Here is a 459,623-nt window from a genome sequence, read left to right on the forward strand (position 1 = left end):
GTGCAGCGCGCGTGCGGCGAGGACTTTCTTACCCGCATCAATGATGCGCTGGCGAGTCTCATCGTCTAGCTCGGGAACCGGGAAGGTATTCCATGTCAAGGTATTCGCAAAGTTTAAATCTGACTTTAAGCGCCCCCCGACTGTGCGTTGCCAGGTAATGAACATGGAAGAAGAAATAAGGCCAAACATTAATCCGTCCGGTGCTGTTGCAAAGTTCGGGCGACAGGAAGACCTGCGTGAAATAATCAGAGCCATGGGCATCTTCTCCGGTCGGCATTTCCCCCGTGACATCATCCTGTGGGCGGTGCGGTGGTACTGCCGCTACGGGGTGAGCTACCGCGATCTCGAAGAAATGATGACCGAGCGGGGTGTGCCAGTCGATCACACCACGATCTACCGCTGGGTGCAGAAATACGCCCCTGAGCTGGATAAGCAGACGCGCTGGTACCGGCAGGTACCCGACTGGCAGGCCAGTTCCTGGCGGGTGGATGAGACCTACATCCGGGTCGGCGGGAAGTGGTGCTATCTCTACCGGGCTATTACCGCCGGTGGGCAGACCCTGGACTTTTATCTCTCCCCGAAGCGCAATGTCGCCGCAGCGAAGCGTTTCCTGGCCAAGACCCTGAGGTCGAACACGATAACCGGGTCCCCGCGGGTGATCAACACCGATAAAGCACCCTCCCTGGCCAGGGCAATCGCCGAGTTGAAGTCAGAGGGAATCTGCCCGCCAACAGTGGAACACCGGCAGGTGAAATACCTCAATAACGTCATTGAAGGAGATCATGGGCGGCTGAAACGGATCCTCGGACCGAAGGGGGCGTTCAAAAACCGGACCTCGGCGTACCGGACGTTGAAAGGGATGGAAGCGATGCATTCATTACGGAAAGGCCAGGGGACGATGTTTGCTTACGGGCAACCGAATCCGGATGCGGTGATCGTCAGCCGGGTGTTCGAGGCTGCCTGAGAACGCCGACCCGCAGCGAGCATCAGAGGATGAAGACTGGGTCGTCACGGCTCTCCGCCTGAAGTTTGCAACAGCACCTATCAGACCGTCCCATTGACATCAGGCCCTTCGCCCTGGGGGAAGACCCGTCGGAAAGTTATTTGCCGCCTCCTGGGCGGGAAACCGGGTAGCAACCGCCGCATCCTCTGCGCACTGGTGGGTTGCGTCCAGGTAAACGGTGGAATTGTTGGAACTGCGGATGTTTGTTCGACTGCCTGGTCGCGGGTGGGTGACTATGACGGGGATATTCCTGCCTCGCTGTCTGATCCAGCGCGGCATCGCTTTCCAAAGCATGTAGAATGCACTCTCCTATGGCACGCTCAGTTCAATAATTAGAGGCGTCTTCCGCCGCCCTTCCCACACTCCGAGGATGCCGTGATCTCGGTACACTCTGGGGCATGGGATTATTGGATGTGGGACGCATCATTGTCGGACTGCTGCTGTTGGTTGTAGGCGGGGAACTCCTGGTGCGAGGTGCGTCAGCGCTGGCCCGCCGGGTGGGAATCTCCTCACTGGTGGTCGGTTTGACCGTCGTGTCAGCAGCTACATCCGCGCCGGAACTGGCGATTACCATCGGGGCGGTTTGGCAGGATGAGCCCGGATTGGCTGTGGGAAATGTGGTCGGTAGCAATATCGTCAACATCCTGTTTATTCTCGGACTCTCCGCCCTGATCCTCCCCCTGGTCGTCACACGCGGACTGGTACGGTTCGATGTTCCCGTAATGGTCGCTCTATCGGCCGGGTTGCTCGTGATGGCCCTCGATGGGGTAATCAGCGCGGTCGATGGTGCGATCCTGTTCAGCGTGGTCGTTGCACACACGGTGTGGACGATTGTTGCCAGCCGTCGCCGCGCACGGCCCCCGGTCGATTCCACGGAGACCACCGCCGCCTCCGATACCGGGGACGGAGACGAAAAAACACCTGCCACATCCACTCTCAAATCCCTCCTGCTCATAGTGGTCGGAATCGCGCTGCTGGTGGGTGGGGCCACCCTCCTGGTCGATGGGGCGGTCAACATTGCCACCGGATTGGGCATCAGTAGTCTCGTGGTCGGGCTGACCGTCGTTGCCATCGGTACCTCCTTGCCTGAACTGGTGACCTCCATTACCGCGGTACGCCGTGGTGAACGGGACATCGCGGTGGGAAATATCGTGGGCAGCAACATCTTCAACATCGGACTGGTGCTCGGACTGCCCGCCCTGATTTCCCTCGACGGCATCCCGGTGTCCAGCGCCGCCATCGCCTTCGATATCCCGGTCATGCTGGCCGCGGCAGCAGCCCTGCTGCCCGTTGTCTTCACCGGATTTGTGGTGGCCCGGTGGGAGGGGGCAGTTTTTCTCGGGCTGTATGTCGCCTACACGGGCTATCTCGTCCTTGCAGCTACCGAACACGATGCCCTGGAGGGGTTCACCACCGTGATGGCGGGGTTCATCCTCCCACTGGTTGTGGTCACCCTGATCGCCTTCACCTCCTATGAGATCGGGCTACGTAAGGGGAGAACAGACCCTGCACGTACAGACCCGTCTTGATCCCAGCTTTCCGGATCTGAGGGGGACGGCCTCAACTTCCCTGTGTTTAAAACGACCGATTTAGGCACAGTCCACAGATGTCATCGGCAGGTGTGAACCCCACCTCTCAAGGAAGCTCGAGTGAAGACCATCCTTTCGGAGGGGGAATGTGTCACAAGTTCTCCCACAGCATTTTCGTGACTCAGGCCTTAGGATTGCCCCCTGATGTTCTCTACCACGTTGTGGGATTGATTGTGGTGAGGGTACCCATAGTCGTCATCTGTGATCTGAGCGCCCATTGAAAGGGTTGTGACTACATGCCCGAAAGGGGGATGGGGAGGGGGATCGCTCGGAAGGATTGACGTCTTGCCGGAGAGGAATCACCTTCGGCCGTTAGGATCGCTCGACTGTCTTCGTTTTTGTCGGCGGCGATAGCTTGGATCTACTGAGCCTGCCCGAACCTCTTTACGACTTGTCCGGTTTCTCAATCTCCATCGCTTGCAACCGCCAACTGAAGTTGTGGAAAAACCGCCAATCGGCGTTGCGAGTTACAGGCTGTGGAAGCCACCTGGCCGGATTCGATGGTCCAGACCTGTGTCGTCCACCTGATCAGGGCAGCAAACCGGTGGGTGGCCTATGGAGATCGTAAGGCGGTGTCCGCCGGGTTGAAGAAGATCTACACCGCCCCCACCGAGCAGACCGCTCTGGCGGCGTTGACGGAGTTCGAGGCCTCCGAGCTGGGGGAAAAGTATCCGCAGTCAGTCAAGGTGTGGCGCGATGCGTGGGACCGGTTCATCCCGTTTCTGGAGTTCCCACCGATGGCCAGGAAGGTGATCTACACCACGAACTCGATTGAGTCGATGAACAACGAGCTGCGTAAAGCCACCCGGAATCGGGTGCAGTTCACCAACGATGAGTCTGCGATCAAAACCTTGTGGTTGATGATCTGCAACATTGAGGACAAACGGGCCGCCAAGCGCGCTAAGCAGGGCAAATGGGTCGCGGCGACCAGCGGCCGGCTGATCGAGGGCAGGCGGGTGACGAACTGGAAGCAGGCCATCAACCAGATGTCTGTGGCTTACCCTGACCGCTTCGAGCCCTACCTCTAATAATCACGCCCCACACACAAACAACTTGACACGCTCCCCCACCGGCTTGCATGCACAGTGAGCCACCGGGAAGGCCGGGGCCAACACCCCAACCCTGGAAAGGACAGGGAGCATGCCATTCAAGTTCCCCGAGACCCTGCCAAGCTCCGCGCCGAAGCACTCGCCACCTTCAACGACGCGTACAACGAGAGCAAACCCCCGACCGCGGAGGAACTGCAGTACCTGACCTACCTCACCGACGGCACTGAGAACATCGACGCCACCGTCGCTGAGCTGGACGCCGCAGACCAGCGGACCGCCGCCACCGAGCTCGCGAAGAACCTCAACAAGAAACCCGAGGAACCCGCCGACGACCCGGAGGACCCCGAAGACGAGCCGACCGACAACAGGCGGATTCAACTGGTCATCGCAACACCTCGCATGCGTTCCAGGACGACTGCGCACAGCTGGGGATCCGGCAGTCGATGGGAGCGATCGACAGCAGTGCTGACAACGCGTTGGCGGAGTCGTTCGACGCAGCGTTGAAGCGCGAGGTCCTCCAGGGCCTCGATGATTGAGTCCCGGGGTTTAAGCAGTGTTGCGAAAGTCCGGTGCGTGACACCGGACTTTCGCAACACGACCTATTGGCGGCGCAGCAGGAGGAAACCAAAGAAGATACATTAACTACACCTTGACTGTAGGAAAAGTAGATCAATCAATCAGTGCAAGTTAGCTTTACTACGCCTAGAACGCAGTAAACGTAGATTTTAGTAAATTTCCCTGCTATGTTTGCTACATGCGTGCTTCTGAGGCCACACCCATTCTGGATGCTTTCGGGTACCTCCAGCATGGCCTGATCACCTCTGCGCAGGCCAGCGACTCAGGTATTGACTCCACCACCATGACCAGGTTGTGCCAGCGTGATGTCATCCGCAGGATCCGCCGGGGGGTCTACATCCTGGCTGGGGTGGCTGAAGACTCTCTGACGGAGATTCGGGCAGCCTGGCTGTCTACCTCGCCGCGCACCATCGCGGAGGAACGCCTGAAAGAAGACCCCCCTATCGTCGTCTCGCATGTTTCAGCCGCCAGCGTCCTGGAGCTGGGCGATATCACGCCGGCCACCCATATGTTTTCTTCACCGGTGCGAAAACAGTCCTCGGCTGCTGATATCCGCCACCGTGTGACACCCCTGCCTGCCGAGGACATCACCGTCGTGGAAGGGCTGCCGGTTACTACGCCCTTACGGACGATCGCGGATCTGGCGAAAGATCGTCTCGATGGCGACCAGCTTCACCATGTCATCGCCAATGCGATCCGTGACCACCGCCTCAAGGCCTCGCTTGTCTCCAAGAGGCTTGATCCCCATGCCGAGCACTACGGCTACACCACGGGTCAGGACCTGGTCGCGCAATCACTGCTGCGGTTTCCCGAAGACAGCAGCGCCACCGAAGCTCTGGGACTCTCCGTCCTTGCCCAGGCCCTGCAAGGGAACCTGGATGGTTCAGTATCGGGTTTTCTGGCGGAGTTCCAGAAAACCCGTGGGTATGCCAACATTCTTCAGTCGTTGGCCTCCATTAACGAGAAGCTCCCATCCCCGTGGATGGAAGCGACGAGGTTCTCCTCTGGCGAGCTGGCTCAAGCGCTGGGGAGCCTCTCGGCACTGGGGCAGTTCACTCCCAGCTCTGCGCTTGACCAGGCCCGAGCACTAGGACTTGGTCGCCCTCCCATCCCGAACCTCGATCACAAGATTAACGTCGACGAGGACGGCAGTGAAGACACTAAGACGCGCAACGAAGAGGAAGGCGAGTCCGATGACTAAACCCTCACCGGCAATACTTCTGGTCCGTAAGCGCACCCAGCTTCTGGCGAAACTCAGGAACGAAGCACAACGCCAGGCAGTGACGCCAGAGAATATCCAACACCAGTTCGCCTTCGACATCTTCCTCACGAGGATGTTTTCCCATGCCGACTCGCCCTGGGTCCTCAAGGGCGGAACCAGCCTGCTGCTTCGCATCGGTTCCGGGCGACGCAGTAGAGACATCGATCTGGCACGCACGCAACATCTGCGACCTGCTGACGCTTTGATCGAGCTCGATCGGCTGGTCAACACACCAGGCCCGACCGACCCTGATTTCAGCTTCATTCTGCAAGAACCCGCCCGAGACAACCAGGACCCGGCAGATCCCACCCGCGGATCATTCAAGGGGTGCTGTTGCAAAGTTCGGGCGACAGGAAGACCTGCGTGAAATAATCACAGCCATGGGCATCTTCTCCGGTCGTCATTTCCCCCGTGAAATCATCCTGTGGGCGGTCCGGTGGTACTGCCGCTACGGGCTCAGCTACCGCGATCTGGAAGAAATGATGACCGAACGCGGCGTACCGGTCGATCACAGCACCATCTACCGCTGGGTCCAGAAATATGCCCCTGAGCTGGATAAGCAGACGCGCTGGTACCGGCAGGTACCCGACTGGCAGGCCAGTTCCTGGCGGGTGGATGAGACCTACATCCGGGTCGGCGGGAAGTGGTGCTATCTCTACCGGGCTATTACCGCCGGTGGGCAGACCCTGGACTTTTATCTCTCCCCGAAGCGCAATGTCGCGGCGGCCAAGCGTTTCCTGGCCAAGACCCTGAGGTCGAATACGACAGCCGGGTCCCCGCGGGTCATCAACACCGACAAGGCACCAGCTCTGGCCAGGGCAATATCCGAGCTGAAGGCGGAGGGAATCTGCCCTCAGACGGTGGAGCACCGGCAGGTGAAATACCTGAACAACGTTATCGAGGGAGATCATGGCCGACTTAAAAGAATCCTGGGGCCGAAGGGAGCGTTCAAAAACCGAATTTCCGCCTACCGGACGTTGAAAGGGATGGAAGCGATGCATTCATTACGGAAAGGCCAGGGGACGATGTTTGCTTACGGGCAACCGAACCCGGACGCGGTGATCGTCAGCCGGATATTCGAGACAGCTTAAGCACCCCGGAGCAAGGACAACTAATGTCTTGAGGTTGGGCTTTTCGACCCTGGCCCAACTTTGCAACAGCACCCAGAATATGCGGATGAAAGCGTACGAGTAATTCAGGAACGCATAACCAAACTTGATGACCGAGTTATCGCATCCCTTGTGAGGGAGGGACGACTGGAGGTCTTTGCAGATCCTGGTTTTCAGCGTTCCTACACGAAGGCACAATCGGGCGCCGCTGTATCGGATAAAGACAGTGATTATGATCTGTTGGCGGGATTGCTAGTTGATCGCGTCAAGCGAGGGCTTCCCGCAATATTAAGGCAGGAATTGAGCGCTCGATCGAGATAGTTGATCAAATCGATGATGAAGCTCTTCGTGGTCTTACTGTAATTCAGGCTATTCAGCAGTATCGCCCTCTTGGCCCACGTTTGGATGATGGCCTAGATACGATGGAGGATCTCTTCGTAGACTTGCTCGATGGCCCGCTGCCAGAAGGCGCAGAATGGCTAGACCATTTAGACATATTGGATGCGTTACGTATCAACCAAGTCTCTGGACTTAAGTCTTTTCGGGACTATTACCCCACAATAATGCCTGGCTATCTCGCATCGGGAGCGCCCATAGGTAGTCCTCAACTACCATTCATAATCTGTGACAGGCCACAATTCGGACCAGCTCTGCTGGTGCAGCATGAATTACGACCCGGATACTGGCGCTTCGCTGTAGCCGATACCGATACGCTCAAGCACACATTACCTAATTCCGAAAACATTCATTCAGAACTAATTGAGCAAGCAGAAGATCGCTTAGGCTTCGGAGCGATCGATCCCGAGCTTGTCGATTTGTTCCTAGAGAGACTACGACTACGACCCACCCTTGCAAAAATTGAAACCTGGTGGGACCAGATCCCACATGCCATGCAAATCACAGGGGTTGGTAGGGTGCTGGCTCGTTCCAATGCACTTCGCCTAGATGTGAGGAAAGTCTTGCCGCCGATCGATTGACGAGAGAGCGATCAGAGCGGTGCTGTTGCAAAGTTGGGGCAGTAGGAAGAGCGACGTGAAATAATCACAGCCATGGGTATCTTCTCCGGTCGTCATTTCCCCCGTGACATCATTCTGTGGGCAGTGCGGTGGTACTGCCGCTACGGGGTGAGCTACCGCGATCTGGAGGAAATGATGACCGAGCGGGGCGTGGGGCCTGCCAGGGCACGGGTCTTGTGTCCTACAAAAGACAGGACACGGGCGGGTGGGGCTGGTCAGCAGCCACCCGCCCGGTTAGGTCAGCGCCGCTTATGCGGGGTTAGGCGCTGATTTCCTTCTGGTCTGGGCTGGAAGAAATCTCGATCTTGCGGGGCTTAGCCTTCTCCGCTACCGGGATCCGGACCGTGAGTACACCGTTGGTGTACTGCGCCTGCGCGGCATCCGGGTCGAGATTATCGCTGAGCATGACCTGGCGACGGAACTTACCGGTGGCACGTTCCTCCGCGATGACCTCCACATCCTCCCGGGTGCGGGACTGGCGCTCAGCAGTGACTGTTAAGACGTTGCGCTCGATATCGAGATCAATGCTGTCGGAGTCAACGCCGGGGATGTCGAATTCGAGGACGAAGGTCTCGTCGTCCTTCCAGGCGTCCATCGTCAAGGCCACCGGTCGGGCAAGGGTTCCGCGCAGCAGTTCCTGCGAGAGGCGATCAAGCTCGCGGAACGGGTCAATACGCATCATGGGCATAGTCTGCTACCTCCTAAAGTTGAGTCTAGGTGGATCAACCTTGCAATCGCGATTATAACCACTGAATCGGCCTGAGTTTTTCGGAGACTACGGGTAAAAGCCTTACTGGGCTTTTCGGGTGGTGTTGAATTCCTCGTAGTCCTGCTCGTATTCGATCGGGGGAACGTCACCGATCGACGAGTGCAGACGCTGGTGATTATACCAGTAGACCCAGGAGGCCGTTTCCGTTTCGACCTCCTGGGCATCCCGCCATGTCCGTGCGGGGTCGAAGTCGATGAGCTCGGTTTTGTAGAGCCCGTTCGTCGACTCCATCATCGCGTTATCCAAGGCGTCACCGGCCGAGCCGATCGAGCCCTGGAGCCCGGCGTCTGTCAGCGCGTCGGTGAACGCCAGCGAGGTGTACTGGGCTCCCGCGTCCGAGTGGTGGACGATGCCGGTGGAGGTGAAGTCCATGCGGGTGCGCCGGCGGGAAAACAGGGCGTGTTCCAGGGCCATGAGCACCATCCGGGTGTCCATGACCGTGGTGACCACCCAGCCGAGGATCATCCGCGAATAGGCGTCGACGATGAAGGCGACGTAACAAAAGCCCTGGCGGGTCCACACGTAGGTGAAGTCCGCGATCCACCACTGATCCGGGTGCGACGGATACGTCCATCTGCGGTTGATCCGGTCCGGGTGCCGGCGGTGAGCGGGGTTGGCCACCGTCGTTTTCTTACGGTGCATCCCGCGTGAGACACCGCGGATGCCGGTGATCTTCATCAGCCGTTCGACCTGGTCACGACCGATGCTCATGCCGTCGCGGACAGCGGCCTTCCAGAGTTTACGGCGGCCGTAGACCTTGCGGTTGGCCTCCCATAGCCGGTAGATGCGGTGAGCGGCATAGGCCTGATCCAACTCGGCGTCCGAAGGGCCGAACTCGCGGGCCTGGTGGGCGTAAAAGGTGCTTGGGGCAATCGCGATGCCATGGGCGGTGAGTGTTTCGCAGATTGGCTCGCCCCCGAAGCGGTGGCGGTAGGTGCGGATGAAGTCCACGATTACCGAAGTTTGCGGTCGAGCTCCGCCTGGGCGAAAAAAGCCGACGCCGTCTTCAAGATCTCATTGGCCCGACGCAGCTTGGCCACTTCCTTGGCCTGCTCGTCGTAAGCGGCCTGGAGTTGCTCGTAGGACAGGGAACCGGGCTCCGGGGCCTGCGACTGCTGCTCGTGCCTGCGGATCCAGTTGCGCAGCGTCGATTCCTTCACGCCGAGCAACTCGCCGATCTCCCGGCGGGCGCCGGCCTTGGAGATGTCGCCTTCCTCGAGGCGCTCGAAGTACATGCGCACCGCGCGGTCCTGCGTAGCTGCGTCGTACTGACTGGGTCGTGCCATGATGCTGATCGTCCTCCTAGGGTAAAACCTAGTCTCCGATCACTTCAGGCCGCCTCAAAGCTTTGCCGCTGCAAGCTCTCAACCAGGCGATCGTGTGTGCTGAGGAAACAACAGGTCTCATTCATCATTCGGATCACGGGTCGCAGTATGTCAGCGTTGTCTACAACGAGCGACTTACCCAGCACGGCATTACAGCTTCCACCGGAAGTGTTGGTGACTCCTATGATAATGCTCTGGCTGCAAACGTTAACGGCTCCTACAAGAACGAGCTAATCCATACCCGCAGGTGGAATGACGTTGTAGAGGTAGAAATCGCGACGTTCGAGTGGGTGTCATGGTGGAACGAGGTAAGGCTCCACCAAAGCCTGGGATACCGAACCCCAGCCGAGGTGGAAACCGAATTTTGGAAGCAGAACTTGCCACAGGCAATAATGGAAATCAAGGCAAATGCCTAGGAACAAAACCCGGGGCACTTCACAAATGGACTAGTTCAAAGGAGAGCTGAGGAATGCCCTCCGGTTCGGCGTAGGCATAGGGAATGTTGTTCAGGATTTCCTGCGTGGCCCAGAGCGGATCACTCATGGCCTTGCGGCCATATTTGGTGAGCTTGATCTGTGTCGTTGTGGTCTTGAGCCAATCCAGGTCCGTGAGAAATCCGCGTAAGTTCAGCAACGGCTGGTGATAGTCTTCTCGTTTAACATCATCAAAATCATTGGGGCTGTTGAGGATCTCTTTGAGGCGCGAGACAGCCGCCTGCTTGAGGTAGCCGGCACCGGTAAGGCGCGGAAATTCTTCGATGACCTGGAGGTATTCGCGCACGCGTTGGCCTACGTGGGCGGCGATGGCGTCGTCAAGCGCCGGCAGCTCATAGTCGGGCCGCAGCTCCGGGTAGGCCTCGTGGATGTCGGCGCGCCACTGGAATGTCCTCAAAAGGCGTGGAGCGGAAGGGATCAAGCGGGAGATCACCAGGCAACGCCGGCTTAGTTCCGCCCTCCAGGTTCGCAGCCCCCGTGCCCATGGTGGCTAGGCGCTGTGCCACTGCTGGCGGGAAGAACGTGGTGAGGCGCTGATGGATTTGGTCCAGGGTGTAGTTGGGAAAGAGAGCGAAGATGCGCTCCATGCTTTCGGTAGGAACAGCCATGTAGGCCATGGTGGCCTGGACGTCGAGGACCACCTTGAACATTGCCTCGGCACTGCCCAGCTCACTCATGAGATCGGGGCCCTCACCGGCAATGAGAGCAGGAAGCCCCATGACGACGCGCGAGCTATCGGCTACGCTGATGCTGATATTCCACGCGCCATCCGAGGGGTGGTAGTGTGCAACCTCCCGGAATGTTTCGAAAAAGTCCTGGTCAATGATGGTGAGGACGTCGATCGGCGTGCCTTCCTCGCCCACGAGGATGCCCGGATGGGAGGGCTCAAGGCCGAGCGCGGCGTGGACGATGATCATCATTTCGCCCACGGTGAGTTCCGCGGGGGCGGCGACGAAGCGGGCCGTGGTGAAGAAGGGATTCTCCACGTCGATACGGACGTTCCTAGCGAGGTTCATAGTGCCCGACAGTATTAGAAAACCGTGCTATTCGCGCGCCAAAGCTTCGCCCACGCGCTTGCCAGAGTGGATGCAGCCGCCAAGGAAGGTGCCTTCTAGCGCATTCTTTCCGTGCATGCCGCCGCCGCCGAAACCGGAGGCCTCGCCGCAGGCATAGAGGCCGGGAAGGACTGTGCCATTGGGGTTGAGGCACTGGCCATCCAGGTTGGTCTCCAGGCCGCCGAGTGTCTCGCGGGTGAGGAACTTCAGGCGCACCGCGATAAGCGGGCCTTTGGATTCATCGAGGATGCGGTGCGGGGGAGCCACGCGGATGAGCTTGTCGCCGAGAAAGCCGCGGGCCACGCGAATGTAGTTGACTTGGGCGTCCTTGCTAAAGGGGTTATCCAGCTGCGAATCCCGATCCTCTAGGACATTCCTAAGGTGGGCCACATCTATGGTGGGGGAACCCTCTGGTGACAATTCGTTCATGCCGGCAACCAGATCCTCCAGGTTGTCTTCCACGACCCAGTCGATTCCGCTCTCCATGAAAGCTTTGACTGCCACGTGAGTGCCGGGGCCTAGCTTGCAGGCGAGCTTCTTGAACTCCTTGTCCGTCAGGTCCGGGTTCTGCTCTGAGCCGGAGAAGATGAACTCCTTGTCCACGATCTCCTTGTTGAGTACAAACCAGGAATAGCCGTACCCGGTCTGGCCGATGTGCGTCAGCGCCGCCAGGTTATCGGTGCCGGGGAAGAGGTTGGTGGGCAGGCGGTTGCCTTCCGCGTCAAGCCATAGCGCGGATGGCCCCGGGATGATGCGTATGCCGTGGCCGGGCCAGATCGGGTTCCAGTTGGTCATGCCCTCGGTATATGCCCACATGCGGTCAGTGTTGACCACGGGGGCGCCAGCCTGCTGGGCGATGTCTATGCCGCGGCCGTCGACATGCGCGGGAACACTCGTGATCAGTTCTTTCGGGCATTCGCCCCAGCGCTCAGTCGGCCACATGCGGCGCACCTTCTCCAGGTTGCCGCCGATACCACCGGTGGCGATGACCACGGCGGAGCCGCGCAGCTCGAAGTGCTTGACGACGTCCCGCGACTCGCCTCGCCGCGCGGCTGGCTGGTGGGGGAGAGGACGCTGCCTCGAACCCCGACGACGCGTGGGCTGCCAGCACCGTCCTTCTCGACGATGAGCTCGTCCACACGGTGGCGGAAATGGAATTCTACCTGGCCGTTTTTCTCGGCCTCCAAGAGTGGTTCGCGGAAGACACGCACGTCCTCCGGTCCCGTGCCCCAGGTCAGGTGGAAGCGCGGGACGGAATTGCCGTGGCCGGATGCTTCCCCGGAACCGCGCTCGGCCCAGCCGATGGTAGGCAGGACGTTGAGGCCCAAGGACTTGAGGTAGTCCCGCTTTTCGGTGGAGGCAAAGCGCACGTATTCGCGGCCCCATTTCTCTCCCCAGAAATCATGCCGGTCATCCTCCGTCACTGGGGCATAGTCGGCGGAGTTGGCCCAGTCGCGCCAGGCCAATTCCTCGGAATCCTTGACCCGCATCATCTTTTGTTCGGGGGAATCGACGTAGAACAAACCGCCAAGAGACCAGAAGGCCTGGCCCCCGAGGTTATTGCGGTTTTCCTGTTCTAAGAAGATAACGTGTTTGCCGCCCTTGAGGGCCTCGTAGCCGGCGACCAGGCCGGCCAGACCGCTACCGACGATGATGATGGAGTTCTCAGCCGAAGTGGTTTCTTTCATGACAGTAATGATAAAAGAAACGTGCTCCGATTGTGTGACGTGGCTCGCATATCATCGTCATCATCTTTATGCCGAGGCTGTGTCCTCGGCGTAGGTGGTGTTCACCTTCTCCACGAGGGTGAGGACATCGTAGGTCGCCACAAATTCATCGTCTTGGTTGTAGAGCACGGCGTCCCAGCAAACCTCGCCGTAATCATCGGTGACGCGCGGCGTGATGCGCCTGGCTGTCAGCTCCACGCGGATGGAATCGTCGTAGGTCACCGGCGTGATGAAGCGCAGGTTCTCCAGGCCGTAGTTGGCCAGAACGGGGCCCGGTGCAGGCTCCACGAAGAGGCCCGCCGCCCAGGAGACCAGCAGGTAGCCGTGCGCTACGCGGCGCGGGAAGAAGGGATTGGCCGTGGCGGCTTCCTCGTTGGTGTGGGCGTAGAAGGTATCGCCGGTCTTCTCCGCGAACTCGAGGATCTCCTCGAGGGAGACGTGGCGCAGGTCGGAGGCAAAACTGGTCACCAATCTGCAGCGTGGCCAGATCCTTGCGGAAGGGGTGGATGCCGCTGCCGTTGTCCACGTCGGCGCGGGTGACGCGCTGGACGGCCGCACCACGGTGCCACTGGCCCGTGATGGCGGTGAGATGATCTGGAGTGCCCTGAATGGCGGTGCGCTGCATGTAGCGCAAGATGCCGCGCACACCACCCAGCTCTTCGCCGCCGCCGGCGCGACCCGGTCCGCCGTGGACTAAGTGCGGCAGGGGAGAGCCGTGACCAGTGGAGGTCTTGGCGTCATCGCGGTCGAGGAAGTGCAGGCGGCCGTGGTGGGCGGCGATGCCCAGAGCGTAGTCGCGGGCGAGCTGCGGATCGTGGGTGATGACGGAGGCGACAAGAGAACCCGAGCCCAGAGTGGCGAGTTCGACGGCCCCGGCAGGGGAGTCGTAGCCCAAGAAGGAGACGACGGGTCCGAAGGCCTCGGTGTCGTGTACGGCCGGAGCGCGGTTATCTGCAAAGCGCAGGATGGTGGGGTTGAAGAAGGCGCCCTCGAGCTTTTCGCCGCCGTAGACTACCTCGCCGCCGCCGGCCTTGAGCTTCTCGACGGCTTCTGCGACGTCTTCCTTCTGTTCCGCGGAGACCAGCGGGCCCATGGTTGCGTTGGCATCGCGCGGGTCTCCCACGACGACCTTCTCGCGCAGGCGGGTGCTGAGGGCGTCAATGGTGGCGTCGACAAGCGCATGCGGAACGATGGCACGACGGATAGCGGTACACTTCTGCCCCGCCTTCGAGGTCATCTCGCCGAATACGGCCTTGACGAAGTCCTCGAACTCCGGGGAGTCCGCCGTGACGTCGGTGCCCAGGATGGCGGCATTGAGGGAGTCTGCCTCCGCGCTGAACTGGATGCCGCCTTCGATGACATTGCGGTGCGCGCGCAGGGTAGTGGCGGTATCGGCAGAGCCGGTGAAGGCCACATGGTCGCGGTAGTCCAGGTGATCCAGCAAGTCACGGGCGGAACCGGAGATGAGCTATAGGCTGCCTTCCGGCAAGATTCCGGAATCAATCATGAGACGCACGCAGGCCGCGGTGATGTAGCCGGTCGGCGTGGCGGGCTTAACAATGGAGGGGACGCCCGCGATGAAGGCCGGGGCGAGCTTCTCCAACATGCCCCAGACGGGGAAGTTAAAGGCGTTGATCTGCACTGCGATGCCGGGGATGGAGGTGTAGATGTGGCGGCCGATGAAGGAACCGTCCTTGGAGAAGACCTCCGCCTCACCATCCGGCATCACGGTGGAATTGGGCATCTCGCGGCGGCTCTTCGAGGAGAAGGTGAACATGGTGGAAATGTCGCCATCGACGTCAACAAAGTTGTCGCGCTCGGTGGCGCCGGCTTTGTTGGCCAGTTCGTAGAGCTCCTCGCGGTGATCCTGTAGGTAGATCGCCAACTCCTTGAGCTTGAGAGCGCGCTCGTAGAAAGTGAGTTTCTGCAGCTCATCGCGCCCAGTGCTGCGGGCGTAGTCGATGGCGCCGGCAATGTCGAGGCCTTCGGCGCTCACGCGGGCGACGATATCTCCGGTGGAAGCGTCGCGCACGTCGGTCACGCGCGAGGGGTTGTCCGGGGTGAGCCACTGGCCGGAGAGGTAGCTGGGGACGAGGGCTTCAGTCATGGCTTGAAGATTGGCCTTTCCATTAGTTTCCGAACGGTTGGTCAGTAAATACAGGCTAGTATAGTCTGCGTCACATTTCTAGGACTAAGTAAGGAGTGCAGCATGGCCGCGGAGGTATGGAAGATTCAGTTGGGGGAGCTGGACAAGAAGATGGGGGTAGAGATCCTGGAAGAGTCTGCTGAGCGAGTGGTGGCCACCATGCCGGTCGAGGGCAATACCCAATCTTTCGGTCTGCTCCACGGCGGAGCCATGGCGTGCCTAGCTGAGGCAGTGGGCAGCTGGGCGGCGGTGATTCACGCCTCGACGCTGGGCAAGGTCGCCGTGGGCGTAGACATCAACGCAACGCACCACGCTTCCGGGCGCGAAGGTTTGGTGACAGCAACGGCCACCGTCCTCAAGTTGGGTAAGACGCTGTGCTCCCACGAGATCGTCATTACAGATGAGGAGGAGAGGAGGCTGTGTACGGCGCGGATCACGAATGCGCTGGTATCCCCGAGGACGGAAGGGAAGTAAAGGGGGCCGTAAAAGAAGTGTAAAAATCGGGGTCAATGGGTGTAAAGATGCTGCAAATAAGCGTTAGGACCGGGGGAGAGCAGGCCTAACGTCAATGCTCGGCAGGTGCTTACCGGCACCGGCGCCCGATGCCCATACGCACCGGGCACAACCTTGTATTGCTTTCACCCAAGGGGGTCTTTCCCACATGTTGGACATTCTGGTCATCGTGATCGTGGTTCTGACATTTAGCGCTCCCTCCGCCATCAACGAGTTTATGGACGGAGATGCCTAAATCATGAACACCATCACTGCGGTCATCGGGCTCATCATTGTTGTAGCGCTCGTGGCCTACCTCATCATTTCCCTTATTGACCCGGAGCGTTTCGCATGATCGCCAGCATCGCGGCAGTGGCGCCGCAATACCTTGCCCTCTGTGTACTTCTCGGTGCATCGTACGTGCCGCTCGGCAACTGGATGGCCCGCGCCTATAGCTCCGACAATGACTGGGCCGTGGAGCGCCTCGTGTACAGAATCCTGAGGGTTGACCCCAACCGAGGCCACAACGCCAAGAACTACACGCGGGCGCTGCTGGGATTCAGCCTGGCCTCCGTGCTGGTTCTCTATGCGGTGCAACGCCTCCAAGCCGTCTTGCCCAGCTTTGGCAATGCCCGGGAGGAAGCGGTGGAGCCGTGGATGGCATTCAACACTGCGGCTTCTTTTACCGCCAACACCAACTGGCAGTCCTACTCCGGCGAAGACACCCTGACCAACGCCTCCCAGATGCTGGGATTGACCGTGCAAAACTTTGCCTCGGCTGCCGTGGGTATGTGCGTTGCCGTCGCCCTCATTCGCGGTATCGGCCACCTGGGTTACAGCCGTGACACACTGGCCACTGAGAGCGGTCAGCACCTCATCGGCAACTTTTGGGTAGACCTCACCCGCGGTCTCGTCCGCATTCTGCTTCCCCTGTCACTCATCATCTCCACCGTGCTCATCCTCGGCGGCACCATGCAGACCTTTGGTTCCAATCTGGTGACCGCCTCGGGCGTGGACATTTCGCGTGCGCCCGTGGCCAGCCAGGAAGCCATCAAGCTGCTGGGAACCAACGGCGGTGGCATCTTTGGCGCTAACTCTGCCCATCCCTTTGAAAACCCCACCGGTTTCACCAACCTGGTGGAAATCTTCTCCCTCCTGGTCATCTCCTTCTGCTTCATCCGTGTCTACGGCGTGATGCTGAATTCTCAGAAGCATGCGTGGACGCTTCTGGGCGTGGCTGGCGGCCTCTGGACACTCATGGTGGTCCTGGTCACCTGGGCTCAGCACACCCTTGTCGGCGGTGCGGCACACGCGGCTGGGGCCAACATGGAGGGCATCGAACAGCGCCTCGGCATTGATGCTTCCGCGCTGTTTGCGGTCTCCACGACGGGCACCTCGACGGGTGCGGTGGACTCCATGCACGATAGCTATTCCCCGCTCGGTGGTGGCTTGCTCATCCTCAACATGTTGTTGGGCGAAATCGCGCCGGGCGGTGTGGGCACCGGCCTGTATGGCCTGCTCATTGTAGCCATCCTGGCCGTCTTTATCGGCGGGCTTCTGGTGGGGCGTACCCCGGAATTCATGGGCAACAAGATCGGCCGCAAGGAAATCTCCGCGGTCAGCCTGTACATCCTCACCATGCCTGTCCTGGTTCTCGTGGGCGTCGGCGCCTCGGTGGCTCAACGCAAGCTGGTCGAACTCTCGGCGACGAACTTTGGAGCGCCGGGTACCGCGGACAATGCACACGGGCTTTCCGAGGTTCTCTATGCGTTTACCTCCGCTGCTAACAACAACGGCTCCGCTTTCGCCGGCCTGACGGTTACTGAGCCCTGGTGGCAGATCACCTTGGGCCTGGCCATGCTGTTGGGCCGCTTCCTGCCCATCGTCTTTGCCCTGTACCTCGCCGGCAGCCTGGCAGGGCAAAAGCGCCAGGCCACCACGGCTGGCAGCTTGCCGACGTCCGGCGTGACCTTCGCACTCCTCACCATAGGCGTGATTCTGCTGGTCGCCGCACTAACCTTCTTCCCCGTTCTCACCCTAGGTCCCATTTCGGAGGCACTATCATGACAACCCCAACCATGACCACAGAGCCGAATTCTGAGCCGGATAAGGCTCCTCACCGTACGGCTTCTGAGAAGAGTAACGGCCTTGCCGCCGCGGCCCTCAAGTCCCTACCGGGCAAGATGTCTCCCCTTTCCCAAGCCCGCAACCCCGTGATGTTTGTGGTGTGGGTCGGCGCCGCGCTCACGACCGTGTGGTCCATCATCCACCCCAGTGTCTATGGGTGGGTTGTGACGGTGTGGCTGTGGTTCACTATTGCCTTCGCGGCTTTTGCTGAGGCCTACGCCGAAGGCCGCGGAAAGGCTCAGGCGGATAGCCTTCGCTCCGTGCGCGACGATGCAACTGCCAACCTCCTGACAGACTCTGGTATTCAGGTGGTTCCGGCTTCCGAGCTGACCAAGGGCGCTATCGTGCGCGTCGAGGCAGGCGAGACCATCCCGGGCGACGGTGACGTCATCGAAGGCGCCGCGACTGTGGATGAATCCGCCATCACCGGTGAGTCGGCCCCAGTTGTCCGCGAGGCCGGCGGTGACCGCTGTGCCGTGACCGGCGGCACCGTGGTGCTGTCTGACTGCATCACGGTGAAGATCACCTCAGAGCCAGGATCCACCTTCGTGGACACCATGATTGCCCTGGTGGAGGGCGCTGAGCGTCGCAAGACACCGAATGAGATTGCGCTGAGCATTCTGCTATCGACGCTGACCATTCTCTTCCTCGTGGCGGTGACCGCATTGGCGCCGATGGGCTTGTTTACCGGCGCCGAGCTTTCCCCACTCTCACTCGTGGCGCTGTTGGTGTGCCTGATCCCCACCACGATCGCGGCCTTGCTGTCCGCCGTGGGTATTGCCGGAATGAACCGACTGGTTCGCCACAACGTGTTGGCCACCTCTGGCCGCGCGGTGGAAGCTGCCGGCGACGTGGCCACCCTGCTCCTGGATAAGACCGGCACCATCACCTACGGCAACCGCCAGGCCACCGGCCTGATTGTGGCCCGGGGAAGTGATGAGCAGGAGGCGGCCGAGGTTGCCCGCGTGGCCTCCATAGCGGATGAAACACCGGAGGGACGCTCCATCGTGGCGTGGCTGACGGAGAACTACGGGCTCAGTGATGGGGGCGACGACGAAGCCCGAAGCGCTGAGGTGATCCCCTTTAGCGCCTCGACCCGCATGTCTGGTTTGGATTTCTCCAACAGAAAGCTACGTAAAGGCGCTGGTGACGCCGTGCGCGCGTGGGTTACCGAGGCCGGCGGCCACTGGCCGGAGGAGATTGTGAACGCGGTGACCCAGATTGCCCAAGCCGGCGGCACACCACTGCCGGTGGCGGTGGAAGAAGCCGACGGCAGCCGCAAGGTTATTGCGGTGGTGCAGCTGAGTGACGTCGTCAAGCCCGGCATGGCTGAGCGTTTCGCCGAGCTGCGACAGATGGGGATCAAGACCATCATGGTCACCGGTGACAACCCTCTGACTGCGGCCGCTATTGCCAAGGAAGCCGGCGTTGATGATTACATCGCCGAGGCCACCCCGGAGGACAAGCTTGCCCGCATCCGTGAGGAGCAGGCGCAGGGCCGCATGGTGGCCATGACCGGCGACGGAACCAACGATGCCCCCGCGCTGGCCCAGGCAGATGTCGGCGTGGCCATGAACACCGGCACCTCCGCGGCTAAGGAAGCCGCCAACATGGTGGACCTCGATTCCGACCCGACCAAGCTCATCGACATCGTGCGCATTGGCAAGCAGCTACTCATTACCCGCGGCGCGTTGACTACCTTCTCCCTGGCCAACGACCTGGCCAAATACTTCGCCATCCTGCCAGCGCTATTTTCGGCACAGTTGCCACATCTGGAGCGCCTCAACGTTATGCACCTGCATTCCCCGCAGTCAGCCATTGTCTCCGCCGTTGTCTTCAACGCTCTCATCATCGTTGCTCTGATTCCGCTTGCCCTCAAGGGCGTGGCGTACAAGCCGGCCTCCGCGTCCTCCCTCCTGCGCCGCAACCTCGGCATCTGGGGATTGGGCGGCGTCATTACCCCATTCATCGGCATCTGGCTCATTGACCAGGTTGTCTCCCTCCTTCCAGGTCTTTAAAAAGAAAAGGACAGTTCAATGCGTGTCTACATGCGTAACCTCATCGCCGGATTCGTCGCTGTGTTCTTGTGCGTCGTTGTACTCGGCATGGTCTACCCGGCGGCTGTTTGGGCGATTTCTCGCATCACACCGGATTCCGCCGACGGCAACCTCATCTACCAGGGCGAGTGCCTCGTGGGCTCGAGCCAGATTCAGGATGGGCTCACGGATGGGCCGTACTTCTTCCCTCGTGCGGAAGGCATGAGCAACTACGGCACGAGCAGTTCCGAGCTGGAGAAGTCCATCACGGAACGTCGTGAGAGCATTGCGCAGCGGGAGGGTGTGAGCCCGGAGGAGGTGCCGGCCGATGCCGTCACCGGCTCCGGCTCCGGCGTGGATTCTGGCATCAGCCCCGAATACGCGGAGCTGCAGGCCCCGCGCGTGGCGCGCGAACAGGGCCTGAGCGTGGAAGAAGTAGAACAACTCATCGCGGATAACACTGAGCACGCTAGCCTTGGATTCCTGGGCGAAGATGCGGTCAATGTGACGACACTCAACATGTCGCTGCCCACGCCGACACCGTGTGCATAAAGATGAGTTCATACGAGCATTTAAGATGAAGCAATGATGACCGAAGCAAGCGCGCCCGCTCCGCGGCGCAAACGCGGCACCTTGAAGATTCTTCTGGGCGCTGCGCCCGGCGCGGGCAAAACCTGCGCCATGCTCAATGAGGCGCACACGCTAAGAGACCACGGCCGCGATGTTGTAGTGGGCATCGTGGAGGACCACGGGCGCGCCTACACGAAGGCTCTGTGCGAGGGCCTCGAGGTTATCCCCCGGCGGACCGTCGAAGGGCTGTCCGCGGGTGAAATGGATACTACGGCTGTCATCGACAGGCACCCGGACATTGCGCTTGTCGACGAGTTCGCGCACTCCAACCCCCGCGACGAGGAGCACAAGAAGCGGTGGGAAGACGTCGAGGAGATCCTGGATGCCGGAATCGACGTGATATCAACACTGAATATCCAGCACGTAGAGAGCCTCAATGACGTCATCAAGCAGATCACGGGCATTGCGCCGCAGGAAACGGTGCCGGATGAGGTGGTGCGGGCTGCTGATGAGATTGAGCTTGTCGACGTCTCCCCGCAGCTGTTGCGAACCCGTCTGCGGGACGGGCAGGTCTACCGAGAGGCCCGCATCGAACCGGCCCTGAGCAACTACTTCCGCGTGGGAAACCTCACCGCGCTGCGTGAGCTGGCCTTGCTGTGGTTGGCAGACCAAGTCGACGAGGCGCTCATTACCTACCGCGCAGACCAGAAAATTACAGATACGTGGGAGGCGCGCGAGCGCGTCGTGGTGGCTATCCAGAACGTGGCGCATGCGGAAACCCTCATTCGCCGCGGGCGCCGCATCGCGACGAAATCCTCGGCGGAGCTGCACGTGGTGCACGTGGTCTTTGGCGATTCTTTTGCCTCGGGCACGTCCTCTGTAGCGGGATCTGTGCAACAGCTGGCGAGGCTGCAGACCTTGGCCAACGACGTGGGCGCGCGCTTGCATCAGGTCACGGGTGATTCAGTCCCGGAGGCACTGCTCAACTTTGCACGCAGTGTCAACGCCACCCAGTTGGTTCTAGGGGTTTCTCCCCGCCGGCGGTGGGGCGTGCACTGGCATGGCACCGTGGCTGAGGCTGTGTTGCGGGAGTCGGGCACGATCGACTGCCACATCATCAACCTGCCGCCGGACACACCTCTCCCTTTAACGCGCCTGCTGCACCCGTTCCGGCCATTCCCACAGCGTGCCATCGCCTGGCTCGGTTCAGTCCTAGGCTTTGTGGGGCTGACCGCGCTGCTCGTTGCGATTGATGGCGCAGAGCTGGGAACTGGCACGTGCTCGGCGTTCTACTTCGCTCTCATCCTGCTGGTCAGCCTCGTCGCGGGGCTATGGCCCGCGGTGGTGGTGGCGATAGCCTCAGGCTTGGCGGTGAATTGGTACTTTACTGAGCCGCTGTACACCTTCGATATTGCGGAGCCTGCCAATGCCGTCATCGTCGTGGTCATGGTGGCCATAGCCTTGGCCGTGGGCATGCTGGTGCGCCGGGCAAAAATTGATCGCTCCAACGCGGCCATCGCCGCGCGCGATGCAGAGCTGCTCACGGTGTTTTCCCGTGCTGCGCTGAACCGCCGCGCGGACGTCTCACCGAAGGATGTTGTCATGCGCAAGGTAGGGGAGGCCTTTGGCTGCCACACGGCCGTGTTGCTCGATGCCGAAGGGGATAGCCTCGCGACGTGGCGCGCGCCTGTCGCCGAGCGCACGTCCACGCGCGTACGCATTCCGGCGAAACCACGGACTGAGCAGTGGGTAGAAACGGTAGTAGCCAGCGAAGATAGGACGGTGCAGCTGCGGATGGAAGGGCCCGCCCTGTCTGCTCGCGATCGCGGGCTCGTCACCGTGGTCATGGGGTATCTCGCGGGTATCGTTCGCCGCGAGCGCCTCGCCGCTGAAGCTGCCCGGGCAGACGCCATAGCCGCCGCGGATGAGCTGCGCCGCGCGCTTCTGTCCAGCGTGAGCCATGATTTGCGCACCCCGTTGGCGACAGCGAAGTTGGCGGTATCATCGCTGCGCAATGCCGACATTGAGTTCAGCGCCGAGGATCAGGAGATGCTCTTGGCAGAGACTGCCGCGAGCATCGAAGAGCTGACCGGGCTGGTGACCAACCTGTTGGACTATTCGCGGCTCACGGCTGGAGCTATCACACCGCGCCGGGAGACGGTACAGGTAGAAGAGGTAGCCAACCGCGCCATCGCCTCGTGCGCCTTCGGACACACCCGTGAAGAAATCCTTCGTATTCAATTGGCGCCCAACCTGCGAGGGGTGACCTGCTGTGCGGATGCCACGCTCTTGGAGCGCGTGCTGGCTAACCTCTTCGACAACGCCCTGCGGTATGCGCCGACGGGGGAGGTGATGCTGAGCGCCCGAGTCGTGGAGGAGCGCGTGGAGCTCAGCGTCACGGACGAAGGACCAGGTATTCCGCCCGAAAAGCAAGAGGAGTTGTTCACGGCCTTCCAGCGTTTGGGGGATACGAGCAATGAGAACGGGGTCGGGCTCGGGTTGTCCGTCGTGCGGGGGTTTGTCGAGGCCATGAGCGGTAATATCGAGGTCGATACCACTCCCGGCGCAACGTTTACGCTGAGTTTCCCCGCTGCGGGAGGAGAATATACATGACGAGCAAGAAAACCAGCATTGTCATCATTGATGATGACCCGCGCCTGCTCAACGCCCTGAGCATTAACTTCAAGGCGCGCGGCTACGAGGTACATCCCGCCACGACCGGCGCCCAAGGCCTGCAGGCGGCGTCGCAGACACAGCCAGATGTCGTCATTCTTGACATGGGTTTGCCCGACATGGACGGCTCCAAGGTGCTCGAAGGTATCCGGGGATGGTCCGCGGTTCCGGTGATCATCTTGACGGCACGCTCCGATCCGCTCTTTAGCGCTGCGGCTTTGGATAGGGGCGCGGATGACTATGTGACGAAGCCCTTCTCCATGGAAGAACTGCTCGCGCGCGTGCGGGTGGCATTGCGCCACGGTAATCCACAGCAGTTTGCCCAGCGCTCAGAGGTCACCGTCGTGCAGGCAGGCGACGTGGTCATTGACGTGCCACGCCATTCCATCACGAAAAGCGGCGAACCGCTGCACTTGACGCCCACTGAATGGGGGCTGCTCACGACCTTGCTGCGGGCTCGTGGTGGCTTGGTGCGAAAGGAAGACTTGCTCGCCGAAATTTGGGGGCCAGGCTTTGAGGGCCAGAGCCATTACTTGCGCATCTACACCTCTCAGCTGCGCCGCAAGCTGGAGGATGACCCAGCCCACCCAGCCTTCTTGTTAACGGAGCCCGGTTTGGGCTACCGCTTCGTGGTCCCGGAGCTGGGCGGGCCGGGGTGCGGCTACTCGGAGTAGTCGTAGAAGCCTTTTCCGGACTTGCGGCCCAGCTCCCCGCGCGCGACCATATCGCGCATGAGCTGTGGCGGGCTAAAACGTTCGCCCAACTGGGATTCGAGGTATTCGGCAATGCCGAGGCGCACATCCAAGCCCACGATATCGGTCAGCTCCAGCGGGCCGATGGGGAACTTGTATCCCAGCACCATGGCGTTATCGATATCGCGCGGCGAGGCCACGCCTTCCTCCACCATGCGGATGGCCTCCAGGGCAATGGCCACACCGAGGCGGGAGGCGGCGAAGCCGGGAGCATCCTTGACCACCACTGCGGTCTTGCCCAGCCCCTCGACCCAGCCCTTGGCCGTGTCCACGAGTGCATCCGGGGTGGATTCAGCGACAACCACTTCTACCAGCTTTGACGCCGGGACGGGGTTGAATAAATGCAGGCCGATGACGTCGTTGGGGATGCTTTCTGCCAGTTGAGACACTCATAGCGACGAGGTATTGGTAGCGACCACGGCCTCCGGCGCGGCCTCGGCGATGTCCCGGAAAGCCGCCACCTTGAGATCCATTGATTCCGGGACAGCCTCAACCACGAGGTCGAAACCTGCGAAGGCGGAGGCGGCGGTGTCGAAGCTGAGCCGTTCATCCCAGGATTCGAAGGTGCCTTCCGCCCCGCGGTCGAGGGAGCCGCGAATGGCCTTGTGCACGCGTTCGCGGGCGGCAGCCACGGCGTCCTCTTTGATATCGACAACGGTCACGGACGCGCCGGACGCCAGGAAGGCGTGGGCGATGCCCGCGCCCATCCGGCCGCCGCCGAGCACGCCGACCGTGGCGGGAACCTGCAGTACTGGGGACATGGGGTGAATCTCCTTGTGTGGAAGGTCTATTTCTTGCGGTCGAGGAAGGCCTGCATCCGCTCAAACTTGGCCGGGGACTCAAAGAGCACGGCTTGGGCAATGTTGTCCACCGCCGGGTGGGCCGCATCCGGCATGGCGATGAGCTGCTTGGTCAAGCGCACAGCCAGCGGGTCCTGCTGGGCTATGCGGGAGGCGAGGGCGAGGGCGCCGTCGACAAGCGCGGCAGGCTCATGCAGCTCGCTGACCAGGTGGTTTGCCAAGGCCTCCTCGCCGGTGAGGATGCGCCCGGCCAGCAGGATCTCCTTCGCCAGCGGGGTGCCCACGCACTCCTTGAGGCGCCACGTGGCACCCGCGGCCGCCGCGATACCGAGGCCGGCTTCAGGCTGCCCGAACTTGGCAAAGGGGGTGGAGACCCGGAAATCGGCGGCCAAGGCCAGCTCCAGACCACCGCCGAGGGCGTGGCCATCCACCGCCGCGATGACGGGCGCGGGAAGGGAAGCGATGCGGTGGAAGATGCCGGAGTTGATGCCACGCAGGGCATCCTCGCGGCGGCGCTCACGAAGTTGCGCGATGTCCGCTCCGGAGGCGAAGATCCCGGGAGGTCCCTTGGGCGTCTCCACGGTGCAGCCGGTGATGATGAGGATGCGCGGCTCGGCCTCGAGTTGCGCGCAGAGCTCGTGGAACTCCGTCACCATCTGCTCATCGATGGCGTTGCGCACCTCGGGGCGGTTGAGCTTGGCGACGACTATCTCGTCCTTCTCGCCGCGCGTTGAAATCTCAATGGCAGTGGTCATCTATACCCTCTCAATCGCGATTGCGGTGCCCTGGCCCACGCCCACGCACATGGTGGCGATGCCACGGCTCAGTCCATCGGTTTCGAGGCGGTTGAGCAGGGTCAACGTGATGCGGGAGCCGGAGGAACCCAGCGGGTGGCCCAGCGCGATGGCGCCGCCCCAGGCGTTGACCTTCTCCTCATCCAGACCCAGTTCGCGGATGCAGGCGATGGACTGAGAGGCGAAAGCTTCGTTGAGCTCGATGGCATCCACGCTATCTAGTTCCCAGCCGGCGCGCTCCAGCACATCGTGGGTCGCCGGGATGGGGCCGGTGCCCATGATTTCCGGACGCACGCCGCGGGCGGAGTTGGCCACCACGCGGGCGCGTGCTGTTAGGTTGTGCTTCTTTAAGGCCTCGTCGGAGGCGACGATGACGCAGGAGGCGCCGTCGTTAAGCGAGGAGGCGTTGCCGGCAGTGGTGACGTCACCCAGGGAGGTCACCGGGCGCAGCTTGGCTAGGACCTCCATCGTGGTGCCGGGGCGGGGCCTTCGTCGGTATCAATGACGGTGACGTTGCCCTTGCGGTCGGTCACCTCGACGGGCACGATTTCCCGGGCGAACTTGCCGGCCTCGATAGCGGCGAGTGCGCGCTCTTGGGAACGCACCGCAAAGGCATCGGCGTCCGTACGGCTAATACCAAAGACGTTGGCTACCTCCTCGGCGGTTTCCGGCATGGAGTAGGTCATCTTCTCCTGCTCCGTGAACTTCGGGTTGGCAAAGCGCCATCCGATGGAGGTATCAAAAACATCTCCTGGCTTGGCAAAAGGCTTGCTTGGCTTTTCCATGACCCAGGGGGGTGTTCCTATGTGAGTTGTCAATTCGGTGGGTGAGGTTGTTGGGGGTGAGAAGTGTTTTCTAGCTTGCTTAGCCGGTGTTGTTTTTGGGCGTGCTGATGGGCCGGTTGTGCTTTGGCACAATCGGCTTTGGATTGGGTGTTTTTCTAGGCTGCGGTTATCTCTTGCGGTTGTGGGTCTTCCCGGTAGAGTTCACCGTTGCGCATCATGGCGAATAGGACGTTGAGCCTTCGGCGTGCCAGTGCGATGACGGCGGCGTTGTGCCTTTTGCCTTGTTTACGTTTCCGTTCGTAGAATTGGCGGGAACGCTCGTGGAATCTGATCGATGCGAATGATGATTGCCATAGGGCGTTCTTTAATTTTTTGTTGCCAGCCCGGTTTGGTGAGTTAGACATGATTGATGTCCCGGACTGGTTGGTTCGTGGCGACAGTCCTGCGTAGGAGGCTAGGTGTGCTGCGTCTGGGAAGTCAGACATGTCGCCGACGGTCATTAGGATTTGGGCTGCGCTTCGTGGCCCTATTCCCGGCATGGAGAGCAAGATTTCAGTCTGCGGAATGTCCTTGATCAGGGTGAGGACCTGGGCTTGAATCTGTTTGCGGTGTTCAAGCTTGGCTAGGGCATCTTTGGCGGCCATGGATACGCCTAGCTCTGCATATGCTGCGCCTGGAATCGATATGGTTTGTTCGTGGATTGCTGCCAGCATGGCGTCGATGACGGGTTCGGGGTTGCGCGCTTGGTGGTTGCGTGCGAAGGCTGCGAGGCGGTCTTTGCTGATGCGCCGTAGTTTTGTGGGACCGCCGTATTTTGCGAGGAGGTGGAGGATCCATTTGCGGTGGATCACTTGTCCGCGCAGAACCTGTTCGAATGCGGGGTAAGTACCTACGAGTGCAGACCGCATTTGATTGATAAGACGGGTGTATGCCCTGGTGAGGTCTTCATCTATGCCGTTGAGAACTTTCAGTTGCAGTGAATCGGCCTGAGTTTTTCGGAGACTACGGGTAAAAGCCTTACTGGGCTCTTCTGATGATGTTGAATTCCTCGTAGTCCTGCTCGTATTCGATCGGGGGAACGTCACCGATCGACGAGTGCAGACGCTGGTGATTGTACCAGTAGACCCAGGAGGCCGTTTCCGTTTCGACCTCCTGGGCATCCCTCCATGTCCGTGCAGGGTCGAAGTCGATGAGCTCAGTCTTGTAGAGCCCGATCGTCGACTCCATCATCGCGTTATCCAAGGCGTCACCGGCCGAGCCGATCGAGCCCTGCAACCCGGCCTCCGCCAGCGCGTCCGTGAACGCCAGCGAGGTGTACTGGGCTCCCGCGTCCGAGTGGTGGACGATGCCGGTGGAGGTGAAGTCCATGCGGGTGCGCCGGCGGGAAAACAGGGCGTGTTCCAGGGCCATGAGCACCATCCGGGTGTCCATCACCCGGGTCACGACCCAGCCGAGGATCATCCGTGAGTACGCGTCGACGATGAAGGCGACGTAACAAAAGCCCTGGCGTGTCCACACGTAGGTGAAGTCGGCGATCCACCACTGATTCGGGTGCGACGGATAGCTCCACCGCCGGTTGATCAGGTCCGGGTGCCGGCGGTGGGCCGGGTTGGCCACGGTGGTTTTCTTACGGTGCATTCCACGTGAGACGCCTTTGATTCCGGTGATCTTCATCAGTCGTTCGACCTGGTCACGGCCAACAGTCATGCCGTCGCGGACAGCGGCCTTCCAGAGTTTACGGCGGCCGTAGACCTTGCGGTTGGCCTCCCATAGCCGGTAGATGCGGTGAGCGGCATAGGCCTGATCCAACTCGGCGTCCGAAGGGCCGAACTCGCGGGCCTGGTGGGCGTAAAAGGTGCTTGGGGCAATCGCGATGCCATGGGCGGTGAGTGTTTCGCAGATTGGCTCGCCCCCGAAGCGGTGGCGGTAGGTGCGGATGAAGTCCACGATTACCGAAGTTTGCGGTCGAGCTCCGCCTGGGCGAAAAAAGCCGACGCCGTCTTCAAGATCTCATTGGCCCGACGCAGCTTGGCCACTTCCTTGGCCTGCTCGTCGTAAGCGGCCTGGAGTTGCTCGTAGGACAGGGAACCGGGCTCCGGGGCCTGCGACTGCTGCTCGTGCCTGCGGATCCAGTTGCGCAGCGTCGATTCCTTCACGCCGAGCAACTCGCCGATCTCCCGGCGGGCGCCGGCCTTGGAGATGTCGCCTTCCTCGAGGCGCTCGAAGTACATGCGCACCGCGCGGTCCTGCGTAGCTGCGTCGTACTGACTGGGTCGTGCCATGATGCTGATCGTCCTCCTAGGGTAAAACCTAGTCTCCGATCACTTCAGGCCGCCTCACCACAATGTTTATTGCTGTCTAGCCTGACCGGAGAGGATATTTAGGCCCCCGCAATCACCCTGTGTGTCGTGTTCTGAGCCGTCACGGCGTCTGCCGGCGGGCATCTCTTGTCACCGTGGACTTGACCCCTTGCAGACCGACCACCTCGAAAGGCTAGCGCACCACCTGGACAGGACTTCGACCGGCAGCACTGAGACGCTCCGACCAGGGGAATAAGAGCAGGGAAACCGCTCATTGGCAACCCCCTCCCACATCCGAGCCAGCGAACATACGTGCTAACCTCTAGATCGGGCCAACCAACTAGGAGCACCATGTTCGCACTCTTCACCGACGCCGGACCTGCCTGGGTCACAGCAGGGGCCGAAGTCGCCCTCCTCGTCACCACTGCTATCGGAGGAGTGTTCGGCTTCGTCCAGTATCGCCGGGCACGGGCCGCGGAAGCCGAGGCAGCGAAGCACGCGCAGATCGCCTCCGAGGCTCAGCAGGCCCTTGCGCGCCTTGAGGAGGAGAAGGCCCGACGCGAAGAAAAGGAACGTCGTGCGAAGCCATGGGAAGTCACTTTTCGCGCGGGGGATACGTACGAGCTCACCAACCTCACCGGAGAGGCGGCCTACGACGTGCGTGGCGTCTTCTTCGGCCGGTCCATGGAACACTTTCCCCAGGGCGTCGACATGGACTATCGCGCCAGCAAGACATTCTTGTGGGCGACGACCTTCGACGAGCATGGCTGCGAAGAGATCACGCTGATCTGGAAGGACTCACCTGACGGAGAAGATCAGCAGTTCACTCTCGTCATGCCGACGAAGTACTGAAAGACCGAGCCTGTACCGTCGTCGCAGCCTGGTCATCAGGCCTCGGCAGGCCCCAAGCCCACAACGACCACGATAATAACCGCAGGTCAAACGCCTACTGCAACCCTGCTAAAAGCAGTGCGTATTTTTACCCACAAAAACGGGTGGAACCTTTAGCTCGCTGGCGCAGTCTAACCAGGTATGTGGATGCTACAGACAAACAATGATGTTCTAACCGGTGATCTGGAGTTGATCGCGGCAACGCTCCTGGAGCAGTTAACTCCCCCGGTATCTCCCCAACAAGTGGAGCTACTAGCCCAAGCGATTACCGGTGAAGTATACCCATGTAAGACAGGTTGATCCAAGGCTTGAGCGCTTCCCCTTGGATACCTCCTAAGGGGAGGATAACCGCACCGCAAAATTCTTTTCTTGGTACAGGGAACCGTTCGGGGATTAAAGACGTCTATCTGTAGGTGCAGATTTTATGTGATGATTTTTGTATTCAAGCTTCCCCTGCAAACTTGCGAGATCTCCTAGTTGGGATGATCCCTGGCGAGCTCACATCCAGTCAGCTCGTGAAGCTGGCTGCTGCCATCTTTGACGTAGATCCAACGGATTTCCTGCTTCTCGACGATTCGCAGGAGATTCCTCAATGGTTTACCGAAGAGGGCTAGCTCTGGCATCGACCGCTTGCTACCGTTTTCTTACGCTAGGAAAGGAACCGGAAATGCCTCTCAGTGCACAGCAGCGTCAGCAATTAGCAAATGTCATTGCCTCCTCCGAGATGGAAGGCGGCCAGGTAAGCGAACGTGAGAAGAAGAATCTAGAAGCACTCATGCTCGGGGAACTAAGCATTGAAGACGCCATTGCAGACGCATTGCGACATGCTGGGGTGGAACGCTGAACGACGAAAAGCAGCGCTGGGATCGCTTGATCTACCCAGCCACAGGAACACTGCGCAATCTCTATGGGGTCGAAGAGGAAGAACGCTGGACTGAGCTGGAAAAGGAGTTGGTTAACTATCGTGAATCCCTAATCTCCCCAGGAGGAATCGTCGGTGATGATCTCAGTGAGGAATTGAAGGCCTACCACCATCACCTATTTCAGGATTGCTACACCTGGGCAGGATCCTTTCGTGATGTCGACATGAGCAAAGAGAACTTCCTAACGGGCACCCAAAGCCTCTTCGCGTCGTGGGAAACCATTGAATCGCGCTTGAATGAGTTGGATCCATATCTCTATGCCCTGGAAGATACCGATTTTGCGCGAAAGATGGAGATTTTTGGATACCTCCATTCGGAACTAAATGAAATCCACCCATTTCGAGAAGGTAATGGGCGAACAATTCGCACTTTCATGACACATCTTGCCGGGCGCTATGACATCGTGGTGGATTGGGCAAACGCTAAAGATGCACAAATGATTGCCGCGGCCGGTTCGATGCTGGGTGACGAACTAGATTCGACCCCCTGGAAGAATCTTTACCTACGTATTTGTTCGATCGCGGACTGGACCGACGAGGAGGAGTCGCTAGGAATCTATGACTTGCTCAATGAGGAAGAAGGAGACCTCACGTTTGGTAAGTCTCTAATAGACACGATCGGGTCTCCCAATCTTGACCTTAGCTTCGAGGAAACGAGTGCCCTTGATAGTCAAGTCGAGCCATTGAATGACACATATCCCTTTGGAGTAATGACTAAACGTAACAGCGAGCTTGAGTCATAACATATAACTAATTCATTTTTATGTACTGTGGTGCAGCGTACATCAGTGAGCAAGGCCGCTTCGCGGCCGCGCTAGCCCAACGAGCGAAGCGAGGCGGGGGCTTGAATGGCTAGTAGTGCCAAGAATCAGGCTTCAATGTTACGCACTTCAAAAGCCAAGATCGTCCTTGTCCCATTTGTCTTTAAACTCGTCGTAGTCGATTTGTGAGTACCACGAGGAATAGTGCGTACCGGAAGCATCGACACCATCGGTCCTCGGCGGCGAGGAAAAGGGAGGCTCAACATCAGTATGGGCAGGCGGAGTTGTCTTCTTAGAATCCGCAGCTTGAGTTGATTTCTCAGATGTCATGACACGATGGTATCGCTTTTTTGGAAACATGGTTCCTCCATAATGTTTAGGATATTGATTTATGGGGATTGAGGAGATTCGGCAGTTTGAGTACCTGTCAAAGCAGGTAATCGAGAGTATTCGTGCACTGCCATCCGACTTTGCCATCGAAGGGGAGTTGGCGATCTCGTCCCTGCTGGAGCTGCAACGAGCTTTGGAAATTGAGCGGCTGCGTTCAATGGAAAGGCCGTTGGATCAAGATATTCGTGGTCTACAGCCTCCTCGAGAGGATCTGGACTATGCACTTACATCCCGTGCTGGTTGGGAGATGTTTGGGTTTTCTTCGTCGCTAATGCCCTTCTATTCCTTCCAAACTCATAGATTGCTGGCGACCGAAGTCGCGGCGGGAAGGGCACAAAAGGAGTTCTTTCTTCCGGAAGATGCGTGGAAGTCTCTGAATTGGAAGGTTATCAAGGGCGAGACGCCCATAATCACCCCAGACGGCAAGCTGTTTGGTGAGGGTCAAGTCAAGCCTAGGCCTCGGGTGGAGTTCTTGGAGCCAAGGGTAGTGTTTCACCCTAGTCGAGTAGTCCACGCTTCCAACCATGGACTCCAAGCTCGCCTTCTTGAATTTCTGGATTCTCAAGACGTTGAGGTGCATTTCGTAGATCCCTATTGGTTGAATGGCAAGGTATCTGAGCTACAGGTTTCGAAGGACAAAAGAATACTCTATTTGGGCAATCGTGTTGATGAACAGAAACAGCTTCGCGCCTTGGTGCGAGGGTGTGTGGAAGCCGCTCTTTGTACCTTTGACACTCCAAACTTGGCACATACGAAGCCTGTCATGAATCCGCTGTTGGCGTCTGCTGTCTTTCATGCAGTCGCTTATGCCAACAATCTCACTACTAGGCCTTACTCCACATCATTCCTCAAAGAATGGCCATCGAGGCTGGACCCATCCGACGTTGGTAAGTGGGCCCAGGTCGTTGAGGTTTACTCGTCAGAGCTGCTTTCGGCCACGGCGATTGAGACATCTCCGGCGTCAACCCTAGAATCCCTCGTCCTCGATCTCACCTCCCAGACACAGGATGCAACGAACGAAGACGATCAAGCCTTACTTCCCGGTCGACACCTGGTTGACCTCGTTCAAAATGGACAATCTACCGGTCAAAGGCACTCGCACCATTGGGGCATGACAGAAACAAATCAAGCCGATTCGGTCACAGTGCTAACTGAGCGTGAGGGCTTGGAACTCTAGAGTCCCGCGGCTAGCTTGATATAAGTGCAGCAATATAGCAAGCTATCAAGATAACCATCAATCCAGTGTTGAGTGTGGGGTACCGGCCCGCGATTGTTTGAAGACGTGTTCCTCATCGGCTGAACGCAGACCGGTACTACACTGTTAAAGAGCAAGGCCGCTTTGCGGCCGCGCTAGCCCAACGAGCGAAGTGAGGCGGGAGTTTGGCTGTTAGGGCTCGCGGAGCTTGCTTATAGCGCTAGTGACTCCCATCTCGAATGTGGCTAGCTGTGGAAGAGGTGCTGCTTGCACTTCGGTGGCCACATCTTCCCATTCGATCCCGATTGTCTTAAGGTGCCAGGCAAGCTCACTCGCCATATCTTCAATCAAGTTGATGTACTCGTTGTGATCGTCGACGGCAATGTAGCGTGCATCTTGGAGTTGCTTGACTGCTTGGCGCAAGGGGGACATTCTCATTCCTTTCAGAGTTAAGTTGCTAACAAGCTATGTTCCTAGGTTGGTAACAAGTTAGTTCGATAGGTTGTTAGATTGGTTGTTTTCGAGGTGCCTGCGGATTAGATCCGTGACAATTTCGGTCACTGTAGTGTCCTGATCGGCTGCTAGTCTGCGTAAATCTCGCTTCATCTCTGGTGTGATTCGCACGTTGAGTTGCACCTCTTGCTTGGACACTTTCTGCATTGACTGTGCTGCGCTGGTTATCGGCTTGCTTCTGGTGGGCCGGCGCATAGAGGTCATCGTTCAATCTCCTTGATGAGCTCGGCAAGGATGGAATCGTAGCCATAAAGCTTCTGTGGGACTTGGCCAAATGTCTTTTTGATAGCTTCACGCTGGGGGATACCGATCCTGAAGGTCGCTATGTGTTCTTCCTCGAGAGCTTCTCGCAGTTCCTGAAGGGAGTTGGTATTCGGGATGACTGAGGTTAGTAGGACCGTCAGTGGGGTTTGGCCGACTAGATCAGTTGTAGACCACATACGGTTGACCTCGATCGTGGACGGGCGGGTAGGCACGATGACGTGGTCGGCTACATGGATGGCTGCGTCGATGATGCCGGATTCACCTGGAGGACAGTCAATGATGATCCACTCACTGCCTGTTGTCTTGGTTCGGCTGATCGAACGTGCATTTGCTGGCACGGCCACGAAGGGCAGGGGAGTGCCTGCATCTTCTGCCTGTTGAGCCCATTCCGTCGCGGATCCCTGGGGATCTCCATCGAGTACGTGGACCTGCTTGCCCTGGTTCGCGAGGGCGGTGGCGAGGTATATGGCCGAGGTGGTTTTTCCAGTCCCACCTTTGAGGTTGCAGAGGGTGACGATAGGCACGATATCTCCTTCTAGAGTCTTGCGGATTGAACGAGTCCGCGGATGTCAGTCGATGCTTTGGTGTACCGCTGTGTGGTTTCGATGGATTCATGGCCAAGGGCTTCTTGAATCGCGATGATGTCTTGGGACTCCGCGTATGCGGTTGTGGCGAAACGGTGACGTAGGGTGTGCAGTGTCCAATTGTCTGGAAGGTTTTTCGCCGCGAGTTTCCCTACCCACCTCGGGGAGAGATGCCCGTGGAAGTTTCCTGGGAACAACCATTTTTGGTTCTGGATGTGTCGACTCATGTCGAACATCAGATCTGGGGGAATAGGAAGAACGCGGTCTTTTTGCCCCTTCCCATGGACGGTGAGGATTCCCCATCCATCACTGGCTGGTTGGATGTCCGTTGCCGCAATTGAGGCAATTTCCGCACTACGTAGTCCAAGCTCCGCAGCGAGACGAAGAATTAGTTTGAGGCGCTCATTCGGCGTCGATAACGCCTCTCGGATTGCAACGTCTGGTGCTGGCCTCGGTGGAGGAACGGGCCGCTTTATGGATTTTAAGAGAATCGATGGGTCCTCGCATTCGTGACGTAGGGAGCGCCATTGGAAGAACAAACGAGTTGACGCATGATAGGAGTTCCGCGTCTCAGGTGCCCAATCCCTGCTACCGCTCCACCTCACGAGGTCCTCACTTGTAACGTCATGGGGCCGATCAACCCCACACTGCCTGGCAAGCGTGCGCAGATGTCGTATGCGGGTGTCGATGGTGGCGGGCGTGCGGCCTTGCGCTCTGAGGAAGAGTTCGAAGTCGAGTAGCTCGGGTTCCCATTCCGTCGGGATCGGCTTAAGCGCGGGTCTTTTCGAAACAAGCATGATCCTTTAGCGTCCCGCAAGAGCTCCCTCTCGGTGGCCATATCCGCCTCAAAAACCGCAGTTTTTACGATACGGGGGGAGCCAAAACACCCACACTCAGGATATTTTGATAGCTTGTTAGCTTGATAAAAAAGCAGCAAGCTAGCTAAAAGTTCAAAAAAAATACGTCGAAGCGAACGAGTTATGCGCCAGTAAATAGCCCATAACCCAGAGGTCGTAGGTTCAAATCCTGCCCCCGCTACCAACTTCTTTCGAAACGCCCTCTGACTAGGTCTTTTAAAGATCGGGTCGGAGGGTGTTTTTATGTTTTGTGTGCAAAAGTGCACATAGTTACCCTAAAAGGTGCCCTAAGGTGTCGAGTTTATCCGGTTTAGTTTTAGGTTGTCGCAAATTCAGGATGACCATCGTTTGGAATTAAATAGTTGCTCGTCCTCTTTCTGAGCATGGGGACTTCGGTGGCGATTGAGAGGGCGGGGCCATCGCCTCTTTAAATTTTCAATTATCATTCGCAGATTGTTACCCGCCAATCGAGCCGCTATCTCAGCCGCAATAGAAATGGAATAGGTCATCCCGTGTACGGAGTCTTAGTCGATTGCTCTAGATTTTGCTGTCTCGATGATCTGTCGTAACTTATCGAGGAGTTCTGGGCTTCATTGACGCTTTGGAGGTTTGCACCCCCGGGAATCCGAACATCCTAGTTTGGAATCGATGAGATTGTCGCTCTCGTCAATATGCGGAAAAGCTCCCATGTTGTCCTAAAACTGCGGATATCGCTTGGTATGGGCTCGAATTTCCGCGGGCGGAATTTATCCAGATTTCAGAACACCCAACGTATTGCGATGGATAGTTCGAGGAAATAGAGCAGGATACAGAGATTCCAAGAGCATACGATGAATCCGGAACGCTTAGGTTGGGATTGGCTTGTGAACTTCGGTGTTGCTGTTGCTCGTTACCCTAGCCTTTGGATTTTCTTATTCCGATTCAATCCCTTTGGATTTGTTTAACTCTAAGCTAGTGGTGACTGCTTTTATCAATATTTGTATTTGTCTTAACGTTTGCCGATGGAGGTGGAATCTATGCCAATTAAACACACGGAAACGTTGTGGGACATCGAGCCTCACACAAAAGCGAAACACGAGATTCTAAAAAGGTATCTCAATCCATGGTTCGTCATCATGGGAAAGTGGAACGATTTAATACTGTTCGTAGATGGGTTCGCAGGTCCAGGCCGATATCAAAACGATGAACCTGGCTCTCCAAAAATTGCATGTAATGCAGCTATTCAAAATAAGAGCTCGCAACCAAATTCCAGAATAAAGCTGCTTTTCAACGAAGAGGATTCGAATCGATTCGAAGAACTTGAGAATTGGGCTGCTGAAACTAAGCCATTGTTGCCGGACAAAGTTGATATCTACGCAAGAAATATGAACTTTGCCGATCTTGCCACTGAGATCGTGTCGGGAAGACAAAGCAAAAAACAAGTCCCGACTTTTGCATTTATTGACCCTTTCGGATTCAAAGACGTACCCCTTGATCTGATTTCCAAATTAGTTGAGCATGAGAAATCCGAGCTCTTTATACTTTTCTCATTTAACGCAGTTAATCGATGGATCAAAACAAAAAGCCAAAAGGATAATCTTGATGCCCTATTTGGGTGCGAAGATTACTCGCAATGTGATGGTATGTCTCCGCCTGATAGAAAGATTTTTCTCGCTGATTTATACGAAAGGCAACTCAAAAAGGTCTGTAGGTTCGAGTATGTGAGCAGATTTGAGATGAAGAAACGAGATGGAAATAGGACAAGCTATTTCTTGTATCACTGCACTCGAAATTTGAAAGGGCTCGAAGTTATGAAAGACGCGATGTGGGCCGTGGACCCAGAGACTGGTTCACAGTTTTCGTATCGTATTGAAGAGTTAGAACCACTATTCGAAGTTCCACTAGATCTGGACAAGATCCTCAAAAAGGAGTTTCGGGGAAAAACAGTTCCTGTCGAGGAATTGGAAAAATATGTGTTAACAGATACCCGCTACGCAAGAAAGCATTTAAGAAAGGGCGCTCTCCTCCCAATGGAGCAAAGGGGAGAAATTGAAATACAAAATCGGAAGCGGAAAAATACTTTCCCCCGAGGAAGCAGGATCAAATTTTCGGCCTAAGAAGAATTGGCGCTCGGAAACTCGTTCCAGACGATTCCATCCAATTCGCGACCTAGCTTCTTAGGACTCTGACCGCCCCACTGCTTGAAGAAAAAGGGCACTTCAGCAATCTCACATGCGTCGCGGATGCCGCGGGCCCATGAAATATCCATTGGACGATAATGGGCTCCAGATTCTCCACCAGCAATCACCCAATCAATGTTTCTCAAGTCAATTCCGTCTAGCGGGCCCAACAACGGTTCACATGAAAGGAAGCGCACGGCAGCTGGGATTTCGCGTAGGTGGTCGATGCGACGATAAACTTCAGATGATTCCACCGAAACCCCAATCCAACAATTGCTAGGAAAATCAAGCTTTGGTGCGAGGCGTTTCAGACGAAGGGATCGTTTGGTGAGCACTTGGTATGTGTGTTGGGGGGTATCTCGCATCACATCAAAAACCGACTGGATAAACGCCAGTGGAACTTTCGCATGGAACAGGTCCGACATGGAGTTTACAAAAACGACTCGGGGAGACCTCCAGGAATATGGTTCTTGAAGGGTTGATGGATGGATTGTAATTCCAAACCCTGGGCCTGATGTTCGAGGATCTCCGTCATTTTGGTATTTTTTTGAACCCATTGCCTTCAAACGCTTGGACATAGTCAGCGCGTAACAATTATCACAACCCGCTGATATGCGATCACAGCCTGTTACTGGATTCCAAGTGACTTCAGTCCATTCGATACTCGACCGATTAGCCATGGGGCCTCCCTCTAGTAGCAGACCAAGACGAAAAACAAGGTGACAACTGCTCAAACAAAGCATATCCAAGAAGAGACTGCTTTCGTTAGAACACTCAGGCGAAGCTTTACGTAAATTAGGATAAGTTCGTTATACGGCTGGAAATCTAGATAGTATCTGTATTTAGTTATCACTTATCTTTGATCTGCTGGTCCCCTTTGCTTAACCATTGGCTGTTCCGACTCTCAAATTTGGACATTTGAAAGTAGTCTAATTATGAAAAATCTCCTTCCCTTATTGGCTGTAGCTGCTTTGACACTTGCGGGTTGTACCTCGGGAGATGTCAAAGATAGTTTGACTGAAAGTCCGACGAGTGAAACCTCTAGCAAAGTCACCTCGACTTCTTCGCCCAGTGCTTCCAGTACCACCATGGTCGCAGAATCAACCGTGGCGGAACTTAATGATGAAGTGCCCCAAAGTTCAATGACTGCTTCAGCTGTGGTTGAAACGCCACCATCGGTAGCGCAGTCACCTGAGCCGTATATTGTGGAGTGCTCCGAGGGGACACCCGGACCGACCGTGATGTCAGATGGCACTGTGCAATTTACGGATTACTGCTTTAATCTCCTTGGCGGACCAGCGTATATGGAGCAGGAAAGTAGGTCGGGATTAAACCCAGATGCGATCCCATATGCCGATGGCGGTACTTGTCCTGCCTATATTTGTGGATATGGCACTGATGAAAATGGAAACCCTAATCCTTCATCCGGTGAGCTTCAGCTGATGGACGGGTGTGAAAAGGGCTATATCGACGATCCACAACGGTGTGGTGCCGTCGCTGAAAAAGCCGCTCAATACGGTTGGTAATTTTTCTCATCTAGTCCTTACAGGTTCGAGTCCTAGTGGGGAGAGCCAAGCGTGTCAGTGCTAGTTGAGAACTGCACGAGGCGAATGCCGTTGTTCTAGTTTAGGTCTTGAGGTGGGTTCTTACGGATTTGGAATGAAGTGGTATCCAGGAGATTTCCAATTGGCCTTCCTTTGTGGTCTTGGACTTCCAATGTAGAGATCTGGCTACGAAGGTATGCACCTTGGGCGTTGGTGAGTCCGAACTCGGTTGCGTAGAATTCTTCGATATTGCCTTGAAAGGGCGCTACAGCAGCGGGCCATTCATTGGAGCGTCGGAAATGGAGAGTTTCGACAGTGATCACCATATGGCCATTGTTGGATTCCACCTCGGTGACAGCTTGGGCCAAAACGACACCAGCATTTGCTCTGCCGTTGATCCATTCCTTAATGATTTTTTCGGGCGAAGGAAACTGAGACATTATTGATCCAATCTTTCGGCGAATAGAGCAAACCTTAAAATAGCAAGCGCCGAGGACAGCTGGCGACGTAACCAGAACAAGTGATCGAATAATAATGTCGAAATCCTCTAAGAGGCGAACGTCGGTGCCGCGACCTACTAGCGCTTCCTCGACACATAAAAGCCGTAGATATCCAGCGCTTTGGCACGAGGTATGAGCTGATCCGCCGGTTGCCCTGTTCGAAAATCCTACACTGGATAACGCTCTCGAAGACCAGCCATCTCGTCCAAATGTTCAATGTCAACAGTGTGAAGTATACGGAAAGTGTCGGCATTCGCACGGTCCCAAGCTCGACGCTCGCATTGATTATCCGCCGAGCTTTTGAATGATTTCACAAAATACGTGTCAATGGAGGGGAGACAGCCCCACACTCCATTCATCACCTTGGAGACAAGTATCAAAGATCGCCCACCCTCGGGCAATAGAGCTGCGGTGAGATTGGACCAAGCGCCTTTTCGATCATGATTGCCATGTGTACTTGAACCTTGGGCCCAGTGTCGGTTTTCCCTCTGAGCTGATCAATTATCTTGCGAAGTTCCGTCAACCCAGATTTCGCCTCCTGCTGAATCAGGCTATCCTGCCTAGATTGATCCGTACTCTGATGAGCCAACAACACGATACGAGTTAGTGAATCAGCAACACCGTTATGCAATGCTTTTGCGACATCAATACGAGTCTGAATCTCCGCTAACTCAACTACTGCTTCTTTTTCCCTAATCAGAGATCTATTGAGTCGTCGGTAAAGTGCAATCACAATTGAGATGAGGATTCCCAACACTGCAAACAAGAACTGGCCAACCCATGAGACTGACCAAGCTGTTAGGGGATTGCCAAGGCAAAACCACGCCAAAACAATCAAAATCGAACAACCACCCGCCAGCCATCGAGCATTCGTTAGTTGAATTTCAATTACGAAGAACACAAGCACCGCAACGAATACTCCATACTCAACTTCTGCGACAAGAAGTCCCGCAACAACACACAAAAGCACACCTGTTGACCGAATACCACTTTCTGGTGCCAAAATCATGGCCCAAATTAAGAAAGACCCCGCCACAATGAGTTGCCACCCGGGATATTCTTCTGAGAGTGAAATTCCCACCGTGGCTGCAAACAACAGTGCAAAGCCGATGAGCGCTTCCAGCTTCCCATCAGTGTTTTGAAAAATACGTAGTAGTTGAGGCGTCACGACTTCCAGTCCACCACAGAAACTTTCGAGTCCATCAACTTGGTAGCTATTTGGCTACCCCCGAAGTTGAGCTTTGTTCTGACGGGGGTCTACTTCGAGTTACTTAGTTGTCCAAGAGAGGTCCTAGAACTCGGTTGCTCATAATCTGAGAATTGCCCACGTACACAGATTCTGAGAGGAACCCCGGAAAATGAGGCCTAAGAATAGGGTCAAGTCCGCGGGAGTGGTGTTTCTGCCTTTCGATAAAACAAGCAGCGTGACGACCTCAGGGACCGGCACGAGCTCGATGCTGGCGCGGGCTCATGCAACCTCCTGAGTGGATTCCCTGGCGTCGATCACAGAGCTGGCCATCATCGCCTTCGTCTGCTCCAGGCTCGTCAACGACATGTAGCGCTTCTGCTGGATCCAATCATCGTGCTGCTCCGCCAACACGGCACCGACGAGGCGGACGACGGCGTCGCGGTTGGGGAAGATCCCGACGACATCGGTGCGCCGGCGGATCTCCCGGTTCAACCGCTCGGTCGGGTTGTTCGACCACACCTTCGTCCACACGGCCTTCGGCGCGTTCGTGAACGCCAGCAGCTCATCGAGGGACTCCTCGAGGTAGTCCGCGACATGGGGGAACTTCTGCTCACAGAAGCCCACCACCTCCCGTGCCTGATCCCACACAGCCTGGGCGTCGGGTTGCTGAAAGATCGTCTGGAACATCGCCGACAATGTCGGCCACTGCGTCTTGGGCACAAGGCCGGAGAGGTTCTTCGAAAAATGCGTCCGGCACCGCTGCCAGGACGCGTTGGGCAGGACGTCGCTGATGGCGTGCTGGATGCCCAGGTGCGCGTCGCTGGTGACCAGGTACACCTGATCCAGGCCCCGGGCCTTGAGGTCGCGGAAGAACCCGGTCCAGGAGGCCACAGACTCGGATGTGGCGACCTGCATACCGAGTAACTCGCGGTAGCCTTCGGCATTGACGCCGGTGGCCAGCAGGACGGAGGTTTTGACCACGCGGCCGCCTTCACGGACCTTCATCGTCAGCGCGTCGCATGAAACATACAGGTAGGGTCCGGTATCCAGGGGCCGGGTCCGGAAGTCCTCGACCATGACGTCGAGGTCTTTGGCCATCTCTGACACCTGTGATTTCGACAGGTTGTTGATCCCCAAGCTGGCGACCAGGTCGTTCATCCTGCGGGTGGAGACACCTTTGAGGTAGCAGGTGGCGATCACGGTGGTCAGGGCCCGTTCGGCCCGGGTGCGTCGTTCCAGCAGCCAGTCGGGGAAGAACGAACCGGTACGCAGCTTGGGCACGGCGACGTCGATGGTGCCAACCCGGGTGTCGAGGTCGCGGTGGCGGTAGCCGTTGCGGACGTTGGTGCGGGACTCGGATGTGGTGGCGTATTCGGCGCCGCAGATCTGGTCGGCCTGGGTGGACAGGATCTGGTTGATGAAGCCCTGGAGCATCTGTCTCATCAGGTCCGGGGAGGCTTGAGACAGCAGGTCGTCGAGATAGGTGGTGGGGTCGATAGAATGGGGGCCAGCGGCCATCGTGGTGTCCCTTTCGAGGAGATGTAGGAGTTGATTCGAAAGGTACTGCGGTGGTCGCCTCGTGCATTCATGAGGGTTGTCACCGGCAGTTACAGATACACCACGCTAACGGACGCAACCAAGAATAGAAAGAGAATGAACTCTAACAAATGGATCAAGCCGACCATTTACGGGTTAAGTATTTTCACCGGAATTACAGGTTCTATCGCTTCAGGGATTACAGGCGGGTTAATTCTGCCTTTAATCATCGGCGTCGGGGCCGGAGGGGCCGTCGGTTGGTGGATAAACCAGATTGTTAAGACCCGAAGCTAGGTCGTTACTAGTCAACGACGTTCGAAACTATCAATTGATTCAGATAATCGATCTTTGGGTTTCTAGGCCAGCGCCCACCAACCAGAATGTCCCGATCGATTTACGGGCAACCCCAATTATCACAGGTGAGTTTGAGGTTTCCCATCTGCGTCGCTAGTCACCTACACACCCTGCTCGTTGAGAATATCGGCAAGCAGGTCTACCTTCGGCAGCGTGTAGTGATCATAGCCCTCGACAATATCGGTGTGGACGTTGGTGAACCCGTGGCTCTCGTACCAGTGAGAGCCTCGTCGCAAAGCTCGAACGGCGTTGAAGCCGTCGCGTGACGTCGTGCCATCGTCGTTCGACCCGACCACCCAATATAGAGGTGTGGTTTGGCGGTATTGGCCATCGAAAGTTGGGTCCTGATCCGTGGGCGCGCCACCACCGGCGAACATGATCGCACCGCCGGTGACATTGTTTGGGCTCGCGTGCAGCAGCGAGTAACTGATCATCTCCGAACCCCCGGAGTACCCCGACCACCAGATTTTCTGTGGGTCAAGGTCGTAGTCAGAGATTAGCTTTACGACGAGTGCGTCCAACCAATTCTGGTTGACAGAGAGTTGATGCCACCATGTTTCCTGCGTTGTGTCGGGTGTGTGGGGCACCACCGTGATCAGATTGTGCTGGGCAGCAACAGCCGCAGCGCAGGTAGCGAAGCCGTTGGGCGAGTCGTATTCTGCGGCGCCATCTCCGTGGAGGTGAATGAGAACTCCTACGGGCTGGGATTCGTCGATACCATGCGCGAAAACGTGATAGTGGGAGCTCAAGTTGTTGGAATCGGTGAGTTCTTCTCCGAGGGCGACGTCGCTCTGAGTCTCGGCAATTGCGGGAGCCGAGGCGTTGGGGGAATCGCTGGTTGTCCACCTCGTGCAGTCCGCGAGTGGCTGCTCATTTTGTGATGTTCGGCTCCGACTGAGGGCGAATATGGCGGCACCGAGAAGAATCGCCACGATGACAATGATTGTAAGCAAGAAAATTGTGCGCCTTTTCTTCAGATGCATCAGCGGGTTTACTTTCGAACGTTGAATCGGGAGTCACCTACCTTGGACAATTGGGCAACTAGCCACTCGAGCGGGCCTTGTCGGATAAAGCGTGTCCAGACGTAGGCAAACGCAATTCCAAACGCAATCTGCGTGACGAATTGGAGCAGTGGCGACCCGGAAATCAGGCCTACGCCGAGGAATGATTGGTGGCCCAGGTAAAGCGTCAGCGTCATCGATCCGATCAGCGCTAATGGTGAGAGTTGGCGGGAGTAGAAGCGAGACAGCAGCAGGCAGAACCCGAGGACGCAAAGTGCGACGCCGGTGCTGTGCAGGATTGAGAGGGCTGTGTTGGCATGGGGCGAGGCAACGAGCTGCCAGGTCAAGGTACCGGTGGGCATGTAATCGAATTCCGATCCGTAAACGATAAATGTCTCAATATCGTCAAGGGTCAGGTTTGGTTCCGAGGAGATCATCTTCTCCCAGCCACCCATGTACCAAATCCCCAGGTATGACACCGCCCAGGCAGAGACGGCAGCGAAGAACCCGAAAAACACCAGGTAGCCCTGCGTCGCTATTTTTCGCAGTGGCAGCCGGCCAACAATAATGCCAACAAGAACATAGAAAAACCAAGTGGCTACTGGGTAAGTGCCGGTAAAGAGCAGCGTGATTGCTGACTCCGCCGGGTACTGGAAAAGATCCACCACGGTAATGTTGGCTATCGGCTCGTCTACTCGGTTCCGGTTCACCACAAAGAGAACAATCGGCATGATTATTACGGTGAGCACCGCGGAGATGGTGAGTCCTCGGATACTCATACCGATAAAGAACACTGCGAACAAAAACATCAAACCGTAGTAGGGCAAAATGTTGTATACCGGCGGCTGAATCCACAGGTTAAATAGCACGCCGATGAAGAAAATTGCAATGGCGCGGATCAACAAGCGTTTGCGCGCTCGCCCAAGTCGAGGGCCACTCACTGGGTTCTGGCCGCCCGAAATGAAAGCGAGCCCGACACCTGCCAATGTGGCAAAGAGCGCTGCAGCATTACCTGCTGCGAGGAAGAAACTTAAGGTCATGCCTCCGTTGTCATTGACACCAGGAAGCGTGTGCACGGCCACCATCCCAATCAGTGCGAGGCCGCGGGCGACATCGACGCCGATGATGCGCTTCCCATCGAGCTGGGAACCAGCCCCGATTTCCTCGCTGCCGTCATCGGTGGGGTCCAAATAGACGGGTTCCCCTTCGAAATAGCGGCCGGTCCAGACTTTGCGATGGCCTGTTCGCCCTGGTGAGGGGTTAGCCGGTTGGATGATTCTGTGGCTCATTGGATTCCTGTTCTGGGTGAGTCTGGGATCGGCGTGGGCTGCTCGTCGTAAAGCGTGCTCGTGGCAGCATCTCGTGGGAAGCCAGCCTGTGCCACTGGGATGTATTGGGCGGGGTTGCCTTGCCAGCAGGTATCGGCGGGGACGGCCTCGTGGCGTTGGACGAGGGAGCCGGGGCCGATTGTGGCGCGCTGACCGATGGTGCTGCCCGGAAGCGCGAAACTGTTGGGTCCAAGGGTGGCGGAATCTTGCAGGTCAACGGGTTCCATGGACATCACGCGGTCCTGGAACAGGTGCGTTTGGACAACGGTGCCGCGGTTGACGCTGGAGCCGTTTTCGAGGGTAACCAGGTCGAATTCTGGTAGCCACCAGGTTTCGCACCAGACGTTTTTGCCAATGTGCACGCCGAAGAGGCGGTGCCAGACGTTGAACATGGGAGTGCCCAGGCTCATGCGGACAATACCGGGGATAGCCAGGGATTCGACGAAAACATCCACGAGTTCGCCGCGCCAGACGAAACTGGAGAAAAGCGGTTTGTTTTGGGTGCGGAACCGGCCGATGAGCAGCCATTTCACCGCGATAGGGATGAGCGCTGCAATCGTTCCGGCGACGATGAGTGTGGGCCAGCCAATCAGCGTTGCCCATCCGAGCGCGACCAGGCGCGTCTCGCCGCCCAGCCAGAAGTACATGTAGCAGGTGGTCAGGAACCACACCGTTGCGACGTCGATCCAGTTACTCAGTATGTTTGGGATGATCCGACAGCATTCGACAAGCACACGCAGCACGCGAAGCCGCTGCGAAGGGGTATAGGTTGTCGATTGATCACTATCGACGACGCGCCGCGGGATCTGGTGCGGCGATTGACCTAGCCAGGACGAACCTGCCCGGACTTGGCCAGGATTAACCGAGAGCACGGCGATCAGAGAATCATCGGGTACATCCTGGTCAGGGCCAACAATGCCGGAATTTCCCACGAAGCTACCCTCACCGATCACGGTGGTGCCAATATGAATCCAGTGCGTGCTATATCTCGTTGAGCTGGCCGTGGAGTGATCGGCCAGGAAGCTATTGTCGCGAATCCAGGTCAGATGTGGGATCGTTTCCACCGTGGAAATTTCTACGTTCTTGCCCACACGCGCGCCAAGTAGACGCAGCCACGCCGGGGTGAAACTAGAGGCGTAAATCGGATAGGCAGAGATCAAGGTGCGCTGCATGATGATGTGCGTCAGCCAGACGGCAGCAGCAGTAAAGCTTCGCGACGAAAAGAAGCCTGGTTTGATGGCAAGCGACAACAAACGGATCACTACGACAACACCGGCGAGCCACGTTGCCGCCATGAGAATGGTAAATGCGGGCGTCCACAACATGAGCAGGGGGAATACGTCTTCGTAGAGCTCGTTTTCTGCAACCATTGGGTAGACCAGCATGAACCCCGGTACCAGACTGCCGATTTGCAAGAGTCGGATTACCAGCAGGCCTGCGCTGTAGACAATTCTGCGGGTGGTGGCGTTGAGCGGGATTTCCATGTGGTTTAGCTCTGAGCGAGCCGCATCTTCTGGGACTCGGTCGGGCCAGGTTTCGCCGGCGGTACCATGATGCTCAATGGGCGATCCGCCCCACGTCTGTCCCGCGGGAATAGACCTGGTGACGGTGGACCCGGGAAGAATTTCAGCCGATTCCCCGATGTGGGAATCCGGTGCGATAAAAGTGCGCATGGCAACCCTGGCATTGTCATCGATGGCGATGGTGCCGATATGGACGGTGTCGCCGTCAATCCAGTAGCCGTGAAGATCTACTTCGTGTTCGACCACTGCGTGCTCACCGATGGTGACCATGCCAGTCACGCAAGGTTCCGCGGCGACGTGGGCAGTTGAGGCAACTTCGTTGCCAAATAGTCGGTGCAGCGCGGGCGCCATGGGTGTGCCATATAAGTTATCTAGCTGCATGAATGTGACAAGTCGGTCTGCCGCCCACATTCTTAAGTGTGTCCAACTACCGCGTTTGTAGAGTCCGGGCTTCATTCGGGCTGTCAAGAGGCGTGCACCTGCGGCCGCGATGAGGGACTTCCCGGGAAGGGAGTACACCACGATCCAGGCAATCAAAAGGGGCCAGCCTGGAATGTGAGGAACCCAGCCGGCATCGAAAAGCTCACCGAGGCCCCAGACCGCAATGAGTGCGCCGACTGCGTAACGCAACGTGTTGAACAGATAGAGCAGACAGACGAAAGCGAATTGAAAGAGTCCAGCTCCGCGTGGAATGGGCTGCGATTCCGTGCGGTGTTCTGTTGCCGATTCCAATTGATCGAGATACTGCGACATCTCGCCGAGTGTGGGGTGTGCGTAGAGCTCAGCGATTTCGGCCGACGGGTATTGCTCGCGGATTCGCGCGGCGAGCTGGGCAATGGCAATGGAACTGCCGCCGATGTCGAAAAAGTCCGACTCAGCAGTCATGGGAACGTGCCCGAGTTGTTCCGCCCAGAGCTTGGCCAACTCTTGTTGCTGGTGAGTCAGCCCTTTCAATTCCGCATCTCCTGCTTTTTGCAATGGCCAGGGCAGTGCTTTGCGATCAACCTTGCCGGAAGTTTTCAGCGGCATGGTCTCAAGAATGGTGAGCTGGGGGACAATGCCGTCCGGCAGATTATCGTGCATAATCTGTCGAACTTCCTCGAGATCAATGGTGTCATCGCCCGAAACGTAGCCGACAAGGATGCTGTTGCCACCTTCGGTTTTCTGCACCGCTGCGGCTGCTGCATGGACACCGGGAGCCGAATTGAGATACTCGTCGACCTCGCCAAGCTCAAGGCGACGGCCACCAATCTTGACTTGGTCATCGGCTCGGCCACCGAAGATGAGGCCTTCGTGCTCTGCGACGACGAGGTCACCGGTGCGATAAGCGCGTTGCCATCCCAGCGAGTCCAATGGCGCATACTTTTCTGCGTCTTTGGCCGCATCGAGATAGTGGCCCAGGCCCACACCTCCGATGATGAGCTCGCCGGTCTCACCCCAGTTCACGGGTTGTTCGTCTTCGTTGACAACTGCGAGTTGCCAGCCAGGGATAGGCCGCCCGATGCGAATCGGGGGAGTGCCATCCATCAGTTCCGCTGCAGCGATCACGGTTGCTTCGGTAGGCCCGTAGGTGTTCCAGACTTCGCGGCCTGGTTTGGTAAGCCGCTCGACTAATGCAAGCGGGCATGCTTCGCCACCAAAGATGAGCAAGCGGACTGCTTCTAGGGATTTTTCGCTCCACATTGCAGCCAAGGTGGGCACCGTGGACACCGCGGTGATGCGTTGATCGACGATCCATTGGCCGAGGACATCCCCGGAGCGGACAACATCGCGCGAGGCTGTGACCAGTGTGGCGCCTCCGCGCCAGGCGAGCCACATTTCTTCACAGGAAGCATCAAAGGCAACGGAGAGTCCTGCCATGACGCGGTCGGCCGGGCCTAGTGGTGCATCGGCTAGGTAGGTGAGGCGTTCGGAATCCACCAGAGCTGCAGCGCTGCGGTGACTGACTGCAACACCCTTAGGCACACCGGTGGAACGGGAGGTGAAAATGATCCACGCATCGTCGTCAAGCGTGGGTGGTGTTGTATCGACCTGGTGAGGCGCTTCAATTAGTTTTTGCGGGGGGGGGGGGGGATAGTGTTAGTTCTTTGCCAAAAACTGCATCGACCTGCGCTTCGGTCCAGACAGTCTCGGCGCGTGAGTCCAATTCATCCCAATCTACTGGGACGTAAGCGGCACCTGCGTAGATGGTTGCCAAGATTGCGATGTAGAGATCCGTTGTGCCTGATGGGACACGGATTCCTACTCGTGAACCCCGGCCGACACCGTGGTTGTGCAAACGCAGGACTTGTTCATCGAGTACGACCTTGAGTTGGGAATACGTCAGGGAGTCGTAAGAGCTTTCGATCGCAACAACATCGGGATATGTCGCGATCGTGTCGTTGATGATGTCTACAAGAGTCCGCTCGGGAGGAGCGGGTTCGACACCGAAAATTGCTTTGTCTGCGTGATCCGCTGTGGGTGGCTCTTGTTTATGAGGTGGCTTTGAAATATCAGCCATGCTGGTCCTTATGGAAAGGGGAAAGTGATTACGCAATGGCTTCGCGTCCACCAATTGATCCGCCTAAATCGGCGAGGGGAGGGTATATGCGAAGTTTGCGATACTTAATCTAGAGTTTGGAAATATAAAATAATAATTAATTGATAAATTGTAAGCGGGGTAACAATTTAATAACAGTGTGGTGATATCTATTTAAATTGAAAGTAAAGCATGTTATCGCACGTACCTTACACTTTTCGTTGCGAATACATGTAAAAAATACAATATGTAGGAGTGGCTAATGAGAATTTCCAATCGCCCTCAGATTGGGGTGGCTGGAAGCGGTGTTGTCTGATCAGACTTTGAGAAGCGCCTGTTGGGGGAGGGGGTTTGTCTAAGTATTCATTGGCGCGACTTATGGGAAAAATTGGAGAAGTGATCAATCCTCTCGCAATTGCAGCAGTTGTCATACAAATCCTGTAAACAATGTTTACTTTCAAATGAGATGATTTAGAACACTATTTGCTGGTAGCGGGCCATTTACTCATTTATATAATATAAACTGCATGGGTAATGTAAACCGGGTTTACCGGAACAATTAAAGGAAGGGGCGTGTGATGGCGCAAGCTCCGCATCCGTCGGGTCGTGTCGTTTCCGTGCGAATGTCCGAGTCGGTTATCGAGCGCTTAGATGCGTTAGCGAAACGGACGGGACGCAGTCGTGGCGCGTATATCAAGATGGCGGTCACTGCGATGCTGCCGGTTTTGGAACGGGAACATTGGAATCAGGTAGCCGCAAAATTTGAGGATGATGTAATCGACCACCAGTTTTACGAGATAATGGAAAACTCGTTGCGGGATCAAGAAGGAAAAAGTTGGGAAGATCCGGCCGACTAGGTACCTATTTGCTAATTCGGCAAAGATTTCTCTCTGGCAATGTTGAGGGCCGCGCCCGGATTACTTAACTCGCGGCCACCGATCGGGCCGACGCGGAAAGCCGAGAACTCAATCAGGGCATGTGACCACTCAAGGTACAGTATGGCACCGGATTAATGCGTGTTTTGTTAGGCCCGTTCAACCGGTACGCATCAGAAGTGGCAGATGATCAACCGCCCATGAGCAAGCCGCCATCGCTGTACTGGCTAAAATGGAAATTTGGGATTTCTCCAACCACTGAGCAGCCTATCGCGTAATCACCAAGGGCCCAGTCGCTGCCCTAAACAAAACTCGCAAGCCGCAGTTTTCCGGTTTCATCGAATTTCAGGCGCCGCAAGATGGTGTTGATTTCGTCGATAGGCAATGGCTCGCGGATGATGCCCGGGACAAACTCGGAGTATTTACCGCTCGAAAGTGCATTGCTAAAAGCGAGGCGATAGTTTCCGTATCCTCCTGCGTTGTCCAAGTAGATGAATAGGCTGCCGGTGAATTCCTCACTCGTTGTCGAATAAATATCGGAGCGGATTCCTGGGAAGGACCGAAACCACGAAGGTTTGGCCTGGTTCATTTTTACCTGGGGCGCAGCCGGCAGGTCTACACGTGGAAGCAACCGGGAGGCGATTGCTTGGAGGATTACGTCTCTGGTTTCAGCACGGGCCTCGTCGTCAATGTGCTGAAGCCATTCGTAGACTTCGGCCTCGTACTGTGATGAGGATTCCTTGTTGGGCAGGGCAGGGGGTCGTCCCTTAGCAGTACTAATGCGTTGCGATTCCCAGTGATTGCTGTCGGGAGTAAACACGACAGCCAAATCGGAGCGAATGCCCAGGCTTGTGAGCTCGCGGGATGCCGCGATAAATATTGCTTCGGCTTCAGCAGTGTTGTTCTTCTTGATCGTGCGCACGTAGTCACCGGTCATATTGTCTAAGAGGGTTACCACGGATTCCACGTCGTTCTCCATTGCATGTAGTACTAAAAAATTTCGCCTTCGACTTGAAGGTCAACTTAGGGCAATGTGTAGTGAGCATAGTCCTTGTCGATTCGCTTTACGACGAGTGCGTCAAACCGATCCTGGTTTACAGAGAGTTGATGCCACCATGTTTCTTGCGACGCATACAGTGAATCCGTTGGATGAGTCTTTTTCAGCCTGGATTCGCCGTACAACTACGCCCCGAGCACCCCTTTCTGAGTATTGTCGATCGTGCGCATTGGGAATACCACGGGAGGGTCAAGATGAGAACAGTAGTTATCACCGGCGCCAGCGATGGCATCGGCGCTGAAGCTGCGAGGCAGTTGGTGACTGGAGAACAACGTCTAATTTTGGTGGGCCGAAATCCAGAAAAGACGAAGGCTGTGGCTTCGGAAGTCGGGGCTGAGTTCTATACGGCTGATTTCGCAGATCTTGACCAAGTGCGAAACCTAGCCTCCGAGCTCAACACAACCTGTGATCGCATTGATGTTTTGGCTAACAATGCTGGAGGCATGTTTTCAGGTCCAACCGTCACGCGGGATGGGTTTGAGCTGACTTTCCAGGTCAATCACTTGGCACCTTATTTGTTAACGCATTCGTTGATGGATCTTTTGATCGAAAGTCGGGCAAGTGTGGTCAACACCAGCAGCATTGGGGCGAGGCTATTTAGCAAGCTGGATCTCAACGACCTGAACACGTGGAATAGCTACACCCCGAACCGTGCTTATGGCAATGCAAAATTGGCGAACATCCTGTTTACCGAAGGATTGCACGAACGATTCAACCAACGTGGTCTGACTACAGTGGCGTTTCATCCGGGTAATGTAGCAACCAACTTCGCGGCCGATACGACCAGCTACTTCCAGCGTGTTTATCACAGTGCGTTGCGACGATTCTTGATCTCGCCGGCTGCCGGTGGTGCCAGGTTGAAGTACTTTATCAATGGCATTGCGGGTCGTGACTGGGAATCAGGACAGTATTATTACGCGCCAAAGCGAGTCGGGCACACTGACCGCAGTGCCTATGATCAGGCTGTCGTCGATAAGCATTGGGAGCGGAGCGCGGAGATGCTCAAAATTGAGTGGTAACGGCACATTAGTTCAGGTCAATGGCTCTTTTGCAAGGACACAATCGTGTTTCCAGCGACGATCAGCGCGATCCCGATAACCTCATGCCAATTAAGCGCCTGACCAAGAACCAGCCAGCCGGCTAGCGCGGCCCACACCGGATTGATGCTGGTGAAAGTGCCAAAAATCCGTGCTGGAACGCGACGCAGGGCGAGGAGATCCGCCACATAAGGCACAACCGAGGACAACACTCCGCAGCCTGCCGCAAGGAGTAAAGCCGTTGGCGTGGGTGGATGGTACCAGAACCACACAAGTCCGATCGGCAGCCACAGCAAAGCCGTAAAGATGCTGGCAGTAGCAGTTCCTTGTAGCCCAGGAAGTGATCGACCAACCGCGCGATTGAGAAAGATGTAGCACCCCCAGGCAACGGCGGCGATCAAAGCTAATCCGATACCAATAAGATCCGATGATGGTCCAGGATTAACAAGGACTAGCACCCCAATCGCAACGACAAAAGCACTCAGAAAATCGAGTGGCCTGCGAGACTCGCCGATAGCCACAGCGAGCGGGCCTAAGAATTCTAGCGTCACTGCTAACGCTAAACCAATGCGATCAATGGCTAAATACAAACTCAGATTCATCACTGAGTACACGCACACCAGCCCAAGAATTGGTAGCCATTGTTTGCGAGTAAGCCCGCGCAATTTTGGTCGAACGGTAGGCACCAGAACCAAGGCGGTTATGTACTGGCGAATGGCAACCACGCCAACTGGGCCAATTACGGGGAATGCCATTGCTCCGAGCGAGGCACCGAACTGATTGGAACCGGAGCTTGCGAGCATGAGGGAGATTCCCTCCGCGTGCCGGCGCCTACTGCCGCTACCAGAGCTTGACGGGGAACTGCTGTTATTTTCCATGCACTCAACATAAATTCCGGTGAGCAGGCCAGGAAATGCACAATATACTCCTGCTATACACTTTGCGTATGGATTGGAATGTGCGAGAAATCCGCTTCTTCATCGAGGTTGTGGAGTCGGGTTCCTTCACCGATGCGGCTCCTCGGTTGGCGGTCTCGCAGGCAGCGGTCTCGCGGACAGTCGCAAAACTTGAAGAAAAAGTTGGAGCCCCTTTGCTGCGTCGCTTGCCCAGGGGGTGTGAATTGACGCCAATGGGGGAAAGAATTTTGCCTGCTGCGCGGCGTTTAATGGCGGAAGTGAATCGTTTCACAGAAGAGGTTCATGAAGATGCTCCACCGTTGAGATTGGGCTTCGCATGGTCTGCGCTTGGCCAGCGCACACTCCGCTTGCATGATTTGTGGATGAAGAAGCACAGTGAACAACAACTGCATCTGATCAGGTATAACTCTCCAACTGCTGGCCTGCTCGAGGGTAAAAGTGATGTTGCGATCACGCGTCGACCGATTGAAGATCCGCGATTCGAATCTGCGGTTGTAGGACACGAGAATCGGGTTGTAGCTTTTTCGGCAGCCGATAGGCAATGGGCACGGCGGAGAAAACTCACAATGAAGGAGGTTGCGGAACGTATCGTAATCATCGACATTCGCACGGGCGTTACTTCGGCCAACTTGTGGAACGACTCTGAGGTCCAACCGCGCACCATCGAGTGTTTAGACCAGGATGATTGGCTCAACATGATTGCCACTGGTCAGGGAGTAGGAACGAGTTCGGAGGCGACTGCGTATTACAGCTCGCATCCCGAAGTAGCCTATCGCCCCATTTCCGACGGACCTTCCATTCCCGTGTCGCTGACCTGGTGGCGAGACAATCCTCCACGGGCGTTAACAGAGTTAATCAGCACGTTGACCTATTTGTACGAAGAGGCATAAACAAAGTCCCGAGCAGTGCTCGCTCGATTAAGGCGTAATCTTGTTCCATGACAACTTCTCTGACATATTCGGATTCCATTCTTATTTCAGCGACTCCACAGCAGGTCTATTCCACAGTTTCAGACGTAACTCGCACTGGCGAATGGTCGCCGGTGTGCAAAGAGTGCTGGTGGGACGAGGGCGATAGCGCGCAGCTCGGGGCGTTCTTCACCGGGCGCAACGTCAACTCCGAGCGCACGTGGGAAACCCGTTCCGAGGTAACGGCGGCAGAGCCTGGTGTTAAGTTCGGATGGAAGGTTTCTGGAGGAAACACGAACTGGTCATACGAGATGGAGGAAGCCGAGGGCGGTACAAAGCTCACCGAATCGTGGGAGTTTACGCCATTTGGTCAGGAGTTCTTCAAAGAAAGGTTCGGGGAGCAGGCTCCGGTCGAAGTAGAGAAGCGCCGCGTTGCCGCTGAGACTGGTATCCCGGAGACGCTTGCCAACATTAAAAAGGTTGTAGAAGAAGAGTCCTAATTGCTCCGAGGATCAACGATCCAGCACATCGGAAATCTTGGAGACGAAGTCTCCATCCTGGTGGAAGTTTCCGTCTCAACGGGGTTGAGTCAAAGAGTCTAGAATTGTGGCATGAATATTCCAGACAAATTACTCGAAACCATGAACACTCAAGTCACCGCCGAACGGTTGCGTCCGTTAGCGTGGTGTATCTGTAACTGCCGGTGACAACCCTCATGAATGCACGAGGCGACCACCGCAGTACCTTTCGAATCAACTCCTACATCTCCTCGAAAGGGACACCACGATGGCCGCTGGCCCCCATTCTATCGACCCCACCACCTATCTCGACGACCTGCTGTCTCAAGCCTCCCCGGACCTGATGAGACAGATGCTCCAGGGCTTCATCAACCAGATCCTGTCCACCCAGGCCGACCAGATCTGCGGCGCCGAATACGCCACCACATCCGAGTCCCGCACCAACGTCCGCAACGGCTACCGCCACCGCGACCTCGACACCCGGGTTGGCACCATCGACGTCGCCGTGCCCAAGCTGCGTACCGGTTCGTTCTTCCCCGACTGGCTGCTGGAACGACGCACCCGGGCCGAACGGGCCCTGACCACCGTGATCGCCACCTGCTACCTCAAAGGTGTCTCCACCCGCAGGATGAACGACCTGGTCGCCAGCTTGGGGATCAACAACCTGTCGAAATCACAGGTGTCAGAGATGGCCAAAGACCTCGACGTCATGGTCGAGGACTTCCGGACCCGGCCCCTGGATACCGGACCCTACCTGTATGTTTCATGCGACGCGCTGACGATGAAGGTCCGTGAAGGCGGCCGCGTGGTCAAAACCTCCGTCCTGCTGGCCACCGGCGTCAATGCCGAAGGCTACCGCGAGTTACTCGGTATGCAGGTCGCCACATCCGAGTCTGTGGCCTCCTGGACCGGGTTCTTCCGCGACCTCAAGGCCCGGGGCCTGGATCAGGTGTACCTGGTCACCAGCGACGCGCACCTGGGCATCCAGCACGCCATCAGCGACGTCCTGCCCAACGCGTCCTGGCAGCGGTGCCGGACGCATTTTTCGAAGAACCTCTCCGGCCTTGTGCCCAAGACGCAGTGGCCGACATTGTCGGCGATGTTCCAGACGATCTTTCAGCAACCCGACGCCCAGGCTGTGTGGGATCAGGCACGGGAGGTGGTGGGCTTCTGTGAGCAGAAGTTCCCCCATGTCGCGGACTACCTCGAGGAGTCCCTCGATGAGCTGCTGGCGTTCACGAACGCGCCGAAGGCCGTGTGGACGAAGGTGTGGTCGAACAACCCGACCGAGCGGTTGAACCGGGAGATCCGCCGGCGCACCGATGTCGTCGGGATCTTCCCCAACCGCGACGCCGTCGTCCGCCTCGTCGGTGCCGTGTTGGCGGAGCAGCACGATGATTGGATCCAGCAGAAGCGCTACATGTCGTTGACGAGCCTGGAGCAGACGAAGGCGATGATGGCCAGCTCTGTGATCGACGCCAGGGAATCCACTCAGGAGGTTGCATGAGCCCGCGCCAGCATCGAGCTCGTGCCGGTCCCTGAGGTCGTCACGCTGCTTGTTTTATCGAAAGGCAGAAACACCACTCCCGCGGACTTGACCCCGCCGAACACCAGGCTTCGCTGATTTACACCCAATTTGCATATGACCTGGATCGCCTGAGCTTTCCCGGAATGAGCGCGTGGATGTACGCCCAGGCTGAGGAAGAGCGCGTGCATGCCAAGAAGATCGCCGATCACATCCTCGCCCGCGGTGGGGATGTACGACTGGGCACCATTGAGCTGCCCGACATGGCTGTAAAGTCCCCGCTTGATGCTTTTAATTACGCATTGGAACATGAGCAACAGGTTTCGGAAATGATCCGCAACCTGGCGCGCGTGGCCGATGAGGTCGGCGATCTTGACAGCCGTTCCCTGGTGAACTGGTTCCTCAGCGAGCAGATCGAGGAAGAAGACACCGTCTCCGAAATTATCGAACAGATCAAGCTGGTCGGCGAGGACGGCTCGGGCCTGTTGCGCATTGACTCCAACTTGGGTGCCCGCAACCAAAAAGCAGAGTAAAACCAGGGCGTTGCCCCTTCCGTAGACAAAGCGGAAGGGGCATTTGTTTTGCAATCTTCCATGGGAACACGATCGCAACCAGTTCCTGCCGCAAGTTATGTAGTGAAACTTTTTTGTAGCGTTTTACTGGACGAAAGACTAGCGTGGTTAATGAAATCGAAATGGTAGTACAAGACGGTTTCTACAACACCAAAGAATTCTTAAAACCTATGGAGGCAAAGAACATGCGCGCATGGCAATACGTCGGTGCAGGCAAGCCACTGACACTTAACGAAATCGAAGAGCCAACCGCAGGCCCAGGCGAGGTAGCAATCACCGTTCAAGCTGCTGGCCTGTGCCACAGTGACGTGGGCATTCTTGAAGGCGTTATTCCTGAGCCACTGCTAGGCAGCGTTCCACAAACCCTCGGCCACGAGGTTGCCGGCATTGTTAGCGCCGTCGGCGAGGGTGTGACCAAGTTTAAGGAAGGCGACCGCGTGGCATTCCATATGGGCGCCGACGGCCCTGGCATGGGAATTCCTGGTGGTTACGCTCGCGTATGTGTGGCGCCAGAACCACTCGTTGTGCCTGTGCCTGACGAGGTTCCTTTTACCGCAGCAGCAGCCGCAACCGATGCTGGCATGACCCCTTACCACGCAATTAACACCGCAGGCGAGGTCAAGGCTGGCGACAACATCGTCATTATCGGCCTGGGTGGCCTGGGCTTTAACGGCCTGCAGGTAGCACTCGGCTTGGGTGCAAACGTGTGGGCAGTGGAGCCTCGCGAAGAGGTCCACGCCAAGGCGCTTGAACTGGGCGCCAAGGAGGTTGCCACCGACATTACGAAGTTTGCTGGTCGCGGCTTCGATGCGGCCTTCGACTTCGCAGGCTTCGGCACCACCACCTCCGACGCGGTTGCCGCCGTGCGCCCAGGTGGTCGCATTGTGCTGGTTGGCGTGGGTAGGAACGAAACCACTATTTCCACGCCAGCATTTATCCAAAACGAAGTCACTCTGCGTGGCTCGGCAGGCGGTTCCAACGAAGACCTCGAGGGTTACCTGAAGCTTGTTGCTGAGGGCAAGGTCAACGCAGTGATCTCCACGATTAAGTTCGATGAGATCGGCGAAGGCCTCAAGCAGGTCGAGGCGGGCACCGTCACAGGTCGCCTCGTGGCTGACTTGTCGGATCACACCAACTAATCACACCAGCCAAGGTTCAATCGTCGTAAAGCAAAGTGCCCTTCCACGCGGAAGGGCACTTTTTCTCAGCTAGCCAACGGGACCTCGCGCAGCTCACGGCGCAAAATCTTGCCGGTCGGGTTCTTCGGAATCGTTTCGATGAAGTCCACGACACGCACCTTCTTGTACGGGGTGACGCGCTCGGCGACCCATTCCATGACGTCCTCGGCGGTCAGGTCAGAGCCATCACGCTTAACGACGAACGCACGTGGAATCTCCAAGCCATCGCGGTCAACGCCGACTACTCCGGCATCATTGATGTCTGGGTGAGTAAGCAGCAGGGCCTCGAGCTCTGCTGGTGCGACCTGGTAGCCCTTGTACTTGATCACTTCCTTGGCACGGTCCACGATGTAGACGGTGCCATCCTCGGCCACGCGGGCGACGTCGCCGGTGCGCAACCACCCATCGCCGATCAACGTTTGGCGGGTAGCTTCCTCATTGTTCAGGTAGCCGTGAGTGACCTGCGGGCCACGAATGACAAGCTCGCCGTTTTCACCTTCGGGAACTTCGTTTTCGCTGTCGAGCTCCAGCAGCTTGAACTCGGTGTTGGGCACCGCAAAGCCGATCGATCCGGGCTCAGCAATCCCACCAAGGCCCACGTGGGTCACCGGCGAGGTCTCGGTCATGCCGTAGCCCTGCAACATGTTGATACCGAGTTTCTTCTCCACGGTCTTGGCCAGCTCATTGTCCAGCGGGGCAGCACCGGAGAGCATGACGCGGGATGCGGTGAAGTCTTCCGGTTTCACCGCCGGGTGCTTCGCCAGCGCCACGGCCATTGGAGGGGCGATGAAGGTGAACTCGATCTTGTGCTTCGGATGAGCCTCAATGAAAGTGTCCAGGTCAAACTTCGGCAGGGTGAACACGTGGTGGTTTTGAGCCAATTGAGTCAGAAGCAGCGAGGTCATGCCGTAAATATGGGTAAACGGCAGCGGGCAGAGGAAGTTGGTGGGCTCGGTGATGCCGTTTTCGCGGATCATGAACGCGGTCTGCTCAATGTTGGAAACGATATTGCTGTGGGTAAGCATCACGCCCTTCGGCAGGCCGGTGGTGCCGGACGAGAATGGAATGGCGAAGAGATCATCTGGGGAGACGGCCACGCTAGGCGCAGGCAAGCCCTTGGTGGCGATCGGTGGGATCTCACCACTCCAGATTTGGTCAAGTTCCTCAACGTCTTGAGTGCCAATGTAGAGCTTCGCTGCGGAGAGGTGGAGCAGCTTTTCCAAATCGGCACGGTTGAGCAGAGCACCAAGCGGCGAGACTGTCGCACCGGAACGTGCGATACCCAGCAGAGCGGTGACGTAGTTGATCGAGTTCGGGATCTGCAAAGCAACCACGTCGCCCTTGCCTATGCCGCGCTGCGCAAGGGCACCAGCGACGGAGAGCGCGCGATTGCGCAGCTCGCCGTAGGTGATCGTTGCGTCAGTGTTGAGCTCAGTTACCGCAGGTAGTGCTTCTTGTTCTGGTGTGAGGTTACCGAAAATGCGGGTGAATACGTCTACTTCAGGGATATCAATGTTAGGGAAGCGGCTGGTGTACGACATGAAAGTGCTCCTTTTAAGAGTTTGAGTATTAGACGGGCTGGCTGACGGACAGTGGAATGTCACGCAGTTCACGACGTAAGATCTTGCCGGTGGAATTCTTCGGAATCGCATCGATAAAGTCCACCGCGCGGATCTTCTTATACGGAGTGATGCGATCTGCCACCCAATCCAGCAGCTCCTCTTCATTGAGGTCAGAGCCATTTCGCTTGACGACGAACGCACGTGGAATCTCCAGGCCATCGCGCATTGCGCCGACTACGCCGGCATCCAGGATGTCTTGGTGGCGCAAGAGGAGTGCTTCAAGTTCGGCCGGGGCGACCTGGTAGCCCTTGTATTTGATAACTTCCTTCGCGCGATCGACGATGCGCAGTGCCCCGTCATCGTCGACACGCGCCATATCACCCGTGCGCAGCCAACCACCTTCGATGATGGTTTCAGCGGTGGCTTCGTCATTGTTGAGGTAGCCGAGCATGACCTGCGGGCCGCGGGCGAGCACCTCGCCGGTCTGGCCGCAGTCGACGTCTTCGAGGGTGTCAATGTTGACGAGGCGCAGCTCGGTATTTGGGGCAGGGCGTCCCACCGCCGCGTGGTCGGCTTTTCCGTGCACGTTGACGGCAACAAGTGGCGCGGCCTCGGTCATGCCCCAGCCCTGGATGACCTTGGTAGCTAGGCGATCTTCCACGGCGCGCATGATCGGCGCATCGATAGGGGCCGCGCTGCTGATCATCAACTCCGAAGCCGCGAACCATTCTGGCTTGATGTCTGGCTGCTTCGCCATGGCAATGGCCATCGGAGGCGCGATGAAGGTGAGCTGGATCTCGTGTTTTGCATGTGCGCTGAGGAAGAGCTTCATGTCGAACTTTGGCATCGTGTAAATGTGGTGGCGCTGCATCAGCGGCGATAGCAGCAGCACGGTGAGGCCGTAGATGTGCGAAAAGGGCAGCGCTGCCAGCGTGTGGGTGTAGGGGCCGACGTGGTTTAGCCCAAACATGTACTCGATCTGCACCATGTTGGCCACGAGGTTGCGGTGCGTCAGCTGCACGCCCTTGGGTAGGCCGGTGGTACCTGAGGAGAAAGGTAAGGCAGCCACTGCGTCTGGGGAAATGTCCAGCTTCGGAGCCGGGAGGTTCTGATGCGCCAGCGTTGCAATCTCCATGGAGAACAGCTGTGGGAAGCTTTCCACGTTGGTCAGCCCGATGAAGAAGTCCGTGCCCGCCGACTGGGTGATGTGCTTGACATCGGCCTGGTTGAGCAGGGCACCGACTGGATTCACGGTTGCTCCCGCGCGCAGGATACCCAGCAAGCCAACTACGAAATTGATGGAGTTAGGCACCTGAAGAGTCACCATGCTGCCGGGACCGATGCCGCGTTCGGCCAAGCCGCCGGCAACAGATTCGGCTAATAGCTTGAGCTCGCCGTAGGTCACGGACTCGCCGGTGGACAACTCGGTGATGGCAGGCTGTGCGGCATCTTCGGCAGTGAGATCCCCAAATACCAGACTGAAGATGTCGGTTTCTGGAATGGAGAGTTTCGGGTACGGGCTTGAATAGATCAAGACGCCTCCTCAGTGTGATATGAATCGCTATTCGTATGAGCTGTATCACAGGCTACACTTTTCTAGCGGAGGAGGCAATGGATTTTTTAATCAGGGCCTAGCAAGTCCCGCAAACTCTCGATTTGCTACCCCAAGCCCCGCAACAACCTCCGTCGCCTGACGAATCGCCCGATTTGCATCCAGCTCAGCTGCCACATCAGCGCCGCCAATCAAGTGGAAACGCTCGTCGTGAAGCTCGCGCACAGACTCCTGACCTGTACAAATCACAATCGTATCCACCTCAATCGTGTGCACCTCGCCGCCGACTGAGACGGTGAGCCCGGAGTCGTCGATACGCTCGTAGCTCACCCCGGTCCACTGCCGAACGCCCTTCGCGCGCAGCGCAGCGCGATGCACCCAACCGGACGTCTTGCCCAGGCCCTGGCCGATCTTGGATTCCTTGCGTTGCAGCAGATGAATCTCGCGTGGCGAGGGTTCCGGTGCAGGGCGCGTCAGGCCGCCGGGAGCGTGCGGATCCACGCCCCATTCCGCGCGCCACGCATCACGGTTGAGGCTTGGCGACGATTCCGTGGCCAGGTATTCCGACACGTCCACGCCGATTCCTCCCGCACCAAGCACGGCAACGCGCTGGCCGGCTGTGCGCTCACCAGAAAGGAGCTGCGCGTAGGTGATTACAGAGGGGTGATTGATGCCTGGGATGTCGGGGATGCGTGGGGTGACTCCGGTGGCGATAAGCACCTCGTCGAAGCGTGCGAGGTCGGCCTCGGTGGCTTCGTGGTTAAGGCGCAGGTAAATGCCACGGGTATCAATCTGGTGCTGGAAGTAGCGCAGGGTTTCGCGGAATTCTTCCTTGCCGGGGATCTCCTTGGCTAGGGAGAATTGGCCGCCGATGTGGGCGTTGCGCTCGAAAAGGGTGACGGCGAATCCGCGCTCGGCGGCCGAGGCGGCAGCGGCTAGGCCTGCGGGACCGGCACCCACCACTGCGACCTTTGTGCGCACCGGAGACGGCAGAAGTATAAGCTCGCGTTCGCGGCAGGCACGGGGATTGACCAGGCAGGATGCGCGTTTTCCCACGAAGATTTGATCCAGGCACGCCTGGTTGCATCCGATGCAGGTGTTGATAGCCTCGGGCGTTCCGGCTTCGATCTTGTCTACGAGGTTGGGGTCTGCGAGAAAGGGGCGCGCCATGGACACCAAATCGGCGGTGCCCCCAGCCAGTAGTTCTTCTGCGGTTGCCGTGTCGTTGATCCGGTTGGATACCGCGACAGGAATGGTGACTGCCTTGTGAACCTCAGCCGTGCAATCGGCGAAAGCGGCCCGCGGTACGGAGGTGACAATCGTCGGCACGCGTGATTCGTGCCAACCGATGCCCGTGTTGATGATGTTTACCCCGGCCTCTTCGAGTTCTTGGGCAAGCGTGACTATTTCTTCGGGGGTCTGCCCGCCTTCGACAAGGTCGATCATGGATTGGCGGAACGTGATGATGAATTCGTCGCCCACAGCAGCGCGAACTGAGCGGACTACTTCGAGGGCGAATCGGCGGCGGTCTTCTGGGGAGCTGCCCCACTCGTCGTCACGCTTATTGGTTGCGGGTGCCAGAAATTGGTTGATTAGGTAGCCTTCGGAGCCCATGATTTCCACGCCGTCGTAGCCAGCATCTGCGGCCTGGCGGGCTGAGTTGGCGTAGTTGTAAATGGTGTCGCGGATTTCCTCGGTGCTAAATGCTGTCGGGGCGAAACGGGTAATGGGGGATTGAATCGCTGAGGGTGCTTTGCTGCCGGGCGCATTGGCGTAGCGGCCGGTGTGAAGAATTTGTAGCGCGATTTTTCCGCCAGCTTGATGCACCGCCGAGGTGACCGTTTCGTGGATTTTTGCCTGCTCCGGAGTGGTGAGCATGCTGCCGGGGGCGGCGATGATGCCCTCGGGGGAGGGTGCGTATCCTCCGGTAATGATCAAACCTGCCGAGGCGCGGGCTGCGAAAAAGGCTGCTAGATCGTCGATGTGATCCAGGTTGTCTTCAAGGCCCGTGTGCATCGATCCCATGATGACCCGGTTTTTAAGGGTAGTAAATCCAAGATCAAGGGGTTCGATCAAGTGTGGGAACTGTGTGGTCTGTACCATGAGCGACACTCTATAGTGTCACAGGTCACTATGTACAGAATTATGATTCGTATTTCTGATCGGCTTGATTCTTGCCCGGGTTCTTGCCTTGATTCTCGGGGTGAGTCTTCGGCGGGTGAAAGAACTTCTCCGGCACTCCGAAATCCAGGATATCTTCCTTGGTCGATCCGTTTTCCAAGCAGACTTTCACCACATGGCGCATTTGGTCACGCGGATCGGCAATGCGGCGCTGCTCGCTCATCAGCCGGGTCAAAATCTCAGGGCGCTCGCGGAACTCGTGCCACACAAGTGCTGTAGCCAAGGATTCCAATACCGGGCCTCGGGGGAAAAGCGCCTGCTTGGGTTGCGCAGCGCGCTCGCCACCACCGCGAGGCCGAACGTGCAGGTCTTGCTGGCTAATTCCGACGACATTGCCGTCACGGTTATATACCGTGAGCGTGATCGGCACATTGCAGTATCCGTCTTCCTCGATGGTTTTCTTAATCCAATTGATTAAGTAATCGTCGAGATTGACCTCTAGATAACAGCCCTGGCGACCAGGGGAGAGATACTGAAACGAGCCGACGCGCGTCCACGCCTCGTAGCGGTTGCCAAGGCGTCGCTCAGTTAGCACGCCCACAATGGCATCGCCCATGGCATACAAGGTCCCGCCGTAAGCCACCCCGTGCAGGTTGCGGTTCCACGGGCGCAACTTAAGCTCGACACGACCGTAGGAATAGTCGTCGGAAACGTGCGTCCACCTGGTACCGCTGAGCAGGTTCGGGCCCCAAATATTCATGGTGCGACGAACCCCAGCCGGTGAGCTCATCGTATTTTTAACTACCTTTTTGTACAGGTTCTTGCGCGCGGTGTTGATCCGTTGCGGAAAGTTTTTGTCGCCCATGGGGCCATGCTACCGATTTACGAAGGATAGTTCGTTACAGCCCATTAGAATGCAACAATTCGGCCACAATCTGCGCGTTAAACCGCAACGCGGAGTTGGTGGTGCCACACTATGAGGGTGCTTTCGGAGCACATGAAAGTCCCTCAATTTTTCCTCGGTTTTAGTTGGTAGAAAGTGAACACGTGCCTCATGAAGCCTCGCCATTTTTGGAAATACGTAGTACCCACAGGCTTCGCAGCTGCAACCTTGCTGCTGGCACCGCAAGCTGGTGCGCAAGAAAGCGTGGAGATTGCCCCGCTTGATTCAGCCGCAGTCGTCGACCAAGTGCGCACTGAAGCCGCCAACTACGGCATCGCCATTCAGTCAGTCGACCCGGCTCTGACTGACGCAATCGATGCGGCGGTCAATCAGTTTATTCCGCAGAGTGTACAGTCGCTTATCGACGAGTCCGTGGTTCCTCAGGCTTACGCAGAATCGGTCGATGTACCGGCAACGAACCCGGAGCCACTGGGTTCCGTTGACCAGCCTGCTCCACTTGCTCAGCGTGACGTCTCGGGCCCGAACTACTGGGTCCGCGACGACATTGTGTCCAAGACTTTGGCGCAGAAGCCGTTCGAAGACTACGTGGTCAACCGTGTGCCGGGATCAACCTTTGATGCTCCACACATCCCGGCCGAATCCGACGAAGCCATGGCGCGCGGAAACTCCCTGTACGGCCCGGGCACGCCAATCTATGTTGGTGACGGCTCGTTGTGCACCATGACTGTGACCGGCACCGATGCTGATGGGCGTAAAATCGGAATCACCGCCGCTCACTGTGGCCAGGTCGGCGATGCCGTGACCTCGGCAGACTCGTGGGAGGTCGGTCCGTCGGGCACCATCGTGCACGCCAACCCGAACCTAGATTACGCAGTAGTAGAGCTCGGCTCGAACGCTGAGATCACCAGTAACTACAACAATGTCCACGCAACCAGCATTGGTGGAACAGCCCAACCAGGCGAGATTGTGTGCAAGACCGGCGTGGCCACCAATGAAACCTGTGGCATGACACTCACAGTTGATCAGATCAAGCAGGTCAACCAGGTCTGCTCTATGACTGGAGATTCCGGTGCGCCGCTCTACCTGGGTGGCCGCGTGGTCGGCATGGTCAACGGTGGAATCATGCCGGTACCTCTAAATGTTTCCTGCCAGAGCCCTTGGCAGGGTGTGTTGCACACCCCAACCGCATCGGTACGTATGGATGCAGTGCTCAACGACATCAACGCTTCCGGCGCGCCGGGCCGTGGCCTAGTGCTGCCCGAAAACTAGCTCAGCGCCCCCAGCACGTCGGCGTGCAGCAGTCCGTTGGTAGCAACGGCGCTGCCACCGTGCGGGCCGGCCTGACCAGCCACGGAAGTAAACGTGCCACCAGCTTCGCGGACAAGAATGTCCAGCGCAGCCAAGTCCCACAGCGAGACCTCAGGCTCGGTGGCGATATCTACAGCGCCTTCGGCCACTAGGCAGTAGGAGAAGAAGTCTCCGTAGCCACGCAGGCGCCAGCACTTGTCAGTTAGTGCGAGGAACTTATCGCGCGCGCCTTCGCCCTGGTGCTCGTCCCAGCCGGACAGGGAAGAGAAGGACAGTGACGCGTCTTCCAAACTTGAAACACCAGATACCGAGAGGCGCTTGAGCGCCTGGCCGTTGAAGGTGCGCCACGCGCCTGCCTCGGCAGAGGCATACCAACGGCGCGACAGCGCTGGTGCAGAGATGACGCCGACGACGGGCACGCCATCGTCGAGAAGCGAAATCAGCGTTGCCCACACTGGCACGCCGCGCACGAAATTCTTAGTGCCGTCGATCGGATCGATGACCCACTGGCGACCTTCGAAGACTGGGTCGCCGCCAAACTCCTCTCCCAGCACCGCATCGTTCGGGCGTGCATCTAGCAGCTTGGAGCGGAGGCTTTCCTCGACGGCCAAGTCGGCGTCGGAGACGGGAGTCATGTCGGGCTTGGAGCTGACTTCGAGATCGGCGGCTTCGAAGCGTTCCAAGGTGATCGAATCAGCCAATTCGGCCAGTTCGAGCGCGAGAGCTAGGTCATCTGCGTAATTACTCATGTTGGAAATCTTAGCTACTTTGCAGCGCCGCCGAGATCTCTCCGACAACTTGTTTGTTACCGGCCACACTCCAGGTGGTGCCGCCGGCGTCGATTTTTTCGCCCACGCCGCCGACTCCCTCGATGAGAATCTTGCCCGGCAGCCAATCCCAATCTGCTACCGAATGCTGGATCCACCCGCCGAGCCCGCCGGAGGCAACAGTGGCCAAATCGATCGAACCGGCACCAAACATTCGGATCGTCGCAGCACCATTGGCCGCACGCAGCCAAGCCTCGCGGATCCCATCGATCTTCATGGACTGCGGATGCAGGTAGGAGGCTAGGCTGACCTGGTCCAACCCTATTTCGTGCAGCGGAGGCAGGGCGATGCCGTTTTTCGTCGAGCCCTGAGGTGTACCCAGCCACGTGGTGTCCATGGCTGGGCGGTTAACGGCACCGAGAATCAATTCGTCAGGGTCCGCGGTATCTCCCTCGATCAGTGCGAGCGCCGAGCAAAAATAATCGGAGCCGGAGGCGAAGTTATAGGTGCCGTCGACGGGATCAACCACCCACACGCGCCCCGAGCGCGAGGTAACTGACGCGCCTTCCTCGCCGACGATGCCATCGGTGGGGCGGAGCTCAGTAAGAGCATTAACCACGAAGTCCTCGGCCGCGCGGTCTGCGTCAGTGACCACATCGGAGACCGACGTTTTGAAATCCGTGGACACCCCGGCAGTGCGCATCTCTAAGGCGAGGGTGCCCGCGTAGCGGACCAGATCGCGGGCGAGAGTCATGTCGTCTGCGGTGCGGTGGGAGTCAATGAATTCCAAAGTCGATTCGTGCATGACCACCATTATGGGTCATCTAAGTGTACGGAAGGTAGAATCTAGCGCTATGCAGCCTGAAACCTCCTCGATCATCGAGCATTTAGATACTACGCTGACCACGATTGAGAAGGTCGTGGATCTGGACGAGCTGGCTTTGCGTGTGCGCGAATTAGAGCAGCAGGCCGCCGACCCTTCCTTGTGGGACGATCCCGATCATGCACAAGATGTGACCACGGAGTTGTCCAGCGTGCAGGCAAAGTTACGCAAGGTGACCGACCTGCGCTCGCGTCTCGACGATTTGCCGGTCATGTACGAACTCGCCGAGGAAGAGGGGGACACCTCTGTCGCCGACGAAGAGCTGGCAAGCTTGCAGGCTGCGATTGATTCTCTTGAGGTCACCACCATGCTCTCCGGTGAATACGACGAGCGTGAGGCCTTGATCAATATTCGCTCCGGTGCCGGCGGCATCGACGCGGCGGACTGGGCCGAGATGCTTATGCGCATGTACACGCGCTGGGCTGAGAAGCACGGGCACAAGGTGGATGTCTATGACATCTCCTATGCAGAAGAGGCAGGTATCAAGTCGGCCACCTTCGTTGTGCACGGCGACTACATGTATGGCCAGCTCTCGGTAGAACAAGGCGCGCATCGCCTCGTGCGCATCTCTCCGTTTGATAATCAGGGCCGCCGCCAGACCTCCTTTGCCGAGGTAGAGGTCCTGCCGGTGGTGGAGAAAACAGACAGTATTGATATCCCGGATTCCGAGATCCGCGTCGATGTCTTCCGTTCCTCGGGACCGGGCGGGCAGAGCGTGAACACCACCGACTCGGCGGTGCGCATCACCCACTTGCCCACGAATATCGTGGTGAGCTGCCAGAACGAGAAGTCCCAGATCCAAAACAAGGCCTCGGCGATGGCAGTGTTGCAGTCGAAGCTGCTCGAGCGCAAGCGTCAGGAGGAGAAGGCCGAAATGGACGCGCTCGGCGCTGGCGGTAATGCTTCCTGGGGCAACCAAATGCGCTCCTACGTGCTGCATCCTTATCAAATGGTGAAGGATTTGCGCACGAACTACGAGGTCAATGACCCGCAGAAGGTCCTCGATGGTGACATCGATGGATTCCTCGAAGCTGGCATTCGCTGGAGAATGTCCGAACAGAATTCAGAAAGTGCATAAATAAGTTTCACTTGCCCCACCCCAACAGATTAGGGTAGGGCTCGTGATCACTTTTTCCAATGTCACCAAGTCGTATTCAACCTCGACAAGGCCAGCTCTAGACAATGTCTCGTTCAAGATAGATAAAGGCGAGTTCGTCTTTGTCATCGGACCGTCAGGCTCGGGCAAATCGACGTTCTTGCAGCTGATGATCCGCGAGGAGAACCTCACCTCGGGCGATATCTACTTCGACGATCTGCACGTAAACACCCTCAAGGGGCGCCAGATCAACGAACTTCGTCGGCGCATTGGGTATGTGTTTCAGGATTTCCGCCTGTTGCCTAAGCTCAATGTCTACGACAACGTAGCGTTCGCCCTTGAGGTGATTGGCAAGCCGAAGAACCGCATCAAGAAGCTGGTTCCAGAGGCCCTCGAACTCGTCGGCCTGGATGCCAAAGCGCAGCGCATGCCGAACGAGCTCTCCGGAGGTGAGCAGCAGCGCGTCGCAATCGCGCGGGCCTTCGTCGATAAGCCACGCTTGTTGCTTGCCGACGAGCCGACCGGCAACCTCGACCCCTCCACCGCGGACGACATCATGTCGTTGCTTTCGCGCATCAATCGCACGGGCACAACTGTGGTGATGTCCACGCACAACTCGCGTGCGGTCAACGATATGCGCAAACGCGTCATTGAGCTGAGCTACGGCAAGCTGGTCCGCGACGATGAACATGGCGTCTATGGCACCGTAAGCAACTAGGGAAGTAACTAGGGAAGCAAAATATGAATCTTAGATATATCTTCCGCGAAGCATTCCGCGGGCTCGGGCGCAACTTCACCATGACGATCGCCCTGATCATCACTACCGGCATCTCCCTGGCGCTCGTCGGCGCGGGCATTTTGATTTCGCAGGTCACCAGCGAAACCAAGACCATGTACCTCGACCGAGTTGAAGTCATGGTTGAGCTAAACGACGAAATCTCGGCAAACGATCCGGACTGTTCCTCGGCGGCGTGTGTGGAGGTGCGAGACACTTTGCAGCACGATCCCGGCGTGGAGTCAGTGATCTACCGCAGCAGCGAGCAGTCCTATGAGCGTTTCGTCGAACTGTTCAAGGACACCGACCCGATCTTGGTCCAAGAGACTTCTCCGGATGCGTTGCCAGCGGCGCTGCACGTGCGCCTAGTCGATCCGACGAACACCGAGCCGCTTGATCAGGTCAAGGACATGCCGCAGGTCTCGCTGATTGTTGACCAGGCCGAAGGCGTGCGCGCCACCGCTGACAACTTAGACTCGCTGCGCAACGCGGCCTTCGTTGTTGCTGGCATTCAGGCCATAGCTGCGATCTTCCTAATCGGAAACATGGTCCAGCTTGCTGCCTACCACCGGCGCGATGAAACCGAAATTATGCGCATGGTGGGTGCCTCACGTTGGTTCACCGAGGCTCCGTTCGTGATCGAGGCGATGATCTCCGTTCTTATCGGCGGCGTTTTGGCCACCCTGGGAGTGTGGGCAGGCAAGACGCAGATCGTCGATCCGATGTTTGCGGATGTCTACTCCTCGCAGCTGGTGGCCAAGCTACCGGATTCTGCAGTGTGGACAACGATGCCAATTGTCTCGTTGGTCGGCGTGCTAATTGCTGGGCTAGTTGCCTGGGCAACGCTGCGCCTGTACGTGCGTAAGTAAACGCAGGGAAGCGTGCAGGTAGACTTGAATGGATTATGGCAAAGAAGAAGAAAAATCAGGACCGGTCCGTCATCGCGACGAACCGGAAAGCTCGCCATGACTTTCATATTCTAGAGACCTACGAGTGCGGCATCGCCCTTGTCGGCACGGAGATTAAGTCGTTGCGCGAGGGCAAAGCCTCGCTGGTCGAGGCGTTTGCCACCATCGATAATGGTGAAGTGTGGCTGCGTAATCTCCACATTCCCGAATACTCTATGGGTTCATGGACCAATCACTCGCCACGCAGAACTCGTAAATTGCTGCTGCACCGCAGCGAAATCGATACGCTTGAGGGCAAGGTCCGCGACGGCAGCCGCACGCTCATCCCGCTTTCGCTCTATCTGAAAGACGGGCGAGTAAAGGTTGAGCTTGGCCTTGCTCAAGGTAAGCAATCGCACGATAAGCGCGAAGCTATCAAGCGCCGCACCGAGGACCGCGAGATCGCCCGTGACCTGGGCAGAAAGTTCAAGGGTATTAAGGCATGATTTACGCAGTTAAGGTCCACGACATGCTCGCCGGCCGTGCTGAGGCCCCGGGCGAACACGTTCTTGTAGATAGGCTTTGGCCCCGCGGCATTGCAAAGCAGGACCTTGACGCAACTTGGCTCAAAGATGTAGCACCCTCGCCGGAGCTGCGGAAATGGTTCAATCACGACGTTTCGCTTTTCGACGAGTTCTCCCGCCGCTATACCGCCGAACTCGACGAGAAAGCAGCCTCTGACAACGAAGATCTGTCCACGTTGCAGGAGCTCGCTGCAGCGGGCGACGTATCCTTGCTCTACGCAGCAAAAGACCACGAGAATAATCAAGCAGTCGTGCTCAAGGGGTGGCTAGAGAATTGGCTCAAGAAATGAAAACTGCACTTGTTACTGGCGCCTCCCGTGGAATCGGGCGCGCGATCGCCGAGGAACTGGGCAAAGATCACCACGTCCTTGTCGGTGCCACCCGCGACGCCTCTGCCGTGGTCAGTGCGCTGCCGTCTGCTGAGCCTTTCGAGGTCGACCTGACGGACCCGCAGGCACTTGCCGCAGCAGTCCAGGGCATTGATCAGCTCGATGTTCTTGTTCACGCTGCTGGTGTTGCGCCCCATAAGAGGGTCGAGGAATCGTCGATAAGCGACTGGCGCAGCGCCTTCGACCTCAACCTCTTCGCCGTGGCCGAGCTCACGCGTCTGCTTTTGCCCGCTTTACGACGATCCACTGGCCTGGTCGTGGCCATCAATTCCGGGTCTGGCTATCATTCCGGGGCGAAGAACGCGCTGTATTCGGGCACGAAGTTCGCGCTACGGGCGTTTACCGACGCGCTGCGTGCCGAAGAGCTGGGCAAGATTCGTGTCACCTCTGTGCACCCTGGGCGCGTGGATACCGACATGCAGTTCAAGCTGCAGCAGGACATGGGCGTAGCCGCATCGGAGTACGACGGCTCGCGTTATGTTGCGCCGGTGTCTATTGCTCGGGCGGTGCGCCTGGCGGTCGACGCTGGGTGGGATGCTTCCGTGGACGAGGTTTCCGTGCGCCCCTCGGGTCTTGCTAAATAGGGCAGAGGCGCGTAAGGTTAGCTTTCCTGTGAAGATGTGCATATATCCCGTCACAGGCAATGGGGTTGATTTGGTTTCGACTTTGTTGACTTAGCCAGGGGAAGCGTGCCGGTGCAGGCTGGAGACCACCGTGAGCGTCGCAGCAAACAATAAGCGCAGAGAAGAATTCTCAGCGTGACTACGCCCTCGCTGCCTAATTCAGCGACGCGTGTCTGTCAGACCGTGTGAGCCTCGCATACGGACCCTGGCATCGACTTCAGAGGCTTACTTGCTTAGCGTGTTAGTGCGTTAAGTTGGGACATTTTTCACTAACTGGGCCCATCATCTGACCATGTTTGCCTGAGTTAGAGGGCCGAGCAGAGATTCCGCGCGAACTGCGCACGGAGAAGCCCTGGCACGGTAACGAAGGACCCGGGTTCAATTCCCGGCAGCTCCACAAAAAGATAAACCCCCAGGTCGTGATGACCTGGGGGTTTTCTTCATTTATGCCACATCACCTGCGGAAAGACCATAGACTAGAGTGGACAGGGATAGACATTGATAGTCACTCATTGGGCACGAATTGGGCACGAAAGGGCACACAGTAACCTAGTTAAGAGAAAATTGGGCGACTAATTAACTTGGGCAGAACTACTGTTTTAGGACCTGATCAAGGCTAAGATAAGCCTAACTAATTCGACAATACTTCTGCCGAATATTGGCCTCGAGGAGAGACCACCATGACCCGCGTATCTGGGCCATTGGCCCCCCTAACCCCCGTGCCCGAGCGGGTATCCGAGCTGCTCATACACACCCCACGGGTTCGCACTGTCGATGGATGGGTAGTCTCTGAGGAAATTTCCAGAGTCCCTGTCAACGATGGCATGGTCTCATTTGATTGCATGCAAGGATACGCCGACATCCGTCTCGTTATCGACGGGGAAGAAAGCGAGCCGATCCGGATCCTCGTTCCCCCCGCTCCCACAGCCTCGTTGGAATCAGTAGTGGAGACAGCGTCTTTCAGCGCCCCGCCGATATCCGCGGTGGAAAAAGGAAGCGTCGATTTGGTGTTCGTGCCAGAGGCCTATGGTGCTAAGGCTGACGGTAGAACCGACGATGCCCGAGCCGTGCAAGCTGCCATCAACGCTGCGGAAGCCGCGGGCGGAGGAATCGTGCATTTCAAGGCGGGCGCTACCTACCTGATTTCCCACGTGAGTGTTGGCGCTGGAATTGTCCTCGACGGATACGGGGCGCGTCTGCGCCGGCCGAAGAATACCCCGAATTGGAACAGGATGATTTCCAACGAGGGGAAACAATACAGGGGCGATACCGATTCCTTGAGGCCTATTGTGATCAGGGGCTTGACCATTGATGGAAACCTGCGCAACCAAGGTCCGTACGACGACTACGAGCAGGAGCAATCGTCGTTAGTATTTTTCCATACCAATGGCGCGAGACCTGGCCGGGAGCGAGTGGTGATTGAAGACGCGATTGTCCTCGGAAGCGTTTCGGACGGTGTTCACATTGTGGCGAATGTAGATGCCGTAGTCCGTAATCTGACTGCCTTTGATTGTTTTCGTGGTGGCCTGACACTGACCGGCGGCAACTCGCGGGTTGTGGTGCACGGATATACCGGTGGTGGAGACGTCCGCGGTGCCCATCTCGATATTGAGGTGGACACCGTCGGTTACGGGGGAAGCTGGCGCACGGATGTGTCGATTACTCAATGGCATGAGATCTCGCCTGCCAAGATGTCCTTTCAATTCACAGGCGAAGACGGGGCGATCCTGCACGTTTCAAACTCGACCATGATGTCTGGGCTGCACATTTACGGGGGTTTGCTGAAAACCGGGGGCGCGAGTATCAACTTTCGCGACTGTATGATTCACACGCTGACCAAGGATTACTACAACTCAATTTGGAATCCCGTCGACGTATATTTTGAAAACTGCGAGTTCACCACGGAGTACGACTCGGAGGAAGGGATCAAGGGCGCCATGTCCGTTTCCTTTAATCGCGAAGACCTTGCCCGGATGGATTCCCGGCTGCGTTTCGTGAATTGTACCTGGGATGTGACCAAGTGGCCCAGATCGCCAGAAGCACGCGCGGTGGTTGTGGATTTCATCGACCCGAATGACTCGAACTCTTACGTAACTGAGCTCGAAGGCGGGAGAATTTCCAGCGACTTCGATTACGCCGTCACCCTTCGTGGTGGCAGCGAGCTCCTTCTTCGGGGCATCGAAATGCAAGCGCGTGTGCCATTTTTCTTGTCAGGAGAAGCTTCGCGACGAACGACTGTGCGAGCTTACGACATGCGCTACACAGATACGGTCGAGCACAGCTTCGATTCCTATGACAGTAATCCGATTCATGTGGTGGAGCACCGAAATGTGGAAGTCCCCGAGTCGGCAGCAAGCGTGGCAACAACTCGGGGATTCACGCGGAATGATTATCGCGGCTCACGGACAATTCTGTTGACTTCGCAAAATCCAAACGGGGTCACTGGGCTTGTCGGCGACCGTGCCAGATCTCGGGGTTCACGCGGGGAAAATCCCCGTGAATGGGTGTGTACCGAGAGTGGCTCGGGCTCGGGCAGGGAAGCGGCGAAGTGGATTCCTGTTAACTAAACCTGATTCTCTTCGCGTTGCACATGGCTTCTCGCGTGTTCGACCGCTGCATCTAGGTCGCTGAACAAATGGTTCTTGTGGCGGAGTGCTGTGATGACACCGACTTGATAGAAGAGTTTCTCGTGGTGCTCGCGCAGGCCCTTAATTAGAACTGTGATTCCGCGGGCTTCAAGTCGGCGGACGATCTCGGAGAGAGTCTGGGCGCCGGTTGCGTCCACGGTATCTAGCTGGGAAAGCCTGAGAATAACAACCGAAACATTCTCGGTGCCAACTACTTCTTCCATCACACGATCGGCACTGGCAAAGAACAATGGCCCATCGATGTTAATCAGCGCGATGCGTTCGTCGCCCTCTTGGGGCTCACCCGGTAGATCTTGCCGATAAACGCGCACCGCAGATGCGAAGTTGCGGATCGCGAAAATACCAGCGATGACTAGACCGATGATCACCGCGACGATGAGGTCGACGGAGATGGTGACAACAATGGTGACAATGTATGCGAGTGCATCGGCGCGGGTGGAGCGCAGAATTGATTTGCCCACAGAGACGTTGATCATGCGGACGGCGGTGACCATAAGCACGCCCGAGAGGGCTGCCAGTGGGATGAAGCTAACTGGCTGCGAAAAGAGCAGCACAATAATCAGCAGCACCACCGAGTGGAAGATAGCAGAGAGTCGGGTGCGACCACCACTGCGCACATTCACGGCAGTGCGTGCGATCGCGCCGGTGGCAGGCATACCACCGAAAAGACCCGATCCGATTGATGCCAGGCCTTGACCGACGAGTTCGCGGTCGGGGTCATAAGGGCCAGTATCAGCCATCGACGCCGCAACACGGGCTGAGAGCAGAGACTCGATGGCAGCTAGAGCTGCGACTGCAATAGCAGGACCAATCAGGGAAGAAACGAGCTCGAGATCCATTGGAGGGATGCTTGGCGCTGGAAGCGTGTTTGGCAGCGCACCGATGGTGGCGAGTGGATTATCAATAAGTAGTGCCAGCACGGTTACGACGATGACCGCGATGAGCGAGCCAGGAATAGCGTGGTGCAGTCGTGGCAAGCCCACCATGCACAGAGCCACGACAATCACTGCGGCGATTGCCCACAACAGGTAATTCACATCTGCGTTGGCCAGGCTGCCCACGGCTGCAAGAATGACATTTGTGTGGCCAGTTTCGTTTCCGTTCGGCCCGGTCAGCGACGGGATCTGCTGGAGGAAAATAATCACGCCGATGCCCACCGTAAAGCCTTCAATCACGGGCCAGGGGATCAGCGAAACCACGCGACCAAGTCGAAGTATGCCGGCGAGGAGGACAATCAATCCGCCCATGAGCGAGACGATGACAATCGCCGATGTTCCGTGGGAGGCAACGATCGGAGCCAAAACAACAACCATGGCACCCGTCGGACCGGACACCTGGACGTTGGAACCACCAAAGACCGCCGCGATCACACCAGCAATAATTGCGGTGATCAGTCCGGCTTCAGCGCCGGCACCCGAGGAGATTCCGAAGCCCAAGGCGAGCGGAAGCGCGACAATGCCGACAGTAGTACCGGCTACTAAGTCACTGCGCCAGGTTTGCCGAATGCCCGCGTAATCGGATCGTTGGGGAAGAAGTGAACTGCGTTTGCTCATAGGGTGGGGTCTTTCTGTGCGGAGGCAATGTCTCGTTGAGACGCGTTGTCATGCAAAATCTGCTCGAGCAACTCGCGTGCTACGTGGAGAAACTCGCTGACTTGGGGGTAAGCGATTTGATAGAAGACGTGACTGCCACGGCGCTCGGACACGACGAGCTGGTAGCGACGAATCACTGCAAGGTGCTGCGAGAGGTGCGAGGCCTCGAGTTCCATGGCCGCCTGCAGCTCGGCGACGGAATGCTCCTCGCCGTCGGAGAGGAGCTCGAGGATGCGGATTCGGATGGGGTGGGACAGAGCTTTGAAAAGGCCGGCTTTGAGCTCATAAATTGGCCTAGTTTGATCGTTGATTGGCATGATGGATTCATCATATCGTCAAACCGTGCGGGGGTGCAGGGTGGAATGGCCGGGTGTACACTCGGCGCTCGTAAATGGCTTGAAAATCTCATGGAGGAAAGTGGCATGCGAGCGGTTATCATTCACGGTCCTGGGGATATTCGTGTAGAAGAAGTTGCGGCGGATTCGATTGAGCATCCGACAGATGCGGTCATCGAGGTCAAGGCAGCATGTGTTTGTGGCTCCGACCTGTGGCGCTACCGAGGCGAGACCTTCATTGAACCTGGTTCTCGCATGGGGCATGAGTACGTAGGCGTAGTCACCGAAATCGGCTCTGATGTGTCCACCGTGCAGCCAGGGGATTGGGTCGTAGGGTCCTTCGTGGCTAGCTGTGGAGTCTGCGAAATCTGTCAGGCTGGAGATTTCTCCGGCTGTATTAATCGCGAAATGCTCGGAGGCGTAGGTACTCAAGCCGAGTTTTCCCGGATCCCGTGGGCGGACGGAACCCTAGTGAAGCTGCCCGCTGTACCTACCGACGATCAGCTGCGCCACCTGCTCGCTGCATCCGACGTGCTGGGTACAGGTTGGTTCGGAGCAGATTCGGCAGGAGTGGGGCCGGGTAAAACCGTGGCCATCATCGGCGACGGTGCCGTTGGCCTATCTGCAGTTCTTGCCTCCCGCGAGCTCGGCGCTGAGCGGATTATTATCTCCTCGCGTCACGCTGATCGCCAGGAACTTGCGCGCTCCTTCGGTGCGACAGACGTGCTTGAGCAGCGTGGCGACGATTTCGTGTCCCAGGTAATCGAGATGACGAACGGCTACGGCGCACATAGCGCTGTCGAGGCCGTGGGAACCAATGAGGCGATGCAGCAAGCCATTGCTTCGACCAGGCGTGGGGGAAAGGTGGGATTCTTAGGTATCTCGCACGGCGTGGAAATCACAGGCGAGCAACTGTTTGCTTCTCTTATTCACCTGCACGGCGGGCCGGCCCCTGTTCGCAGGTACCTGCCTGATCTAGTCGATCGCATCTATGCTGGCGGATTTGAGCCTGGAAATGTGTTTACCCAGACACTGCCACTCGAGGAAGCAGCTGCAGGTTACCGGGCAATGGATGAAAGAAGCGCCATCAAGGTAATGCTTGCACCATAATAAGTGTGTGAACATATAGGAAATGGTGACGTGTCATATTTCCGGAGTTTCTGTTACAGTGGTCCCCGATAATCAAAAGTTCAACGAAAGGTTTTCTATGTCCCTCGCAGCATCTTCTATCGCCCTGCGCGCAATCCCTGGCGCTTTCATTCTTAACAGCGGCATCGGCAAGCTGCAGACTCCACCTGAGGCTTCCGCAGGCATGCAGCAGTTCGCGGCCACCGGCATTAGCGCACTAAACAAGCTTCCAGCAGACAAGTTCGGCAAGATCCTCGGCGCTGCTGAAACTACTCTTGGTGCAGCGCTTCTCACCCCATTCGTATCAAACCGCCTTGCAGGCGCCGGCCTGACCGCTTTCGGTACTGGCCTGTTGACCCTGTACTTCGGCAACGAAGCAAATACTGAAGATGATGGCGTTCGTCCATCCTCGGATGGCACTGTCCTAGCGAAGGACTCTTGGCTCGTTGCAATTGGTGTTGCTTTGATGGCTCTGCCTAAGGGAAAGAAGGCAAAGAAGAACAAGAAGTAATTAAGAAACACTACTGTTCGCTAATTAGGGGTACCTGGGGGTACCCCTAATTTTTTTTGCTTTTTGTTCATTTTCCAGCGGTTATTCATTATTCTGATAAGAATGTTTTAGATAAGGCTTGGCTAACCTAGGTTCGCAAGCTATGTTCTTTTAGGTAAGCCTTACCTAACATAATCTTGAAAGGGTTGAATCTATGGCAATTCGCCGACTCTCTCGCACAGCACTGGTCGCATTGGTTGCTGGTGCGGGCATGGTCCTTGCTTCGTGCTCTACTTCCTCCGCGCCTGCTGATAATGCGGCCGGCGCATCGTCGACAAGCGAAGTAACGACGATCCAGGTGGAAGACAACAACGGTGTTGAAACCGTGCCGAGCCCACCGCAAAAGCCTGCTTCGCTGGACAACCGCACTTTCGAGGTGCTGGACCAGTGGGGGATCGACCTAGTTGCAGCTCCCGTTGACCTGATGCCTACCACCATCGGGTACAAGACGAATCCGGATATCCTCAACATTGGCAATCACCGCGAGCCAAACCTGGAGCTGCTCACGGCCGCTGAGCCGGATCTGATTGTCAACGGTCAGCGCTTCGATTCCTTCCAGAGCGAAATTCAAAAGCTCAACCCTGATACCCCAATCGTGGACTTCGAGCCCCGTGACGGCCAGCCTTTCGATCAGGAATTGATCCGCGAGGTCGAAGGTCTGGGCAAGATTTTCGACAAGGAAGCTGAAGCAGACAAGCTGGTCCAGGACTTCAACGCTTCTATTGAGCGTGCTCGCAATGCATACAACGGCACCGATACCGTCATGGCGGTTAACGTCTCCGGTGGCACCATCGGCTACATCGCGCCAAACATTGGTCGCGTCTACGGCCCAGTCTTTGAGGTGCTTGGTTTGAAGCCTGCACTTGAGGTGGCAGATGCATCGAGCAACCACGAGGGAGACGACATTTCTGTTGAGGCAATTGCCCAGTCCAACCCAGATTGGATCTTTGTCCTTGACCGCGATGCAGCAATCCAGGCAGACGCGGCACCAGCACAAACTGTCATCGATGAATCCCAGGCGCTGAAGAATGTCACTGCCATTCAGAAGGGCAATGTGCGTTATGCACCTAACGACACATACACTAATGAGTCAATCATCACATACACCGAGATCTTCAACGATATCGCCGACGCTTTCGAGGCACAAAAGTAACAATGCAACAAACAGCAACTAATAGGGAAAGGCCACGCACCAAATCCCGTCTCTTAGACTGGAAGTTGATAGTGGCAACCCTTGCTGTCGCTGCTCTGCTTGTCCTGTCTCTTTTCGTTGGACAATATGACATCTTTGGTGCCGCCGATGGCGCCGAAATGTTCGCAACAACCCGAGTACCTCGTACCATTGCCCTCGCTTTGGCAGGCGCTGCCATGGCGATGTCCGGCTTGGTGATGCAGCTGCTCACCCAAAACCGCTTTGTAGAACCGACAACCACTGGCACCACAGAATGGGCAGGCCTTGGCCTCTTGTTCGTGATGTATTTTGTTCCTGGCGCCTCCATGCTGACCAAAATGTCCAGTGCGGTTCTCTTTGCGTTTATTGGCACCATGGTATTTTTCCTCTTCCTGCGCCGAGTCACACTGAAATCCAGCATGATCGTCCCAATTATCGGCATCATGCTGGGCGCAGTGATTGGCTCAGTTTCGACATTCTTTGCCCTCCAGACCAATATGCTGCAACAGCTCGGCGTCTGGTTTGCTGGCTCCTTTACCGATGTCGTTCGCGGGCAATATGAAGTGCTGTGGATCGTCGCCATCGTCGCAGTGCTGATTTTCATCTACGCTGACCGCCTGACTGTTGCCGGTTTGGGCGAGGAAGTGGCCACAAACGTTGGCGTGAACTACAACCGAGTGATCTTAATTGGTACCGGGCTGGTGGCAATTGCTACCGGTGTGGTCACCGTCGCCGTCGGTTCTTTGCCCTTCTTGGGGCTAATCGTCCCGAATATTGTCTCGATGATTAGGGGAGACGATCTGCGGAGCAACCTCCCGTGGGTTTGCCTCCTGGGCATTGCCATCGTTGCAGTCTGTGACATTATTGGCCGCGTGATCATTGCTCCGTTTGAGATGCCAGTCTCGGTCATCTTGGGAATCGTTGGCGCGATCGTATTCATCGTCTTGATTGTGAGGCAGACGCGTCGTGGCTAAGTATATTTCTGAAATTGAAAACGTTGACACCACTAGCGTTGCAGAGGGTGCGAAAAGAGAAGTTGGGCCATTTCAGTCGGCAAAGTCCGCCAGAAAATACTGGTTCATTCTCATCGGCCTAGTTGTTGCCGCAGCACTGTTTACTTTTGGTTTGCTCGCGTGGGATAACCCCATGGAAATTGGCACCCGAGGCTTCTGGCTGATCGCACAGCGGCGCGCCGACAGTGTGATCGCCATGGCCATCGTGGCTATCTGCCAGGCGTTTGCCACGGTGGCTTTCCAAACCGTGACGAATAACCGCATCATTACGCCCTCGATCATGGGCTTTGAATCGCTTTACCTGGTCATTCACACAGCAACGGTCTTCTTCTTCGGAGCAAGCGGCCTGCTGAACGCGCGCAATATGGAAATGTTCATTTTCCAAGTTGTGCTCATGGTCGGGTTCTCGCTGATTCTGTACACCTGGCTGCTGACGGGGAAGAATAGCAACCTGCATGCCATGTTGCTGATCGGCATTGTCATCGGCAGTGGACTGGGCAGCGTGTCTACCTTTATGCAGCGCATGCTTACTCCGAGTGAATTCGATGTGTTGTCGGCCCGCATGTTTGGCTCTGTCAACAACGCGGATTCGGCTTACTACCCAGTTGCCGTTCCGCTGGTGATTATCGCTGTCGTCGGCCTGTACTTAAATTCACGCAAACTCAATGTCGTGTCGTTGGGCCAAGACGCGGCTGTCAACCTGGGCGTGAACTATCGTTTCAACACCGTGTACACGCTGATCTTGGTCAGTGTGCTCATGGCGGTCTCTACCGCACTGGTCGGCCCGATGACCTTCCTTGGCTTCTTGGTGGCAACTCTTGCATACCAATTCGCCGATACCTATGACCACCGTTTCATCTTCCCGATGGCTGCACTCATCGGGTTTGTGGTTCTCGCCGGTGCGTACTTCATCATGAACCACATTTTCTATGCACAAGGCGTTGTTACAATCATCATCGAATTGGTGGGTGGCCTCGTCTTCCTGTACGTCGTTCTGAGAAAGGGCCGACTGTGATTACTCTGACTAACGTCCGTAAGGAGTACAACTCCGACGTTGCCATCGGACCTGTCAACCTTGAAATCCCCTCCGGCGGTATTACCGCTCTAGTGGGGCCGAACGGTGCGGGTAAGTCGACTCTTCTTACCATGATGGGCCGTCTTTTGAGCATGGACGCCGGCGAGGTGAAGGTCGCCCAGCACGACATTTCGAAGACGAAGTCGAAGGACTTGGCGAAGATCATTTCCATTCTCCGCCAGGAAAACCACTTCGTGACCAAGCTGACTGTGCGTCAGTTGGTTGGCTTTGGTCGCTTCCCATATTCACAGGGACGTCTCAACGCAGAAGACGAAAAGATCATTTCCAAGTACATCGACTTCTTCCAATTGACTGACCTCGAAGATCGCTATCTTGATCAGCTTTCCGGTGGTCAGCGTCAGCGCGCCTACGTAGCAATGGTGTTGTGCCAAGAGACTGAGTATGTGCTTCTCGACGAGCCGCTGAACAACCTGGACATGGAACACTCCGTCCAGATGATGAAGCACCTCAAAGACGCAGCTCACCAATTCGGGCGAACGATTATCATCGTCTTGCACGACATCAATTTCGCGGCCCGCTATGGCGACTACATTTGTGCAGTGAAGAACGGCCAAATCTACGCCTTCGGTACTCCCGCGGAAATTATGAAAGATGACCTCTTGACGGACATCTTCAACACGAAGGTACAGGTTATCGAGGGACCAAACGGCCCAATCGCCGATTACCACTAGGCAATGAGCGCCTTCCTTGAACGTTGGCAGGTCGGCCTCTACCTCGCGGCAATTATTTGCGGGCTAGTCTTTACAGGACCTGCACTCGAAGTAGCAGTAGAGCCAATGCTCGCCTTGCTCATTTTGGTCACCTTCATGGCGGTACCGCTTTCTCGGATGTCCATTCCGCCCAAGTTCCTAGTCACGCTCCTCGCAGTCAACTTCATCGCTGTGCCCATGGTGGTCTGGTTGATTACCCGGCCGATCGCCAATGCACCCGAACTCCTAGTTCCAGCAGCACTCATACTGCTCGCACCGTGCGTCGATTACGTCATCGTGTTCTGCACGCTCGCCGGCGGCGACCGCGAAAAACTCCTGGCTGCCACGCCAATTCTTCTGCTCGTCCAAATGTTTGCGCTCCCCGTTTTGGTCCCGCTTATTAGCGGCGGGGGAGTCGAGCTCGATATTGCACCGTTCCTGCGAGCGTTTCTCCTGCTCATCGTGGTACCGCTTGTCCTAGCAGCAATTCTGCAACGAGTAGACAAGATCGCATCGCTTGCCGACGAGTCCATGGTGCCCATCATGGTCATCACACTGTTCGTCGTGGTCTCGGCCTATTCCCGAGGGGTCACTGAAAACATCGAGAGCCTATTGCGGGTAATCCTGGTTTATGTAGCTTTCGTCGTTGTCATGATCGCAGTTGGGCACGTGGCTACTCGAACAGCAAAGCTCCCTGCCGGAGAATCCATCGCTGTGGTGTTCTCGGGAGTAACGCGCTATTCTCTGGTTGTACTTCCAATCGCCTTAGTTCTTCCCTCTACGAGTATTGAGCCTGCGGTAGTTGTGGTGACGCAAACTCTGGTTGAACTTATAGCGATGGTGGTCATGGTCAGACTGGTGCCAAACATAGTGCATAAAACCACGGTTAACTAGGCGATTTGTTGCCTACGCAAGTTTATGGATATAGTTCTTCAAGTCGCCAACGAGAGGTTGCCGCAAGGTAAACATCAAGGCGATACGAACTAAATACCTGCAGATTTGACAAAGATCTGATAAAGCGGGTAAGTTCAATCTTTGCTGCTAGTGAGTTCGATTCTGTGTGGTTTCGGGTGAGTTAGTGTGCTGATGTTGTGTGAGAACTCGATAGTGTGCCAATGTACTTTTGTTTGTGTGTTGGTTTGTGTGCTTGGTTGTTTCCCTGCCATGTAATGGTGCTGCTCTTTGTGGGTGGTGGTGTTGTGGTGGGTGTGTGCCGGTCGTGCTGCTACTTCCGTGGTGGTGGTGTGGTTTTATTTTCGGTGCGAAATAATTGGGTGTGCGGATTGATATTCGGACATTTGTGAACAAACTTTTGTTTTTGTTTACGTTGATCGGCCCTTTTTTCCTCGTCGGAGTGGGGTTGGTTGTTTTTTGTTTTGTAATTCTTTTTTTGGACAATCGCGTCAAAATTTTTGTTTTTGCGCTGGATTGTTTGTTTTTGGTTGGGTTTGGGCTTTTCACGGCCTAGATTTTTCTAGCTTTTTTGGTTGATTTATTTGGCTGAAATTGTTTTTGTGGAGAGTTTGATCCTGGCTCAGGATGAACGCTGGCGGCGTGCTTAACACATGCAAGTCGAACGGAAAGGCCCCGCTTGCGGGGTACTCGAGTGGCGAACGGGTGAGTAACACGTGGGTGATCTGCCTTGTACTTCGGGATAAGCTTGGGAAACTGGGTCTAATACCGGATAGGACCACTGTTTGGTGATGGTGGTGGAAAGCTTTTGCGGTATGAGATGAGCTCGCGGCCTATCAGCTTGTTGGTGGGGTAATGGCCTACCAAGGCGTCGACGGGTAGCCGGCCTGAGAGGGTGTACGGCCACATTGGGACTGAGATACGGCCCAGACTCCTACGGGAGGCAGCAGTGGGGAATATTGCACAATGGGCGGAAGCCTGATGCAGCGACGCCGCGTGGGGGATGACGGCCTTCGGGTTGTAAACTCCTTTCGATAGGGACGAAGCGTAAGTGACGGTACCTGTAGAAGAAGCACCGGCTAACTACGTGCCAGCAGCCGCGGTAATACGTAGGGTGCGAGCGTTGTCCGGAATTACTGGGCGTAAAGAGCTCGTAGGTGGTTTGTCGCGTCGTCTGTGGAAGTCCGGGGCTTAACTCCGGGGGTGCAGGCGATACGGGCATAACTTGAGTGCTGTAGGGGAGACTGGAATTCCTGGTGTAGCGGTGGAATGCGCAGATATCAGGAGGAACACCGATGGCGAAGGCAGGTCTCTGGGCAGTTACTGACGCTGAGGAGCGAAAGCATGGGTAGCGAACAGGATTAGATACCCTGGTAGTCCATGCTGTAAACGGTGGGCGCTAGGTGTAGGGGACTTCCACGTTTCCTGTGCCGTAGCTAACGCATTAAGCGCCCCGCCTGGGGAGTACGGCCGCAAGGCTAAAACTCAAAGGAATTGACGGGGGCCCGCACAAGCGGCGGAGCATGTGGATTAATTCGATGCAACGCGAAGAACCTTACCTGGGCTTGACATACACCAGATCGCCGTAGAGATACGGTTTCCCTTGTGGTTGGTGTACAGGTGGTGCATGGTTGTCGTCAGCTCGTGTCGTGAGATGTTGGGTTAAGTCCCGCAACGAGCGCAACCCTTGTCTTATGTTGCCAGCACGTGATGGTGGGGACTCATGAGAGACTGCCGGGGTTAACTCGGAGGAAGGTGGGGATGACGTCAAATCATCATGCCCCTTATGTCCAGGGCTTCACACATGCTACAATGGTCGGTACAGCGCGTTGCTACATCGTGAGGTGGTGCTAATCGCTTAAAGCCGGCCTTAGTTCGGATTGGGGTCTGCAACTCGACCCCATGAAGTCGGAGTCGCTAGTAATCGCAGATCAGCAATGCTGCGGTGAATACGTTCCCGGGCCTTGTACACACCGCCCGTCACGTCATGAAAGTTGGTAACACCCGAAGCCAGTGGCCTATCCTTTAGTGGGGGGGAGCTGTCGAAGGTGGGATCGGCGATTGGGACGAAGTCGTAACAAGGTAGCCGTACCGGAAGGTGCGGCTGGATCACCTCCTTTCTAAGGAGTTATATTTTTTGGCCTCGCAGTTGTGGGGTAACAATAGTTGAGTAGGCGGATGTTCTACTGCTGTTTTTTTTCTAAATTTCCGGGTGGAGACATACCCGCATACCTCAGTGGTGTGTGATGGGGATGGCTGGGGACATGAATTCTCAATACACGGCGATGATTTCCTTGTGGGGGGTTGTTGTGGGACTTGAGTATGTTGGTGCACTGTTGGGTGTCTGGGGCAACATTGTTGTTTCCTTTTTAAGATCACTGCGTGATAGCGCTGTGGCCGGGTGTTCTGGTTGTGGTGTTGTTGGTGGTGGTGTGTTGTGTGAGAACTGTATAGTGGACGCGAGCATCTTTATTCTTTTTTGTGTGTGTTTTTTGTTGAGTTAATGTGTTTGCCCCACATGCTTGCCTACTCGTGGGTGGGTGTGTGGTTGTGTGTTTTTTAAGGGCGCATGGTGGATGCCTTGGCATGCTAAGCCGATGAAGGACGTGTGAGGCTGCGTTATGCCTCGGGGAGTTGCCAACTAAGCGTTGATCCGAGGATGTCCGAATGGGGAAACCCCGTACTAGTTATGTGGTGCGACCTGCAGATGAATTCATAGTCTGTGTGGGGGTGACGCGGGGAAGTGAAACATCTCAGTACCCGTAGGAAGAGAAAATAAATTTAATGATTCTGCTAGTAGCGGCGAGCGAACGTGGATGAGGCTAAACCGTGTGCGTGTGATACCTGACAGGGGTTGCGTGTGCGGTGTTGTGGGATGCGACTTACCAGGGCTGTTGACTTGGTGCGTGTGTGGTTGTGTTAGTGGAAGTGGTCTGGGATGGCCTGCCGGAGTGGGTGAGAGCCCCGTACATGAAGGCGTAATCATATGTGTTGTTGTTTTCCCGAGTAGCAGTGGGCTCGTGGAATCTGCTGTGAATCTGCCGGGACCACCCGGTAAGCCTAAATACTTAGTGTGACCGATAGCGGATAGTACCGTGAGGGAATGGTGAAAAGTACCCCGGGAGGGGAGTGAAATAGTTCCTGAAACCGTGTGTCTACAATCCGTCAGAGACCCTCGTGTGGTTGATGGCGTGCCTTTTGAAGAATGAGCCTGCGAGTCAGCGGCATGTCGCGAGGTTAACCCGTGTGGGGTAGTCGTAGCGAAAGCGAATACTAATAGTGTGTTTGAGTGGCATGTCCTGGACCCGAAGCGGGGTGATCTACCCATGGCCAGTGTGAAGCAGCTGTAAGAGGTTGTGGAGGCGCGAACCCACTTAGGTTGAAAACTGAGGGGATGAGTTGTGGGTAGGGGTGAAAGGCCAATCAAACTCCGTGATAGCTGGTTCTCCCCGAAATGCATTTAGGTGCAGCGTTGTGTTAGCTTGCCGGAGGTAGAGCTACTGGTTGGTTGAGCGGGACTATTATCTTAGCAATGTCAGCCAAACTCCGAATGCCGGTTAAGTGGTGCATGGCAGTGAGACTGTGGGGGATAAGCTTCATAGTCGAGAGGGAAACAGCCCAGATCGCCGGTTAAGGCCCCTAAGGGTGTACTAAGTGGAAAAGGATGTGGGGTCGCGAAGACAGCCAGGAGGTTGGCTTAGAAGCAGCCATCCTTGAAAGAGTGCGTAATAGCTCACTGGTCGAGTGATTCTGCGCCGACAATGTAGTGGGGCTCAAGTACACCGCCGAAGCCGCGGCAATGAACTTTTGTTTGTTGGGTAGGGGAGCGTCGTGCATGGGGTGAAGCAGTACTGTAAGGGGCTGTGGACTGTGTGCGAGTGAGAATGCAGGCATGAGTAACGAGTGATAAGTGAGAATCTTATCCGCCGAATGACTAAGGGTTCCTGGGTCAAGTTCGTCTTCCCAGGGTGAGTCGGGTCCTAAGGCGAGGCCGACAGGCGTAGTCGATGGTTAACGGGTTGATATTCCCGTACCCGTATATGTGCGACCAAGGGCGAGGCAGTGATACTAACCACCCGTGCACTGTGACTGATTGATCTTCGGATCATGTGTTGTTGTGTGTGCGTGGGGCCTGATCTGTAGTAGTTCAGTGATGGGGTGACGCAGTGAGGTAGCCGAGCCATTTATTGGATTGTGGTGTAAGCGTGTGGCACGAACCTTTGTGAAATGCGGGGTTCATTGTGTGTGAGGCGTGATGCGTAGCCCTTTTTGGGTGATGTTGGTGATCCTGTACTGTCGAGAAAAGCCTCTAGCGATGTGTGTATATGGCCCGTACCCGAAACCGACACAGGTGGTCAGGTAGAGAATACTAAGGCGGTCGGGTGAACTGTGGTTAAGGAACTCGGCAAAATGCCCCCGTAACTTCGGGAGAAGGGGGACCCTATATGGTGATCGTTTTTTCGACGTGAGCTGTGTGGGGTCGCAGAGAATAGAGGGAAGCGACTGTTTATCAAAAACACAGGTCCGTGCGAAGACGTTGAAGTTGATGTATACGGACTGACGCCTGCCCGGTGCTGGAAGGTTAAGAGGACCTGTTAGGCCACTTGTGGTCGAAGCGGAGAATTTAAGCCCCAGTAAACGGCGGTGGTAACTATAACCATCCTAAGGTAGCGAAATTCCTTGTCGGGTAAGTTCCGACCTGCACGAATGGCGTAACGACTTCCCTGCTGTCTCAACCACAGGCCCGGTGAAATTGCAGTACGAGTAAAGATGCTCGTTTCGCGCGGCAGGACGAAAAGACCCCGGGACCTTCACTATAGCTTGGTATTGGTGTTCGGTGCGGTTTGTGTAGGATAGGTGGGAGACTGTGATCATTCAACGCTAGTTGTGTGTGAGTCGTTGTTGAAATACCACTCTGACCGTAGTGGATACCTGAACCTTGGCCCATGATCTGGGTTGGGGACAGTGCCTGGTGGGTAGTTTAACTGGGGCGGTTGCCTCCTAAAGAGTAACGGAGGCGCCCAAAGGTTCCCTCAGCCTGGTTGGCAATCAGGTGGTGAGTGTAAGTGCACAAGGGAGCTTGACTGTGAGACTGACAGGTCGAGCAGGGACGAAAGTCGGGACTAGTGATCCGGCACCTACTTGTGGATGTGGTGTCGCTCAACGGATAAAAGGTACCCCGGGGATAACAGGCTGATCTTCCCCAAGAGTCCATATCGACGGGATGGTTTGGCACCTCGATGTCGGCTCGTCGCATCCTGGGGCTGGAGTAGGTCCCAAGGGTTGGGCTGTTCGCCCATTAAAGCGGCACGCGAGCTGGGTTCAGAACGTCGTGAGACAGTTCGGTCTCTATCCGCCGCGCGCGTTGAAACTTGAAGAAGGCTGTCCCTAGTACGAGAGGACCGGGACGGACGTACCTCTGGTGTGCCAGTTGTCCCGCCTGGGGCATGGCTGGTTGGCTACGTACGGGAGGGATAACCGCTGAAAGCATCTAAGCGGGAAGCCTGTTTTGAGATGAGGTTTCTTTTGAGGTTCCCTAGAGACTATGGGGTTGATAGGCCGGATCTGGAAGCACTGTGAGGTGTGGAGGTGACTGGTACTAATAGACCGACAAACACCCAACAAATTGCAACCTGTGTGGTTGTGGGTGAGCGTGTTTTGCGAAACGAAAAAATGATTTGTGCACCAAGGGTTTGGTGTTTGCGTCCACTGTGCAGTGTCTGACACAGCACACACGGCTACCACTATTGTGTGGTGGTGGGTGTGTCTTGTGTAAGTGAATATGTATCTTCATGTGTCTGCTAGTCGCCTAGTGACAGTGCTGGTACACCCCAAGGGTGTGTCGGTGGTTGATGGCGGCGGGGAAACGCCCGGTCCCATTCCGAACCCGGAAGCTAAGCCCGCCCGCGCTGATGGTACTGCATCCGGGAGGATGTGGGAGAGTAAGTTACCGCCGACCTTTAAACAGAATAGATAACTACATACGTGTAAAGCCCCGGGTAAGAAACCATAAAGGTTTTTTACCCGGGGCTTTACCCATGCCCACAAACAGGATTATCAGGGAAAACCCCTATAGCCAAGCCCACATAATTGAACGATAAATCAGTGGGATCCCCGTAGCGCTCACAGCCGGGTCCAAGGAAAAATTAAAGGTGAGTCCAAAGCTTTTTCACCTTCCTCTTACCTAGGCGCTGATTCCCACATGAGCACACACAGTATCCAAGCACTCGATATCGCAGTGCGAACCAAAGATCTCCGTAAAACCTACGGCGAAGGCAACACCTCGGTCCACGCCCTTGACGGGATTACCGTTGAATTCATCGAAGGCGAATTCACAGCTATCATGGGCCCATCTGGCTCCGGAAAATCCACGCTCATGCATTGTATGGCTGGCCTGGACACCCCTACCTCTGGTGAAACCTACCTCAAAGGCACTGATCTCTCGCAGCTCGATGACAAAGCGATGACGTCGCTGAGGCGAGATCGCGTCGGCTTCATCTTTCAGTCCTTCAACCTCGTGCCCACTCTGACTGCCGAAGAGAACATCACGCTTCCGGACAGGATCGCCGGCAGACAGCCCGACATGGATTGGTTGCGCGAAGTTACTAAAAGATTTTCCATTCAGGACCGGCTCAATCACCGACCCGCAGAGCTCTCCGGCGGCCAGCAGCAGCGCGTTGCCTGCGCGCGGGCAATCGTCGCTAAGCCTGATGTTATCTTCGCGGATGAGCCTACGGGCAACCTTGACTCCAACTCCTCGGCGGAGGTGCTGTCTTTATTGCGATCGTCGGTGGACAGCCTGGGGCAGACCGTTGTGATTGTGACGCATGATGCGAAGGCTGCTAGCTACGCAGATCGAGTGATTTTCTTGGCGGATGGCCAGCTTGTTGATGAATTGCGCGCTCCTACAGCTGAAAAGATCCTGGCTGTGATGGCGAGGTTCGACTAATTATGAACAACATTTTGTTATTGCTCAGTTGGCGCAACATTAGATCAAACACCATGCGCCTGATTCTGTCGATTGTGGCAGTGGTGCTTGGAACGAGTTTCGTGGCCGGTGGCTTCATGCTTTCGGCAAGTCTGCAGAAGGCCTTTGATGACATCATCGAGGGTGGGTATGAGGGAGTTGACGTCGTCGCAAGCTCGACGATGGAAGCCCAGATTGTGCGCAGCGAGGTCGTCCCGAATCTGCAAAAGCTTCCGGAAGTAGCCATTGCTGAGCCGGTCGACCAGCAACCGATTGCATTGCTTATCGACGATTCCCCTGTCCAATCTGGCGGCGCAGGGTCATGGGTGCTGCCGTTTATCCCGGCGGAGCAACGCGTCTCGGATTCCTCGGGCGAAATACTATCTGGCAACCCTCCGACGCAGCCGAACCACGGATTGATTGACTCGAATACGGCGGAGGAATACGGCGTGGAAATCGGCGACAAGGTAGTAGTTGTCGACCGGACGGGGCGACACACCATCACTATCGATGGCATTGCCCAAGTCGAATTTGATACCGGTGGTTGGGCTGGCGTGCAACTTCCCGCCGAACAGTACTGGCAAGACTTCTCTGTGGGAGATACCGCTTTCCAAGTGAATATGAAAGCAGCAGCGGGATCGACTCCTGACCAGGTGGTCGAAGCCGTGCGAGCGATTTATCCTCAGTACGAAGTGAAAACCGGGGAACAAGCCGCCAAGGATGATTCTCGGGAGACGCGACAGTCATTGTCATTTATCTCGTATATCCTTGCGGGATTTGGTCTCATCGCATTGCTTGTTGGCGCTTTTATTATCTCGAATACTTTCTCCATGATCGTGGCCCAGCGAACGAAAGATTTCGCGTTGCTGCGTGCGCTGGGGCTTTCTAGGCGCCAGCTGACCACCTCGGTCGTACTCGAGGCTTTGATTATCGGCCTGATTGGCTCGGCTTTGGGCATCGTTGTGGGCATTGGCTTGGTGGCCATCATCGTGTGGGTCCTGGACCAAACTTCCTTGGGATTCCCAACTTCCGGAGTGGGCGTCAATGTCCAGTCGGTAGTATTGCCGCTCCTCGTCGGCGTGTTGGTAACGGTCTGGGGTGCGTGGGCACCGGCGCGGCGCGCAGGTTCGGTACGTCCCGTCGAGGCGATGCGCTCAGGAGATCAGGATGCACCGCAACCCCTAGCAGCTCGCACGCTGGTCGGCACCGCGATCTTTGTGGCAGGTGCTGTTGCTACGATTCTGGCTATCACGATGGATTGGAGCACCTCGACCAGCGCAATCGTCATGGGTGCCGGCGCGGTTGGCCTCGTCCTCGGCTGGTGGTTGCTGTCCGCATGGTTGGTGCGCGGAATGTTTGAGCACACGCCTCGTTCCCTCAACGTTGTGACTACACTTGCCGGAACCAACTTGTCGCGAAATCCTCGCAGAACCGCGTCGACGGCCTTTGCACTGATGATCGGTGTCACCCTTGTGACTGCAGTAGGTATCTTGGGTGCGTCGATGAAAGAGTCTGTGTTCGGCGCGATTGATGAAAATTTGCGCGCCAATGCCGTCGTAAGCACGGGCACGATTTCCAACCAGGAATTTCCCGCTGGCGCCGTCGATGACATCAATGCTCTCGACGAGGTGGAAGGCACTCTGACTACGGTTTGGGCACCGGTCACTGTCAACGGAATGGGAGGCAGCTCCGACCTACAAAACTCCGTCTCCATTGTCATGGAAGAAGACCCACGCATTGCCCTCTATATGGACATTAGCGCCGGAGATATCAGTCGCATTCCTCATGAGAATGGAGTAGGTCTGCGCACAAGCGTTGCGAAGGATATGGGCGTGTCTGTCGGAGACACGGTCGAGGTGGTCTCACCAACCCACACAGAACCAGTTCAGGTTCCAGTGCTAGCCACCTGGGACGACGGAGATGCCTACACTTCGGTTGCGGTGTCCCCGCTGACGGCCAAAGAGGTGTTCCCGGAAGAAGAAATGTGGACGAGGCAGCAAGTCTATGTCACCTTCAAAGACGGGACGAATACCGAGCAGGGCATAGCTACCCTAAAAGACACTGTGGCCCCCTACGCCGTGTTGCAGGTGCTGGACAAATACGAATTCAGGGACCAGGGCGCAGCACAGATCAACGGACTGCTGGCCGTAGTTTATGGATTGTTGGCGCTGTCGGTGATCATCGCAGTCCTTGGCATTATCAACACCCTGGCCCTCTCCATCGCGGAGCGCCGCCGTGAGTTCGGCATGTTGCGCGCCGTGGGCATGCAGCGGGCTCAAGTCCGCGCCATGATCGGATTGGAATCCATGGCCATCGCAGTCTTCGGAGCTCTCTCCGGCTTGGCGGTTGGCCTCTGGTTGGGTTACGGCTTTATGCAAGTGCTTTCCGACGAAGGCCTGGACCGGATCCTCATCCCGTGGGGAGAACTCGGCCTCGTCCTTGTCGGAGCAGTGGTGGTGGGCATGATCGCCGCGATTATCCCTGCCCGCCAGGCAGCGAAGACGCACCCGCTCGTGGCAGCTAGTTAGAAAGTTGCGCGAGACGATCGGCCGCGAGCCGCATCGTCTCGGGCTTCTTGCAGAAAGCAAAGCGCACCTGGCGGCTCCACTGATCTGGGTGATCGACAAAGGCCTGCACGGGAATCGCCGCCACACCAATGGATTCCGGCAGGTCCATGCAAAATTCCACCCCGTCAGCCCCGGCAGGCAGATCCGCCACGGTAAAGTAGGTGCCCGCCGTGGAATGGACGGCTAATCCCGCCTTACGCAGCGCGGAGCTCAACACATCTCGGTTGTCGGCCAGTTCCTGGACCATGCCCTTAAGCCACTCGCCGGCATTATCCAAGGCCCAGGCCACCGCAGGCTGAAATGGGGTGGCGCCAACGTAGCTCATGAACTGCTTCGCCTTGATCACTCCATCGAGCAGGTGCGCAGGCGCAAGTGCCCAGCCTGTTTTCCACCCCGTGACGTTGAAGGTTTTCGCCGCCGAAGACACCGTCACCGTCCGCTCGAACATGCCGGGCAGGCTGGCCAGGGCAGTGTGCTGCGTGTTATCGAAGACGAGGTTTTCATACACCTCGTCGGAAAGCACCAAAAGGTCGCGCTCAACTGAGAGCGCCGCCAGCTCACTTAGGACCTCGCGGGAGAACACCGCGCCTGTGGGATTGTGCGGGGAATTTATAATAATCATCGACGTCTCGGGCGTGATCGCCGCGCGCACGGCGTCCACGTCGATGGTCCAGGTAGCGCCGTCTGCAGCCAAAGGCACCGCTTTACGACGAGCTCCCGCCAGCGCGATCGCCGCAGCGTAAGCATCATAGTAGGGCTCCAAAACGATGACTTCGGAGCCAGGCTCAACCAAGCCTAAAACCGTGGCAGAGATTGCCTCGGTAGCGCCGACGGTGATAAACACCTCGGTCGCGGGGTCGTAATTCACCCCGTAATCGCGGCTGCGTTGGCGCGCAATGGACTCGCGTAGCTCCAGCATCCCGCGCCCGGGACCGTACTGGTTATTCCCGCCTGCGATTTCGCGCTGGGCAATGTCGAGCATCTCTTGAGGCCCATCGGAATCAGGGAAACCCTGACCCAAATTGATCGCGTTAAAGTCCACGGCGCGGGCGGTCATCGTGGCGAAGATGGTCTCTCTGAAGGGTTGGAGACGCTTTACTACTTTGCTCATAGAAACTACAATACTAGCAGGTTATGCGGGGTGTTCTTGACCTCGTCGAGGCGCTTGCGTGCCTTTTCAAGGCGCTGCCACTGATCCTGCGGAATTGCCTTGCGTGCCTCGGTGACAACATCTTGGTCTGGAGTACCCCATGCGATCGGCATCGGGGAGATTTCCTGCCAGTGATCCTTGTCCTGGCCACTGCGCTGGCCAAGCACAGCCGCCACCGGGACCTTGGTGCCCACCTTCGGGTCCACACCGTTGATTCGGGTCACTGTCCGCAGGGCCACACCCCACCGCGGCGGACGCGAAGGATCCACGTTGGTATTGACCAGCGCCATCAACACGAAATCCCGGTCATTGACCTCGGCGATGATGGCAGGCGCGAGCGGGTAGCGGTCATAGAGCGCTTGGGCGTTGCCTACCGACCGTGGCACAGCAAGAGCGACGATGAGCATCATGACACCGAACAAGCCCAAGCCGATCGCGCCGAGCATCCGCCACGGAGAGTCTGGGGAGACAAACATCCAGATCAACACCGCCGCGATCTCACTGATCACGAACAACGAGACACCCGAGACAACCAAGCGCTTGGTGTCTTTCAGCATCTCATTATTCTTTTTGGCAAAGTCCTCGTCGACGTCAAACTTGAATATCTTCATCTCGCTCATGGTTGTCCAGTCTAAACGTCTGCCGCGTCAACGAGGCGGTAGGCATAGCCCTGTTCAGCCAAGAACCGCTGGCGGTGCAGGGCGTACTCCGAATCGAGTGTGTCGCGAGCAACTACTGTATAGAAGTGCGCCCCGGATCCATCGGCCTTGGGGCGCAGCAATCGGCCCAGGCGCTGCGCCTCCTCTTGCCGTGAGCCGAACGTTCCCGAGACCTGGATAGCAACGGCAGCCTCGGGCAGATCGATGGAGAAGTTCGCGACTTTTGACACCACCAGAGTTTGGAGCTCGCCTCGTCGAAAAGCATCAAATGCTTCCTCGCGCTTCTTATTCGACGTCTTGCCATCGACCAGAGGCGCGCCGGTGCGCGCCGCCAACTCCTCGAGTTGTTCAAGGTAGGCCCCGATGATCAAGGTTTGCTGCCCGGCATGCTGTTCCAGCAGCTTATCGACGACCCGCAGCTTCGAATGGCTCGTAGCCGCCACCCGGTAGCGCTCGCGGGTCTCGGCGGTGGCGTACACCATGCGCTCCTCCTCGGTCAGGGAGGTGCGGACCTCGACGCACTCGGCCGTGGCGATGAATCCGGCTGCCTCCAGTTCTTTCCAGGGGGCGTCGTAGCGCTTCGGGCCGATCAGTGAGAAAACGTCGTCTTCGCGGCCGTCTTCGCGCACCAGGGTGGCGGTCAGCCCGAGGCGGCGGCGCGATTGGAGGTCGGCCGACATGCGGAAAACGGGGGCGGGGAGGAGATGGACCTCGTCGTAAATAATCAGGCCCCAGTCACGGGAATCGAAGAGCTCAAGGGCGCGGTATTCGCCCTTCGTTTTGCGCGTGACTACCTGGTACGTGGCAATGGTGACGGGGCGGATCTCCTTGCGCTCGCCGGAATACTCACCGATCTCGTCGGCGGTAAGCGTTGTGCGACGCAAAAGCTCATTGCGCCACTGGCGCCCAGCCACGGTGTTGGTTACCAGGATCAGTGTGGTGGTTTGGGCCTCAGCCATGGAAGCTGCGCCCACGATGGTTTTTCCGGCACCACAAGGCAAAACAACCACGCCTGAGCCGCCTTCCCAGAAGGAATCGGTGGCATATTGCTGGTAGTCACGCATTTCCCAGCCGTCGTGGTTCAGCGCAATAGGGTGGGCCTCGCCGTCAACGTAGCCCGCGAGATCCTCAGCGGGCCACCCGATCTTGGTTAACTCCTGTTTGATGCGACCGCGTTCTGAGGGGTGGACGGGGACCGACGTGTCGTCGATACGCGTGCCCAGCATGGGCTTGATCTTTTTGTGGCGAGTGATTTCCTCGATGATCGGGGCCTCGTCGGACTCAAGCACGAGGCCGTGCGCGGGGTGCTTGAGCAGGCGGACACGGCCATAGCGAGCCATGGTTTCGGCGACATCGACGAGCAGCGCCTGGGGAACAGGGAAACGCGAATAGCGCTCGAGGACGTCGACGGCTTGTTCCGCGTCGAAGCCTGCAGCGCGCGCATTCCACAGCGCGAGTGGAGTGATGCGATAGGTGTGAATGTGCTCAGGGGCGCGCTCAAGCTCCGCGAAAGGAGCGAGTGCGGCGCGGGCGAGCCCTGCCTGGGGGTGATCGACTTCCAGCAGGACAGTTTTGTCCGACTGAACGATCAACGGGCCGTCGCCGAGTGCCATAAATAGAGTCCTTTCACGTTCGAACCTCTATTATGCAACGCCTCGGCTTCGGGGTTTATGCCCGCACTGCTTGAAGCCAGCTCATCCTGCGGCCGTTATACAAGATGGTTGCGCGGTAGACGCGAGCCACGAACCAAATCACGCCCACGACGGAGAACAATGCGATGGCCTGGGAGGCGATAAGCTGCACCAACGTCATATCGCCGGCTGCGTAGGTAACTGGGGCGGTGAAAATACTAAACGGGGGAATCCACGAGAAGATCTGCATCCAGAGTGCATCGGTCATGGACCAGCCGAAGAGCGGGATGTACATGGACACCATGACCAACATCATGACGGGTGTCTGGGTGGAATTGAGGTCCTCGGTGCGCTGCACCATGGCGCCGGCGGCGGCATAGAGGCTGCCGAAGAAAGACATGCCCAAGATCCAGGCAACAAGGAGGATCGGCAGGATCGTCCAATCGAATTCGATCCCGTCGAGCAGACCCGAGACAGCCAGGGTGGCAACTCCGGCAATGATCACGATTGCGGTGGCTATGAATCCGAAGATTACGTTGCCGATGATCTTGCCGGAGAGGAAGTCCATTGGGCGCACAGCTGCCAGAATGATTTCCACAACGCGCGAGGACTTTTCTTCGGTAATCCGCCCGCCTATATTGCCCGCGAAAAGCATGACGGTGAACGCAACAATCATGACTCCGACAAGCGCAGTGAGAAGTGCCGTGAGGCTCTCCGCTGCGGTGCCTTCGCCGTCATTGGAAATGTCAACGGGGGTGACCTGGGAGCGAGGCATCGCTGCGGCGTACTCCTCAGGGCTGAGTCCAAGAGACGTGATCGCTTCAGTGGTGGAATAAGCAGTGGCAATTGCACTGACGCTGCTTACCACCGTGCTGTTCGGGGAGCCATCCGACAACACCTCCCAGCCAGTGGCGCTTGGCACGATTGCAGCATCGACATCACCGCTGCGCACCCAGGATTCTGCCTCGCCGCGATCTGCTGCTTGCGTGGCTTCCAGCTCGGAGCCCTCGAATGCTGCGACAGGCATTTGCACGGTTGCAACTTTTGTTGGGTCGGAATCACGGTTGGTGAAGTATGCCACGACACCGACACCAATAATGATGCCGATCAGCAGCAGCGAAATGGTGACCATAATGCCTTTGGAACGCAGCGCCATCTGAATCTCGCGTTTGGCCACAGTGGTGATGGTATTGGTCGATGAATATGAAGTACGGCTCATGCGGTAACAACCTCCTTAAACAGGTCGTTGAGGTCGGGGACAACGCGTTGGAAAGAATGCACTGGGCCACGCGCTAGTGCAGCATGTAGCAGGTCTTGGTCGGAGAGATCGCCGTCGACTTCGAGGACAAGCCGGTCCGAGGTTTCCTCTACTACCGTAGTTCCGGCAGGTTCCCATCCCCGTGCCTCGGTGCCTATTTCATAGCGCAGCGGGCCGCGGTTGCGTAGTTCTGCGACCGTTCCTTCTGCGACCATCTTTCCGTGGGCGACAATTCCCACCCGGTGGCACAGGCGCTGGACAAGATCGAGTTGGTGCGAAGAAAACACGACTGGAACTCCTGTTTCTGCGCGCTCCATGAGCATCTCGCTCATCACTTGCACGGCGACTGGGTCCAACCCGGAAAAGGGCTCGTCCAAGATCAGGACATCTGGGTCGTGGATCAGGCTGGCGGCAAGCTGTACTCGCTGTTGGTTGCCTAGCGAAAGATCGTCGAGTTTATCGTCGAGACGCTCGCCCAAGCCCAACTTCTCTAACAAGTTGCGCCCCGACTCGCGCGCGTCCTGGGCCTGCATTCCGTGCAGGGTGCCAAGGAATATGAGCTGGTCAAGGATCTTTTCTTTGCCGTATAGCCCGCGTTCTTCGGGCATGTAGCCGATGCGTCGGCGGGAATCGTCGTCAAGCGGAGTGCCGTCGAGCAGTACCTCGCCGCTGTCCTTGGCAAGAACGCCTAGCGCGATGCGCATGGTGGTGGATTTTCCGGCGCCGTTTGAGCCAACGAAACCGTATATTTCACCAGAGCCCACAGTAAAACTCATGCCGTCGAGCGCGAGCGTCTCACCTAAGCGTTTTGTGAGATTGCGGATTTCAAGCATGAATGAAAAATCTCCTTTGAATGTGCCAAGCTCCATTTATAAGTGACTGAGAAGCTGTACCAACAGTAAACATATAATATAAATGGAATGTTTGCGCATATTCTGGAGTATTGGTGGTGCGCGACCTGAATAGGGCCTGAATAGGGGGCTGGAGAGGCTACGGAAGCCGCACGCTATCAAGTGCGCGGGCCGTGGCGAAAGCATCGCGGACAATCTGTTCGCCCTGGGAGGGATCGCGCGGCTCGGGCAGCTGGTAGAAGGCATCCACTGCGGCCCAGGCGATGGCGATGGCACCGTGCATGGCAATAGAGGTATCGCGTGGCAGGTTTTCTGGCAGCAAGCGATAGTGCTGGTCGGTGCCGCGCAGGGATTCTAGGATCGTGCACACGCGGAAGAGCACAACAATATTGTCTACGCTGTCATCTGGTTCACTGCAGAAGGAATCCAACACTATAGATTCCAGGGTGTCGAGCATGTTGGCACCGTGGCCCGCGTTTTCTAGTTCTTCCTTCAGCGTAGTTGCGTGGATGGTGGCGAATTCTTCCAAGGCATCTTCGCGAGAGGAGAAGTAGTTGTGAAAGGTGCGGGCAGAGACCCCGACTGCCGCAGCGATATCAGCAACTGTTGTGTTTTCGGTGCCGCGAGAGATGACGAGACGAGCAGTCTCACGCATGAGATTCGCACGCGTTTCTGCCTTCTTGGTTTCGCGGGGGACTGCCATGTCCAACCATCCTTTTTGCAGTGCCTGTGCAATAAGTTGAAGTATTAAGCAATAGGGTTGGACTTAGCGTAACAATCAGATATCGATCCTGCAGGATGAGCGAAATCCCCTGTGGCGGATGGGGTAGCAGTGAGGTCTAGAGCAAGATTACTTTAGTAATTCTGGGCAGAGCGATACGCACAACCGCCCCGGTTTTCTCGTTCAGAGCATCCACCTGACCACCAGTTACTGATAAAGGGACAACAGTGATCTGACTGCCGCGACCATTCTTATCCACGTAACCTATGGCAACCTGTCGGCTGGAGCGTGCGGCGGCCTGCAACGTGGAAAGGTGATCGCCTCCAGGAGCGGGAGACGCGTTGCCGAAGTCTGCATGGCCGCCAGCAGCGTCACCGGTACGAATTGCTGCTACTGCTTCGGCAAGATGAGCCTCACCGGGAGTGTGGTCGCGCAGTAGCGTCGAGGGTGTCGCACGCACCAAGGTTGGCTCGGGTGCCATCGTGATTGATGCGCCAGAGGAATCCTCAGCCGTGGGCTGCAACCCGTGGGCGCGGAGTCGTTTGAGCAACTCGGCAAGGGAAAGGCGCGACACGGCTGCCTGCGGGGCGATCACAGTGAGATCCTCGCCGAGCAGGCCAGCCGCGTGAGTAATCAGGGACTCGTCCTCACTGCGGACATAACTTAGGGCTTCACCGGTGCGCAGTCGGCCGTGATTGCGCCCGGCATCCTCAATAAGAAAGGCCATCGGCTGTGGCACGCCAGTTGGGGAACGGGCTTCTAGCCAGGAAATAATCTCGCTCGGCTGTTTCCCCGCGTCGAGTGCCTTGCGCGCAGAGGCATCGGAAACACGGAACACGCTTGCCAGCCCTGGCGATTCCAATTCCGCGAAAGACTCCAACTCATTGTGCATTTCCGGAGGCAGCGGACCAGGGGCCAGAATAGTCATGTCGGCCTGCGGGATCACATAGGACACCTCCGCAGGAACAATCTCACGCGTTGCCGACGCCACATCGTCGCCCCGGTGGAGCGCAATTAAAGCTGAGGACGCAGCCTGATTCGCCAGACCTCCCACGATCCGGGCCTGTTCAATCACCGCGTCGAGTTCGGAATCAGAGATCCCTGCAGCAGCAAGTGGTGCACTAAATTGCAGATCCTCGACCACCTCCGCGCGCTCCAGCGAGACACCTGGGACCCGAGTGAATTGAGCAACGATGAGCTTGCGCGCACGGCGAATCGTCGGATCGTGCATGGCCTCGGAAAACAACCTGATCGTTTGACCCTTCGCATCCTTGCCACCGAGCAGGTGGACCTGCCACGGCGAGGCCATCCAGCCAGCCAGAACTATGGCCCACTGATCCGACAACGTAGCATCGGCCCATTCCAGGCCGTCGCGAGTAGGAGCGAGACCATCAACATCTGCCTCTATCTCACCGCGGCCAATGATGCCCGCGGATTCACCGATAGACACCAAAAGCGCAACGCTAGATTCAGCAACTTGCACTTCCTTAGACAGTCCCGCCAGTGCGCGCACACCAACAGATCCGTCTCTATTAAGAACGACAGGTTTGCGACCAAGGCGTGTGACAATCTTGCGCATCGCGCGTGTGGCATCGAGCCCCTGGGCGGTCGCGGAATCGTCGATAAGCGAAAATGCTTTTTGGCCTGTGTCTGCGCCCCCGAGGATGCGACTGGAAGGCTGCAACGAATATTGTCTCGGTGTTTCGCCGCGAACGATGTCGCGTACGGGGCGTGGTAGGCGCACGGTGGAGGCATTGACGCGGACGAGGAGGCCGAGTTCGATGAGCCGTGGGATGGGGCGCGTCGGGTCAGCGTCGACGGCCGCGTCGCGCGTGGTGCCCACCGAACCCGAGGACGCGAGAGTGTCCAACACTGCCCGGGCAGGCCGATCCAACTCGTTGACAATCTTTCTGGTGTCCTCCACGGAAGCGGGGAGTGCATCTAAGATGCGCCAGCCGGAGGGCAAAGCGCCGAGCGCGCCGGGCGTGACCTGAATTTCATCCGAACCGAAGATGAGGGCATATCCGCGCAGGCCGTCGATGGCATCGCGGGCGAGTTGCGCGGGCACAGGAAGCTTCTCGACGATAGCCTCCACCTTGACTGGCGCGAGTTCCGCGCCGAGATCGCCCGCCGTTTCTAAGGCTGCAATCTCAAGCGTGCTCAAGCTCCGGACAGCGCGGGCAAGCGAACCCGGCAGCGTGATGCGCGACGCCAGCGAACTTACCCCTGGGGGTAGTGGAACGGACAAATCTGGGCGGCTACGCAGGAGCTGCTTCAACTCGGCATCGCTCATTTGAGCAAGTGAGGTGCGGAAATCAAGCGGGGAGGTGGACTCGGTCATGGTGATGGCAATCTTACGCGGTAGCTTTCTGGCCGGTTAAGTTACTTTTTGGCCTGGTATTTGGCACAATATGGACTATGGCTAATCATGTAGACAAGAAGAACGTTAATAACCCAGCTTGGCCTGTGGATACCCCAGGTGACGGCCACCCGGTTACAGAAATCTCCTCAAAGCTTCAAGGCGCATCCAGCCCATTCGGCGATGACTTGGTGCTGCCTCGCCCATCCGAGGAACTTGGCTACGTGCACCCTTACACCCGCGTTAACCACTAAAAGTTAGACGCGATTTTCTTACCCCTGCCACCCCTGTTGTGTTGGTGGCAGGGGTATTTTGCGTTGCTAAAAACCGGCTGGGACCGGGAGCGTGAAAAAGGCTGTGCCCCTCCCTGATGTGGGAGGGACACAGCCTTAATTTTTTTGTTGCGTCTTGGCTTAGAAGCCGACAGCGCCTGCGATGCGCTGGACATCGCCAGACTGAACAGCTGCGATCAGCTGAGCGTTAGCGGAGTAGAACGCGTTGTAGTTGTTGCCGAAGGTGTTGTACAGGTCAGTCACACCGGCTGGGACTGCGATGCCGTACTGATTCAGAGTGTTCTTGATCTGGTTGTACAGAGCATCTACTGGGGAGGAAACCTCAGCTGCTGCCTCAACTACTGGAGCTTCTGCAGGGGCGGCTGCTGGAGCTGCTGCAATGCTGGTTGCTGGAGCTGGAGCCGGTGCTGGCGCAGCGTTAGGATTTGGGCGGTCGGTGTTCGCTGGGGAGCTCAGACCAAGCTTTGCGGAGCAAGCTGGCCATGCGCCCCAACCCTGGCCAGCCAGGGTCTTTTCTGCAACATAGATCTGCTGTTCGCGAGTTGCCTGGTAAGCGTATGGTGCGAACTCGCCGCCACCGTATGCCTGCCAGGTGGAAGCGGAGAACTGCAGGCCACCGTGGTAGCCGTTGCCGGTGTTGATCGACCAGTTGCCGCCGGACTCACACTGGGCAAGACGATCCCAGTCAGAGTCTGGAGCTGCGCTTGCCTGAGGAGCCATGAGCGCGGTAGCTGCGATTGCTGCTGCTGCGCCTGCAGCGATCTTTGCAGCTGGACGTGCGGACTTACGTGCGGACTGTGCCATGAAAAGAATTCCTCTCTTGTGCGCCTGCGAGGTGAGCTGTCGGGTTCGGGCAGAGGTTGTATAAGCCCGGTTCAGTAGTTGAACTTCACCCCAAGCACTGGCAAGGTTGGTGCCAGTGCGATGCCTGCGTGAGCTGGTGCATCAGCACAAGCAGGCGGTGGGTTCCCCGTCCCTGTCCTATGAAGTTGGTTGGTTTAAGTTCCGTATTGTGAACTACCCGGACAGGGCTCGGCGTGGATAGTTCATCTGTCAGTGTTGCCTCTGGAAGGCCTGCGCAAGACTTTATCGTTTGATAACGATTTAGTCACGCTATCGACACGAATCGGCTCATATTTGTTGTTTTGACCGCATGATTTTATCCATTTTCCGAGGTCAGCGAGCGCGAATTTTCCGGAGTGATCTACATCACGTATAGGTAACAATTATCACAGCTTTATCAATAGTCACGTCTTAGGTGTAGTTTTGCGGTGCAAAAGCTCGCAGGCCATGACCAAGGGAATAGTGAGAGTAGAAAGTAGGTTTTCTTTTAGGACCCGAGTATGGTGGAGTATTTAACCCTGCGCACTTTCACGCGCAGGCCGATGTCGTTGAAAGAAAGTGGTGATGACCGTGCCAGTCGGAAAAGTTAAGTGGTACGACGCTGATAAAGGTTTCGGCTTCGCTTCCAACCCAGGCGATGAAGACGTATATATCGGTAAGGATGTCCTGCCAGAAGGCGTGGACGAACTTGTCCACGGCCAGCGCATCGAGTTCGATTTCGCTGCCGGTCGCCGTGGCCCGCAGGCCCTGCGAGTGAAGGTTTTGGACACCCCCCGACGTCGACCAGTTAATCGTCGGAAGCCAGAAGAGCTCAACTCGATGCTGATGGACGTTATGACCGTCATCGAATCCAGCGTGCAGCCCGTCCTTGCACAAGGCCGCTACCCAGACAGGAAAGAAGCCCGTCAGGTCGCGGAGATCCTGCGGGCTGTAGCGAAAGAGCTTGACGCTTAGGGGGTCCCTTCGGGAACCCTGAGTTCTGATAACCCTGCCCCTACTTCGGTTTACTTCAGTTCGATAGCAATCGACCAGGTAACCAGGTAGGGGCTTTCTGTATTTGTAGCGTCGAGGCCGATCATGAGTGAGGAGACTTCGATGACAACCAGCTGCGGGTTCTCCGTCGAATCACCAACAGGTGCAGCTGAAACAGGGATGTCCACTGAATCGGTGTCGTAGGCGCCGTGGACCTGTTGGTCGTTGGCCCCCGGATCGTCGTAAATTGTCAGCAGCGTCCAGTCGTGGTCGTAGATGTCACTCGGAACCTTGACATTTACCGTGTCCCCGCTGGCGACAGTCAGTGTAGGGATCTCGCCCTCTGGGCATTCCACGCCAGGTTCGCACACCATATAAGGCAATGCTTCGATGGTTTGGTCCCCAGCACTAACGGTAATGGCTACCTCTTGCGGAGGTGTGGGTGGGCGGTTCTTCTGCCACGTCATGATGCCGTAGGCGCCAACGACCATCACCAGCACCATAGCGACGATGAGCGCGAGCAACTTCAGCGACGACGATTTTTTCTTGGCCATGAACAACCAGTGTAGCGGGCCTACTGCATGGGCTCGAAGGTGACCTCGTAGAGATCAGGCCAGCGCTTCCCGGCAAGCAAGAAATGCTTATTCTGCCTGTTATAGGCAATGCCGTTGAGCACGTTATCGGGGTCGTCGGCAGCGTTATTCGGCAAGCCAGACGCGTCAATGACGGCGGTCACCACGCCAGTTTGAGCGTCGATCCGATAAATGTTGGACGTAGTCCAGACATTGGCGTAGATTTCGTCGCCAACGCATTCCAGCTCATTGAGCCCAGTGACGGGCTCTCCCTCGAGAGTGACCGTGAACCGGTCATATTCCTCGAAATCGTCCATCGTCATTCGGCGCAGCTCAGAGGTACCATCGGAGAAAATAACATGATCTTGGCGAGTGCACAGCCCCCACCCTTCGCCCTCGTACTCTGCGGTACCAACCTCCTTGAGCGTCACGGAGTCGCGCTCAATGGCTACGCCGTCCTTCCACGTGAGCTGCCAAATATGGTCGCCGGCTACGGTGATCCCTTCGCCGAAATACTGCGGATCGAGTGATTCACTTTGCAGCTCTTCGCCCTCGATCGTGCGGCGATAAATCCGCGATTCGCCCTCTTTACCAGTGCTCACCAGCAGCGTTCCATCCGGCCCAATTTCCAGGCCCTGGGTAAACGATGTCTCATCGAAAGGGTGGACAGCGTGGATTCGCGGGATCAAACGCTCGACAGGAGCATTTTCGCTTATCGACGACCCACCCATCCCCGGCACCTGCGTCGAAGAGGGCGCCGACTGCTCGGCTGTGCATGCGCTTAAGGCCAACGATGTAATTGCAGTTGCTGCCACAACAGCCAAGCAATGGGATGGTGAACCAGTAGTTTTCGTGAAGATGCGACCCATGTGAACTATTATCGCCCGCCTCGGCCATAATAGGGGAGTGTCCCACCCAAATAAGTCTAAGAAGTCCAACCCGCTGCTCAGCGCGACGGCTGTGCGCGTTGCGCGCGAAGCTCTCGTCGATGTTGCCGAAGGTGAAGAGATCGGTGAGCACATTGGAGTCACAGGGTTGGCACCAAATGTCGCAGTGCACCGCTTCCATGCCGAGGTGCCGGGCTACCCAGGCTGGGAGTGGAACGCAGTCATCGCCTGCGCGTCGGGTTCTTCACACGTCACGGTCAATGAAGTGGCGCTGGTTCCAGCACCTTCTGGTGATGCGCTCCGAGCCCCAGAATGGGTGCCTTACTCTGACCGCTTGCTCCCCGGAGACTTGGGCCCTGGCGATCTTATGGCTCCAGCAGCCGACGACGAGCGTCTCACCGATGACTCCTTCTCGCGCGAAGCCGTCACCTTTCCCGGCCGCGAGTCAAAGAAGTACCTCACGACCACTGGTTTAGAGGCAGCTAAGCAGCGCTGGCGCACAGGGGATTACGGCCCCACCAGCGAGTTCGCCGAAAAAGCGGCCATGCGTTGTCAGACCTGCGCCTTCTACGTTCCAGCTGGTCAACCCATAGGCGACCTGTTCGGGATCTGCACCAATGAGTACTCGGCCGATGGCCACGTCGTTGCCGCAAGCTATGGCTGCGGTGCCCATTCAGATACTCACATTGAAGAAGAGGGCGCCGAGCCAATTGATGGGCTTTTCGACGATGAAAAGCCCATCTACTAAATCAAGTACTAGGCAGCTTGTACGCGCTCGAGGCGCATTTCGTTGACCTCGCGGTGAGTAGGAACACCCATCCGATTGACTTGGGAACGCCCAGGGATAAGGCTGCCGTACTCCAACCAACCGGAAACCAAGGACGCGCCATAAAGGGAACTAACTACCCAGGCTTCGTTCTGCATGAGTTCCTGGCGGGAGAACCCTTTTTCCAGGGTGCGGATTTCTACGCCTTGTTTCTGCAAGATGTCCACCACTGTATCTGTCGCAATTGACCGAGTGGTGCGTGGATGGGTGGACACATAAGCGGCACCATCTCGAATCATGACAAAGGGCGCAATAAAAGAATAAACGATGGCCCCGGACTCGTCGATAAGCATCCCGTCATCGGCTGCGGTGTGCATCTGAAGATTGTGCTGCCACCCCAAATCTGCGCCGCGACGATCTGGTGCGGCGCGCTTGTCAAGGACTCCGGCTGAATCCACAGTAATTTCCGAGGGTTGGGAAACAAGGGGGCGCAGCGAGAGTGAAGCATTGCCGTTTGCAACTTCGATGACAGCGCGACGAGTGCCGCTGACCTGCGCTAACCGGAGGCGTAGTGCGTTGATAGTCGGATGATTTACTCCATGGGCGGCGATGGCTTTGAGATACTTTTCCAGATCTACAGCCGCACCGTCGCGTACAACAAATGTAAAAACTTCCACGCTCTCACTCCAAAGTGGTTCGTCCGGTGCGACATGCCAACACAGTAACTACCCCTTAAACTATCAGCGCACGGCGTTTTTTGTGAGTTGGACTGGCCATCTGTGGCAATAAAGTACTTCAATAATTTTGCGGATGTGAAGAAAGCGATTGTATGGTGTGATTTCTGTATCCCAGTTTGTCCGGGTCATAGTTCTCTGCCAATCTGGTTACGAAAACCTGTGCACAACATTAGTGTCAGTAATGAGTGTCAGTAATAGTCAGTCATAAGTGAATACCCAATCCTTCTAGTGGCATAAAGGGGAAGGCTCGGCATGAGTCAGAATGGATCAACCAGCACTACCAGCGGGCGCCAACAAAAAAGTGCCATGGATAAGTTCTTCCACATCTCAGAACGCGGTTCGACTGTAGGAACAGAAGTGCGAGCAGGTGTAGTCACCTTCTTCGCCATGGCCTACATCATCTTGCTTAACCCGCTCATCTTGGGCACGTCGCCCGACCGCGAGGGAACTATCCTCGGTGTGCCACAGGTGGCGGCGGCAACGGCGCTGGTCGCCGGTGTCATGACAATCATCTTTGGCGTTGTGGCCAAATACCCATTCGGCATCGCCGCAGGCCTGGGTCTGAACACTCTCGTGGCGGTCACACTGGTCGGTGGAGCAGGCCTGACCTGGGCGGAAGCCATGGGTCTTGTTGTGATCGACGGCATCATCATTGTCCTCCTAGGTATCTCCGGATTCCGCACCGCAGTGTTCAAAGCCATCCCGCAATCGATGAAGGCCGCGATGAGTGTGGGTATCGGTATGTTCATCGCCATGATCGGCTTTGTCAATGGTGGCTTTGTTACCCGTGTTCCTGACGCTGCTAATACCACTGTTCCAGTAGGTCTTGGCATTAACGGCTCGATCGCATCCTGGCCTACCCTGACGTTTGTCATCGGTTTGATCATCTGTGGTTTCGCTGTTGTCCGCAACGTTCCTGGTGGCCTGTTCCTTGGCATCGTTACCACCACCATCATTGCCATGATCATCGAGGCAATCACCGGTGTTGGATCTTCCGCCGAGGCCGGCCCGACCGGCTGGGGTCTTGCAGTTCCACAGATTCCTAGCTCCTTGGGCTCGATCCCTGATCTTTCCATCGTTGGAAACGTCGACCTGATTGGGGCATTCACCCAACTCGGCGTGGTCACCGCAACTCTGTTCGTTTTCACGCTGGTGCTGGCAAACTTCTTCGATGCCATGGGCACCATGAACGGCCTGGGGCGCCAGGCAAACCTGATGGACGAAGACGGCAACCTGCCAAACATGAAGGCCGCACTGGTTGTCGAGGGCTTCGGTGCGGTTGCTGGTGGCCTGGGCTCTTCGTCTTCTGCAACGGTCTACGCAGATTCATCCGCAGGTATCGGCGACGGCGCACGCACTGGCCTGGCTAACGTTGTCACGGGCGTGCTCTTCTTGCTGGCTATGTTCCTCACCCCGCTCTACGAAGTTGTGCCCATCGAGGCAGCCGCACCCGTTCTCGTGGTGGTCGGTGCAATGATGATGGCACAGGTCCGCGAAATCGAATGGACAAAGTTCTACATTGCCTTCCCAGCATTCCTGACCATGGTCACCATGCCATTTACCTACTCCATCGCCAACGGCATCGGTGTTGGTTTCATCGCGTTCACCCTGATGGCCGTGGCAGCCGGCAAGATCAAGGAGATTCACTGGATCATGTGGCTTGTCTCGGCACTGTTCGTGGTCTACTTCGCAATGGATCCGATCCTGAGCCTGCTCTCTTAAGGCATTTCTAAACAGCTACACTTACTGCTTGTGAATCAGACACCACAGCAGGTAACCGACCCACTAGATCCCCGCCTCGACGATATTCGAGACCTCAAGCGCAATGAGAAGAAGCTTGTCATTGCCGAAGGTCCACTCGTGGCCGGGCGTCTAGTGTCGTCGCGTTACCCGCTGCGGTGTCTGATTGGTTTCCGCACCAAATTGGAAAAGTTCCTCGCCGAGCACGAGGTCAATTGCCCAGTCTATGAAGTCGATCGCGAAACCTTAGCTGAGGTCGCAGGCTATGACATGCACCGCGGACTTCTGGCGGTGGCGGACCGGGCCGAGGAATCGTCGATAAGCGAAATGCTCCAAGCGCGCACCCTCGTGGTACTTGAGGGAGTGGGTGACCACGAAAATATCGGCGCACTGTTTAGAAATGCCGCGGGCATGAGCGTCGACGGCGTTCTGCTGGGTTCGGGCACCGCGGATCCGCTGTATCGCCGCAGCGTGCGCGTGTCCATGGGGCATGTGCTGCGCATGCCGTGGGCGCACCTTGACGGTGGATTCACCACCTGGCAGCGCTCGCTTGAGCAACTGCGCGAGGCGGGCTTTCGCCTTGTGTCGCTCACGCCCGACGATGCGGCGGTCCATCTCGCAGATGCGCTTATCGACGACACCGGCGCCCCATATGACAAGGTCGCCCTGTTGGTAGGGGCCGAGGGGCCTGGGTTGACCGAGCACGCGATGCGCGCGACGGATGTGCGTGCTCGGATACCGATGGCGCCCGGCACCGACTCGCTCAATGTGGCGACGTCGGCGGCGATTGCCTTTTATGAGCGTGCGCGAAGCCTGAGGTAGGGGCCTATATTGTTGGGGCTTGCTCAGTCGCGGGTGATATCGCGATCGGAATGGCGAATCCGCTCTCCGATGGCATCGCGAGCATCTTTTGCCCGGCGCAGGAAACTTTTGCCGAGACGTTTCGCGGCAGCGACAGAGGCATCGGCGAGGCGCACAAACTCATCCCCGTCGGAATCCTCTGGTGAGGTCTCATAATCGTCGTAGTCTGAGTGCGAGGCACTGAATTTCGCTGCCACCTCGTCGACGGACTTAACTCGCTTTGGAGGTGGATCGACCTTGGGCTCGGGGCGCCCATCCACGGCGAAAGCAACCACATTGATATCCGGGCCCGTCGGCGAAATGTCGACGCCTAACCACGCTTCGTGCGCGGCTATGGTCATGTCTAGGGGCTCAAAAGGGAGCGCGATACCCCCGAGCTGGTCATTCATCTCGCCGGCCCAGTAGGGGGCTTCGAATGGCTCGGGGAGACCGAGGTCTTCGATAACCGACGTCCGTGTGGCCGTAAACGAGCGAAGTACCTTGTCGCCCTGGAAGTGAGCAAATCCCGCGAACGAACTATCCGTGCCGCGGGCAAAAACATAGACATCTTTGGCGTGAACCGACTTGCGCAGGCGCTCTGGCGTGTCCGAGAGCGTGTCCACTTCGTCCAAAAAGGTCTGCACGATAGTCACCCCCGGATACCCGGCGATGTAATACTCCTCCCGCGATGGGCGAGCTGAGCGGTTCAGCGGGAACTGGCCTATCGGGGTAATCGGCCAAGCAGGGTTGAGCTGCGCCAGATACTTCCTACCAAATCCCCGATCAGCTTTAGGCTCTTGCGAGACAACACTGGCCACGTCGTCGGTATTGACGAACCACCATGTGACAACAGCAGGAAATTGCATCGAGGGCCATCCCTTCTTGAGTACCGGTCTACTTTTTGGGGCTACTTCTTAGGACGCTTGGTGTTGGTTCGGACACCCAAAAGGACATCCTCCCAGTGTGGGGTGACCGCTTTTCGCTTGCGCTTTTGCGGCGACTGGTTTTCCTCTGGGTTCTCTAGGAGATCCCCCTCGGAAAAGACTTCCTCTTTGGTGGCGGGGCCGTTGTCATCGTTTTCTTGCTTGGTATCTGCGGGCAGGTTTGCATCGAACTCTGGATCAAGCTCAGCTTCGTCGTACTCATCCGCAGGTTTGGTCGAACGCGTGGCACCAGTATTGACTGCCGTGAGCGAGCGCACCGGCTGCACAAAGTTGGGGTCCGTCAGATCGGCTGCGATCGGGTTTCGGGCCTCGGTGGTGGCGTTCATTCCGTTGCGCGTGAATGACCATTCTGCGACGTTGTCCGACAACCCGGCCTTCCACGACACTTTGACAACCCAGGAATCGCCTGGCTCGCGGACTGCATCCCAAGATGCCTCAGAGAGTGAATGGCCGCGCGCGACGAAGGCGGTTGCCAGGATTTCAAAAAGAGTCAGCTTCGCAGGACCATCTTCGCGCACAGGGCGAGACTGCTTTGCTGCTTGGGCAACCTGCTCACGCTCAAGGAGTACGGGATGTGCATACGGCTCGAGGCGGGAAACGGCCACGCCCATCTCGTCGGCAAGTTCTTGTACTGTTGCGCCTGCGCGAATACGCTGCTGGATCTCGGACGGACGCATCGTAAACGGGGTGGCGTAGAGGGGATCGGGCTTGGGGAGCGGGCGCGGCGAGTCAGCGTCGGGGGCCTCAGCCTCGGGGGCTGCTGTCTCGTGTGATTCTGCCTCGGGGGCTGAATTTTCGGTTGTTGCCTCGTGCTCGATGCCCGGTTCGGCCTCTAATGCATCGGACTGACCGGAAGGTGTGGTGTTCGTGTTGCCGAGAAGGTGGCGAGACAAGCTGAAAAGCTCGCCGTCCTCGGTGCGCAACACCAACGACTCATCCGTTGATTCTTCATCAACCGGGAAAAGCTCGCGCATCTCGTCTCCTTAGTACGTTGTATTTCGTCCAGACTAACGTAACTTGGGGGACAATCTGTGCAGCACAAGCCCTTCCGGTGAAGAAGAATTAGGAATTGCTTCTTGAACTACTTGGAGCCCTGTGAAGAGCTCTACTTAGCGCCCTACTTGGCGCCCACGCCTTGCTCGAGCAAGAAATCAATCGCCTTGGTGAGACGCTCCACATCACTTGGGTCGATTGCAGGGAACATGCCGATGCGCAGCTGGTTGCGGCCGAGCTTGCGGTAAGGCTCGGTATCAACAACTCCATTTGCGCGCAGTGCCTTAGCAATTTCACCTGCATCAACGCTATCTGCAAAGTCGATGGTGCCCACGACGAGGGATCGCTTCGCTGGATCCTGGACGTAAGGGGTGGTGACTTCGTTGTTCTCAGCCCAGTTGTACAAGATGGAAGAGGACTCGGTGGTGCGCTTGACCATGCCGTCAAGGCCACCGTTTTCGTTCATCCACTTGACCTGGTCTGCCAACATAATCAGCGAGGTAACAGCCGGGGTGTTGTAGGTCTGGTTCTTGCGGGAGTTATCCACGGCAGTCTGCAGGTCCAAGAATGCAGGGATGAAACGACCGGAATCCTTGATCTTTGCAATGCGCTCGATTGCTGCAGGGCTCATAGCTGCAAGCCAAAGGCCACCTTCGGAAGCGAAGTTCTTCTGAGGGGAGAAGTAGTAGACATCGGACTGGGTGATATCTACCGGCAGGCCGCCAGCGCCCGAGGTTGCGTCGATGGTGACAAGGGCGTCGGTGCCTTCTGGGCGAACGACCGGAACCATAGCACCAGTGGAGGTTTCGTTGTGTGCCCACGCAATGACATCGGTGCCCTCAACTGCGCGAGGGGCAGGAGCATCGCCCGTCTCGGATTCGATTACCTCAGGGTCATCCAACCAAGGAGCCTGCTTCGCAGCCTTGGCGAACTTGGACGAAAACTCACCGAAAGACAGGTGAGCGGACTTCTTTTCGATCAGGCCGAAGGTAGCCGCATCCCAGAAAGCGGTTGCGCCACCGAGGGACAAAACGATCTCGTAGCCCTCCGGCAAGGAGAACAGATCAGAAAGACCTTCGCGTACTTCGCCGACGACATTCTTCACTGCCGACTGGCGGTGAGACGTGCCGATGATTCCGTTTGCCCCAGCAACGATGGCATCGATCTGTGCTGGGCGGACCTTGGAAGGGCCGCAGCCAAACCGACCATCTACTGGGGTGAATTCTGCGGGAAGAACTGGGTAATCAGTCATCGATAAAGTCCATTTCCAAAAATCTAGGAGAGTGGGTTCCTTGCCTCAAAGTAGGGGCAAGACTATTGAACACTGTACCGGGCCACTAGACGGAAACTATGAATAGGGCCACGTTCTATTTTCCTCCCAAATGGGGGTAAGGGGTGAACTGGGGCAAGTTTTTCAAACATTGTTTCCTAGCTCACAAACTTTGCTAAACTCATGGCGTGTCTTCAAGGCGCTGACCGTACCCGGCACAGGACCAATAGTATTAGCTAACGGAACAATGAGTCGACCTAGAGTCGTCCCAATTGGGATGCGGTGACTACCCCTGACTGCAATTGAATACCGGTACTGGAAGAGTTAGCAAAAAAAGTGCTAGCGTCACGTTGTATCTGGGATTAAAAACCCATAGATAAACTCTGGCAGTGCCGAGCAAATTACGTTGAAAGGTTCATAGTGGCAACTGATAACAAGGACAAGGCAGTACTTCACCTACCTGACGGTGAATATGAGATGGATATCATCCACGCCACCGAAGGAAATGATGGTGTGGTGCTGGGCAACATGCTTAGCAACACGGGCTATGTAACCTTTGACCCAGGTTACGTATCTACCGGCTCCACTGAATCCAAGATCACCTACATCGACGGTGAGAACGGCATTCTTCGCCACCGCGGCTATGACATCGCTGACCTTGCAGAAAACGCGACCTTCAACGAGGTGTCGTACCTGCTGATCAATGGCGAGCTGCCTTCCCTGGATGAGCTGCACACGTTCAACGACGAGATTCGCCATCACACCCTCCTCGACGAGGACTTCAAGGCTCAGTTCAGCGTCTTCCCACGCAAGGCCCACCCAATGGCCGTACTGGCATCGTCGGTGAACATCTTGTCCACCTACTACCAGGATCAGCTTGATCCAATGGATCCAGAGCAGCTGGATAAGGCAACCGTTCGCCTGATGGCAAAGGTGCCAATGCTCGCGGCATACGCATACCGCGCATCCAAGGGCTCCCCATACATGTATCCAGACAACTCGCTGAACACCCGCGAGAACTTCCTGCGCATGATGTTCGGTTACCCAACCGAGCCATACGAGGTTGATCCAGTAGTGGTCAACGCCCTGGACAAGCTCCTTATCCTGCACGCTGACCACGAGCAGAACTGTTCCACCTCCACCGTTCGCATGATCGGTTCCGCACAGGCCAACATGTTCGTTGCCGTCGCTGGTGGCATCAACGCACTGTCTGGCCCACTGCACGGTGGCGCAAACCAGGCTGTGCTGGAAATGCTGGAAGACATCCAGAACAACCACGGCGGCGACGCAACCAACTTCATGAACCGCGTGAAGAACAAGGAAAAGGGTGTCCGCCTCATGGGCTTCGGACACCGTGTGTACAAGAACTACGACCCACGCGCAGCCATTGTCAAGGAACTCGCACACGACATCATCGACCACCTCGGTGGCGATCCAATGCTTGACCTGGCCATGCAGCTGGAAGAGATTGCACTGAAGGATGACTACTTCGTCTCCCGCAAGCTCTACCCGAACGTTGACTTCTACACCGGCCTGATCTACCGCGCGATGGGCTTCCCAACGGACTTCTTCACCGTACTGTTCGCAATTGGTCGCCTCCCAGGCTGGATCGCTCACTACCGGGAGCAGCTGGAGATGAACACCAAGATCAACCGTCCACGCCAGATTTACACCGGTGAGACCCTGCGCACGGTTAAGCCTCGTGAGCAGCGCTAATAGCGAGAATCTTCGCTAGCACGGTCGTTACAATTCAGCCAGGAAGGTAGTTCGCCCCTATACTTGGGGGAGCACGTTCCTGGCGTTTTGTTTTGTCAGGACATACCCAAGATTAGTCAAGGAGAGTATTTTCCATGGAGAAGCCCACCATCGACGTTCCTCAAACACCTGCCCCAGCTGACCTAGTCACCGAGGATTTGGTGATTGGTGAGGGCAATGAAGCTCAAGCGGGTGGACTGGTAGAAGTTCACTACGTCGGTGTTGATTATGAAACCGGCGAAGAGTTTGACTCTTCCTGGGACCGTGGTTCCTCCAGCGAGTTTCCACTGACTGGCCTGATTGCGGGCTGGCAGGAAGGCATCCCTGGGATGCGGGTAGGCGGTCGTCGTCAGCTCACCATCCCACCTGAGAAGGCCTACGGTGCCGCCGGCGGTGGCCACCCGCTGTCTGGGCGTACGCTGATCTTCGTCATCGACCTCATCGACGCCAAGTAGGTCGTCAGGGTCGCATAAGCGCCTTCGCTTTCTGAATCTTTCCGCAAGGGGAGAGGGGAGCGGAGGCGCTTTCGTGTGCTTTGGCTCAAGTTGTCGCGATTGAGGTGTCGGACAAGGCAGAATAGAGCCATGACTACTCCGCAGATACCGAACGTGACGTTGAACGACGGCTATGAAATGCCACTTCTTGGTTTTGGCACATACAAGCTTGGCGACGAGACCGAGTCCCTTGTCCGCCGTGCAATCGAACTGGGTTACCGCCACATTGACACGGCATCACTCTATGGCAATGAGGAGGCAGTGGGTCGCGCGATCAATGGGGCGATCACGGCGGGAGAGGTAACTCGCGAAGAGCTCTTCGTGACGACGAAGCTCTGGAACGATGACCAAGGCAATGTAGCCAAGGCCTATCAAGAATCGCTGCGAAAGCTCAACCTTGAATTCGTGGATCTCTACATGATCCACTGGCCTCATCCACGCCAAGGGCTGTTTGTGCAAGCATTCGAAGACATGGCGCGGCTGCAGGGGCTGGGGCAGCTGCAGTCCTTGGGTGTTGCCAATTTCTATGAAGAGGTCCTGGACGAGCTCATCGATCGCACTGGTATTACCCCGACGGTGAATCAGGTGGAACTCCATGTGGGGTTCACTCAGGATGAACTACGCGCGTATAACACAAAACGGGGGATCGTGACGGAGGCGTGGGCACCCCTGGCCCGGGCCACAATGGTCCACAATCCTGACCTGAAAGCAATCTCTGCTAAGTATGACAAGACTTATAGTCAAATCATGTTGAGGTTCCTCCTTCAATTAGGTATTTCGTCTGTGCCGAAAACTTCTAGTCCAGAACGGCTGGAAGAAAACCTCGGCATTTTTGATTTCCGGCTGGTCAAAACGGATATGGATATTCTGTCGAGGATTGCTGGAGAACGGCTTTCTAACGACCCGCGGACGTTTCCTGAGCAATAGGACTAGTTGCAATACGTTCGGTATGTAACTGATGTAAAGACTTTTTAGCTTCCCATTCGGACATTTGCAATATTTGCAAAACCGCCTTTTATACCAATTCGGGGGGAGAGGTGGTATCTTATTAAAACGCTGGTAACGGGATTTTGTGGGGGTAGTTGATCCGGTCATTTCCATTTTGAGAGTCAAACCAATCGAACTTGCAATGTGAGCCAGGTAACTTGCAATGTGTCGAACTTGTTTAGACCACATTATGAAGGGAGTCGACCGTGAGTGATTCAACGAAGACCGCCGGGACAACCCGTCGGGAACCCACGTCCGAAGACTTTATTGCAATGCAAAAAAGTCCTCAGTTCCAAAAACTACGTAAGACCTACCGCCAGTTCACCTTCCCGGTATCTGTCGCATTCTTCGTCTGGTACATGTTCTACGTTCTCGTAGCAACGTACTTGCCAGATCAGATGGCGCAGCCATTCTGGGGCCTTAACGTCGGCCTTTGGCTCGGCTTGGCTCAGTTCGCTACCACCTTCTTGATCACGTGGGCATACGTTGTCTACGCGAACAAGAACATCGAGCCTCAAGCGGCAGCAATCCGCGAAGAAATGGAAGGCTAAAAAATGAATACCATTTTCCTTGCGCAAGAAGCCACGTCGGAAGGCGTAGGCAACCCATGGTTGAACATCGGCGTGTTCGCAGCGTTCATTGTTATTACCCTCTTGATCGTCTCCCGTGTTGGTAAGACCACCAGCGAAGCATCTGACTTCTACACCGGTGGCGCACAGTTCAGCGGTACTCAGAACGGTCTCGCAATTGCTGGTGACTACCTCTCGGCAGCGTCCTTCCTCGGTATCGTCGGTGCAATTGCGCTGAACGGCTACGACGGCTTCCTCTACTCGGTTGGCTTCTTCGTGGCATGGCTCGTAGCTCTGCTGCTCGTGGCTGAGCCACTGCGTAACGTTGGCCGCTTCACCATGGCGGACGTGCTTTCCTTCCGACTGAAGCAGAAGCCAGTTCGCGTGGCTGCTGCATTCGGCACACTGTTCGTGTCCCTGTTCTACCTGATTGCTCAGATGGCTGGTGCCGGCTCGCTGGTGTCCGTTCTGCTGAACCTGCACACCTTCACCGCACAGGCAATCTGCGTGGGCATCGTCGGCATTATCATGATCGCTTACGTTCTCATCGGTGGTATGAAGGGCACCACTTACGTCCAGATGATCAAGGCTGTCCTGCTTGTTGGTGGCGTTGCTATCATGACCATTCTTGTATTCGTTGTTATCCGCGGTGGCATGGGCACCCTGCTTGAAGACGCAGTGAACACGCACGCAGCTTCCGAGCGCATCAAGGAGGTCGGCTACGATGCAATGGACATCCTTGCTCCAGGTCTGCAGTACGGTGCGACCGCAACCTCTAAGCTGGACTTCGTTTCCCTGGGTTTGTCCCTGGTCCTTGGTACCGCAGGTCTGCCACACGTTCTGATGCGCTTCTACACTGTTCCTACGGCAACTGAAGCACGTAAGTCCGTGACCGTGGCAATTGTCCTCATCGGTGCTTTCTACCTGATGACCCTGGTTCTCGGCTACGCTGCAGCTGCACTGGTCGGACCAGACCGGATCATTGCTGCACCTGGTGGTGCAAACGCGGCGGCTCCGCTGCTCGCCTTCGAGCTAGGTGGCTCCATCTTCATGGCGCTGATATCCGCGGTCGCGTTCGCTACAGTGCTTGCCGTTGTGGCAGGTCTGGCAATTACCGCCTCGGCATCTGTTGCTCACGATATCTACCACGCAGTTATCCGCGACGGAAAGTCTTCCGAAGCAGAGCAGGTGCGAGTCTCTCGTATCACTGTGGTTGTCATCGGTATCGTCGCTATCGTCCTCGGCATCCTGGCAATGCAGCAAAACGTTGCATTCCTGGTCTCCCTGGCGTTCGCAATCGCGGCATCTGCAAACCTGCCAACCATCCTGTTCTCGCTGTACTGGAAGCGCTTCAACACCACCGGTGCGGTTGCCTCCATGTACACCGGCCTGGTTGTTGCACTCGTGCTCATCATCCTGTCCCCAGCAGTCTCCGGCTCGCCAACGTCGATGATCCCAGGCGCAGACTGGGCTATCTTCCCACTGAAGAGCCCTGGTATCGTCTCGATTCCACTTGCGTTCCTTGCAGGTATCATCGGTACTTACTTGGGTAAGCCTGACAACCTGGATCACCTCCAGGCTGAGATGGAAGTTCGCTCCCTCACCGGTGTCGGTGTTGAGAAGCCAGTCGACCACTAAACAATTGCCGGTCTAAATCGGTTCAAGCTAGATAAACACTTCACCCCCAACCTCGTGCACGAGGTTGGGGGTGAAGTGTTTATCGTGAAGATTATTGGATGAATTTCCGCGCTGCCTCGAGAGCAGTCTGGAGATCCTGCTGGTTGATATTTGAGGAGAGGTTGGACGCCTGGGCTCCGATCTGGTCCAATTGCGCCTTGTCGGGCAGTGGGATCGAGTAGGTTGTCGACTGACCCGTTGAATCTTGAGTAGCGCCTGATTGACCAGGCTGGTTCGACGGGGTCTGCGTTGTCTGGCCCGGCTTCCACTGGCCCCAGTCCTCTGCGTAGACGTTATTGATATCTACCTCGACACCGTCCACGCGGGTCTGCCAACCGGCCTTTTGGTGAATCGTGACGCGTGGGTGAATCTTGCCATTCGAGCCCCAATCATGCTGCCAGAAGAAGGATCCGATTCCGTCCTGGATTGCCCATTCGATTGTGTTCCAGTTGCCATAGATGCCTGTTTGGTACCCGGCGGCTGTAAGCGCAGCCTGGAAAGCCTGCAAGTAGGGACGAATCTGGTTGGTGTATTGGGTCTGGGTTGGGTTGTCGTCGATAGCAACGTAAATCGGGCGACCAGTTGGACCACCGGCTGCGCGGTGCAGCGCGATTGCTTGAGGTGCATGCGTTGCGGCGCCAGCTGCACCTTGAAGCCAGTCGGCAGTGGTTTCCCTTCCGAATTGGTAGACCGAGGCTGTAGAAAGCCCGTTGGCCGCAAAGTCTTGGGTTTCTGCGAGGCGGACAGGTTTGCCGGCCATCCATGCTGCGTCTGGACGCGGCTGCGAAACGTAGCGCACCGCGCCCAAGTGTCCGGCTGCTGCTACGGCACTGCCGGATGGGACACCTGCGGAGTAATCGATAACTGTGCCAATGATTGAATTTTGAGCCCGTGCGGCTGGTGCAACCGATGTTCCGACTACGCCAGCTGCCACTGCGATGGAGGCGGCCTTAAGCACGCCACGGCGACTATAGGTAGAATTGTTCACATTCGTCACGGTAGCAACTTCAGGCACATCATGCTAGGTAAGTCGCCGACTTTTTATGAGAAACTTGTTTCCTTGGTCGTGCCCCACTAGGTGCACTTCGCATGACTTTGTTTGAATTGACCTGGGCTTTTGGATTTCGCAGTGCGTTAGGTCCGGTTTTTCGCTTCACGACGACCCCCTTCGCGTACCTAACGCCCGACGAAAACTAAAACCCCAGGTCAGATAATGGTGATATCTTGCAAAGTGCACGTCTTTAAACGTTCAAGCAATTCTGGGGGTGGGGCAACGCATGTTGAGAAACTTGTTTCCTTGGTCGTGCCCCACTAGGTGCACTTTGCATGGCTTTGTTTGAAATGACCTGGGCTTTTAGATTTCGCAGTGCGTTAGGTCCGGTTTTTCGCTTCACGACGACCCCCTTCGCGTACCTAACGCCCGACGAAAACTAAAACCCCAGGTCAGATAATGGTGACATCTTGCAAAGTGCACGTCTTTAAACGTTCAAGCAATTCTGGGGGTGGGGCAACGCGAAACCCCACCTTCCTGGCGAAGATGCAGGTAGATGGGGTTTATTTTGTGCCCTAGAGAGGGTTCGAACCTCCGACACCGGCTTTAGGAGAGCCGTGCTCTATCCACTGAGCTACTAGGGCAAAATCTAAACGGAACAAAGTATAGGGTACCGCACATCCAGAAGACACCGTGAATTAGGCTAAGGACCTACCGGGTGAGTGTTTGTGTGCCCAAAACTGATTAGACCAGATGCTTAGACCAGAAAGGCCGTGAGAAACCAATGTCTCAGACCCAACCATCTTTTACAGACGTACAACGCCGCAAGATCGACGTTGAACTAGTCAGCAAGGACGGCATTCCGGTGCTCTCTGTGGATAAGGAGCTGCCCGGGGGATCGTCGAAACGCGTTCTTCTGCTCAACCACCACGATGCGCGACGCTTGAAAACCGCTCTTGAAAACTACCTTAACGAAGTGGCTGCCCGAGAGCTTGCTGGCCATACTGCCTCGCTGTCGCCGAAGGACATGGTGGATCTCTTCGGCGAAGACGAGGACGATTAAAGCTTAAGCACTGAGCTCGCAGTACTTTTCGTCGACGGACTCTGCTGGTGGGTTTGTCGCATGCGAGCCGTCGGAGAAGCGCACCGTAGGAACGACCGCATTGCCATTATTGACGGACATGACCCACTCGGCGGCCTCTTCGTTACCTGGCTCCTCGATGTCGATCAAGGTATACGGGGTTCCGCTGCTGGCTAGGCCCTGCTTGAGCCGGCGGCAGTAACCGCACCAGCTGGTGGCGTAGACGGTGACATGATTGGGGACATGATTATTGTCAGACATGTTCCTTGGCAACCTTTCTATCGTAAGTAAGAAAGCGGTATCGCAGAGGCTCGTCCGAGCCGTTGAGGTGGCCGGACTCTGATTGGAGCCAGCCGGTGTCGTGCATGAGGGCAAACTCGTCCTCGGGGATCGCCGGGGCGAAGACGGCCTCGTCGCCGTAGGCATCGGCGATGATTGCGTCGATGACTGTTACTTCGATGATGTCCAACATGTCCATCATGGATTCGTAGAGGCGAGCGCCACCGATGATCCATGTGTCCGTGGCAAGGTCTGGAACATCGGGGAAGACGAATGCACCGTTGGACCAGTTACCGGGTTCTTTCGAGGACACAACGTAATTATCGCGTCCGGGCAGGGGACGTTTAGGCAATGAAAGCCACGTGCGACGCCCCATGATCACAGGACTGCCCATGGTGGTGATTTTGAAGTGGCGAAGATCCTCGGGCATGTGCCATGGCATGCCTTGTCCGTCGCCGATCACCCCGTCGACGGATTGAGCCCAAATTGCGCCGATCATACTGAAACTGGGGCAGCGATCTTTGGGTGAGGGTTGTAGCCCTCGACGACAAAATCTTCGAAGCTATAGTCAAACAGCGAAGCGGCCTTGTTCAGCTTCAACTGCGGATACGGGCGGGCCTCGCGGGAGAGCTGCTCTTTTACCTGTTCAACGTGGTCGTTGTAGATATGGCAGTCACCGCCAGTCCAGATCAGCTCGCCAACTTCTAAGCCAGCTTGCTGGGCAAACATGTGCGTCAGCAGCGCGTAGGAAGCAATGTTGAAAGGAACGCCGAGGAACATATCTGCAGAGCGCTGGTAGACCTGCATGGACAGCTTGCCGTCAACCACATAAAGCTGGAAGAGCAGGTGACAGGGCAGAAGCGCCATCTTGTCTAGCTCGGAAACGTTCCAGGCTGAGACGATATTGCGACGCGAGTCAGGGTTATTTACTAAGGTGTCTAGCGCACCTTGAATCTGGTCGATGTGCTGGCCATCGGGAGTGGGCCACGAGCGCCACTGCACACCGTAAACTGGGCCGAGCTCGCCGTCTTCGTCGGCCCATTCGTCCCAGATCTTGATGTTATTGTCTTGCAGCCACTTCACGTTGGAGTCACCGCGCAGGAACCACAACAACTCGCCGACAACACCTTTGAAGAAGACTTTCTTCGTGGTCAGCAGTGGGAAGGATTCAGCCAGGTTGTAGCGAATTTGGCGCCCGAACACGCTGCGCGTGCCGGTGCCGGTACGGTCGCCCTTGGCCTGGCCGTTATCCAGGATATCTTGGAGCAAATCCTCATAGGGGGTAGGCACAGTCATGGCCCCAAGATTAACGCCCAACGCCCGATTCGTCCAAGACAACGTGAGTAACCCACCCTAGGGTTCGAAGGTGCCGTGCTCGTCATAGAACCCGCGGGCCAGCTCGAGGATTTGATCGGCCAGCTCAGGGCGGCAGATCAGCAGGTCTGGGATATAAGTATCCGAGTTGTTGTAGCGCAGTGGCTCACCGTTGAGGCGGGAAGCATGCAAACCTGCGGCCAAGGCAACTCCAACGGGCGCTGCCTGATCCCACTCGTACTGGCCGCCAGCGTGAATATAAGCATCATGGTCACCGAGCAAAACGTGCATGGCCTTTGCGCCGGCAGAGCCGATACCTTCGACCTCGAAGCCAAGGTCCGCGGCGATGTGTTGGGCAACTGCTGGCGGGCGGTTGCGCGAAATAGCAATCTTGCCCGCGAATGGGCCATTGACGTAGCGCACATCGGAGGATTTAAATACCACGCCAAGGTCAGGCAATCCGACGGCCGCATGGGTAGGGACCCCATTTTCCACCAGCGCGATGTGCACTGCCCAGTCCTGGCGACCGGTGGCGAACTCTTTGGTGCCGTCGAGCGGGTCGACGATCCACACCCTGTCCTTGCTCAGGCGAGCCGGGTTATCGGCGGCTTCCTCTGACAAAAAGCCATCGTCTGGACGGTGCTGGCGCAATACGCGCGCGATCCAGTTTTGGGCGAGATCGTCACCGGCTTCGCCGAGCTCGCGGCCACGCAGAAGGCCTACGCCACGGATACCTTTGAGGATTTCCCCTGTGCCTTGGGCGATCAGGTTGGTCAGCCGAGAGTCAGAGTACTGAGCGGTCATAATCCAAAGACTACCGTGGAAGTGTCGATCGCGGGGGTTAAAGTATGTCCATGAGTGAATTCGTCCTGGACCGTTTCTACCCGCAGGTAGCCACGTGGTTTCGGGAGGTCTTCGAAGCCCCAACCACAGTCCAAGAGCAGGCCTGGGAGGCTATTTCTGCAGGTGAGAACTCACTGGTTGTTGCGCCGACCGGTTCCGGTAAAACCCTGGCCGCCTTCTTATGGTCGCTGAATTCACTGGTGGAACGCGCAGGCCAACAAGTGCTCCCCGTGGGCCAGCCCACAGGTTCGACCACCAGAGGAGTTAAGGTCCTCTATATCTCGCCACTTAAGGCCTTGGGGGTGGATGTCCAAAACAACCTCCGCGCGCCTCTGAATGGCATCGCGCGCGTGGCCGAGCGGATGGGCCGGCCAATGCCGGATATTTCGGTGGGAGTGCGCTCAGGCGATACCCCGCAGGCCGAGCGCAATCGCCAGGTCCGCAAGCCACCGGACATCTTGATCACCACGCCCGAGTCGGCATACCTCATGCTCACCAGCAAGGCGGCAACTATTCTCAAGGACGTGGACACCGTCATCATCGACGAGATCCACGCGCTCGCAGGAACGAAGCGTGGCGTGCACCTCTCCCTGACCCTTGAGCGGTTGCGGCGCATCGCAGGCGACTTCCAACGCATCGGTCTCTCGGCAACCGTGCGCCCGCTCGACGAGGTAGCAAATTTCCTCGGTCGCAACACCACCATCATCAACCCGCCAGCCGAAAAACGCTGGGAGCTCAACGTCCGCGTGCCCGTCGAGGACATGAGCGATTTGCCCGTGCCCGAGGATGCCTCCACGATCGGCGAAGCTATTATCGACGATCGCCTGAACGAGCCAGATCAAGTCGACGCCGGCGCAGGCCCGACTGCAGCCTCCAGCATTTGGCCACATATTGAGGAGCAGCTCTACAACGAGATCATGCAGCACCGTTCCACGCTGGTGTTCGTCAATTCCAGGCGCACCGCCGAGCGGTTAACCTCGCAGCTCAACGAGCGCTGGGCCAGGGAGCATGACCCGGATTCTTTGTCTACGCCTATGCGTCGCCCACCTGCGCAAGTGATGGTACCGGCGGATACTGCAGGTCATGCGGCTCCCGTTATCGCGCGCGCCCACCACGGCAGCGTGTCCAAGGACGAACGCATCCTCACTGAGATGATGCTGAAGGAGGGTTCCCTGCGTGCGGTGGTGGCCACCAGTTCCCTCGAACTGGGCATTGACATGGGTGCCGTGGACTTGGTGGTGCAAGTGGAATCTCCGCCGTCCGTAGCCTCCGGTTTACAGCGGGTGGGCCGCGCCGGGCACTCTGTTGGTGCCACTTCCCACGGTTCCTTCTACCCGAAGCACCGCTCTGACCTGGTGCAAACGGCGGTCACGGTGCCGAGAATGCGCGAAGGCGCAATCGAGGAGTTGCATACCCCGAAGAATCCTTTAGACGTGCTCGCCCAGCAAACAGTGGCGGCCGTGGCGGTCGAAGACTTGGACGTGGACGATTGGTACGAGACCGTGCGACGCGCCTGGCCCTACCGCGACCTTGCCCGCGAGGTTTATGATTCGGTGATTGACCTGGTCACGGGCGTGTATCCCTCGACGGACTTCGCTGAATTGCGCCCGCGCGCGATCTTGGACGGCACCGTGCTTAAGGCACGTCCCGGCGCGCAGCGCGTTGCCGTGACCAATGCCGGTACGATCCCGGACCGCGGGATGTTTGGTGTGTTCCTCGTCGGCGGGGAGGCGGGGTCGGCTCCCCGGCGCGTCGGTGAGCTCGACGAGGAGATGGTCTACGAGTCCCGCGTCGGCGACGTGTTCACCCTTGGTGCGTCGAGTTGGCGCATTGAGAACATCACGCGCGACCAGGTCCAGGTCTCGCCCGCGCCGGGGCACACTGGTCGCCTGCCGTTTTGGACAGGCGATAGCCTAGGCAGGCCGTATGAGCTGGGGAAGGCACTTGGTGCTTATCGACGAGAGGTGCACGCGGATGCGTCGATCGTCGATAAGAGCCTCGATGCGTATGCCCGGGGCAACTTGCTGAGCTACCTGGATGAACAGGAAGAGGCCACCGGCACGATTCCGGACGAGAAGACGCTGGTCCTGGAACGTTTCACCGACGAACTAGGGGATTGGCGCGTGGTGTTGCACACCCCGTTTGGCAAGGGGGTCAACGCGGCGTGGGCGCTGGCAACCGGGTATCGGATTTCGCAGGAGACGGGCATGGACGCCCAGGCCGTTGCTGGCGATGACGGGATTGTGCTGCGCCTGCCTCAAATGGATAAGGAACCGGATGCCTCCTTGTTTATTTTCGAGGCCGATGACATCGCCGATATCGTGACCGAACAGGTGGGGAATTCGGCGCTGTTCGCCTCGCGCTTTCGCGAGTGCGCGGCCAGGGCCCTATTGCTTCCACGCAGGAATCCGGGCAAGCGCGCGCCGTTATGGCAGCAGCGCCAACGCGCGGAGCAGCTCCTTGATGTGGCCCGAAAGTATCCAAGTTTCCCGATCATTCTGGAAACGGTGCGCGAGTGCTTGCAGGATGTCTACGATCTGCCTGCTTTGCAGGAGGTAATGGGGGACCTAAATACGCGTCGGATTCGGGTCGCCGAGGTCACCACCGATCAGCCCAGTCCCTTCGCGTCGAGCCTGCTGTTTAATTACACGGGCGCATTTATGTACGAGGGCGATACCCCGCTGGCGGAGAAGCGTGCCGCGGCCCTCGCCTTGGATCCATCGCTTTTGGCGAAGCTGCTGGGCACCGTGGAGCTGCGTGAGCTGCTCGACCCAGAGATCATCGCGGAGGTGGATGCGAACCTGCGGCGCGTAGGCAAGGCAGCGACCTCCGAGCAGTTCGCTGACACGTTGCGCATGACGGGTCCGGTGCTTATCGACGAGCTGCCGACCTACACTTCCGTGCCTCTCGCAGCGTTGGAAAGTTCCCTGGGACACCGCGTGATGCGCGTGCGCATTGGTGGCCGTGAGTACTTAGCTCAGAGCCTGGATGCGCCTTTGCTGCGCGATGGACTGGGTGTGCCGGTTCCCCCAGGTGTTGCTGCCCAACAGGACACGATCCAGGATGCGCTCGCGCAGTTAGTAAGCAGGTGGGTGCGCACCCGCGGCCCGTTTACGCTGCGTGAGCTTGCAGCTGCCTTTGGCCTGGCCATCGGAGCTGCGTACTCTGCGCTGCAGCCGTTAGTGGATGCAGAAAAGGTGGTCGAGGGCAGGTTCCGCCAGGGCGTGGAGGAACAGGAGTATTGCGCCGCCGAGGTTTTAAAGATCATTCGGACGCGCTCGCTGGCGGCTGCTCGGGCGCAGACTCGGCCGGTGTCGCAGTCCGCGTTTGCGCGCTTTAGCGTGGACTGGGCAAATATTGCACCAGTGGGAACGAGGGCTGCGCTGCGCGGGGCCGACGGGGTGTACACCACGCTCGAGCAGCTCGCCGGGGTGCGCCTGCCGGCCAGTGCCTGGGAATCGGTGGTGCTGCCCAGCCGGGTAGGCGATTACAACCCGGCGATGTTGGACCAATTGACTCTGTCAGGGGAGGTGCTCATTGTGGGCGCGGGAAAGGCGGGGGCGCGTGATCCGTGGATTATGCTGCTGCCCGCAGACTACGCGGAACAATTAATTCCGCAGGTCGAGGAGCCGGTGCTCAGCATGACTCAGCAGCGCATCATGGAGCGGATGCGCGCAGGTGGCGGATTTCTTTTCACCGACCTGTTAGAAAACACCGATACCGAGGAACTTCGAGAAGCCATGTGGGACCTCGTGGAGGCAGGGGTGATTGCACCGGATTCTTTTGCCCCTATTCGCACCCGTCTGGCCGGAGGAAAGACGGCTCACAAGGTGAAGCGTCGGCCGTCTCGTTCCAGGATCAGGACGGGACGGACTAACTTTTCCCCGGTCACACCACCCGACATGGTGGGCAGGTGGGCAGCAACCCCTGCCCCCGACACAGACCCGACGCAGCGCTCGCTGGCTCAAGGTGAGGCGTGGTTGGATCGCTACGGTGTAGTTACTCGGGGATCAGTGGTGGCCGAAAACGTGTTGGGCGGATTCGCGCTGGCCTACAAGGTGCTCTCGGGTTTCGAAGAATCCGGCAAGGCGATGCGCGGCTATTTGGTGGAGGGCCTTGGTGCCTCGCAGTTTTCTACACCTGCAGTCATTGACAGGTTGCGCGGACACCAAGATACCGATGACGTGGTGGGCTGGCCCTCGGGAACACAGGAACCAAAGGTGCATGTCCTGGCGGCAACCGATCCGGCTAACCCCTATGGCGCGGCACTGCCGTGGCCCGGGCAAGGCCCAACCCGGGCCGCGGGTGCGTTGGTGGTGCTCATCGATGGTCTGCTTGCCGCGCACATCACCCGCGGTGGCAAGACCTTGACCACATTCTTCGACAGCTTCCCCGCAGGCATCGAGGATCCAATGCCACAGGTCATTGCAGCGCTTTCTGATGTTGTGGCCAAGGGGCTCATCCAACCACTCAATGTGGAACGAGTCAACGGCGAATCCGCCTACATCTTGCGCGACTATGGTGCAGAAGTCACCCCACGGGGCGCGAAGATAACGGGGCGGAGGCGATCGTCGCAAAGCAAAAACCGTGGTCGCAGCTACGCCGAAGCTATCGACGAGCTGAACTTCGACGACTGAGCGCGCGCGATTATGATGAGGCGTTATGCCAGAAGGTGATTCAATCTATCAGTTAGCCAAGCGGCTGAAATTGATGGAAGGACGTAAGGTCACGGCGACCTCGTTGCGCTGGCCGAGCTATGCCACGGTGGACTTCACGGGGCTGACCTGCGAGCGGGTGTGGCCCTACGGGAAACACCTGTATATGCAATTTGGCAACGATATTTTGCAGACGCACCTAAAAATGGAGGGCACGTGGTCGATCCACCGGGCGGGCGCGCGGTGGAGGAAACCCGGACATGCAGCGCGCGTGGTGCTGCAGCTTGCCGACGAGGCCCGCGACATCGAGCTGGTGGGATTTTGGCTGGGGCTCGTCGAGGTGTTCCCCGCACGTGAATACCCCGAGCGCGTCAGCTACTTAGGCCCAGACATCTTAGAGCCCGAGTGGGACATCGACGAGGCCCAGAGTCGGATCGAAGCACAGCCCACGCAGACCATCGGCCAAGCTCTGCTTGATCAAAAGAACCTCGCAGGAATTGGCAACGAGTACCGGGCAGAGATCTGTTTTATCGCAGGCGTGCACCCGAAAGCCAAAGTGCGCGATGTGAATGTACGCCGGATTTTAGAGATTGCCAGGCGATTGATCTGGGCCAATAAAGATGCCCCGGTGCGAGTGACCACAGGGATCAAACGCGCCGGGGAAACAAGCTACGTATTTGGCAGGAACAACAAACCGTGCAGGCGGTGTACCACGCTGATTAAGAAAGATTTCCTTGGCGGCAACGGGGACCTAGAACGAGTGATTTGGTGGTGCCCAACATGTCAGCCACTGGCTGGCAGCTAAGCGCTTACTTGTGCTTCGGGTTGCTCTCGGGAACTACTTCCCAGTCGCCGGTATCGGCAGGAAAATCGGGTGCATTCTTGCGCTTCTTCTGGCGCAGGACCAGGTAGACGAACCCTGCCACTAGGAGAACCAGAATGATGACGTAGATGACGTTGGAGTACTGGTTCACATACACCTCGACCTTGGTGTACTGATCGCCGAGGATGTAACCCAGGTAAATCAAAATCGCGTTCCAAATACCGGAGCCAGCCGTGGTCCACAGACCGAACTTGAACAGATTCATCCGGTCAATGCCCGCAGGAATAGAGATCAGAGAGCGCACACCAGGGATGAGGCGACCGAAGAAGACAGAGGCAGAGCCGTACCTGTCGAACCAATTCAGCGCCTTGGTGACATCTTGTGGCTCAACCAGCCACATCCAGTCCGCGATCTTGCGCAGGCGCTCGGCCCCCAGCCATGCACCCAGAGCGTAGAGAATATAGGCACCAACTACGGAACCCGCCGTCGCCCACAGGAACGTGCTGAGCATGTTCAGGGAGCCCTGTGAGACCGTGAAGCCAGCAAGTGGGAGGACTACCTCAGATGGGATCGGAGGGAAGAGATTCTCCAACAAGATGGCGATGCCGACGCCGGGCGCGCCGAGGAGCTCCATCAAGCTCACGATCCAGTCGATTATTCCTTGCACGTATGGCTCCTTATGGAAATTCTGCTACTTAAAAAGAGGGTAAAACATCTTAATTATGCCCGCACGCATTGGTCCAGACACCATCGAACATGGCCATCGGGCCAGATTAGTCCTCGTTTCACTTATTTTTGCCAGGTTATCGGCAGCCAGCAGAATAAGATGAAACCATGAATCTGATTCTAAACATCATCTGGTTTGTCTTCGGTGGCATCTGGCTTGCTTTAGGGTATTTCGTATTCGGGGTCATCGCCTGCCTCTTCGTGGTGACCATCCCCGCCGGCATCGCATCTTTCCGGATGGCAAAGTTCGCGCTCTGGCCATTCGGTCGCTCGGTGATCCAACCGGTGGGCGGCACCGGCGGTTTCTCCACCATCGGAAACGTTATCTGGTTCCTCGTCGCTGGCCTCTGGCTGTCCATCGGCCACATCACCACCGCGGCCGCCCAGGCCGTTACCATTATCGGCATCCCGCTGGCCATCGCTAATTTGCGGATGATCCCAGTGACCTGCTTCCCATTCGGCCGCCGCATCGTCGACAGCGACCGTATCCCCGTGGGCTGGGAACCCATGATCAAGATGTAGTGGGAATCTTCCAGGTATGCACGGGGTCGCCGCCGCGCTGGTTGTCTAGGTAATCACTTAACATCTGCGTCAATGCTTCGCGACGATCGGGCGTATCCGGTAGCGTGCCCCGCCCATAATGCTTCAACGCCGCCAGTTGCCAGGATGCCCCGTTTTGGCGGGTTTGGGCACGTGCAGCAATGATGCCCAGGTATTCGTCGATAAGCGAAGGCGCAACGTGCAACTCCTCGAGGCCCTCCCGGGCCTGCGGCAGGAGATGCTCCGTGACCAGCGTCGACGCATTGATCCTGCCCAGCGTTGGCCACCTCAAGCGCGAATAAAGACCATGCTTGGCGGCCGCGTAGAAATTGCTCGTGGCCTCCTCGAACGTCAGGCGCGACCACACCGGGCGGTTCTGCTCGGCGAGGTATTTCACCATGCCGTAGTAGAAAGCCGCATCGGCGACGATATCGGCTACCGATGGACCCGCAGGCAGCAGGCGATTTTCCACACGGATATGGGAAAGATCCCCGCTCGGATCATAAATCGGGCGGTTCCAACGCCACACCGTGCCGTTATGCAGGTTCAGGTAGTGCAGGGCGGGGGAGTCACCGTCCATCATCGGGGTGCCTGACGACGAACGATTCTCTGGCAACAGCGGAGAGAAGTACCGGACGTTTTCCTCAAACAGGTCAAAAACGCTAGTGATCCACCGTTCCCCAAACCAGACGCGGGGGCGCACACCCTGGGTGAGCAGCTCGTCGGTACGCGTATCTATGGACTGCTGGAACACCGCAATGCGCGACTCGTGCCAGAGCCTGTGGCCGAGGAAAAGAGGTGAGTTCGCACTCAGTGCCACCTGAACTGCGGCGATGGCCTGGGAGGCGTTCCACACATCCGCGAAGCGGTTTGGGGCGACCTGCAAGTGAAGCTGGATCGAGGTACACGAGGACTCAGGCGCGATGTCCTCGAATTCATGCTGATAGTGCTCCTCACCCGTGATGTTGATGGGCAGGAGCTCGCCGCGGGAGGAAATGATGGAGTTGTTCAGCGCAAGATAGCGATTCTCCTGGGTCATCCAGGCGGGATCTTCCAGGAATTCTGTAGTGAGGGTGGGCAACGTGCCAATCATGGCCACGTGCGCCCCCGCATTGGTAGCTGCCACGTGAACGTTTTGGAGACGCTCAGCGAGGCCTTGGTGAAGCTGGCTCAGGCCATTACCCGCCAGCGAGAGTGGCGGGTGATTCAGCTCAACGTTGTAGGCGCCGATCTCCGACTGATATTCGTCGGAGAGCTGCGCCAGGACCTCTTGATTGCGCGGCGTTGGCTGCAAATCATCGCCGACCAAGTTGAGCTCAAGCTCAAGGCCGATGGTGCCGTGATCGATGAATTGGGCATCTTGGAGGTGCTTGTCGAAGATTTCCAAATCATCCATCAACCGCTTGCGATACGTGCTGCGCTCGCGCGGGGTGTAGGTCTTAGAAGAAACTGAGTCGCCCATGCCAGTTATTTTACTTCTTCGAGCGGTACCATTCGATCAAAGAATCGGTGGAGCTATCACCTGTGTTGGCTTCCTCAGCGCCGGAGACTGCAGCTGCAAGCTGGTTGGCCTGCTGCTTGCCCAGTTCCACGCCCCACTGATCGAAGGAGTTGATATCCCAGATCACGCCTTCGGTGAAGGTGATGTGCTCGTAGAGAGCAATCAACGCGCCGAGTGCATGCGGAGTGAGTTCCTCAGCCAAAATCGTGGTGGTCGGGCGGTTACCAGGCATCACCTTGTGCGGTGCCAGGTCCGCAGAGACACCCTCGGCCTTGATTTCGGCTTCGGTCTTTCCGAAGGCCAGAACCTTGGTCTGGGCGAAGAAGTTGCCCATCAACAGATCGTGCATGGAACCTTCGCCACTTGCGGTGGGCAGGTCAGCCTTCGGGGTAGCAAAACCGATGAAGTCTGCCGGGATCATCGACGTGCCCTGGTGAATGAGCTGGTAGAAAGCGTGCTGGCCGTTGGTGCCCGGCTCGCCCCAGAACACCTCGCCGGTGTCGTAGGTCACCGGGGTGCCGTCGTGGCGAACCGACTTACCGTTGGACTCCATGGTCAGCTGCTGCAGGTATGCAGGGAAACGACCAAGGTCCTCGGAGTAGGGGAGTACTGCGTGGGATTGGGCACCGTAGAAGTTGCGGTACCAGACGTTGATCAGACCCATCAGGGCTGGAACATTCTGGCGCAGATCTGTGGTGCGGAAGTGCTCGTCCATGTCGGAGAAGCCGGAAAGGAAACGCATGAAGTCCTGGGGGCCGATCACAGCCATCAAGGAAAGACCGATTGCGGAGTCTACGGAGTAGCGCCCGCCCACCCAGTCCCAGAATGGGAACATGTTCTTGGTATCAATACCGAACTCAGCAACCTTCTCCGCGTTTGTCGATACCGCGACGAAATGCTTCGCAATCGCAGACTCATCGCCATTAAACTGCTCGAGCAGCCAACGCTTAGCTGCGTGCGCATTCGAGAGAGTTTCCTGGGTAGTAAAGGTCTTGGAAGCAACGATGAACAGTGTCGACTCCGGATCGGCATTGTCCAGCACACTGGTCATATCGGCAGGGTCGACGTTAGAGACAAACTCGGCGGTAATTCCCGCGGTGGCATAAGCACGCAGCGCCTTAGTTGCCATTGCTGGGCCAAGATCCGAACCACCTATGCCAATGTTGACGACCTTCTTGATCGTGCGGCCGGTATGCCCCAGCCACTCACCAGAGCGCAGCGCCGAGGCGAAATCACGCATCCGGCCGAGTACCTCATGAACATCGGCGGCGACATCCTGGCCATCGACCTCCAGATCCTTGTCCACCGGCAGACGCAGTGCGGTGTGCAGTACCGCGCGGTCCTCGGTGTTATTAATATGTACGCCCTTAAACATTGCCTCGGTTTTTTCCTTGAGTTGCGCCTCCTCGGCGAGTTCGATCAAGGCATCCAGCGTGGCATCGTCGATCAGGTTCTTCGACAGGTCAACGTGCAGGCCAGCTGCGTCGAGTGTGTATTTCTGGGCACGATCGCCTTCCGCGAAGAGGTCGCGCAGGGTGGCATCCTTCTTCTCCGCATAAAGATTCGTGAGCTTTTCCCAGGCCGCAGTGCTTGTGATGTCCGACATACTTCCTCCAGATTGGTGATTTCTACCTACCAAATCTAGTGAAAAAAGATAGTTCTCGCGCAGTAATTGAAACGAGGGCATACTGGACGCCATGAGCATTGTGAAGATTAATGCGCTGACCGTTCCCGAAGCGGCAGCGAGCACCCTGGAAGAGCGTTTTGCAGCACGAAAGCAGGCCGTCGATTCGGCCCCGGGTTTTGAAGGTTTCCAGCTCCTGCGCCCCGTTGCAGGCGAGGACCGATACTTTGCGGTCACGCGCTGGAAGGACGAAGAGTCCTACGCAGCATGGCGCGACGGCGACGCACGGCAAGCACACGCTCGCCCTGCACAAGAAAACGGAGAAGCACCCCGCAAGCCGGCAGCCACGAATTCCGAGTTGCTCGAGTTCGAGGTAGTGCTCGATTCCACCGACGGAAAATAATTATCGACGATCGCGAGGCGCGGACTACAGGGTTAACCGAGTTTTCCGCGCCCTAAGCGCAGCAAAATACCCGCCAAGTTTGGGCCCTCTTCGCCGAGCTCCTCGCGGAACTGATTGATAATTGCAACTTCTCGCGTGTGCACGAGACGCGTACCACCTGAGTCCATCCGGGTTTTCCCGATGGCTTGGGAAACCTGCGTGCGCCGCTTTACCGCATCAAGGATGACCTTGTCGAGGCGGTCGATCTCTTTGCGATATTCCTGAATCTCAGCATCCGATAGTGGATCGTCGGTGCCCGACGGCGTGCGGATCTCAAGATTGTCTTCACTCATGTCACTTATTGTGCCACGGGGTCGACGCTTCGTCGCAATGTCTGGTGCAACTAGTAGGTTTATTTACATCATGACTACAGATCTGACTTTGGGCCTTAATCCGCAACAAACTGCCGCGGTCGAGCACGCAGGCAGCCCACTCCTCATCGTCGCTGGGGCAGGCTCGGGAAAAACAGCGGTGCTCACTCGTCGTATAGCGCACCTGCTCACTAACCGGGGTGTCGCACCCTGGCAGATCCTGGCCATCACCTTTACAAATAAGGCAGCCGCCGAGATGAAAGAGCGCGTAGCCAGCCTGATTGGACCTCAGGCGGAGCGCATGTGGGTGGCCACGTTCCACTCTGTGTGCGTGCGGATCTTGCGGCAGCAAGCACAGCTCGTGCCTGGTTTGAATACCAATTTCACTATTTATGATGCGGATGATTCCCGGCGCCTGCTGACTATGATTGCCAAGGACATGAACCTGGATCTAAAGAAGTTCAGTGCTAGGGCATTGTCGAATGCGATTTCAAACCTAAAGAACGAATTGATTGCTCCCGATCAGGCGAAGGCGAACGCGGATCGCACGAAAAACCTCTTCGACGTCACCGTGGCTGACGTCTATGCGGAATACCAGCGGCGCCTGCGTGCGTCGAACGCGGTGGATTTCGACGATCTGATTGGTGAAGTAGTCCGTATTTTCCAGCAGCATCCGCAGGTCACTGACTATTACCGCAGGCGTTTTAGGCACGTGCTCGTAGACGAGTACCAGGACACCAACCATGCGCAGTACGAACTGATTCACACCTTGGTCGGTGATGGCCCGGATGCACCTGAATTGGCCGTGGTGGGCGATAGTGATCAGTCCATTTATGCATTCCGTGGTGCCACAATCCGCAATATTGAGGAGTTCGAGCGCGACTATCCGAACGCCACCACGATTTTGCTGGAGCAGAACTATCGCTCGACGCAGAATATTTTGGAAGCGGCCAACGCTGTGATCTCACAAAACGAGGGTCGACGGCCGAAAAATTTGTGGACCGATCATGGCTCCGGAGACAAGATCGTCGGCTACGTTGCAGACAATGAGCATGACGAGGCGCGCTTCATTGCAAATGAGATTGATTCCCTGACGGATCAGGGCAGGCGCTACTCGGATATCGCAGTCATGTACCGCACAAACAACTCATCTCGTGCACTCGAGGACATTTTTATCCGTTCAGGCATTCCTTACAAGGTCGTCGGTGGTACCCGCTTTTACGAGCGCCGTGAGATCCGTGACATTGTTGCGTATCTGCGTGTGATTGACAATCCCGATGACACGGTCAGCCTGCGTCGTATTATCAACGTGCCCAAGCGCGCAATCGGGGATAAGGCCCAAGCGATGGTGGCGTTGCACGCGGACAATAACAACATCAGTTTCGGCAAGGCGTTGCGTGATGCCCAAGAGGGCAACGTGGACATGTTGGCCACGCGCGCGAAAAATGCCATTACCGGTTTCAATGAAATGATGGATACGGTTCGGGCGGAATTGCCCGGAATGACCAATGAGATCACTGGGATGCCCGACTTGGGGCTGTTGGTGTCGCGCATTTTGGATATCACTGGCTATAAGGCAGAGCTGGAAGCATCGAATGACCCGCAAGATGGCGCTCGCCTAGATAACGTCAACGAGCTTGTTTCTGTGGCACGCGAGTTCTCTAGTGAAGCGGCAAACTCGTTGGCCTACGATGATGCGCCCGAGCTGGAAGAAGGGGAACCACAGCCTGGCTCCTTGCAGTCGTTCCTTGAGCGGGTGTCTTTGGTGGCAGACGCCGACCAGATTCCTGAAAATGATCAGGGTGTGGTCACAATGATGACCTTGCATACCGCGAAGGGCCTGGAATTTCCCGTGGTGTTTGTTACCGGGTGGGAGGATGGCCAGTTCCCGCACCTTCGTGCTTTAGGAGACCCCGCCGAGCTAGCCGAAGAGCGTCGCTTAGCCTATGTCGGCATTACCCGTGCGCGAGAGCGCTTGTATTTGACCCGGGCAATGCTGCGTTCGTCTTGGGGCAATCCGGTAACTAACCCTGCCAGCCGCTTCCTCGTAGAAATCCCTTCGGATCTCATCGACTGGCGCAGGGAAGAACCAACCTATAGCTACTCCTCGAGCGCGTGGGGTTCGCCACATCAAGCCCGTCCATCTCGACCGCAGCGCGCTCAAACTCCGAAGTCAAGCATGAAGGTAAACAAGAACCTGAAGCTCGACGTGGGTGATAAGGTCAATCACGCGAAGTACGGGCTGGGTACTGTGATGGCTGTCGACGGTGCGGGTGCCCGCGAAACCGTGACCATTGATTTTGGTTCGGCCGGAACGGTGCGCCTCATGCTCATCGGCGGCGTTCCCATGGAAAAGCTGTAACTAGCTGATGTTGATACCGCGCTCAGCAAACCACGGGCGCGGATCGACAGCGGTGGTGCCATCAGGCTTGATCTCAAAGTGAAGGTGCGGGCCGGTAGATTGGCCTTCGTTGCCAACTGCTGCGATGACATCCCCTGCGGAGACCTTTTGGCCAACTGAGACGTTATAAGACGCCATATGGCCGTACACGGACTTTTCGCCATTGGAGTGTTGAAGTACTACCCAGTTGCCAAAGCCCTGGGCTGGACCGGCGTTGACAACTGTGCCGTCCATGACCGCGCGGATCGGGGTCCCGAGGGGAGCGGCAATATCGATGCCTTTGTGCTGTGCGCCCCAGCGGGCGCCGAATCCAGAAGTAAAGGTGCCTACTGTCGGCAGTACAACCCGCCGCCCCTGGGCATCCATTCCCTCTTGTTGCGTGATTGGGTAGGTGGGTTCAGCCTCCTCCGGTACGTATTCGTCAAGGGTGCGAGGGTCAAAGACAATGGAATACCCGGCAGCCGAAATTGTGGCTCCCGTGGAAGAAGCCTGCGTGGTTGCGTCTGTTAGTGCGGTGAGTATGGAGTTGAGGTCGGTGATGGGGGCACCATCGACGTTGATCGTGAGGGCCTGAGCCTGTGCCGTAGGGGCAAGGACCACAGCGGTGGCGGTGGCGAGTGCGAGTGTCCAACGTTTCATATTGGTCCTTTTCGTGTGCGACAAAAATAAAGCAGCCTCGAAGGGCGCAACGTTTCTTAAGATAACGGTGGTATCACTGCCTTGCAATGCGTTGACGTGCAGTTTCGGTGGCAAGTAACGGTATTGGTATTCGAAAACGCCAGTTCAACGAATCGAACTAGAGTGACTGAAGGGGTAAAAGAAAGTTTTGGGACTTGAGGTGACAAAGGGGTGGTAGTGGGGGTAGGGGTGCATGTGGAAAATGTGTCGCTGCCTGGAATCGGGCTGATTGACCGCTATAGGGATGCGAAAAACCGCACCACGCAAAGCGTGATGCGGTTTGAGGCAGAACTAGGAGCTTTAAGTATTACAGGGAGATACCGTGCTGTGCGAGCCAAGGCTGAGGATCAACTGGGCCTGAGCCGGCAGGGTGATACTCGAAATGAAGGTGGGAACCAGTCGATTGGCCCTCACTGCCCATGCCGGCAATCTGCTGGCCTGCGGTAACTGCTTGTCCAACGGCGACATTCAGGCTAGACATGTGGCCATATAGGGTGGTGGAGCCGTCCTCGTGAAGGATCTTGATCCAGTTGCCGTAACCGGACGCAGGGCCGGAGGCGGTCACAACGCCGTCCATTGCCGCGAGGATTGGGGTACCGATTGGTGCCGCGATGTCGATGCCCTGGTGGATGGTGCCCCAGCGTGGGCCGAAGCCCGAAGTGAAGGTGCCCTCGGCAGGCTTTACCACGGAAGGTGCGCGAGCCGCCAGATCGGCTTCAGCGCGGTCGTTAGAGGCAACGACAGCCTTTTCCAGCTGTTCGGAAACATTGGCGGTTGGCTTGTACTCAGAGATCGCAAGGATCTGAGGGGCCGACTCGGTTGCTTGCTCGACGATATCGGTGGAATCGTTACTGAGTGTGTAGTCAACGACCGACTCATCAGGGGTTGCCTGAAGGGTCGCGGCCGCCGCGCCACCGATGCCGGCAGTAGAAACTGCTCCGGTTGCTACAGCAACCAGCGCAACGCGGCCCTTGTTTGGGCTCTGCTTGCGGTGCTTGCCAACAACCGTGCCGGCGTTAAGTGTCGTAGTTCGCATGTAACCTCGTTTTGTCTGTCTACGATCACCGTTTCGTGTTGGGATCGTAACCATCTCGTTATCTGCCGAGACGTAACATTAGCGTTTCACTTCGGTGCGGGCAACTAAAATTGGCGAAATTGCTCTATTGCAAGTGTCTAAAGATTCGTTACAAGTCCTTCTTCGGTCGTGTCCCAGCACATCTTCGCCATTCTTCGTGGAACACTGAAAAGCGATGAGTAAGAAGTCCAGCCCTCGCTCCGGTTCCGTGCGGAAGTCGTCAACGCGTGCCCTTTCGGGGGTTCGGCGACCTCGTGTAAACGTGAATGCGCCGCAAAAGAAGAAGCCGGAAGCGCCGACGAATCAACGAGAGCGAATCCGCCATTATCTGCCAGTGGTATTAATTCCAAACACTGTAATTGTACTGGCTATTGTTGTATTTTCCTTCGCTGGTATTTTATTTTCCGGTGGAAAATTTTCGGCGTTGCCGGCTCTCATTGCTGAAACGTGGTTTGTTGTTCATCTTGTGCCCGTCACTTTTGATGGGGTCAACCTCGGAGTGCTGCCACTGTTGCCCGCGATGGGATTGGTCATCCTTTTGTCGCGGCGAATTCGTCGGGCAGTGAAAGATCGTGTGAGCGTGCTGGATCTGTATACCCTCACAGGTTTAGTGTGTGTGATTCCACTCACATTGACCGGAATTGCCTGGTTTATGGTCTGGGATGCCTCCCAGGTTTTTCCCGTTGAAGCTCCTTCTGCGATCACTGCAATAGTGCAAACCTTGATCATTCATCTTGCTGGTTTGGTCATAGGGATGGGTCCAACCCTATGGAAGTTGCTTGCTCGTAGGTCGGCTGTGCCGGAAGGGATTGTCACAGGTGCACAGATGGCCTCCAAGATTCTTGTACGGCTGACCCTCGTCGCTGGCGTTGTGTATTTGATCCTGCTCGGCATTGGGCATGTGCGCCTCGGGGAGGTCCTTGCTGCATATCCCATTCTGTCGACCGCTGGGGGAGTCGGGCTGTTTGTGGCGTGCCTGCTGTATCTGCCGAACGCCGCGATTGGGACGCTGTCGGTATTGCTCGGTGGCGACATTTCGATCGGGGCAGGTCAAGTCAGTCTTTTTTCAATTGACCTTGTCCCGCTGCCAGTCTTCCCACTTTTTGCAGCTATTCCAGGTGCAGTGGCATCATGGGCCCCAGCACTGATGCTGATTCCTCTGGCAGTGTTGATTCATTTCGTGGCAAAGCGGTCGTGGGATCCCATATCTGCCGCAAGCACGGCGGTGTTTGCTGGTATCTGGGCATTCCTGCTTGCATACCTGGCATCCGGGGAGCTGGGAGGCTATGGATACGCCGGCCCGACTGCTTGGCTCATGGCGTTGCTGATGATTGTGTGGGTGGGAATAGTTGTGTTCGCCGCCTGGGGAGTGGCCAAGGTACGGAATCGACCACCTAGCACTCCAGAAGTCTCTGAAGAGGGAGAAAAGGAAGAGCAGGAAGAGATTTCAGTAAGTACTACGGAGAATCGTGTGGACCGCGGTGCCCCTGTCGGTGTCCAACCGGACAGTAATACCCAGGAAAACGAAGTTTCCGATGTCGAAGAGCAACCCGCGCCAGTTGAAAACACTGAAGGGGAAGATGACGTGCAATCGGACACCCCAGAGGTCCCAGAGGCTCAAGAGGTGCCAGAGGCTCCAGAAGCTCCTGATGAATCGGATCCCGAACCTACGCAAAGCAATTAGTGGGAACTCGTGAGTAATGGCGTCGCGTAAAGAGGCGAAGGACCAGCGTCGGAAAGAACTTCTTGTTGCTGCAGCCGAGATTATGGCATTGAAGGGGTTCGGGCAGACGCGTTTCGACGACGTCGGGGCGGCCGTAGGAATTTCTGGGCCCGGGCTGTATCGCTATTTCTCCAGCAAGGGAGACTTACTCGCGGAAATGCTCATCGAGATTTCGGAGCGATTGCTGGAAACCTCCCGCGAGATTGTCTCATCGGCCCAGTCTGCAGGTGTCGAACCGAATGAGGTTCTGGCCAGGCTCGTTGAATTTCATGTTGATTTCGCAATCAACGAGCCAAATCTTATCCGCGTTCAACAGCGTGAAATGGTGCATCTGGAGAAAGATGCGTCAGACAAGGTGCGCTCACTGCAACGTGCATATTTGAGGCTGTGGTCGGATTCGCTGCTGGCTGTCCTTCCCTCACTCGGCCGAAAGAAGGCCCGACTGCGTGTTCAGCTGGCGTCCGGATTGGTCACGTCCTCCCAATTTGTCATTCACTGGGCGGGAGAAGACCTTGTTCGGGGACAGGCGACATGCATGGCTATGTGCGCATTGCTTGCCGACGAGGCCTAATTCTTTTATGTAGACCATTTAATCTGCCGGTCTTACTTTCAGTTGGAAATCCTGCGAAGCACCCCCTTTGCATAAGTTTCAGTTAGTAATAAATAACTCAATTTTCTTTAAAAACAGCATGTAAATGGCATTTCATGAACGGGGTAGTTCAAAAGGTGTATAGGAATTGGTCATGGATATCCCCTGTTTGGCTAATGAATCAGCTGATATAAATAGGGCTACATTGTGATGTAGGACATAGACCTTAATGGTCTGGCGCGCATCCCCACTCCCATCGAAAGTTGAGAACCGCATGTCAGTGAAGTCCATGGCTAAAACCGCTTCACCGGACCTAGTCCGTACTGAAGGCTGGAAGTCGCCCAAGCACCGTCGATCCGTCTTCGCGGTCGTCGCGATCATTTTCACCGCAATGGTGTTCGACGGTTACGACATTGTCGTTTACGGCGCTATTTTGCCATCCTTACTCGCAGACCCTTCCCACATTGGCCAACTTACTCCGACCGTTGCCGGAAGCCTCGGTTCCTACACCATGATCGGTATCTTCATCGGAGCACTTGGCGCAGGCGCAATCGGTGATCGGATTGGGCGCCGGAAGATGATGATCGTCGCCCTTGTCTGGTTCTCGATTGGCATGGCAATGGGTGCGATGGCCACGTCGATTGCATTCTTCGGCGCGACCCGCTTTTTCACCGGCCTGGCTCTCGGCGTGATTACCGCCGGAGGTGGCGCGGTTATCGCGGAGTTCGCGCCGGCGCATCGTCGTAACTTGTTCAATGCCATCGGCTATACCGGTGTCCCAATCGGTGGTGTGATTGCTTCGTTCTTTGCACTCTGGTTCGAGGACTCCATTGGCTGGCGCGGGCTCTTCCTTATCGGCGCGACACCATTGCTGTTCCTGGTTCCCCTTGCCATCCTTTTCCTGCCTGAATCTCCACGGTGGTTAGTCGCAGTGGGCAAGCTCGGCCGCGCCGAAGAGATTTGTCAGAAGTATGACCTGCCGACCGATAAGTTCATTCGAGTCGAATCTGCCGAGGATACAACCGTGGACAAAACGGCAGAAGTAGATACAAAGAAACAAAAGCTCGGTATGGCTGCGATCTTTTCCAAGGAATTTGTGGTTGCAACACTGCTCATCGGTTCAATGAGTTTCATCGCGATTATGGCGACGTACGGATTGAACACCTGGCTGCCGCAGATTATGCAGATTAACGGCATGTCCTCGGACGCATCGCTTTACTCGTTGGTTGCGCTCAATGGCGGTGCTGCCCTTGGTGTGCTCGTTGCCGCGAAAATTGCCGACATGATCGGTCCGAAGCCAGTGATCATCACCACCTTTACTATCGCAGCCCTGTGCCTATTCGCTATGCCATATCTCACGTCAGCACCGGTGATGTACGCCGCCATCGCGGTTACTGGATTGGGCGTGATGGGTACACAGATTCTGATTTATGGTTTGACGGCGAATCACTTCCCAACGCGAGCTCGCCAGGCAGGTGTGGCTTGGGCAGCTGGCTTTGGACGCCTTGGCGGTATCCTTGGCCCGTTGCTCGGCGGCATCATCATCTCGCTCGGTTTGGGCACCTCCGACGCCTTCCTCGTCTTCGCAGTTACCGCGGTGATCGGTGCCATCTGCACAGTTATATTAAGGACAAAGAAGCATACCGTTGTGAAGAGCTCAGGCTAAAAGCTAGAAATCAAGACAGGCTGCTGCACACAAGGTGCGGCAGCTTTCTTGTCGTAAAGCGAGCCTCTCCTTACCCGCTTTTACCAGTGAGCATGGCCGAAGGGCTATGCTTAGGACCGTGACTAGCCAGCAAGGAATATCCGTAACCGCATTGGTTTCCGGTTCAGGAACTCTCCTGCAGTCCATTTTGGATAACCAGGATTCCCACTATCACGTGGATCTCGTGGTCGCGGACGTGAACTGTCCCGCTCTCGAGAGGGCACAGCGCGCAGGGGTTCCAACCCGCGTTGTTGAATTGAACCAGGATCGAGATGCGTGGAACGTCACTCTCGCAAATGCCGTCGCTGAAGCCGACCCTGACATAGTTGTGTCAGCAGGTTTCATGAGGATCTTGGGGGAGGGGTTTCTCTCCCAGTTTGAAGGTCGGACGATTAATACCCATCCGGCTCTACTTCCGTCTTTCCCTGGTGCCCATGCTGTGCGCGATGCTCTCGCGTACGGGGTGAAGGTCACCGGCTCGACGGTACACTTCGTGGATAAGGGCGTCGACACCGGCGAAATTATCGCGCAACGTGCCGTTGATGTACTGGAAGACGATGATCAAGCCTCGCTGCACGAGCGCATCAAAGTTGTGGAGCGTGAGCTGATCGTTGAGGTCCTTCGCTCTGCCGAGATTTCACCCACCGATAGGAAGGTTAAGTTTTAATCCCATGAGCCAAAACCGCACTCCGATTAAACGCGCACTGATTAGTGTCTACGACAAGACCGGTCTTGAAGAACTTGCACAGGCACTCGGTGAGGCAGGTGTTGAGATCGTTTCTACCGGCTCGACCGCTGCTCGTATCGCCGCCGCCGGTGTGCAGGTTACTCAGGTTGAGGAACTGACCGGATTCCCAGAATGCCTCGAAGGCCGTGTGAAAACGCTGCACCCACGCGTGCACGCAGGTATCCTCGCCGACACCCGCAAGCCAGACCACTTGGAGCAGCTCAAGGAGCTCGAGGTTGAGCCTTTCCAGCTGGTAGTGGTGAACCTATACCCATTCGCTGAGACCGTCGCATCGGGCGCAAGCTTCGACGAGTGTGTCGAGCAGATTGATATCGGCGGCCCGTCGATGGTGCGCGCTGCCGCGAAGAACCACCCGTCGGTTGCCGTTGTGACCTCGCCTGCGCGTTATGACGATGTCATCACCGCTGTGAAGGAGGGCGGCTTCGACCTGGACCAGCGTCGTCGTCTAGCGCTCGAGGCATTCCGCCACACCGCAAGCTATGACGTTGCGGTTGCATCGTGGTTGGGCGACCAGCTTGACGACGATTCCTGGACTGGATTCACTTTCGATCATGCAACCCCGCTGCGCTACGGTGAGAACCCGCATCAGGCAGCGAAGCTATTCTCCGATGGCACCGGCCTGGCTGGTGCGACCCAGCACAACGGTAAGGAAATGTCTTACAACAACTACCAGGACGCGGATGCTGCATGGCGCGCTGCCTGGGACCATGACCGTGCCTGCGTTGCCATTATCAAGCACGCAAACCCTTGTGGCATCGGCGTCTCCGATGAATCGATCGCAGCTGCTCACAAGAAGGCTCACGCCTGTGACCCAATGAGTGCCTACGGCGGTGTGATTGCGTCGAACCGTGAGGTGACCAAGGAGCTCGCAGAGCAGATCAAGCCTATCTTCACCGAGGTCATCATTGCGCCTTCCTACGAAGAAGGCGCGATTGAGATCCTGCAGGAGAAGAAGAACCTGCGCGTTCTCGAAGCTGAGGCGCCTGAGCGCACCGGCAACGAGATCAAGCAGATCTCCGGTGGTCTGTTGGTCCAGGAGCGCGACTTCCTGCAGGCTGACGGCGACAAGGCTGAGAACTGGGAGCTCGTGACTGGCGAGGCAGTTTCAGAGGATGTCCTGGCGGACCTGCAGTTCGCATGGAACTCAATTCGCTGTGTGAAGTCCAACGCGATCCTGATTGCTAAGGACGGCGCTACCGTTGGCGTGGGCATGGGTCAGGTTAACCGCGTTGACTCCGCAAAGCTTGCAGTTGATCGTGCGAACACTCTCGACGAGGGCCGTAACCGCACTAACGGAGCAGTTGCAGCCTCGGATGCATTCTTCCCATTCGCCGATGGATTCCAGGTCCTGGCGGACGCAGGTGTTACTGCAGTTGTGCAGCCTGGTGGTTCCATCCGCGACGAGGAAGTGATTGCGGCTGCGAAGGAAGCTGGCGTGACCATGTACCTGAGCGGTACTCGTCACTTTGCTCACTAAATTATTGGCAGAATGAGTCGTGCCCGGCACCTTTTTGGTGTCGGGCACGACTTTTGCGCGGGGCAGAAAGCCCACGATATGTCCTCAGCCTGCGACCCGGAATGGGGTAAGAAACAGGATTCTGAGTCAATGTTCTCCAACTTGCTTGATGTTGCGCACTTTCCTGCGACAATGGTTTTCAAAATTGACAGTATTTATGAATACATTGTCAAAAGTTAAGTATGGAGGGGATGGGGAACGTGACAAGCGGTAATTCGCAGGGGGAGTGGAACCAAGGGGAGTGGAACCAGCAACCGTATGCGCAACAGCAATACGCGCAGCAGCCGTACTCCTACGAACCTCCGCGTCAGAGGCGCAACGGGGCCGTTATCGGTCTGATCATTGTTCTCATCGTGCTTGTGCTCGTCCTAGCAGGAATCCTGGTGTATTGGCTGACGAACAACCAATCAGGCGGAAGGGGCGCAGAGGGAACTTCGACGGGCACCTCGACTGTAGTCGTGATAGAAACCGCGGAGCCAATGGCACCAGAATCTGCTCCATCGCACGCTCCTGCACCGGCAGAGCCAGCGTTACCCGGCGGTTCGTTGAACAGTGCGTGGGCGGGCACTAGCGTTACTAGTGCACCATTCGTCGAAAATGTGCGTCGGGAATATGTCGCCTACCGCAACAGCACTGGAAACGTCAGCGGAAACATTAACGTCTATTCTTCGACGACCGGCCGAAACTACAACATGAGCTGTGTCGCCTCGGGGAATAACATTCGGTGCTCCGGCGGAAATAACGCAGTCGTCTACATCGGTAATTAAATGAAACGGAGTGGGGGATTTTTTCTCGTCGTCACGCTCGCCTTGAGCGGATGCTCGAGGCTCCAGCCTGACAGCGAATCGGCGGATGTTACCGAGTACGTCACGATTACGACTACTCCACGTGCTGCGCCCGAGCCGGTGCCGTCAGCGAGCACCGAAACTAGCACCGAATCGGGCGAGGTCGGAATCGACGATGCCGACCTAAGCGCGATCGTAGATCGAGCAGTAGCGGTCCATGGTGGCAGTGCTGCGATCGCTATATCGAATGGTCAATCAGTCGCTGTTGGAGGTAGTGACCTCGATGCGCCTGCATGGTCGACGATCAAGGTCCCGCTGGCGCTAGCTGCCCTGAGAGACAACCCTGCGCAATACGATAACGCTGTTGCTGCGATCACGGAGTCGAATAATAGCGCCGCGAGTGCCCTCTGGGAATCGCTGGGGACACCCAGTCAGGCGGCGCTAAGCGTTGAATCAGTCCTCTCCGAAGCGGGTTCGCCAATTGCGGTGAACACAGAAGTACTCCGACCAGAGTTCTCGGTTTTCGGGCAAACGCTGTGGTCGACCACGGAGCAAGCCACTTTTGCAGCGAACCTGGCATGTGTGCGGGGAGCGGACCGCATCATCGAATTGATGGGCAACATCGATGCCTCTCAGAACTATGGATTGACCCAGCTCGCTGGTGCCAGCTCTAAAAGTGGGTGGGGCCCGAATGAAGCGGGCGCCTACGATGTCCGGCAGTTAGCATTGATCTCTAATTCGTCGGGCACCCTCGGAGTGGCTCTCACCGCTTCACCAGGCACGGGCACTTACGAAGCCGCACAGTCAATGTCGACCCAACTAGCGCAGGAGCTGGTTGGAATAATTGATCAACATACCGCCGGAAAGTGCTAAACCAGCACTGGCTACTTCGCTGCGGAAGTCGCATCGACCTTTTGAATCAGTTGCTTGGTCTGTTCGATGTGGTCTTCGGGGACCTGCGCGTCCAAGGCTTCTAGAACTGCGTCGGCAAGCATAATCGAGTAAGGCGGAAGTTCAGTCTCGTCCTTGCTAAACGGAGCCGTGCCGGTGTTGTCGCGCATTTCCACAGCAATGAGCGCCATGTGGAAGGGGAGGACCGTCCGGGGATCATCAGGTCCCACGATTTCCGCTGCTAAGGACTGGAAGATTTCTTCGAGTGCTTGGCGCGATTCGTGGAACTCAGCGAACTCCTCGGAAGTAGCAATTGGCAACTGGTACAAGCGACCAATGTTCCAGTTGCTAATGAGCAAGCTGCGCGACTGTGCAGCTACAAGGGCCCACAATTTCATTGCAGGTGAGGCATCCGACTCTGCGAAGTCTTCTGCCATCCTCAGGGCCGGCTCCACGGTCTCCTTCAGCAGGGTCAAGAAGATTTCTGCCTTGGAGGGGAAGTGGTAATACAGTGAAGCCTGCCTAATACCCACGGCCTCAGCAATCTGGTGCGTGGAGGTAGTTGAGAAGCCTTGAGTTGTGAATAGCTCAGATGCAGCATCGAGAATCTCGTCTCGAGCTGTCTTGCCTTTACGGCGGGGCCCGCTCTTGCGCGGGCGACCTACTGCACCAGCCATTGCTACCTTTCGTTAAAGATATTTTTCTATAGACCGAAAGATACACCGTTTTTGACGCAATTGGAAAAGCTGCCCCCAAAAGTGCTTAAACCAAATAAAACACCCGTGTCACACCCGAAGGAATCGGGGGTGACACGGGTGATTCTCGAACTCTTGCTGCTATCGTCCGAACAACCGTGTTTAGCGGCTGGTGAACGGCAGGAGAGCCATTTCGCGTGCGTTCTTCACAGCGGTAGCTACCTGGCGCTGCTGCTGTGGCGTCAGGCCAGTGACGCGACGGGAACGGATCTTGTGGCGATCAGAGATGAACAGACGAAGGGTCTTGATGTCCTTGTAGTCCACCTTCTCAATGCCTTCGGCCTTGAGCGGGTTCTTCTTTGGGCGACGGGACTGCTCAACCCGTGGCTTGCGGTTATTAGTGCGCTTCATTTCAGCAGTTCTCCCTTACCACGAAGACTTACGAACGCCTGGCAGCTCACCGCGGTGAGCCATGCCACGCATGCGGACACGGGACAAACCGAACTTACGGAGGTAACCACGTGGGCGACCGTCCTGTGCGTCACGGTTACGGACACGAGCAGCGGAGGCGTCGCGTGGCTGCTTGTTCAGTTCGAACTGTGCATCCAAGCGGTCTTCGTCAGACGTGTTTGGGTTCTTGATGATTGCCTTGAGTTCAGCGCGACGCTCTGCGTAACGAGCGACAATCTCCTTGCGCTGCTCATTCTTGGCGATTTTAGACTTCTTAGCCATAAATTATCGCTCCTCGCGGAATTCGACGTGCTTCTTAGCAATCGGATCGTACTTCTTCAAAGAGATACGGTCCGGGTTATTGCGCTTGTTCTTACGGGTTACGTAGGTGTAACCGGTGCCCTCAGTGCTCTTGAGCTTGATGATAGGGCGGATGTCATTACGTGCCATCTGTTAGATCTTCTCCCCACGGGCGCGGATCTTGGCAACAACGGACTCGATGCCGTCGCGGTCAATGATCTTAAGACCCTTAGTAGATACGGTCAGGGTGATGGTACGGCCCTCGGAGGGCAGGTAAAACCGCTTACGCTGCACGTTGGGGTTCCAACGGCGCGAGGTGCGGCGGTGCGAGTGCGAGACGGTTTTGCCGAATTGCGGCTTCCGTCCCGTGACCTGGCAAATAGCCGACATGGGTGTGCTTCTTTCTCCTTGCCGCCCACGACATGGCTAAAACCATTGATGTGACTCCGCACTTGGAAGGTGAGGATTTGACCGGATGTGAGGTTGGCCAAAAGTCCAAGGGTGTCACTGGTAGCCGGTTGACGGGGCGTAAAACGTGTACTTCGACAACAGCGAGTGTCAATGCTACCTGGGTGTGCCTATAATTCCTAATCGCCTGTTCACGCGTTAGTCATGGAGCTAGGAGGCTTTCATTTCAAATGGCCTAGCAAAGTATTCTAACCGTATTTAATAGGGCATAAAGATCCAAGTCGGCTGCCGTAGGGAGGGGATTTCGGAAAATGGTGCCTGACCTGTAAAATAGGTCAGGTTGTCCGCCTCGATTGGGCTTTCGTCTGGGAAAATCTCTGTGATCGCATCCCGTCGGCGCTGGATAAGAGTACATTTTCGCACCCAACTCGGGCACGATCCCTGGACGTTATACAAGGCCTTGGAACCGACCCGATGTTCAATCCTGAGGGAAACGAATACATATGAAGAAAGATATCCACCCAGACTACCGCCCGGTAGTCTTCCAGGACGCTGGTACCGGTTTCCAGTTCCTGACCCGTTCGACCGTTGAGTCCGACCGCACCGTCGAGTTCGAGGGCAATGAGTACCCACTCATCGTCGTCGATGTCACCTCTGAATCTCACCCATTCTGGACCGGCGCACAGCGCGTTATGGACACCGCTGGTCGTGTCGAGAAGTTCAACCGCCGTTTTGGTGGCATGGCTCGTCGCAAGAAGAAGTCCGCAGAGTAAAACACTCGCACCTAAATATAGGTCGAAGGAGGAGAAACAGATATGGCAACCCCAAAGTTTAAGATGTCCCGGTCCAACACCCGCCACCGCCGTTCGCAGTGGAAGGCTGATAACACTCAGCTGCAGGAAGTGAAGATCGACGGCCAGACCGTACGTATCCCACGCCGTCTGGTGAAGGCTGCAAAGCTTGGCCTGGTCGACGTTGAGCAGTTCTAAGCTTGACTAGATTTCAGCTGCATTAACAGCATAAAAAATCCCCGGTTCTTCGGAACCGGGGATTTTTGTCGTTTGCGTGTTGTTACGATGTACTAGTAGACCAACTAGTAAATTGCCAGCGCATGCCACACAGGAAACTTGCAGGTATTCACTAGTAATCCAGATTGTGGACCCAAGATTTTTTCAGAGCACTGGAGCATAATTTTCAATCATGAACAGCCCCGATAATGGTGAGAATAATCCTCAACAACCTAATCAGCCGAATCAATCGAATCAGCCGCGGTCCGGATATCCATATGGCAACCCGAATAGTGGGCAGTCGCCGTATGGAACCAGCAACTCGCAGGGTGCTTCGGGTTTTGGAGGAACCCAAACCTTTCAGACCAATGAGCAGGTGAAGCCCGTGAAGGAAAAGCGCCAGTTAGGCACTGGGTCAGTCGTCGCAATTGCGCTGGTTGCTTCGCTGGTTGCCGGTGGTGTATCCGGCTACGTAGCTGGCAACGCGTCAAGTAAGACTGAGTCCTACAGCTCACTGGACAGCCCGAGTGTCTCTTCGGCTACACCTGCCGCTGAAGGTTCTGTTGAAGCCGTCGCGGAGCAGGTTTTGCCTGCGGTTGTCTCAATTCAGGTTGCAACCAGATCGGGTGGTTCAGAAGGTTCCGGTTCGATCATTTCCTCGGATGGAATGATTTTGACCAACCACCATGTCGTGGCTGAGGCAGCGAACGGCCAGGGTGAAATGCAGGTCACACTCAACAACGGTGAAAAGCACAGTGCGAAGTTCGTGGCTTCTGACGTCAATACAGACATTGCTCTTATCAAGATCGATGGAGTCTCCAACCTTCCAGTTCTTAACTTTGGCGATTCTTCGGAGCTGCATGTTGGGCAGGAAGTTGTCGCGGTTGGTTCGCCATTGGGCCTTTCTGCAACAGTAACTTCTGGCATTGTTTCGGCACTTGATCGTCCAGTTCGTGCTTCGCAGGGCGGAGGAGAGAGCTCTCTAATCGATGCGATTCAGACCGATGCCGCAATCAACCCTGGTAACTCCGGTGGTCCACTTGTAGATATGAACGGCAATCTTATCGGTATGAACTCGGTGATTGCTTCTTTGTCGACGACTTCGGAGTCTTCCGGATCGATTGGCTTGGGCTTTGCTATTCCGTCGAATTTCGCAAAACGAGTAGCTGACCAGTTGGTCAACACAGGAAAGGCAACCCAGCCGATGCTGGGAGTCCAGGTTGATGTGCAAAGTACGGAAGACGGCGCCTTGATTATGGGAGTTGAGTCTGGTGGCCCAGCCGACAAAGCGGGCCTTCGTGAAGGCGATGTGGTCACAAAACTCAACGAGCGCACGATCCAATCTGCAGACGATTTGATCGCCGCAGCTAGGTCGCACCAATTTGGGGAAACAGTCACCCTAGAAGTTCACCCCCGAAACTCGGGAGAGACTCGAACAGTAGATGTAACCCTAAGTTCCGAGTAAATTACTACAAGAAGACGATTTTAAAATCTTCCCATCAGTCGGTGGGAGGATTCGATTTGAGGAGACCCGAATGGCTGATTCTCTTGACTCATTAGAGCTTGAAGAGCCAGATGATGCTTATCTAATGGCAGCTGAGCGGGAAGCCGTTTTACCACCGGTTAGGCGTGCTCTCATTGTTTTGATCTCGGACCATCGCTATGAATCAGATAGCGATGACACTGGCCGATTGGTTGGTGAGCTCGCTGTCGAGGCTGGATTTACGGTGGACGGAATTGTTCGCGTTAAGTCGAAGAAGTCCGATATTCGCAAGGCAATAGAAACCGCTGTTGTGGGTGGGGTCGATCTTGTACTTACCGTCGGCGCTACAGGCGTTGGCGCTCGCGACCGTGCTCCAGAAGCAACACGCACTGTCATTGACCAGCTTGTTCCTGGCGTGGCCCAAGCGATCCGCTCTTCAGGTCAGGCTTGTGGCGCAATCGATGCCTCTACGTCACGGGGCATCTGCGGTGTCTCCGGTTCGACGGTAGTTGTTAACCTTGCTTCTTCGCGCCTCGCAGTTCGAGACGGTATGGCTACAGTTGCACCGTTGGTAAATCATCTAGTCGGAGACCTGCAAAAGTACAGTGTGCAATAAAGACAATGAGTAGGTAGGTGAATCGCAATGGGGCAAGGATCTCGTCCGCGTCGCCGAGTGGAGAAGCGCTCCGCTGCGCCTAATTACGATCGCACAATGGATGCTCCCGGGGTGATGGGAAACCAGTCGTCGAAAAGTGCAGACGAGGCCCGCTCGGTCGACTTTGATGGTGAATCAGAGCCTGACGTCAACGGGGATGCGGGCGACCAGAATGACCAAGAACATAAGTCGAAGGAATCCTACCTTAACGAGCAGCCACCGCACTATTAAGCCTTAATGCTTGGCCCAAAAGTCTCAGACATAAAAAATGCCTCGCACCTAAACCTCTAAAAGATACGTAGAGGTTATGGTGCGAGGTGTCTTTGTTTCTCGCGAGAAAGAGGAGACCGAGTACTACTCGGTAACGCGAGGTGCCTGACCCTTTTCTGCCTGGAGCAGATCGCGGATCTCTGCGAGCAGCTCGACGTCGGTCGGGGTCTCCTCGTGCGGATCGAGGCCCTTGCGGCGCATCTGTGCTTCATTTGCCTTGTTCATTGGCATCACGATGGCAAAGTAGACAACCGCTGCAACCAAGATGAAGTTGATGAAGGCGGTGATAACAGCGCCAAAGTCAACAAAGGTTGCTTCATTGCCCTGAATTACGTGGATACCAAGACCCGAGAAGTCAGCACCGCCGAGCGCAGAAATCAGCGGATTGATGATGTAGGTAGAGAATGCGGTGACAACCGCTGTGAACGCAGCGCCGATGACAACACCAACCGCGAGGTCGATGACATTGCCGCGCATAATGAATTCTTTAAAGCCTTTTAACATAGAAGTCTCCTTCAATGAGGTTTCAACAACGAAGTCAGTCGTGCGCAGTCAGTGCCGGACGCACGCGACGACTGCACATTACTATGGCTATTTCTTTACGTAAAGTGGACATGGCCTAATTTTTGGCACGAGAACCGGTGAGAATCACCGTCAGAGGACTTGTGAGCGACGCAGCTGCAACAGCATTTGCCATCGCTTCGGGGAGTAAAACTAAGACAGTTTCCGCATTCGTCGTTCCAGTTTCTCCGGCAAAAACAACGCGACCACCAGTAGCAATGGTGTCAGAGGTGCCATTGTGGCTATTGGTAGAGACAATATTGACCACGTCCCCTTGGTGGAGGAGCGGAATAATGTCAGGCTCCGCTAATTTGATGGGCACCATGGAGTGGCTGCCCGCATCAAATTCCTCTGTGATGTGTGTCACATATGCTGCGGAGTATTCTTCTCCGAGGAGCTGCACGCTCGTAAGAAACTGGCCTTCGGTGCCGTGCGTTGCTGCAACCTTGCCCACCGCATCGTCGATAAGCGTCACTGCATCCTTCGGTACTAAGTGCTCGGGAACCTGTGTGAGACGAACATCGTGTTCGCTTAACACCGTGCCGACCTCAACCGGGGCCGCAAACGTGACTACTGACGGGTCGCGGGAAAAGGTTGACGTGGCAAAGCTCAGCATTGCGATGATGGCTAACGCGCCGGCGAGCACTCGGCGCAGGATGAGGGTGCGTTGATAGCCGGGGGTGCGCAGGGACTCTAATGCGCTGGAGGCTGAGGGGAAGATAGAGCTGCGTTGCGAAGGTTTCTTAGGGCCCATACCCGTTTAGACTGCGCAGGCGCGTGCATGGTTCCAAACGAATCGAATTAGCTATGTGCGATGGTGGTGAGCCCACGATTAGTAATGACGATGTCCATGGGCACATCGTGGGCGTTAGCTGGGACTTCTGGGAGAAACTCGTTGTGGTACAACATGCCGACCAGTGGGACTTTGCCACGAATCTTTTCTAGGGCGCGGTCGTAGTAGCCGGCACCTTTCCCGAGGCGGTTGCCCTTTTTGTCGATGGCCGTGGCAGGAACGAATACGGCATCACAGGTTAACAATAGATTCGAGTTGTATCGCGGACCCGTGGGCTGCCAAATTCCCAGAGCGCCACTGGCAAGGTCAGTTCGCCCACGGTAGCGAGACCACTTGAGGGATCCGTCGTCTTTGGTGATGGGCAGAAAGATCTCTGTGGCTTGGGAAGCAAGAGCTTCGAGAAAGAGCGTGCTGCCGGGCTCATCCGGGAGAGGGGAATAGGCGGCGACCCTGGGCTGTGGGTTAGACAGGGCGCGGACGAAGGTTGCAGCGAAAGCAACGATTGTCGCGTCAGCGCGCTTTTTTACCTCGGGAGTGGAGACGAGCTGACGCCGTTGCGCGACAACGCTCTCTCGAATTGCGACTTTTTGGTCCTCAGAGGTGCTCATATCCCTAACCTTAGTGGGGTAGTGACCATAAATGGATTCTTCGACCGGTAGAGTGGGATTTTATGCGGAACTCGACCGAAAACCTTGCCAACGGCGTCCGAACAGTTGTTGTCCCTGCCGCGGGTCTGGGAACGCGTTTCCTTCCCGCGACCAAGACGGTGCCGAAGGAACTGCTGCCCGTTGTGGACACACCTGGTATTGAACTGATCGCAGAGGAGGCGGCCCATCTCGGGGCCCAGCGCCTTGCGATTATTACTGCACCCTCCAAGGGCGAGGTGATGCGCCATTTTGAAGAGTTTCCAGAACTTACAGCAACTCTTGCCGCACGCGGAAAATATGACTTGGTAGAGAAAGTCGAGCGCGCAGCAAAGCTGATTAACGCAGTCTCGGTAACCCAGGATGAGCCCCTTGGTCTTGGCCACGCTGTTGGGCTAGCCGAAGAAGTCCTTGAACCCGATGAAGACGTCGTTGCAGTGATGCTTCCCGACGATCTAGTGCTGCCCATTGGCGTGATGGAGAAAATGGCCACTGTCCGCAATGAATTGGGCGGCTCGGTGCTGTGCGCGTTTAATGTGTCACGAGAAGAAGTGTTCAACTACGGTGTTTTCGACGTTGAAGAGGTCGATGAGGAATGCTCATTGCCTGAGGGCAGCGTAAAGCGCGTGCTGGGAATGGTTGAAAAGCCAGAACCAGAAGATGCTCCTTCCACCCTTGTCGCAGCAGGGCGCTACCTGTTGGACCGTGAGATTTTCTCTGCGCTGAAGCGAATCGAGCCCGGTAAGGGTGGCGAGCTCCAGCTCACGGACGCGATCGAGCTGATGATCCAGGAAGGGCACCCAGTTCATATCGTGATCCACGAAGGCAAGCGCCACGACCTGGGTAACCCGGCCGGATATATTCCTGCCAATGTTGATTTTGGGTTGCGTGACCCTAAGTACGCTCCGGCCATCTACAAGTCTGTGAAGCAACTTCTCGAGGCATATGAGGCAGAAAATCCCGATCGCTAAAAGGTCTGTGGGTAAGCTCGTCTAGAGTCCCCGTTAGAAGCTGGGGTTTAAACCTAGGATTGATTTCATCCGGCCACAAAGCCGTTCAAAAGGGATGAAAGGGCCAGAAGGGAAAAGGAGCAATCTGTGCGCAGCGTTGAAGACCAGATAGCCATCGTGGTGGATGCCGCCCCGATTCCTGAACCTGTCCGCATCGGAATCACTGATGCTCTCGGGATGATGAGTGCGGAGGAAGTCGTCGCAACGCGTTCTGTGCCCGGCTTTGCACAAGCAGTGGTTGATGGATATGCGGTCCGCTCCGTTGACCTTGGGGGAACCCAGGGCATTTCTAATAAGAACGCTGCGAAGGAAGAAGTTCCGCCGGCGGAGCGCTCGTTTCCGGTCGTCGGCGAGGTTGCTGCCGGCTCGCAGAAGCCGTTAAGGTTGCAGCCTCGGCAGGCAGTGCGGGTGGCCACGGGAGCACCGATTCCAACGCTTGCCGACGCGGTGTTGCCTCTTGAGTGGTCCGATCGGGGGAAGAAACGGGTCACCGCGACCCGCCCCGTGCAAACGGGCGATTTCATTCGTAAAGAGGGCGCCGATATTCAACCCGGTGACGTTGCGGTAACTTCTGGGGCGGTCCTTGGGCCAGCGCAGATCGGGTTGTTGGCTGCAGCAGGCCGAGACAAAGTGCTGGTCTATCCGCGCCCGCGCGTCACCGTGCTGTCCTTTGGTCTTGAATTGGTCGATATTGATCGCGATCCCGGTCTTGGTCAAGTCTTTGACGTGAACTCCTACGCGCTTGCCGCGGCCGCGAAAGAAGCCGGTGCCGATGTGCACCGCGTCGGAATTGCCAATGCTGAGCCGCGTCGCCTCCGCGAGATCATCAATAATGAGGTCGCACGCAGCGAAATGTTGGTCATTACCGGAGCTGTAGGTGGATCCGGTGCCGAGGCTATTCAAAAGGTGCTCTCTGAGTTGGGCGATATTGATACCACTCGAGTAGCTATGCACCCCGGTTCAACCCAAGGATTCGGCCTGCTCGGGGAAGACCGAGTTCCTGTGTTCCTCTTGCCATCGAATCCGGTGAGCGCACTTGTTGTGTTCGATGTGATCGTACGTCCAGCAATCCGCACCTCGCTGGGGAAGCGCGTTGCGCAGCGGCGCAGCGTGCAGGCTCGCGCACTGGGTCACATTGCGTCCATTCCCGGGCGCCGCGGATATATCCGGGCTCGCCTTATGCGTGACGCAGACACCCAAGATTACCTGGTCGAGGGGCTTTCGGGCACCGATGGTGCACCGGCACACTTGCTTGCAGGTCTGGCGGAAGCGAACGCTTTGATCAGGATCCCTGAAGACGTAGTTGAAGTCCGTCCAGGTGATGTTGTCGACGTGCTGTTTATTCAGCAGCGGTCGTGACCCGATGCTTAATGCTTTTGGAATGGGTTCACGGCGCACAGCCGCACCCGCAACAGGCCAACGCGACATCATCCATCCCGGATGGCCAGAATCCACCAGAACAGTGGAATTACCCACCGGCGATAAACTGCGTCTCCGCCCACTACTCTCCAGCGACGGGAAAGCATGGAGCGAGCTACGCATCTTAGATAAGCAATGGCTGAAACCTGTCGAACCGACAACTCACGGGACGTGGGAGCAGGCACATTCACCGACGAGCTGGCGAACCAACTTTCGCAATCTCCGTGTCATGGCGCGCCAAAGTACCGTGGTTCCGTTTGTCATTGAATTAAATGGCAAGTTTGCAGGCCAGCTCACCATGGGCAACATTCAACATGGTTCCATCAGTGAAGCCTGGATTGGTTATTGGGTGGCCTCGGGCGCAATGGGCAAGGGGGTGGCTACGGCGGCGTGCGCGTTGGGCACGGATCATGCGTTTAGCCGCATTGGCTTGCATCGGCTCACGGCGACGTTCTTGCCCAATAACCCGGCTTCTGGGCGGGTATTGGAGTTAAATGGATATCGCCGAGAGGGTTTTTTACGGAAAAACCTTCACATTGATGGACAATGGCAGGACCACTACTTAGTAGCTCAGAATATTGATGATTTTGCTGATACAGCAGTGGCCCGTCTGATGCGTGATGGGCGGATCAGTCGGATTAAAATATAAAGTATTCCTTGAGACTGCAGTCGGCGTGGCAGGTTTATCGGCTCCGTCTTGCTGGATACGCTAAGTGGCAGATTTTATAAACTCGCAGTGAGAAAGGTGACGTGGACGTGGACGGCACTCTTGTAATCGTCCTCATCGTGGTGGTGTGGATTTTCGTACTGGCGCCACTAGTGCTGGGGCGAAACAATAAACCAATCCGCAAATCCGGCGAGGCTTATGACGAAACCCGAGTCTTGCACCAAGGCGGATCGGAGCCAGTGGCTGCGCGTCGACGTCCGAAACTGACAGCCAATGACGTGCATCGTTACGGTAGTGACGATGCCGCAGACCTCGAGGTGGTCAGTGTCGTCGATGCCGTCGAGGATCCAGCAGGTGACCGGGTAGAGGACACGGTGCTTATCGACGACACAAAGCCCAACCACTTCCGCGAGTTCTCTGCTAAGAATTTGAGCCGAGACGACCAACCCGAAACTGTGGTGACGGTTAAGACTCCTGCACCAAAAGTAGCAACCGAAGAAGCCCCAGTTGCTCATGCTGAACCTGCAGCGCTAGTTGAGGGCGAGGTAGTCAGTGAAGATCCACCGGCCGAAGTTGATGCCAACGAATCAGAAGCAGACACTTCAGAATCCGTTGCAGAGTCCGTTGCCCATATCGCTCCGGAGCGCTTCACCGAGTGGGACGAGGAACCAGAATCCGTCTACCCAATGGACGATTCCTACTTAGGCGTAGACGACGTTGCCTACTCCGCTTCTAACACCACCGTTGTGTCGCTGATCGATGACGCAGATTCGGCAGCAGACTCAGCAGACTCAGAAAGCTCAGAGAACTTAGTTGATCAAGCTGATGCCACCGATAAGGATTCCTCGGTAAACAGCAGCGAAGCGGAGCTTGCTGAAGAAGCTACCGACGACGAAGATGCCAATGCAGAACTAACCGAGGAAGAACTCGAGTTCGCCAAAGCGCGCCGTGGCCGGGGTGGCTGGGACCCTGAGTCCGACGAGACCTACAAGCTCGACCGCTACCAACGTCGCCAGCGCACCTTTATCGGGCTGTGTGTCGTGCTTGTGCTCACCGTTGTCCTTGGCATCTTTGTCGGTGGCTGGGCCTGGACCGCCCCAGTAATCGTCGTCGGTCTTATCGTCTGGTACCTCGTCGCACTGCGCAGCCTCGTGCGTAAGGAACGCGCCCTGCGCGCTCGACGCGTGCGCCAGCTGCGTCGCGCTCGCCTTGGCGTGAAGAGCTCGGACGCCCAAGCTCCCGTACCACGTGAGCTGCGCCGCCCCGGAGCGATCATCCTCGAGGCCGACGACGAGTCCCCAGATTTCGATCACCTCCCGATGACCTACGGGCAGTTCGAGGAAACCGACGGCGCAGAGGATTCCGTGCCAACTGTACCCACTAACAGCCGCCGCGCAGGCTAAATCGAGCCTGCCGCAGGCTCCGACCACACCCTCGACGAACCACGGCGCCACGATCCCAGAAGATGCGTATCGACGATGCCAATTACCTGCATTAACGCAAAGCAGGTAGTGGGACCGACAAAGGAGAAACCGCGCTGCTTCAAATCCTTGGCTAACGCCCGAGATTCTGCAGTGGCGGCCGGGATTTCTTCGAAGGCCTCCGGCTGCGGTGTGTGTTTCGGCTGATACGACCAGATCAGTTGTGCAAGCCCTCCACCTGCTGATTCATCCCCGCGCAGAGCAATCGTTGCCTGCGCGTTTGTGATTACTGCTTGCAGTTTGCGCCGATTCCGGATCAGCCCATCGTCGTCAAGCAAATGCTCAATGCTCTCCATGACCGCGACCTTGTCCGGTGCAAACTCGTAGAAGGCGCCCCGCAGCGCCTCCCGTTTCAAAAGGACGGTGCGCCAGGACAACCCTGCCTGAAATCCTTGGAGGCAAAGCTGTTCGAAGACACCTTGTTCATCGCGGACGGGCATGCCCCATTCCGTGTCGTAGTAGTCGCGCAATATGGGTTCGGGGGCGGCCCATGCGGGACGGGCGAGTCCATCGCTGCCAATGACGAGGCCAGAATCTGTTGTTTTTAGTTCCATACGTTCTTAGACTGCGCGGAGGACCGGATGGTTCCCTCTAAACGCTAGTTGGTGAAGAAGGAATGGGAGTGGGCAGGGTAGTCTATCAACCATGAACAGGCCCGTGGTTCGCGATTTCACTCTGCTCCTTGTGCGTATTGTGCTCGGCGTGGTGTTTGTTGCACGTGGATATCAACACTGGTTCGTCGACGGAATTGCCAATGTCGCAGCTCAGTTCGGGGCCTGGAATATTCCACAGGCGAAATTCTCGGCCTACCTTGCCTCCAGCGTGGAATTAATTGGTGGCGCGCTGTTGATCATCGGACTAATGACTACGGTTGTGGCGGGTTTACTCCTGCTCCAGGTCGCGCTGGCACTGTATTTTGTCCACGTGAATAATGGCTTCTTCGTGGAGGCAGGCGGTATTGAATATCCTGCTGTTTTGTTGATTGCGCTGCTCGTAGTGGTCGTATTCGGTGCTGGGCGTGCAAGCTTAGATGAGGTGCTCAACCGTGCTTGACCATAAGGATGTCCAACAGGCTCTCTCTGCTCGACTTGATGGAGAGCCAACAGGGTACGACGATGCCGTGATTGACGCGCACTTGGCCACATGCGAGGAATGCCAAGCATTCTGGGACAAGGCAGTCTCGTTGTCACGGACCCTGTCCTATGTGGAAGTGGATGGAGGGATGGCACCTCCTGAGAACTTAACGCAATCCATCGTGGCAGGCGTGGAGCCGGAATGGCGCAAGCACGCACGCCGGCGCATAGTCGGGTTGTCCATTGGTCGAATCGCGTTGGTCATCGCGGCTATCTTGCACGTGATTTGGGCGGTGCAATTGGTCATTGATTCGGGCACCCTTGTGGTTACAGGTCCCGTCGGTCCGGGCGCTGATGTGTCTGCAGATCCTGCGTATGCGGCACTTTTGATCCAATCTGCGGCTGTGCGTTTCGCGTTCGCACTAGCTTTTGGCTTCAGTGCCTGGCGTCCATCGAGTATCCCGGGAATTTTGCTGATTACCGGATCCGTCTTCGCCTTCTCCGTGGGATTTGCCGTGCGCGACTGGGTTCTGCTTGGCAGCGCGGACAATTGGGGCGGAATGTGGACCCTGTTTTTCGCCTGCGCTGCTTTGGTGTGGACCTGGGTCGCTGACCGCGGCATTGAGGTGCGCCGTGCGTGGAAATCACTCAACGCACAGCCGACTTCATAGGCCTTTAAGCTGTGGATTTTCAGGTCTACTGCCAGCTAGGCAACCACATCATTTGCTGGTACCAGGCCTCGGGGATCGAGTACCCGTAGAACAACGGGGAGAAGTAGAGGAACATCGCCACAACGAGCGCGAGGTAGGCGATCACCCCGAGTTGCCCCCAGCGCAACTGGACACCGGCAATCTTGGTTAGCCAGGCGGATTGAATCGGTCTGCCTCGCTTGGAAAGATACCCGAGTGCGAGAGCGATCAAGACAATCGTGAATGGGACGAGTGGCGCTGCGTAGAAGAAGTACATTTGTCGGTCAAAGGCTGCTAACCAAGGCAGGAACCCTGCAGCAAAGGCCACAAGTGGAAGGATGACGCGTTTTTCGCGACGAACAATCCAGACCCACACGGCCCAGAGTAAAATCGGGACGGTTAGCCACCAGATCGCTGGGGTACCGAAGAGATAGATCATTTGCCTGCAGGTGGTATTCCCGCAGCCATCACCGGTAGAGGAGTAATACAAAATCGGCCGGGCAGCGACCAACCAGGCCCATGGTTTGGAATCCCACGGATGGGAATGCCCGCTTGAGCTGGTCAGGCTGCTGTGGAATTCAAGAACGGAGAAGTGGTAGTAAAACCAGCCGGCCCACGCATCGGGGAGCAGCTGAAGAGCGGAACTATCGGGAATGGTGCCATCTGTTGCCGCATGACGATACACCGAGGTCTCGGACGCGAACCAGCTGCGCCATGACCAGATATACAGCGCAGCAGGAACGACGACCAGTGATGCCAGGGCTGCCGGGACATCTCGAACTAAGGTGCCGGTGACCGGTTTTTGGGCGCGGTAGCGATTGCGCAGGTATAGGTCATAGAACACACTCAAGAGGCCGAAGAAGGCAATGTAGTACAGGCCCGACCACTTCACCGAAAGCGCCATACCTAGCAACACGCCTGTGGCAAAGCGCCACCAACGGAATCCAATGCGAGGACCAAATGGCCCCGAATGAGCGAATCTGCCGTCGAGAAACGCTGTATGGAATCGCTGGTGGACCTGGCGCATATCTCCCGCCAGAGTCCACGCAGCCATCACGATAAAGAGCACCTGGAAAATATCGAGCATGCCGAATTTCGAGGCGACTAGGAGCACTCCGTCACTCGCGGCAATGATTCCGGCGAACAGCCCTACCTGCCACGATTGCGAGAGCCGGCGGGCCAATAACATGGTGAAAACCACGGCGGCGGCGCCGAATAAGGCAGTCATAAACCGCCAACCTAAAGGCGTATATCCGAAGAGCCATTCGCCGATGGAGAGCAACCTTTTGCCCAAGGGCGGGTGAACCACTAATCCATAGCCCGGATTCGATTCGATTCCTCCGAGAACCGGGTTAAAGAAACTGCGCACCATATCCCTGGCCTGCGGGACGTAGTGCTTTTCATCGAAGACGGGAGTCCCGCTCGCAGTTGGTACGGTCAAGCCCACAAACCTGGTTACCAGGGCAAGAAGCGCAATCACCGTGACCGAGAGGGTATCGCTCCTCGACCACGGCAGTGTCACCGGAGCAGTCGGCGCCGGTGACGCAATGCGGCCGCGTGGGCGGGATGCAGTTCGTGGCTGGGCAGTCGTACTCACTCAATTGATACTAGTCGGTGGCTACCGTGCCAGGAGAGCTGCGCAAAAATCGCCAAATGTGGGAAGCTTGAGGAATGGAAAAACCTGATGTGTCTCTGCCTACCCACGGCATTGTGTTAGCCGCGACTCCTCTGGGTAATCCCGCTGATGCCTCACCTCGTTTGATCGCAGGTCTCGAGCACGCCGATGTGATCGCTGCCGAGGACACCCGCCGGGTGCGCTCCCTTGCGGCTTCGTTGGGTGCAGAGATTCGTGGCAAGATTGTTTCCAATTTCGACCACAATGAGGACAGCCGCGCGGCTGATCTCATCGCCGAGGCTAAAAAGGGACTCGTGCTTGTGGTCTCCGATGCCGGAATGCCCGTTGTCTCGGACCCTGGGCATTCGCTGGTCTCAGCCGCCCACGATGCCGGTGTTCCCGTGACTTCTTTTCCCGGCCCGTCGGCGGTGCCCACCGCGCTTGCCCTTTCTGGACTCAACGTCGGCCACTTCATCTTCGATGGCTTCGCACCCCGCAAACACGGCGCGCGTCAGACCTGGTTGGAATCGTTGGTGGCCGAAAAGCGCGCCGTTTGCTTCTTCGAATCCCCACACCGCACAGCGCAGACCCTCGAGCACGCTGCGGAAGTCCTCGGCGATACGCGCCGGGCAGCCGTCTGCCGCGAGCTAACAAAAACCTACGAGGAGGTGCGACGCGGCACGTTATCCGAACTCGCCCAGTGGGCCGCCGAGGGCGTCAGGGGAGAGATCACCATTGTCATCGAAGGCGGAGAAGGCCCAGCCCTAGAGCCCGCAGACCTAGTCGAGCTCGTCCTCGCACGAGAAGCCGAAGGAGTGCGGTTGAAGGACGCCGCCAAAGAAGTCGCGCGTGAGCACGGGGTCAAGGTGAGCTCGCTTTACGACGAATCCCTGGCCGCAAAAAAGAAAAGCTAAGCCAGCTAAGTGGGTGCTCAATCTTGCAATAAATTGCGAATTTTCTGTATAAAACTATAAATTTATCGTTCCGTTATGTGGAATGCGGGTTTACCTATGGTGACCAGCGGAAACAATCTATAACAAAAATGTAACGGTGCTGGTCAGGTATTTTCCGCCACAGTGCAGAAATGCCCGTCCGCATTGAATAGGCACGCGACTAAAGCCATTGTTAATAGATATGTCGAATAATGACCCTACTTTTGATGAAAATCAACAAGATAATAAGAAGGTAGCGTCCGAATCCTTTCCTGACAGCAGTTCTGACGAAGGAAACGTCGACTATAAATCTGTCAAGGAGGAAGTGGACGCTACTTCCGCAACACGCGTACTAGCCGCAATGATCGAGGCGGAGACTGACTTAGATGTGGCCTCGAGAGCGGAATCGGAAAAGACAATCAAGCGCCTCTCCGAGGACGAAAATGCGAAGATTGATTGGGCGATTGTTATTCCCCTCGTGGTCATCGTCGCAGGCATTGTCATCTGGGGCCTAGTCGGGCAAGAAAGCTTTGGCAACTTCGCGAATGCGGCCTTTACCTGGGTTGTTGATTCACTCGGTTGGGCCTTCGTGCTCTTCGGGACTGTTTTTGTGGTCTTTGTCCTAGTGATTGCATTCTCCAGATTCGGCACAATCCGACTCGGAACGATCGATGAACAACCTGAGTTTCGTACCGGATCCTGGATCGCGATGATGTTCGCCGCGGGTATGGGTATTGGTTTGATGTTCTACGGAGCATCCGAACCGCTGTCCCACTACCGCGACGGCGTTCCCGGGCGTAACTCCCACGAGGTGGGCACCGCTATGGCGCAGTCCATGTTCCACTGGACGCTGCACCCGTGGGCTGTCTACGCGATTATCGGCCTGGCTATTGCCTATTCCACCTTCCGACTCGGGAGAAAGCAGCTTTTGTCCAGCGCGTTTATTCCCCTGATTGGGCAGCGTGCCGCTGACGGGCCGATCGGAAAAATCATTGACGGGCTTGCCGTCTTTGCCACCATTTTCGGTACCGCCTGTTCGCTTGGCCTGGGTTCGCTGCAGATTGTCGCGGGTCTTGAGGCAGCAGGCTTCGTGCAAAACTCCTCCACGGGGCTGATTGTTGGCATCGTTGCCGTTCTTACCCTTGCTTTCTTGCTTTCTGCGATGTCGGGCGTGGGCAAGGGAATCCAGTGGCTGTCCAACTTCAACATGATCATCGCAGCAATCTTGGCGATTTTCGTGTTCATCATGGGGCCCACGCTGAACCTGCTGAACATGCTGCCAACTTCGATTGGTGCCTACCTCAGCCAGTTCTTTGAAATGGCCGCTCGCACCGGCGCCTCGGCAGATGGCACGGCAGGAGAGTGGCTGGGTTCCTACACCATCTTCTACTGGGCTTGGTGGATCTCCTGGTCGCCATTCGTCGGCATGTTCTTGGCACGTATTTCTCGTGGCCGATCGATCCGTGAATTCCTCCTCGGGGTCATGCTCGTCCCAGCGGGCTTGTCCACCGCGTGGTTTGCCATCTTTGGTGGCACCGCGATCTGGATGGAACAAAATGGGCAGTCCATATATGGTGACGGCTCTTCGGAATCTCAATTGTTCAACCTCCTGCAGAATCTGCCGGGTGGTTCGATCATGTCTGTCTTTGCCGTTATTTTGCTGGGTACTTTCTTTATTACATCGGCCGATTCCGCGTCGACGGTAATGGGATCGATGACGCAAAACGGTAAATCCGATGCGAAACCATGGTTGTCTGCGCTGTGGGGTCTTGGCACCGCAGCAGTTGGCTTGACCCTGCTGATCTCAGGTGGCGACGAAGCGCTGAACTCCCTGCAGTCCGTCACTATCGTTGCTGCTAGCCCATTTTTGATCATCTTGATCCTGTTGATGTTCGCGATTGTTAAAGATTTGCGAAACGACGTGATTTATCTTGATCAGCGCGAATCCCAAAAGTTTGCCCACAAACTCGCTGTCGAGCGACGCTTGCACCGCGATGCGGAGTACCGAGAAAGGCAGAAGGCGCGTCGTCGTAAAGTGACGTCGAAAAAGGCGAAAGACGCCAAATAGCTCTCTCGCGATTGCCGATTCATCAAAATCCATGGCTCCACTTCAACCGAAGTGGAGCCATAACCTATGCTAGTGGGCATGACTGAATCCACCCCGAAGAATATTTTGGTGAGCGTTGCGTGGCCATATGCCAACGGCCCCCGCCACATTGGTCACGTTGCCGGCTTTGGCGTTCCATCGGACGTTTTTGCTAGGTACCAGCGCATGGTGGGCAACAACGTGCTCATGGTTTCGGGAACTGACGAGCACGGCACCCCGTTGCTTGTCCAGGCGGACAAAGAAAACGTCACGGTTAAAGAGCTCGCTGACAAGTACAACCGACAGATCGTCGAAGACCTTGCAGGTCTTGGTTTGTCCTACGACCTTTTTACCCGCACCACAACCCGGAACCACTACGCAGTGGTGCAGGAACTCTTTAAGGGCTTGTATGCCAACGGGTACATGATTAAGGAAACTACCCAGGGCGCAATTTCCCCGTCGACGGGACGAACTCTGCCGGATCGCTATATCGAGGGCACCTGTCCAATTTGTGGTGCACCTGATGCACGTGGCGATCAGTGCGATACCTGCGGTAATCAACTGGACCCAATCGACTTGATCAACCCTCGCTCCAAGATTAATGGCGAGACTCCGGAGTTCATTGAAACTGAGCATTTCATGCTCGATCTGCCTGCTCTCCACGACGCATTGAAGGCTTGGTTGGAGTCCCGCGAGGATTGGCGCCCGAACGTGCTGAAGTTTGCGCTGAATCTGCTTGAGGATATGCGCCCGCGCGCCATGACCCGCGACATCGACTGGGGCATTCCAGTTCCTGTTGAGGGCTGGGAAGATAACCCAAGCAAGAAGCTGTATGTCTGGTTCGATGCCGTGATTGGCTATTTGTCTGCTTCCATCGAGTGGGCCGCACGCAGCGGTGACGAAGACGCCTGGAAGACCTTCTGGCAAGACCCAGAATCTGAGGGCTACTACTTCATGGGCAAGGACAACATCACCTTCCACGCCCAGATCTGGCCAGCCGAGCTGCTGGGTTACTCCGGTAAGGGGTCCAAGGGTGGCACGGTGCATAAGTACGGCGAGCTTAATTTGCCTACCGAGGTTGTGTCTTCTGAGTTTCTCACCATGAGTGGCTCGAAGTTCTCTTCTTCGAAGGGTGTTGTCATCTATGTGAAGGACTTCCTGAAAGAATTCGGCCCTGACCCACTGCGCTACTTTATTGCCGTGGCTGGACCTGAAAACAATGACACCGACTTCACCTGGGACGAGTTCGTTCGTCGCATTAACAATGAGCTGGCCAATGGCTGGGGCAACCTGGTCAACCGCACGGTCTCTATGGCGCACAAGAACTTCGGCCAGATTCCAACTCCTGCTGCCCTGGAGCCTGCGGATCAAGAGATTTTGGACCTGGCTTTGCGCACCTTTGACGAAGCTGGCGAAGATTTGGCGGCAGCGAAGTTCAAAAATGCCATTGGCAAAGTCATGAGTCTTGTCGGTGAAGCAAATGCGTACATCGCAGAGCAGGAACCGTGGCAGTTGGCGAAGGACCCGTTGCAGCGCGAGCGCCTTGCCACCGTATTGTGGACCGCGCTGCAGGTCGTCTCTGACTGCAACACGATGCTGACCCCGTTCCTCCCTCATACGGCTCAGGCGGTGCACGAGACCTTGGGTCGTACTGGCGTGTGGGCCGCAACCCCGCGGATCGAGGAAGTTGTCGATGACCAGGACTTTGATCTGGTCGGCGTGGGCCTGCCTGAGAAGGGCCAGACCTATCCGGTGATCACTGGTGATTACTCCTCGCAGCAGGCGGCGTGGAAGCGGATCGACGTTGTGCCTGGCACCGAGCTAGCAAAGCCAAAGCCACTCGTGGCCAAGCTTGACCCAGAGCTGGGCCAAACCGGACCTGAATGGGCGCCGGTGCAATAAATGCCTGTTGTGATGTTGTTCCTGGCGGTTTTTACCGCCGCGATCAACCTTCGCGCAGGTATGGCCTCGGTGGGGGCTGTCCTCGACGAGGTCATTGCGTATTATGATGCCCCGGCGTCCCTAGCTGGCGTTATTACTGCCATGCCCGGTGCCTTCTTCTGCATCATGGGACTCGGGGCTGTGCCACTGGCGCGTCGCACGGGTATCACTCCGACGATTCTCGGCGGTGCCATACTGACTTTTCTTGGCCTGGCGCTTCGGCCGTACGCACCGACGGTGAGCCTGTTTATTGTGTGCACTGCTGGCGTGGTGGCAGGCGTTGCCGTGGCGAATGTCTTGCTTCCCGTGTGGGTAAAGCAGTACGGCGGAAAGCACATGGTTGCGCTGATGACCGTGTACTCCGGTGTGCTTGGGCTTTCGGCGGCGCTTGGCCCGCTGAGTCGCCTGATCACCGAGAATTGGCAGGGTGCCCTAGGTATTTGGGCTATTCCCTCGGCGCTGCAAGTTGTGGTGTGGCTGTATGTGTTGGCGAAAGTCCGCATCGACATCCCACGCGGATCGGGATCCGAAACGGAGCTGAGCGGCAGCCTCTGGCGATCGCCGACAGCAGTGTCGTTGATGCTGTTCTTTGGATTGCAATCGATGAACGGTTACGTCCAGATGGGATGGCTGCCGGTCATTTTGAAAGACGCGGGTGTCGACGATTCAACGGCCGCTGCGGCACTTTCGGTGGTGGGATTCTGCGGCATCGTTGGTGGGTTGGTCCTTCCGACTGTGATTTCGCGTGTGCACTCTTTGACCCCGTGGGTGCTTACGTTTGGGTTGATGACGGCCGGGGGATACCTCGCTCTGCTTGTCGCCCCGGCTGCGGCCCCGCTGCTGTGGGCAGTAGTCCTCGGCATTGGCGGCTGGTGCTTCCCTCTGGCCATTGCTTTGATTCCGGCGCGGACCCGCTCGCCTTTAGTGACGGCGAAGCTTTCGGGTTTCGTACAACCTTACGGCTACGTGGTGGCTGCGGTCGGTCCGCTGCTCATCGGTGTTGCCTACGGAATTCTGGGTTCCTTCCAAGGGATTTTGATTGTGTTGATCATCTTGGGCGTGCTGCTTGGTTTCCTCGGAGTCAACGCGGCACGCAATGTTTACATCGATGATGAACTAGCAGGTCAGAAGTAGTTTTTCGAGCAATGTCTAGTGGCATTGCTAGCGTTGAGGACATGGGAGCTATTCGCGAATTGGCAACACGGCAGGAAGCAACTCGGCAGGAAGCAAACGAACTACTCACACTCATCGCGGGCAGAGACGCAACTCTTCGCGATGATCAGTGGGTGGCAATTGATGCGCTGGTTAATAGGCGGCGCAGGATGCTTGTTGTCCAGCGCACGGGCTGGGGAAAATCGGCCGTGTATTTCATTGCCGCGAAGTTACTCCGCGCACGTGGAGCGGGCCCGTCGGTGATCATTTCCCCGTTGCTTGCGTTGATGCGCAACCAAGTTGCCTCCGCATCGCGCGCGGGTATTAAAGCAGTGACCATTAATTCCGCCAACATGACCGAGTGGGAAGGTATTCAAGCACAGGTCGTTGAAAGCGAGGTGGACGTTGTCCTGATTAGCCCGGAGCGTTTGAACAGTCCTGATTTTCGGGACCAGGTCTTGCCTCAACTAGCAAGCAGCGTGGGCATGGTAGTTGTCGATGAAGCTCATTGTATTTCTGACTGGGGGCATGACTTCCGGCCGGATTACCGGCGCATTCGTACCCTACTTGCTGAGCTGCCAGCCGGCACCCCAGTTCTTGCCACAACTGCTACGGCCAATGACCGAGTCGTAGCCGATGTAGTGGAGCAACTCGGGGAGGGGACCGAAGTGTTACGCGCCGGCCTCGACCGCGAGTCGCTTGCCTTGTCGGTGGTTTCCTTGCCGGATTCCACGCAACGTGCCGCATGGATTGCGCAACAACTTGCGTCACTGCCAGGTTCGGGCATTATCTATTGCCTTACAGTTTCGGCCGCGGAAGATCTCGCTGAGGCACTGGAAACCGCTGGGTGGAACGTGGCGGCTTACACTGGGCGCACCGAGGCCAGCGAGCGCGAGGAATTAGAGCGAGCTCTCATTAGAAATGAGCTTAAGGCGCTCGTGGCCACTAGCGCGCTGGGGATGGGCTTCGACAAACCCGACCTCGGCTTCGTGGTGCACCTCGGGGCCCCAAGTTCGCCAATTAGTTATTACCAGCAAGTCGGCCGTGCTGGACGCGGAACCGAACATGCAGAAGTTATCTTGCTTCCCGGCCCCGAGGATAAAGAGATTTGGGAGTATTTCTCCCAGGTGTCCATGCCGAACGAAGCCACAGTGCATCAATTGCTAGGGGCATTGGGCTCAGAGCCACTCTCTACAGCAAAGCTAGAAAATGCGGTTGACCTGTCGCGCTCCCGGATTGATCAGGCACTAAAAGTTCTCGACGTTGACGGGGCAGTTCGTCGCGTCAAAGGAGGTTGGGTAACTACAGGAAACGAGTGGACTTATGACCATGATCGCTACGACGGTTTGGCTGCCGCGCGGAAGCAGGAACAAGACGCCATGGTGCAATACCAGCGCACAAGTCAGTGTCGGATGGTGTTTTTGCGTTCGCAACTCGACGATCCAACCATCGTCGACGGTGAGGCCTGCGGCAGGTGCGACAATTGCACGGGAGTACATCGCTCAACTGCGGTGAATCCCCAGGTTGCTGAGCGGGTGGAATCGCGGCTGCGCGCGCCGGGGATCAGGCTCACGCAGCGCAAGATGTGGCCCACTGGTTCGGTGCGGCGCGGAAAGATCAAAGGAGTGCTAGCAGGGCGCGCCTTAGGCAGGTTGAACGATATAGTTCGGGGCCCTGAACTGCATACTCTCTTAGGGGATTCCGAGTGGAGGCCAGCGGCCGAATGGAGGAATGACCCTTGGCTTACAAGGATTGTGGCTGTCCTGGCTGATTGGGATTGGCAGCAGCGCCCATCCACCGTTGTTGCGCTCGGCAGCGAAGACGACAAGCGCCATGACATGCTCGTAGCCTTGGGACAAGCGGTAGCCCAGGTCGGAAGAATGAACTTCGGTGGCGTTGTCTCCCCGCGAGGAGAGGCAGTAACCGCACACAATTCCGCCTTCCGAGTCAACGCATTGGATAAGCACTTTGACTATAAGGATTTGCAAGATTTGAGTGTCGGCGCTGGTCCGGTTCTCCTTGTTACCGACGTTGTGGACACAGGATGGACTGTCACCGTGGTTGGCGCAGATATTTCTGCCCAATATGGGGTCGATATTTTGCCTTTCGCACTGGCATCCCAAGGATAATTGTTGAATCTAATGACGTAGGCCACATTTATTGCCTAGGCTAAATGGCCATGGCACAAGCGAAACTCAACCGCGTCTACGGCGCGGTACTCTTCCTGCTTTTTAGCGCAGGTTGGGCAGCCAACCATTTCACCACGATAATGGTGCTTTTGCGCGAACAAGTGGGTGTCTCCAGTGCGCTCGTCAATGGCGCCTACGGCATCTACGCGCTGGGCCTAGTGCCAAGTTTGTTGGGCGGTGGCGCCTTGGCTGACAGGTTCGGTGCCCGTCCCGTTGTTGTCGTTGGAGGCCTCGTCGCTGCAGCGGGCAACCTTGCGTTGTATTTCAACCACGAGGGTAACGAACTGCTGCTGTGGCGCTTTATCATTGGCCTCGGAGTGGGCCTCTCGGTTAGTGCAGGCACCGCGTGGGCGGGACGTCTCAAGGGTGCAAGCGGCATGACCATGGCCGGAATTATGCTCACCCTCGGCTTTGCTACTGGGCCAGTGGCAGCCAGTACCATGGCATTTTTCCTTGAACCCGACCTCAATATTGAAGTGCCATTTATCGTGACCGTTGCATTGTCGCTGGTTTCAGTGCTGGTAACTATTGTGGTCGGAGATGCGCGAGCCCCATCAGAAGTAGTGGGGACAGCATCTCAGCCTACCTACAAGCGCAGCATGGGCAAGGCACTGGCCATTGCGCTTCCAATGGCGATTTGGGTGTTTGCGTCAATCGCCACGGCACTCGTTATTTTGTCTTCCCGGACAAACAGCGCATTTGCACCACCGGTGTTATTGCCGGGTATCTCCGCCGCGCTGGCGTTTGGTACCGGCATTGTGGTGCAGGCTTTGGGACGAAAATATGCCTGGGGTAGGCACGCCGGTGCAGCAGGAGCGAGTTTCGCAGCCATTGGTTTCCTTCTTGCTGCTGCCGGTGGAGCTTCGGTGCCAGTGTGGCTGTTCATAATTGCCGCTTTTATCCTCGGCAGCGCCTACGGCCTTTGCCTGCGTGAGGGTCTGCTGGGGGTGGAGAAATACTCTCCTCCTCAAAGTCGCGGGGTTGCCATCGGTATCTACTATGTATTTACCTACATCGGATTCGGTTTGCCACGATTGTTCGACGTCATAGTTCCGGTCATGGGCCCGAGCCTGCCATTTATTATTCTTGCGGTGCTGGCTGTGGGCTCCGCGGTGATCCGAGAAGTTCAAATCCGTCGGGGATATATTGATTAATTACACAGTCAGTTGCATGTAGCGAAGGTCAAGCCACTCACCTTTAAGGAAGCCGACTTCGCGCAAGAAACCCACTTCCTCGAAACCCGCGCGGTAATGCAGGGAAGTAGAAGCGACGTTGCGGCCCTCAATCGCGGCGATGATGGTGTGAACGCTGTCGTCGCTACGCGCAACCTCGACCAGTGCCTGCAATAGTGTGCCGCCGACGCCGCGGCCCTGTGCATCAGGGTGGACGTAGATGGAGTTCTCTACTGTGTGGCGGTAACCGGGGTACGCGCGAAAGTCTTCGTAGGAGGCAAATCCCAAAAAGACGCCCTCATCGTAAGCAACCAAGGCTGCACGGGACCTTCTCAACCACTGTGTCCGGTTGGCGATATCAACATGGTCGTCGACCCATAGAGCCTGGGTGTTATCGACAGCCCAATTGTACAGATCGGTGATCTGTGGCAAATCGGCAGCTGTCGCGGGTCGGATACTCATGGAAGACATGCTTCGAGCATAGCCACTGAAACTGGCAGCGCGAGCAATTTTCCTTCGAAGGCCCCCAACATCTAGGTGGCGCTAACACTTCTGTGAAAGCAGTGCAGAGGTGGGTGAGTTTTCCCGACTAAAGATCCCCCTAGTTTTGGGGTACTCGCCTGAAAAGCCCACGAAATATACACCTGGGGGTATACGGTTTTTGTACGGGAAGTCACTCTAGAACAGGAGCTAGATCGTGTCACACATCGTCATCCTTGGCGCCGGTGTTTCAGGACATACCGCCGCTCTCCATCTCAGTCGCGCCCTTCCGGAAGGGCATACAGTTACCGTAGTTTCGCCAAAGCCTGATTGGAATTGGATTCCAAGCAATATTTGGGTCGGTGTCGGAAAAATGGGAAAGAAGAATGTTGAATTTCCTTTAGTACCGGTTTATAAAAAGAAGGGGATTGGCTTCGCGCAAGCAAGCGCGACTGCGATCTGGCCGGAAGGAGACTCTGAAAGTTCCCAACCGGCAGTGGACATCGAATACACCGATCCTGCAAGAGCTGGCGAAAAGGCGAGAATCCGCTACGACTTTTTGATCAACGCAACCGGCCCGCAGCTGCGTTTCGGGATGACTGACGGCCTTGGCCCTGACATTGGGCACTCGGTATCGGTGTGTACCGCTGACCATGCTGTGGAAGCCAACCAGCGTTTGCAACAAGTCATTTCGGAGTTGAAGGGCGGTGCCTCTCGTACGTTGATCGTTGGTATGGGACACGGTACCTGCACCTGCGAGGGAGCAGCCTTCGAATATGTATTCAACGTCGACCATGAGCTGCGGGCAGCGAATGTGAGAGACCGAGCCCGACTCATTTATCTGACCAACGAAGCTGCTCTGGGCGACTTCGGAGTTGGTGGAATGGTTTTCAAACAAGAAGGTTATGAAACCTCCTCCAAGATGTGGACAGAATCACTCTTTAGGGAGCGAGGGGTCGAAGCGATTCTGGGAGCCCACGTTGAACGGGTTGACAAAGATATTGTGTATTTCGAAACGCTTGATGGGCAGCACCACCAGCTGAATTACGATTTTGCAATGCTGCTGCCGCCTTTCGGTGGAGTCTCACTTAGTGCGCATGCCCCCGACGGGACGGACATCTCGTCCAAGGTCTTCGCGCCAAATGGCTTTATGCTCGTTGACGCCGATTACACGAAAAAGCCCTACGAGGAATGGAGCGCCGACGATTGGCCGTCGACCTACAACGCCGTGGGCTACAACAATATTTGGGCGGTGGGGATTGCCTTTGCTCCGCCTCATCAAATTTCCCAGCCACGCACCTCTGCAAATGGCACGGTGATCACACCTTCGCCACCTCGGACAGGGCAACCTTCAGGGGAAATGGGGAAGGCAGCGGCAATGTCGATCGTTGACCGAATTGAAAAAGGTGAGGCAGCTCGACCTCACGAGGCATCAATGGCGGACCTGGGAGCGGCATGTATTGCTTCGGCAGGCGCGGGACTGAGGAACGGATCGGCAGCTTCGATAGTGATGATGCCAATCGTTCCAGATAAGCGGAAATACCCCACCGGCAGAGACCTGCGTTATACCAGGGGAGAAATTGGATTGGCGGGCCATTGGACCAAGTTAGCCTTGCACTTCATGTTTATGTACAAATCCCGTGGCCTGCCGGGTTGGCAGCTCATTCCAGAATAAGGGCCAGAATAAGGAGAAGTGTCAATGGCTAAGTCAACTAAAAATGCTCCTGACCACGAGACTGAGTCTTTCATTGCCCAGCTCGACCAGGCGCCCATGCCCACACCAGCTACCCTGCGTCGCAGGCGCAGTATTTTGTATCAGTTGTTTCGGTTTGTGGTGAACAACCTCCGCTTGGCTCGCTTGGCTTTTAGCAAGCACTAGCTGCTACGGGGTATCAGCAACAAACCGATCAATAAAAGCGGTGAGCTTACCGGTCTCGTCATCGTCGAAACGCGAATTAACAACGACGAGCGGGGCCGCGTACTTCTCACCACTGGCATCGGCCACGACGAGGTCGGTGCCATAATCGTCCGCCAGGATCTGCCAGGTCAGTTCGAGCTCGCGGGTCAGAGCATCGCCGAGGGCTGAGCCGTAGATGCGGGCAGTTTCACCACGGGGATACGACTTTTTAAGGTCGGGATCGAGCGCAAGGAATTCGCCGAGGTCGGCTTCGAAGCTTTCTACGATATCCGCAAGAGAGCCGTTGATGCCACGACCAGCGGCTTCGGCCAAGTCGCGGGTGAGTTGGAGGGACGTGGGCTCGTCGATAGGCGAAAATGTCATGCTCAAAGTGTAGATGCCTCCGGGCTGGGGCGAAATGGCGTGCGGGCGATAAGGTAGGGCCTATGTCAAAGAAGAAGCCTCGCCCAACGCCAGTCCCTGCCAGGAAAATCCCGGGCTTGATCGATGCGCATACTCACCTGGCCAGCGCCAACGCGCGCTCAAAGGATGAAGTTGATGCAATTGTGCAAAGGGCGGTCGACGCGGGTGTGGAACAGATCTGCACGGTGGGCGATGGCTTGGCAGAGGCTGAGCTGGCGCTTGAGGCAGCACACATGAACGACCGGGTCTTCGCAGCCACAGCGGTTCATCCCACCAGGGCGCATGAACTCGATGCGGATGCGCGGGCGCGGCTTATTGAAATGTCGCAGGACGATCGTTGTGTGGCCATCGGGGAGACCGGCATGGATACCTATTGGATTCAGCATGACCCGGACCGCACCGCACCCCTTGATGTACAAGAGGAGGCGTTTCGGTGGCACATCCAGTTGGCAGTTGATTCTGGAAAGGCCTTGATGGTGCACAATCGCGAGGCGGATGCTGAGATGATGCGGATTCTTGCCGATAGCCCGCGTCCGAAGGAAGTAATGCTGCATTGTTTCTCCTCGCCGATTGATGTGGCACGGGAGGCGATTGAGCGAGGTTACGTGATTTCGCTGGCGGGAAATGTGACGTTTAAGCGTAACGACGAGTTGCGCCAGGCTGCGGCTGAGGCACCACGGGGGCAACTGCTGATCGAAACCGATGCGCCTTATATGACCCCTGAGCCATTTCGAGGTGCGCGCAATGAACCGAGCCTGATCGGGCACACTGCGCTTTGTGTGGCTGAGGCTCGTGGTATGGATGTGGCTGATCTTGCAACTGAAGTAGGGGACACTTTCCGCAGAATTTTTGGCGTCAACTCAAAATAGTTACATGAAAACTTGTGATACTCGCCACACTTTTTTATGTGGGGAAAATCTGTTTACGCAGGAAGCGCCGGTTTTCGGAACGACACGCTATGGTTTCATAAAGATAACGTTCTGGTAAAAGTGTTCTTGTTATCGTATCGTTACCGGAAGAAAACGCGAGCAACATCGTGTGATAACCGAAATTCCCTACTTTGAGGACACCTAACTACATGTCGTCTAAGAAGATCAACAAGTCCGCTTCCCTCCCAGTGAAGATCGCCGCCGGCGGCGTCCTGGGCACCCTCGTTGTCGGCGGCGTCGCCGTCGCAGGCGCAGCTCAGAAGGACGTCACCATTGACGTCAACGGCCAGGCTCAGTCCCTGTCCACCTACTCCGGAAGCGTTGACGGAGCCCTGCAAGCCGCTGGCATCAGTATCGGCACCGAAGACTTGGTCTACCCAGCACCATCCGAAGCTCTGTCCAACGGTGACACCATCACTGTGCAGACTGCAAAGCCAGTCGCAGTTGTCATCGATGGCAAGCAGCAGGAAATCACTTCCACCGCCTCCACCGTTCAGGGCCTGATCAGCGAGCTCGACGGCATCAATGGTGGCGCAGAGTACAACGCTGCACCAGATGCGCCGGTGACCGACGGCATGACCCTGGATGTCACCAACCCGAAGATCGTTGCTATCAACGACGGTGGCAACGTCACCTACACGTCCATGGCAAAGAAGACCGTTGGTGAGCTGCTTGCTTCCCGCGGTGTCACCGTCGACTCCTTCGACCGCGTCACCCCAGCTCTGAGCGAGCAGGTTCAGCCAGGCCAGCAGATCAACATCGAGCGCGTCAAGGTCCGCGAGTCTTCCCAGAACGTCAGCTTCGATGTTCCTGCCAACTACATCGACGACCACAACCTCGCACAGGGTACCGAAGAGGTCCGCGATGCAGGCCAGCAGGGTCAAAAGCGTGTAGTCAGCCGCGTGACCTACGTCAACGGCGAAGCCCAGAGTGAAGAAATCATCTCCGAGGATCAGACTCGCGAGGCAAAGCCAGCAACCATCGCACGTGGCACCAAGGCTCCTGAGCCTCAGGCTGCTGCCACCACCCAGTCGGCTTCCGCTTCCGCCGCTCCAGCAGCTGCAGCGTCCGGCAACTCCGGCGCAGCTGCACCTGCAGTGTCCAACGGTTCCGTATGGGACTCCATCGCCCAGTGTGAGTCCGGTGGTAACTGGGCAATCAACACCGGCAATGGCTACCAGGGTGGCCTGCAGTTCAACCAGTCCACCTGGGCTGCATACGGCGGTACCCAGTACGCGCCGTCCGCTGACCAGGCAACCCGTGAGCAGCAGATCGCAATTGCTGAGAAGACCCAGGCTGCACAGGGCTGGGGAGCATGGCCTGCATGTACCTCCAAGTTGGGCTTGCGCTAAACTCCCGCTAATCTCGGAGTCTATGAGTACACCTGACTCCCACCTGCTTGGTCCCATTGAAATCCGGGACCTTGCAGCAGAACTGGATGTCACCCCAACGAAGAAGCTGGGGCAGAACTTCGTCCATGACCCAAACACGGTGCGCCGCATTGTTGCGGCCGCCGACCTCTCACCCGACGATGTGGTGATCGAGGTCGGCCCGGGTTTGGGTTCTTTGACGTTGGGCCTTGTTGATACAGTGCGCCGCGTCATCGCCGTGGAAATCGACCCTCGCTTGGCGGGTCGCCTCGAGCAGACTGTTACGCAGCGCGCCCCGGCGTTTGCCGATCGCCTCGACGTGGTCAACATTGACGCCCTGAAGGTCACGGCCGCAGATCTGCCCGAAGCCCCGACCGCGTTAGTGGCCAACTTGCCGTACAACGTGTCGGTGCCTGTGTTGTTGCACCTACTCGAGGAGTTCCCGTCCATTCGCCGAGTACTTGTGATGGTCCAGGCCGAGGTCGCCGACCGCTTGGCCGCACAGCCGGGCTCCAAAATCTACGGCGTCCCCAGTGTGAAAGCCTCTTTCTATGGCGACGTCACCCGTGCGGGTTCCATCGGCAAGAATGTCTTTTGGCCAGCCCCAAAGATCGAATCAGGTTTGGTGCGCATCGATGTGCGCGACAAGGGGTGGCCACGCGAGTCACGGTCGGAGGTTTTTCCGCTTATCGACGCCGCCTTTGCCCAACGTCGCAAGACTCTGCGCTCGTGTCTGTCGGGCATCTTCGGCTCCGGTGCGGCTGCTGAAGAGGCGCTGCGGGCGGCGAAAATTGACCCGCAGCTGCGGGGAGAAAAACTCATCGTCGACGACTACGTCCGCCTGGCTAAAGTGCGCAAAGCTGGCACAAATGAATAGCGCGCAGCGTTTCACCGCTCGTGCCTATGGCAAGGTAAATCTGCATCTTGGCGTCGGGGAAGCCCGATCGGATGGCTATCACGAACTGGCTACCGTATTTCAGGCAGTGGATCGCCCTGAGACGGTTAGCCTCGTTGTCTCGTCTGATGCCCGCGAAGTCAGCCACGGTTCTGTTGTCGAGCGCATGAGCACTGATTTCCGGGTCAATGAACCGGAGATTGACATTGACAACTCCGGCAACCTAGCGTGGCGGGCTGTCGATGCTGTCGTCGAAGCCTACCGCGCAGTGCCCGAGATACAGCACTCCCTTCTGCCAACGCTGAGCATCCAGGTGCTGAAAACGGTGTTTGTTGCCGGCGGGATGGCTGGGGGATCGGCCGATGCCGCAGCCGCCTTGATCGCAGCAAACAGTTACCTGAACTACTACGCAAGCTATGAATTCACAGAGGCTGAGTTGATGCGCATCGGTGCGAGCCTCGGCGCCGACGTGCCATTTTGTGTGATGGGCGGGACAGCGCTTGGCACAGGGCGCGGGGACAACTTGGCACCTATGCTCACGCGCGGTGAATCGTGGTGGGCCTTCGTCTCCCAGAAAGAAGGCCTGTCCACCGGAGCTGTTTTCGAGCATCTCGACGACATGCGCCACAACGATCCCTCGCTGGTGCCACGCATGGACACGGGAAGGATCGCGCGCGCTCTTATCAGCGGCGATCCGATCCAGATTGCAGGCGCACTCCACAATGATTTGCAACCAGCAGCGGTGACCCTGCACCCCAACTTGCGGCGCACGCTCAACGAAGCACAAGGCCTTAGTCCGCTGCGTGCCATTGTCTCTGGCTCGGGGCCAACCTTGGCGCTATTGTGCGAGGACCGCGAGCACGCCGAGCGGGTAGTTTCTGCGCTCACCTCAACCGTTGCCTATGAGGGATTTGTTGCCCGAGGCCCGGCACCGGGTGCCCATTTAGTGGACTAGTATTAGTCGCACTATGGCAAATCTGATCAACCTGGAAAATGTTTCCAAGACCTGGGGTTTAAAGACCCTGCTCGACGGTGTCTCGCTGGGCATCCAAACCGGTGACCGTATCGGAGTCGTCGGCCTCAACGGCGGCGGCAAAACCACGCTGCTTGAAGTAGTCACCGGCATTGAAGAACCGGATTCGGGCCGTGTGTCGCATAACTCGGATTTGCGCATGGCGGTGGTGACGCAGCGTTTTGATCTCGACGAAAACCTCACCATCGGTCAAGCTGTCGTCGAACCTCTTGGCCTTGAAACCTTTGAATGGGCCTCCAACGCCAAAGTCCGTGAGGTGCTCTCGGGCACCGGAGTTGCCGAGCTTGGCTTGGATACTCCTGTGGGCAGGCTCTCTGGTGGCGAGCGTCGCCGCGTCAACCTGGCGGCAGCACTCGTGCAGGAATTGGACCTGGTGGTCTTGGACGAGCCCACCAACCACCTCGATGTTGAGGGCGTGCAGTGGCTGGCAGATCACCTGCTCTCTCGTAAGATTGCCATTCTTGTTGTTACCCACGATCGCTGGTTCTTGGATAAGATTGCCACCCTGACCTGGGAAGTCCACGATGGCACCGTCGATGTCTACGAGGGCGGATATAACGACTGGACTTTCGCGCGTGCCGAGCGCGCCCGCCAAGCAGATGCCATCGAGCAGCGCCGTCAGAATTTGGCGCGGAAGGAACTCGCCTGGCTGCGTCGCGGTGCACCAGCGCGTACTTCAAAGCCGCGCTACCGCATTGAAGCCGCAGAAGCTCTCATTGCCAACGTCCCGGCGCCGCGCGACAAAATCGAGCTGATGAGCTTTTCCAAGCAGCGCCAAGGCCGCGTGGTCATTGAGCTGGAGGATGCGCGCATTGACGCACCGGATGGGCGTACGCTTGTCGATCACCTCACGTGGCGTCTTGCCCCAGGCGAGCGCATCGGCCTTGTGGGCGTGAATGGCTCCGGCAAGACCACCTTGTTAAAAACGTTGGCTGGGGCCTACCCACTGGCAGCAGGCAAGCGCATCGAGGGCCAAACCGTGCGCATCGGCTGGCTGAAGCAAGAACTCGACGATCTAGATCCGAAACAGCGTGTCCTTGAGGCCGTCGAAGACGTGGCAAACTACATCACTTTGGGCGACAAGGAGGTCTCAGCCTCTCAGCTCGCTGAGCGCCTCGGTTTCTCCCCGAAGCGGCAACGCACCCCAGTCGGAGACCTCTCCGGTGGCGAGCGCCGTCGCCTGCAGCTCACCCGCGTGCTAATGAGCGAGCCGAACGTATTGCTTCTCGACGAGCCCACCAACGACCTGGACATCGACACTCTCCAGGAGCTCGAGGATTTGTTGGATAGCTGGGCAGGAACGCTCGTGGTGATTTCCCACGACCGCTACTTGATCGAACGCATCGTAGATTCGACCTATGCTCTGTTCGGAGATGGGACTTTAACCAATCTGACCGGCGGAATTGAAGAGTATCTTTCTCGTCGTGAAGCGATGAACAATGCCCAAGGCGTGCTTGATTTGGGTGTCAAAAACGACACTGCGCCCGCGTCTGAACCCAAGGGGTCGGGGTTGAGCTCGCAGGAAGTACGCGAGATCACCAAGCAGATGAACGCGCTCGAGCGAAAAATGGGCAAATTAACAGATAAGATATCTACGTTCGAAGAAGAACTGGCGCGGATTTCGGCCAGCGAGGACCCCGATTACGCCCAACTCACGCAAGTAACTGAGGAATTAGGGGAAGTGCGCGAGGAACACGAGGGCTTGGAGATGGAGTGGATGGAACTCGGTGAGCGACTCGAAGGTTAACAATCACTGGACGCACAAGTGGCTGCATTTTGACTGGTGGGGCCTTACGGTTGCTTCCATCTTTTTCACGCTTGGGCTCACCCCGTCATTGTTGCTGCGTGACTGGTTTTACCAAGGACTAGTTTCGGGTCTTTCTGCTGGTGTCGGTTATGGCATTGGTGTGTTTATCCACTGGGTCGTATTGAAATTTGTGATCTGGCGCAAGATTTCCATCCCGTTGCCTCGCCGACGGATCATATATGCAGCGCTTTTTGCGATCTTGCTGATCTGGATGCTGGCCGTGATTATTTTGTCGTCAAGATGGCAGACAAGGTTAGCTGAACTCACGGAAGGCCAACCCTCGCCGCTGTGGGAGCGGCTGCTTATTTTGCCAACCGGTATTTTCGTGGCCGTCCTTGTGGTCGGCATTGGCAGGAGTGCGCGGTGGTTTGCTCGGCGGATCCGTCGAGCGCTGCCTGAGCGCCTGGCTCCAACGGTGCGGGGTGCAGCGGGGTGGATCGCTGTGTTTATCGTTGTGATTTGGTTGGTTGAAACGGCAATCCCAGGCAGCGTCGTAGCACTTGGGGAGCGAGTATTTTCAGTGCGCAACGCGAACGCGGAGCCCGGCAGGCAAGCCCCCACCCAGCCCGAGCGCTCCGGATCGCCGGAGTCGAATCTGTCATGGGAAGGAGTCGGCTCCTACGGTTCGCGTTTCCTGGATCAGGGCATGCACGCCGACGAGCTCGAGGCTATGACCGGCCAACCGGCCAAGGAACCCATCCGGCTCTACGCGGGCATTCAGCACGCCCCGACGGATGCGCAGCGAGCTCAATTGCTTATCGACGAGCTGGAGCGGACAAACGCCACCGAGCGTGAAGCGATCCTAGTGACCATGACCACCGGCACGGGGTGGGTGAACTCGTCGACAGCTCAGGGCTTTGAATTGCTCTATAACGGTGACACGGCAATCGTCGCGGAGCAGTATTCGTCGATGCCGTCGGCCTTCCACTATTTTGCCGGCGGTGACGCGGTGAAGTTGGCGGGACGGGACTTCATCACGCCGATCGTTGACTGGTGGAACAAACTCGATCCAGAAACGCGGCCGAAGCTGTATCTCTACGGGGAATCCCTGGGCACCACCGGCGTTGAGTCCGCCTTTTCCGGCATCCGCGATATTGCCAACTCCGTTGACGGCATCTTGTTGGCCGGGCCGCCGAACTTCAATCCGCTCTGGCCCGAGTTCACTTCGCGACGAGACCCTGGTACCCCCGAGGTCAAGCCGGAGTATTCAGCGGGCATGGTCGTTCGCTTTGCTAACAACAACGCCGACATTCTGGCGCTGACCCAAGATGAAATTGAGTGGGGTCCGACCCGCATGCTCTACCTGCAGCACCCTTCCGATCCCGTGGTGTGGTGGAGTTTCAAGCTGATTCTCACCGAGCCTGATTGGCTGAAAGAAGAGCCAGGCTTTGACCGCTTGCCCGAGATGACTTGGGCACCGTTTGTGACCTTCCTCCAGCTTTCGGCGGATCTTCCAGTGTCGCAAAATGTCCCCGACGGGCACGGCCACAACTACGGCAATTCGATGATTCCGGGTTTCGCGGCGATTGCACCCGATGGGCGTTTCGACGAGGCGTACGTGCGCCAAACGCAGGACCGGTTGGGCGAGGCACTCGCGATTGGGGACTAGTTGGCAAGCTGGTCGGCCACCGCAACCCTCGGAATGTAAGTACCATTAGGCATATGATTCTGATTAACGTTCGATTCCGTCCACTTCCCGAGTATGTTGAGGATTTCCGCGAGAAGGTCGCTGAATTCACCGAGGCCTCCCGCGCTGAGGAGGGCAATCTCTTCTTTGATTGGTACAGCAGCACCGACAACCCAGATGAGTACCTGCTCATCGAAGCCTTTAAGGACGACGCGGCTGAAGCTCACGTCAACTCCGATCACTTCAAGGCCGCGGCTGAACTATTCCCAACACTGCTGAAGGAGACCCCGACGATCATCAACACGTTGATCGAAGGAAAGCTCGAATGGGATGAAATGGCGGAGTTCAAGGTAGAAAAATAATACCTACTTTCGCATCATTGGGCCGCCCCAGACTACTGGGGAAGGCCCATTTTTTCATGCGCGCGGCGGAAGGTACCGTAGTAAGTATGGGATCTGACATTACGACATCCAAGCCACCGAAACTGCATAAGAAGGCCTACGAAACGGAGCTCAAGAGGCTCCAAGCCGAGCTCGTCGATATGCAGCAGTGGGTCGTCGAAACGGGCGCTCGCGTTGTCGTGGTGATGGAAGGCCGCGACGCGGCCGGTAAAGGCTCTGCCATCAAGCGGATCACACAGTACCTCAACCCGCGCTCTGCCAGGGTAGAGGCGCTGCCTACCCCGAACTCTCGCGAGCAAGGCCAGTGGTATTTCCAACGCTATGTAGAAAAGCTTCCTACTGCAGGCGAGATCGTTATTTTTGACCGTTCCTGGTACAACCGTGCGGGCGTCGAGCGCGTCATGGGATTTTGTACCTCACAGGAGTACCGTCGCTTCTTGCACCAAGCACCAATCTTCGAGCGCCTCCTTGTTGAAGACGGCATTATGCTGCGCAAATACTGGTTCTCTGTTTCCGACGAAGAGCAGGTGGCGCGGTTCCAATCGCGTTTGGACGATCCGCTGCGTCGCTGGAAGCTTTCCCCGATGGACTTGGAATCCATCACTAGGTGGGAGGATTATTCCCGCGCCAAGGACGAGATGTTTATCCACACCGATATCCCTTCGGCGCCGTGGTACACGGTGGAATCGGAGGATAAGAAGCGATCGCGTATCAATGTGATTTCGCATCTTTTGTCCACGATTCCTTATGAGAAGATCGACCGTCCGCTACCGGAGATTCCAGGCCGTCCAGCTTCTGGAGATTACAAGCGTCCTCCACGCGGCGAGTTCCGTTATGTGCCGGATGTGGCAGCGAACTTGGAGCATTCGAATTCGAAGGGCAGCGCTAAGGGCAAAGGCAAGGATAAAGATAAGGACAAGAAGAAAAAGAAGAAATAGGCCCCTAGCTGCCCTAGCGGCTTTTTCCTCCGGGGTACCCTCTGCGTGCGGAGACAGTTTTATCTAACGGAATCCAAAAACGCAGGGGAGCGTCGACGTTTTTTGAGATGCCGATGCGCGGTCCCACCACCCACTCTGGTTCCACCGCGCGTTCGGCGAGCAGAAAATTCGGGCCTGTTACAGGCTCGCCGTTATCACTGATCTCAAGGCCCAGTGCTTGTCCGACGTTGCCTGGTCCTCGTGCGAGATTGAAGAAGTCCACGTCTCCGCGGCGGCTACGCGCAATGTCAACGCCATCGACCACTTCGCCGGCCCGCAGCAAGCAACCTTGCCCGAAGCCACGAGGGGCGCAGACAATATTGCCCGCCTTATGAATGCCGTACGAGCGATAAACGTACATTCGGCCAGGCAGACCAAACATTGCCGCGTTGCGTGGCGTTTCTCCCCGAAACGTATGCGCGGCTTCGTCCTCCGCGCCGAGGTAGGCCTCAACTTCAGTCAGCCGAATGGTCACGCCTCGGTGGGAGAGCAAACAACCAAGTAACTGGGGTGCAACAAGGTTGGCGGGTAATGCGAAATCGATCAACCGATCCACTCGCGAATCTTTTTCAGAGCCCCGTGGTTGACGTTGGAGTCTGCGATCTCATCGGCTATTTCTTTGAGCTTCGGATGCGCATTCTCCATGGCCACGGCGGTGCCAGCTGCTGCAAGCATGTCGTAGTCATTGAGATAGTCACCGATTGCTGCGGTGTCTTCCTGCTTGATGCCCAGCACCTTCGCCAGGTCATGCAGAGCAACTCCCTTATTTACTCCAGGTGCCATGATGTCGAGCCAATGCTTTGAACTCACAGCAACGGTGTAATCGGAGGCGACCTCGCGAATCACTGGCAGTGCGTCTCTTTCAGAATCAGTTTCGACAAACAGCGCGATTTTCACCACATTGGTATCTACCTTGTCCAGCACAGATTCGGTGTGCTGATTTGCCAGATAGTACTTGTCTACCTCGGCTTTTACTTCCGGAGGCATGTTTTCGTCAGTGTAAGAGACGTCGGCCTTACACAGTACGACGTGAACACCGACATCGATCGACGCGACTGCTTCCAAAATGCGCAGGGCAATATCGCGCTGCATTCTCTTTTGCGACACCACCTCGCCCTTGTGCCACACCACCGCGCCGTTTTCGGCGATGTAGGTATGCGGGCGAGTATTGGTCACGGAGAACATTGAACGCAGCGTGGCCAACTGGCGACCAGAGGCGGGAGCAATAGTCATCCCTGCTAGTTCCGCGCGGGCCAGCAGATCCCAAAATTGATCTGGAATCTTGCCCTCGCCGTCGAGCAGCGTGCCGTCCATATCTAAGGCAATAAGTTTTGGTGAATTAATAGCGAGACCCTTTGTGATGTGAAACACTGGCTACATGAATCAGCCTGTAAAAGTTACTGTAGAGAAGTCTACCGGAATCCTCAGTTTAGATCGTCCCAAAGCTCTGAACAGCCTTAACGACGAGATGATGACCATTATCACCGACGCTTTGATTGAGTGGAGGGAAGATCCCGCAATCGAACAGGTGGTGATTCGCAGCGACGGCAAGCACTTCTGCGCAGGCGGTGACGTGCGTACAATCCGCGACCAGGTACTGGCCGAAGACTTCCAGCCCGTCGACGATTTCTTCGCGTACGAGTACAACTCCAACCTCATGATTGCGGAGTACCCCAAGCCGTACATCGCGTTGATGAATGGCTTGACCATGGGCGGTGGCCTCGGCGTATCGGCACACGGTTCCCACCGCGTGATCACCGCTGACTCCTGGGCCTCCATGCCAGAAATCAACATTGGCTTCATCACCGACGTGGGCATGTCGTATCTCTTCCAACACCTCCCAGGGCACCCGTCGCAGGCACTTGGGACCTTCCTCGGACTGACGGGCTACCGCTTGAAAGCCGCCGACATGATCGAAACAGGCCTGGCCACGCACCTCGTCGAAAGCTTCGACGGACTGCTCGAAGCCATCATCGAAAACGGCCCCAGCGCTCTCGATCAGGCAGCCATCTCGCCGTCGGCGAGCCCAGAGCTTCCTTCGCTTTACGACGACATCGAGGCGCAGTTCCAGGGTTCCTGGGAAGAGATCGAGCAGAACTTGCACGGAGAGCTGAAGGAACTCGTCGAAAAGCTGACCGCTCAGGGATCTCCTTCCGCTCTCGTTGCCGCCACCGAACTCTTTATTGCCAATTCCAAGTTGGATCTGGCAGGTGCGCTGGAAAACGAGCGGGCCTTAGGTGAGCTGATGCGCAGGGAGCCAGATTTTGCCGAAGGGGTGCGCGCGGTGCTGGTAGATAAGGACCAGGACCCGCACTTCGTAGAGGCTGGCCCTGCTGAACGCTACCGCGCAGTTCTTAAGGTGAGGGTTTAAGGCTTAGGCGTAAAGCTGGCCGTCCGCGCCCGTGGTTAACTTACGGTTTCGTGCGTAAGTTTCCCGGGCGCGTTTTTCGTCGATATGCGAGGGAAAACCTGCCAACGTTGCGCTGACTGCATCCTGGCTTGCGGCGGGCAGCGCGAGTTGTGGGCCACGCAGCAGGACCACGCCTGTGGTTTCTGCGTTGAGCGCGGTAGTTGCGTGAGTCCACATGTTAAGAATCGGTTTAGTAGCGACGATGGCGTCATCGAGGGCGCTCGTCTCAAAAATGGGGCGCAGGAGCTGGGGGATACCGTTTTCAAGCGCGAATCCACGCAGGCGCTGCGCAGCCTGTGAGGCTGAAGCGCCGAAAAGTCCCTCGTCGGCCCATGCCCAGGTTGCGTTCTCGCCGCGGACCGTGGCAATGACCTGGGCTTCCACCTCGAATGAATGTTGATCAGGGGAGTCGATGAGGGCTCGGCCGGTGTGCAGGTTAAGGCGAATCTGAGCCTGCGGGAAGTGTCCGTGGAACAAGAACTGATGTTCCTTGCTGGTGAGGTATCCATCGGCGAGTACCTCGGCGAAGGACAGTCCGCCGCTGACATCGCTAACTTCTCCTTCGGTCAGGGTGATCCGGGTGCCATCCGAGATGGTGATCCCATCCTCGTCAAAGGTGCACTCGTAACCGCGCTGGGCTGCGAAGGCGTGCACGGCACGAGAGGTATTCATTTCCTTCGGTAGCGTAGCGATTCCGCTGATCAATGCCGGGCGAAATTCATTCACCCGAGGGGAGCCGTTGAGGGCAACAACGCTGGTTGTGCCGTCGGAGTGCGGAGCCAGGAGGACGGGTGTGTTTCCAAAGAGCGTGCGTGTTGCCCGGATGAGCTCGTCGGAGGCGGTGAGGTCGCGGTGGAGCTCGTCAACATCAAATTTGTCGACGCGCTGTGTGCGCCACTGCCAGATTCCATCGCGAATAAGGGCTGCGCGAGTGCCGGTAGTCTCCGAAGTTCGACCATGCGGGTAGTGCAGCCGAAGCTCCACGAATGCATCGAGGGCATCGTCAGCGGGATCAGGGCCAGTAAATTCAACGCCTTGGATTTTTCCTGTCGCAGATATGGCGATGGAATCAATATCGTGCTGGGCAATGGCCCCATCTGTCACGATATCCTGCAAGGTGGAGGGCATGAGCGAGTCCACGTTTCCCGAGGTTTCCTTCCGAGCGTTTTTGCGAGCTAGTTTCGCACATTAATTTCGTAGGTCGAGTTTAACCGTATTCCCTGAAATGCTGCTGGCAGTGGCTGATCCGCGAGCTGGTCCCGTGTTGGTCCTTTCCGTGGCCGCGAAAACACAAAGTACACAGAAAGATATTATTATTGCTGGTCGTGGGTGTGATGTCTACCCCCGATACCTGTAATGACATGCTAAATCACATATTGTAAGGGAGGTGTTGGGGGCATTACCCTGCCCCCAAGAACTGTTCCTTATCCACCTAAGTTAAGAGCGAAAAAGAAGAGGATTGATTTGAGCACTCAGGACAGCATGCAGCAGAAGCAGGATGACTGGAACCGTCGCCTGAAGCAAGCGCAAGAAATGTTGCCGCTGATCAGCAAACTCCATCGGGATAACAATGCAGTCACCTCGATTTTTGGCAGGATCCTGGTGGGTGCGACTGACATCGACATTTTGAAGGCGCACCGCTATGCGCGCCGTGTCGTGTCCCGCGAGCTCTCTTTGGATGAAACGCTTCCTATCGTGCGTGAGCTGGCCACGATGGATTTGGGTTCCGCATCGATCGACCTGGGCCGCTTGGCGAAGAACTACGGTCGCCTGGAGAACAAGGACCTGCGCGAATACCTCGAAGAAGAACTCGCACCTGTCATCGGTGGCGAAAAGGAAAAGAAGGCCAAGGACGTCGTCCTTTATGGTTTCGGTCGCATCGGCCGCCTTCTTGCCCGCATCCTGATCCAGCGCGACGCCACCTACGGGGGAGTGCGTCTCCGCGCCATCGTCGTGCGCAAGAAGGGCGACGACGATATTGTGAAGCGCGCTTCGCTGCTGCGCCGCGACTCGGTCCACGGCGCATTCGACGGCACCATCACCGTTGACGCAGAAAACGATGTGATCTGGGCAAACGGCACCCCGATTCAGATGATCTACTCGGATGATCCCGCAACCATCGACTACACGGCCTATGGAATCGACGACGCCATCGTCGTAGACAACACCGGACGTTGGCGTGACCGCGAAGGCCTGTCGCAGCACCTCAAATCCACAGGCGTAAGCAAGGTGCTGCTGACCGCACCGGGTAAGGGCGATGTGAAGAACATTGTCTACGGCATCAACCACGATGCCATTACCAACGACGAATCCGATCGCATTCTCTCTGCCGCCTCCTGTACCACCAACGGGATTACTCCGGTGCTGAAGGTGATTGGCGATCGCTACGGCGTCAACCATGGTCACGTGGAAACCGTGCACTCCTACACCAATGACCAGAACCTGGCAGACAACTTCCATAAGGGCCCGCGCCGTGGCCGTGCTGCCGGTCTGAACATGGTGCTCACCGAAACTGGTGCAGCCAAGGCAGTGTCCAAGGCGCTGCCAGAGTTCGAAGGCAAGCTCACCGGCAACGCAATCCGCGTTCCCACCCCGGACGTATCCATGGCCGTACTCAACCTCGATCTGGACACCGAAGTAGACAAGGACGAGGTCAACGATTACCTGCGTCGCGTCTCTACCGACTCAAACCTGCGCCAGCAGATTGACTACATCCATTCTCCAGAGGTCGTCTCCACGGACTTCGTCGGCTCGACCCACGCGGGAGTCGTCGATGGGCTAGCCACCATCGCATCGGGTAACCACCTCGTGCTCTACGTCTGGTACGACAACGAGTACGGATACTCGAACCAGGTGATCCGCATCGTCGAGGAGATCGCAGGCGTTCGCCCACGCGTCCTTCCGAAGCGCAAGGAACCTGCCGAGATCCGCTAGCACCTAGCTAAGTGTGTTCTCATGCCCCGAGGGATGTCCTCGGGGCATTTCCGTATTTTCTACCCCCAAATTGACGTAGCGAGAATGTCCGGGTGAGAGTGTCGCGACGAAGATTCACAAGCTTCTCGACGAAAGCCTCTGCGGACGATTTCGAAGCGCAAGAAAAAGGTTTTCCCCTGGAAACTGCCTGTTGGGGAGTCTTGTCTAGATCGTGTCGGAAAAATTTCGACGACCACGAATGAAGATTCGTTCGGGGGTGCGGATATCTCGTGCGTATCGGCCATGTGTGTCAAATCAAGTAATTCATTTTGTTAACCAAAATTTATCAATTCCGGTCGCTGAAAATTGATCGTCTTGCCGAGAATCTCCTTCAAATCGGGAGGGATGTCGTTTGTGATCTCTAGAAATTAATCGGAATCATAGCCCGAATTTCAGGGCTTGGGCGCGAAGGAAAATTGTTAAGACGATGCAAATTTCCTTCAATTGCTGCCAGCTATAAGGTTTCCGTTTTACTTCCTTGCTATTGATTGGTGTGTTACCTTTTCCACCTAATGTGACCTAGAGCACTATTTAGGCGCACTTTTCAGGCAACACGATCGAGGAAGGTTCGGCATAGATGAGTTCCAATAGAGGCCTTGGCGCAATCTTGGATTGGCGCCCGCGCAGTGGCTTAGCCCGCTTTGGGCTAATTGCAATATTTATTGCCCCTCTCATCCTTTCGGTGGGTTACATGTGGTCCATGTGGGACCCATCGAAGTACCTCCCGCAAGTGCGACTCGCCGTGGTTAATGAGGACACTGGTACCTTCGGTGATTCGGTCGTGGAAGGCCTGGTGAACACCGACTACATGGCTTTCGAGGAAACGACCGCGGGTCACGCAGCTGATGGATTAATTCGTGGTGATTACCTCTTTACCGTTTACATTCCATCCAATTTCTCGGAGGATTTGGAAACCGTTATTTCGCCGAACCCTGTGAGCCCCACGGTGACCATTTCCTACAACGACTTCAACGGAACCAATGGCTCCGTTCTCACTTCCGGAGTGGTGCCACAAGTTGAAACTGCCGTGGCTGCAGGTATCCAGGAAGGCTACGCAGTCAAGGTGCTCGAAGGACTGAATTCTCTCGGTGACGGCCTTGGCGTTGCTCATGAAGGATCCGTCAAGCTGAACGAAGGTGCGACCAAGGTCGATTCCGGAGTTGGTGCCGCAGTGGATGGCATCGTTGCTCTGCGCGATGGCGCGGGCGAGCTCTCCGCAGGTACCGGGACTGCACTCGATGGTTCGGGTCAATTGGTCGACGGCACTAACTCCGCACTTGACGGATCGGGTCAACTTCTCAAAGGTACAGATTCCGCGCTCAGCGGTTCGGGCCAGCTTGTCACCGGTACCAACACCGCGCTCGAGGGTTCCGGCAAATTGGTTGAGGGTCAAAACCAGCTAGCTTCCGGGCTAAACCAATTTCAGTCCCAAGGGCTTGGTTCGTTGGCAAGCGGTTCCGTCCAGATCGACGACGGCGTCCAACAACTGACCGGAATGCTCATTCCCATGTTGCAGCAGGCGCAAGTTGCAGCCCCTCACTTGTACAACGCTGCAGAAGTGTTGAATTCACTTGGTCGCACAGAAGAGGCGAACCAGATTCTTTCGCTTGCGAACCAACTAGATGGTTCTGTGGTCAGCGATCTCAACCGTCTGCGCGATGGCACCGCGCAGATGCGAAGCGAACTGAACAACCAGGACTCCGAGTTGATGAGCGGTTGGCACCAGATCACAGACGGATCGAATCAGCTTGTAGCCGGGCAAGGGCAGCTGCATGACGGTCTTGGTCAACTCGCTCAAGGCCAGGGACAATTGCATGACGGTCTTGGTCAACTCGCTCAAGGCCAGGGTCAACTCCATGATGGGCTTGGCCAGCTAGCTGACGGCCAGGGACAGTTGCACAGCGGCCTCGGGCAAATCGCAGACGGGCAGCAGCAACTCTACGCCGGTACCGGCAAGCTTTACGACGGTGGCCTTGCACTCAAGGAGGGCGCCAGTGGCCTTTCTGAAGGCACTGGCAAGCTGGAGAATTCCTTAAAGAAGGGCGTGGATAATGCTCCTCGCGTGGAAGATGTTCAGGCATCTGCCCACCAGGTTGCCGTCCCCGTGTCCTTCGGCGAGGATTACCACAATGCAGTTCAGCTCGTTGTTGCCGCTGATAATCCGACTGTGAAGGAAGTCAAGGGTGGTGTGTCAATCCTGCTGATCTTGGTCTTTGGCTTCCTACTAATGGCGCTTGCTTCCGTTCTCATGCCGCATGTTTTAGGCAGGAACCGACTAGATAGTGCCTTAGGCCCGACTGTCCGAGGTTACCTTGCTTCGTTCTTGGTCAATGTTTTCTTGATCGCAGTGTTGGCAGCTGTGTCGGCTTCCTTCGGCTGGTCACCAGCAAATTGGGGCATCATGATCGTGGTACTGGCCACTATTGCCGCTCTCGGTACGGCGATGTTCCAAATGCTGAGAAGCGTTCTTGGCCGAGTATTCGGAGGCATCGCATCCTTGGTTACGGTGGTGTACGGAGTATTCTCCTTCGGTGCGGTGTGGCCAATTGAGCTCATGCCAAAGGTGTTCTCCTTCCTTAACGCGATTCATCCGATGACTTACGCACGCGATGCTTTCGTGCGAGCCTCGGATGGCATTTACGATTCCACCTTCTACACGGGACTCGGTGTGATGGGAATCTTCATCGTGGCGTCGTTCTCGGTTACTTACGTTGTCCGACGCGCCCGAGTTCAGGGTGTGGCCAGTGAGCACGGTGAATTAAAGGCCGAAGAAACGCTCGTTGAAAATGACCGTGAATTAGTACGGGTCTAGCTCTGTCACAGGAAAAAGACCCTCGGGCCACATCCAGTTTTAAATGAATGCGGCCCGAGGGTGGTGTGTGGTTTAGGCGTGAACCGGCTGAGCTGCGCGTCGCTGAGCGATGAGGTGGTCAAGGCTGAAGCGTCCAGCTCCGGCCGCGGTGAGTGCGAGGGCGGCGGCACCAATGGCACCGACCAATTCCCAACCACCATTGGTCACGAACACACCGCTGTCAATATGGACGATGATCGCGGCGCCGAGCATTTCGAGAGCGACGATGATGCCAACCCACCGGGTGGCCAGGCCAACAATGATGAGGATCCCGCCAACGAGTTCGATGATGGCCGCCAATGGAGCGGAAAGACCAGGTAGGGGAGCGCCCATCATGCCGAACGATTCGGTTGTGCCAGCGATCGTCCATTCTGTGAACTTCTGCCAGCCGTGGGCGACGAGAATGATTCCCAGAATGATGCGGGCGATAAGCGCTGAAATATCCTTGGTAATTTGCATTGCCCGAACACTACAGACTTCAAGCAATTGGTGCAAATTTAAACTAAGCCACATTGATCGAGGAGTCCGAATACCCTGGAGACTCTAGTTTGCGTTGATGATGACTTTCATCGCCTTATTTTCTGCAGCATTGTAGAAGGTGTCCCAGGCCTTGCCTAGCTCATCCCAGTTGAAATGATGGGTGGCTAGTTCCTTGATCGGGAGATCAGAATTTTGCACAGTCTTGAGCAACATGCCAATGGTGTTGGTATTGACAATGCCCGTGGTGACCTTGATGTTTTGTGCCCAGAGCTTCTGCAGTTCGAAGTCGACTGGCTTGCCGTAGACACCTACGACGGCCAAGTTGCCACCTTCCTTGAGGTTGTCACAGCAGGTCTTCCAGGTTGGGGCCAGGCCCACTGCTTCAATAGCTACGTCTACGCCACGTCCACCTGTGACCTCAGAGATGAGTTCGTCGACATTGTCCTTAGATGGATTGACGATGTGTGTCGCGCCCATCTGCTTTGCCATTTCGAGGCGGTTGTCATCCATGTCGGACATGATGATGGTGGAAGGGGAGTAGAACTGTGCGGTGAGCAAAGCGCCCATGCCCACGGGGCCAGCGCCCGTAATTAGGACGTCTTTGCCGGGAGATACTTCGCCGTTGAGCACACCGATTTCGTGACCGGTAGGAAGCGCGTCGGACAAGAAGACCGCGACGTCGTCGTCAAGGCCTTCTGGGAGATGGAATAGAGACGTCGATGCGAAAGGCGTGCGGACGTATTCCGCCAGGGTGCCGTCGACCATGTAGCCAAGGATCCAGCTGCCGCCGTTGAGACAGTGGCTGTAGAGCTGCTTCTGGCAGTTTTCGCAGGAGCCACAGCGTGAGACACACGAGATGATCACTTTGTCGCCAGGCTTGAAGTCAGACACCGCGGAGCCGACCTCTTCGACAATTCCGATGCCTTCGTGGCCGATGATGCGGCCATTCCATTCGCCAGTCTTTTCGCGGGCGACCTGTTCGATCTCTGGGTTCTTACCATGGGCGATGCCGAGGTCGGTACCGCAGATCGTGGTTGTGGTGATGCGCACGATGGCATCGGTGGGTTCAAGAATTGTGGGTTTTGGACGTTCTTCGACGCGAAGGTCGTTCTCGCCGTAGTAGGTTAGGGCGGTCATCGTTGCGGACATGAAAACTCCTTGGAAGGGGTAGTGAGTGAATCAAGTCGTACACCTCCTAGCCTAGTTATTGAAAATGGTTTGGCGAGGGTAATAGTTACCACAAATACCGGACCCGACCTGAGGAAATGTTGATCTACATCGAACGATAAGCGTTCGGAATCTACCCGATCACAAAGGAGAACCAGAAGCGCAAGCTAGAGGCACAGGCTACTTGCGCTTCTTCACAATCCGCTTCGAGTGCAAGTCAATGGCTTCTTCGTAGTACTTCACCACTTGCTCGGTAGAGGCACGCCATGACCAGCGCTCAGCCTCCTCGCGTGCGGCTACGCTCATCTGTTTGCGCAGGGCATCGTCGTTAAGCAATCGTGCAATCGGCTCTGCCCACTCGGCATCAGACGCTGCGGGATCGACCAAGAACCCAGTTTTTCCGTCATCGATCACGAAGGGGATGCCACCAGCGTTGGCGCCCACGACGGGCACTCCAGAGGCGAAGGACTCAAGCGCGACGAGGCCGAGTGTCTCTGTCTCGGAAGGGAAACAGAACACGTCGCCAGAGGCAAAGGCCTCGGCAAGCTCGACACCCGACATGTAGCCGGTAAACGTAGTCCATGCTGGGTCAAGAGTTTTCTTCAGCTCGTCGAGCTGCGGGCCAGAGCCCACCATAGCTAGGCGGGCATGCGGAACGAGCTTGCGCAGCTCCACCATGATGCCGGCAAGCCGGTCGAGGCCCTTTTCGCGGCTCATGCGCCCGACATAGACCACAAGTGGAGCATCAGGGTGGCCACTGGTGAGCTTCTCACGCATGGCGCGCGAGTAGCGCTTTGGCGTATATCCAACGGTGTCTACGGATTTTGGCCACAACTTCACATTGCGAATGCCAGCTTCGGTGGCCTTCTCCATCATCGGCCCAGAGGTGACAAGATTGATTTCTGCTTCGTTGTGCAAAGTGCGAATCCACCACGCCGCAGGCTGGCGCAGCCAACCAATCTTGAGAGATTCGGTGTATTCGGGCACGTTTGTATGAAACGATGCCACGAGTGGAATGTTACGACGCCTCGCCGAAAGCACTCCATACGCTGCGAGAGCCACGGGATTGACGGCGTGGACAATATCTGGCTGAAACTCCTCCATCCTGCGCGCGATGGCGGGAGTTGGCAGACCGACGGTGATCTCCGGGTACACGGGTTTGAACGACACGCCTCGCACTCGCTGGATATCGAATCCTGCATAAGTGTCTGGTGGATCGCCTGGGGCGAATAATTGCACTTCGTGGCCCATTTCTGCCAATTGCTCAAGGGTCCCCGTAATGCGGGTGACCACTCCATCAATTTTTGGCAGAAAGACCTCCGTGAACATGGAGATCTTCATCGCCGATTACGCCTTTGCTGCAGCGCTGGACTGGCTTGCTCCGCCTGCAGACTCTGCAGAATCAACGGAAGAAGGAACGCCTTCTGCCTGGTTCTCGGTCCACAGGGAACGTGCTGGAATCTTGGACATATCCGCGCGATCGGCGTATTTACGGGCGATCTCCTCGACCTCGTGCAGCAGACCATTTTCCAGTTTGGTTGGGTTCAGGCCCAGATCAAGGAAGGTGTCGTTGACCACGTGGAGTTCGTTCTCGGCGGACTCCTTGCGTGGGTTGGGCACCATTTCTACCTGTGCACCGGAGATCTCAGCGATGAGGTTGGCAAGATCGCGCACGCGGTGGGTCTCGGTCATCTGGTTGAAGATCTTCACACGCTCGCCAGTAGCAGGTGGGTTCTCCAAGGCAATCTGAACACACTTGACCATGTCGCGGATGTGGATGAACGCGCGGGTCTGGCCACCGGTGCCGTGCACGGTCAGTGGGTAGCCCACAGCGGACTGCATAAGGAAGCGGTTGAGCACGGTGCCGTAATCGCCGTCATAATCGAAGCGGTTGATCAGGCGCTTGTCGCGGGCGGTCTGCTCAGTGTTGGTGCCCCAGATGATGCCTTGGTGCAGGTCGGTGATGCGCAGCTCATCGTTCTTGGCGTAGTACGCGAACAGGTGCTGATCCAACACCTTGGTCATGTGGTAGATCGAACCGGGGTTGGTGGGGTAGAGAATCTGCTGGTCAATCAGGTGCGGCTCGACGGAGTTACCGTTCTCGTCCTCGTCGACCTCGACTTTAATATCAAGGTAGCCCTCAGGAATCTTCATGCCCGCGGTGCCGTAACCGTACACGCCCATGGTGCCCAAGTGAACAACGTGGATGTCTTGGCCGGATTCCACGATTGCCGCCAGCATGTTGTGGGTAGCATTCGTATTGTTATCAACGGTGTAGCGCTTGTTGCGCGAGTTCTTCATGGAGTAAGGTGCCGCGCGCTGCTCTGCGAAGTGAATGACGGCATCCGGCTTGTACTCGTTGAACAATGCCAGCAACGCGTCATAGTCCTTGGCCACGTTGATGTTCTCGAAGCCGATCTCCTTGCCGGAGACTTCCTTCCATGCAGCGATGCGCTCGTCGATGGAACGGATTGGGGTAAGTGATTCCGCACCAAGTTCCTTGTCAATTTCACGACGAGACAGGTTATCAACGATAACCACGTCGTGGCCTAGATCCGACAAGTGGAGGGATGCTGGCCAGCCGCAGAAACCGTCGCCGCCCAAGATTGCGATCTTCACTAAATACTCCAATAAATTTCAGTGGACAGGAAAAAGTGTGCAAGTTGCACGCTGTCTATCCACCCTAGTCTCTCTAGCACGTACCTGCCTGTTTGGCGGGGTTAATTTCAGGTGACATGTACGCAGCTGACGGCATTATCAGTGTGGGCTAGGGCACTCGCTTTTCGACGATTAACCCCACGTTGATCGTTTCCAGCTCGACTTGGTCGGTGTCGGCGGGCAACGCCCGCAGCTCCGCCTGCGTCTGGGGGGTCAGCGGGATGATCCACCCTAGGGTGGGATCCAGTGCCGGTGGGCCCTCGCGTTTGACGGGCACCCAGGTGACGGGGCGTTCGTCGCGAAGCGTCATGCGAAGTGGTTCCTCAGTCTCGCGCGCGAGCCGGAACGCCCTGTCGTCGAGCGTGACTATGACAATGATGTCCTTGGTGTCCGGCGTGATGTGCGCCGTGTGCACGCTGAGCACATCGACTTCGGTGATGGCGACCTCGCTCGGGTAATCAACGAGTTCGGGGTAGTTGTCCGTGCCCAAAAATTCACGGATGCGATCGAGTAAGCCCATGGCGACGAGTCTAATTGCCTTGGGAAAGCCTTAGCGCTTTTTCAGCGAGCTGCGCAGGTGGTTCTGTATCTCCTGGCCTACTGCCTGCATATCAAACTCAGTGGTCAGCTCTGTTTTCGTGGTATTGAAGTGGTAGCGGCGCTGAGTTGCATCGACCTGTTTTGCCGTTGAAGAATTGACCACGTGCGACTGGTTGAAAATGAGCGTGAGTTCCTCGCCATTGCGCTGCACAACGCCTTCGAGCAGCTCCGTTTGTCCAGTGGGCTGGGCGATGACAAACTCCATGGTTGTGCTTGTTATGGGGCGCAAAAATCCCACTTCAGTGTGCATGGGGTTGCCCTCGGGGCCAAAAGTTTTCTGCTCATAGCGCAGGAAAGGCTTATTCGGAAGTGTCGTGAAAATCAGCGTCTCCGAGTAGGAAAAGTCACTGATAGTCGGGTAGTGGCCGGAGCCTTGTCCAACCCATTCGCCGGCAAGGAATGCGAACGGCGCGACGTTGTCGTGGAGTTCCATGGCCTCAAGCTTAGAAGAACTATTGGTACTGTGCGGTGGTGTTCCATCAGAGAAAGTGCATGGTAGCCGGTACCCTTGAGCCCATGAGCGAGAAGGACTCACACGAAGGTGCTGCTTCTGGTGCCACCAGCGCCGACTTCATCGTTCCTGTTGGCGGGAGCAAGGCACACGTCATTTCCCAGGACGAAGACAAAGCAGACCCTTTAGCTCCGGGGAACCGGCTGACCTGGCAGAGCTGGGGGCTTGTGATTCGTCGGACGTGGAATGATTTCTTCTTGAACCAGTTCCTCGATCGAGGAGCGATACTCGCTTTCTTTATGCTCTTGTCTTTTGCACCGACTGTGCTTTCTGCATACTCGATTGCCACACTGGTGTTGGCGCGAAATGAATCGCAGGTCAATTCGCTCGCTGATCAATTGATCAACGATTACGTTCCAAACGAGATCGCCGAACCGGTGCGCCGAGTCTTCGAATCCATTGTGGGTTCCGCAGCCCAAGGCACTGTTGCGTTAATCATTGGTGTCGCCGTTGCGTTGTTCTCGGCATCGGCATACGTGCGAGCATTCGCGCGCTCCTCGAACTCCGTGTACGGCCGCGTTGAGGGCAGGGCATCGATACGTCAATGGCTCACAATGTGGGGGCTAACGTTTGGGCTGGTCATCGGGCTCGTCCTCATGCTTGGCGCGTTCCTACTGCGCGAGGACATCGTGAAGTTTTTCCTCGAGCCGATTGCGCAGCCCCTGGGGTTGACAGGCACACTTGAATTTTTGGTGGAAATTTTCTTGCCCGTGTGGCGCTGGTTGCGGTTTCCCGTCATTGCCGTGATTGCCGTTTTGCTCACGGCGATGCTGTATTACTTTGCACCGAACGTACGCCCTTCACGGTTTCGTTGGTTGACCTTTGGCTCGGTGCTTGCGCTGCTTTCCATCGCAGTGGTGTGGTGGTTGTTCAATTTGTACCTGACCTATTTCGCCGGTGCCAGCGCCTACGGTGCGATCGGTACATTGGTGGCCGGCCTAATTGCCCTGTGGGTGATGAACATTGCGCTCATCGTTGGGGTAAAAATAGATGCCGAGATCTTGCGCGCAAAGGAATTGCAGGTTGGCTACGATTCCGAAAAGACGATCCAGGCACCGCCACGATCGAGTACCGCTTCCGTACAATACGCGAAGACCCAGCAGAGGCTGGAGGCCACGGCTGCCTCTATTAAGGAGCGCCACGCAGCCAAACACGCTGAAGTTGGCACCGAGCAAGAAGAAAATGGAAAATAGCACCATGCAAACCAACGAGAAAACCCTCCAACGCGTCTACGCGATGACATTTTCTTCCATTTATCCGCTGTACGTAGCCAAGGTGGAACGCAAAGGTCGCACCACCGAGGAACTTGACGAGGTGCTGTGCTGGCTCACCGGCCACGATGTTGAGAGTTTGCACTCTGCAGCGAATTCGGAACAAACGTTAGAAGAGTTTTTCGACGAGGCACCTGGTCTGCACCCCAACGTTTCCATGATCACCGGCGTGATCTGCGGGGTGCGCGTGGAAGATATCGAAGAACCCATGATGCAAAAGATCCGCTACATGGACAAGGTCGTCGACGAGCTGGCTAAAGGCAAGAAGCTAGAAAAGATCAAGCGGGTCTAATTAGCTTGCCGGGTCTGAACACGTATCAAGTTGCCTGGTCAGCGCCTCGTGCTCGGCGGGAGCTACCCACAAACCATAGGCGTGCTTGACCTCGATTTGTTTCGCCGCGAACTCGCACCGGTACGGTTTATACGGTGGCAGCCACGTGGCCGCATCACCTGCACTCTTTTGGCGGTTCAGGCTGGACTTCACGGCCACAAGGTTGCGCGGATCGTGGGCGAAGTTGCGCCTGGTGTGCTCGTCCCATTGAAATGCACCGGTTTCCCACGCATTGGACAAGCTCACACGGTGGTCGATCTCAAGCTGGCCGTCGCCTCGGGTGAAATCGATGTACTCGTTGGAATAGGGATCCCGAATCACGCCCCAGGTCACCGTGCACCCATCTGCGGCGTAGTCAAGGTAATCGGCCTGGCGGGCAAGGATGACATTGCGCGTATCGCAGCTCCCATCGACAACGTCGAGGCCTTTGTTATTTGACCACTCGTCCCCGAACAATTCGCGCTGGTAGCCACCGCGCCCCGCCTTGCCCTTGATTTCTAGCTCCGCGAGTTGAGCGCGGGCGGTTGATTCGAGATCGCCAGAAGGCTCGGGTGCAGGCTCCGGCTCGGGTGCAGGCTCCGGCTGCACTTCCAAGACGCTGCCCGGGGGAAGGGGAGCTCCGTCAGGATTTTCAGCCGAGAACTCAGCCGAGAGCACATAAGCCCCGAAACCCAGTGCAACAACAACGCCAATAACCAGCGATCTACGCAATTTTTTCACAGTAGCTTCACCCTAGCTGGCGGCCTCGACACAGCAGAAAACTGCGGAGCATCGTTCACAAACATGTTCGGGAACAAAACATTATATCTGCTGGTACGGCTACGAAATTTAAGCGATGGGACTACGATATGGTGGCATGATCGATGCAACAGACACAGCCCTTGTCATTGAAGGCGGGGGTATGCGCAATTCCTACACCGCTGGTGCCATGGTTCGGCTCATTGAACACGAAGTGCAGTTCGGTTGGGTCGGCGGAGTCTCTGCAGGTTCGTCTCACCTTTCTAGTTATGTCTCCCGCGATGCCCCACGCGCGAAAGCAGCGTTTACAACCTTTGCCTCCCACCCACAGTTCGGCGGGTGGCAGTCCATGATCCGCGGCACGGGGTACTTCAACGCCGAGTTTATTTATGAGAACTCCCAGGAAGCGCTCCCATTCGATTGGGAGACATTCCGCGACAACCCAATTGACGTTCACATTGATGCCACCCGGGCCGACACCGGCGAAACTAGGACATGGACGCGCAAAGATCTCGGCGAGCGCGAAAGCGTCCTTGCCGCGGTGCGCGCCTCGTCGACACTGCCTTTAGTCATGCCCATGCGCGTTATCGATGACGCGCCTTACGTCGACGGTGCCCTCGGCGAGTCCGGCGGCCTACTCATTGATGCGGCTGAGCGCGCCGGGTACTCAAAGTTCCTGGTCATTGCATCGCGGACCCGGGATTATTGGAAGCCCGAGGTATCGCGCCCCGCAGCTTTACGACGACTCTTCCGCAAATACCCAGCCGTTGCAGAAGCTCAGATCACGCGCCCAGCACGCTACAACGCATCGAAGCAGCGCATCCTCGACTTAGAAAAGGAAGGCCAGGCTCAAGTGTTTTTCCCAGATACGATGCCGGTCGAGGTGAGCGAGCGAAGAGTTCCCAAGCTCGAGGCATCATATGAGCTTGGGCTTTCGCAGGTCGACCGCGAGTGGGAGTCGTGGATGCAGTTCCTCCGGCTCGGAAGCTAGAGAACTAGTCGGCCACTAAGGGTTCGATGGTCAGGTTCGGGTGTTCCTTTTCCACGAAGGCCAGCTTCCATTTGTCGCCGAATAGTGCAATGAGTTCGCCGTCGGTGCGGGTGAAAATTTCCACGCCGCGCTGGCGACCAAGCTCGGGCGCCGAGGCTTCGTCGGTACGCCGTGCCACTGTGTAAGGAATCGGTTCGGTAACCGTTTCCACGTTGTACTCGTTTTCCATGCGTGCCTGCATGACCTCGAACTGCATCGGACCAACAGCAGCCATGACCGGTGCTGCGTCGCCACGCAGATCGTTGCGCAGAATCTGTACAACACCTTCGGCGTCCAGTTGCTCGAGCGCCTTGCGGAACTGCTTGTATTTGCCCAGCGATTTCGCGCGCAGCGTGCGGAAATGCTCCGGCGCGAACTGTGGCATCGGTGGGTATTGCACCTTACGACCCTCAAAAATCGTGTCCCCAGGAGCGAGCGACCCCGCGTTCACCAGGCCGATAATGTCGCCAGGGAACGCAGTTTCCACGGTGTCACGGCTGCGGCCAAACACGGTCAGCGCGTACTTCGTCGAAAAGCTGCGCTCTGATTGAGCATGTGTGACCTGCATGCCGCGATCAAACTCGCCTGAGACCACGCGCATGAAGGCGAGGGTATCGCGGTGATTCTTGTCCATACCGGCCTGGACCTTAAACACGATGCCGGAGAAGTCGTCGTCGAGGTTGCGGTATTCGTCCATGGCACTTGTCGACGACGCCACTGCCTTCGGATCCGACGCGCGACCGGCAGGTGCAGGTGCGATTTCGCACAGGGTGTCCAGGATCTGGTGCACGCCAAAGTTGAGCATTGCGGAGGCGAAGATCAGGGGAGAGGTCACGCACTGCTCGAAGAGCTCTTGATTGTGAACGGCACCGTCGGCGGCTAGCAGCTCGGCCTCCATAACGGCGGTCTCCCAGGCCTCGCCCTCTTTTTCTTCGGCCTCAGCGGGGGTGTAATCCTCCTCGGGCGCGATGGTGGAGCCACCGGCGGTGCGGGTGAAGTGAGTGTAGTTGTCTACTTCGCCCTCGTCGTTGACGTGAGCGAGGCCACGGAAATCGCCTGCTTCGCCGACAGGCCAGTAGAGAGGGGTGGGCTGGAGATCGATTTCGGTGACGATTTCATCGACAAGCTCGAGGGGTTCGCGACCAATACGGTCCCACTTGTTAATTACGGTCACAATGGGAAGACCACGTGCTTTACAGACCCGGAAGAGCTTCAGGGTCTGTGGCTCGAGACCCTTGGAAGCATCGATCAGCATGACGGCTGCGTCCACCGCGGAGAGCACGCGGTAGGTATCTTCCGAGAAGTCGGAGTGGCCCGGTGTATCAACGAGGTTGATTACGTAGGGCTCCCCGTCATAATCATCGGGCTTGTACTCGAACTGCAGTGCCGAAGAGGCGATGGAAATACCGCGGTCTTTTTCCATGTCCATCCAGTCAGACACGGTGGACTTACGATTGCCCTTGCCGTGGACTGCGCCCGCTTCGGAAATAACGTGTGCATGCAGCGCCAATGCCTCGGTCAGGGTCGACTTACCTGCGTCGGGGTGTGCAATAACTGCGAATGTGCGGCGGCGTGCTGCTTCCGTAAGCGTACTCATGGGGATTAAGAGTAGTCGGTGCCCCCGCAAAACACCGAGACGGCCCAACTGTGGGGACGCTGTTAGAACTGTGAAGTTCGTGAAAGTTTTCCTGCGAAGCGCACTTTGAATTGCGCATCCTTGAATAATCATTACAATGTTAAAGGAAAGATGACTTGTCAACAAAGAAGGATTTTAGAATGACCAAGATTGGTATTTTCGTCGGTTCCATCCGCGAAGGACGCTCCGCAGACGCTGTTAAGCAGTGGGTTGCAGACGCAGCTGAGAAGCGCGAAGGCGCAGAATACGTCATGCTCGACCTGAAGGAATTCAACGTTCCACTGCTCGAGTCCGAAACCGTTCCAGGTGCAGCAAACAAGCAGTACGACAACGAGAACGTGACCCGTTGGTCCCAGGCCGTCGATGCTTGTGACGCATACGTATTTATCACCCCTGAGTACAACCACTCCGTACCGGGCCCAATGAAGAACGCTTTCGACTCCCTCGGTTCCGAGTGGGCAGGCAAGCCAGTCGCATTCGTCGGCTACGGTGCTTCGGGTGGCGTTCGTGCGGTTGAGCACTGGCGCGCAATCGTTGCTAACTTCGCTATGGTTGACCTGCGTAACACCATCGAGCTCTCCCTGTTCACCGAGTTCGGTCCAGAAGGCCTGCAGCCAGCAGAGCGCAAGGGCGGCGAGCTGGAGAACCTCCTCAACGAGCTGGAGCAGACCGCCGAGGCAATTGCTCGCGCTAACCAGTAGTTTTTAGCTAGTTTTTAGCACAGCTTCAATCCGTATCTTCCATCTGGGAGATACGGATTTTTGTTTCCCTTCTTGTTTCTCGCAGCTATTTCTTTCGCGAGTTCACCTTATTTTGCGCCTTGGCAAGGCCCTCCGAAGCAATAAGCGAAGCCGCCTCCGCAGCCCGAGAAATCTGCTCCTCAAATTCAGGGCCACTTCCGGCAGAAGTAAGCACCCACTCGGCGATTGGCTGAGCCGTATCTGGCCTGCCAATCCCGATGCGGACCCGAATATAGTCGCGGGTGCCCAGGTGCTCGCTCAGCGACTTCAAACCATTGTGGCCATTTTCGTTGCCACCGAGTTTGACGCGTACCTCGCCCGGCGGCAGGTCCAATTCGTCGTGAAGCACAATGATGCGCTCGGGTGCGATACCTAGCCTTGATGCAAGCGGGGCGATCCCTTCGCCCGAGACATTCATATACGTTGTCGAGCGTGCGAAGGCGACATTGTCACTCAGGGCAACCTGTGCCTTGATTCCCGGTACCGGTTCCAGGCGCACGCCATTTTTGCTAAGCTGCAGGTCAACGGCCATGTAGCCCACGTTGTGCCTGGTAGTTTCATATTTCGCCCCGGGATTGCCCAACCCCACAATTAGCCATTCGGCATGAGCGCCGTCAAGCGGGTCGGCGGTAGGAGTGGAAGGTGCGGAGCGAAACAAGTGGCGAAGAAAATTGAACACACGACAATTCTTCCACACCTATGATGGCCCCATGGATTTCGTACTCCCGCCCGTAATTGTGGCGCCTATGGCAGGCGGGCCTTCGACACCTGAGCTGGTCAATGCCGTTTCCTTCGGGTTCCTGGCGCTGGGCACCTGCAGTGTCGACGACGCCCGCGCACAACTGGCCAAGGCCACCGGGGACTTTGGCATCAACCTCTTTAGCGCGCAGACAGAACAGCCCGCGCCCGGAGATGTCGCTGCCGTTGCCACCGAGTTAGGCGTTGAGGTACCGGCAGTGGATCTCACCTGCGGGTACCCAGCGAAGTTCGCAGCTGTGCTCGAGGCCATCGATGCAGGGACCGGCCCACGAGTGGTCTCGATCATGTTCGGCTGCTTTTCTTCAAGCGATATTGCAGCGCTGCATTCCCGCGGTGTGGAGGCGTGGGTCAACGTCACCACGCCCGAGGACGCGGTGGCAGCCACTCAGCTCGGAGCCGACAAGCTGGTTGTCCAGGGGCCGAATGCAGGCGGACACCGTGGCACGTGGAGCATCACCGCGCAGCCAGATAGTCGCAGCCTGCCCGACCTAGTAGCCGCAGTTCGGAAGGTGACAGAGCTGCCGCTGATCGCCGCAGGTGGGGTGCGCACATCAAGCGAGGTAGCGGGGCTTGTGGGGCTCGGTGCCGCCTCGGTCATGTGTGGTTCCGCATTTTTGCTTGCCGACGAGGCCGGCACCTCGCAGTTCAACCGGGAATTGTTGGCGGCTGGTGGATCGTCGATAAGCACTCGTGCCTTCTCTGGCCGCTACGCGCGTGGCCTTGAGACGACCTTTACCAGCCGGCATCCGGACATGCCCGCGATCTATCCCTACCTCAATGCGATGCTGAAGCAACGGCGGGAGGAACCGGAATTTGCTTACTGTCTGGTGGGGGAGCCTGCCACGGGGATTCTGGCAGCACCGGCGCGGGAAATTGAGAGGCGATTGCTACCGCACTGACGGTAGCGTAGAGGCATGGAACAAAACTTCCGCAGGCCTGTGGGGCTTGTAGCGGCCTCGTTGCTGCTGATTGGTGGCGCGGCCCTTGGGGTTTCGCCGGGCGTGGCCGTGGCGCAAGAGGCGCCTCCGGCAGCCTCGTCGGCACCTGCTGCTTCTGCTCTGTCGGTGAAGGTCGAAGACCCTTCAGGTCTGCTGAGCGCTTCCGATGTGACCAGTCTTGTCGATGGCACGACTGCGCTGAGTTTTCCGGATGCTGTGCACGAAGTGACCTATATGGTTTTCAACGAGTACTCGCAAGGACTCGATTACGAGACGGTGCTCAGCGACCAAGTACAAAACTATTCCCGTGAGCAGCGCCCGGACTTGATCACCGGTTCCACTTTTAACGATGGCAAACTCATCATCGCCACGGGGTACCTGCCCAACTTTACCGGCGTGTACTGCGGAAACGACGTGTGTGACGCACTTGATCTGTGGCCGGGAAAACACCTGACTAATGCGGAGGGGGCAGGGAAGACCGATTTCAAACATTTGAAAACCGTTGACGGGTTGCTTGCGATGGCTGATGCAGTAGTCACGCCCGAGCCGAATCCTGGCGATTCAGGCGTCATCTTTGGCGCGATTATCGGCGGCGCAGTAGTACTCGCCGCCGCGGGTGGAGGCTCCTATGTGCTCGGGAGACGTCGCAAGAAGCGTGCCGAAGAAGCCCGCTCCTACTACGGAATCGTAATGGCTCATTACCCCGACGTAGATCGGCGCCTAGATGCCATTGATGTCCGCGCACACTCGCTGACCTCGCAGTTGGCGGATGAAAACTTGCTCAAAGATTGGGAAGAAGTACGCGATAAATTCGTTGAGCTTCGCGACGATGTCCAAGCCCTCGACTCGATTACGGCAGACTCGGACGACGCTACGTTCCGCTCGAAATACAAGCTGCTGAAGCAGGCTGCGGAGACGACAAAGCAGGTGGCAACGGCCGGCGGAAACATTGACATGATCTACCTAATTGAACAGGGCGACAACGCTGCCCGGCTTCAAGCAGCCGACGAACTTTCGCATGACATGCTCAAAGCTCAGACGGTGGCGAAAAACGAAGTGTTGCAGAATCAAGCACGATCGCTCAGTGAACGCGCCGACGATTTGCGCGACGAAGTAGAAGCAGACGACTTCCTTGATCAGTACGTGCGCCTGCTAGGGGATTGTGCATTGGTTGTCGAACTCATCGACGAACAAGAATTCAGCAAATTCGAGCGCACCACCGAGCGTGAAGTACCACGCGTTTACGACTCGGACTACCGAGTAGGCACGGGTGTGAACCACTACATTCCATTCTCAGTGGTGTTCTCCTGGCACCAGCATGACGTGGACGTGCATAAGGCTTTGCGCCCGAAATCCTAAACCAACCTAGGTTTAGCTTGGGCTTCTCGGGGGCCCACAGACGAAAACCCACCTAGAACCTTCCGCAGTAGAAAGGTTCCAGGTGGGTTTAATCGTCGTCAAGCGAAATGCTCTTAAAGCCAGCCTTAAAGCCAGCGAGGTGGCTGCGGTGTATCTTCGTTCACACCGCGACCGCCACGACCGGTGGCCCAACGTGCGAGGCCCTGGAGGCTACCTCGAACTTCAGTGGTCGGGGTGCCGGAAACCTCGATGCGCTCGTCGGTGTCGGTGTTGACAAGGACGAGGCCCTCGCCGAGGCCGCCGCCACGCCACTTGCCCGCGATCTCCGGAAGGAGCGTGGACAAGATGACCTCTGGGATGTCTGCGAAACCAGCGTTGACGTTCAGGTCAACGGCGTGGATCCAGACTTCGCGGGAACGCATCCACAAGGTCTCTGACGCAGGAACCGTGCGGCCCTGGGCGGTCTTGACCTCGTGGGACCAAGCTTGCTCGGAAGCGTCGCGCCATGCAACGTCCAAACGGACAAGCGTGTGGTCGTGCAGGTTGCGGATCGCATCAGGAATCAGCGTCGCGCCGTATTCGATTTCCTCGCCGCGGGCGTTCGGGGAGGAATACATGGGGTGCTCCACGCCGGTTTCCGCCCAGTCCATCAGGTTGCACAAAGCCGCTGCATTGTAGGCAACGTGCGCAGCCAGGTGGGAGACGGACCAACCTTCGAGGAGGGTATCGCGACCGAAATCGGCGTTGTCAATGAGCGCCAGCTGGCCCGAGTAGTGGGCGGTGCCACGGCGGACGAGCTGGAGACGCTCCTCAATAGATAGGTCGTGGAAGGTGCTCATTATTCAAACACCGTCTTGTTGGCCACGTGGCCCAGGCCGTCAATTTCAACCTTGACGGTCTCGCCGTCGCCGACGTAGCGCTTTGGATCGCGTGCATGGCCGACGCCACCTGGGGTACCGGTGACAATCACGTCGCCAGCATCCAGTGGGTAGATGTGGGAGATGTACTCGATCAGTGCCTCTGGGTTGAAGACCAGATCGTCGGTTGGGGTCGACTGCATCTTCTCGCCCTCGAGGTAGGTAGCCAGTTCGCCACCGAAGGTGAAGTCGTCCTTGGTGGTCATCCATGGGCCGAAGCCAGCGGTCTTCTCGAAGGACTTGCCCTGGTGCCACTGCAAGGTGCGGTACTGGTAATCGCGCATGGTGTAGTCGTTCATGACTGCGTAGCCTGCGATGTGATCGTTTGCATCGGCAGCCTTGACGCGACGGGTGCGCTTGCCAATGATTACGGCCAGCTCGCCTTCCCAGTCCAGCTCGGAGTTTGCGTACTCAGGAACCAGCACGTCGTCGAAAGGACCGGTCAGTGCGTCTGGGAACTTCACAAACAGGGTAGGAACTGCAGGCAGGTTGCGGCCCATTTCCTTGATGTGGTTGGCGTAGTTCAGGCCAACACAGACGATCTTGTTTGGTGCAGGAACAACAGCCTCGAGGTCAGTCTCCTTGAAGGAAACTGCGTCGCCGGAAGCATCCTTGGCGATCTGCTCCCAGTTCTCTTCCTGGAGCAGGTCACCGACGTTGGCATAACCGTTGATTGCAACGGCGGAGGTCTCGGACTCGACGCGTGCTGCGAAGGTGCCCTGCTGAGAACGAATTGTTGCTAGGCGCATGAAATTTAGATTCCTTCCGGAGTGTAGGTACGTGCGAGATCCAGTTTCTCAAAGATCGGGTGATCAGAGAAGTTGAACAGGTCAGCGCCGTCGGCGCCAGCCTCGATGTGCCACTTCTTCCACGATGGAACGTTGAAGATGTCGCCGTGCTGGAGATCAAACTTCTGGTCTCCAACATACGCGGTGGCAGAGCCCTGGAACAGCTGGAAGACGCGGTTGCCCACTTCGTGAACTGGGACGGTCGCAGCGTTTGGACGCAGGCGGTGGAACTCAGCACGGATGGTCGACATGACATCGCCACCAGTGGTTGGGTTGGTGAAGCGGATAGCTGCGTGTCCTGGGGAGACAACGCCAGGGAAGCCCTGGTCTTCGAGCTTGAGCTGCTCGGTCAGTGCCGCGTCAGTGTGCTCCCAAGCGTAACGGCCGATTGGGGAAGCCGACTGCTGGCCAGGGTAGGCAACTGGGCGCAGACCTGGGTGAGCCCAAAGACGCTCGCTGCGGGAGTATTCCGGAGTGGACTCGTCGGTAAGCTTCTCTGTGCCGTACTCGAAGAAGCCGGTGTCCATCTGACGTGCAAATGGGATGTCCAGGCCGTCGAGCCAAGCCATTGGCTCGGACGCGATGTTGTGGTGGCCGTGGAAGTTCCAGCCCGGGGTGAGCAGGAAGTCGCCGCGCTTCATTGGCACAGCGTCACCGTTGACAACAGTCCAGACACCTTCGCCCTCAATGACGAAGCGGAAAGCGTTCTGGGAGTGACGGTGCTCAGGAGCGTTCTCGCCTGGTGCCAGGTACTGGATTGCAGCCCACAGGGTAGGTGCGATGTAGGTGTTGCCGCCGAGGCCTGGGTTAGCCATGCCGATTGCGCGACGCTCGCCGCCACGACCGACGGGAACGAGCTCGCCGGAGCGCTGAGCCATCTTGTACAGCTCTTCCCAGTCCCAGTGATATGGGATTGCGTCTGGTTCTGGGCTGTTTGGCATGAGTCCGCCGATCTGGCGCCACAGTGGCTTCAGATGCATCTCGTCCATGCGCTTGTACATGGCGTCGAGTTCTGCCTGCTCTTCTGGGGTGGCCTCGGGGACCTTGAATTCAACGTGCTCTTTGGAGTAGTCGTTTTCGCTGCTCACGGTTCTAACCTCCTGTTAGTTCCTATTGGTAAAGCTTTTTTGAAAACCGGCTTTTAGAAACGGTTGTGACATCGAACATAGGCAAGATTAGAAAGTGACACAAAGCTATTCCGTTCTGCGGAATCTGAAAGTGGGGGTAAAACGGGCTACCCCATACCAGACATCGGAGGTGGACGGAACTTCGCCAGTCTGCGGTTGATATCGGCGGCGTGGCGCATCAAGACGTCGGCACTCGTGCGGTGCGCGTTGCGGAAGCGCTGTGTGGGAATGGCAATGGTCACCGCGCCAAGAGTGTCTCCGAGCTCGTTTTTTAGCACCGTGCCAACTGCGGACACGTCATGTTCGTACAGTCCGTTGTTGTAGGCGAATCCCCGTTTGCGGGTGCGCTGTAAGGTGCGGCGCAACTCGTCGAAATCTGCATCCGTCATGGTGGGGTAGAGGCCGCGCAGCTCGCCTGGGGAAAGCTCGCTGAGCATGGACAATCCGCCCGCATTTTCCGCTGCCGGCATGATTTGGCCTTGTCTGGAGCTCACGCGCACGTTCTGGGTGCCCTCCACCGAAAAGATGAAGTGGGACTTATTGCCCGCCAGCACCTGCAGATTCGCTGTCTCCGCCGACTCCGTGGCCATCGCCCTGAGGTGGTCGGCGGTTGCGTTGATCAGTTCGTCACCGACGCCAGGCACCAAGCTTGACGACGACAGCGCCGGCCCCGGAAGGTACTTGCGAGATTCGGACTTAGTTGCAAAACCCCGGTAGACCAGCATGGACATTGATCGGTGTACGGTGGATTGGGCGACGTCGAGGGACTCGGCCGCTGAGGAAATTGTCAGCGATCCCGAGTCGCGCAGCATGAGCACTAACACGAGTGCGAGGTCGACGGATTGGAGATACTCGCGCGGGGGTGAGCCGTGCGTGGGGCCAATGTGAAGCAAAATATTACCTTCCGCTATGTGGAACTATTTTGATTGTAACCCGCATCACGCCCAAGATATGCGTATGGCTTCCATCTCCGAACCTCGAGATACCGCTGATTCACAGCGGCGTAATACCGTCGAGTACGCAAAAGAAAACAGTTTCACCATTCTTGGTATTTCTGGACGACGTCTTGCCGCCGTCTTGATCGGATGGTTCTTCGTCATTTTCGACGGTTATGACCTCATTGTCTATGGCACCGTGCAGGGCGCACTCATGGAAGAGTGGAACCTGAGCTCGGCCGCCGCCGGCACCGTCGGCTCAGCAGCCTTCGTCGGCATGGTAATCGGTGCGCTCATAGTCGGGCGCATCTCCGACCGCATCGGCCGTAAGTTTGCGGTCATCGGATCGGTCCTGATCCTTTCCATCTTCACCATCTTGTGTGCGTTCGCACCAGGACCTGTCATCTTCGCTATTTTCCGTGTCTTGGCAGGCATCGGCCTCGGTGGCTTGGTTCCTTCCGTGAACGCCATGACCGCCGACCTCGTGCCTTCCAACAAGGTCTCTGCATGGTCGACCGTGATGATGTCCGGTGTTCCACTGGGTGGTTCCATCGCTGCTATCTTGGCGCAGTGGATCGTTCCATCTGATCCACACTGGGGCTGGCGCACCATGTTCCTCATCGCCTTTGTGCCATTGGTCATTGGCCTGCCAATCGCGATGAAGGTGATTCCTTCCGACAAAGAAATCAAGGAAGACTACCTCGCACACCACGAGACAGAGCAGAACGAAGCAGAAGCAGACGAGAAGCCTGGCTTCGGCGCGATCCTCAGCCCGAAGTACCGCACCGTTTCAATCTGGTTTGCTATTGCGACCTTCGTGACACTGCTGGCTTGGTATGGTCTGGGCACCTGGCTGCCTAAGCTGATGACCACCGCAGGCTACGACTTCGGCGCCGCACTGAACTTCACCCTGGCCCTGAACCTCGGCGCGATTATCGGTTCCGTTGTCACAGCATGGGCAGGCGACCGCTTCGGTCCCGTCCAGTCGGGCTGCGTCGCCGCTGGTGTTGCTGGTATTGCCTTGCTCTTCCTGCTCACCAGCCCATCCATCTTCTGGGTATACGTCATCTTGATCCTGGCAGGTGTGGGTACCCACGGCACCCAGATCCTTATCATCGCTGCAGTTTCTCAGTTCTACCCGCAGCGTCTGCGTGGCACCGCCCTCGGTTGGGCTCTCGGCGTTGGCCGCCTCGGCGCAGTGGCAGCACCTCAGCTTGCTGGCCTCCTGCTTTCCTGGGGCCTGGGCGTCAACTCCAACTACCTCATGTTCGCCATCGCAGCATTGCTGTCCTCGCTCTCGCTGTTCATCCTCTCCGGAATCCAGCGTCGCGACAAGGCTAAGAACGATACGCCGGCCGCCACAGTGGTCTCCCAGGCTGAACCACAGTAATTTCACAACTGTATTCGCCGATAACCGCTTAATCAGACTTAATTAGAAAGGCAGATTCTCCACAATGTCAGCAAACAAGTCCAACGACCTCGCCGGCCAGAAGATCATCATCACCGGTGGTGGTATTGGCGGTGCTTCAGGTGCCCTCGCACTTGCACTGCGTGGTGCAGACGTCACCTTGTACGAGCGTCACAACGAGTTCAAGGAAGTCGGCGCCGGCCTTCAGATCGGCCCACACGGCGTGAAAATGCTGGACAAGTGGGGCTTGAAGGAAAAGGCAATCGCAGGCGGCTACCTGCCAGAACGTATGCAGTTCCGTGATGGCATTACCGCCGAACCAATCCTGAACATGGAGTTCGATGACAAGTTCCTCGAGCACTACGGTGCCGAGTACCTCGTCATTCACCGTTCTGATTTGCTGAACATGCTCGTCGAGGCCGCTCGCGAGGCCGGTGCGAACCTAGTCAACGGTGTCAAGGTTACTGGCGCCGACGATCACGGCGACGGAGTGTCAGTGCACCGCGAGGATGCCAACACAGGAGAGAAGCTTGACGACGACGAGGCCGACATCCTAGTCGCCTTCGACGGGATTCACTCGGTCTTCCGTCCAATGTGCGTTGATGATGAGCCAGTGCCGTCTGCTTACGTGGCCTACCGCGGTACCTCCCCACTTGCTGAAGACGAGGAAATGAAGGACCTCAAGGATGTCCGTGGCTACATTGGCTCACGCTGCCACTTCATCCAGTACCCGCTGCGCGGCGGCGAACTGTTGAACCAGGTTGCTGTGTTCCAGTCTCCTCGTTACCTGGAGGCCTTGACCAATGGCACTGAAGTTCCAGAGGACTGGGGCAACAACGAAGAGTTCAAGCAGGCCTTCGACCACACCAACGAGGCCGTGAAGGGTCGCTTGGGCAACATGTGGCTGGATACCTGGTGGCAGATGGCTGACCGCGAGCCACTCGAGGATTGGATTGCTTCCGACCGCATCATCGTGATGGGCGACGCAGCTCACCCACCTCTGCAGTACATCGCTTCCGGCGCAATCATGGCCATGGAGGACGCCGAGTGCCTGGCTCAGTATGCTTCCGATGCAGTCAATGCTGGTGACCTGAATTGGACCACAGTTCTGCGCGAAGTCGCCGACGAGCGCGCTCCTCGCTGCGGACGCATCCAGACCACCTCCCGTTTCTGGGGCGAGCTGTGGCACGTTGATGGCTTGTCCCGTCTCATCCGCAACGAGCTCTTCCGTGAGGCTGAGCGCACTGGTTGGTTCAAGTACGCAGACTGGCTGTGGGACTACGACGCTAACCGCCGCGAGTACATCAAGGATCCTTCGAAGGGCAACCTGCCTAAGGAACTCGACGAGTGGGAGTACAATCTGCACAAGATTGCTCGCCAGCGCGAAGAGGGCAAGTCTGCTGAAGAGCTGACCATCTAGTCGTCTCGACTTTTGGCGCGGACCGACTCCAATTGGGAGCCGATCCGCGCCATTTTTTGTTTTTCTCCCGCCCTCGCCGGACCTAACGCACTGCGAAATTTAAAACCGCAGGTCGCAGGAAACGAAGTCCTGCGTTGTGCACCTAGTGGGGCTGAGCCCATGAAATTCGTGAGGGGTGCGTGGCCTTGCGTGCCCTGGATGCTCGAAAAGGTGCACTTCGCAAGATATCACCATTATCTGACCTGGGGTTTTAGATTTCGCCCGACGTTAGGTACGGTTTTTCGCTTTGCGACGATGCCCTCGCCGGACCTAACGCACTGCGAAATTTAAAAGCGCAGGTCGCGTGGAACAAAGTCCTGCGTTGTGCACCTAGTAGGGTCGAGCCCACGAAATTCGTGAGGCGTGCGTGGCCCTGCGTGCCCCGACAAAAGGGGCTAGTGCAGCGCGCGGAGCAGCTCGGTTGCCGCGTCTCCGCAGATGAAGGGGAGCTCGGATTGTTCCTTCTTGCTGAAGGGCTTGAGTACGTAGTCGGCGACTGGCTGGCGTCCAGGTGGTCGGCCGATGCCCACACCGAGCTTGTTGTAATCGCCGGTACCTAAGGACTTGGTAATGGACTTGAGCCCGTTGTGGCCATGGTCGCCACCGCCGGAACGGAGCTTGATTTCGCCGAAGTCTTGGTCGATTTCGTCGTAGATGACGTAGAGGTCGGCAGGTGAAGTGCCGAAGTAATTGGCAAGCGCCTTGACTGGACCACCCGAGACGTTCATGAAAGACCTGGTCCGGGCGAGGATAGTTTGGCGAGACGTTAAACGACCTGCGGTGAGCTCGGCAACTTCGGTGTTGGTTTTCTTATGCACGCTCAAGGTGGCAGGCATGGGGGAGACCTCACCGAGGAGTTCCTCGATGACCATTACACCAACGTTGTGGCGGGTTTCGGCATACTGCGGGCCGGGGTTGCCCAGGCCAACGATTAAAAGGGGAGAGTGAGACACGCTTCTATATTGGCATAGATGCAAAAACCGCCCCACTGGATTACCAGTGAGGCGGTTAATCGTCGTGAAGCGAAATGCTTACTCGGCGGATTCGGCGCCTGCTTCTGCGCCGCCTTCCTCGGCTGCTGCTGCAGCCTCTTCGAGCTCGGTGTCAACCTCTTCGAAGGTGACGTTGATGATCAGATCCTCAGGATCGGTGATCAGGGTTGCGCCTGCTGGCAGAGCGATGTCGCCGGCAAGGATCTGGGTGCCGATTTCCTTGCCCTCGACGGAAACGGTGATCTCTTCAGGGATCTTCAGAGCGTCGACCTCGATGGTGATAACGTCTGCTTCCTGGATCATGATGGCACCTGGAGCGATGTCGCCCTCGGTGACAACAGGAACGTCAACCTCAACCTTTTCGCCGCGCTTGATGCCCAGCAGGTCGATGTGGTCGATGTCGAGGGTGAGCACGTTCTGGTCGATGTACTTGACCATTGCGAGGTGCTGCTCGCCGTCGATCTCAAGCTCGAGGATAGCGTTAACGCCGTCGTTACGAACGAGAGCCTGCATCTCCAGCAGGTCAGCGTGGAAGTGGACGTTCTCTGCACCCTTCGAGTACAGGACGCCTGGGAGGCGACGGTCGCGGCGCAGACGGCGGGAAGCACCCTTACCGAACTCTTCGCGCAGCTCTGCCTTGATTACTGGGGTTTCAGCCATGTGAACTCCTAAAAGTAGTGGTTGCGGCCGCTAAAATAGGTGTTCTAAAAAAGAAAACCTGCGACCAACTCAAACGTGTTTTGCTCGTCGAGTGATCGCAGGCCATAAAAGTCTGTGATACTTATCGCGTCGATAACGGCCATTCTTTCAGGCCCTCGCCGAGACGCTGAAAAGCATAACACCAGCAAGTGTACTGGTCCAAAACGCTCAAGCGACCAGGAGCCCTACCGGGAGAAAATGAAATGGCCGTGAGCCTGGCGCTGCTCGTTTTCGTGGCCCAATGCAATGCCGGTCCGGTCGCGCAACAGGGCTGCGGTGATAAATCCGATGACGGTGGCAGTGAGTAGATAGGCCGTAACGCCCCAGGTAGAGCCGGTGTTTTCTACCATCCATGCGGCGATCATAGGCGCAAAAGCACCGCCGATGATCGAGCCGATGGCGTAGGTAATGGAAACTCCCGACCCGCGGATCGAAGCAGGGAAGAGCTCAGCGTAGGTCGCACTGGTCTGGCCGTAGGTGAGGCCAAGCCCGATGGAGAGGAAACCAAGGCCCAAGAAAACCATGCTGTACTCGCCAGTATTCACCAGCGGGAAAAGCGCGAGAACACCAGCGGCTTGGACGATGAAGCCGAGCAGGAAGGTATTGCGGCGCCCAATCTTGTCGGATACCCATCCCGCGAACAGCGTGGATACGACCCACACACCTGCCGAAGCCGTGACAATGAGCAGGATCCGGCCGCGCTCTAGGGCCAGGCCATCAGGGTTTGTGGTGTAGTTCTGGATGTAGCCACCGGCCATCATGTAGCCCGCAACACCGTTCGCGGCGAACAGCAGCGCGCCGACGATTACCAGCGGCCAGTATGTGCGAAACAGCGTGGCAATGGGGTGGGCAGGAACGACGCGGGCTTCCCGGTCCTGGGCCATCTCGGTGTAGACGGGGGATTCGTCGACACCTACGCGAATGAGGTAGCCAATAACCACGAGCACGATGGAGAACAAGAACGGTACGCGCCAACCCCACTGCATGAAGGCGTCACCAGGTGCGATCCAGTTCATCAGTGCAAGTGCGCCGTTGGCCATGAGCAGTCCAAGGGGTGCCCCGATCTGCGGGCCAGCACCGAATAGGCCACGTTTGTTGGTGGGGGCGTGCTCGACGGCAAGTAGTACGGCGGAGCCCCATTCGCCACCTGCGGACATGCCTTGCACGATGCGCAACACCACGAGCGTAAGAGGCGCCCAGATTCCTGCCTGCTCATAGGTGGGCACCAGACCAATCAAGGTGGTTGCGCCACCCATGGCAAATAGCGTGACCATAAGCACCATACGGCGGCCGAGCTTATCGGCGAAGTGACCAGCGAGGAAAGCGCCCAGCGGGCGGAAAAGGAAGGAAAGACCCACGGTGAGGAAGGCCAAAATTGTAGAGGAGCCGTCCCCGACGGGCCCAAACATCAGCTTGTTAAACACCAATCCTGCCACGGCGGCGTAGAGGAAGAAGTCGTACCACTCGATAGCGGTGCCAACGGTGGTTGCTGCGACGACGCGACGACGCTCACGCGGGGTCGTGGTTGCTTTCATAGTTCCCTTTATGTGGTAGTTGATAGGCGGACTGATTGTGTCTCACCGCACAATACCCGCACAATACCAAGGACACCTTAGCCAAAAAGTGGTAAGCCGGAAGCATGGACATCAAAGAAGTTTTAAGCAAAGTACCTACCCAACTCCGGATCGGCGCGAACTGGCAAGACGGCTCGACAGGGGAGACCTTCGAGGTATTAAACCCCGCCACCGACGAGGTCTTAGCCACCGTTGCATCAGGCACGTCCGCAGACGCAACCGCAGCCCTCGACGCGGCAGCGGCAAAACAGAAGGAATGGGCACGCACCTCTACTCGGGAACGCGCGGAAATCCTGCGCCGCGCCTATGAGCTCGTTATTGAGCGGAAGGCGGAATTCGCCACGCTGATGACCGCGGAGATGGGCAAACCCTACGCCGAGGCGGAAGGCGAAGTTGTTTATGGAGCCGAGTATTTGCGCTGGTTCTCGGAGGAAGCCGTGCGCAATTATGGCAAGACCTACCCGGCCCCGGAAGGCGGCAAGCGAATCATTACCGTGCGTAAACCAGTCGGCCCCGCGCTGCTGATTACCCCGTGGAATTTCCCACTCGCCATGGCATCGCGCAAGGTCGCACCGGCTATCGCAGCAGGGTGCACGATGGTGCTCAAACCCGCTAAACTCACCCCGCTCACCGCGCTTTATTTCACCCAGACCATGATCGACGCCGGGCTTCCCGACGGCGTGCTCAACCTAGTCACCTCGAAGTCCGCATCGTCGATCTCTGAGCCACTTCTTGCTGATCCGCGCCTGCGCAAGGTTTCCTTCACCGGCTCCACCGCCGTCGGCCGCACCCTGCTCAAGGGGGCCGCCGACAACGTCCTGCGCACCTCAATGGAGCTAGGTGGCAACGCACCAGTCATCGTCTTCGAGGACGCGGACCTAGACACCGCCGTCGACGGCGCGCTGCAGGCCAAGATGCGCAACATCGGCGAGGCATGCACGGCCGCAAACAGGATTTTGGTGCACGAATCGCTTATCGACGATTTCTCCGCCCGCCTCGCCGAACGCATGGGTTCGATGAAAATCGGAAACGGATTCGACCCAGACACCCAGGTTGGCCCACTAGTCGAGCCTAAGGCGCTCGAGGGAGTCGAATCACTTGTCGACGACGCCGTCAACGCCGGGGCCAAGGTGCTCACCGGCGGCAAGCGCGTCGAGGGCCCCGGCAACTTCTACGAGCCCACCGTGGTCACCGGTGCCACCACTCAGGATCGAGTGTTCCGCGAGGAAATCTTCGGCCCGGTTGCCGTGGTCTACCCGTTTTCTACCGAGGAAGAGGCCTACGAAATGGCCAATGACACCGAGTTCGGCCTAGCCTCCTACGTATTCAGCCAGGATTCCGCACGGCTCTTCCGGGCCTCCGACAACCTTGATTACGGCCTGATGGGCTTCAATACCGGCATTGCCTCCAACGCGGCGGCTCCCTTCGGCGGCGTCAAGCAATCGGGTATGGGCCGCGAGGGTGGTGCGGAAGGCATCGAGGAGTACACCGAGGTGCAATACATCGCAGTCGCGGACCCCTACGCGGGCAACTAAAGGTACTTCGAACCCTCCCGCACCGACAGTGGAGCCAGGTCGTGGGTGGCAATGAAATTTGCCACCCACCTCTGATCCGTTTTCGAAAAGTCCCGCAGCGCCCAGCCGATGGCCTTGTTTATGAAGAATTCTTGGGAGCCAAGGTTTGCCTCGATGCACTCGCACAAGAGTTCAGTGTCGGTGCCGCCCTTGAATCCCAACTGGTGAATAATGGCTACCCTGCGGACCCAGAAATCACCATCGTGGGCCCACGCGCGCATCGATTCCGCATCTGCCGCCGCTCCCACTGCCTTGGCCAGCGAGTCCACTGTGTCCCACCACGACTTGGTTTGCACGAGCTCTTTCAGGGCGGGCAGGTTGCTCGTCGATAAGTGTCCAAAACGCACGTGGTCGCACGCGCAGTAGTGGAACTCGCGCTCGTCTTCGCTAAAAAGCTGCCGTGCGAAGTCGAAGTCGGTGGGTCGCACGTGCACGATTTCACGCGTCGCTTTACGACGAACACCTGCGGAAACGCCCAGGAAAGGGAACTTATCGCGCATATATGCTTCCATGCCGGTGGCCCTTTCGGGGTCGGCAAGGGGGAGCAGCGCGGAGTAAACCGATTCAATTGGTGGCATGTACCCATACAATCACCACATGGATAAATTCCGCTATGTGTGCATCATGATCGGTGGCTTCCTCGGGCCTTTTGCGGGGCAATCGCTGTCTGTGGTGCTGCCGGAGTTCGCCGCGGATTTTGGGATCTCGCTGGAACTGGCATCGTTGACTATGACGGCATACATGCTGCCGCTTGCCGTGACGATGCTCTTTTCCTCGTACCTAGTGCGAAACCTCCGTCCGGCACCCGTGATCCGGACCGCGTATATGGTCATCGCTGTGGCCGCAATTGTGCTCGTGTTTACGCCGGTGTGGTGGCTGTTTCTGGTGGCGTTTATCGTGGCGGCGATCGGTAATGCCTTTACCGCTCCGCTTTTACAACAGGTGCTCAAGCAGATCACGCCCGACGATAAGCTAGGCCAGGCGCTGGGGACTTATGCTGCGATGCAGTCCTTCGGGTTGTTCTCGGCGCCTTTGGTAGCTGGTGTGACGTCGCTTGTGAGCTGGCGATTGATGTATGTCTTCCTGGCGGTTTTTGCCGTGGTGATTGTGATTGTGATTGTGCGCGTGCCCGATGTGCCGGCCACCCCGCCTGCACCGGGCTCTCGCCGGTTCAAGCTCACCTGGCCGGTCGTGCGCGCGATGCTCACGCTGTTGTCCGTGGGCACCGGCGTGATCGGGATGTCCTTTATTATCTCGCTCTACATTGGCGACCGTTTTGGTGCGGGCCCTGTAACGCGCGGTGCGATTGTGATGATTGGTGGGCTCACCGCATTCATTTTTGCTCGCTATGTGGGAGGCCTAGCCGACAGGCATGGCCCGCGCCCCGTGCTGGTGGGTGGCTTGATTGTCGCGGCGGCCGCAATCTTGGCCATCTCGGTCTCGCCGTGGATGATTCTGATTGCCGTGTTCTGGGGCGTGGCGGTCCTCGCCGTGCAGGGCACTCAGGTGTCGGTGAACATGCTGGTGCTGCGCGCGCCGGGCGGCACACAGATGCTCTCGACGATTCAAGCCTTTAGGTTCTTCGGCAACTCCCTGACACCGATTCTGATTCTGCCGCTTTACAACATTCACGCCTGGCTGGGCTTTCTTGGTGCAGCGGTGATCTTGCTGGTGATGGCCGTGGTCAATATCGTGGGGCAGCGGACGACTAAATCAGCGAGTTAGCTAAACACCAAGTGTTCGCGCAGCTCACCGGAGGCGTAGAGCTCTAAGTCTTTGGTGATTACAACCGCGCTTACATCAGGTAAGGCACCGATTTCCTGCAAGATTTCCGGGGCGGGTCGGCCAAACAATCGGCTTGTCCAGATCTCGCCATGGACCGAACGAGTAGAAACAATGGTCAACGACACCACATCAGATTCCACCGGGTAGCCGGTGGCGGGGTCCAAAATGTGGTGATACGTGCGGCCGTCTTGGTTGAGGCGGCGCTGATACACCCCAGAGGTCACCACCGATTGAGCATCCACGCTGACCGAACCGATGACCTGATTATCGTGATTGTTGGGATGGCGCAGCCCGATGCGCCACCGGCCGTCGGCTTGGCGCGGGGAAGGGCCAAAGGTGAGCACATTGCCACCCAAATTAATCATGGCCGAGCGGGCACCATGTGATTGAAAATACGCGATGATCAGGTCGGCGATATACCCCTTGGCCACCGCGCCTAAGTCGATTTTCATCCCGCTGCGCGCCAAAAAGACCTGGCTGGAATCTGCATCGAGTTCAATGAGCGAGGGATCCGTGAGTTTCAGGGCAGCCTGAATAGCAGCAGGTGAAGGAACATTCGCATCGGAAAAGCCGATGCGCCACAGTTGCACCAACGGGCCGATGGCAATATTCAGCATTGACCTGTCAGCAAGGCTGTGTTCCACGCCAAGTGAGATCAACTCGAACAGCTCGGGATGCACCTCTACGGGGTGCAGGCCGGCGGCGCGATTGAGCTCGCCTAATTCCGAGGTGGGATCGTTGGCACTGAAGCGATGCTCGTAGATTCTCAGTCGCCGGATGGCCTCGTCGATAAGCGATTGTGCGTGCTCTGCCTCCACTTGGACCTCGATGACGGTGCCCATCATGTGCACCTGGGTACTTGCGATCTGCATCGTCATCGAGCTCCTGGATTGCCTAGCTGTTGTGCTTCGCGGCGTTAGTGCCCGCGAAGCGACCGAAGGTGAAAATGTCGGCCAGGGCATTGCCACCAAGGCGGTTACCCGCGTGGATGCCGCCGGAAACCTCGCCAGCCGCGTAGAGGCCCGGGATGACCTCGCCCGCGGTATTGATCACTTCGGTGTTGGTGTTGATCTTCAGCCCACCCATGGTGTGGTGCACCGCTGGACGACGAGAAGTGGCATAAAACGGCGCCTTCTCCACCTTCAGATCGAACGCGGACTTGTGGAACTCCGGATCGGAACCCGCATCAACATAAGAGTTGTACTTGGTGATCTCCTCGACAAGCACGGCGGGATCGATACCGATCTGCTCCGCGAGCTCCTCGAGGGTGTCGGCGCGGTAGAGCGTGCCGTCGTTCTTCTCCACCTGGTGATCCAGCTTTTCCTGGTTGGTGTTGTACGCCGTTTTCTTGATCTCGTCGTCGGCGATGAGGTAGTAGAGCGTGCCATTATCAATGGCAGCCTTGGAGATCTCATCGCGGCTGCCGAACTCATTGACAAAGCGGCGACCCTGCTGGTTGACCATGACGAAGTTCGCCGGTGGCACCTGCAAACCAGTAAACAGCGCGCCGGTCTTCGGGTCACAGGTAGGCAGCATCTGGATAAAGCCCATGTCTACCAGCTCAGCGTCGGCCTGCAGACCCAGGTTGATGCCATCGCCCTGCAGAGCAGGGGAGTTGGAAGTGGTGGTGTCATCGGCGATTTCTGCCCAGTAGGTGTTGTACTTCTGCAGCATCTTCGTGTTCGAGCCGAAGCCGCCGCTGGCCAGGACAACCGCATTCGCGCGCACGATGACGCGCTGGTCGCCGTTCATGGCTTCCACGCCGACGACCTGGCCGTCTTCGATGATGAGCTTCTTTACATCCATTTCGGTCTTAATCTCGCCACCGTTGGCTTCGACCCACTTGGACAGTGCATCAACGTACGCGTAGCCCTCATTCGCCACAGGCTTGTGACCGCGACGCCACAGCGCACCCACCGGCATGGACACTTCCTCGTAGTCGAACTCGACGCCGATCTCCTCGAGCCAGTGCACCGAATCAAGCACGTTATCGGTCAGCGCCTTGACCAGATCGTACTGGCCATAGGTGCGGGTGCCGGTCAGATCCGTGCGCTTGCCACCAAGATAGGTCTGCATGCGGTGCCACAGGGGCGAGTCGAAGAGATACTGCTCGGTGCCTTCGGTTTTCGCGAAGTATTCCTTGATTTCGGCCTGGGCAGCGCGGAAATCGTCGAGGTATTCCGGATCAATCTCCGATTCGGGCGTATCGACGAGCTCCCGCAGCGTCACATCTTCACCGGGCAGTGCAGCAAACTTCTCCTGCCAGGTGGGATCTGCCGAGTTCATCGGGCCACCGGTACGCACGGTATTGCCACCGATTGCAGGGAACTTCTCCAGCAGAATGACCTTCTTACCATTTTGGATGACCGAGGCCGCAGCTGCCAGGCCAGCACCACCGCCACCGACGACAACCACGTCAGTTTCCAGCGTGATTGGGGCAACGATGGATGCCTTGCTTGGCTTCGGACGGTTGCGCAAAATATCTGGGTCCGCATCGGCCAGCCGGACCGCATCCGCCACGCCGTCGAGGACACCTTGGCTGGTGGAGGTGGCACCTGAGATGGTGTCAATGTTCAGCGTCTGACCAGAGATGATCTGCTCGGGGATGCGGGTAAATACCACATCGGCGATGCCCTGGGTTTCGCCCGAGGTATCGATGTCGATGTTCTCAATGCGGTCGTGGCCGAAGGTCACCTTCATGGGCAGCTTGCCGCTATAACCAACCGCACTGACGGTGTAGGTACCAGGCTCAAACGCGATCTCCTCTGGCAGGTTGAGAAGGTTGGCCACCGAAATGAAGCGGATGAATCGCTTCACGCAGGATTCCAGGAATGCAACTGTATCTTCGTTTTTGATATTGCCATCGTCGTCAAAGGCCTCATGTGCGGAACCGAGCAGGAATTCGCTGCCCGGCATGACAGTCGCACTGACACCTGGGGCATCAAGGATCTGGCGCAGGTGCAGCTGGGCACGCGAGGAGCCTTGAATGCTTACCGACGCGCCAACGACCATCACTGGCTTGCCATCAAATGGATGCAACTTGTCGGACATCCACTCGATGAAGCTGTTCAGTGCTGAAGGAACGGAATAGTTGTACTCAGGAGTAGCAATGATGACGCCATCAGCCTGCTCGATTTTCTCCGCGAGCGAAGCAATCGGCTCGGTCTCGGAGAGATCGTTGCTTGCATCAAACATGGGAAGATCTTTGATCTCACAGATTTCGAAATCGAAGTCCTCGGCGAAGTGCTTCTCAATGAATTGCAGCAGGAGGCGGTTGTAGGAAAAGTCCGCGTTCGAACCGACAATACCAACGACTTTAACCATTATTGAGCCACTTCCTTGCCTTCGATAGATTTAACAAGCTGGGTGAAAATCATGAACCGGGCCCATACAGAATCCAGTTCTTTTACGTCGGATTCCTTGATCAAATCGCCGTTCTCATCAAACGCCTGCAGAGAATCACCGAGAAGGAACTGAGGAGCAAGCACACGAGCCTGGATAAAGGGGCTAGTGAGGATCTGACGCAAATGGTCCTGCGCACGCGAGGTGCCCAGACGACCATAGGATGCACCGGAGATCATGACTGGCTTCCAACGCAATACCTCGGAAGTCCAGCTCAACCATTCCAGGACGCTTTTAAGCGCGGCTGGAACAGTGTGATCGTACTCAGGGGTAGCAATGATGACGCCATCGCTGGCTTCGATGGCCTGCATGAGTGGCTGGAGTTCTGCCGGGGGCGTTTTGTCATCGGAGACTTTGAAAGGTGGAATGCCAAGAATTTCAAAGACTTCAATTTCTGCCTGATTGCCGAAACGCTTCGCGATGTAATGCATCAGCGTGCGGTTCGTTGACTCCGTTGAATTGTTACCTATGATCCCGACAAATTTTAGATCGGTTGCCATACCTTTTTCCTTTGATTGTAGGAAGGGCTTGCTCGAAGAGGTAGATCTGATTATTAAATTAGGTGATTTCAATTTTGCCACAAAGATAATTAATGAGGGGGACGAAAAATAAGGTTGGATGACTCTCTCGAGGTGTGAATAGTCACACCATTGGTGGGGACGACAAAAAGCGGTTCCTAGCGCATTTGCCAGGAACCGCTTTTCTCGTCGATAAGCGAAAAGTGCTTAAGCTTGACCCTCAAACAGCGTGGTCACAGAACCATTTTCGAAGATCTCGTGGATCGTCTTCGCCAGAAGCGGAGCGATGGAGAGCACCGTGAGGTTGTCCCAGCCCTCGGTGGACTGAGGCAGGGTATCGGTGGTGATGATCTCCTCAGCGCCACACTGCGACAGGCGCTCGCGGGCAGGGCCCGAGAAAACGCCGTGAGTGGTGGCGATGAGCACGGACTTCGCGCCAGCTTCCTTGAGCACGCCCACAGCGCCGGCGATGGTGCCGCCGGTGTCGATCATATCGTCGAGAAGCACACAGTTCTTGCCCTCAACATCGCCGACAACGCGATTTGCGACGACCTTATTGGCCTCGTCGATGCTGCGGGTCTTGTGCACGAACGCCATTGGGGCATCGCCCAAAGCATTCGCCCACTTCTCCGCCGTTTTCACACGGCCCGCGTCAGGGGAGACCACCATCAGGTTGTCCAATGGGTACTTAGACTTGATGTAATCAGTCAGGATTGGCATCGCATGCATGTGATCAACTGGACCATCGAAGAAGCCCTGGATCTGATCGGTGTGCAGGTCCACCGAAACAATGCGGTCTGCGCCTGCAGCGGAGAGCAAATCTGCAACCAGACGAGCAGAAATTGGCTCACGGCCACGGTGCTTCTTGTCCTGGCGTGCATAAGGGTAGAAAGGCAAAATTGCGGTGATGCGCTTTGCGGAACCGCGCTTGAGCGCATCAATCATGATCAGCTGTTCCATGATCCACTTGTTCAGTGGCTGTGCGTGCGACTGCATGACAAAGCAATCTGCACCACGAACGGATTCTTCGAAGCGAACGAAGATCTCGCCATTCGCAAAATCACGTGCGACGGTGGGAGTGAGCTCGGTGCCGAGCTCTTTGGCCACAGCTTCTGCAAGCTCCGGGTGGGCACGCCCCGAAAAGAGCATGAGTTTCTTATGGCCTTCAGTGAAGTATCCGGACATAGTGGTGCGGGTTAGCCTTCCTGCTTCGTAGAGTTTTCACGTGCACGCGCAGCAGCTTCTGCTGCCGGAGTGCCTGGTCGCTTATCCTCGACCCAACCTTCAATATTACGCTGGCGCCCTTCTTTAATAGCAAGTGCACCCGCAGGGACATCCTTGAGCACGACAGTTCCCGCGCCAGTATATGCCCCATCACCCACTGATACCGGGGCAACGAACATTGTGTCCGATCCCGTCCGAACATAGGAACCGATTGTGGTCTGGTGTTTGGTTACGCCGTCATAGTTTACGAACACGCTCGAGGCGCCAATGTTGGATTTTTCGCCCACCGTGGCATCGCCGATGTAGGTCAAATGTGGCACCTTTGATCCGGCACCGATCTTCGCGTTCTTCGATTCGACGAATCCGCCCAGCTTACCGCGCTCGCCGAGGACGGTCTTCGGGCGGATGAAGGTGTATGGGCCGACGGTTGCTTCGGCTCCGATTTCAGAATCTGAACCGTGGGTGCGAATCACAGAAGCGCCTTCGCCGACGCGCATATTGGTCAATGTGGTGTCGGGTCCGATTTCGGCACGATCGGAGATCTCAGTTGTGCCCCATAGTTGGGTGTTGGGGTGAATCACTACGTCGCGGCCAATCTTGACATCTACCCCGATAAAGGTGGAGCGGGGGTCGACGACAGTCGCGCCGCCACGCATTGCAGCTTCAACGGTACGGCGGTTCAACTCGGCACCTGCTTCTGCGAGTTGGACACGATCATTGACACCGGCGAGCTCGCGCGAGTCGTGTGCGATATGTGCCGAGACAACCTTGCCGTCATTGCGGGCGATGCCCAAAACGTCGGTGATGTAGAGCTCGCCTTGGGCATTATTCTTGTCGATGCGGGTCAGTGCATCTGCCAGCACCGCACCGTCAAACGCGAAGACTCCCGAGTTCACTTCGGTGACTAACTTTTGCTCGCTCGAGGCGTCCTTCTCCTCGACGATTTCCTGCACGTTGCCGTCTGAATCGCGGAGAATGCGACCGTAGCCAGTCGGGTTGTCCAACTTCAGTGACAGCACGGTAACGGCTGCCTTGTTCTCCTCATGCGCCTTAACCAGGGAGGCAAGCGTCTCCGATTGCAGCAGTGGCACATCAGCGTTGGTCACCACAACGGTGCCGGAGTAGCCCGCAATGGGCTCCAAACCGCACTGCACGGCATGGCCAGTGCCGTTTTGTTCTTCCTGCACTGCCTGCTTGACCTCGCGCCCAAGCTCCTCGGCGACCTTGTCCACGGCGGGAGATACCTGATCGCGTTGGTGTCCGACGACTGCAACGATGTGCTCTGGCTCGATTCCTGCTGCAGCATGCAGCGAGTGCGACAGCAAGCTCCGCCCGCCAATTTCATGCAGCGTTTTTTGCTTGTCTGATTTCATCCGAGTGCCAGCGCCTGCCGCCAAAACGACGACAGCGCAGTCAGTACCTTTGGACATGTGCAACTCCTCATGCAGGTTGTGTGGGTTGGGTGGAAGCCATTTCGAGCGACCTCATATGGTGGCCGTGTGTTGGCTTCATGAGTCTGCTCAGAATGAGTTCCAGCATAACGCTAGAGGGCGACATTCACGGGCACATTCTTAGCCTCAATGTGAGCGCGCCCCTTAGTTGGGTTTAGGCCTTAGCGGATACGTCGCGCATGGAGGCTGCCATAAAGACTCCGACAAAGCCGATGGCGGCCAGGAACAAAAGTGCTGCCTGGGTGCCGAATTGCGCGATGACACCGGAGATGGCACCCACGATGAGCAAGATAACGCCCATCAACGTGTTGGCGGCACCGGTGTAGCGGGTCCGAAGATCGCCCTCGGCCATATCCAAAAGGTAGGTCTTTCGCGCTACGCGCACGCCGGTGTGTGCCAAGGTCACCAGAAAGTAACCCAGCGGAATTACCCACGCGTTGACCGCATCCGAGGCGTACTGCGCTGACAACACGAGCAAGACGATGACCACGCTGGCTGCGCCGGAGCTCAGCGCCATGGTGTTCTTGGAGGAAATGTCCGAGAGGATTCCTGAAATCCTGCCGCCGAGCAGGGAAGCCAAACCAGAGGCCACCATGAAGATGCCCAGGCTTGTAATGTCTTGGCCGATTTCCTGACTGAGGGTGACAATAAACGTGGTGGACAAGGCTGTGACCAGCATGAGGGAACGGACAATAACGAACCTGCGGAATTCCTTATCGCCGGTAAAAAGCTCCCAGGTATCTTTCCACCAGCCTTTTTTGACCGGCTGGGGGTCGACCTCGGATTCCGGCTCGTGGATACCTTGGAAAACAATCGCGGCAAGTGCCCACGTCAAAGCGCCTCCACCGAGCAGTGCGACGAGGGCCCAACGGGGAAGCGCTCCTGGAACAAAAGACAATCCCAAACCAACAGCCAAAGCGATGGCACCAGATAGGGCAGTGGCCCGACCTGTAATAAGGCCACGCCGCCCCTTTGTAATCGTGCGTCCTTGGACATCTTTCGAGGCAATGGAACACAACGAGCGAAATAGTGAGAGCACACCGAGCAACACCACGACTGCCAGACCCAGCGCCCAACCATTAAGGAACATTGCCACGACAGCAATCAACGCAGCCGAAACAAATTGACCCAGCGAGCCGATGATCCAGACTTTTTTCCGCGAAGGTTGGGTGGTGACCCACGGCGTCATTGCGGCTTGAGGGAGCATGGAGAGCGATTCGCGGATTGGAACCAGCATCGCAGTAAAGAAACCTGGCACTCCTGTGGCGCCGAACAGCCAGGCAAGGACGGTTTTGGGGGCGACGATCTGGTCGCCTAAGCCTTGGAGGCCATTTGCCCAAATGAATCTGCGAGCGTTGTGTTCCTCATAGGGTTTTTGCTCAGTACTCATGTGTGCCATCGTAAACTGAAAAGCTGGCTGCCCAGGGATAAGGATTGGCTTACCCCGATCCCTGGCCCGATCCCTGGCCCGATCCCTAGCCCGGTGCAGCCACGCAGTATTCTTCCCCGAAATACTGCGCAATACCGCGTGGCTGCACCAACATTTTTCTCAGTAGGCCCGAGCTCAACCCCCCGAAACTGACCTCGTGCCACGACTATGATGACACGGAAGGTTTCTGTGCGCTGGTTAGGAATGCACACTTTAGTGTGCACGTACGCGTTGCAACCCAAGCACTTGTATGCATGAGTTACTTTTTAGCCACAATATCAACCAAAAGTAGTATGGTGAGAAAGTTAATTTATCCAGCTTTCCACGTATTAAAAGGGGTCCAATGTCGAAGATGTTTCAGCACCAAGTCTCACGACGCACCTTCTTCAAGGGGATGATCGTCCTCACCGCCGGCGCAGCGCTCGCGGCGTGCACGGGCCCCGGCGGCACCCAGCGCAACCAGGCGGAGCCACGCGGCTTCGACGAAAGCCCACGCCCGCTGCCGATTCCGCCTCTCGACGAGGGCGAGGTAGTCGACGGGGTGCGCATCTTTAATCTCACTGCAGCACCTGGTGAGGCAGAATTACTCGCAGGAATTACTACCGCGACCTGGGGCTTTAATGGCGCGCACCTGGGGCCGACGCTGCGCTCGTCGCGAAGCGATCGTTGCAAGGTGACAATTACGAACAACCTGGACGAAATGACCACCATTCACTGGCACGGGATGAATATCCCGGCGTGGGCCGATGGCGCCCCGCATTCGCCGATCGAACCGGGTGGGCAGTGGGTGCCGAGCTGGGAGATCGATCAGGCGGCCACGACGCTGTGGTACCACCCGCATCCGCACGGGCGCACGGCGCTGCATTGTTATCGTGGCCTGGCCGGCATGTTCATTATCGACGACGACGTCTCCGACTCCCTCGACCTCCCGCGCGACTATGGCGTGGATGATATTCCGGTCATTATCACTGATCAGAAGTTCACGGATTCCGGCCAGCTCGACGAAACCGACGACCCCGTCCTCGGGCTGATGGGTGACACACCGCTGATCAATGGCCAGGCCAACGTGCAATTTCAGGCCAGCACCACGCGCCTGCGGCTACGGGTCCTCAATGCGTCGTCGATGCGCTTTCACAATATTGCGCTTGACGACGACCGGCCCTTCCACATCATCGCCGCCGATCAAGGGCTCTTCGCCGAACCTCTCGAGGTGGACTCCGTGCTCATTGGTCCGGCCGAGCGGGTAGAAATCCTGGTCGATCTCGAGCCCGGCAAGGACATCACCTTGCGATCCGCGGGTCTAGATTCCAACTTCGGGCTGCCTGACGACGAGTACGCGCCGAACTTCCGCTTCCGCGACACCTTCGACCTATTGCCGATCCTTGCCCCAGCCGAATCAACCGAAGCAACCGTGGCTCTGCCTGCTGTGTTGGATCCCGCCGCGAGCCAGGAGCCCGACCTGAGCGGTGCTCCTGAGCGGGAATTTTTGCTGAATACTTATCAAATCAACGGTCAAACCATGGACATGAACCGGGTGGATTTCGTGATAGACCACCAGGGCCCAGAAATCTGGAAGGTGACCAACGAAAACCCCGATTGGCCGCACAACTTCCACATTCATGATTCCCGGTTCAAGGTGCTTTCTATTACGGGCACAGATGTAACCGACGTGTTCGATTCGGGTTGGAAAGACACCGTGGCAGTTCCGCCGAATGCGACGGTGACCCTAGCCGTCGAATTTGGATACCACCCCGATCCCACGGTGCCGTATATGTATCACTGCCACATGCTCTACCACGAGGACCAGGGGATGATGGGGCAGTTCGTTATTACAGCGCTAGGCCAAGGCGCGGACCTGAAGCCGATGACGGGGACGCAGGAGCATCATGGGCACTAGCGTTTGCTGGGGTTTGCTGGGGTTTTAGTTTTGCCTGCCTAACTAGGTGCACTTTGCAAGTCTTTGTTTGAAATGACCTGGGGGTTTAGATTTCGCAGTGCGTTAGGTCCGGTTTTTGCTTCACGACGACTCCCTGCGCGTACCTAACGCACGACGAAAAACAAAAGCCCAGGTCATTTAAAGGTGATATCTTGCGAAGTGCACCTTTTGTGTTGACTAGGGCTAGACCAGGGCTAAATCAGGGCGAAAAAAGCTTCCCCACCAGGACTCGAACCTAGAATGACGGTACCAAAAACCGTAGTGTTGCCGATTACACCATGGGGAAAGACGTTCCCTATCTTACCGGAAGGTCCATATTTCCCTAATCAGCAGGTCGCGGTATAAAAACGGAACAGAATCAGTGCGCAAACACTGAAGCAGGATAGGGTATTGGATATGGTTCGACAGCGAATGACCGGGAAACAACGCCGGGAACAATTGATTTCGGTGGGTCGTGAGGTGTTCGCGGAGCGTGGCGTCGATGGAACATCGGTGGAAGAGATTGCCCAGCGCGCCGGGGTATCCAAGCCGGTTGTCTATGAGCACTTTGGTGGCAAGGAAGGCCTGTACGCGGTCATCGTCGATCGGGAAATGCTCCACCTCGAATCCGTGATTACTGTCTCCCTTGGCGAAGGCGCGTGGAGGGCCCGCATCGAACAGGCCGTGATCGCCCTGTTGACCTATGTGGAAGAGAACACCGCTGGCTTCCTCATTTTGGTCCGCGACCAGGTCCCAGGCGAAGAGCGCAGCTATTCCACCTTATTAAATACTGCTGTGGGCCAGGTATCGCATATTCTAGGGAGTGCTTTTGAGCACCGGGGATTAAACCCAGATCTGGCCACGTTGTATGGTCAGGCGCTGGTTGGCATGGTTTCTACTACGGCTCAGTGGTGGTTGGATGAGCGTGAGCCGAGCAAGGAAATCGTTGCTGCGCATATCGTGAATCTGTGTTGGAACGGTCTGCGGGGTATGGAAGACCAGCCGAAGCTGAGCAAAGAGTATTAGTTTTTACAGAAGGATTTCAAGGAAAATACATGGCGGAGAACCTCCCAGAGCTAGCTGGCCTATTAACTAAGGCTGCTAGCGATCCGAAGCTTGCAGGCCTTGTCACCCAAATCGGCGCCGAAAAGATGCACGTCACGGGCATCGACCAGGTTCGGCCCTGGGCCGCGGGCGCGCTCGCTCGGGAAACTCCAGTCCTATTGGTTACGGCAACTGGTCACGAGGCGGAAGACCTCACTGCCGAGCTGAAGGCAATGTTGGGGGAGCGCAAGGTAGCGCTCTTCCCCTCTTTGGAGACACTTCCTCATGAGCGTTTGTCGCCGGCGGCGGATGTCGTCGGCAAGCGAAGTGAAGTGCTGTACCACCTGGATTCCCTACGTGTTGTGGTGACCTCTGCCCGCGGATTGTGCCAGCCTGTGCTGCAGTCGCCTGCGCCGATCGTGGTGGAAAATGACCACGAATATGACTTCACGGAGCTAACCGAACAGCTGACATATTTCGCCTACAAGCATGTTGACCTTGTGGCGGCGCGTGGTGAGTTCGCTACGCGCGGCGGCATCATCGACATTTTCCCGACCACCTCCGAGCACCCCTACCGCGTGGAGTTTTGGGGCGACGAGGTCACCGACATGCGCACGTTCGCCGTGGCCGATCAGCGCACCTTGGACGAGGTTGCGCGCGTAGAGATCTTCCCAGCACGACAATTGCTTATCGACGACGACGTAGCCGCCAAAGCCGACACCTTATCCCGCGAGTACCCGTCGAATCCGACTTTGGTGGAATTGCTCACCCGCATTTCCGAAAAGACCCACGCCGACGGCATGGAAGCCCTGATTCCCGCACTGACCACGCAGAAACTTTCGGTGCTGCCGGAATTGATGCCCAAGGGCTCGATCGTGTTGGTGACCTCTCCGGAAAAAGTGCGCACCCGCATTGCCGACTTAGAGGCCACGGATAAAGAGTTCCTCGAGGCAGGCTGGGAAGCTGCGGCGATGGGCGCCGATGGTCCGGTCGCCGTTTCCGGGTTGGATCTTTCCGGGACTTCCTACCGCTCGTACGAGTCGCTGGAAATTTCGGCCAAGAATGCAGGAAATAGCTGGTGGACCTTTGCGCCTCCGGGGATGTTTACTGCCGACGAGACGGAAACCCTGCCGCTGGAATTTGCGCCTGCTCCGGCACCGCACGGCGATCCTAAAGAGATTGAAGCCCTGATCGCCCAGCTGAAAAAGCACGTCGGCGACGGGGGAGAGGCTGCCTTTATCGCCCCAGCCAAGGGCACCGTGGACCGGATGGCGGAGCGTTTCCGCGAGCATGGGATCTCGGCGCGCATTGCCACGCCGGGCCTGGAGCCCGTAGCTGGCCAAGTCACTTTGTACCAGGCACTTTCGCACGCGGGCCTGATTTTTAATGGCACGAAAATTCCGCTCGTGGTGGTCACGGAAACCGATGTCACCGGCAACCGCGTGGGCGATATTGCAGGTGCGAAGCGGAAGAAGTCCAGGCGCAGGAACCGTGTGGATCCACTGGCGCTGAAGCCCGGTGACTTTGTCGTGCACGAAACCCACGGCATCGGCAAGTTTGTGAAGATGGCTGAGCGCTCGATCAACGCTGGTGACGAGACCTCGCGCCGCGAATACATCGTGTTGGACTACGCCCCTTCGAAGCGCGGCCAGCCCAACGACCAGCTCTGGGTGCCCATGGATTCGCTGGATCTGTTGTCCAAGTACTCCGGCGGTGAATCACCAACCTTGTCCAAAATGGGCGGCTCGGATTGGAAGAACACCAAGAAGAAAGCCAGCGCCGCCGTGCGCGAGATTGCCGGTGAGCTCGTCGAGCTCTACGCAAAGCGTGTCAGCGCGCCGGGCCACGCGTTCGCGCCGGACTCCCCGTGGCAACAGGAGATGGAAGACGCGTTCCCCTTCGTGGAAACCGAGGACCAGCTCACCGCCATTGAGGCGGTCAAAGAGGACATGGAAAAGCCCGTCCCAATGGACCGCGTGATCGTGGGTGACGTGGGCTTTGGCAAGACCGAAGTGGCCGTGCGTGCGGCTTTCAAGGCAGTCCAGGATGGCACCCAGGTTGCAGTGCTGGTGCCGACGACTCTGCTTGCCCAACAGCATTACTCCACCTTCGAGCAGCGCATGCAGGGCTTTGGGGTGGAAATCCGCGAGCTATCTCGATTTACCTCCGCTGCAGATTCCAAGAAAGTGATCAAGGGCCTAGCCGACGGCTCGGTCGACATCGTGATCGGTACGCACCGGCTTTTGCAGACCGGTGTGCACTGGAAGAACCTCGGGCTGATCATCGTAGACGAGGAGCAGCGTTTTGGCGTGGAGCACAAGGAACACATCAAGGCGCTTAAGGCCCACGTTGATGTGTTGACCATGACAGCAACACCGATTCCGCGCACCTTGGAGATGTCCATGACGGGCATCCGCGAGATGACCTCGATTACCACCCCGCCAGAGGAGCGCCACCCAGTGCTCACGTATGTCGGACCCTATGAGGATAAGCAGGTGGCGGCGTCGATTCGTCGTGAATTGCTCCGCGACGGACAGGTATTCTTCATCCACAACAAGGTCTCTGACATTGAGAAGAAGGCCCGTGAGCTGCGTGAACTCGTTCCCGAGGCGCGCATCGTGGTGGCGCATGGGCAGATGGGCGAGCAGCAGCTCGAGCAGACCGTGCAGGGTTTCTGGGATCGTGAATACGACGTGCTCGTGTGTACCACGATTGTCGAAACCGGCCTGGACATCTCGAATGCGAACACCTTGATCGTCGAAAATGCCCAGAACATGGGCCTGTCGCAGCTCCACCAGCTGCGCGGACGCGTGGGACGCTCCCGCGAGCGCGGGTATGCATACTTCCTGTACCCGAAGGGTGCAACGTTGTCCGAGACATCGTATGACCGCTTAGCGACGATTGCGCAAAACAACGATCTCGGAGCAGGCATGGCCGTGGCGCAAAAGGACTTGGAGATGCGCGGAGCCGGCAACGTGCTCGGTGCGGAGCAATCGGGCCACATTGCAGGCGTTGGCTTCGATCTCTATGTGCGCCTAGTCGGCGAGGCCGTGGAAACCTACAAGGCGCTGGCCTCCGGCGAGGTCGTTGACGCGACAGACCAGGGCCCGAAGGAAGTGCGCATCGATTTGCCTGTGGACGCCCATATTCCGGAGAACTACATCAATTCGGAGCGGCTGCGCCTAGAGCTCTACCGCAAGATCGCGGAGACTCGGGACAATGCCGATTTGGATAAGGTGGCCGACGAGATGGTCGACCGCTTTGGTCCGCTGCCAGGTGAGGTGGAACAACTGATGGCTGTGGCGAGGTTGCGTCACCAAGCCCGGCGCGCCGGGGTGGCCAATATTACTGTGCAGGGAAATCGCATCAAGCTGCACCCGGTGGAGCTTCCCGATTCCAAGCAGGTTCGTCTCAAGCGCCTCTACCCGGGAACGACGTACCGGGCAGCCGCGAAGGCCATTCAGGTGCCGTTCCCACGCGTGGCGAAGGGCGTGAATCAGCCGAACTTGCGCGATACCGAATTGCTGCAATGGGTGGCTGACTTCCTCACGGCCATTTTCGATGTGGAGAAGATCCAGGTTGCAGGGGTGTCGGACAAGCCTGAAAAGAAGCGTGTCTTTAGCGTGAGCGAGTAGCTCGCGCTAAAGCACGAGCGTGCCTTGCACGATCCCTGCAATGGCTACGCCTGAAGCAACCAGGATGATCGCAACAACAACCCACTCAAAGGTGTTGAAGATGCGCTCGCGGGTGTTGATCCGGGTCAGTACATAAGGGATCAGGCCAGGCGCCACGGCGAGCGCACCGTATAAGACGTAAACGGGGTCGGCGGCGTAGAAGAGCCAGAGTGAATAGACCATCGCAATCACACCAATGACAAAGTGCTTGCGGTTGGTCTTTTTGTCTACGTCGGGCCCGGAGTCGTCGAAACGCGATCCCGCATGAGGGTGGGAAATGCCTTTGCCGCGCACTGTTAAGAGCACGAGGTAGAGCGCCGAAAACAAATACGGCACGAGGTAGAGCACCGTGGCGAGCTGCACCATCGAGGTATATGCCGCCTCCGAAATGAAGAAGACGATCACCCAGATCTGAATCACGATGGTGGAGACGAGCTGGGCGGCCCACGGTGCACCGTTGCTATTAGTTTTGCCAAGGGCGCGGGGCAGCAGGCCGTCGTAGGCCATCATCGCTACAGGCTCGGCGGCCAGCATCTGCCAGGAGACGTAGGCGCCGAGGACGGAGAGGCACAGCCCGATCGAGATCAGCGCGCCACCCCAGGGGCCGACCACTGCGGTCAGGACTGCGGCCATGGAGTTATCGGGCAGTGCTGCGAGTTCTTCTTGGCTCATCACGCCATAGGACAAAGTGGAGATGGCGACAAGCAAGGCGAGGACAGAAAAGAATCCTAGGATGGTGGCGCGCCCGACATCGTTACGCGATTTTGCCTGCTTGGAATAGACAGAGGCACCTTCGACGCCAATGAAGACCCAGACTGTGAACAACATCGTGCCTTTGACCTGCTCGAAGACGTCACCGGAGCCCCAGAAGTCCATGGTGAAGCGGTCCCAGGAGAAGCCGAAGAAGGCCACCAAGACAATGAAGGCCAGAATGGGCAGGATTTTTGCCACTGTGGCAACAAGGTTCATGAAAGCTGCCTGTTTCACTCCACGGGTCAGCAACGCGAAGATGACCCAGGTCAAGGCTGACACTGAGATCACTGAGACCCAGCGGTTCTCGGAGGAGAAAAAGGGGATATAGAAACCGATGGTGCTAAAGAATAAGGTGGCGTAGCCGACCTGTGCGATTACGGAACCGAGCCAATAGCCCCACGCCGATGCGAAGCCAATGAAGTCGCCGAGGCCCGCGCGCACATAGGAGTAGACACCGGATTCAAGGTGGGGCTTGCGTACTGCCAGGACCTGGAAGACGAAAGCGATAGATAACATGCCGACCGCGGTGATAGTCCAGCCGATCAACGACGGGCCGGGTGCGGCCGCCGATGCGATGTTTTGCGGGAGCGAGAAGATGCCTGCGCCCACAGTGGAACCAATGATTAAGGCCATCAGAGACCACATTGAGACCGAATGGTTTTTAGTCATTCGAAAAAATCTACCCTTAACAGGGGGAATGCGGAAATGGACCCCGATGCTTGCGTTGCTTAACACGCACCGTATTATTTAGTACTTAGAAAGCTCGCCCCCATAGCCCAATCGGCAGAGGCAGTTGACTTAAAATCAATTCAGTCTGGGTTCGAGTCCCAGTGGGGGCACAAAAAGGCCAGTTTAAAATCGCTTGGCGAAAGTGTTTAGCGCAAAATAGTAGGCATGAATAACACTTATCCCGCGACGCCACGCTTGGTTCTTCTCCGTGGAATTGTCGCGGAATTTTTGGGAACATGCCTGCTCGTCGCCATTGTTGTTGGCTCGGGCATTGCGGCCCAAACGCTGTCTCCTGACGATGTCGGCCTCCAGCTGCTACAAAACTCCCTCGCAACCACCTTTGGGCTGGCTGTTTTGATTCTGATCTTTCAAACGGTCTCGGGAGCACACTTCAACCCAGTGGTCACCATCGCAGATCGTATTCTTGGCGCACGGCTCTCTCTAGGCACTATCACCGGATATATCGTCGCCCAAATCCTGGGTGGGATCTCTGGCGCACTACTTGCCAACCTCATGTTCGACGTCCCCACCACAATTGCGACAACGCAGCGCGCCACTGCCGGTAAGCTTCTCGGCGAAGTCGTTGCAACCGCTGGGCTGGTTTTGTTGATCTTTGCTTTGGTGCGCACTCGGCGCGCAGCCATTGTTGGCCCGGCCGTCGGGGCGTATATTGGTGCTGCATATTGGTTTACTTCTTCAACCTCGTTTGCCAACCCAGCTGTCACCATCGGACGGATCTTTAGTGACACTTTCGCAGGCATCGCGCCCTCGTCGGTTCTTCCATTCATTCTTGCCCAGTGCGTTGGCGCTGCTATCGCCATCGGGCTAGTCGTTCTCCTCTTTCCAGCAAGCGAAAAGGATAGACAATGACACACCTAGTTATCGTCGGTGGATCGGACGCGGGGATCTCTGCGGCACTGCGTGCCCGCGAACTGTCTCCAAGCACAGAGGTTACCGTTGTAGTCGCAGACGAATTTCCGAACTACTCAATCTGCGGCATTCCTTATTACTTCACCGGGGAAGTTGCTCCGTGGCAGTCGCTGGCACACCGCAATCTCGCGGAATTGGAAGCAACCGGAATGAACCTGCGCGTAAACACCGTAGCCACCCGCATCGATGTGGCAAACAAACAACTGGAAGTACGCACAAGGTCAGGGGAACACGAGCTCATCGCCTACGACGAGCTGATCGTAGGCACGGGAGCGGTGCCATCGAAGGCAGGAATTGCGGGACTAGAGCGTCTGGGCAGTGCGGACGGCGTGCACGTCCTTCACTCCATGGGCGATACCTTTGCCTTAGAGCGCGACTTGAAGGAGAGAAAGCCACGCTCGGTGATCATTATCGGTGCAGGCTACGTTGGCCTCGAGATGGCAGAGGCGTTCATTGCCCAGGGGATGCAGGTTACTCAACTGCAGCGCGGGCCTGAGGTGTTATCCACTCTGGATGCTGAACTTGGCGCGCTAGTACACCAAGAATTGGTGGATAATGGCGTCAATGTCGTGGTGAACTCCACGATTACTGCCGTAGCCAAAGGCGCAGATGGTCTCACTGTCACCGGCCAGCACGAAGGCCAGCCGTTTACACAAACCACAGACCTCGTGCTCGTTGTTGTCGGAGTTCGCCCGAATACCGAGCTCCTTGAGCAAGCCGGGGCCACTTTTGGTCCAGGTCACGCGGTCATGGTGAATAAGAAAATGCAGACCGGAATTCCGCACGTCTGGGCTGCGGGAGATGGTGTTGTCACCCATCATCGTTTGCTTGGCGTGACGTATCTGCCGTTGGGCACTACAAGCCATAAGCAGGGAAGGACCGCGGGAGAGAACGCGATCGGCGGGCGCGCTGAATTCGCAGGCTCGGTGGGCACCCAAGTTGTAAAAGTATTCGACCTGGTCGCGGCGCGCACCGGGCTTCGCCAAAAGGAAGCCGAAGCAGCAGGGCACGCAGCGCTCACCGTTGCGGCTAAGGCAGACGATCACAAGCGCTACTACCCGGGAGCGCAACACATCGAGTTCCGCATCACAGGCGATTCGAGCGATGGGCGACTTCTTGGAGCACAGCTCGTCGGAAAGCGTGGCAGCGAGATCGCCAAACGTGTTGATACCTTTGCCACCGGACTCTATGCGGGTCTCACCGTGGCGCAAGTCAGTGAACTGGATTTGTCCTACACGCCGCCCCTCGGCTCACCGTGGGACGCAGTGCAATCTGCCACGCAAGCATGGGAAGCACAATTTCGCCAGCTTTAAGTATTCGGGTCGATCACGTGAATCGAGAGCGGTTGCGTGGTCATGGTGTAAATTCCGGGCTCAGAATCAAAGACGGCAAGGATTTCCGTCGCAAGCTTTTCGGAAATAGGGAGGCCGAGGTGGTCGTCGGCAAGCACCGGCTCGCCCTCGCCCGGCACCACCTCGATCCACTTCTTCCGGCTGACCAACGCAAAGCTCTTGTCAAAGCGAATTCGGTAGCGCACCGCCCGCAGCAGCTGCTCGGCCGCGACGGTAGTGATATCAATGCGCAGAGTGGGCTTGTCGGTGAAGTCCAGGTAGTCGGCCATCGCAGCGCTTAACGACGAGCCCTGCTCCTCCGTGGCATTACGTAAAATTTTGAAAGCCTCGGGATCGTCCCGCAACGAATCGCGCTGAGGGTCAGTGAGCCCGAGCGGGTAGTAGTTTCCCAAGACTCCTGCGAACTTTCGTGCATCCCAGTTGAGTGCGTCGCCTAAGTCGCGAGCGGTGACTCCGATGGCGTAGGTGAATCGGACGGGGCCCGTTTTCGTCTCGACGATGCCAAGCGCTGGGTCATTGACGAAGATCAGGGCGGAGAGCGTGGAATCGTCGATAAGCGGAAGCCCGAAGTCCATGTGGTGGCCGGGCTCGAGGTCGTTGCCGGTGCTGGTGATGTACTCAGCCACGCGGCTCAAAAGCTGCGCTGGCCATGCAGGAGGCAGTGGTTCGTCTGCTGCGACGCGCATGGTGAGTTCGGTTTGGGTGCCCGCGATAGGCGTGGCGGAGTTTACTCGCGAGATGCCGAAGGTGGAGTAGAAGTAGTGGGGGACTTCGCGGTCGACGCGATAGCTGAGTACGGGGATGTCTCCGTATTCGTAGACAATGGGATCTTGGTTGCCAAATGCGTCATTGAACGCTGCCTTGATCGCAGTTCCGCCGACTTTCGGTGAGAACCGCGAACGATTGAAGACTTTTTTCCACGCACTCATAGGTTCTAGATTAACCCTGGATTGAAATTGGTTCTGTGATGTGGCACACATGTATGGGGTGGGGTGGGAACCTTTGGACCTTGAATTGCGTTACACGTTGTGAACAATTTATATTCGCCAAAGCTATAGAGAATAGAGAAAGGAAACGGGTTCTCGTGCGCAGCACTAATCCTGTTTTATCGAACCTACCCGCCTCCCAACAACAGGGTGGCTACGGCTACCAACAGCAGTCCTACGGTAACTACCAGTCCTACCAGGGCTACCAGCCACAGCAGCAGGCTGCTGCATCCGAGCGTCCAATGACCGTTGATGATGTGGTGACCAAAACGGGTGCCACCCTGGGTGTCATCATTGTCTTTGCACTGGCAAACTTCATTATTGCGGCAACCGGCAACGTTGGTCTGACCATGTTGCTGACTGTCGTCGGAGGTATCGGCGGTTTCATTACCGTGCTTGTGCACTCGTTCGGTAAAAAGTACGGCTCCCGGACCGTCACTCTGATCTACGCGGCCTTCGAAGGTCTCTTCGTCGGTGGCCTCTCGCTGCTGCTGTCTGGTTGGACCATTGGCAACGAAAACGCTGGCATGATGATCGGCCAGGCGATCCTGGGCACTGTTGGTGTATTTATCGGCATGCTATTCGTGTACAAGACCGGCGCGATCCGCGTCACGCCACGTTTCACCCGCATTCTCACTGGTGCACTGATCGGTGTCGTAGTCTTGTCACTGGGTAATCTCATCGGCGCGCTCTTCTTCAACTTCAACATCCTGCGTGATGGTGGCCCGATCTCCATCATCTTCTCGCTTGTGTGTATCGTTTTGGCCGCAGTGAGCTTCCTCAATGACTTTGATGTAGCAGACCAGTTGATCCGCACTGGCGCTCCTTCGAAGATGGCATGGGGCGTTGCGCTCGGCCTGGCAGTGACCTTGGTATGGCTCTACACCGAGATCCTGCGCCTGCTGTCCTACTTTACGAATAGGAATTAGCACTGAGGCTAGAACGACTAAGCCCCACACCAAGAATTTGGTGTGGGGCTTAGTGCTGTGTTGCCGGTTTGGCTGAGCAGGAGGGGCTGAGCAGGAAGGGTATTGAGAATCGGCGCACCGGGCCATTAATATTTGCTCTATAGAGGATCTTTTTCTTGCGCATCTTTTCAATAATCCATTAGGAAAATCTTGAAAGGGCACCACTATGAGAAAGAGCTCTGTGGACAGGGAACTCTGGGATGCAATCGATGCGCAACGTGAGCGAGTCGCAGATATGCTGGACCGCTTAGACGCAAGTGAGTGGGATCAGCCTTCGCTGTGTGAAGGATGGACCGTACGCGATGTCGCAGCGCACTTAACGCTGCAGCAAATGAGCCTGCCAAAGGTGCTGTGGCTGGCGCTGAGGACTCGCGGCGATCTGAATAACATCATTCGAAAGTCTGCGATTCTCAAGAGCACCGCTGCGACTGAGGAGTACGCAAAAGCAATTCGAAACATGATCGGATCTACGGCACACAACTTTGGAGTTACTCCGCAAGAGACGCACATGGACATTATTGTTCACGGCTTTGACATTGCGATTCCGCTCGGACGAACCATAGATGTTCCCCCGCAGGAGGTACGTCGGGCAGCTCAACGGGTCTGGTCGTATCAGGGGAAAGGACTCGCGGAAGTCTTTACCCAATTGGGTACTTCCGACCTGAGATTCACCGCCACAGATGTCGAGTGGCAAGTAGGTAGTGGCCCCGAAGTTCGCGGCCCTGTGGCGGCCATATTACTGGTGTTAACGGGACGCACAGTGTGGCTAGATCAGCTCAGTGGCCCAGGCACAGACAAGCTTTGGGCCAGCGCGAAACAGGCAAAAGAAAACGCCGCCTCGACCAGCAAGTCGAAGCGACGCTCAAAACCGCAATAAGGAGGGCCTAGTACTACCTAGTACCACCTTTTACTATTCGGTAACTACACCTTCGGAGCCCATTTCCAGGGTGCTGCCATCGACAGCAGTCTCTGGTTGCTGGGTAAAGGTACCGGTTGCTGCGGTGCCCGTAGCGCCTGCAGTTGTGGTAGCGGTTGCGCGAGCGGTGGTTTCGTTTGGATCCTCGAAACCAGGCTGCCCGTAGTTCAGGGAATCTGGGTTCTGCGTCTGAGCAGTAGGGACCTTGCCAATCTCCGAGTCTTTCTCATTCGGAGGGGAGCAGGCTGCGATGGCCAGGGCTGCGACAGCCGCCACGGAGGCTGCGGTGAGCTTACGGGAGATACGCATGGATTTCCTTTTCAAATTGTGTAATCGAAATGAGCAAAGGTGTTTTAGTACTTAGTTTTACCTAGTCAGTACCTAGTCAGAGCGAGGTGTTGCTGCCTTATCAGAATCATACGGCTCTGCAGAGACGATTGTCACCGAAATCTCACGTCCGTTTGGAGCAGTGTAAGAACGGGTTTCGCCCTCGGAGGCACCAATCACAGCTGCGCCAAGCGGGGACTGCTCGGAGTAGGTCTCTAGGTCCTTGTTGCCGGTGGCGGCAGCGCGGGTACCAATTAGGAAGGTTTCCTTGTCGTTCTCGTCGCCGTCGTAGTACACATGCACAACGGAACCGACGTGGGCCTGGCCCTCAACAACACCGGAGCGCTCAGTGGTGGAGCTAGCAAGGATCTCGGAGATCTGCTTAATGCGGGCCTCTTCTTGGTCCTGCTGTTCGCGGGCTGCGTCGTAGCCAGCGTTCTCCTTGAGGTCGCCTTCCTCACGGCGCTCGTTGATCTCGGCCGCGATAGCGGTGCGGTTATCAATGAGCTGCTGGAGTTCGTTCTCCAGCTTGGCCTTCATCTCTGGGGTGATGTACTGCTGTTGGGGCTCAGCCATGGGTGACAAACCTTCCATTGAAACGATTCTGCGACATTTCTGTGTCGTGGCAGCGCGAGGTACACGCTGTAAATGCGCACTTGAACTAACGGGCATTCTAGCACAGGTCAATGTGGTAAAAATTACCCGCCCGCCCAAAGCGAAAATTCTTAAGAACGCGCCTGATCGTAGGTTGGGTTTTCGGTGTTCATATAGGAAGGAACATTCTCGGAGCAACCGTAGATGCCGCCAGAGACTGGGTAGGCGCGCGTAGGCATGTCCACTGCGATACGCATCTGCGCTTCGCCTCCAGCAGGAATAATCACTTCGCGACGACCGACCTCCGCCATCGAATAGTCCAGCGAGGTGGCAATGCAATAGGAAGGGATCTCAGTGTTGGTGCGAACGACGTCGATCCAGACCCGGTTGGTTTGGTCGTCGATACGCTCACTGGTGACGAAGGAACCTTCGATGGGGGAGTCGTCCTTGGTCATGATGCGTGACATGCCAGCGACCAAAATGATGGCGACAGCCACGACCATGAGTACCGCAATGACCTTGCCAGTCATTCCTTTGGGTTTTTCTGGGGTGAAATCTTTCCCATATCGGTCAACGGGGCGGGAAATATCTGGGGTGGACACTGCCGAAAAACCTCACAAAGGAAAAGATTTGAGCCTGAGCTCAGAGACGAAAATGACTTTAACCCTGATGGTACTAAGATTGTTAGAAGTTAACCTAAATCACGAAATGTGGAAGGTGGAGTTTTAGTGAGCGGCCTACGCCTCATGGCAATCCATGCGCACCCCGACGACGAATCGTCGAAAGGCGCGGCAACCATGGCGAAATACGCAGACGAAGGCAACGAAGTACTCGTAGTCACCTGCACGGGCGGCGAACGCGGTTCGATCCTGAATCCGGCGATGGATCGTCCAGGTGTCCTGGACAATATGGTCGAAGTGCGTCGCGAAGAGATGGCGAACGCAGCTGATGCACTCGGCGTTGATCAGATGTGGCTCGGGTATGTTGATTCCGGCCTGCCGGAAGGGGATCCGCTTCCTCCGCTGCCAGAAGGCTGTTTTGCCAGGCAAGATCCCGTCGAGGTGACCAAGCATTTGGTCCAGGTGATGCGTGAGTTCCGCCCTCACGTGATCATCACCTACGACGAAAACGGTGGATATCCACACCCCGATCACCTGATGGTGCACGAGATTTCGATGCTGGCCTGGGAGAAATCCGGCGATCCGGAATTCGCACCTGAGGCAGGGGAGCCGTGGATTCCATTGAAGTTGTACTACACCCACGGTTTCGTGCTGCAACGCATGAAGCTTTTCGACGAGCGCCTGCGCGCCGAAGGAAAACGCAGCCCGTACGGTCCGATGATTAAGCGTTGGGAAGAAAACCAAGCCGACATTATGGCCCGGGTGACCACGCAGATCGAATGTTCAGACTATTTTGGTAATCGTGAGCAAGCACTTCTCGCGCATGCCACTCAGATTGACCCAGCGGGTGCTTTCTTGGCAACATCAGTAGAAGTGCAGCAAGAGCTGTGGCCTACGGAAGAGTTTGAGCTTGCGCGCACGCGTGTGTCAACGCACATGCCAGAAGATGATTTATTCGCAGGTATCGCACGAGATACCGCGAAGGATGAGGATTAGGACCCGTGATTACGGAATTTTTGGCCAGCACCCAGGGCGTTGTCATCGACGTGCTTGCCCAACAAGAGCAAGGTGGCCCGCTGGGTCCTGAATTCGGTAAGGCATCGCCTATTGGCATGCTTGTTGTTGTGGCCTTGTTGGTTGCGATTTTGACGTTGGGCTGGTTCTTCCACCGTCGGTACTCTCGCTTCAATCGCCGCCGTATGTTCGCGGAGGCCCATGGCTTGGATGTGTTCGACACTGAGGCAGTGGACAAGGCGATGGAAGAAGCCGGTGTGCTTGACCGGCGAGATGACTCAAAACTTTGACGCTTGTTTTTAACGAATGAGCTCCATCCCTACCCCCGCGCCGTGAACTGTGCTAGGGTGTAGAACATGTTCGTAAAGCAGTTTTATTTTAGCAAGGCTCTGGGGAGCGTCCCCCGGTCTTGTTCTTTGAGCTGACCGAACACACGCTAACTAGAGCCTAAGCAGCACCTCCCCGAAAGGGTTGAGGGGCTGCTTTTTTGCTTGTCTGCTTCATTTTTCTTTTCCCACGATCTCCCGAAATCAACCCCAAACCAAAAATAAGGAACCAAGAGAATGTCTCAACCAGTCTCATTGAGCAATTCGGCCTCCACCTCGAATAAACGAGTCCGCGATTTCCACCGCCTCCCGAGCCCTTTGGAAATGCAAAACGATCTCCCGCTCGACGAGGATAAGTTGAACAAGGTCGAACGCGATCGCCAAGACATCGCGGACATTTTCGCCGGCGAGGATGACCGCCTAGTGGTCGTTGTTGGGCCATGTTCAATCCATGACCCCGTCGCTGCACAGGAATACGCTGATCGTCTTGCCCCGCTGGCAAAGCGTCTCGACGACGATCTCAAGGTTGTCATGCGCGTGTACTTCGAAAAGCCACGTACCACCGTGGGCTGGAAGGGTCTGATCAATGACCCCGACCTCAATGGCACCTACCACGTGGAAAAGGGGTTGCGTCTTGCCCGCGAGGTTCTGACCAAGGTTGTCACCACTGGTCTTCCTGCAGGCTGTGAGTTCCTCGAGCCTTCCAGCCCGCAGTACTACGCGGATGCCGTTGCCTGGGGTGCAATTGGCGCGCGTACCACGGAATCACAGGTGCACCGCCAGCTGGCTTCGGGGATGTCCATGCCAATCGGATTCAAGAACGGCACCGACGGTTCCGTCCAGGTTGCCATCGACGCAGTCAGCGCCGCCCAGCAGCCACACTTCTTCTTTGGGGTATCGGACGAGGGCGAGCCAAGCGTTGTAGAAACCGAAGGCAATCCTCACACGCACGTCATTTTGCGCGGTGGCACCAGCGGACCGAACTTCGATAGGGACTCGGTGGCGGCTGTCGTCGATAAGCTTGGTCCTGAATCGCGCCTGATGATCGACGCGTCGCACGCGAACTCCAACAAGGACCACGTGCGCCAGGCTGAGGTGACCCGTGACATCGCCGAGCAGATTGCCGAAGGCAACGAGCACATTGCGGGCATCATGCTGGAGTCCTTCCTGGTTGCAGGCGCACAGAAGTTGGATCCGGAAAAGCTCAAGGTCAACGGTGGCGAGGGTTTGGTTTACGGTCAATCCGTGACAGATAAGTGCATGGACTTCGACACAACTGTGGATTTGCTGGAAGATCTGGCACGCGCCGTGCGTAAGCGCAGGGAGAAGTAGTTACCCGCTACACTGAACTATGTGAATGTGCTTGAACGTATGCTGTATCCGCTCTACGAGCGGAGGCTTCAGCGTGAGTTACGCGGAAAGTCACAGCCCAAGCATATTGCGGTGATGGCGGACGGCAACCGCCGGTGGGCGCGTGAGGCGGGGTTTACCGATATCTCCCATGGCCACCGGGCCGGCGCGAATAAGATCGCCGAGCTTGTACGCTGGTCGTCGGAGACGCAGGTAGAGGTGATCACCATTTATCTGTTGTCCACCGAGAATCTGCAGCGCGCGAGGGAAGAAGTCGACCTGCTCTTCGACATTATTTCCGATGTGATCGATGACCTCGCCGCCGATGATCAGACCTGCAAAGTCCGCCTCGTGGGCCACCTCGACCTACTGCCACCCGATGTGGCAAAGCGCATGCAGGATTCCGCCGCAACAACGGCTGATCGCCCAGGCCTGACCGTGAACATTGCGGTGGGGTACGGCGGCAGGCAGGAAATCGTCGACGCAGTCAAGACGCTTATCGACGAAGAACTGGCCTCCGGGACCCCTGCAGAAAAACTCTCCGACGCCGTGACGGTGGACTCCATTTCCAAGCACGTCTACACCAAGGGCCAGCCCGACCCTGACCTAGTGATCCGCACCTCCGGTGAGCAGCGCCTGTCGGGATTCTTGCTCTGGCAGTCGGCGTACTCGGAGATCTGGTTCACGGATACTTATTGGCCAGCGTTTAGGAAGATTGACTTCCTGCGTGCGCTGCGTGATTATTCCCAGCGCTCGCGCCGTTTCGGTAAGTAATCTAAATTTTGCGCATCCGGACCCGTTGCACCAAGTGGTCGTAGCCCTTATGCAGCACCAGTGAAGCGCGGACTTTGGTGGGCAGGATATTTTCCATCAGGTTGGGCAGGTTGATTGACTGCCAGATTTCGCGCGCGGTGTGTGCGCCCTTCGCCTCGTCCAAATGGGCATAGTCAGCGAAGTGCGCACCTGGTTGGCGGAAAGCCGTGTGGCGCAGCTTGAGGAAGCGCTCGATGTACCAGTGTTCAATGTCGGTGGTGCGCGCATCCACGTAGACGGAGAAATCAAGCAAGTCGCTGACCATCAACGTGGGGCCCGTCTGCAAGACGTTGAGGCCTTCGAGGATGACAATGTCTGGACGGTCGATGACTTGGTATTCGTCGGGGAGAATGTCATAGGCGGTGTGCGAATACACAGGTGCCTGGACGTTTGGCTTGCCCGATTTCACGTCGGTGACGAAGCGCAAAAGTGCACGCCGGTCGTAGGACTCCGGGAAACCTTTGCGGTTCATGAGTTTTCTCCGCTCCAGCTCAGCGGTGGGGTAGAGGAACCCGTCGGTGGTCACCAGATCTACCCGCGGATGGGTGTCCCACCTTTGCAGCAGTACCTGCAACAGACGTGCGGTTGTAGATTTACCCACCGCCACAGAACCTGCCACGCCGATGATGAAGGGCACGCGCCCAGTTGACTCGCCCAAGAAGGTTTCTGTTGCGGCAGTTAATTCCTGGCGTGCTGAGACCTGCAGATGAATCAGACGAGACAGAGGCAGATAAATGTCTGTGACCTCGTTCAAATCAATATTTTCGCCAACACCGCGCAGAGTATCCAGTTCCTCGGCGGAGAGCACCTGCGGCATAGTTGCACGCAGTTCCCTCCACGCATCTCTGTCAAAATCGAGGTAAGGACTGGAGTCTGTGCTGCGGGCCATGTTGTTAATTGTCCCACTCTTTATCTTCCTGCTGGACCTTGGCCCCACCGCAATATCTGCGTGTCGTAAGATACTCAGGAACTACTCGCTTTTTGAAAGGTCGGCAACCGTCCCATGACAGACAATGTGTTGAACCAGGAGTTGGCGGAACTTGATCCTGAGGTACACGCTCAGATCCTCAACGAGATTTCCCGTCAGCGCAACACCTTGGAAATGATTGCTTCCGAGAACTTCGTTCCCCGTGCAGTGCTGCAGGCGCAGGGTTCAGTCCTGACGAACAAGTACGCTGAAGGCTACCCAGGCAAGCGCTACTACGGTGGCTGCGAAAACGTTGACGTGGTGGAGAACCTCGCCATCGACCGAGCAAAGTCGCTCTTCGGTGCGGAATACGCCAACGTTCAGCCTCACTCCGGTGCACAGGCTAACGCTGCTGTGCTGCACGCGCTGATCAAGCCAGGCGACACCATCCTGGGTCTGTCCTTGTCCCACGGTGGTCACCTGACCCACGGCATGAAGGCAAACTTCTCTGGCCGCCTGTACAACGTGGTTGCTTACGAAGTTGACCCAGATACCATGCGCATCGACATGGATAAGGTTCGCGAGCTGGCCCTCGAGCACAAGCCACAGGTCATCATCGCTGGTTGGTCTGCTTACCCTCGTACCTTGGACTTTGAAGCGTTCCGTGCGATCGCCGACGAGGTTGGTGCCTACCTGTGGACCGACATGGCTCACTTCGCGGGTCTGGTGGCAGCTGGTCTGCACCCAAGCCCGGTGCCTTACTCTGACGTTGTCTCCACCACCATTCACAAGACCATTGGTGGTCCACGCTCCGGTATGATCCTGGCGAAGGAGGAGTACGCAAAGAAGCTTAACTCCGCTGTCTTCCCAGGCCAGCAGGGCGGCCCACTGATGCACGTGGTTGCTGCAAAGGCAACCGCGCTCAAGGTTGCTGCAACTGAGGGCTTCAAGCAGCGCCAGGAGCGCACTCTCGAAGGTGCACGCATCGTCGCTGAGCGTCTGACCGCCGCAGACTGCAAGGCTGCCGGCGTTGACGTGTTTACCGGTGGCACCGACGTTCACCTGGTTCTCGCCGACCTGCGCAACTCCGAGATGGACGGACAGCAGGCAGAGAATCTGCTGCACGAGATCGGTATCACGGTTAACCGTAACTCCGTGCCTTTCGATCCTCGTCCACCAGCCGTTTCCTCCGGCCTGCGCATCGGTACCCCAGCGCTGGCTACCCGTGGCTTCGACGCAGCAGCATTCACTGAGACCGCAGACATCATCGGCACCGCTCTTGCAGCTGGCAAGAACGCTGACGTTGAGGCGCTGCGCGCACGCGTGACCAAGCTCGCTGAGCAGTACCCGCTTTACGAAGGCCTCGAAGACTGGAAGATGGTCTAAGAAGCGCGCGAACAAAGGCCCGATCCCCTTAAGAACAGGGGATCGGGCCTTCGTCGTGAAGCGAGCTTTTAGCTCTCGGCGGAATTTTGCTCCTCACCGTTTGCACGCTCTGTGGCGAAGGCGGTGCGCGCCTGGCTCAACCACTCAGGCTGGTTAGCTAGCAATTCCTTGATCTCAGCGGTAGTCAAAGGCTTGTCCAAATCATTGCGCTTGAGCGCAGTAATCGAGATGCCGAGCTTACGTGCCACCTCGGGGCGAGGGTGCGGGCCATTGAGACGCAGCTCCGTGAGCCACTGGGGTGGATTGTTCTGCAGATCGCGCAATTGGCCATGGGTGATGGCGCCGTCCTGGAATTCCTGAGGCGTCGCGGGCAAGTAAATACCGAGCTTCTTCGCTGCGGTTGCGGGTTTCATGGCGGTGCCGGATGGCTCACCATCGAAGTTGAAATCTTCACTCATAACCATGACGGTAGCATTAACGCCATGTTGACCCTTGCGTTCGTAACAGGAACGGAGCCATCGAAATGGTTCCGCAGATTCCGCGACTCCACATCACATGGGTTGAGCACGCGCGATTCCGATGACGCGTTCGCAGAACTCCAGGCAGGGGAGGCGGAGATCGCGCTCACGAGGCTCCCCGACGCCCGCATTACGGAGGAGTATTTCGTCGTCACGCTTTACGACGAGGAACCAGGCGTGGCAGTTCCGAAAGACTCGGTTTACGCGGAAGTCGCTGAGGCCGTGGCGCTGCGCGACCTTGAAGGTGAACACGTTAACGAATACGACACTATCGACGAGTTACGGGCTGGCCTGCAGGTTGTTGCCGCAAATGTTGGAATCGCGTTCGGACCGAAGCCCCTGTTGAAGATGCTGTCGAAGAAACAGGTTGTTCCGTTGACGCTGAAAGGTGGGCGAGATCCGGTGACTAGTATCGCCTTGGTGTGGCGAAAAGCAGACGATTCGGACGCTATCCAGGACTTTGTCGGAGTGGCGAAGGGTCGTACATTAAACTCTTCGCGTGCGGCTGCTCCGAAAAGAACGGCGAAGGAAAAACGTATAGCGAAAGAAACTCGCCGCGGTAAGCAATCCCCCCAACCGGGGGGAAGGAAGAAGCGCCGTTAACCAGAAATTCGGATACTAGAAAAAGTAATCGACCTCACAAGAAAGGTTTTCTTCATGAAGCGCACACTAGCAACAGTTATTGCAGCGGTCACCTTTGCGGGTGGATTGGCTGCTTGTTCAGCAGATGGCGGTAGCTCCTCCACCGGTTCGACAGGTGCTTCTGCCTCCGCAACGACGAGTGCAGCGGCATCCAGCTCTGCTGAAGCCTCGGATTCGGCAGATGCCTCCGAAACTGAGGGTGCCACCGATGGTGCAGATGCCAGCGGCGAAGCTGATGAAAGCGCTGCAGGAGCAAACGACGCTACCGTCGAGCAAAAGACCGCAGATGGTAATTCTGTCCTCGTACCTGCGGATTTCAAGGCCGCCATCGATGAGGTGACAGGAGAGTGGGGTGAGCCAGAGACCATTCAGCAGGAAGAAGGCGGAGCGCTCGCAACATTTGCAGAGGGCAACCTGCTTGCATGGTCCAAGGATTCCGGTGCGGCACCGATGGTGGGCATGATCGCGCAGACGTGGGCGGATGAGGGTGGCTTGGCGAATACGATCGGTCTGCCAACTGCTGCCGAGGAAAAGCTTCCTGATGGTGGTTGGACTCAGAAGTTCACCAACGGCGTGATCAACTGGGTGAATCAGGGCGGTCAGTGGGGCGCTCAGGTGCAGCCGAACTAGTGCACATCCCTTGACCTCTAGCTGAGAGTCAGGGTTTGTAAACAAAAGTTCATCTTCCAACAATGTAATTTACACCTTGCTTCCCTACCGTCGGGGTTGTCCGGAAAACCAACGAAAACCTACCGGGCACCTACCGACTAGGGGAGCAGGTCCAAATGTTTGAACCAACTGTCACCGAGCGCGATTTCACTCCAGATGTCACTGATGTCACGGACAACAAGACGGGGGTGAAGACATACGTGCTAGATACCTCGGTGCTGTTGTCAGACCCCTGGGCGATTCGGAAGTTCGCAGAACACCACGTAGTACTCCCGCTCGTGGTCATCACTGAGTTGGAAGCAAAACGTCATCACCCAGAGCTTGGCTGGTTCGCCCGCCAAGCTCTTCGCTTATTAGAAGAACTTCGCCTGGATTATGATCGCCTTGACCAGCCAGTTCCCGTCAATGTAGACGGCGGCATGGTGCGAGTCGAGCTGAACCACCAGGATCAGTCCCGGCTGCCTGTTGCATTCCGCGGCACCGAAGGCGATCACCGGATTCTGGCGTGCGCACTCAACCTCATGCACGAGGGCAACGATGTTGTGCTTGTGACCAAAGATGTCCCACTTCGCGTTAAAGCTGGCGCAGTAGGCCTAGCCGCAGACGAATACCGTGCGCAAGACGTTGTTTTGACCGGGTACACGGGTATGGCTGAGCTCGAGGTGTCCGGGGAAGACATCGACGAACTCTTTGCTACCGGCTTCTTGGCCATCGACACGGAAGACCTGCCAGTACATTGCGGTGTCACCCTTAATGCGGGGACCCAATCGGCACTCGGTCGTGTTGCACCGAGCGGCGGGGTGCGCCTCGTTCGCGGGGACATTAACGCCTTCGGCCTCAACGGTCGCTCGGCGGAACAGCGCATCGCCCTCGATCTGCTCACGGATAGCAGCGTGGGCATCGTCTCCATCGGCGGTCGCGCCGGTACAGGCAAGTCGGCTCTCGCACTGTGCGCCGGGCTGGAGGCAGTTCTCGAGCGTGGAGAGCACAAGCGCATCGTCGTATTCCGCCCGCTCTACGCCGTCGGTGGGCAGAACCTGGGTTACCTGCCGGGCAGCGAAACTGAGAAGATGAATCCGTGGGCACAGGCTGTCTATGACACCCTCGAGGGCGTTGTTTCAGACAACGTCATGGAAGAAGTCATGGCACGTGGCCTGCTGGAGGTGTTGCCTCTCACACACATCCGCGGACGCAGCCTGCATGACAGTTTTGTCATCGTCGACGAGGCACAGTCACTGGAGCGCAATGTCTTGCTCACCGTGCTTTCGCGTCTGGGTCGTGGCTCCCGTGTTGTATTGACCCACGATGTGGCGCAGCGCGATAACCTGCGTGTTGGCCGCCACGATGGTGTCCAGGCAGTCATTGAAAAGCTCAAGGGCAACGATTTGTTCGCTCACATCACCTTGACTCGTTCCGAGCGCTCAGCAATTGCGGAATTGGTCACCGATCTGCTGGAAGACGGTCACTAGACCCACGTGAGCGTTCGCTAGCTGCGAATATTTTGCACGACTACAGGTGGTGGGGTAAAAATTGGGTGTTATGACCAAAGCTGGCTTCAATCTTCGACCAGTGCGCCCGGAGGATTATCCCCAGGTGCGTGCGATCTACCAAATGGGCCTTGAAACAGGTAACGCCACTTATGAGACTCAAGGGCCGACGTGGGAAAGGTTCACAAGGTCCAAGATCATGGAAACTGTCTATGTCGCCGTCGAAGAAGACGATGACAACAAGGTGATCGGTTGGGTGTCGGCGGCGCCGGCGTCGTCGCGAAGCGTCTTTCATGGCGTTGTCGAAGACTCCATCTACATTCACCCCGAAGCCCAAGGCAGAGGCGTTGCTGGTGCCCTTTTGGACCGCCTCATTGAGGTGTGCCAAGAATTAGACAAGTGGGCGATTCACTCCTGGATCTTCCCAGAAAACGAAGGCTCCGCGAAACTCCATATCTCTCGCGGGTTTGAGAAGGTAGGCACCTACCGTCACTTAGCGAAGATGACCTACGGCGAATACGCTGGCCAGTGGCGCGACACTGACGTGTACGAAAAGCTTTTGCCCAAGCCGGAAGAAAAAGAAATTAACGCCCCCAACTACGAGATCTAACAACGTACCCAGAAACGCAGTTCAGGGCCCCAAGCAGTTCGCTTGGGGCCCTGAATTGTTTTATTAGTGCACTGTCTATTCCACTGTGTCCTTGAGTTTTTCCTCAGTGATAGGGAACATCAGCAACATTGCCACGATGGCTAGCGGCACCATGAGCAAGAAGACGGGAGTCAACGCGTCGTTGTAGCTAGTCATGATTGCCTCGCGCAAAATGGTCGGGAACTCCAGTACAGCACTCGGGGTCAGCGAGCTTGTCGCGCCTCCCGCGGCGAATGCCTGGGCATAAGGCGCGCCCTCGGAGCCCATCTGGGCGAAGGCGCCAGGCAGGTTCGCCTCCAATTGGTTGATTAGGTTCATAGAGAACATCGAACCGATCAGAGACGCACCGAGCGAGGAGCCGAGCTGGCGGAAGAAGTTGTTCGCGGCCGTGGCCGTACCAACCATGGTGATCGGGAAGGAGTTTTGCACGATCAACACCAGCACCTGCATGACCAATCCCAGGCCGAAGCCGAAGATGAAGAAGTAAACGCCGATGGTGACCAGTGACGTCGCGGTAGTCAGGGTAGAGAACAGGAAGAGTGCCACTGCCACAATGCCCATACCGATAATCGGGTAGATCTTGTAATTACCCGTGCGAGTGATCACGAAACCGACAATCGTCGAGGTGCCGAGCATACCGAACATCATCGGGATCATCATCAGACCTGCCGAGGAAGGCGACATACCGTGCACCATCTGCAAATAGGTAGGCAGGTAGGACAATGCGCCTGTCATAGCCAGACCGAGGACAGTACCACCGGCGGTGGTGAGCACCATGTTGCGGTTCTTAAACAGCTCCATTGGAATCAGTGGGTTCTCAGCGCGCAACTCGACGATCACGAAAGCAACAGCCGCTGCGATGGTCACAATGATCAAACCAATGATGGTAGGCGAGTTCCACGCGTACTGATTGCCACCCCATGTGGTGAACAAAATCAGACTTGCGGTAGCTACTGCCATGAGCATAGTACCCAGCCAGTCGAAGCTCTTGCGCTCGGCAGAACCCGTGCGCAGGTGCAGAACGGCCCAACTAATGGCAATGGCAATCAGGCCAAGTGGGATGTTCATCCACATGCCCCAACGCCAACCCGGGCCGTCAGTGAACCAACCACCGAGGACTGGGCCAAGCACCGAGGAAACACCGAAGGCGGCGCCCATCAGACCCTGGAACTTGCCACGTTGGCGCGCTGGGATGATTTCAGCGACGATCGACTGCGACGTCACCATCATGCCGCCACCGCCGAAGCCCTGGATAGCTCGGCCAATAACAAGCCAGGTCATCGAGTTGGCAAAGCCACCGATGGTGGAGCCAATCACGAACAGCGCAATGCCGAAGATGTAGAGCCATTTACGGCCGATCATGTCGCCGACCTTGCCGAAAATTGGCATGGCAATGGTCATGGTGACCAAGAATGCCGAGATGACCCAACTCATGTGCTCCACGCCACCGAGCTCACCAACAATGGTGGGCAGCGCGGTAGAGAAGATCATCTGCGCTAGCGAACTCATCATCATGGTGGTGATGAGTGCGGTGAAAATCAGACCGATTCGGGGCGCGGCGGCGGACGCACGGTCTGTTTGGTTATCTACCAAATTAACTCCTTAGAAAAACGGGCGGAAAGTGCCGCTGCGTTGAGTAGCTGGTCAATTTCTGACTGCGACTCAGTGGGTGCGAATTCCGGATGAAGCAAATACACGCTTACCGCGGACATGACTTGGAGGAAAACAAGGTGAATCTCTACCGAAAGAGGCTCGTTTTCCAGCTTCCTGTCTTCAGGGAAGGTGCTGTAATGCCTCTCGAGTACTTGGTGGGTGGGCTTCAAAGAGTGTCGCACCCTAGACATTGCGGTCATAGCCAAGCCTTTATCTTTCATGATGATGCGGCGCTGGCGGACCTCGAATCCACGATCGAGAGGGTCAACGTTTGCCTCAATCTCCGAGAGAATTGAGGCGACGATGTTATCTGTTTTTGTGGTGGCAATCCGTTCGTGTGCTGCTTGGGGCAGTTCAGCAGGAAACGCTCCAATGACGAGGTCGTCCTTGGAGTCCAAGTAGTTGAAGAAGGTCCGGCGTGAGATTTCAGCGGCTTCGCAGATGGCGTCAATTGTGACGTTGTCAAAACCCTGACGCTCGATAAGAGTCAGGGCTTCGTCGAAAATGCGCCACCGTGTGTGACGCCGCTTTTTCTCACGCACTCCCTCTGACGAAGAAATGCTCACCGAGCACATATTACACTCGGTGCAAAAGTTTTCTACTTCGCTAAGGTAAGATGATAATCTCTCACGAAAATGATTGTGAATGGGGTCGCATCCACAATCGGCCTTTCACATTTTTCTGGATACGTCTACGCTGGTTGGCAAGAGAAAGTAGGTGCACATCGTGCGATTCTTTAGTCCTTCCCGTCGCAAGCCTGCGGAGCCTGACGCGAATTTCCCAGGCCTGGACCGTGAGCGAGCCAACGATCTACGCACGGAGCTTCGTAAAGCCGCAGAGCAACGCGGTGCTGCGATCCGGATCAACGGCAAAACGGTGTTGCTCGATCATCCCCGACTCGGCAAGGTCAGCGCCGACGTTTCAAGCGCGGTTCGTCAGTTAGGGTCTAGCGTTCACCCGAAGGCACCACGGCGTATCGCGACAGCACTGGTGGATCAGATGCTGGCCAGCCCGCAGGGCAAGGGCTCTGAGACTGCATCCGTGTATGCATCCTTGCGCCCACGGCTCGTGCAAGTCGACGAGGGCGAAGGCACATTTACCAACGACACAACCGCGACCATTGTGTTAGATACCGGCGACGGTTATAAGACCATGTCTGATGAGGCTTTAGCGCGTATCGACGATCCCGAGACGCTTCGTCATGCGGCCTCCGTGAATCTGCGCGCAGACATAGAATCGACGTTTGATGTCCAGGTAACCGACAACGGTCAAGGAATCATCGCAATCGAGGCTGTTGGCTCTGAGCTCGCGTCGGCTGCGTTGGATTTGGCCCTCGTGCTGGATACATTTGCCCCACGGGTCGCACGCGACAAGGGCCTGCTTTTTGCCATCCCTACGCACGGCACGATCCTTGTGTCACCTGTTAGCGAGGGAGAAGAGCTGGTAGCTTCCCTAAATAACATGGCCAAGCTTGCGGTGACTTATCCAACGAGGAAGCCGCTTTCTAGGCTTTTGCACTTTTGGTATGAAGGCCAGGTGGAAACGCTGTCCTCGTTCGATAGGGACGCTCAAGCAATCGTGATTACACCGAACGATTACTTGACGCGCCTTTTACGGATTGACGGGAACCCCGAAGGATAAGGTGCCCTCGACTTCATTGACACCGTTGATGGAGTAAGCCACCTCGACGAGGCCGGACTCAGGAACCGAAATAGTCCACGCCCCCTCAGTTCCGGAGCAGCTATTCGTCAACGCGGTTGAGGAATAGAGTTCGCTGGTCAGTGGCTGGAGAGACACCACACAGCCCTGGTCGGGATAGACGATCATCGCGGTGTCGCCGCCGAATGTTGCAACTGCCTGCCAGCGTTGGCCTTGAGTCGCCTCGGAAACGCTAACCAGCTCACCAACGTAGGTTCCGGCAGGAGGAGCATCGGGGGAGGCACCGGGAGTCGGCGGAGTAGCCGTCACGGTGACGGTTTCTGGGGTGGTGGAGGTAGAGGCCTCGTCGTTACGCGAAAATGCGATCCCGCCCGCCGCAATGGCGGCGATGACTGCGACGATGAGCACGATAATGCCACCGGCAACCACGGGGCGATTCGAGCCGGTGGAATTTTTTACGTCAGAAAATGAGTCACTCATATGCTAAACCGGCCCGAGGAAATCCCACGGGCCGGCTCCCTTTAATTATGTGGACCTGATCGCACTAGTTAAAACTAGTCGCGGTCAGTGTTTGCCATGCTCAGAACGTCAAGGCGACGGTCGAGCTCTTCCTCGGTGAGGGTGGTGCCGTCGACGAAGCCCATGTCAATGACGGTCTGGCGGATGGTCTTGCCCTCTGCCAGCGCAGTCTTTGCGACCTTAGCTGCGTTTTCGTAACCAATTGCCGAGTTCAGCGGGGTGACGATCGAAGGGGAGGACTCAGCCAGAGTCTTCATACGATCGACGTTTGGTGTGATGCCATCAACCAGCTTGGTAGCGAACTGACGAGCGGTGTTAGCCAGCAGGCGAGCGGACTCAAGCACGTTGCGTGCCATCACAGGGATGAACACGTTGAGCTCGAACTGGCCCTGGGTGCCAGCAAAAGCAACGGCAGCGTCGTTGCCGATGACCTGAGCGGAAACCTGGGTTGCGGTCTCACACAGAACTGGGTTGACCTTGCCCGGCATGATGGAGGAGCCTGGCTGCAGGTCAGGCAGGTGGATCTCGGCGAAGCCGGTCAATGGACCAGAGCCCATCAGGCGGATATCGTTGGCGATCTTGTAGAAGGAGACAGCAACAACGCGCATGGCGCCGGAGAACTCAACGAGAGCGTCGCGGTTAGCCTGAGCCTCGAAGTGGTTCTTGGCCTCGGACAGCTCCTGGACACCGGTGAGCTTCTTGAGCTCCTCGGTGACCTTTGCACCGAAGTCAGCCGGGGTGTTCAGGCCGGTGCCGGTAGCGGTGCCGCCGATAGCAAGCTCGCCCAGGCGAGGCAGGGTTGCTTCGATGCGCTCGATACCCAGCTCGATCTGGCGAGCGTAGCCACCGAATTCCTGACCCAAGGTCACAGGGACAGCGTCCATGAGGTGGGTACGGCCGGACTTAACAACCTCTTTCCACTCATTTGCTTTGTTCTGCAGGGACTCCTGCAGCACCTTCAGGCCTGGGATGAGATCGTTGACAGCAGCTTCGGTAGCAGCCACGTGGGTTGCAGTTGGGAAGGTGTCGTTGGAGGACTGACCCATGTTGACGTCATCGTTCGGGTGGATCTCCACACCGTTCTGCTTCGCCAAAGAAGCGATGACCTCGTTGGTGTTCATGTTGGAAGAAGTACCGGAACCGGTCTGGAACACATCGATTGGGAACTGATCATCGTGGGCACCATCAGCGATTTCCATAGCCGCTGCAATGATGGCATCTGCCTTCGTTGCATCAAGAGCACCGGAATCCTTGTTCACCTGTGCACATGCAGCCTTGAGCAGGCCAAGTGCACGGATCTGAGCGGACTCCAGGCCACGGCCGGAGATAGGGAAGTTCTCCACTGCGCGCTGGGTCTGTGCGCGCCACAGAGCGTTAACTGGGACCTTTACTTCACCCATGGTGTCGTGTTCGATGCGGTATTCCTGCTCGGTCATTTACTAGTCCTTTACTACTTAAGTGATGTTTGATTGCTTATCTGAGTGAGATCCGCGGACGTGCTCACACGTACCTCTAGGGTAGCCGACTGGCACGACCGCGCTTTTACAGCGATTTAGTTTTGTGGGTCGTTGTAATCCACCACGGAGTATTCCTGCAGCTTTGCCAGCTTGTGCAAGCTCTCGATGTGGCGGACGGTGCCGGACTTCGAGCGCATGACCAAGGAGCGGGTGGTTGCACCGTTCGAGCGGTAAGACACGCCACGGAGCATGTCACCGTTAGTAACACCGGTTGCTGCGAAGTAGCAGTGGTTCGAGGTGACAAGGTCGTGGTGGGTCAGCACACGAGTCAGGTCGTGGCCAGCAGCCAGCACTTTTTCGAGCTCTTCGTCGGACTGCGGTGCCAGCATGCCCTGGATCTCGCCATCGAGGCACTTCATCGCACACGCGGTGATGACGCCTTCAGGGGTGCCGCCGATGCCCATTGCCAAGTCGATGGAGTTGTTTTCCTGCGCGGTAGCGATAGCACCTGCAACGTCACCATCCATGATGAAACGGACCTTTGCTCCAGCGTCGCGGATGTCCTGGACCAACTGGGTGTGGCGAGGACGGTCCAGCACGACCACAGTCACGTCTGAAGGGGTAATCCCCTTAGCCTTCGCAACAACGGAAATGTTATGAGCAACAGGAGCCGTGATGTCGATCTTGCCAGCGGCCTCTGGGCCGGTGGCGATCTTGTTCATGTAGAAGGCATCCTTCGGGTTGTACATTGTGCCGCGCTCAGCAGCAGCAATGACAGAAATCGCGTTCGGACGGCCCTCAGCCATCAGGCGGGTACCATCGACTGGATCAACTGCGATGTCAACCGCGGCACCTTCGCCGTTGCCGACGTTCTCGCCGTTGAACAACATTGGAGCTTCGTCCTTCTCGCCCTCACCAATGACGATGATGCCGTCCATGTTGACTGAGTTAATCATCTGACGCATCGCTTCAACAGCGGCGCCGTCGCCCTCGTTCTTCTGGCCACGGCCGACCCAGCGACCAGAAGCCAGTGCTGCAGCCTCCGTGACGCGGACTAGTTCCATGGCGAGATTACGGTCTGGGCGTTCCGACGAAGTCGCGGACATACGGTGGCCTCCTGGTGAGATGCTTAAGTGACATGTTTAAAAAGACTTTCAAAAGTCTGCAGCGCACGTGATCCATGCATAACTAATGCATCAGAGTAACGCGCACCTTAACCTCACACTATTGTGGCACTTTTGTGTCCGAGAGTGTGGAATCTTTGTACCGTTTGGGGGTATGTGCCGACCGTCACTACAGAGTGCATGTGTTTTGCAATAGATTTGCCATAGATTTGCCCTAGATAGGGCTCTCCACACCACATTTTGGGGGTGGGTTGGTGGAACCCCGTAGACATGGAATACTGTCCAGCGTGGCTGCACAAGAGAAACCCCGCATTTTTCAGGATGGACGAGACATGGTTTTGTCCATCGGATTACTCGTCCTCGTGATGTTTGTGTCCGTGGGTTTTACGGGGTTATGTTCCTTTAACCCAGGGGCTCCCGAGAACGGTCCCGTCCAGGAAGTGGACGCGAAGACCTTCACCGACATGGAAGCACGTGCGGTGAACTATCCGGTGCGCTACCCAGAAATGCCCGAGGGCTGGGTCACCAACTCTGCTCGGCGTTCCATGATTGACGGCCAGCCTGCTCCTGTCATCGGTTGGGTGACACCAGATACCGGCTACGTTGCCATGACCCAAACGGGTGCAGATTTAAAGACCGCAGTTGCAGCTATCGACGACGACCCACGCCAGCACACCGACACCGTGCAAATTGCTGGTCAGGACGTGCTGAAATACACCTCCGAAGAACGCGATGTGCGTGATGTGTGGGCGCTTGACATGCAGGATTCCCGCCTCATCTTTACGGGGGCCGGCACCGATGCGGAATTCGACGAGCTGATTTCTACAGCCATCACAACCGCACCGATTGATACCTCCGTGCCGGTGCAGTAGCCCTATTTAGCCCTATTCAGATTCCGGGTTATCTGTACCCAACGCCTGCTCGACGCGGGCGGATGCACCATCCAGAAGTACCTCGCAACGTTTTGCGAGGGCCTCACCGCGCTCCCAGTACTTGAGCGATTCATCGAGGCTCATCTGGCCGAGCTCCAAGATTTTCACGGTTTCGATCAGTTCGTCACGGGCCTGCTCGTAAGTCAAGGATTCAGGGTCGGGGAAAGCGTTTTCTCCTGCTTGACCTTGGCCAACAATGTTTTCGGACATGTAATGAGTTCTCCTTCTAAAGGTTCTTCGGTTGAATTTGCTTAATCTGCGGGCGAGGTGGACATTCCGGCAGCAGTAATCGAGCCGTCTCCCACGCGAATGCGCAGCTGTGATCCTGGAGGGGCTTGAGTAATGCTGGTAACAACTTCTGGGCCTGAATGATCCCGTGGCAGCACTTGGACAACCGCGTAGCCGCGCTCCAAAGTCGCCGAAGGCCCTAGTGCGGATACTTGGGCGCGAAGGGAACGAATAGTGGCGGTTTCTTGCCCGAGCAGATAGGTCATTTCCTTGCGGATGGACGTGCGGGAGCGCTCCAACTCGTCGCGACGCACATTGATTGGTGTGAGCGGATTCGCCAGCACCGGACGAGAGCGGACATTGGCTAGGCCGCGGCGTTCGCGTTCCACCCAACCGCGCAGTGCGGCTGCCATGCGAGAGCGAGCTTCTACGACGAGTGCGCGTTCTTGAGCAACGTCGGGTACGACGCGTTTTGCTGCGTCCGTTGGTGTTGCTGCGCGCAGGTCGGCAACGTTATCAAGGACGGGGTTGTCGGGTTCGTGGCCGATGGCTGAAACAACTGGGGTGTGCGCTGAAGAAACGGCGCGTTGGAGGGCCTCTTCCGAAAAGGGAAGGAGATCCTCCACGGATCCGCCACCGCGGGCGATGATGATGATATCAACTTCCGGGTCGGCGTCGAGTACACGAAGTGCCTCGATGATTTCGGGCACGGCATTCGCTCCTTGAACTGCAGTATTGATCACCCGGAAGGATACTGCCGGCCAGCGATCTTGCGACACGGAAAGCACATCGCGTTCTGCAGCAGAACCACGGCCCGTAATCAGCCCGACTTTGTTGGGAAGGTAGGGCAGAGGCTTCTTGCGGGAGGGGTCGAACAGGCCTTCGGCAGCGAGCTGCTTTCTTAACATCTCGATGCGCGCCAGCAGCTCCCCCTCGCCGACATGGCGAATCTCTGTCACCCACAAAGAGAAGGACGCGCGTCCTTCGAAGAAAGCAGGCTTTCCGTGGATAACCACGTGGTCGCCGTCTTTCAGTGGGGTAGGCATGTTGCGTAGCAAGCTCGTCGAGCACGTGAGCTGGACACTCGCTTGCTCTTCGGTGTCACGCAGCGTGAGGTAGGACAGCTTCCATGTTGGCTTCATGTTGACCTGAGTTAGCTGACCCTCAACCCACAAGAAGCCCAGTCGCTCAATCCAACCTTTAACCGTGGAATTCACCCGACGAACGGGCCACGGCGTTTCAGATGTGCTTGCGGGCGGTTTACTCCCGTTATTGTCCACCTGTGATCCTCCTTACTCGGTTTATGCTGGGCGCCTGAACTCACCCAGCCTATCCTTTTAGACTGCGATTAGATACGCTGGGATCCATGAGTTCTGCAATTAATGACGCACCTAAGAATGTGCTTCTCGCTGCACCCCGCGGCTACTGCGCTGGTGTTGATCGCGCGGTGGAGACCGTGGAAAAAGCACTGGAAAAGTATGGTGCTCCGGTTTACGTGCGCAAAGAGATCGTTCACAACAAGTATGTTGTAGAGACGCTGGAGAAGCGCGGCGTCATCTTTGTGAATGAAGCAGACGAGGCTCCAGAAGGCGCACACCTGGTCTTTTCGGCCCACGGTATTTCCCCTGCGGTTCGAGAGCTCGCGCTTTCGCGTAACCAGCAGACCTTGGACGCTTCATGCCCGCTGGTGACAAAGGTGCACAACGAGGCCAAGCGTTTTGCTCGCGATGGTTACCAGATTCTCCTTGTTGGCCACGAGGGCCACGAAGAGGTCGAAGGCACTGCCGGAGAAGCTCCAGAAATTACCCATCTGATCGATGGTGTTGAAGGCGTGGATTCCGCCCCAGATTTCCCAGAGGACCAGAAGCTGGTGTGGCTGTCTCAGACCACCTTGTCCGTCGACGAAACCATGGAGATTGTAACGAAGTTGCGCCAGAAGTACCCGAACCTGGAAGATCCTCCTAGCGACGATATCTGCTACGCAACCCAGAACCGCCAGCAGGCTGTAAAGGCTATCGCTGAAAAGGTCGAGCTGATGATCGTGGTGGGTTCGCAGAACTCCTCAAACTCGAAGCGCCTCGTTGAGGTTGCTCTTGACGCGGGTTCCAACGCTTCACACCTGGTGGATTATGCAAGTCAGATCGACGAGGCTTGGCTCGAGGGAGTAAACACCGTGGGTGTGACCTCTGGTGCTTCTGTCCCGGAGATCCTCGTCCGCGAAGTTGTCGAGTGGCTCGATGAGCGCGGTTACAGCAACGTCGAGCAGGTCACCACAACCACGGAGACTATCTCCTTCGCGCTGCCACGCGACCTGCGTCCAGCGCGCACCTAAAAGAAGTACCTAAAAGTACTAGTCGCCGTAGATATCATCGTCCAGCCGATGACCGGGATTCCGGTCTTGGCTGGACTTTCTGTTTTCTAGGCGGTCCGCTGGACGACGAGGTGACCTGGTTGCGCGTTGATTCCTGCGGTTGACTAGCTCTTGGACCGAGACTTGGCGAGACTGCTCCCGAGCCCGCCTAGCCGTGCGGTTATTTTCGTGGTTCCCGCGGGAAACCTGTTGGCGCTCTGAGAGTAGTTTCTCGGCTGCGACCTTGTTATACCGCTTGAGTAGCCGGATGCGCACCAGCGCGATTGCGATGCAACCGAGGAATGTCACCGCTAGGACGGGGAAGTGCTGGACCAGCGGATACACCGACAACAGAAGCGATGTGGTGGAGAACGGATCCCCGTAGTCGGGTAGATCTGCCCAGTTCACCACCCAGCTAGTGATCACCAAAAACACTGTGAACAAGATGGGGATCAAAATGACTACGAGATACAGGTTCTTCGGATTGGTCAGCAGGGTAACTACCACGCTGGAGACAACAAACAACGCTAAGAATGGCCAGCCGAGCGTGTGGAAATACCAGCTGATCAACAAACCGGTGAGCAGAGCAGCAATGATGATCCCGATACTGGAGTAGAGAGAAAGCCCCTCAAACTCGGAGGAAGAGCGCCTGCTTCTTCGGCTAGATTGATATGACACGATTTAACACTCTACCGGGAAAGAGCCTTAGACACGATCCTCGCCCCAGTGATTCGCGTTTAACTTTGCTCCCAGGAGAAACTGCCTTGCGCATCTTCCTCTTCAGAAGGAGGAGGCACTTGCCGGGGAGTAGCGGTCACGCTTTCTAACCGAGTCGGCCTTTTGCTTGAGCGAGTAGGGATATCAAGTTCAGCGAGTTTGCGTGCAGTAACCATTACGCGAGAATCCATGGAACCTAAGGTGGCGTTGAATGCCTCGGTGGCTTTCTCTAGCGACTGGCCGACCCGATTGTAGTGTTCGCCCATCGTGTTAATCCTGGTGTACAGCTCGGCTCCTAAACGCTGCACTTCGCGCGCGCGTTCCGAAATGTCTTCCTGTTTCCAGCCCAATCCAACAGTGCGCAACAACGCGAACAAGGTCGTCGGCGTTGCAATGACGACGTCACGCGAGAAGGAATAATCAAGCAATTCCGGGTCTTGCTCGAGAGCGGCGTCCAAGAAGGGGTCCGCCGGGACAAAAAGCACCACGAACTCCGGGGTTGGCTGAAACGCCGAGATGTAATCCTTTGACGCCAAGGTGTCCACGTGGCTGCGGAGCAAATGCGCGTGACGACGAAGGTACCCCTGCTTTTCCTCGGGATCATCTGTATCCAGGGCATCCAGATAGGAAGCAAAAGGAACCTTGGCATCGACGATGATATTGCGACCCGCGCTGAGCCTGATAATCATGTCCGGACGCAGGATTTGGCCATTGACACGGGCAGAGACCTGCACGGCAAAGTCACAGTGTTCGACCATGCCTCCCAGCTCGACGACGCGCTCGAGCTGGATTTCTCCCCAGCGGCCACGAGTCTGCGGTGAGCGCAACGCGTTAATCAGCTGGTCAGTGCGATCCGAAAGCCTGGTAGAAGTACGCGTCATCGCTTGGACTTGGCTGGCCAGGGCGGAATAGGCAACGGCCCTATCTTCGTCCATCTCATCGATCTGTTTGGTTAAACGCTCAAGCTCCACGGTGTAGGCCGTGATATCCAGTTCGGGTTGTTTAACAGATGCATCCTGCTGAGCTTGTTGAGCCTGTTGGGCAGCCTTTTGGCCACGGAAGAGATATCCCAGAGCGAAGCCGAGCACAAGGCCCACCAGCAGAGAGAGGAAAACGGAAACGGTCGCACTCATGAAACGCACTATGCCATACGCGTGCGACACTACTGCTTCGGACGCTTCAATCTATCGAATGTGCGTGCTAGAGATTTGCGGACTCTGTCTTGATCATTCTGGCTCTTTTCAGCAGATTCGTCTGTGGTGGCGTCATCGTCGTCACGCGTTCCTTTAGCGCTGCTTGGAACCCGCTCGGGCTCCCAATCTAGATCCTCGCGCCACGCTTGACGTTGCTGGCGGCTTTCGTTTTCGCGGATCTTGCCAATGATTTCGCCCTCTCGGGTGACAAATTTGATTTCGTCGGCGTGCTTTTCACCTGCTTGCAGCGCAGTCATATCCTGCAGGTAGCGGTAGACCACCGCGACCATCGCGGCGAAAGGAACCGCGAGGAAGGCACCGACGAGCCCGAAGAGGCCACCGCCGACGGAGACGGAAACCAAGATCACCACGGCGTGCAGATTCATCGCACGCGATTGCAGGATCGGCTGCAAAATGTTGCCCTCGATTTGCTGAACGGCGATCACGATGATCAACACGATGACGGCCTCTGTGAATCCAAGCGAGACCAAGGCAACGATCACGGCCAGCGCACCGGCGGTGAACGCACCAACGATTGGGATAAAGCCTGCAATGAAGGTGATCACAGCCAGGGTGAAGGCCATGGGGACGCCCACAATTGCGATACCGATACCGATGAACAGCGCATCGACGAAGGACACAATCGCCTGAGTTTGGACGTATCCGCCCAGCGTCGACCAAGCGCGCGTGAGCAATTCGGTGGCGTGCATGCCAACACGGCGACCTGTTGCATTGCGCAGCCATGGCAGGAACTTGTGGCCGTCCTTAAGGAAGAAGAAGGTTAAAACGAGCACGACACCGAGGGTGACAATCACCGAAGAAGCAGTGCTGATTCCGGCGAACACACCACCTGCAATTGTGCCGGCCTGTGCTTGGAGCCAGGAGGCAATGTCGTTGACAACGCTTTCCATGTCAGCCGCGTCGATATTTAGTGGTTCTCCCTGCGCCCAGAGCTGGAGCCGCTGGATACCTTCAACTGCTTGCAAGTACAGAACTTGTGAGTGTGAGGCGATATCTGGGGCGATTAGCGAGATCAGGAAGCCCAAGCCGACGAAGAAGATCAGAATGGAGATAAGTGCGGCTATGGCAGACGGAACGCCGTGTTTGCGCATCCAGGTGGTCGCCGGTGCCAGCACCGTACACACGATGATGGCCAGGATGACGGGGAGAACTCCGCCCCAGAAAGTACGCACCACGTACCACAGGGCAAACAGTGCGATACCGATGACGAGGAGCCGCAAGGATAATGTTGCGGCGCCTTTGAGCCACGAATCGACGACAATGGTGCGGTCGATTTGATCGCTATGGTCGTCGTCGACCGGCGCGGCTATCTCGTCCCACTCGTCGTCGTCATGCGAAATGTTTTCGGCACTTTCTCGGCGCTCGCTGTTTGTAGAACTCACCTCTTCTATATTGCCCTATAAGTGTGGCCTGGGCAGGCGTGGGATAGAATTGGCCACCGTGAGCCTTACACTTGGAATTGTTGGATTGCCCAACGTAGGAAAATCGACCCTGTTCAATGCGTTGACGCGCAACGATGTTCTCGCTGCGAACTACCCGTTCGCAACGATTGAGCCGAACGTGGGCGTAGTTGAGCTTCCCGACGAGCGGTTGAACCGCCTTGCCGAAATTTTCGGCTCCGAGCGCATTCTGCCTGCAACAGTGTCTTTCGTGGACATCGCGGGCATTGTGAAGGGCGCTTCCGAGGGTGAAGGCATGGGCAATGAGTTCCTGGCTAACATTCGTGAAGCTGATGCGATTTGCCAGGTCGTGCGTGCCTTCGCCGACGAAAACGTGATTCACGTTGATGGCAAGGTCGATCCGGCCAATGACATTTCGGTGATTAATACCGAGCTGATCCTGGCTGATCTGCAGACCATTGAGAAGGCGCTTCCACGTTTGGAAAAGGAGGCGAAGAAGGACAAGGAGCTCGCTGCCACTGTCGACGAGGTGAAGAAGGCACAGGCCATCCTTGAGGATGACCGCACCCTGTTCGCAGCTTCGAAGAACAACGAAATTGACCTTGCCCTGCTGCAGCACATGCACTTCATGACAGGTAAGCCGTTCCTTTACGTCTTCAACTCCGACGAGGCAGTGCTTACCGACGATGCGAAGAAGCAAGAGCTGCGCGAGCTCGTCGCGCCCGCCGAGGCAGTTTTCCTTGATGCGCAGACCGAGACTGAGTTGCTCGAGCTTGACGACGAAGACGCGGCCGAACTGCTTGAGTCTGTTGGCCAGACTGAACCTGGTTTGCAGACTCTTGCGCGCGCTGGTTTTGAGACTCTGGGCCTGCAGACGTACCTGACCGCTGGTCCGAAGGAAGCTCGAGCATGGCAGATTCGCAAGGGCTACACGGCTCCTCAGGCAGCTGGTGTGATCCACTCTGATTTTGAGAGGGGCTTTATTAAGGCCGAGATTGTCTCTTTCGCTGACTTGGATGAGTACGGCTCGATGGCTGAAGCTCGCGCGCATGGCAAGGTTCGTATGGAGGGCAAGGACTACGTTATGCAAGACGGAGATGTGTGCGATTTCAAGTTCAATGTCTAGGCGTTGACAATGAGAAATGGTCTTGGTTCATTCCAGGACCATTTCCGTATTATCGGACCTATTCTCGGAGATCCAGATGAGAGGAACGACTAGAAAATGCAGACAATCCTTGGGGCAAATGGCCAAATTGCAATCGAACTTGCCCGTGAGCTCCATCGTGGATTTACCCAAGATCTCCGGCTTGTAAGCCGAAATCCCCGTCCGGTGAATGATTCGGATAGCACGGTGTCTGCAAATCTTCTGGATGTGGAGCAGACAAGAGTAGCGGTGGCGGGCAGTGAGATCGTATATTTCACGGCTGGGTTGCCTGCAGATACTGAATTATGGGAGTCCCAGTTTCCCACGATGCTGCGAAACTCGCTAGAAGCTGCCCGGGGGACTGGAGCCAAATTCGCTTATTTTGACAACACCTATATGTATCCGCAGGACAGTCGCCGCCAGACTGAAGAAACAAAGTTTTCTCCAGTAGGGAGGAAAGGTCGCGTCCGCTCCGAAATGGCGACGATGGTGCTTGATGAGATGAAACGGGGAGACATTCCAGTGCTCATTGCGCGCGCTCCCGAGTTCTATGGGCCAGGACATACGCAGGGATTCACGAATTCGCTCATTATTGATCGGATGAAGTCCGGCAAGCGTCCTTTCGTTCCAGTGAGTGATAACAAAAAACGCTCGCTCATCTGGACCCCTGACGCGAGCAGAGCCCTAGCTCTACTCGGAAACACTTCCGATGCCTACGGTCAGACTTGGCACCTACCCATCGATGCGCGGCACCCCACCTACCATGAATTTGTCGCGTTGGCTGCTGAAGCTTTCAACAGAAAATCTGGGTACGTGGTCATTCCTCAATGGGTATTCAAAGCTGCGGGCATCGTCTCTCAGCAGGCACGAGAAATGGGGGAACTACTTCCTAGATATGCCCACGACAATAACTTTGATTCGACGAAGTTCGTGGCGCGATTCCCCAACTTTGAAGTCACATCGTACCGGGAAGGGCTCAGGGCTATCGGTGCAGAAATTAGAGGCTGAGAATGGTGTGCAGCGTAATTCCGGCAAAGCCTTTCTGGAACAAGTCGTTTCTCCAGGGACCGTGTGTGCTTCGCCGTAGGGCTTCTCGCGGATAGAATGCTCGAGCGGGGGTGTCTTGCATGTTCTACGATGAGAACAATTGATGGCTGTGCGTGCGCTTAACCGAGACACCGAACGGAATCCTTGACAATGAATAGCCCGAATTCTCTCTCTAACCCCGATTCGGAGTTCGAGAAAATTGCCAACGCAACGCCGGTAGTGCTGGCCGTTACTGTAGGGATTGCAGTTGCAATTCGGGAGGAATCTTTCTTGCTCGGCCTTCTCACTGGCGGTGTTACCTTCATTATTCTGGTGGCTATAATGCAGGTGGATCGATGGGCGAATTTTGCGCTGCGGATGTTCGCCGGGTTTGCCTTGATTACTGCGATTTTCTTGGCAGGTCTGTTTGGAGTCTTGGTACTTGTTGCAGCGATCGTAATAGTTGTTGTTCTTAAAACAAGCCAAGTGGAAGATCCAGTGGACCGAGGAAGAAGGCCGAAGTAGAAGTTAGCCTTCTTCTCCGAAATTCGCGGGAGTCTCCCGTGGTGGGAGGGCCCCCATTTGCACCATTGCACCTACTTCGTCTCGGGTAGCCCAGTGCTCTGCAAGGCGGTCGCCTGAGGTGCGATAGATGTGAATTGTTGGCATGTCATAATGCTTACCCTCAGCTTTTGGGCCGTACACCTGAGGCACGCCTTCACCGTGTGCAACTGTGCGAAAGACCAATCGGTCATCGGTTTCGATGGTGTCTTCGATGTCGTATCTGATCTTGAGTACCTGGGTGACAAACGTGAGAATCTTGGTGTATCCCTCTGGGCCTGCAGGGATAGAGAAGGGTGCGGCGTGATCGACAAAATCGTCGGTGACGCAATCAGGGATGGATGTGAGATCGCCGGAGTTGATAGCTGCAAAGACTTTTTGAGCGGCGGGCATTGCTTGGTTTGCCATGATGGACTCCTGGGGGGAATGGATGCCGAGAAATTATTTTCTGTAACAAAAATCTTTCCACCGGTTTTCCTATTGGGTCAATAGGGCTTTGCTGGCAAAAGAGTGTGTCACAGCCACCAAAAAATTAGCCCTGCAGAGATTTCAGATTCGTTGTCAATAACGGGTGTACCTTATCGCTGTTATTGAAGTTCGGGAGCTGAAACAAGGTAGGTTCAATTCTTATGACTACTGAAGTTGTGCTTCCGCCGTGCCCCGAGTGCGCTGAACCCTATACCTATGAGCAAGGCGACCTCTTGGTCTGCCCGATGTGTGGATACGAGTGGATTTCAAGCGAAAATGGCGAAGAGACCCCGGCGACGGAGGACGTTGTGCGAGACGCGGTGGGCAACGAGCTCAACGACGGAGATACAGTCACGATTGTCAAGGGCCTGAAAGTTTCAGGTGGCGGTGGCGGCACGATCAAGGCCGGAACGAAGGTCAAAGGGCATCCGCCTGCTTGAAACACCTGTAAACGGACACGATATCGACGCAACAGTTCCAGGGTTTGGCAAGATGCAGCTGAAGTCTTCAGTAGTAAAGAGGGCCTAAGCGCCGAAGGCTAATTCAGCCCTCGAACATACTCCACAACTGGCGCAATCGTGGCCCTATCCCGGAAATCAATCACCTGACCGTAGGATTCGTACATCATCTGGGATTCGGCGTCGCCCTTGGCGCCTTTGCGCTTTGCTGCTCGGCTGACCATCCACATCATCGCGCGGTGGGCCCGTGACATGCGGGGATAGTCCAAGCCACCACGCAAGTGGAACCACTTCATCCGTGAGCGAATCTCTTCAGAAAAAGTAACATCGACAAGCGCTTTGTACGCCTTGATGTTTTCAGGGTTTTGCGGATCTGAAGCGCTCACCGAAACTCCTACAAGCGGAATTTCAGGGCTATTTTCGACGAGAACCGAAAACTCCTTAGCGCCTAAATAGCTGCGAGCATAAATCGGGCAAACAAGGATAATTACCGAGGCTGTGGAGAGATCGGGATCCGAGTTTTCGCCGAGGTTGACCAACGTGGCGCCGAGATCCTCGGCGAGCCATTCGGCATAGCTTTGTGCGTGGCCGTAGTGAGTGCGGTAGACAACAAGAGGAGTGCGGGCGCTGGACTGGTTGTGCTCCATAATTCCAGCTTATGCCTGCTTGTACCATAAGGGTATGAAAAAGCAGGTCGTGTTGGTTACACGACCTGCTTAATCAGTTTTCCTACTGCTGTTCCTCTGCAGAATGTTCCTCTTCAGAAGTTTCAGCAGATTCCTCTTCAGGGTGCCCAGGGGAGCCAGGCTTTGCACCGACGAGCAGCGCAGGTGCCTTCTGGTGCTCAACTCCAGCAATCTCGTAGGCTTCCGCCTGGTCGAGGGTCTCACGCTCCATCAAGGCATTCGCAAGAGCGTCGTGCTTGTCGCGGTTTTCGCGCAGGATCCGGCGAGTCTCTGCGTAGCATTCCTTGACCAGATCGCGGACCTCGTCGTCGACAGCCTTGAGCAGTTCCTCGGACGCGCCGTTGTCGCGGGCGGTGCCTTCCTGTGGGTAAACCTGAACAGGGCCGACGTTGTCGGACATGCCCCATTTTCCAATCATGCTGCGTGCGATCGAGGTGACGGTCTGTAGATCGGACTCGGCGCCGGTGGTGATCACGCCGAAGATCTCCTGCTCTGCAGCCATGCCGCCGAGGGCACCCATGATACGTCCGCGCAGGTAGTCGTAGTCGTATCCGTAGCGATCGGAATCTGGTGTGGAAACCGTCACGCCGAGCGCGCGACCGCGAGGGATAATCGAGATCTTACGCACTGGGTCCGCGCCGGGCTGCAACATGCCCAGCAGCGCGTGGCCAGCCTCGTGGTAGGCGGTGCGCAGACGTTCTTCTTCTGGCATAACCACGTTGCGCTTGGCACCAAGCTGCACCTTCTCCAAGGCGTTGGTGAAGTCCTTCGCAGTGATGTGTGTGTCCTCGCGCTTTGCGGCCAGGATCGCTGCCTCATTGGCAAGGTTGGCCAGGTCAGCACCGGTCAGCCCCGGGGTGATCTTTGCTACCTGTTCCAGGTCGACGTCGTCGGCAAGCGGCTTGTTGCGTGTGTGTACTTCGAGGATCTGCTCGCGGCCGGTGGCATCGGGTGCGGTGACGGTGATCTTGCGGTCGAAACGACCGGCGCGAGTCAAAGCTTCGTCAAGCACGTCGGCGCGGTTTGTCGCCGCCATGACGACGACTCCTTCGCTGCCGTCAAAGCCGTCCATCTCGGTGAGGATCTGGTTCAGAGTCTGTTCGCGCTCGTCGCTGCCACCCATCGCCTTGGAGCTGCTACGGGAGCGGCCGATGGTGTCAATCTCGTCAATGAAGATGATGGACGGAGCGACCTTGCGTGCCTCGGCGAAGAGCTCGCGCACGCGCTGAGCACCGACGCCGACGATCATCTCAATGAATTCGGAACCGCTGGCAGAGAAGAAAGGCACCTCGGCTTCGCCAGCGGTTGCGCGCGCCAGCAAAGTCTTACCGGTACCTGGCTCACCCTCAAGGAGCACGCCCTTCGGCACCTTGGCGCCGAGCTTGGTGTACTTGCTGGGGTTCTTGAGGAAGTCAACGATCTCGGAGACCTCGGCCTTGACCTCGTCGATACCCGCGACATCGTCAAAGTTGACGCGGACTTCTTCAGGATTGACTCGCTTGGATTGCTTGTCGCCCATGCCGAGCATGCCGCCCATTTGGCCACCGTTTTGTTGCATGCGACGCAGGATCCATGCGTAGAAGCCGAAGATCAAAATGAGCGGAAGGAATGAAAAGAGCAGGTTCCAGAACACACCGCGCTCTTGGGTCACAGGGGTTGCACGAACCTCGACACCTTGGGCTTCCAGCTTTGTCAATAGATCATCTTGGGCGAAGGTAGGGCGCTCGGTTTCAAATTGTTGATAGGTCGGGGCCTCTTGTCCCTCAGGAAGTACAGGACGCTCACCCTCGACAGGCACGTCGACGGGATTCTTCAGCACACCTTGGATTGAGTCGCCGCGGGAGTAGATCGCTTGGACGTTCTCATCCTCAACCTGGCGTGTGAACTCGGTATAGGAGATCGTTTCCGCACGGTTGACCAAGCTGTCCTGGAAAGACATCAATGCAAAAAGAAGCAGCCAGCCAATGAAGAAAAAGACAAAGAACCGGACCCAGTTCGGACCCTTGGGCTTGTCATCATCGTCGTTGTCGGGCAGGCCTTCCGTCCTCCACAGAGGAGGTGGGCGACCGGTACCGTCATTTTTTGACGACGATACGCTTCCTTCCGATCTAGAATTTGTAGACTTCTCGAGCTCCGAGCTCTGAGTCTCCGCTGAGTCGGCCATAGTTCACTCCAAACAAATGGGGGAGTACCTGATAATCATCGGGTAAAGGTACGTGTACGGACAGGTTCTTATTTAGAGTAACTAGTTAAGCGGGCCAAGTCTCGCTCTCCAATGTTTATTTAGGGTTCTCAGGCTACCCCCGTGGGGAGCGAGTTTTCGAGATCGAATCGCAAAACACACAAAAAACGGATATCATGACCTGCCCTTTTGAGGCATACTTGAGTCAATAGACCTCAACTCGAGAGTTGGTCCCCATGCGTACATTCTTGAAAGTAATTGGAAGCATTGTTTTGGTCGTGGTGCTGCTTATTGCCACGTGGGTTGCCATCTTCTTTTTCAATACGAATCGCTTCAAAACGTCGGAAGAGTATTTGGGCTCAAGGCAGACCGCGCTCAATTCTCCTGGAGTCACTGCAATCGAAGGCGAATGCTTGGTTGGTCAGCGCTACACACCAGCAGGGGACAATCATCCCGGAACCGTCGTGGTCTTCGGTGGTTCTGAAGGTAGTGCGAACCACGCACTTTCTAGGGAACTTCAGGCCGAAGGATTTGATGTCATCTCCGCGTACTACTTCGGGCAACCCGGCCAGCCAGAACAATTAGTCGAAGTACCTTTGGAGATCTTCGACGAGATTTTGGCACTTATCGACGAAGGGCCGATCACCGTCATCGGAACGTCGAAAGGGGCAGAACTGACTGCCAATTTGGCAGCGCGCTATGAAGAAATCGATCACATCGTGCTTTACGCTCCTGCCGAATACACCTATGCAGGATTATCGTTCCGAGGCCCCGAGCAATTCAGCAGTTTTACGTATGGGGGCGAACCCGTGGAATTTGCACCATTTCCAACTCAATACGATGGTGCTTTCACCATGCTTAGCCGGACATTGCTTGGACTCCCCGTGTCCTATCGTGCTTCCTACGAAGCAGCGGCCGCGGAGGCACCAGCAGGTGCGAAAATCGATCTTTCGAAGTTCGCCGGGACCGGGCTCGCATTCGCCGGCGACGCCGACCCGATGTGGCAGTCCGAGGTAGCTGCGAGAAACCTCTCAGCTGAAGTGCCCGGGATCGAAGCAATTGTGTACCCCGGAGCCGGCCACCTTTTTGCCGAAGACATCACCAAAGCCGGTAAAGGCTGGCAAACAATGCTGGGAGGCACAGTTGATGCCAATCGAGATGCTAAACATGACTCTGATCGGAAGCTGCTGGCGGCGTTACTTACCTGGCACCGCTGATCGGCTCATGCGCACGCCTTGCCAGATTAGCCAGACCAAAAGTACTACTTCGCCGACGAAGGAAACAGTGGAAATTTCGAAACCCGGGGTAAATCCGAACCAGACGCCCAATGCATCAGCAACATAGCCGACTCCTGAAATGAACAAGAGAATTCCAACAGCATTTGGCAACTCCTCAGACCTGTAAAAAGAGACAGCAACCAGAAGCAGATGAATACCAAATAATAGGAGTGCCCGATCCCACGCGGAGTTGAAGAAATCTGCATCGCGGGTGATCAGCATGTAGGCCCCGGCTCCGACCAGTGCGATTGCATAGATAATGCGAAAGAACGCACCGGACAGCGCGAGTTTCCTGCCACCAGATTTAGTGACATAGAACAAGGCAATGGCTACAGCGATATCAAGTAGTCCGACTAGAAGTGCGATGACACCGGCCAAGGTCAGTGAACCAGCGGGCAGCGCGACCAAAAATCCAATCGGAGAGAGGACTGCCATGAGCAGTAGGCCGAAGCCGGCGACAAGGTAATGGCGTGACAGTGGCATGAGGAACTCCCAGCGAGTGTAGGCAAAACAACGATTCTTCCGGGAAAAGTATTCCGGAAGAATCGTTGTTTTGCAGGGCGTTAATCTGTAGTACTAATCCCCGTACACCTCTTGGGCCATGCGGAAAGCTGCCCACGCCTTCGGCCAGCCAGCATAGAAAGCCGCGTGGGTGAGAACTTCAGCCATTTCTTCGGCGGTGACCCCGTTATTCTTCGCACGCTCGATGTGGCCCTGCAGGGAGCTGTCCAATACACCGCTAGACATCAACGCGGTCACTGTGACTAGCGAGCGATCACGGGCTGAGAGCTTATCTTCTCTGGCCCAGACCTGACCGAAGAGGACGTCGTCGTTAAGCTCGGCGAACTTCGGCGCGAACTCGCCGAGGATGTCGCGACCTGCTGTAACCTTGTCTGCCATTGTGTGCCTACTTTCCTGCGAACACAGGGAAGTCGCTGTGATCGCCGTAGTCTTTGTAGTTGAGATTGCGCAGGGCTTCCATGTCTTCGGCGGAGATTTCGAAATCGACCTGGGCATTCGATGCCATGTGCTCTGGGTTTCCGGTCTTGGGCAGCGAAACCGTGCCGAGCTGCAGGGTGTAGCGGATGCAGAGCTGAGGAACGGTGGCGTCGTACTTTGCGGCCATCTCCTGGACCTGCTGGTTTTCCAGAATCTCGCCGTGTGCGATTGGGGAGTAAGCCTGCACCTGGATGTTCTTGTCCTGGCAGTACTTAATCAGATCAGTAGGGGTGTTGCCTGCGTGGACTAGGATCTGGTTCACGTGAGGGGTCACTGTGCCGGAGGACAGAATGTTCTCCAGGTCGTTTTCGCGGAAGTTGGACACGCCGATAGCGCGAAGCTTGCCGGCCTTGTAGGCATCTTCAAGTGCACGCCATGCCTCGCGATTGCCTTCTGCGTAGTCGCCACCACGGAAATCGTCCCAAGGCTGAGGGGAGTGGATCAACATCAGATCGATGTAGTCCAGGCCAAGAGTTTCTAGAGATTTGTCGATGGCTGCGACGGCCTCGTCGTAGGTCTTGATTTCGGCGGCGAGCTTGGTGGAGAGGAAAATTTCTTCGCGGGCTACGCCGCTGGTGCGCACGCCTTCGCCGACGCCACGCTCGTTCTCGTAGGCCTGAGCGGTATCGATGTTGCGGTAGCCGATTTCGATGGCGCTGCGCACCGCGTCGGCGGCCTTGTCGTCGTCGATGAACCAGGTGCCAAGACCCAGCTTCGGAATAACAACGTCGTTGCTTAGGGTGTAGGTTTCGTTCAAGATCATATTAGGACTCCTAAAGATTATTGGGTTTAAAGGTTGTTGTAGTGCTCGTCGTCGACGGGCTCGAGCCACTCGTTGTGGGTCTCCTCGCCTGGGACCTCGATGGCGAGGTGGGTGAACCAAGAGTCGGCCTTGGCGCCGTGCCAGTGCTTGACCCCTGCAGGGATCTGCACCACGGAGCCCGGTTCCATGCTTACGGCTTCCTCGCCTTCGGCCTGGTACCAGCCGGAACCGGCGGTGCACAAGAGGATTTGTCCGCCACCGGAAGTGGCGTGGTGGATGTGCCAATTGTTGCGGCAGCCAGGCTCGAAGGTGACATTGCCAATTGGCACGCCCTCGGTGGTGAGCATGTTTAGGTAGCTCTGCCCGATGAAGTTTTCGGCGTAGGCGTCGTTCTTCTCGCCGCGTGGGAAAATCGGGTCAATATCCATGTCTTTGGTGTTAGCCATTTTGTGCTTCCTTACTTATTTGTTGTCCACTGTGTAGCGCAGCCAGACGCTATCGTTTTCCTTGACTTCTGCGGATTTCAGCTTGAAGCCACGCGGGGCATCAGAAGTGCGTCCCGCGGTTTCGAACAGGGAAGGCTGATCGGAGGAACCGTCGGCGACTGGAGCGACAACCACGCTGAGCTCGTCGCACAAGCCTTCTTGGATAAAGGACCAGTTGATCACGCCACCGCCACCGAGCATGACGGTATCCATGCCGAGCTCGTAGCCGAGTTTGTCCAGCAGGAGCTCCCAGTCAATGGACTCATCGCCGCAGATGACGTAGGAAACGCCGAGGTTACGCAGGAATGCCTTGTAGGCATTGGAGGCCTTGTTCGTGAGAACCTCAAGCACGTGTGCATCGGTGGTTTGGTAGCGCATCTCGGAGCTTTCCCAGGCTAGCTTTCCGGAAGCATCGATAGCGATGTAGTACTTGTCCGCATTGCGATTCGCAATGAAGTCACCTTCTGGAACCTCGGGAGCGTTCCCGTCGAGCTGCGGCTTCTTGTAATGGGTGAAGTTGTCATCGGTGGTAACGCGACCGGAGATCCACCCCTGGTGCTTGTAATGCGGATTCTCACCGAATGCGAGATCATAAAACACTGAGGCGGCCTGGGTTGGTCGGAGACTAGGTTTTACCCTAGGAGGAAGATCAGCATGGCACGACCCAGTCAGTACGACGCAGCCACGCAGGAGCGCGCGGTGCGCATGTACTTCGAGCGCCTCGAGGAAGGCGATATCTCCAAGGCGGGCGCCCGCCGGGAGATCGGTGAACTTCTCGGTGTGAAGGAATCCACCCTGCGCAACTGGATCCGCAAACAGGAAAAGCAGGCCGAAGCTCCTGAGCCTGGTTCCCTGTCCTACGAGCAACTCCAGGCCGCCTACGACGAGCAGGCCAAGGAAGTGGCCAAGCTGCGACGCGCGAATGAGATCTTGAAGACGGCGTCGGCTTTTTTCGCCCAGGCGGAGCTCGACCGCAAACTTCGGTAATCGTGGATTTCATCCGCACCTACCGCCACCGCTTCGGGGTCGAGCCAATCTGCGAAACCTTGACTGCCCATGGCATCGCGATTGCCCCAAGCACCTTTTACGACCATCAGGCCCGCGGCTTCGGCCCTTCGGGCGCCGAGTTGGATGAGGCCTATGCCGCTCACCGCATCTACCGGCTGTGGGAGGCCAACCGCAAGGTCTACGGCCGCCGTAAACTCTGGAAGGCCGCTGTCCGCGACGGCATGACTGTTGGCCGTGACCAGGTCGAACGACTGATGAAGATCACCGGAATCAAAGGCGTCTCACGTGGAATGCACCGTAAGAAAACCACCGTGGCCAACCCGGCCCACCGCCGGCACCCGGACCTGATCAACCGGCGGTGGAGCTATCCGTCGCACCCGAATCAGTGGTGGATCGCCGACTTCACCTACGTGTGGACACGCCAGGGCTTTTGTTACGTCGCCTTCATCGTCGACGCGTACTCACGGATGATCCTCGGCTGGGTCGTGACCCGGGTGATGGACACCCGGATGGTGCTCATGGCCCTGGAGCATGCCCTGTTTTCCCGCCGGCGTACGAAGATGGACTTCACCGCCACCGGCATCGTCCACCACTCGGACGCGGGTGCCCAGTATACCTCGCTGGCGTTTACCGACGCGCTGACGGAGGCCGGGTTGCAGGGCTCGATCGGCTCGGCCGGTGACGCGTTGGATAACGCGATGATGGAGTCGACGAACGGGCTCTACAAGACTGAGCTCATCGACTTCGACCCTGCACGGACATGGAGGGACGCCAAGGAGGTCGAAACGGAAACGGCCTCGTGGGTCTACTGGTATAATCACCAACGTCTGCACTCATCGATCGGTGACGTTCCCCCGATCGAATACGAGCAGGACTACGAGGAATTCAACACCACTCGAAAAGCCCAGTAAGGCTTTTAACCGTAGTCTCCGAAAAACTCAGGCCGATTCAGACCAGCATGTCCGCGATCGTGATGGGCCGACGCATGGACATCCTGGCTTGGAACAAGTTGGCTGCGAAAATGATGGTAGATTTCAGCGAGATCCCGCAGGACAAACGCAACTACGTGCTCTTGCTTTTTACCGATCCGAGGATGCGCCTTGTATATAAGGACTGGGAGGCGGTGGCCAAGACTGCCGTGGCCCAGTTGCGTATGGAGGCCGCGAAGTACCCCGATGATCCCCGCCTGGCAAAGATCGTCGGCGAGCTCAGCGTCCAAGACGAGCAGTTTGCTACCTGGTGGGCAGCTCGTGGCGTAGCGACGCTATCTACGGGCCGCAAGACTTTGGTGCATCCCGTCGTTGGCGAAATGGAGCTAGACTGGGACACCCTTGTCGAAGCCGACGATGCCGATCAGCAGTTAGTGATCTGGACCGCCGAGCCCGGCACACCTTCGCACGAGGCTTTACAGAAGTTGAACGATCTTTAGACCATACCCCTTGGAGGCCAGCGTCATGACCCCTGTACCGAAAGTATTGCTCATCGGTTTCGGCGCGATCGGCCGCCAGCTAGTCACCCTCTTCGACCCAGGGGAATTCGACGTCAGCGCGTATGTGCGCGACGTCGGCCCGCATATCGCGCGTGGCACACAAGGCATTTCGCTTTACGACGATCACCTACCCGATCTCATTGGTAAAGCCGACATCGTGGTGGAATGCGCGGGAGTGGCAGCTGCAAAGACATTCGGCCCGGAAGTTATTGCAGGGGGCAAAGACTTGGTTCTCACCTCCGTTGGAGCGCTCGCAGAACCCGCTGCGCGCCGGGTATTGCTGTTTGGGCCTGGAAAGCTGCACGTCACCTCCGGTGCAATCGGTGGCTTCGACCTGTGGGCCGCGGTAGCAGAAGCTGGTGGCGCGGACATAGTAAAGATCCGGACAAGAAAGCAAGCGGAAGCCTTGGTGCAGCCGTGGATGTCGGATTCCGAGAAAGCCAGGCTGGAAAACGCGACGGAGCCTTTTGTTGTGTTCGAAGGAAGCCCGATCGATGCGATTGCAAAGTATCCCGGCAATGTGAATGTCTCAGTTGCCCTAGCGTGGGCAACTCGTGGGCGCGGGGATTCTGACGATGTGCTGCTAGAAAAGTCGCTGAACAGAGTGCACGTTGAGCTCGTTGCCGACCCTCATGCTGAAAGAAGCCGGCACGACATTGAAGTGTCGGGGCTGGCTGGAAAATTCAGTCTCACCAGTGAGTCCGCACCGAGCCCCGTGAACCCCAAAACTTCGGGGCTCACGGCTTTGTCGGTGGCACACTCGCTGAGGCAAGCGATCAAACTTCTTTAGTTCTCCTCAGGAAATACGAGTGAGGCGACAAAAGTGTTGTCCATTTTGCCGTGGCCCTCGTCGATAAGCTTTTGTAGCTTTTCCTGTGACAACTTGGTGGTTGGCAGCTGGGCGCCGACCTCTTCGCCTGCGGCGAGCGCGTTGGTGAGATCCTTGTGCGCGCCGAGGGCTGCGAAGCCGGTGGGCTGGAAATCGTGGTCGGAAGGAGCATCCTCGGCGACACCAGCGACAGGGTACCAGTGCTCCTGCGCCCAGGAGTGGCCGGTAGAAACGTTGACCAATTCCCAGAATGCCTTGGAATCGATGCCGAGCTTCTCGGCAAGCTTGGCGGACTCGGCAGCAGCAGAAACGTTGTTGAACAGCATCATATTGTTGCACAGCTTTGCGGCCATGCCGGTGGTTGGGCCACCGAGGTCAACGAAGGTCTTGCCCATCGGCTGGATATACTCGCGCACGCGGGTGATGTTGTCGGGTTCGCCGCCGAGCATGAAAGTCAAGGTTGCGTCGTGGGCGCCGGTGACGGAGCCAGAGATCGGTGCGTCGACGAAGCCGAAACCACGCTGCTTCGATTCCGTGTGGCACCAGCGGGAAGTTTCCAGGTCAACGCTGGAGCAATCCACAATTAAGGTGCCTTCATCGATGGAATCCCACACACCATTGTCTTCGGAAAGGGTAGAGCGAACGTGGGGGCCGGCAGGCAGAGTCATGAATACGGCGTCGACGCCCTGGACGGCTTCGGCAACTGTGTCGAACATTTCCACTCCGCTTTCGGTGGCCTTCTTCTTTGCCTCTTCGCCGAGATCGAAGCCCTTGACCTTGTTGCCTGCGGAAACCAGGTGCGCGGCCATTGGGCCACCCATTGCTCCGAGTCCAATCCATGCGAATGTAAAAGTATTTGCCATGTGCCTCACCTTTTCTCTGATACGTTATTTCTCGTAGTTATAGAAGCCCTTGCCGGACTTGCGGCCGAGTTCACCGCGAGCAACCATGTCGCGCATCAACTGAGGTGCCGCGAAGCGCTCACCCAGGGTGGACTCGAGGTATTCGGAGATGCCCAGGCGGACATCTAGGCCGACGACATCGGTCAGCGCCAGCGGGCCAATGGGGAACTTGTAGCCCAGGACCATTGCGTTGTCGATGTCTTCCGCCGATGCTACGCCTTCCTCAACCATGCGGATGGCCTCAAGAGCGATCGCAACTCCGAGGCGAGAAGATGCGAAGCCAGGGGAGTCCTTCACCACAATGGGGGTTTTGCCGATTGCCTCGACCCAGCCACGTGCGTCGTCGACAAGCGAATCTGGTGTCTGCTCTGCCACAACGATTTCGACGAGCTTCGACGCAGGGACCGGGTTGAAAAAGTGCAGGCCGATGACCTCGTTGGACACGGTAGCCGCGAGGTCGGTGACAGAGAGCGAGGAGGTGTTGGTAGCAATCTTGGCTTCAGGTGCTGCCGCGGAAATGTTGGCGAAGGCATTGGTCTTGAGCTTGAAGTCTTCAGGTACAGCCTCGACGACGAGATCGAAGCCTGCGAAATCCGCGGAGTCGGTGGACACCGAAAGGTTGTCCAGCCACTTGGACTCGGGTCCTTCGGCGCCGCGCTCGACGGACTTCTTCACGTCGCGTTCGACGCGCTCGCGGGCTGCCTTTGCTGCATCGTCGTTGATGTCTACAACGTGAACAGGGAATCCAGCCATGAGGAAAGCATGCGCGATACCTGCGCCCATGCGGCCGCCACCAAGGACGCCTACTTTATTGGGAAGTGCCATGTGTGTTCCTTACTTCTTCTTGTTGAGGAAGGCATCCATACGGGTGTACTTAGCCTCAGATTCAAAGGTGATTGCCTGAGCGAGGTTGCTCACCTGAGGGTGCGCTTCGGCAGGCATATTGATCAGTTGCTTGGTCAGTCGCACCGCCAGCGGGTCCTGGGCTGCGATCTTGTCTGCGAGCGCAACGGCCTGGGTGAGCAGCTCTTCTGGCTCCGTGACCTGGGAAATCAAGTGAGCGTCGAGGGCTTCGTCGGCAGTGAGGATGCGCCCGGCCATCAGAATCTCGCGGGCAAGAGTTTCGCCGACAGCTGCCTTGAGGCGCCACAGGCCACCGGCGGCAGCGATGATTCCCAGCCCGACCTCGGGTTGGCCGAACTTCGTTCGGTTTGTGGCTACGCGGAAGTCGGCTGCGAGTGCGAGCTCGAGTCCGCCGCCGAGGGCGTAGCCGTCGATCGCTGCGATGACCGGTGCCGGCACCTGGGAAAGTCGCTGGAAAGCGGTGTTATTAATGCCCTGCAGTGCGTCGTCGCGACGGCGCTGGCGCAGAGCACCGATGTCAGCGCCCGAGGCAAAAATGCCCTTCCCGTTTACTTCGGTGCCGGTGAGGATGAGAATCTGCGGTTCGCGTTCAAGCCGGTCACAGAGCGCGTGAAGTTCTTCGATGACCTGGCCGTCGATGGAGTTACGTGTGTCCGGGCGGTTCAGGCTGACCACGAGGTGGTCGCCGTGGCCTTCAAGAATCTGAAATGCTTGTCCCTTATTTGATCCCATATTTGATCCCATATTTAGTAGTGCCACTCAGCCTTGTCGCGGAAGGAAGCCTCGCGCTTTTCTACCCATGCGGCTGCGCCTTCCTTGCCCTCGTCGGTCTGGCCGAACATGTCGAGTGCGCTCATCGCAATGTTGGAGATGCCAGCGATGGAGTCGGAATCGGCGTTGAAGGACTGCTTGAGCAGGCGGATTGCGGAAGGGGACTTCTCTGCAACTTCGGCAGCCCATGCAAGTGCGGTTGGCATGAGCTCTTCGGCGGTGGTGATCTCGTTGATCAGGTTCATGCGCAGCGCCTGCTCAGCGGTGTAGGTGCGGTTCCAGAACCAGATCTCGCGGGCCTTCTTTTCGCCAACAACGCGGGAAAGATACGCCGTACCGAAGCCAGCATCAAAGGAGCCGACCTTTGGACCGACCTGACCGAACTTGGCGTGCTCAGCTGCGATGGTGACATCGCAGACCACGTGGAGCACATGCCCGCCGCCGATTGCCACACCGTTGACTGCCGCGATAACAGGCTTAGGGGTGTTGCGAATGACGCTCTGCAGATCAGCAACCAGCAGGCGACCAGATTCCGAAGGGCCATAGCCGCCGGTTGCTGCGCGGACCTTCACGTCGCCGCCCGAGCTGAAGGCCTTTTCGCCGGCACCGGTGAGGATGATAGCTGCAACCGAGGTGTCCCAGCTCGCCTTCTGGAATGCTTGGATCAGTTCCTCAATGGTCTTCGCGGTAAACGCGTTGTAGGACTTCGGGCGGTTGATGGTGATGACTGCTGTGGTGTCGATCTGCTCGTAGATAATTTCAGTGAACATGGTCACGTCCTTTCGTGTTTTGAGACACAGATTACGAGGAGCGAACCATAACCGTCCAATATTAATTTTTCAGCTGATCGATAATGAATCGTGATTAATTGTCTGCGGCTGGCTGCGTGTCCACGGTGGGAAGCACGCGTTCGGACAGTTCCAGAACAGCGCGCGATGCGGGCGTGAGGAACTCGTCGCGCCAGCAGATCGTGGCGACCGTCGGCGGTGGCGTCGGGGTAAGTTGCTTGACGACGATGCCCGGCATCTGCAGATAAGCGCTCGAATCGAGGTGAACGGTGACACCGACACCTGCCGAAACCAGCCCAAAAATGGAGAGGGCATCGGGTGCATCCTGGGTGATATGAGGCGTGAACCCAGCATTATTAGCCAGGGTAACCAACATATTGCGTACCGACGAGCCCGCGTTTCCTGGGTAAGTGACAAAGTCTTCGCCACTTAGATCCTTCATGCTGATGGTCTCCGCCTCGGCCAGTGGGTGCTCTGCAGACAGGAGAACTACTGGAGTCTCCAGTGCATAGGGGCGGTGGGAAACGTTGGTGGTTGTCGTCGGCAGGCGAGAAAAAGCGATGTCGAGATCCCCTCGTGCCACGGCGAGTGCTGCGCGCCCGGCGTAGCGGTTATTGAGGAGCTGAAGATCAACGCCCGGCAGTTCTTTGCGGACCGCACGAGCCAGCGTGGGCATCGAGGAGCTGTTCGCGGCACCCCCATAATTGAGGGTAACGGTGCCCAAGACATCTGCAGCATCGGCGCGGACCGCGCGACGTGCAAGACGGTTCGCATCGAGGATTCTGTGCGCGGGCTCGATCAGGGCGGCACCCTGAGAGGTCAGCGAGACGTTTCGGGAGGAGCGGTCGAATAGTTCGACGCCCAAATCCTTTTCCAAACTCCGAATTTGTTGACTTACTGCTGGTTGGGCGATGTGGAGGCGGTCAGCGGCGCGACCAAAATGGAGCTCTTCAGCCACCGCCAAGAACGTCTGAATGTGGCGCAATTCCATGTCTTGCTTCTTCATGATTATGCAAATCCCTTATCGAAATGGTTTCAAACGAGTATTGGACGTAATCGTTCGTTTCTGGGATTGTATCTTCAAACACCAAATAATGTGATCCCCACTACAAGAGTTTGGCGGATGGCATATCACCACAAAGGAGAGTTCTCATGACTGAAAGCACCTTCACGTCCGATTTCCTCGACACCGAGAGCATGCTCTCCGACGACGACCACGCCCTCGTTACACGTGTCCGCAACTTCGTCGACACCGAAGTCACCCCGATTATCAACGAATACTGGGAGAAAGCAGACTTCCCCTACCAACTCATCCCGAAATTCCGGGAACTCGGCATCGTCGGCACCACCATCCAAGGCTACGGCGCACCAGGACTCACCCCACTGCAAGCAGGACTCGTTGCCCGCGAACTCTCCCGCGGCGACGGCTCGATTAACACCTTCAACGCCGTACACTCCGGCCTAGCCATGGGCTCGATCTACCTCCACGGCTCGGAGGAACAAAAACAGCGCTGGCTACCCGCGATGGCCAACTTGGACAAACTCGGCGCCTTCGCCCTGACCGAACCCGACCACGGCTCCGATACCGTCCTGTTAGAAACCACAGCCCGCCTCGATGGGGACCACTACGTCCTCAACGGCCACAAACGCTGGATCGGCTTAGGACATGTCGCCGACTTGGTGATTGTCTGGGCACGTGATGAAGCCAATGGCCGCATTGCTGCTTTCGTGGTGGAAAAAGACGCCGAGGGTCACTACCCCGACGGCTACGAAGCCGAAGCAATTACCGGCAAGATTGCCAAGCGCGCCATCCAGCAGGCCGATTTCACCATGACGAATGTGCGTGTGCCGAAAGACAACAAGCTCGAGGGGGCGATTGGTTTCGGTGCCGTGTCCAAGGTGCTGCTGCGTACCCGTTCATTGGTGGCGTGGGAAGCACTCGGTCATGCGTGGGCGGCGTTTGATTACGCAGCCGAGTACACCGCGAATCGGAAGCAGTTTGATAAGCCGATTAATAATTTCCAGTTGGTCCAAAACAAACTGGCCACCATGCTGGCGGACTTGAGCGCGATGCAGTTGATGTGTATCCGCTGTGGTGTGTTGCAGAATGCGGGTGAGTTGTCGGCGGAGCGTTCCTCGATTCAGAAGATGTTTGTTTCTGAGAAGTCGCGCAATCTGTGCCGTGATGCCCGCGATCTGATGGGTGGTAACGGTCTGCTCTTGGAGAATCATGTGGCGCGTCACCTGACGGATATGGAGGTTGTGCATACCTATGAGGGCACGCATTTCATTCAGTCTTTGATTGTTGGCCGCAGCATCACCGGCGTCAACGCAATCTCCTAAGCACAGCTCACCACCGAAGAACAGGTAAATACATGGACAAGATCATCAACAATGCAGCCGAGGCGGTTGCAGATATTCCTACCGGCGCATCGATCGCGGTTGGCGGCTTCGGACTGTGCGGCATCCCCATGGTGCTCATCGAGGCAGTGGAAGAGTCCGGCATCAATGACCTGGAGATCATCTCAAACAATGCAGGTATCGAAGGCGTTGGCCTCGGTCGTCTGCTGGATTCCCACCAGGTCCGTCGCGTCGTCGCATCGTATGTTGGCGAGAACGGCGAGTTCGCCCGCCAGTACGTCTCCGGTGAGCTCGAGCTCGAGCTGACCCCGCAAGGCACTCTGGCAGAACGCCTCCAAGCAGGCGGAACCGGCATCCCAGCGTTCTACACCCCGGCAGGAGCAGGCACGCTCGTCGCCGAAGGTGGCCTTCCATTGCGTTACGACGAGAACGGCAACCCTTCCGTTCTGTCCGAGCCAAAGCCAACCGCAAAGTTCGACGTCTTCGGCGAAGAAACCGAGTACGTGCTGGAAAAGGCACTCGTACCTGATTTCTCGCTGGTCCGCGCAGCCAAGGCTGACAAGTTCGGCAACGTGCAGTTCCACCGTGCAGCCCGCAACTTCAACCCGGTCGTTGCCATGGCTGGCCAGATCACCATTGTCGAAGCTGAAGAGATCGTCGACGTAGGCGCTCTTGATCCAGACGAGATCCACTTGCCGGGCATCTTCGTTCACCGCGTTGTGCCGCTTACCCCTGAACAGGCTGCGGATAAGCGCATTGAAAAGCTTGTGACCCGCCAGCGCGAAGAAGCATAGGAGATAAACATGACTATTAAGACTCTGACCCGCGCCGAGATTGCGATCCGCGCTTCCAAAGAACTCCACGACGGCCAGTACGTCAACCTTGGTATTGGCGTACCAACGATGGTGCCTCACTACCTTCCTGAAGGCACCACGGTGCTCTTCCAATCGGAAAACGGCCTGCTTGGATTCGGTAACCACCCTTACGAGGGCGAAGAGGATCCGGACCTGATCAACGCAGGCAAGGAAACCGTGACCATGCTGCCAGGCGGCTCCATCTTCGGCTCCGAGATCAGCTTCGGCATGATCCGCGGCGGCAAGCTGGACGTGACCATGCTCGGTGCCATGGAAGTCTCCGAAAAAGGCGACATTGCCAACTGGATGATTCCCGGCAAGATGGTCAAGGGCCCAGGCGGCGCAATGGACCTGGTTCACGGCGCGAAGCACGTCATTGTCCTGATGACTCACCAGGACAAGCACGGCAAGCCGAAGATCGTCAAGGAATGCAGCCTGCCACTGACCGGCAAGGGCCTAGTCAAGCGCATCATCACCGACCTCGCGGTGATCGATGTGGAAGATCGCGGCCTCGTCCTCGTCGAGCGCGCCCCAGGCGTGACTGCAGAGGAGATCGCAGAGCTCACCGCCGCGGACCTGATCATCGAAGGCGAGATCCCAGAGATGCAGGTCAGCTAATAAGTTTGTTAAGGCCGGAGTCGGAAGGAAGCACCGACTCCGGCCTTAACGCATGCTTCACGACGATCACTCGGCCCCCGCAACTAGAAATGCCCGGACGGTTTTAATCTGGGCTTTCTTCGATGCGCTGGTGAAGCGGAACACCAGGCTAAAGTGTTGCACTGAGTCCTTAAAGGTGAGGGTGCCGTCGCAGGAGGCAAGCCTGCCGTGAGTAATTATTGTGTTTACGTCCACTCGTTCAGGTTGCTCTGCAGGAATCTGCGACAAGACGGCATCGACACCCACTAATTCCTCGGCAGGAACCGGATTCCACACGACGTCCGTTGAAAGCCATTTCGACATAGCTTCAGTATTTCCTTCAGCCCAATTGGCAACAAAGCGACCGACGATGTTGACTCGGGGAGCGTTTCCGCAGTCTTCTGGGATGAGTACTTCCATGGTTCCCATCGTGCCAAAAAGTAGCACGCCTACACTTACTTTTATGTCTCCCGACAATATTTTGCTCCACCTTCCCGACAACGAGGAGGCCTATGTCCGTGAGGTGTTTGATGAACTGCACAAAAGGGGACTACCGAAGCAGAATCAGACACCTCATATCACCATCACTTTTGCAAAAAAGATGGAAAACTGCGTGGTGGAGCGAGCACGAGAACTTCTTCCTCCGCTCCTACCTGCCATGTTTCAGCGCGCTGGCGTTGTGGTCTTTGGTACGAAGAGCAAACAGACTATCGCGTGGCTCCTCGAGGTCGACCCAGAGTTAGAAGCAGCGGCCCGCGAACTCAGCGCGCTGAACCCAGAAGGCAGGGGAGAGCGTTGGGTCCCGCACCTGACTGTGGGCTTGCGCATCCCGCGCACGCTGGTCCCTGAATATATAGGTGCCCTCGACGAGGTGACCTCCGGCCACTTCAAAACAATTACTGGTCAGCATGCCTATCTGTGGCAGCCTCGGCTAGAAAGACTGACGGACCTAAGTTAATGATCGTGGCGCGGGGCAGTCCCCGCGGCGAGTTCTCGAGCCCACCCGGTGTCGCGGTGTGTTTCTTCACCCACGTAATTGAGAGGCTGGTCCGATCCCCACAAAATGACATTTCCGTAGGACCGCCCGGCAAGTAACTCCTTCGGGGCGATGGCACCGACATAGTCGAAAACTTCCAGCATGCCAGCAAGTTCTTCGCGAGTTCCGGGCAGGGCTTTGCCGTCGCCACTATTGGCTATATATAAGCCCCCTGGGGTCAGGCTTCGGCGAACCGCCTCGAAGAACTCAACGGTGGTGGTGTGGCGAGGGGTATCAGGGCCAGCAAAAACATCGCGGATCACGATATCAACGGAGCCAGGTTCGAGAGAGTGCGTAAACATGCGGGCCTCGCCGATTTCAACGAGGAGATCGTCGCTAAGCGAAAATGCCCATCGCACGAGCTCAGCGAGTTTCGCATCGATCTCTACGACAGTGTTGCGGCTGGCGTGCCACTTGTCTACGCAATAGCTCGGCAGCGCGCAGCCTGCGCCGCCGAGGTGAATTACCTCCGCTAGCGGGCGTTCGTTCATAATGGGTTCGATGGCTGCCGCGATCCACCTCATATAGGGGAAGACGAGGACGCGGGGGCCTCCGAGAATTACTTGGGAGGAGGGGACGTCGTTGATTTCTAGGACATAGGAGCCATCGCGATTGGGGTCGGCGATGATGCGGGCAGTACCAGTATCAATGTCGTATTCGCCCTCGATGATTTTCTTAGGATGACGGGGCTTGCGTGGAGTATTCATGAGCTGGCAAACAATTCTATCGGGTTCAGTAGGATTAGCGTATGCCAGCTAAGATGTCGCGAATTGCGGAATTAGTCAGACTCATCGTGCGACATGGCGGAGCTGCTCTTTTGCACCCGGACAGGGCAGCGAAATACCGCTCGAAAGACGACGAGGAAGTTTCAAACGACGGGCCAGAACAGCTTGCGGCCGACCTCGAGGCAATGGGGCCGACCTATATTAAGTTGGGTCAGCTGATGTCTACTCGCCACGATATTTTGCCACCGCAGTACGCGGATGCTTTGGCGCGTTTGCAGGACAACGTCCAAGAAGTCCCAGTCGAGCTTGTGCACAAGACAATTCGGGAGGATTTGGGCGGCGACGGGCACGAAATCTTCGCCGAATTCGACGACAAACCACTGGCTGCAGCCTCGATCGGGCAGGTGCACCGTGCGCGCACGAAAGAGGGCCTGGACGTAGTAGTCAAGGTGCTGCGCCCTACTGTGCGTGAAGATGTCAAAGAGGACATGGAAGTTCTCATGCAGGTTGCAAAGCTCATTGATACCCGCACGAAGATCGGGCAAAGGTTGGGCGCGGTGGAGATGTTGCAGCAGTTTCGGCGCTCGCTTAACGACGAGCTTGACTACCGCAAGGAACGCGCCAACCAGGACAAATTCGTGGAACTTGTCGAAGACTACGAACTTCTGACCGTTCCCAAAACCTACGCGGAGTACAGCACGTCGAGGGTGCTGACGATGGATTACGTCCAAGGGTACAAAATTACCGAACTCGCTCCCACAACTATCGAGGACATTGGGGGACCAGCGATTGCGAGCTCGCTGTTTCGGTTCTACATAGATACCTTGTTTAGGTACGGGCTTCTTCATGCCGACCCGCACCCGGGAAACCTATTTATTACGCCCGATAACCATCTGGCGATCCTGGATTTTGGCATGGTTTCCCGCGTTCCAAAGCAGGCCCGAAACAAGCTGATTCGGCTGCTCATTTCGATTGGCGAGGGCGACGGGGATCAAGTCGCAGACGTGTTGGCAACAATGGTCCACTCCACGGGTGAACTTGACGTTGACGCGTTTCGCAACGAAGTCGGCTACTTCGTTTCCAGCGTGCTTTCGTTGGGAAGCGATTTCCAGATTGGCACCGTGATGGTCGAACTGGCGCGAATTAGTGGTGAGTTCGGTCTGCGGACACCGACCGACATGACCATGATCGGAAAAGCACTGCTCAACTTGGATGAGACAGTGCAAGCCCTTGATCCCAATTTCACTCCGGTCGATGCAATCAAGGACAACATCGACATCCTGACTGAGTCTGGTCTGCATATTTCCGCGGGCAGCGTGGCCTCTCACACAATGGAAACCAAAGACTTTGTTTCCCATCTCCCGCGCCGAGCGAACCGCATTATGGATGCGTTGAGTGACGGCGAGCTGAGTTTCCACGTGAACGGCATTGATGAAGACCGATTAGTGGAATCCATGCACCAGGTGGCCAACCGCGTCACCGCGGGGCTGGTGCTTGCGGCGATCACCGTTGCGGCCGCCTTGATGTCGTCGATTGATTCGGGGCCCCAAATTTTGGGCTACCCGGCTGTCTCGCTGATCTTCTTCCTCATCGCCGCGATCGGCGGTCTGGTGTTCATCGTGGTGATCTTCGCCAACGATCGCCGCACCAGAAAGCGAGCGAAGGAAGCCGAAGAACACCCGTACCACACTCTGGATGACTAAGAATCTACAGAGGGAAGGTAGCGAAATCTCAACAGCACGATCCGAACTAAGTCGATTAGTGGCCTGAGCGCCTTCAACCACCACGTCGAAGGCTCCGAGTAAGCGGTGATAGTGAAGGTAATTGTGCCGTCTGCAGATTGACTCAAGGTAAAGGACTCGATACCACGTTCAACGTGTCCCGGAAGCGTGCCATACGTAAAACTTCGTAACCCAGCTTCATGGATGTGTTCGACAACCCGGCACCCAAATTTTTTTGAGAGCCTACCGATTCCAATGCGCATCTCGACGATTGCACCTGTGGTCAATGGGGAGCTCGAGGCAGCAACATGAAATACTGAGCGCTGCACCGCCCAGTTCATCAACTTGTCCGTGGCAGCGAATGCACCCGTGCAGGGTCGTAGGATAACGGAGGGGAATCTAGCTTCACTGCATGCGACCCCGGAAACGCAAGTACTCACCAACCACGGCCGAGCCAAGTTCATCGAGGTCCGGTGCCACGACGGTGCCATCGACACGATCTGCCAAATCATTCAAGAAGGCGACCAAACCGGGATCATCACCGAGGCGGAAGAAGGTGGTGCGGGTGCCACGCTTGGTTACGCGATCAAGTGCCGTCACCGTTTTATTTAAGGTCACGGGGTGCGTCGGCCACTCGAAACTGGCCTCGCCCCATTCCTCCAGGTGAGCGGTGGGCTCACCGTCGGTGACAATAAGCAGGTTGGGGCGCATATTCGCGTGTTTGGTGAAAAATTGCTCGGCCAATAGCAAACCGTGGTGCAAGTTGGTGCCCTGTTGCTGCACGGGAGGCATGGCAGTGAGCTCTTCGATGTCCATGTTCATGGCGTAGCGCCCAAAGCTGATCAGCGCCAGCTCGTCGCCACGGAAGCGAGTGGAGATCAAGTGGTGCAAGGCCAGCGCCGTGCGCTTCATTGGTACCCAGCGACCCTCGGCGGCCATGGAAAATGAGGTATCTACCAAGAGCACAACGGCTGAGCGGGTGCGCGCCTCGGTTTCCACGACCTCGATGTCATTTACGTGAATTCCCACGCCATTGTCGGTGCGCCCGCCCTCGGAGATGGTGCGCTGGATTGCGTTCGTGATGGTGCGGGTGGTGTCCCAGGATTGGGTGTCACCGAATTCCCAGGGTTTCGAGGCACCCGTGGGCTCGCCGGCTTGCCCCGCAAGGTGCGATTCATTGCGACCGGTGCGCGCCGTCAGCTGATCGGAGGCATCTTGGAGCAGTGACTTACCCAGCTTGCGCATTGCCTGCGGGGAAAGTTGCAGGCTGCCGTCCGGGTTTTTGCGCAATAGTCCGCTGTCGCGCAGAGCCCGTTCGATTTCGGCGAGGCGCTGGGCGGAGACAGAGGCCTCGTCGCCAAGCATTCTTTTAAGCTCATCGAGGTCGATGTCTGCGGGGTTCGCTCGATCGACCTGCTCGGAGAGCCGATCCAGATTACCCAGGTCCTGAATGGCGCCGGTGCCGTCGCCCAGGCCCAGTCCCTGATCGCCATTGAAGGATTCGCCGCCGTTCCAATCAAGATCGGGGCGGATCCCGCGCAGGTTCATGTCCAGTTCAGTGAGCTGATTCATCAGTTCCTGGGAGCCGAAAGCCTGGGCGGACAGCTCCATGAGTTCGCGGCGCTGTTCCTCGGTCATGGAATTGAGCAGGCGTTGGGCTGCGGCGGAGCGCTCGGCGAGTTGGGAGATCAGCTCGTCGATATTCTGCGGATTCTCGGGGAATTGGTGGCCCCACTTGTCCATGAAGTCCTGGAAATCTTGCTCGGAGTCCTGGCCTCGGCGGTGCTTTCCCAGCAGGTTGTTGAGGTCCTGGATCATTTCGCTGACGGCGGCGCGGTCCTCGTCGGTGGCGTTTTCGAGGGCTTGCTTCATGCCGGCAAAGCGCTGGTCGAGGAACTCACGGCCGAGCAGGTCTTTGATCTGGTCGAACTTTTCGCGGGCGTCGGTGGACTGCCAGTCGTATTCAGAAAGCTCGTTGACGGCGGCCGCAGGTGAGTTCGGAAGGTTGTCCAGCTGCATTTCGCGCAGGGCGCGGTCGGTGTCGTCCATCATCACGTCGCGGGCAAGTTGGCCGCGTTCGGCCAACACGGCCTCGTCGAGAAGCTTTTGTACATCTTGGAGCGTTTGGCCGAAGTTATAGCGACTCAAGATATTGCGACGCTGCTCGGAGATCTCGGCCATGAGGTCGTCGTAGCCGGCGCGGCGCAGGTATTCGCGCAGCGCCTGTTCGGGGGAGTAACCTGCCATGACATCCTCGGCGATCTCGTTTAAAGCGCCTGAGAGATCGGCCGGGGGAGCTAGGGGATCGGGCCCGCCGGTGTAGCGGGTGTAGCGGCGCCTGCCACTGTTGTGGGCGTTGGCCATGGGAAGTCCTAATCTTTTGTGGTTACTACTAGCCGTAGATTGTTTCGCCCTCGCCCGAATCCTTGGAGATCTTGCGAGAGAGGTAGAGGGTTTCAAATCCGAGCTCGATGGCTGCTGCGCGCTCGCCCTCGTTTTTTGCGTCGAAGGCTATGACGAGGTCCTCGTACAGCGTGGATTCACCGAGGTCAGGGAGGTTGCTTAAGAATTCGGCCGCGGTGACGCGCTCGCCGGTAGATACGGTAGTGGTGCCGTCTAGCGCCTCGATGAGCGGGGAGAAATCAATGTGGCGCACGCGCGGGCGCACAGCTTCGGCGGTGGAGGTGCGCAGGAGGTACTCCAAAATTTCCCATTCGCGGCCTTCCTCACCGGACTCGAATTCCACCTTGCCACCCATCACTTCGGCGGCGGCCTCCAAATCAACGAGGCGTGCGACAGGGTGCTCCTCGCCGCGGATGGCGCCACGGTGACGGGCTGCCGCAGCCACGGTTTCGGCTCCAGCGATGGCGAAGCGGGCAGAGACTCCGGCTGATTGGTTGACGGCAGGGGATTCGCGCAGCGCGCGGGTAAAGCGTGCCAGGATCTCAATGAGCACCGGTGGTACATCTGCGACCAGGTTGGCCTCCTGCTCAATCACGGCGATCTCGTCAGAGAGCTCCAGCGGGTAGTGCGTGCGAATCTCGGCGCCGAAGCGGTCCTTGAGCGGGGTAATAATCCGGCCGCGGTTGGTGTAATCTTCCGGGTTCGCGCTGGCCACCACGAGCACGTCGAGGGAGAGGCGCAACATGTAGCCGCGGATCTGAATATCGCGTTCTTCCATCACGTTCAGCATGGCTACCTGGATGCGCTCGGCAAGATCCGGCAGCTCATTGATGGCCACGATGCCACGGTTCGAACGCGGAATCAGGCCGTAGTGAATGGTTTCGGGATCGCCCAGGCGACGGCCTTCGGCCACGCGCATGGGGTCGACGTCACCGATCAGGTCGGCCACCGAAGTATCCGGGGTGGCCAATTTCTCCGAGTAGCGAGAGCTGCGATTGATCCAAACGATCCGCAGATCGTCCCCGCGCTCTTCAATCAGTTCGCGGGTGGAATCGAGCACCGGCGCGTAAGGGTGCTCGCGCAGTTCGGAGCCCTGAATGGCGGGCGTCCATTCGTCGAGAAGCATGGGCAGCGCACGCAAAAGGCGAGTCTTGCCTTGGCCACGCTCGCCGAGCAAAACTATGTCGTGGCCTGCGATAATGGCACGTTCCACCTGGGGGATTACGGTATTATCCAGCCCGTGGAGACCTGGCCAAGGATTCTCGCCTGCCGCGAGTTTGCTCAAGAGATTCTCGCGCAGTTCTTCGCGCAACGGGCGGTATACATGGCCCGACGCTTTGAGTTCACCGAGTGTTGCAATAGCTGGCGCATCAGTCATGGCCCCAGGCTACTCGGTTCATTACAGTAGGGCCATGGACACTTTGATTCTGCTTGTCCGCCATGGTGTCACGCCCACGACCGGCCAAGTCTTACCCGGACGTGCACCTGGCCTGCACCTTTCGGAGAAAGGCCAGGAGCAGGCGGGCGAGGTAGCGGCGCGAATTGACCGCGTCGACGCAATATATTCATCGCCCCTGGAGCGCACCCAGGAAACTGCGTTGCCGCTTGCTCGCAGGCATAGCGTTCCCGTGCTTCTCGACGATGCCCTCATCGAGTGCGAGTTCGGCACCTGGACGGGGGCTGCGCTTAGCGAGTTGGCCAAACTACCCGAATGGAAAACAGTGCAGCAAACGCCCGAGGAGTTTCGCTTTCCAGGCGGAGAAAGCTTTGTGGAAATGCAGGAGCGGATGGCGGCAGGGCTTCGTCGTATAGCAGCGAAACACCCCGGCGAAGTGGTCGCGTGCTTCTCCCATGCGGACCCGATTAAGGCCGCGGTGACGTGGCTTGAGGGTGCGCCGCTGAATAGTTTTCAGAAGGTGCAGATTGACCCGGCATCGATCACCATCGCTCGCATCGGCGCAGGTGGCACTGAGGTTCTTGAGCGCAATACCAGCTCCGGGGTGCTTGACATAGATAAGCTTTTGGGAAACTGACATGTCCTTCGAGCGTGAGCTGAACCTACTTGAGACCGGGGAGATCGGCTGGGTGGCGCAGCTGCAAGAATCGTCGAACGCGGCCTATGTTTTGGATGTCACCTTGGGCGAAGACTACGCCTGGGCCGTGTACAAACCCGCGCTCGGCGAGCAACCGCTGATGGATTTCCCGCCCGGGCTGCATCGCCGCGAGCGTGCCGCTTTTGTGCTTAGCGATTATCTCGGATGGGACATCGTCCCGCCGACAGTAATCCGTGACATCGAGCCCTTTGGCGCGGGCTCGCTCCAGCTCTTCATTGAGCACGAGGGCTGGCACTATTTCCCACTTTTCGAGGAGCGCGAAGACCTCCACCCGCAACTGCTGCGCATGGCTGTGTTCGACCTGCTGACCAACAACACTGACCGCAAATCTGGTCATGTGCTGCTCGGTGCGGGCGACCACGTGTGGGGCATTGACCAGGGGTTATGCTTTCACATGGACCCGAAGCTGCGCACCGTTGTCTGGGATTTCGCAGGCGAAGCAATTCCCGAAGAGCTTGCGGATGCCGTCGAGCCGCTTCTCGACGACGTGCCTGCCGAGCTGGCAGAACTACTCTCTGAAGAGGAAGTAGACGCGCTGCAGCGCCGAGCGTCGCGGATTGTCCGGTTGCCGTTTTTGCCGCAGCCCCGGTCCCATTATTCGTACCCGTGGCCTCTAGTGTGAGTGCGATCAAATATGGGAGGATTTTGTAATGGAGCTCGAGGATGTCGACTGGTCAAAGATTCAGGTAGTAGAAGGTGACGAAGGCCTGCTGCTTTTTGGTGCTGAGTCGGATTTAGCGGAGCTTGAAAAAGGCTCTGGTTTTGAAATGCGGAAGCCGTCAAAGCAGACGATGAAGCGCGCCAGCAATCTTTTTGGTGCAGCTTCGTCGCTGCAGGAACAAAGTGGTCGCTGGCTCAAGCTCGATAAAAAGAGCTTCGATGTTGTTAAGAAGATGAAGGGACGCAACGTTTCCAGTGGTGTGGTGCGCAAGGGCGACGTTGGCGTGGCAGGCAATGCCGGCGACATTGTCAAGCACTTGGGGTTTGAAAAGGCCACCTTGTTGACCCCGGCGGCACCCGCGGCCGCGGCTGCCTTGATTGCGCAAGAGGCCATCGAAGCTGCCCTTGACGAGATCACCGAATACCTGGAAACAATCGATGAGAAGATTGACCATTTGATTGAACAGCGGAAAGTAGATTCGCTGACCAGCTTCCATTCCATTCGGGCAGCTCTCATCGAAGCGCAGCGCCTTTATGAAAACACCGGGACGGTGTCCGATACCACATGGTCAAAGATCGCCGTTGTAGGAATTGGGCTGCAAAAAGTCCAGGAAGATGCTCTTGCCCAACTCGGTCTCGTGCGAGACGGGATAGCCAAGAAAACAAGGAACACCACGAAACTTGGCAGTGCATATGAGAGCGCCGTAGAACAGATTCAGTTTTGGCTGCAGTTGCTCGCGCAGGGAATCGCCTTGCAAGACAACTATTTCGTCCTAGAACTCGCTCGCGTAGCCGACTACGAAAACGAGCACTTGGAAGGACATGTTCAGGGAATCCGACAAGCGCGGCGCGAGAGGATTCACGAGCAGGGCGATATTTTGAGCCAGATCCAATCAGCGATAAGCGAGAGCGCGCAGCTCACGCGTGCGGAGAAACTACAGCATCCTCGAGCAGCCCAGCGGATCAACGACAGCGCGAATCGCATCCTAGAGAGTTTTGATCAGTTTGCTGAGTACGTCGAGGTCGAGCTCACTTCCCGCGAATCTTTGAAGCTGGAGCCGTGGGCAGTGACCGCCCGCGAGCTCGTCGGCGACGTCACGGATTCCGTTAATACCTTGCTGAAGTCGTCCCAGGACAAGGTGACGGCACTACCCGCAACAGTAAAAAAGCTTGTCGACGAGGCCCCGAACCTGAAAGACATGCGGATCCCGAAGAGGCCTGCGGACAAATCGAGTGACGATTCTGTGAGGACGTAGGCAATCGTCGAAAAGCGAACGCGTTAGCGAGCAAGCCTTGTTAGGTTGGAAACTATGGAATTCCTTAGCAAAGAAACAATTGAAAAAGCGCCAGTAATGACGGGGGTCGCGCCGGCATTGGATACAGCGGATCTGCCCGAGCACCCAGGCGAGCTGTTTGCCTCGTGGTTCGAGGTTGCAGTGGAGCAACAGGTTGGCGATGCACGGGCGATGCACCTTGCCACAGTGGACAAGGCGGGACTTCCTGATGTACGCGTGGTCAATCTCATGGGCGTGGACGAGAATGGCTTCAGCTTTGGAACCGGCTCTGCGTCGATGAAATCAGAGCAGCTGGAAGAAAACCAAGTCGCAGCGCTGAGCTTTTATTGGCAGCCATTGTTGCGCGCGGTGCGCATCAGGGGAGAAGCACAATTGGCTCCAATGCCAGAAGGCTCTGAGGGCGGATTCCAGGTCTGGACCGTGCGCCCATCCCACGTGGAGTTTTGGCAGGGAGGCGGTGGCTACAACGCTACCCGCATTCATTATGACAAGACCGGCGAGCAATGGAGCTCGCAGGTCTTGGGTTAGTCTTGGTCCGGGTTTTTGACTAGTGGCCACAAGATATTGACAACCTTCTCTGGGTAATCGTCGGGGATTGCTCCTTCAGTGGTGTATTGCAATAGCATTCCGCCAATAGCCATCGATGACATCAGTCCACGGTCTGCGTCTTTGCGAACTATTCCGCAATCGATGGCTTCCTGGAAGTAGCGATCGAATTCTTCCTGGAGCGGAGCTACGACGCGTTGGCGCCACCGTGCCAAATCCTCATCGGAGCTGGCCATCAGGCTGCCGATGAGCCTGATGCCGATTTGGTTCTCCAAATAATCTTTGATTTTTCGGTACAGCTCAACGATGCCCTCGCGAGATGCTGGCATGTCATGAGAAAACTCGAATGACACCTGGTTGGAAACGCCAATGATCATATCCATGCGGTCGTTATACCGCCGATAAATCGTGGTTTTGGCAACACCGGAGTGGGCAGCTACCGAGTCGATGGTGACTGCCGACAACCCGTGTTCACGCGCGATGGCGAGCGTGGATGCCGCGATCTTTTCATCGGTAGCATTGCGGCTTGCAGCCTGCCTAGCCGTCGGCTTCTTCGTCTCGGTTTTCACACTCATCGTCTCTTCTAGTTTCTGTATAGAATGCAATCCTAGCAGCGCGCTAGGGGTGCAAAAAGCCGGCCACTTGTTGGGCCGACTTTTCGTTCGACTTCGAGCTTCGGTTTACAAGGTTTTATAAGTCTGCCTTCTTAGCAGGAGACTGAACCAGTCCGACGATTCCGAAGACAACTACTGCTGCACCGACGATCCACATCGTCCACGCTGCGCCAGTGTAAGTGGCGAAGCCTCCGAACCAAGGTGCGAGGAATGCGATTGCACCAGCGATGATCTGGACCCATTCAGAAGCAGGGGAGCTAGCAGTTGCCAGTGCCCAGAGGGCTACGGCTGCGACCACGATACCCATGGTGACGGGCCAAGCTCCCCAGCCCGTGGGGCCTGTAGTCCACAGTGCTGCAAACAGGAGGTAAGCGCCGAGCACCAGGTTGACCCAGTCTGGCCATGTCTTCCAGTTTGCCTGTTCGGCCGAGTTGCTAGCGGTGTTGTAAGAGGTATTTGGTGCGGTTGGGGCGGTCATTTTGACGCCTTCCTTTCGGGGGTTTTCTTTCGTTGTCCCATCTCTTGGGCTCACCTCTTATTCTAGCGATACTTTTTAGTAGTGCAACGTTTTTGTAGCGAACTTAACATTGTTGGTTTAGCGCGGTTTGGAAGCCGTTTGTTTCGTTATGGAAAAATCCCCTTGAACTGCACAAATTGTGCATTTCAAGGGGATTGTTTCGGTCTGATTACGGTTCGGTGAAGGTGCTTTTCTTTGAGGCTTAAACACCCTCAATTGTGACGTTTGTGGACTTGATTACGGCCGTGGCCATCGAGCCCACTTCGAGGCCAAGTTCCTCGACTGCTTCCGTGGAAATCAGCGACACGATCCGAAAAGGTCCACATAACAATTCGACTTGGCTCATAACTTTGTCCGATGTCACTTTTGTGACCAGACCGGTGAGATGATTGCGGGCGGAACGATTCTGTGCGCCCTGGTCTAAGGAGTCGAGGTCCTTTTCTGCTGCGATCTCTTGGCCAATTTTCACCAATTGCGCGCCTTCGACGGCTGTACGTCCGGAGGCATCTTTATGTGCTTCCAGTTTTCCTTGAGAAATCCACCTCCGGACGGTGTCGTCGGAAACTCCAAGGAGATGGGCTGCGGTGCTAATTCGGATCATCGCCATCTCCTCAGAGTATCTCTTGGATGAAAGTTTCGGGGGACTACATCTCGTCGTCAAGCATCTTTGTCTTTGCTCTTGGTGTTATGGCTCCAGCGGGATGATCTCGGTCTTGCCACCGTCCTCGAGGAGCATGTCCTGAGTCAAAGTTTGCTGAACATCTGGATCGACTGGCACCTCAGTGACCTGGATATCCGACTGGTTGCCCGTGGCCTGTGGCTGCTGTTGCAGCGTGAAGGTGCGCGATTGTGGCGCAGTGGTGTCGATACCGAAGAAGGTGCCTAGACCTTTAATGTTGAACTGGGTGGAGTTGTACCTAGAGTTGTCGCTGGTATTCCATTGAGAAACAACGATATCCATGTTGTCCAGTGTGGAAGTTGGGGTGATGTAGCCCCCATAAAGCTGAGTGAAATTGGACGGGGTTTGTTCCGCTGCCCACCCGCCGGTGCCCGAAATGACAACGTTCGCGGGAGTAATCTCGTTCCAATCGCGGGCGATGTCTTCGGATATACGGATTTCAATGGCCATGGTCTCGCGGTTGAACATCGCCAGTACCCAATGGCCCTGGATGTAGCGGAGGTTCATTTCGCCCGCCGCAACATTTTGGTCGAGGATCGGAGAGCCGGACTTGCCCCACTGGTCGGTCTGCGGGTCGTAGACCTCCCACTTTGTGCGGTCGGCGATGTTTTCGACTTGGAAGCGCGAAAGATAGACCGGATCCTTGCGCTGGAACTCCGAGCTCACCACATAGATATATCCGTCTGGACCCTGCTCCCAGGAGATGAGATTACCCATGCCGTTGAGATAGGTGCGGGGAGTGCGAGCGACTGAGGTCCACGTTGCGCCGGAGTCGGTTGACTGCCAGATTTCGGTGTACAACACATTGCCGACACCTTCGTTGGCCATTGTCTGCATGTACATCGTGTCATCGATGGTGATGATGTCGGACGGAAGGTGAGTCAGTCCCCGGTCATTGTGCGTGTAATTGAGGAGTTGTTGTACTTGTTCGTCGCGATTCAGCGGGCGCAGAATCTCGATTTTTCCGTCTGCCCCCATGCGCGCGACCACGCCAACCGGGCTCATCCACTCGCCATCGCCGAGGCTGTAGCCGCGGAACGAATCACCAAAAATGATAACGAATTCGTCACCTGGGCCTAAGTCGGTCATGATTCCCAGGTCGCCAGAGTAGAACCCCGCGTTGTCGGAAATTCCCTTGCCCAGGAGGTCCCCGACGAGAACTACCGTTAGCTCCTCGGAGATGGAGTCCGCCCATTTTGTGGGAGTACTTGGGGTGCTTGGGGTGTTCTGGCTGCTTGAGCCACTCGAACTGCTTTGCGCGGTTGCTAGGGCTGGGGAGAATAATGTTGCGGCAAGGCTGGCCGTGACGGCGCATGCCAGGAAGGTTCGGTTCAAAGATCGCTCAATTCGAATAATGCTGCAGAAGCAGCGCAATGTGACAAGACAATAACGGTTGACCGAGATTGAGACTAACAAAGCACGAGGCTGCGCACCCGCTTCTAAGCTGGAAGGTATGAAAAAAGCTGTAGTTGGATCATTTGTTGTTGCTTCACTTTTTTTGGCTTCTTGTTCTGAAACGGATTCGAGCGCAAGCAGGGGAAGTTCTTCGGGATCTTCTGGTTCCGAGGATTCTTCGGGTTCTTCTGGTTCCGCGGTGGGGTCGTCGTTAAGCATTCCCAGTGATGCCACCGAACACGGCAGATTCGATGCTGGCTGGGCACTCGAATTCCTCCCCGGGACCGACTATTTGCTTGTCACCGAGCGCGGTGGCGCCTTGCAGATGATGGACTTAAACACTGATAACACAGTGGAAATTGCCAATACTCCCGAGGTTTATAGTGAAGGCCAGGCGGGCATGCACGATATTCTTGCCGGCCCGACCTTTGAAAATGACGGCACCGTATATCTCAGTTGGGTGCGTGACACCGCGCAGGGCCCGCAGGGAGTCATCGGGAGGGGGAAACTGAATACCGAAGCTGGCTCGCTGGAAGAGTTTGAAGAAATCTGGCAGCAGACACCATCGGAGCACGACGGGCACTTCGCACTTCGCATGCTGATCCAGGATGACTACTTATTTGTCACCTCTGGCGACCGTCAAGCGTTCGATCCCGCACAGGACATTCAGTCAAATTTGGGCAAGGTCCTGCGGCTAACGCTCGACGGAGAGCCCGCACCGGGTAATCCATTCGCGGGCCAAGGTGGCCGATCCGACGAGATCTACTCAATGGGCCACCGCAATCCGCTGGGTATAGATACCGACCAGCGCGGCGAACTCTGGGTTTCCGAAATGGGGCCGAGGGGCGGTGACGAGCTCAACCACCTCGTAGAAGGGGAGAACTACGGATGGCCTGAGGCCTCGATGGGCAGGCACTATGACGGCAGCAGAATACCTGACCACCAGCAGGGAGACGGCTATGTTGCGCCCGCTGAGTATTGGGTGCCATCAATTTCGCCAGGTAACTTGATGATTTACAAGGGGCAGCTTTTCGACGAGTACACGGGCAACGCATTTCTCGGAGGGCTGTCGGGTGAGAAGATTGTCCGAGTACAACTAGATGGTGATCAGGCTTCGTTCATTGAAGAATGGGACATGAGCAATCGTATCCGGGCCCTCGAGGAAGCGCCGGACGGTTCCATCTGGATCCTCGAAGATGGGGAAAACGGGCGCCTGCTTGAGTGGAGGCCTGCGTAGCTTTCTATCGCTTGGGTTCTCGCACCCACGCCCCAATGACGCCTGGGACTACTTCAGGACCTGGCCCGAGGAGAGCTTTCAGATTGCCCTCTCGTTCGACTGCACTGGTGACCTTTTTCACCGCCCCGGCAGTTGATTTCGGGCCGCCCCCGTTTCGACCTGCTTGCGCCATGCCTGCAGGGACCATGCCGCGACTGTTTTGGTTGGTGTGTTGGTTGGTGGTGTGATTGCTCGGGTGATTGCTGTGGGCTGATGCCCCTGGAGAACCGTTGCCCGGACCTGCATGTGGGTTGTTTACATTGCTGAACTGGCCGGTATTGCTGCCATTGCCGGGGGCATGCCCAGACCCAAAGGCAGTAGAAGGGGATCCGAAAAAGCCTGGCCGCGGGGTGCCGAACGCGCCGTGGGGCCCAGAAGAATTGGCTCCGGAAGAATTGGTTCCGGACCCGCGGATTGCGGAATTCGGAGCCCTATTAGCTACCGCTCCGAGTCCTCGCCCGATTGGGTTGGACCGTGAAGCCGAGTTGGCCCCGTTCCCTGCGCCGAATGGACTAGATGCTTGGCCCAAGTTGCCGAAGGGCTGCATGCCTTGGCCTCGCGCCATCGATGCAGCCGGGCCCGCTGAATTGCTGGCTCCCTGGGGAAGTGTGCCCGGAAAAGCTGAAGCACCCGTCATTGAAGCAGCAGGATTTGTCGCACCCGAAGCATTAGGCAAGGCTCCTGGCAGGCCCTGACCGCCAGGATTGAGAGTCGGTGGCATTGCGACGCCCGTGGTTGCCGTGGTAGTCGGGGCCTGGCCAGCAAGTACTTGTTCCAGCTGCTCCGGGCCGGTGCGCAGGAACTCGTCGGCAAGCGATTGTGGATTGCTCATGCGAGCCGCCGTGGAGTAGCCCATCTCGTTCATTGCCGCAGCGACCGATGGAGGAAGCGGCAGCTCGGCAGGCTCGGGGACGCGCTGCGCTGCGCCGCCGATCTGCGCCGATGCTCCGCTCGGGTCATTCATACCGGGCAAGAGCTGGCTTATCGCTGGGATCGACGGTGCGAGAGCCGCAGTGGCCATACCGGGAAAAGCGTTGAGATAGGTCTGCTCTAATAAGGCCGCGGCATCAGGCCTGACCACCATCAGCGCTTGATACGTGGCGCCGACCGACGCGGTCTGCTGGCCCAAACCGAGGCTTCCCGTGCCGAGTCCAGTCGTGTGACCCGCCATCAGCGAAGCATTGCTTGCGAAAGCCAAACCAGTATTCCGAAGCGTCGTAATATTGGCGATGGCCTGGGAAATCGCATCGGTTTCTGCCGAGGAATGAAGATCTGCAAGTACACCGTCGAGGCTCGCCGCAGCGGCCGTGATCGTGCTGGCAAGACTGGTCCAATCGGTGGTCATGCCAGCAGGTATTGCGAAGTTCGTCGCTGCGAATTGACCGCAGAGAGCAATTAACGACGAAGGGCGTGCAACCATTGGCAAAGATGCGTGAAACGGCAGGGTATCAGTGTTCCTTGCCGGGCCAGAAGAGCGCAGGCTGCTCAACTTGTCGCCAATTGGATGCTTCACGCCGAGGCTGGACAAAGTTCCGGCGATCGCTTGGTCGCCATCGATGAAGTCGGCGAGATTTGTGCTTAGAGTGTTCGAGGCGTTGGCGAACCGATCTGCGAAAGCCTTCTGAGATGCGATGGCATCCTTGTCCAGGATGGTCGAGTGGGTGAGCCCAGCGTCGTCGAGGCCGGAGACGGTGGAGAAGGTTGGATTTACGAGGTTTGTATTTTGGATCGAGCTGGATTGAATATCCTGAAAAGTGCCGGTTAATTTGTCGATAGCAGCTAGAATGTCAACAGAATTAATGTACATGTCCCCAGTTTTCGTTGGTAAACGGATGCTTGATCTAAACGGATATTTTGTAGAAGTGCTCTAACAACTCGGTGCCAGTTCGGCAAACATCTTCGAAATTGGAAGCACTTATTCCTTGATCGACGTCCACTGAAAAAATTCCTCTGGACGTGGAGATCGCTGCGCGACAAGTCGTCGGATTATCCAATTCTGTTCGATAGTGAAAGATCTCAGGCAAAATTTCACTTGAATAGTCAAGAATGAGCTCGCCTTGAGATTTGATTTGCTCGAATGGAGCTAAATTTCCTGAGACCGTTATCGAGAGCTTGTCGTCTTGGCTCAACGGACGAATCCCACAACTTAGAAGGCTTCCTTCCCCTCTGGATTGTGTTTCTCCGCGCACCTCATATCCAATAGCCGCGAACTCTTCGGCCGATATTTCTTCACACGGATTAAACACGTTGGGGTACACCTCTTCGGGATTGAAGTCTCCGATAGGTAGTACGCCGCTTTGAAAGTGAAATGCGTGTCCGGCCGACTCCTGCGAGGTGCTGGAAGCAGCAGTGGAATCGTCGATAAGCGACGTACTTGGCTCCGCAGTCATCGCCGAATTCTGAGGTGGCGAGCATCCTGCAATTACAATCGCGCAAGCAAGGATGGTCGCTAAACTACGGCTTTTCATATTCCTCCCCCGAGTAAAAAGTCGTGCATTGGCATTTTTGCATATTTGGAGTGGATCCGCACGGCGAGTGGAGCTCATTCAAAAAATTAGAAAGAATGTTCTAAAAAGTTCCATTTAGCCCTTGTATCCGTCCTCAGGACATGTATAATCAAGGTATCGAAATAGAACAAAAGTTCTAAATCTGAAATGGCAGGGGGTCTCATGGCAATGGAAATCAAGGACTTAGTGCGGCAAATCTCAGAGGCAATGGAAGCGCTGAGTACGGTCATGATGCTCCCGGAAAACCAGTCCTTTTTGGCTGTTCATGAGGACATGGAGAAGCTTGAAGAGGCTTTTAACCTCAAGGCAACCATTGATGCGTCGGTTGCTTTTATTGGGGAGCGTGACGGTGCTGGTCAGCTTGTGGGGGCTAACTATCCAGTCGAATATTTCACCGAAAGAATGGGGCTCTCTCGGGCGGAGGCATTTGCGCGTCTACAAAGGGGACAAGCGCTCTTTGGTAAGACACAGGAGCCAAAGCCGGAACCAAATCTCAATCCCGAAGATGAAGAGAAGCAGAAAGAAGAGGCGCGCAAGCGTGCTGAACGGGAAAAGAAGGCCCAAGAGAAGGCTCGACGGGATGCGGCGAAGAACAAGATTTCGGCGGAGAAGCAGCGCATTATCGAGCGCGCTCTCAAAGATCTGAATGAGCATTCTGATCCTGGTCGTGCTGAAATACATGCGCAGGCCATGGAAGCGGCAAAAACACGAAGTACTTCTGAACTGAAAAAGCTCGTCGAGGACATGGTGCGCCGTGCCAACCGAAAAGGGAAAGACTACTCGGGACAAAAGGATCCGCTTGCTGGTTTCAAGAGGCGAAGCTTTCACGTGAGTGAGCCGGATGCTGACGGTGTAGTCACCATCAACGGCAAGCTTGCCGGCGCTGAAGCTGCCGCATTGAAAGCCGCCTTGGCCCCAGGTCTTGCACCAGGGAGTAATACCAATAGAGATTCGAGCGACGACAAACGCACCAAAAGCCAGCGATTGGCAGACCAATTCGCGGTCATTGTCAGATCGTTCAACCAGGATATGGTTGCGAAGAACAAAGGAATTGGGTCGGTTGTCATCGCCATGACTGTTGATGATCTTGCTGGCGCCGATTGGACTACCCGATTCTGCACGAACACCGGGGTCGACCTTGATTGCTTTGACATTCTTCGATTGGGAATGACCGGAAGTGACTTCGTTCTGCAGCTTGATTCAGTTACAGGAGTTCCACTCTCGGCAGGTCGAACAAGGCTCTCCAATTTCGAGCTAAGAATCATCATGCTGGCAATGCAAGCTGTATGCGCATGGCTAGGGTGCACGAGGCCGATGACGGAGCTGGAAGCCCACCACATACTGGCCTATATACAGGGTGGCTTGACTGACATAGAGAACTTAGTCCTGTTATGTCGAGAACATCATAGATGTAACAACGACAATCGCGATGGCGCAGACAACAAGGGCTACATCGATCGCGATCTTTCCACCTGGGAAACGGGCGTCATGCCAGCAGACGGTTCGCCGATGAGGCCGAACACCACCTACCAGCATGAACAAGCACCCGGGCAAAAGTTGCGCCGACGTGCGAGAGAACGGTACCCAGACTTCGATGCGGAAAACCGTCCAACCCAAGATCCACTGCTTTACCCTCCGCCAGATAAAACAGGCGCATGGAGCATGGCATAGTGGTAGCCCTAATATCTCAACCCCTACAAACGAAAGACCCAATTTGGCCTGGCCAAACTGGGTCTACCCGTCGTTGTGAAACCTCATCCAAGGCTCACGAGCGTGAACTACTCGTTGTCGCCACCTGTTGCCAGAACGGCATCCTGCTCATCAGAGTCGGAAGCCTTGTCGGACCAAGTCCAGTTAGCAATCGAAGGAACGTCCTCGCCATTCTCAAACGCATAAGAGCGGGCGGAAATTCGAGCATCCTCCATGTACTGACGCAGGTTTGCGTACTTGGAACCCAACGAAGGAACACGATCAATGACATCCATGACCAAGTGGAAACGGTCCAGATCATTGCGCATCACCATGTCGAATGGGGTAGTGGTGGTGCCTTCTTCCTTGAAGCCACGAACGTGGATGTTCTTGTGGCCATTGCGGCGGTAAGTCAGGCGGTGAATCAGCCATGGGTAACCGTGGTATGCAAAGATGACTGGCTTGTCGGTGGTGAAGTAGGTATCAAAGTCACGGTCCGAAAGTCCGTGTGGGTGCTCCTTCTCATCCTGAAGGCGCATCAGGTCGACGACGTTGACCACGCGAACCTTCAACTCTGGAATAGCCTCGCGCAACATCTTTGCTGCAGCCATTGTCTCCAGGGTTGGAACGTCACCAGCGCAAGCGAGCACAACATCTGGGTCTTCGCCCTCAACTTCGGTGCCTGCGAAGTGCCACACACCAAGGCCACGGGTGCAGTGCTTCAAAGCCTCGTCCTTGCTCAACCAGTTCGGGTTAGGCTGCTTACCTGCAACAACTACGTTGACGTACTGGCGCGAGCGCAGGCAGTGGTCGAACGTGGACAGCAGGGTGTTGGTATCGCAAGGAAGGTAGACGCGAACAACTTCGGCCTTCTTGTTCACTACGTGGTCGATGAAGCCTGGGTCCTGGTGGGAGAAACCGTTGTGGTCCTGGCGCCACACGTGAGAGGACAGGAGGTAGTTCAGGGATGCAATTGGCTGGCGCCATGGCAACTCGTTGGTGACCTTGAGCCACTTCGCGTGCTGGTTGACCATCGAGTCAACAATGTGGATGAAGGCCTCGTAAGAGTTCATCATTCCGTGGCGGCCGGTCAGGAGGTAGCCCTCCAGCCAACCCTGGCACTGGTGCTCGGACAGCATCTCAACAACGCGTCCCGCGCGGGCGAGTGGATCATCCTTATCCGATTCGTACAGGTCAGCGTTCCACTGCTTGTCGGTTACCTCGTAAACATTCTGCAGCCTGTTAGAAGCAGTCTCGTCAGGGCCGAAAATGCGGAAGTTGTCAGGGTTGAGCTTGATTACGTCGCGGAAGTAGGTGCCCAGCTGGCGGGTAGCCTCGGTCACTGGTGCCCCAGGAGTTTCCACATCGATGGCATAATCGCGCCAGTCCGGCAGATTCAGATCTCGCAGCACCACGCCACCGTTGGTGATTGGGTTCGCAGACATGCGGAGTTCGCCAGTTGGAGCCAGCGAAGCGATTTCAGGCAAGAGTTTGCCGTCCTCGTCGAAAAGTTCTTCTGGCTTGTAGGACTTGAGCCAATCCTCCAAGTTCTGAAGGTGCTCATCGGTGTCGCGGGCATTAGCCAGAGGTACCTGGTGCGAACGCCAGGAGTTCTCGGTGACCTTGCCGTCGATTTCCTTCGGACCCGTCCAGCCTTTTGGAGTGCGCATGACAATCATTGGCCACATCGGACGCTCGAAGTCGACGCCGTCGGCATCTGCCTGAGCTGCTGCTGCCTTGATGTCGGCGATTTCGTCGAGGCAATCGTCGAGAACTGCCGCGAAACGGGTGTGGTAGGACTCAGGGGATTCGTCATCGAAGCCGGCAACAAAAACGTGTGGCTTGTGTCCGTAGCCGACCATGAGGGCTTCGAGTTCCTCGTCGGAGATGCGTGCCAGCACGGTTGGGTTAGCAATCTTGTAGCCGTTGAGGTGCAGAATTGGCAGCACAACGCCATCTTGGTTTGCGTTCACGAACTTATTGCCGTGCCACGAGGTGGCCAGTGGGCCGGTTTCGGCCTCGCCGTCGCCGATCACGGTGACAACCAAAAGGTCCTTGTTGTCGAAGGCCGCGCCGTATGCGTGGGACAACGCGTAGCCGAGCTCGCCACCCTCATGGATGGAACCTGGGGTCTCCGGTGCGGCGTGGGATGGGATGCCACCTGGGAAGGAGAACTGCTTGAACAACTGCTTCATGCCGGTTTCATTCTCCGGCACATTTGGGTACACCTCAGAGTAGGTGCCCTCGAGGTATGTGTTTGCCACAATGCCTGGGCCACCGTGACCAGGGCCAGTGACGTACATTGCGCTGAGTTCGCGTTCCTTAATGGCACGGTTTGCGTGTGCATAAATGAAGTTCAGGCCAGGCGTGGTGCCCCAGTGGCCGAGAAGGCGGCGCTTCACATGATCGCGATTCAGTGGCTCGCGAAGAAGTGGGTTATCCAGAAGGTAGATTTGGCCAACGGAGAGGTAGTTGGCCGCGCGCCACCAGGCGTGAATCTGGTTAGCGGTTTCTGGGGTGATTTCTGCGCTTGCATTTGCGGGGCGATGCTGCCAGGTCGAGGCAACGTTCATGGGGTGCTCCTCAGTTCTAGTTTGTGCGCATACAGCAGTTGCTGTATCTGTTCTCCATTTAACCTGGATTCATCAACCCGCGTCACTGGTATTACCAATAAAGTTGAGTTAATAATGTCACACCGATGTCATTTCGGCTGGAAAACTAGCGTGAGCCACAGAACTCGTTAACTTTTTCACATCTGCGTTTTCTGCGGAAACCATTGAGTTTGCCTATTCTGAGAGGTATGAGCGATTTTTCAGGCCACACAATCATCGTGACTGGAGCCGCATCCGGCATCGGTCGTGCCGCCGCACTATTGCTTGCAGCGCGCGGAGCCCACATCGTCGGGGTTGATAAGAACGATTCTGTCGAAGATCTCATTGACGAAATTCGGGCCCAAGGTGGCTCCGGAACCGCAGTGCGCGGTGACCTGACTGATCCGGGAATCATTCGCGCCACCGTCGAACGGGCCGTCGATCAAGGCGGGCTGCTCGACCTCGTCAACAACGCGGGCGTCATGGATCATTTCCAGGGTGCTGCCTCAGTATCTGATGAGGTGGTTAATCGCTCCTTCGACATTAACCTGTTCGCTCCCTTTCATATGGTGCGGGAAGTCTTGCCTCACATGATCAAGGCGAAAAAGGGGGCAATCGTCATCGTTGGTGCCGAGGCTTCCTTCCGTGGTGGTGCCTCCGGCGTCGCCGATACGATGTCAAAGCATGGTCTCGTTGGCTTGGCCAAGAACACCGCGTACACCTACGCAAAGAAGGGTGTGCGCACGAACCTTATCGGCCCGGGCAGTGTGTCCACCCACCTAGCCAGCGGTTTCGATCCGCTTTCGATCAACCCGGACGAAGGCATGGACGCAATCTCCCCAGTTCACCAGGCGTCAATCCGCACTGCGGAGCCCGAAGAGCTGGCCAGCGTCATCGCATTCCTCCTCTCAGATGAGGCAAGCTACATCAATGGAGCGATCATCCCGGTCGACGGTGGCTGGCAGGCAGGTTAAACAGGCAGGTCAAGGCACGATCATTTTCGCTTAGCGACGAAAGCCCCTGCCAACCATTCATAGAAACGCATACCCCAGCGCTGCTCAAAAATCGCGAACCATATAAAGTTTTTCTTGTGATCGAATTTTTGCAAGAGAACGTTTTGCTGACCATTTTTATAGTCATCGCTGCGGGTGCGGCATTCGGTGCGATCCCATTTGGCCCGATCAAGTTTGGTGCGGCCGGCGCGCTGTTTGTCGGCCTTGCAGTTGGTGCTTTCGTTGAGCTGCCTGCAGACCAATTGTCTATTCTCCAAGATCTCGGTCTGGGTTTGTTCGTCTACATGGTTGGCCTCGAAGCAGGCGAGACCTTCTTTAAGAACATCCGTTCGCAATTTGGGCTGATGATGATGTCGCTCGTTTCAATCGTGCTTGGTGCCCTCGCGGCCGTCGGTGTCGGCGGATTGCTCGGGATTGCCCGCGAGGTTTCCGTCGGTGCGTTCGCGGGAGCGTTGACTTCGACTCCTTCCCTCTCGCTGGCGCAGCAGCAAACCGGCTCCGACCTGCCTGCGGTTGGATATTCCATTGGTTATCCCACCGGAGTGATCGTGGCTATCTTGCTGGTAGCGGCAACCATCACGAGGAACTGGAAGGCACCCAAGGATGAAGACCGTTCCGCCGAAAGCGAGCTGCGGGGCGTGCGCATTGCGGTGGAGAAAACGGTGACTTCCGATGAACTTGACGAAAAATTCCCAAACCAAATCACCGCGGGCGTGTTGAGTCGCAATGGAAAGACGGTCATCCTAGATTCTGACTTCACACTTGAGCCCGGTGATTCCGTATTCATGATGACCACCAGGGGAGTGCGCGACCAAGTAATCAAAACCATCGGTCGAAAGCTCCCCGAATTGTCTCGCCGGATCCCGCACATGACAATTCAGCGTTTCAGTGTGTCGAATCAGGACATCGCGGGCAACGAGTTGGGCAATCTCCCGCTGTACGAGAAGTTCGGCGCGCAGACCCTTCGGGTGCGCCGCGGAGACGACGAGCTGCTTGCAACCGATGATCTCCACATTGCGTCCGGAGACGTGATCGAAGTCGTCGTGCCTACCGCCAACGTCACCCGTCTTGAGCAGTATCTCGGCGATTCCGTCCAGGTGGCCAATCAGCTCGACTGGGTAGCTGCCGCAGGTGGCCTCGTCTTCGGCTTCATTCTGGCGGCCATCCCGTTCCCGCTCCCTGGCGGAACCAGCTTCCTCATCGGCGCCGCGGGTGGCCCCCTGATTTCAGGGTTGATCCTCGGCGCCCTCAACCGCACCGGTCGCATCGCGTGGCAGCTACCACGCTCAGCGAACTACGCGCTGCGCCAGTTCGGCCTCATGCTCTTTTTGGCCGCGGTGGGCACCGCATCCGGTCCGGCGTTCGCATCCACGGCGTTCTCATTGCAAGGCTTGACGACGATTCTTCTCGCCGCAATCATCGCCCTAGTCGGTTGTGGATCGCTGCTGCTCATGGCGTACTGGGCGGGTCAATCGGAGACCCGGGCGAACGGTGCCGTCGCTGGCTAGCTGGGTCAGCCTGCAGTCCTTGAATATGCCCTGCAGAATTCTAATGACAATCGAATTATGGCCGGTTATTCCACGACTTTTGCGATCGCGTTGATTTTCAAGATCATGGTGGTTCCGTTCATGTTGATTTAGAGCACAACCCACACAATCTGATCCTCTTTCCCAATAGGCTGGTTTATGTAAGGAGCCAATCTCAAAATAAGGACAGATTATGTCAGAGAAGGATTTTGCAGGACAAGCAATCATTGTTACTGGTGGTGGCTCGGGAATCGGACGCTCCACGGCATTGCAGCTGGCGGAACGCGGAGCCCATGTCATCGTGGCGGATCTCCATACCTCCGGTAACGATGTCGCCGAAGAAATCACCAACGCTGGAGGCCAAGCAACCGCCGTCATCGGTGACATTTCCGACGACGCAATCGTCGCAAAGCTTGTCGAAACGGCTACCGCAGCAGGCGAGCGCATCGGACTTGTGAACAACGCAGGCGTCATGGATCAGTTCGACGGTGTCGCATACACCTCGGACGAGATATGGGACCGCGTTATCCGCATTAACCTCACCGCTCCCTTCAAGCTGATGCGCGCTTGCGTGCCACACATGCTGGAAGCTGGCAAAGGTGCCATCGTCAACGTCGGTTCCGCGGCCTCCCTCCGTGGCGCCGCTGCAGGTGCAGCATACACTTCGTCCAAGCACGGCCTCGTAGGCCTGACCAAAAATGCTGCCTACATGTACGCCAAGCAGGGGATTCGCACGAACTTGGTTGCCCCAGGAGGCGTGGCCACCAACATCATGGATTCAATTGATGGCTCACAGATCAACCCAGAGCACGGTCTCGATGCCCTCAAGCCAGTCCACGATTCCGCCGTTGTCAATGCGACCCCAGAAAGCGTTGCCACTGGCATCGTTTTCCTGCTCTCTGATGCCGCAGAGAACTTCAATGGCGTTATCATGCCTTCCGACGGCGGTTGGTCCGCAGGTTAAGGGCTAAAAGTTAAGGTACTCGATGCGTCCAAGCGTGCGTTGAGTACTTCTTATCGACGAGTTCCTGCGCGGCATCCATATCTTGCTGCAAAAGCTCGGCAGGCTGGGCGCCATAGCGTGCGCTGAAAGTCTTGATCAGCGTGTTAATGATTTCTTCGCGCGAGGCACCAGTCTGTCGACGAAGCGGATCCACGCGCTTCTTTGCAGAGCGCAGACCCTTGTCAGCAATCTTGGCTTTGCCAATACGCAGTACTTCGGTCATCTTGTCGGCGTCGATGTCGTAGCTCATGGTCACGTGGTGCAAAACAGTTTTTCCCTTGCGCTTCTGAGCTGCACCGCCGATCTTGCCGCCATCCGAAGTGATGTCGTTGATGGGCACGTACCAAGCGTTGACACCGTGTTCGGCAAGGGCTGCGATAACCCAGCGGTCCAAGAATTCGTAGGAGTCGGTGTAGGACAATCCCGCGACGAGCTTTTCTGGCACGTAGAGGGAATAGGTAATACAGTTTCCACCCTCCATGAACATCGCGCCACCACCAGACATTCGACGCACCACCTGAATGTCGTGCTTTTCCACGCCATCTGGGTTGAGCTCGTTAACGTACGACTGGTAGGAACCGATTACGGTCGCGCGGTCTTCCCACTCCCAGATGCGCAGGGTAGGGCCACGTTTCCCTGATTCGACTTGGTCCATCAACAACTCGTCGAGGGCAACATTCATCACTGTAGGTAACGGACCCGGGTGGATGATCTCCCATTCAAGGTCAGTGAAATCAACCGCATCGGTAACTGCTCGGCGCACCACCTGGGCGACATCGCGGGTACTAAATCCGTGCAGTGCAACGCCCTCAATATTCGACAGGGCTGCATCGAGGCGGTTGGTCAGGGCCTGCGTGTCGTCGTTAAGCGATGCTCCCTGCAACGCCGGGCCGAGGGCTTCATAGGCTTCTTCGGGCTCGAGGAAGAAGTCGCCGGAGATCTTTGCGCTAACGATAACCTCGCCGTCCGATTCGACATCGGCGACGACGAGTTTTCCACCTGGGACTTTAATTTCTGAATGATGATTTGTTGTCATACCACCATTTCTACCCGAATTTCGAAACATTTGTGTGCTCTAATTCGGGAACCGGTACTAACTCTCCAGTGAAGCCGCCTCCTGCACAGCCTTGCTCACAGCGGGCTCGACGCTCGGGTCCAACGGGGAAGGCATGATGTAGTCCGCAGCGAGGTCGTCGCCGACACATGCTGCGATCGCCTTGGAGGCCGCAAGCTTCATCGCGGGGGTGATGTGTGTGGCGCCAGCTGCAAGCGCTCCAGCAAAGATGCCGGGGAAGGCCAGCACATTGTTGACCTGGTTGGGCAGGTCGGAGCGGCCGGTTGCCACCACGGAGCCATACTTGTTGGCAAGGTCCATCGGAATCTCTGGGTCGGGGTTTGCCAACGAGAACAGAATCGGATCCGGTGCCATCGACTGCAGTAGTTCCTCGCCCACGTGGCCACGTGAGACACCGATGAAGGCGTCGGCGCCTGCGAAGGCTTCCGCTGGCCCGCCCGTGAGCCCGCGAGGATTGGTCACTTCGGCAATCTTTTCCTTTACCGGGTTCAGATTCTCGCGACCCTGGGAAACGATGCCGCGGGAGTCGAGCACGACAATGTCTTTCACACCGGCTTCGAGTAGCATGCGAGTACATGCAACTCCGGCAGCACCGGCTCCAGAAACAACAACTTGGAGGTCCTCCAAGTTGCGTCCTGTTACCCGGCAGGCGTTCGCCATTCCAGCGGTGACCACAATTGCGGTGCCATGCTGATCGTCGTGGAAGACTGGAATGTCCAGGCTTTCTTCGAGGCGATGCTCAACCTCAAAACAAATCGGCGCGGCGATGTCTTCCAGGTTGATCGCACCCACGCTCGGCGCGATTGCTGTCACTGCCGCAACGATTTCATCGGCTAAGTGCACGTCCAAGACGATGGGGATGGCATTCAAATCGGCAAAAGTAGTAAATAGCTGGCACTTACCTTCCATGACGGGAAGTGCAGCACGGGGGCCGATGTTGCCTAGGCCCAAGACTGCGGATCCGTCGGAAACGACCGCCACGGTGCGTGAAATCCCGGTCAACTCGCGGGCCGCAGTGGGGTCGTCCTTGATGGCCAAACATGCCTCGGCCACGCCGGGACTGTAGGCGATGGAGAGATCGCGTTTCGTCGTAAGCGGGCGAGTGGACTTAATGGAGAGCTTGCCACCGCGGTGGGCTTCGAAAACTTCTTCTTTGGTAATTGGGTCGTTGAGGTCTTGCGCTGTGGTGTTCACATAATCAATTATGGCAAGGAGCCACTGGCAATTCAGCGCTATTTCCTATCGCTAGATAAATGTCACCTATGATTCAGGGGTTGTCCGAGGGTGCTTCCGAGTTTCGCAGCGCCGACCCATCGACAACAATGTGGATCTCCTCCGAGACCAAGACATTTCCGGAATCCAAGACCGTATTCCACTCCACCCCGAAGTCTTTCCGATTGATGTCCAAGGTTGCCTCGAAGCCCACACGGGAGTTGCCGAACTGATCGCGCTCAGCACCGAACACGGCCACATTGAACAGCACCTCGCGAGTTGTTCCCTTGATTGTCAGATCGCCGGTGACGTACAAGGTGTCCGAGCCCTGGAACTCAACCTTGGTGGACTCAAAGGTCAGTGTTGGAAACGCGCGCACGTCAAGAAAGTCCGGGCTGCGCAGGTGAGCGTCGCGTTGCGGCTGACGTGTGGTCAGCGAAGAGGCATCGATCGTTGCGGAAATGGTCGAGGCCTCCGGGCTATCGTCGTTAATATAAAGGGAGACTTCCCAATCCTGGAAGGTGCCGTGGACTCGGCTGATCATCGCGTGGCGTGCGGTGAAATTAATAGAGGTGTGGTCTGGGTCGAGCTTGTAGTACCCGTTGATGTCACTTGTCATTTCGGATTCCTCACCAATTTCCTCACCAAATCTCTCACCAATCTATTAGGATCCAACAAAACCTATAAAGACCTTCGCCATTGCCAATGGTTTAGTACACTACCAAAGGTATTTGTGGTCCGGAGGCCCCCTTGAAACTAAATACATCAAGTTTGGGGACAATTTTCCTCGGCGAAACCGGGATTCCTCGATTAGACTGCCCCGAATAACAAAAGCTCAACACTTCTGCAGGTGCGCTGCAGGTTCGATGGGGAAAGGAAATGACAAATTCATATGTCTCGCCAGCGACAATACAATGATGCTCTCGACGGGATTGCAAACGATCTCGATGGGTTCCTCGGAGCTGCCCTCGTCGATGCGTCGACTGGCATGGCGCTCGCTTCGCGCTCTGGGTCCGCAGACTTCGATCTCGATGTTGCCGCAGCCTATAACTCGGAGATGCTCAAGGCGAAGAAGAGGACGCTCAAGGCGCTAAACATTGACTCGCCACTCGAAGAGTTTCTAGTGACTTTGGAGGATCAGTACCACATGATCCGCATCCTCGACGACAATATGTTCCTCTATACCGCGGTCCGAAGCAAGGACACCACAATCGCAATGTTGCGCGCAGTGGTCAATATCCACCTCCGCAAGGTTGATTGAAGAGTAGCCTCAACGGACGGTCAGTCGCAGGCATCGCTTCACGACGACACCAGCGCCCCGGTTCACACCACCGCCATTGAGGAAGAAACACACAACTCGACCACGAGTCAGCCTTTCAGCAAGCGCCGTTGGATTTCGCGCTTTCATCTCAGCTAACGCTAGACCTGCTCCTCCTGAGCCTCCTGTTCCTCCTGATCTTCACGGTAATGCCGAGGTCCAGCTGCCTGCGCTTCCTGGTCTCGCAACTCCAAGAGTTGGTCGGAGTGGCTGAGGTAGGGAGACAGGATCGGCTCCAAAACCGCATCCACTACGGTGTTTTCCGCAGTGTCCACCGTTTCCTCAGCCTCCACAGCAATTTCAATCCCAGGTTCCTGGGCAACCTCGTGCCCAGGCTCTTGCTCAACCTCGTGTGGCGAGCGCACAATGCGGGCGCCCTCGCGAGGGTTCGCCTCATCGTCGGGATCGGTAGCCAACGCATGGGCGACGGTGACCATGACCGTCCCATCTTCTAATTGATTGACCCGATACGTCGAGCGCGGGCGAGCATCGGGAACTTGAAGCGGTGCCACATGCTCAGAATCACCGTGTGGACGGCTGGCGTCGATGGTGACACTCAAGTCCTGAAAATATGCTCGACCCGCTACCGGGGCACCGGGATCGTCGTTCTGCACTGAGTGGATGAACGACAAAAGTTCCGTACCCGCATCGCCTGAAACCGTGCCTAGGACCCGGCCATCCAAGGTGGCTATGAGCTGGTCGCCCATCTGCGTCAGGATCAATAACCACTGTCCGGGGCTGAGCACTTGGAGCTCGTCCTCGTCGAATTCACCCGTTGCTGTGTCCACCTCGAATGCGCCCCCTGGGGGCAGCACCCGGGTGTCCTCGGTGACGTTGTTGCGTGGAACCGCCAGCTCTGGGGGAGGAAGCAGCACATCGACGAAGAGCTGGCTGCCTTCGATCCGGATCCCAGCCAGTGTCTCCGGCAGGAAACCAGAAGAGCTAACGCGCACCATTTCCGGATATTCTTCGCGCAGCTCCTTGGATACTTCGCCTAAGATTCCGAATTCCCAGCGCACCCGCCACGTTCCCTTGACCGGGTCGGCGGCGAGGGTGACGGGAACGAACACTTCCTCTTCAGTTGGCGTGAACTGAGCAAACAGGGGAGCCTGGAGGACATCGTCGACCGGCAAGCGGCGGTACTGATTCAACGCGACCGGAGCCACGAGATAGTGAGGAAGATTAATCATGTGCACCCGATCCTTTACCTGTCAGCTCGAAGAGTACGAAAAGTAATAAGTACCATCCTATTTGATACCCACTGGTCGACATATCATTACAGGTACTGCGCTAAGAATCGTCCCGTTGCACTTTGCGCGTTGGCCGCAACCGAGCGCGGCGTACCCTGCGCAACAATTTGCCCGCCGGCCGAACCCGCGCCTGGGCCAAGATCGATCACGTGATCGGCTCGACTGATTACGCCGAGGTGGTGTTCCACGACAATCACTGTCGCGCCTTGATCAACCAGTCGATTGAGCAGGTCCACCAAAGATTCCACGTCGGCTAGGTGCAGGCCGGTGGTCGGCTCATCGAGAATATACAGCGTTGCCTTGTCATCGAGGTGGCTGGCTAACTTCAGTCGCTGTCGCTCGCCACCGGACAAAGTGGTCAGGGGCTGACCCAGCGTGATGTAGCCAAGCCCTACATCAACCAGATGTTGGCAAATAGTCGCTGCGGCCCGAACTTTGTTCTCCTTCAAAAACTCAGTTGCTACCAAGGCGCTCATGCCAAGTACTTCGGCAATATTCTTGCCGCCCAGGGTGTAGTCCAGCACGGACTCGTCGAAACGCTTGCCCTCACAGACCTCACAGGTCACATCCACACCTTGCATCATGCCAAGGTCGATATAGACCACACCTGCGCCCTTGCAATGCGGGCACGCGCCCTCGGAATTCGGGGAGAACAAAGCGGGCTTGACCCCGTTTTCCTTCGCAAATGCCTTACGAATCGAGTCCAGCGCACCGGTATACGTCGCCGGGTTCGAGCGGCGCGAGCCCGAGATATGGGATTGATCGACCCACACGGTCTTCTCGTCGTGGGGCACGAAAGACACTAACGACGATTTACCCGACCCGGCCACACCCGTCAGCACAGTCAGTGCCTCGCGTGGAATCGACACCGAGACGTCCTGCAAGTTATTCAAATCCGCGTGTTTGATCTCGATGGCACTTGAGCCGGGGCGGACCTGGGAATCGTCGATAAGCGAAAAACGCGTATGCATGTGCGAGCCGGTGACGGTGTCAGCGGCCTCGAGCTCGGCGACCGTGCCCTCGAAGACGATCTGTCCGCCCTTGCTGCCCGCGCCGGGGCCCAGCTCGATGACATGATCGGCGATCTCGATGGTTTGGGGTTTGTGCTCAACGACGAGCACCGTGTTGCCCTTGTCTCGCAGACGCAACAGGAGCGTGTTCATGCGCTCGATGTCTTCGGGGTGCAGGCCTGCGGTGGGCTCGTCGAAGACGTAGGTGGTGTCGGTCAGCGCGGAACCCAGGTGGCGGATCATCTTGATGCGCTGCGCCTCGCCGCCGGAGAGCGAAGATGCCGGGCGATCGAGTGTGAGATAGCCGAGGCCAATCTCGACGAAATTGTCCAGGGTTTCCTGAATCGCGTTGATCAGCGGGGCAACCTGAGGGTCCGTGACCTGCGTGAACCAATTGGCCAAGTCGGTGACCTCCATGGCGCACAGCTCGGCGATGTTCTTGCCGTAGATTTTCGCCTCCAGAGCGTGTGGTGCAAGGCGTGTGCCTCCGCACTCCGGGCAGGCGACGAAGGTGACGGCGCCGTCGACGAAGGCGCGGATATGCTTCTGCATGCCTTCGCGTTCCTTCGACAGCATGGACTTCGAAATCTTCGGGATTAGACCTTCGTAGGTGACGTTGATCCCCTGGAACTTAACCCGCTCCTGGTCCTTGTACAGCAGATCGTGGCGCTGCTGCACGGTGAACTCTCCCACCGGGACATCAAGGGGATAGAAGCCGGACTCGGCGTATTGGCGCCAGGACCAGGAGTCCACCTTGTACCCGGGGACAAGTATCGCGCCGTCGTTGAGGGAGAGGGAATCGTCGACAACTGCTGCTTCATCGACCTTGCTCACACGGCCGGTACCCTCACAATTCGGACACATACCGCCGGTGCGCGTGTAGTTTTTGACCACTTTCTTGTTGCCCCGGGCATCGGTCAGCGCGCCACCGCCCGAAACCGACGGCACATTGAAGGAATACGCGCCGGGCCCGCCCACGTTGGGCTCGGCGATGCGGGAGAACAGGATACGCAACATTGCAGTGGCATCGGTGGCGGTGCCTACCGTAGAGCGGATGTTGGCACCCATGGGTTCCTGATCGACAATGATCGCCGCGGTGATGCCCTCAAGCGCATCAACGTCGGGCCTGGCCATCGAGGGCATAAAGCCCTGCACGAAGGAGGAATAGGTTTCGTTGACAAGGCGCCGGGATTCGGCCGCGATGGTAGAGAAAACTAACGACGACTTACCGGATCCCGACAAACCCGCAAACACCGTGAGGCGGCGTTTCGGGATCGTGACCGAGATATTTTGAAGATTGTTCTCATTTGCACCACGGACTTCTATCTGGTCGTGGGTATCTGCGGCTAAACTCATAGAAAATAGAGTACGGAACAATTTCGATGAATGAATCGTTGGTGATGGTGTGGATTCCAAAGATTTTTCAATGAACGGCTTTACCGGCCTGGTCAGTATCGCCGGTGCCGATGATGCCTTGGTGTGCGGGCCCGATGGCTGCGCTCCCGTAGGCCAGGTAGAACAAGCAGGCGAGGCAAGCGAAGCTGGTGAGGGCTCGTCGGACGACGACCCTGCCGGTAGACAGATCGCGCCCATGGAGGACAGAATCTAACCTATGAGCATCCTGCTGAATTTCCTCCTCGTCCTCGTCTTCGTCCTGATCGGTGGCATCTTCTCAGCGACTGAGATGGCACTGGTGAGCTTGCGTGAATCTCAGATTAAGCGCCTCGAAAAGGGCAAGGGTGCTGCAAAAACGGTTGCCGGCCTTGCCCGTGACTCGGGCCTTTTCCTCTCCGCCGTACAAATCGGCGTGACCTTTGCTGGCTTCTTCTCCTCGGCTTTCGGTGCCTCCACCATCGCGCCACAGATTGCGCCCTACCTAGTTGGATGGGGGATGAGTGAGTCCTGGGCAAACGGCGTGTCCCTTGTTGTAATGACGCTGATCGTGTCCTACCTGTCTCTGGTTTTGGGCGAGCTCGTGCCAAAGCGCATTGCCATGCAGAAGGCCGAGAGCGTGGCACTTGTGGTCGCGCCACCGCTGAACGTGTTTGCAAAATTGATGCGCCCAGTGATCTGGATTGTCAATACCTCCTCCAATGGTCTGCTGCGGTTGCTTGGCTTCGACCCCAACGCGCGCACCGAGGAAATGAGTACAGCAGAAGTCCGCGACATTGTTTCCTCCCACGATGGGCTGGCGGAATCAGAACGAGAGATGATCGACGACGTCTTCGAAGCAGGCGAACGCCTCGTCGGCGAAGTGATGCGCCACCGCTCCGATATGGCAACGCTGCCAGCCACGATGACCGTGGGTGAGGCAGCCAAGGAAATCTCAGATAAGCCCTATTCCCGCTACCCGGTCTATGGCGAAGATATCGACGACATCGTGGGCTTCGTCCACGTCCGCGACGTGTTGGAGTACTCCGCACGTGGCGACAATGAAGAAGTTTTGGACACCTTGAAACGTTCGATTGTCCAATTCCCGTCCACGGTGCGTTTGCCCCAGGCGCTCTCGCAGATGCGGGCTTCTGGCCACCACATCGCCATCGTTGTGGATGAATACGGCGGAACCGACGGCATGGTCACCCTCGAGGACTTGATTGAGGAACTCGTTGGCGAGATCTGGGATGAATATGACCGCGAAGAGCACGCTGCGGTGATGAAACTCCACGATTCCAAGTTGCTCGATGGCTCGACGAACCTCGAGGACTTCCATGACCTGACCACCATCGAGTTGCCGGAAGGCCCATACGAAACGGTGGCTGGTTGGATGCTGACCAAGCTCGGCCGTCTTGGCCAAGTAGGCGACACTGTTTCCATCGACCCCGAGTGGTCCGACGACACTGAAGACGATTCGCCGGGCGTGCAATACCGGCTGGAAATTGCCAAGGTCAGCGGAAATCGTATCGTGTCGATCAGGGTGCTGAAGACAACAACCTCAGAGGCCTCAGAGGGGTCTGAATCCCCGGAGAGCTCCGAACCCTCTGAATAAATCGCCTAGGATGGGAGGCGATGTACGATACCTCGACCGTTCTCTTGGCCTTCGGGATGACCCTGTTGGCCGGTTTGGCCACCGGTATCGGAGGAGCCATCGGGGTGATGAAGCGCAATCCCACCGATCGGTTTATGGCGGCGGCGCTTGGATTTTCCGCCGGTGTAATGGTCTATGTTTCCCTGGTGGAAATCCTGCCAAAGGGGATCGCAGACCTTGGAGAAGAATACGGGGAGCGCCCCGCCGCTTGGATTGGCATCGCAGCCTTTTTCGGCGGAATCGCATTAATCGGACTCATCGACAAGTTTGTTCCAGAGGAAATCAATCCCCACGAGCCCGATTCGGTGCGTCCCGAACACATTGATGCACGCCGGACCCGCATGATGAAGGCGGGTGTACTTACTGCATTGGCGCTTGCGCTGCACAACTTCCCAGAAGGTTTCGCCACCTTTGTCGCAGCGCTGGAAGACCCAGTCATGGCAGTGCCGATCGTAGTGGCCATTGCTATTCACAACATTCCGGAGGGCATCGCGGTTGCGGTCCCTCTGCGCGAGGCTACCGGTTCCAGGTGGAAGGCGTGGGGCTGGGCGACTCTTTCTGGGTTGGCAGAACCACTAGGTGCGCTGATCGGTTACCTTATCCTGATGCCGATCATGGGGCCGGCAACGATGGGCATCGCCTTTTGTGCGGTTGCGGGAATCATGGTGTTCGTCTCACTTGACGAGCTGATTCCAACCGCCGTGTCTACGGGCGAAAACCACGCGTCGACCTACGGAGTGGTTGCTGGCATGGCGGTCATGGCGGTCTCATTGGCACTCATGCTGTAGCGGAAACTAGCTAGAAACCTGAGCTTTAGGAGTCTTCGGTGTCAGGGCCTTAAACAGAGCGAGAAGACCCACGATGACAAAGCCCCAGATCAGGCCTACAACTAAGGAACCCGCGGTATTAATCAGCCATGCCAAGAAACTGTTGCTTACTGCAGTTTCCCAACCGTGGATGGTGTCGTATAGCCAGGTCCAGCCGAATTCTTCGAAGCCAACAATCATAATGTGCCCGCCGACCCAGAGCATGGCGATGGTACCGATCACTCCGATAATGCTCAGCACGACCGGCATGCCCTTGACCAGGGCAGTTCCGAGCTTCGGGGCACGTCCGCTCTTGATCAAACTAAGACCGATGTCGTCCATTTTCACGAGTAGTGCTACGGCACCGTAGACAAGGACCGTGATGCCAATACCGACCAGCGCGAGGACCAGGGCGCGCATCCAGAAAGTCTGATCCGCGATCTCATTGAGGGAAATCACCATGATCTCTGCAGACAAGATCAGGTCTGTGGTGATGGCGGAACGGACCAGACTGTCCTCGTCCTCAGGTGTTTTATTGGCTGCCTTCTCCTCGGCCTCGTGGCTGTCGCGAGTGAGCTGTTCGTAGATCTTGTGGGCACCTTCGTAACATAGATAGGTGCCACCGAGCATGAGGATTGGGGTGAGTGCCCACGGCGCGAACTCCGAGAGTAGCAAAGCAATCGGCAAAACAATGATCAGCTTGTTGAAGAAGGACCCCTTGGTGATCCGCCAGATCATGGGAAGTTCGCGTGCTGGACTAGCATCGGCAACGTATTGAGGTGTCACGGCCGCGTCGTCGATCACCACACCCGCGGCCTTTGCGGAGGTCTTTGCGGTTAGCGCGGCAACGTCATCCATCGTTGCGGCGGCCTTTTTGGCGATGAGGGCAATATCGTCGAGAAGCGCAAGCAAGCCACCGGCCATGTTTGTCTACCTTTCGTGCGGTCGAAAGCGGGAACGCTAAAAAGTTTACCTGTGGATGGTGCCTTTAGAATGCGACGTAGGATAGAAAACATGAAAATTGCCTGTATTGGTGTTGGTGCGGTTGGGGCCTGGTACGCCGGCAGTTTGGCGAAAAGTGGCCACGAGGTTGTCGCGGTGGCGCGCGGTAAGACGCTTGAGGCACTGCGAAGCCGTGGCATCGTGCTCAATAATGAGGACCCAATCAAAGTCGAAGCAGTCGGCCACATCAGCGAGGTCGAGCATGTTGACGTGATCATCCTGGCGATGAAGGCCACCGGGCAAAACCTCGCGGAGGTGCTTGAGGGCGCCCCGCAAGAGGCACTCGTTGCGGTCACGCAGAACTCTGTTGAGTCCGCCCACGAAGTCGCCCAGGTCGTGGGCACAGGGCGCACTCTGCCTGGCGTTGTCCGAGGCTACTTCCATCACACGGGCCCGGCGCAGGTCGAATTTCACGGTGGGCCGTGCTCGTTTACCACCGGCACCTGGGATGGCAGTAAGTCGCAGGTCCTTGATGAATTCGCAGACGCGTTGCAGTCCGCAGGCATTGACTGCATCGTGCGCACAGACATCTTCGTCGATGTGTGGGAGAAAGCAATGTTCGTCGCGTGTTGCGGGGCACTAGGATCGCTTGTCGACGAGCCCCTGGGGCAGCTGCGCGGTTTCTGGCGATCGTCGTTAAGTGCTCTCATGCAGGAGGTCGCCTCCGCGGGTCGGGCGAGGGGAGTGCCCCTGAGCAGCGATGTTGTGGATCGTACGATGGATTTCGCAGATCGCATGCCAGCCGATTCCACCACGTCGATGCAGCGTGATCTGGAAGTCGGAATCGTCGGCGAGCTCGATGCCCAAGTCGGCGCGATTGTGCGTGAGGCGGAACGCGGCAATGTCCAAGCTCCCATGCATGAGCTGATCCTGAAACTTCTTTTAAGGAAATTGGAGTAAGCTGTCCGCCTATGAGCGCTACTTTCACATCTACGGCCCGTGTTAAGACTGATCGGCCAGGTCGCTACGGAAAGCAATTGGCATCGCATTTTGGCAAGAAGATTTCCGCCAATTGGGATGCAGACACCAACCGTGGGCATCTTACATTCCCGTCGCCTGAGGGCCAGGATCTCCCCGCAACCACCTGCGACATGATTGCGGGCGACGGAGTACTCATGCTTTCGATCGATGGTGAAGCAGGAGCTGTTGAGCGCCTCGAACGCGTTGTTGCAGTGCACCTGATCCGTTTTGGCACCAAGGATGAGCTTGAAGTGAACTGGGCCCGCTCCGGTGGTCATGGTTCCGCGCACTTCACGTCGGCGGACTTGGAAAAGTAATTTATGTTTGCTTAACTTAATCGCGTACCCACGGGTGCCCTGCAGAAGTCGGGGCTGAGATGCCAGGAAAGCTGGCGAACCGTTGAACCTGATCCGGTTAGTACCGGCGCTAGGAAGGAAGCAATTTTATGCGTTCTCGCATGCAATGGCGCGTTATTGATATTGTCACCGCTGCAGTTCTCGGTGTGGCCTGTGGCCTCATTTTTTGGCTGTGGAACTCGATTGGATACGCCGGTTTTACCGCGCTTGATGCCCTGACACCCGGTTTCGGTGGCCTCTTCGCCGGCGTGTGGTTCCTCGGCGGTGTGCTGGGCGGCCTCATCATCCGCAAACCAGGTGCCGCCATCTTTGTGGAGGTCGTTGCCGCCTCGGTCTCGGCCATTTTGGGCAGCCAATGGGGAGTGGAAACACTCTACTCGGGCATTGTCCAAGGCCTCGGCGCAGAGCTGGTCTTCCTGGCTTTCGCTTATAAGAAGTTCACCCTGCCCGTAGCTATGCTCTCCGGTGTGGGCGCGGCGCTTGGCGCCTTCGTCCTCGAGCTGTTTACCAGCGCAAACCTGGCAAAGTCCATCGAGTTCAACATGATCTACCTAGGCTCGCTAATCATCTCTGGTGCGCTGCTTGCAGGCCTGCTCGGACACTATTTAGTCAAGGCTCTGGCGCAGACTGGCGCGCTTGATCGTTTCGCTGCAGGCAGGACTCGATGACCTCACCCGCCATTTCGGCGACCGACCTGTCCTACCATCACACGGTTCGGCGCGAGCCCGCCTTCAGCGGCGTCTCGTTTGAGATTGAACGCGGAGAAAAAGTCCTCCTCACCGGCGATTCCGGTGCCGGAAAGTCGACGTTGCTCGGTGTGATCGCAGGCTTGCTTGTCGACGACGAAGAGGGCACCCGCACAGGTAGCCTCACTGTCAATGGCTCCGTAGGTATGGTGCTGCAAGATCCCGATTCCCAAGTCATCTCCGGTCGCGTCGGCGACGATGTCGCCTTTGGCTGCGAGAATCTTGGACTGCCTCGCGAGGAGATCTGGCCACGCGTGGAAAAAGCCCTGGCCATGGTCGGGTTGGACGTGCCACTGAATCACCCGACTTCGCACCTGTCGGGTGGGCAGAAGCAGCGCCTCGCGCTCGCCGGCGTGCTGGCGATGGGCGCAGACATCATCGTGCTCGATGAGCCCACCGCCAACTTGGACCCGGGGGGCGCAGAATCCATCATCGCTGCAGTCACCGAGGTCTGCGCGCTCACAGGGGCAACGCTTCTCGTCGTGGAGCATAACCCCGAGCCGTGGCTGGGCCTCGTCGATACGCTCTTTCGCCTGGATAGCTCCGGCATGCGACAGATTGAGCCCGCCGATCTACCCGGACCGCCACAACTTCCGCCGCCGCGACCTGCAGTCGGCGCTCCGTGGCTGGTCAAGGCCGACGAGTTGCTTACCGATTGGGGACCACCGCGCACACTCGAGCTGCCCGAAGGCCATTCGAGCGTGCTACTCGGCGCGAACGGGACGGGGAAGACCACCCTTGCCACCGTTCTTGCTGGCCTAGCGAAGCCACAGGGAGGCAGCCTTGAGCTAGCCGAGGGCGTGCGACAGGGGTTACACAAACCTCCACATGAGTGGCGTTCAAAGGACCTTTCCCAGCGCATCGGCTACGTCTTCCAAAACCCAGAGCATCAGTTTGTCGCGCGCACCGTCGCCGATGAGCTGGCCATCTCGGGTGCGTCGAGCGAGCGTATCGACGAATTGGTGGCCAGGCTGCGGCTCGGGCATCTTTTGGAAGCCAACCCGTTTACCTTGTCGGGCGGCGAAAAACGACGCCTGTCGGTGGCAACCGCACTGGTGAACGCCCCGGCTTTCGTAGTTCTCGACGAGCCAACATTCGGCCAGGATTCCCGGACCTATGTCGAGCTCGTGCATCTGATCCGGGAGTTAACCACCACTGGGGTCACGGTCTTGTCCATTACCCATGACAAGAACTTCGTGGCCTCGCTGGGCGATCACAGGATCGTGCTGACGTGAATCTTATCTCCAACATCAACCCTGTCAGCCGCCTGATCGGCGTGCTGCTTTTCACCACCCCGCTCCTGCTGACCCTGGATTGGGTCTCGGCGACGGTGGCCATCGTGATCACGGTTCTCGCCGCCCCGCTGCTCGGCGTTAGCTACCCACGACTGCTCCGGCGCGGGTGGCCGATCTTCTTTGCCGCACCTCTGGCTGCAATCCCCATGGCGCTATACGGCAGGCCCGGGGGAGAGGTCCATTTTCAATTCTGGCTCCTGCAGATCACGGATAACTCCCTCGAGCTCGCTGTTGCGATTGCCCTGCGCGTCATCGCGGTGGGGCTGCCCATCGTGGTGCTCTCCGCCGATGTCGACCCGACTGACCTCGGCGACGGACTCTCGCAGATCCTAAAACTCCCATCGAAATTCGTCCTCGGAACGGTCGCCGCGATCCGGATGATGGGATTGCTTCGCGACGACGTCGAGGCGATGCGCAGGTCGCGGCGTTCGCGTGGACTCGCCGACACGGGACGGCTGAAATATTGGTTCACCATTGCTTTTGGCCTGTTGGTGATGTCGCTGCGGAGAGCCTCGAAACTTGCCACGGCGATGGAGGCACGCGGATTTGCCCGCAGCAATACCCGCACCTGGGCGAGGGAGTCGAGGCTTTATCCGAGAGACTGGGTGTTCATGGTGCTCTGCGGTCTCGGTGCGGCCCTAGCCCTGGGGATCGCTGTGTACACAGGCAACTTCCAATTCTTAGGCTCTCTCTAGAAAGCAATCTCCATGCGCAACGTCACCATCTTGATCGATGGCCCCTCTGGATCCGGAAAGACCACCTTTGCTAACAAAGTGGCCGAAGAAACGGGAATTCCGCTGGTCCACCTGGATGATTTCTATCCCGGATGGTCCGGCCTCAGGCAGGCGGCTGAAATGGTGACCACTTCGGTGCTTAATCCGATTGCGCCTGGATATGTCCGGTGGGACTGGGAAAAGGACCAACCCGGCGAGTGGGTGGAGATCAATCCTGATCAGGATCTGATCGTCGAAGGAGTCGGCGCGCTGACTCATGGCTCTCTGGCCGCGGCTCAGCGTCTAGGCGACGTGCTGACCGTGCGCATCACTGCTCCTTATGAGCTGCGCAAAGATCGGGCGTTGAAGCGGGATCCGGGTTATGTCGAATTCTGGGACATGTGGGCCGAGCAGGAGCGCGAACTTTATGCATCGGAACCCCCTGTAACTGCCGATGTTGTCCTGCAGTGGAACGGTAGGGGGTAACTAAAGAGACAGCGGCTTCACCCCCGTTAACTTTTGTGAACAGCGGGTTAACTATGTAGTTAACTGTGCAAAATTACTGATTTCTGGTTTTTCCCTGAGACTCTGTGATTCAATTCTTTGTAATACAACTCACAAACATCCTTGTGAGGTGTTGTTTCCCATTACACAGAAAAAGGAGACCAACAGTGTCCCTCAAGAAAAGTCTTGCCCTCCTCACGGTTGGAGCGGTGGCCTTCGCAACCGTTTCTTGTTCAAGCTCGAATGGCGGATCGGACGCATCCGGTAGTTCCTCTGGCGGCGACAATTACATCACCGCTAAAGGCACGGAGCCACAAAACCCACTGATTCCGGCCAACACCAACGAGGTTGGTGGCGGCAATATCGTTGACCTCATCTATTCCGGTCTTGTCTATTACGACGCCGATGGAGAGATTCACAATGAGATGGCACAGTCCATCGACCTCGAGGGCGAGAAGACCTATAGGGTCACCTTGAAGGACGGCATTACTTTCTCCGACGGCAGCCCAATTAAGTCTGAGAACTTTGTCCGCGCCTGGAACAAGGCCGTTGAAGATGCCATGCTTTCTTCCTACTTCTTCGAGCCAATCCTGGGCTACGAAGAGGGCAAGGCGGAGATGGAAGGCCTAAAGATTGTCGACGACAAGACCTTCACCATCGAGCTGAACCAGCCAGAGGCAGACTTCACAACCCGCCTGGGTTATTCAGCGTTTTACCCATTGCACGACTCTGCATTTGATGATCTGGCCGCCTTCGGCGAGAAGCCAATCGGTAACGGCCCGTACACGCTGTCCGCATGGAACCACAACCAAGATGCCACGATCGTGCCCAGCGAGGAGTACTCCGGCGAGCGCAAGCCACAAAACGATGGCGTGACCTTCGTGTTCTATGCCCAAGACGATGCAGCTTACGCGGATCTTTTGGCAGGCAACCTCGATGTCACCGACCAGATCCCTGATTCCGCGTTCGCCACCTTCGAGACCGAGCTGGGAGATCGCGCGATCAACCAACCTTCCGCAGTCTTCCAGTCGTTCACCATTCCGGAGCGAATTCCACACTTCGGCGGTGAGGAAGGCAAGCTTCGTCGTCAAGCAATCTCTCATGCCATCGACCGCGATGCCATCACCGAAACCATCTTCGGTGGCACCCGCACCCCTGCGACCGACTTCACCTCTCCCGTAATCCCAGGTCACTCCGACACCCTCGCCGGTGCCGACGTACTGAAGTACGACCCAGAACTGGCGAAGCAGCTCTGGGCTGAGGCCGACGCGATCTCTCCTTACACCGGCGAGTTCAAGCTGTCCTACAACGCTGACGGCGGGCACCAGGCATGGGTCGACGCGGTGGTCAACTCTATCCGCAACACGCTCGGCATCGAAGCAGTCGGCGATGCGTACCCAGACTTCAAGTCGCTTCGCGACGAGGTCACCAACCGCACGATCGACGGCGCATTCCGCACTGGCTGGCAGGCTGACTACCCATCGCTGGGTAACTTCCTCGGCCCACTTTATGGCACCGGTGCAGGCTCCAATGACGGCGATTACTCCAACCCTGAGTTCGACAGGCTTCTGAGCGAAGCTGCAGCAGCCGCCGATGCAGAAGCGGCAACACCGCTGTACAACCAGGCACAAGAGATCTTGCTCCAGGACCTTCCAGCGACCCCATTGTGGTACGCAAATGTGACCGGTGGCTACTCCGAGAACGTCGACAACGTCGTCTTCTCCTGGAAGTCAGTGCCTGTCTACTACAACATCACGAAGAAGTAAGGCAACAACGAAGGCAGACAATCCGGCCTGAGTCACGGCACCACCAAGGTGCCGTGGCATCTGCATTTTTGCATTGTGCCGTTTGATTGGTGCCCAAGGCTCGAATAGGAAGGAGCGCTGCATCCATGCTGCGCTACATCGGGCGACGCCTGCTCCAAATGATCCCTGTGTTCTTTGGTGCAACCTTGTTGCTCTACTCACTAGTTTTCTTAATGCCCGGCGACCCCGTCGCGGCCCTTGGCGGTGACCGCGGATTAACTGAAGCCGCTCGTGCCCGCATTGAAGCGGAATATAATCTCGACCAGCCATTCATAATTCAATATCTGCTCTACCTCAAGGGGATTTTCACCTTTGATTTCGGTACGACATTCTCGGGTCAGCCGGTCTCCAAAGTCATGGCTGATGCATTCCCCGTCACGATTCAGTTGGCGTTGATGGCCCTGGCCTTCGAGGCGATTTTCGGTATCACTTTCGGTGTCATCGCGGGTGTGCGCCGCGGCGGAATCTTTGATTCCACTGTGCTCGTGCTCTCCCTTGTTGTCATCGCGATCCCATCCTTCGTGATCGGCTTCGTGTTGCAGTACGTTGTCGGTGTGCAATGGGGGCTCTTACCTGTCACGGTGGGCAGAAACGTTTCATTCACCTCGCTGCTCATGCCGGCGGTGGTGCTTGGCGCGCTCTCCTTTGCTTACGTTTTGCGCTTGACCAGGCAGTCCGTCAGTGAAAACTTGACTGCCGATTATGTGCGCACCGCCCGCGCGAAGGGCTTGAGTAATGGCCAGGTGATGAACCGTCATGTGCTGCGCAACTCCATGATCCCCGTGGTGACCTTCTTAGGCGCCGACCTTGGTGCCCTGATGGGCGGCGCGATCGTCACAGAAGGCATCTTCGGCATCAATGGTGTCGGTGGTGCGATTTACCAGGCCATCTTGAAGGGCGAACCAGCAACAGTTGTGTCATTTACCACCGTGCTGGTTGTTGTATATATCATCGCAAACCTGATCGTTGACCTGGTTTATGCGGTGCTCGATCCGAGGATTCGCTATGACTAATACACATGAACAACCGTCCCCGGACCAGATTCCCCAGATTCCTCCGGCAGAAATTCCCCCGACAAGCATTCATGATGCCCGGACCCGGATCGGGCAGCAGTACTACATTGCAGCAACCGACGAAGAGGGCCTCGGCGCTGTCGACGCTGTTGCCGACGATTCCGCGCCACGTTCCCAATGGGGCGAGGCCTGGCACAACCTGCGTAAACGCCCGATGTTCTGGATTGCGGCAGTACTGATTTTGGTGGCTTTAATGTTGGCGGCATTCCCGCAGCTCTTTACCTCCACCGATCCGCGTTATTGCGTGCTGGGAAGTTCCCTCGACGGTCCGCAATCCGGACACCCCTTCGGATTCGACCGCCAGGGCTGCGATATTTACTCGCGCGTGATTTATGGTGCCCGGGCTTCCGTTGTCGTCGGCGTGATGACCACGATTACGGTCACCATCATTGGCACACTCATCGGCTCGATCGCAGGATATTTCGGCGGAATCTGGGACACTCTGCTGTCTCGACTCACCGACATCTTTTTCGCGGTGCCACTGGTTCTTGCTGCCATCGTTGTGATGCAGATGTTTAAGGATCAGCGCACAATCTGGACCGTGGTGATCGCACTGTCCATCTTCGGCTGGACAAATATCGCCAGAATTACCCGCGGCGCCGTGATGAGTGTGAAGAACGAGGAGTACGTAACCTCTGCGAAGGCGCTAGGTTCCTCGGATCTGCGGATCCTTACCAGCCACATCCTGCCGAATGCTGCTGCACCCATCATTGTTTACGCCACTGTTGCGCTGGGTACGTTCATTGTTGCCGAGGCGACTTTGTCCTTCTTAGGCATCGGTTTGCCCAGCACTATTGTGTCCTGGGGCGGCGACATTTCGGCAGCGCAATCGTCGCTACGCACTCAACCGATGGTCCTGTTCTACCCGGCTATCGCCCTGGCGCTGACCGTATTGGGCTTTATCATGATGGGCGATGTCGTTCGCGACGCGCTTGATCCGAAGGCGAGGAAACGATGAATCAACCGCTATTGGAGGTTGAGAACCTCAAGATCACCTTTGAATCGTCGACGGGTACCGTCGAGGCCGTCCGCGATTTCGACCTGACCATTTATCCAGGCCAGTCGGTTGCAATTGTGGGTGAATCCGGTTCCGGAAAGTCCACGGCCGCGATGAGCATGCTTGGGCTGCTTCCCGGCACGGGCAAGGTCACCAATGGTTCGATCAAGCTCGAGGGCGAAGAACTGGTCCACCTGGACAATAAGGGCTGGCAAAAATACCGTGGCTCCCATATCGGTCTGGTTCCGCAGGACCCCATGAGTAACTTGAACCCCGTGTGGCGCATTGGCACTCAGGTGGAGGAGTCGCTGCGCGCAAACAACGTGGTCAAGGGTTCCGAAATGCACACTCGCGTGGTCGAGCTCTTGGAGGAGGCGGGCCTGCCCGATGCCGAGCGTCGTGCGAAGCAATACCCGCACGAGTTCTCCGGTGGCATGCGCCAGCGCGCGCTAATTGCGATTGGCCTGGCGGCCCGGCCGAAGCTGCTCATTGCCGACGAGCCGACCTCCGCACTCGATGTGACCGTGCAGAAGAAGATCCTGGACCACCTCGATGGGCTCACCAGCGAGTTGGGTACCGCCGTGCTGTTGATTACGCACGATCTTGGCCTCGCTGCCGAGCGCGCCGACTTCGTGGTGGTCATGCACCGTGGCCGCATCGTGGAAAAGGGCCCCAGCCTGCAGATTCTGCGCAGTCCACAGCACCCTTACACGAAGCGACTGGTCAAGGCAGCGCCTTCGCTGGCGTCGGCACGCATTCAGTCAGCGCACGACCAGGGCCTGAAATCGGAAGAGCGCGTCACCACAAACGTGGCCACCAACGACAACGTTATTGAGGTCCGCGACCTGGTCAAGGAGTTCAATGTGCGCGGTGCTCGCGGCGACAAGAAGAACTTCCGCGCGGTCGATGACGTGAGCTTCGATTTACGACGAGGCAGCACACTCGCATTGGTGGGAGAGTCAGGTTCGGGCAAGTCAACCGTCGCGAATATGGTGCTTAACCTGCTGCAACCAACAAGTGGCACCGTTGTGTACGAGGGTCGCGATACCTCGAAGCTGAGCCGCCGCGAACTCTTTGAAATGCGCCGCAATGTCCAAGTGGTGTTCCAAAACCCTTATGGTTCGCTGGATCCCATGTTCTCGATTTACCGCTGTATCGAGGAACCGCTGAAGTTGCACAAAATCGGGGACCGGAAGGCACGCGAGAATCGTGTGGCTGAGCTGCTCGACATGGTCCAAATGCCGCGTTCCGCCATGCGCCGCTATCCCAACGAGTTGTCCGGTGGCCAGCGTCAACGCATCGCAATCGCGCGTGCCATGGCGTTGAGCCCGGAAGTCCTCGTACTCGATGAGGCGGTGTCCGCTCTGGACGTGTTGGTGCAAAACCAGATCATCCGTCTGCTTGCAGAAATGCAGGAAGAGCACAAGCTGTCCTACCTCTTTATTACGCACGACTTGGCCGTGGTCCGACAGACTGCCGACGACATCGTGGTGATGAAGCAAGGTGCGATCGTCGAACAAGGCTCTGCGAATCAGATCTTTGATTCCCCACAGGAGGACTACACAAAGAATCTGATCAATTCTGTTCCCGGCCTCAACATTGAGCTGGGTACGGGCGAAGAGCTTGGGTTCGAACTCGAGGACTAAAGCTCTATCGCTTTACGACGAATGGCCGCGTTGATTTTTCAACGTGGCCGTTTTCTGGTTTTCGTGGTGGAGTTAGCCCGGAACATCGACGGCCTCGAGAAGGGCTTTCAATGAGGCGAATTGGCGGACGGAAGCGCGCTCCAGGCTGCGACTGAGCAATGGCTCTGCCAAGCGCGTCGCCCCAAGTAATTTCAATTCCAGCACCGACCGAAGCTCGGTGGAATCGGGTGCGATCTCCCTGACTGAGTAGGAGGCCCACCCAGTGCCCACGCTCTTATCCATGACGAACTTCACGTGCTTGCCCTGCACGAATTCGACGAAGGTGTTACGCGAGGTGAGCATGCGACCGGCAAACCTACGGCTGAACTCGTGGACCGTGCCCACTTGAAGCGGCGCGTTGCCTATCCGGGTGACCTTTTGCAGATCAGCCTGCCAGAGTGGGGAATGGGTGAGGTCGGATACGAACTCGAACACTTCGCGCGGTGGACGATGGATGATGACGGTTTTGTCGAGGCGGATCATGGCAGTGAGCTCTCTAGGGGATGGAGCAGGGAGTCAAGCACTATTACTCCCTATTTTAGTGCCTTTGACCTGTGTTTAAAAGTATTGATTATGTATCAAATAGGGGCATATTCTTAAAGAAACGCAGACGAAATAGTCGCCCGCGCCGAAGTGCGAAACGTGGTGTTTTCCATGCTCATCGTCGTTTGGATCTTTGCCCTGATCACTGGGCTCATCCACGTGGTCGTGTTCACGTGGGAGTCACTATTTATTGACAAACCCTTTGTCCGTGACAAGATATTCTCAGTCCGCGCATCCGACGTACCGGCCATTCGACTCTGGACATTTGGATTGGGCTTCTACAATCTCTTCCTTGGCCTCGGACTCTTTGCGGGCGTCATCATGTGGGCGATGGGGTATGAGGTCGTGGGCAAGACGCTAGTTGCCTATATCTCGCTCGTCCTGTTGCTCTGCGGAATCGTCCTGTTTATCGGCGATCGTCTGGGCTACGGGAACAAAAAGGGAGACAACATCTCCGGAGCCTTCTCGCAAGCAGTACCACCGGCAGTTACTCTTGCCGCGATGGCGTTCGTTTAATGTCCTAGGTTTAATGTCCTAGGCAGCAGGGGTCAGTTTCACGCTCTCGGCCCAGGTCAGGTTGATGTCCTGGGCGCGAAGCCACGCCATTGCGTCGTCGTTGTGACGCGTGATTCCCTCGACCACGGCCAAGGTCGTCTCAATCGCGCGCTCAGCGGTCTCCGCGGTAATCAGGCCAGCGGAGGTCGCAGCCGCGAGTTCATCAATGTCCTCAACACCGATTGGCTCGCCGGTTGTGGAAATAAGGTCTACGTAAAGGTCGCGGGTGGACCACACGCAGCCGTTCACGTTGATCTCGGCAACGTCGAAGTAGAACTCCTGGTCCGGATAGTTTTCTGGCTGTTTGCCCTCGCGGAAGTGGAAGATGTTCGCGCGTAGGTTCAACTTCGGCAAAAGCCAGCTTTCCAGGTAGCCGAAGCTCTGGTGATTTGCACCGCGGGCCATGTAGAGCCCGAAATCGGTGATACGGAAGGTGTCGACTTGGCGAAGGAACCCCTTCGGGTCCGTGTTGGTCTTCGCGGTGGTATCAAAGGTTTCCTGCTTCACGGGGTGAAGGTCAACGCTCATTTTTACCTCACGTTAATTAGTGCAGCCGTTGGTGCAAAAGAACAAGTATTTGTTTCGGTTTTGACGCTGCCATTGACTACTGCAATGACGGTGCCGGAGCCTGTATCAGCCAAGCCGGACAAAGTTGCCGGTCCTGTTTTGTTTATCCCATTGTTATCTAATGGCGTTACACCGGCACGAAGATTATTAACGTTGAACCAGTACACGTTCATTCCGCCCTGGGCTTCAGCAGCTGGGGGAGTGCCCAGCGCGGTGAAGACGAAAGTCGTCTGACCGGCCTGGGGAGCGGGTGCAATGTTCTCGGCAGGACCCGGAACAGCTAGTGCGCTGGCAGTGGAATGTAGCCCCTCGCCGATGCAGTTGCTGGAAACCGTTGGCCAATAGAACTGTGTGAAGTGTGGCGCGTCAGTGGGTAATTCGGGGCCACCAAGCTCACCGTCGGTGCCCGCGAAGAAGGAGACACCTGCGCGCAGCATGTTCTCAACATCGTCGGGAACCCACGGCTGACTTGCGAATTCGTTGACCTTTCCAACGGTGTAATCGGTCGGGCGGCCGAGTTCATCGATGTAGCTCGACATCACATTAGAGCTGGCATCAATTGGATTGGTTGCCGGAGTCGATTCTGAAGCGGAAGCAGGTTGTGCCAGGAGACCTGCCATCGCGATGACGGCCGCGATTGCGGTGATGGCTGTACGGCGGAATTTTGAGGAAAAACGCACGTGAACTGGTCCTTACGAGTTCGGCTTGAGAATTGAATTCTGGGCAAGTTATCTACATTTTCTCAGTTTGAAGCATGAAAGAACACCCCTGGGCAGCCTCGATGTACGTCAATACAGAAAGGCACTCAGCTAGCACAGGAAGTTCCCATCAAAAAACTGACAACAATAGTAACAATAGCCACAATACTCCCAATAACCACGGCTGCAACTGGTTTTGGATACCTATGGCTGGTGGAAAACACCTCCAATGCTGCAGATGTCGTGCTAAGCGAGTAGGGTTTAACCGTTCAGAAACATTTCCAGCTTGAAAGAGGAGCACCCTACGTGTCGCATCCTGAGTTCCGTAACGTAGCTATCGTCGCCCACGTTGACCACGGCAAGACCACCCTCGTCAACGCACTGCTAGAGCAATCTGGCGTGTTCGGTGACCATGGTGAAGTCGCAGACCGCGTCATGGACTCTGGCGACCTCGAGCGCGAGAAGGGCATTACCATTCTTGCGAAGAACACCGCTATCCGTCGCCCTGGTAAGGGCAAGGACGGCCGTGATCTTGTCATCAACGTGATTGACACCCCAGGCCACGCCGACTTCGGTGGCGAGGTCGAGCGCGGCCTGTCCATGGTTGACGGAGTTGTCCTGCTCATTGACGCATCCGAGGGCCCTCTCCCACAGACCCGCTTCGTGTTGGGTAAGGCACTGGAGTCCAAGAAGCCAGTGATCATCTGTGTGAACAAGACTGACCGTCCAGATGCGCGTATCGACGAAGTTGTGGAAGAAGCACAAGACCTTCTTCTCGAGCTCGGTGCAGGCCTCGAAGACCCAGAAGCAGCAGAGGCAGCCGAGAGCCTGCTTGATCTGCCAGTCCTCTACGCATCTGGCCGTGCAGGTCGCGCCTCCTTCAACAACCCAGGCAACGGTAACCTGCCTGACAACGAAGACCTCGAGCCACTGTTCCAGGTCATCTACGACGAGATCCCAGAGCCAGCTGCTGACGACGATGCGCCATTCCAGGCTCAGGTCACCAACCTTGACTCCTCGTCCTTCCTTGGCCGTATTGCGCTGATCCGCGTGCACCGTGGCACCGTGAAGAAGGGCCAGCAGGTTGCCTGGATCCACTACGATTCCGAGGGCGTACAGCACGTCAAGAACGTGAAGGTCGCTGAATTGCTGCGCACCGTTGGCTTCCAGCGCGTCCCAGCTGAAGGTGACGTTGTCGCAGGCGATATCGCAGCTATCTCGGGCATCGACGAGATCATGATCGGTGACACCATCACCGATCCAGACCACATCGACCCATTGCCACGCATCAAGGTCGACGATCCAGCTCTGTCCATGACCATCGGCGTAAACACCTCGCCAATGGCAGGACGCAACGGCGGCGACAAGCTCACCGCGCGTATGGTTAAGGCCCGCCTCGATCAGGAGCTCATCGGTAACGTGTCCCTGAAGGTTCTGCCTACCGAGCGCCCTGATACTTGGGAGGTCCAGGGCCGTGGCGAAATGGCGCTGACCGTCCTGATTGAAACCATGCGTCGTGAAGGCTTCGAGCTCACCGTGGGTAAGCCACAGGTCGTGACCCGCCAGATCGATGGCAAGACCTACGAGCCATTCGATCACATGGTCATTGACACCCCATCTGAGTACCAGGGCAACATCACCCAGCTGATGGCAGCTCGCAAGGGGCAGATGACCGCTATGGCTAACGCTGCCGGTGACTGGGTTCGGATGGAATTCGACGTTCCTTCTCGTGGCCTGATCGGCTTCCGCACCACCTTCATGACCGAGACTCACGGCGCAGGTATCGCAAACTCCTACGCTATCGATCCTCGTCCATGGGCAGGCGAAATCAAGGGCCGTGCAACCGGCTCCCTGGTTGCAGACCGTTCCGGTCAGGTCACCGCGTACGCGCTGATGAACCTGTCTGACCGCGGAGACTTCTTCGTTGAGCCGGGCGCAGAGGCATACGAGGGCATGGTCGTCGGTGCTAACAACCGCGACGAGGACATGGACGTCAACATCACCAAGGAAAAGAAGCTCACCAACATGCGTGCCGCTTCCGCTGACACCACCGTCACCCTGGCGAAGGCTCGTACCTTGTCCCTCGACGAAGCCATCGAGTTCTGTGGTGCAGATGAGTGCGTCGAGGTTGCTCCAGAGGCAATGCGCGTGCGCAAGGTCATTCTCAACGCTACTGAGCGTGGTCGCGCTCGTTCCCGCGAGAAGCAGCTCAACAAGTAATGAAGGTGTCGCCGCGGCGTCCCATCGGGGTGGCAACAATGTTTGCCACCAACGGAATCTCGATTTCCTCGGTGCTGCCGTGGTATCCAACATTCAAAACCAACTGGGAGCTCTCCGACTTAGTCTTCGGTCTCCTCGTCACCGCCGTGGCAATCGGTTCGCTTGCCTCGACGGTGCTGCCTGCCTGGGCTGAGCGCACGTTCGGTGCGCGGCCCGTCATGATCGTGGGCACCGTCATTACGGCGGTCTATCTCGTCGGTATCGGCCTTGCCCCTGGAGCCTGGGCGCTCGCTGTCCTGCTGCTCTTGTTCGGCCTCACCGACGCAATCATTGACGTCTCCCAAAACGTCGCAGCCGTGCGCGTCCAAACCGAGATGGGGCGCTCCATTATGAGCTCCCTGCACGCATGCTGGTCGCTCGGTGCCGTCCTCGGCGGCATCGGAGGTACCGCAGCCGCAGTCGCTGGTGTTCCCATCTGGGCGCATCTCAGCGCGATTGCCGTGCTCCAAGTCATCCTTGTCGCATTGGCAGCCTGGCTGATGGGTGATGTCAGTGGCACCGACCAGCAAGATAGTGCCACAGCAGAGCCAGCGCAAAGCTCGGCAAAAATCACTTCTCGTGTCGTCTGGCTCGCCTTGCCTGCAGCGATTGTGGCCACCGCCGGAACCATGGTGGAAGACATCGGCAATAACTGGGCGGCTCTGTCGGCGACCACGCTGTCGTCGATAAGTGTTGCCGCCGCGGGCAGCGCCTACATTGTGCTCTTCGCAGCGCAGACCATCGGCCGCTTTGCGGGCGATCTGCTGATCAACCGCTTTGGTCGCGTCGCCGTGGCGCGTGCGGGAGGCTTCAGCATTGCGCTCGGCGGCCTGGCGGTCGTGCTTGCCACCAACCCGATTCCGCTTTACATTGGCTATGCCCTAGCAGGCTGGGGCTGTGCGACCCTAGTGCCAAGTGCGTACGCCGCCTCGGCGATGCTGCCGGGCGTTGCGCAATCGACTGGTATGACCGTGGTCAGCTGGCTCATGCGCGTCGGTTTCATGGCCACAAGCCCGCTCATCGGTGCGCTTTCACAGGCCACCTCGCTGCGCGTCGCGCTTGTGATTTTGCCCCTCGCGGGTGTCGCCGTCGTGTTGTCTGCGCCGGGGTTGCGCGGGCACGTGGTAAAACAACAGTAATGAAACGGCGCCTTTCCACCCTGTTTGCAACCCTGCTCACCGCGGGAGTTGTTCTCTCGGGCTGTTCTGCTAACCCGGGCCCAGCACCGGTGGTTGAGCCGACGCCCTCGTCGTCAACATCCACGGCCCCAACCACCACGCAGGCGCGTTCCGCGCGCACCGAGGCAGCGGTCGGCGTTGAGCCGTTACGTAACGGTTTCAATCCGCATTTGCTTAGCGACGATTCCTCTGTGGTTCGTTCGATTGCGAAGCTGGTGTTACCCAGCGCCTTCAATGACGGCAAGCTCAACAAAGACTTGCTGCAATCGGCCGAGATCATCGAGCCTGCCCGTTCCTCTGGAACTGTGATGACCGTGCGCTACGTGATCCAGGATGCCGCCCAATGGTCGGACGGCACCCCGATTACTGGCTCCGATTTCTCCTATTTATGGCGCGGAATGTCCACCTCGCCGGGTGTGATCAACCCGGAAGGATACCGGGCGATCAGCGATGTCCGCGTGATTGGCAGCGGTGCCAAGACAGTAGAAGTGGACTTCCATACGCAGGTAGCGGAATGGCAATCGCTGTTTGATTTTCTTTTGCCTTCGCACCTGTTGGACTCCAGTGCGGACGGTTTCCTGGTGGGTCTTCGCGACGATATTCCGGCATCAGCGGGGCGCTATTTGGTGGAGAAGGTCGACCGTGCCAGGGGAGTGATCTCGCTGAATCGCAACGACAGGTTCTGGGGGCAGTCTCCCGCGCAGATTGATATCTTGTCCCTAGTAGAGACTCGTTCCACGACGCATAGCGCCGACCAACTACGTGCGGGCCAGCTGCAATTTGTTGATGTTTTGCCTGGTGAGACCACCCGGGATACCTACGCGCTGATTCCCGATATCCAAAACAGGTTGATTCAGTCGCAGCGCCAGCTCGGCTTGACCTTGTCTACCACCTCGCCGATCCTGTCCGACCACGCTGCCCGCGTGGAGTTGCGCGGGCTCGTCGATGTACCCCTGATCGCACGCCTCGGTGCGGGTCGTTCCACCGACCTCAATGTCGCGGATTCGGAACCTGTCAACGAGGCAGAACCCGCACTGCTGCGCAGCAAAATTGAAGCCTCGGGGCGCCCTCTGCGCATTGGTGCCGATCCTGCCGACGCCACCGCCTCAGCCTCAGTCCGCTCGCTCGTCGACCTATTGAAACAACGCGGAATTGACGCGGAGGTAGTCTCCACTGACATCACCGACCTGACCAGGAACCGGCTGCCCAACGGCGAGGTCGACGCCATCATGACGCGAGAATGGATCGATGGCAGCCTCAATTACGTCGCAGGCGCACTGCGCTGTCCCGACGAAACCACTGGTCTGCGCTCCGGAAACCTCTCGGGGCTGTGTATGCCAGAGTCCGAAAGCGTGTCCACAATGGCGTTGTCCGGCGAGATCAGTGTTGAAAAAGCACAAGAACTTCTCGACGATTTCCAAACCCAGGAAGCCACCTGGGTTCCGTTGCTGAGGGAACAAAGAGTCCTTGCTCTCAGCCCGGGTATCATTGGCCCTGATCCAGATCTTGAGGCATGGACCGACGGGCTGGCAACCGCTGACACGTGGAAGCTTCCGGCAGAAGCCACTACGAGTACCACCACTTCAACGACCCAGCCGACAATTGCTGAGGAGGAACAACAGTTTTGAGTGACTTAACTAATCGGGGGCTAACACGCGACCTCTCGGGATACCGGGTGGTTGCCGTGCACGCGCACCCTGATGATGAATCGATTGTCACCGGCGGAGCCCTTGCTGATCTCGCCCGACGCGGGGCAGACATACTCGTCGTTACGTGCACTCTTGGCGAAGAAGGCGAAGTAATCGGCGAGACCTACCAGGGCCTGGTCAATGACGAAGCCGACCAACTTGGTGGTTTCCGTATTGCTGAGCTTAAGCGAGCGCTTGCCATTCTGGGTGTGCGGGGAACTTTCCTCGGTGGCGCTGGTGCCTTCCGTGATTCCGGGATGGTGGGCTCACCAGCACATGCGAATCCCCGTGCCTTCGTCAACTCGGGCGAACGCGCCGTTGAGGAGCTAACGCGCATTTTCGAAGCAGAACGCCCCCACCTGGTTCTTACGTACGGCCCCGACGGCGGGTACGGCCACCCAGACCACATCCGCACGCACGAGATTACTCATGCGGCAGCCCAGCGCGTAGAGGTCCCGCGCATCCTCTGGTCCGTGCATCCACGCGACGAGCTCGAAGCGAACGCTGCGACGACCATTCCCGCAGGGTGGCGCGCACCAAAGCCTGGAGAACTCGCCGCAGTAGAGCACACCGATACCTGGGTGGAGCTCGACGAGGTGACCTACCACCAGAAGGTCGAGGCGATGCGTGCGCACGCTACACAGATCTGGGTCGCCGACGGATATGTCTCCGAGACGAATCCTCATGCTGCCTGGGGTGCGGGCCCCGATGTTGTGTTTGCACTGTCCAACTTGATCGCGCAGCCGATTCTCAAGCGCGAGCATTACCAATTCGGCGCTGGGCTGGCACTCGAGCACGGCGCTGATTTGCTCAGCGGAATTGAAAAGTGAATTGAAAAGTAAGCAGAAAAACACAGTGGAATCTCGTTCTGTCACTCGCACCGACTACTCGCGTAGCGAACAAGTCACCGGCCTGACCTGGCTTTCTTTGGGAGCGGTGTTCTCGCTGCTTCTTGAGGTGGTCTACCTTGGTACCTGGATCGGTCCCGTGCCGTTTCCGTACACGATTGTGCTGGCGTTCTTCTTCAACATGGTGCTCACCCGCACTGCAAAGTTGTGGACCACCTCCTGGTGGGTCGCGCTGATTCCGCTCGGTGTGTGGGTCCTAGCTTTCTTCGGGCTGATGTTCGGAGTAGGAGTGACCGGAGACATGTTGCTTGCCAATAATATTCGAACCCTGCTGTTGCTCTTCCTGGGGATACTGGGTGGTTTATACCCTGTGCTTCGGGGTAAATGACATAATTACGAAAAGCCAGAGTACGATTTAGCCAAATAGTTCATGCGTCAGGAGTTTGAGTAAATCCAATGACATACGTTATTGCCCAGCCATGCGTCGACGTCCTCGATCGTTCGTGCGTAGAAGAATGCCCAGTTGATTGCATTTACGAAGGTAAGCGCATGCTGTACATCCACCCAGATGAGTGCGTGGATTGCGGCGCTTGTGAGCCTGCCTGCCCAGTCGAGGCGATCTTCTACGAAGATGACACTCCAGATGAGTGGGCAGACTACTACGATGCAAACGTCGGCTTCTTCGACGATCTGGGCTCCCCAGGCGGAGCTGCAAAGCTTGGCCCACAGGACTTTGATCACCCATTCGTGGCGGCACTGCCTCCACAGAACCAGGAATAGAGCCTGTGGTTCGTACGCCTCTTAGCTCTGTCCTGCCTGATTTCCCATGGGATTCCCTTGCCTCGGCGAAGGAAACGGCCAACGCCCACCCAGGCGGGATTGTCAACCTTTCGGTAGGCACACCAGTCGACCCGGTGGACCCCAGCATCCAGCTCGCGCTGGCTGAGGCTGCCGCAGAGCCTGGCTATCCCACCACAGTAGGCACCGACGAGCTGCGCGAGGCCATTGTTGCTGCCCTGGAGCGTCGCTACCAGATGGAGGGCCTTGATACCTCTTCTGTATTGCCTGTGATTGGCACCAAGGAAGCCATCGCGTGGCTACCTACTTTGTTGGGCTTGCGCGGAGAAAAGATCATCATTCCCACGGTGGCGTACCCCACCTACGAGGTTGCGGCCTTGATCGCGGGATGCACCCCGGTGCGTTCCGACGAGCCCGTCGAAGGCGCCGCCTTGGCGTTTATCAATTCGCCCTCCAACCCGACTGGCAAGGTAGCCAGCGCCGAGGAGCTCAAGGTCTGGGTCAATTTCGCCCGCGAGACCGGCTGCATCATCGCCTCTGACGAGTGCTACTTGGGCCTGGGCTGGGACGACGAGCACAAGCCCGTCTCGATTTTGAGCCACGAGGTCGCAGGCGGGAACAATACCAATCTCATCGCGGTGCACTCGCTGTCAAAGACGTCGAATCTGGCCAGCTACCGTGCGGGTTACTTGGCGGGCGATAAGGCATTGATCGCGGAGCTGACCGAGGTGCGCAAGCACGCCGGTTTGATGGTTCCCGGCCCCATTCAGCACGCCATGGTTGTGGCGCTAAACAACGACCTGCAAGAAAAGCTCCAGCACGCCACCTACGCGGTGCGCCGTGCGAAGCTGCTCAAGGCCGTGCTCAAGGCGGGCTTTAACGTGGACAACTCCGAGGCAGGGCTCTACCTGTGGGCTACCCGCGGCGAGAACGGTCGCAAGACCGTCGAGGCTCTGGCGGAGCTGGGTATCCTTGTCGCGCCCGGCGATTTCTATGGCCCGGCAGGCGAGAACTACGTGCGCATTGCGTTGACCGCAAGCGATGAGCGTATCGACGAGGCCTGCCACCGCCTCGAGGCGCTAGCCAACCAGGACGCCTAGGCCTGGAAGATGGGTCACAACCCCACTGGTCGGCCGCCGGCTCGAGACGGGGTAGTGGCCACCAAGGTCGTCCTGCGTGGCCATGTTCCCGCAGGCGAGTTTTTCGTGGCACGCAGCGGCGACAGTTCCTTTGTCCCGGGTACCTTGCTCGCCCCCGGGACCGAGCTCGATCGGCCCACCCCGGCCTGGCAGTTTCCCCAGGTCGACCACGAGCCCGTGATCCCTTTCGACTACCAGGTGCTTTTCGAAGACGATCGCATCCTCGTGGTGGATAAACCCCACTTCTTACCGGCCACGCCCAACGGCAGGATCGTCCGTGAGACTCTCCAGACTAGGTTGCGCGCTCGCTTCGGCGAAGAAGTCACAGTCGTCCACCGGCTCGACCGGCTCACCGCTGGACTTATGCTGGCGGTGAAACACCCGCAGCACCGGGCTGCCTACCATGAGCTTTTCGCTCGTCGAGAAGTGCGCAAGACCTATCTTGCTCGGCTCAGCGCACCCGTTGAGTCCCAGCCTTGGCAGGAACTCCACCTGGGCATGCGCAAGGTGGGGCGCCGGGTGATCGTCGATAAGCAAGGCACACCGACGGTGACTTTATGGCGCACGCTTGACCACGACCCCGAGCGTCGCACCGTGGAGTTGCGGCCACTCACGGGGCATACGCATCAACTGCGCGTGGTGTGTGACTATCTGGGAGCCGGGATTATCGGCGACGATATGTATCCGAATGAGCGTGAGCTGGACCTGTATAACTATTCGGATCCACTGCATTTGCTGGCAAAAGGCTTAGAGTTCCGTGACCCCTTCGAAGAGAGGGCGCGGGAATTCGTCTCGGAGCGTGCTTTACCCACTAGAATGGACTGAACCCCTGATTTAGTTCAGGTTTATTTCTGGTTAATTTATTGGTCCGATTCCGAAACGAGGTGGGTTAATGGCGGTGGAAGTTTCTGACGAAACTGAAACGTCCCCGAGCACCCGCAAGGTCTCCGCAGTGCGGATGCTTAACAACATGCGCCAGTTCATCATGTTCGGCATCGTGGGCGGATCGGGCACACTGGTTAACTTGTTGGTCACTTATCTGTCGAAGAAGTCGGCGGAGTGGGGCTGGGGGGTTCATGAAAATGATGTGTTCATGAATTTGCTCGGCACCGAGTACAACATCCGCTGGTACCACGTCTTTGCCACGATCGCGTTTTTGGTGGCAAACACGTGGAACTACCAGCTCAACCGTTCGTGGACCTTTAGGGGGATCACGAAGCGTTCCTGGATTCGCGGCTTCTTCCCATTTTTGGCTACCGGGCTTGTGGCGTTTGCGGTGTCGCAGATCATTCTGACTCTGCTGATGAATCCGACCAGCCCAGTGGGTCTGCCGGACGACGTATTCGATAACTCCACTGGCTTTAGAACCAAGTTCTACTGGGCACAGGCCATCTCGATCATTGTGGCGATGCCGGTGAACTTCGTGATCAATAAGGTGTGGACCTTCGCGAAACCCAAGGTCAAGGTCGTTTCCTCCGAGGAGCCAGACGAGCGCCATACTTAAGTCGCTCTCGGCAGGCTCTGCTTGCGCAATATATTGTGCACTCTTGCCCCGACAACTGTCCTCGCGCCGTGCATAATAGCGGGCAGGGACGTTGCTCGGGGGACTTCATCCCGCACCTTTTGTTGCACGTCTCCCCTGCAGAATCGGGGGATTCATGGTGGCACTAGACCTTTCTTTAGATACGGCCGAGTTACGGTCGCACGCAACAACAACACATTCGCTTATCGACGAGCTGCAGACCCTGCGCAGCCAGACGGTTTCAGCCGGTCTGGGAGAAAACTTCACGCCTCTCCCGGGCCTTCGCGAGCTCGGGCGCTATCACGGGCTGTGCCTCAACGGGGCGGAGGGCTCTTCGGTCAGCGCGATCGACTTTCTCACGCGCCTAGTTCGGTTCGCCTCTGATTCCTTCGAGGCGGATGCCACCGCCTTCGAGCACGTCGAAGACTCCCACGCCGCAGCCTTGCGCGGGGTATCTCAGGAGACACTCTTAATGAGTTTTCCAGTGCGCCCAGCCACCGGTCCGCAGGCCGTTGGGTATCTACCCACTAGTGAGCACGTGGTGCAGTCGGCAGGTACTTTCAGCTCCGCTTCGGTGGAGAGTCTGCGCGGCGGCCTTGCAGCGACCTCTCTGATCGAGGTCGAGGAGGGAGCTCGACTGTGGTCCGAGCTGGCGCGGGTGGCGCAGGCAGTCGCTCACCACTTCGCGTCTACCTCTAGCTCTCTCGAGGCGGGCTCTACCGGGTCTGTCGTGGAGGCCAGCACGCAGACGCTGCGCGAGTTCGCAGGTCAGGCCGAGGCGATCGCCCGGGCGGCCCAATCGATGGGCGGTGTCGTGCAGTTGATTACGGGCATCGTGCAGGCTCTCAGGGGTGCGCTCGGGCTCCTCGAGACAGGTCTAGCAGGCCTACCAGCCGAGGCGCGTGTCCTTGTGGAACGCAGCTTCCTCGACGCCATCCCGGAAAATCTTATGGCTCTGGTCGCGCGAGCATTGGCGCCCTTCGCCTCCTTGCTCGACCTCTTCACTTCGGGGTGGATCCTCAAGGGCTTGCCCCAGCTGGTGTGGCCAGACGACGTGGCGGCAAGGATGTGCTGTAGCGATCTTCATCTCGCAGAGACAGAGCTTCACGACGAGGGCGCCATCGAGCCTGACATCGACCTTGATGAGACCCCAACGGAAACTGCGACGGCGTCTTTGAGTAGCGCACCTGCCTTAAGCTCTGTAGGTGCTGTTTCTACCGCGCTCTCGGGTGTGGGCGGGGCACCATCTGTGGGACTCGGCGCCGGTGTGTCCATGGCGGTGCCGCGTGCCTCGAGTGTCCCTGCGGGGATCTCCGTCGGCTCCTTGGGTTCTATTGGTGGGGCGCAGGCTGGGGCTGGCCAGATGATGGCTCCCATGGGGGCGGCGCGTACCGCGGCAGTTCCACAAAATAAGCGCAACCCCGCCGTTGGGACGGGGCTGCGCTAGTTTTGCTAGTTCTTATGCAGCTCTTCATTCAAGGAGATACCAGGCGAGCGGGTGGCCTCCACTGAGCCGGATACGGAATTGCGGCGATACAGGATACCGCTCTTGCCGGTCAGCTCGGATGCCTTCATCCGCGACGAGTCAACTACACCGAGTTGCTTTGCTACATCGCCCAAGACGGTAACTTTCGCGCCTGCGGTGAGGTAGAGGCCAGCCTCGACCACGCAATCGTCGCCAAGCGAAATGCCCACGCCAGAGTTCGCGCCGAGTAAGCAGCGTTCACCAATGGTGATGGTTTCCTTGCCACCACCCGACAGGGTGCCCATGATGGAGGCGCCGCCGCCGATGTCGGTGCCGTTGCCCACGGTGACGCCCGCGGAGATGCGGCCCTCGACCATGCCAGCGCCCAGGGTGCCGGCGTTGAAGTTGACGAAGCCTTCGTGCATGACCGTGGTGCCCTCAGCTAGGTGAGCGCCGAGGCGCACGCGGTCGGCGTCGCCGATGCGTACGCCGGTGGGAACGACGTAGTCGACCATGCGAGGGAACTTGTCCACCGAGTAGACGGTCACGGGGCCCTTGCCAGCGAGGCGGCCACGGACCATCTGGAAGTCGGCTACGGCGCAAGGGCCGTAGTTCGTCCAGACCACATTGGCGAGCAACCCGAACAAGCCGTTGAGGTTTGCGCCGTGAGGCTTGATCAGGCGGTGGGAAAGAAGGTGCAGGCGAAGGTAACCGTCGTAGGCATCGATGGGTGGATGAGCCAGATCTTCGATGGAGGTTTCTACCGAGATGCGGGCAACACCACGATCCTCGTCGGGACCCACTAGGTTCAGGAACTGCTGCGGAGTGTCGTCGAGACGCTCCGTGCCGGTAGACGAGACCGATTCACCGATCTTGGGTGCTGGGTACCAGACATCTAGAACGGTTCCATCGTGAGTCACTGTTGCTAAGCCGCGGGCGTATGCAGAAGTCATGAAGTTAGTGAGATTCCTTAAGTTGAACCGTACGTTGCGAATTGGCTTTCGTGGTCAGCGAAAGAAGCGCCACAACTGCCGTCAAAATAATAACCGAAATGACCTGCGCGCGGGACGCATCGTCGAAAAGCATCAGTATGACAAGAGCCACAAGTGCGATCACGGTGGCCCAAGGCAGCCATGGCCAACCGCCTACGCGCACGGTGGTGATCTCGTTGTTCCTCTCAAGTTCGGGGTGCAGCTTGATGTAGCTGAACGCGATCATCAGCCAGATCACCATCAGGGTGCCACCGACTGCATTGAGCAGGAAGTCCAGCAATCCTGTTGGGTTCCACCACTGCAAACCAACGGAGACAAAAGCGAAAATCATGGACAAGATCACGCCGTTAATAGGCACGTTGTCGCGGTTGGTCTTGGCCAGAGCCTTTGGTGCATCGCCGGAAAGCGCGAGGTTGTGCGATAGGCGGGAAGTGGCGTAGATCTGCGCGTTGAATGCAGAGAGCAGTGCCAGCACGATCACGGCCTCCATGAAGCCAACCGCACCTGGGATGTTTGCCAGAGAGAGCACCGCGGTGAATGGGGACTCCGCGGCGGTGTCGGCGCCCTGGATCTGGTCGTAGGGGAGCAGCAAAATAATCACCAACACGGAGCCGATGTAGAAGACCGAGATACGGAAGATCACGCTGCGAACTGCGGTCGCAATAGAGCGCGAAGGATTCTCGGATTCTGCGGCGGCGATGGTCACCATCTCGATGCCGCCAAAAGCAAAGGCAACGGCGAGCAGGCCAGCTGCGATACCCGTAATGCCATTAGGAGCAAACCCAGATTCTTGGATATTGGTCAGGCCCACAAAATCATGGCCGGGCAACCAACCAAGCCAGAGCAAAACACCAATGATGATAAACAGGACGATTACGGCCACCTTGACGAAGGAGAACCAGAACTCGAATTCACCGAAGCCACGCACGCGGGCGAAGTTCACCACGGCGAAGAAGACCACGGCGATGAGAGCAGGGATCCACGGGTCGACGCCAAACCAGGAACCCATGATGGCGGCAGCGCCTGTCATTTCGGCGCCCATCACCATGACCAGCATGAACCAGTACAGCCAGCCGGTGGTGAATCCCGCCGAGTGGCCGAATGCCTGGCGGGCGTAAGTGGAAAAGGAACCTGAAGAAGGCCGTGCCGCGGCCATTTCGCCGAGCATGCTCATCACCAGCACGACGATGATGCCTGCAATGACATAAGCAATGAGGATCGCAGGTCCTGCGGCGTTGATGCCTACGCCAGTGCCAAGGAAGAGGCCTGCGCCGATGGCGGAGCCCAGCCCCATCATGGTCAGGTGTCTGGTTTTTAGGCCAGAGCCGAGCTTTGTATTATTTTTCTCTGTCACGAGCGGTCACTTTCATCGCAAGGTGAGTGTTGAATCGAAAACATTAACAATTCTCAACTGTAATCAACAGCACTTCCACAGCTTCTATTGACCGGCGTTACGGCGCTTAAAGATGATTTCTATAAAGAAACTATTTCCGGTGGTCTGAGGCTCGAGATTAGACCCAACCTTAGACCCAGCCTTAGACCCAACGCAGCACCGGAATGCTAAACCCTGGTTCATTCTTCACGGACCAGCCCGAGCGTCCCGAGAGCTCAATTGCCGGAATATCATCGCCCGAATGCTGGTCGTGGATCATGGAGTCCGGTTCCAACATGACGTTGACGCCGATACTGCAATTATCGCCCATCTCAATACCAATCAAACCCGAGGACGTGCGCAGCACACAGTTCGAACCAATATGAAGTGGCGTGCGGTTGTGGCGTTCATTGCGCAAGGCCATGATCGTCGATGAGAGGCCAACATCAGTTCCACCTTCAATAACAACTGACGACGACAGGCGGCCCTCAATACGCGTTGCGCCCAACGTGCCGGCATTGTAGGAAACATAGCCCTCACGCATCACGCTTGTGCCCGGGGCAAGGTAGGCACCCAAGCGCACGCGCTCGGCTTCGGCGATGGAAACACCGGAAGGCACGACGTAATCCACCATGCGGGGAAGGCGCTCGATGCCGTAAACGTGAATCAAGCCGCGGGTACGCAAAGCTGCACGGACAAACTCGAAGTTGTCCGGCAAACATGGCCCCTTATTTGTCCACACAACCGGCAACAAGTGGTCGAGGATGTTCTCCATGTTCAGCTCAAGGGGGCGAACAATGCGGTGGGAGAGCAGATGCAGACGCAGGTACACGTCGTGAGCATCAACCGGAGGCTGGTTCAGATCAGCAATGGTGGTACGCACTGCGACCTGCTCGACCATGCGGTCCTCGTCGATACGCACGAGCTGCAGCAGACGTGCAGGCAAATGGTTCGCGCCTAGGCGGTGGGTGCCCGATTCTAGGCCGACGGCTTCTTCGCCTTCGACCAGCTCGGGGTCTGGATACCAAGTATCAAGGACAGACCCGTCCATTCCGATGTTGGCAATCCCGATTGCGTACGCTCCGATTGTCATGGCAATTACCTTAGTGTGCCCACCCCTCTTAAGCATCCGGGGAAGCCGGACATGCGTATTATTGGGCGCGTGCATGTACTCGATCTGAATTCCGACCCAGTCGACCTGACCGCTGCGCTGATTGACGTGGCCAGCCCCTCTCACCAAGAGAAGGAGATCGCAGATCTGATCGAGCTCTCCCTGGAACAACTCGATGGGGTGGAAAGGTACCGTTTCGGCAACACGCTTGTCGCTCGCACTAACCGTGGTCTGCCCCAGCGCGTGGTGCTGGCAGGCCACATTGACACGGTGCCAATCGCCGATAACGTGCCCCACACATTAAAAGATGGCGTGCTCTACGGCTGCGGCGCGGTGGACATGAAATCGGGCCTGGCCTGCTACCTCAAAAGCTTTGCGGATCTTGCCAATCACCCAGACCTCGCCTTCGACCTCACACTGATCGCCTACGAGGCAGAAGAGGTCGAAAGTCAGTACAACGGGCTCGCTCACTTAGAGCGCGACCACCCAGAGTTGCTCGCCGGAGACCTCGCGCTGCTCGGGGAGCCTTCCGGTGCCGTCGTTGAAGCCGGTTGTCAAGGTTCCATCCGCGTCCACATCACCGCACGCGGCACCCGCGCCCATTCCGCGCGCGCCTGGCTCGGGCACAACGCCGCCCACGATCTCGCGGGCGTCCTCGGGCGCATTGCAAACTACAGCCCGCGCCGGGTCACCATCGCCGGCTGCGAGTACCGCGAAGGCCTCAACGTCGTGGGGCTTCGCGGGGGAGTAGCCACCAACACCATCCCCGACGAAGCCACCCTTGTGGTCAACTTCCGCTTCGCCCCCGACCGCAGCCTTGAGGAAGCGAAAGCCCACCTCGAGCAGACACTTGCTTTAGAAGAAGGCATAGAGCTGCTTTACGACGACGCCGTGCCCGGCGCACTTCCCGGACTCGATGATCCAGTTGCCCAGGGGTTGATCACCGCCGTGGGGGGAAATGTTCGTGCCAAGTTCGGATGGACGGATGTTGCAAGGTTCTCTAGTCTGGGTATTCCGGCGGTGAATTATGGTCCCGGCGATCCAGGATATGCACATAAGATTGATGAGCAATGTCCGGTTGAACAAATTCACCAGGTAGCACGCAATTTGCGCGCCTATCTAACTTCCAAAACTTCACATTAAGCCCCACTTTTATCCCTTACACCGAGTAGAAAAGACGACGATTCATGGCACCTGAAATTACACCGAGGCCTGAAAAGGATCGACTGCTGCGCGGCCCACTTTTGGTTCGCAGCCACGACGAACAAGAAGGTGGATCGACCTTCGACCAGCGCTTGCTGGAGCTTGGTGCCGATCACGATTGGAAGCATGCAGACCCATGGCGCATCCTGCGCATCCAATCGGAGTTCGTCTCCGGCTTCGATGCACTGACAGAACTATCCAAGGCTGTCACCGTGTTTGGGTCGGCACGTTTGGGCGAGGGCACGCCAGAGTACGCGCTGGCCTGCGAGCTGGGCGAGGCGCTTGCGAAGTCCGGCTACGCTGTGATTACCGGTGGTGGCCCTGGTCTAATGGAAGGCCCCAACCGCGGTGCCTACGAGGCAGGCGGGATGTCTGTCGGTCTGGGCATCGAGCTTCCTCACGAGCAAAGCCTCAACGCCTGGGTCGATCTGGGCTTGAACTTCCGTTATTTCTTCGTGCGCAAGACCATGTTCTTGAAGTACTCCCAGGCCTTTGTCACCCTGCCAGGTGGCTTTGGCACCTTGGATGAGCTCTTTGAAGTACTGTGCATGGTCCAAACTGGCAAGGTCACCAACTACCCAATCGTGCTCATGGGCACGGAGTTCTGGTCCGGCCTCATTGACTGGATAAGCTCCCAGCTCAAGGCTCGGGGCTTGATTTCCCCGAAGGACATGGATTTGTTCTTGGTCACCGACTCTGTTGATGAGGCCGTCGCGCACATCATCGACGCCCACAAAGTCATGTCTGACGGGCGCCTGTCCGACAAGAGCGCAAAGGATAACGAGTAGCGTCTGTGTTTGAAGCGTCCGAATCATCCACCATGGCCCAAGTAATGGCCATTGTGAACCGCACCCCAGATTCCTTCTATGACAAGGGGAAGACATGGGGCCTTGAGGCTGCACTCACGCGTTGCGACGAAGTCGTGGCCCAAGGGGCAACCATCGTCGATATTGGTGGTGTGAAAGCAGGCCCTGGCGACAACGTTGACGCTGCGGAAGAAATCGATCGTGTTGTACCAATGATCGCTGCTGTCCACGAGCGCTACCCCTCGCTGATTATTTCGGTAGATACCTGGCGCGCCGATGTCGCAGAACACGCCATTAGCGCGGGTGCCACCTTGATCAATGACACGTGGGCTGGTTGGGACCCGGAACTCATCGAGGTCGCCGGTGCCCACAAAGTCGGCTACGTGTGCTCACATACCGGGGGAGTCACGCCTAGGACGCGTCCCCACCGCGTGCACTTCGACGACGTTGTTGCCGATGTCATCGCGGAGACAACTGGCTTAGCTGAAAAGGCCGTAACCGCAGGTGTTCCCGAGGAAAAGGTATTCATCGACCCAGCTCACGACTTTGGGAAGAACTCCTTCCACGGTCTCGAGCTGCTTCGCCGTGTCGACGAGCTCGTCGCCACCGGATGGCCCGTGCTCATGGCACTGTCCAATAAGGACTTCGTTGGTGAAACCCTCGACCGCCCTGTTGGCGATCGGGTCCCCGGAACCCTTGCGGCAACAGCCTGGGCAGCGGCACGGGGAGTGGCGGCCTTTCGGGTGCACGAAGTCAAAGAAACTCTTGATGTCATCCGGATGACTGCAGCGATTCAGGGCGAGGTGGCCTCGCTGAATACGGTGCGAGGTCTTGCGTGAAAGTCTCAGTAGTAATTCCCGCTCTCAATGAGGAGTCGACGGTCGCGCAGGTTGTCCGCGCCGTGGCTGCAGATAACCCGGCTGAAATTATCGTGATTGATTCCGATTCCAGCGACGCCACGGCTGCCAATGCCAGCAGAGCGGGAGCCACGGTGATCTCGTGGAAAGACGTTGCCCCTGAGATTCCAACGAGCCCCGGCAAGGGCGAAGCGCTGTGGCGCGGTGTGCGTGCTGCCACCGGAGACGTTGTGGTTTTCGTCGATGCCGATCTGCACAGCATTCCCAATAACCTCGTCTCGCGCCTGTGTGCCCCGCTCGCAGATCCCGAGGTACACATGGTGAAAGCGGACTATACGCGGAGCTTCAATGGGGCACCGACCGGGGGCGGTCGCGTCACAGAACTGACCGCAAAACCGCTACTTTCCACCTATTTCCCCGAGGTGGGCCATATCCGCCAACCCCTCGGTGGCGAATACGCCTTGCGCCGTGAGACCGCACTGGAACTTCCCTTTGTCGCAGGCTACGGGGTCGAAGCCGGGCTAATCATCGACATTGCCATCAAGTACGGCCCGAGCGCTTTGGCACAAGTGAACGTGGGCAAACGAGTCCACAGGAACCGGCCATTATCCGAGCTTGCCCCCATGGCCGACGTCGTCGCGCGCACAATCTTGGGCAGGGCAGGCGTTTTACCGGATCCCACGCTCAACATTGCGCAGCGGCCGGCTTGGAACACGTTTCAGAACTCTTTGCACTAAATAATCACCAGTTAGGATGTAGCCATGTTGTCCTGGATTCTTCTCATCATCGTGCTGCTTGCCCTGATCGTGGTGGGCACGTGGGCGTTCGGCGAACTCTTCGGGCGTGGAGAGCTCCTTCCCCCGATGGAGGAATCCCAGGATGTGATCGCCGCCAATGCAGAAGCGATCCGCTCCGGGCGCATCGACGACATCGCTCTCGAGGTTGTGCCGCGTGGATATCGCCAGGACCAAGTCGATGCGATTATTGCCCAGCTCACACAATCCGACCGGGTTTCCCTCCCGAACCACCCCGCTCAAAGCGCTGTGACCAGCACTGATGAAATTTCTTCGCCTAGTAGCAACGAAAAAGAGGTAAAATAGGTAAGGTCAATCGTTTGCAGTGAAGGAGAATGGTCAATGGCAGCAATGAAGCCGCGCACCGGTAACGGCCCTATGGAAGCGGTGGAAGAGTCCCGGAAGATCGTGATGCGGATTCCATCCGATGGTGGGGGTCGTCTCGTCGTCGAAATGAATAAAGAAGAAGCAGCCGAGTTAGGCCAACTTCTCATGGATGTCGCCGCCGAGTAATCCCCGGCTCATACCGCTAGTACTGCAATATATCAATATATAAAGAAAAACCCACGTTAATCGTCTGTCACGCCATTGACGGGGTAGGCTTTCAGGCATGCTTTCAGATATCGTGCACCTGCTTGCTGATCCCGTCGATGGTTCCCCGCTCACCGGGGCAGACGATTTTTCTCGTCTTGTCTCCGAAAGCGGGCATTCTTACGACATCGCCCGCCAGGGCTACGTCACCCTCGCCTCGGGCGCAGGCATCAAGCACCACGGCGATAGCACCGAGATGGTTGCGGCGCGCGAGACCTTCTTGTCGCAGGGCCATTTCGCACGGTTCGTTGAGGCCGTCACTGCGGCAGTCCACGATGCAGTAGACGCATCGCTTGGCGACGATGACCGGGCCCCCAACCTCCTCGAAGTTGGAGCAGGCACCGGCTACTATTTGGCCCACACGCTGGACTCTTTCGATGGGGCCCTCGGCATCGGCATGGATATTTCCGTTCCCGCGGCGAAAATCCTGGCTAAAGCACACCCACGCCTTGGCGCGGTTGTGGCTGACGCCTGGGGAAATCTGCCCGTGCGCGACGGAGTCATCGATGCCCTGACCGTAGTTTTTGCTCCCCGCAACCCTGCCGAATTCGCCCGCGTACTCAGCGAGAATGGCCAAGTCATCGTCTTATCCGCAGATCAAGGCCACCTCGACGAACTGCGCGAGCCCCTTGGCATCTTGACCGTCGAAGACGGCAAAGTTGATCGCATGCTGGAACAGGCCAAGGGACACCTTGTTGCAGTTCAGGAACCTGAGCTCATCGAGTTCCCCATGACGCTGGACCGCGATTCCATCGCAGCCCAGGTCGGCATGAGCCCGTCGGCGCGCCACATCGACCCCACAGAGCTAGCTGACAAGCTCCAAGCTCTGCCCGACACCATGACTGTGACAGCGCGAGGCAACCTCACCAGGCTCGCCCGGGCCTAAGCCCCTAAGCCGAGGCCCGAGCCCGAGCGGCGCTACCGGCCGCGGCGCCACTCCGTTTGAATCGTTGCCTCATCTTTAGTGGCAACGCGAATTTCGGCAACGCCTTCCTTCGGAATGATCCGGCTAGACATAACTACGCTGCCACCGCCGGCATAAACCTCCAGCGTGTTGCCGTCGACCACGATGGAGATATTGTCCTCGTCGACCTCATCGAGGCGAGCCCGCGCCGGCGCATCAATGTGGCGGTCCACCGAGATCATGTCACCGCCATGAGTCACGGTAGCAATCACGTCGCCGGACTTATCGACGATTTCCGCCACCACACTAGAACCGCTAGGAATTTCGCATAAAGCACTCCAGAACTTGGCATTTTCTGACTGCTCGACGGCATCGGGAAGTCCCGCGGCAGGAGTTTGGAAGAGCTTGCCGCCCTGCAGCGTGGTGGAACGCGGAAGCGAGAGGGAATTGGCCCAACCTTCGTTCTTCCAGCTGGTTTGTTTGGTTTCGTCGTCGCCACGCCCTACTCCGTTGAACAGGCCGAACAGGTAGCCCTTGGAGTAGCGCTCCTCGCCGTCGACGGTGTCACGGGTGTAGTTGGTGTTGCGCGGGCGAGTAAAATCGTGGCCCTGGTCGATGCGCTGAAAAGGGGTGGAGATTTCAAAATTCGTGCCCTTGAGCTTGCCGACGATATAGCCCGACCGGTCGAGGCCATCTTTGCGCTCAATGGTGACAAGGAGGACATCGTAAATTTCACGGTCCACTTCGTCGCGAAGGCGAATCAACCGTGGCGCGACGAGAATGGCATCCTTGTCAAGACCTGTGTCACCGGTGAAAGTCAGTGGGCCGAGTAAGTCCCAATCGATTCCGTCGCCGGATTCTAAGATGACAGGAACTGGAGAGTCGGGCTCACCGGTGCTCGTGATCATGAGCCAACCAGCGTGGCCTTGATTGCGGTCATCCTCCGAGCGCCAGTCAGGCACCACGCAAGGGGAGCGGAAGCGCGAGAACTCCTTGGTATCCGAGATGACTATGCCGGAGCGGTGAACGGAAGGATCTAGCTCCAATGGGTCGTCGGTAATCTCTGCAAGATTAGTAATGTCTTCGACCCGCGCGAATTGAATCGAGGTGCCCGCCGCCGTCACCGAGGTGAAAAACAGGTCGGCTCCGCCGTTGTTGGACACCACCGAACCGGCCAAGACTTTAGTTTCTCCACCCTTGGCTGCGAGAACATCAGGGTAGACAGCCCAGTCAAAGGGACCGTCGTGCGAAACCTGGTGCCCCCAACGCGAAGGTTGGTCGGGCGCCGGCCGGTATTGGTAGAGCATGTGCCAGGTATCCCCGTTGCGCAGCATTCCTGCGGCGGCCTCGAGGATGCCAGACTCGGCGGTGACGTGGAGTTCAGGGCGGAGAGCAGACAAAATAACCCTTTCAGTTTGTGTTGAGACCCTAAGAAAGCGACTTGTAAATATCTACGGTTTGCTGCGCAATCGTGGCCCAGGAAAACTTATCCTTGGCGCGCGCAAGTCCGGCCTGACCGAAGGCGTGCGCCTTATCAAGGTCAGAGACCAAAGCATTGACGGCTGCGGCAATGTCGCGTTCGAAGCTTTCGGTGTCGTTTTCGTCGTAGTGGACTAGGGTGCCAGTCTCACCGTCGACGACAACCTCGGGAATGCCACCCACGTCGGAGGCAACAACAGCGGTCCCGCAGGCCATTGCTTCAAGGTTGACAATGCCGAGGGGCTCGTAGATGGAAGGGCACACAAACACGTCGGCGATGGAGTACACCTCGCGGATCTTGTCGGAAGACAACATGTCCTGTACCCAGAAAACACCGTCGCGGGTGGATTTTAATTCCTCGACGAGAGCCTTCGTCTGAGCGGCGATCTCAGGGGTATCAGGCGCACCAGCGCACAGCACGAGTTGGACATCGGGAGCGAAATGGCGAGCTGCCTTCACCAGGTGCTCGACGCCCTTTTGGCGGGTAATGCGACCAACAAACGCAACGATTGGCTTGGAGGTGTCCACCCCGAGCTCTTCCGCGACGGAGCCTTCGGTTGGGTACCACTTTTCCGTGTCAATGCCATTGAGAACTACGTGGACCTTTGACTCGTCGATACGTGGATACGCCTGAAGGACGGATTTTTTCATGCCCGCAGACACGGCAATTACCGCATCGGCGTATTCCATGGCGTTCTTTTCGGACCAGGAGGAGACATCGTAACCGCCACCAAGCTGCTCGCGCTTCCATGGGCGATCGGGCTCGAGAGAGTGCGCGGTTACTACATGCGGGATGCCATAGAGCTTCCCGGTGAGGTGGCCACCGAGACCGGCGTACCACGTGTGAGAATGCACGACGTCGATATTGTTGGCAGAGTTGGCCATTCGTAGGCCGGTGGACAGGGTCTTAATTGCGCTGTTGGCGTCATCGAGGGCTGGGTCAACCCCATGAACGTATACGCCGTCCATGTCGCGGGGTTCGCCCATGCAGTGGACGTCAACTTCGACGATCTCGCGCATGAAACGGGTTAATTCGGTGACGTGCACTCCAGCGCCACCATATACCTCGGGCGGGTACTCTCTTGTCATCATTCCGACTCTCATAACCACGAGGTTAGTCACGATTCGAAATTTGTGCAGAAACTCTTTGCGTAGCCTGCGCAGACACTGTGTAGGCACTGTGTGGGTGCTGTGTGGACGTGCTTGAGCCCCGACAAGGTCCCGACCCGGCCCCGACTCGGCCCCGCCTCGGCCCTGCCAAGAAACTTCCGATGTTGTGCAAACAACAGATTAAGTTTTAGGAGCCGGAACAATAATCCCCTGCAAAGTGCTTGGGAAAACAATATGCTGGGCAGTGTGAAGACTCAGCCAAATGTACTCTCAATTGTCCTCGCGGGCGGCGAAGGAAAACGTCTTTTCCCTCTCACCGCTGACCGCGCGAAGCCCGCTGTGCCTTTCGGTGGCAACTACCGTTTGGTCGACTTTGTGTTGTCCAACTTAGTCAACGCCGGCTTCTTAAAAATCGCAGTGCTGACACAGTATAAGTCGCACTCCCTAGACCGCCACATTGCTACCGCATGGAATATCTCGGGGCCGACGCCTCAGTACGTTGCTTCCGTGCCGGCACAGCAGCGCCGTGGCAAGCGTTGGTACAACGGTTCTGCCGATGCAATCGTGCAGTCCCTCAACCTGATCTATGACGAGAAGCCTGATTTCGTCCTCGTTTTCGGCGCTGACCACGTCTACCGCATGGATCCATCCCAGATGTTGGAGGATCACATTGCATCCGGAAAGTCCGCCACAGTTGCAGGAATTCGCGTGCCGCGCGAAGAGGCGACAGCATTCGGCGTGATCCAAGCTGATGGCGATGGCACAATCACCGAGTTCTTGGAAAAGCCAGCGGATCCTCCGGGCACTCCAGATGATCCAACCCAGGCCTATGCGTCGATGGGTAACTACATCTTCTCCACCGAGGCGCTTGTACAAGCGCTGCTCGAAGACGAGCAGAACGAAGACTCTGATCATGACATGGGCGGCGACATCATCCCGTACTTCGTGGACAGAGGCGAAGCCAATGTCTATGACTTCTCCGGCAACGAAGTCCCAGGTGCAACGGAACGTGACAAGGGGTATTGGCGCGACGTAGGTACCATCGACTCTTTCTATGAAGCACACATGGATTTGATTTCGGTTCACCCGATTTTCAACTTGTACAACAAGTCGTGGCCGATTCACTCCACTGCCGATAGCAACCTTCCACCGGCGAAGTTCGTGCAAGGCGGTATCGCGCAGTCGTCGATGGTCGCCCCAGGCTCCATCGTCTCAGGTGCAACGGTGCGTAACTCGGTGCTGTCCACCGATGTCCGCGTTGAGGAAGGCGCAACCGTCGAGGGGTCCGTGCTGCTGCCGGGTGTTCGCGTGGGCCGCGGCGCCGTCGTTCGTCACGCGATCTTGGACAAGAACGTCTACATCTCTGACGGCGAGACCGTTGGTGTCGATCATCCTCGCGATCAGGCACGCTACAAGGTTTCCCCTGGTGGCGTTGTCGTAGTGGGCAAGAACGAAGTGGTCTAGTACTGCCTCGCGCTGAGTTTGAAAGCGGGCTGGCCGGGCTCCCTGTGAAAGTGGAGATCCGGCCAGCCCGCTTGTTTTTGGCTTCGTTAGGCCTTGCGGGTGACCAGCGTCAGTCCGGCACCGAGCGGCAGGCGAGTCACAATCGCGTTTTCTAGCGTATCGACGAGCGCCTCTGCCTCTCGTGCAGCCTCAGTGTCGCGGTCTTTACGTGTGTCGTCGGCAAGCGTGCCGTCGAGAAGCGCATCGACGATAAAGAGCGAACCACCCGGCGTCAGGAGGGGATAGGCTGCCGTGATCAACGTGGAGCGATCGAGCGGTGCCGCATCCAGATACACCACCTGGTAGGACGCCGATGCCAGCCGACTTAATACATCGGCTGGTCGCGACGGTAAAAAGCGCCCCCGCGAAGGGGAGTAACCGGCGTCGCGGAACGCCTGGCGTGCACGGTTTTGATGGTCTGCCTCTGGGTCGATGCACGTCACCGTGGTTTTGTCGGCGAGGCCCTCAAGAAGATGCAGACCGACGACGCCCGCGGCTGGGGTAATCGCTACCGCACCGGCTGAATCGGGGTGGTAGGAAGAAGCAGCCAGGCTAGTCAGCAATTGTCCGGTAATTTCGTCAGGAACGTTGAGCCGGTATTCCTCGGCATCGGCGCGCGCCGAAGCTAAAGCCTCAGAAAGCTCGGTCTTGCTCGCGATATAACGCTGGATGGCTGAATATGCTGTTTCACTCACGCTGATAATTCTAGGCAGCGTAAGGCGGTAATTGGGGAAGCCACGGTGAGGTTTCTGGCTCGCCTATTCATCCGCCTAGTCATTCACAGAGTATATCCAGTCGAGTTTCTGGCTTTCGGAACCAAAATAGGCAAAAATAGACTGTATGAAGCGACAATCGGCAATTTCCAACGAAAATGACGTGCTTCCTGCCTCCGAGGGCGAAGAGCTCTCTGGAACAGCGGCATTCGATGCAGGACAAGCTGAGATGCCGTCATGGTCAGAATTAGTCGCAGAACACGCGGATAGCGTTTACCGTCTGGCTTTCCGCCTTTCGGGTAATCAACACGATGCAGAAGATCTTACCCAAGAAACCTTCATGCGTGTGTTCCGCAGTTTGAAGAAGTACCAACCGGGTACTTTTGAAGGCTGGCTGCACCGCATCACCACGAACCTATTTTTGGATATGGTGCGGCACCGCAGCAAGATTCGAATGGAAGCCCTCCCCGAAGACTATGAGCGTGTTCCTGGTACTGATATGACTCCGGAGCAGGCGTATAACGTCTCCAATTTAGACCCCGCACTCCAGCGTGCTCTCGACGAGCTCAGCCCGGATTTCCGCGTTGCGGTTGTTCTGTGTGACGTGGTGGGTATGACCTACGAAGAGATTGCGGAAACACTCGGTGTGAAGATGGGCACGGTGCGTTCAAGGATCCACCGCGGTCGATCCCAGCTGCGTGCATCATTGGAGGCCCAAGCTAAAAATGATGAGGATGTTCGCCTTTTGCTTCGGACGCGCTAAGCATTGGCTCCGGTTGATTCCCGCAGAAAACGGGTAGGGTGGGAATTAACTTCAGCAGATTGTCGCAGCGGTAATGAGCGGAAGGAGAACGCGTGACACTGAAAAAACATACTCCGGAACGTCGTTCCTTTCGGCGGAAATTACGCATGGAACTCGCCAGTGTTGAGCATTTAAGCCCTGAAGCTGTAGCGGCGTTCGTCGATGGTGAGCTCAGTGATGGTGCGCTGCACCGCGCGCGAGTACATGTGGTCCATTGCAGCGATTGTCGTGAAGAGGTCCACGCTCAGCGTCACGCTTCCGAAGCCGTGCGTGGTTCCAATCTTGAGGAATGCGTTCGTGCCCCGCGCAATTTAGTGGCGCGGCTGTCTCAGATTGCTGATCTCGCGCCGTTGCGTGATCCCGAAGATTCACCTTCCGTTGAAAAAGACGATACTGCAGGTGAGCGTCGTTTAAAGGCGCTGTTCCGGAAGAATTAGCGTGGAATAATCCCCGCGAAGTCGGTCCAACGAGATTGTTGCGCCCGCGCGTACTAAGGTGAGAGTGTGTTTGACAGTATTGGCTGGGGTGAAATATTTTTCATCATTATTATCGGCATCATCGTTATCGGACCGGAGAAATTGCCCGGGGTAATTCAAGATGTTCGCGCTGCAATCTTTGCGGCTCGCCGAGCGATCAATAACGCGAAGGAAGAGCTCAACGGCGACTTTGGCGAAGACTTCGACGAGTTCCGCAAGCCCATTAATACCGTGAGCGAATATGCGGCGATGGGCCCGAAGCGCGCGATTGCGAAGGTGCTCTTTGACGAGGAGGGGGATTACCTCGATCAATTTGATCCCACGAAAATGATGGAAGGCGACCCAGCCACGGCGACGGGCCAGAACCAACTGCGCAACCAAGCCCAGCAAGGTACTCAGCCTCCGACCCAGCCTCCGACGCAGTCCCAGCCTCAAAGTCAGCCTCAGCCCACGTCGAACAAGAATAAGGGCGACTATTCAAGTGGTGGCGGCTTCTCTTGGGCGGACATCACATAAACCAAACTCCGCCCCGATGGAAAAATTCCATCGGGGCGGAGTCTTGTTTTGGCTTTATTTTCGGTTCGGCCTTTTAGCGCTTACTTCCGCGTAACCCCAAGGTTCAAGGACTTACCCGCAAGGGAGTCCTTCCGGATCATTAGCTTATCGACGATGGCGCTAATTGCCTTCGCTGCAGAAGAATCAGGCTCCGAGAGAACAACCGGATTGCCGTCGTCGCCATGCACGCGCAGCTGTGGGTCAAGAGGAATCGACCCAAGAAGGGGAACATCGCCACCGGTGATTACAGACAGCCGTTCGGCTACCTGTTGGCCACCACCAGCACCAAAGATTTCCATGACGCTGCCATCGGGCATGATCATCCCCGACATGTTCTCAATCACACCAGCAACCCGCTGACGGGTCTGCTGGGAGATCGAACCCGCGCGCTCGGCAACCTCGGCTGCAGCAGCTTGTGGCGTCGTCACAATCAACAGCTCGGCGTTTGGAACTAGCTGCGCAACAGTAATGGCTACGTCGCCGGTTCCTGGTGGCAGATCCATGAACAAGACATCCAAGTCACCCCAGAACACATCTGCGAGGAACTGCTGGATAGCGCGGTGCAGCATCGGTCCACGCCACACAACAGGGGAGTTGCCCTCGACAAACTGACCGATGGAGATATGGCGCACGTTGTGAGCGATCGGCGGCATGATCATGTCGTCGACCATGGTTGGGTTTTGTCCCGTGGAACCCATTAACGCTGGAACCGAGTGACCGTAAATATCGGCATCGATGATGCCAACCTTGAGCCCACGCGCAGCCATAGAAACAGCGAGGTTAACCGTAGCCGAGGACTTACCTACGCCACCCTTGCCAGAGGCCACCGCGAACACTCGGGTGGTGCTGTCTGGCTTTGCGAAAGGAATCTCAGGTTCTTCGGCATCCCCGCGCAACCGCAGGCGGAGTTCGCGGCGCTGATCGTCGGTCATGGCGCCGAGGGTGACATTGACGGTGCCAACTCCGTCTAACTCTTCCAAAACAGCTCGAGTATTGGACTCGATAGTGTTGCGCATTGGGCATCCCGCAATGGTGAGCAACACCTCGACCGAGACATTGTTGCCATCAAGTTCGATGGACTTCACCATATCTAGCTCGGTGATGGGTTTGCCTATTTCGGGGTCCTCTACGCGGGACAACGCGCTGCGAACAGAAGCTTCGGTAAGTGTTGTCATAGTAGTGAATCAGTATAGTTCACCCGATTCATAGGACTAAAGGTGCACGGTACCTGTGGATTCCCTGAATAAGGGAAGCGAATATATCTAGTAGTTTCAATGCATGTCTACAGGTTTTTCAGTTACCATAGTTTGGTACCGATTCCATAATTAATATGATTAACTAAAGGAGACTCATAGCGAAATGACACCGAATTCCGATCGCGCCCGACGAATCCGTCCTGATGGATGGCCAGTTGGCAGCTTTAACACGTACCTTGAAGCTCAGAACGCGGTTGATGCACTATCGGACCGCAAATTTCCAGTCGAAGAAACAGCAATCGTAGGCGTGGACTTGTTCCAGGTAGAAAAGGTCACTGGTCGCCTGACTTGGGGCCGCGTCCTCGGCGGTGGTGCCCTTGCCGGTGCATGGTGGGGCCTATTCATTGGCCTGCTTGTGGGTATGTTCAGCCCTGCTCTGTGGATTCCAGTGTTTACCGGCATCGTCATCGGTGCTATCTTCGGCATCATCTTTGCGGCAATCAGCTACGGCATGACCGGTGGTGCACGAGACTTCACATCTACCACCGACATCGTCGCAGGTCGCTACGACGTTATTTGTACTCCGGATCGCGCCGAGGAAGCTCGCGATATCATTGCGTCTCTTGGTACGTCGATTCCGCAGGATCAGCTGGATCAGTCGCATCCGGAGAATGATCCACGCCCGACCAATGATGCTTAAACCCGGGTAGGTTCGGGGTAGACTTAGCCCCTGATTACCTATAAAACCCGCGGCCGAAAGGATCTCCCGGTTCCGCTATGCATCGATTAGCTCAATCACGACGCACTGTATCCGGAGGGATCGCCCTTGTGGTGGCCGCGGGTTTTGTGCTGTCTGGATGTTCTGCCCCAACCACAACAGATTTCGGCCAGGGGGCGGAGCCGGTGGTGATCTCCATTGATGCCAACTCTGCAGAGCAAGTCGTCCTCGCGGAGTTCTATCGCCAAGAGCTAGAAGATATCAATCACTCGACTCAGGTGATCAGCCCCGCAGCCGACAGCGAGACAGGCAGCGAGACAAGCAAAGTCGAACGGCTCAGATCAACCGAAGCCAACTTCGTCATTGGATGCACCGGCGATCTGCTGGCCGAGCTCAATCCCACGGAGACGGGTGTTCTTGTCACCGAGGTCAATACAGCTGAGCAATCCGGTGATACCAGCTTCAATGTTTCTCAGCGCACGTACGACGAGTTCGTGGGCTCCCTACCTGGTGATGTTCAAACCACTGATCCGTCGCCAGCCCAGGGCTGTGCAGACACGCAACATTCGGAGCTTGCCCAGAACCTCGTACCGGTGTTCTCAAAAGGCCTGTTTGACCGCAGTGAGCAAAGGTCAATCAATGCATGGACACGCGGATTAGTCACCGACGAACTGAAAGAAGTCGCCGATGAAGTCAAACGCGGAGAAACTGTAGAAAATGCGGTGCTCAACTGGCGCAGCACACACAATTCGAATATTAATCAAGCCGAAGACAGCAGCCAGAAGAACTAAACAGAAAAACTAAAAGGAGGTCGGCCCCACAGAGTGGGGCCGACCTCCTTTCTTCAGCTGCTGCTAGGTAGTGGTCCTACTTGGCAAACGCCTCGTCGAGAAGCTGCTGCTCTTCTTGTGCGTGAACCTTGGCCACACCGGTAGCGGTGGTGGACTGTGCACGACGCGAAACGCGCTTCATCTCAGGCATTTCTGGGATCAGGTTGCGCAGGTGCTCGTTGTAGAACGGCCATGCACCCTGGTTCGCAGGCTCTTCCTGGACCCAACGGATCTCTTCAGCATTCGGGTAGTTCTGGAATGCCTCGCGGAGACGGTTGAATGGAATTGGGTGGAGCATCTCGATGCGAACAATCGCGACGTCATCGCGGCCATCCTTCACACGACGCTTCTCCAACTCGTAGTAAACCTTGCCGGAGCACAGCATGATGGTCTTGACCTTGTCGGTATCACCGATCTTCTCGTTGTGAGCGTTGACCAAGTTAGGGTCATTGATCACGGACGCGAAGGACTTGGTCTCGGTGAAGTCAGACACCTGGGAAACCGCAGCCTTGTTACGCAGCATGGACTTCGGAGTGAAGACGATCAGCGGTCGCTTCATCTCGCCAAGGCCTTGACGACGAATCAGGTGGAAGTGGTTTGCCGGGGTGGTTGGCTGAGCAATGGTCAAGGAACCTTCTGCGACCAACTGAAGGAAACGCTCGATGCGTGCCGACGAGTGGTCTGGTCCCTGGCCTTCGTAGCCGTGTGGCAGCAGCAGGATCAGGCTGGAGAGCTGGCCCCACTTCGTCTCACCGGAGGCGATGTACTCGTCGATGATGGTCTGTGCGCCGTTGGCGAAGTCGCCGAACTGTGCTTCCCATGCAACAACTGCATCTTCGTTACCCACGGTGTAGCCGTACTCGAAGCCCATGCCCGCATACTCGGTCAGAGAGGAGTTGTACACCAGGAACTTGCCGCCGTTACCGGAGTCAAGCGCGTTTTGGTGCAGTGGGTTGTAGCCCTCGCCGGTCTCTGGATCGTAGAGAACTGCGTGGCGCTGGGTGAAGGTACCGCGCTGGGTGTCCTCGCCGGCCAGACGAACGAGCTTGCCGTTGTCTGCAGCCAAGGAGCCAAAGGCGAGCAGCTCGCCCCATGCCCAGTCGATGTCACCGTCGACAGCGGAGTTACCGCGCTTCTTCAAAACGGAGCCGACACGCTTGTTTGGAGTGAAGGTGTCAGGCAGCTCTCCGTAGGAGTTCGCCATTGCCTCCAAGGACTCCTTGGAGATGGAGGTGTCCAAGCCGGTGGTCAGCACCTGAGAGTGGGTGATACCGGTCTGCTCGGAAGGCTCGCCTTCGTGTGCCTTGACATCGGTGAAGACGGAATCCAACTGCTCGTTGAAGTCCTGTGCCACGATCTTGGCTTCCTCGTCGGTGATGTCGCCACGGCCGATGAGGTCCTCGGTGTACTTGGTACGTACCGATGGGTGATTCTGGATCTTCTCGTACATCTTTGGCTGGGTCACGGTTGGATCGTCAGCCTCGTTGTGACCGCGCAGGCGGTAACAGATCAGGTCGATGAATACGTCCTTGCCAAACTCACGACGGTACTCGGTAGCCAGCTTGGCAACCCACACAGCAGCTTCTGGGTCATCGCCATTGACGTGGAAGACTGGGGCGTCGAAGCCCTTTGCCAGGTCAGTGGAGTAGTAGGTGGAGCGACCCGAATCTGGGGTGGTGGTGAAGCCGATCTGGTTGTTCACCACGATGTGGATGGTGCCGCCCACATCGTAGCCGCGCAACTTCGACAGGTTCAGGGTTTCCTGAACAATGCCAAGACCTGCGAAGGAAGCATCGCCGTGGAGCATCATTGGAACAACGGAGTAACCTTCTTCGGTTGCGCCCTTGTCTAGGATGTCCTGCTTCGCGCGAGCGATACCGACCATAACTGGGTCGACGGCTTCCAGATGCGAAGGGTTAGCGGTCAGCGAGACCTTAATCTCGTTCTCGCCGAACATCTGGATGTGCTCGCCCTCGAAACCGAGGTGGTACTTCACGTCACCGGAGCCACCTTGCTGTGCCGACTGCATGTTGCCTTCGAACTCGGTGAAGATGGTGCGTGCTGGCTTGCCAACGATGTTGAACAGGACGTTCAAACGGCCACGGTGAGGCATGCCGATGACAACCTCGTCGAGGCCCTGGCCTGCGGCGGTGTCGATGACGGAATCCATCAGTGGGATCAGGGTTTCGGCACCCTCGAGGGAGAAGCGCTTCTGGCCCAGGTACTTGGTTTGCAGGAAGTTCTCAAATGCTTCAGCAGCGTTGAGCTTCTGCAGAACGTACTTCTGCTCGGCGTTGGATGGCTTCGGCATGCCGTTCTCGAGGCGGGTCTGCAGCCATTCGCGCTCATCGCGGTCCAGGATGTGGGTGTACTCCGCACCAACGTGCAGGGTGTAGGCAGAGCGCAGGCGGCTGAGAACCTCGCGCAGCGTCATGGTTTCCTTGCCACCGAATCCACCAACGTGGAAGGTGCGGTCCAGATCCCACAGGGTCAGGCCGTGGGTTTCCATCTGCAGGTCACGGGAGTCCGGCTTAGGCAGGCCAGGCTGATCCCAATGAATTGGGTTGGTGTCGGCCATGAGGTGGCCGCGGGAGCGGTACGCCTCGATGAGCTGCATGACGCGGGTGTTCTTGTCCAGGCCAGTGTTTGGCTGGTCCTGTGCCCAACGCATTGGAGAGTAAGGAATCTCCATGTCTTCGAAGATTTGGTCCCAGAACTTATCGTCGACAAGCAGCTGGGAGATATCGCGCAGGAATTCGCCGGACTCTGCACCCTGGATCACGCGGTGATCGTAGGTAGAGGTCAGGGTAACTAGCTTGCCCACACCAAGTTCAGCAAGACGGTCCTCGGAAGCGCCAGCGAATTCTGCTGGGTAATCCATTGCGCCGACGCCGATGATCGAGCCTTGGCCCTTGGTCAGACGTGGAATGGAGTGACGCGTACCAATGCCACCTGGGTTGGTCAGCGACATGGTGACGCCGGAGAAATCATCGAGTTTCAGCTTGTTCACGCGAGCACGAGCGACGATGTCCTCGTATGCGTCGATGAACTCCTTGAAGTTCTTGTTTTCAGCTTCCTTAATCGCAGCAACGACGAGCGCGCGGGAGCCGTCCTTTTGGGGAAGGTCAATTGCAAGGCCTAGGTTGATGTGCTCAGGCTGGATCTTGAAAGGCTTTCCATCCCTGACCTCGTAACGCACGTTGAGGTCTGGGTGAATCATCGCAGACTTCACTATGGCGTAGCCAATGATGTGGGTAAAGGAAATCTTGCCACCACGAGTGCGCTTGAGGTGCTCGTTGATCTGCGCACGGTTTTCGAACATGAGCTTAACTGGCATATCGCGAACGGTGGTTGCCGTTGGGATTTCCAGAGACTCATCCATGTTCTTGGCGATGGCCTTAAAAGTGCCCTTGAGCTGCGTTTCGCTAGGCTCCGGAGACTTACCAATGCGATCGAGCGGACTCGACTTTGGCTTTGGGGTCTTCTTTGCAGGCTTAGCTGCCTTCTGTGCTGACTCTTCCAGTCGCGTGGCTGGCTTCGCTGTGCCCGTCGCTGGGGTCGTAGCGGTGGTCTGAGAATTAGCCTGGGCCTTAGGCTGCTGACCGGCAGTTGCCGAGGAAGCAGAGGCGGCGGTTGTTGCAGGTGCATCCTTCGCTGTAGTCGAAGTGCCCCTCTTCTCGAAAAGCTCTCGCCATTCAGGATCCACGCTAGATGGGTCCTTCTGGAACTGCAGGAACATCTCGTCAACCAGCCAGGTGTTTTGGCCGAATGTACTTGCGCTGCTCACGGCAGGTGCTCGCCTCATTTCTTGGTGCGTTTATTAATGGTGTTTAGTCGACTTTAATTGTCTATCAATCTCAAGCGTAAACTTGAATCGATGTAATCCACTTATCGGAGTATACCTACCCCCGTTAGCGGTTGCTGGCCCACATCTGGGCATATTTTCCACCGCTATCAAGGAGTAGATCGTGGGATCCATCTTCGATGATACGTCCCTCGTCAATAACTAGTATGCGATCGGCCTGACGTGCCGTAGCCAAGCGGTGAGCCACGATCACAGAGGTGCGTTTGCTGGTGGCTTGGGCCGAGGCATCGAGCACCTTCTTCTCTGAGGCTGGGTCGAGTGTGGCGGTGGCTTCGTCGAGAAGCATTATTGGCGCATCTAACATTTCGGCGCGCGCGAGAGCGATGATCTGGCGCTGCCCGGCGGACAGCCCGCGGCCACGTTCGCCAACGACGTGATTGAAGCCACCGGGGATTGTAGCGATGACGTCGAGGGAGTCGATCGCGCGCACCGCCTGCTCAATGTCCTCGTCAGAGGCATCGTCGACACCGTAGGCGATATTTTCGGCGACGGTGCCGGGGAAGAAGTAGGACTCCTGGGGCACTTGGGCGATGGCGCGACGCCATTCGGCCAGGGGGAACGAGGAAATGTCTTGCCCTGAAGCTTCTATCCGGCCTGAGGTGGGGTCGTAGAAACGGGCCAGCAACTTCACCACTGTGGATTTTCCGGCGCCAGTCGGCCCGACCAAAGCGACGGTTTCGCGGGGCTTGAGGTTGAGCGACAGGTTGTCTAGGATCTCCGTGTCTGCGGCACCTTCATAGGCGAAATCAACGTTGCGCAGGGACACTTCGCCCGCAGCAGCCTGCGCTGCCCCCGGCGCTACCCCCTTATCGGGCACGGTGGTTTTTGTAGCAAGCAATTCTGCGATGCGGGTGAAGCTGACGGTTGCTTGCTGCCATGAGTCGAAGATCTGTCCGAGCTGTTGAATTGGACCATAAAGCTGGCCGAGGTACATGGTGAACGCGACGACGACGCCGACGGAAAGCGAACCCTCAGCAACTCGTGTTGCACCGATACCGACCACGACGGCGGTCATGATCTGCGAGATTGCCTGCATTCCTGGGAAATAGAACGCCACCAAGACTTGGGAGCGCATACGCAGCGAGCGGTATTTCTCGGACTGTGAGGCGAAGGAATCGTGCGCGGTGGACTCCATGTTGTGCATTTGGCTGGTTCGAATACCGCCGATTAGCTCGGAGAATTGGCCGTTGACCACGGAGACCTGTTGGCGGGCTTGGGTGTAGAACCGCTTGGAGAGCCTGCGGAAAATGATCGTGACCACGACGATAATCGGCACGGCGATGAATGCGATCAGAGTCAATGAACCATCGGTGGCGACAAGCATCGCGCTGACACCAATGAGCGTGCCGATGGAGACGATCGCTTGCGCCAGGCCCGTTTGCAGGAAGTTGGACAAAGTGTCGATGTCGGTGGTCATGCGCGTCATGATCTTGCCCGACAGATTCGACTCGAAATACGACATGCCCAGGCGCTGCAGGTGTGCATAGCTGCGCAGGCGTAATCCGTACAGCAAGCGCTCACCGGAACGTGAACTCAACACGGTCATGGCTACGTTGGATGCCCAGGAGATCAACACGACCACAGCAGCCACCCCCGCAACAAGCCACAGCGTGGACGTGCTCCCGGCAGAGATACCCCTGTCGATGGCGATACGGATCAGGGTGGGGAAGGCGAGGTCCGCGAGCACCCCGATAATCAGCAAGATGATCACGCCGACAATGAGCCACTTCACCGCGGCAAACAGGTCGCGAATCTTAAATGGACGATTCGTCTCCCGCAACCGAGCCGAGTCGATGTGAGGTTGTTCGTCGGCGGGAGGCAACTTGGCCAAGCGTTCCTTGAGCTCAGGGGTCTCAGTGAGCACAGCGGTGTGCCCCATGTGGCCGGTGGCCGTCGCCTGAATCGCCGGGCCCTCATCTGCGGCGGCAACCTCCGGCCAGAGCTCCTCGTGGCTTGGTTCAGTCAAGGTCTCAGCCGAGACGTTGACCTCTTCCGCGGGGTCAGTGGGATCCATCAAGGTGGTATAAGCACGCGTATCGACGATTTGCTCACGCGGTCCATCGGCAATGACAGAACCCTGATCCATGATGACCACACGATCTGCGAGATCAACCGTGGATTGGCGGTGAGCGACTGCGATCACAGTGGTGTTTTTCAGCTCGGAACGCAGGTTGGCCAAGATGATTCGCTCGTTCTCGGCATCGATGGCGCTAGTCGCGTCGTCGAGAAGCATGATCTGTGGCTTCGATAGCAATGCGCGCGCGATGGCGATGCGCTGGCGCTGACCACCTGAAAGTGTCAGGCCGCGTTCGCCGACTACGGTGTCGTATCCGTCGGCGAGTTTCTCGATGAACTCGTCGGCACGCGCGAGGGCGGCGACACGCGCGACCTCCTCGTCGGAGACCTCGAGCCCCATGGTGATGTTGTCGCGGATCGAGCTGGAAAAGAGGAAAGCTTCGTCGAAAACGCAGGTCACGCGGTCACGGATGTCATGCAGACGGAGTTCTTCGTAGGGGTAGTCGCGCGTGCCGACGAGGGCGATGCTGCCAGAATCCGGGGTGTAGAACCCGCCGGCAAGCTGGACTGCCATGGATTTTCCGGCGCCCGGGCCGCCGACAACTACGACGCTTTCGCCAGGTGTGACGCGCAACGTGAGGTTGTCTAAGACTTGGTGGCCGTCGGTGGAGAAGGTGACGTTGTTGAAGGAAATACCCAGTGGTTCCTCGCCGAGCTCAAGGGGAGTGGCGGGGTCTTCGCGTTCGGGACGCAGACGCAGCACATCGTCGAGACGATCGACGCTACTCATGCCCATTTGCAAGGTGACGTAGGTGTTGGTGAGCATGCTCATCAGCGATGTCATCGAGGTGAGGTACGCGGTAAACGCGACGAACTCGCCGACGGAAATGCCACCGTTGATGGCCGTGAGACCGCCGAGCACAATCGTGATCACAAGGGCGAAATTGGGCAGCTGTGACAAAAGGGGCCTAAAGCGAGCGGTGAGTTTAGCCGCACGCATTTTCACTGAGTAGAGGCGCGTGCCCAGGGCATCGAGCCGGTCGACTGCCTGGTCTTCTCTGCCGAACGCCTTAACCACTCGCACGCCCGAGACCGTCTGTTCGACGTGCTCAGCTAGATCGGCGGTGGCCTGCTGATTCTCCCAAGTCGCGGCGTAGAGCGTCTTGCGCGAACGGTTGGCCAACCACAAAATGATGGGCAAAAACGCCAGTGCGAGAAGGGTCAGCGGCACTGACATGGTCAGCATCACCACCACCGTGACCAATAGCTGCAGGGCGCGCGAAAGTGCCAGCGGACCCATGGCAAGAACCGATTGGAACTGGTTCAAGTCACTGATCGAGCGCGAAACGATCTGGCCGGTAACGATCTTGTCCTGGCCGGGACCGTCCAGTGCTTGTAGCGCATCAAGCACATCAACGCGCAGCGTATGCTGCGCTCCGACCGACAGCGAGCCGGCCGACCAACGCCGGGCAATCTGCATCACATATTGGCCGAGCGCGATGGCGACCATGGTCCACGCGATCGCAGAAATCGAGCCCACGGTTTGCCCGGTGGCCACATCGATGGCCTGGCCCGTCAGCGCCGGGACGGTCACCTGCAAAAGCGTGGCCACGATCGCCGTAGAAAATGCAACGACCGCCACCACGGGACGCCGCTTGATAATCTGCCAAATGAGGCGAGCTCCGCGATTGGTTGGCGAAGCCTGATTCATGTTTCCTACTTATCTGAGCGGTGCAGCAGCGAGTTCCAAGCGCGCTGGATGCGGCCGTTCTTGTCTGAGTGTTTTGAGTCCGAAGATGATTCAGTGAGCAGCGCCTCCAGCTCGGCGATAGCAGCGTCATCCTCGTGCGAGGTTGGCGCCTGCGGAAGCTCCACGAGGAAGCGCTGCGGGGTAGCACCCAGGCTAGTAGATACGTTCGACATCACGGATTTTGCTAGACGACGATTGACCACCGTTCCTGCAACGGCACCGATTCCCAGCGGCATAATCTTTGAAATCCATGCCGCGGAGAACTTCTTGGTGACCTGCTTGACGGCAAGGGACAGTAGCTGGCTGTTAATATCTGCCAGCTTGGGTCCCGAAAAACGAGTCAGCGACTTGGCCACGGGAGAGCCGATGGCGACATCGCCCATCATCGCATCGACGATGGCCAAGCCCTTCGAGCCGAGCAGTGTGATCAATACGAGTGTGCGTCGACGCTCAGGGTCAGAGATATCAATGCCACGCAGATACGCGCTGGCCACGGTATACACCGCGCCAAAGTCGAGGAAGACTGCTGACTCGCCTGCCACAGCGGCCGTGCCTAGGAAGAAACCAACGCCGGGAACTGCGGCTGTTGCGCCCACGCCGGCACCTGTGCCGGACACGGCAGTGAGGAAGTGGCGATCCATGATTTTTTGGATCTCCGCCGGAGTTGCGTTCGGATTATTGCGACGCAGGCGGTTGACGTAGCGTTTGATGCTGGATCCCTGGATGTGGACTGCCTTGTCCACGGCCCCGATCAAGGCTCGCCCAATGGGCCCCACACCGTGTTCGATGGCCGAGGGATCTGAGCCGATGGCGTCAACAACGACTTGGTTGTCATCGAATGAAAGCTTTGTTTTTGACCGTGCCATGGGTTCCTCCTTAGAAGCAGGATTGGTAAGGAAATGATTATCCTAGGTAGTCAACGAACTTTATAGCGTTAGCCCAAGAAGGTTTATTTCCATCTTGATCAACTTGTAATTTTTGAGACTTTCCGTTTTGCCCGGTAGGAAAATTTTGCACGTGAAGCGTAGAAAAACTCTCAGTATATATTAAGATTCGCCGACTAACCTAGATAACATGAGTGTTTCCGATGCCGTGTCTACTGCGCCCGGAGAAGGGCCTGATATGGGCCCCAGCACCGGTCGCGGTCGGCGATCTGGCGCTGGGGAGACTGCTTCTGTTAAGAGCCTTCATGGCAAAAATTCTTCCAACCAATTGTCTCCCCACACAGGTAGCGGTCCAGTTGTGACCACAACGCAGGGCAAAATCCGCGGGTTTATTGATTCTCTTTCAGGAGTGCGTACTTGGAGGGGAGTGCCTTACGGTGCTGATACCAGCGGTGAGCACCGATTTCGGGATCCGCGCCCGGCAGAGCCTTGGATTGGTATCCGGGAATGTACCTCTTTCGCCCCGCCTGCTTTGCAGGGAACTTACGGCCTGACCAGTAAGGTCATTGGTAGCGAAGATTGCTTGACCTTGGATGTGGTCCGGCCAAATACCGACGATGTTTTACCGGTCGTGGTGTATTTCCACGGCGGATCCTTCCTCATGGGTTCCTCGCATGAAAAAGTACTCCAAGGCCATAACTTGTCGTTGACTACCGATGTTGTCTACATCTCGGTGAATTTCCGCCTCGGTGTGCTGGGCTATTTGGATTTGCGCTCGATCGGGGATGATTGCGTGGCCAATCCTGCGCTCAAGGATCAGATTCTGGCACTGCAATGGGTCAGAGACAACGCAGCTGCTTTTGGCGGTGATCCCAATTCGGTGACCATCATGGGTGAATCAGCAGGCGGTGCTTCTGTGATCTCGCTGATGACCGCTCCTTCCGCACACGGTCTATTCCACCGTGCGATCGCGCAGTCTCCTCCGATTGGCGCTGTGCATTCGAGGCTGCAGGCAGCGTCGTGGGCGACGCGCCTGCTGGATTCGATGGGCATGTCCAGGCTGTCCAGCATGTCGGAGCTGCGCCAAGTCGAGGGCGCAGAATTGGTTCGAGTAGGCCAGGCCATGGTGATCCGGGGTGGCGAATTGATGTATTTGAACTCGGCGTACATGCCTTCCGTGGACGGCGAGACCGTGATGCAACACCCGTTGGATGCATTCGCAGACGGTAATCAAGCGCCTGTGCCTTTGATTCTGGGGACCAATTCTGACGAAGCAAGTTTTGCCAAAGCCATGTATCTACGTAATAAGGCACGGGCCAAGGCGGCTCGCCGCTTGCTAGATGTCTATGATTCCGCAAACGCCCAAAAAGTGCTTGAAGCCTATGACAATGCGGAGTCTCGTTCAGATTTCGCTGAGCTTTTAGCAGATGCCGTGTTCTGGGCGCCGACGGTTTCGGTTGCCACTAATCACAGGTTTGTAGCCCAGACCTGGATGTATCGCTACGACTATGCCAGTACAGCGATGCAGCGACTCGGACTTTGGGCGATCCACTCTTCGGACCTGACTGCAGTTTTTGGTGCCCCGGGGACAACCCGCGCCGCTAGGTTGGACAACATCTTGTCCAACGAGGGCTTCGATGAGGTGAGCGAAAGGATGCAATTTCACTGGGGCAATTTCTTCCACTATGGAACCCCGGGACCGCAGTGGCCTGAGTATGGGATGCGTACCGACGAGGCGCCTGGCCGTGCGACGGTCATCTTTGATAAGGATTCTCATGTGGAATTGGATCCGAAGGCAACGAAGCGTCGCGCGTGGGAATCATTCTCAATGACCGAGTGGGGCGAGGGACGCCATGACTTGGAAGAGCGTGTGGCGGAGTTCTTAGGTACCGTTTTTGAGGCAGTCGAATAGGATTTTTACTTTCGTGGCAATTTCACAGTGGCAATATCGGGCGTGAAGTGAATCTGCGAACTAGGCTGGTACCGGCCACCATTTTATCCCCCAACAGAGTGCGCATGATTCAAGGGACGAATTTCCGGAAAGGGACTGTTGACCATGAGCTTTTTTGAGGATATCGCTGCGGCGCTCGACCGCGATGGGGTGGAATCACGGGTGCACGACGAAGTTATGTTTGTACCCATTACCGCCGAGGTTGAAATCCAGTTTGTCGAGATTGACCCTCACTTGCCGGCAGCGAATGTGTACATTGCTGCCGCGGATGTTGATGAGGACGATGACGATTTTGAAGCAGTCTTAGTCTCCGTTGTCTTTTCTGTTGACGCGGCTGTGCAGACTGTGGCGGACCACATTGCCACCGACCAAGTTGTCACGGTTTTGCGGGATCTGCTGGAAAGCACAGATGAGCGCATTGAAGACCTAGATTTCTTCCAAGACGTAGTCAACCCACACCTGGTTCGCGCTGAGGTAGGCGACAATTCAGAGATCCAGGTGCTTGTTGAGGTGCTCGATGGGGTGCCTTCTGCAGTTGTTGAGTTTGTTGCTATGGGCAATGATTTTGACGAATTGGTTGACCAGGCCATTGATGAGTTGTGGGAATCTGATGGGGAAGCTGAGCTTTCCAATGAGGACCGTGACCGTCTGTTTAACGACTTGGCTATTGAAGCTGACCTCGACGGGGAAGTCCTGGCTTTGGGCACCTTTACCGATTTCGATCGCCTCTTCGACGTGCTCTCGCTCGCCGCCGATCATGCAGACGATTGGGAAGCCCAGCTGGTCCCGGTTGTAGACGATGAGTTTGAGGAACCTGAGGTGTACGACATCTTCGGCGCAGACGATGGCGACGATGATGTCGACATTGACACTGACCTCGATGCCGACGATGATTCCGACGATATTGATGATCTCGATGAGGTAGACAACATCGCCGAGTACGAAGACGGGCGCTAATCGGGCACCGCCCCGAGAACGCTAGGTACTCCTTTTACGCTGCAGCGCTTTCCTGGAACATGGAGGCAGGCGACTGCAGTGGCTGGAATTTTCCATCGACGATCCAAACATAGGTAACCGCGGTGTGCGACGACAGTTCGTGCACCGCGCCTTCTATGTTTAAAGGCAACAGCGCGCGGATCCATTCTTCCGCAATGTCGCGCGGTGCGGGCGACCCGGTTGGATCAGTGATGCGGATACTGATCAAATATGCAGGGTGACGAGTTTCCCCATATCCCTGTAGCCGAGCCTGGACTCTGGGGCCGACTCGGTGCCTGCTGATAGCCATGGTCAGTGGGGCACCACCCGCTATTCCGGGCAGCGCTTTTGTGGGAGGGCGCCAGGATGCAAGTGGCCGTGCGAGCGAGCGCGGGTGGTGCAAGATGGACGAGATTTGGGACAAGAGTTCGGCGTGCTTCTGGGAAATGGAGTGCGAGTGTGTGTTATTCATGATCCAAATTTTAGGACTGGCGTTCGACGAGATATTCCCACTATAGAACAAGTGTGCTAATTTGTCTTGGATAGGTAGTTTCTTCGAAAAGGGGATAGCCTAAGGGAACAATGACCACGAAACCTTCAGATTCTGAGCACAACGCATCTGAGCCAACACCGAATGAGCCAACACCGAAAATTCCTCGCCAGATTTGGGTGCTTGTCTCCGCTGCGTTTCTTATTGCCCTGGGCTATGGGCTCATCGCACCGATCATTCCGCAGTTTGCGGTGAGTTTTGGCGTTTCTATGGCAGCAGCGGGAGCCGTTGTATCGGTGTTTTCGGCTGCTCGTCTGTTTGGCGCGCCGTGGGCGGGGCGCCTCGTCGATAAGCTTGGTACCCGGAGGGTGTACCTATCGGGACTGGTCATCGTCGCGGTGACCACCGCATTGGTCGCTGTGACCCAGGAATTTTGGCAGATTCTTGTGCTGCGCACCTTAGCGGGGCTGGGCTCGACGATGTTTTCCATCTCGGCCATGGGGTTGATTGTGAAGGTCGCCCCGCCAGCGATTCGAGGTCGAGCCTCGTCGGTCTATGGTTCGGCGTTCCTTTTGGGCAACGTGATTGGTCCGGTTATCGGCGCTGCGATGTCGTTTTTGGGGATGCGTTGGCCATTCGTGATCTATGGCATCGGTGTGGGGCTTGCAGCCTTCGTGGTGTGGTTGGCCATGCCTCGCAGCAATGAAGATGTGAAAAAGGAATCACTGCCGCCGATGCAGCTTTCCGAGGCGTTGAGGGATTCTGCCTACCGTGCGGTACTGGTTTCTAACTTCTCGCACGGTTGGATTAACATGGGTGTGCGCGTGGCAGTGCTGCCGCTCTTTGCAGCGGCCGTGTTCACCAATGGCGGGGCAGCATCGGGCTTTGCTCTGGCGGCGTTCGCGCTGGGCAATATGATTGCGCTGCAGTTTTCGGGTCGATTGGCGGACACGATCGGTCGTAAACCGCTGATCATCGCGGGTCTGCTCACTACCGCGGTGTTCACCACCATCTTGGGCTTCTCTGATTCATTCTGGCCACTGATTATTACCTCGGCGCTCGCAGGCGTCGGCGGTGGCCTGCTCAATCCGGGTCAGCAAGCGGTGCTGGCTGACATCATTGGTAACAACCGTTCCGGCGGTAAGGTCCTGTCTACTTTCCAGATGAGCATGGACGCAGGACAGATCTTGGGCCCGATTTTGATTGGTGCCATGGCGGAAACGTATGGGTTCCAAACGGCATTCATGGCCTGTGGCGTTTTGGCTCTCGTCGCCGCCGCAGTGTGGTTGACCGGGCGAGAAACGCTGTCCAGTAAACAACAGCAAATTACAACGATTAAGGGTGAGGGTACTGAATAAAGCGGATCTATCGAACTCATATAAGGCGCTCGCCGCGCTGTGCGTGGGGCTCTTCCTCACGCTGATTGACCAATCGATGGTGGCCGTGGCACTTCCTGCCATCGCAGAGGAGCTCAACGCCTCGACGAACCAGATCGTCTGGGTTGTAGCGATCTACCTGCTCACCTTCGCCGTTCCACTGCTGATTACGGGCAGGCTCGGCGACAGGTACGGCCAGCGCCGGATGTATATGATCGGCATGACCATCTTCGTGGTGGCCGCCGGATTGTGTGCCTTTGCGCCCTCGATTGAGATCTTGATCCTCCTGCGCGCCATCCAAGGCTTTGGCGGTTCTCTGCTCAATCCACAGCCGATGGCCGTGATCAACCGCATCTTCCCTCGTGAACACCGTGGCAAAGCCATGGGCTATTGGAGTGCGGTCGGCGGCTCGGCAGGAATGTTCGGCCCCGTCATTGGCGGGCTCGTGGTGGCCGCCGGAGGCTGGCGCTGGGTCTTCGCCATCTACATCCCCGTAGGGATTATCTCGCTGATCGCCGTGGCCCGGTTCGTCCCGGTCCTCGAGCGCACCAGCGCGACAATCGATATCCCTTCGGCGCTGCTCTCCCTTGTCGCCGTCGCGGGTGTCACCGTTGCATTCCAGCAAGGCCCCGAGTGGAATTGGGGTTGGCCGGTGTGGGCCGCATTCGCCGTCGGAATCTTCGGGTTCTACGCGCTTTATCAAAGGCAAAAGTCGCGTGGCGACGACGCACTTATTCCCTTGAAGCTGTTTAAAGTTCACAACTTTAAATATGGCATCATCGCGGTGTTTACTCTTGGCTTCGCCGTGTACACAGTGCAGCTTCCTGTCATGCAATACCTGCAGGTAGAACTTGGAATGGGCAGCGCGCAGGCGGGTCTCGTGCTCATTCCGATGGGCGTAATGTCAGTTCTTGTTGCGCCGTACGCAGGAAGGCTCACCGACCGGATCGCGCCGGGCACGGTATCCACGATCGGCTTCGGTGCGTTGATTGTTTCGCTGCTTCTATTTGGCATTTTCATGATCTCGGGATTGTCCGTGTGGTGGATGCTCATCCCAGTCACCCTGCTTGGCATTGCCAATGGTTTGGCCTGGTCGCCGAACTCCGCTATTGCTATGCGCGACCTGCCCTCGGATGTAATGGGCGCGGGCTCGGGTGTGTACAACACCGCGCGTCAAGTAGGTGCCGTGATCGGTTCCGCTTCCATGGGCGCGGTCATGCAAATCGGTGTTGCCTACGGCGTGGGCTTCGGCATGGGCATTTCCATGTTTGTCCCCGTGGCCGTCCTGCTCGTGGGGCTGGGGGCCGTGCGCCAGTTCCGCGCCTGATCTAGAGTGAGCCTCATGAAACTAGTGTTAATCAGGCACGGATCCACGGACTGGAATATTGAGCGGCGCATGCAAGGCAGCACCGATATTGCCATTTGCGATCAGGGCAGGGAAGAGTCAGCAAAGCTGGCACCTTTCCTTCAGTCCATCGAACCCGGCTACGTGGTTACCTCGGCATTGCAGCGCACCATCCAAACCGCTGAGGCCGCCGGATTGACTATAGATAAGAGCGACCCACGCCTCAACGAGTTCAATCTAGGTGTCTGGGAAGGCCAGCTCATCGACAATATCGACCAGAAGCTCTATAGCGATTGGGTCAATGGCGAATACGCGCCCGAGGGTGGCGATGACATGGGCGAGTTTTTCTTGCGCATCAACGCAGCGATCTTCGATGCGCTGAGCCACGCAGCAGCCAACAACATTGAAACTGTGTGCGTGGTGGCGCACGGGGGAGTGATTCGTCGCTACCTGGCTCGCGGTTTGGGCTTGGACACCTCGAAGATGGTTAACCCGCGCCACGCGAGTGCCTCCATCGTTGATTTAGACGGCCACCGCATGCGCCTCGAAACATATAACTACCTGGGGCTCTAATATGCGCGCGCCCGTAGTGATTGATTGTGACCCAGGAATCGACGACACCCTCGCCCTGATCTACCTTGCCGGGCTGCACGTCGCAGGAGAGATCACGCTGGAAGCTGTGACTACCACGGCGGGCAACACCACAGTAGACAACACCGCCTCCAACGCAGCATGGGTACTAGAGCTTTGCGGCCTGGGCACAATCCCCGTCGCGCCGGGCCGCGCCGTCCCACTGCAGGTCCCACTGACAATCACCCCGGAGACCCACGGCCCGACCGGACTGGGCTATGTCACCGCGCCACAACAGACATCGCTTCACGACGATTGGCAGCAACTCTGGATCGACGCCATTGAGAAGCACGGCTCCGATCTCCACCTGATTATCACTGGTCCTTTGACCAACCTGGCTCAATTTCGCCACGACCACCCGGAGCATTTTGCGCAGCTCAACTACATCACCGTGATGGGTGGGGCGGTGAACTACCGCGGAAATACCACGCCTACGGCCGAGTGGAACTTCTGGGTCGATCCGCATGCGGCCGCCGAAGTTTTTCAGCACACGCCGAGCGAGATCACCTTGTGTTCGCTAGAGGTCACTGAGCGCATGCTGGTGAATCCGGAGCGTGCGGCAGCGCTCGTCGATAAGCTTGGTGCGGTGCCTATCGCGCACTACCTGAACGACATCCTGCGGTTTTATTTTGAGTTCCACGAGCGCAATAACGAGGGGTATCAGGCGCAGATTCATGATCTGTTGACCTGCATGATCGCGCTGGTGACCGTGGATTATACGGAGCTGACTACTACCGTGGCCGTGGAGGCTGATAGTGAGCTGATGCGCGGGACCTCGGTGGCTGACCTGCGAAATCATTGGGATAAGCCGGCGAATGCGCACCTGGTGATGAGCGCGGATATCGCAGGCGCACAAGAGGAGTTGGATCGAGCGGCGCTTCTGTTGGCGCAACACGCGCGCACCGACTAAAGTCCAATGTCGTTGTGGCTGAGCCCGAGGTGACATAGGGTGCCATTTCCCCGTGCCCGTTTTCTTAACGAACTTTCGAGGACCACCTATGTCTGAACAATCTGCAATGACCCCGGCTCGCAAGGCTCTTGCCGCTGCTGGCGTGGCCGTTGTTGCTGCTACCTGGATTTATCTCGTGCTCGTGCGGCCTACCGATTGGGATTCGGTGGGTGGTTCGACGGAATCGCTGATCACGCTCGGAGGCTATATCGGTGGCGCAATCCTGCTGCTCGCGGCCACCTTGCCAGCGCTTCCGGCGCGTACCATTGCAATGATCCCCGTGGCCATTGTGCTGAATATGGTCATCGGCCAGATTGTGGGTGCGGTGGGTATCCCGCTGTATATCGATGCGGTGGGTACCATCTTGATGGCCGCACTCGCGGGGCCAATTGCCGGCATGTCTACGGGTGTGCTGGCCTCGGTGGTGTGGGGCTTGCTTAATCCGGCTGCGCTGCCTTTTGCTGCTAGTCAGGCCATGACGGGCTGGCTTGCCGGTGTGCTGATCCACCGCTTTGGTGCCTTCAAGAATGTTTTCCGCGTGGTTATTTCCGGTCTGATTGTTGGTGTTGCAACCGCGCTCATGGCGGCTCCTGTGGCGGCTTTCGTCTATGGCGGTACCGCCGGCGTAGGCACCGGCGCCCTGGTGACGCTCTTCCGTGAGCTAAATATGGAGCTGCTTGGTGCGGTATTTGTGCAGTCGCTGATCTCTGATCCGCTGGATAAGGTCCTAGTGATGTTGATCGTGTGGGCCGCGATCAAGGCGATGCCGAAGAAGACCCTGCGCAGCTTCCAACCACTTGAGCTGCAAGAATCGGCGCAGGTCAAATAATGAACCCACTCACAGCTTTAGCAATCGGGATGTCAGGGTGGATCCTGGCACTGGGACTGAACTCCCCGCTGGTATCAGCGGTACTGATTCTCCTTGCACTCGTTTTAGCTGTGACCAGAACTCGTAACCTGTCTGTTCCCCTTGCCGTACTGGTCCTTGTGATTCCGCTAGGTCTGTCCATGGTGTTAGTCCACGCACCCTACGGCGACAACCAGATCGCTCCGCTTCTGACCTCCGATGGCCTGGCGCTGGCGGGCTCGCTCACTTTGCGCTTCGCGGCCCTGATGGCGTGCCTGCTGTCGGCGATGACCTTCGTCACCATCCCAGAGCTGGTCAAAGCCCTACAGATCAGCCCCTTGGGAAATCGCGTGGCCTATATTGTCGGCTCGGCCTTGCAGTTTTTGCCGCAGGGTCGTCTGGCCGCCCAGCGCGCCCGCGATGCCAACACGCTTGTCGGGCGCAAGATTAACCTGCGTACCGTCGTGCCACATCTGGTGCTCCCCGTGATGACCAGTGTGCTTTCCCAAGGCGCTTCCCGCGGCCAAGCACTTGAGACCGCAGGCTACGACATCGAAGGCAAGCGCACCGTGCTCATCCCACCAGCAGACAGCACCACCCAGCGCTTGCTTCGCTACCTCGTGCCGATTGCGTGTTTGGCGGTGGTCATATGGATCTGACACCACTGCGCGCCTCCCTGGCAGCATCACGCAATAAGACTGTCCAAGTAGTTGCCGATTCCGGCCAGGGCCTAAGCCGCTTAGCCCGCGAACTTCACGAAACACTGCCCGGTTGCGGCGTGGTCATTCAAGACGCGGAAGCACACATCTCTCTACTTCGCGATACCGTCATCGAAGAAGTCGCCATCGGCCTCGAACAACGCGGCATCGACCGCGAAGAGATGATGAAGCGCTGCACCCGCACCCTTGATATGTGCGGACTTGCCGACCTCGCGCACCGACACCCCACCCAACTCTCCGGCGGACAAACGCGCCGCCTCGCAATTGCCACCGTCGCGGTCCTCGAGCCGGACATCTTCGTCTTAGACAACCCCTTCGCCGGCCTCGACCCCGAGTCCTCCCGCGCGATCGTCGCACTCTTCCGCGCCATGCCCAGCGAGATTATCGTGTTGGGCAATCGCGCTCACCGTGAGTTGGGGACCACGGTTTTATCGCTTCGCGACGATTCCCTGTCCATCCACGTACCCGCATCCCACGAAGTTAGCCTGCCTGCTCCGGTGCCTGCTTCTTCTGCGGCTCCTATCGACTTAGGTTCCGTCAGCGCTTCCCGCGGCGGTGCTAGTCGACGGTGGTGGCAGTTCAAGGCTTCCACCGAGCCCGACTTTGCCGTGGGGCCTGTTTCTTTGCAGGTGACATCTGGTGGAGTTGTCTGGCTGCGCGGCGCCAACGGCTCGGGCAAGACCACGCTGCTGCGCGCCATGGCTGGCCTCGACGATAACGCTGGTGTTTCCGTGCCCACCTCGTTGGCGCTCCAACACGCAGCCGACCAGGTCGTGGACACCACAATTTCGAGTTTCATCGGCGACGCCGCGCTGATCTCGGAGTTGGGTTTTGACCCAGAAGAACACCCGCTGGACCTCTCCGCTTCGAACCTGCGCTTGGCACAGATTGCCTCTATTTATGCGCAGAACCGCACATTGATGCTTTTCGACGAGCCCGACGTCGGCTTGGACACCCGCGGTCGCACGCGTGCCCACGAGTTGCTGGCCCGCTGCCTGTCCGGTGGTGCTGCGCTAGTGATGACCTGCCACGACGCTTCCTTTATGGATGAAGTAGGGGAGTACGCGCAGGTCAGCGAGGTGTGGGTTTAGGATTCGGCACAATGAGTTTTAGACGAACTCGGATGATGAGTAGCTTTGCATTAGGAATCCAGGACCTTCTTGAGAAGGTCCCTTGGCGCTACCTGATTCCCGAGAAACCAGTCGAACAAGCTCTTTGTATCGATAAGAATTGCTTGAATTCTTTCATGCTGGTGGAGTTGTCCATCTCTCCAGTTCGGAACCGCGGTGCCAACTTTACGAATGGGCCCTAAATAGCTGTCATCTTGGCGAAATGGTAGAAGAAATGCATTTTGGACATTATTACCATGCTTTAGGAATGCAAAATCTCCATATGTAATTTGTTTGTTTATGTCTGCGGACCCAGGTAGGTCTTTTACATTTCCACTTATCCCAAACTGGTAATATTTTGCGTCTAGTACCGCGAGAAAATCGCCGTGGGTAAAAATTGTGTCTGGTTCCAAAGGTGCTTGTCTCCCGGTAGTTTCGGTAGCTAGATGCCAGGTTGCGCGTGGAAAATAAGCGTCCTTGCCCGGACTACCAAAGACTTCGTCTACGAGACGCTCCCATGCGATATGAAAATTATATGTACCAAAAGTAAATGCCGAATGCTCATCGATATTTGCAGGACTTTGGATTATTTCGAGTAACGCCAGGATGATTCGTTTCCACCGGTCATTATTTGTTGAATCTAAGTGGTATCGAAGCGTGTTTATGCTTTCAGCCTTGTTTGGCATATACAAAGGTTTCGGAATAAAAATATCAGAAATTAGCCAACCAATCTTTTGGACTGCGAAGTACAGGCAATAATAGTGAATGTTCTTGAGCGAACTGGATACTTGTTCGGCAGATTGGCGAACAATGAAATCCATATAGACTGGTTGCTTTCTACTGTTCAAGACTGGCTTGATTCTCTTGAAAGTCTTTCCCCAATCGATCTTCCCTCGTTTCGATTGAGAGGTAATTTCCTCCGACGGGGAAAGAAACGATTGATATGTAATAAAGTCGACGATCAATGCTAGACACGCGGCTAGTGGAACAGTCGAATCTTGTGAAGAATTGTTAAATCCAGAATACATTTCGACTTCAAGTTCGCTGTTTGGCAACAGTAAGCTGAGCGTGCTCAGAAGTTCACGAGTCGCTCGTTGGCGCTCCTTTCTTCCATCGGGAATTTTATATCCAGTTGGAAAAACCACTTCGATATTTCCTCGATTGAGACGAACTCCCACAAAGTAGTCATTCTTCGATGCTAGGTCGGTGAAAATGCAGCTATCAAGGGGATCTGTTGAGGTATCGTTAGTACGAGTCATAAATGGTGTTAAATCGAATCAGTGTTTGGTTGAATGGAATCGATTCTGATTGTTGGATCGTCACCCAGCATCATATTTTTCACCTCGCTCGTGAAGACATTGAAGCGATCATTTCCGCGAAGACCATTAAAATCAGTCAACACGGATTCGAGGGTTTGATACTTCTTGTCAAAGAGGGATTCACGCCTGAATTTGAATGCATCATCCCAAAGATACTTGAGGACAGTTTCTCCGAAGCTTTCATTGGATAACTGGACTGCAGATCTTTCGTGTTCAGGGAAGTCTTCAGGATCATTCCAATTGAGACTTCGTGGCTCGACAAAGTAGGTTCCTAGCTGTTTGTCTTCGCTAGAAGACCCGTCCAAGTTTCCCTGCGCCAGCAATTGATTAATCGACGTAGCGAACAGCTTCCAGGTAACTTGGGAATCTAGAATGGTTTCTGCGCCGATTTCCTTGTCTCCAATATGGTTTTTAACCATGCGCATTGTCCAGCGTCGTTGAAACGCAGTGTCAAGGGTGAATACATTCTGATCAGATGTGTTCATGGTTCCAATTAGAAGAAGATTTGATGGCAATCGGATTGGTTCCTCAGGATCATTGAAAACGAAATTCGCTATTTCCGGGTTGTTTACGAAATACTCAGAGCTCCCGTCCTTATTCCTGTCAAGTAATTGGAAGAGATCACCAAAAACTCCAGCTGCGTTTGCTCGATTAATTTCCTCAATAATTAGGTAATAATCCTGATCGGGATCCTCAATTGCAGCTTTGAGTATTTTGGTAAAGGGTCCAGGAACAAATGAATACGTAACATCAGATTCTGAGACCTGGGGGAGTATTTGCCCGACGAAGTCGCTGTATGAATACTCTGGGTGAAACACAACCCTAATGAGGTTTGTTTCGCCCGCGTGAAATTGGCGCTTGATCTGGTAGCTTTTTCCGGAACCTGGCACGCCATAGAAGATCAAGTTTCGAGGATGATAGTAGCGGTCTACTTCCCTAGATAAATGATTGCTCTGAACGGTCGGAGCATCAATTTCCTCAAAACTGCGATTTGAAAAACTTAAGAGTTTTAAGACTCTCTTAGTGTAATTTTCGAGCTTTTCGATCGACACTTCGTCTCGCCGAGTTACGTTGTTACCTCTACTCGATTCCTTAGTTACGTACCGATTAAGTCCTTTTTGAAGACCAGACTTAATAATGCGCTGCGCACCTTTTCCATTTGAGGTATCGAGACTTACTGAATCTGAAATTTCCAACGCCCGATAGATTCCTTCAAATCTGAAGTATAAATCTTTTTCTGTTTCATTCGACGTGGCAGGGGTCGCTAGTTTATAAACAGAATTTTCACCGAGCACAGTTAGGGTTTGAACCAATAGAGCTTCAGCTTTAGCTAGTTCCGAACTAGGATCCTGGCCTAGCATCCAAGCGAACAGCAATTCGGTGAATTCTTCATTTTGTGATTGGATGAGCGCATCAATTATGTCTAAGGCCGCGGAGAAGATTATTCGTTTTGGGTAACGGACACCCCCGGTTCTTTCGGACCCAGAATTCGATTGACTAGAAAATTCTAACGAACCCAATCCCCAAACGAGCTCCAATGCAACGTTTAAAGGTTCATATTGTGACTGATTTAGGGGATTTTTAGAAATAGCGTCAAGAAATGTGGATTGATCGACACTGTTACTTTGGAGCGGCTTCTCAAAATATTCAAGAAGGCGAGCCTCCACTTCATCTGTGAATTTGATACCTTGAGTTTCCCCAGTGCCATTTGAAGGGCTAAACGATTGGGGATCTAGTTCAGAAGGATGATCAAATGCCTCGTAAAGTGCGATGATGGCTGCGATCAATAATTTCGGTTCCGGAAGTGAAGGAGAGACTTGAAACCGATGGTTGATTGGTTGAATCGGATCAGCTGGTAACGGAAATTGCATGCAAATTCTCCTTCGACGTACTCAAGATCTGATTAGCAATAGCAAACCCTAGCTTGGGTGGAACCGCATTTCCTACCTGCTTCATTTGTGAAGTTTTCGTCCCTATGAATTGATAGGTATCTGGGAATGATTGAATCCGAGCTGCTTCTCTGACCGTAATTGCCCTGTCAAGGAATGGATGCGTGAATCTTCCCGATGAGGGTGTGTCAAACCGTGTTGTAATCGTCACTGCTTGGGCTTGTGGATCCATTCGACTCCAGGTTCCGCTATAGATTGACTTCGTTCGGTGCTCTGGGGGTAAGAAATCTCGACCACCTAGTGGAGGGATCATCGCTAATCGCTCGAGGGCAATTTTTGAATGGTTTGTAGCTCGATGATTAAACAAGCGGTCACTATCAAGGCGTGCTTCCCTTTGATATTGGGTGGTTGGTTCATTCAGATATTCTGAAATCTCAGTTCCTTCTCCAGAATTAAGGTACGCCAAGTCGCTGATAGCGTCCCAAAGAGGGATCTTTTCAGTAAGAATCTTTGGGAGCTCTATTGCTCGATTATCTAGGGTACCGATGATGATTGCACGGCGTCGATTCTGAGGAACTCCAAAATCCGAAGCATTTAGAACCCCGGCATTTACTGAGTAGCCAATTTCTTGGAACATCTCGCTAATTTCGTTCTTAAACAAGCCGTTTTCACTTGTGAGAAGGTTCGGAACATTTTCCATAACGAAGTACTGGGGGTGAAGATATTCCACAACTTTTACGAAATACTTGAATAAATAGTTCCGCTCGTCCTGTATCGTTTTGCGGCTACCTTTTTGGGAAAATCCCTGGCAAGGAGGACCTCCAAAAACTATTTCAGTTTTATCCCGAAGACTTCTGAAAGTTTTAGGGATGGGTAAATTTGTAATGTCGTCGACAATCATCCGGGTATGTGGATGATTGTGAGTGTACGACTGAGCAATTGATTTGTCCCATTCATTCGCAAGCAGAACGTTAAAGCCAGCTTGTCTAAACCCTTCTGAAAGTCCACCGACTCCGGCGAACAAGTCTACAGCAGTTTTGCCCATTGATTGGCGTCCTTAATTCGAGATTTTGCGATACTAAAATATTCTTTATCGAGCTCGATACCAGTAAAATTCCGTTCTTGACTCACTGCTGCAACCCCCGTAGACCCGCTGCCCATAAATGGGTCAAGAACAGTATCTCCTGGATTACTAAGCAAACGCACGAAATGCTCCATGATACTGACTGGTTTTTGAGTCGGGTGTTTTCCGTATCGCTTTTCGGAAGCGGGTGTAACACTGGATTCAATAAAATCATGTTCGACTCGACCATCGTTATTAAACACCCCAGTGCGTTTTTTAAACGTGAAGTAGACCCAGGCCTCTGTGGAATTTACGAAGTGCAAGTTCATGTTTCGTGGCATTGGGTTTGATTTGTGCCACGTTCCGGTTGTTTTGTAATAAAATCCTTGCTGTTCCGCAAGGCGAATTAAAGATTCGACTTTAATAACTGCCATAAAGGAAAGTAAACTACCGCCAGGTTTTAATAGTCTTGAAGATTCCTCAAAGAAGCTTGACATTGACTCCTCCCATGAGGATTGGTCGAGATTGTCCCACCCAGCCGATGCAAAAAAATTTTCGCGCATTCTTTGGATGCCAGCCTGCCGATTCTTCATGAAATTGCCCAGATTGTACGGCGGATCAGTGAGGATGAGGTCAATCGATTGGGAATCAAGACTTCGCATATTCTCGACACAATCACCCTTCAATAGTGTTGTCTTCACTTGGATTTCTTCTTTCTGCGACCCGCAATTTGGGATCAGATTCAATTTAACTCGAGCCTAGGATAATGCTCCGACGTGGATTACAAATTAGCTCCTAAATTAGAACAGTAGTACTAAACCCAATTCCTTGTTGGATCTTAAGTTTCGAAGCAACATCTGTAGGGAACGGGATACAATCGATATCTTTGATTTGGTTCGACAAATCGTCGTGAAGCGAAATGCTATTTCACTTCGTGTTCGACCTCGTGTTCGGCGATGGCCTGCGGGCGACCGGTGACGAAGTACATCACCGTCATGATGGCCAAGAAGGCAACGCCGACCCATAAAGCCGTGTGGTACTGGGGCAGCCAGATCATGATCACGAAGGTAGCCAAGATGAAAATCACCGCGAACCATTGGCCGTATGGCCAGAAGGGGACTGGGAACTTTAAGGTTTTGGTTTCTTCTTCGCTCATGTGCCTGCGGGAGGCGATCTGGGCGAGCAAAATCATCAGCCAGACGTAGACCGTGGCGAAGGTTGCCAGGGCTGCGATGGTGGTGAAGATATCCGGGAACATCGCGTTGAGCACGACACCGACGATGAGCACGAGCAGGAGGGAAACGATGGTCATGACGGGGACGTCGCGGACCGTGGTAGTCATGAACTTCGGTGCCAACTTTTCCTTGGCCAGGCCGTGGAGGACGCGGCCGGTGCCGAAGATGTCGGCGTTGATTGCGGAAAGAGCTGCGGTGATGACCACGAAGTTGAGCAGGCCCGCGGCCCAGTTCACGCCGAGGGTGGAGAAGATCTGCACGAAAGGAGACTCTTCGCCGGTGATTGTGCGCCACGGGTTCAGTGCCAGGATGATCAAGATGGCAAGCACGTAGAACAGCAGGATGCGTACTGGAACGGTGTTTACAGCTTGTGGGATGGAACGGTCGGGATCTTCGGCCTCGGAACCTGCCACACCGATGATCTCGGTGCCACCGAAGGCGAAGAGCACGAGGATGAAGGAGGCAATCATGCCCTCGATGCCATTGGGGAAGAATCCGCCGTCGTTCCAGAGGTTGTCGAAGCCGGTCTGGGAGGAATCAGTGCCCAGGCCGAAGGCGAGGATGGCAGCCCCACCGATGATCATGGCCACTACTGCGGTGACCTTAATAACGGTGAACCAGAACTCCATTTCGCCGAACCAACGTACCGAGGCAAGGTTGGCAGCACCGATGATTAGGAGAGCTGAGGCAATCCAGATCCACGAAGGAGAATCAGGGAACCAGAACTTCATGTAGATGCCAATGGCGGTGAGATCGGCAAGACAGACGATCATCATCTCGAAGGCAAACATCCAGCCGGTGATGTAACCGCCCCAGCCACCGAGGTGTTCGCGAGTGTACACCGCGAAGGAACCACGCACGGGGTGGTGAACGGCCATCTCTCCCAGGGCGCGCAGCATGAAGTACACCACGGCACCGGCCAGCAAGTAGACCAACAGTACGGAAGGACCTGCGGCCTGAATAGCACCAGCGGAACCGTAGAACAGCCCGGTGCCAATGGCAGAGCCCAGTGCAATGAAGCTGACGTGGCGGTGCTTGAGTCCGCGGCGGCGAACAACCTTGGTGGGTTCTTGTGCAACGGTTTGTTTCGATGATGGGGCAGGAGAACTCACGTGAGAACCCTTCTAAATAAAAGGAAACGTGTATAAGACCGCATAATCGTACAATGACCGGGCTATTTCATGTGAATTCTCCCGAAAGACTTGCAATGTGTGCGAAAACACAGTTAAAAAGGCGCATCCATGCCTGTGGGTTCTGGATAGGCATCGTCGGAGAAGCTCAATTCAGGCGCGCCGAAGCTGGGCTCAAGGAGCCGTAGGCGCTGGTGAATCTCATAATGGCTGACGTCACCTGGCGATAAGCGGAGACTAAAAATTTTGACGCGATCGAGCCTGGCGGTCAATTGCTGATGCCCGTCGCAGTAAGCGGAGGCCTCTAGCTGCAGGTAGGGCACATTGTCTGCCCAATCGAAGAGAACCTCAATCAGTTCATGTATGCGGCGTTGTTCATAGTAGAGCTTGAGTAACACGGGAAGATAGTCGTTGACCAGGTCTTTATAGTTTGCAGTTCGTTGTCTCATACCTCATTAGACTGCATTAAATGCGCTCCGGTTCCGTGGGAGAGGAAATCGTCGTAAAGCGAAATGCTTTTGTGCCGATAAGTGCCAGTTGAGCGTGCGCAAATGGTGTATTACCACCAAGTGGCGTATTGTTGCGATCAATGAGCAATTCCGAAAACGTCACCGGCGACGTAAACGAGCCGGATAATTTTATTGAGTCGGAAAATCAGGATAACCCGCAGGATGTCGCAGTGGATAACACTGCCGAAGCAGTAGAAGTTGCTGCAGAGAAAGACACCAGGGATGCGGGGGACTCTGAGGAGACCGGCGTTGCAACCGAAACGGAAGCAACCAACGATGTCCCTGAAACCACAGACGCAGCACCAGAGGCTGCAGTTGAAGAACCTGTAGAAGCTGAAGAAGCTGAAGAGCCTGCACAAAAGGCAGAAAAGGGCAATGGTTTTGATAACCTTGGCCTGCCAAGCAAGGTCGTAGAAGCGGTTAAGCGAGTTGGGTTCGAAACTCCATCTGCAATTCAGGCAGAAACCATTCCTCTATTGATGGAAGGCCGCGACGTAGTCGGTCTTGCACAGACTGGTACCGGTAAGACCGCGGCATTCGCGCTTCCGATCCTGTCGCAGATCGATCCGAACGAGCGTTACCCTCAGGCATTGGTGCTGGCACCAACGCGTGAGCTGGCTCTGCAGGTGGCAGATTCCTTCCAGTCGTTCGCTGATCACCTAGGCAAGATTCAGGTCCTGCCAATCTATGGTGGCCAGGCATACGGCGTTCAGCTTTCGGGTCTGCGTCGTGGTGCGCAGATCATCGTGGGTACCCCAGGTCGTGTCATTGACCACCTGGAAAAGGGCTCGCTGGATATTTCCAAGCTGCGTTTCCTCGTGCTCGATGAGGCCGATGAGATGCTGAACATGGGCTTCCAGGAAGACGTGGAGCGCATCCTCGAGGACACTCCAGAGGAGAAGCAGGTAGCACTGTTCTCGGCGACCATGCCTAACGGCATCCGCAAGATTTCCAAGCAGTACTTGGACAATCCTGCAGAGGTAAGCGTCAAGTCTGAGACCCGTACGAACACCAACATCACCCAGCGGTACCTGTTTACGGCTCACCGCAACAAGTTGGATGCCATCACCCGCATCCTCGAGGTGACTGAGTTCGAGGCCATGATCGTCTTCGTGCGCACCAAGCATGAAACCGAGGAACTGGCTGAGAAGCTTCGTGCACGCGGATTCTCCGCAGCAGCTATCAACGGCGATATCGCTCAGCAGCAGCGTGAACGCACGATTGACCAGCTGCGCGATGGCCGCCTGGACATCCTGGTTGCTACCGACGTGGCGGCTCGTGGCTTGGACGTGGAGCGCATCTCGCACGTGCTCAACTACGACATCCCGAATGACACCGAGTCTTATGTGCACCGCATTGGCCGTACCGGCCGTGCGGGTCGTAGCGGCGAGGCAATCTTGTTCGTCACCCCTCGTGAGCGCCGCATGCTGCGTTCCATCGAGCGTGTCACCAACGCAACCATCGACGAGATGGAATTGCCAACGGTGGACGAGGTCAACGAGTCCCGCAAGTCGAAGTTCGCTGATTCCATCACCGCTTCTTTGGAAGCAAAGGAAATCGATGTCTTCCGCAACCTGGTCAAGCAGTACTCTGAGGCAAACGACGTTCCAATGGAAGACGTTGCCGCAGCTCTGGCTACCCAGGCCCAGGCCGGCGACGAGTTCTTGATGAAGGAGCAGCCAAAGCAGAAGCGTGACCGCCGTGACCGCGAGCAGTGGGATCGTGAAGATCGCCGCGATCGCGACCGTGGTGACCGCCGTGACCGTGACCGTGGTGGCCGCGATCGTGACCGTGGTGGCCGTGACCGCTTCGAGCGCGACGGTGACTTTGATACCTACCGCTTGGCAGTGGGTAAGCGTCAGCACATTCGCCCAGGTGCCATTGTTGGTGCCCTGGCAAATGAGGGTGGCCTGAGCTCCAAGGACTTCGGTCGCATCACCATTGCTGTGGATCACACCCTGGTTGAGCTGCCAAAGAACCTGGATAGCTCCGTTCTTGATCGCCTCAGCGACACCCGCATCTCGGGTCAGTTGATCAACATTGAGAAGGATCGTGACGGCGGCGGACACCACCGTGGCGGCGACCGCGATGACCGTCGTGGAGGCGGACGTGGCGGATACCGCGGCGACCGTGATGATCGCGGTGACCGTGGTGGTTACCGCGGCGGACGTGGAGATCGCGATGATCGTCGTGGTGGCGGACGTGGTGGACGCGACGACCGTCGAGGTGGCCGTGATGACCGACGTGGCGGTTACCGCGATGACCGTGGCGGACGCGACGACCGTCGTGGCGGCGGCCGTGATGACCGACGCGGTGGCTGGCGCGACTAGTTTTCGCCCTAGTGCGGCGCTAGCGCTGTACTGAATACGAAAAAACGCGACATGGGAAAATCCCGTGTCGCGTTTTTGTTGTTTCTACCTAGTATTTGTACTTAGTTTGTGTATACAGCCTCGGTGATCAGATCAAGTACCTTCGGATACCAAGGACTATCGGCCGCAAGGTAGGAGGTATGGCTCTGCTTGGGCAATAAAACCAGCTTCCCCTCGCCGTTTTCCGCGTTGAGTGCATTGACATAGTGCACCGAGTTTTCCTTGGGCACCAAGTCATCGGCATCCCCGTGAACAGCCGTCACCGGAATTGAGGGATTCATGTTCTTGATCGGATCGATGGCATCAAAGCGCTCCTGATACTGGGCCGGAGTACCACCGATCGCATTCTCAATATTAGTATCGCCGTTCTCAGCTGCCCACGACAAATCAAGAGGCCCGGATAGCGAAATGATCTCCGCCGGTTTGAACTTCGGCTGTCCGCCAAGTTGATCGCCTGTGGTGTTATTGCGCGTGGCACCCCACGCCGCTAACTGGGCACCCGCACTATGGCCGGCCACAATCGAGGCATCCAGATTCAGTTCTGGGAATTGCTGCGGTAGCTCAGAAACATAATCAATCGCGGCGGCAGCATCGGTGAACGTTGCTGGCCAGCCGCCACCGGAGTTCACCCGACGATATTCCACGTTATATACCGCAAAGCCACGCGCCGTAAGGTCTCGAGCAATCCGGTCAACACCCTCAGCTCCTGAGGTGTTCATCCACGCCCCGCCGTGAAAAAACACCAAAATTGGCAGCGATGCCACGTCGTGCTGCCCCGGAGGCAGATACAGATCGGCCCAATTTTGCGTCGGGTCAGCGTTTGCGACGGGGTAGTACAAGCGTTGCACCGTTGCGTCGGCAGGATTCGTCGCGGGAGGTTGGGTAAGAGGAGGTTTGCTTGTCGACGACACCGTGGTCGATGCAGCACTTGCTGGTGGTGCCGGATTCTGAGCACCACATGAGGCTAGGAAACTTGAACTAACGATGGTTGCGAGCACGATCTGTATTGCGGATCGTTGTCTCATGTGGCGCGCAGCTATATTCATTTAGCTGCTGAAGTTATTTACGAACATCAGGAGCAAGATGATGATCCACAGCAGGTTGAAAATACCTGCGCCGATGGTGGTCATCTTCCGAGACCTGTCCCAGTCCTTGACCTGATCCTTTTCCGGATCAGCATCAGAGGCAGGAAGGAGGTTAAGTGAACCCAGCATCTTCTTCTGCTGAGGAATGACTAGGCCGATGAGCACGCCCCAGGCAATCACTGCAAGGAGGAGAGAAACGTGGAATTGGCCAGAGGACTTGAAGTGTTCCCAGCCTGCGAACATCGCAGCTGCGCCCAAAAGCGGAGTAATTGCCGACAAAAGACCGTAAAGCGAAGTATTGCGGTGAAGCAGTTGCGCACGACCCGCCGCCTGCGCGTCACCCTGGCGCGCGGCTTCTGCCTGCTTAGGGAAGGAGGACGACGCAACCATGGCCGGACCAATAAAGATCACAGCAGAGGCAACGTGGAGGACTATTAAGATTGTAAGCATGCCTCATAGTCTACGGTGAATACCCACATTCTGGGCAGTTGGAAGCATGCGAGGCTGTCAATCGGGCACCAAATGCGTGCGGAGGAGTCCGATTGCGCTTCTCCTGCACTGCTTTTTCATTGCCGTCCGATCATCGACAGAAAGAGCAAGTCCGTAGTAGGCGGCCACCTGAGTTATCCGGGTGACGTAGTCACATCGGTAGGAAGCATCCAGAGGCAGCCACTGGGAAGGCAGTTGATCTGACTTGGACTGATTTGCTTTCCTCGACGTGACAATGAGGTTGCGTGGATCGTTGGCAAACTTCTTTCGCTCGGCATCGTCCCAGGCAAAGGCACCCATGTCCCAGGCTGCGGAGAGCGGAAACACGTGGTCAATTTCCACGTCGCCGATATCGAGAGGTTCGCCGGTGTAGGGGTCGATCACGCGGGTAGCCTCGGCCTCCGCTTTATTTATAGAAGAACAAGAAGCCACGCTGTAGGCCTGGGCCAGGAGTTCCTCGCGCGTCGTGCACCCGGAACGCCCGGTAGACCAGCCAGCGCCGAACTCACTTCGTTCGTACCCTATAACGGTAAGGCGCTGAGGTTGGACAGGGGTGTCGTCGAGAAGCGAAAAAAGCTCCTGCTGACCAACCGGGAAGGGGAGGGCGGCCAGCGTGAGCGATGTCAAGAGGAGAAGGTAAAGGGTGCGAAGGCTCATGCCCTCTTAGACTGCGTCGGACTCCTGTTTGGTTCCCTCGCGCATGGCAACGGCGTCGCGCGCCTCCTGGAAGCTGAGCTTCGGGTGCTTCTCGGAGAACTTGGCCACGGCCTCTGCCTCGTCGAATTCGGCGGCGATGGCGGGGTGTGGCTTGGTGGCCAGCGAGACAATGATCATGACCAAGGTTGCAGAGAGGAAGCCCGGAACGATTTCGTAGAGATCCGCCCAGCTGGCATCGATATTGCCCCAGACGAAGGAAACAACCGCACCGGTAGCCATACCCGCGATAGCGCCCTGGGAGGTCAGGCGCTTCCAATACAGCGAGGCGAGAACAACGGGGCCGAAGGCGGAACCGAAGCCGGCCCAAGCAAAGCCCACCAAGTTCAGAATGGAATCTGAGGGATTAATGGCCAGCAGGATTGCAACAACAGCCACAACAATCACCATCATGCGCGAAGCCATCAGCAAAGTCTTGCCCGAAGCCTGCTTCTTGGCGAAGATGCGGTAAATGTCCTCAACGAGTGCAGAGGACGTAATCAAAAGCTGCGAGGACATTGTGGACATAATCGCCGCCAGCACGGCGGTGAGGATGATGCCCGCGATCAATGGGTGGAACAGGATGCGCGTCAGATCCAGGAAGATCGTTTCGTAGCTGGTGGTATCGGTGATCGGCTGGTCTTTCTCCACGAAGTAGACAGTGGAGATCATTGCGGTGGCGATCGCGCCGAGGAAGCACATGGTCACCCAGAACACACCGTATCGACGAGCGGACGTCGCCTCCGCCGGGCTGCGCAGCGCCATAAAGCGGGTAATAATGTGGGGCTGGCCGAAGTAGCCCAGGCCCCACGCCAAGTTACCGATGATCGTTATTGCTGAGACCCCTGCGATCAGGTTGAAATACGTCTCGTTGGGCTCATTGTGTGGGCCGTAGGCATTTTCTGTGGCAAAGGAGAAAATATCTGCAGGGTTATCCAGCGAGAACAGCGCCATGATTGGCACGATCAACAGTGCCAAGAACATCAAGCTGCCCTGGACAACATCGGTATAGGAGACCGCGAGGAAGCCACCGACGAAGGTGTAGAGCACCGTGATACCACCGACGATGAGCATGCCGGTGAGGTAATCGCCCTGGAAGGTGGATTCGAAGTAGCGGCCACCAGCCACCATGCCGGAAGAGACATAGAAGGTGAAGAAGAAGATGATGATCGCAGCTGCCAGCAGGCGCAGAATCTGAGAAGAATCGTGGACGCGATTGCCAAAGAAACTGGGCAGGGTGATCGAGTTGTTGGCCACCTCGGAGTAGGTGCGCAGGCGCGGGGCGACGTACTTCCAGTTGGCCCAGGTACCAATGAGCAGGCCGATAATAATCCAGACCTCACTCATTCCGGAGACGAACAGCGCGCCAGGCAGACCCATGAGCAGCCAACCGGACATATCCGAGGCACCCGCGGACAAGGCTGCCACGAAAGGGTGAAGGCCTCGGTCGCCGAGAACATAGTCGTCGTACTTGTCGGTTTTGCGGTAGGAATACCAGCCGATGGCCAGCATCACGCCGAAATAAAGGACGATCGCAAGGATCATCCAAGCATTCTCGGACATTGCGTTTGTCCTTTCAGTGGAGCGGAGTCATGGGACACGGGTATGATCGTGGTTTCGACATTAGTGTACGAAGTTCGCTTCGTGTGACCTAATTCTCAATAGTTCGCGATAGTTATCGAAGGTGGCAGTAGCGCGTATGGGTAAGTTCCTTCTGCATGGACTTTGGCTGCCATCGTCCGGGCTCAACCTTTGGGTGGAGCAAATAGAAGGCCACAAGATTGTTCTCCCTTCCCAGGTCCCAGAGGGAACGTTTCCGCCGGTTATCGAGTCCCGGCTAGATGATGCCAATTTCCGTCGCCGTGTGACCATGAAGCTGCAAACCCCAAAGGGCCGCCAGGTGGATCTGCGCGTTCCGGCGGCAGCATTTGCACCTGAGGAACAGGTGGCGTTTTTAGAACAGATTTCCTTTTTGGATGATCCCTCACCGGCGGCCACTCAGGCGCAGCGCGATGCAATTGCGCCGGACTTGTATTGGTTGATCCGGCTGTATTTGGGCTTGACCAAGTTTGTGCGCGCGGGCCGAGTAACTATTCGCGTGCGCTACGAGCACCAACAGTGGTCGCCCGAGTGGCAGTTGGGCTCGGGGTTGGAGGAACGTGGCTGGCTTGCTGAAATGGTGGCAGCGGCACCGGGCGTTATCGCCGTAAATAACGTCAACCTCTCAGAGTCCATTGCACAGATGTTTGTCCACTGGATTGCCACGGCCAGGCTGCGCCCAATGTTGGAGCGCGCTAGGCCGTATCCGCTGCACGATTTCGCCGAGTCGCTCTTACTTTCCCAGCCGCTACGCCGCGGCAACCCGCAGCTGATGAAGCACATTAATGCGTGGAATGGCTCTATTAATGATGTCAACGTGCAGCTGGTGTTTATCGTGGAGCAACCCGGTGATGAAGACGTTGATCCAGCTTCGACGCAGTGGCCGGTGCGCCTGCAGGTGCGCAGCGGAACGGACGCTCCCCAGCCCATTCGGTTGGGGGAACTGGACCCGCAGACAACGGAGCGGCTGAAATCGTCGCTACGCAGGGCAATCGACGTGACCACCCGCGTCGATGGTGTGCGCCACCCGCGCCTGACGTATTTCGACGATGACCGCAACGTCGGTGACTGGGATGCCTACCTGTCCACCGAGGACATCGTGGAGTTCATGCAAAAGGACGTGGCAAAGCTCAAGTCCCACGGCTTTACTGTGATGCTGCCTCGTGCGTGGTCGACGGCTGAGGTCAGTTCCAAGCTGCGCGTGACCAACCCGGACACCGGTGCTGAAGCGGGCGGAGTTTCTCATCTTGGCTTCGATCAATTGGTCAGCTATGACTGGCGGCTGTCCATTGGTGATACCGAGCTGACCGATGAGGAAATGCAGGAATTGGTCAAGTCGAAGACCGGCCTGATCAAGCTGCGCGGCGAATGGGTCATGGCGGATACCTCCTCGCTTTCGCGGGTCAACGACTACATGAAGCAGCTGTCCAAAAAGGACAAGGCCCGCGTCAAGCGCGAGTTGGAAAAGGCCGCGACCCGCGCCGAGATGGCCAAGGCGAACAACGACCCTGACTATCCGGCGCTGGCCGCCGAGGTGGAACGGCTTCGCGAGGAGTACAACTCCGATCCCGATGAAGAAACCGGGACTGTGACGGCAGCCGAGCTGCGTGAGCTTGCGCTGGAAGCCATGGCCAGCGAGCCGATCGAATTTACCGGCTCGCCCTGGTTCACTTCCCTGATGGGAGGCCAGGACCGACCTGCGCCCGAGCGCGTGGACATCCCAGACACAGTGACCGTGCAGCTGCGCGACTACCAGCGCCGCGGCGTGGACTGGCTGTATTACATGTCGCGCAATAATTTAGGTGCAGTGCTTGCCGACGACATGGGGCTGGGCAAGACTCTTCAGCTGTTGACCTTGCTTGCTGTGGAAGCCGATCGCGGCGAGGTTACCGGGCCGACACTGGTGGTTGCGCCGACGTCGGTGGTGGGCAACTGGGCCAATGAGGCCCGCAAATTCGTCCCAAGCATGCGCGTTGCCGTGCACCATGGATCCGATCGCCTCCACGGTGAGGAGCTGACCCGCGAGATCAATGGGCTGGATGTCCTGATTACCTCCTATGGTGTGGTGGGGCGTGATTTTTTGGAGTTGTCTGAGTTCCAATGGGACCACGTCGTGCTGGATGAGGCACAGGCGATCAAGAACTCGTCGACACGCGCTTCACGCAGTGTGCGTGCCATACCCGCACGTCACCGCATTGCGCTGACCGGTACTCCCGTGGAGAACCGGCTTGCCGAGATGCGTTCGTTGCTCGATTTTGTCAATCCCGGCATGCTGGGCGGGGCGAGCTTCTTCCGTAACCACTTTGCCAAGGCGATCGAAGGCGGGCGCGATGAGGAACTCGCGCAGGACATGGGGGAGCGGCTGCGTAAGCTCACGGCGCCGTTTATTTTGCGCAGGCTGAAGACGGATCCGGCGATTATTGATGATCTGCCAGAGAAGGCGGAGCAGATTGTCGTGGTGGATATGACCACCGAGCAGGCGGCCATGTACACGGCGCTGACCGAGGCGACGCAAAAGGCGCTGGAGGAGCGCGAAGGCATGGCGCGCAAGGGCCTGGTGCTGGCCACGATTACGCGCATCAAGCAGATTTGTAACCACCCGGCGCACTATCTCGGCGACGGATCACCAATCACAATCAACGGCAAGCACCGCTCTGGCAAGGTGAAAAAGCTCATGGAGCTGCTGCGTCAGGCGGTTGAGGAGGATCGTCGCGTGCTGATCTTTTCGCAGTACAAGGCGTTTGGCGATATCTTGCAGCCTTATCTCTCAGAGCGCCTCGGCGAGCAGATTCCGTTTCTGCACGGCGGCCTGAGTAAAGGTCAGCGCGATAGAATGGTTGAGGAATTTCAGCACGACGACGGCCCGCGCGCGATGATTTTGTCGCTGAAGGCTGGTGGTACCGGGCTGAACCTCACGGCGGCGTCGATGGTGATTCACATGGACCGCTGGTGGAATCCGGCGGTGGAAAATCAGGCCACTGACCGTGCGTATCGCATTGGGCAGGACAAGAACGTTGACGTGTACAAGATGATCACAAAGGGCACGATGGAGGAGTCGATCCAGGACGTGCTTGACGGAAAGATGCAACTTGCCGGCACCGTTGTGGGCGAGGGCGAAGGCTGGATCACCGAGCTCAACCCAGAGGAGCTGCATCAGCTGATGAGCTACCGGGCTAATAAAGACTAGTTTTTAAAGAAGGGAGCACGCACATGGCACGACCACGCGAAGACAATGTGATCTACGCTAATTTCGGCGCGAAGAAGCGCGTCACCGATGCGAGTGAGGTGCACGTTCCGCCACGCCCCACGGGAATGTCCTGGTCACCGGCCGCGATGCGGGTGTTTAACGCCGCCGTGCAGAAAACCGATCAGGGCAGGGTGAAGCGCGGGCGCGAGTACGCAGCCAACGGCCATGTCGTTGACCTGCAGTTTCACAATGGCGCGATCCAAGGCCAGGTGGCGGGCTCTCAGAATGAGCCTTTCACGGTCACGATTCGCCTGCCATACCGCTCCGATGAGGACCTCAACGAGGTTGTCCGGATCCTGTCCGAAACTCCCAACGGGATCACGAAGGCACGAAAGGGCGAGATCAGCGAGGAACTGTTGGGCATTTTGCTCGCAGAGCGTAGCGACGACATGTGGTTCAGCTGCGACTGCCCCGACAATAGCCCCGCCTGCAAACATGCCGTGGCGGTTGCCGAAAAGGCCGCGGTGAAGATCGATTCTGATCCCTCGCTGTTGTTCCAGCTGCGCGGTTTGAGCCTGTCATCGATAGAGCGTCGCGTGCGCGCCGTCGCCGCATCTGTGGCGAAGGAGAACGCCGAGGAGGGCTCCGAATACTTCTGGAGTGGCCGGGGCCTGCCCGATCTGCCCCAGCCAAAGGTCGCGCCCATGCTCGACGATTCGGACATGGACTTGCTGCACAAGGCGATGCAAACCATCTCCTTTACCAACATTGATCAGCTGCGTGCCGTGGCTGACATCGAGGATATGTACGACGAACTTACCCGCTAATAACTGCAGGTCAGATAGTATTTCGAAAGTGATTTCGAGGCCGTGTCTAGTGGGCCTGATAGGAATTTAGATTATGAACTCAAGCGCGGGCTCATCAAGGGGCTCAACTTCGAACCGGGTAACCTTCATCCATTCCTCTGACCTCCAATTAGGCATGAAGCGTGCCTTCCTTGACACAGATGCACAGTCGCGTTTCGACGAGGCACGAACCCAGGCAGTCACGCGCCTCGGGGAACTTGCGCGCGAGCGAGGCGCCGAGTTTATCGTCGTGGCAGGTGATGTGTTCGAGCACAATTCGCTGGATCGCCGTACCACCGGCAGGGCGCTGGAAGCTTTTGCCAAGCTGCCGGTTCCCGTTTACCTGCTGCCCGGCAACCATGATCCGTTGGTGGCTGATTCCATCTTTCAGCGCACAGTGCGCCTAGACAATGTCACCGTGCTGGATTCCTTCGAGCCCGTGCACGTACGCGAGGGGGTAGAGCTCTTGGGCGCACCGCTGGTGGCCAAATACGCCACCGAAGACCTCGTGGCCAAAGCACTGCGTAACGTGGAGCCCACGGACAATATCCGGATTATGGTTGGTCACGGCCAGGTCGAGGCCTATAGCAGTGATCATTCCGCCGACCTGATTGATCTGCCCAATGTGGAGGCGCACTTGGCCGATGGCACGATTGACTACCTAGCGCTGGGTGATACCCATTCCACCGCAAGTCTGGGCGGCAGTGGTCGCGTGTGGTTTTCGGGAGCTCCAGAGACCACAGATTTCCATGATCACACCCCTGGCACGGCTGGCGGAGAGACCGATTCCGGCAATGCGTTGGTGGTCTCACTGGACAAGGAGTCGATCTCGGTCGAGCCGGTCCATGTGGGCTCCTGGGTCTTTGACGCACTATTTTGGCAAGTCACAGACATGGAGGATGTAGAGCGCCTCTTGGCAGAACTAAGCGCCTACGAGAATAAAGAGCGCACCGTGATCAAGTACGCCATCTCCGGCACGCTGGGCTTGGAAGCCACTAGGCGCTTGGAAGAGGGTTTAAGTGAGTTGGAACCGGTATTTGCTGCTCTGTACGAACGCACCAGGTTGATGGATCTTCACCTTGAACCGGGAGAAGACGAGCTAGCCGCCTTGCCGTTATCGGGTTTTGCGCGCTCAGCCATGGCGGAACTGGCCGAGTCCGCGAAGCAACACGATCCCACTGCGCGAGATGCCGTGAACTTGCTATTTCGCCTGAGCCAGGAGGTATAGCTCGATGCGAATCCACTCACTTTCCTTCAGTAACGTCCGCGCGGTAGACCACTTCGAGCTCACCGATCTGCCTGATACCGGTGTGTCTGTTATTTACGGCGATAACGAGGCCGGCAAATCCACAATTTTGGATGCCCTCCACGCGGTTCTCACCGAACCGCATAAGGCTAAAAATAAGGTCACCCGCCCCTTGAAGCCGGTGCATAAGGATGAAGGCCCAGAGGTCAAGCTCCGCGCAACCATCGGGCCCTATGAATTTGAAATTTCCAAGCGCTGGTTTAACAAGCCCAAGTCCGAGCTCAGCATTAGTACTCCGCGCTCGGAGAACTACACGGGCCGTGAGGCGGATGAAAAGCTAGCGTCCATTGTCGCGGAACATTTGGATCAGGCCCTCGTCGATACGCTCTTTATGCGTCAAGATGAACTCCCCAGTGGCATTGAGGCCGTGGGAATTCCCAGTATGACCAGGGCTTTAGATGCGGGTGTCGAGGAAGGGGAGACCGGCACCGAGGACACCGAACTCATGCAGCGAATTGAAAAGGAGTATTTGGAATACTTCACCAAGTCCGGCCGACCGGTCAAGGCCGTCACCGACTTGGGTGCGCGGTTGGACGCTGCCGAGCAGGAACTTGAGCTCAAGCAGGCCGAGGCGTCGCGGCTGGGCGGCCACGTCGATGAGGTGGCGCGACGGACAAATGAGATCACCCAAGCCACCGCTGACCTTCCGCAGGCAGAGGCAGACGTGGCAGAAAAGCAAGCCCTTGCCGAGGCCGCCAATCAGGCCAAAGACCTCGAGGGTGCGGCTTCCGAGCGTGCCATGCACACCCGCAGCGTGGTTGAGCGGGTTGAGGCTGAACTGCAGCAGCGTGCCGCGTTGAAGCAGAGGGTGAAGGAAGCCAAGGAGAACAAAGAGGCGCTGGGGGACAAGCGCAAGGAAGTCGAAGCGAGTGCCGCGGAGGAAGAAAAGACCGTGGCTTCTCTCAAGGCTCTGCTCGATGAGGCTGCGGTTGCTGAGGTGACTTGTCGTGAGGCGCTGAAGGAGGCGAATGCCGTTCTGGGTTTAGTTAGAGATGCCTCGCGCATAGCGGAAGTAGACGAACTGCTGGCTTCGATTGCAGACGCCAGTGCTGCGGTAGATGAGCTGCGTGAAAAAACGCCCGAGCGCGTCATCACTGACGAAGACGTCCGAGCAGTCGAAACTGCCGCGAATGACGTAGTCATCCAGGAACGTCTCAGGGAATCGGCGGCTGCCAAGCTAGTCATCGTCACCCCTGGTAGCGCGTCGGTGCGCGTTGACGGTGTGGAACAAGAACTTGAGGAAGGCGCTGAACTCGATATCCACGAGGGCACCACCCTTGCAGTGGGCGAGTTTGAAGCAACGTATCGTCCCGCGCGGGGAAGCGAAGACGGCACGCAGGCTTTGAATAAGGCTCGCAAGGAGCTCGCGGAATTACTTGCTGAGAGGGGCTGCGCCTCCCTCGAGGAACTACGCACGCTTCGCGACGAGTACCGCACCCACAACGACGCTTTGAAACAGGCACTTTCTCGCAGGGATGCGATTATTGGTTCTCGCAACGTTGATGACCTGAAAGCTGAGGTAGAGCGCCTGCGCCAACGCACTGAGGGAGCAGAGGTGCCGGAAATCGGATCGGATGAGGCGCAGTCGCTCGTCGATAAGGCGCAGGAGGAAGCAGATGCCGCCGTCGCAGCCTTGGCCCAGGCCGAGTCGGCGCTGAAGCCGTGGGCAGAGGCGAAGGCCGCCCAGGAACTAAAGGTGGTGGAAGCGCGAATCGAGGTCGCGCAACGGGCCGAGGACCAGGCGGTGAAAGAGCTGGAAGTTGCTGAATTAGCTGCGCCTGAGTCGGATATTCAGCAGCAGTTGCAGCAGGCAGCGTTAGAATATACCCAGGCGCAGGAAAAGTGGCAGACGGCGAAGGAAGCGCTTGCCCAGGCGCAACCGGAGGTGGCGAACAACCTTCTCGTTGGGGCGCAGACGAAGGTGGACAACCTGCAGCAGCGGATCCGGGACGCGGAGAATCGGGTTGCGGAGTTGAAGGGCTATATCCAGCAAGCGGAAGGTATTGCCGAGCGCGTGGATATCTTGAGTGGCGAGGTTGAAAAGCTCCAGCTCGACCACGACCGGACGTCGCGTCGCGCCGCAGCCATTGAGCTGTTGCGTTCGACCATGCATGCGCACAGAGACGAAGCGCGGCGCAAGTACTCGGCACCGTTCTCGGAGGCGTTGAAGAAGTATGCCTCGGTAGTCTTTGGCCCAGAAGTCAGCTTCGAGCTCGACGACAAGTTGCAGGTAGAGGCACGCACGATCAACCGGACCACGGTGTCGATGGATAGCTTGTCTGGAGGTGCGCAGGAGCAATTGGCCGTGGTAACCAGGTTTGCCATCGCGGAGCTTGCTGCGCAGGGCAGTGATGGTCAGGTGCAAGCCCCGGTAATTGTTGACGATGCCCTTGGTTCCACCGACCCGGTGCGCCTGGAACTGATGAATACCTTGTTTACCCAGGTAGGCAAGCATAACCAGGTGATTGTGTTGACGTGTTTCCCACAGCGCTACGACATGGTGGCGGCTGCGGCACGCTATTCCATCGAGGATCTCAAACAGGCCGAGGGATAAGAAATCCACCACCTGCGTGTGGCAGGTGGTGGATTCTTTGAGCGTATTTAAGGCGTTACTTATGCCTCAGCGCGCTTGATGCCGGAGCCTTCGATTTCGATGCCGATCTGCTCGGAAACCAGAACGCCACCGGACTTCATTGGAGCCTGGAAGTCGACGCCGAAATCCTTGCGGTTGATCTTGGTGGAAGCCTCGAAACCTGCACGGGTGTTACCGAATGGATCTTCCTCAACACCGAAGACCTCAACGTCCAGGGTGACTGGCTTGGTGGTGTCACGGATAGTCAGGTCACCGTCGATGGTGCCGTTGCCGTTCTCGTCCAGGTTGAACTTGGTGGAGGAGAACTTGATTTCTGGGTACTTGTCTACTGCGAAGAAGTCATCGCCGTGGATGTGTGCGTCACGGTCGGAGCTGCCGGTGTTTACGGAAGCGGCTTGGATAACAACGTCGATGTTGCTGTTTTCTGGGTTCTCCTGGTCGATAACAACGTCAGACGACCACTGGTCAAAGCTGCCGCGAACCTTGGTCACCATTGCGTGGCGAGCGGTGAAAGAAATCTTGGTGTGTGCTGGATCCAGATCGTAGGTGCCGGTCAAGTTAGCCATGAAAATGTACTCCTTAAAGTTTTGCTTGGTTGTTACTTGCGCCATAGTAGCGCGACATGAACTACAATAAGTTTAAGTTGGTGACATGTCAACTGCAAGTTTCAAGTAATTTTAGAGTGGGTCTAAACTCACAGGTCAACTTCATAAAGTTTTTTAAAAAATACGAACCAATAGTAGGGTTGCTGGTATGGCTACGGACGCACGATGGCTCAATGATGAGGAACAGGAATTTTGGCGCGCGATGCTCGCGACGTCGAGGAAGATCGATCGTGCTATGGACGAAACCCTCCAGGCGGGGACCGATCTGTCCACTTCCGAGTTCGCAGTGCTCGTTTCGCTTTCAGAATCAGAGGACTGCGAGATGCGTCTGCGTGATTTGTGCACCAGCTTGGACTGGGATCGCTCGCGCACTTCCCACCAGATCACGCGCATGGAGCGACGTGGGCTCGTCGTAAAGCGAAAAAGCCCTGGCGATGGCCGCGGCGTCGTGGTCTCCTTGACTGATGAAGGCATGAGTCGGCTCAAGCAGGCTGCCCCGGCGCACGTGGAAAGCGTGCGCCGCCTTGTTTTTGATCACATGCACCCAGAGGATGTGGATCACCTGCGGCGCTGGATGGATGGGGTTGCGCAGGTCAACAACGTGCCGGGGACTTCTGGATATAACGGCGCGTTGAACACGAAGTCTTAAAGCGGGTTCAGGGCGGATTCAGGGTAAAAATCAGGGTTGGCCCCGATGCATCTGTGCATGTAAGCGAGTTAAATAGAAACTAACAGCAGCACAGATTATGAAAGGCTATGACCATGAGCAACAGTCCACTGTCCAGAAAACTTTATCGCTCCCGGAACGACCGCTACATCGCAGGTGTGTGTGGCGGCATCGCAGAAACTTACGGAATTAACGCAACTTTGGTGCGTCTCCTGTTCGTGATTGTTACCTTGGCTGGCTTCGCTGGCGTACTGCTCTACATCGTGGCGTGGATCCTGATGCCTGAAGCTCCGCTATAAACCCTCGAATCAAAAAGGACCACCTTCCCGAGGCCGGGATAGGTGGTCCTTTGCTTTGCTGCTAGATTGCTTGGCAGTTAGTACGCGCAAGCATCCGTCCAGTTCGGGTGCTTCGCCAGCGGGGTGACATGGATCTTCATGTACTTGTACATCGGGAAGTTCTGGAAGATGTCATGCAGCTCGTCGTTGTCCGCAGCGTCGTAGATGGAGTAGTTGGAGTACTCGCCGACGACGCGCCAGATGCCCTTCATCTTGCCCGAGGCCTGCAGCGAACCGGAGTATTCCTTCTCGCGCTTCTGGAAATCAGCGACCTGCTCTGGGGTCAGGTTGTCGGGAAAATCAACGTCCATACGGGCAAGAAACAGCATGTGAAACCTTTCTTTAGCGATAATTACTTTCCTCGAGGATACCCGCGCGCCGCGCTCTCGCGGTAGAGACTCGGGGACAGCCCAACGACCTTCTTAAACTCCCGCGCAAAATGGGCCTGATCGCTAAAACCGCTCGCCGCGGCTACCTCCGCTAGGGTCTCGGGGGAGCGTCGAAGTTGCTCCGCCGCGGTTTGCAGTCGCCTGCGCTGCACAATTTTGTACGGGGTCACTCCGATATATCGCTTGGCCAACCGGTGCACCGTGCGCACCGACACGTTGATTGCCTCCGCAATCTCCTCGACATTCGTGATCTCATCCGTCGACTCAATAAACGCCACCATGTCGTTTGCCAGCAGTGCGATCTCCAGCGGTGGCGGGTAGTTACGCAGTCGCTTCTCGACGACACCCACGCCCTCTTCCAGCCCACCGTTTTCCACGGCGTCGATGGTGTCTTGGTGCAGCTGAGAATCGTGGTGGGTTTCCCACGTGTCCGCGAGCGTGGCAGGTTCCTCGGAGAAAAGCGCGATACCTGCAGGTTGCAGACGAGCGCCGACAACCCACCCTTTGCCTTCAAGCTCGTGCACGTATGCCTGCGTGGTTGGCCCCGTAATTCTGATTCCGTCCGGTTCGACCGAGAACTTCGAATCTGGGTAGGCCAAGATATGCTGCTTTGCAGTTTCTCCCCGTGACACATCCCATGCGGCAACCCACCACCAATGCACGAGGTCCTTGACCTGGTCGCTCGGGGAGATGCGCTGAAATCCTTGAGGCTGCTCGGTGGGGTAGAGCCGCCCGTGGGTGTGCTCATTCATGGCACAAATCTACAAGACTTCTTCAGTGCGTGTCCGATAGTTTTGAAATTATGAATCATCCACAAAAGGCCGTCACCGGCCAATACACAACCAATGGAATCCCTCACTACTACACTTCAATCACTCCATTCCTAGCCATCGCAGACCCGGCAGCAGCCATTGCCTTCTATGAAGAGGTTTTTGGCGCGAAGACCGCGAATAGCACAGCTTCCGGTGGCGTTATTGTCCACGCTGAGCTCAACTTTGCCAACGGGCGCCTTGATCTGGGTGTTCCTACAGCCGAGTCAGGGATGGCCACTCCCGATGGCTCACCTGTGACATTTTCGCTCGCCCACTACTGCCCAAACGTTGACGAGGTGGCGCGGCTGGCAGAGGCCCGCGGGGCGACCGTGCGCGAACCAATTGGCTACTTCGCCAGCGGAGATAGGTACTGCAGTATCGTTGATCCGTTTGGGATCCGGTGGAGCATCATTACCCGGGTTGAGGACTACAGCGAGGCCGAATCAGCAGCAAAGGTCAATGAGTTCTTCGGGTCGTAATTGTTTTGGGAGCAAACATAGGTGCACTTCGCAGGACTTTGTTTTCAGCGACCTGGGCTTTTAGATTTCGCAGTGCGTTAGGTTCGGTTTTTCGCTTCACGACGATCCCCGCGCTGGACCTAACGCAGGACGAAATTTAAAACCGCAGGTCGCGCAAAGGTAATATCTTGCGAAGTGCACCTCTTTAAAGTTTCAAACAAAAAGTGTATGGTTTCAAACGTTTAATGTTTGAAACCATACACTTTAATTTGTGTCCCCGACAGGGATCGAACCTGCGACCTTCGGTACCGGAAACCGATGCTCTAATCCGCTGAGCTACGGAGACAAAATCCGCCGGAAAAACTCTACGCAAACCACACGCAGGTAGTTCTCACGACGGGTATGACTTTAGCACGGGGTGTTCTGGGGCCTAAATTGCACCCCAAAAACCTATCCGCGCTGCGAATCCCAGTAGCCCGGCGCATCTGTCGGGCCGGTATCGCCGGTGCGGAGGTAGTTGACCACGATGTCGTCGACAACTGGATTACCTGCAGCGACGTGACCGTGACCTGGACCGTGCACGGTGAGGATGTGCGCGCCCATCTTGTCGGCCATGTACTGGCGCTCACTGTAGATGGTCTGGGGATCGTCGGTGCCCGAGATCTGCAGTGGGCGAGTAGCCAGCTGGGAACCGTCGAGTGGCTGGACTCCGGTGACCGGCGCGTAGCCATTGCAGGTCACGCCTGCGCCGTAACCCAGGTTATAAGGTATGCGGCCACTCTTCATTACATAGGTGCCCCAGACGTACTCGGGAAGCAGTGCGTAATTCGGAGGGGTGACGTTCTCGTTGCAGGTCTGCAGGTACATAAACGCTGTGGAGTTGACCTGGGAGATTAATAGTTCGTCGAGCTCTTCTTGGCTCAGCTGGTCGTAGGCCGCGTTCATCTCTTCTTCGGAGGTACCGGGAAGCGGGGTAATACCTGCGATGTGGTTGGCCAGATCGTGCCACATTCTTGGTATGGGCATGATCTGAATAGTGGCTAGCCAAGTCACCGAGGCGGCTTCTCCCTGACTGTTGTTCATCGTGGTGTTCGCCAGGCTTTGAGCCTGGGAGCTTGGCACGTTGAGTGCTGTCATGGCGTCGGCACCAGCATCGCCGGCCCAGGCGACGTCGGAAGGCAGGTCGCCGACCTGGGCCGCAGGTGGAAGCAGGGTAGGAGTGGTGCCGGATTCAGCAAGCACGCGCTTGCCCCAGGTGTTGTACACCTTCAGCGGGGTGTCACCCATGCCGTAGAGATCGTTGTTGTTCGCGGCGTAGCCGAAGAACTGGTACAGCGAGCTTTCCATGGCAGGGCGCTGGTTGAGCACGAGCTCGTTCCACTTGGTCTCGGGGTTCATTGCGGAATCGAGGACTAGGCGGTCAACGCGATCTGGGTGGTTGGTTGCGTACACGGATCCCAGGTAGGTGCCGTAAGACAGACCCAGAATAGAAATGGTCTCTAGGTCCAGTGCACGGCGCACCATTTCCCAGTCCTCTGCGGTATTCGCGGTGGTCAGGGTGCGCACGTAGCCCGGGTCGGTTTTCTCGCAGGCACGCAAAAACATCGAGGTTGGAGCGACGAAGTTGTCTACCATGTCCTGCGGGCTGCCCTCGATGCCTTCGCAGCGGATTTGGGTGGAACCGGCCAGGCCACGAGGCTGAACACCGATGATGTCCCACTCATCCGAAATGCCAGCGGGGAAGCTAAAAGCATCGGAGTTGGCGGCCATTGGGTAAACGCTGCCACCAGGTCCGCCGGGATTGACGAAGAGGCTGCCACGTCGAGCCGCCGGATTATTTGCAGGATTGCGCACAAATCCCACGGAGATGGTTGGCCCTGCGGGATCGGCGTAGTCGCGGGGAACGTCGATGCGACCACACTCAGCAGTAGGATCGGTGACTTCGGCCGGGCATGCTTCCCACGTAATCGGGGAAGTTGCCGGAGAGGTCTGAGCAGTGGCGGTCGGAGAAATCAGCCCAACGGCAAGTAACGCGGTGGCAAAGGCCCCACCAACTGAGCGCATTGTGCGTTTCCTTATTATCTTGTCGGTATTTCGCATGGGACCTTCCAGGAAAATTACAGGTACGGCCCTCATAATAGGTCTTGCGCGCGTGATACGCGGCACGGGAAACAATGACAGCAAGGTCACCGGTTGCACCGACTTAGTGGAATAAGTCGACAACCGGTGGTTTTGTGTTTAAAAAGTATTAGAAATTTCTTTTCAATGTCAGCGCGTCACCAGCCCAAATATCCCCCTGAACGGGCGCGAGGGACCCTGCTTCGGTAAAAGAGACCTTGGTAAATTAAACTCATGCCTCATGACCCCTGCTGATTTGGCTGCACACATTAAAGACACCGCGGTGCGCGTACTTGAGGCGCATGACTTGGACTCCTCGGTAGTACCCGAGACGGTGACCGTCGAGCGCCCACGCAATCCGGAACACGGCGATTACGCCACGAATATTGCACTTCAGGTAGCTAAGAAGGCGGGTACCAATCCGCGTGATTTTGCGGGATGGCTTAGCGACGAGCTCCTGTCTTCCCCTGAGATCGATTCGGCGGAAGTTGCTGGACCAGGTTTTATTAACCTGCGTTTGGCTGCTGCTGCACAGGGTTCCATCGTTTCTGAAGTCCTGGACCAGGCAGAGAAGTTCGGTAATTCCGAGATCTACGCTGGTCAGAAGATTAACCTCGAGTTTGTTTCCGCGAACCCGACCGGCCCGATCCACCTGGGCGGTACCCGCTGGGCTGCCGTGGGTGATTCCTTGGGTCGCGTGCTGGAAGCAGCCGGTGCAGATGTAACCCGCGAGTACTACTTCAACGACCACGGCGAGCAGATTAACCGGTTCGCTCGTTCCCTCGTTGCTGCTGCCAAGGGCGAGCCAACCCCGGAGGATGGTTACGGAGGGGAGTACATCTCGGAGACTGCGCAGGCGGTCGTCGCAAAGCGTCCTGATGCTCTCGAGGGCGATGCCGCAACCGTCGAGGAAACCTTCCGCTCTGAGGGCGTGGAAATGATGTTTGACCACATCAAGACCTCGCTGCATGATTTCGGCACGGATTTTGACGTGTTTTTCCACGAGAATTCGCTGTTTGAGTCGGGTGCTGTGGATCGGGCGATTGAGCGTCTGAAGGACAACGGCAATCTGTACGAGGCGGATGGCGCGTGGTGGTTGCGGTCGAGCAACTTTGGCGACGACAAGGACCGCGTGGTGATTAAGTCGGACGGCAATCACGCCTACATCGCCGGTGATATTGCGTATGTGGCCGACAAGTTTGATCGCGGTCATGACCTTGCGATTTACATGCTGGGTGCCGATCACCACGGTTATATTGCGCGTTTGAAGGCGGCGGCGGCAGCTCTGGGCTACGACCCAGAACGGGTCGAGGTGCTCATTGGGCAAATGGTGAATCTGTTGCGCGACGGCAAGGCAGTACGCATGTCGAAGCGTGCTGGTACCGTGATCACACTCGATGATCTGGTGGATGCAATTGGTGTGGATGCTGCGCGTTACTCGCTGGTGCGCTCGAGCGTGGATTCTTCCCTCGACATTGACTTGGGCTTGTGGGAGTCGCAGTCCAGCGACAATCCGGTGTACTACGTGCAATATGGTCACGCGCGCCTGTGCTCGATCAAGCGTAAGGCTGATGAGCTGGGTGTTTCCTACGAGGGGGCAGATTTGTCCTTGCTTACCCACGAGAAGGAAGGCGATCTGATTCGTACCTTGGGCGAGTTCCCCGAGGTCGTCGAGGCCGCGGCGACGCTGCGTGAGCCACACAGGATTGCTCGTTATGCGGAAGAACTAGCGGGCGTCTTCCACCGCTTCTATGATGCTTGCCAGATCCTACCTAAGGCAGGGGAGGAAGCTCAACCAATTCACTCTGCACGCCTCGCACTTGCAGCAGCAAGCCGCCAGGTCTTGGCAAATGCGCTGGGACTTGTTGGCGTGACTGCTCCGGAAAGAATGTAAAGGACACCGATGACTGAATCTAATACGTTCAATGAACTCCCAGGACACGTGTGGCCTCGCAATGCGTGCAGGCAGGAAGACGGCGTAATTACCATCTCCGGTGTTCCGCTGCCGGAAATTGCTGAAGAATACGGCACGCCTGTCTTCGTCGTCGACGAGGATGACTTCCGCTCACGGTGTCGCGACATGGCCGAGGCCTTTGGCGGACCGGAGAATGTGCACTACGCATCGAAGGCATTTCTCACCCGCCGCATTGCCCGCTGGGTGGATGAAGAGGGCTTGGCTCTTGACGTAGCCAGCGAAAACGAGCTGCGCTTGGCACTCGCCGCCGATTTTCCAGCTGCCCGGGTGACCGCGCACGGCAACAACAAGACTGCCTCTTTCTTGCGCCTCTGCGTCACCGCAGGCGTGGGTCACGTTGTGATCGATTCTGCCCAGGAACTTGAGCTTTTGGACATGATTGCCCGCAGCGAAAACAAGACCCAGGAAGTGTGGATTCGCGTCAAGCCTGGTGTGGAGGCACACACCCACGAGTTCATTGCCACCAGCCATGAGGACCAGAAGTTTGGTTTCTCTCTGGCTTCGGGTTCCGCGTGGGACGCTGCGGTTGCCGCGCAAAACGCCGAGAATCTCACTCTCTCGGGCCTGCACTGTCATGTGGGTTCGCAGGTCTTTGACGCCGACGGATTCAAGCTCGCCGCAGAGCGCGTACTCGAGCTGTACTCGCGCATCCACTCCGAACTGGGCATTAGCCTGCCGTACCTTGACTTGGGTGGCGGCTACGGTATTGCCTACACCGAGGACGAGGAACCACTCGACGTGAAGGCAGTAGCGCAGGACCTGTTGACCGCCGTGGGCAAGATGGCAGCCGAGCTCGGCATCGAGGCCCCGACCGTCGTGGTCGAGCCCGGCCGCGCGATCGTCGGCCCATCGACCGTGACCATCTACGAGGTGGGCACCATCAAGGATGTGCATGTCGACGACAACACCACCCGCCGCTACATCTCAGTTGACGGTGGCATGAGCGACAACATCCGACCTGCGCTCTACGGCGCGGAGTACGATGCCCGCGTGGTCAGCCGCTTTACTGACGAGGCGCCGATCACCTCTCGCGTGGTGGGTTCGCACTGCGAATCCGGCGACATCATCATCAACGATGCGCAGTACCCTGCCGACGTGGCCACCGGCGACTTCATGGGCGTTGCCGCAACCGGAGCGTATTGCTACGCCATGAGCTCGAACTACAACCTTTTCGGTCGCCCCGCTGTGGTCAGCGTGCGCTCCGGGCAGGTAACCCCGATGCTCAAGCGCGAAACTGTCGACGATTTCATCGCCCGGGAATCCTTCGACGCCTAGTTCCGGTGAAACTCGGACAGGTCTTGAACCCCGAACTTGAATAATATTTCACACCGCACTGAACAAGCAGGAACCGCACTCGGTACACTGTGACAAGTGTGCCTTTCGCGCACCCCTATGCTCGAGACAACTACAGGAGAATCATGACTGCGACTACAGCCCCATCCAGCGAAGGTAAGGTGTTCGACAAATCTGTCGGAGTGGCCGTGCTCGGCATGGGTACTGTCGGTACCGAGGTCCTTCGCCTTATCGCCGAGAACGGCAATGACTACGCCAACCGAATTGGCGGCAGGATTGAGCTCAAGGGCGTTGCTGTCTCGGATCTGTCCAAGCCACGTCCGGGAGTAGACCCAGCACTGCTTACCGACGACGCGGAGGCCCTGATCAAGCGCGATGACGTAGACATCGTCGTGGAAGTTATCGGTGGTATCGATTACCCGCGCAAGCTGATTCTGCAGGCTCTTAATGCTGGCAAGTCGGTAGTGACCGCGAACAAGGCACTTGTGGCAGCTCATGCCAGCGAGCTCGGTGAGGCAGCCGACGTTGCCGGCGTTGACCTCTACTTCGAGGCAGCCGTGGCAGCGGCCATTCCGGTCGTCGGTATGCTGCGTCGCTCCCTTGCAGGTGACCAGATCCAGCGCATCTCCGGCATTGTTAACGGCACTACGAACTTCATCCTGGACGCAATGGCAACCACCGGCGCGACCTACGAGGACGCACTGGCAGAGGCAACCCGCCTCGGCTACGCAGAGGCAGACCCAACCGCTGACGTTGAGGGCCACGATGCCGCCTCCAAGGCTGCGATCTTGGCGTCGCTGGGCTTCCACACTCGCGTCACCTTCGATGACGTGCACTGCGAGGGCATCACCAACATCACTGCAGAAGATATTTCCGCAGCGAGCGAGGCCGGCTACACCATCAAGTTGCTTGCCATTTGCAAGAAGCTTGTCGACGAGGACGGCAACAAGTCGGTCAACGCGCGCGTTCACCCGACCCTGGTTCCTAACGAGCACCCACTGGCAACGGTGGACAAGTCATACAACGCTATTTTCGTCGAAGCAGAAGCTGCAGGTCGTTTGATGTTCTATGGCAATGGTGCAGGTGGCGACCCAACTGCATCTGCTGTTCTCGGCGACCTAGTCGGCGCCGCCCGCAACAAGGTCCACGGTGGCCGCGCGCCAGGGGAGAACCCTTACGCGAACCTCCCAATCGCGGACTTTGGCGAGGTAACCACCCGCTACCACATTGATATGAACGTGGTTGACCGCCTGGGAGTGCTCTCGTTGATTGCGGATCACTTCGCAAAGGCTGGCATCTCGCTGCGCACCGTGCGCCAGGAAGAAGCAGAGGACGAAACCGTCGCACGCCTGATCGTGGTTACCCACGCGGCCCTAGAAAAGGACCTGCGCGCGATTGTTACCGAGCTCGAAGGCACCGAGGACGTGCTGGAAGTTCGTTCGGTCATTCGTCTTGACGTGTAGTGGTGTTAACAAGAAGTACAGGAGTAATCCGTGAGCAATGAGCTGAAGGTTGGTCTGAAAGCCACCGTGACCGTGCCTGGTTCCTCGGCGAACCTGGGCCCAGGCTTTGACACCTTGGGCTTGGCAGTGGGTATCTACGACACTGTCGAGGTAGAGGTCACCCAGTCGGGACTAGTCGTGGAAATCCACGGCGAAGGCGAAGACGACCTGCCCAAGGATTCCAGCCACCTAGTGGTCAAGGCTATTCGCTCCGGTCTCACCGCGGCGGGAGTGACGGTACCGGGGCTCAAGGTCACCTGTACCAACAACATTCCGCAGTCGCGCGGTTTGGGTTCCTCGGCTGCAGCGGCGGCTTCCGGTGTCGTCGCAGCGAATGCTCTTGCCGGTAGCCCACTGAACAATGATGAGATTGTACAGTTGGCCTCGGCATTTGAAGGCCACCCCGATAATGCGGCGGCTTCTGTTTTGGGCAATGCTGTTGTGTCCTGGACCGATATTCCTGTTGACGGTAAGTCTCAGCCGACCTACCGTGCCGTGGGCATTGACGTGCACAAAGACATTCGGGCTATTGCGCTTGTGCCTGACTTCCACGCCTCTACGGTAGCGGTGCGCCGCGTCTTGCCGGACCACGTAACTCACGTCGATGCACGCTTCAACGTTTCTCGCGTTGCAGTGATGACCGTGGCTTTGCAGCACCATCCGGAACTGCTCTGGGAGGGCACCCGCGATCGCCTGCACCAGCCTTACCGCGCCGACGTGCTGCCGGTAACGGCGGAATGGGTCAATCGCCTGCGTAACCGTGGTTACGCAGCCTACCTCTCAGGTGCGGGCCCCACCGTGATGATGCTGACCACCGAAGACGTCGATCCGAAGATCCTGGATCAGGCACGCGAGGATGGCCTGCGAGTCATGGAGCTTGAGGTGGCAGGGCCAATGCGCGTTGAGGTAACGGGGGCATAGGCCCAGCTCAGGGCTTTAGGAATCCTTTGCCTGAATCTCGACTGCGCACTGCTGCGCGTTTTTGAAAGGTAGGAGCTCAACCTTGACGCGGTGCCCGCCCGAGGAAGAGCTGCACGCGGTTTCTTCGAGGAATCCTCCGTGCACCGCGCAGACAAACGCGGAAGGTTTCTTGCCCGGCTCCGAGACAAAGGGGCAGGCGTTCAACGAGATTTCCGCGGAAGACTTCTTGGTTGAAGTGCCAGAAGTGTCAGATTCAATCGCAGGATCGAAGCCCATATCGCGGAGCCGATGAAACAACAGCGGGAGTGCATCCTGGACAGATTGCCAATCGCGATCATCCGCGCCCATCTTTTGCGCCCATTGCCGACCAATTGCGCGAGCCTGGTCCAAAGACTCCTCAGACAAGGGCGTGGAACCATTACCGGTGGAGTCGCCGTCCTGGGCGCTGTCGTCGAAAAGCGAAACTAGCACCTCGATGAGGTTGACGTACTCGTCGGCAATTGTTTGATTGTCGGGGACGCGGACGTGGAAGATCAGCGACGGGCGACCGCGGCCCTCGGCGGGTGCGGTGGTGACTCGGACGGCGCCTTTGAGGACGAGCTCGTCGAGGTGTCCACGGGCGGTGTTCACGTGCATGCCCAAATTGGCTGCGACGTCGGAGGCGCGGGCACCGCTGCCGTATTCCTGGAGCGTTGCTAAGACTTCAGCCTGCTTCGGGCTGAGCCGAAGCGACTCCGGGAAAAGCTCGGTCGCGGGGCGGGGAACACTCTGCTGCGTCATGGCAGACAGGACCTTTCAACTAAGAAATACTGTGGTTGGCCTCAGTACTTGAGGGGAAGCGCTGAGGGTGAACTGATATATTCAATGCTTTTGTTACGCACTCTACGATGGTTCCAGACTCTAACCCAAGTTCCAGGGCAGACTCTCGCGTCACTGGTACTGAAATCATCTGAGAATCCCCAGAATTTTCTGTGCTACCAAGTCTGACAAATACTGTCACCGCAGGCTGTCCTGGCGTGGTGTCGATGCTTTCAACGACACCGCGCCAAACATTTCGGGCTGACTCGTGTCCAGCTGCGGGACCAGTCTCAGGGCCGGAGGGCAATCGTAGAGTTGTCGCTGATGGCGCGAAGGTAGCAACGGTGGGCGTACCCGTCTTCAGGGCATCGGGTGAGATGCTTAGATCAATTAGTTTGCCGCGCACGGTGGTTCCATCTGCATTAAAACTAACTATGCCATCATTTACAGAGGTGATAATACCGGTTAGGCGGTTCAATCCGGAAATCCCCGCGACAAAACTATTGTGTGGCACCTCCAACTGAGCCTTCGTATCGCCTGAGCTAACCACCTGTCCGCGATCCATCACGATCAAATGCTCAGACAATCCAGCAATATCCAGCGGGTTATGAGTGATCAGCAAAGTCGTGCGGTCGGGCGCGATTGCACGCAGGACTTGGCGCCACGCACGCGCGGAGGCAACGTCCACGGCGGCCAGTGGCTCGTCGAGAATTAGCACGGACGGGCGCGCCGAAAGGGCTCTGACCAGCGCAACCTGTGCTGCCTGGCCCCCGGAGAGAGCAGGCACGGGGGTCTCGGCGAGCTCGTCTAACCCAGAGGCTCTCAAGAGCGCGCGTGCATAGTCTTCGTCGCCAGTGACCATGGTGATGGCACCTTTTACGGTCGTTGTCCGCGGCAGCCCCGGGCGTTGGGTAAGCAGCACGACGCCACGTTTGTGCGGGGGGAGCGGTTGCATACCAGGCTTATCGACGACCCGACCGCCTATTGTTACTTCTGCACCCGTCAGGCGCCCGGCGATTTGGCCCGCAAGGGTGGTTTTTCCCGAACCGTTCGGCCCGATAATGGCGGTAATCCGGTCGGCGGGGATCTCGGTGCCGTTAATGGTGATGCCCACTCCGGTAGTTTCCGGACGGGTCAGTTCTTTCAACGCCTGCGCATCGATGGTGCCCAGTGCAACCGGCGCAGGGGCGTGCTTCTTGCGAAACAGTGCTGGTATTGATGCAACAAGCAGGGACAAAACCGCCAAAGCGATGAGGATGGCGGACAGGGCGTAGGCCGCCTCCTGGTCGGTTTCGCGCTCGAGGTAGATTCCCAGTGACATGGTCCGTGTCACCCCAGGCATGGAGCCTGCGAAAGTCAAGGTAGTGCCAAATTCGCCGAGCGAGCGGGCAAACGCTAGACCTGCAGCGGTGGCAATAGAAGGTGCGATCGCTGGCAGGGTGATACGCCAAGCGATCTGGTTTGGAGTCAGGCCAATGCCGGCTGCGGAAGCGGGGATCTCTCGATCGATCTGGCGCAGCGCAGAATCGAGCGTGACCACCACAAAAGGCAACGCAATGAAGACATGGGCCGCCACCACCCCAGGAAACGCGAAGGCGAACTGAATGTTCAGGGCATCGAGTAGCGGTGCAAGGAGTCCGCGGCGACCAATCAGTGCAGTAAGCCCCAGACCTGCGACAACAGGAGGCATGGCCAAGGGCAAAAGGATAAGTAAGCGGACGATCCGGGCGCCACGACGCAGGTGCTGCACCCACATTGCCAGTGGTAAGCCCAGGGCCACGGTGACCAGAGTAGTGATCACGGCAGCACTCAGTGTGACCCGGAGGAGCTCGTGGGTAGTGGGGTCGGCGAGAATGTCACCGAGACGCGCCCAGGGCACTCGGATTCCCAGTGCTAAAACGGGTCCAAGAATCCATGCCAAAGCCACCACTCCCACGACAACAACAATGGTTGGGGCGGGAGCGGGGACAGGACGAGGCGTGCGCGACATGAGTTACTGCTAGGGGAGACTTTGGGGGGACTACTGAACAGGAGTGAAACCGTATTGCGCCCAGACATCTGACATCTCGGTGCCCATGATTACGTCAAAGAGCTTTTTAGCTTCTTCTGGCTGCTCAGAGTTGGTAGTCACAGCAACGACCAGGGAGTTCGGGAAGTTCTCTGCCTGTGGGATCTCAATGACTTCCACGTCTGCGCCTGCTGCTGCCGCATCGGTGCGGTAGACCCAGCCAGCGTCGGCCTCACCGGACGTCACCTTGCCCAATGTGTCGGAGACAGAGTGCTCGAGTGAGACCGGCTGGACATCAAGATTGTTGGCATCGATGAGTTTCTCCGAGACCGTGCCACACGGAACCTGAGGGTCACACAGCACGAGGTTCACATCTCCTTGGAGGTCTTCCACTGACTGAATACCAGCGGGATTACCAGCCGGAACAACCATCACCATCGAGTTGGTGGCCACAACCTCGGGATTTTCAACAGACCCATTCGCCATGGCCTTGTCCATGTTTTCCTGGTCAGCGGTGATCAAGATGTCAGCGGGAGCACCGTCTGCGAGCTGTTGGACAAGTGTCGACGAGCCGGCGTTGACAAATTCGATGTCCATGCCAGATTTCTGCACCAAATCGTCGTTAAGCACGCGTGTCGACGCGGCACCCATCACCGTTAGTGGCGTCGCGCTCGCCTCAGAGGTGGTCGCTGTGGCATCGGAGCCGGCAGAACTGTCGGAACTGCAACCGCTGAGCACGAGAACTGAGGCGAAAGCGATGGCACAGGCTGACGTGAGGCGACGCAACATTGGGAAATCCTTTACTTCGGAAATAGTGGGAACAATTGGCATAACACCTGTCATGGTAGCCAACTTAACCAAGCAAATCATAAGAATAACCCCCTTTACTTCCGCTTGCACGGAAGTAAAGGGGGAATAATGGTGAATTGGCGGGTTAGGCGCCGCGGGAGGGTGTTTCGTTGTTTCCGTCGAGCTGCTCGGTGTTGGAGCGGATTGGCTCCCACGCATCGTGGCGACGACGCGGGGTGGTGCGAGTATCGCGCGAGCGGTACACCACGTAGGGGCGACCAATATAGCCAACCGGCGCAGAGAAAGCGTGGACCAGGCGGGTAAACGGCCAGATAGCAATCAAAGTGAAGCCTGCAATGACGTGAACCTTGAACTCCCACGGAACATCCATCATCAGTTCGGGCTGCGGGTTAAATATCAGCAGTTGGCGCAGCCACGGTGAGATGGTCTCGCGGTAGTCGTAGCCGTGTCCTCCGCCGAAGAGCTGGAGAGAGACCGTGGCGAAAAATCCGGAGAGGATCGCCGCCGCCAAGAAGAGATACATCACCTTGTCAGAGCGCGAGGTGGCAAGAAAAACCGTGCGGTTGACGATGCGGCGGTACAACAAACCAGCCAGCCCGAGCACCACCATGACGCCGGCGATGGTGCCTGGGATTGTGGCGATCCAGTGGTAGGCGGTGTCACTGATCCCGATCGCGCGGGTCCACGTTTTGGGAATAGCCAGGCCCATCAAGTGGCCAACGATCACGAAAATGATGCCCCAGTGGAACAGTGGCGATGAGAGTCGCAGCAACTTGGATTCATAAATCTGCGAGGAATGGGTGGTCCAACCGAATTGGTCGGTACGCCAGCGCCAGAAGATTCCGATGAAGAAGGCGGCGATGCACAGCCACGGGTAAGCGACTCACAAGAATTCTTCAATGTTAAATGTGTTCATTGTTAGTCCTCAGTCCTGAGCAGTAGGGAAGGGAAGCTGTTGTACATCGATGCCCACCAACTCGGCCGGGGGCCCAGAGCGGATGAGTTCGACGTAGCGGTCGATGGTTTCTTCGTCGATTTGTGGCAATGCCATGCACACCGCTGTAATCACGTGCTGATAGGGGGAATCGACATTGCTGAGCGCAGAGCGCAACACCTCGATCCCGTCGCGGTGGCTGGAGACCATTTCCACGGCGAGATGGTGCTTGTTCTCGTCGGTAAGCGCCATTGCTTCAAGCAGCACGCAGAGGTGGTCCGGCAGCTCGTCGGAAATCTCTTCTAAACCCAAGCCCTCGAGCTGTTGGCGAAACGCCAAGATCGCTGTACCGCGCTGGCGGGTATCGCCCACGGCGTAGTAGGACAGAAACAACGAGCAACGCCGACGCTGGTCAAAGGTTTCCACGTAGTGCTCTTCCAAACCGCGACGTCCCATGCGACGTGCGGCCTCCAAGAAGATGTGCAGCTGCTCAGCGATCGGACCGGGCAGGTTATCCACGTTCGCGTCAACGGCCTGCTCAATCTCGGGTAAATCCTCACCCGGGTAGCGCAGCAGCAGCGAGGCGATCATGGCCACCACCCGGCGCTGCCTATCGCTTAAGCTCACCGGGGTGACGAGCGTCTCCGGAACGGTACCAATATAGGTGCGATTCATGCTCATTCGTCCCTCTTTGGCGGGAACATGGAATCCGGCCGGTCACCGCTCCACGAAAGCAGGCTGACCTTGCCGCCTTGGCTGTTTTCCGCTTCGGTGTGGCAGGCCGACGGCGCGCCTTCGCCGAGGTTAGGCAGGGTATCCATGCTCGATGGGTCGACGCCGCCAAATGGATCCATGCTGGAAATACCGCGCGGGGTTTCCGGCGATGCCGTCGGAATGACATAGCGATCGTCGTACTTGGCAATGGCCAGCAACCGGTACATTTCCTGGATTTTTTCACCCGTCATTCCGACGGCCTCAGCGATGCGTTCCTGGGGCTCGTCGCCAAGCGAAATGTCGCGCATGTAGGAGCGCATTGCTGCTAATCGACGAAGAGACAGCTCGACTGGAGCGGTATCTCCGGCTGTAAAGAGGCCAGCGAGGTACTCGAGTGGGATGCGCATATTCGAAATGGCCGACAACAAAATCTTGTGGTCCTCGCCGTCGTTGCCGGTGCTGGTCACAGAGTCCACAATCGGTGACAGTGGCGGGATGTACCAGACCATGGGCAGCGTGCGGTACTCGGGATGCAGGGGAAGTGCGACGCCGTACTTGAAAATCAGGTCATAGATCGGGGAAGCCTTAGCCGCATCCAACCAGGAGTGAGGGATGCCTGCCTTGACGGCTTCGCGGAAGACCTCGGGATCGTGCGGATCCAAAAAGAGGCTCTTTTGGGCTTCCAACAAGTCCTGTTCATTCGGAGTTGCGGCAACCTCGGCGACGCGGTCGGCGTCGTAAAGCAAAACACCGAGGTAGCGCAAGCGACCCACACACGTCTCCGAGCACACCGTTGGCTGGCCGACCTCGATGCGCGGGTAGCACAGCGTACATTTTTCGGCCTTGCCGGACTTGTGATTGAAGTAAACCTTCTTGTACGGGCAGCCCGAGACGCACATGCGCCAGCCACGGCACTGATCCTGGTCGACCAGCACGATGCCATCTTCGGAGCGCTTGTACATCGCGCCCGACGGACACGAGGAGACACACGTTGGGTTGAGGCAGTGCTCGCAGATACGGGGCAGGTAGAACAAGAAGGACTCTTCGATCTCGTGAGCCACATGCAGGTTCATTTGCTCCAGGATCGGGTCTTGATCCATGGTTGCAGAGCTGCCGCCGAGATTATCGTCCCAGTTAGAGGACCATTCCACCTTATTGATCGGCTTGCCGGTCAACTGCGACAAAGGTTGTGCGGTGGGCTGCGTCTTTTGCCCCTTCGGAGCAGACAAGAGCGCGTCGTACTCGTAGGTCCACGGCTCGTAGTAGTCGTCGATAGTTGGCATCTTCGGGTTGTGGAAGAGCGTAGCCAGCTTCTTCAACCGGCCACCGGAGCGAGGCTTGAGCTTGCCGTTGGATGTGCGGACCCAACCGCCTTCCCACTTGTCCTGGTCTTCCCAGCCGCGCGGGTAGCCCACACCGGGGCGAGTTTCCACGTTGTTGAACCACATGTATTCGGTGCCTTGGCGGTTTGTCCAGGCCTGCTTACAAGTCACAGAACACGTGTGGCAGCCAATGCACTTGTCCAGGTTCATGATCATGCCGATCTGAGCCATAACTCTCATTAGTATTGCACCTCCTGGGAGCGGCGACGGATACGCGTGACCTCGTCGCGGTTATTTCCGGTTGGGCCGATGTAGTTGAAGTAGTAGGACAGGTGCCCATACCCGCCGGCTACGTGAAGTGGCTTAATAGTGATGCGGGTCAGCGAGTTGTGCGTGCCGCCACGTCTGCCTGAGCGCTCATTCAGTGGGGTACCAACAGTGCGTTCCTGAGCGTGATTCATAATCGCGGTGCCCTCTGGGATGCGGTGGGAGACAATCGCTCGGGCAGAAACGACACCGTTGCGGTTGTACACCTCGATCCAGTCGTTGTCGGCCACACCAATCTTTGCGGCATCCTTATCCGACATCCAGACCACCTGGCCACCCCGAGAAATGGAGAGAAGATGCAGGTTGTCGAAGTACTGCGAGTGGATGGACCACTTGTTGTGCGGGGTGAGGTAGCGCACCGTGATCTCCGGATTGCCATCCTCACCTGCGACAGTCTGGCCAGGGGCGGTCTCACCATTGAGACGCAGACGATCTAGCGGTGGCTTAAACATGGGCAGTTGCTCGCCATAGTCGATGAACCAGTCATGATCCAGGAAGTAGTGCATGCGACCCGAGAGGGTGTTCCACGGTTTGCCCATGCGCACGTTCAGCGAGAACGCTGTGTAGCGCTTGCCGTCGCGTTTGTCGCCGGACCATTCCGGTGAAGTAATCACCTCTTGGGGGCGTTCCTTAATCTCGTCCCAGTTGATGCGCACGTCTTCGGTGCCCTCCCAAAACTCGCGGGTATCGGTGCCCATGAGGTCGCCGAGGCGCTCGAAACCATCCTTGGCCACCTCGCCGTTGGTCACACCCGAGAGGTGCATGATGGTTTGGGCAGCCTTGATATCAGTGCTGACCGAGGGGCGGTCGCCGGCGCTTTCCGTGTGCGTCTTGCCCAGCATAGAGTAGAGCTCGTCGACCTGTTTGCCCACGTTAAACGGCGTGCCGTGGACGTTACTGCCAGCCTTGGCGGTCAGCGGACCAAACGTCATCCACTTTTCGTAGACCTTGGTGTAGTCACGCTCGACAGGCACAAGCTGCGCCATGGTCTGACCAGGCACAAGCCCGACTTCCTTGACATCCGGGACGATGCCGTTAGCCATCAGCGGGTTGATCTCATCTGGAGAATCATGGTTTATGGGCTTGGCCACAATGTCGGTCTGGGTTCCCAGCCACTTCACGGACATCCGCGATAGTGCATCGGCGAGGTCGCGGAAGACCTCGAAGTCAGTGCGTGCCTCCCATGGTGGGTTGATCGCCGCGTTGAAGGGGTGCATGAACGGGTGCATATCCGTCGAAGAAATATCGTGCTTCTCGTACCAGGTAGCGGCAGGTAACACGATGTCAGAGACCAAGGTTGTTGAGGTATTACGGAAGTCCGTGGTCATCATCAGATCCAACTTGCCGTGCGGTGCTTCATCGCGCCAGCGGATGGTCTTTGGACGCTCGCCCTCTTTGAGCTCCTCAGCAGAGGCATCCGAATCAACGCCGAGCATATGACGCAGGAAGAACTCGGTGCCCTTGGCAGAGGACCCCATCAGGTTGGTGCGCCAGTTCAGCAAGATGCGTGGCCAGTTTTCCTGTGCATCTGGGTCCTCGGCCGCGAATTCCATGCGCCCGCTTTCTAGCTCTTTGACAATGTAGTCTTTGACGTCCATGTTCTTGGCGGCGGCTTCGTCGGCAAGCAAAAGCGGGTTGCGGTTGAACTGTGGGTACGACGGCATCCACCCGCGCTTCATGGACTCCACAAGAGTTTCCGAGAGCAGCTTGTCGTCGGCGACACCGTGCTTGGCCAGTGGGGAGGCCATGCGCGAAGCCTTGGAATTGTCGTAGCGCCACTGGGAGGTGGTCAGGTAGTAGAAGCCAGTGGTGATCATCTGGCGCGGCGGGCGGTTCCAGTCATTGGCGAAGGCGTACTGACCCCAACCGTTTTGAGGGCGCAGTTTCTCCTGGCCCACATAGTGTGCCCAGCCGCCACCGTTGACACCTTGAGTGCCGCACATGGAAGTCAGAGCCAGGAAGGTGCGGTAGATGGAATCGGCATTGACATAGTGGTTCACGCCAGCACCCATGATGATCTGCGAGCGACCCTTGGAGTCCGCGGCGTTCTGCGCGAACTCGGTTGCAATGCGCTCGACCTGGGCGGTAGGTACGCCGGTGCGTTCTTCGGCCCAGGCAGGAGTGCCTACCTCGGTGGCATCGTTGAAATCTGCAGGCCATGAACCTGGCAGGTTGAGCTCGGGGCGATTGACACCGTAATGCGCGAGCAAGATGTCAAAGACGGTGGCGACCTTGCGGCCATTGACCACGCGGTAGGGGACACCGCGGTGCACAATGCCGGCTCCGATGGGGCCGTCGGAATCCAGATCTTCCTCGGAGGCATCTAGATCGAAGCGAGGCATGAGGATCTCAGCGGTGCCTTCCACTCCAGCATCCGCGACCGAGATGATCGGTGCGACACCGTCATGGTTGAGGTTCCAGCGACCAGGTTCCGTTTTGTAGTGGTCGGCCAGTGTTCCACCTGGGTCGACGATCTTTCCGTCGGCCTCCATGTTTAACAAGCGGTAGTTCGCGTTATCTTGACTTGGCAGGGTGGCCAGGGACTCGTCGTCAAGCTTGTCGGCGGTGAGGAACTTGCCTGCCGTAACGGTGCCATCTTCGTTTTCATCAAGTGTGACGAGGAACGGCGAGTCCGTGTACTTCAACATGTAATCAATGAAGTACGGGGTGCGCTGCGCGACGTGGAACTTCTTCAAGATGACATGTCCCATGGCGAAGGCCAGGGCGCCGTCCGCGCCGGTGGAAATGCGGACCCACTCGTCGGCGAACTTCGCGGCGTCGTTGTAATCGGGGGAGACCGAGACAATCTTGGTGCCTTTGTAGCGGACCTCGGCCATGAAGTGTGAGTCCGGGGTGCGGGTGACCGGAATGTTGGAACCCCACATCATCAGGTACGAGGAGTTGTACCAGTCGCCGGACTCCGGCACGTCGGTCTGATCGCCGAAGGTCTGCGGGGAAGCGGGCGGGAGGTCTGCATACCAGTCGTAGAAGGAGAGCTGCATGCCACCAATCAAGCCTAGAAAGCGCGTGCCGGAAGCATAAGAGACCTGCGACATTGCAGGGATAACAGTAAAACCAGCAATGCGATCCGGGCCCCACTGGCGAATGGTGTACACGTGCGCGGCCGCTGCCATCTCAATGGCTTCGTTGTAATCAATGCGTACCAGCCCACCCTTGCCGCGCTGAGACACATAGGCTTCGCGCTTCTTCGGGTCCTCTTGGATGTCGCGCCACGCTAGAACTGCGTCGCCGTCATGTTTTTGTTTCGCTTCACGGAACATATCGACGAGCACCCCGCGCGCATAGGGATAGCGGATGCGCGTGGGCGAGTAGGTGTACCAAGAGAAGGAGGCGCCGCGTGGGCACCCGCGTGGTTCATATTCCGGCATGTCAGGCCCGGTGGTGGGGTAATCCACTGCTTGGGACTCCCACGTGATCACTCCGTCTTTGACGTAGACCTTCCAGGAACAGCTACCGGTGCAGTTCACGCCGTGTGTGGAACGCACCATCTTGTCGAATGACCAGCGGTTGCGGTAGAACACATCGGCCTGGCGTCCACCTTTGAGGAAGATTTGCTGCCCGGATTCAGTGGTATCACCCTTGCGGACGTATCCACCAAGGCTAAAAAGCAGGTTGTCCGCAGACGACGCTTGGTGTGTTGTGGCCATTGAGGAGCTCCTTTTTGAAGTAGTGATTGAAAGCGGACTATCCCGGGAACGGCGCGTTCGGGCGTGCGTAGTTCACCCAGGCGATCACGGCGGCGATGATGAAGAACACCACGCAGCCCCAGAAGAATGTGGCCGGTGCCACGAGTGAAAGCAGGATGCCCACGATGAATGGGCCAAAGGCTCCTACCGCACCGGTCCAGCCGATTACGCCACCTGATTGGCGCTTCGGGAAGATCATGGGCATCTGCTTGAAGGAACCGGCGTTTACCAGCCCGGAGAAGAACGCCATAATGATCATCATGGTGAAGAACCAATTGAATTGATCCGGGGAGGTGGGGTTCAAAAATAGTGCGGCGGCACCGGTAAACACAGCCATGCCGACAAGCCCAATAAACGTCCAGATCGCACCCCCGAACTTGTCGCACAGCGGGCCCCAGAGTGCACGAGTGGCTGCGCCGACGAGTGGGAAGAGGAAAGCCCATGCAGCACCGCGGGGGAGATCCTCGGTGGGCACAGTATCGGCGAATTGGGAGGTGATGCCGAAGGTGTTGTTAATCAGCAGTGCCAGCTGGGCCGAGAATCCCGCGAAGGCACCGAAGCCTGCGAGGTAGATGATGGTCATGAACCAGGTGTTCTTGTTGCCAAAGATGTCGATCTGCTGGCGGAAGTTTGCCTTGACTGGAACGTCTTTGAGCTGGGTCCACGCGATAATGGACATGATGATGGTCCACGGGACCAACACGATGGCGGGGTTGTAAACGTAGAGGGCTTCGCCTGTTTCATGGGAACGAGTTGGTGCCACAAACCCGATGCCCAGAAGAGTAAAGCCCATCAACCACGGGCTGACCAGCTGGATAAAGGACATACCCAGGTTGGACAGGCCTGCCTGCAGGCCCAGTGCCGTGCCCGACTTCGATTTGGGGAAGAAGTAGCCGGTAGATGGCATGAAACCAGAGAACACGCCACCGCCGATGCCCGCGAGGAAGGAAAGCACCAACAGCGTTGTGAAGGAGGTGGTGTTGTACTGCACGGCGAAGAACCAGCCGAACATGGGAATCAGGAACAAAAGCGCCGAAAAGGAGACAAGCTTGCGTGTACCAATAATTGGTGGCAAGAACATGAACCCTAGGCGGAATAGGCCCGCGGAGAGTCCAGGGACCGCGGTAATCCAGTAGAGCTGGCTTTGGGAGAGGTTAAAGCCAATCTGGTTGAGCATCGGCGCGATTGCCGAGACCACGTACCACGTACAGAAGCCGATAAAGAGTGTGATCGTGGTGATCCAGAGGGTCTTCCAGGCGATCTTGGAATCCCAGTGATCGGGATCTTCTGGGTCCCAGCCATGCAGTACCCGTTGTGAAGTATCTAGCTGCGTCATATCACTTTCCTCAATGGTGGAATCGTTAAAGAATGTGGATCTCTAATGTGACGCAGTTCTTAAACCATTCAATAGAAACCGCGTCTTGCTCAATACGTTAACGGTATATCCTCAGGTTATCTTGTTTTATACGATCTTTTTCGTTCTATATAACGGCACGGGAATGTGATGTAAATATGTCAACAAAAGTTTTGCACAACACACCATGAAAGATAGGCAACAATAATGGAACCATTGACGGGCTCGGCTCCGGCACAAGCGGCTGTGATCGTTGTCTCGGACCGAATTTGCGCCGGCGAGCGCACAGATAAGGCCTCTCCCGTGGCGGTGGAACTCCTCGAGCGTGCGGGGTTTGAGGTTGTGCCGGTTGCGGTGATTAATGAGGGTTTCGATGATGTATCCCGCGCCCTGGCTGGAGCCATTAGTGCCGGTAACCGCCTCGTGGTTACGTGCGGGGGTACCGGCGTGGGGGCACGCAACCTTACCCCGGAGGCAACACTGGGCATTATTACGACCCGGCTGCAAGGTTTGGAAAACCAAATTCTTTTTGAGGGATTGAAAAACTCGGCCCACGCCGGACTATCCCGCGGAATAGTGGGTTTGACCTCGAGGGAAGCGGACGGCGTGCTCATTGTCAACGCGCCAAGTTCGCCTGGCGGAGTCAAGGATTCACTGTCCGTCATCACTTCCGTGTGGCTAAATATTCAGGAAAGATTGGGCAATTAGAGCATGCAATGAGAATATTTGCGAAAACCAATTATTCTGCGAACGGAAATTGTACACTCAGTGCAAGAAGTTCCTGGCAACACGATGGCCGCCCTTTTGGCTTACAGCTCCACCTCGCCGAGGATGCCTAACTCCCCGGCGGTGTCGTAATCTGTTTCGCGGCCATCGCCGGGAACTTCTGCCAACGTTTTTGCAGCATGAATTAATTTTTTGGCCGCTTTGTCGCGCGGAGATCCCAATGTTTGAAGCGCTCGTCGCAAAGCATCTGCCCGCCACAGCGCGCACAGCGGTTGCAGCCGCCCATCGTTGACAACAACAGCACATTCGCTTGACGACGATTCCAGCGCCTCGTAGAGCGACTGCATCAACCCGGCCGAGGCCGGCGCATCTACCGCAAGCACGGCGATGAACTCATTGCTGAGGTGCGCACTGCCCGCGGCTATTCCCGCGACCGGGCCACCGAACGGCGGGTCCTCGCTGACCGAGGGTATTCCGAGATCGAAAGGCGAGACCACCACGTGTGGGGTGCCTTTTGGCAGGGAGGCCACAAGGGTATCGACGAGGCGGACACCGTTGAGGCGGACCTGCGCTTTATCGGCGCCCATGCGCGTGGAGCGGCCACCGGCGAGCACAATCACGCCGATATCGGGGGCACTCACTTCGGTAACTCCCGGGACCAGTCGCCTGATCGGCCACCTGATTTTGCCACGATGCCCATTCGGCGGATCATTGCGGAGCGATCCACGCCTTTCACCATGTCGATCACGGCCAGGGCCGCGACGGAGACGCTGGTGAGCGCCTCCATCTCTACGCCGGTGCGATCCGCAGTGCGGACGGTGGCCTCGATGAACACGTGGTCCTCGCGAAGTTCCAAGTCCACTTTGGCTCCGTGGACCCCGATGGTGTGGGCCAAAGGTAAAAGATCGGGGACCTTCTTCGCCGCCGAGATACCGGCAATGCGCGCAACTGCAAGCACATCACCCTTGGGAACGGTGCCGTCGCGCAGAGCCTGCATCACATCGGGGGAGCAGGCCACTTCCCCTTGCGCCGTGGCGGAGCGAACCGTTGGTATTTTCTCGGTCACGTCAACCATGTAGGCCTGACCAGACTCGTTGAGGTGTGTGAATTTCATGGAATCTCCTTAAGCTCGAATCAGAAGAACGGTGGCGGTTTCTGGTGTTTTCGTGTCCTCTGTGTGCTCCATGATGGCCAAGCCGTCTGTGTCGGACAGGGAGCCGACCAAGTGCGATCGGGCGCCATCTTTCGCGAACGCGCTCGCCGTGATCTGCGCGCCGGAGTAATTCAGTCGTACTGGTACGACAAGTGTGTTCGGGGCTTTCACCTGGGGGAAGTCGCCATCGATGCGTGCGATCACCCGCGCTCGGTCGGAGATGGATGTCGGTTGAGGGAAGCCGGCGGTGGCGCGGAGCAGCGGTGCAACATAGAGGTGAAAGGAATTAAACGCGGCGACAGGATTGCCGGGAAGACACACCAGGGCAGTTCCGTTCCATGTTCCCATGCCTTGAGGCGCGCCGGGGCGTTGTGCCACAGGCCCGAACCACATGTGTTCGGATGCGCCGGTAACCGCTCTGACCACATCGAAGGCGCCCACCGAGACCCCACCCGAGGTGATCACAATGTCGGCGACTTCAGCGGCGTGGTTCAGGACCTGCAAGAACTCTTCATTGCTATCGCCCACTTGGAATTCGTGGACCTCGGCGGCGCCATTCGCGCGGGCCAAAGCGGCGAGCATTGGCCTATTCGAGTCCGGGATTTGGTAGTCAGTTGCTACCGCTGCCGTTTCGGCGAGCTCCTCACCAGTAGAAATAACGGCCACCGTGGGCGCGGCGTACACGTCCACCGTCTCCACACCGAGTGAGATCAGGGCGGCAAGGGTGCCGGCATCGATACGGGTTCCAGGCTTTGCGACGACATCTCCTTCAACCACGTTGCTGCCTCGGAGACGGATATTTGTCCTGGTGTGATCAACGGAATTAATAGTCACCGTACTGGGAAGCGGAACTGGCCCACGGTCAATGTTGGTTTTTTCCACGGGTACGACGATCAGGTCGTCGATCTCGGGAACCGGTGCACCTGTCATGATCCGGGCCGCGGTTCCTGCAGGGAAATGCTCAGGTGTGGCACCGGCAGGGATGTCGGCGTGAACTGGGAGCTGCCACGGGCCTGAGCCGGCTAGGTCTGCTGCGCGAACAATGAAACCGTCCATCGCAGAATTACTAAACGGCGGAACTGCCCGGCGCGCGATAGCCTCTGTAGCCAAAACGGTGCCCACTGCGTCCTTGACTGCGACATCGCGAGTGACCTGTCGGTGAGCCAGGGAGAGCACGGCAGCGAGGTGCTCATCGATGGTGCGTGCTTTGTGTGCGCTAGAGCTGTAAGCAGAGGGAGCCTTGTGAGCCATGGTGGAAACTCTAGCCACCAATGGCAGACATTGGTCGATCAGGCTGGAGGAATCCCTCGTCGTCAATGCCATGCCCTGGCTTTTTCAGCCACATTGTTCCGGCCCAGGCTTGGGCGAGTTCCTCGTCGGACGCGCCCGCGCGCATCAAGTCACGCAGCGAGGTCTCTGCCTCCTGGGAGGAGAACAAGCAGCTGCGCACGGCGCCGTCGGTTGTAAGGCGGGTGCGGTCGCAGTCGCCACAAAAAGGATGAGTCACACTTGCGATGACACCAATGGTTCCGTGGAGCTCTGCGTTGGCAGCCTCCCACAACGCCGCGGGTGCGGAGCCGCGGGGCGCTTGTGCCGGCTGCAGGTCGAATTCGCGGCCGAGACGTTCCAAGATCTCCTCGGCGGTGACCATATCTTCGCGTTTCCACTGCTCGCGGGGGCCAAGCGGCATTTGTTCAATGAAGCGCAGCTGTGCACCCTTTGCTAAGGCGAAGCAAGCCAAGTCAACGAGCGAATCCTCGTTAACTCCAGGCATAACAACCGCGTTGATCTTCACGGGGTTCAGGCCTGCTTGGGTAGCGGCATCGATCGCGGCAAACACATCTGCGATGCGATCACGCCTGGTCAGTGCGAGATATTGCTCGGGATCAATGGTATCAAGGGAAATGTTCACCCTGTCGAGGCCAGAATCAGCAAGGTGCTGGGCTTTGCGTACCAGGCCCAGACCGTTGGTGGTCATGGCTGTGTCGGGGGCTACGCCTTCGTCGGTACGCATCTTTTTCGTTGCGGCGAGAATCTTATCCAAGTTCTTGCGCAAGAGGGGCTCGCCGCCGGTGAAGCGCACCATTCGGATACCGAGCATTTCCACGCCGATGCGAATCAGGCGGATTGTTTCGTCGTCTGTGAGCGTGAGATCGGTAGGGATCCACTCCAGTCCTTCCGCGGGCATGCAATAGGTACAGCGCAGATTGCACCGATCGGTGAGGCTGACGCGTAGGTCATGGGCGACGCGACCATATTTATCTACTAACGCACGGGTGCCATCGGCAAACGCCGGTGGGAGATCCTCGGGAGCTGAGTAGCCCGCACTCGGCGCTGTGCGCGCCGGAGCTGGAGACTGCAAGGGAAGAGGAATCCGTGTGAGAGAGCTTTTGGTCATGGTGCCATCATCCTACGAGGTGGTCCTGAAAATGCCAAGGGTTAAACGCGGAGTTTTCCGGAATTAAGGCTTGCCTTTCTGAAGCTCGTTTGGGTCAGCGGGATGAGAGCGATTACCTGGCCCCTTCAGCGCGATAACATCAAAGTCGCCGTCCCTGAGATGTTTGCGCAGGTCCTTCTTGTCAAACTTGCCCACCGACGTTTTATCGATGGAGCGCACAAAGGTCCAATACTCCGGCAACATCCAGGCGGGAAGCTCCTTGCGCAGGCGGTCGCGCAGCTCCTCGGCCATTTCCTCGCTAGGTCCATGTTCTTCATAAAGCACGGTAACGGCCAGTGGACGCTCACCCCACTTCTCATCGGGGTAGCCGATCACGGCACACTCAACGACTTCGGGGGAGGCCATGATGAGGTTTTCCAGCTGCACGGAATAGATCCACTCGCCACCAGACCTAATCACATCGCGTGCCCGGTCGTACAGGGTAAGGAAGCCGTCGGCGGATACAGAACCGACATCGCCGGTGCGCAGCCAGCCGTCGGCGGTAAACAGCTCCTCGCCGTCATTGACCTCGACACCGCGGAACGAGGCTGCAGATGCACCGTTATCTTCCGCGGGCGAGTGGTAGTAGCGAGCGGTGACCATGTTGCCGCGCACCTGGATTTCACCTTGGTTCATATCGGTGGCGCGCACGACCTTTCCGTCGTTGACCACGCGGTATTCGAAGGAAGGCATGAACCTGCCCTGAGAAATCCGGTACGCCCAACGTGCCTCACCGGATGCACCTGATGGTGGCCGTGCCACCGTGCCCACCGTGGTGGTTTCTGTCATGCCCCAGGCATGAATCACATCCACGCCGTAGCGTTCCTCCCACATCTTCACCAAGGCAGGGGGAGCAGGGGAGCCACCGACGTAGATTTCGGTGAGACTCATGCGCTCTGGCGGGTGGTTGTTGTAGTGCACCATCAGCTGAATCCAAATGGTGGGCACACCGTGAGCAACACGCGGATGCGTCGCAGCAATCAACGCGGCCAGTGTCGGGGCAGAGACATCGGAATCCGGCAGCACCATAGGCGTGCCCGACATGAACGCTGCAAAAGGAACACCCCAACTCAAGACGTGATAGATGGGGATACAGCAGAGGAAGGATTCTCCATGCGTAATCGCCAGGGAGTCGGTCGAGCGCAGCGACATCGCCGAGAGCCAAATAGCGCGGTGGGAATACACAACCGCCTTGGGAGCACCAGTGGTGCCCGTCGAGTAGCACATTGCGGCAGCGGTTTGCTCTGGTAACTCAGGCCAGTCATAAACAGTGGACTGGCCATCAAGCAGGGCTTCGTAAGAGTAAAGGTCGATGCGATCCGGAAACAGATCCCGGAACTCGTCGATAGGCGAGAGTCCTGTAATTGCGATGACGCGCACTTTCGGGCAATCCGCGACCACCGTCGCGGCCTTGTCTGCCAAACGCGGGTCGATGACGATGACCTCGGCCTCAGAATGGTTGAGGATGTAGGAGATCTGATCATCCATTAGCTGCTTATTCACCGGGGCAAACACGGCACCCTTGGACGCCACCGCGAACATGACCTCGAGGTGCTCCGCGCAGTTGTACATCATGGTAGACACACGCTGATCACCATCAATGCCAAGTTTGTCGTGCAAAGCGTGTGCAAAGGCCCCGGCCCTGGCTGCAATATCGCGGAAGGTGCATTCCTCGGCGGAATCGGTCCGCCACGTAGTCACCTTCGTGGAACTATGAACCGTGGAACCGTATTCCAAGATCCTGGCGATCGACATCGGGATGTCTTGCATGGTCGAGAGCATGGGCCCTACTTTAGCTGGGAATGGGAAGAGGGGGACCAAAAGTGGGGGTCGAAAACACACCTTTGAAACTTGTCCGCTACACTAGCCTCCAAGATCGACGGGTACGGATCTGAACTGGACTTCATGTACTGGACTAAAGTATCCGCGGATTATCTCCAGCCATTCGACGGCGGACCTCGCGTGCCCCGCGGAGGGAAACGATCTTCTTTCTATATTTTGCTTTTGTTACCGAGGTACTTGAATCCCTGGAAACACAAAGTTTTATCTCTGCCCGTCTGGATTCAGGTTGCTTTCCCGTGCAGCACTAGTAGGGCAGACATCATCCACACGAAAGCTTTCGGCAAGTGTGCTTGCATTTTGAATAATGAAACTGTGCATTGCATCAGTTCCGCATTCGAGGTGAGAAGACGCTTAACTGCCAAGCGACGAAAGGACATCCGTGACGCAAACGGACAATGCAGTGGCCAACCAGGATTTGGCTACCATGAAACTTCCTGAGCTGCGTAAAGTAGCTGCAGAAAAGGGCCTTAAAGGCGTTTCCGCCCTGCGTAAGGGCGAACTCATTGAGGCAATCAAGACTGGGTCCGTCCCAGTGAAGGCCGCGCCTAAGACCGATGCCGCGCCTAAGGCAGACGCTGAACCTCAGGCCGAGCAAGCCCAGGCTCCAGCAAAGCGTGCTACGCGCCGGGTAACCCGTAGCGCGGGAACCCCTGTTGCTTCCTCCACTCCGGATAGCAAGCCTGAATCGAAGCCGGATACCAAGCCGGATACTTCGGCTGCAGCAGAGACAGCTCCTGAGACCTCAGCTCCTGAGACAACGTCGGAGGGCGCAGCAGATCAGTCTTCTCACAACGGTGAGAGCGATCAGCGCTACGAATCGCGCTCGGCAGCGCGCCGGGCTCGTCGTTACCGCGCCCGCCAGGGTGGCCACAGCGATGGTCACAGTGATGAGCAGGGCCAAGAGCGTCACGACGACGCCGTCTCGGCAGCCCCACAGGCTAACGGTGAAGCGGCTGTGGAGTCCCCGGCTACGACCCAGTCGGATGCGCAGGCAGAAACCCACGTTGAGGCGAATGCAGATTCCCAGGCAGATTCCCGAGCTGATTCCCAGTCGGATGCTGCAGGAGATTCGCAAGCCGATTCCCAGGACAACCGCAATAGGCGTAGCTCCGACAACCGGGACAACCGGGACAACCGGGATAACCAGGGCAATCGCAGCAATCAGGGCAACCGCAACAACCGTAGCCACAACGCTGAAGACGAAGACGGCGGCAACCGTCGCGGGCGTCGTGGACGTCGCAATCGTCGCGGACGCGACCGGGATAATCGCCAGGACAACCGTCAAGACAACCGCAGCCATGGCGACAACCGTCAAGGCGGCAGCCAGGGTAGCAACCAGGAAATTGAGCCTGAAGAGTTGCAGGAAGTAGCTGGCATTCTCGACATCGTCGATAACAATGCCGCCTTCGTCCGCACCACCGGCTACCGCTCCAACCCAGCTGACGTGTTCGTGCAGAACAATATGATTCGTCAGTTCGGCCTGCGCTCCGGCGATGCCGTGGTTGGCCAGGTCCGCCAAAATGGTCAGGGCCAGTCCCATGGCAATGGTCGCAACCGCAGCAAGTACAACAAGCTTGTCCGCGTGGACTCGGTCAATGGAATGGATCCTCAGGAAGCGAAGAATCGCCCAGAGTTCCACAAGCTCACGCCGCTGTACCCGAACCAGCGCCTGCGCCTTGAGACTGAACCGAACATCTTGACCACTCGCGTCATTGACCTGGTCATGCCAATTGGTAAGGGTCAGCGTGCGCTGATCGTCTCGCCTCCTAAGGCCGGTAAGACGACCATTCTGCAAAACATTGCAAATGCAATTGCCACGAACAACCCTGAGTGCTACCTGATGGTCGTGCTTGTCGACGAGCGCCCTGAAGAAGTCACCGACATGCAGCGCTCTGTCAAGGGCGAAGTCATTGCCTCGACCTTCGACCGTCCGCCTTCAGAGCACACCGCTGTGGCAGAGCTCGCCATCGAGCGTGCGAAGCGCCTCGTCGAAATGGGCCAGGACGTTGTTGTCTTGCTCGATTCCATTACCCGTCTGGGCCGTGCGTACAACAACTCGTCGCCGGCTTCCGGCCGTATCCTCTCCGGTGGCGTGGATTCCAACGCGCTCTACCCACCGAAGCGCTTCCTCGGCGCTGCCCGCAACATCGAGGACGGCGGTTCGCTGACGATCATCGCAACCGCCATGGTGGAAACCGGTTCTGCCGGCGACACCGTGATCTTCGAAGAGTTCAAGGGCACCGGCAACGCCGAGCTCAAACTGGACCGCAAGATCGCAGAGCGCCGCGTCTTCCCTGCAGTGGATGTCAATCCTTCCGGTACGCGTAAGGACGAGCTATTGCTCGTTCCTGAAGAAGCACGTATCATGCACAAGCTGCGTCGCATCCTCTCCGCGCTGGATTCCCAGGCCGCAATTGATCTGCTGATCAAGCAGCTGAAGAAGACCAAGTCCAACGGAGAATTCCTCATGGGCGTAGCTAAGAGCGCGCCAATGGCCGCAGACACGGATACCGAGGAGTACCTCTGATGGCAAACGACGTTTCACTTGTCGACGATTACGTCTCCGAATACGAGGGCATCCAAGCCCAAATGTCGGACCCGGAAATCACCGGCAACCAGGAAGTTTTCCGCAAGCTCTCGAAGCGCTATGCGGAAATCCAGCCGATTATTACGGCCAACAACAAGCTCGTCCAGGCCCGCGAGGACCATGAGGCAGCAGTTGAAATGGCTTCCGAAGACAAGGAATTCGCCGACGAAGCCAAGCGCCTTGAGGGCGAAATCGTCCAGCTCGAGGAGGAGTTAGCAGATCTGCTCGCACCTCGCGATGAGCACGATGCCGACGACGTGATCATGGAGATCAAGGCCGGCGCAGGTGGCGAGGAAGCAGCGCTCTTTGCTGGCGATCTCGCCCGGATGTACCAAAAGTACACCGAAAAGCACGGCCTGACCTGGGATGTTTTGGACCTCGCCGAGTCCGATCTCGACGGCGTCAAGGACATGACAGTTGCCATCAAGTCGAAGAACCCTTCGCGCGATGGCGCATGGTCGAAGCTGAAGTTCGAAGGCGGAGTCCACCGCGTGCAGCGCGTGCCAGTAACCGAATCCCAGGGTCGTATCCAGACCTCGGCGGCAGGCGTGCTGGTCTACCCAGAACCCGATGAGGTCGAGGCCGTGGACATTGACGAGAAGGATCTGCGCATCGACGTCTACCGTTCATCCGGTAAGGGTGGCCAGGGCGTGAACACCACCGACTCTGCTGTGCGTATCACCCACCTGCCCACCGGCGTCGTGGTGACTTGCCAGAACGAGCGCTCCCAGATCCAAAACCGTGCCCGCGCCATGCAGGTGCTCCAGGCTCGCCTGGACCAGATGCGCCGCGACGAAGCCGATGCCGAGGCTGCGGAAGGCCGCGCTTCCCAGGTGCGCAGCATGGACCGCTCCGAGCGCATCCGCACCTACAACTGGCCTGAGAACCGCATCTCGGATCACCGCATCAACTACAAGGCCAACAACCTTGATTCGGTCCTCAGTGGCAATATGGATGATTTGATCACCGCCCTGCAGACCCACGAGCGGCAGGAGCGCCTTGAAGCGGAATAAGATCCGTTCGCTTCTCGACGACGCTACCGCACGCCTTACCAAGGCCGGAGTGGATTCCCCAGAGGTCGACGCGCGTATTCTCGCCGCCGAACTGCTGGGGATTCGTCCCATTCAGGTGGCTCTCGTCGACGAGCTTCCCGCAGATTTCGAGCAGCGATTTGAGGCGTGGGTGCTTCGTCGCGAAGCGCGCGAACCCCTGCAACATATCGTCGGCAGCGCACCCTTTGGCCCGCTCGACCTCGACGTGGGCCCCGGAGTGTTCATTCCGCGACCCGAAACCGAGGTGCTTGCGGATTGGGCGGTCGGAAGGATTGCACTTATCGACGACCCCGTCGTGGTCGATTTGGGAACCGGCACGGGGGCGCTCGCGCTCTACATTGCTTCGCAGCGTCCGGATGCGCGGGTGTATGCAGTGGAGAAATCTGCCGAAGCCCGAGCATATGCGCAGCGCAATGCGGAAATGGCGGGCGGGAGCGCCTCGTCGATAAGCATTATCGACGGCGACATGACCGACCCCGAGCTGCTGCGCGACCTCGATGGCACTGTCGACCTTGTTGTGTCCAACCCGCCGTACGTACCGGAGGCTGATGATCTCCAACACGAGGTCTACGTCGACCCGCACCAGGCGGTGTTTTCTGGTGCCGACGGCATGGAAGCCATTCGTGGGCTGGTACCGGTGGCTGCACGCTTGCTTAAAGCCGCGGGCGGTCTGGGCATCGAGCACGATGACACGACGTCTGCGGAAGTATGCGGCGTTGTGGCTGCTCACGGGCAATTCGGCGAGCCTGAGGTGCTGAAGGATTTTACCGGACGTGATCGATTTGTGATTGCGAGTAAGCTTGCACAAGACAAACCCGCATGAGAAGGAGAGCTACACGGTTATGGTGAGCAAGATTTATGACTGTCTTGATCCGAAGGGGCGCGAAGAGGGGATCGCCGCTGCGGTCGAAGCTGCGCGTGCGGGTCGCACCGTTGTCCTTCCCACTGACACCGTGTACGGCATCGGCGCAGATGCTTTCAACAATGATGCCGTAGCTAGTCTGCTTGCCACCAAGCGCCGTGGTCCCGACATGCCGGTGCCGGTTCTTGTTGGTTCTTGGGACACGATTCAAGGCCTAGTCCTTGAATTTACCGATACTGCCAAGACTCTGGTTGAGGCATTCTGGCCTGGTGGGCTCTCCATCGTTGTGCCTGAGGCGCCGTCGCTGCCGTGGAACCTTGGCGACACGCGTGGCACCGTCATGCTGCGTATGCCGCTGCAACCCATTGCGATTCAGCTGCTGCGCGAAGTCGGCCCAATGGCAGTCTCGAGCGCAAATATCTCAGGCAAGCAGCCTCCAACCACCGCAGTCGGTGCAAAGCAACAATTCGGCTCGGCCGTTTCTGTGTACCTGGATGGGGGAGAAGCCACCATCGGTGAGCCTTCGACCATTGTGGACATTTCCGGCCGCAGTCCTGTGATCTTGCGTGAAGGGGCAATCAGCGCTGAGCGCATCGGTGAAGTCTTAAACCTCGATCCGGAGCAGCTGCGGAGGAAATAAGTGACTGGCGCTGGCGTTCCGCTGCGCGAACTTGGAATTATCCTCCTCGTTGCCGCTGCAATAACCTATCTGCTCACCGGGGTCGTTCGTTCCATTTTGGTGCGCAGCGGTAGAGTCGCCGAGATTCGCCAACGCGACGTCCATACCCAACCGACCCCAAGCTTGGGTGGGGTGGCCATGTTCATGGGCTTCATCTGCGCTGTGTTCGTGGCGTCCCAACTACCAGCACTAACGCGAGGATTTGCCCCTGTCACCCCAGAGATGACGGCAGTGATTTGGGGCGCATTCGCCATCGTTGTTGTCGGTGTGATCGACGACTTATACGAGCTTGGTGCTTTAACAAAGCTCATCGGGCAGCTGCTGGCTGCGGTTTTGATGAGTGTGTTGGGTCTTTCCGTCACAATGATTTATATCCCGTTCGGGGATGGCACCACGCTACTGCTTGATCAGGCACAGGGGGTGATCGCCTCGACAATCTTTACTGTCTTATTGGTCAATGCGATCAACTTTGTTGACGGTATCGATGGCCTGGCAGCAGGACTCGGAGCCATTGCCGGTGGGGCCATACTTATTTTCTCCCTTACCGTGTTGCACGATCAGGGGGGTGCAGTCTCGGCGTATCCACCAGCTATCATCTGTGCGGCTTTGGTGGGTATGTGTGTGGGATTTTTACCGCATAACTTTGAGCCCTCGCGGATTTTCATGGGTGACTCCGGGTCCATGCTCATCGGCCTGCTCTTAGCCGCGGCGAGTATTTCGGCCTCCGGCAAGATCAACATGTCGCTGTATGGCACAGCCGATGTGATTGCACTCATGAGCCCCGTGATCGTAGTCTTGGCTGCTATCGCTTTGCCTGTCCTTGACCTAGTGTTGGCTGTGATTCGGCGCGTGTCGAAGGGGCAGAGCCCCTTTTCCGCCGACCGTCAGCACATCCACCACCGACTTCTCGCGCTAGGGCACACTCATCGACGCACCGTGCTGGTGCTTTACCTGTGGGTTTCGGCCGTAGCGTTCGGTGCAGTCAGCTTCTCTGTGTTCCCCGTCAGATACGCCGTAGCCTTATCTATCCTGTTACTCGTCCTCGCGGCCTTGGCAACCGCAGTGCCTGCCCTGCAAGGAAAGATTGGGCGAAGACCACAGGCCGCAACAAAAGGCAGGCACCGAAAATAGGCAGTGGAAATAGGCTGTGGAAATAGGCTGTGGAAGGCATTCTCGGTAGTATCTCCACTGTGAGTAGCACAGCATCAAATCCCGACAGCAGCCCTCAAGACGACCCTGCCACTATTGAGGACGTTGATTTCGACGATCCGAAGCGCCCGCTGTACCGCGCATTGAAATTGGGCAGTATCGCTTTGTTGGTCCTGACCATCGTTTCATTGATTATCTGGGGCGCGCTTCGTGACCTACCAGGCATCTGGGGCGTGCTGATCGGAGCAGCAATCGGCGGAGGATTCGTGCTTTTTACTGCCCTGTCTGTTCTGGTTACGGCGAATACCTCGGCATCGACGACACTGGCAGTTGTCTTGGGAGGCTGGCTTGTCAAGATTGTGGTCTTGATTCTTGTATTGGCCTGGCTGCGAACTATGGATTTCTACGACCAAACTGCCTTGGGCGTGACCACCATCGCTGCACTCGTTGTAGTATTGGCCACGGAAACATGGGGAGTCATTACAACTCGCGTCACCTATGTGAGCTAGCTATAACCCAAGCTATACGCCTTTCGGACTACCTCCGGAGGGCGTTTTTCTAATCTTGGCGAAAAGGAAAGTTCCCCCAACCGGGGGACCTGTGACAGACCTTACAAGCGCTTGAAAAGTGGGTATACCTGCAATATCCCCCGAAATTAGGGAGGGAACCGTGAAAGAATCATCAAAATGGAATTCTCAACACCTCGATTTTCGCTGTGACTGATAGGCTAGCCTGCGGGTTACTTGAGGTGGGCGTATGCCGCCGTAAGAACATCCCCTGTCACCGCGGACGCTGATGTGCGACGGAGTCCGCCGCGGGAGCAGACGATTTGAAGACGTCCATCGCACCGCATCGACTACCTAACGGTGCGGCCCGAGAACGGGAGAGAACGCTGAGCGTTATGAATTTGGCCATGCGGGGGGAGTTCCATGCCCCTGAGCTGGACCCAGAATTTTTCCCGGGGCAATACTACGGCCACATCATCGGGGAGAACTTCCTCGGTGGTGCGTTCGCATTGGATCGCATTATGATTGTCCGCCTCTTTGTGGCGGCTGTCCTTGTGATCCTTTTTGTTCTTGCTTTTAGGAATCCAAAGCTGATTCCTAAGGGTTTGCAGAACTTAGGTGAAATCGCAGTTGATTTCGTGAGGGTAAACATTGCCGAGGACATCCTTGGCAAGAAGGACGGAAAGCGGTTCCTTCCGGTAATCGCAACTTTGTTCTTCACCATCCTCTTCATGAACTTCGCCACGATCATTCCAGGACTTAACATTTCCCCGAACGCGCGTATCGGTGGACCGATTGTGTTCGCGCTCGTTGGATACATTGCAATGATTTACGCCGGCGCACAGCGCTATGGCCTTGGCAAGTACATCAAGTCTTCGGTGGTTATTCCGAACCTACCGCCAGTACTTCACATCCTGGTGGTTCCTATCGAGTTCTTCTCGACATTCATTTTGCGTCCGGTCACCCTGGCTCTTCGTCTTATGGCGAACTTCCTGGCCGGTCACATCATTCTGGTTCTTCTGTACTCGGCTACCAACTTCTTCTTCTGGCAGCTGAATGCATGGACCGGTTTGTCGGCACTGACACTCGTTGCAGCGGTTCTGTTCACCTTGTACGAACTCATTGTCATCTTCCTGCAGGCTTACATTTTCGCTCTGCTGGTTGCTGTCTACATTGAGCTTTCGTTGCACGCAGATTCGCATTAACAAAATCGCGTTCGCGCGGCCAATTGAATACCCCATACAACTTCGTCAAAATCGCCCGGGATAACAATTTCCCGGGTATCTAGAAAGGGAACGACTTTCACATGAACGAGATCATCCTGGCACAGGCTGCAGAGTCTTCGATCACCGGCCTTGGCGCAATCGGCTACGGCATCGCTACCATCGGCCCAGGCCTGGGCATCGGCATCCTCGTCGGCAAGACCGTTGAGGGCATGGCTCGTCAGCCTGAGATGGCTGGCCAGCTCCGTACCACCATGTTCCTGGGTATCGCCTTCGTTGAGGCACTTGCCCTGATCGGCCTGGTTGCAGGCTTCCTGTTCTAAAAAGAAATCCCCGCAGGACATTAACTTTTTAAGAAACAGGAGCAAGCTATGACGAACGTCATTTATAACCTTGCGGCACAGGCTGAGACGTTGCCACTTGACGGTGGCAACTCCATCCTTCTGCCGAAGCTGTACGACATCGTCTGGTCTGCCGTCGTCTTCGTCATCATCTTCATTCTCTTCTGGAAGTACGTGCTCCCACGTTTCCAGAAGGTGATGGCGGAGCGTGAAGACCGGATTAAGGGTGGCATTGAGCGTGCTCAAGCCGCTCAGGCTGAAGCTAAGGCTGCCCTGGAAAAGAACAACTCACAGCTCGCTGAGGCTCGCGCCGAGGCTGCAGAGATCCGCGAAGCCGCTCGTGAAAAGGGCAAGCAGATCCAGGCCGACATGCGTGCGGAAGGCGAAGCCGAACAGCGCCGTATCATCGACGCCGGTGAGAAGCAGCTTGCTGCGTCCCGTGACCAGGTTGTCGCAGAACTGCGTAACGAGATCGGTCAGAACTCCATCAACCTTGCAGAGCAGCTGCTGGGCTCCGAGCTTTCGGACTCCACTCGTCGCTCCGGCACGATTGATAACTTCCTGTCCGAGCTTGACAACGTCTCACAGGCACGGAAGTAGGCAAGATGCGAGCAGCGAGTCGCGAAGCACTAGCACAGGTCGAAGACCTTATCGACAAAAAGATCCGTACTGCGGATAACGTCGTGGCGTATGCAGCACAGACCGGCACAGAAATTTTCGACACCGTCGATGCACTCGACGCGGACCGCTCTTTGCGTGTTGCCGTTGCCGAGTCCTCTTGGGAGCCTGCACAGCGTGTGGGCATTATGACTCAGGTATTCGGCGGAAAGGTTGCAGACGGCACCCTCGAGGTGTTGCGTGCAGCTGCCGAACGCGTATGGTCCACTCCGCGTGAGATGCGCGCTGGGCTGGTCCAGCTTGGTCGTCGTGCCCTATTGCGTGGCGCCGAATCCGAGGGCCAGCTCGGCCAGGTGGAAGAAGAACTCTTCCAGTTGTCCCGTCTGCTGGACCGCGAAGGCAAGCTATCGCAGCTGCTGTCCGATCGAACCGCCACCGCAGAGCGTAAGCGTGGCCTTTTGGCCAGCGTGCTCTACGGCAAGGTAACGAAATATACCGAAGCACTGGCTCTGCAGGTCATTGGCCGACCAGAGCTCAACCCAGTTGACGATATGAAGGCACTAGCAGTCGAGGCAGCAGCCTTGACTGGTCGCACTGCCGCTCACGTCGTTTCGGCTGAGGCGCTTAACGAAGGGCAGCGGTCGGCGTTAGCCGAGAAGCTGGAACGAATTTACGGTCAAGAGATGTCCGTTCACTCTGAGGTAGACCCCAGCCTCCTCGGTGGAATGGTTATCCGCGTAGGTGACGAGGTCATCGACGGTTCAACGCGAAGCAAGATCACGCGTTACCGCACGAACCTAGCCGCCACCTCCTATTAAAGACTGAAGTACATAAGAACATATGCTGGAACAATCTACCGAGAGCAGGAAGAACATGGCGGAGCTGACGATCTCCTCCGATGAGATCCGTAGCGCGATAGCGAACTACACCTCGAGCTACTCCGCGGAGGCCTCCCGTGAGGAGGTCGGCGTGGTAATTTCGGCTGCAGACGGCATTGCCCAGGTTTCCGGGCTGCCAGGCTGTATGGCGAATGAGCTGCTTGAGTTCCCGAACGGCGTCATCGGCGTTGCACAGAACCTCGAGACCGACTCCATCGGTGTCGTTATTCTGGGTCAATTCGAGACCCTTTCCGAGGGCGATGAGGTTAAGCGGACCGGAGAAGTTTTGTCCGTACCGGTCGGGGATAATTTCCTCGGTCGCGTAATCAACCCACTGGGTCAGCCAATCGATGGCTTGGGCCCAATTGAATCTACTGAAGAGCGTGCACTTGAGCTGCAGGCTGCAGGCGTTCTTGACCGTCAGCCGGTCGAAGAGCCAATGCAGACCGGCATCAAGGCGATTGACGCGATGACCCCAATCGGCCGTGGCCAGCGTCAGCTGATCATTGGTGACCGTAAGACGGGTAAGACCGCAATCTGCATTGACACCATCTTGAACCAGAAGGCATTCTGGGAGACCGGTGACCCAACCCAGCAGGTGCGATGCATCTACGTGGCAATTGGTCAGAAGGCCTCGACTGTTGCTGGTGTCCGCAAGACCCTTGAGGACAACGGCGCACTGGAGTACACCACCATCGTGGCTTCTCCTGCATCCGACTCCGCGGGCTTCAAGTGGCTGGCACCTTTCTCCGGTGCAGCTCTTGGTCAGCACTGGATGTACCAGGGCAAGCACGTCCTGGTCATCTACGATGATCTGACCAAGCAGGCTGAGGCCTACCGTGCGATCTCCCTGCTGCTGCGCCGCCCACCGGGCCGCGAAGCTTACCCAGGTGACGTCTTCTACCTGCACTCCCGCCTCCTCGAGCGCGCTGCAAAGCTTAACGACGAGCTCGGTGCTGGTTCGTTGACCGCTCTGCCGATCATTGAGACCAAGGCAAACGACGTCGGCGCCTTCATTCCTACCAACGTAATTTCGATTACCGATGGTCAGGTCTTCCTGCAGTCCGACCTCTTCAACCAGGGTCAGCGTCCAGCTGTTGACGTGGGTATTTCTGTGTCCCGCGTTGGCGGCGCCGCTCAGACCAAGGGCATGAAGAAGGTTGCTGGTAACCTCCGTCTGGACCTCGCGGCATACCGCGACCTGCAGGCGTTCGCTACCTTCGCATCCGACCTTGATGCTGCTTCTAAGTCTCAGCTCGAGCGCGGTCAGCGCCTGACCGAGCTGCTCAAGCAGCCAGAGTCTTCCCCGCAGCCAGTTGAGTACCAAATCGTCTCTATCTTCCTGGCCAACGAGGGCGGCTTCGATAACGTTCCCGTCGAAGACGTTCGTCGTTACGAGAGTGAATTCCAGGAGTCCCTGGCATCCGCCAAGCCTGAGGTCTACGAGCAGATCAAGGGTGGCGCAGTTCTCTCTGATGAGTCCAAGGCTACAATCCTGGACTTCAACGAGACCTTCGCTAAGGACTTCCAGACCTCAGCTGGCGAGCGTATCGTTCGCGAGGCAGAGCATGAAGCTCTTGACGCTGGTGAAATTCAGAAGAACCAGCTCTCCGTCCAGCGCAAGTCGGTAAACAAGTAAATTATTTGCTCACCGTCTACGAATAGGAAGGGAGGAGAGTAAACCATGGCAACACTTCGCGAATTACGTGACCGAATCCGGTCCGTCAACTCAACGAAGAAGATTACAAAGGCCCAGGAGCTGATCGCTACTTCGCGCATCACCAAGGCCCAGCAGCGCGTTTCGGCTGCATTACCATACGCAAACGAGCTGCAAGCCGTCATGGAGCGGATTGCTTCCGCTAGCTCCCTGGACCACCCCATGCTCCGTGAGCGTGAGGATGGAAAGGTCGCGGCGATTCTCGTCGTAACCTCTGACCGCGGCATGGCCGGCGGTTACAACCACAACGTGCTCAAGAAGGCCGGCGAACTCGAGAAGCTTCTCGAGAACAATGGCTACGAGGTTGTGCGGTACATCACCGGTGGCAAGGGCGTGGGGCACTACCAGTTCCGCAACCAAGCCATCGCAGGTGCTTGGACTGATTGGTCCCAGGATCCGACGTGGGAAGGCACGCACAACGTGCGCCGTCACATGATCGACGGATTCCTTGGTAGCTCCAAGGGTGAAGCCAAGTGGCGTGATGGCCTTACTGGTGAAGAAGGTGTTCCAGTACGTGGTTTCGACCAGGTACACGTCGTCTACACCAAGTTCATTTCGATGTTGAGCCAAGAGCCGGTTGTACAGCAGCTGCTGCCAATTGAGCCGGTCGTTGAGTCTGTCGAATTGGAACAAGAATCGTTGCAGGAAATCACCGGCGACGTGCACCCAGAGATGGATTTTGAGCCAGACTCTGAGACCCTGTTGACAAACTTATTGCCAACATATGTCTCTCGTACGCTCTACTCCATTTTCCTGGAAGCATCGGCAAGTGAGTCTGCTGCACGACGCACAGCTATGAAGGCGGCAACCGATAACGCTAACGATCTGGTCAAGGGCCTGTCTCGTGAAGCTAACCAGGCCCGCCAGGGACAAATCACCCAGGAAATCACCGAGATTATCGGCGGCGCAGGCGCGTTGTCCGACGATGGAGAAAGTGACTAAAACATGACAACCTCTCTCGCAGAGCAGAGCAACGAGCAGGTGGGTTCCTCCGCCGGCCGCGTTGTTCGCGTGATCGGCGCAGTCGTCGACGTGGAGTTCCCACGCGACGAGATGCCTGATCTTTATAACGCGCTGCAGGTCGAGATCACTCTCGAGACAGTCGCAAAGACCGTTACGCTCGAAGTCGCCCAGTTCTTGGGTGACAACCTCGTGCGTACAATCGCAATGGGCCCAACCGACGGCATGGTCCGTGGTACACAGGTCATCGATACTGGCAAGCCAATTTCGGTTCCAGTCGGCGACCAGGTTAAGGGCCACGTATTTAACGCCCTCGGCGACTGCTTGGACGATCCGTCCGTTGGCGTCGATGGCGAGCGTTGGGGCATCCACCGTGAGCCTCCAGCGTTCAAGGACCTCGAAGGTAAGACCGAGATCCTAGAAACCGGCATCAAGGTCATCGACCTGCTGACCCCATACATGAGGGGCGGCAAGATTGGCCTCTTCGGTGGTGCAGGTGTGGGCAAGACGGTTCTTATCCAGGAGATGATTACTCGTATTGCACGCGAGTTCTCCGGTACCTCCGTTTTCGCTGGCGTCGGCGAGCGTACCCGTGAGGGCACCGACCTCATTCTGGAAATGGACGAGATGGGCGTTCTCCCAGATACCGCCCTTGTCTTCGGCCAGATGGACGAGCCACCTGGGGTTCGTATGCGTGTTGCTCTGTCCGGTCTGACCATGGCGGAGTACTTCCGCGATGTCCAGGATCAGGACGTGCTGTTGTTCATTGACAACATCTTCCGCTTCACCCAGGCAGGTTCTGAGGTTTCCACCCTTCTCGGCCGTATGCCTTCCGCTGTGGGCTACCAGCCAACCCTGGCTGACGAGATGGGTGTGCTCCAGGAGCGCATTACCTCCACCAAGGGCCGTTCGATTACGTCTCTGCAGGCCGTTTACGTTCCTGCCGATGACTACACCGACCCGGCTCCAGCGACCACCTTCGCTCACCTTGATGCAACCACCGAGCTTGACCGTGGTATTGCTTCCAAGGGTATTTACCCTGCAGTGAACCCACTGACTTCTACCTCTCGTATCCTCGAGCCAGGTATCGTCGGCGAGCGTCACTACAACGTTGCCCAGCGCGTGATCAACATTCTGCAGAAGAACAAAGAGCTGCAGGACATCATTGCAATTCTGGGTATGGACGAACTCGGTGAAGAAGACAAGCTGACCGTTACGCGTGCCCGTAAGCTTGAGCGCTTCCTGGGCCAGAACTTCTTCGTTGCTGAGAAGTTCACCGGTCTGCCAGGCTCCTACGTGCCATTGGAAGAGACGATCGACGCTTTCGACCGGATCTGCAACGGCGAGTTCGACCACTATCCAGAGCAGGCCTTCAACGGCCTCGGTGGTCTGGACGATGTCGAGAAGGCATACCAGAAGCTCAACGAGAAGAACTAGGAGAGCACCATGGCTGACATCACCGTCCAATTGGTTTCTGTGGATCGCATGCTCTGGTCTGGACAGGCCAGCATCATCACCGCACAGACCACTGAGGGTGAGATCGGCGTGCTGCCTGGTCACGAGCCTCTCTTGGGCCAACTGGCCGAAAATGGCGTTGTGACTATCACCCCTGTGGATGGCGACAAGATTGTTGCCGCTGTCCAGGGTGGCTTCCTCTCCGTGACAGCTGACAAGGTGACAGTTCTGGCTGACTACGCGATCTTCGCTAGCGAAGTCGACGTAGCCACCTCAGAGTCCGAGCTTTCTAGCGAGGACGAACTGACTAAGTCTCGTGCTGAAGCAGCTCTTGCAGCTGTGCGACGGGATAAAAACTAAGTAGGGCAGTAAGCCTTCTTCCTTCTCGGGAATCTGATAAAGACCGGGGTTCTCGATCACATCACTGTGATCGAGAACCCCGGTCTTTTCACATCGTTTTCAGGACCTAGTTTGACGGCGCTAGTAATATCGTGGCATACAGTTTTACTTCAAGCTCCAAGAAGAATCCAAGAAGAAGTTGTCGTGGCATCAACCAGAAGGCGGATAGGCATTCGTAGGTGCCACGGCTAGTATTGGAGCAGGTATTTGAGCATAACGTGGGGAGTATCCATGGAGTTTATAGGTTGGGTGCTAATTGCACTCGCAGTCCTCTGTATGGTGCTCGCTGCCCTGCGCTTTTTTGCTCTTCGTTCGCGCGGTTCAACAGTGCTGCTTCGGGTGCTCCCGGCAAGTGGGGAACATGGATGGCGTCACGGCAAGATTCAGTACAGCGGTGATACCCTTTACTATTTCAAGCTGCGTTCTTTAATTCCTCGCGCTGACATTACACTCGACCGGTCCCATCTAGTTGTCGAAAGCCACCGGGAAATCTCGGACAATGAGCGCGAATTCATGCCCACGGCAGCCCGCATCCTTACCGTCAAGTCGGAGTCCGCTACCTACGAAATTGCGGCGAACCGCCATGTGATTATGGCATTGATTTCGTGGATCGAATCAGCACCGAATCCACGTCAAGAAAAGGCCGATTTTAAGTCGCTCAGCCAGCGGATTGGGCGCCAGCGCGAGCAAGGCTAATCTAGTAGGCATGCGTCTTGTCATTGCTCGTTGTTCTGTTGACTATGTAGGCCGCCTGGATGCCCATCTTCCCATGGCAGACAGGCTGATTATGGTGAAAGCGGACGGCTCCGTCTCCGTGCACGCCGATGACCGTGCCTACAAGCCCCTGAATTGGATGACACCGCCGTGCACCCTCGTGGAAGAGTCCATCGTGGACATCGACGGCGACGATACCGGTGAGCTGCTTTGGGTCGTGGAAAATCCCAAGGGTGAACAGCTTCGCATCACAATAGAAACGCTTCACGACGAAAAAACTTTCCACCTTGGGGAAGACCCAGGTCTGGTGAAAGACGGCGTTGAAAGCCACCTCCAGGAGCTATTAGCCGAGCACATTACAACGTTGGGCGAGGACTACTCCCTTGTGCGCCGCGAATATCCCACCCCAATCGGCCCGGTTGACTTGTTGGCCAAGTCCGGTGACGGCACCTCTGTGGCCGTGGAAGTAAAGCGGCGCGGAAACATCGACGGCGTGGAACAGCTCACGCGCTACCTTGAACTTCTCAATCGCGACGAGCTACTTAAGCCTGTTGTTGGAGTCTTTGCAGCCCAAGAGATTAAACCTCAGGCTCGCACACTGGCAGAAGACCGCGGAATTCGCTGCGTTGTGTTGGACTACGACGAGCTCCGCGGTATTGAATCGAACGAGCTAAGGCTGTTTTAAATGCCCAGGCGGAATCGACGGACGCAGGGAAACTCAGGCCGCGGCAGAGGTTCGCACGCCCAACCGCCACGCGAATTGCCGCGTGACGGGGCTACCTATCTGGGCACCCAAGAAGTTGAGGGGCCTTCGTGGACGCATGGCGAAATCTATCTCATGCGCCACATGGGCTCCTCGCGCGCAACTAAGTTTTATGTCTGCCCGGGGTGCAATCAGAACATTCCCCCCGGAGTTGCCCACATCGTCGCGTGGCCCCGAGACGCGGGCGGACGCGAAGACGACCGCCGACATTGGCACCGGCATTGCTGGGATCGTCGATAAGCGAATCTCGTTAGACTAGAAAGCATGATTGTTGCTTTCTCTGTAGCACCGACCGTGACCAGCAACCCGTCCGCCGAAATGGCGGACGCGGTTGCGCGCGCGGTGGCGGTGGTTAATGAATCCGGCTTACCTCACGAAACAAATGCGATGTTCACCATCGTCGAAGGCGAGTGGGACGAGGTGATGGACGTGATCAAGCGAGCCACCGAGGCGGTAAAGGCCGTGTCTCCTCGAGTTTCTCTTGTGATTAAGGCGGATATTCGCGAAGGCTACACTGACCAGCTTCATCAGAAAATGGATTCGCTTAATAAAGCTTTAGATTCGGCAAAGGAGAACTAAATGACCAACCCATATTCCGCCGGTGCCGTCGACCTTGGTCGGCTGCAGGCACAGTCCGAGGCTCGTGAAAAGATGAATAGCTCCAAGGTCGAGGGATTTTTTACCGTCACCGAGGACAATCTCGAATCCGAGGTGCTGCAGCGCTCCGTTCAGGTTCCCGTCATTGTCCTCGTGGGTTCCGCGCGATCCCAAGATTCCGAGGACCTGAAGTCCAATTTCCAGCAACTGGCGAAGAATAACAACAACGCGTTCGTCGTCGGCTACGTCGATGCCGATGCAACTCCTCAAATCGCCCAGGCGCTTGGCGTTCGTGGCATCCCGACCGTGCTGGCTATCGCCGCGGGCCGCCCCGTTACCTCCTTCGAGGGCGGCCAGCCCGCTGATGCGCTTACCCAGTGGGTGAACAGCCTCGTCGAGCAGGTCGGCCCGCAGCTGCAGGGCTTGCCCGAGCAAGGGGAGCCGGAAGAACCAGAGGATCCTCGTCTCGATGCGGCGACAGCGGCGCTCAATGTCGGAGATTTTGATACGGCCACCAAGCTTTACGACGACATCCTCGCCGAGGATCCAGCGAACGCGGAAATCAAGCAGGCCAAGGCCACTGTTGCTGTGATTAAGCGTCTCGATCCCCAAAACCGTGACACCGATGCGATTGAGGAAGCCGCCGCACATCCTGACGATGTGGACAAGCAGCTTGATGCCGCGGATGCAGAAGTCGTCGCTGGTGCCCCTGAAAAAGCATTCGACCGTCTGCTCACATTCATGGAGCAGACGGCCGGTGCCGATAAAGAGACCGCTAAGCAGCGCCTTTTAGAACTGTTCGCGCTCTTTGATGCTGCGGACCCCCGCGTGGCGCAAGCCAGGACACGCCTGGCCAGCGCACTGTTTTAGCTAAGTTCTACTAGCCTCTAGCCTCGGTGGATGTAGTACTGCACACTCATTGCAGGGATGGTCAGCTCGACTGACTGGTCTTGGCCATCCCAGCTCATAGGTTCGGTGTAGACGGTGGTGTCTAACTCGGTGCCGGCGCCTTCGTAGATTTCCGCATCGGTGTTCAGAAGCAGATCCCATGCGCCAATACGAGGAAGACCCAAGCGGTATTCAGTCGCGGTGGTACCGGAGAGGTTCACCACAACCAAGATTGGCTTGTTGTCGGTGCCCCAGCGGACGTAGGAGAGCATGTTGTTCGCCGAATCGTCGCCCTTGATCCACTGGAATCCCATCGGGGTGTTGTCCTGCGAGTACAACGCTGGGTGATTCTTGTACACCTCGTTCAGGTCGCGGACTACGCGCTGAATGCCCTGGTGGAATTCAGATCCCCAACCCTCAAGGTCGGACCAACCAGTGGAATGGGCTTCATCCCACTCAGAGGTCTGGCCGAACTCTTGGCCCATGAACATCAGTTGCTTTCCAGGGTGCGAGAACATGTACCCGTAGAGGGTGCGCATTCCAGCTGCCTTATTCCAATCGTCGCCAGGCATGCGACCCCACAGCGAACCCTTGCCGTGAACAACCTCGTCGTGGCTAAAGGGAAGAACATACTTCTCGGAGAAGGCGTACACCATGGAGAAGGTGATTTCGTTGTGGTGGTACGACCTGTGTACCGGATCGAGCTTGAAGTATTCCAGGGTGTCGTTCATCCAGCCCATGTTCCACTTCAGGGAGAAGCCCAGCCCATTGTCCTCGGTGCGTGCGGTCACGCCAGGCCATGCAGTGGATTCTTCGGCGATGGTCACGATGCCTGGGTGCTCGCGGTGCACGGTGGCGTTCATTTCCTGGAGGAACTGCACTGCGTCGAGGTTTTCGCGACCACCAAACTGGTTCGGCACCCATTCGCCAGACTCGCGAGAGTAGTCGAGGTAGAGCATCGAGGCCACTGCGTCGACGCGCAGGCCATCGACGTGGAACTCTTCCAGCCAGTAGAGAGCATTGGCGACGAGGAAGTTACGCACCTCGTTACGGCCAAAGTTGAACACGTAGGTGCCCCACTCCTTTTGCTCGCCTCGGCGCCAGTCTGGGTGCTCGTAGAGCGCGGTGCCGTCAAAGCGAGCCAGCGCCCAATCGTCCTTCGGGAAGTGGGCAGGAACCCAGTCAACGATTACGCCAATACCCGCCTGGTGGAGGCGATCAATCAGCAGACGGAGATCGTCGGCGCTACCCCAACGTGCACTCGGAGCGTAGTAGCCAGTGACTTGGTAGCCCCAGGAACCGCCGAATGGGTGCTCAGCCAGTGGCAGGAATTCCACGTGCGTAAAGCCCTGTTCGGAGACGTACTTGACCAAATCGTCGGCAAGTTCGCGGTAGCCATCGCCCAAGCGCCAGGAACCAAGGTGCACCTCATAGATGCTCATTGGGCTATTGGTCTGGTCAATTTCAGGACGTGCCTTCATCCACTCAGCGTCTGCCCAATCATAGGTGTCGGATTCGACGACTTTGGACACAGTTTCTGGTGGCGCCAGAGTGCCCTTCGCCATAGGGTCAGCCTTGTCGCGGCGGTGGCCTTCGGCGGTTTGGATTGCAAACTTGTAGGTCGTGCCGGCACCGAGGTTCGGGATGAAGATCTCCCAAATACCGGTCGAACCAAGAACGCGCATTGGATACTGGTTGGGATTCCACTCACAGAAGTCACCGATAACAGCGACGCCCCGAGCATTCGGCGCCCACACCGAAAATGAGGTACCGGTAACGGTGCCCATCGCAGTTTCGTAGGTGTGAATGTTGGCGCCAAGAACTTCCCACAGACGCTCGTGGCGCCCTTCGCTGATCAAGTGCAAGTCGAACGACGACAGGGTAGGCAGGAAGTGGTACGGATCGGCGATAATCTTTGGCTCTGCGTTCGGGTAGAAAACGCGGAAGCGGTAGTCCGGCGTGAGCTCGTCGTCAATTCCAATGACCCAGATGTCATCTCCTGAATCCAGCATCTCGCGGGAATCACCGTGGATGATTAATTCGACGCGCTCTGCGCCGAGCAAGCGGGTACGAATGACAGAACCCCACGACGTGGAGTGCCAGCCGTAAAAATCATGGGGAGCGTGGTGGCTGCACTCAAGAAGGCGTGCGCGATCGCCGGACGGAATAAGCAGCACAGGGTCGATGCTGTTTTGGCCTTCAGACATGATGTTCCTTTAATAAAAGAGTGGTTAATGTGAATTATTTAGCGGTGCCTCTAACGACGGTACCGCAGCAAGATTGATTCCAGCGCGGTTTCTCGTCGATAACTGCGACTTTCTGGGTGGTAATTAGGAATTACGGCCTGTAGTCGTGCTCGCTAATTTGGCGCCATGCCAACTGCTCGCGCTTTTCAGGGGCAACATCCGGCAAAACGAAGATGTGAGCCACGTTGTTGAGTGGTTCCAACCGCACGAAATTGTGCTCGCCCCAGATGTAGTTCGAGCCGCTGACAAGATCGTCTACGCGGAAGCTGTCGCCTTCGCTGAGACCAAGCTCAGCCAGGTTGAGGTGCACCATGCCTTCCTGAGAATTATAGGAATCCAGGTTCACCACAACGAGAACACAGTTTCCGGTGAGCGAATCCACCTTGGAATATGCGATCAGGTTGTCGTTATCTACCTCGTGGAACCGCAGGTTGCGCAGCTGCTGAAGAGCCGGTTGCTTTCGGCGAATGTGGTTCAACGTCGTGATGTAAGGCTCCAAAGATTCACGACGAGCAAGCGCGCCTGCAAAGTCGCGAGGGCGCAGTTGGTACTTCTCGGAATCAAGATATTCTTCGCTGCCTTCCTTGACCGGAACGTGCTCGTAGAGCTCGTACCCGGAGTAGACACCCCACAACGGGCTCATCGTGGCAGCAAGAGTTGCGCGGATGGCGAACATTGCAGGGCCACCCTTTTGCAACGACTCGTGCAAGATATCCGGAGTGTTTACGAACAGGTTCGGGCGAGAGACATCGGCGCGCTCGATGACTAAGTCTGCGAACTCCGTTAGTTCTGCCTTCGACGTCTTCCATGTGAAGTAGGTATAAGACTGGCTGAAGCCAATCTTTGACAGGCCGAACATGCGCGCGGGGCGGGTAAATGCCTCGGCGAGGAAGATGACCTCAGGGTGAGTCTCATGCACACGAGTGATCAGCCATTCCCAGAAATTCACCGGTTTGGTGTGCGGATTATCTACGCGGAAGGTCTTGACGCCTAGGTCCACCCAGTGCATGACTACCCGGTACACCTCTTCGTAAATGCCCTTTGGATCATTATCGAAGTTGATGGGGTAGATGTCCTGGTATTTCTTCGGTGGGTTCTCTGCGTACGCGATGGTGCCGTCGGGGAGTTCGGTGAAGAACTCGCGGTGGTCCTTTGCCCATGGGTGATCCGGTGCTGCCTGAAGTGCGAGGTCGAGGGCAACCTCAAGGCCGAGTTCCTCAGCGCGTGCGACGAGTGCTGCGAAATCAGCCTCGGTGCCTAGCTCTGGGTGGACCGCATCGTGGCCACCAGCCGCAGAACCAATGGCCCATGGGGAACCCACATCGCCTTCAACGGTGGTCAGCGTGTTGTTCTTGCCCTTGCGGTTGACCTCGCCGATCGGGTGGATAGGAGGAAAGTAGACAGTGTCAAAGCCCATCTTCGCCACGCGCTCGAGCGCATCGGCCGTGGTCTTGAACGTGCCGTGTACTGGATTGCCAGCCTCGTCCCAGCCACCGGTGGAACGAGGGAAGAGCTCGTACCAGGAATTGACCAGGGCACCGCGGCGCTCAACCAAGATCTCGCACACAGGGCCACGGGTGACCAGTTCACGCAGCGGGTAGTCAGCCAGGATATCGAGTACTTCCCCGGTCATGGCTTGCTCGATGCGCTCACGCAGCGAGAGGTATTCATCCTCGAGGGAGTGAGCGACATCCTTGAGCACCTGATCATCAGGTTTAGGTGCGTTTTTTGCTGCCTCGAGAAAAAGATCTGCGCCGTGGTGGAGGTCATTGTCCATCTCTTCTGCACTTTGACCGGCAGCAAGTTTCTTCGTTACTGCGTTGCGCCACGTAGCCATTGGGTCTGACCACGCGTCAATGCGGAAGCGCCAGGTGCCCTCGGTGTCCGGCACGAATACCGCGTGGACATTGTCGGGGCGGAACTCTTCCTTCTGCATGTGAATCGAAAAAGGCTCGCCGCCCGCAGGAGGGACAATTTCGACGGTTGCTGCAATCGCATCGTGGCCCTCGCGCCACACTAGCGCGGAGATGGGAACAACTTCTCCAACGGCTGCCTTGGCAGGAAGGGTACGCCCAGAAATTTGGGGCCTAACATCATCGATTCCGAGTCGTCCAGTCATAATTCCTCGCTCGCAGTCACGGTGTCGCCCTAGAGGTGCATCGCAGATGAAGACCTCTACGAATTCGCTCAAGGTGTTGTAAACGGTTATGTCTAACACGGTCGATCTTAGTCAAAACGTGTCACTTTCACCGTGGAGCGAGAAAATAAGCCACAATGGGTTTGTGAATGCTCCTGAAACTAATCCAGAGAAGGCAATCGAGCCCACCGATCCTGACCTCATGATCGATTTCCGTGGCGTCGAGGTTCGGCGTGGCGGAAATACTCTTGTCGGTCCCGTGGATTGGCAGGTCGAGCTCGACGAGCGGTGGGTGATCATCGGCCCGAACGGAGCGGGCAAGACCACCTTGGTCAAAATCGCGGCAGCCCAAGAGTTCCCGTCGTCTGGTACCGCATTCGTTTTGGGCGAGCAGATTGGCAAGACCGATATGCGTGATCTCCGCGCCTCCATTGGCATGACTTCTGCTGCTGTTGCGCACCGCATTCCCGACGAGGAAAAAGTCGGGGACTTAGTTATCTCTGCTGGTTATTCCATTCTGGGTCGCTGGCGCGAAGTGTACGACGACATGGATTACGAGCAAGCCTCGGAGAAGCTGGAACAGCTCGGGGCAATGCACTTGATCGACCGAACCTGGGGCACCCTGTCCGAGGGTGAGCGCAAGCGTGTGCTGATTTCGCGCGCCATCATGACGGATCCGGAGCTGCTCATCTTGGATGAGCCAGGTGCTGGCATGGACCTCGGTGGCCGCGAGGATCTGGTGGCGTATCTTGGAGATCTGGCCTTGGACCCAGATTCACCTGCAATCGTGATGATCACGCACCACGTGGAAGAGATCCCCTATGGGTTTACTCACGCCATGCTTCTCGACGAGGGTAATGTGGTTGCCCAAGGACTTATCGACGACGTTCTGACCAGCGAAAACTTGACCACCGCCTACCATCAGCCCATTGAGTTGAATAAGGTAGACGGTAGGTATTTCGCACGCAGGAAGCGCCGTGGAGGTTCACACCGTGCTTAAGGGATTAGGAGTTTAGCAGTTTAGGAGGTGGGGAGTTGCATCGCTCAAAGGGGGCGGTGTCCGCGGACGCAGCGGATCATATTGACCCCACCGACAAAACTGGGTACAACGGCGGGCGCCTGGCAGCCACAGTGTTGCTCGTTCGAGATGGCAGCGATGGCCTAGAAGTGTGGGCGCAAGAACGCGTCCGGACGATGCGCAATTTCCCCGGCATGACCGTGTTTCCCGGTGGCGGGGTAGACAGTAGGGATTTCCCGCCTCGGTCGTGGGATTCAGGCGAGCTCTGGACAGGGCGTTCCGTGGTCTCTTTTGCCCGCAGGTTGGGTCTAACAAAATACAAGTCGCATGCTCTTGTCTTCGCCGCCGTGCGCGAGGTGTTCGAAGAGACAGGCATTTTGCTGGTCAACGATGAATCCGGTGAGATTTTGCCCGATGCGCGCCCCTACGCCGATGCTCGCCACAAGCTTGAATCGCATCAGCTGGCGCTGACTGACGTGCTGCAGGACAATAAGCTCAAGGTCAACGCCGACTTGTTGGAGCCCTGGGGAAGGTTCGCTGGGACCTCGGAATCAGGCAATCGCTTTGATACGTTCAGCTTTGTAGCCGCAGTGCCCGAAGGGCAAGAACCAGACGGCGAAACCGGTGAAGCGCACGACGCGAACTGGTTCTCGCCGACTCTTCTCATGGAAGGGTGGCGCGTGGGACTTGTGCGTTTTGCGGTGGCAACGTGGGCTCAAATCCTTGACCTGTCCAAGTTTCACACTGTAGAGGAGGTCTTCGAAGCCGCGAAGCAGCAAGACATGGCACCAGTGGTAGGCGATCCCACACATATTCCGCGCTACCAGGACTTTTTTACGCACACACCAACGGACAGGATTGGAAAACTGGGTGGCCTTCACTGACAGCGAGATCAGCTATTTAAGCGAAAATCGTGCACGTATCGACGACACCACCGCCGCTCTTGCCCTGACGAAAAAATCAGCACTGACTGATCACAAAGTCTTACGCGACGCGTTCGGGGACTATTCCCGGGCAGTGACTGAATTGGTCGTGGCTTCTCGGAGCGCGGGAGAAAAGTTCCCCACCTGGTGGCTGACGGACTCGGATGCGGCGCAGCAGGCCACCTCGGCGATAGTCAGCGAGCTGCGTGCCAGTAAAATTAAACAAGCCGGGGCTCGCCTGGTCCACGACGTTACCTGCTCAATCGGCACCGAAGCACCCGCTGTGTATGCCCACGAGATGCAGTGGCTGGGAAGCGACCTCGATCATGCCCGGTTGCGCATGGCGCGATACAACCTCGGCCAAGACGCGTGGCTTGTTCGGGCCGATGCCACTGTCCCGGTTTCACAGGCAGATGTGATCGTGGCAGATCCTGCACGTCGCGTAGGTGGGCGCCGGATCACCGACCCTGCCAAGCTCATGCCACCGCTGCCTGAACTTGTTCAGGCCTATCAAGGCCGCGAGCTGGCGGTGAAGTGCGCCCCGGGGATTGATTACTCCGAGTGGGAGGGCCTGGTCAGCATTAGTAGTGTCGGCGGCGCGGTGAAAGAGGCGTGTCTGTATACGCCGGGGCTGGGGACAGGGCTTCGTCGTGAAGCGATTGTGTGCGACACCGAAGGTGTCGTCGAACGCGTCACCGACCTTGACCCCGACGACGTTGATGTGCGAGCGCCGGGCCGCTACATCATCGAGCCGGACGGCGCGGTAATCCGTGCGGGATTGGTGCGCGGCTGGGCGGCGCGCCACGGGTTGTGGATGTTGGATTCGCACATCGCATTTCTTTCCGGCGAGGCAATTCCGGAAGGTTCCAGCGGATTTCCATTCATTGAAACTGTGCCCCTGAAAAAGCTAAAGCAAGCCCTTGCGGCATATGACGCTGGGGCCATCGAGATTCTTGTGCGCGGAGTCGACGTTGACCCCGATCAGCTGCGGAAAAAGATGAAACTTAAAGGGAAGCGCTCCATGGGCGTGATCATCGCGCGCATCGGGTCGACGGCAACGGCCTTCCTCTGTGGTGCGAGGGAGCGCTCAGGGGAGCGTTATAGCCAACTTTCGGATTAGGGTAACCTGAGTCCCAGAAATCTTCGACAAAATCTGCCGATAAAATTTGCCAATTGGAAGGTGAGTGCTTTTATGGCCACCATCGTGGTGCTTGTGAAGAATGTGCCTGATACCTGGTCCACCAAGGTCCTGGAATCTGATAACACTCTTGACCGGACCAACGTCGATTCCATCATCGACGAGATTAATGAATATGCAGTTGAGACCGCGCTGCAGATCAAGGAAGCAGATCCCGAGCGCTTCCAGGTTGTTGCACTGTCCATGGGCCCCAGCGGTGCGGACGAAGCGCTGCGCAAGGCACTCGCGATGGGCGCGGATGACGCAGCTTTGCTTAGCGACGAGGCCCTGGCTGGCTCCGATGCTGTAGCAACAGCATGGGCCCTGACAAATGCGCTCAACACCATCGAAGACGTAGCTCTTATTATCACCGGTAACCAGTCCTCCGACGGTTCCACCGGTACTCTGGCTGGTTTGCTTGCGGAATACCGCCAGATTCCTGCGCTGACCCAGGTTGGCGCGGTCTCCGTTTCTGGTGACAAAGTTACCGCGACCCGAGAGGATGAGCGCGGTACCTGGGAGCTGGAGGCTACTTTGCCGGCAATTGTCTCGGTAACGGAGAATGCGGCGAAGCCTCGTTTCCCTAATTTCAAGGGTCTGCAGGCAGCGAAGAAGCATGAAATTAAGAACTTGGATCTTAGTTCCATTGGTGTGGATGCCGGCCAGGTGGGCCTCAGCCACTCTGCCACCGTGGTGCAATCTGCAACAACCGTTCCATCGCGTACTGCCGGTGAGCTGATTGATTCTGGCTCCGCTGCAGATATTGCGGCGCAGGTTGTAGCCAAGCTTGCTGAAAAGTCTCTGATTTAGGAAAGGTCTAAGGGGAACAAAGAATTATGTCTCACGTTTATGTTCTAGTCGAGCACTCAGCTGGCCACCTCAACCCTGTGACCAATGAACTCATTACAGCGGCACGTCCACTCGGTGTTGTCTCCGCCGTGGTTGTTGGTGCGCCGGGACAGGCTGCATCCTTGGCTCCTGCACTTGCTGAGGCTGGTGCAGCCCAGGTAATTGATGCTTCCGCACCCGATTACGCATCCCGTCTGGTCCTGCCCGAGGTCGATGCACTCCATGCTCTCGGTGCTGCGAACCCTGCACCGATTGTCATTGCAGCTACGGCTGCTGGCAACGAGATCGCGGGCCGTTTGGCGGCACGTCTGGCTTCGGGTGTGCTGACCAACGTGGTGGGCATCGAAGCTGGCGGTACTGCTCGCCACGAGATTTTCGGTGGCTCAGTTGTCACCACCACCGCGGCTGGCGGTGCCTGCCCGATTTATACGGTGCGCCCAGGCTCCATTAAGGCTGTACCTGAGGCAGCAGCGGGCCAGCTTGCGCCGATGCCGCTTCCTCCGGCCACCCCGAAGGACGTTGTCGTGGCATCCTTTACTCCTGCGGTACAGGGTGATCGCCCGGACCTGAACCAGGCAACAGTGGTTGTTGCTGGTGGTCGTGGCGTAGGCGAGGACGGCTTCGCGGAATTCGTCGAGCCTCTGGCTGATACCTTGGGCGCGGCAGTGGGCGCGACCCGCGATGCTGTCGACGAGGGCTGGGCTCCTGCGACTGCTCAGATTGGCCAGACTGGTGCGACTGTCTCGCCGGACCTGTATTTCGCACTGGGTATCTCCGGTGCGATCCAGCACCTCTCGGGTATGCAGACTGCGGGCACGATCGTCGCGGTAAACCAAGACCAAGACGAGCCGATTTTCCAGATCGCAGACATTGGCATTGTCGGCGATGTGGAAGAAATCGTCCCGGCACTGATCGAGGAACTAGGCAAGCGAAAGTGACGCACTACTTCGATCACGCGGCGACAACTCCCATGCGCCAGTCGGCGATCGAAGCATGGGTCGAACACGCCGGAGCACTCAACCCCGGGGGACAGTACACCTCGGGGCGTAAGGCCAATTCGGTTTTGGCCGAGTCCCGGGAGAAAATTGCCGAGCTGCTTGGCGCGGATCCCGTGGAAGTAGTGTTTACAGGCTCAGGCACAGAGGCGAATAACATCGCCGTAAGAGGCTTATATCAAGCCTCTGAACTTGATCGAGTGGTATCTACTCCGATTGAGCACGCTGCCGTACTGGAAACGGTGAAGTCGCTTCAGGCATCAGGCGCAGAAGTGGAATTGCTGCCCGTCGAGCGCAGTGGGCACATTCGAGAACTTTCTGCACTGGACAGGCCGGCCGCCGTGGCTGCGTGCATGTGGGCGAATAACGAAACCGGTGCGATTCAACCGGTAGGAGAGGTTGTTTCTAGGGCTTCGGCACAGGGCACGCCAGTCCATATTGATGCCGTCCAAGTTGCTGGGCATCTCCCGATCGATTTCCACGAGCTCGGTGCTACGACAATAGCGATGAGCGCGCATAAATTCGGTGGGCCGCGGGGTGCCGGTATCCTTTTGGCTAAGCGTTCGCCTGCGCCCCAGCCACTCACCCTGGGTGGAGGCCAGGAACGCGGGATTCGGTCGGGGACCGTCGACGTAGCTACGGCAGCTGCCACGGCAGCGGCCTTGGAAGAATCGGTCCGTGAGATGAATACCGAGAATGCTCGGATCTCCGCACTGCGCGATCGGCTCATCGAGGGTGTGAAAGTCCAGGTTCCTGACCTGACGGTTACAACGCGCGAGCCCGCGCTTGTTGGGCATGCCCACTTCATTTTTGCTGGTGCACATGGGGATTCCCTGATCATGTTGCTCGATGGCCTGGGGATCGAGGCGGCTACCGGTTCGGCGTGTAATTCCGGCGTGACCCGCATGAGTCATGTGTTAGAGGCGATGGGGGTTGATGAAAAGACAGGAATCGGGGCTTTACGTTTTACCTTGGGTCGAACGACTACGGAAGAAGACGTTGACTATGTGATTGAAAATATTTCTCTTGTGGTGCAAAGGGCGCGTCTAGCAGGCAACTTTTAAAATGTTTCCAATGTGACTATTGTGATTATTGTTAATAATGTGGTGTATGCGTTTAATGTGATGTAGCCTTGCCATCATGCGTTTAAGCCTGAATCTACGATCTTTTACAGTAGCCATGCTCGTCGCGCTCTTCGCTGCGGTGGGTTTTCTTGTCATCCCACTTTCTTCTAAAGCTCAAGCACAATCTTCTGTCGCCCCGTCGGGAATCGACGTGGCTAGCCACCAGCGTCCCGGTGGTGCACCCATCGATTGGAGCAGCGTCGCAGCCAGCGGTCAACGCTTCGCCTATGTCAAAGCCACCGAAGGCCATGGCTGGGCAAATGACTTTTACGCCGAGGACATCGCTTCCGCAAACGCGGCAGGTTTGATGACTGGTGCTTATCACTACGCCAGGCCGGACTCCGATCCGCGTGCCCAGGCTACCTACTTCGCGTCTGTGATCAACTCCGGCACGCCGACCTCGCTTCCACCGGTTCTCGACTTGGAGGAGACCGACGGCCTCAATGCCGTCGATCTACAGAACTGGACCCGCACCTTCTTGCAGACCCTGCAGGCACAAACAGGCGAGACTCCCATGATCTACACCTACCGCTACTTCTGGGTAGAGGACATGGCCAACACCACTGAGTTTTCTAACTACCCGCTGTGGCTGGCTGCCTACCAAAGCAATGCGCCAGCGCCCGTAGGTGGGTGGAGCACCGTGTCTTTCTGGCAACGCTCGGAAACCGGCACTGTGCCCGGAGTGGATTCCCAGGTTGACCTGAACTACTTCAATGGCACCGAAGCTCAGCTGCAGGCCTTCGCTGCAGGAAACACCCAAGCCGCTGGCGGTATCTTCGAAACGACGCAGATGCCAAGCAGCGAAGTCATCACACGCCTTGAGCAAGAAAGTTCCACGCTGCTCGGGAACGTGCTTAATGCAGTCCAATCAGGTGCTGCGGGCACAGAGGCAGCCCAAGTAGCCAACGAAACTGGCCTGAACGAGTCTGATGCAGCCCAGATCGAACAGGTCCTGTTGCAGCGCAAGGACACCGGCGAAATCCCCGTCACCCAGCAGCAGATCGACCAGGTGTACGAGGTCATCGCAACTCTCTAGTATTTCATTCCATTCGAAGCGCCCACTTCACGGCATCGGTATGCAGCGGCAGGTCCCCATGGACTACAGGTCCCAGGCAGACAACGGTGCCAAGGCGTGACGACGATTCAGGCACCTGTTTATCCTCCGATGAAATAATCGAGACCACCCTCACTCCTTCGGGAATGGGGGCTTTCGCAGGTTCAGGGCGCATAATGTCCACGAAAGACTCGCCCAGCACTTTCGCCTGAAACCACCGGCTCACAGGGTTGCCGGTCACAGGGACACCTCGCCACGAGGCACCTAAGCCGACGATTGTGTCAATCTTTCCCGCAAGACGCGGGTCGTGGGCTGCGCCAGGCGCAATAAGACCGCCGAGAGAGTGACCGACCAGGTCAATCGTCGTCACGCGTTGTGGAATGGCCGCAAGATAATCTGCTACCTCGCCGACGGCTTCCTCTACCGGTACTGTCCCGCGGTGACCGTAGGGTAGTTGGACCACGGGGCAGGGGAGATCGCGGGCGAGGACATCGAAGCTGCGGGGGTGACCCAAAGTACCGTGAAGCGCGACGACGATTCTATCGCTGGTCTGCGGGAGCTGCGCTAAGGTTGGATGACGAAGGCGAGGTAGGTAAGAAGCAATTCCCATAAAGCTCAAGAATAGAGCGAAACTAGACAGCAAGGTGTAAACCTAATCAAATGGAGTTGATACGTTCAATTTCGCTGGTAAATACTCCAGCTCTAATTACGATCTATTTGATCGTCTTGATCACCACGGCCGTTGCTGCCTGGGGTTTCTTTCGGAAATCCCTGCGGGTTCGCACCACCATTGCGCTGATTATTGCTCTGATTATTGGTGTGATCGCGTGGTTTATCTTCGCAGTGTGGCCGAAGCCTTTCCCTGACACGATCCCGATCGAGATATTTATCGCAGGTACCGCCGCGGCCTTTGTTCTGGCGAGTGCGTTTACGCAGCGCGGTCGGCGCATCTTGCTGGCAATTCTGGCCGTGATTGCAGTGGGAAATGCGTATTTGGTAGCCAACCTGCAATATCAGCAATTTCCGACGATTGGCTCGTTCAACCCTCAGCCTGTCACGGTGTCGATGAGCCTTGATGAGTTCAAAGCCTCGACGCAGCCGCCACAGCTCAACGGCCGCGATGTTGGTGCGCTGGTGACGGTTCCGATCGCCCCGATGCGAGATGCGGTGGCCTACGTTCCTCCTGCCTATTGGACAAATTCCAACTTGCCGGTCCTCGTGCTCATGGCCGGCAATCCCGGCGAGCCAGGGCAGTGGTTTACCGTGGGCCAGGCGAGCCAAACGGCAGATGACTTCCAGATCCAACACAATGGTGAGTCACCGGTGATTATTAGCGTCGATGGCACAGGTACCTTCAATGGAAATCCTGCCTGCTTCGATGGGCCGGACTATCAGGTGCAGACCTACCTCGCAGAGACGGTTCCTACGGCCATTAATCAAACATTTAACGTGAATAGAGACCAGAAAACTTGGACTATTGGCGGGCTAAGCTACGGAGGCACGTGTGCTCTCCAAGTGATCACAAACAGCCCGCAGTCCTATGGCATGTTCTTGGACTTCTCGGGCCAAGCAGAGCCAAGCATCGGCACGCACCAAAAGACTGTGGATACCTTCTTCGGCGGCGACGAGCAGGCCTTCCAAGCCGTAAACCCGGCCAATTTAATGCGCCAGGCGGTGGGCACCGATAAGTATGCACACTTGAAGGGCATCTTTATCGCAGGGGATAAGGATAAAGAATCGATGAACGCCTTGACCACAATGAATCAACTTGCCCAAGCAGCCGGGATGGACACCTCCTATAAAACCGTCCCGGGCGGGCATAGCTATTCCGTGTGGCGCCA

Annotated in this window: 421 protein-coding genes, 3 tRNA genes, 3 rRNA genes, 1 other RNA gene, 9 pseudogenes, 2 riboswitches and 3 other annotated features (2 of these 442 cut by a window edge); of the genes and pseudogenes, 246 read left to right on the forward strand and 191 right to left on the reverse strand. The window is 57.0% G+C overall.

From position 1 onward, the window contains the following. Positions 1-189, reverse strand: the start of a protein-coding gene (locus ACXZ66_RS04150; RefSeq protein ID WP_458751265.1) for a type IIL restriction-modification enzyme MmeI. Its footprint begins 192 nt before the window's first position; the window shows 189 of its 381 coding nt (coding positions 1-189); the start codon lies at positions 187-189; its stop codon lies off the left edge, out of view. A gap of 64 nt (positions 190-253) precedes the next feature. Here ACXZ66_RS04150 and ACXZ66_RS04155 point away from each other — a divergent pair, with 64 nt between their 5' ends. From ACXZ66_RS04155 to ACXZ66_RS04195, 9 genes and pseudogenes are all read left to right on the forward strand, one after another. After that, positions 254-964, forward strand: a complete 711-nt coding sequence (locus tag ACXZ66_RS04155) for an IS6 family transposase (protein WP_458750657.1) — start codon at positions 254-256, stop codon at positions 962-964. Between the two features lie 437 nt (positions 965-1,401). Continuing rightward, a complete protein-coding gene (locus ACXZ66_RS04160; protein WP_458750658.1) occupies positions 1,402-2,532 on the forward strand; it encodes a calcium/sodium antiporter in 1,131 nt (376 codons plus the stop codon). Positions 2,533-3,062: 530 nt separating this feature from the next. Next, positions 3,063-3,620, forward strand: a pseudogene (locus ACXZ66_RS04165) (IS256 family transposase); the annotation flags it as partial. A 57-nt stretch (positions 3,621-3,677) separates the two neighbouring features. Next, positions 3,678-4,145, forward strand: a complete 468-nt coding sequence (locus tag ACXZ66_RS04170) for a hypothetical protein (protein ID WP_018296664.1) — start codon at positions 3,678-3,680, stop codon at positions 4,143-4,145. A gap of 250 nt (positions 4,146-4,395) precedes the next feature. After that, on the forward strand, positions 4,396-5,418 hold the full coding sequence (locus ACXZ66_RS04175; RefSeq protein ID WP_458750659.1) for a type IV toxin-antitoxin system AbiEi family antitoxin domain-containing protein: 1,023 nt from the start codon (positions 4,396-4,398) through the stop codon (positions 5,416-5,418). Positions 5,419-5,551: 133 nt separating this feature from the next. Further along, on the forward strand, positions 5,552-5,845 hold the full coding sequence (locus ACXZ66_RS04180; protein ID WP_458751267.1) for a nucleotidyl transferase AbiEii/AbiGii toxin family protein: 294 nt from the start codon (positions 5,552-5,554) through the stop codon (positions 5,843-5,845). A gap of 13 nt (positions 5,846-5,858) precedes the next feature. Next, a complete protein-coding gene (locus ACXZ66_RS04185) occupies positions 5,859-6,569 on the forward strand; it encodes an IS6 family transposase (RefSeq protein ID WP_458750660.1) in 711 nt (236 codons plus the stop codon). Positions 6,570-7,009: 440 nt separating this feature from the next. After that, a complete protein-coding gene (locus ACXZ66_RS04190) occupies positions 7,010-7,564 on the forward strand; it encodes a hypothetical protein (RefSeq protein ID WP_458750661.1) in 555 nt (184 codons plus the stop codon). Between the two features lie 72 nt (positions 7,565-7,636). Next, positions 7,637-7,756: pseudogene (locus ACXZ66_RS04195) on the forward strand (IS6 family transposase); the annotation flags it as partial. 106 nt (positions 7,757-7,862) lie between these two features. Here ACXZ66_RS04195 and ACXZ66_RS04200 read toward each other — a convergent pair. Both ACXZ66_RS04200 and ACXZ66_RS04205 read right to left on the reverse strand, forming a co-directional pair. Then, positions 7,863-8,291, reverse strand: coding sequence for an Hsp20/alpha crystallin family protein (locus ACXZ66_RS04200; protein ID WP_271033789.1), 429 nt, complete (start codon positions 8,289-8,291; stop codon positions 7,863-7,865). Between the two features lie 102 nt (positions 8,292-8,393). After that, positions 8,394-9,658, reverse strand: a protein-coding gene (locus ACXZ66_RS04205) for an IS3 family transposase (RefSeq protein ID WP_458750662.1) whose coding sequence is annotated in 2 segments (ribosomal slippage) — positions 8,394-9,367 and positions 9,367-9,658 — 1,266 coding nt in all. Because the reading frame shifts where the segments join, the coding sequence is not laid out codon by codon here. After that, positions 9,237-9,368: a sequence feature (AL1L pseudoknot), on the reverse strand. It overlaps the preceding gene by 132 nt. Positions 9,659-9,720: 62 nt before the next feature. Between ACXZ66_RS04205 and ACXZ66_RS04210 the strand changes: the two genes are divergently transcribed. Next, positions 9,721-10,113: an integrase core domain-containing protein gene (locus ACXZ66_RS04210; RefSeq protein ID WP_458750663.1), complete on the forward strand. Its 393-nt coding sequence runs from the start codon at positions 9,721-9,723 to the stop codon at positions 10,111-10,113. Positions 10,114-10,132: 19 nt separating this feature from the next. On the opposite strand, the gene ACXZ66_RS04215 is transcribed toward ACXZ66_RS04210, so the two are convergent. The 4 genes and pseudogenes from ACXZ66_RS04215 to paaZ all read right to left on the reverse strand — a co-directional run bounded on the left by ACXZ66_RS04215 (position 10,133) and on the right by paaZ (position 15,080). After that, complete coding sequence (locus tag ACXZ66_RS04215) at positions 10,133-10,588, reverse strand: hypothetical protein (protein WP_458750664.1); 456 nt, start codon at positions 10,586-10,588, stop codon at positions 10,133-10,135. Next, positions 10,524-11,207 carry a hypothetical protein gene (locus tag ACXZ66_RS04220; protein ID WP_458750665.1) on the reverse strand — a complete coding sequence of 228 codons (684 nt, stop codon included), beginning with the start codon at positions 11,205-11,207 and terminating at the stop codon, positions 10,524-10,526. Before ACXZ66_RS04220 ends, ACXZ66_RS04215 begins: the two co-directional genes overlap by 65 nt. Positions 11,208-11,234: 27 nt before the next feature. Beyond that, positions 11,235-12,934, reverse strand: a pseudogene (locus ACXZ66_RS04225) (FAD-binding dehydrogenase). Between the two features lie 66 nt (positions 12,935-13,000). Beyond that, positions 13,001-15,080, reverse strand: a pseudogene (gene paaZ / locus ACXZ66_RS04230) (phenylacetic acid degradation bifunctional protein PaaZ). Positions 15,081-15,182: 102 nt separating this feature from the next. Here paaZ and ACXZ66_RS04235 point away from each other — a divergent pair. From ACXZ66_RS04235 to ACXZ66_RS04265, 7 genes are all read left to right on the forward strand, one after another. Then, the gene (locus ACXZ66_RS04235; RefSeq protein ID WP_458750666.1) at positions 15,183-15,593 is read left to right on the forward strand and encodes a PaaI family thioesterase; all 411 of its coding nucleotides are present in this window, start codon (positions 15,183-15,185) and stop codon (positions 15,591-15,593) included. Between the two features lie 277 nt (positions 15,594-15,870). Beyond that, entirely contained in the window at positions 15,871-15,966 is a 96-nt protein-coding gene (gene kdpF / locus ACXZ66_RS04240) for a K(+)-transporting ATPase subunit F (RefSeq protein WP_039672809.1), read from the forward strand. After that, complete coding sequence (gene kdpA, locus ACXZ66_RS04245; RefSeq protein WP_458751268.1) at positions 15,966-17,678, forward strand: potassium-transporting ATPase subunit KdpA; 1,713 nt, start codon at positions 15,966-15,968, stop codon at positions 17,676-17,678. Before kdpF ends, kdpA begins: the two co-directional genes overlap by 1 nt. After that, positions 17,675-19,756, forward strand: coding sequence for a potassium-transporting ATPase subunit KdpB (kdpB, locus tag ACXZ66_RS04250; RefSeq protein WP_458750667.1), 2,082 nt, complete (start codon positions 17,675-17,677; stop codon positions 19,754-19,756). Before kdpA ends, kdpB begins: the two co-directional genes overlap by 4 nt. Positions 19,757-19,774: 18 nt before the next feature. Beyond that, the gene (locus ACXZ66_RS04255; RefSeq protein ID WP_458750668.1) at positions 19,775-20,326 is read left to right on the forward strand and encodes a potassium-transporting ATPase subunit C; all 552 of its coding nucleotides are present in this window, start codon (positions 19,775-19,777) and stop codon (positions 20,324-20,326) included. 33 nt (positions 20,327-20,359) lie between these two features. Then, the gene (locus ACXZ66_RS04260) at positions 20,360-22,957 is read left to right on the forward strand and encodes an ATP-binding protein (RefSeq protein ID WP_458750669.1); all 2,598 of its coding nucleotides are present in this window, start codon (positions 20,360-20,362) and stop codon (positions 22,955-22,957) included. Next, positions 22,954-23,691: a response regulator gene (locus tag ACXZ66_RS04265; RefSeq protein ID WP_458750670.1), complete on the forward strand. Its 738-nt coding sequence runs from the start codon at positions 22,954-22,956 to the stop codon at positions 23,689-23,691. Before ACXZ66_RS04260 ends, ACXZ66_RS04265 begins: the two co-directional genes overlap by 4 nt. Here the strand turns inward: ACXZ66_RS04265 and ACXZ66_RS04270 are convergent. The 5 genes and pseudogenes from ACXZ66_RS04270 to ACXZ66_RS04290 all read right to left on the reverse strand — a co-directional run bounded on the left by ACXZ66_RS04270 (position 23,679) and on the right by ACXZ66_RS04290 (position 28,430). After that, positions 23,679-24,530: pseudogene (locus tag ACXZ66_RS04270) on the reverse strand (3-hydroxyacyl-CoA dehydrogenase family protein). The gene ACXZ66_RS04265 and the pseudogene ACXZ66_RS04270 overlap by 13 nt on opposite strands. A 26-nt stretch (positions 24,531-24,556) precedes the next feature. Continuing rightward, positions 24,557-25,324 carry an enoyl-CoA hydratase/isomerase family protein gene (locus tag ACXZ66_RS04275; RefSeq protein WP_458750671.1) on the reverse strand — a complete coding sequence of 256 codons (768 nt, stop codon included), beginning with the start codon at positions 25,322-25,324 and terminating at the stop codon, positions 24,557-24,559. Beyond that, positions 25,325-26,157 (reverse strand): annotated as a pseudogene (locus ACXZ66_RS04280) (acetyl-CoA C-acyltransferase); the annotation flags it as partial. 146 nt (positions 26,158-26,303) lie between these two features. Beyond that, positions 26,304-27,128: pseudogene (locus tag ACXZ66_RS04285) on the reverse strand (transposase); the annotation flags it as partial. A gap of 37 nt (positions 27,129-27,165) precedes the next feature. After that, positions 27,166-28,430, reverse strand: a protein-coding gene (locus ACXZ66_RS04290) for an IS3 family transposase (protein WP_458750672.1) whose coding sequence is annotated in 2 segments (ribosomal slippage) — positions 27,166-28,139 and positions 28,139-28,430 — 1,266 coding nt in all. Because the reading frame shifts where the segments join, the coding sequence is not laid out codon by codon here. Further along, positions 28,009-28,140: a sequence feature (AL1L pseudoknot), on the reverse strand. (Overlaps the previous gene by 132 nt.) A 369-nt stretch (positions 28,431-28,799) precedes the next feature. Between ACXZ66_RS04290 and ACXZ66_RS04295 the strand changes: the two genes are divergently transcribed. From ACXZ66_RS04295 to ACXZ66_RS04310, 4 genes are all read left to right on the forward strand, one after another. After that, complete coding sequence (locus tag ACXZ66_RS04295; RefSeq protein ID WP_458750673.1) at positions 28,800-29,300, forward strand: hypothetical protein; 501 nt, start codon at positions 28,800-28,802, stop codon at positions 29,298-29,300. 500 nt (positions 29,301-29,800) lie between these two features. Further along, positions 29,801-29,953, forward strand: coding sequence for a hypothetical protein (locus tag ACXZ66_RS04300; protein ID WP_458750674.1), 153 nt, complete (start codon positions 29,801-29,803; stop codon positions 29,951-29,953). A gap of 53 nt (positions 29,954-30,006) precedes the next feature. Continuing rightward, complete coding sequence (locus ACXZ66_RS04305) at positions 30,007-30,183, forward strand: antitoxin VbhA family protein (protein ID WP_458750675.1); 177 nt, start codon at positions 30,007-30,009, stop codon at positions 30,181-30,183. A 26-nt stretch (positions 30,184-30,209) separates the two neighbouring features. After that, positions 30,210-31,004 carry a Fic/DOC family protein gene (locus tag ACXZ66_RS04310; RefSeq protein ID WP_458750676.1) on the forward strand — a complete coding sequence of 265 codons (795 nt, stop codon included), beginning with the start codon at positions 30,210-30,212 and terminating at the stop codon, positions 31,002-31,004. Positions 31,005-31,151: 147 nt separating this feature from the next. Here ACXZ66_RS04310 and ACXZ66_RS04315 read toward each other — a convergent pair whose 3' ends face one another. Next, the gene (locus ACXZ66_RS04315; protein WP_458750677.1) at positions 31,152-31,352 is read right to left on the reverse strand and encodes a hypothetical protein; all 201 of its coding nucleotides are present in this window, start codon (positions 31,350-31,352) and stop codon (positions 31,152-31,154) included. A gap of 61 nt (positions 31,353-31,413) precedes the next feature. Between ACXZ66_RS04315 and ACXZ66_RS04320 the strand changes: the two genes are divergently transcribed. Beyond that, positions 31,414-32,589 (forward strand): hypothetical protein, encoded by a 1,176-nt coding sequence (locus tag ACXZ66_RS04320; RefSeq protein WP_458750678.1) that lies wholly within the window; start codon positions 31,414-31,416, stop codon positions 32,587-32,589. A gap of 210 nt (positions 32,590-32,799) precedes the next feature. Here the strand turns inward: ACXZ66_RS04320 and ACXZ66_RS04325 are convergent, their stop codons facing one another. From ACXZ66_RS04325 to ACXZ66_RS04340, 4 genes are read right to left on the reverse strand one after another with little or no spacing between them, the layout of a single operon-like run. Then, complete coding sequence (locus tag ACXZ66_RS04325; protein WP_458750679.1) at positions 32,800-33,039, reverse strand: hypothetical protein; 240 nt, start codon at positions 33,037-33,039, stop codon at positions 32,800-32,802. A gap of 57 nt (positions 33,040-33,096) precedes the next feature. Beyond that, the gene (locus ACXZ66_RS04330) at positions 33,097-33,324 is read right to left on the reverse strand and encodes a hypothetical protein (RefSeq protein ID WP_458750680.1); all 228 of its coding nucleotides are present in this window, start codon (positions 33,322-33,324) and stop codon (positions 33,097-33,099) included. After that, positions 33,321-33,908: an AAA family ATPase gene (locus ACXZ66_RS04335; protein ID WP_458750681.1), complete on the reverse strand. Its 588-nt coding sequence runs from the start codon at positions 33,906-33,908 to the stop codon at positions 33,321-33,323. The genes ACXZ66_RS04330 and ACXZ66_RS04335 overlap by 4 nt, the downstream gene beginning before the upstream one ends. An 11-nt stretch (positions 33,909-33,919) precedes the next feature. Further along, complete coding sequence (locus ACXZ66_RS04340; RefSeq protein ID WP_458751269.1) at positions 33,920-34,573, reverse strand: tyrosine-type recombinase/integrase; 654 nt, start codon at positions 34,571-34,573, stop codon at positions 33,920-33,922. Here ACXZ66_RS04340 and ACXZ66_RS04345 point away from each other — a divergent pair. Beyond that, positions 34,520-34,708 carry a hypothetical protein gene (locus ACXZ66_RS04345; protein WP_458751434.1) on the forward strand — a complete coding sequence of 63 codons (189 nt, stop codon included), beginning with the start codon at positions 34,520-34,522 and terminating at the stop codon, positions 34,706-34,708. The genes ACXZ66_RS04340 and ACXZ66_RS04345 overlap by 54 nt on opposite strands. A 1,133-nt stretch (positions 34,709-35,841) precedes the next feature. Continuing rightward, the gene (locus ACXZ66_RS04350; RefSeq protein ID WP_458750682.1) at positions 35,842-36,921 is read left to right on the forward strand and encodes a three-Cys-motif partner protein TcmP; all 1,080 of its coding nucleotides are present in this window, start codon (positions 35,842-35,844) and stop codon (positions 36,919-36,921) included. On the opposite strand, the gene ACXZ66_RS04355 is transcribed toward ACXZ66_RS04350, so the two are convergent. Continuing rightward, positions 36,918-37,664 carry a DUF5131 family protein gene (locus tag ACXZ66_RS04355; RefSeq protein WP_458750683.1) on the reverse strand — a complete coding sequence of 249 codons (747 nt, stop codon included), beginning with the start codon at positions 37,662-37,664 and terminating at the stop codon, positions 36,918-36,920. The genes ACXZ66_RS04350 and ACXZ66_RS04355 overlap by 4 nt on opposite strands. A 255-nt stretch (positions 37,665-37,919) precedes the next feature. Here ACXZ66_RS04355 and ACXZ66_RS04360 point away from each other — a divergent pair, with 255 nt between their 5' ends. Beyond that, entirely contained in the window at positions 37,920-38,510 is a 591-nt protein-coding gene (locus tag ACXZ66_RS04360; RefSeq protein ID WP_458750684.1) for a hypothetical protein, read from the forward strand. Positions 38,511-38,605: 95 nt separating this feature from the next. On the opposite strand, the gene ACXZ66_RS04365 is transcribed toward ACXZ66_RS04360, so the two are convergent. The 6 genes and pseudogenes from ACXZ66_RS04365 to ACXZ66_RS04390 form a co-directional block, all read right to left on the reverse strand. Then, positions 38,606-38,968, reverse strand: a complete 363-nt coding sequence (locus ACXZ66_RS04365; RefSeq protein ID WP_458750685.1) for a hypothetical protein — start codon at positions 38,966-38,968, stop codon at positions 38,606-38,608. A gap of 436 nt (positions 38,969-39,404) precedes the next feature. Continuing rightward, positions 39,405-40,196 (reverse strand): hypothetical protein, encoded by a 792-nt coding sequence (locus tag ACXZ66_RS04370; protein ID WP_458750686.1) that lies wholly within the window; start codon positions 40,194-40,196, stop codon positions 39,405-39,407. Positions 40,197-40,496: 300 nt separating this feature from the next. Next, the gene (locus tag ACXZ66_RS04375; RefSeq protein WP_458749673.1) at positions 40,497-41,735 is read right to left on the reverse strand and encodes an IS256 family transposase; all 1,239 of its coding nucleotides are present in this window, start codon (positions 41,733-41,735) and stop codon (positions 40,497-40,499) included. A gap of 473 nt (positions 41,736-42,208) precedes the next feature. Then, on the reverse strand, positions 42,209-43,060 hold the full coding sequence (locus ACXZ66_RS04380) for an alpha/beta hydrolase family protein (RefSeq protein ID WP_458750687.1): 852 nt from the start codon (positions 43,058-43,060) through the stop codon (positions 42,209-42,211). Between the two features lie 38 nt (positions 43,061-43,098). Beyond that, positions 43,099-44,397 carry a heparan-alpha-glucosaminide N-acetyltransferase domain-containing protein gene (locus ACXZ66_RS04385; protein WP_458750688.1) on the reverse strand — a complete coding sequence of 433 codons (1,299 nt, stop codon included), beginning with the start codon at positions 44,395-44,397 and terminating at the stop codon, positions 43,099-43,101. Then, positions 44,394-48,459: pseudogene (locus ACXZ66_RS04390) on the reverse strand (Pls/PosA family non-ribosomal peptide synthetase). Before ACXZ66_RS04390 ends, ACXZ66_RS04385 begins: the two are co-directional and overlap by 4 nt. 596 nt (positions 48,460-49,055) lie before the next feature. On the opposite strand from ACXZ66_RS04390, the gene ACXZ66_RS04395 reads away from it, so the two are divergent. Beyond that, complete coding sequence (locus ACXZ66_RS04395) at positions 49,056-49,334, forward strand: ribbon-helix-helix domain-containing protein (RefSeq protein WP_458751271.1); 279 nt, start codon at positions 49,056-49,058, stop codon at positions 49,332-49,334. A 319-nt stretch (positions 49,335-49,653) separates the two neighbouring features. Here the strand turns inward: ACXZ66_RS04395 and ACXZ66_RS04400 are convergent, their stop codons facing one another. Continuing rightward, positions 49,654-50,319 carry a hypothetical protein gene (locus ACXZ66_RS04400; protein ID WP_458750689.1) on the reverse strand — a complete coding sequence of 222 codons (666 nt, stop codon included), beginning with the start codon at positions 50,317-50,319 and terminating at the stop codon, positions 49,654-49,656. Positions 50,320-50,603: 284 nt separating this feature from the next. Here ACXZ66_RS04400 and ACXZ66_RS04405 point away from each other — a divergent pair, with 284 nt between their 5' ends. Next, positions 50,604-51,428: an SDR family NAD(P)-dependent oxidoreductase gene (locus ACXZ66_RS04405; RefSeq protein WP_458750690.1), complete on the forward strand. Its 825-nt coding sequence runs from the start codon at positions 50,604-50,606 to the stop codon at positions 51,426-51,428. Positions 51,429-51,445: 17 nt separating this feature from the next. Here the strand turns inward: ACXZ66_RS04405 and ACXZ66_RS04410 are convergent, their stop codons facing one another. Beyond that, positions 51,446-52,249, reverse strand: a complete 804-nt coding sequence (locus ACXZ66_RS04410; protein WP_458750691.1) for an EamA family transporter — start codon at positions 52,247-52,249, stop codon at positions 51,446-51,448. Positions 52,250-52,392: 143 nt separating this feature from the next. Between ACXZ66_RS04410 and ACXZ66_RS04415 the strand changes: the two genes are divergently transcribed. From ACXZ66_RS04415 to ACXZ66_RS04435, 5 genes are all read left to right on the forward strand, one after another. Continuing rightward, positions 52,393-53,253 carry a LysR family transcriptional regulator gene (locus tag ACXZ66_RS04415; protein ID WP_458750692.1) on the forward strand — a complete coding sequence of 287 codons (861 nt, stop codon included), beginning with the start codon at positions 52,393-52,395 and terminating at the stop codon, positions 53,251-53,253. Positions 53,254-53,300: 47 nt separating this feature from the next. Then, the gene (locus tag ACXZ66_RS04420; protein ID WP_458750693.1) at positions 53,301-53,771 is read left to right on the forward strand and encodes an SRPBCC family protein; all 471 of its coding nucleotides are present in this window, start codon (positions 53,301-53,303) and stop codon (positions 53,769-53,771) included. A 286-nt stretch (positions 53,772-54,057) separates the two neighbouring features. Further along, on the forward strand, positions 54,058-55,296 hold the full coding sequence (locus ACXZ66_RS04425) for an IS256 family transposase (protein WP_458749673.1): 1,239 nt from the start codon (positions 54,058-54,060) through the stop codon (positions 55,294-55,296). A gap of 56 nt (positions 55,297-55,352) precedes the next feature. Continuing rightward, complete coding sequence (locus tag ACXZ66_RS04430) at positions 55,353-55,847, forward strand: ferritin (protein WP_458751272.1); 495 nt, start codon at positions 55,353-55,355, stop codon at positions 55,845-55,847. A 209-nt stretch (positions 55,848-56,056) separates the two neighbouring features. Beyond that, complete coding sequence (locus ACXZ66_RS04435; RefSeq protein ID WP_458750694.1) at positions 56,057-57,025, forward strand: zinc-binding dehydrogenase; 969 nt, start codon at positions 56,057-56,059, stop codon at positions 57,023-57,025. 65 nt (positions 57,026-57,090) lie between these two features. Here ACXZ66_RS04435 and ACXZ66_RS04440 read toward each other — a convergent pair whose 3' ends face one another. From ACXZ66_RS04440 to ACXZ66_RS04455, 4 genes are all read right to left on the reverse strand, one after another. Continuing rightward, a complete protein-coding gene (locus ACXZ66_RS04440; protein ID WP_458750695.1) occupies positions 57,091-58,605 on the reverse strand; it encodes an AMP-binding protein in 1,515 nt (504 codons plus the stop codon). A gap of 28 nt (positions 58,606-58,633) precedes the next feature. Continuing rightward, positions 58,634-60,160: an AMP-binding protein gene (locus ACXZ66_RS04445; RefSeq protein WP_458750696.1), complete on the reverse strand. Its 1,527-nt coding sequence runs from the start codon at positions 60,158-60,160 to the stop codon at positions 58,634-58,636. A 90-nt stretch (positions 60,161-60,250) separates the two neighbouring features. Continuing rightward, positions 60,251-62,281, reverse strand: a complete 2,031-nt coding sequence (locus ACXZ66_RS04450) for an FAD-dependent oxidoreductase (protein ID WP_458750697.1) — start codon at positions 62,279-62,281, stop codon at positions 60,251-60,253. Positions 62,282-62,321: 40 nt separating this feature from the next. Continuing rightward, positions 62,322-63,164 (reverse strand): PaaI family thioesterase, encoded by an 843-nt coding sequence (locus ACXZ66_RS04455; protein WP_458750698.1) that lies wholly within the window; start codon positions 63,162-63,164, stop codon positions 62,322-62,324. A 189-nt stretch (positions 63,165-63,353) separates the two neighbouring features. Here ACXZ66_RS04455 and ACXZ66_RS04460 point away from each other — a divergent pair, with 189 nt between their 5' ends. Then, the gene (locus ACXZ66_RS04460; RefSeq protein ID WP_458750699.1) at positions 63,354-64,472 is read left to right on the forward strand and encodes a S1 family peptidase; all 1,119 of its coding nucleotides are present in this window, start codon (positions 63,354-63,356) and stop codon (positions 64,470-64,472) included. Here the strand turns inward: ACXZ66_RS04460 and hisN are convergent. Then, complete coding sequence (hisN, locus tag ACXZ66_RS04465) at positions 64,469-65,260, reverse strand: histidinol-phosphatase (RefSeq protein WP_458750700.1); 792 nt, start codon at positions 65,258-65,260, stop codon at positions 64,469-64,471. The two genes, ACXZ66_RS04460 and hisN, sit on opposite strands and share 4 nt — an antisense overlap. Positions 65,261-65,270: 10 nt before the next feature. Continuing rightward, a complete protein-coding gene (locus ACXZ66_RS04470; protein WP_458750701.1) occupies positions 65,271-66,083 on the reverse strand; it encodes an inositol monophosphatase family protein in 813 nt (270 codons plus the stop codon). Positions 66,084-66,132: 49 nt separating this feature from the next. Between ACXZ66_RS04470 and prfB the strand changes: the two genes are divergently transcribed. The 8 genes from prfB (at position 66,133) to ACXZ66_RS04510 (ending at position 73,082) form a co-directional block, all read left to right on the forward strand. Then, positions 66,133-67,239, forward strand: a complete 1,107-nt coding sequence (gene prfB, locus ACXZ66_RS04475; RefSeq protein ID WP_458750702.1) for a peptide chain release factor 2 — start codon at positions 66,133-66,135, stop codon at positions 67,237-67,239. A 43-nt stretch (positions 67,240-67,282) separates the two neighbouring features. Then, positions 67,283-67,975, forward strand: a complete 693-nt coding sequence (gene ftsE / locus ACXZ66_RS04480; RefSeq protein ID WP_458750703.1) for a cell division ATP-binding protein FtsE — start codon at positions 67,283-67,285, stop codon at positions 67,973-67,975. 23 nt (positions 67,976-67,998) lie between these two features. Then, positions 67,999-68,901: a permease-like cell division protein FtsX gene (gene ftsX, locus ACXZ66_RS04485; RefSeq protein ID WP_458750704.1), complete on the forward strand. Its 903-nt coding sequence runs from the start codon at positions 67,999-68,001 to the stop codon at positions 68,899-68,901. 35 nt (positions 68,902-68,936) lie between these two features. Continuing rightward, complete coding sequence (gene smpB, locus ACXZ66_RS04490) at positions 68,937-69,425, forward strand: SsrA-binding protein SmpB (RefSeq protein ID WP_458750705.1); 489 nt, start codon at positions 68,937-68,939, stop codon at positions 69,423-69,425. Continuing rightward, on the forward strand, positions 69,422-69,793 hold the full coding sequence (locus tag ACXZ66_RS04495) for a DUF488 domain-containing protein (RefSeq protein WP_458750706.1): 372 nt from the start codon (positions 69,422-69,424) through the stop codon (positions 69,791-69,793). The genes smpB and ACXZ66_RS04495 overlap by 4 nt, the downstream gene beginning before the upstream one ends. Further along, the gene (locus tag ACXZ66_RS04500) at positions 69,790-70,476 is read left to right on the forward strand and encodes an SDR family oxidoreductase (RefSeq protein ID WP_458750707.1); all 687 of its coding nucleotides are present in this window, start codon (positions 69,790-69,792) and stop codon (positions 70,474-70,476) included. Before ACXZ66_RS04495 ends, ACXZ66_RS04500 begins: the two co-directional genes overlap by 4 nt. Positions 70,477-70,537: 61 nt before the next feature. Then, positions 70,538-70,915, forward strand: a transfer-messenger RNA (tmRNA) gene (ssrA, locus tag ACXZ66_RS04505). 280 nt (positions 70,916-71,195) lie between these two features. Continuing rightward, positions 71,196-73,082 (forward strand): glycosyl hydrolase family 28-related protein, encoded by a 1,887-nt coding sequence (locus tag ACXZ66_RS04510; protein ID WP_458750708.1) that lies wholly within the window; start codon positions 71,196-71,198, stop codon positions 73,080-73,082. Here the strand turns inward: ACXZ66_RS04510 and ACXZ66_RS04515 are convergent. Together ACXZ66_RS04515 and ACXZ66_RS04520 are read right to left on the reverse strand one after the other, a co-directional pair. Continuing rightward, positions 73,079-74,716, reverse strand: coding sequence for a SulP family inorganic anion transporter (locus ACXZ66_RS04515; RefSeq protein ID WP_458750709.1), 1,638 nt, complete (start codon positions 74,714-74,716; stop codon positions 73,079-73,081). The two genes, ACXZ66_RS04510 and ACXZ66_RS04515, sit on opposite strands and share 4 nt — an antisense overlap. After that, positions 74,713-75,072 carry an ArsR/SmtB family transcription factor gene (locus ACXZ66_RS04520; RefSeq protein WP_458750710.1) on the reverse strand — a complete coding sequence of 120 codons (360 nt, stop codon included), beginning with the start codon at positions 75,070-75,072 and terminating at the stop codon, positions 74,713-74,715. Before ACXZ66_RS04520 ends, ACXZ66_RS04515 begins: the two co-directional genes overlap by 4 nt. Before the next feature lie 105 nt (positions 75,073-75,177). Between ACXZ66_RS04520 and ACXZ66_RS04525 the strand changes: the two genes are divergently transcribed. The 13 genes from ACXZ66_RS04525 (at position 75,178) to ACXZ66_RS04585 (ending at position 91,144) form a co-directional block, all read left to right on the forward strand. After that, positions 75,178-76,200, forward strand: coding sequence for an alcohol dehydrogenase catalytic domain-containing protein (locus ACXZ66_RS04525; RefSeq protein ID WP_458750711.1), 1,023 nt, complete (start codon positions 75,178-75,180; stop codon positions 76,198-76,200). 97 nt (positions 76,201-76,297) lie between these two features. After that, the gene (locus ACXZ66_RS04530) at positions 76,298-76,729 is read left to right on the forward strand and encodes a hypothetical protein (RefSeq protein WP_458750712.1); all 432 of its coding nucleotides are present in this window, start codon (positions 76,298-76,300) and stop codon (positions 76,727-76,729) included. Between the two features lie 193 nt (positions 76,730-76,922). Next, positions 76,923-77,921, forward strand: coding sequence for a siderophore ABC transporter substrate-binding protein (locus tag ACXZ66_RS04535; RefSeq protein WP_458750713.1), 999 nt, complete (start codon positions 76,923-76,925; stop codon positions 77,919-77,921). A 2-nt stretch (positions 77,922-77,923) separates the two neighbouring features. Further along, on the forward strand, positions 77,924-78,913 hold the full coding sequence (locus tag ACXZ66_RS04540; RefSeq protein ID WP_458750714.1) for an ABC transporter permease: 990 nt from the start codon (positions 77,924-77,926) through the stop codon (positions 78,911-78,913). 13 nt (positions 78,914-78,926) lie between these two features. Beyond that, positions 78,927-79,967: an iron chelate uptake ABC transporter family permease subunit gene (locus tag ACXZ66_RS04545; protein ID WP_458751273.1), complete on the forward strand. Its 1,041-nt coding sequence runs from the start codon at positions 78,927-78,929 to the stop codon at positions 79,965-79,967. After that, entirely contained in the window at positions 79,964-80,719 is a 756-nt protein-coding gene (locus ACXZ66_RS04550) for an iron ABC transporter ATP-binding protein (protein ID WP_458750715.1), read from the forward strand. Before ACXZ66_RS04545 ends, ACXZ66_RS04550 begins: the two co-directional genes overlap by 4 nt. A 3-nt stretch (positions 80,720-80,722) precedes the next feature. Next, entirely contained in the window at positions 80,723-81,631 is a 909-nt protein-coding gene (locus ACXZ66_RS04555; protein ID WP_458750716.1) for an arsenic resistance protein, read from the forward strand. A 617-nt stretch (positions 81,632-82,248) separates the two neighbouring features. Next, positions 82,249-83,769, forward strand: a 16S ribosomal RNA gene (locus ACXZ66_RS04560). Positions 83,770-83,913: 144 nt separating this feature from the next. Next, on the forward strand, positions 83,914-84,153 hold the full coding sequence (locus tag ACXZ66_RS04565) for a hypothetical protein (protein WP_458747730.1): 240 nt from the start codon (positions 83,914-83,916) through the stop codon (positions 84,151-84,153). A gap of 45 nt (positions 84,154-84,198) precedes the next feature. Continuing rightward, positions 84,199-87,272: ribosomal RNA gene (locus ACXZ66_RS04570) — 23S ribosomal RNA — on the forward strand. Positions 87,273-87,490: 218 nt separating this feature from the next. After that, positions 87,491-87,608 (forward strand): 5S ribosomal RNA (gene rrf, locus ACXZ66_RS04575). The 16S, 23S and 5S rRNA genes sit together here, the layout of an rRNA operon. Positions 87,609-87,851: 243 nt before the next feature. Continuing rightward, entirely contained in the window at positions 87,852-88,598 is a 747-nt protein-coding gene (locus tag ACXZ66_RS04580) for an ABC transporter ATP-binding protein (RefSeq protein ID WP_458750717.1), read from the forward strand. Between the two features lie 2 nt (positions 88,599-88,600). Beyond that, positions 88,601-91,144 carry an ABC transporter permease gene (locus ACXZ66_RS04585; protein WP_458750718.1) on the forward strand — a complete coding sequence of 848 codons (2,544 nt, stop codon included), beginning with the start codon at positions 88,601-88,603 and terminating at the stop codon, positions 91,142-91,144. Here the strand turns inward: ACXZ66_RS04585 and ACXZ66_RS04590 are convergent. From ACXZ66_RS04590 to ACXZ66_RS04620, 7 genes are all read right to left on the reverse strand, one after another. Further along, on the reverse strand, positions 91,137-92,294 hold the full coding sequence (locus ACXZ66_RS04590) for a pyridoxal phosphate-dependent aminotransferase (protein WP_458750719.1): 1,158 nt from the start codon (positions 92,292-92,294) through the stop codon (positions 91,137-91,139). The genes ACXZ66_RS04585 and ACXZ66_RS04590 overlap by 8 nt on opposite strands. 5 nt (positions 92,295-92,299) lie before the next feature. Further along, on the reverse strand, positions 92,300-92,944 hold the full coding sequence (locus ACXZ66_RS04595; protein ID WP_458751274.1) for a DUF3239 domain-containing protein: 645 nt from the start codon (positions 92,942-92,944) through the stop codon (positions 92,300-92,302). 20 nt (positions 92,945-92,964) lie between these two features. Beyond that, the gene (locus ACXZ66_RS04600; RefSeq protein ID WP_458750720.1) at positions 92,965-94,605 is read right to left on the reverse strand and encodes a DNA repair helicase XPB; all 1,641 of its coding nucleotides are present in this window, start codon (positions 94,603-94,605) and stop codon (positions 92,965-92,967) included. 55 nt (positions 94,606-94,660) lie between these two features. Further along, positions 94,661-95,842 (reverse strand): ABC transporter permease, encoded by a 1,182-nt coding sequence (locus tag ACXZ66_RS04605; protein ID WP_458750721.1) that lies wholly within the window; start codon positions 95,840-95,842, stop codon positions 94,661-94,663. Further along, on the reverse strand, positions 95,839-96,714 hold the full coding sequence (locus ACXZ66_RS04610; protein ID WP_458750722.1) for an ABC transporter ATP-binding protein: 876 nt from the start codon (positions 96,712-96,714) through the stop codon (positions 95,839-95,841). Before ACXZ66_RS04610 ends, ACXZ66_RS04605 begins: the two co-directional genes overlap by 4 nt. Before the next feature lie 157 nt (positions 96,715-96,871). Then, entirely contained in the window at positions 96,872-97,435 is a 564-nt protein-coding gene (locus ACXZ66_RS04615; RefSeq protein WP_458750723.1) for a TetR/AcrR family transcriptional regulator, read from the reverse strand. 136 nt (positions 97,436-97,571) lie between these two features. Then, a complete protein-coding gene (locus ACXZ66_RS04620) occupies positions 97,572-99,794 on the reverse strand; it encodes a helicase-associated domain-containing protein (RefSeq protein ID WP_458750724.1) in 2,223 nt (740 codons plus the stop codon). Positions 99,795-99,871: 77 nt separating this feature from the next. Here ACXZ66_RS04620 and ACXZ66_RS04625 point away from each other — a divergent pair, with 77 nt between their 5' ends. Then, a complete protein-coding gene (locus tag ACXZ66_RS04625; protein WP_458750725.1) occupies positions 99,872-100,066 on the forward strand; it encodes a hypothetical protein in 195 nt (64 codons plus the stop codon). 159 nt (positions 100,067-100,225) lie between these two features. Here the strand turns inward: ACXZ66_RS04625 and ACXZ66_RS04630 are convergent, their stop codons facing one another. Next, positions 100,226-100,909 carry a resuscitation-promoting factor Rpf1 domain-containing protein gene (locus ACXZ66_RS04630; RefSeq protein ID WP_458750726.1) on the reverse strand — a complete coding sequence of 228 codons (684 nt, stop codon included), beginning with the start codon at positions 100,907-100,909 and terminating at the stop codon, positions 100,226-100,228. 6 nt (positions 100,910-100,915) lie between these two features. Continuing rightward, positions 100,916-101,110, reverse strand: a riboswitch (cyclic di-AMP (ydaO/yuaA leader). A 408-nt stretch (positions 101,111-101,518) separates the two neighbouring features. Between ACXZ66_RS04630 and ACXZ66_RS04635 the strand changes: the two genes are divergently transcribed. Then, on the forward strand, positions 101,519-101,902 hold the full coding sequence (locus tag ACXZ66_RS04635; protein WP_458751275.1) for a cold-shock protein: 384 nt from the start codon (positions 101,519-101,521) through the stop codon (positions 101,900-101,902). A gap of 50 nt (positions 101,903-101,952) precedes the next feature. Here ACXZ66_RS04635 and ACXZ66_RS04640 read toward each other — a convergent pair whose 3' ends face one another. Both ACXZ66_RS04640 and ACXZ66_RS04645 read right to left on the reverse strand, forming a co-directional pair. Continuing rightward, positions 101,953-102,474: a DUF2771 domain-containing protein gene (locus ACXZ66_RS04640; RefSeq protein ID WP_458750727.1), complete on the reverse strand. Its 522-nt coding sequence runs from the start codon at positions 102,472-102,474 to the stop codon at positions 101,953-101,955. Between the two features lie 20 nt (positions 102,475-102,494). Beyond that, a complete protein-coding gene (locus ACXZ66_RS04645; protein WP_458750728.1) occupies positions 102,495-103,361 on the reverse strand; it encodes a glutaminyl-peptide cyclotransferase in 867 nt (288 codons plus the stop codon). 37 nt (positions 103,362-103,398) lie between these two features. On the opposite strand from ACXZ66_RS04645, the gene ACXZ66_RS04650 reads away from it, so the two are divergent. After that, a complete protein-coding gene (locus ACXZ66_RS04650; RefSeq protein WP_458750729.1) occupies positions 103,399-104,127 on the forward strand; it encodes a DUF3027 domain-containing protein in 729 nt (242 codons plus the stop codon). An 8-nt stretch (positions 104,128-104,135) separates the two neighbouring features. On the opposite strand, the gene ACXZ66_RS04655 is transcribed toward ACXZ66_RS04650, so the two are convergent. Next, positions 104,136-104,822 (reverse strand): hypothetical protein, encoded by a 687-nt coding sequence (locus ACXZ66_RS04655; protein WP_458750730.1) that lies wholly within the window; start codon positions 104,820-104,822, stop codon positions 104,136-104,138. Between the two features lie 312 nt (positions 104,823-105,134). Between ACXZ66_RS04655 and ACXZ66_RS04660 the strand changes: the two genes are divergently transcribed. Together ACXZ66_RS04660 and ACXZ66_RS04665 are read left to right on the forward strand one after the other, a co-directional pair. Next, complete coding sequence (locus tag ACXZ66_RS04660) at positions 105,135-106,604, forward strand: NCS2 family permease (RefSeq protein ID WP_458750731.1); 1,470 nt, start codon at positions 105,135-105,137, stop codon at positions 106,602-106,604. A gap of 30 nt (positions 106,605-106,634) precedes the next feature. After that, entirely contained in the window at positions 106,635-107,444 is an 810-nt protein-coding gene (locus tag ACXZ66_RS04665) for a TrmH family RNA methyltransferase (RefSeq protein WP_458750732.1), read from the forward strand. 23 nt (positions 107,445-107,467) lie between these two features. On the opposite strand, the gene ACXZ66_RS04670 is transcribed toward ACXZ66_RS04665, so the two are convergent. From ACXZ66_RS04670 to serC, 3 genes are all read right to left on the reverse strand, one after another. Continuing rightward, positions 107,468-108,328, reverse strand: coding sequence for a DUF6928 family protein (locus ACXZ66_RS04670; protein ID WP_458750733.1), 861 nt, complete (start codon positions 108,326-108,328; stop codon positions 107,468-107,470). A 41-nt stretch (positions 108,329-108,369) separates the two neighbouring features. Then, on the reverse strand, positions 108,370-109,380 hold the full coding sequence (gene sepH / locus ACXZ66_RS04675; protein ID WP_458750734.1) for a septation protein SepH: 1,011 nt from the start codon (positions 109,378-109,380) through the stop codon (positions 108,370-108,372). Between the two features lie 143 nt (positions 109,381-109,523). Next, on the reverse strand, positions 109,524-110,651 hold the full coding sequence (gene serC, locus ACXZ66_RS04680) for a phosphoserine transaminase (RefSeq protein ID WP_458750735.1): 1,128 nt from the start codon (positions 110,649-110,651) through the stop codon (positions 109,524-109,526). A 438-nt stretch (positions 110,652-111,089) separates the two neighbouring features. Here serC and ACXZ66_RS04685 point away from each other — a divergent pair, with 438 nt between their 5' ends. From ACXZ66_RS04685 to ACXZ66_RS04705, 5 genes are all read left to right on the forward strand, one after another. Next, positions 111,090-112,385: a citrate synthase gene (locus tag ACXZ66_RS04685; RefSeq protein WP_458750736.1), complete on the forward strand. Its 1,296-nt coding sequence runs from the start codon at positions 111,090-111,092 to the stop codon at positions 112,383-112,385. 134 nt (positions 112,386-112,519) lie between these two features. Further along, complete coding sequence (locus ACXZ66_RS04690; protein WP_458750737.1) at positions 112,520-112,879, forward strand: FKBP-type peptidyl-prolyl cis-trans isomerase; 360 nt, start codon at positions 112,520-112,522, stop codon at positions 112,877-112,879. 129 nt (positions 112,880-113,008) lie between these two features. After that, entirely contained in the window at positions 113,009-113,845 is an 837-nt protein-coding gene (locus ACXZ66_RS04695) for an aldo/keto reductase (protein WP_458750738.1), read from the forward strand. A 332-nt stretch (positions 113,846-114,177) separates the two neighbouring features. Then, positions 114,178-114,456 carry a DUF485 domain-containing protein gene (locus ACXZ66_RS04700; protein WP_458751277.1) on the forward strand — a complete coding sequence of 93 codons (279 nt, stop codon included), beginning with the start codon at positions 114,178-114,180 and terminating at the stop codon, positions 114,454-114,456. A 3-nt stretch (positions 114,457-114,459) separates the two neighbouring features. Then, positions 114,460-116,112 carry a solute symporter family protein gene (locus tag ACXZ66_RS04705; protein ID WP_458750739.1) on the forward strand — a complete coding sequence of 551 codons (1,653 nt, stop codon included), beginning with the start codon at positions 114,460-114,462 and terminating at the stop codon, positions 116,110-116,112. 91 nt (positions 116,113-116,203) lie between these two features. Here the strand turns inward: ACXZ66_RS04705 and ACXZ66_RS04710 are convergent, their stop codons facing one another. Further along, positions 116,204-117,148, reverse strand: a complete 945-nt coding sequence (locus ACXZ66_RS04710; protein ID WP_458750740.1) for a glycoside hydrolase domain-containing protein — start codon at positions 117,146-117,148, stop codon at positions 116,204-116,206. A gap of 565 nt (positions 117,149-117,713) precedes the next feature. Continuing rightward, a tRNA-Arg gene (locus tag ACXZ66_RS04715) sits at positions 117,714-117,786 on the reverse strand. 140 nt (positions 117,787-117,926) lie between these two features. Between ACXZ66_RS04715 and ACXZ66_RS04720 the strand changes: the two genes are divergently transcribed. Continuing rightward, positions 117,927-118,205: a hypothetical protein gene (locus tag ACXZ66_RS04720; protein WP_458750741.1), complete on the forward strand. Its 279-nt coding sequence runs from the start codon at positions 117,927-117,929 to the stop codon at positions 118,203-118,205. A gap of 3 nt (positions 118,206-118,208) precedes the next feature. Here ACXZ66_RS04720 and ACXZ66_RS04725 read toward each other — a convergent pair whose 3' ends face one another. From ACXZ66_RS04725 to ACXZ66_RS04740, 4 genes are read right to left on the reverse strand one after another with little or no spacing between them, the layout of a single operon-like run. Next, positions 118,209-118,484 carry a mycoredoxin gene (locus ACXZ66_RS04725; protein ID WP_458750742.1) on the reverse strand — a complete coding sequence of 92 codons (276 nt, stop codon included), beginning with the start codon at positions 118,482-118,484 and terminating at the stop codon, positions 118,209-118,211. After that, complete coding sequence (locus tag ACXZ66_RS04730) at positions 118,477-119,001, reverse strand: dihydrofolate reductase (protein ID WP_458750743.1); 525 nt, start codon at positions 118,999-119,001, stop codon at positions 118,477-118,479. The genes ACXZ66_RS04725 and ACXZ66_RS04730 overlap by 8 nt, the downstream gene beginning before the upstream one ends. Further along, positions 118,998-119,798 (reverse strand): thymidylate synthase, encoded by an 801-nt coding sequence (locus ACXZ66_RS04735; protein WP_458750744.1) that lies wholly within the window; start codon positions 119,796-119,798, stop codon positions 118,998-119,000. Before ACXZ66_RS04735 ends, ACXZ66_RS04730 begins: the two co-directional genes overlap by 4 nt. A gap of 57 nt (positions 119,799-119,855) precedes the next feature. Next, positions 119,856-120,620 carry a 3'(2'),5'-bisphosphate nucleotidase CysQ gene (locus tag ACXZ66_RS04740; RefSeq protein WP_458750745.1) on the reverse strand — a complete coding sequence of 255 codons (765 nt, stop codon included), beginning with the start codon at positions 120,618-120,620 and terminating at the stop codon, positions 119,856-119,858. A gap of 50 nt (positions 120,621-120,670) precedes the next feature. Here ACXZ66_RS04740 and ACXZ66_RS04745 point away from each other — a divergent pair, with 50 nt between their 5' ends. Beyond that, positions 120,671-125,296 (forward strand): ATP-dependent helicase, encoded by a 4,626-nt coding sequence (locus ACXZ66_RS04745; protein WP_458750746.1) that lies wholly within the window; start codon positions 120,671-120,673, stop codon positions 125,294-125,296. A gap of 25 nt (positions 125,297-125,321) precedes the next feature. Then, on the forward strand, positions 125,322-126,119 hold the full coding sequence (locus ACXZ66_RS04750) for a DNA-formamidopyrimidine glycosylase family protein (protein WP_458750747.1): 798 nt from the start codon (positions 125,322-125,324) through the stop codon (positions 126,117-126,119). A 4-nt stretch (positions 126,120-126,123) separates the two neighbouring features. Here the strand turns inward: ACXZ66_RS04750 and ACXZ66_RS04755 are convergent, their stop codons facing one another. After that, positions 126,124-126,804, reverse strand: coding sequence for a DedA family protein (locus ACXZ66_RS04755; protein WP_458750748.1), 681 nt, complete (start codon positions 126,802-126,804; stop codon positions 126,124-126,126). A 167-nt stretch (positions 126,805-126,971) separates the two neighbouring features. Between ACXZ66_RS04755 and ACXZ66_RS04760 the strand changes: the two genes are divergently transcribed. Further along, complete coding sequence (locus ACXZ66_RS04760) at positions 126,972-127,385, forward strand: YccF domain-containing protein (protein WP_458750749.1); 414 nt, start codon at positions 126,972-126,974, stop codon at positions 127,383-127,385. Here ACXZ66_RS04760 and ACXZ66_RS04765 read toward each other — a convergent pair. Continuing rightward, a complete protein-coding gene (locus ACXZ66_RS04765; protein ID WP_458750750.1) occupies positions 127,375-128,865 on the reverse strand; it encodes a glutamate-cysteine ligase family protein in 1,491 nt (496 codons plus the stop codon). The genes ACXZ66_RS04760 and ACXZ66_RS04765 overlap by 11 nt on opposite strands. A gap of 10 nt (positions 128,866-128,875) precedes the next feature. Next, entirely contained in the window at positions 128,876-130,510 is a 1,635-nt protein-coding gene (pgi, locus tag ACXZ66_RS04770; protein ID WP_458750751.1) for a glucose-6-phosphate isomerase, read from the reverse strand. Positions 130,511-130,601: 91 nt separating this feature from the next. Between pgi and ACXZ66_RS04775 the strand changes: the two genes are divergently transcribed. Continuing rightward, positions 130,602-130,931: an antibiotic biosynthesis monooxygenase family protein gene (locus ACXZ66_RS04775; RefSeq protein ID WP_458750752.1), complete on the forward strand. Its 330-nt coding sequence runs from the start codon at positions 130,602-130,604 to the stop codon at positions 130,929-130,931. A 32-nt stretch (positions 130,932-130,963) separates the two neighbouring features. Here ACXZ66_RS04775 and ACXZ66_RS04780 read toward each other — a convergent pair whose 3' ends face one another. Further along, the gene (locus ACXZ66_RS04780) at positions 130,964-131,263 is read right to left on the reverse strand and encodes a chorismate mutase (RefSeq protein WP_458750753.1); all 300 of its coding nucleotides are present in this window, start codon (positions 131,261-131,263) and stop codon (positions 130,964-130,966) included. A 70-nt stretch (positions 131,264-131,333) separates the two neighbouring features. Here ACXZ66_RS04780 and pcrA point away from each other — a divergent pair, with 70 nt between their 5' ends. Continuing rightward, positions 131,334-133,643 carry a DNA helicase PcrA gene (gene pcrA / locus ACXZ66_RS04785; RefSeq protein ID WP_458751278.1) on the forward strand — a complete coding sequence of 770 codons (2,310 nt, stop codon included), beginning with the start codon at positions 131,334-131,336 and terminating at the stop codon, positions 133,641-133,643. On the opposite strand, the gene ACXZ66_RS04790 is transcribed toward pcrA, so the two are convergent. Further along, a complete protein-coding gene (locus ACXZ66_RS04790; protein WP_458750754.1) occupies positions 133,644-134,321 on the reverse strand; it encodes a M23 family metallopeptidase in 678 nt (225 codons plus the stop codon). 346 nt (positions 134,322-134,667) lie between these two features. Further along, positions 134,668-135,396, reverse strand: a complete 729-nt coding sequence (locus ACXZ66_RS04795; protein ID WP_458750755.1) for a M23 family metallopeptidase — start codon at positions 135,394-135,396, stop codon at positions 134,668-134,670. A gap of 214 nt (positions 135,397-135,610) precedes the next feature. On the opposite strand from ACXZ66_RS04795, the gene ACXZ66_RS04800 reads away from it, so the two are divergent. From ACXZ66_RS04800 to ACXZ66_RS04830, 7 genes are all read left to right on the forward strand, one after another. Next, on the forward strand, positions 135,611-137,119 hold the full coding sequence (locus tag ACXZ66_RS04800) for a cell division protein PerM (protein ID WP_458750756.1): 1,509 nt from the start codon (positions 135,611-135,613) through the stop codon (positions 137,117-137,119). Between the two features lie 16 nt (positions 137,120-137,135). Then, a complete protein-coding gene (locus tag ACXZ66_RS04805) occupies positions 137,136-137,729 on the forward strand; it encodes a TetR/AcrR family transcriptional regulator (RefSeq protein ID WP_458750757.1) in 594 nt (197 codons plus the stop codon). A 292-nt stretch (positions 137,730-138,021) separates the two neighbouring features. Continuing rightward, on the forward strand, positions 138,022-139,413 hold the full coding sequence (locus tag ACXZ66_RS04810) for an MFS transporter (RefSeq protein WP_458750758.1): 1,392 nt from the start codon (positions 138,022-138,024) through the stop codon (positions 139,411-139,413). A 106-nt stretch (positions 139,414-139,519) separates the two neighbouring features. Continuing rightward, positions 139,520-140,119, forward strand: coding sequence for a phosphoribosylglycinamide formyltransferase (gene purN, locus ACXZ66_RS04815; RefSeq protein WP_458750759.1), 600 nt, complete (start codon positions 139,520-139,522; stop codon positions 140,117-140,119). A 4-nt stretch (positions 140,120-140,123) separates the two neighbouring features. Then, on the forward strand, positions 140,124-141,677 hold the full coding sequence (gene purH / locus ACXZ66_RS04820) for a bifunctional phosphoribosylaminoimidazolecarboxamide formyltransferase/IMP cyclohydrolase (protein WP_458750760.1): 1,554 nt from the start codon (positions 140,124-140,126) through the stop codon (positions 141,675-141,677). Between the two features lie 239 nt (positions 141,678-141,916). Further along, the gene (locus ACXZ66_RS04825; protein WP_458750761.1) at positions 141,917-142,483 is read left to right on the forward strand and encodes a hypothetical protein; all 567 of its coding nucleotides are present in this window, start codon (positions 141,917-141,919) and stop codon (positions 142,481-142,483) included. Continuing rightward, positions 142,484-143,374, forward strand: coding sequence for a serine hydrolase (locus ACXZ66_RS04830; RefSeq protein ID WP_458750762.1), 891 nt, complete (start codon positions 142,484-142,486; stop codon positions 143,372-143,374). It begins immediately after the preceding gene. 11 nt (positions 143,375-143,385) lie between these two features. On the opposite strand, the gene ACXZ66_RS04835 is transcribed toward ACXZ66_RS04830, so the two are convergent. From ACXZ66_RS04835 to rpmB, 5 genes are all read right to left on the reverse strand, one after another. Continuing rightward, positions 143,386-144,069 (reverse strand): TetR/AcrR family transcriptional regulator, encoded by a 684-nt coding sequence (locus ACXZ66_RS04835; protein WP_458750763.1) that lies wholly within the window; start codon positions 144,067-144,069, stop codon positions 143,386-143,388. Positions 144,070-144,249: 180 nt separating this feature from the next. After that, on the reverse strand, positions 144,250-144,498 hold the full coding sequence (gene rpsR / locus ACXZ66_RS04840; RefSeq protein WP_018297577.1) for a 30S ribosomal protein S18: 249 nt from the start codon (positions 144,496-144,498) through the stop codon (positions 144,250-144,252). A 15-nt stretch (positions 144,499-144,513) separates the two neighbouring features. Further along, entirely contained in the window at positions 144,514-144,819 is a 306-nt protein-coding gene (rpsN, locus tag ACXZ66_RS04845; RefSeq protein WP_018297576.1) for a 30S ribosomal protein S14, read from the reverse strand. A gap of 3 nt (positions 144,820-144,822) precedes the next feature. Then, on the reverse strand, positions 144,823-144,987 hold the full coding sequence (rpmG, locus tag ACXZ66_RS04850; RefSeq protein WP_018297575.1) for a 50S ribosomal protein L33: 165 nt from the start codon (positions 144,985-144,987) through the stop codon (positions 144,823-144,825). Between the two features lie 3 nt (positions 144,988-144,990). Further along, on the reverse strand, positions 144,991-145,227 hold the full coding sequence (gene rpmB, locus ACXZ66_RS04855; protein WP_458750764.1) for a 50S ribosomal protein L28: 237 nt from the start codon (positions 145,225-145,227) through the stop codon (positions 144,991-144,993). Between the two features lie 521 nt (positions 145,228-145,748). On the opposite strand from rpmB, the gene ACXZ66_RS04860 reads away from it, so the two are divergent. The 5 genes from ACXZ66_RS04860 (at position 145,749) to ACXZ66_RS04880 (ending at position 148,621) form a co-directional block, all read left to right on the forward strand. Further along, entirely contained in the window at positions 145,749-146,018 is a 270-nt protein-coding gene (locus ACXZ66_RS04860) for a type B 50S ribosomal protein L31 (protein ID WP_018297569.1), read from the forward strand. 42 nt (positions 146,019-146,060) lie between these two features. After that, positions 146,061-146,234, forward strand: a complete 174-nt coding sequence (rpmF, locus tag ACXZ66_RS04865) for a 50S ribosomal protein L32 (protein WP_458750765.1) — start codon at positions 146,061-146,063, stop codon at positions 146,232-146,234. Between the two features lie 211 nt (positions 146,235-146,445). Beyond that, positions 146,446-147,717 carry a S1C family serine protease gene (locus tag ACXZ66_RS04870; RefSeq protein WP_458750766.1) on the forward strand — a complete coding sequence of 424 codons (1,272 nt, stop codon included), beginning with the start codon at positions 146,446-146,448 and terminating at the stop codon, positions 147,715-147,717. 70 nt (positions 147,718-147,787) lie between these two features. Continuing rightward, positions 147,788-148,351 carry a MogA/MoaB family molybdenum cofactor biosynthesis protein gene (locus ACXZ66_RS04875; RefSeq protein ID WP_458750767.1) on the forward strand — a complete coding sequence of 188 codons (564 nt, stop codon included), beginning with the start codon at positions 147,788-147,790 and terminating at the stop codon, positions 148,349-148,351. A gap of 27 nt (positions 148,352-148,378) precedes the next feature. Further along, on the forward strand, positions 148,379-148,621 hold the full coding sequence (locus tag ACXZ66_RS04880; RefSeq protein ID WP_458750768.1) for a hypothetical protein: 243 nt from the start codon (positions 148,379-148,381) through the stop codon (positions 148,619-148,621). 123 nt (positions 148,622-148,744) lie between these two features. Here the strand turns inward: ACXZ66_RS04880 and mscL are convergent, their stop codons facing one another. The 3 genes from mscL to ACXZ66_RS04895 form a co-directional block, all read right to left on the reverse strand. Continuing rightward, positions 148,745-149,164, reverse strand: coding sequence for a large conductance mechanosensitive channel protein MscL (gene mscL / locus ACXZ66_RS04885; protein ID WP_458750769.1), 420 nt, complete (start codon positions 149,162-149,164; stop codon positions 148,745-148,747). A 115-nt stretch (positions 149,165-149,279) separates the two neighbouring features. Continuing rightward, on the reverse strand, positions 149,280-149,975 hold the full coding sequence (locus ACXZ66_RS04890) for an SAF domain-containing protein (RefSeq protein WP_458750770.1): 696 nt from the start codon (positions 149,973-149,975) through the stop codon (positions 149,280-149,282). A gap of 47 nt (positions 149,976-150,022) precedes the next feature. Further along, positions 150,023-150,622 carry a 5-formyltetrahydrofolate cyclo-ligase gene (locus ACXZ66_RS04895; protein ID WP_458750771.1) on the reverse strand — a complete coding sequence of 200 codons (600 nt, stop codon included), beginning with the start codon at positions 150,620-150,622 and terminating at the stop codon, positions 150,023-150,025. A 62-nt stretch (positions 150,623-150,684) separates the two neighbouring features. Here ACXZ66_RS04895 and ACXZ66_RS04900 point away from each other — a divergent pair, with 62 nt between their 5' ends. The 4 genes from ACXZ66_RS04900 to sepX all read left to right on the forward strand — a co-directional run bounded on the left by ACXZ66_RS04900 (position 150,685) and on the right by sepX (position 155,157). Further along, positions 150,685-151,629, forward strand: coding sequence for a UTP--glucose-1-phosphate uridylyltransferase (locus ACXZ66_RS04900; protein WP_458750772.1), 945 nt, complete (start codon positions 150,685-150,687; stop codon positions 151,627-151,629). A gap of 126 nt (positions 151,630-151,755) precedes the next feature. Continuing rightward, positions 151,756-153,027, forward strand: coding sequence for a molybdotransferase-like divisome protein Glp (gene glp / locus ACXZ66_RS04905; protein ID WP_458750773.1), 1,272 nt, complete (start codon positions 151,756-151,758; stop codon positions 153,025-153,027). Between the two features lie 4 nt (positions 153,028-153,031). Next, a complete protein-coding gene (locus ACXZ66_RS04910; protein WP_458750774.1) occupies positions 153,032-153,736 on the forward strand; it encodes a GNAT family N-acetyltransferase in 705 nt (234 codons plus the stop codon). 107 nt (positions 153,737-153,843) lie between these two features. Next, entirely contained in the window at positions 153,844-155,157 is a 1,314-nt protein-coding gene (sepX, locus tag ACXZ66_RS04915; RefSeq protein WP_458750775.1) for a divisome protein SepX/GlpR, read from the forward strand. On the opposite strand, the gene ACXZ66_RS04920 is transcribed toward sepX, so the two are convergent. After that, the gene (locus ACXZ66_RS04920) at positions 155,154-155,789 is read right to left on the reverse strand and encodes a DNA-3-methyladenine glycosylase I (RefSeq protein ID WP_458750776.1); all 636 of its coding nucleotides are present in this window, start codon (positions 155,787-155,789) and stop codon (positions 155,154-155,156) included. The genes sepX and ACXZ66_RS04920 overlap by 4 nt on opposite strands. 91 nt (positions 155,790-155,880) lie before the next feature. Here ACXZ66_RS04920 and ACXZ66_RS04925 point away from each other — a divergent pair, with 91 nt between their 5' ends. Both ACXZ66_RS04925 and ACXZ66_RS04930 read left to right on the forward strand, forming a co-directional pair. Then, positions 155,881-156,288, forward strand: coding sequence for a DoxX family protein (locus ACXZ66_RS04925; protein WP_458750777.1), 408 nt, complete (start codon positions 155,881-155,883; stop codon positions 156,286-156,288). Further along, positions 156,281-156,979 (forward strand): zf-HC2 domain-containing protein, encoded by a 699-nt coding sequence (locus tag ACXZ66_RS04930; protein ID WP_458750778.1) that lies wholly within the window; start codon positions 156,281-156,283, stop codon positions 156,977-156,979. Before ACXZ66_RS04925 ends, ACXZ66_RS04930 begins: the two co-directional genes overlap by 8 nt. 25 nt (positions 156,980-157,004) lie before the next feature. On the opposite strand, the gene ACXZ66_RS04935 is transcribed toward ACXZ66_RS04930, so the two are convergent. Then, positions 157,005-158,594: a dolichyl-phosphate-mannose--protein mannosyltransferase gene (locus ACXZ66_RS04935; protein ID WP_458750779.1), complete on the reverse strand. Its 1,590-nt coding sequence runs from the start codon at positions 158,592-158,594 to the stop codon at positions 157,005-157,007. Between the two features lie 74 nt (positions 158,595-158,668). On the opposite strand from ACXZ66_RS04935, the gene rsmI reads away from it, so the two are divergent. The 6 genes from rsmI (at position 158,669) to ACXZ66_RS04965 (ending at position 168,066) form a co-directional block, all read left to right on the forward strand. Beyond that, positions 158,669-159,526, forward strand: a complete 858-nt coding sequence (gene rsmI, locus ACXZ66_RS04940) for a 16S rRNA (cytidine(1402)-2'-O)-methyltransferase (RefSeq protein WP_458750780.1) — start codon at positions 158,669-158,671, stop codon at positions 159,524-159,526. A gap of 220 nt (positions 159,527-159,746) precedes the next feature. Continuing rightward, a complete protein-coding gene (locus ACXZ66_RS04945) occupies positions 159,747-161,612 on the forward strand; it encodes a BCCT family transporter (RefSeq protein WP_458750781.1) in 1,866 nt (621 codons plus the stop codon). 66 nt (positions 161,613-161,678) lie between these two features. Further along, the gene (gene metG, locus ACXZ66_RS04950) at positions 161,679-163,532 is read left to right on the forward strand and encodes a methionine--tRNA ligase (protein ID WP_458750782.1); all 1,854 of its coding nucleotides are present in this window, start codon (positions 161,679-161,681) and stop codon (positions 163,530-163,532) included. Continuing rightward, the gene (locus ACXZ66_RS04955) at positions 163,533-164,705 is read left to right on the forward strand and encodes an MFS transporter (RefSeq protein WP_458750783.1); all 1,173 of its coding nucleotides are present in this window, start codon (positions 163,533-163,535) and stop codon (positions 164,703-164,705) included. Between the two features lie 41 nt (positions 164,706-164,746). Next, on the forward strand, positions 164,747-166,852 hold the full coding sequence (locus tag ACXZ66_RS04960; RefSeq protein ID WP_458751280.1) for a RecQ family ATP-dependent DNA helicase: 2,106 nt from the start codon (positions 164,747-164,749) through the stop codon (positions 166,850-166,852). Between the two features lie 50 nt (positions 166,853-166,902). Beyond that, on the forward strand, positions 166,903-168,066 hold the full coding sequence (locus ACXZ66_RS04965; RefSeq protein ID WP_458750784.1) for an MFS transporter: 1,164 nt from the start codon (positions 166,903-166,905) through the stop codon (positions 168,064-168,066). Here ACXZ66_RS04965 and ACXZ66_RS04970 read toward each other — a convergent pair whose 3' ends face one another. Then, positions 168,067-168,546: an N-acetyltransferase family protein gene (locus tag ACXZ66_RS04970; protein ID WP_458750785.1), complete on the reverse strand. Its 480-nt coding sequence runs from the start codon at positions 168,544-168,546 to the stop codon at positions 168,067-168,069. It lies immediately after the preceding gene. A 235-nt stretch (positions 168,547-168,781) separates the two neighbouring features. On the opposite strand from ACXZ66_RS04970, the gene ACXZ66_RS04975 reads away from it, so the two are divergent. After that, positions 168,782-170,239 carry an NAD(P)/FAD-dependent oxidoreductase gene (locus ACXZ66_RS04975; RefSeq protein WP_458750786.1) on the forward strand — a complete coding sequence of 486 codons (1,458 nt, stop codon included), beginning with the start codon at positions 168,782-168,784 and terminating at the stop codon, positions 170,237-170,239. 24 nt (positions 170,240-170,263) lie between these two features. Next, on the forward strand, positions 170,264-170,443 hold the full coding sequence (locus ACXZ66_RS04980) for a hypothetical protein (protein ID WP_458750787.1): 180 nt from the start codon (positions 170,264-170,266) through the stop codon (positions 170,441-170,443). Positions 170,444-170,446: 3 nt separating this feature from the next. On the opposite strand, the gene ACXZ66_RS04985 is transcribed toward ACXZ66_RS04980, so the two are convergent. Then, positions 170,447-170,845 carry a DUF3806 domain-containing protein gene (locus tag ACXZ66_RS04985; RefSeq protein ID WP_458750788.1) on the reverse strand — a complete coding sequence of 133 codons (399 nt, stop codon included), beginning with the start codon at positions 170,843-170,845 and terminating at the stop codon, positions 170,447-170,449. A gap of 62 nt (positions 170,846-170,907) precedes the next feature. On the opposite strand from ACXZ66_RS04985, the gene ACXZ66_RS04990 reads away from it, so the two are divergent. The 8 genes from ACXZ66_RS04990 (at position 170,908) to ppk2 (ending at position 179,884) form a co-directional block, all read left to right on the forward strand. Further along, positions 170,908-171,753: a TatD family hydrolase gene (locus ACXZ66_RS04990; protein ID WP_458750789.1), complete on the forward strand. Its 846-nt coding sequence runs from the start codon at positions 170,908-170,910 to the stop codon at positions 171,751-171,753. A gap of 209 nt (positions 171,754-171,962) precedes the next feature. After that, positions 171,963-173,165: a transglycosylase family protein gene (locus ACXZ66_RS04995; RefSeq protein WP_458750790.1), complete on the forward strand. Its 1,203-nt coding sequence runs from the start codon at positions 171,963-171,965 to the stop codon at positions 173,163-173,165. Between the two features lie 22 nt (positions 173,166-173,187). Next, a complete protein-coding gene (gene rsmA, locus ACXZ66_RS05000; protein ID WP_458750791.1) occupies positions 173,188-174,060 on the forward strand; it encodes a 16S rRNA (adenine(1518)-N(6)/adenine(1519)-N(6))-dimethyltransferase RsmA in 873 nt (290 codons plus the stop codon). Continuing rightward, a complete protein-coding gene (locus tag ACXZ66_RS05005) occupies positions 174,053-175,033 on the forward strand; it encodes a 4-(cytidine 5'-diphospho)-2-C-methyl-D-erythritol kinase (protein WP_458750792.1) in 981 nt (326 codons plus the stop codon). Before rsmA ends, ACXZ66_RS05005 begins: the two co-directional genes overlap by 8 nt. 13 nt (positions 175,034-175,046) lie before the next feature. Then, entirely contained in the window at positions 175,047-176,858 is a 1,812-nt protein-coding gene (locus tag ACXZ66_RS05010; RefSeq protein WP_458750793.1) for an ABC-F family ATP-binding cassette domain-containing protein, read from the forward strand. After that, entirely contained in the window at positions 176,839-178,527 is a 1,689-nt protein-coding gene (locus ACXZ66_RS05015; RefSeq protein WP_458750794.1) for an alpha/beta hydrolase, read from the forward strand. Before ACXZ66_RS05010 ends, ACXZ66_RS05015 begins: the two co-directional genes overlap by 20 nt. A 53-nt stretch (positions 178,528-178,580) precedes the next feature. Then, complete coding sequence (locus ACXZ66_RS05020; RefSeq protein ID WP_458750795.1) at positions 178,581-178,907, forward strand: putative quinol monooxygenase; 327 nt, start codon at positions 178,581-178,583, stop codon at positions 178,905-178,907. Between the two features lie 86 nt (positions 178,908-178,993). Beyond that, the gene (gene ppk2 / locus ACXZ66_RS05025) at positions 178,994-179,884 is read left to right on the forward strand and encodes a polyphosphate kinase 2 (protein WP_458750796.1); all 891 of its coding nucleotides are present in this window, start codon (positions 178,994-178,996) and stop codon (positions 179,882-179,884) included. Positions 179,885-179,897: 13 nt separating this feature from the next. On the opposite strand, the gene ACXZ66_RS05030 is transcribed toward ppk2, so the two are convergent. Next, positions 179,898-180,470, reverse strand: coding sequence for a DNA-3-methyladenine glycosylase (locus ACXZ66_RS05030; RefSeq protein WP_458751281.1), 573 nt, complete (start codon positions 180,468-180,470; stop codon positions 179,898-179,900). Next, positions 180,467-181,294, reverse strand: coding sequence for an HAD family hydrolase (locus tag ACXZ66_RS05035; protein WP_458750797.1), 828 nt, complete (start codon positions 181,292-181,294; stop codon positions 180,467-180,469). The genes ACXZ66_RS05030 and ACXZ66_RS05035 overlap by 4 nt, the downstream gene beginning before the upstream one ends. A 7-nt stretch (positions 181,295-181,301) precedes the next feature. Here ACXZ66_RS05035 and ACXZ66_RS05040 point away from each other — a divergent pair, with 7 nt between their 5' ends. Continuing rightward, complete coding sequence (locus ACXZ66_RS05040; protein ID WP_458750798.1) at positions 181,302-182,294, forward strand: 3-hydroxyisobutyryl-CoA hydrolase; 993 nt, start codon at positions 181,302-181,304, stop codon at positions 182,292-182,294. A gap of 3 nt (positions 182,295-182,297) precedes the next feature. On the opposite strand, the gene ACXZ66_RS05045 is transcribed toward ACXZ66_RS05040, so the two are convergent. Further along, positions 182,298-183,473 carry a DUF6882 domain-containing protein gene (locus ACXZ66_RS05045; protein WP_458750799.1) on the reverse strand — a complete coding sequence of 392 codons (1,176 nt, stop codon included), beginning with the start codon at positions 183,471-183,473 and terminating at the stop codon, positions 182,298-182,300. Between the two features lie 342 nt (positions 183,474-183,815). Between ACXZ66_RS05045 and ACXZ66_RS05050 the strand changes: the two genes are divergently transcribed. Both ACXZ66_RS05050 and ACXZ66_RS05055 read left to right on the forward strand, forming a co-directional pair. Further along, positions 183,816-185,267: a glyceraldehyde-3-phosphate dehydrogenase gene (locus tag ACXZ66_RS05050; RefSeq protein WP_458751283.1), complete on the forward strand. Its 1,452-nt coding sequence runs from the start codon at positions 183,816-183,818 to the stop codon at positions 185,265-185,267. Between the two features lie 616 nt (positions 185,268-185,883). Continuing rightward, positions 185,884-188,118: a YhgE/Pip family protein gene (locus ACXZ66_RS05055; RefSeq protein WP_458750800.1), complete on the forward strand. Its 2,235-nt coding sequence runs from the start codon at positions 185,884-185,886 to the stop codon at positions 188,116-188,118. Positions 188,119-188,190: 72 nt separating this feature from the next. Here the strand turns inward: ACXZ66_RS05055 and ACXZ66_RS05060 are convergent, their stop codons facing one another. The 6 genes from ACXZ66_RS05060 to ACXZ66_RS05085 form a co-directional block, all read right to left on the reverse strand. Further along, positions 188,191-188,616: a DoxX family protein gene (locus tag ACXZ66_RS05060; protein WP_458750801.1), complete on the reverse strand. Its 426-nt coding sequence runs from the start codon at positions 188,614-188,616 to the stop codon at positions 188,191-188,193. An 84-nt stretch (positions 188,617-188,700) separates the two neighbouring features. Further along, the gene (locus tag ACXZ66_RS05065) at positions 188,701-189,786 is read right to left on the reverse strand and encodes a zinc-dependent alcohol dehydrogenase family protein (RefSeq protein WP_458750802.1); all 1,086 of its coding nucleotides are present in this window, start codon (positions 189,784-189,786) and stop codon (positions 188,701-188,703) included. 198 nt (positions 189,787-189,984) lie between these two features. Then, entirely contained in the window at positions 189,985-191,145 is a 1,161-nt protein-coding gene (locus ACXZ66_RS05070; protein WP_458750803.1) for a glycosyltransferase family 4 protein, read from the reverse strand. A gap of 6 nt (positions 191,146-191,151) precedes the next feature. After that, on the reverse strand, positions 191,152-192,423 hold the full coding sequence (locus ACXZ66_RS05075) for an NAD-dependent epimerase/dehydratase family protein (protein ID WP_458750804.1): 1,272 nt from the start codon (positions 192,421-192,423) through the stop codon (positions 191,152-191,154). A gap of 148 nt (positions 192,424-192,571) precedes the next feature. Beyond that, a complete protein-coding gene (locus ACXZ66_RS05080) occupies positions 192,572-192,982 on the reverse strand; it encodes a hypothetical protein (RefSeq protein ID WP_458750805.1) in 411 nt (136 codons plus the stop codon). 30 nt (positions 192,983-193,012) lie between these two features. Then, complete coding sequence (locus ACXZ66_RS05085; protein WP_458750806.1) at positions 193,013-193,495, reverse strand: heme-binding beta-barrel domain-containing protein; 483 nt, start codon at positions 193,493-193,495, stop codon at positions 193,013-193,015. Positions 193,496-193,578: 83 nt separating this feature from the next. Between ACXZ66_RS05085 and ACXZ66_RS05090 the strand changes: the two genes are divergently transcribed. Together ACXZ66_RS05090 and ACXZ66_RS05095 are read left to right on the forward strand one after the other, a co-directional pair. Continuing rightward, positions 193,579-194,766 (forward strand): YihY/virulence factor BrkB family protein, encoded by a 1,188-nt coding sequence (locus ACXZ66_RS05090; RefSeq protein WP_458750807.1) that lies wholly within the window; start codon positions 193,579-193,581, stop codon positions 194,764-194,766. Then, the gene (locus ACXZ66_RS05095) at positions 194,756-195,136 is read left to right on the forward strand and encodes a DUF2200 domain-containing protein (RefSeq protein WP_458750808.1); all 381 of its coding nucleotides are present in this window, start codon (positions 194,756-194,758) and stop codon (positions 195,134-195,136) included. The genes ACXZ66_RS05090 and ACXZ66_RS05095 overlap by 11 nt, the downstream gene beginning before the upstream one ends. Here the strand turns inward: ACXZ66_RS05095 and ACXZ66_RS05100 are convergent, their stop codons facing one another. Next, positions 195,137-195,895 (reverse strand): HNH endonuclease family protein, encoded by a 759-nt coding sequence (locus tag ACXZ66_RS05100; protein WP_458750809.1) that lies wholly within the window; start codon positions 195,893-195,895, stop codon positions 195,137-195,139. A gap of 136 nt (positions 195,896-196,031) precedes the next feature. Here ACXZ66_RS05100 and ACXZ66_RS05105 point away from each other — a divergent pair, with 136 nt between their 5' ends. Then, positions 196,032-196,904 (forward strand): patatin-like phospholipase family protein, encoded by an 873-nt coding sequence (locus tag ACXZ66_RS05105; RefSeq protein ID WP_458750810.1) that lies wholly within the window; start codon positions 196,032-196,034, stop codon positions 196,902-196,904. A 4-nt stretch (positions 196,905-196,908) separates the two neighbouring features. On the opposite strand, the gene ACXZ66_RS05110 is transcribed toward ACXZ66_RS05105, so the two are convergent. Beyond that, positions 196,909-198,540 (reverse strand): peptide chain release factor 3, encoded by a 1,632-nt coding sequence (locus tag ACXZ66_RS05110; RefSeq protein WP_458750811.1) that lies wholly within the window; start codon positions 198,538-198,540, stop codon positions 196,909-196,911. Positions 198,541-198,719: 179 nt separating this feature from the next. Between ACXZ66_RS05110 and ACXZ66_RS05115 the strand changes: the two genes are divergently transcribed. Next, entirely contained in the window at positions 198,720-199,280 is a 561-nt protein-coding gene (locus ACXZ66_RS05115) for an NADPH-dependent FMN reductase (RefSeq protein WP_458750812.1), read from the forward strand. 85 nt (positions 199,281-199,365) lie between these two features. Here ACXZ66_RS05115 and pth (ACXZ66_RS05120) read toward each other — a convergent pair whose 3' ends face one another. After that, entirely contained in the window at positions 199,366-199,998 is a 633-nt protein-coding gene (gene pth, locus ACXZ66_RS05120) for an aminoacyl-tRNA hydrolase (RefSeq protein WP_458750813.1), read from the reverse strand. Positions 199,999-200,029: 31 nt separating this feature from the next. On the opposite strand from pth (ACXZ66_RS05120), the gene ACXZ66_RS05125 reads away from it, so the two are divergent. Together ACXZ66_RS05125 and ACXZ66_RS05130 are read left to right on the forward strand one after the other, a co-directional pair. Beyond that, the gene (locus tag ACXZ66_RS05125) at positions 200,030-200,977 is read left to right on the forward strand and encodes a nitronate monooxygenase (RefSeq protein WP_458750814.1); all 948 of its coding nucleotides are present in this window, start codon (positions 200,030-200,032) and stop codon (positions 200,975-200,977) included. Between the two features lie 15 nt (positions 200,978-200,992). Next, positions 200,993-202,375 (forward strand): hypothetical protein, encoded by a 1,383-nt coding sequence (locus tag ACXZ66_RS05130; RefSeq protein WP_458750815.1) that lies wholly within the window; start codon positions 200,993-200,995, stop codon positions 202,373-202,375. A 125-nt stretch (positions 202,376-202,500) separates the two neighbouring features. On the opposite strand, the gene ACXZ66_RS05135 is transcribed toward ACXZ66_RS05130, so the two are convergent. From ACXZ66_RS05135 to ACXZ66_RS05150, 4 genes are all read right to left on the reverse strand, one after another. Continuing rightward, complete coding sequence (locus ACXZ66_RS05135) at positions 202,501-203,214, reverse strand: maleylpyruvate isomerase family mycothiol-dependent enzyme (protein ID WP_458750816.1); 714 nt, start codon at positions 203,212-203,214, stop codon at positions 202,501-202,503. Next, positions 203,214-204,041 carry a fumarylacetoacetate hydrolase family protein gene (locus tag ACXZ66_RS05140; RefSeq protein WP_458750817.1) on the reverse strand — a complete coding sequence of 276 codons (828 nt, stop codon included), beginning with the start codon at positions 204,039-204,041 and terminating at the stop codon, positions 203,214-203,216. The genes ACXZ66_RS05135 and ACXZ66_RS05140 overlap by 1 nt, the downstream gene beginning before the upstream one ends. Before the next feature lie 5 nt (positions 204,042-204,046). Then, the gene (locus tag ACXZ66_RS05145; RefSeq protein ID WP_458751285.1) at positions 204,047-205,081 is read right to left on the reverse strand and encodes a cupin domain-containing protein; all 1,035 of its coding nucleotides are present in this window, start codon (positions 205,079-205,081) and stop codon (positions 204,047-204,049) included. A gap of 233 nt (positions 205,082-205,314) precedes the next feature. Further along, positions 205,315-206,100: an IclR family transcriptional regulator gene (locus tag ACXZ66_RS05150; protein WP_458750818.1), complete on the reverse strand. Its 786-nt coding sequence runs from the start codon at positions 206,098-206,100 to the stop codon at positions 205,315-205,317. A 64-nt stretch (positions 206,101-206,164) separates the two neighbouring features. On the opposite strand from ACXZ66_RS05150, the gene ACXZ66_RS05155 reads away from it, so the two are divergent. Continuing rightward, on the forward strand, positions 206,165-207,532 hold the full coding sequence (locus ACXZ66_RS05155; RefSeq protein WP_458750819.1) for an MFS transporter: 1,368 nt from the start codon (positions 206,165-206,167) through the stop codon (positions 207,530-207,532). Positions 207,533-207,596: 64 nt separating this feature from the next. Then, positions 207,597-208,970, forward strand: a complete 1,374-nt coding sequence (locus ACXZ66_RS05160) for an FAD-dependent monooxygenase (protein WP_458750820.1) — start codon at positions 207,597-207,599, stop codon at positions 208,968-208,970. Between the two features lie 434 nt (positions 208,971-209,404). Here the strand turns inward: ACXZ66_RS05160 and pth (ACXZ66_RS05165) are convergent, their stop codons facing one another. The 3 genes from pth (ACXZ66_RS05165) to ACXZ66_RS05175 form a co-directional block, all read right to left on the reverse strand. Further along, positions 209,405-209,962, reverse strand: a complete 558-nt coding sequence (pth, locus tag ACXZ66_RS05165; RefSeq protein ID WP_458750821.1) for an aminoacyl-tRNA hydrolase — start codon at positions 209,960-209,962, stop codon at positions 209,405-209,407. Between the two features lie 78 nt (positions 209,963-210,040). Continuing rightward, positions 210,041-210,661 carry a 50S ribosomal protein L25/general stress protein Ctc gene (locus tag ACXZ66_RS05170; protein ID WP_458750822.1) on the reverse strand — a complete coding sequence of 207 codons (621 nt, stop codon included), beginning with the start codon at positions 210,659-210,661 and terminating at the stop codon, positions 210,041-210,043. A gap of 224 nt (positions 210,662-210,885) precedes the next feature. Then, entirely contained in the window at positions 210,886-212,235 is a 1,350-nt protein-coding gene (locus ACXZ66_RS05175) for an MFS transporter (RefSeq protein ID WP_458750823.1), read from the reverse strand. A gap of 104 nt (positions 212,236-212,339) precedes the next feature. On the opposite strand from ACXZ66_RS05175, the gene ACXZ66_RS05180 reads away from it, so the two are divergent. Then, positions 212,340-213,809, forward strand: a complete 1,470-nt coding sequence (locus tag ACXZ66_RS05180) for an NAD-dependent succinate-semialdehyde dehydrogenase (protein ID WP_458750824.1) — start codon at positions 212,340-212,342, stop codon at positions 213,807-213,809. Here ACXZ66_RS05180 and ACXZ66_RS05185 read toward each other — a convergent pair. Then, positions 213,806-214,426 (reverse strand): DNA alkylation repair protein, encoded by a 621-nt coding sequence (locus tag ACXZ66_RS05185; protein WP_458750825.1) that lies wholly within the window; start codon positions 214,424-214,426, stop codon positions 213,806-213,808. The genes ACXZ66_RS05180 and ACXZ66_RS05185 overlap by 4 nt on opposite strands. A 19-nt stretch (positions 214,427-214,445) precedes the next feature. Here ACXZ66_RS05185 and ACXZ66_RS05190 point away from each other — a divergent pair, with 19 nt between their 5' ends. Continuing rightward, entirely contained in the window at positions 214,446-215,573 is a 1,128-nt protein-coding gene (locus ACXZ66_RS05190) for an MFS transporter (protein ID WP_458750826.1), read from the forward strand. On the opposite strand, the gene ACXZ66_RS05195 is transcribed toward ACXZ66_RS05190, so the two are convergent. From ACXZ66_RS05195 to ACXZ66_RS05220, 6 genes are all read right to left on the reverse strand, one after another. Beyond that, positions 215,570-216,511, reverse strand: a complete 942-nt coding sequence (locus ACXZ66_RS05195; RefSeq protein WP_458750827.1) for an FAD:protein FMN transferase — start codon at positions 216,509-216,511, stop codon at positions 215,570-215,572. The genes ACXZ66_RS05190 and ACXZ66_RS05195 overlap by 4 nt on opposite strands. A 16-nt stretch (positions 216,512-216,527) precedes the next feature. Further along, on the reverse strand, positions 216,528-218,957 hold the full coding sequence (locus ACXZ66_RS05200) for a flavocytochrome c (protein ID WP_458750828.1): 2,430 nt from the start codon (positions 218,955-218,957) through the stop codon (positions 216,528-216,530). Then, positions 218,957-219,535, reverse strand: a complete 579-nt coding sequence (locus ACXZ66_RS05205) for an NADPH-dependent FMN reductase (RefSeq protein ID WP_458750829.1) — start codon at positions 219,533-219,535, stop codon at positions 218,957-218,959. Before ACXZ66_RS05205 ends, ACXZ66_RS05200 begins: the two co-directional genes overlap by 1 nt. A 225-nt stretch (positions 219,536-219,760) precedes the next feature. After that, entirely contained in the window at positions 219,761-220,738 is a 978-nt protein-coding gene (locus tag ACXZ66_RS05210) for a ribose-phosphate diphosphokinase (RefSeq protein ID WP_458750830.1), read from the reverse strand. Between the two features lie 11 nt (positions 220,739-220,749). Beyond that, complete coding sequence (gene glmU, locus ACXZ66_RS05215; RefSeq protein WP_458750831.1) at positions 220,750-222,207, reverse strand: bifunctional UDP-N-acetylglucosamine diphosphorylase/glucosamine-1-phosphate N-acetyltransferase GlmU; 1,458 nt, start codon at positions 222,205-222,207, stop codon at positions 220,750-220,752. Positions 222,208-222,382: 175 nt separating this feature from the next. Beyond that, entirely contained in the window at positions 222,383-223,618 is a 1,236-nt protein-coding gene (locus ACXZ66_RS05220) for an MFS transporter (protein WP_458750832.1), read from the reverse strand. A 382-nt stretch (positions 223,619-224,000) separates the two neighbouring features. On the opposite strand from ACXZ66_RS05220, the gene ACXZ66_RS05225 reads away from it, so the two are divergent. The 3 genes from ACXZ66_RS05225 (at position 224,001) to mfd (ending at position 230,251) form a co-directional block, all read left to right on the forward strand. After that, positions 224,001-225,554, forward strand: a complete 1,554-nt coding sequence (locus tag ACXZ66_RS05225) for a multicopper oxidase domain-containing protein (RefSeq protein WP_458750833.1) — start codon at positions 224,001-224,003, stop codon at positions 225,552-225,554. A 435-nt stretch (positions 225,555-225,989) separates the two neighbouring features. Further along, positions 225,990-226,598 (forward strand): TetR family transcriptional regulator, encoded by a 609-nt coding sequence (locus tag ACXZ66_RS05230; RefSeq protein WP_458750834.1) that lies wholly within the window; start codon positions 225,990-225,992, stop codon positions 226,596-226,598. Between the two features lie 29 nt (positions 226,599-226,627). Continuing rightward, a complete protein-coding gene (gene mfd / locus ACXZ66_RS05235; RefSeq protein ID WP_458750835.1) occupies positions 226,628-230,251 on the forward strand; it encodes a transcription-repair coupling factor in 3,624 nt (1,207 codons plus the stop codon). A 6-nt stretch (positions 230,252-230,257) separates the two neighbouring features. On the opposite strand, the gene ACXZ66_RS05240 is transcribed toward mfd, so the two are convergent. After that, a complete protein-coding gene (locus ACXZ66_RS05240) occupies positions 230,258-231,712 on the reverse strand; it encodes an amino acid permease (RefSeq protein ID WP_458750836.1) in 1,455 nt (484 codons plus the stop codon). Between the two features lie 96 nt (positions 231,713-231,808). On the opposite strand from ACXZ66_RS05240, the gene ACXZ66_RS05245 reads away from it, so the two are divergent. From ACXZ66_RS05245 to ACXZ66_RS05255, 3 genes are all read left to right on the forward strand, one after another. Next, positions 231,809-231,882 (forward strand) — tRNA-Leu (locus ACXZ66_RS05245). 55 nt (positions 231,883-231,937) lie between these two features. After that, positions 231,938-232,642 (forward strand): aquaporin, encoded by a 705-nt coding sequence (locus ACXZ66_RS05250; RefSeq protein WP_458750837.1) that lies wholly within the window; start codon positions 231,938-231,940, stop codon positions 232,640-232,642. Further along, complete coding sequence (locus ACXZ66_RS05255; RefSeq protein ID WP_458750838.1) at positions 232,639-234,015, forward strand: FAD-dependent oxidoreductase; 1,377 nt, start codon at positions 232,639-232,641, stop codon at positions 234,013-234,015. Before ACXZ66_RS05250 ends, ACXZ66_RS05255 begins: the two co-directional genes overlap by 4 nt. Here the strand turns inward: ACXZ66_RS05255 and ACXZ66_RS05260 are convergent. Further along, complete coding sequence (locus ACXZ66_RS05260) at positions 234,012-234,983, reverse strand: suppressor of fused domain protein (protein WP_458750839.1); 972 nt, start codon at positions 234,981-234,983, stop codon at positions 234,012-234,014. The genes ACXZ66_RS05255 and ACXZ66_RS05260 overlap by 4 nt on opposite strands. A 155-nt stretch (positions 234,984-235,138) precedes the next feature. Here ACXZ66_RS05260 and ACXZ66_RS05265 point away from each other — a divergent pair, with 155 nt between their 5' ends. Beyond that, positions 235,139-235,969 (forward strand): Bax inhibitor-1/YccA family protein, encoded by an 831-nt coding sequence (locus tag ACXZ66_RS05265; RefSeq protein ID WP_458750840.1) that lies wholly within the window; start codon positions 235,139-235,141, stop codon positions 235,967-235,969. Between the two features lie 205 nt (positions 235,970-236,174). Continuing rightward, entirely contained in the window at positions 236,175-236,885 is a 711-nt protein-coding gene (locus ACXZ66_RS05270; protein ID WP_458750841.1) for a maleylpyruvate isomerase family mycothiol-dependent enzyme, read from the forward strand. Between the two features lie 33 nt (positions 236,886-236,918). On the opposite strand, the gene ACXZ66_RS05275 is transcribed toward ACXZ66_RS05270, so the two are convergent. The 3 genes from ACXZ66_RS05275 to ACXZ66_RS05285 form a co-directional block, all read right to left on the reverse strand. After that, positions 236,919-237,233 carry a hypothetical protein gene (locus ACXZ66_RS05275; RefSeq protein ID WP_458750842.1) on the reverse strand — a complete coding sequence of 105 codons (315 nt, stop codon included), beginning with the start codon at positions 237,231-237,233 and terminating at the stop codon, positions 236,919-236,921. A gap of 72 nt (positions 237,234-237,305) precedes the next feature. Then, positions 237,306-237,827 carry a transcription elongation factor GreA gene (gene greA / locus ACXZ66_RS05280; RefSeq protein ID WP_458750843.1) on the reverse strand — a complete coding sequence of 174 codons (522 nt, stop codon included), beginning with the start codon at positions 237,825-237,827 and terminating at the stop codon, positions 237,306-237,308. Positions 237,828-237,976: 149 nt separating this feature from the next. Then, positions 237,977-238,447, reverse strand: a complete 471-nt coding sequence (locus ACXZ66_RS05285) for a DUF4307 domain-containing protein (protein WP_458750844.1) — start codon at positions 238,445-238,447, stop codon at positions 237,977-237,979. A 126-nt stretch (positions 238,448-238,573) separates the two neighbouring features. On the opposite strand from ACXZ66_RS05285, the gene mca reads away from it, so the two are divergent. From mca to ACXZ66_RS05305, 4 genes are all read left to right on the forward strand, one after another. Continuing rightward, positions 238,574-239,461 (forward strand): mycothiol conjugate amidase Mca, encoded by an 888-nt coding sequence (gene mca / locus ACXZ66_RS05290; RefSeq protein WP_458750845.1) that lies wholly within the window; start codon positions 238,574-238,576, stop codon positions 239,459-239,461. A 5-nt stretch (positions 239,462-239,466) separates the two neighbouring features. Further along, positions 239,467-239,769 (forward strand): hypothetical protein, encoded by a 303-nt coding sequence (locus tag ACXZ66_RS05295; protein ID WP_458750846.1) that lies wholly within the window; start codon positions 239,467-239,469, stop codon positions 239,767-239,769. A gap of 273 nt (positions 239,770-240,042) precedes the next feature. Further along, positions 240,043-241,137 (forward strand): 3-deoxy-7-phosphoheptulonate synthase, encoded by a 1,095-nt coding sequence (locus ACXZ66_RS05300; protein WP_458750847.1) that lies wholly within the window; start codon positions 240,043-240,045, stop codon positions 241,135-241,137. 21 nt (positions 241,138-241,158) lie between these two features. Beyond that, positions 241,159-241,929 (forward strand): isoprenyl transferase, encoded by a 771-nt coding sequence (locus tag ACXZ66_RS05305; RefSeq protein WP_458750848.1) that lies wholly within the window; start codon positions 241,159-241,161, stop codon positions 241,927-241,929. Position 241,930: 1 nt separating this feature from the next. Here the strand turns inward: ACXZ66_RS05305 and coaA are convergent, their stop codons facing one another. After that, positions 241,931-242,857: a type I pantothenate kinase gene (gene coaA, locus ACXZ66_RS05310; RefSeq protein ID WP_458750849.1), complete on the reverse strand. Its 927-nt coding sequence runs from the start codon at positions 242,855-242,857 to the stop codon at positions 241,931-241,933. Between the two features lie 114 nt (positions 242,858-242,971). Here coaA and glyA point away from each other — a divergent pair, with 114 nt between their 5' ends. Next, entirely contained in the window at positions 242,972-244,261 is a 1,290-nt protein-coding gene (glyA, locus tag ACXZ66_RS05315; protein ID WP_458750850.1) for a serine hydroxymethyltransferase, read from the forward strand. A gap of 68 nt (positions 244,262-244,329) precedes the next feature. Here the strand turns inward: glyA and ACXZ66_RS05320 are convergent, their stop codons facing one another. Next, positions 244,330-244,719 (reverse strand): DUF5997 family protein, encoded by a 390-nt coding sequence (locus ACXZ66_RS05320; RefSeq protein WP_458750851.1) that lies wholly within the window; start codon positions 244,717-244,719, stop codon positions 244,330-244,332. Positions 244,720-244,743: 24 nt separating this feature from the next. Between ACXZ66_RS05320 and ACXZ66_RS05325 the strand changes: the two genes are divergently transcribed. From ACXZ66_RS05325 to ACXZ66_RS05340, 4 genes are all read left to right on the forward strand, one after another. Beyond that, entirely contained in the window at positions 244,744-245,382 is a 639-nt protein-coding gene (locus ACXZ66_RS05325) for a LysR family transcriptional regulator substrate-binding protein (RefSeq protein ID WP_458750852.1), read from the forward strand. Between the two features lie 54 nt (positions 245,383-245,436). Then, positions 245,437-246,051 (forward strand): LGFP repeat-containing protein, encoded by a 615-nt coding sequence (locus ACXZ66_RS05330; protein WP_458750853.1) that lies wholly within the window; start codon positions 245,437-245,439, stop codon positions 246,049-246,051. A gap of 155 nt (positions 246,052-246,206) precedes the next feature. Further along, entirely contained in the window at positions 246,207-247,559 is a 1,353-nt protein-coding gene (locus ACXZ66_RS05335) for a PhoH family protein (RefSeq protein ID WP_458750854.1), read from the forward strand. Positions 247,560-247,629: 70 nt separating this feature from the next. Further along, positions 247,630-248,187 carry an N-acetyltransferase family protein gene (locus tag ACXZ66_RS05340; protein WP_458750855.1) on the forward strand — a complete coding sequence of 186 codons (558 nt, stop codon included), beginning with the start codon at positions 247,630-247,632 and terminating at the stop codon, positions 248,185-248,187. 75 nt (positions 248,188-248,262) lie between these two features. Here ACXZ66_RS05340 and ACXZ66_RS05345 read toward each other — a convergent pair whose 3' ends face one another. Continuing rightward, the gene (locus ACXZ66_RS05345; protein WP_458750856.1) at positions 248,263-249,819 is read right to left on the reverse strand and encodes an MDR family MFS transporter; all 1,557 of its coding nucleotides are present in this window, start codon (positions 249,817-249,819) and stop codon (positions 248,263-248,265) included. Beyond that, complete coding sequence (locus ACXZ66_RS05350; protein WP_458750857.1) at positions 249,813-250,445, reverse strand: TetR family transcriptional regulator; 633 nt, start codon at positions 250,443-250,445, stop codon at positions 249,813-249,815. The genes ACXZ66_RS05345 and ACXZ66_RS05350 overlap by 7 nt, the downstream gene beginning before the upstream one ends. A 160-nt stretch (positions 250,446-250,605) precedes the next feature. Here ACXZ66_RS05350 and ACXZ66_RS05355 point away from each other — a divergent pair, with 160 nt between their 5' ends. Then, a complete protein-coding gene (locus tag ACXZ66_RS05355) occupies positions 250,606-251,520 on the forward strand; it encodes a hypothetical protein (RefSeq protein ID WP_458750858.1) in 915 nt (304 codons plus the stop codon). Here the strand turns inward: ACXZ66_RS05355 and ACXZ66_RS05360 are convergent. The 3 genes from ACXZ66_RS05360 to glpX all read right to left on the reverse strand — a co-directional run bounded on the left by ACXZ66_RS05360 (position 251,491) and on the right by glpX (position 254,620). Beyond that, a complete protein-coding gene (locus tag ACXZ66_RS05360) occupies positions 251,491-252,018 on the reverse strand; it encodes a hypothetical protein (protein WP_458750859.1) in 528 nt (175 codons plus the stop codon). The two genes, ACXZ66_RS05355 and ACXZ66_RS05360, sit on opposite strands and share 30 nt — an antisense overlap. A gap of 74 nt (positions 252,019-252,092) precedes the next feature. Next, positions 252,093-253,493, reverse strand: a complete 1,401-nt coding sequence (locus ACXZ66_RS05365; RefSeq protein ID WP_458750860.1) for a class II fumarate hydratase — start codon at positions 253,491-253,493, stop codon at positions 252,093-252,095. Between the two features lie 116 nt (positions 253,494-253,609). Beyond that, positions 253,610-254,620 carry a class II fructose-bisphosphatase gene (gene glpX / locus ACXZ66_RS05370; RefSeq protein WP_458750861.1) on the reverse strand — a complete coding sequence of 337 codons (1,011 nt, stop codon included), beginning with the start codon at positions 254,618-254,620 and terminating at the stop codon, positions 253,610-253,612. A 305-nt stretch (positions 254,621-254,925) separates the two neighbouring features. Between glpX and ACXZ66_RS05375 the strand changes: the two genes are divergently transcribed. Further along, a complete protein-coding gene (locus ACXZ66_RS05375) occupies positions 254,926-255,510 on the forward strand; it encodes a DUF4245 domain-containing protein (RefSeq protein ID WP_458750862.1) in 585 nt (194 codons plus the stop codon). A 12-nt stretch (positions 255,511-255,522) separates the two neighbouring features. Here the strand turns inward: ACXZ66_RS05375 and ACXZ66_RS05380 are convergent, their stop codons facing one another. Both ACXZ66_RS05380 and xseA read right to left on the reverse strand, forming a co-directional pair. Continuing rightward, positions 255,523-255,780, reverse strand: coding sequence for an exodeoxyribonuclease VII small subunit (locus ACXZ66_RS05380; protein WP_458750863.1), 258 nt, complete (start codon positions 255,778-255,780; stop codon positions 255,523-255,525). 41 nt (positions 255,781-255,821) lie between these two features. Next, positions 255,822-257,078 (reverse strand): exodeoxyribonuclease VII large subunit, encoded by a 1,257-nt coding sequence (gene xseA / locus ACXZ66_RS05385; RefSeq protein ID WP_458750864.1) that lies wholly within the window; start codon positions 257,076-257,078, stop codon positions 255,822-255,824. 86 nt (positions 257,079-257,164) lie between these two features. Here xseA and ACXZ66_RS05390 point away from each other — a divergent pair, with 86 nt between their 5' ends. Then, positions 257,165-258,130: a 4-hydroxy-3-methylbut-2-enyl diphosphate reductase gene (locus ACXZ66_RS05390; protein ID WP_458750865.1), complete on the forward strand. Its 966-nt coding sequence runs from the start codon at positions 257,165-257,167 to the stop codon at positions 258,128-258,130. Positions 258,131-258,148: 18 nt separating this feature from the next. Here ACXZ66_RS05390 and ACXZ66_RS05395 read toward each other — a convergent pair whose 3' ends face one another. Genes ACXZ66_RS05395 through ACXZ66_RS05405 form a run of 3 tightly spaced genes read right to left on the reverse strand, consistent with a single transcriptional unit; the run spans position 258,149 to position 261,419 of the window. Then, positions 258,149-258,826, reverse strand: coding sequence for a DUF6542 domain-containing protein (locus tag ACXZ66_RS05395; protein WP_458750866.1), 678 nt, complete (start codon positions 258,824-258,826; stop codon positions 258,149-258,151). Positions 258,827-258,885: 59 nt separating this feature from the next. Then, positions 258,886-259,998: a DNA recombination protein RmuC gene (locus tag ACXZ66_RS05400; RefSeq protein ID WP_458750867.1), complete on the reverse strand. Its 1,113-nt coding sequence runs from the start codon at positions 259,996-259,998 to the stop codon at positions 258,886-258,888. 29 nt (positions 259,999-260,027) lie between these two features. After that, on the reverse strand, positions 260,028-261,419 hold the full coding sequence (locus ACXZ66_RS05405; RefSeq protein ID WP_458751287.1) for an AI-2E family transporter: 1,392 nt from the start codon (positions 261,417-261,419) through the stop codon (positions 260,028-260,030). A gap of 100 nt (positions 261,420-261,519) precedes the next feature. On the opposite strand from ACXZ66_RS05405, the gene ychF reads away from it, so the two are divergent. The 3 genes from ychF (at position 261,520) to ACXZ66_RS05420 (ending at position 264,174) form a co-directional block, all read left to right on the forward strand. Then, positions 261,520-262,605 carry a redox-regulated ATPase YchF gene (gene ychF / locus ACXZ66_RS05410; protein ID WP_458750868.1) on the forward strand — a complete coding sequence of 362 codons (1,086 nt, stop codon included), beginning with the start codon at positions 261,520-261,522 and terminating at the stop codon, positions 262,603-262,605. Positions 262,606-262,701: 96 nt separating this feature from the next. Further along, the gene (locus ACXZ66_RS05415; protein WP_458750869.1) at positions 262,702-263,631 is read left to right on the forward strand and encodes an NAD-dependent epimerase/dehydratase family protein; all 930 of its coding nucleotides are present in this window, start codon (positions 262,702-262,704) and stop codon (positions 263,629-263,631) included. Between the two features lie 189 nt (positions 263,632-263,820). Further along, positions 263,821-264,174 (forward strand): hypothetical protein, encoded by a 354-nt coding sequence (locus ACXZ66_RS05420; protein WP_458750870.1) that lies wholly within the window; start codon positions 263,821-263,823, stop codon positions 264,172-264,174. Between the two features lie 3 nt (positions 264,175-264,177). Here ACXZ66_RS05420 and ACXZ66_RS05425 read toward each other — a convergent pair whose 3' ends face one another. Next, positions 264,178-264,618, reverse strand: coding sequence for an ester cyclase (locus tag ACXZ66_RS05425; RefSeq protein ID WP_458750871.1), 441 nt, complete (start codon positions 264,616-264,618; stop codon positions 264,178-264,180). A 221-nt stretch (positions 264,619-264,839) separates the two neighbouring features. Between ACXZ66_RS05425 and ACXZ66_RS05430 the strand changes: the two are divergent. Then, positions 264,840-265,206: pseudogene (locus ACXZ66_RS05430) on the forward strand (zinc ribbon domain-containing protein YjdM). Between the two features lie 10 nt (positions 265,207-265,216). Here the strand turns inward: ACXZ66_RS05430 and ACXZ66_RS05435 are convergent. Both ACXZ66_RS05435 and ftsH read right to left on the reverse strand, forming a co-directional pair. Beyond that, positions 265,217-265,783, reverse strand: a complete 567-nt coding sequence (locus tag ACXZ66_RS05435) for a flavodoxin domain-containing protein (RefSeq protein ID WP_458750872.1) — start codon at positions 265,781-265,783, stop codon at positions 265,217-265,219. An 82-nt stretch (positions 265,784-265,865) separates the two neighbouring features. Further along, complete coding sequence (gene ftsH, locus ACXZ66_RS05440) at positions 265,866-267,986, reverse strand: ATP-dependent zinc metalloprotease FtsH (protein ID WP_458750873.1); 2,121 nt, start codon at positions 267,984-267,986, stop codon at positions 265,866-265,868. A 254-nt stretch (positions 267,987-268,240) separates the two neighbouring features. On the opposite strand from ftsH, the gene ACXZ66_RS05445 reads away from it, so the two are divergent. Beyond that, entirely contained in the window at positions 268,241-269,221 is a 981-nt protein-coding gene (locus tag ACXZ66_RS05445; RefSeq protein WP_458750874.1) for an acyl-CoA thioester hydrolase/BAAT C-terminal domain-containing protein, read from the forward strand. On the opposite strand, the gene ACXZ66_RS05450 is transcribed toward ACXZ66_RS05445, so the two are convergent. The 5 genes from ACXZ66_RS05450 to ACXZ66_RS05470 all read right to left on the reverse strand — a co-directional run bounded on the left by ACXZ66_RS05450 (position 269,201) and on the right by ACXZ66_RS05470 (position 272,128). Then, positions 269,201-269,764, reverse strand: a complete 564-nt coding sequence (locus ACXZ66_RS05450) for a DUF4386 family protein (RefSeq protein ID WP_458750875.1) — start codon at positions 269,762-269,764, stop codon at positions 269,201-269,203. The two genes, ACXZ66_RS05445 and ACXZ66_RS05450, sit on opposite strands and share 21 nt — an antisense overlap. Before the next feature lie 93 nt (positions 269,765-269,857). Then, positions 269,858-270,181, reverse strand: a complete 324-nt coding sequence (locus ACXZ66_RS05455; RefSeq protein ID WP_458750876.1) for a carboxymuconolactone decarboxylase family protein — start codon at positions 270,179-270,181, stop codon at positions 269,858-269,860. A 7-nt stretch (positions 270,182-270,188) separates the two neighbouring features. Further along, the gene (locus tag ACXZ66_RS05460) at positions 270,189-271,043 is read right to left on the reverse strand and encodes an aldo/keto reductase (RefSeq protein ID WP_458750877.1); all 855 of its coding nucleotides are present in this window, start codon (positions 271,041-271,043) and stop codon (positions 270,189-270,191) included. Positions 271,044-271,069: 26 nt separating this feature from the next. Beyond that, the gene (locus ACXZ66_RS05465; protein ID WP_458750878.1) at positions 271,070-271,489 is read right to left on the reverse strand and encodes a cupin domain-containing protein; all 420 of its coding nucleotides are present in this window, start codon (positions 271,487-271,489) and stop codon (positions 271,070-271,072) included. A 15-nt stretch (positions 271,490-271,504) separates the two neighbouring features. Beyond that, positions 271,505-272,128 (reverse strand): dihydrofolate reductase family protein, encoded by a 624-nt coding sequence (locus ACXZ66_RS05470; RefSeq protein ID WP_458750879.1) that lies wholly within the window; start codon positions 272,126-272,128, stop codon positions 271,505-271,507. Positions 272,129-272,182: 54 nt separating this feature from the next. Between ACXZ66_RS05470 and ACXZ66_RS05475 the strand changes: the two genes are divergently transcribed. From ACXZ66_RS05475 to ACXZ66_RS05485, 3 genes are all read left to right on the forward strand, one after another. Then, positions 272,183-273,447 (forward strand): IS3 family transposase gene (locus ACXZ66_RS05475; protein ID WP_458748511.1). Its coding sequence is split into 2 segments (ribosomal slippage): positions 272,183-272,474 and positions 272,474-273,447, totalling 1,266 coding nucleotides; the frame shifts between segments, so codons are not numbered across the junction. Beyond that, positions 272,473-272,604: a sequence feature (AL1L pseudoknot), on the forward strand. Its footprint overlaps the gene before it by 132 nt. Positions 273,448-273,494: 47 nt before the next feature. Continuing rightward, positions 273,495-273,965 (forward strand): MmyB family transcriptional regulator, encoded by a 471-nt coding sequence (locus ACXZ66_RS05480; RefSeq protein ID WP_458750880.1) that lies wholly within the window; start codon positions 273,495-273,497, stop codon positions 273,963-273,965. A gap of 25 nt (positions 273,966-273,990) precedes the next feature. Continuing rightward, positions 273,991-274,815: an aspartate dehydrogenase domain-containing protein gene (locus ACXZ66_RS05485; protein WP_458750881.1), complete on the forward strand. Its 825-nt coding sequence runs from the start codon at positions 273,991-273,993 to the stop codon at positions 274,813-274,815. On the opposite strand, the gene ACXZ66_RS05490 is transcribed toward ACXZ66_RS05485, so the two are convergent. From ACXZ66_RS05490 to ACXZ66_RS05510, 5 genes are all read right to left on the reverse strand, one after another. Next, positions 274,812-275,717: an NAD(P)-dependent oxidoreductase gene (locus tag ACXZ66_RS05490; protein ID WP_458750882.1), complete on the reverse strand. Its 906-nt coding sequence runs from the start codon at positions 275,715-275,717 to the stop codon at positions 274,812-274,814. The two genes, ACXZ66_RS05485 and ACXZ66_RS05490, sit on opposite strands and share 4 nt — an antisense overlap. 24 nt (positions 275,718-275,741) lie before the next feature. Continuing rightward, on the reverse strand, positions 275,742-276,581 hold the full coding sequence (locus ACXZ66_RS05495; RefSeq protein WP_458750883.1) for a 3-hydroxyacyl-CoA dehydrogenase family protein: 840 nt from the start codon (positions 276,579-276,581) through the stop codon (positions 275,742-275,744). A gap of 9 nt (positions 276,582-276,590) precedes the next feature. Then, the gene (locus ACXZ66_RS05500; RefSeq protein WP_458750884.1) at positions 276,591-277,352 is read right to left on the reverse strand and encodes an enoyl-CoA hydratase/isomerase family protein; all 762 of its coding nucleotides are present in this window, start codon (positions 277,350-277,352) and stop codon (positions 276,591-276,593) included. Positions 277,353-277,366: 14 nt separating this feature from the next. Next, the gene (locus ACXZ66_RS05505; protein WP_458750885.1) at positions 277,367-278,167 is read right to left on the reverse strand and encodes an enoyl-CoA hydratase-related protein; all 801 of its coding nucleotides are present in this window, start codon (positions 278,165-278,167) and stop codon (positions 277,367-277,369) included. Positions 278,168-278,255: 88 nt separating this feature from the next. Further along, positions 278,256-279,185, reverse strand: a complete 930-nt coding sequence (locus ACXZ66_RS05510; RefSeq protein WP_458750886.1) for a LysR substrate-binding domain-containing protein — start codon at positions 279,183-279,185, stop codon at positions 278,256-278,258. Positions 279,186-279,331: 146 nt separating this feature from the next. On the opposite strand from ACXZ66_RS05510, the gene ACXZ66_RS05515 reads away from it, so the two are divergent. Genes ACXZ66_RS05515 through ACXZ66_RS05525 form a run of 3 tightly spaced genes read left to right on the forward strand, consistent with a single transcriptional unit; the run spans position 279,332 to position 282,012 of the window. After that, positions 279,332-280,522, forward strand: coding sequence for an acyl-CoA dehydrogenase family protein (locus ACXZ66_RS05515; protein ID WP_458750887.1), 1,191 nt, complete (start codon positions 279,332-279,334; stop codon positions 280,520-280,522). Positions 280,523-280,554: 32 nt separating this feature from the next. Further along, entirely contained in the window at positions 280,555-281,334 is a 780-nt protein-coding gene (locus tag ACXZ66_RS05520; RefSeq protein WP_458750888.1) for a CoA transferase subunit A, read from the forward strand. 9 nt (positions 281,335-281,343) lie between these two features. Beyond that, positions 281,344-282,012 (forward strand): 3-oxoacid CoA-transferase subunit B, encoded by a 669-nt coding sequence (locus ACXZ66_RS05525; protein WP_458750889.1) that lies wholly within the window; start codon positions 281,344-281,346, stop codon positions 282,010-282,012. A gap of 66 nt (positions 282,013-282,078) precedes the next feature. On the opposite strand, the gene ACXZ66_RS05530 is transcribed toward ACXZ66_RS05525, so the two are convergent. Next, the gene (locus ACXZ66_RS05530) at positions 282,079-282,450 is read right to left on the reverse strand and encodes a nuclear transport factor 2-like protein (protein WP_458750890.1); all 372 of its coding nucleotides are present in this window, start codon (positions 282,448-282,450) and stop codon (positions 282,079-282,081) included. 43 nt (positions 282,451-282,493) lie between these two features. On the opposite strand from ACXZ66_RS05530, the gene ACXZ66_RS05535 reads away from it, so the two are divergent. Then, positions 282,494-282,988 carry a 2'-5' RNA ligase family protein gene (locus ACXZ66_RS05535; RefSeq protein ID WP_458750891.1) on the forward strand — a complete coding sequence of 165 codons (495 nt, stop codon included), beginning with the start codon at positions 282,494-282,496 and terminating at the stop codon, positions 282,986-282,988. Here ACXZ66_RS05535 and ACXZ66_RS05540 read toward each other — a convergent pair. Beyond that, entirely contained in the window at positions 282,985-283,773 is a 789-nt protein-coding gene (locus tag ACXZ66_RS05540; protein ID WP_458750892.1) for a spermidine synthase, read from the reverse strand. The two genes, ACXZ66_RS05535 and ACXZ66_RS05540, sit on opposite strands and share 4 nt — an antisense overlap. A gap of 41 nt (positions 283,774-283,814) precedes the next feature. Between ACXZ66_RS05540 and ACXZ66_RS05545 the strand changes: the two genes are divergently transcribed. Next, a complete protein-coding gene (locus ACXZ66_RS05545; protein ID WP_458750893.1) occupies positions 283,815-285,494 on the forward strand; it encodes an ABC1 kinase family protein in 1,680 nt (559 codons plus the stop codon). On the opposite strand, the gene ACXZ66_RS05550 is transcribed toward ACXZ66_RS05545, so the two are convergent. From ACXZ66_RS05550 to ACXZ66_RS05560, 3 genes are read right to left on the reverse strand one after another with little or no spacing between them, the layout of a single operon-like run. After that, positions 285,491-286,024: a DUF1990 family protein gene (locus ACXZ66_RS05550; protein ID WP_458750894.1), complete on the reverse strand. Its 534-nt coding sequence runs from the start codon at positions 286,022-286,024 to the stop codon at positions 285,491-285,493. The two genes, ACXZ66_RS05545 and ACXZ66_RS05550, sit on opposite strands and share 4 nt — an antisense overlap. Then, complete coding sequence (locus tag ACXZ66_RS05555) at positions 285,918-287,876, reverse strand: vWA domain-containing protein (RefSeq protein ID WP_458750895.1); 1,959 nt, start codon at positions 287,874-287,876, stop codon at positions 285,918-285,920. The genes ACXZ66_RS05550 and ACXZ66_RS05555 overlap by 107 nt, the downstream gene beginning before the upstream one ends. A gap of 28 nt (positions 287,877-287,904) precedes the next feature. Continuing rightward, positions 287,905-289,293 carry a sigma 54-interacting transcriptional regulator gene (locus tag ACXZ66_RS05560; RefSeq protein ID WP_458750896.1) on the reverse strand — a complete coding sequence of 463 codons (1,389 nt, stop codon included), beginning with the start codon at positions 289,291-289,293 and terminating at the stop codon, positions 287,905-287,907. Positions 289,294-289,327: 34 nt separating this feature from the next. Between ACXZ66_RS05560 and ACXZ66_RS05565 the strand changes: the two genes are divergently transcribed. Genes ACXZ66_RS05565 through ACXZ66_RS05580 form a run of 4 tightly spaced genes read left to right on the forward strand, consistent with a single transcriptional unit; the run spans position 289,328 to position 292,512 of the window. Beyond that, positions 289,328-289,948 (forward strand): histidine phosphatase family protein, encoded by a 621-nt coding sequence (locus tag ACXZ66_RS05565; RefSeq protein ID WP_458750897.1) that lies wholly within the window; start codon positions 289,328-289,330, stop codon positions 289,946-289,948. Position 289,949: 1 nt separating this feature from the next. After that, positions 289,950-290,651 (forward strand): SCO1664 family protein, encoded by a 702-nt coding sequence (locus tag ACXZ66_RS05570; RefSeq protein WP_458750898.1) that lies wholly within the window; start codon positions 289,950-289,952, stop codon positions 290,649-290,651. Between the two features lie 28 nt (positions 290,652-290,679). Continuing rightward, positions 290,680-291,945: a hypothetical protein gene (locus ACXZ66_RS05575; protein WP_458750899.1), complete on the forward strand. Its 1,266-nt coding sequence runs from the start codon at positions 290,680-290,682 to the stop codon at positions 291,943-291,945. A gap of 54 nt (positions 291,946-291,999) precedes the next feature. Further along, positions 292,000-292,512, forward strand: coding sequence for a pyridoxamine 5'-phosphate oxidase family protein (locus tag ACXZ66_RS05580; protein WP_458750900.1), 513 nt, complete (start codon positions 292,000-292,002; stop codon positions 292,510-292,512). Here the strand turns inward: ACXZ66_RS05580 and ACXZ66_RS05585 are convergent. From ACXZ66_RS05585 to ACXZ66_RS05600, 4 genes are all read right to left on the reverse strand, one after another. Further along, the gene (locus ACXZ66_RS05585; RefSeq protein ID WP_458750901.1) at positions 292,509-293,105 is read right to left on the reverse strand and encodes a TetR/AcrR family transcriptional regulator; all 597 of its coding nucleotides are present in this window, start codon (positions 293,103-293,105) and stop codon (positions 292,509-292,511) included. The genes ACXZ66_RS05580 and ACXZ66_RS05585 overlap by 4 nt on opposite strands. A 115-nt stretch (positions 293,106-293,220) precedes the next feature. Then, positions 293,221-293,622, reverse strand: coding sequence for an SPW repeat protein (locus ACXZ66_RS05590; RefSeq protein WP_458750902.1), 402 nt, complete (start codon positions 293,620-293,622; stop codon positions 293,221-293,223). 241 nt (positions 293,623-293,863) lie between these two features. Continuing rightward, a complete protein-coding gene (locus tag ACXZ66_RS05595; RefSeq protein ID WP_458750903.1) occupies positions 293,864-294,268 on the reverse strand; it encodes a TOBE domain-containing protein in 405 nt (134 codons plus the stop codon). A gap of 78 nt (positions 294,269-294,346) precedes the next feature. After that, positions 294,347-295,675: a DUF4185 domain-containing protein gene (locus ACXZ66_RS05600; RefSeq protein WP_458750904.1), complete on the reverse strand. Its 1,329-nt coding sequence runs from the start codon at positions 295,673-295,675 to the stop codon at positions 294,347-294,349. A gap of 118 nt (positions 295,676-295,793) precedes the next feature. On the opposite strand from ACXZ66_RS05600, the gene ACXZ66_RS05605 reads away from it, so the two are divergent. Further along, positions 295,794-296,972, forward strand: a complete 1,179-nt coding sequence (locus ACXZ66_RS05605; protein WP_458750905.1) for a PQQ-dependent sugar dehydrogenase — start codon at positions 295,794-295,796, stop codon at positions 296,970-296,972. A 4-nt stretch (positions 296,973-296,976) separates the two neighbouring features. On the opposite strand, the gene ACXZ66_RS05610 is transcribed toward ACXZ66_RS05605, so the two are convergent. Then, positions 296,977-298,818 (reverse strand): hypothetical protein, encoded by a 1,842-nt coding sequence (locus ACXZ66_RS05610; RefSeq protein WP_458750906.1) that lies wholly within the window; start codon positions 298,816-298,818, stop codon positions 296,977-296,979. A 34-nt stretch (positions 298,819-298,852) separates the two neighbouring features. After that, the gene (locus ACXZ66_RS05615; RefSeq protein WP_458750907.1) at positions 298,853-299,557 is read right to left on the reverse strand and encodes a DUF3558 family protein; all 705 of its coding nucleotides are present in this window, start codon (positions 299,555-299,557) and stop codon (positions 298,853-298,855) included. A gap of 123 nt (positions 299,558-299,680) precedes the next feature. Here ACXZ66_RS05615 and ACXZ66_RS05620 point away from each other — a divergent pair, with 123 nt between their 5' ends. Beyond that, the gene (locus ACXZ66_RS05620) at positions 299,681-301,189 is read left to right on the forward strand and encodes an HNH endonuclease signature motif containing protein (protein ID WP_458750908.1); all 1,509 of its coding nucleotides are present in this window, start codon (positions 299,681-299,683) and stop codon (positions 301,187-301,189) included. A 107-nt stretch (positions 301,190-301,296) separates the two neighbouring features. Here the strand turns inward: ACXZ66_RS05620 and ACXZ66_RS05625 are convergent, their stop codons facing one another. After that, positions 301,297-303,780 carry a phosphoketolase family protein gene (locus tag ACXZ66_RS05625; RefSeq protein WP_458750909.1) on the reverse strand — a complete coding sequence of 828 codons (2,484 nt, stop codon included), beginning with the start codon at positions 303,778-303,780 and terminating at the stop codon, positions 301,297-301,299. Between the two features lie 227 nt (positions 303,781-304,007). Between ACXZ66_RS05625 and ACXZ66_RS05630 the strand changes: the two genes are divergently transcribed. The 3 genes from ACXZ66_RS05630 (at position 304,008) to ACXZ66_RS05640 (ending at position 307,301) form a co-directional block, all read left to right on the forward strand. Beyond that, the gene (locus ACXZ66_RS05630; protein ID WP_458750910.1) at positions 304,008-304,772 is read left to right on the forward strand and encodes an SDR family NAD(P)-dependent oxidoreductase; all 765 of its coding nucleotides are present in this window, start codon (positions 304,008-304,010) and stop codon (positions 304,770-304,772) included. A 116-nt stretch (positions 304,773-304,888) separates the two neighbouring features. Continuing rightward, on the forward strand, positions 304,889-306,319 hold the full coding sequence (locus ACXZ66_RS05635) for an aspartate-alanine antiporter-like transporter (RefSeq protein ID WP_458750911.1): 1,431 nt from the start codon (positions 304,889-304,891) through the stop codon (positions 306,317-306,319). Between the two features lie 211 nt (positions 306,320-306,530). After that, positions 306,531-307,301, forward strand: coding sequence for an SDR family NAD(P)-dependent oxidoreductase (locus ACXZ66_RS05640; protein WP_458750912.1), 771 nt, complete (start codon positions 306,531-306,533; stop codon positions 307,299-307,301). 10 nt (positions 307,302-307,311) lie between these two features. Here the strand turns inward: ACXZ66_RS05640 and ACXZ66_RS05645 are convergent, their stop codons facing one another. The 3 genes from ACXZ66_RS05645 to ACXZ66_RS05655 all read right to left on the reverse strand — a co-directional run bounded on the left by ACXZ66_RS05645 (position 307,312) and on the right by ACXZ66_RS05655 (position 310,246). Next, the gene (locus ACXZ66_RS05645) at positions 307,312-308,376 is read right to left on the reverse strand and encodes a lipoate--protein ligase family protein (RefSeq protein ID WP_458750913.1); all 1,065 of its coding nucleotides are present in this window, start codon (positions 308,374-308,376) and stop codon (positions 307,312-307,314) included. A 57-nt stretch (positions 308,377-308,433) separates the two neighbouring features. Beyond that, entirely contained in the window at positions 308,434-309,609 is a 1,176-nt protein-coding gene (locus tag ACXZ66_RS05650) for an NAD(P)-dependent malic enzyme (RefSeq protein ID WP_458750914.1), read from the reverse strand. Positions 309,610-309,682: 73 nt separating this feature from the next. Then, the gene (locus ACXZ66_RS05655) at positions 309,683-310,246 is read right to left on the reverse strand and encodes a YceI family protein (protein ID WP_458750915.1); all 564 of its coding nucleotides are present in this window, start codon (positions 310,244-310,246) and stop codon (positions 309,683-309,685) included. A 273-nt stretch (positions 310,247-310,519) separates the two neighbouring features. On the opposite strand from ACXZ66_RS05655, the gene ACXZ66_RS05660 reads away from it, so the two are divergent. Beyond that, complete coding sequence (locus ACXZ66_RS05660) at positions 310,520-310,888, forward strand: roadblock/LC7 domain-containing protein (RefSeq protein ID WP_458750916.1); 369 nt, start codon at positions 310,520-310,522, stop codon at positions 310,886-310,888. 158 nt (positions 310,889-311,046) lie between these two features. Here the strand turns inward: ACXZ66_RS05660 and ACXZ66_RS05665 are convergent, their stop codons facing one another. Together ACXZ66_RS05665 and ACXZ66_RS05670 are read right to left on the reverse strand one after the other, a co-directional pair. Further along, positions 311,047-312,135 carry a hypothetical protein gene (locus tag ACXZ66_RS05665; RefSeq protein ID WP_458750917.1) on the reverse strand — a complete coding sequence of 363 codons (1,089 nt, stop codon included), beginning with the start codon at positions 312,133-312,135 and terminating at the stop codon, positions 311,047-311,049. 86 nt (positions 312,136-312,221) lie between these two features. Next, positions 312,222-314,561: an ATP-binding cassette domain-containing protein gene (locus ACXZ66_RS05670; protein WP_458750918.1), complete on the reverse strand. Its 2,340-nt coding sequence runs from the start codon at positions 314,559-314,561 to the stop codon at positions 312,222-312,224. 70 nt (positions 314,562-314,631) lie between these two features. Here ACXZ66_RS05670 and ACXZ66_RS05675 point away from each other — a divergent pair, with 70 nt between their 5' ends. Genes ACXZ66_RS05675 through zupT form a run of 3 tightly spaced genes read left to right on the forward strand, consistent with a single transcriptional unit; the run spans position 314,632 to position 317,018 of the window. Next, complete coding sequence (locus ACXZ66_RS05675) at positions 314,632-314,814, forward strand: hypothetical protein (protein WP_458750919.1); 183 nt, start codon at positions 314,632-314,634, stop codon at positions 314,812-314,814. Between the two features lie 3 nt (positions 314,815-314,817). Further along, on the forward strand, positions 314,818-316,191 hold the full coding sequence (locus ACXZ66_RS05680) for a hemolysin family protein (protein ID WP_458750920.1): 1,374 nt from the start codon (positions 314,818-314,820) through the stop codon (positions 316,189-316,191). Positions 316,192-316,211: 20 nt separating this feature from the next. Then, a complete protein-coding gene (gene zupT / locus ACXZ66_RS05685; RefSeq protein ID WP_458750921.1) occupies positions 316,212-317,018 on the forward strand; it encodes a zinc transporter ZupT in 807 nt (268 codons plus the stop codon). 6 nt (positions 317,019-317,024) lie between these two features. Here the strand turns inward: zupT and ACXZ66_RS05690 are convergent, their stop codons facing one another. Beyond that, entirely contained in the window at positions 317,025-317,960 is a 936-nt protein-coding gene (locus ACXZ66_RS05690) for a DUF808 domain-containing protein (RefSeq protein WP_458750922.1), read from the reverse strand. A 90-nt stretch (positions 317,961-318,050) separates the two neighbouring features. Here ACXZ66_RS05690 and ACXZ66_RS05695 point away from each other — a divergent pair, with 90 nt between their 5' ends. The 10 genes from ACXZ66_RS05695 to ACXZ66_RS05740 all read left to right on the forward strand — a co-directional run bounded on the left by ACXZ66_RS05695 (position 318,051) and on the right by ACXZ66_RS05740 (position 328,133). Continuing rightward, a complete protein-coding gene (locus tag ACXZ66_RS05695; RefSeq protein ID WP_458750923.1) occupies positions 318,051-318,938 on the forward strand; it encodes a 2-dehydropantoate 2-reductase in 888 nt (295 codons plus the stop codon). Positions 318,939-318,949: 11 nt separating this feature from the next. Beyond that, entirely contained in the window at positions 318,950-319,315 is a 366-nt protein-coding gene (locus ACXZ66_RS05700) for a DUF2218 domain-containing protein (protein ID WP_458750924.1), read from the forward strand. Between the two features lie 20 nt (positions 319,316-319,335). Continuing rightward, a riboswitch (TPP riboswitch) is annotated at positions 319,336-319,448 on the forward strand. Beyond that, complete coding sequence (locus ACXZ66_RS05705) at positions 319,444-320,022, forward strand: ECF transporter S component (RefSeq protein ID WP_458750925.1); 579 nt, start codon at positions 319,444-319,446, stop codon at positions 320,020-320,022. Its footprint overlaps the riboswitch before it by 5 nt. Beyond that, entirely contained in the window at positions 320,019-321,335 is a 1,317-nt protein-coding gene (locus ACXZ66_RS05710) for an ABC transporter ATP-binding protein (protein WP_458750926.1), read from the forward strand. The genes ACXZ66_RS05705 and ACXZ66_RS05710 overlap by 4 nt, the downstream gene beginning before the upstream one ends. Further along, complete coding sequence (locus ACXZ66_RS05715; RefSeq protein WP_458750927.1) at positions 321,332-322,090, forward strand: energy-coupling factor transporter transmembrane component T family protein; 759 nt, start codon at positions 321,332-321,334, stop codon at positions 322,088-322,090. Before ACXZ66_RS05710 ends, ACXZ66_RS05715 begins: the two co-directional genes overlap by 4 nt. Positions 322,091-322,102: 12 nt before the next feature. Then, complete coding sequence (locus ACXZ66_RS05720) at positions 322,103-322,594, forward strand: hypothetical protein (RefSeq protein ID WP_458750928.1); 492 nt, start codon at positions 322,103-322,105, stop codon at positions 322,592-322,594. 185 nt (positions 322,595-322,779) lie between these two features. Beyond that, positions 322,780-324,378 (forward strand): peptide ABC transporter substrate-binding protein, encoded by a 1,599-nt coding sequence (locus tag ACXZ66_RS05725; protein ID WP_458750929.1) that lies wholly within the window; start codon positions 322,780-322,782, stop codon positions 324,376-324,378. Between the two features lie 125 nt (positions 324,379-324,503). Continuing rightward, on the forward strand, positions 324,504-325,430 hold the full coding sequence (locus ACXZ66_RS05730) for an ABC transporter permease (RefSeq protein WP_458750930.1): 927 nt from the start codon (positions 324,504-324,506) through the stop codon (positions 325,428-325,430). Further along, positions 325,423-326,448: an ABC transporter permease gene (locus ACXZ66_RS05735; RefSeq protein WP_458750931.1), complete on the forward strand. Its 1,026-nt coding sequence runs from the start codon at positions 325,423-325,425 to the stop codon at positions 326,446-326,448. The genes ACXZ66_RS05730 and ACXZ66_RS05735 overlap by 8 nt, the downstream gene beginning before the upstream one ends. Next, positions 326,445-328,133 carry an ABC transporter ATP-binding protein gene (locus tag ACXZ66_RS05740; RefSeq protein WP_458750932.1) on the forward strand — a complete coding sequence of 563 codons (1,689 nt, stop codon included), beginning with the start codon at positions 326,445-326,447 and terminating at the stop codon, positions 328,131-328,133. The genes ACXZ66_RS05735 and ACXZ66_RS05740 overlap by 4 nt, the downstream gene beginning before the upstream one ends. 72 nt (positions 328,134-328,205) lie before the next feature. Here the strand turns inward: ACXZ66_RS05740 and ACXZ66_RS05745 are convergent, their stop codons facing one another. Further along, complete coding sequence (locus tag ACXZ66_RS05745) at positions 328,206-328,655, reverse strand: SRPBCC family protein (RefSeq protein ID WP_458750933.1); 450 nt, start codon at positions 328,653-328,655, stop codon at positions 328,206-328,208. Positions 328,656-328,826: 171 nt separating this feature from the next. Here ACXZ66_RS05745 and ACXZ66_RS05750 point away from each other — a divergent pair, with 171 nt between their 5' ends. Further along, positions 328,827-329,231, forward strand: a complete 405-nt coding sequence (locus ACXZ66_RS05750) for a DUF1304 family protein (RefSeq protein WP_458750934.1) — start codon at positions 328,827-328,829, stop codon at positions 329,229-329,231. Between the two features lie 18 nt (positions 329,232-329,249). On the opposite strand, the gene ACXZ66_RS05755 is transcribed toward ACXZ66_RS05750, so the two are convergent. Both ACXZ66_RS05755 and ACXZ66_RS05760 read right to left on the reverse strand, forming a co-directional pair. Further along, a complete protein-coding gene (locus ACXZ66_RS05755) occupies positions 329,250-329,798 on the reverse strand; it encodes a DUF402 domain-containing protein (RefSeq protein ID WP_458750935.1) in 549 nt (182 codons plus the stop codon). A gap of 2 nt (positions 329,799-329,800) precedes the next feature. Further along, positions 329,801-330,517, reverse strand: a complete 717-nt coding sequence (locus tag ACXZ66_RS05760; protein WP_458750936.1) for an Rv1157c family protein — start codon at positions 330,515-330,517, stop codon at positions 329,801-329,803. A 324-nt stretch (positions 330,518-330,841) separates the two neighbouring features. On the opposite strand from ACXZ66_RS05760, the gene typA reads away from it, so the two are divergent. The 10 genes from typA to ACXZ66_RS05810 all read left to right on the forward strand — a co-directional run bounded on the left by typA (position 330,842) and on the right by ACXZ66_RS05810 (position 341,414). Next, positions 330,842-332,755: a translational GTPase TypA gene (gene typA, locus ACXZ66_RS05765; RefSeq protein WP_458750937.1), complete on the forward strand. Its 1,914-nt coding sequence runs from the start codon at positions 330,842-330,844 to the stop codon at positions 332,753-332,755. A gap of 38 nt (positions 332,756-332,793) precedes the next feature. Then, positions 332,794-333,933, forward strand: a complete 1,140-nt coding sequence (locus ACXZ66_RS05770) for an MFS transporter (RefSeq protein WP_458750938.1) — start codon at positions 332,794-332,796, stop codon at positions 333,931-333,933. After that, on the forward strand, positions 333,933-335,600 hold the full coding sequence (locus ACXZ66_RS05775) for an ABC transporter family substrate-binding protein (protein WP_458750939.1): 1,668 nt from the start codon (positions 333,933-333,935) through the stop codon (positions 335,598-335,600). Before ACXZ66_RS05770 ends, ACXZ66_RS05775 begins: the two co-directional genes overlap by 1 nt. Next, positions 335,597-336,490, forward strand: coding sequence for an N-acetyl-1-D-myo-inositol-2-amino-2-deoxy-alpha-D-glucopyranoside deacetylase (gene mshB / locus ACXZ66_RS05780; RefSeq protein ID WP_458750940.1), 894 nt, complete (start codon positions 335,597-335,599; stop codon positions 336,488-336,490). The genes ACXZ66_RS05775 and mshB overlap by 4 nt, the downstream gene beginning before the upstream one ends. A gap of 25 nt (positions 336,491-336,515) precedes the next feature. Next, a complete protein-coding gene (locus ACXZ66_RS05785) occupies positions 336,516-336,896 on the forward strand; it encodes a hypothetical protein (protein ID WP_458750941.1) in 381 nt (126 codons plus the stop codon). A 68-nt stretch (positions 336,897-336,964) separates the two neighbouring features. Next, positions 336,965-337,288 (forward strand): ferredoxin, encoded by a 324-nt coding sequence (gene fdxA, locus ACXZ66_RS05790; protein ID WP_018295873.1) that lies wholly within the window; start codon positions 336,965-336,967, stop codon positions 337,286-337,288. A gap of 5 nt (positions 337,289-337,293) precedes the next feature. Next, positions 337,294-338,406, forward strand: coding sequence for a succinyldiaminopimelate transaminase (gene dapC, locus ACXZ66_RS05795; RefSeq protein ID WP_458750942.1), 1,113 nt, complete (start codon positions 337,294-337,296; stop codon positions 338,404-338,406). Positions 338,407-338,415: 9 nt separating this feature from the next. Continuing rightward, a complete protein-coding gene (locus ACXZ66_RS05800; RefSeq protein ID WP_458750943.1) occupies positions 338,416-339,270 on the forward strand; it encodes a pseudouridine synthase in 855 nt (284 codons plus the stop codon). Between the two features lie 67 nt (positions 339,271-339,337). Next, entirely contained in the window at positions 339,338-339,949 is a 612-nt protein-coding gene (locus ACXZ66_RS05805) for a GtrA family protein (protein ID WP_458750944.1), read from the forward strand. A 154-nt stretch (positions 339,950-340,103) separates the two neighbouring features. Next, complete coding sequence (locus ACXZ66_RS05810; protein ID WP_458750945.1) at positions 340,104-341,414, forward strand: hypothetical protein; 1,311 nt, start codon at positions 340,104-340,106, stop codon at positions 341,412-341,414. Between the two features lie 5 nt (positions 341,415-341,419). Here ACXZ66_RS05810 and dapD read toward each other — a convergent pair whose 3' ends face one another. The 3 genes from dapD to ACXZ66_RS05825 form a co-directional block, all read right to left on the reverse strand. Continuing rightward, the gene (gene dapD / locus ACXZ66_RS05815) at positions 341,420-342,385 is read right to left on the reverse strand and encodes a 2,3,4,5-tetrahydropyridine-2,6-dicarboxylate N-succinyltransferase (RefSeq protein WP_458750946.1); all 966 of its coding nucleotides are present in this window, start codon (positions 342,383-342,385) and stop codon (positions 341,420-341,422) included. Between the two features lie 4 nt (positions 342,386-342,389). Further along, on the reverse strand, positions 342,390-343,721 hold the full coding sequence (locus ACXZ66_RS05820; RefSeq protein WP_458751289.1) for an amino acid permease: 1,332 nt from the start codon (positions 343,719-343,721) through the stop codon (positions 342,390-342,392). Between the two features lie 238 nt (positions 343,722-343,959). Further along, positions 343,960-344,889, reverse strand: a complete 930-nt coding sequence (locus ACXZ66_RS05825; RefSeq protein ID WP_458750947.1) for a 2,3,4,5-tetrahydropyridine-2,6-dicarboxylate N-succinyltransferase — start codon at positions 344,887-344,889, stop codon at positions 343,960-343,962. A gap of 51 nt (positions 344,890-344,940) precedes the next feature. Here ACXZ66_RS05825 and dapE point away from each other — a divergent pair, with 51 nt between their 5' ends. The 7 genes from dapE (at position 344,941) to ACXZ66_RS05860 (ending at position 350,044) form a co-directional block, all read left to right on the forward strand. Next, the gene (gene dapE, locus ACXZ66_RS05830) at positions 344,941-346,050 is read left to right on the forward strand and encodes a succinyl-diaminopimelate desuccinylase (protein ID WP_458750948.1); all 1,110 of its coding nucleotides are present in this window, start codon (positions 344,941-344,943) and stop codon (positions 346,048-346,050) included. A 44-nt stretch (positions 346,051-346,094) separates the two neighbouring features. Further along, positions 346,095-346,898: an LOG family protein gene (locus tag ACXZ66_RS05835; protein ID WP_458750949.1), complete on the forward strand. Its 804-nt coding sequence runs from the start codon at positions 346,095-346,097 to the stop codon at positions 346,896-346,898. Positions 346,899-346,930: 32 nt separating this feature from the next. Then, the gene (folP, locus tag ACXZ66_RS05840) at positions 346,931-347,755 is read left to right on the forward strand and encodes a dihydropteroate synthase (protein WP_458751291.1); all 825 of its coding nucleotides are present in this window, start codon (positions 346,931-346,933) and stop codon (positions 347,753-347,755) included. Continuing rightward, complete coding sequence (locus tag ACXZ66_RS05845; RefSeq protein ID WP_458750950.1) at positions 347,752-348,510, forward strand: glucosyl-3-phosphoglycerate synthase; 759 nt, start codon at positions 347,752-347,754, stop codon at positions 348,508-348,510. The genes folP and ACXZ66_RS05845 overlap by 4 nt, the downstream gene beginning before the upstream one ends. Before the next feature lie 24 nt (positions 348,511-348,534). Beyond that, positions 348,535-348,873 carry a cell division protein DivIVA gene (locus tag ACXZ66_RS05850; protein WP_458750951.1) on the forward strand — a complete coding sequence of 113 codons (339 nt, stop codon included), beginning with the start codon at positions 348,535-348,537 and terminating at the stop codon, positions 348,871-348,873. A 36-nt stretch (positions 348,874-348,909) separates the two neighbouring features. After that, positions 348,910-349,080 (forward strand): DUF3117 domain-containing protein, encoded by a 171-nt coding sequence (locus ACXZ66_RS05855; protein ID WP_458750952.1) that lies wholly within the window; start codon positions 348,910-348,912, stop codon positions 349,078-349,080. A 97-nt stretch (positions 349,081-349,177) separates the two neighbouring features. Beyond that, a complete protein-coding gene (locus ACXZ66_RS05860) occupies positions 349,178-350,044 on the forward strand; it encodes a methyltransferase domain-containing protein (RefSeq protein ID WP_458750953.1) in 867 nt (288 codons plus the stop codon). Between the two features lie 32 nt (positions 350,045-350,076). On the opposite strand, the gene ACXZ66_RS05865 is transcribed toward ACXZ66_RS05860, so the two are convergent. Then, complete coding sequence (locus ACXZ66_RS05865) at positions 350,077-351,462, reverse strand: GH32 C-terminal domain-containing protein (RefSeq protein WP_458750954.1); 1,386 nt, start codon at positions 351,460-351,462, stop codon at positions 350,077-350,079. A 28-nt stretch (positions 351,463-351,490) separates the two neighbouring features. Continuing rightward, positions 351,491-352,645, reverse strand: a complete 1,155-nt coding sequence (gene glgA / locus ACXZ66_RS05870) for a glycogen synthase (protein ID WP_458750955.1) — start codon at positions 352,643-352,645, stop codon at positions 351,491-351,493. 252 nt (positions 352,646-352,897) lie between these two features. Between glgA and glgC the strand changes: the two genes are divergently transcribed. Then, complete coding sequence (glgC, locus tag ACXZ66_RS05875; protein ID WP_458750956.1) at positions 352,898-354,115, forward strand: glucose-1-phosphate adenylyltransferase; 1,218 nt, start codon at positions 352,898-352,900, stop codon at positions 354,113-354,115. Between the two features lie 86 nt (positions 354,116-354,201). Here glgC and ACXZ66_RS05880 read toward each other — a convergent pair whose 3' ends face one another. Then, positions 354,202-354,849: an O-methyltransferase gene (locus ACXZ66_RS05880; protein ID WP_458750957.1), complete on the reverse strand. Its 648-nt coding sequence runs from the start codon at positions 354,847-354,849 to the stop codon at positions 354,202-354,204. A gap of 145 nt (positions 354,850-354,994) precedes the next feature. Between ACXZ66_RS05880 and sigE the strand changes: the two genes are divergently transcribed. The 3 genes from sigE (at position 354,995) to tatB (ending at position 356,661) form a co-directional block, all read left to right on the forward strand. Further along, positions 354,995-355,630: an RNA polymerase sigma factor SigE gene (gene sigE / locus ACXZ66_RS05885; RefSeq protein WP_458750958.1), complete on the forward strand. Its 636-nt coding sequence runs from the start codon at positions 354,995-354,997 to the stop codon at positions 355,628-355,630. Between the two features lie 92 nt (positions 355,631-355,722). Next, positions 355,723-356,106 carry a zf-HC2 domain-containing protein gene (locus ACXZ66_RS05890; protein WP_458750959.1) on the forward strand — a complete coding sequence of 128 codons (384 nt, stop codon included), beginning with the start codon at positions 355,723-355,725 and terminating at the stop codon, positions 356,104-356,106. 66 nt (positions 356,107-356,172) lie between these two features. Then, entirely contained in the window at positions 356,173-356,661 is a 489-nt protein-coding gene (gene tatB / locus ACXZ66_RS05895; RefSeq protein ID WP_458750960.1) for a Sec-independent protein translocase protein TatB, read from the forward strand. Positions 356,662-356,741: 80 nt separating this feature from the next. On the opposite strand, the gene ACXZ66_RS05900 is transcribed toward tatB, so the two are convergent. Further along, positions 356,742-357,875, reverse strand: coding sequence for an Mrp/NBP35 family ATP-binding protein (locus ACXZ66_RS05900; protein WP_458750961.1), 1,134 nt, complete (start codon positions 357,873-357,875; stop codon positions 356,742-356,744). Between the two features lie 184 nt (positions 357,876-358,059). Between ACXZ66_RS05900 and ACXZ66_RS05905 the strand changes: the two genes are divergently transcribed. Both ACXZ66_RS05905 and ACXZ66_RS05910 read left to right on the forward strand, forming a co-directional pair. Beyond that, on the forward strand, positions 358,060-358,596 hold the full coding sequence (locus ACXZ66_RS05905; RefSeq protein WP_458750962.1) for a general stress protein: 537 nt from the start codon (positions 358,060-358,062) through the stop codon (positions 358,594-358,596). 77 nt (positions 358,597-358,673) lie between these two features. Next, complete coding sequence (locus tag ACXZ66_RS05910) at positions 358,674-359,405, forward strand: hypothetical protein (protein WP_458750963.1); 732 nt, start codon at positions 358,674-358,676, stop codon at positions 359,403-359,405. 76 nt (positions 359,406-359,481) lie between these two features. Here the strand turns inward: ACXZ66_RS05910 and ACXZ66_RS05915 are convergent, their stop codons facing one another. The 3 genes from ACXZ66_RS05915 to ACXZ66_RS05925 all read right to left on the reverse strand — a co-directional run bounded on the left by ACXZ66_RS05915 (position 359,482) and on the right by ACXZ66_RS05925 (position 367,941). Next, positions 359,482-363,231: a multifunctional oxoglutarate decarboxylase/oxoglutarate dehydrogenase thiamine pyrophosphate-binding subunit/dihydrolipoyllysine-residue succinyltransferase subunit gene (locus ACXZ66_RS05915; RefSeq protein ID WP_458750964.1), complete on the reverse strand. Its 3,750-nt coding sequence runs from the start codon at positions 363,229-363,231 to the stop codon at positions 359,482-359,484. A gap of 124 nt (positions 363,232-363,355) precedes the next feature. Beyond that, the gene (locus tag ACXZ66_RS05920; protein WP_458750965.1) at positions 363,356-367,036 is read right to left on the reverse strand and encodes an ABC transporter ATP-binding protein; all 3,681 of its coding nucleotides are present in this window, start codon (positions 367,034-367,036) and stop codon (positions 363,356-363,358) included. Between the two features lie 5 nt (positions 367,037-367,041). Next, positions 367,042-367,941 carry a hypothetical protein gene (locus tag ACXZ66_RS05925; RefSeq protein WP_458750966.1) on the reverse strand — a complete coding sequence of 300 codons (900 nt, stop codon included), beginning with the start codon at positions 367,939-367,941 and terminating at the stop codon, positions 367,042-367,044. Positions 367,942-368,149: 208 nt separating this feature from the next. On the opposite strand from ACXZ66_RS05925, the gene ACXZ66_RS05930 reads away from it, so the two are divergent. Then, positions 368,150-369,871, forward strand: a complete 1,722-nt coding sequence (locus ACXZ66_RS05930) for a carboxylesterase/lipase family protein (RefSeq protein WP_458750967.1) — start codon at positions 368,150-368,152, stop codon at positions 369,869-369,871. Between the two features lie 144 nt (positions 369,872-370,015). Then, positions 370,016-370,867 (forward strand): hypothetical protein, encoded by an 852-nt coding sequence (locus ACXZ66_RS05935; RefSeq protein ID WP_458750968.1) that lies wholly within the window; start codon positions 370,016-370,018, stop codon positions 370,865-370,867. 34 nt (positions 370,868-370,901) lie between these two features. On the opposite strand, the gene ACXZ66_RS05940 is transcribed toward ACXZ66_RS05935, so the two are convergent. Then, positions 370,902-371,357 carry a hypothetical protein gene (locus ACXZ66_RS05940; protein WP_458750969.1) on the reverse strand — a complete coding sequence of 152 codons (456 nt, stop codon included), beginning with the start codon at positions 371,355-371,357 and terminating at the stop codon, positions 370,902-370,904. Between the two features lie 110 nt (positions 371,358-371,467). On the opposite strand from ACXZ66_RS05940, the gene ACXZ66_RS05945 reads away from it, so the two are divergent. From ACXZ66_RS05945 to ACXZ66_RS05975, 7 genes are all read left to right on the forward strand, one after another. After that, positions 371,468-372,733 carry an MFS transporter gene (locus ACXZ66_RS05945; RefSeq protein WP_458750970.1) on the forward strand — a complete coding sequence of 422 codons (1,266 nt, stop codon included), beginning with the start codon at positions 371,468-371,470 and terminating at the stop codon, positions 372,731-372,733. Beyond that, the gene (locus tag ACXZ66_RS05950) at positions 372,717-374,078 is read left to right on the forward strand and encodes an MFS transporter (RefSeq protein ID WP_458750971.1); all 1,362 of its coding nucleotides are present in this window, start codon (positions 372,717-372,719) and stop codon (positions 374,076-374,078) included. Before ACXZ66_RS05945 ends, ACXZ66_RS05950 begins: the two co-directional genes overlap by 17 nt. Before the next feature lie 15 nt (positions 374,079-374,093). Next, positions 374,094-374,669, forward strand: coding sequence for a histidine phosphatase family protein (locus tag ACXZ66_RS05955; RefSeq protein ID WP_458750972.1), 576 nt, complete (start codon positions 374,094-374,096; stop codon positions 374,667-374,669). Between the two features lies 1 nt (position 374,670). Then, on the forward strand, positions 374,671-375,636 hold the full coding sequence (locus tag ACXZ66_RS05960; protein ID WP_458750973.1) for a nucleoside hydrolase: 966 nt from the start codon (positions 374,671-374,673) through the stop codon (positions 375,634-375,636). Positions 375,637-375,742: 106 nt separating this feature from the next. Then, the gene (locus ACXZ66_RS05965; RefSeq protein WP_458751292.1) at positions 375,743-376,504 is read left to right on the forward strand and encodes an ECF transporter S component; all 762 of its coding nucleotides are present in this window, start codon (positions 375,743-375,745) and stop codon (positions 376,502-376,504) included. Then, positions 376,504-377,181 (forward strand): energy-coupling factor transporter transmembrane component T family protein, encoded by a 678-nt coding sequence (locus tag ACXZ66_RS05970; protein ID WP_458750974.1) that lies wholly within the window; start codon positions 376,504-376,506, stop codon positions 377,179-377,181. The genes ACXZ66_RS05965 and ACXZ66_RS05970 overlap by 1 nt, the downstream gene beginning before the upstream one ends. Further along, positions 377,172-378,332 carry an ATP-binding cassette domain-containing protein gene (locus ACXZ66_RS05975; RefSeq protein ID WP_458750975.1) on the forward strand — a complete coding sequence of 387 codons (1,161 nt, stop codon included), beginning with the start codon at positions 377,172-377,174 and terminating at the stop codon, positions 378,330-378,332. The genes ACXZ66_RS05970 and ACXZ66_RS05975 overlap by 10 nt, the downstream gene beginning before the upstream one ends. A gap of 50 nt (positions 378,333-378,382) precedes the next feature. Here the strand turns inward: ACXZ66_RS05975 and ACXZ66_RS05980 are convergent, their stop codons facing one another. From ACXZ66_RS05980 to ACXZ66_RS06005, 6 genes are all read right to left on the reverse strand, one after another. Next, entirely contained in the window at positions 378,383-379,609 is a 1,227-nt protein-coding gene (locus ACXZ66_RS05980; protein ID WP_458750976.1) for an LlaJI family restriction endonuclease, read from the reverse strand. An 8-nt stretch (positions 379,610-379,617) separates the two neighbouring features. Further along, on the reverse strand, positions 379,618-381,540 hold the full coding sequence (locus ACXZ66_RS05985; protein WP_458750977.1) for an McrB family protein: 1,923 nt from the start codon (positions 381,538-381,540) through the stop codon (positions 379,618-379,620). Then, positions 381,518-382,603, reverse strand: coding sequence for a DNA cytosine methyltransferase (locus ACXZ66_RS05990; protein ID WP_458750978.1), 1,086 nt, complete (start codon positions 382,601-382,603; stop codon positions 381,518-381,520). Before ACXZ66_RS05990 ends, ACXZ66_RS05985 begins: the two co-directional genes overlap by 23 nt. Next, a complete protein-coding gene (locus ACXZ66_RS05995) occupies positions 382,585-383,322 on the reverse strand; it encodes a DNA-methyltransferase (RefSeq protein WP_458750979.1) in 738 nt (245 codons plus the stop codon). Before ACXZ66_RS05995 ends, ACXZ66_RS05990 begins: the two co-directional genes overlap by 19 nt. A 221-nt stretch (positions 383,323-383,543) precedes the next feature. Further along, positions 383,544-384,968 carry an amino acid permease gene (locus ACXZ66_RS06000; RefSeq protein WP_458750980.1) on the reverse strand — a complete coding sequence of 475 codons (1,425 nt, stop codon included), beginning with the start codon at positions 384,966-384,968 and terminating at the stop codon, positions 383,544-383,546. Between the two features lie 113 nt (positions 384,969-385,081). After that, complete coding sequence (locus ACXZ66_RS06005) at positions 385,082-385,435, reverse strand: hypothetical protein (protein WP_458750981.1); 354 nt, start codon at positions 385,433-385,435, stop codon at positions 385,082-385,084. 140 nt (positions 385,436-385,575) lie between these two features. On the opposite strand from ACXZ66_RS06005, the gene ACXZ66_RS06010 reads away from it, so the two are divergent. After that, positions 385,576-387,825 carry a DEAD/DEAH box helicase gene (locus ACXZ66_RS06010; protein WP_458750982.1) on the forward strand — a complete coding sequence of 750 codons (2,250 nt, stop codon included), beginning with the start codon at positions 385,576-385,578 and terminating at the stop codon, positions 387,823-387,825. A gap of 101 nt (positions 387,826-387,926) precedes the next feature. Here ACXZ66_RS06010 and ACXZ66_RS06015 read toward each other — a convergent pair whose 3' ends face one another. Genes ACXZ66_RS06015 through putP form a run of 4 tightly spaced genes read right to left on the reverse strand, consistent with a single transcriptional unit; the run spans position 387,927 to position 391,694 of the window. Continuing rightward, the gene (locus tag ACXZ66_RS06015) at positions 387,927-388,889 is read right to left on the reverse strand and encodes an alpha/beta hydrolase (RefSeq protein ID WP_458750983.1); all 963 of its coding nucleotides are present in this window, start codon (positions 388,887-388,889) and stop codon (positions 387,927-387,929) included. 21 nt (positions 388,890-388,910) lie between these two features. Then, positions 388,911-389,399, reverse strand: coding sequence for a DUF2269 domain-containing protein (locus tag ACXZ66_RS06020; protein WP_458750984.1), 489 nt, complete (start codon positions 389,397-389,399; stop codon positions 388,911-388,913). A gap of 57 nt (positions 389,400-389,456) precedes the next feature. Further along, complete coding sequence (locus ACXZ66_RS06025; protein ID WP_458750985.1) at positions 389,457-390,095, reverse strand: HNH endonuclease family protein; 639 nt, start codon at positions 390,093-390,095, stop codon at positions 389,457-389,459. 6 nt (positions 390,096-390,101) lie between these two features. Next, positions 390,102-391,694 carry a sodium/proline symporter PutP gene (gene putP, locus ACXZ66_RS06030; protein ID WP_458750986.1) on the reverse strand — a complete coding sequence of 531 codons (1,593 nt, stop codon included), beginning with the start codon at positions 391,692-391,694 and terminating at the stop codon, positions 390,102-390,104. 136 nt (positions 391,695-391,830) lie between these two features. On the opposite strand from putP, the gene ACXZ66_RS06035 reads away from it, so the two are divergent. The 4 genes from ACXZ66_RS06035 (at position 391,831) to ACXZ66_RS06050 (ending at position 399,622) form a co-directional block, all read left to right on the forward strand. Next, entirely contained in the window at positions 391,831-394,917 is a 3,087-nt protein-coding gene (locus tag ACXZ66_RS06035; protein ID WP_458750987.1) for a DEAD/DEAH box helicase, read from the forward strand. Positions 394,918-394,940: 23 nt separating this feature from the next. After that, complete coding sequence (locus tag ACXZ66_RS06040; protein WP_458750988.1) at positions 394,941-395,744, forward strand: SWIM zinc finger family protein; 804 nt, start codon at positions 394,941-394,943, stop codon at positions 395,742-395,744. 73 nt (positions 395,745-395,817) lie between these two features. After that, positions 395,818-396,990, forward strand: coding sequence for a metallophosphoesterase family protein (locus ACXZ66_RS06045; protein ID WP_458750989.1), 1,173 nt, complete (start codon positions 395,818-395,820; stop codon positions 396,988-396,990). Between the two features lie 4 nt (positions 396,991-396,994). After that, complete coding sequence (locus ACXZ66_RS06050; RefSeq protein ID WP_458750990.1) at positions 396,995-399,622, forward strand: AAA family ATPase; 2,628 nt, start codon at positions 396,995-396,997, stop codon at positions 399,620-399,622. A gap of 59 nt (positions 399,623-399,681) precedes the next feature. On the opposite strand, the gene ACXZ66_RS06055 is transcribed toward ACXZ66_RS06050, so the two are convergent. Next, complete coding sequence (locus ACXZ66_RS06055; protein WP_458750991.1) at positions 399,682-400,227, reverse strand: YceI family protein; 546 nt, start codon at positions 400,225-400,227, stop codon at positions 399,682-399,684. 187 nt (positions 400,228-400,414) lie between these two features. Between ACXZ66_RS06055 and ACXZ66_RS06060 the strand changes: the two genes are divergently transcribed. Together ACXZ66_RS06060 and ACXZ66_RS06065 are read left to right on the forward strand one after the other, a co-directional pair. Next, on the forward strand, positions 400,415-400,915 hold the full coding sequence (locus ACXZ66_RS06060; protein WP_458750992.1) for a MarR family winged helix-turn-helix transcriptional regulator: 501 nt from the start codon (positions 400,415-400,417) through the stop codon (positions 400,913-400,915). 107 nt (positions 400,916-401,022) lie between these two features. Further along, positions 401,023-401,232, forward strand: a complete 210-nt coding sequence (locus ACXZ66_RS06065; protein WP_458750993.1) for a PspC domain-containing protein — start codon at positions 401,023-401,025, stop codon at positions 401,230-401,232. A 77-nt stretch (positions 401,233-401,309) separates the two neighbouring features. On the opposite strand, the gene ACXZ66_RS06070 is transcribed toward ACXZ66_RS06065, so the two are convergent. Both ACXZ66_RS06070 and ACXZ66_RS06075 read right to left on the reverse strand, forming a co-directional pair. Further along, positions 401,310-401,600: a muconolactone Delta-isomerase gene (locus ACXZ66_RS06070; RefSeq protein WP_458750994.1), complete on the reverse strand. Its 291-nt coding sequence runs from the start codon at positions 401,598-401,600 to the stop codon at positions 401,310-401,312. Positions 401,601-401,623: 23 nt separating this feature from the next. Next, positions 401,624-402,412: a helix-turn-helix transcriptional regulator gene (locus ACXZ66_RS06075; RefSeq protein ID WP_458750995.1), complete on the reverse strand. Its 789-nt coding sequence runs from the start codon at positions 402,410-402,412 to the stop codon at positions 401,624-401,626. A 50-nt stretch (positions 402,413-402,462) separates the two neighbouring features. Between ACXZ66_RS06075 and ACXZ66_RS06080 the strand changes: the two genes are divergently transcribed. Further along, positions 402,463-402,951, forward strand: a complete 489-nt coding sequence (locus ACXZ66_RS06080) for a VOC family protein (RefSeq protein ID WP_458750996.1) — start codon at positions 402,463-402,465, stop codon at positions 402,949-402,951. A gap of 251 nt (positions 402,952-403,202) precedes the next feature. Here the strand turns inward: ACXZ66_RS06080 and ACXZ66_RS06085 are convergent. Then, positions 403,203-403,276: transfer RNA gene (locus ACXZ66_RS06085), tRNA-Arg, on the reverse strand. 104 nt (positions 403,277-403,380) lie between these two features. Continuing rightward, positions 403,381-404,994: an alpha/beta fold hydrolase gene (locus ACXZ66_RS06090; protein WP_458750997.1), complete on the reverse strand. Its 1,614-nt coding sequence runs from the start codon at positions 404,992-404,994 to the stop codon at positions 403,381-403,383. Positions 404,995-405,289: 295 nt separating this feature from the next. Here ACXZ66_RS06090 and argS point away from each other — a divergent pair, with 295 nt between their 5' ends. The 4 genes from argS (at position 405,290) to thrB (ending at position 410,739) form a co-directional block, all read left to right on the forward strand. Next, entirely contained in the window at positions 405,290-406,942 is a 1,653-nt protein-coding gene (argS, locus tag ACXZ66_RS06095; protein ID WP_458750998.1) for an arginine--tRNA ligase, read from the forward strand. A gap of 9 nt (positions 406,943-406,951) precedes the next feature. Continuing rightward, positions 406,952-408,298, forward strand: coding sequence for a diaminopimelate decarboxylase (lysA, locus tag ACXZ66_RS06100; protein ID WP_458750999.1), 1,347 nt, complete (start codon positions 406,952-406,954; stop codon positions 408,296-408,298). Between the two features lie 143 nt (positions 408,299-408,441). After that, a complete protein-coding gene (locus ACXZ66_RS06105) occupies positions 408,442-409,779 on the forward strand; it encodes a homoserine dehydrogenase (protein WP_458751000.1) in 1,338 nt (445 codons plus the stop codon). 30 nt (positions 409,780-409,809) lie between these two features. Further along, positions 409,810-410,739, forward strand: coding sequence for a homoserine kinase (gene thrB, locus ACXZ66_RS06110; RefSeq protein WP_458751001.1), 930 nt, complete (start codon positions 409,810-409,812; stop codon positions 410,737-410,739). A gap of 15 nt (positions 410,740-410,754) precedes the next feature. On the opposite strand, the gene ACXZ66_RS06115 is transcribed toward thrB, so the two are convergent. From ACXZ66_RS06115 to ACXZ66_RS06150, 8 genes are all read right to left on the reverse strand, one after another. Continuing rightward, positions 410,755-411,519: a helix-turn-helix transcriptional regulator gene (locus ACXZ66_RS06115; protein ID WP_458751002.1), complete on the reverse strand. Its 765-nt coding sequence runs from the start codon at positions 411,517-411,519 to the stop codon at positions 410,755-410,757. Between the two features lie 19 nt (positions 411,520-411,538). Beyond that, complete coding sequence (locus ACXZ66_RS06120; protein ID WP_458751003.1) at positions 411,539-413,527, reverse strand: ATP-binding cassette domain-containing protein; 1,989 nt, start codon at positions 413,525-413,527, stop codon at positions 411,539-411,541. A gap of 30 nt (positions 413,528-413,557) precedes the next feature. Continuing rightward, a complete protein-coding gene (modA, locus tag ACXZ66_RS06125) occupies positions 413,558-414,334 on the reverse strand; it encodes a molybdate ABC transporter substrate-binding protein (RefSeq protein ID WP_458751293.1) in 777 nt (258 codons plus the stop codon). A 145-nt stretch (positions 414,335-414,479) separates the two neighbouring features. Then, the gene (gene narI, locus ACXZ66_RS06130; protein ID WP_458751295.1) at positions 414,480-415,223 is read right to left on the reverse strand and encodes a respiratory nitrate reductase subunit gamma; all 744 of its coding nucleotides are present in this window, start codon (positions 415,221-415,223) and stop codon (positions 414,480-414,482) included. 57 nt (positions 415,224-415,280) lie between these two features. After that, positions 415,281-415,964 carry a nitrate reductase molybdenum cofactor assembly chaperone gene (gene narJ / locus ACXZ66_RS06135; RefSeq protein ID WP_458751297.1) on the reverse strand — a complete coding sequence of 228 codons (684 nt, stop codon included), beginning with the start codon at positions 415,962-415,964 and terminating at the stop codon, positions 415,281-415,283. 2 nt (positions 415,965-415,966) lie between these two features. After that, positions 415,967-417,565, reverse strand: a complete 1,599-nt coding sequence (narH, locus tag ACXZ66_RS06140; RefSeq protein ID WP_458751004.1) for a nitrate reductase subunit beta — start codon at positions 417,563-417,565, stop codon at positions 415,967-415,969. Then, positions 417,565-421,320, reverse strand: a complete 3,756-nt coding sequence (locus ACXZ66_RS06145; RefSeq protein WP_458751005.1) for a nitrate reductase subunit alpha — start codon at positions 421,318-421,320, stop codon at positions 417,565-417,567. The genes narH and ACXZ66_RS06145 overlap by 1 nt, the downstream gene beginning before the upstream one ends. Positions 421,321-421,357: 37 nt before the next feature. Then, a complete protein-coding gene (locus tag ACXZ66_RS06150; RefSeq protein ID WP_458751006.1) occupies positions 421,358-422,695 on the reverse strand; it encodes a nitrate/nitrite transporter in 1,338 nt (445 codons plus the stop codon). A gap of 225 nt (positions 422,696-422,920) precedes the next feature. Here ACXZ66_RS06150 and ACXZ66_RS06155 point away from each other — a divergent pair, with 225 nt between their 5' ends. Continuing rightward, positions 422,921-423,421, forward strand: a complete 501-nt coding sequence (locus ACXZ66_RS06155; protein WP_458751007.1) for a molybdopterin-binding protein — start codon at positions 422,921-422,923, stop codon at positions 423,419-423,421. Positions 423,422-423,522: 101 nt separating this feature from the next. Here ACXZ66_RS06155 and mobA read toward each other — a convergent pair whose 3' ends face one another. The 5 genes from mobA to ACXZ66_RS06180 all read right to left on the reverse strand — a co-directional run bounded on the left by mobA (position 423,523) and on the right by ACXZ66_RS06180 (position 428,811). Then, positions 423,523-424,080, reverse strand: coding sequence for a molybdenum cofactor guanylyltransferase (gene mobA / locus ACXZ66_RS06160; protein WP_458751008.1), 558 nt, complete (start codon positions 424,078-424,080; stop codon positions 423,523-423,525). Continuing rightward, the gene (gene moaC / locus ACXZ66_RS06165) at positions 424,077-424,553 is read right to left on the reverse strand and encodes a cyclic pyranopterin monophosphate synthase MoaC (RefSeq protein ID WP_458751009.1); all 477 of its coding nucleotides are present in this window, start codon (positions 424,551-424,553) and stop codon (positions 424,077-424,079) included. The genes mobA and moaC overlap by 4 nt, the downstream gene beginning before the upstream one ends. A 9-nt stretch (positions 424,554-424,562) precedes the next feature. Next, positions 424,563-425,843 (reverse strand): molybdopterin molybdotransferase MoeA, encoded by a 1,281-nt coding sequence (locus tag ACXZ66_RS06170; RefSeq protein WP_458751010.1) that lies wholly within the window; start codon positions 425,841-425,843, stop codon positions 424,563-424,565. Positions 425,844-425,853: 10 nt separating this feature from the next. Further along, positions 425,854-426,990, reverse strand: coding sequence for a GTP 3',8-cyclase MoaA (moaA, locus tag ACXZ66_RS06175; RefSeq protein WP_458751011.1), 1,137 nt, complete (start codon positions 426,988-426,990; stop codon positions 425,854-425,856). A gap of 63 nt (positions 426,991-427,053) precedes the next feature. Further along, the gene (locus ACXZ66_RS06180; RefSeq protein ID WP_458751012.1) at positions 427,054-428,811 is read right to left on the reverse strand and encodes a long-chain fatty-acid--CoA ligase; all 1,758 of its coding nucleotides are present in this window, start codon (positions 428,809-428,811) and stop codon (positions 427,054-427,056) included. A 439-nt stretch (positions 428,812-429,250) separates the two neighbouring features. Here ACXZ66_RS06180 and rho point away from each other — a divergent pair, with 439 nt between their 5' ends. From rho to ACXZ66_RS06275, 19 genes are all read left to right on the forward strand, one after another. Next, positions 429,251-431,398, forward strand: a complete 2,148-nt coding sequence (gene rho / locus ACXZ66_RS06185; RefSeq protein ID WP_458751013.1) for a transcription termination factor Rho — start codon at positions 429,251-429,253, stop codon at positions 431,396-431,398. Beyond that, entirely contained in the window at positions 431,398-432,471 is a 1,074-nt protein-coding gene (gene prfA / locus ACXZ66_RS06190) for a peptide chain release factor 1 (protein ID WP_458751014.1), read from the forward strand. Before rho ends, prfA begins: the two co-directional genes overlap by 1 nt. Further along, positions 432,458-433,333: a peptide chain release factor N(5)-glutamine methyltransferase gene (gene prmC / locus ACXZ66_RS06195; RefSeq protein ID WP_458751015.1), complete on the forward strand. Its 876-nt coding sequence runs from the start codon at positions 432,458-432,460 to the stop codon at positions 433,331-433,333. Before prfA ends, prmC begins: the two co-directional genes overlap by 14 nt. A 19-nt stretch (positions 433,334-433,352) precedes the next feature. Continuing rightward, a complete protein-coding gene (locus ACXZ66_RS06200; protein ID WP_458751016.1) occupies positions 433,353-434,012 on the forward strand; it encodes an L-threonylcarbamoyladenylate synthase in 660 nt (219 codons plus the stop codon). Then, positions 434,013-435,182 carry a glycosyltransferase family 4 protein gene (locus tag ACXZ66_RS06205; protein WP_458751017.1) on the forward strand — a complete coding sequence of 390 codons (1,170 nt, stop codon included), beginning with the start codon at positions 434,013-434,015 and terminating at the stop codon, positions 435,180-435,182. It begins immediately after the preceding gene. 113 nt (positions 435,183-435,295) lie between these two features. Next, entirely contained in the window at positions 435,296-435,709 is a 414-nt protein-coding gene (locus ACXZ66_RS06210) for a hypothetical protein (RefSeq protein ID WP_458751299.1), read from the forward strand. Positions 435,710-436,113: 404 nt separating this feature from the next. Further along, positions 436,114-436,911 (forward strand): F0F1 ATP synthase subunit A, encoded by a 798-nt coding sequence (atpB, locus tag ACXZ66_RS06215; RefSeq protein WP_458751301.1) that lies wholly within the window; start codon positions 436,114-436,116, stop codon positions 436,909-436,911. Positions 436,912-437,012: 101 nt separating this feature from the next. Next, on the forward strand, positions 437,013-437,252 hold the full coding sequence (locus ACXZ66_RS06220) for an ATP synthase F0 subunit C (protein ID WP_018295782.1): 240 nt from the start codon (positions 437,013-437,015) through the stop codon (positions 437,250-437,252). Positions 437,253-437,300: 48 nt separating this feature from the next. After that, positions 437,301-437,870, forward strand: coding sequence for a F0F1 ATP synthase subunit B (locus ACXZ66_RS06225; protein ID WP_458751018.1), 570 nt, complete (start codon positions 437,301-437,303; stop codon positions 437,868-437,870). Between the two features lie 5 nt (positions 437,871-437,875). Next, positions 437,876-438,706 (forward strand): F0F1 ATP synthase subunit delta, encoded by an 831-nt coding sequence (locus ACXZ66_RS06230; RefSeq protein ID WP_458751019.1) that lies wholly within the window; start codon positions 437,876-437,878, stop codon positions 438,704-438,706. A gap of 22 nt (positions 438,707-438,728) precedes the next feature. Further along, entirely contained in the window at positions 438,729-440,405 is a 1,677-nt protein-coding gene (gene atpA / locus ACXZ66_RS06235; RefSeq protein WP_458751020.1) for a F0F1 ATP synthase subunit alpha, read from the forward strand. 45 nt (positions 440,406-440,450) lie between these two features. Next, positions 440,451-441,425: a F0F1 ATP synthase subunit gamma gene (locus ACXZ66_RS06240; protein WP_458751021.1), complete on the forward strand. Its 975-nt coding sequence runs from the start codon at positions 440,451-440,453 to the stop codon at positions 441,423-441,425. Between the two features lie 3 nt (positions 441,426-441,428). Next, entirely contained in the window at positions 441,429-442,880 is a 1,452-nt protein-coding gene (gene atpD / locus ACXZ66_RS06245; RefSeq protein WP_458751022.1) for a F0F1 ATP synthase subunit beta, read from the forward strand. 9 nt (positions 442,881-442,889) lie between these two features. Further along, positions 442,890-443,258 carry a F0F1 ATP synthase subunit epsilon gene (locus ACXZ66_RS06250; protein WP_458751023.1) on the forward strand — a complete coding sequence of 123 codons (369 nt, stop codon included), beginning with the start codon at positions 442,890-442,892 and terminating at the stop codon, positions 443,256-443,258. A 270-nt stretch (positions 443,259-443,528) separates the two neighbouring features. Further along, the gene (locus ACXZ66_RS06255) at positions 443,529-443,993 is read left to right on the forward strand and encodes a DUF2550 domain-containing protein (protein WP_458751024.1); all 465 of its coding nucleotides are present in this window, start codon (positions 443,529-443,531) and stop codon (positions 443,991-443,993) included. Positions 443,994-444,003: 10 nt separating this feature from the next. Continuing rightward, the gene (nucS, locus tag ACXZ66_RS06260; RefSeq protein WP_458751025.1) at positions 444,004-444,696 is read left to right on the forward strand and encodes an endonuclease NucS; all 693 of its coding nucleotides are present in this window, start codon (positions 444,004-444,006) and stop codon (positions 444,694-444,696) included. Next, the gene (locus ACXZ66_RS06265; RefSeq protein WP_458751026.1) at positions 444,697-445,014 is read left to right on the forward strand and encodes a hypothetical protein; all 318 of its coding nucleotides are present in this window, start codon (positions 444,697-444,699) and stop codon (positions 445,012-445,014) included. Positions 445,015-445,038: 24 nt separating this feature from the next. Further along, the gene (locus ACXZ66_RS06270; RefSeq protein WP_458751027.1) at positions 445,039-445,353 is read left to right on the forward strand and encodes a thiamine-binding protein; all 315 of its coding nucleotides are present in this window, start codon (positions 445,039-445,041) and stop codon (positions 445,351-445,353) included. Beyond that, on the forward strand, positions 445,354-446,241 hold the full coding sequence (locus tag ACXZ66_RS06275) for a co-chaperone YbbN (RefSeq protein ID WP_458751028.1): 888 nt from the start codon (positions 445,354-445,356) through the stop codon (positions 446,239-446,241). It abuts the gene before it with no gap. A 17-nt stretch (positions 446,242-446,258) separates the two neighbouring features. On the opposite strand, the gene glgB is transcribed toward ACXZ66_RS06275, so the two are convergent. Together glgB and ACXZ66_RS06285 are read right to left on the reverse strand one after the other, a co-directional pair. Continuing rightward, positions 446,259-448,466, reverse strand: a complete 2,208-nt coding sequence (glgB, locus tag ACXZ66_RS06280; RefSeq protein ID WP_458751029.1) for a 1,4-alpha-glucan branching protein GlgB — start codon at positions 448,464-448,466, stop codon at positions 446,259-446,261. Between the two features lie 130 nt (positions 448,467-448,596). Then, positions 448,597-450,624: a maltotransferase domain-containing protein gene (locus ACXZ66_RS06285; RefSeq protein ID WP_458751030.1), complete on the reverse strand. Its 2,028-nt coding sequence runs from the start codon at positions 450,622-450,624 to the stop codon at positions 448,597-448,599. Between the two features lie 220 nt (positions 450,625-450,844). Between ACXZ66_RS06285 and ACXZ66_RS06290 the strand changes: the two genes are divergently transcribed. The 7 genes from ACXZ66_RS06290 (at position 450,845) to ACXZ66_RS06320 (ending at position 457,764) form a co-directional block, all read left to right on the forward strand. Further along, entirely contained in the window at positions 450,845-451,642 is a 798-nt protein-coding gene (locus ACXZ66_RS06290) for an ABC transporter ATP-binding protein (protein ID WP_458751302.1), read from the forward strand. A gap of 35 nt (positions 451,643-451,677) precedes the next feature. Then, positions 451,678-452,544 (forward strand): NUDIX hydrolase, encoded by an 867-nt coding sequence (locus ACXZ66_RS06295; protein WP_458751031.1) that lies wholly within the window; start codon positions 451,678-451,680, stop codon positions 452,542-452,544. Then, positions 452,531-453,703 carry a THUMP-like domain-containing protein gene (locus tag ACXZ66_RS06300; protein WP_458751032.1) on the forward strand — a complete coding sequence of 391 codons (1,173 nt, stop codon included), beginning with the start codon at positions 452,531-452,533 and terminating at the stop codon, positions 453,701-453,703. Before ACXZ66_RS06295 ends, ACXZ66_RS06300 begins: the two co-directional genes overlap by 14 nt. Positions 453,704-453,775: 72 nt before the next feature. Further along, positions 453,776-454,570, forward strand: coding sequence for an electron transfer flavoprotein subunit beta/FixA family protein (locus ACXZ66_RS06305; RefSeq protein ID WP_458751033.1), 795 nt, complete (start codon positions 453,776-453,778; stop codon positions 454,568-454,570). Positions 454,571-454,596: 26 nt separating this feature from the next. Continuing rightward, entirely contained in the window at positions 454,597-455,547 is a 951-nt protein-coding gene (locus ACXZ66_RS06310; protein WP_458751034.1) for an electron transfer flavoprotein subunit alpha/FixB family protein, read from the forward strand. After that, the gene (locus tag ACXZ66_RS06315; protein WP_458751035.1) at positions 455,544-456,668 is read left to right on the forward strand and encodes a cysteine desulfurase family protein; all 1,125 of its coding nucleotides are present in this window, start codon (positions 455,544-455,546) and stop codon (positions 456,666-456,668) included. The genes ACXZ66_RS06310 and ACXZ66_RS06315 overlap by 4 nt, the downstream gene beginning before the upstream one ends. Positions 456,669-456,744: 76 nt before the next feature. Continuing rightward, the gene (locus ACXZ66_RS06320; protein ID WP_458751036.1) at positions 456,745-457,764 is read left to right on the forward strand and encodes a glycoside hydrolase family 25 protein; all 1,020 of its coding nucleotides are present in this window, start codon (positions 456,745-456,747) and stop codon (positions 457,762-457,764) included. 4 nt (positions 457,765-457,768) lie between these two features. Here ACXZ66_RS06320 and ACXZ66_RS06325 read toward each other — a convergent pair whose 3' ends face one another. Continuing rightward, positions 457,769-458,392 carry a lipase family alpha/beta hydrolase gene (locus ACXZ66_RS06325; protein WP_458751037.1) on the reverse strand — a complete coding sequence of 208 codons (624 nt, stop codon included), beginning with the start codon at positions 458,390-458,392 and terminating at the stop codon, positions 457,769-457,771. 50 nt (positions 458,393-458,442) lie between these two features. Here ACXZ66_RS06325 and ACXZ66_RS06330 point away from each other — a divergent pair, with 50 nt between their 5' ends. Next, positions 458,443-459,623, forward strand: partial view of an alpha/beta hydrolase gene (locus tag ACXZ66_RS06330; RefSeq protein ID WP_458751038.1) — the 5' portion only. Its footprint extends 52 nt past the window's final position; only the first 1,181 of its 1,233 coding nucleotides appear in the window; it begins with the start codon at positions 458,443-458,445; the stop codon falls past the right edge of the window.

Source organism: Corynebacterium sp. S7 (assembly GCF_054401105.1).

Excerpts from the sequence above, each read along its gene's own strand:
- ACXZ66_RS06155 (WP_458751007.1), top strand. The coding sequence starts at position 422,921 with ATGGAACCATTGACGGGCTCGGCTCCGGCACAAGCGGCTGTGATCGTT.
- ACXZ66_RS06325 (WP_458751037.1), bottom strand. The coding sequence starts at position 458,392 with ATGGGAATTGCTTCTTACCTACCTCGCCTTCGTCATCCAACCTTAGCG.
- ACXZ66_RS05200 (WP_458750828.1), bottom strand. The coding sequence starts at position 218,957 with ATGGTTAAAGTCGTTGGTATTGTCGGTTCGAACGCGGACTTTTCCTAC.
- glyA (WP_458750850.1), top strand. The coding sequence starts at position 242,972 with ATGACAGACAATGTGTTGAACCAGGAGTTGGCGGAACTTGATCCTGAG.
- ACXZ66_RS06180 (WP_458751012.1), bottom strand. The coding sequence starts at position 428,811 with ATGCTCTCGACCATGCAAGACATCCCGATGTCGATCGCCAGGATCTTG.
- pcrA (WP_458751278.1), top strand. The coding sequence starts at position 131,334 with ATGACTACAGATCTGACTTTGGGCCTTAATCCGCAACAAACTGCCGCG.
- ACXZ66_RS05445 (WP_458750874.1), top strand. The coding sequence starts at position 268,241 with ATGCGTACATTCTTGAAAGTAATTGGAAGCATTGTTTTGGTCGTGGTG.
- ACXZ66_RS04565 (WP_458747730.1), top strand. The coding sequence starts at position 83,914 with ATGAATTCTCAATACACGGCGATGATTTCCTTGTGGGGGGTTGTTGTG.
- metG (WP_458750782.1), top strand. The coding sequence starts at position 161,679 with ATGCTAGTGGGCATGACTGAATCCACCCCGAAGAATATTTTGGTGAGC.
- ACXZ66_RS04190 (WP_458750661.1), top strand. The coding sequence starts at position 7,010 with ATGGAGGATCTCTTCGTAGACTTGCTCGATGGCCCGCTGCCAGAAGGC.
- ACXZ66_RS05930 (WP_458750967.1), top strand. The coding sequence starts at position 368,150 with ATGAGTGTTTCCGATGCCGTGTCTACTGCGCCCGGAGAAGGGCCTGAT.
- ACXZ66_RS04180 (WP_458751267.1), top strand. The coding sequence starts at position 5,552 with ATGTTTTCCCATGCCGACTCGCCCTGGGTCCTCAAGGGCGGAACCAGC.
- ACXZ66_RS06200 (WP_458751016.1), top strand. The coding sequence starts at position 433,353 with ATGGTGAGCAAGATTTATGACTGTCTTGATCCGAAGGGGCGCGAAGAG.
- ACXZ66_RS05545 (WP_458750893.1), top strand. The coding sequence starts at position 283,815 with ATGCCAGCTAAGATGTCGCGAATTGCGGAATTAGTCAGACTCATCGTG.
- ACXZ66_RS04610 (WP_458750722.1), bottom strand. The coding sequence starts at position 96,714 with ATGCTTGAAATCCGCAATCTCACAAAACGCTTAGGTGAGACGCTCGCG.
- ACXZ66_RS05420 (WP_458750870.1), top strand. The coding sequence starts at position 263,821 with ATGAATAGCCCGAATTCTCTCTCTAACCCCGATTCGGAGTTCGAGAAA.
- ACXZ66_RS04965 (WP_458750784.1), top strand. The coding sequence starts at position 166,903 with ATGGCACAAGCGAAACTCAACCGCGTCTACGGCGCGGTACTCTTCCTG.
- ACXZ66_RS04395 (WP_458751271.1), top strand. The coding sequence starts at position 49,056 with ATGGCGCAAGCTCCGCATCCGTCGGGTCGTGTCGTTTCCGTGCGAATG.
- ACXZ66_RS05975 (WP_458750975.1), top strand. The coding sequence starts at position 377,172 with ATGGATCTGACACCACTGCGCGCCTCCCTGGCAGCATCACGCAATAAG.
- sepH (WP_458750734.1), bottom strand. The coding sequence starts at position 109,380 with ATGCGCGAGCTTTTCCCGGTTGATGAAGAATCAACGGATGAGTCGTTG.
- ACXZ66_RS04960 (WP_458751280.1), top strand. The coding sequence starts at position 164,747 with ATGGGAGCTATTCGCGAATTGGCAACACGGCAGGAAGCAACTCGGCAG.
- ACXZ66_RS05855 (WP_458750952.1), top strand. The coding sequence starts at position 348,910 with ATGGCAGCAATGAAGCCGCGCACCGGTAACGGCCCTATGGAAGCGGTG.
- ACXZ66_RS05125 (WP_458750814.1), top strand. The coding sequence starts at position 200,030 with ATGGATTTCGTACTCCCGCCCGTAATTGTGGCGCCTATGGCAGGCGGG.
- ACXZ66_RS04315 (WP_458750677.1), bottom strand. The coding sequence starts at position 31,352 with ATGACATCTGAGAAATCAACTCAAGCTGCGGATTCTAAGAAGACAACT.
- ACXZ66_RS05210 (WP_458750830.1), bottom strand. The coding sequence starts at position 220,738 with ATGTCCGGATACTTCACTGAAGGCCATAAGAAACTCATGCTCTTTTCG.
- putP (WP_458750986.1), bottom strand. The coding sequence starts at position 391,694 with ATGTCCGAGAATGCTTGGATGATCCTTGCGATCGTCCTTTATTTCGGC.
- ACXZ66_RS05240 (WP_458750836.1), bottom strand. The coding sequence starts at position 231,712 with ATGACTAAAAACCATTCGGTCTCAATGTGGTCTCTGATGGCCTTAATC.
- ACXZ66_RS05525 (WP_458750889.1), top strand. The coding sequence starts at position 281,344 with ATGACTATTAAGACTCTGACCCGCGCCGAGATTGCGATCCGCGCTTCC.
- ACXZ66_RS05980 (WP_458750976.1), bottom strand. The coding sequence starts at position 379,609 with ATGACTCGTACTAACGATACCTCAACAGATCCCCTTGATAGCTGCATT.
- ACXZ66_RS05205 (WP_458750829.1), bottom strand. The coding sequence starts at position 219,535 with ATGGCAACCGATCTAAAATTTGTCGGGATCATAGGTAACAATTCAACG.
- ACXZ66_RS04625 (WP_458750725.1), top strand. The coding sequence starts at position 99,872 with ATGGCTAATCATGTAGACAAGAAGAACGTTAATAACCCAGCTTGGCCT.
- ACXZ66_RS05050 (WP_458751283.1), top strand. The coding sequence starts at position 183,816 with ATGCAGCAGAAGCAGGATGACTGGAACCGTCGCCTGAAGCAAGCGCAA.
- ACXZ66_RS05170 (WP_458750822.1), bottom strand. The coding sequence starts at position 210,661 with ATGGCTGAAACCCCAGTAATCAAGGCAGAGCTGCGCGAAGAGTTCGGT.
- ACXZ66_RS06290 (WP_458751302.1), top strand. The coding sequence starts at position 450,845 with ATGATCGATTTCCGTGGCGTCGAGGTTCGGCGTGGCGGAAATACTCTT.
- ACXZ66_RS04305 (WP_458750675.1), top strand. The coding sequence starts at position 30,007 with ATGCCTCTCAGTGCACAGCAGCGTCAGCAATTAGCAAATGTCATTGCC.
- ACXZ66_RS05270 (WP_458750841.1), top strand. The coding sequence starts at position 236,175 with ATGAGAAAGAGCTCTGTGGACAGGGAACTCTGGGATGCAATCGATGCG.
- ACXZ66_RS04510 (WP_458750708.1), top strand. The coding sequence starts at position 71,196 with ATGACCCGCGTATCTGGGCCATTGGCCCCCCTAACCCCCGTGCCCGAG.
- ACXZ66_RS06055 (WP_458750991.1), bottom strand. The coding sequence starts at position 400,227 with ATGGCTAACTTGACCGGCACCTACGATCTGGATCCAGCACACACCAAG.
- ACXZ66_RS06255 (WP_458751024.1), top strand. The coding sequence starts at position 443,529 with ATGGAGTTTATAGGTTGGGTGCTAATTGCACTCGCAGTCCTCTGTATG.
- ACXZ66_RS04320 (WP_458750678.1), top strand. The coding sequence starts at position 31,414 with ATGGGGATTGAGGAGATTCGGCAGTTTGAGTACCTGTCAAAGCAGGTA.
- ACXZ66_RS05340 (WP_458750855.1), top strand. The coding sequence starts at position 247,630 with ATGACCAAAGCTGGCTTCAATCTTCGACCAGTGCGCCCGGAGGATTAT.
- ACXZ66_RS04800 (WP_458750756.1), top strand. The coding sequence starts at position 135,611 with ATGAGTAAGAAGTCCAGCCCTCGCTCCGGTTCCGTGCGGAAGTCGTCA.
- nucS (WP_458751025.1), top strand. The coding sequence starts at position 444,004 with ATGCGTCTTGTCATTGCTCGTTGTTCTGTTGACTATGTAGGCCGCCTG.
- ACXZ66_RS05675 (WP_458750919.1), top strand. The coding sequence starts at position 314,632 with ATGAACGGCTTTACCGGCCTGGTCAGTATCGCCGGTGCCGATGATGCC.
- ACXZ66_RS04580 (WP_458750717.1), top strand. The coding sequence starts at position 87,852 with ATGAGCACACACAGTATCCAAGCACTCGATATCGCAGTGCGAACCAAA.
- ACXZ66_RS05190 (WP_458750826.1), top strand. The coding sequence starts at position 214,446 with ATGGATAAATTCCGCTATGTGTGCATCATGATCGGTGGCTTCCTCGGG.
- ACXZ66_RS05390 (WP_458750865.1), top strand. The coding sequence starts at position 257,165 with ATGAGTTCTGCAATTAATGACGCACCTAAGAATGTGCTTCTCGCTGCA.
- ACXZ66_RS04495 (WP_458750706.1), top strand. The coding sequence starts at position 69,422 with ATGATTTACGCAGTTAAGGTCCACGACATGCTCGCCGGCCGTGCTGAG.
- ACXZ66_RS04660 (WP_458750731.1), top strand. The coding sequence starts at position 105,135 with ATGAGTCAGAATGGATCAACCAGCACTACCAGCGGGCGCCAACAAAAA.
- ACXZ66_RS04780 (WP_458750753.1), bottom strand. The coding sequence starts at position 131,263 with ATGAGTGAAGACAATCTTGAGATCCGCACGCCGTCGGGCACCGACGAT.
- ACXZ66_RS05325 (WP_458750852.1), top strand. The coding sequence starts at position 244,744 with ATGTTGACCCTTGCGTTCGTAACAGGAACGGAGCCATCGAAATGGTTC.
- ACXZ66_RS04155 (WP_458750657.1), top strand. The coding sequence starts at position 254 with ATGGGCATCTTCTCCGGTCGGCATTTCCCCCGTGACATCATCCTGTGG.
- ACXZ66_RS04405 (WP_458750690.1), top strand. The coding sequence starts at position 50,604 with ATGAGAACAGTAGTTATCACCGGCGCCAGCGATGGCATCGGCGCTGAA.
- ACXZ66_RS06040 (WP_458750988.1), top strand. The coding sequence starts at position 394,941 with ATGGCACGACCACGCGAAGACAATGTGATCTACGCTAATTTCGGCGCG.
- ACXZ66_RS05230 (WP_458750834.1), top strand. The coding sequence starts at position 225,990 with ATGGTTCGACAGCGAATGACCGGGAAACAACGCCGGGAACAATTGATT.
- glgB (WP_458751029.1), bottom strand. The coding sequence starts at position 448,466 with ATGTCTGAAGGCCAAAACAGCATCGACCCTGTGCTGCTTATTCCGTCC.
- ACXZ66_RS06150 (WP_458751006.1), bottom strand. The coding sequence starts at position 422,695 with ATGACGCAGCTAGATACTTCACAACGGGTACTGCATGGCTGGGACCCA.
- ACXZ66_RS05910 (WP_458750963.1), top strand. The coding sequence starts at position 358,674 with ATGCATCGATTAGCTCAATCACGACGCACTGTATCCGGAGGGATCGCC.
- ACXZ66_RS05985 (WP_458750977.1), bottom strand. The coding sequence starts at position 381,540 with ATGCAATTTCCGTTACCAGCTGATCCGATTCAACCAATCAACCATCGG.
- ACXZ66_RS04805 (WP_458750757.1), top strand. The coding sequence starts at position 137,136 with ATGGCGTCGCGTAAAGAGGCGAAGGACCAGCGTCGGAAAGAACTTCTT.
- ACXZ66_RS05380 (WP_458750863.1), bottom strand. The coding sequence starts at position 255,780 with ATGTCCGAAAACATTGTTGGCCAAGGTCAAGCAGGAGAAAACGCTTTC.
- rpsR (WP_018297577.1), bottom strand. The coding sequence starts at position 144,498 with ATGAAGCGCACTAATAACCGCAAGCCACGGGTTGAGCAGTCCCGTCGC.
- ACXZ66_RS05415 (WP_458750869.1), top strand. The coding sequence starts at position 262,702 with ATGCAGACAATCCTTGGGGCAAATGGCCAAATTGCAATCGAACTTGCC.
- ACXZ66_RS04470 (WP_458750701.1), bottom strand. The coding sequence starts at position 66,083 with ATGCACGAATCGACTTTGGAATTCATTGACTCCCACCGCACCGCAGAC.
- ACXZ66_RS05720 (WP_458750928.1), top strand. The coding sequence starts at position 322,103 with ATGCGCAACGTCACCATCTTGATCGATGGCCCCTCTGGATCCGGAAAG.
- ACXZ66_RS04460 (WP_458750699.1), top strand. The coding sequence starts at position 63,354 with ATGAAGCCTCGCCATTTTTGGAAATACGTAGTACCCACAGGCTTCGCA.
- ACXZ66_RS04775 (WP_458750752.1), top strand. The coding sequence starts at position 130,602 with ATGAGCATTGTGAAGATTAATGCGCTGACCGTTCCCGAAGCGGCAGCG.
- ACXZ66_RS04985 (WP_458750788.1), bottom strand. The coding sequence starts at position 170,845 with ATGACATTTTCGCCTATCGACGAGCCCACGTCCCTCCAACTCACCCGC.
- ACXZ66_RS06275 (WP_458751028.1), top strand. The coding sequence starts at position 445,354 with ATGACCAACCCATATTCCGCCGGTGCCGTCGACCTTGGTCGGCTGCAG.
- pgi (WP_458750751.1), bottom strand. The coding sequence starts at position 130,510 with ATGTCGGACATCACAAGCACTGCGGCCTGGGAAAAGCTCACGAATCTT.
- ACXZ66_RS05965 (WP_458751292.1), top strand. The coding sequence starts at position 375,743 with ATGACCCCGGCTCGCAAGGCTCTTGCCGCTGCTGGCGTGGCCGTTGTT.
- ACXZ66_RS05900 (WP_458750961.1), bottom strand. The coding sequence starts at position 357,875 with ATGACAACACTTACCGAAGCTTCTGTTCGCAGCGCGTTGTCCCGCGTA.
- ACXZ66_RS05425 (WP_458750871.1), bottom strand. The coding sequence starts at position 264,618 with ATGGCAAACCAAGCAATGCCCGCCGCTCAAAAAGTCTTTGCAGCTATC.
- ACXZ66_RS04860 (WP_018297569.1), top strand. The coding sequence starts at position 145,749 with ATGAAGAAAGATATCCACCCAGACTACCGCCCGGTAGTCTTCCAGGAC.
- ACXZ66_RS05850 (WP_458750951.1), top strand. The coding sequence starts at position 348,535 with ATGTTGTCCTGGATTCTTCTCATCATCGTGCTGCTTGCCCTGATCGTG.
- ACXZ66_RS05595 (WP_458750903.1), bottom strand. The coding sequence starts at position 294,268 with ATGGCGATGATCCGAATTAGCACCGCAGCCCATCTCCTTGGAGTTTCC.
- ACXZ66_RS05130 (WP_458750815.1), top strand. The coding sequence starts at position 200,993 with ATGGAACAAAACTTCCGCAGGCCTGTGGGGCTTGTAGCGGCCTCGTTG.
- ACXZ66_RS06250 (WP_458751023.1), top strand. The coding sequence starts at position 442,890 with ATGGCTGACATCACCGTCCAATTGGTTTCTGTGGATCGCATGCTCTGG.
- ACXZ66_RS05485 (WP_458750881.1), top strand. The coding sequence starts at position 273,991 with ATGACCCCTGTACCGAAAGTATTGCTCATCGGTTTCGGCGCGATCGGC.
- ACXZ66_RS05135 (WP_458750816.1), bottom strand. The coding sequence starts at position 203,214 with ATGAGCACCTTCCACGACCTATCTATTGAGGAGCGTCTCCAGCTCGTC.
- ACXZ66_RS04355 (WP_458750683.1), bottom strand. The coding sequence starts at position 37,664 with ATGGCTAATCGGTCGAGTATCGAATGGACTGAAGTCACTTGGAATCCA.
- ACXZ66_RS06025 (WP_458750985.1), bottom strand. The coding sequence starts at position 390,095 with ATGAGCCTTCGCACCCTTTACCTTCTCCTCTTGACATCGCTCACGCTG.
- ACXZ66_RS04160 (WP_458750658.1), top strand. The coding sequence starts at position 1,402 with ATGGGATTATTGGATGTGGGACGCATCATTGTCGGACTGCTGCTGTTG.
- ACXZ66_RS04875 (WP_458750767.1), top strand. The coding sequence starts at position 147,788 with ATGGCTGATTCTCTTGACTCATTAGAGCTTGAAGAGCCAGATGATGCT.
- ACXZ66_RS05825 (WP_458750947.1), bottom strand. The coding sequence starts at position 344,889 with ATGACAATCGGAGCGTACGCAATCGGGATTGCCAACATCGGAATGGAC.
- argS (WP_458750998.1), top strand. The coding sequence starts at position 405,290 with ATGACCCCTGCTGATTTGGCTGCACACATTAAAGACACCGCGGTGCGC.
- ACXZ66_RS06115 (WP_458751002.1), bottom strand. The coding sequence starts at position 411,519 with ATGACGCAGCAGAGTGTTCCCCGCCCCGCGACCGAGCTTTTCCCGGAG.
- ACXZ66_RS05040 (WP_458750798.1), top strand. The coding sequence starts at position 181,302 with ATGAATCAGCCTGTAAAAGTTACTGTAGAGAAGTCTACCGGAATCCTC.
- ACXZ66_RS06320 (WP_458751036.1), top strand. The coding sequence starts at position 456,745 with ATGCGTTTAAGCCTGAATCTACGATCTTTTACAGTAGCCATGCTCGTC.
- ACXZ66_RS05105 (WP_458750810.1), top strand. The coding sequence starts at position 196,032 with ATGATCGATGCAACAGACACAGCCCTTGTCATTGAAGGCGGGGGTATG.
- ACXZ66_RS05555 (WP_458750895.1), bottom strand. The coding sequence starts at position 287,876 with ATGGCCAACGCCCACAACAGTGGCAGGCGCCGCTACACCCGCTACACC.
- ACXZ66_RS04895 (WP_458750771.1), bottom strand. The coding sequence starts at position 150,622 with ATGAGCACCTCTGAGGACCAAAAAGTCGCAATTCGAGAGAGCGTTGTC.
- ACXZ66_RS05905 (WP_458750962.1), top strand. The coding sequence starts at position 358,060 with ATGACACCGAATTCCGATCGCGCCCGACGAATCCGTCCTGATGGATGG.
- ACXZ66_RS04600 (WP_458750720.1), bottom strand. The coding sequence starts at position 94,605 with ATGGCACTCGGCGACGGCCCGTTGATCGTTCAGTCGGACAAAACTGTC.
- ACXZ66_RS05740 (WP_458750932.1), top strand. The coding sequence starts at position 326,445 with ATGAATCAACCGCTATTGGAGGTTGAGAACCTCAAGATCACCTTTGAA.
- ACXZ66_RS05860 (WP_458750953.1), top strand. The coding sequence starts at position 349,178 with ATGCTTTCAGATATCGTGCACCTGCTTGCTGATCCCGTCGATGGTTCC.
- ACXZ66_RS06310 (WP_458751034.1), top strand. The coding sequence starts at position 454,597 with ATGTCTCACGTTTATGTTCTAGTCGAGCACTCAGCTGGCCACCTCAAC.
- ACXZ66_RS04185 (WP_458750660.1), top strand. The coding sequence starts at position 5,859 with ATGGGCATCTTCTCCGGTCGTCATTTCCCCCGTGAAATCATCCTGTGG.
- ACXZ66_RS04500 (WP_458750707.1), top strand. The coding sequence starts at position 69,790 with ATGAAAACTGCACTTGTTACTGGCGCCTCCCGTGGAATCGGGCGCGCG.
- rpsN (WP_018297576.1), bottom strand. The coding sequence starts at position 144,819 with ATGGCTAAGAAGTCTAAAATCGCCAAGAATGAGCAGCGCAAGGAGATT.
- kdpB (WP_458750667.1), top strand. The coding sequence starts at position 17,675 with ATGACAACCCCAACCATGACCACAGAGCCGAATTCTGAGCCGGATAAG.
- ACXZ66_RS04990 (WP_458750789.1), top strand. The coding sequence starts at position 170,908 with ATGTCAAAGAAGAAGCCTCGCCCAACGCCAGTCCCTGCCAGGAAAATC.
- ACXZ66_RS05330 (WP_458750853.1), top strand. The coding sequence starts at position 245,437 with ATGAAGCGCACACTAGCAACAGTTATTGCAGCGGTCACCTTTGCGGGT.
- ACXZ66_RS05540 (WP_458750892.1), bottom strand. The coding sequence starts at position 283,773 with ATGAATACTCCACGCAAGCCCCGTCATCCTAAGAAAATCATCGAGGGC.
- ACXZ66_RS04255 (WP_458750668.1), top strand. The coding sequence starts at position 19,775 with ATGCGTGTCTACATGCGTAACCTCATCGCCGGATTCGTCGCTGTGTTC.
- ACXZ66_RS04235 (WP_458750666.1), top strand. The coding sequence starts at position 15,183 with ATGGCCGCGGAGGTATGGAAGATTCAGTTGGGGGAGCTGGACAAGAAG.
- ACXZ66_RS04735 (WP_458750744.1), bottom strand. The coding sequence starts at position 119,798 with ATGACTGTGCCTACCCCCTATGAGGATTTGCTCCAAGATATCCTGGAT.
- ACXZ66_RS04890 (WP_458750770.1), bottom strand. The coding sequence starts at position 149,975 with ATGGGCCCTAAGAAACCTTCGCAACGCAGCTCTATCTTCCCCTCAGCC.
- ACXZ66_RS04275 (WP_458750671.1), bottom strand. The coding sequence starts at position 25,324 with ATGACCACTGCCATTGAGATTTCAACGCGCGGCGAGAAGGACGAGATA.
- ACXZ66_RS05680 (WP_458750920.1), top strand. The coding sequence starts at position 314,818 with ATGAGCATCCTGCTGAATTTCCTCCTCGTCCTCGTCTTCGTCCTGATC.
- ACXZ66_RS05010 (WP_458750793.1), top strand. The coding sequence starts at position 175,047 with ATGGCAAATCTGATCAACCTGGAAAATGTTTCCAAGACCTGGGGTTTA.
- ACXZ66_RS04720 (WP_458750741.1), top strand. The coding sequence starts at position 117,927 with ATGTCTCAGACCCAACCATCTTTTACAGACGTACAACGCCGCAAGATC.
- ACXZ66_RS04835 (WP_458750763.1), bottom strand. The coding sequence starts at position 144,069 with ATGGCTGGTGCAGTAGGTCGCCCGCGCAAGAGCGGGCCCCGCCGTAAA.
- ACXZ66_RS04330 (WP_458750680.1), bottom strand. The coding sequence starts at position 33,324 with ATGACCTCTATGCGCCGGCCCACCAGAAGCAAGCCGATAACCAGCGCA.
- kdpF (WP_039672809.1), top strand. The coding sequence starts at position 15,871 with ATGAACACCATCACTGCGGTCATCGGGCTCATCATTGTTGTAGCGCTC.
- ACXZ66_RS04450 (WP_458750697.1), bottom strand. The coding sequence starts at position 62,281 with ATGGTACAGACCACACAGTTCCCACACTTGATCGAACCCCTTGATCTT.
- ACXZ66_RS04345 (WP_458751434.1), top strand. The coding sequence starts at position 34,520 with ATGATAGGAGTTCCGCGTCTCAGGTGCCCAATCCCTGCTACCGCTCCA.
- hisN (WP_458750700.1), bottom strand. The coding sequence starts at position 65,260 with ATGAGTAATTACGCAGATGACCTAGCTCTCGCGCTCGAACTGGCCGAA.
- ACXZ66_RS05155 (WP_458750819.1), top strand. The coding sequence starts at position 206,165 with ATGGCTTCCATCTCCGAACCTCGAGATACCGCTGATTCACAGCGGCGT.
- ACXZ66_RS04920 (WP_458750776.1), bottom strand. The coding sequence starts at position 155,789 with ATGGAACTAAAAACAACAGATTCTGGCCTCGTCATTGGCAGCGATGGA.
- prfA (WP_458751014.1), top strand. The coding sequence starts at position 431,398 with ATGGCAAACGACGTTTCACTTGTCGACGATTACGTCTCCGAATACGAG.
- ACXZ66_RS06050 (WP_458750990.1), top strand. The coding sequence starts at position 396,995 with ATGCGAATCCACTCACTTTCCTTCAGTAACGTCCGCGCGGTAGACCAC.
- sigE (WP_458750958.1), top strand. The coding sequence starts at position 354,995 with ATGAAGCGACAATCGGCAATTTCCAACGAAAATGACGTGCTTCCTGCC.
- ACXZ66_RS06270 (WP_458751027.1), top strand. The coding sequence starts at position 445,039 with ATGATTGTTGCTTTCTCTGTAGCACCGACCGTGACCAGCAACCCGTCC.
- ACXZ66_RS05110 (WP_458750811.1), bottom strand. The coding sequence starts at position 198,540 with ATGAGTACGCTTACGGAAGCAGCACGCCGCCGCACATTCGCAGTTATT.
- ACXZ66_RS06105 (WP_458751000.1), top strand. The coding sequence starts at position 408,442 with ATGACTGCGACTACAGCCCCATCCAGCGAAGGTAAGGTGTTCGACAAA.
- ACXZ66_RS05775 (WP_458750939.1), top strand. The coding sequence starts at position 333,933 with ATGAAACGGCGCCTTTCCACCCTGTTTGCAACCCTGCTCACCGCGGGA.
- ACXZ66_RS06080 (WP_458750996.1), top strand. The coding sequence starts at position 402,463 with ATGAATCATCCACAAAAGGCCGTCACCGGCCAATACACAACCAATGGA.
- ACXZ66_RS05090 (WP_458750807.1), top strand. The coding sequence starts at position 193,579 with ATGAGCGAGAAGGACTCACACGAAGGTGCTGCTTCTGGTGCCACCAGC.
- ACXZ66_RS04585 (WP_458750718.1), top strand. The coding sequence starts at position 88,601 with ATGAACAACATTTTGTTATTGCTCAGTTGGCGCAACATTAGATCAAAC.
- ACXZ66_RS04795 (WP_458750755.1), bottom strand. The coding sequence starts at position 135,396 with ATGCGAACTACGACACTTAACGCCGGCACGGTTGTTGGCAAGCACCGC.
- ACXZ66_RS05145 (WP_458751285.1), bottom strand. The coding sequence starts at position 205,081 with ATGTACAAGCGCATGGACGAGATGCATCTGAAGCCACTGTGGCGCCAG.
- ACXZ66_RS04365 (WP_458750685.1), bottom strand. The coding sequence starts at position 38,968 with ATGTCTCAGTTTCCTTCGCCCGAAAAAATCATTAAGGAATGGATCAAC.
- ppk2 (WP_458750796.1), top strand. The coding sequence starts at position 178,994 with ATGGGATCTGACATTACGACATCCAAGCCACCGAAACTGCATAAGAAG.
- ACXZ66_RS06015 (WP_458750983.1), bottom strand. The coding sequence starts at position 388,889 with ATGAGACAACGATCCGCAATACAGATCGTGCTCGCAACCATCGTTAGT.
- glpX (WP_458750861.1), bottom strand. The coding sequence starts at position 254,620 with ATGTCCGCGACTTCGTCGGAACGCCCAGACCGTAATCTCGCCATGGAA.
- ACXZ66_RS05755 (WP_458750935.1), bottom strand. The coding sequence starts at position 329,798 with ATGAGCGTTGACCTTCACCCCGTGAAGCAGGAAACCTTTGATACCACC.
- ACXZ66_RS05750 (WP_458750934.1), top strand. The coding sequence starts at position 328,827 with ATGCTCATCGTCGTTTGGATCTTTGCCCTGATCACTGGGCTCATCCAC.
- purN (WP_458750759.1), top strand. The coding sequence starts at position 139,520 with ATGCTTAGGACCGTGACTAGCCAGCAAGGAATATCCGTAACCGCATTG.
- ACXZ66_RS04325 (WP_458750679.1), bottom strand. The coding sequence starts at position 33,039 with ATGTCCCCCTTGCGCCAAGCAGTCAAGCAACTCCAAGATGCACGCTAC.
- ACXZ66_RS05250 (WP_458750837.1), top strand. The coding sequence starts at position 231,938 with ATGAATAACACTTATCCCGCGACGCCACGCTTGGTTCTTCTCCGTGGA.
- ACXZ66_RS04880 (WP_458750768.1), top strand. The coding sequence starts at position 148,379 with ATGGGGCAAGGATCTCGTCCGCGTCGCCGAGTGGAGAAGCGCTCCGCT.
- ACXZ66_RS05625 (WP_458750909.1), bottom strand. The coding sequence starts at position 303,780 with ATGAACGTTGCCTCGACCTGGCAGCATCGCCCCGCAAATGCAAGCGCA.
- ACXZ66_RS05020 (WP_458750795.1), top strand. The coding sequence starts at position 178,581 with ATGATTCTGATTAACGTTCGATTCCGTCCACTTCCCGAGTATGTTGAG.
- ACXZ66_RS04530 (WP_458750712.1), top strand. The coding sequence starts at position 76,298 with ATGTCCCTCGCAGCATCTTCTATCGCCCTGCGCGCAATCCCTGGCGCT.
- ACXZ66_RS05660 (WP_458750916.1), top strand. The coding sequence starts at position 310,520 with ATGTCTCGCCAGCGACAATACAATGATGCTCTCGACGGGATTGCAAAC.
- ACXZ66_RS05670 (WP_458750918.1), bottom strand. The coding sequence starts at position 314,561 with ATGAGTTTAGCCGCAGATACCCACGACCAGATAGAAGTCCGTGGTGCA.
- ACXZ66_RS04925 (WP_458750777.1), top strand. The coding sequence starts at position 155,881 with ATGAACAGGCCCGTGGTTCGCGATTTCACTCTGCTCCTTGTGCGTATT.
- ACXZ66_RS05695 (WP_458750923.1), top strand. The coding sequence starts at position 318,051 with ATGAAAATTGCCTGTATTGGTGTTGGTGCGGTTGGGGCCTGGTACGCC.
- ACXZ66_RS05590 (WP_458750902.1), bottom strand. The coding sequence starts at position 293,622 with ATGACCGCCCCAACCGCACCAAATACCTCTTACAACACCGCTAGCAAC.
- ACXZ66_RS04265 (WP_458750670.1), top strand. The coding sequence starts at position 22,954 with ATGACGAGCAAGAAAACCAGCATTGTCATCATTGATGATGACCCGCGC.
- zupT (WP_458750921.1), top strand. The coding sequence starts at position 316,212 with ATGTACGATACCTCGACCGTTCTCTTGGCCTTCGGGATGACCCTGTTG.
- ACXZ66_RS04690 (WP_458750737.1), top strand. The coding sequence starts at position 112,520 with ATGGAGAAGCCCACCATCGACGTTCCTCAAACACCTGCCCCAGCTGAC.
- moaC (WP_458751009.1), bottom strand. The coding sequence starts at position 424,553 with ATGAAATTCACACACCTCAACGAGTCTGGTCAGGCCTACATGGTTGAC.
- ACXZ66_RS05065 (WP_458750802.1), bottom strand. The coding sequence starts at position 189,786 with ATGTCCGCAACGATGACCGCCCTAACCTACTACGGCGAGAACGACCTT.
- ACXZ66_RS05115 (WP_458750812.1), top strand. The coding sequence starts at position 198,720 with ATGACCAAGATTGGTATTTTCGTCGGTTCCATCCGCGAAGGACGCTCC.
- ACXZ66_RS05550 (WP_458750894.1), bottom strand. The coding sequence starts at position 286,024 with ATGATTTGGCAGATCGTGTCGATGGCACCGTCGTGGCACCGGACCTCG.
- serC (WP_458750735.1), bottom strand. The coding sequence starts at position 110,651 with ATGACTGATTACCCAGTTCTTCCCGCAGAATTCACCCCAGTAGATGGT.
- ACXZ66_RS05400 (WP_458750867.1), bottom strand. The coding sequence starts at position 259,998 with ATGAGTGCGACCGTTTCCGTTTTCCTCTCTCTGCTGGTGGGCCTTGTG.
- ACXZ66_RS04525 (WP_458750711.1), top strand. The coding sequence starts at position 75,178 with ATGCGAGCGGTTATCATTCACGGTCCTGGGGATATTCGTGTAGAAGAA.
- ACXZ66_RS06020 (WP_458750984.1), bottom strand. The coding sequence starts at position 389,399 with ATGCTTACAATCTTAATAGTCCTCCACGTTGCCTCTGCTGTGATCTTT.
- ACXZ66_RS05935 (WP_458750968.1), top strand. The coding sequence starts at position 370,016 with ATGAGCTTTTTTGAGGATATCGCTGCGGCGCTCGACCGCGATGGGGTG.
- ACXZ66_RS05080 (WP_458750805.1), bottom strand. The coding sequence starts at position 192,982 with ATGGGCTTACTCGATCGCATCCGTGAATTTTTGGGCACGGACAACTAC.
- ACXZ66_RS05480 (WP_458750880.1), top strand. The coding sequence starts at position 273,495 with ATGTCCGCGATCGTGATGGGCCGACGCATGGACATCCTGGCTTGGAAC.
- ACXZ66_RS04980 (WP_458750787.1), top strand. The coding sequence starts at position 170,264 with ATGGCTAAGTCAACTAAAAATGCTCCTGACCACGAGACTGAGTCTTTC.
- ACXZ66_RS06045 (WP_458750989.1), top strand. The coding sequence starts at position 395,818 with ATGAACTCAAGCGCGGGCTCATCAAGGGGCTCAACTTCGAACCGGGTA.
- greA (WP_458750843.1), bottom strand. The coding sequence starts at position 237,827 with ATGGCTGAGCCCCAACAGCAGTACATCACCCCAGAGATGAAGGCCAAG.
- ACXZ66_RS05180 (WP_458750824.1), top strand. The coding sequence starts at position 212,340 with ATGGACATCAAAGAAGTTTTAAGCAAAGTACCTACCCAACTCCGGATC.
- ACXZ66_RS04790 (WP_458750754.1), bottom strand. The coding sequence starts at position 134,321 with ATGAAACGTTGGACACTCGCACTCGCCACCGCCACCGCTGTGGTCCTT.
- ACXZ66_RS04455 (WP_458750698.1), bottom strand. The coding sequence starts at position 63,164 with ATGGGCGACAAAAACTTTCCGCAACGGATCAACACCGCGCGCAAGAAC.
- ACXZ66_RS05810 (WP_458750945.1), top strand. The coding sequence starts at position 340,104 with ATGGTGGCACTAGACCTTTCTTTAGATACGGCCGAGTTACGGTCGCAC.
- ACXZ66_RS06285 (WP_458751030.1), bottom strand. The coding sequence starts at position 450,624 with ATGACTGGACGACTCGGAATCGATGATGTTAGGCCCCAAATTTCTGGG.
- ACXZ66_RS04620 (WP_458750724.1), bottom strand. The coding sequence starts at position 99,794 with ATGACCGAGTCCACCTCCCCGCTTGATTTCCGCACCTCACTTGCTCAA.
- ACXZ66_RS04410 (WP_458750691.1), bottom strand. The coding sequence starts at position 52,249 with ATGCTCGCAAGCTCCGGTTCCAATCAGTTCGGTGCCTCGCTCGGAGCA.
- atpB (WP_458751301.1), top strand. The coding sequence starts at position 436,114 with ATGCGGGGGGAGTTCCATGCCCCTGAGCTGGACCCAGAATTTTTCCCG.
- ACXZ66_RS05580 (WP_458750900.1), top strand. The coding sequence starts at position 292,000 with ATGGAATTCCTTAGCAAAGAAACAATTGAAAAAGCGCCAGTAATGACG.
- ACXZ66_RS06075 (WP_458750995.1), bottom strand. The coding sequence starts at position 402,412 with ATGAATGAGCACACCCACGGGCGGCTCTACCCCACCGAGCAGCCTCAA.
- ACXZ66_RS06225 (WP_458751018.1), top strand. The coding sequence starts at position 437,301 with ATGACGAACGTCATTTATAACCTTGCGGCACAGGCTGAGACGTTGCCA.
- ACXZ66_RS06065 (WP_458750993.1), top strand. The coding sequence starts at position 401,023 with ATGACCATGAGCAACAGTCCACTGTCCAGAAAACTTTATCGCTCCCGG.
- ACXZ66_RS05620 (WP_458750908.1), top strand. The coding sequence starts at position 299,681 with ATGGCAATGGAAATCAAGGACTTAGTGCGGCAAATCTCAGAGGCAATG.
- ACXZ66_RS04220 (WP_458750665.1), bottom strand. The coding sequence starts at position 11,207 with ATGAACCTCGCTAGGAACGTCCGTATCGACGTGGAGAATCCCTTCTTC.
- atpA (WP_458751020.1), top strand. The coding sequence starts at position 438,729 with ATGCTGGAACAATCTACCGAGAGCAGGAAGAACATGGCGGAGCTGACG.
- ACXZ66_RS04900 (WP_458750772.1), top strand. The coding sequence starts at position 150,685 with ATGCGGAACTCGACCGAAAACCTTGCCAACGGCGTCCGAACAGTTGTT.
- ACXZ66_RS05690 (WP_458750922.1), bottom strand. The coding sequence starts at position 317,960 with ATGGCCGGTGGCTTGCTTGCGCTTCTCGACGATATTGCCCTCATCGCC.
- ACXZ66_RS05520 (WP_458750888.1), top strand. The coding sequence starts at position 280,555 with ATGGACAAGATCATCAACAATGCAGCCGAGGCGGTTGCAGATATTCCT.
- ACXZ66_RS05510 (WP_458750886.1), bottom strand. The coding sequence starts at position 279,185 with ATGAAGAAGCAAGACATGGAATTGCGCCACATTCAGACGTTCTTGGCG.
- ACXZ66_RS05095 (WP_458750808.1), top strand. The coding sequence starts at position 194,756 with ATGGAAAATAGCACCATGCAAACCAACGAGAAAACCCTCCAACGCGTC.
- ACXZ66_RS04830 (WP_458750762.1), top strand. The coding sequence starts at position 142,484 with ATGAAACGGAGTGGGGGATTTTTTCTCGTCGTCACGCTCGCCTTGAGC.
- rpmB (WP_458750764.1), bottom strand. The coding sequence starts at position 145,227 with ATGTCGGCTATTTGCCAGGTCACGGGACGGAAGCCGCAATTCGGCAAA.
- ACXZ66_RS06070 (WP_458750994.1), bottom strand. The coding sequence starts at position 401,600 with ATGCTGTTTCTTGCCCGTATGGACGTTGATTTTCCCGACAACCTGACC.
- ACXZ66_RS04360 (WP_458750684.1), top strand. The coding sequence starts at position 37,920 with ATGAAAAATCTCCTTCCCTTATTGGCTGTAGCTGCTTTGACACTTGCG.
- ACXZ66_RS05005 (WP_458750792.1), top strand. The coding sequence starts at position 174,053 with ATGAATAGCGCGCAGCGTTTCACCGCTCGTGCCTATGGCAAGGTAAAT.
- ACXZ66_RS05515 (WP_458750887.1), top strand. The coding sequence starts at position 279,332 with ATGACTGAAAGCACCTTCACGTCCGATTTCCTCGACACCGAGAGCATG.
- ACXZ66_RS05335 (WP_458750854.1), top strand. The coding sequence starts at position 246,207 with ATGTTTGAACCAACTGTCACCGAGCGCGATTTCACTCCAGATGTCACT.
- ACXZ66_RS04425 (WP_458749673.1), top strand. The coding sequence starts at position 54,058 with ATGGCCGCTGGCCCCCATTCTATCGACCCCACCACCTATCTCGACGAC.
- ACXZ66_RS05055 (WP_458750800.1), top strand. The coding sequence starts at position 185,884 with ATGAGTTCCAATAGAGGCCTTGGCGCAATCTTGGATTGGCGCCCGCGC.
- ACXZ66_RS04435 (WP_458750694.1), top strand. The coding sequence starts at position 56,057 with ATGGAGGCAAAGAACATGCGCGCATGGCAATACGTCGGTGCAGGCAAG.
- ACXZ66_RS04615 (WP_458750723.1), bottom strand. The coding sequence starts at position 97,435 with ATGGCAGTCCCCCGCGAAACCAAGAAGGCAGAAACGCGTGCGAATCTC.
- ACXZ66_RS04910 (WP_458750774.1), top strand. The coding sequence starts at position 153,032 with ATGCTTAATGCTTTTGGAATGGGTTCACGGCGCACAGCCGCACCCGCA.
- ACXZ66_RS05160 (WP_458750820.1), top strand. The coding sequence starts at position 207,597 with ATGTCAGCAAACAAGTCCAACGACCTCGCCGGCCAGAAGATCATCATC.
- ACXZ66_RS05745 (WP_458750933.1), bottom strand. The coding sequence starts at position 328,655 with ATGATCCGCCTCGACAAAACCGTCATCATCCATCGTCCACCGCGCGAA.
- ACXZ66_RS06035 (WP_458750987.1), top strand. The coding sequence starts at position 391,831 with ATGGGTAAGTTCCTTCTGCATGGACTTTGGCTGCCATCGTCCGGGCTC.
- ACXZ66_RS05970 (WP_458750974.1), top strand. The coding sequence starts at position 376,504 with ATGAACCCACTCACAGCTTTAGCAATCGGGATGTCAGGGTGGATCCTG.
- purH (WP_458750760.1), top strand. The coding sequence starts at position 140,124 with ATGAGCCAAAACCGCACTCCGATTAAACGCGCACTGATTAGTGTCTAC.
- ACXZ66_RS04605 (WP_458750721.1), bottom strand. The coding sequence starts at position 95,842 with ATGAGCCGTACTTCATATTCATCGACCAATACCATCACCACTGTGGCC.
- ACXZ66_RS05455 (WP_458750876.1), bottom strand. The coding sequence starts at position 270,181 with ATGGCAGACAAGGTTACAGCAGGTCGCGACATCCTCGGCGAGTTCGCG.
- ACXZ66_RS05260 (WP_458750839.1), bottom strand. The coding sequence starts at position 234,983 with ATGAGTGCGTGGAAAAAAGTCTTCAATCGTTCGCGGTTCTCACCGAAA.
- ACXZ66_RS05615 (WP_458750907.1), bottom strand. The coding sequence starts at position 299,557 with ATGAGCTCCACTCGCCGTGCGGATCCACTCCAAATATGCAAAAATGCC.
- ACXZ66_RS05435 (WP_458750872.1), bottom strand. The coding sequence starts at position 265,783 with ATGGAGCACAACCAGTCCAGCGCCCGCACTCCTCTTGTTGTCTACCGC.
- ACXZ66_RS04670 (WP_458750733.1), bottom strand. The coding sequence starts at position 108,328 with ATGCAATTTCCTGCTGTTGTCACATGGTGGTTCGTCAATACCGACGAC.
- ACXZ66_RS06010 (WP_458750982.1), top strand. The coding sequence starts at position 385,576 with ATGAGCAATTCCGAAAACGTCACCGGCGACGTAAACGAGCCGGATAAT.
- narJ (WP_458751297.1), bottom strand. The coding sequence starts at position 415,964 with ATGAATCGCACCTATATTGGTACCGTTCCGGAGACGCTCGTCACCCCG.
- ACXZ66_RS04515 (WP_458750709.1), bottom strand. The coding sequence starts at position 74,716 with ATGAGCAAACGCAGTTCACTTCTTCCCCAACGATCCGATTACGCGGGC.
- glmU (WP_458750831.1), bottom strand. The coding sequence starts at position 222,207 with ATGTCCAAAGGTACTGACTGCGCTGTCGTCGTTTTGGCGGCAGGCGCT.
- ACXZ66_RS05275 (WP_458750842.1), bottom strand. The coding sequence starts at position 237,233 with ATGCGTATCTCCCGTAAGCTCACCGCAGCCTCCGTGGCGGCTGTCGCA.
- ACXZ66_RS04260 (WP_458750669.1), top strand. The coding sequence starts at position 20,360 with ATGATGACCGAAGCAAGCGCGCCCGCTCCGCGGCGCAAACGCGGCACC.
- ACXZ66_RS05255 (WP_458750838.1), top strand. The coding sequence starts at position 232,639 with ATGACACACCTAGTTATCGTCGGTGGATCGGACGCGGGGATCTCTGCG.
- coaA (WP_458750849.1), bottom strand. The coding sequence starts at position 242,857 with ATGGCCCGCAGCACAGACTCCAGTCCTTACCTCGATTTTGACAGAGAT.
- ACXZ66_RS05800 (WP_458750943.1), top strand. The coding sequence starts at position 338,416 with ATGGGTCACAACCCCACTGGTCGGCCGCCGGCTCGAGACGGGGTAGTG.
- dapE (WP_458750948.1), top strand. The coding sequence starts at position 344,941 with ATGCGTATTATTGGGCGCGTGCATGTACTCGATCTGAATTCCGACCCA.
- ACXZ66_RS05585 (WP_458750901.1), bottom strand. The coding sequence starts at position 293,105 with ATGAGTGTGAAAACCGAGACGAAGAAGCCGACGGCTAGGCAGGCTGCA.
- ACXZ66_RS05565 (WP_458750897.1), top strand. The coding sequence starts at position 289,328 with ATGGACACTTTGATTCTGCTTGTCCGCCATGGTGTCACGCCCACGACC.
- ACXZ66_RS05300 (WP_458750847.1), top strand. The coding sequence starts at position 240,043 with ATGTCTCAACCAGTCTCATTGAGCAATTCGGCCTCCACCTCGAATAAA.
- ACXZ66_RS05640 (WP_458750912.1), top strand. The coding sequence starts at position 306,531 with ATGTCAGAGAAGGATTTTGCAGGACAAGCAATCATTGTTACTGGTGGT.
- ACXZ66_RS05655 (WP_458750915.1), bottom strand. The coding sequence starts at position 310,246 with ATGACAAGTGACATCAACGGGTACTACAAGCTCGACCCAGACCACACC.
- ACXZ66_RS05500 (WP_458750884.1), bottom strand. The coding sequence starts at position 277,352 with ATGGGATCAAATAAGGGACAAGCATTTCAGATTCTTGAAGGCCACGGC.
- ACXZ66_RS04200 (WP_271033789.1), bottom strand. The coding sequence starts at position 8,291 with ATGCCCATGATGCGTATTGACCCGTTCCGCGAGCTTGATCGCCTCTCG.
- ACXZ66_RS06220 (WP_018295782.1), top strand. The coding sequence starts at position 437,013 with ATGAACGAGATCATCCTGGCACAGGCTGCAGAGTCTTCGATCACCGGC.
- ACXZ66_RS05770 (WP_458750938.1), top strand. The coding sequence starts at position 332,794 with ATGTTTGCCACCAACGGAATCTCGATTTCCTCGGTGCTGCCGTGGTAT.
- ACXZ66_RS05925 (WP_458750966.1), bottom strand. The coding sequence starts at position 367,941 with ATGGCACGGTCAAAAACAAAGCTTTCATTCGATGACAACCAAGTCGTT.
- ACXZ66_RS04760 (WP_458750749.1), top strand. The coding sequence starts at position 126,972 with ATGAATCTGATTCTAAACATCATCTGGTTTGTCTTCGGTGGCATCTGG.
- ACXZ66_RS05465 (WP_458750878.1), bottom strand. The coding sequence starts at position 271,489 with ATGGCTAACACCAAAGACATGGATATTGACCCGATTTTCCCACGCGGC.
- rsmI (WP_458750780.1), top strand. The coding sequence starts at position 158,669 with ATGGAAAAACCTGATGTGTCTCTGCCTACCCACGGCATTGTGTTAGCC.
- ACXZ66_RS04745 (WP_458750746.1), top strand. The coding sequence starts at position 120,671 with ATGAGTGAATTCGTCCTGGACCGTTTCTACCCGCAGGTAGCCACGTGG.
- ACXZ66_RS05735 (WP_458750931.1), top strand. The coding sequence starts at position 325,423 with ATGACTAATACACATGAACAACCGTCCCCGGACCAGATTCCCCAGATT.
- ACXZ66_RS04590 (WP_458750719.1), bottom strand. The coding sequence starts at position 92,294 with ATGAGCAAAGTAGTAAAGCGTCTCCAACCCTTCAGAGAGACCATCTTC.
- ACXZ66_RS06265 (WP_458751026.1), top strand. The coding sequence starts at position 444,697 with ATGCCCAGGCGGAATCGACGGACGCAGGGAAACTCAGGCCGCGGCAGA.
- ACXZ66_RS05220 (WP_458750832.1), bottom strand. The coding sequence starts at position 223,618 with ATGAGTACTGAGCAAAAACCCTATGAGGAACACAACGCTCGCAGATTC.
- ACXZ66_RS06145 (WP_458751005.1), bottom strand. The coding sequence starts at position 421,320 with ATGGCCACAACACACCAAGCGTCGTCTGCGGACAACCTGCTTTTTAGC.
- ACXZ66_RS04730 (WP_458750743.1), bottom strand. The coding sequence starts at position 119,001 with ATGATCGGCGCAATTTGGGCTCAATCCGTCGACGGGGTGATCGGCGAC.
- ACXZ66_RS05610 (WP_458750906.1), bottom strand. The coding sequence starts at position 298,818 with ATGTACATTAATTCTGTTGACATTCTAGCTGCTATCGACAAATTAACC.
- ACXZ66_RS04295 (WP_458750673.1), top strand. The coding sequence starts at position 28,800 with ATGTTCGCACTCTTCACCGACGCCGGACCTGCCTGGGTCACAGCAGGG.
- ACXZ66_RS05320 (WP_458750851.1), bottom strand. The coding sequence starts at position 244,719 with ATGAGTGAAGATTTCAACTTCGATGGTGAGCCATCCGGCACCGCCATG.
- ACXZ66_RS04440 (WP_458750695.1), bottom strand. The coding sequence starts at position 58,605 with ATGTCGTACACCAGCCGCTTCCCTAACATTGATATCCCTGAAGTAGAC.
- ACXZ66_RS05450 (WP_458750875.1), bottom strand. The coding sequence starts at position 269,764 with ATGCCACTGTCACGCCATTACCTTGTCGCCGGCTTCGGCCTACTGCTC.
- ACXZ66_RS04385 (WP_458750688.1), bottom strand. The coding sequence starts at position 44,397 with ATGAGCCACAGAATCATCCAACCGGCTAACCCCTCACCAGGGCGAACA.
- ACXZ66_RS04870 (WP_458750766.1), top strand. The coding sequence starts at position 146,446 with ATGAACAGCCCCGATAATGGTGAGAATAATCCTCAACAACCTAATCAG.
- ACXZ66_RS04375 (WP_458749673.1), bottom strand. The coding sequence starts at position 41,735 with ATGGCCGCTGGCCCCCATTCTATCGACCCCACCACCTATCTCGACGAC.
- mfd (WP_458750835.1), top strand. The coding sequence starts at position 226,628 with ATGGCGGAGAACCTCCCAGAGCTAGCTGGCCTATTAACTAAGGCTGCT.
- ACXZ66_RS04995 (WP_458750790.1), top strand. The coding sequence starts at position 171,963 with ATGTCGTCTAAGAAGATCAACAAGTCCGCTTCCCTCCCAGTGAAGATC.
- ACXZ66_RS05570 (WP_458750898.1), top strand. The coding sequence starts at position 289,950 with ATGTCCTTCGAGCGTGAGCTGAACCTACTTGAGACCGGGGAGATCGGC.
- ACXZ66_RS05700 (WP_458750924.1), top strand. The coding sequence starts at position 318,950 with ATGAGCGCTACTTTCACATCTACGGCCCGTGTTAAGACTGATCGGCCA.
- ACXZ66_RS04540 (WP_458750714.1), top strand. The coding sequence starts at position 77,924 with ATGCAACAAACAGCAACTAATAGGGAAAGGCCACGCACCAAATCCCGT.
- ACXZ66_RS04175 (WP_458750659.1), top strand. The coding sequence starts at position 4,396 with ATGCGTGCTTCTGAGGCCACACCCATTCTGGATGCTTTCGGGTACCTC.
- ACXZ66_RS05560 (WP_458750896.1), bottom strand. The coding sequence starts at position 289,293 with ATGACTGATGCGCCAGCTATTGCAACACTCGGTGAACTCAAAGCGTCG.
- ACXZ66_RS05730 (WP_458750930.1), top strand. The coding sequence starts at position 324,504 with ATGCTGCGCTACATCGGGCGACGCCTGCTCCAAATGATCCCTGTGTTC.
- ACXZ66_RS06120 (WP_458751003.1), bottom strand. The coding sequence starts at position 413,527 with ATGTCGCGCACGCCTCGTCCTGTCCCCGCTCCCGCCCCAACCATTGTT.
- fdxA (WP_018295873.1), top strand. The coding sequence starts at position 336,965 with ATGACATACGTTATTGCCCAGCCATGCGTCGACGTCCTCGATCGTTCG.
- ACXZ66_RS04535 (WP_458750713.1), top strand. The coding sequence starts at position 76,923 with ATGGCAATTCGCCGACTCTCTCGCACAGCACTGGTCGCATTGGTTGCT.
- narH (WP_458751004.1), bottom strand. The coding sequence starts at position 417,565 with ATGAGAGTTATGGCTCAGATCGGCATGATCATGAACCTGGACAAGTGC.
- ACXZ66_RS06005 (WP_458750981.1), bottom strand. The coding sequence starts at position 385,435 with ATGAGACAACGAACTGCAAACTATAAAGACCTGGTCAACGACTATCTT.
- ACXZ66_RS04945 (WP_458750781.1), top strand. The coding sequence starts at position 159,747 with ATGTCGAATAATGACCCTACTTTTGATGAAAATCAACAAGATAATAAG.
- ACXZ66_RS04350 (WP_458750682.1), top strand. The coding sequence starts at position 35,842 with ATGCCAATTAAACACACGGAAACGTTGTGGGACATCGAGCCTCACACA.
- ACXZ66_RS06060 (WP_458750992.1), top strand. The coding sequence starts at position 400,415 with ATGGCTACGGACGCACGATGGCTCAATGATGAGGAACAGGAATTTTGG.
- ACXZ66_RS05495 (WP_458750883.1), bottom strand. The coding sequence starts at position 276,581 with ATGGCACTTCCCAATAAAGTAGGCGTCCTTGGTGGCGGCCGCATGGGC.
- ACXZ66_RS05085 (WP_458750806.1), bottom strand. The coding sequence starts at position 193,495 with ATGGAACTCCACGACAACGTCGCGCCGTTCGCATTCCTTGCCGGCGAA.
- smpB (WP_458750705.1), top strand. The coding sequence starts at position 68,937 with ATGGCAAAGAAGAAGAAAAATCAGGACCGGTCCGTCATCGCGACGAAC.
- modA (WP_458751293.1), bottom strand. The coding sequence starts at position 414,334 with ATGTTGCGTCGCCTCACGTCAGCCTGTGCCATCGCTTTCGCCTCAGTT.
- ACXZ66_RS04765 (WP_458750750.1), bottom strand. The coding sequence starts at position 128,865 with ATGGGCGACTCAGTTTCTTCTAAGACCTACACCCCGCGCGAGCGCAGC.
- ACXZ66_RS04955 (WP_458750783.1), top strand. The coding sequence starts at position 163,533 with ATGCCTGTTGTGATGTTGTTCCTGGCGGTTTTTACCGCCGCGATCAAC.
- ACXZ66_RS05820 (WP_458751289.1), bottom strand. The coding sequence starts at position 343,721 with ATGATGGGGCTGGGCTCCGCCATCGGCGCAGGCCTCTTCCTTGGCACT.
- ACXZ66_RS05360 (WP_458750859.1), bottom strand. The coding sequence starts at position 252,018 with ATGAGTGACTCATTTTCTGACGTAAAAAATTCCACCGGCTCGAATCGC.
- ACXZ66_RS05185 (WP_458750825.1), bottom strand. The coding sequence starts at position 214,426 with ATGCCACCAATTGAATCGGTTTACTCCGCGCTGCTCCCCCTTGCCGAC.
- ACXZ66_RS05575 (WP_458750899.1), top strand. The coding sequence starts at position 290,680 with ATGGAGCTCGAGGATGTCGACTGGTCAAAGATTCAGGTAGTAGAAGGT.
- ACXZ66_RS06230 (WP_458751019.1), top strand. The coding sequence starts at position 437,876 with ATGCGAGCAGCGAGTCGCGAAGCACTAGCACAGGTCGAAGACCTTATC.
- ACXZ66_RS05805 (WP_458750944.1), top strand. The coding sequence starts at position 339,338 with ATGGCGGTGGAAGTTTCTGACGAAACTGAAACGTCCCCGAGCACCCGC.
- ACXZ66_RS05605 (WP_458750905.1), top strand. The coding sequence starts at position 295,794 with ATGAAAAAAGCTGTAGTTGGATCATTTGTTGTTGCTTCACTTTTTTTG.
- ACXZ66_RS05365 (WP_458750860.1), bottom strand. The coding sequence starts at position 253,493 with ATGACCGAGCAGGAATACCGCATCGAACACGACACCATGGGTGAAGTA.
- folP (WP_458751291.1), top strand. The coding sequence starts at position 346,931 with ATGGCCCAAGTAATGGCCATTGTGAACCGCACCCCAGATTCCTTCTAT.
- ACXZ66_RS05490 (WP_458750882.1), bottom strand. The coding sequence starts at position 275,717 with ATGGCAAATACTTTTACATTCGCATGGATTGGACTCGGAGCAATGGGT.
- ACXZ66_RS05705 (WP_458750925.1), top strand. The coding sequence starts at position 319,444 with ATGCGTTCTCGCATGCAATGGCGCGTTATTGATATTGTCACCGCTGCA.
- ACXZ66_RS06305 (WP_458751033.1), top strand. The coding sequence starts at position 453,776 with ATGGCCACCATCGTGGTGCTTGTGAAGAATGTGCCTGATACCTGGTCC.
- ACXZ66_RS05195 (WP_458750827.1), bottom strand. The coding sequence starts at position 216,511 with ATGACGATGCAGATCGCAAGTACCCAGGTGCACATGATGGGCACCGTC.
- ACXZ66_RS04750 (WP_458750747.1), top strand. The coding sequence starts at position 125,322 with ATGCCAGAAGGTGATTCAATCTATCAGTTAGCCAAGCGGCTGAAATTG.
- ACXZ66_RS05175 (WP_458750823.1), bottom strand. The coding sequence starts at position 212,235 with ATGAAAGCAACCACGACCCCGCGTGAGCGTCGTCGCGTCGTCGCAGCA.
- ACXZ66_RS05535 (WP_458750891.1), top strand. The coding sequence starts at position 282,494 with ATGTCTCCCGACAATATTTTGCTCCACCTTCCCGACAACGAGGAGGCC.
- ACXZ66_RS05940 (WP_458750969.1), bottom strand. The coding sequence starts at position 371,357 with ATGAATAACACACACTCGCACTCCATTTCCCAGAAGCACGCCGAACTC.
- ACXZ66_RS06240 (WP_458751021.1), top strand. The coding sequence starts at position 440,451 with ATGGCAACACTTCGCGAATTACGTGACCGAATCCGGTCCGTCAACTCA.
- ACXZ66_RS05530 (WP_458750890.1), bottom strand. The coding sequence starts at position 282,450 with ATGGAAGTACTCATCCCAGAAGACTGCGGAAACGCTCCCCGAGTCAAC.
- lysA (WP_458750999.1), top strand. The coding sequence starts at position 406,952 with ATGACTGAATCTAATACGTTCAATGAACTCCCAGGACACGTGTGGCCT.
- ACXZ66_RS05460 (WP_458750877.1), bottom strand. The coding sequence starts at position 271,043 with ATGATCTTGAACGAAACCTACACCCTAAGCAACGACGTTGTTATTCCG.
- ACXZ66_RS04740 (WP_458750745.1), bottom strand. The coding sequence starts at position 120,620 with ATGACCGCTCAGTACTCTGACTCTCGGCTGACCAACCTGATCGCCCAA.
- ACXZ66_RS04705 (WP_458750739.1), top strand. The coding sequence starts at position 114,460 with ATGAATACCATTTTCCTTGCGCAAGAAGCCACGTCGGAAGGCGTAGGC.
- ACXZ66_RS05225 (WP_458750833.1), top strand. The coding sequence starts at position 224,001 with ATGTCGAAGATGTTTCAGCACCAAGTCTCACGACGCACCTTCTTCAAG.
- ACXZ66_RS05070 (WP_458750803.1), bottom strand. The coding sequence starts at position 191,145 with ATGAAGATCTCCATGTTCACGGAGGTCTTTCTGCCAAAAATTGATGGA.
- ACXZ66_RS05710 (WP_458750926.1), top strand. The coding sequence starts at position 320,019 with ATGACCTCACCCGCCATTTCGGCGACCGACCTGTCCTACCATCACACG.
- ACXZ66_RS06170 (WP_458751010.1), bottom strand. The coding sequence starts at position 425,843 with ATGGCTCACAAGGCTCCCTCTGCTTACAGCTCTAGCGCACACAAAGCA.
- ACXZ66_RS04420 (WP_458750693.1), top strand. The coding sequence starts at position 53,301 with ATGACAACTTCTCTGACATATTCGGATTCCATTCTTATTTCAGCGACT.
- ACXZ66_RS05835 (WP_458750949.1), top strand. The coding sequence starts at position 346,095 with ATGGCACCTGAAATTACACCGAGGCCTGAAAAGGATCGACTGCTGCGC.
- ACXZ66_RS04640 (WP_458750727.1), bottom strand. The coding sequence starts at position 102,474 with ATGGCCAAGAAAAAATCGTCGTCGCTGAAGTTGCTCGCGCTCATCGTC.
- ACXZ66_RS05630 (WP_458750910.1), top strand. The coding sequence starts at position 304,008 with ATGAGCGATTTTTCAGGCCACACAATCATCGTGACTGGAGCCGCATCC.
- ACXZ66_RS04645 (WP_458750728.1), bottom strand. The coding sequence starts at position 103,361 with ATGGGTCGCATCTTCACGAAAACTACTGGTTCACCATCCCATTGCTTG.
- rpmF (WP_458750765.1), top strand. The coding sequence starts at position 146,061 with ATGGCAACCCCAAAGTTTAAGATGTCCCGGTCCAACACCCGCCACCGC.
- ACXZ66_RS05955 (WP_458750972.1), top strand. The coding sequence starts at position 374,094 with ATGAAACTAGTGTTAATCAGGCACGGATCCACGGACTGGAATATTGAG.
- mscL (WP_458750769.1), bottom strand. The coding sequence starts at position 149,164 with ATGTTAAAAGGCTTTAAAGAATTCATTATGCGCGGCAATGTCATCGAC.
- glgA (WP_458750955.1), bottom strand. The coding sequence starts at position 352,645 with ATGAGAGTCGGAATGATGACAAGAGAGTACCCGCCCGAGGTATATGGT.
- atpD (WP_458751022.1), top strand. The coding sequence starts at position 441,429 with ATGACAACCTCTCTCGCAGAGCAGAGCAACGAGCAGGTGGGTTCCTCC.
- ACXZ66_RS05990 (WP_458750978.1), bottom strand. The coding sequence starts at position 382,603 with ATGGGCAAAACTGCTGTAGACTTGTTCGCCGGAGTCGGTGGACTTTCA.
- ACXZ66_RS05960 (WP_458750973.1), top strand. The coding sequence starts at position 374,671 with ATGCGCGCGCCCGTAGTGATTGATTGTGACCCAGGAATCGACGACACC.
- ACXZ66_RS04595 (WP_458751274.1), bottom strand. The coding sequence starts at position 92,944 with ATGAAGATATTCAAGTTTGACGTCGACGAGGACTTTGCCAAAAAGAAT.
- ACXZ66_RS04520 (WP_458750710.1), bottom strand. The coding sequence starts at position 75,072 with ATGCCAATCAACGATCAAACTAGGCCAATTTATGAGCTCAAAGCCGGC.
- ACXZ66_RS05645 (WP_458750913.1), bottom strand. The coding sequence starts at position 308,376 with ATGACAACAAATCATCATTCAGAAATTAAAGTCCCAGGTGGAAAACTC.
- ACXZ66_RS05920 (WP_458750965.1), bottom strand. The coding sequence starts at position 367,036 with ATGAATCAGGCTTCGCCAACCAATCGCGGAGCTCGCCTCATTTGGCAG.
- ACXZ66_RS04700 (WP_458751277.1), top strand. The coding sequence starts at position 114,178 with ATGCAAAAAAGTCCTCAGTTCCAAAAACTACGTAAGACCTACCGCCAG.
- ACXZ66_RS05140 (WP_458750817.1), bottom strand. The coding sequence starts at position 204,041 with ATGCGCCTAGCAACAATTCGTTCTCAGCAGGGCACCTTCGCAGCACGC.
- rpmG (WP_018297575.1), bottom strand. The coding sequence starts at position 144,987 with ATGGCACGTAATGACATCCGCCCTATCATCAAGCTCAAGAGCACTGAG.
- ACXZ66_RS06090 (WP_458750997.1), bottom strand. The coding sequence starts at position 404,994 with ATGCGCTCAGTTGGTGGGGCCTTTGCCACCGCGTTACTTGCCGTTGGG.
- ACXZ66_RS05060 (WP_458750801.1), bottom strand. The coding sequence starts at position 188,616 with ATGCAAATTACCAAGGATATTTCAGCGCTTATCGCCCGCATCATTCTG.
- ftsX (WP_458750704.1), top strand. The coding sequence starts at position 67,999 with ATGAATCTTAGATATATCTTCCGCGAAGCATTCCGCGGGCTCGGGCGC.
- ACXZ66_RS04555 (WP_458750716.1), top strand. The coding sequence starts at position 80,723 with ATGAGCGCCTTCCTTGAACGTTGGCAGGTCGGCCTCTACCTCGCGGCA.
- prfB (WP_458750702.1), top strand. The coding sequence starts at position 66,133 with ATGCAGCCTGAAACCTCCTCGATCATCGAGCATTTAGATACTACGCTG.
- ACXZ66_RS04725 (WP_458750742.1), bottom strand. The coding sequence starts at position 118,484 with ATGTCTGACAATAATCATGTCCCCAATCATGTCACCGTCTACGCCACC.
- ACXZ66_RS04630 (WP_458750726.1), bottom strand. The coding sequence starts at position 100,909 with ATGGCACAGTCCGCACGTAAGTCCGCACGTCCAGCTGCAAAGATCGCT.
- ACXZ66_RS05945 (WP_458750970.1), top strand. The coding sequence starts at position 371,468 with ATGACCACGAAACCTTCAGATTCTGAGCACAACGCATCTGAGCCAACA.
- ACXZ66_RS04970 (WP_458750785.1), bottom strand. The coding sequence starts at position 168,546 with ATGAGTATCCGACCCGCGACAGCTGCCGATTTGCCACAGATCACCGAT.
- ACXZ66_RS04695 (WP_458750738.1), top strand. The coding sequence starts at position 113,009 with ATGACTACTCCGCAGATACCGAACGTGACGTTGAACGACGGCTATGAA.
- ftsH (WP_458750873.1), bottom strand. The coding sequence starts at position 267,986 with ATGGCCGACTCAGCGGAGACTCAGAGCTCGGAGCTCGAGAAGTCTACA.
- ACXZ66_RS04415 (WP_458750692.1), top strand. The coding sequence starts at position 52,393 with ATGGATTGGAATGTGCGAGAAATCCGCTTCTTCATCGAGGTTGTGGAG.
- moaA (WP_458751011.1), bottom strand. The coding sequence starts at position 426,990 with ATGACCAAAAGCTCTCTCACACGGATTCCTCTTCCCTTGCAGTCTCCA.
- ACXZ66_RS04810 (WP_458750758.1), top strand. The coding sequence starts at position 138,022 with ATGTCAGTGAAGTCCATGGCTAAAACCGCTTCACCGGACCTAGTCCGT.
- rsmA (WP_458750791.1), top strand. The coding sequence starts at position 173,188 with ATGAGTACACCTGACTCCCACCTGCTTGGTCCCATTGAAATCCGGGAC.
- dapD (WP_458750946.1), bottom strand. The coding sequence starts at position 342,385 with ATGACTTCTGCATACGCCCGCGGCTTAGCAACAGTGACTCACGATGGA.
- ACXZ66_RS05665 (WP_458750917.1), bottom strand. The coding sequence starts at position 312,135 with ATGATTAATCTTCCTCACTATCTCGTGGCTCCGGTCGCGTTGAATCAG.